The following is a 461373-nucleotide window of genomic DNA, read 5'->3' as shown; positions in this document are numbered from 1 at the left end:
CCGGATCGGAGACCTGCTCGACTATGATCTGGGTCGCCTGCTTGCGGCTGTCCCTCGACTCGAAGCTGTGCGGAGGTGAAGCGATGAAGGCAACGCAAAAGCTCCACGAGCTCGGACAGAGCGTTTGGCTCGACAACATCACCCGTGACCTGCTGACGAGTGGCACTTTGAAGCGCTACATTGCCGACTTGTCGCTGTCGGGGCTCACATCGAACCCGACAATCTTCGATCACGCGATCAAGAACAGCTCACACTATGATTCTGCGATCCGCAGCAAGCTGAACGAGGGAAAGTCGGGTGAGACGCTATTCTTCGAACTAGCAATCGAAGATCTAGCGCAGGCAGCCGACCTGTTCCGCCCGATTTGGGACCGCACCAATGGTGTAGACGGATGGGTCTCGCTCGAGGTCTCGCCACTCCTTGCACATGATACGGCCAGCACGATCGCAGCCGCCAGGGAGTTGCACGCACAGGCGAAGCGCCCCAACCTCTTCATCAAGATACCCGGCACCAGCGAAGGGCTGCCCGCCATCGAAGAGGCAATTTTCGCCGGCGTGCCCGTGAATGTGACCCTGTTGTTCAGCCGAGAGCACTACCGCGCCGCGGCCGAGGCATATCTGCGGGGCATCGAGCGGCGCATTGCAGCCGGTCTGAATCCAAATGTTGGCTCCGTTGCATCGGTCTTCGTCAGTCGCTGGGATGCCGCCGTCGCCAACAAGGTTCCCGCGCCTTTACACAACAAGCTGGGTATCGCAATCGCGAAACGAACATACAAGACAGCCTGCGAATTGCTCGGCTCCTCACGCTCGCGGCGTATTTACAACGAGGGTGGGCGGCCACAGCGCCTGCTATGGGCGAGCACCGGAACCAAGGATCCCGCGGCATCCGACGTCCTGTACATCAAGGCGCTGGCCGCGCCGCTCACGGTCAACACCATGCCGGAAAGCACGGTGAAAGCCCTCGCCGACCACGGAGACGTCGGAGAGATGTTGGCGGCCGATGGCGGCGACTCCGAAGAGGTGCTGGCGCAATTTGCAAAGGCCGGCGTCGATGTCGAAGCGTTAGCAGCAACGTTGCAGGACGAAGGCGCCAAGTCGTTCGTCAAATCCTGGAACGAGCTGCTGGGCGTCATCTCTGCCAAAACCGAGGTGCTCAAGAAGGCAAGCTAGGTTGCAATCGAGACGAAGGTCCTCGCAATGAATATACTGGTCGTTGACGTGGGCGGCACCCACGTCAAGATCCTTGCCTCCGGCGAAAAAGTAAGGCGAGAAATTGACTCCGGGCCGACCCTGACGGCCCGGCAGATGGTATCGAGCGTCAAGAAACTCGCCGACGGCTGGGAATATGATTTCGTCTCGATTGGCTATCCGGGCCCGGTTGTGCACGACCGGCCTGTGGCGGAACCTTACAATCTCGGAAAAGGCTGGATGGGCTTCAACTTCGCTGCGGCATTCAAACTGCCGACGAAAGTCATCAACGATGCGGCGATGCAGGCGCTCGGCAGCTACGGGGGCGGCAAAATGTTGTTCCTCGGGCTCGGAACGGGACTCGGCTCGGCGATGGTCATCGATGGCATCGTGCAGCCGATGGAGCTTGGGCACTTACCCTACAAGAAGCGGGTCTATGAGGACTATGTCGGCGCCCGCGCGCTGGAGGAGTTCGGCAAGAAAGCATGGCGGAAGCACGTCGAAGATGTCGTTGAACATCTGGTTGCGGCACTCCAACCGGAAGACGTCGTGCTGGGCGGTGGCAATGCCAAACTGTTGAAAGAACTGCCGCCATTGTGCCGGCTTGGGGATAATGCCAACGCATTCAAGGGTGGCTTCCGAATGTGGGAAGGCCCGCCAAAGGGAAAGATCACTCGCTCGCGCAAACAAACTGCGCAAGCCGCCATAGCGCGTTAACAGGAGCGATGAATGGCAACGGCCACGAAAACGGTCACCGAGCTTCCCGCGTGGAAGGACCTGTCCGCCCATTTTCAGAAGATCGGCCGGCTGCATCTGCGCGAGCTCTTTGCTCAAGACCCAAAACGCGGCGAGCGGTTGACGGTCGAGGCGGCCGGGCTCTACCTCGACTACTCGAAGAACCGGATTACCGATGAAACGCTGGCTCTGCTGTTGCAACTGGCCGAACAGACCGGGCTCCGCGCGCGGATCGATGCGATGTTCGGAGGCCAGAAGATCAACGTTTCCGAGAAGCGGGCCGTCCTGCATGTCGCGCTCCGCGCGCCGAAGGGGCAATCGATCCTGGTTGATGGCGAGGACGTTGTGCCGCAGGTCCATTCGGTGCTCGACCGCATGGCCGATTTTTCCGATCGCGTGCGCGGCGGTGCGTGGCGCGGCCACACCGGCAAGCCAATCCGCAACATCGTCAACATCGGCATCGGCGGCTCCGATCTGGGGCCGGTGATGGCCTACGAGGCGCTCAAGCATTACAGCGACCGCGCGATGACGTTCCGGTTCGTCTCCAACGTGGACGGCACCGATTTCGCGGAAGCGACCCGCGATCTCGATCCGGCCGAGACCCTGTTCATTATCTCTTCCAAGACTTTCACTACACTGGAGACCATGACCAACGCCAGGAGCGCGCGCGATTGGTCGCTCGCGGGACTTGGGGGAGACGAGAAGTCGGTCGCGAAGCATTTCGTCGCGGTGTCGACCAACGCGAAGGAAGTGACGAAGTTCGGCATCGATATCGCCAACATGTTCGGCTTCTGGGACTGGGTTGGCGGACGGTACTCCATGGACTCCGCGATCGGACTCTCGACGATGCTTGCCATCGGCCCGGACAACTTTCGCGCCATGCTCGGCGGCTTCCATGAGATGGATGAGCATTTCCGCACCGCGCCGTTCGAGCGTAACCTGCCGGTGCTGACGGGGCTGCTCGCCATCTGGTACAATAACTTCTTTGGCGCGCAGACGGTGGCGGTGCTGCCTTACGAACAATACCTGAAACGGTTCCCGGCATATCTCCAGCAGTTGACGATGGAGAGCAACGGCAAGCACGTCACGCTCGAGGGCAATCCTCTCAACTACAACACCGGTCCGATCTATTGGGGCGAGCCTGGGACCAACGGTCAGCATTCCTTCTATCAGCTCATCCATCAGGGCACCCGTCTCATTCCTTGCGACTTCATCGCGTTTCACAAGACACTCAACCATCTTGGAGAGCAGCACGACATGCTGCTCGCGAACGTCTTTGCTCAGGGCGAAGCGCTCGCATTTGGCAAGACGGCTGACGAAGTAAGGCGGGAGGGGTCTGCCGATTGGCTCGTTCCGCATCGCGTGTTCGAAGGAAACAGGCCGTCGACTACGATTCTGCTGGAACGGCTAACACCCGCGGCTCTCGGCAAACTCGTCGCGCTGTACGAGCACAACGTCTTCACGCAGGGCGCAATTTGGCAGATCGATTCATTCGACCAATGGGGCGTCGAACTCGGCAAGGTGCTGGCGCAACGCATCATCCCGGAACTCACCAATGAAGCCGAACCCAAATTCGGACACGACAGCTCGACCAACGCATTGATCCGCCGACATCGCACGTTCAGGGAGAAGTCGCACTAAATACTGATCTCGACACGCCAGGATACCTGCGCACCCGGGGGGAAGTCACACCGCGAAAAAAAGAGGAGCCACTCATGCAACTCGGGATGATCGGTCTCGGCCGAATGGGCGCCAATATGGTGCGAAGACTTGTTCGACATGGTCACCAATGTGTCGTCTTCGACATGTCGCCGAACGCCGTTGCAGAACTGGTGAAAGAGAAGGCGACGGGAAGCGCCTCTCTGGCGGATTTCGTGGCGAAGCTCGAAAAGCCGCGCGCGATCTGGTTGATGGTTCCGGCGGCAGTCGTAGATAGATCGATCGGTGATCTGCTGCCGCTGCTGGAGGCCGGCGACATTCTGATTGACGGCGGCAACTCCTACTACATCGATGACATCAGGCGTTCCAAGGAGTTGGCGCACAACGGCATCCATTATGTCGATGTCGGCACCAGCGGCGGCGTGTGGGGTCTCGAGCGCGGCTACTGCATGATGATCGGCGGCCCTGACGAGGCCATGCAGCGGCTGGATCCGATCTTCAAGACCCTCGCTCCCGGTCTCGGCGAAATCCCGCGCACCCCGGGACGAGAGCGCGCCTCCGCAGGCACTTCCGAGCAAGGCTATCTCCACTGCGGGCAGAGCGGCGCCGGTCACTTTGTCAAGATGGTCCATAATGGTATCGAGTACGGGCTGATGGCGGCGTACGCCGAGGGCCTCGGTATCCTGCGCGCAGCGAACATCGGCAAGCACGCGCACGCGGCGGACGCCGAAACAACACCGCTTCGCATTCCCGAGCACTACCAATACGACCTGAAGCTGCCCGAGATCGCAGAAGTGTGGCGGCGCGGCAGCGTGATTGCCTCGTGGCTTCTCGATTTGACAGCAACCGCGTTGCTGGAAGATCCGGCGCTGTCCAAGTTCGCTGGGCGCGTCTCCGACTCCGGCGAAGGACGCTGGACCATCGCAGCAGCGATCGACGAAGCAGTCCCCGCCCCGGTGCTGACGACGGCGCTATACGAGCGCTTCAGTTCTCGCGGCGAGGCCGATTTCCAGAACAAGCTGCTTTCGGCGATGCGCTACGAGTTCGGTGGACACTTGGAAAAGGCGGCCAATGAGAGACCGAGATAGCCATGAGCGAACCTAAATCCGACGCATTGGTGTTTTTCGGCGCGACCGGCGATCTTGCCTACAAGAAGATCTTTCCGTCGTTGCAAGCGATGCTGAAACGGGGCCACCTCGATGTGCCTGTCATCGGCGTCGCAAAGGCCGGCTGGACACTCGACCAGCTCAAGGCCCGAGTACGAGACAGCCTCGAAAAGCACGGCGGCCTCGACGCCGCTGCGTTTGACAAGCTGGCCGGCCTTTTGCGTTACGTAGACGGCGACTACGCCGATCCGAGCACGTTCGATGCCCTTCGCAAGCAGCTCGGTTCGGCACAGCGGCCGGCACATTATCTGGCGATCCCACCGGCGTTGTTTGCAACCGTAGTGGAACGGCTCGACACTGCCGATTGCACCAACGGCGCGCGCGTCATTGTGGAGAAGCCATTCGGGCATGATCTCGCCTCCGCACGCAACCTCAACAGGATTCTGCTCGCCAGATTCGACGAAGATCACATCTTCCGCATAGACCACTATCTCGGAAAACGACCTGTTCACAACATGGTCTTCTTTCGCTTCGCTAACGCGTTCCTGGAATCGTTCTGGGACCGCAAGTTCGTGAGCAGCGTGCAGATCACGATGGCGGAGAATTTCGGCGTGCAGGGTCGTGGCGCGTTCTATGATCAAACTGGCACAATTCGCGACGTGATCCAGAATCATCTGTTTCAGGTGTTGGCCAATCTGGCGATGGAACCGCCAGCCCGATCCGACAGCGAATCCCTGCGTGACGAGAAGGTCAAGGTCTTGAGATCGATTCCGCCGATCGTTGAGAACGAGCTGGTGCGCGGACAGTTTCAGGGCTACCGGCAGGAGCCTGGCGTTGCTCCGGACTCGCAAGTGGAGACGTTCGCTGCGTTACGGCTGGAGATCGACTCCTGGCGCTGGCAGGGAGTGCCATTTTATATCCGTGCCGGAAAATCGCTGCCGGTGACTTGCACGGAAGTGATCGTACGCCTTCGTGAGGCGCCGCGGATCTTTCCCCATTGCGCCGCGATACCCAATTATTTGCGGTTTCGCATCAATCCCGACATGGCCATTGCCCTTGGGACGATGGTGATGGACGAGGATGACCGAGAGGTCGGCGAGCCGGTTGAATTGTTGGCGAGCCGGCGCCCTGGCCCAGAGGAAATGGATGCGTATGAACGCGTGCTCGGCGACGCCATGAATGGCGACCGGACGCTGTTTGCACGACAGGATTATGTCGAAGAAGCATGGCGGATCGTCGATCCGGTGTTGAAGAAGGCGACTCCCGTCTACGAATACCAAGCCGGAAGCTGGGGGCCTCACGAAGTGGACAAGAATGTCACGCCACCGGGCGGCTGGCACAACCCAACGGTAGCGTAACGCAGAGAGTGAGGAATGAAGATCGAAGTGCTCCTCGATCCCCGGCTCTGTTGCTTGATGACGGCAGCCTATCGCTGACGATGCACGTACACGGCTGCCGCGCGCAGGCGGCCTGTAATCGACACCCGCGGGAGGAAATCAGCCATGACAGACGCCGAACTCGACCAGCTCGCGATCAACACCATCCGCACACTGTCGATTGACGCGGTCCAGGCCGCCAACTCGGGCCATCCCGGCACACCAATGGCGCTTGCGCCGCTCGTCTATACGCTCTGGAACCGAGTCATGCGCTTCGATCCACAGGATCCGATCTGGCCCGGCCGTGATCGCTTCGTGCTGTCGAACGGCCACGCATCGATGCTGCTGTGGTCAGTGCTCTACCTTACCCGTACGCAGGCCGTGAATGCTGAGTACGAGACGTTGGGCAGGCCTGCTGTCACCCTCGACGATATCCGGCGCTTTCGGCAGTTCGGAAGTCATGCGCCAGGCCATCCCGAATACCACCTGGTATCCGGCGTGGAGACGACCACCGGCCCGCTCGGACAAGGCATTGCGACCAGCGTCGGGATGGCAATCGCGCAGCGCTGGCTCGCTGCGCGCTATAATAAGCCGGATTTTGCCATCTTCGATTACGACATCTATGCCGTATGCGGAGACGGATGCCTGATGGAGGGCGTTGGCTCTGAAGCGGCGTCGCTCGCCGGCCACCTCGGCCTCGACAATCTGTGCTGGATCTACGACAACAACCACATCACGATAGAAGGCAGCACGCAGCTGGCGTTCACCGAAGATGTAGCCGTTCGTTTCACCGGCTATGGCTGGAATATCCTTCACGTTAATGACGCCAACGACATTGCCGGTATTGAACAGGCCTTGGCAACGTTTCGCGATACGAAAGGCCGACCGACGTTGGTGATACTCAACAGCCATATCGGATATGGCTCGCCACACCGCCACGATACGGCCGCGGCGCATGGCGAGCCGCTCGGTGTTGAAGAAGTCAAGCTCACCAAGCGCGCCTATGGCTGGCCCGAAGACTCGAATTTCCTGGTGCCTCACGGCGTTCTCGAACGCTTCGCCGCCGGCGTCGGTGAGCGAGGCGCCGAGGCGCACCGCAAATGGCAAGCTCTGTTCACTGATTACCGCTCGAAGTATGCCGCGCTGGCGACCGAGATTGATCAGATGCAACGCCGCGAGCTTCCGGCAGGCTGGGACCGCAACCTGCCGTCATTCCCGGCAGATCTGAAGGGGCTCGCGGGGCGTGAGGCGTCGGGAAAGGTTCTGAACGTTCTGGCGCAAAACGTTCCCTGGTTGATTGGCGGTTCGGCAGATCTGGGTCCATCGACCAAGACGCTGCTAACCTTTGAAGGCGCAGGCGACGTTCAGGCCGCCACACCGGGCGGCAAGAACTTCCATTTCGGCATCCGCGAACACGCGATGGCTGCAATTCTCAACGGTCTGGCACTCTCGAAGCTGCGGCCGTTCGGCGCGACCTTCCTGATTTTCAGCGACTACGCCCGGCCCGCGATACGACTGGCGGCGCTAATGGAACTACCCGTGATCTTTGCTTTTACCCATGATGCCATGGGCGATGGCGAAGACGGCCCAACGCATCAACCAATCGAGCAACTCGCTTCAATGCGGGCAATGCCGGGTATGACGCTGTTCCGGCCGGGTGACGCCAACGAAGTGGTGGAAGTCTATCGCTACGTCATGCAGCTTCGTCATCGGCCAGCCTTGCTGGTCCTGTCTCGTCAACCGTTACCGACCCTCGATCGCAGCAAATATGCATCGGCATCCGGCGTCGCACGAGGCGCCTACGTGCTTGCCGACGCTCCTGACGGTAAACCGGACATCATCTTGATTGCCACCGGCAGTGAGTTGAGCCTCGCAGCCAACGCTCATGAGAGACTTAGCCTGGATGGTATCCGCTCGCGCGTGGTCTCGATGGCTTCCTGGGATGTCTTCGAACGCGAGACGCAGGAATACCGCGACGCCGTCTTGCCGCCGGAGGTCACGGCGCGCGTTGCAATCGAGCAGGCGTCAACGTTCGGTTGGGAGCGTTACGTTGGCCCGACCGGTCGGGTCATCGGCATGCACACTTTCGGCGCCTCCGCCCCGCTGAAGGCCCTGCAGCAGGAGTTCGGATTCACCGTCGATAACGTTGTGACGACGGCCAAGGCGCTCTTGCGGCCCGCAAAAGCCACATAGCCATGAATATCCTTGAGGAGCGAAAACCGCTGTCGGCGGAGCACGCGCGGCTTCAAGATTCGTCGCCGGATACGCCTGGCAACTGGAAAACGATCGGGCCATACGTCAGCGAGCGCGCCTGGGGTACCGTGCGCGAAGACTACAGTGCCGACGGACAGGCCTGGCAATACTTCCCATACGAACATGCGCGCTCGCGCGCCTATCGGTGGAACGAGGACGGTCTTGCCGGCCTTTGCGATCGCGCGCAGCGCCTGTGTTTTGCTCTTGCCTTTTGGAATGGACGAGACCCCTTCCTGAAGGAACGTATCTTCGGTCTCGGCGGTCCAGAAGGAAATCACGGCGAAGACGCCAAGGAGTACTGGTGGTACATCGACGCAACACCGACCAGCTCGTGGCTTCGTTGGCGTTACCACTATCCGCACGCGGAGTTTCCCTACGCGTTGCTTCGGCAGGAGAACGCAAGACGCAACAAGGACGAGGTCGAATTTGAACTCGTGGATACCGGCATTTTCGAAGGGGACCGTTACTGGCAGGTCACGGCGGATTACGCCAAGGCGTCACCTGATGACATATGCATGCGCATCAGCGTTCGTAACGCGGGACCCGATCCGGCAGAGCTTCACGTGCTTCCGACTCTGTGGTTCCGCAACCGCTGGTCATGGGAGGCCGGCGTCGCGCGGCCGATGATCCGGGCGACTGCTGAAACTGGCAACATCGGCGCGATCGCTGAAGAAGAACTGCTGGGTCGCTGGCGCTTCACTGCCGGGACGGATCCGGCGGGAAAGCCGCCACGGCTGCTGTTCTGTGAGAACGAAACCAATGCCCGGTACCTGTATGATATCGCCGCTGAGCAGACGCCGTATCCAAAGGACGGCATCAACGACCACGTCGTTCACGGTGCGGCAACGGTAAATCCTGCCAAGCAGGGTACAAAAATGGCCTGCTGGTATCGCCTCGAAGTCGCTGCCGGCGAAACTGTCGCGCTCAGGCTTCGCCTCGCACGTGATGGGCACGGCCAGACTGCGAGCCCCCTCGGGGCAGACTTCGAGCGGATCCACGCCGACCGGAGCCGCGAAGCTGACGAATACTATAAAGCGCTGACCCCTGACGGCGCGAGCGAGGACGAGGCCGCAGTCATGCGGCAGGCGTTCGCTGGAATGCTGTGGGGCCAGCAGTTCTACCACTACGACGTCGCGCGCTGGCTCGACGGCGACATCATACGTCCGCCCGAGGCACGCGCGTCGGGTCGCAACGCGGGCTGGCGCCATCTCAACAACCACGACATCATCGCCATGCCCGACAAATGGGAGTATCCGTGGTATGCCTCCTGGGACCTCGCCTTCCATTGCGTGGTGCTGGCGCACATCGACCCCTCAGCAGCGAAGCATCAATTGCTGCTGCTGACGCGCGAATGGTACATGCACGCGAACGGCCAGTTGCCGGCGTATGAATGGAATTTTGGAGATGTGAATCCGCCAGTTCAGGCGTGGGCCACGCTTGCAGTGTTCCGGATCGATGGCGGCACCGATTTCGATTTTCTGGCTCGAACTTTTCAAAAGCTCCTGATCAACTTCACCTGGTGGGTAAATCGAGAAGACGCATGTGGCGACAACGTGTTCGAGGGCGGCTTTCTCGGACTCGACAACATCGGCCCGTTCGACCGCTCGCAGATGCTTCCCGACGGCGATGTCCTGGAGCAGTCGGATGGCACCGCCTGGATGGCCAAGTTCTGTCTCAACATGCTGGAGATGGCACTCCTGCTTGCCAACCATCAGCCTAGCTACGAGGACGTCGCGGTAAAGTTCTTCGAGCATTTCGCTCTCATCGCTGCCGCCATGAGCAGGCTCTGGGACGACCAAGACGGCTTTTTCTACGATCGACTTCGCAAGCGCGACGGCTCGACTTTCACGGTGCGCGCGCGTTCCATGGTGGGATTACTGCCAATCTTTGCGGCGGTACGGCTCGATGCGGCGCTGTGGGAGCGACTGCCGATGTTCCGCGAGCGCGCGCGCTGGTACATCGACAACAAGCCGCACCTTGCAGAATTCCTGCACATGCCGCCGACCAATGATCGCCCTCAGCTGATCTCGCTGGTGGGCAAGCCACGCATGAAGCGGATTCTCGCGCGTATGCTCGATGAGTCGGAATTTCTGTCGCCTTACGGGCTCCGATCGCTGTCGCGTTACCACCGCGAACATCCGCTCATTGTCAACCTGGACGGACATGTCGCTCGTCTCGACTATGAGCCGGGCGAATCTCGGACCGGACTGTTCGGCGGCAATTCGAATTGGCGCGGACCGATTTGGTTCCCGCTCAATTTTCTCGCGATCGAGTCGCTACGACATCTTCATACCAGCCTCGGCGAAGACTTTACCGTTGAACTGCCGACAGGATCAGGCAGGCAGGCAAGCCTCGAGCAAGTGGCCGAAGAACTCGAGCGTCGACTGCTCAAATTGTTTCTCCGGAACGCAGAGGGCGAGCGACCAGCGCTGGGATCAAATCCCCGCTTCCGGCGCGGCGGGGCTTGGTGCGATTTATTGCTTTTCTACGAGTATTTTCATGGCGACACCGGCGAGGGCCTTGGCGCCTCGCATCAGACCGGCTGGACCGCTCTCGCCGGTGCGCTGGTGGCTAATCGGCGTTTGCGAAATGATAGGGACGCCTGCAGATGGCGCAATATTTCACTTTGTTCATCACCTACGTCGAGCGCGAGTCAGGAGACATAAGTTTCCTAATGTGGGGTTCGGTCACAGCGTGCTTCGTGGGTCGATGCGATGGAACTTCCTTCGCTCCTCTTCGGTCAGGTTGCGCCGCTGCTCTTCCGTCGCCGTTGCCCTTCGTCGTTATCCTCACCACCGCAGCCCCATGAAGTCTTCTTGCGGCTCGAACAAGGCGCGTCCGGCAGCACCGACCTTGCGCCAGACACGCTTTGTCTCGACAAAGGCGGCTTCGCTGTTGCCCGTGGCGCCGCCTATGGCCCACTATGGCTACATACCGTCAAAAATCCATGTAATACATGGATTTTTAGTTTAGCGTGACGCCAGTTTGGGTGGCCAGGATCTTCGGATTGGGGTTCTAGATCGCAGCGTCGGTGCGGGAGTTCACGCGCCGCTCACGAACTGCTGATCGGGGCAACGGAACCGGACGTATCGCGGTTCCGTTGAGGGCCGGGGGCCAACTTGGGAGAACCATCCGATGCGTAAACTGATTATCGCCGCCACCGCACTGGCGTTTATTTCGTCGGCCGCTTCAGCACAGACCACCGACAAGTCCGGCGGCACCACTGGCCCCGCGGCGCAGAGCGACAATGCGGGCAAGGATGATGCGTCGAAAATGGCGCCGAAGAAGAGCTCGAAGAAGGTGGCCAAGAAGTCGTCGAAGAAATCCGGCGAAGACACGATGCATCAGTAAGACAGGATTCATGGGGATCAAGGCCGTCCTTCGGGGCGGCCTTTTTGATGTGCCTCGTCGCTGTGCTCACCGTCCTTGCGTCCGGATTTCCACTGAATTGCAGGCCACTGCACGCACCGGGAGGAACATTTCCCTTAGTGTCGAATTACCGGCTGAAGACCTGCGGGCATGGACGGGTGATGCTGAACCTCTTTGACGATTCGGAAGAAGAAGCAGAGATCGAAAAGATCCTGGCGCATCACACCGCGATCAGCGCCGACGCCGACGAGCAGCAGTTTCGCGATGTGCTTCAGGCGCTGCCCGCCGCGATCTACACGACGGACGCAGACGGTCGCATCACCTTCTTCAACCACGCTTGCATCGAGTTCGCCGGCCGTGTGCCTGCCATCGGCGACATGTGGTGCGTGAGCTGGAAGCTGTTCCGCACGGACGGCACGCCGCTTGCGCATGAGGAATGCCCGATGGCGATCGCGCTTCGTGAGAACCGTCCGGTGCGCAATATGGAAGCAATCGCCGAACGGCCCGATGGCTCGCGCATCTGTTTCATGCCCTACCCCACGCCCTTGCGCGACGCTGACGGCCGGCTGATCGGCGCCGTCAACATGCTGGTCGATACCACCACGCGCAAGCAGGCCGAGGAGCGCATGATGCGGCTCGCCTGGGAGGTCGATCATCGCGCCAACAATCTGCTGGCGGTGATCCAGGCGATCCTGCGCCTGACCAAGGCCGATACTGCGGAGGAGTTCCAGGCGGTCTTCCAGGGGCGCCTCAGCGCGCTCGCCAATGTGCAGCGGCTGTTCTCGGTGTCGCGCTGGACCGGCGCCAACATCCGCGCGATCATCGAACAGGAGCTCAAGCCCTATGCGGTGCACGACTCAAGACGGGTCGCGATAGACGGCGGCGATTTGAGGCTGACGGCCACGCTGGCCCAGGCGATCGCGGTCTCCGTGCATGAGCTCGCCACCAACGCCGCCAAATATGGCTCGCTCTCCAGCCCCTCGGGAAAGATCGCCGTCAGTTGGCGGACCGATAACGCCAACCTTTCCTTGCGCTGGCAGGAGAGCGGCGGACCAAGAGTGGCCGAGCCCACCCGCACCGGATTTGGCGTCGACGCCGTCGACGGCGTGGTCCGAACCTTGAGCGGCACCATCACCCGGCAGTGGAAGCCGGAAGGCCTGATCTGCGAATTTTGCTTCCCGGATATCGCGGCGTAGGCCGCGCTTCCCTTACATCTGCACCTCGATCAGCCTCGGTCCCGGCTCGGCGACCGCCTCCGCGAGCGCCTTGTTGAACTCGTCGGCGGTCGTCACCGCACGGCCCGGGACGCCCATGCCCTTGGCGAGCGAGACGAAGTCGATGGTCGGCCGGTCGATCTTCAGCATGTCCTGCGCGCGCTTACCCGGCTCGCCGGCGCCGACGCCGTCGAACTCGCCGCGCAGGATCTGGTAGATGCGATTGGCGAACACGATGGTGACGACGTTGAGGTTCTCGCGGGCCTGCGTCCACAGCGCCTGGATCGTGTACATCGAAGAGCCGTCGCCGACCATGCAGATCACCTTGCGATCGGGAGCGGCCACCGCGGCGCCGGTCGCAACCGGCGGCGAGAAGCCGATCGAGCCGCCCATGTTCTGCAGCCAGTCATGCGGAGCGGCGGCCGCCGTCGGCGGGAAGAAGCCGCGGCCGGTGGTGATGGATTCATCGACCACGATGGCGTTCTCCGGAATCGCGCACGCAATCGCCTGCGCGATCGAGGCAAACGTCAGCGCACCAGTCGGCTTCGCAAGCTCGACGAGCTTCTGCGGCTTGACGTCCTGCGGCTTGGCCCCGAGCGCGCCAGCCAGCGCCTCCAGCGCCGCCACCGAATTCTCCCCGCCCGCGGTCATGCGGTGCACCTCGCACCCCTCCGGCTTCAGCAGGCTCGGCTTGTTCGGATAGGCGAAGAAGGCGACGGGGTCGTTGGCCTCGACCAGCACGATGTTCTTGAAGTCCTTGAGAATAGGCAGCGCCTGCTCGATCACGTAGGGAATGCGGTCGATCAGGAAGCGGCCCCTGCCGCGCGCCATCTTCGGATTGTAGGTCTGGCCCATCACCTTGCAGCCGGTCTTGCCGGCGATCTGCTGGGCCAGCGCCAGCCCGTGCTCGCTCAGCGCACTGCCGGTCAGCAGCAACAGGTTCTGCGCGCCGCCTTCGCGCAGGATCTTGGCCGCCGCTTCCACCGCCTGTGCCGAATAGTTCGGCCGCTGGCTTTCGGCCGGGACCTGGGCGATACCGTCAGCCTCGTTCCAGGCGGTGTCGGCCGGCAGGATCAGGGTCGCGATCTGCGGCGGCGTGCTCTTGGCGGCGGCAATCGCGGCAGCGCCATCGGCGGCGACCGACTTGGCATCCGGCGAGGTCCTGACCCAGGCCGACATCGGCCGCGCCAGGCCCTCGATGTCGGAGGTCAGCGGCGCGTTATACGCGATGTGGTAGGTCGCGTGCTGGCCGACGATGTTGACGATGCCGGAATTCGCCTTCTTGGCGTTGTGTAGGTTGGCGAGGCCGTTGGCGAGACCCGGGCCGAGATGCAGCAGCGTCGAAGCGGGTGTTTCCTTGATACGGAAATAACCGTCGGCCGCCCCCGTCACCACGCCCTCGAACAGGCCGAGCACGCAGCGCATGCCCTCGACCCTGTCAAGCGCGGCGACGAAATGCATCTCCGAGGTGCCGGGATTGGTGAAGCAGACGTCGACGCCGCCCGCGACCAATGTCCGCACCAGACTTTCCGCACCATTCATGTCTCGCTCCCGCATTCCCGCGCTGTTTTGTTGGCCCAAGTAATGTTGTGTTGGCCCAAGTCGACTATCTCAAGCCCGGCGTTCCGAGCCCAGATCAACCATTGTTCGCCCGTTTCGTCAAAGGTTTAGCGGGACATTGCTGCCATCGTTTCTGATGTGTTGCCTTTTTTAACCGCGGTGCCCGAAAATCCGTCGCTCACGGCGGCGTGGGTTGCGCATTCGAACAACTTATGGCCTCACTTTCATGAGGCTGGAAATAACGCGAGGAAGGCAATGACACGGGGCAGGGTTTTGCTGGCGGCGGCGCTCTTGATGCTGGGAGGCGCCGGTCAGGCGCAGGCCCAATTCTTCGACACCCGCGACATCATGGGCGGCGGCCTGAACTTCTTCGGCACCGGCGCGAGCCCGATCCAACGGACGACCGTGATGTACCCGAGCCGTTATGCGCCGGGCACGATCGTCATCAACACCGCCGAGCGACGGCTTTATCTCGTCCTCAATGACGGCCAGGCGCTGCGTTATGGCATCGGGGTCGGCCGCGATGGCTTTCGCTGGGGCGGAACCCATCGCATCACCGCCAAGAAGGAATGGCCGAGCTGGACGCCGCCGGCGCAGATGCTGCGGCGCCGTCCCGACTTGCCGCGCCACATGGCCGGCGGCGTCGAAAATCCGCTCGGCGCCCGCGCGCTGTATCTCGGCTCGACGCTCTACCGCATCCACGGCTCGAACGAGCCGGAGACGATCGGACAGGCGGTATCGTCGGGCTGCTTCCGCATGACCAACGAGGATGTGGTGGATCTCTATAGCCGCGTTTCCGTGGGCACCACCGTCGTCGTCAAGAATTAGGACGGTGCGGGAACCAGCGCTGCCATGCGCAAGCAAGCTTGCGCGCGCACGGTGATTGCGGCAGCGTTATAGCGATGTGCACGCTTTACCGTATCCTGGCTGTCCTCGTCCTCGCAATCGCCTCGGCCGCGATCATGCCCGGGCTCATTGCGCCGCCGGCATGGTCGGGCGAGAACCCATCGATCGCCGCGCGCCAGCGCAACGAGAAGAAAGCCTTCACCGATAGCGAGATCATCGAAGGCTTCATGAAGACGGCGTTCGGCGCCGAGTACCACCTCGCCGGCCGCGTCGACCGCATCCGCAAATATGACTCCCCGATCAGGGTGTTCGCCGACGGCACCCGCGCCGACCGCAAGGCGCAGCTCGCAAAGATCGTCGGCGATGTCGCCGCCAAGGTCCAGCACCTCGACATCGCCATGACCGAGAGCAGCGAGATCGCCAATGTGAGGGTGAAGCTGGTGCGCGACCGCGATCTCTATCGCACCATCACGACCTTCTATGGCAGCGAGCGCGCGAAAGAAATCCGCTCCTCGCTCGACCCGCAATGCCTGAGCGGCTTTCGCAAGAACGACAATTTCGAGATCGAGCATTCCGACGTGATCCTCACGGTCGATAACGGCGATTTCGTCTTCTTCGATTGCGCGTATGAGGAACTGCTGCAGTCGCTCGGCCCGATCAACGATACCTCGAGCGTGCCCTGGACCATGTTCAACGACAACGTCTCGATGGGCTATTTCGACATCTACGATCAGTACATCCTCAACCTGCTCTACGATCCCCGCATCAAGGCCGGCATGACCGTGCAGGACGTCAACGCCTTGCTGCCCGACGTCCTCGCCGACGTCCGCGCGTGGGTGAAGAAGGTGAACAATCTGCCGGAGTGAGGGGGTGCTTCCCTTCTCCCCTTGTGGGAGAAGGTGGCGCGCATGCAATGCGCGACGGATGAGGGGTCGTCTCCGCGGGCGAGGGTGCGCGTGGAGAAAGACCCCTCACCCATGTGCGCTCTTGGCTAGCGACGGAGGTAGCCCTCTCCCACAAGGGGAGAGGGCGCACCAATTGACAGCGCCATGCCTACCATCCAGCGCAGTGCTCGCGATGGTGGGCACGCTTCGCTTTGCCCACCCTACGGCGTCGCGGAAAGTTCTGATTCAATTTTCAAACAGCAATTCCGCAGGATGGGTAGAGCGAAGCGAAACCCATCCTACGTGTGACCCGGCGGATGTGAGTTCGCGTTCTCGCGGCGCATTGCGTCCGAGCTTTGCTGCACTTTCCACCCTCTCATTCAATAGAGGGCGCAGGGAAAGCCGGGTGCCGGTTGCACCCGTGGGTCCCGTGCAACAAAAAGCACGGGGGTAGGACCACAGGTTCAACCGAAGCATTCCGGCTTTCCCTGCGCGATGGTTTACGGCTTACTTCGTGCTCTCCTCGGTGACCGGGCTTTCTTGCCACCGTCACCCGCGGCAGCTCTTGCTGCTCGCGAGCTTAGCGCCAGCGTCGGGGCGCCAGGACCACACGACTTCGCCGTCCGTGATGTTTGTGCTCGTCAGTCACACCCATCCCGTCCACCGCATCTCACCGCAACGTTCGTGACGATCGCGACCCGCCCCTCATTCGGGTGAGACGCGCGGAGTTAAATCACTGATTTGCCCGACGGCGAAAGCGGAATGTTTTTTGCGCGAGGGCTGGACGAGGCAAATCACATTGATTGGCTTGAGGAAAATCGCGCGAATGATATGACGCCGTCATGCCCGGGCTTGTCCCGGGCATCCACGTCCTTTGCCTCCGTGCACGGGAGAGACGTGGATGGCCGGGTCAAGCCCGGCCATGACGGAGGAGAGGATTGCGCGAATGCGTCCCCCTGTCATTCCGGGGCGTCCGAAGGACGAGCCCGGAATGACGGCGATGGTCGGCTCCTACAGCCTGGTGCTGGCGCTGCAGATCGACTTCAGCGCGCGCCACTCTCCCGCGGTCAACAACGGTGGGCCGCTGGCGGGGCGGTTTTCGCGGGTCATGCGGGCGAGGCGGTCTTCGGTCATGGGGTGGCTTGCGATCAGCGACAGGCCCCTGTCGCCTTCCTTGCCGGTGATGCGGAACATCAATTCTCCCATCGGCTTGGTCGGCCGGCCGAGCCGGTGCATGGTCTCGATCGCGAAGCTGTCGGCGTTCTGTTCGGCTTCGCGGGAATGCGATGCGTTCACCAGCGTCCGCGAGGCGAAGATCACCGCGCCGGAGCCGGTGATGTCGCCGAACAAGAGGCCTATCAGGAACGAGGTGCCGCCATTGTGGATCATGCCGCGCAGGCCGTCGCGATGCTGGAGATGGCCGAGCTCGTGGGCGAGGATGCCCGCGAGCTCATCGCCATTTTCGGCTTTCGCGAGCAGCCCATCCAACACATAGACCCTGCCGCCCGGCAACGCGAAGGCGTTCGGAATCGAGGTCGAGAGCACGCCCGATTGCAGCGACGTGTCCATGCCAGCGGATTCGCGCAGCGTGTTGACGAGTTTTTCAAACGCGCGCTGGCCGGCGGGGTTGCCGCACGACTTGCCGTCGAACACCATCTTCACCTGGCTGTCGGCGACTTCGCCGAGCCGCCGCTCGAACGCGACAGGCACCAGAGCCGCCAGCCGGTCGGCGGCAAGCGGCACGCCGAACAGCACGACCAGGACGATCGACACGGTCGCCGCCAGCGACCAGCCGACGATGGTCGCGACGCCGCGGCCGCCGAGCACATGCTCGTCAAGCTTTTCGCAGCGCGCGACGAGCTCGGCCGCGAGCGCGGCATCGCGGATCTCGAGCCGCGCCAGCGCGGCCGCAGAGATGCAGGCGAGCCGCAGCTTGCCGGACGGACCGTCGGCGCGGCGGATATCCGCATAGGGCCAGGCGGCGATCCGCTGTCCGTCCTCCTCGATCTCGAGCACGTCGGCGAATCGCAGCGTGACCGCGTGCCGCTTGCTCGACGTGCCGTCGAAATAGAAGGCGGAGCTAAGTCCACTGTCGATCGCCCCGCTCATGGGTCAAAAGCCCCCGACGTCGAGACCGTCGGCGAAGCCCTCGCCGAGCGCGTTGGCGAGCTCACCTCGGGCGGAGACATTGGCCGTCGCCTCGATGCCATGGACGATCGTCGACCCCAGCACCTTCACCCAGAGATCGCGCATCAGATAGACGCGGATCACGACATTGATGGCCAGCGCGAACAGGAGATAGCCAACGCCCAGGAGCACCAGGAACGGAATGCTCCCGGTAAATTCCTGGCTCGCGAAGAATTCCTTGAGCGGCATTGCGCTCATGCTGGCGACCAGCACCGCGGATAGGGCGAGCCAGGCCGCAAACACGAGGCCGAGCACGACAATCCAGCCGATCACTTTCCAATAAAGCCCGATCAGCGCGCTGCGCTTCAGCGTCGACTCCAGCCGCACGCCGCCGAAGCGGAGGCCGGACAACCACCATCGCCATTCGACCGCTTTGTAGGCACCGTAGATGAAGGGCGCGAGCGGCACGATGCAGACTGCCACCGGCACCAGCAGCCAGAGCCACCAGCCGCGCTTGAAGAACTCCCAGCCGCGCCCCTCGAAGCTGCCCTGCAGGTCGCCATAGTAGGAATGGCGCATCTTGTAGCGCTCGAGCGCCGCGACGCGCCACGGCAAGGCGAGGCCGAGGGTGACGATCACCGCGAGTCCCCACAACGCCGAGAGCCCGGCATAGGCCCAGCCGGACCCGCTCATCCAGAATCGCACGCTGCGCCACACCGTCCGCGTCAGGCGGTAGCGGCGCGCGCGAAAGATCGCGAACTGTCCGAACAGATAGAAGAACGCCACCAGCGGAATGCTGGCGAAAGCCTGGGCGCGCTCGGCCTCGAGGCCGACCAGGAAATAAGCGAGGTAAACCGGCACCAGGATCGCGAGCGCGACCAGGAAGCCGATCAGAAGCTCCTTGCCGCGGCCGGTATATTCTGCGGCGTCGCCTTCGATCTCGGTGTTGGACCAGAGATGACGGCGCATGTCGGTCGCCAGCCAGAACCGGTAGAAGCCGAGCGTGACGAATTCGAGCCCGGCGCCGCGCTTGACCAGGTCGAAGAATTCGCGGCGACTGCCCGTGAAGGCCACCGGTATCGGCGGCGGGACAGGCAGGGGCGGCGGCTGCGGCGGCCCAATCGGGGTCCAGCTCATCTCGTGCACGGGGATCAACTCCAGGCGGTCTCTGCGGATCGCACAAAACCACAGATTTATCAAAGGAAGGTGATCGAGATTTCGCCGGAGAGTCGAGGCCGCGGTGGTCTAGAGCATTTTCGGTTCTGATGGAATCAGAACCGAAGCTCTAGATTCTTGTTTTGACGCGTTTTCTTCACGCGAACCGGTGTCCACTTCGCTCGAAAACGCTCTAGATGACAGAGGTATCCGGTGCCGTCATTCCGGGGCGACGCGAAGCGTCGAACCCGGAATCCATTTCGCCCCTTGTGCAGGCGGAGAAACGGAGCCCCTCACCCCGACCCTCTCCCCGCGAAGAGCGGGGAGAGGGAGAAAGAAGACACTACGCCGTCTTGTCGAACAGTTCGCGGCCGATCAGCATGCGGCGGATTTCGCTGGTGCCGGCGCCGATCTCATAAAGCTTGGCGTCGCGCAGCAGGCGGCCGGTCGGATAGTCGTTGATGTAGCCATTGCCGCCGAGGAGCTGGATGGCGTCGAGCGCGCATTGCGTCGCCTTCTCGGCGGCGTAGAGGATCGCGCCGGCGGCGTCCTCGCGCGTGGTCTCGCCGCGGTCGCAGGCTTTCGCCACCGCATAGACATAGGCCCGCGAGGCGTTCATCGTGGTATAGATGTCGGCGACCTTGCCCTGCACGAGCTGAAAGGTGCCGATCGGCTGACCGAACTGCTTGCGCTCGTGCACATAGGGCATCACCACGTCCATGCAGGCCTGCATGATACCGATCGGGCCCGCCGCCAGCACCGCGCGCTCATAGTCGAGGCCGCTCATCAGCACGTTTACCCCGCGGCCGACCTCGCTGAGCACGTTCTCCTCCGGCACCTCGCAATCCTCGAACACCAGCTCACACGTGTCGGAGCCGCGCATGCCGAGCTTGTCGAGCTTCTGCGCGGTGGAGAAGCCCTTCATGCCCTTCTCGATGATAAAAGCGGTGATGCCGCGCGGACCGCCGTTCGGATCGGTCTTGGCATAGACCACCAGCGTCTCGGCGACAGGACCGTTGGTGATCCACATCTTGTTGCCGTTGAGCACGAACCGATCACCCTTCTTCTCCGCATGGGTCTTCATCGAGACCACATCGCTTCCGGCGCTCGGCTCGGACATTGCGAGCGAGCCGACATGCTCACCCGAGATCAGCTTCGGCAGATATTTCCGCTTCTGCGCCTCGTTGCCGTTGCGGCGGATCTGGTTGACGCAGAGATTGGAGTGGGCGCCGTAGGACAGGCCGACGGACGCGGAGGCACGCGAGATCTCCTCCAGCGCGATGCAGTGCTCGAGATAGCCGAGGCCTGTTCCGCCATATTCCTCCTCGACGGTGATGCCGTGCAGCCCGAGCGCGCCGATCTTCGGCCAGAGATCGCGCGGGAATTGGTTGGTGCGGTCGATCTCGGCCGCGCGTGGGGCGATCTCGTTGCTCGCGAAATCGTACACGGTCTCGCGGATCGCATCCGCGGTCTCGCCCAGGTCGAAATTGAACATCCGTTGCGCGTTGGGAATCATGGCGAGCGGCCTCCAGAATGGCTTGTTATCCTAGCCTTATTCGCTGCCGGACCGGTTGTCACGGGGCACCTTCGTCCCCCTCTCCGTGCTCTTGCGGCAACGTCACCCCCGTCATTCCGGGGCGACGCCACCGGGTCCGCGCGAAGCGCGGCCCGATGACAGGCTCCGCGTCGAGCCCGGAATCCATTTCTCCGCCTGCACATGCGGTTGAATGGATTCCGGGCTCGTCCTTCGGACGCCCCGGAATGACGGGGGAGCTACTTCCCAGCCCTTTCGCGGGGCGAGGTCGAATCCGAATGCGGCCAAATGTGCCAAACTCGCCCTTGCCCTGCGCGGCGTGACGGGTTGTAATTCCCGGAAAATGCGCCCGACGGAACAACCGGACCGGGACGATCCAAGGAGATGCGCCATGCACGGGACGGTCGATCGCGCCCAGAGCGAAACCCAGGAGGCCGCCCGCGAGCGGGCTTATGCGATCCCGCTGGATCAATTCGACCCCAGCGCTCCCGAACTGTTCCGGACCGATTCGTTCTGGCCCTATTTCGACCGGCTACGCCGGGAGGAGCCGGTGCACTATTGCCGGGACAGCCTGTTCGGGCCCTATTGGTCGGTGACCAAGTATAACGACATCATGGAGATCGAGACCAACCATTCGGTGTTCTCCTCGGCCGCCTCGCTCGGCGGCATCACCATCCGCGACATCGCCCCGGATCTGCGCCGCGAAAGCTTCATCGCAATGGACCAGCCGCGGCACTCGGCGCAACGGCGGACCGTGGCGCCGATGTTCACGCCGACCCATCTCGACGAACTCGCGATCAACATCCGCAAGCGCTCGACCGAATGCCTCGACAATCTCCCGCGCGGCGACGTGTTCGACTGGGTCGACAAGGTCTCGATCGAATTGACCACGCAGATGCTGGCGGTGCTGTTCGATTTCCCCTGGGAGGACCGCCGCAAGCTGACGCGCTGGTCCGACGTCGCCACCACCCTTCCGGGCGCCGGCGGGCTGGTCGCGACCGAGGACGAGCGCCAGGCCGAGCTGATGGAATGCGCCGGCTATTTCTCGCGGCTGTGGAAGGAACGGATTGAGCAGCCGCCGAAGAGCGACCTGCTCTCGATGATGGCGCACAGCCCGGCGACGCGCGACATGGACCCGAAGAACTTCCTCGGCAATCTGATCCTCTTGATCGTCGGCGGCAACGACACCACGCGCAACACGCTTTCCGGCAGCATATATGCGCTGAACCGGAATCCCGACCAGTATCGCAAGCTGAAGCAGAACCCTGACTTGATCGACAGCTTCGTGCCGGAGGTGATCCGCTGGCAGACGCCGCTGGCGCATATGCGCCGCACTGCGCTTGCCGACATCGAGTTCCATGGCAAGCAGATCCGGAAGGGTGACAAGGTCGTGATGTGGTACGTCTCGGGCAACCGCGACGAAGATGTGATCGACCGCCCCTACGAGTTCATCATTGATCGCGCCCGTCCCCGCACTCACATTTCGTTTGGCTTCGGCATCCATCGCTGCGTCGGCCTCAGACTTGCCGAATTGCAGTTGAAGATCATCTGGGAAGAGATCCTGAAACGCTTCGACACGATCGAGGTGGTCGAGGAGCCGAAGCGCGTGTATTCGAGCTTCATCAAGGGATATGAGACGCTGCCGGTCCGCATCGCGAGCTAGCGCTTTTGGGAGTTGATAACCATGAACGTGCAGACTTCGGTCAGGGTCGACAGGAACGAGCTGATGCGCCTGGCGCGCGAGGAGGCCTATTCGACGCCGCTGAAGAATTTCCACCCGGGCGCGCCAAGGCTGTTCCAGAACGACACGTGGCAGCCGTGGTTCGAGCGGCTGCGCAAAGAAGAGCCGGTGCATTACTGCACCAACGCGCCGATCGAGCCCTATTGGTCGGTTACGAAGTACAACGACATCATGCATGTCGACACCAACCACGGCATCTTCTCCTCTGATGCGACGCTTGGCGGCATCGGTATCCGCGACATGCCGGTCGGCTATGAGTGGCCGAGCTTCATCGCGATGGACCAGCCGAAACACTCGGCGCAGCGCAAGACGGTGTCGCCGATGTTCACGCCGACGCATCTGGACGAACTTGCCAAGCTGATCCGCGAGCGGTCGCAACGGGTGCTGGACGGCCTGCCGCGCAACGAGACCTTCAACTTTGTCGAAAGGGTCTCGATCGAATTGACCACGCAGATGCTGGCGACGCTGTTCGACTTCCCTTGGGAGGAACGGCGCAAGCTGACGCGCTGGTCCGACGTCGCTACCGCTCTGCCCAAGAGCGGCATCGTCGACTCGCCGGAGCAACGGCGGAAGGAAATGGACGAATGCTACGCCTATTTCGCCAAGCTCTGGAACGAGCGCGTCAACGCGCCGCCGCGCAACGATCTATTGTCGATGATGGCGCATAGCGATGCGACGCGGCACATGGACCGCGACAACCTCATGGGCAACCTCATCCTGCTGATCGTCGGCGGCAACGACACCACGCGCAACACCATGACCGGCTCGGTGCTGGCGCTGAACGAGAACCCAGAGCAGTACGAGAAGCTCAGGCAAAACCCTGAATTGATCGACTCGATGGTGCCGGAAGTGATCCGCTGGCAGACGCCGCTCGCCCATATGCGGCGTACCGCTCTTGAAGATACCGAGCTCGGCGGCAAGACGATCAAAAAGGGCGACCGCGTCGTGATGTGGTATGTCTCGGGCAACCGCGACGAGGAGATGATCGACCGCCCCAACGAATTCATCATCGACCGGCCGCGGCCGCGCACGCATCTGTCGTTCGGCTTCGGCATCCACCGCTGCGTCGGCATGCGGCTCGCCGAGTTGCAATTGAAGATCATCTGGCAGGAGATGCTGAAACGGTTCGACCGTATCGAGGTGGTCGGCGAGCCCCGGCGGATCTATTCCAGCTTCATCAAGGGATATGAGACGCTGCCGGTGCGGATTCCGGGGTGATCGTCATTGCGAGGAGCGAAGCGACGAAGCAATCCATGCTTCCGCGGGTGGAGAGATGGATTGCTTCGCTTCGCTCGCAATGACGCCGTCGTCCCGGGCTTGACCCGGGACCCATAACCACAGGGCCTTGTAATGTGCTCCGCAGCAACTGCTTGCTCGCGTCACAACAACTTCCTGTGGTTATGGGTCCCGGCTCAAGGCCGGGACGACAGCAGGCCGCTATAAAAAACCGGCATGACAGCCTGCGCCAGATGCGAAGGGAAGGTCGCGCGGGCTTCCCTTAAGGGTTCCGCTGTTGGCGCGCACCGCAATGGCGTTACGCCAGCTTGATGTCCCAGAGGCCTTCCTTGCGGCAGGCGGCGACCTCCTCGCGCAACAGCGCGGTGACGGCGGTGGTCGCGATCGAGGTGGGACGATCGATCGGAGAGGCAATGATCAGCTCGCGCGACAGCGGCTTTGCGATCGCCGCGGTTTCCAGCCGTCCGTCGGCGACTTCGCTCCGCACCGAAGACGGCGGCAACATCGCGAAGCCGAGCCCCTCCTCGACCAGGCTGGTGAGCACGCGGAACGAATCCGCCTCGAGCTGGACGTCGAGCTTGATCTTCTTGAGCGCCGCGGCGTGCTCGATCAGGGCACGGAGCCCATGCGAATGACTGGGCAGTACCAGGCGCTGGCGCAAGAGCCAGCCGATCTCGACCTGCTTCTTGCGCGACAAGCCGCAGCCGCGAGGGCCGACCGCGACGATCTGGTCGCGGCCGAGCGGCTGCGCCGCGAGATGCAGGTCCGCGGTGCGGCCGTAGATGATCGAAAGGTCCATCTCGCCGCGGTGCAGCCATTCGATCAGGTGGCCGCTATAACTCTCGACGATGCGCAGCGAGATGCCCGGGAAATTCTCCACGCAGCGGCGGGCGAAGCGCGCCGAGAGCACGCAGCTCACGGTCGGCACCAGGCCGAGCACTACGCGGCCCGACGGCGGCCCCTGCGCGGACTGGATGTCGTCGCGGATCTGGTCGACCTGGCGGACGATGCCGGAGGTGCGCGCGAGCAAGAGGCGACCGGCATCGGTCAGCACCATGCCGCGGCCGTTCCGCGTGAACAGCTCCGTGCGCAGCTCGTGCTCGAGCAGCTTGATCTGCCGGCTCAGCGCCGGTTGAGCTATGCGCACCGTGTCGGAGGCCTTGCTCAGGCTCCCGAGTTCCGCGACGCAGGTAAACGTCCTAAGCTGGCGGAAATCCATGCTTGCCAATCTTGGAATGCTACTTCATACGCTATAACAAAACAGCATAGGGAGTTTACGCCGGCGCCACAATGGTCCGCCGCGCCTTTCAGATCCGCCATCCCTTAAACGAACGCGCCGGTGATTTCCGATGACCGCACAAGAACACCATGACGACTATTCCGACATCCGCGATGCGGTGGCAAAACTCTGCGCACAGTTTCCCGGTGAATACTGGCGCAAGCTCGATCGACAGATGGCCTATCCGAAGGAATTCGTCGATGCGTTGACCGAAGCCGGCTATCTCTCGGTGCTGATCCCCGAGGAATATGGCGGCGCGGGGCTGAAGCTGTCCGCGGCGGCGGCGATCCTGGAGGAGATCCAGCGCGCGGGCTGCAATGGCGGCGGCTGCCATGCGCAGATGTACACGATGGGCACGGTGTTGCGGCACGGCAATGCCGAGCAGAAGGCGAAGTATCTGCCGAAGGTCGCGAGCGGCGAATTGCGGTTGCAGGCCTTTGGCGTGACCGAGCCGACCAGCGGCACCGATACGTCGTCGCTGAAGACGTTTGCGCGGAAGGACGGCGACCACTACGTCGTCAACGGCCAGAAGATCTGGACCAGCCGCGCCGAGCATTCCGATCTGATGATCCTGCTCGCGCGCACCACGCCGAAGGAGCAGGCGAAGAAGCGGACCGACGGGCTGTCGGTGTTCATCGTCGACATGCGCGAGGTCAAGGGCAAGGGGCTGGAGATCCGCCCCATCCGGACCATGATGAACCACGCGACGACAGAGGTGTTCTTCACGGACATGAGGGTGCCGACGGAAAACCTGATCGGCGACGAGGGCAAGGGTTTCCGCTATATCCTCTCCGGCATGAATGCCGAGCGCATCCTGATCGCGGCCGAATGCATCGGCGATGCCAAATGGTTCATCGCCAAGGCGACCAACTATGCCAAGGAGCGCGCCGTGTTCGGCCGGCCGATCGGCCAGAATCAAGGCATCCAGTTCCCGATCGCAAAAGCCTATGCCTCGATGCGCGCGGCCGAGTTGATGGTGAAGGAAGCCACCCGCAAGTACGAGGCCGGGCTCGATTGCGGTGCGGAAGCCAACATGGCGAAGATGTTGGCGGCGGATGCGTCCTGGGAAGCGGCGAATGCCTGCGTGCAGACCCATGGCGGCTTCGGCTTTGCCGAGGAATACGACGTCGAGCGCAAGTTCCGCGAGACGCGGCTCTACCAGGTGGCGCCGATCTCGACCAATCTGATCCTGTCCTTCGTCGCCGAGCATGTGCTCGGCATGCCCCGCTCCTACTGAGGTGAGACGCATGCTGCCGCTCGAGGGACTGACCGTCATCGCCGTGGAGCAGGCGGTGGCTGCGCCGTTCTGCTCGTCGCGCCTCGCCGATGCCGGCGCGCATGTGATCAAGATCGAACGGCCCGAGGGCGATTTCGCCCGCGGCTATGACGCCGCCGCCAAGGGCCAGAGCAGCTATTTCGTCTGGCTCAACCGCGGCAAGGATTCGGTCGTGGTCGATCTGGCGACCAAGGAAGGCCGCAGCGCGCTGGAAGAGCTCATCGCGGGCGCCGACGTGCTGTTGCAGAATTTGAAGCCGGGCTCGATGGACAAGCTCGGCTTCTCGCTCGCGCGGCTGCGCAAGGATTATCCGAAGCTGATCTGCTGCACCATCACGGGCTATGGCGACGAAGGGCCGTATGCCAATCGCAAGGCCTATGATCTCCTGATCCAGGCCGAGAGCGGACTCGCCTCGATCACCGGCGGACCGGAGGGCGCCTCGCGCGTCGGTATGTCGATCGTGGACGTTGCGACCGGCGCGACGGCGCATGCGGCGATTCTGGAAGCGCTGATCGCGCGCGGGCGCAGCGGCAAGGGGGCCGACATCCGCATCTCCATGTTCGACGTGATGGCGGACTGGCTGACGGTGCCGCTGCTCAATGCCGAGGACGGCAAGCCGCCGAAGCGCATGGGCCTCGCCCACCCCTCGATCGCGCCCTACGGCGTGTTCCGCTCCAGGGACGGCAAGGAGATCCTGATCTCGATCCAGAGCGAACGGGAATGGAAGAAGCTGTGCGCCGAAGTGCTGGGCCAGCCGGAGCTACCGAAGGATCCGCGCTTCGCCAATATGGTCGAGCGCGTGCGCAACCGCGCGCTGACCGACCAGACCGTCGGCGATGCCTTCGCCAAGCTGACGCGCGACGAGCTGCTGCAGAAATTGGCCGATGCCGACATCGCTTTCGCCGAGGTCAACACCATGGACGACCTCGCCCATCATCCGCATCTGCGCCGGATCGAGGTCGACACGCCGAACGGCCGCGTCGCCTATCCGGCACCGGCTGCGATTGTCGTCGGCGAACCGCGCCACTACGGCGCGGTGCCGGCGATCGGCGAGCAGACCAGCGCCGCAAAGTCCTCTCGTGCCCAGGCCAAATCATCATGAGCGAACAACTCGACCTCGATCATCTCAGGCAATGGATCGGCCGCACCAGTGAAGCCTCCGACACCGTCACGGCGCAGCTCGTCAAGGGCCTGCGCGCGACGCTGTTCCAGGAGATCGGCGAGCCCAAGGTGGGCGATGCCGCGCCGTTCACGGTGCATTGGTGCCTGGCGCAGCCGGTGTTTCCGATGTCGCAGCTCGGTCCCGACGGCCACCCGACCCGCGGCGGCTTCCTGCCGCCGGTGCCGCTGCCGCGCCGGATGTGGGCCGGCGGCGAGCTCGAATTCCTCGACCCGCTGCGCGTCGGCGACGAGCCGAAGCGCGTCTCGCGCATCTCCGACGTGAGCTTGAAGAGCGGCTCGACCGGCACGCTGTGCTTCGTCTCCGTCCATCACGAGGTGACGACGCCGCGCGGGCTCGCGATCCGCGAGCGGCAGGATATCGTCTATCGCGAGATGACGAGCACGCCAGCGGCCACATCAGCGAAGGCTCCGCCCCCGCCGCCGGTTGCAAAGCACCGCGAGACACACATGGCCGATCCGGTGCTGCTGTTCCGCTATTCGGCACTGACCTTCAACGGCCATCGCATCCATTACGATCGCGACTACGTCACCAAGGTGGAGGGCTATCCCGGCCTGATCTTCCACGGGCCGCTGCAAGCCGCGTTCATCATCGAGCTAGCGGCCAAGCTTCATGGCGGAAAGCCGCCGAAGAAGTTCGTCTATCGGGGCGTGCAGCCGCTGTTCGAGGGCAGCGAGTTCTCCGTCAATGCCAATGAGAATGGCGAAGGCCTGAAGCTGTGGACCGCGAATTCTGAGGGGCAGCCGACGATGAAGGGCACGGCGACGTGGTAGGGCTTGACTAGCGGTCGCTCCTAGGCCGTCATTGCGAGGAGCGAAGCGACGAAGCAATCCATATCTCCGCAAGCGGCGAGATGGATTGCTTCGCGGAGCCTGTCATCGGGCGACGCTACGCGCCGACCCGGTGGCTCGCAATGACGAAAAAATAAACTGGGGAGAATCGCTTGATGTCGTCCCGCAAGCCCGCCGCCGCCAACAGCAAAGCCGTCACGGTCAAGGACGCGACGTTCGGACTGCTCCGTGCCTTCGGCATCAAAAAGGTGTTCGGCAATCCCGGCTCGACCGAATTGCCGTTCCTGAGCGACTGGCCCGATGACATCGACTATGTGCTGGGACTGCAGGAATCCTCTGTCGTCGGGATGGCCGACGGCTATGCGCAGGCGACGCGCAACGCCGGCTTCGTCAATCTGCATTCGGCGGCCGGCGTCGGGCACGCGCTCGGCAATGTCTTCAACGCCTACCGCAACCAGACGCCGCTGGTGATCACCGCAGGCCAGCAGGCGCGCTCGATCCTGCCATTGCAGCCATTTCTTTATGCCGAGCGCGCCACCGAATTCCCGCAGCCCTATGTGAAATGGGCCGTCGAGCCGGCGCGGCCTGAGGACGTGCCCGGCGCGATAGCACGCGCCTATTACATCGCGATGCAGCCGCCCTGCGGGCCGACCTTCGTCTCGGTGCCGGTCGACGACTGGAACCGGCCGACGCAGCCGGTCGAGGCGCGCCAGATCAGCCGCGAGATCGGGCCCGATCCGGCGGCGATGAAGGCGCTGGTCGCCGCGCTCGCCGACAGCAAGCACCCTGCCCTCGTCGTCGGCCCCGCCGTCGACCGCGCGCAGGCCGTCGATCTCATGATTGAGGTCGCGGAGAAGACCAAAGCATTGGTGTGGGCGAGCCCGTTCTCGGCGCGCTGCTCATTCCCCGAGCGGCATCCGCAGTTCGCCGGCTTCCTGCACGCTTCCCCGGGGCAACTCTCGGAGGCGCTGCGCGGGCACGACTTGGTCGTCGTGATCGGCGCGCCGGTGTTCACCTTTCACGTCGAGGGCCACGCTTCGATCTTCGATGGCGCAACCGCGCTGTTCCAGATCACCGACGATCCAAACGCTGCGTCGTTCACGCCAGTCGGCAACAGCATCATCGGCACGATGAAGCCGTCGCTTGCGACACTGCTCGAACTGTTACCCGAAACCAGGCGAGCCGTGCCCGCGGGCCGCGCGCTGTCGCCTGTACCCGCACCCGGCGATCCGATTCCCGCCGAGTTCCTGATGCATTCGCTTGTCGCCGCGATGGGGCCGCATGACGTGCTGGTGGAAGAGGCCCCCTCGCACCGCCTGGCGATGCAGAAGTTCATGCCGATGCGCGGGCAGGACAGTTTCTACACCATGGCGAGCGGCGGCCTCGGCTACAGCCTGCCAGCCGCGGTCGGCATGGCGCTCGGCCGCACCGGTTGTCGCATCGTCTGCCTGATCGGCGACGGCTCGGCGATGTATTCGATCCAGGCGCTGTGGACCGCAGCGCAACGCAAGCTGCCGATGACGGCGGTGGTGATCAACAATTCAGGCTACGGCGCGATGCGCTCGTTCAGCCAGGTGATGCAGGTGCGCAACGTGCCGGGGCTGGAATTGCCCGATATCGATTTCGTCAAGATCGCAGAAGGCATGGGCTGCCACGCCGTACGCGTGACGAAGGCCGCCGAGCTTCCAAGCGCGCTGAAGCGTGGGCTTACACATGACGGCACGAGTCTTGTCGAGGTGGTCGTGGATTCCGCGGTGCCGCTGCTCTACACGCAGAAGGGATAGCAGCCCGTAACCCGGATGGAGCGAAGCGCAATCCGGGCTACGCTGTCCCTCTCAGGAAGCCAGGAATCCTCCGTCTTAAGCTGGAGATACAAGCGTTCATACACGGGACAGAGAGCACGGGAGCTTCAAATGTTCCGGCGATCACCTAGCTGAGGCCGTCCGATCCAAACCCTGTTAAGGCAGCGGGTTGTCCAGTCGAGCCGGGGTCTTCCTTTTAGTCGCGCTTGAGCTTCGTGGTAAGGGCCGACGTAGCGAAGCCGGGTTGGTATTGCCGAGTATACGCGTTGGATGCGTGCGAGCGCACGTTCCGCGGCTTTCCTGTCCCGTTCGTCAAACGCAAATCCGAAGCCCATGCGAATGCGGTCAGGCAGCAGCTCGGCGCTTAGGGCTTGATACCATCGCGGTACGCGCAACCATGGACGACCGCCAGCGAAGATCTGTCCAGCCACGTCGCGGGCGGTGTCGGTAACCGACAATGTGTCCGATTGCATCATGGCCCGGTTGTAGGCGACAAACGATTGCCAATCCGCAGGCAAGTCAGTCGGCTTCAGCCCGAACAACGCCCCAAAGAGCCGGCTTTCGGCCCAATATCGCTCGCGCTCTTCAACCGAGAGCGGAGGCAAGATCATGTCGTGCACCATGAGAGCGGTCTCGACGAGGGTCGCGTGAACCCACAGCAACGCTGCGATCTCATTGGCGCGATAGAGTGAGCCACGCTCGAAGGGACCGATCGCCTCGGGCAAGCGGCCGACGATCGTGGCATGGCGGCGGTGGAGATGCCGCGCAGCAGCAAGAGCCGTATCGAGCGAGCCGAACACCATCGTAAACATAACGTCAAAGGTTCGATGAAAACGACCGATCGGATCCGCAAAGGTCCGCGAGTGCTCCGCCACAGCGGCCGCGATCCAGGGATGCGCCAGTTGAAGGAGCAAGGCACGACCGGCGCCCAAAAAGATGACCGCTTCTCTATCGATCCTCCAGGTCATCGAGTCCGGACCAAAAATGCCCTCGGCAGATCCGGCAGCCCGAGCCCGGAGAAAATCCAGAGCAGCCTCCAGTTCGCTTGCAGAGACCAATGCGCACCTTTCCGTGTGGACGATGACAGCTTATCCCAGCCGGCCGCAGATCGGACAACCGGCATTTCCGAGTTTGCCCTGCAAGCAGACAAGACGCATAGATGCCAAAATGGGCGCATACGACCCGGCCCAAAGCCGAACAACAGTTCCAGCCGTAATCACGTCGGCTCCCCGAGCCAGGCTCGGCTCCCACCGTTATCGCGATCCGAATTGATCCGGATCATGGATTATTCCGTCCAACTCACAATGGTGATGGCAAAATCATCCTGTCATTGCGGGAGCGCTGAGAATTGCCGCAGGACGATCCGGCCCGCGCCTCGCGCCAACATGACCGGCAGCTGGTAGCGCGGGCACAGGAAGACCGCGCGGACATTGGCGTCGAAAGCAGACATAGGGTATTTTTGGTCCTTGTCGGCTCGCGCCAGCAGCGCCGGCTAATTACGGACTGCGTACAGGGGCGTCCTGACCGTCAGTTGATAGGCGGGCTTGGGCACCCACATGATTTCGGCGGTGATGCCAAACAGCCGATTGTCGTTATCGTCCATGCGATCGAGATCGAGCCGCATGATCGGTTGCGTGAACGGCTGAATGGGCGCAAGAGTTAGAAGCTGCGCCCCTTCGAAGGACTGCACGCCCACACGGCCAGTGAATTTCCAATTATTGGACCATTGATAGTAGCCGCCGACATAGGCGATCGTGTTCGGGTTGATCTTCACGAGCGTCGTCCCGGCGTCAGTGCGCGTGTCCTGGAAACCGGCGAGGAAGCCTTTGGTCTCATCGGAATCAAGTGCATAGTCGAATTCGAGAATGTTGTTGAAGGACGTTGTGGCCAGCGGACCATTGGGGATCGATTGTGTGATCGTCGATTGCAGCGTCACGGTCGGAAAGGTCCCGCCGTTCTGCTGGTAGAGATCCGCCTGGAAGCCGACGTTCCAGCTTGTGACTTGAAAGGACGACCACCCGCTGCCTCCGAACTCCGTCGAACTGCCGGAGACGCCTCCGTATAGCGAGACACTGTCGGTGACATCGACCGTCAACGGAAAATCCACGTTGAGCGATTTTGCTGCTGGCAGGCCGGTCGGAAACGCCGCGCGGTTCGGCGTTGCGAGCGTTCGCAACGCATCGAATAGAGTTGGATGTCCAAAGCCAAATGCGAGCGATCCTGTCGGCACCTGCGCGTAGCTTGTCCTCAGATCAAGATAGACCGCCGGTATCGATGCGCTGATAGCGCCGTCATCATCATTTGCGCCAAAGGCTGTCCCAGCGGCGAGGATCAATGTCGCGTGCAGTCCAGCTTTCAACATCAGCCGGAAAGCCGACAATTCCACGCCGCTACATCGAGGAGCGTCCAAGGCGTAAATCTTCTCTAGAGACGATGATCATCAAGTTGGGAGGCGCGAAGGTCGATCTCCGCCCGTCCGCTCCTCGACCTTTCCCGAAACTGTCGCGGGGTGAATCCGGAAATCCGTCGGAAAGCGCGAGCAAAGTGGGCAGGGTCTGCATATCCCGATGAGAATGCTACGTCGATGATCTTGTTCTCAGTATCGCTTAGAAGCTGCATCGCATTGTTGAAGCGGACCTGCTCAAGCAGGCCCGAGTATGTCAGCCCGGCCAGCGCGAGCTTCCTCTGCAGACTCCTGACGCTCAGTCCAACCATCTCGGCAGCCTGCACGATCGCCGGGCCTCCCTCGTCAAGATACGATGGTAAAGTCAACTTGAGAATGCCGACGACGTCGCCGCCGAAAGGCTGCCGCTCTGTCTCGGGCAAATGAGACCGGACAACAACTGCGCGATTGGGATAGCTCAAGAACTGCAGCGGCACTTCGATCCATGAGGCTTTCTGACCTGACATGAAGCGCGTATCCGGCCAATGCGATTGAACCTCTCTGCTCGGTGTATAATCAGCTTCGAACGCGATCACTCCGGGAGTCCAGCACGCGCCCGCGAACTGACGGACGATGTGCAGGACGAATATGTTCTGAAGCCATTGGGACACCTCAAGATGGGAAATACCTTCCGTTCCAATGAGCTTGCTGCAAATTTTCACGCTTTCGTCGTACGGCTCCAGCCATAGACGCAGATTTGTATCTTCGACCGGCGCCCACTTGCACATCTGCTGAAGAGCAACCAACAGAGTTGGCGAATGCCGGATTCGAACTCGCATGGCATCGCTTAGATGATCGAATGAGAGCCTCTGGGCTGCGCGAAAGGCGATCTCCGACAGCCCCTGCTTTTCCTGGGCGGCCGCCGCAAAGCGAACGGCCGGCAGCAGCGGCACGTAATGATCCGCTTTTTCCTCCAAAGACGTAGGAAGCCGGAATTTGGCGAGAAGCGCCGCGGTGGGTCCGCCGATCTCTGAATGAATTTCAGCAAATGGCATTAGAAATTGGCAACGGGTCAATGGAATAACGGTCATCACTACCTGCCCAAGAAGTCTGCCGCGGTAGCAGACTAGCAGGCTTGCAACTGTCTTGCCTTATCGATTGTCAGGTCGTGCAGGCATGGCGAGCAACAAATAATTCCACTTGACGAACATTTTGGCGGCTGGTGGCCAGATTGGTCCTGAGAATGCGTGTAGCCTCAAAGCATCGGTTCTCTTCAGAGGGACCGTGGGCTTCACGCCTCACACAAACCGATGAGAGCTGTCCGTTTGCCTTCATCTCGGGCGGTCCGCGCGGCCATTATCGCGTCGCTGCGACACGGTGACGCAACTCTCGATGGCACAGCTCGCGCCTGCAAAATCAGCACGCGCACCTTGCAGCGCCATCTCGGTCGCATGGGCACGAGCCACAGCGCAATGCTTGCGGAAGTTCGCTTGAGGATCGCGTGCCGCTTGCTCGTGGACTCAAGCGTGCGCCTGTCCGATATCGCGAGATTCCTCGGCTATACGAATGCAAGCAGCTTCAGCCGCAGTTTCGTGCGTTTGATGAAAGTTCAACCCGTTGTCTACAGACAGCAGCAACTTGCGCGTAAGCAGGAGCGGCACGCCAATCGCAGAAGAATTTGTCCGATTGACTGCTGAACTGATCCGGCCGATTGGCGCGAAATGGCAAGACTTGCGATCTGAATTGGCGCGAAATGCTTAGCGAAGCTGCTTGCCAAATTGGAAGCTGCTTGCCGATTGCCCGGCTGCTGCGGAGCCACTTTCTAGAATGCGCAGAAGAAGATGCGCCAGACGATTTTTGAAAGCCATAGGAGCCGGCCGAAGGGAAAATAGTCCTCTTTCCAGGGAGAAAATTGCCGTGACACTGCGTGCTGCTTTAATCGCATTTTGCGTCGGCGGATTGCTGATCTGCCCCCAAGGACTTTCTGCTCAAACGGCCCCCGAACGTAAGCCGCATATTTCCGCTTGAGAAATCCATCGGCCAGGCAAAGCCGGAAGTCGTGCCATCGCTCTTCGTCCTCAACTCGCGCGGTGCGAGCTTGAAGGACGGCAAGCTTGTGCTGACGGGAATTTCACCGAATGCCATCGTGTTTGCCGATCGACCTGTTCGGGCGGCCGGTCACGATCTCACGACGCGAATTGTTGAGGATTGGGGCAACGGCAGCGACAACTTCGCCAAAGATCCTCCAAACGCGACGGTGTCCGGTTTCAAGAAAGACGGATCGTCGGTGATCGACGCCGTCGTCGTACTGAAATCGCCCAAGCTCGAGGACGACAAGCTGACTTTCGATGTCGATATTCTCGAAGGCGATCTTGTGGGAGCTGATGGGCCGGCATCAGTTTTTATCGACATCATCGGCCGCCCCTTCACTCCGCTGTCCTTTGCGGGCGTCGCCCGCCGAACGGCCTGGCGCGGTGCTTTCTACCGAGGTGCGGCCTTTGCGGGAGCGGCCGCAGTGGCCGGAGCGGCCTATCCATACTACGCGCCCCGGTGCGGATATTATCCTTATCCGCCTTGCTATTGAGCTGCGCTGACTGGCGGCATCGTAGCTGCCGCCAGCAATTCATCCTGACCGCCTCGCCCCACAGGGCATGAGCGTCACATCTGAAAACACTAGCCGTCATTTGTATTCGTTTCAGGAAGGAGATAGCGATGAATATCACCCGCCGATCCCTTGCGTTTGGTGGAATGGGGCTGCTGGCAGGCGCGGCCGCCACACGGTCGGTCCTTGCCCAGGATTCTTTCCTGGGAGTGGGTCAAGGCCTGGAGGATTTCTGGCTCGCGAGCGACGCCTACATTTTCGGCTATCCGTTGGTGACGATCGAGATGACTCGCCGGGTCATGACCAATGTTGCTGAACCCGTCGGAACGCGAGGGCCGATGGGCCATATCATCAAGCTGCGCCAATATCCGGACGCTTCGTTCAGGGATGTCACGGCGCCGAACGCGGACACCCTCTACACAACCTCCTTCTTCGACGTCGGGAAAGAACCGTGGGTCCTCAGCATCCCGGACATGAAGGGGCGCTATTTCCTGATGCCGATGCTGGACGGCTGGACGACGGTGTTTCAAGTCCCAGGGAAGCGCACCACCGGCACCGGGGCGCAGACTTACGCGATCACCGGACCCGGGTGGAAAGGTTCGCTGCCGGCCGGCGTGAAGGAGTGCAAATCGCCCACCAGTATCGTGTGGTTGCTTGGCCGCATCTATTGCACCGGCACGCCGGAGGATTACGCCGCCGTCCACAAGCTGCAGGATGAGTGCAAGCTCGTACCGCTCAGTGCTTACGGCAAGCCGTACACGCCACCTGCGGGAAAGGTCGATCCGTCGGTCGACATGAAAACCGCGGTCCGCGAGCAGGTCAATCGCATGGACGCGGTGTCGTATTTCAAGCTGCTGTGCGAGCTTATGAAGACCAATCCGCCAAGCGAAGCAGACGCGCCTCAGCTGGCCAAATTTGCTCGGATCGGCATCGTTCCCGGCCAGGATTTTGATGAGAGCAAGCTCAAGGCGGACTTCCTGAAGCGCTTGCCGGAGGTATCGTTCGACAGGATCATGCTTCAGTTCAAGATCAACAAAGCCATCAGGGATGAGAATGGCTTTGCCTTCACAACGAAAACCGGCATCTACGGGACCGACTATCTGATGCGGGCCCTGGTGACCGCGATCGGGCTCGGCGCCAATCGTCCGCAGGACGCAGTCTACCCGACCTCACAAAAGGATGCGGATGGCCGTAAGTACAATGGCGCAAACAAATACGTCATGCGGTTTCCCAAAGGCCACCTGCCTCCCGCGGAGGGATTCTGGTCGCTCACGATGTACGATAGCAGCTACTTCTTCGTGAACAATCCGATCAACCGCTACTCGATCAGCGCCCGTGAAGATCTGAAGGAAAACGCGGACGGCTCGGTCGATCTCTACATTCAAAAGGACTCCCCGGGCCAAGACAAGGAGTCAAACTGGCTGCCCGCTCCCGAGGGAGATTTCATACTCATGCTGCGCATGTACTGGCCGCAGGAAACGGACCCCTCCATCATCAACGGCACATGGACGGTTCCTGCCGCCAGGAAGGTCAAGGCTTGAGAACTTCTACTCATGCCGGCCCCATGCGGGCTGGCATGAGTTGAAATGTTCCGGCTTTGCGCTGTACCGCCAAGAAATATCACGCGGCAGCACAGATCCGCCATTGCGATCATACGGAATCAGCCGCCGTGCCGCTGTTCGCAGGCGCGGTGGAGTTCACGCGCGTCACCGCGTGCTGCCCGTCGTAAGCTCTTGCGAGACCACCGGGATCATCAGGTGCTCGTTGGGTTTGCCGGGGAACATCACATAAGGCTGCGTCGGGTCTTTGACATCCAGATCGCGCGGATACGGACTGAGCATCTCGTGCGCTGCGCCGCCGACGATCATCACATGCGGCCCGGTCTGGACCCAATGCTGGTGCGTGTGCCGTTCGGAGGAATCATGATTGCTCGTGCCGGTGTCACCGGCCAGCATGAAGATGAAGCCAATCTTGTTCGGCGGGGTCTGTTTGGCCTGGAGAGCTTTGCGCCATTCCATGGCGTTCTGGTCATCGCATTCGGGTGTTCCGTCATTGCCGATAAAGCACGTGAAACCGTTCGATCCGGTTTGGACGGTCTTGGAAGACCCATCCGGCTGCGGCATGGTGATCGTCGCGTTATTCACGACCGACGCCGGCGCGGCGGTCTTTGTCTTGGCGATGTACTCCGGTTCGGTTTTCGGGATGTCCTCGTTTGGAAAAGCCGACGCCGAGGTGATGGTGAGGGCTGCCGAAGCTACGCAGAACCCAACTGACGCGAGAGCATAGAGGCTTTTCATGACTTACCTCCTGTGGTGGGCAACCGGCATCAATTGTACATCAAAGCCAAGTGGGGGCATCCTCCGAAAGGCATCTCGGGCGGAGATTTTCGGCTCGGGTCGGAGCCATCCTGTTGCGGCTCTCCGCCGCAAGCTGTGCGGTCAAAAGCGCTTCCCGGAAAGAATACGCGCGGCGTGTTGAAGCCGGTCCACAGAGCGCTCGGTGTCGGTCAGGGCGCAACAGCTCACCAAGGTGTCGATAATGGCGAGCTGAGCCACGCGGCTGCTCATGGCCTCGGGCCGATATCTGGTTTCATTGGCGACGGTATAGAGCAGAACGTCGCAATGGGCCGCCAGAGGCGACTTGCCGAGCCGGGTGATGCCGATTGTCCGAGCGCCGGCTTCCCGCGCCAATCGGGTCGCGAGCACCGTCTCGACCGTGCTGCCTGAGTGAGACACCGTAACGGTCGTGACCGCCGGGCCGGTCATGCCCGCGCTGACGGCCTGGACATGAGAATCGACGACTGCGCTCGCCGCGAGCCCCAGTTGCAGCAGGCGATAGGAGAGGTCCTGCGCAATCGGCGCCGAACTTCCTATGCCATAGATCTCGATCCGCTGCGCTTCCCTCAACAAGCTCGCCGCCTTCGCCAGCGATTCCATTGAGAGCAGGCGGCGCGTCTCGTGGAGCGAAGCGGCGTGAGCAGCAAAGATGTGATCCGTGACGGTCGCCGGATCATCGCCTCGATGCAGATCCTCCTGAATCAGACGAACCGGCTCGATCAGATCGCGCGCCAGAAGAATCTTGAGCTCCTGGAACCCGCGAACGCCCACCCGGCCGCAAAAGGAAACGATCGTGCCTTCGCTCACGCCACATGTCTCGGCAACTTCGGTGATCGACATGTGAATGAAGGACTCCGGCTGCGCGATAATCAGCTCGGCGATTTGCCTGGCTTTTGGAGGGAGATCAGATTGCAATTCACGAACGCGGGATAGAATACCGCTCACGGACGGCCCTGCATTGAAGTTCGAGCGTGTCACCCGCGTCCTCGCGAACAACGTGGGAATTCATTTGGTGGATCGCGGAAGGTTATCGCGATTCCCTTTGCGCAGAGCTTCAATTCTCGTCGGCCGCCGGGATGAGCCGGCGACGAGGATGGCCCATGGGTCATTCCGGCCCGTTCTCCCCTCTCTCGGTGCTCAATCATTCTACACTGAGAAAAGCTCACAAAAAATTCTATCAGAAATAAATTATTCACAGCGACGTCAAGTCGCACTGCTATTGCCGACCGGCTTGCCCGCAAAGTGAGCCAAGCCTGCGCTGCAGGCCGTCGTTCGTTTCTTCAACTGTTCAACCAAAGGTAGATAAGAAATGACAACACGTCGCGACTTTCTGGCGGGCGCCACGGCGGCGGCTGCCTTTACCAGCATCAACCGGGCGCTGGCCATTCCGGCGCGGCGCCGGACCGGCACGATCATGGACGTCAAGCACATCGTGATCCTGATGCAGGAGAACCGCTCGTTCGACCACTATTTCGGTACGCTGCGCGGCGTGCGCGGCTTCGGCGACCGCTTCCCTATTCCGCTCGAAAGCGGCAAGCCGGTGTGGTTTCAGTCCGACGGCACCCGTGAGATCCCGCCCTATCACCGCGACTCCGCGACCAGCAACGCGCTGGTCGGATACGGCACGCCGCATTCGTTTGGCGACAGTCAGGCAGCGTGGAACCAGGGCAAGATGGGCTTCTGGGCCAAGTACAAGACCCCGTACGCGATGGGCTATTTCGGCCGCGACGACATTCCCTTCCAGTTCGCGCTGGCCGAGGCCTTCACACTGTGCGACGCCTACCACGCCTCCATCACCACCGGCACCGATCCCAACCGGATCGTGTTCTGGTCGGGTTCCAACTTCAATCCCACGCTGCGCGCGCAGGGCATCAACTGCACGACGAACGATTCCGAGCCCAACAACAACCGCTGCTGGCCCAACCCTTCCAAATGGGTGGACGGCCTGCCTCAGCCCCAGCCGAACTATCGCTATGTCGGCAGCGACTTTAACTGGCCCACCCTCCCCGACCTGCTGCAGCGCGCCGGCGTAAGCTGGCACGTCTACCAGGACATGAACGACAACTGGACCGGCGCGATGCACGGCTGCCTGGCGTTCGCCAGCTTCCGCCACGCCCAGCCGGGCGATCCCAATTATGTGCACGGCCTGACCGGTGGCCCGGATTATCTCGACAGGCTGAAGGCCGATGTGATGAGCGGCAACCTTCCGCAGGTATCGTGGATCCTGCCGACGCAGGCCAACTCCGAGCATCCCGGCGGCGGCAGCCCGACCCGCGCCGGCAATTTCACCGACCAGGTGCTGGAAGCACTGACCGCCAACCCCGAGGTCTGGAGCCAGACCGTCTTCTTCCTGACCTTCGACGAGAACGACGGCTTCTTCGATCACCTGCCGGCACCAGCGGTGCCGTCCTATGACAACGACGGCAACCTGATGGGCAAGGCCACGATGCCGCTCGCGGGTGAATACTTTTCCAACACGGTCGGCAACGTGCTGAGCAGCGACGACGACATCAGCGGCAACATCCGTCCCTGGGGTCTCAGTGCGCGCGTGCCGATGTACGTCGTGTCGCCGTGGAGCAAGGGCGGCTGGGTAAATTCGCAGGTCTTCGACCACACGTCGGTGGGCCGCTTCCTCGAGAAGCGTTTCGGCATCAAGGTCGACTCCATCAGCCCCTGGCACCGCGCCATTTCGGGCGACCTCACCACGGCCTTCGACTTCGCCAGCCCCAACGATCCCCGCTTCCCGGAGCTGCCCGACCAGAGCAACTGGCAGGCATCGGATGCGCACCAGAAGACATTGCCGGCCCCCACCGCGCCGACGACGCCGCAGCCGCTGTTTCAGGAAACCGGCGTGCGCTTCTCGCGCGCGCTGCCCTACATTCTGCACGCCAGCGCGCAGGTTGATGCCGGCAAGAGCAAGGTGAGGCTGCTGTTCGCCAACACCGGCTTCGCCGGCGCCGTGTTCCACGTCTACGACAAGATGCACCTGGATCGCATTCCACGGCGCTACACGGTCGAGGCGGGCCAGATGCTGGACGACGAATGGGCGGTTGGCGACGACGGCCTTTATGATCTGTGGGTGCTCGCCCCCAATGGCTTCCACCGCCACTTCAAAGGCGACATCTCTACGATGCGGCACAAGAATGAGCCGAACCCGGAAATCTTCGTCGGCTACAACGTCCACGACGGCGGTCTGCACCTGCAGTTTCGCAACGACGGCAACGGCCACCTTCGCTTCACGGTGAAGTCCAACAAGATCTATGGACCGCTGCTCGCCGTGAGTGCCTCGGTGGCCGCCGCGATGCAGCCGGAGCCTCCGGGCTTCGGTCCGCGTCCGAGCGTCCGTCCCGTGGGCTTCGGCCCGGTGCCTGGTTTCCGGCAGGCTCCCGACTTCTGCGCCCCCGGCTTCGGATTCAATCCACCGGTCTTCTTCCCGGGACCCGACTTCGGCGGCGGTCCGCGCACGTCGTGGGATGTCAAAGTGTCCGCTTCCGGCCACCCCGGTGAACTGTACTGGAATCTGCGCACCACCGGCCTGTGGTATGACTTCGTCATCACCAGCGACTCGGGCAGCGGCTTCTATCGGCGCGTCGCCGGCCATGTGGAAACCGGCCGCGGTTCGGTGAGCGATCCTGGCATGGGCGTTGCCGACCGGTTCTAAAGAGGCGGCGCAATCACTCCAGCGAATTGGAGGCGCCTTCGGGCGCCTCTTCAATTTCCGACTCGGCCTAAGGCGTGGCCTCGGAATCACAAAGAAGCTCTGAGCTGGCTGACGGCAGAGTTCGACGTGTTGCGTCGCGATGGTGCGCGAGCGAGCTTCGCAAAGCGGACTATCAAGCGGCGTCACGTGTTGGCTAGCACAACCTCCACTCCATCACGCGTCAAAGCGTCGCAATGCCGGACGACGAGTTGTCAGTGTTCGCTTATTAGAGAGATTTCAGTGTTGGCTTACCAGAGTGGTTAGAGATCGGACTCACAAACTCTTACGCGCATGCATCAATAGATTCTAAATCGCCTTCGTTGCCTTCGCACCTTCGATTTCCTAGTCGGACATCGACTGAGCGAACTGGGGGCGATTGTTGAGCAACTTCGAGAATTATAAGAACCGTTTGTATGTTGGCGTGGCGACGGGCGTTGTTACGTTATGCCTGAGCGGTGTGAGCTCTTCTCAGAGCAGGGCGCAGAGCGCGCAGCCGCACGTGTTGCCTCCGGTGCACGTCGATGCGCCCCAACAAAGAGCGCGAGCGACGCGCACTGTTCGGACTCGCGGTTCGGCTCAGCACTCTGCTCGCGTCGCATCCCGGCAGCGAACCGAACAGCCTCCTGCGCCGACTGCGCCTGTTACCACGATGGGATCGACTCGGACGATCGGAGCTCCAGCGCCAGCCTATGCTGGCGGCCAGTTGGCACAGGGTGGAACGCTCGGCCTGCTCGGAAGCACGAACGTCATGAATGTGCCGTTCAGCACCGTCAACTATACGTCGCAACTGATCGAGAATCAGCAGGCGCGGACGGCCGCGGATACGCTGATCAACGACTCTTCGGTACGACTCACCACAGGCAGCAACGGATTCGACGACACGTTCCAGATCCGCGGCTTCAGCGTTCCTTCAGGTGACGTTGGCTTCAACGGTCTCTACGGGCTGGTGTCTTCCAGTCGCGTGCCCGCCGAGATCATCGAGCGGATCGAACTGCTCAAGGGGCCCGGTGCGCTCATCAACGGCATAGCTCCTGGCGGCAGCGTCGGCGGCGGCGTCAACATCGTCAGCAAACGCGCCCTTGAGATACCTTTCACACGTTTGACGCCGGTTTTCATGAGCGCCGGCAACTACGGTCTCCATCTGGAGACCAGCCAACGCTTTGGTGAAAACAAGGAATGGGGCGTCCGGTTCAACGGGGTGGGGCGCAATGGCGAGGCCTCGATCGACGGCGGAAACTGGCGGACCGGTCTCGGTGCGTTGTCACTCGACTATCGCGGGGAGCGCCTGCGCTGGACGCTCGATGCCATTTCGCAGAACGACGACACCAAGAACTTCCGTCCGCAGATGACCATTCAGGGTAGTGTGCCCTTCATTCCTGCCCCGCCCGACGCGCGCAGCAACTGGTACCCGGACACGATGCTCCGTCAGCGCGACAACACCATCGCCTCGGGCCTCGAATATGATCTGGCCGAATCGCTGACGGCCTATGCGGGCATCGGCTATCGTGAGGGCGAGAACTACCAGACGTTCCCTGATTCCCGTGTCACGGGATTCCCTAGCGGCATAGACGCTCTCGGCAATTTCAGGCTCATCAACGCGTACTATGACTCCTACAGCAAGACGACGAGCGGCAACGCAGGCATACGGTCACGTTTCCAAGTAGGGCCGGTCGGTCATGCGATCAATCTCGCTTTCACCGGTTATTATCAGGAGAACGGCAACGCTTACGTTGCCAATACGCCGGCTCAGTCGGTCCCATCGAATATCTACAACCCATCCCCCCTTCCTGTGGTCACTGGCGCGCGCACGCCGCCGCGGTTAGCCAACGAGATAACGCTCAGGAGCGTTGCGATCGCGGACACAATGTCACTCCTGAATGATGCGGTGCTGGTGACCGTCGGTACTCGTCACCAGAGAGTGGAACAGGACGCTTTCAGCACCACTACCGGTCTCCCGACAAGCAACTACGGAGCAGAAGCGCTGACGCCGCTTGCCGGCGTGGTAGTCAAGCCCTGGCATAATGTTTCGCTCTACGCGAACTACGCTGAAGGACTGAGCCAGGGCACCATCGTCGGTCCCGGCTACAGCAACACCGGTACTGTGCTTGCCCCATTCAAATCGAAGCAGCAGGAAGCTGGTATCAAGGTGGACTGGGGCACCATCACAACGACTGCGGCGGTGTTCCAGATTACACGACCCAGCCAGATCCGGACCGCATCCAACGCACTGGCCTATGACGGCGAACAGCGCAACCGCGGCGTGGAGCTGTCCGCTTATGGCCTGTTGCTGCCTGGCCTGCGCGGTATGGCCAGCGCAACCTTCCTGCGTCCGGAGCTGACCAACCCGACCAATCCATTGGAGCGCGGCAACGACGCCCAGGGCGTGCCGGACAAGACATTCTCCGCCAGCCTCGACTGGGATACTCCATGGGTCCCGGGCCTCTCGCTCAACGGGCGGGTGATCTATACGTCGGGCGCCTATCTCACCAGCGCCAATCTCCTGCGATTCCCCGACTGGACTCGTGTCGACATCGGCGCGCGTTACGTGACTTCGATCGACGGTCGGCCTGTCACGATCCGTGCCAACATCGAAAACGTGACCGGCGAGAACTACTGGCTCACGACCGGTATATTCGTAACGGTTGCGTCGCCTCGGACTTACATCGTATCTGCTTCATTCGATTTCTAAGGTGTTTGTCATGACAAAGCCCTTCATCGCAGTAGTCGCCCTGCTTGGCGTGATAACGCCCGTGCAGGCGCACCAGATCTGGATCGAGCAGTCCGATGGGCAGAATGCCGTCGTTCGCTTTGGCGAGTTCGGCGAGAACCTTCGTGAAACCTCACCGGGGTTGCTCGACAAGTTCGCTAAGGTGTCCGGTACGCTCATCTCCACCAAGGGCGAGCAAAAGTCCGATGCCACGAAGACCGCAAACGGCTTCACGCTGCCATTTTCCACGGCCCCCGGCGACGGCATTGTCGCGGAAGATGCGAGCTACCCGCTCTATGTTTGGAAGCAGCAAGACAAAGAGGTCACGAACTGGTTCTATCCTGCCGCACGCTTGATCACCAGCTTTGCCGCGCAGCAGCCCAAGCTCGTACTGGACCTCGTGCCTACAGGTCAGGAAGGCCAGTTCAAGCTCTTCTTCAAAAATCAACCTAAAGCCAAGACCAAGGTGACGCTGGTAACGGAATCTGGCTGGTCCAAGGAAGCTCACACCGACGAGCAGGGACTTGTAACGTTTAGTATGCCTTGGAAAGGCACTTACGTCGCTGAAGTCAGCTTCAACGACCGCAGCCCCGGCGAGCGCACGGGGACGAAGGGCGCTGAGAAGTACGATGCCGTGAGCTATGCCACCACCGTGACCTATGTGAATGCCAACGGCTTGACACCAAGTCCTGCAGGCCCGCCGGCAACTCCGGGCAAATGAACGCCCTGATACATCGCTTTCGCTCCACGGGCCCGCTCATCTCGCGCATCGTCGCCGCCCTGTTCGGCGGCTATGCGCTGGCCGCGCTCAACAGCGTCGCCGTGCTCGCTTTGCCCATGAGCAAGCCCCAGGCCGTGCTCACCGGCATGCTGGCGAGCTTTGCCATCTACGCCGGTGCCGTGATCTGGGTCTTTGCCGTGCGCAGCGCGCTGAAGGCTTGGGCCGGCCTGATCGTCGTGGCGGTGCCGCTGTCGCTGGCGGCATGGTCCGTTTCCTGACGAAGGGCCGAGGCGTGAAGACGGACAACGATGTGCAAGTTGCCGGCCGCGGCATCCGGCAAAGTGTGTCCAGCCTGCATACGTGGGCTGGCCTTCTGCTCGGCTGGATTCTCTATGCCATGTTCCTCACAGGGACAGCGTCCTATTTCAAGGACGAGCTGTCGCAATGGATGCGACCGGAGCTGCCGCCTCTAGCCCAGATTCCCGATCAGGCGGTGGTGGCGCAGCGAATTGCTGATGAACTCGGCAACATCGCGCCCGGAACCTCGCAGTGGAGCATGCGCCTGCCGGACGCGCGCAATAACAGTGTCTACGCCTTCTGGCGTACACCCACAGGCAATCCGGGCGGCCGTGCCTTTGACGAAGCCAATTTCGACCCCGCCACCGGCCAGAAAGTCACCTCACGCGGCACGCTGGGCGGTGAGTTCTTCTACCGTTTCCACTTCCAATTCCACTACATGCCAGTGATATGGGGCAGGTGGCTTGCAGGTGCGGCCGCAATGTTCATGCTCGTGGCCATTGTGAGTGGCGTCATCACCCATAAGAAGATTTTCGTCGATTTCTTCACCTTCCGCTGGAGCAAAGGACAGCGCTCCTGGCTGGACGCTCACAACGCCTTTTCGGTGTTCGGGCTGCCGTTCCATTTCATGATCACCTACACTGGATTGGTGACCTTGATGGCGCTGTACATGCCGTGGGGCGAGCGCGTGGCGTTCAAGAGTCCGGCGGAGCAACAGCAACTCAACGCCGAACTCAGTGCCTTCATCCAGCCCGGCAAACCCAGCGGGCAGAAAGTGCCACTGGCATCGGTCGAGGACATGGTTCGGCAGGCCCAAGAACGCTGGGGCCGGGAGAATGTGGGGCGCGTCAATGCGGTTCATCCCGGAGATGCGGCGGCGCGCGTGGCTGTGACGCGAGGAGAAGCGGGCCGCGTTTCCATGAGTCCGCAATATCTGGAGTTCGAAGGCGCCACCGGCAAACCGCTGGCGGTCCGCGAGCATGTGGGGGCTGCGGCCGAAACCCGAGGCGTCCTTTATGCGCTCCATTTGGGACGCTTCAGCGACACCGTCACGCGGTGGCTGTATTTTCTCGTGAGCTTCATGGGTACGGCCATGGTGGGCACGGGCCTCGTGATGTGGACCGTGAAGCGGCGACAGAAGCTGCCTGACCCGGATCGACCCTATTTTGGCTTCCGCCTTGTGGAGCGGCTGAACATCGCGTGCATCGCCGGCTTGTCGATCGCAATGACTGCATTCCTTTGGGCGAACCGCCTGCTGCCACACCCGTTGGAAGATCGCGCCAACTGGGAGATCGACCTGTTCTTCATCGTCTGGGCCCTGACACTGCTGCATGCCTTGGTGCGTCCCGCCAAGTCAGCCTGGGTCGAGCAATTATGGGCGGCATCGGCGCTGCTGTTTCTCCTGCCGCTCCTCAACGCAGTGACGACGCAGCGTCCGCTGTGGCACAGCCTCACCGAAGGCGACTGGGTCTTTGCCGGTGTGGATCTCATGTGCTGGGCGCTCGCTGCGCTCCATGCCGTCCTGGCGATACGCACGGCTCGGCAGCAGACCAGATCTCAGTTCAGGCGCAAGACGAGCCGCGAGGCTCCGACCGCCGTTGCGTCCGGCGAGGCGGCAGGATGAGTCATCTCCCTTCCTTTGCGCTGTGCCTTACAGGGTTCACCGCGCTGGCGTTCGCCACGAATCGTCAGCAGCGCGATATCTTTGGCAGGCTCCTGCGGCCAAGCATGACATATGTCCATCGCATTGCCGGCTCGTGCGCCCTGGTTTTTGCGCTCGGCATTCTCGTCGCTCGGCATGGCTGGAGCCTCGGCCTCGTGATGTTCAGCGGTCACGCCACTATAGCTGCCGGCATCGTGTTTTGTGGGCTGATCGGACGCGCGAGGATGCTTGGCCGCAAATTGCTCTAGTTGCTCGCCCGAGAAGGCGTATCGCCAAGCCACTGCATGAACTCGGCGACATGCTGGACCCATAGGTCGGGCCGTGTCATGGTGAAGTGACCGGGCGATGACGGGGTTCCCGCTTGAACTGCGTAACGGCCACGTTCGAGCTTCGGAACCGACTTTTCGAGAACTTGCAGTTTGTCAGGATTGAACTCGTCGTCGGAAAAATTGAGTGCGAAGAGCTTCGTCTTGATCTTGGAAAGGTCAGGCTCAGGATCGTAGCTGAATGATGATTTGAGCGAATAAAGAATATCGTTTGCGTCGACATGCTCCGCTGTGAGACGGTTGGCGCTCAGGAATTTATCGACCGCGGGGCCGTCAGGCACTTCGTGCTGAAGAGCGGGAGCGCTGTCGATCATCAGGCGCAGAATGTTGTACCCCATGATCCAACCGCGCGGGGTCTCCGTATAGTCCCCGTTTTTCCATTCTGGATCGGCACGGATCGCATCGATCACCATGCGCCTCCAGAGGAGATTGCGGCCCGAAACCGAGATCGGCAGCGAGACCACCGGCATCACGCCGTCCATCATGTCGGGATAGGCCTCGGCCCATTGCCAGGCATTCATTCCACCCATGGACATGCCGAGAATGGCGTGAAGATGTTTGATGCCCAGTGTTTCCGTCACCACCTTATGCTGGAGGTCGACGATGTCGCTGTAATCGTAGTTCGGGAATTTCGTTTTCAACCCGTCGCTCGGCTTGCTGGATTGGCCATGACCGACACTGTCCGGAAAGATCAGATAGTAACGCTGCGCGTCCAGCGCGCGACCAGGATCGAAGAGTGCCTTCGTGTAGGTCGGGCTCAGCAGGGCGCGGCTGTCTGCCCCGGTCCAATGCAGAACAAGGACCGCATTGTCGATCTCGCCCTTGGCGTTGCGGTGCGGTGTACCCAGAGTCGAATAATGAATCTTGAGGCGCGCCAGCGTCTCCCCGTCACGGAACTGATAGTTGTCAAACCAGGCGTCGGCTTGCACGGCAGCGGGATTCACACGCTGGTCCCAAGGTGACGCCGGCTCGCCGGCAGCCGCGGCAGATCGCGAACTGGATTGAGCAAATCCCACACCTGAGAGCATCGTTCCAGAAAGCAGGAGACCGAGCAGCAGGCTGGCTGCCGCGCGAGCACGTTGAGACGTCATGATGAATTCCCTGTAGTTGGCGATGATTGGACTGCCTTGTGCAGTATCGTGTGCACCGCGCGTGCTATCGCAGCGGCGAAGACGTTCTGTTCGGGATCTTCGAAGCTTCGATATGCCTCTCAAGGTCCGTTATCCGACGCGCAACGTCGCTGCATGGGTCAAAGTTCAGTGCTTCATCAAACCGCAGAATGCCTTGCCATAGCCATCTAAAGAAGCTCGTCTCAGCAGTCGGATCCTGCGCTGCCGGAGCCTTCACATTTGAGTTGGTCATCTCTTTTCCTTTCACGACTTCGTGGATTCCGGAGCACACGTTTCATGTCTGGACAGCGGCGCGCTTCACTTCCCTCCCTGAGCCACGACGCAGCAGGTCAAACGCCATGATGTGGCTCGCACCCGAGATGCCGACGCCGTAGAGCGGGATCAGCGCCATGGGCAGCGTCTGGATGCCAGACATGCGGGGGTCGTTGAGGAGGAAGAAGGTCAGCCCCGTACCGACCGCCACGACAAAATCAGCAAAGCCGAAGATGTGGAAGGCCAAGTACCGGTTGCGACTCTCGGGCAGAAGTAAAACGCCGAGGGCCAAGAACCCCGCGATGAGGTCGCCCCACCCCGCGTTTCGAACAAAGGCTTCCGGGAGGAGGTTGTGCGCCCCATACCAGAAGAAAACCAACGCGGCCGCGATGCGCCAGATATGAAATGCCGTTATCGATCGTAGACCGATGGCTTCGATGTATGCACGGAAGCCATCGGACATTGCGTAGATAATAATAGGCACCACAATCCCCAACGCGATGATGGCAGCCAGAAACAGCGGGGGAATGGCACGATAGAATCCTGCCTCCGCGGCAAAGGCGACCGCCAATCCCCAGATGGCCAGCACAACCAGCAAGACGCGCGTCCCGCGGCGTTTGCGGAGCTCGAGTTCTCGATCCATGACCTATCTCCTTTTATGTGTAGTTACACGTACTTGAGCACAAAAATGCGTGACGCTTCTTCCCGCTCGTCAGGCTGATAAGAAGTCCAGAGTTGGTCTGAGCTCGTCCCAACGCTTGGCGCCTATGCGGCGGTTGCTTTCTTTCTGGGCCTTCCGCCAGAGGGGTACCGCTTGTTTCAGGAGTACCCGGCCTTTGGCCGTCAGTGTCAGGCTACGAATACGACGATCTCGCGCGTCCGGCTGGATCGCAACGAGCTTCTTGGTTTCGAGCGGCTTCAAGTTGCGAGTGAGCGTGGTGCGATCCATACCGAGCAGATCGGCCATGTCGCTGGTCGGCACCGGCTCGTTGCGCTTCAACGCGGACAGGATAGTGAACTGTCCCGACGTGATGCCGATGGGCTTGAACATCGCGTCGTATCTCCGCGATGTGGCGCGGGCGGCCCTGTTCAGGCCGAGACATACGCAAGCCGTGTAGAAATCAGTCGGTGTAAGATCGTCCTGTTTCATCCGTTCACCCTACAGCGTCCCCTTCCTCTTATCCTCAGTCAGCTTCAGAAGCGGCGGCGCCTTGTACAAATTTTCCGGTTGAACTCTTTCCCAAAGGCTTCCCTTCCTAAGCTCTCTTCCCAACTGATCTTCTCGCCAAAGCCACTGTTCGACACTCCTAATTCGATTGGGGTGAATTTCATCCAACAACCCGTAATCCCTCTGAACGACTCCGTATTTCCAGACGTTCCAGAACCCGGTGAAGTTATCCCGGAAGCTCATGGTGCTTTTGTCGTTGGGATCTGCATTGTATCCGGCGGGCAAGTCAGCGGCCGCTTTGAGCGAGCCATTCCAGTACGCGTCCAAGTCCGTATCGATGTATTGAGCCGGATGCCCCGTCACCTTCTCGAACGCCGCAGCAAGTTTCTGATACTCAACATGCTCGATGGCGACTTCGAGATTCATGCCATTCGCACGCTCCGGGTTGTCGAAGAGCCAGCGGGCATAATAGCCACAATCATCAAGCGCAACGTGCGGCACGGCTCCGTTGCCGAGCGGAACTCGCCACGTCACGACGCCATCCTCCACAGAAGGAGTCATGGGCGTCATCGCCGAGATTGCCATCTCCATGTATGGGCCGGTGGTGAACACCGCCGCGCCCATCCTGTCTTTGTTCGCTTGGTTTTGAAACAAGATCCATTCGCCCATGCGGCCCTTGCCGTCATAGTGACCCGCACGGAATATGGAATCATAACCGGACTTCTTGAGCGCGTAGTCCAGATTTCCATAGACAAAGAACTTGATCCCTTCTTCCACGGCTATCTCGTAGCTGCGGATTGCCCAATAGGTCTCCGCCTTCTCGCCGGTGTTGAACCCATCGATATTGACGTATGCCCCGTCGCAACCGCGGAAGCCTTCCCGCAATATGGCCTCGTCCGCGAACGTTCCCTCGAGGATGGACACGTTGCCGAATGCGCGAAGGGCATTTGCCCGTCGGGAGGCAGGGTCGCGGCTAAGGGCTCGGACAGAATATTTCTTGTCAGCGACCAGAGCGCCGATGACGGGCAAGCCCTGAGCGCCCGTGCCGCCGATGACGAAGATGTTGGAGGTGCTGTGCGTGGGCATGGTTATCTCCACAGGTTTTGAGCCGATTGGCAGCGGCGTCGCGGCCGGCCAACGGGAGCCCCGCCTGGTGATCGGGCGTTTCGCGGTCATTCGAAACGACGGCACTCGTCACTGGACTGTAACTCTTATAATAAGAGTGAGTCAGAAAAGCAAGAAAGTCTGGCTCGTCTCACGCTTCGTTGAATTTGCCGTGTTGCCGACCTAAGTTGGCTCTTATGATGAGAGCTGCGCGACGATGATCCTCGCGTAACTCGTGGAAATGGTTGATGCGCTCGAAGGGTTTCGACGGAATGGTATGCTCGATCGCCGGCGTGATGGCGGTGATCGGCGATCGTTGGGGTCTGCTGATCCTGCGCGACCTTGTCCTCGGTCTCAACCGATACGAGGACTTTCGCCAATCGTCTGGCGTGACCAATGCGACGCTCAGCGACCGGTTGAACCACCTTGAGGCCAATGGCCTGATCGAGCGGCGGCGCTATCAGGTAAATCCGGAACGATTTGAATACCTGTTGACCCAAAAGGGCTGGCAAATCGCCTCTGTGATGCCGGTGCTCGCGCAGATCGGGGATCGCTGCGACGTCTCTGGCGCTTCAGCGCCGCCGCTGAAGTTTGTCAATCGAAAGACCGGGGCCGACGTCGAGTGGAGTTTCATCGACAAGAACACTGGTGAGCAGCTCGGCGCCCTGGATCTCGCAATCAAAGAAGGCCCCGGTGCGGACGATTTGGTTCGCTGGCGGCTGTCCCACACTGAGCGTCGCCACAAGCAGAAGGTCGATGACGGCGTCGTCTCGCCAAGCGGCACGCCGCCTATGCAAGAGGCGAAGCTCAGGACGCGCGCGGCTCGCAAAGGTATTGAAGAAGAAAAGCTCACGCGGAGGGTAAGGAAGAAGCCCACGCAGAAGGCGCGACGATAGAGGGCACGGATATTGGCCCTTAGCCCTCAAAGCCCGCCGAGGAACCGCTCCAGCGCTGCGTTGGTCTCAGCTGGTGCTTCCTGCTGCACCCAGTGGCCGATACCTGGGAGAATGACCGATCCGCGAAAGTCGGTGCAGCCGATCCCGGGGTTCGCATAGAGATCCATGCCGGGAATGAACGCGCGAACCGCGTCGCGCTCGCCGGCCACAAAATACGATGGCTGCGTCACGGGCTTGTTGGCAAACTCCGCCAATTCTTTAAAATCGATATCCTGTGCCCGGTAGCGATTGAGCGGGCCACGGAAGCCGCCGGCGCGAAATGCGTCGACATAGACCTGCAGGTCCTTTTCGCTCATCCAGTCCGGAAACGGCTTCGGATCGATCATCCCGTCAAGCAATTTCGCATCCACCGGTTTATGATCGAGCCACTTGTTGAGCGGGGCGCCACCTGAGATGGCGAAATAGAGTTTTCGCAAAGCGACGGGGATGTCGGCCTCGAGCTCTTTCTCCGCCACGCCTTCGTCCTGGAAATAGAGCTGATAGAAGAAGCGGTCCTTGTAGGTGGCTTTGAACGTGTCGAGAAGCGGCACGGGTCGTCTGGGAATGTAGGGAACACTGAGGCCGGCGACAGCCGTCACCTTGCTCGGGTAGAGCAGCGCGGTATTCCAGACCATCGGCGCGCCCCAATCGTGACCGAACAGGATCGCCTTGCCGTCACCCAACTGATCGACCACGGCGGCGATATCGGAGGCCAGATTGCGAATGGTGTAGGCGGCAATCTCCTGCGGCTTGCAGCTCTGCCCGTAGCCGCGCACGTCAAGCGCCGCCACCTTATAGCCGCGCTCCGAGAAATGATCGATCTGGTGACGCCACGAGTACCAGAGCTCGGGAAACCCGTGAACGCAGACGATCAGGGGACCGCGGCCGGCGACGGCCACAGTGAGGTTGATCGATCCGTTCCGCACCGTGACGAAATCCATGACGTCCTCGCAGATGTCCGTTCGCAGTTTACTCTTGCTCATGCTCGCGCGGATGGAAAGGGCGTGGATGCCCGAACATGGCTACATCCGTAACGCGGCACCGACGCGAAGAGTCCTCCTCCGTGACGGGATAGTGCGGAGCGCGCGGCTCTCTCCGGCTGTCGTCCCGGGCTTGACCCGGGACCCATAACCACAGGCGTTAATAGTACGCTCCGCTGCAACTGCGTGCTCGCGCCACAACAACTCCCTGTGGTTATGGGTCCCCGCTTTCGCGGGGACGACGCGAGTATGGGCTGCGCGCTACTTCCCGTGCTCTTCACGCATCCTGGCCTGGATCTTGGCCATGCCGCCGATCCAGCGGTCGTAGTTCTCGGTCTTCTTGCGCATGTAGCCGAGCACCTGCGGGTGCGGCAGGATCAGGAAGGTTTCTTGCTCGATGCCGCGCAACGCGTCCTGCGCAACCTGTTCTGCCGTGAGGTCGCCGTCGCCGGATTGCGGGCCCTTCGGGATCGAGCGCAGCATGTTGGTGTCGACGCCCTGCGGGCAGAGGATCGAAACCTTGATGCCGTCGGCGCGATGCGAGATCGCGAGGTTCTCGGCAAAGCCGACCGCGGCGTGCTTGGTGGTGGAATAAGCCGGGCTGCCGACCTGCGACAACAGACCGGCCGCCGAAATGGTGTTGAGGAAATAGCCTTCGCCGCGCGCCTTCATGCGTGGAACCAGATGCCGCGCGGCATAGACATGGGCCATCACATGGATCGCCCAGCTCCGCGCCCAAGGCTCATCGGAGGTGCCGCCGGCGTTCACGGAGAGCGGATCGAAGCCGCCGCCGATCCCGGCATTGGAACAGAACAGCGCGATCGGGCCGAACATCCGCTCGGTCGCCTCGATCACATGCAGGACGTTCTTCTCCTGCCCGACGTCGCATTTGAATGCCGCGCCGCCCACGGAGGCTGCGACCTTCTCAGCAGCCGCATGGTCGAGATCGACCACCACCACCTTGGCGGCGCCCGCGCGGTGGAACACTTCACACAGCGCCTTGCCGATGCCATTGCCGCCACCGGTGACGACCACGACTTTTTCTGCCACCTGCATGGCCCCCTCCCGATTTTTAGTTGTCAGCGCCTCAGCTCGCGAGCACGAGGTCGAGGATCGCCGTATAATGGCAGGCCGCGCCAAGCAAGACAAAACAGTGCCAGATCGCATTCTGGAAGCGCAGCCGCTGCCACGCGTGGAATACCACGCCGAGACTGTACAAGACGCCGCCCGCGACCACGAACCACAGTGCCATCGCCGGCAGCACCTTCACCACCGCATCATAGAGCATCGCCCCGCTCCAGCCCATGGCGAGATAGAGCCCGACCGACAGCCGGTCGAAGCGGCCCGGCAGCGTCAATTTCAGCACGATGCCGACAATCGCCACACACCAGACCCCGATCAGGAGCGCGATGGCAAAATAGCTCTCCCGCAATTCCATGATGAAGGGCGTATAGGTCGCGGCGATCAGGACATAGATCGCCGAATGGTCGAACCGGCGCAGCACCCATTTGGCGCGCGACACCGGCCAGAGATTGTAGGTCGCCGACAGCACCAGCATCGCCAAGAGGCCCGCGACATAGACCGAGACCACCGCGACATCGCCCGGTGTCGCGTAGATAGCCGTCAGCACGATCAGCACGGTGGCGGCGATCAGGCCGAAACAGATGCCGACGACATGGACGATGCCGTCGGCGATCAGTTCGGCGCGGTCGTAGTTCCAGATCACGGCACCGGCCGCGTGGATCGAATTGGAGGCGAGTTGCTTCAGTCGGAATATCGTCATGACCAGTCGGCGCGCACGGTAGAAGCGAGGGGACATCGGCGTTGGGAGGTTAGCCGATCTAGTACCCTATCGTCGTGGCTGTTTTTTGAACCGGCGATGAACGGGGCCGCCAGCGGCAGACTGACGAAGTGCTTGATTTTGGCCCATCAATTGCCATTTTGCGGATAATCGTTCGCCAATTGCCCTCCTCCCGCCCGAGTTGCTCCTCGCCTGCATGGCCCTCAATCTCACCGATATTGTCGAGGAAGCGCGCCTGTCGGCGCGCGCGCTCTGGGACTATGGCGACAGTTTCTTCAACCCGACCGTGCGGCTCGGCGTCACCGGGCTATCGCGTGCCGGCAAGACGGTGTTCATCACGGCGCTGATCCATGGATTGACCCGCGGCGGCCGCTTTCCGGTGTTCGAGGCCTATGCCTCGGGCCGGATCGCCCGGGCGCGTCTGGAGCCGCAGCCCGACGATGCGGTGCCGCGCTTCGACTATGAGAACCATGTCCGCACCCTGGTCGAGGAACGGCGCTGGCCGAACTCGACCACCGACATCAGCGAGCTTCGCCTCGTCATTGACTACCAGCGGCAAAATGGCGCGGACCGCACGCTCACCCTCGACATCGTCGACTATCCCGGCGAGTGGCTGCTCGACCTGCCGCTGCTGAGCAAGAGCTTTGAGCAGTGGTCGGCGGAGAGCCTTGCGCTTTCACGCGAACCGCTTCGCGCCGAACTCGCCGCACCCTGGCATGAGCATCTGAAGACGCTTGATGCCGAAGGCCGCGAGGACGAACAGGCGGCGCTTAAGGCGGCGAAACTCTTCACCGACTATCTTCGTGCCTGTCGCGACGAACGCTTTGCCATGAGCCTGTTGCCGCCCGGCCGCTTCCTGATGCCGGGCAACCTCGCCGGCTCGCCGGCGCTGACCTTCGCGCCGCTCGAGGTTCCCATCGATGGCAGCGCGCCCGACGGCTCGCTATGGGCAATGATGCGGCGGCGGTATGAGGCCTACAAGGACGTCGTGGTGCGCCCGTTCTTCCGCGATCATTTTGCGCGGCTCGATCGCCAGATCGTGCTGGTCGATGCGCTCGCCGCTTTCAATGCCGGGCCGGAGGCGCTGCACGATCTCGAAGCCGCGCTGGCCGGCATCCTGGATTGCTTCCGTATCGGGCGCAGCACGATCCTGAGCGCGCTGTTCCGGCCGCGGATCGACCGCATTTTATTTGCGGCAACCAAGGCCGATCATCTGCATCACCAGAGCCATGACCGGCTGGAAGCGATCCTGCGGCGCACGGTGGCGAAGGCCGCCGACCGCGCCGAATTTGCCGGCGCCGCAATCGACGTGGTGGCGCTCGCCGCGGTGCGCGCGACCCGCGAAGCGCAGGTGGCGCGCGGCCGCGAAAAACTGCCGTCGATCCTGGGCACGCCGGCGCCGGGCGAATCCGCCAATGGGGAGACCTTCGACGGCGAGACTGAGGTTGCGACCTTTCCGGGCGACCTGCCCGCCGATCCCGAGGAACTGTTCAGGGGCACCTTCCGCGGCCTGTCCAGCGCGACCGCCGACAAGGCCGATTACCGCTTCCTGCGATTTCGGCCTCCGAAGCTGGTGCGGGAGGGTGACGAGGAACCCGCCCTGCCCCATATCCGTCTTGACCGCGCGCTCCAGTTCCTGATCGGAGACCGACTGCAATGAGCGAGAAAACGCCCCACCGGCGGCCGGCGACCTTCAAGCTCGACGACCCCTCCGTGATCGTGATCGACGCGGACGAGAAGGGCCGGCCCGCCCGCGGCACCATCCAGATCACGCCGGAGCCAGATCCGGCGCTGCTGCCGGTGCCGGTCGATGCGCCGCTTGCGCCGGCGCGCCGCGGCTTCCGCTGGGGCACGCTGTTCTGGGCCGCGGCCGGTGGATTGATGCTGCTCGGCGCCGGCCTCGGCGTCATCCACCTGATCGAGGATCTGTTTGCGCGCAACCAAGGGCTCGGTTTCGTCGGACTCGCATTGGCCGTGGTCGCGACGGTCGCGTTGCTCGTCGTCATCGGCCGCGAGGCCTTTGGACTAGCGCGGCTGGCGACGATCGAGAAACTCCATCTGCGCGCCGCTGACGTGCTGCTCAGCGACGACCGCGCGGCAAGCCGCGCGATCGTGAATGATCTGCTCAAGCTCGCGCACGAGAACCCGCAACTCGCCCGCGCCCGCGCCACGCTGCAAGGCCATGCCGATGACATCATCGACGGCGCCGACATGATCAAGCTCGCCGAGCGCGAATTGATGACGCCGCTCGATGAGGAAGCGCGCCGGCTGGTGTCATCGGCGGCGCAGCGGGTCTCGGTCGTGACGGCCGTGAGCCCGCGTGCGGCGATCGACGTGCTGTTCGTGTTCGTGGCGGCGCTGCGCATGATCCGGCAATTGGCCTACCTCTATGGTGGCCGGCCCGGTGCGCTCGGCATGTTCAGTCTGATGCGCCACGTGATCACGCATCTGGCGATCACCGGCGGCGTGGCCGCCAGCGACAGCGTGATCCAGCAGATGCTCGGCCACGGCATCGCCGCCAAGCTCTCGCAGCGCCTCGGCGAAGGCGTCCTCAACGGCCTCCTCACCGCCCGCCTCGGCCTCGCCGCGATCGAGGTGACCCGGCCGTTGCCGTTCACCGCGTTGCCAAGGCCGGCGCTCGCTGATCTTGCAAAAGACTTGCTGCGCAAGCGCGACGACGAAGAGCGTGGCGCAGGTTGATGTGCCTTCGCCCCTTGTGGGAGAGGGCTGCTCCGGCAACCAACTCGGTCGGGTGAGGGGTCTCTCTCCACATGCATGGGCGCTCGCGGAGAGAACCCCTCATCCGGCAGCCTTGGGCTGCCACCTTCTCCCACAAGGGGAGAAGGTGCAGGTCGCGTCCGGCGCGAGCAATATCGCCAGCACGCGCCAGCGGAAGAGTGGCGAATCCGGTGGCGGCGCGAGTTCGGGGGTGTAGCCGGTCAGCTTCTCAAGCAAAAAGCTGTCCATCACCATGCCGCGCCAGACGCGCTCGACGCGTTCGAGCGGCTGGCGCACGGTGCCTGCCGCATCCAAAAATGGCATCTGGCTGTCGAGCTCGCGCACGACATAGATGCCGGCGTGATCCCTGATGCGGTCCATGCCGGGATCGCGGAAGCCCTGGAAGCGGCCGCGCTCGTTGAGCTGGACCACGGGCACGCGGCCATTGAAGAACCAGCGCAGCATCGCATAGGTGCGGTAGTCAGTGGTCGCGATCCAGCTCGCGCCCTGCTTCTGCAATTGATCTTCGACCCGCGCGGCGAGCTGCTCGTAACCGGCTTCGCCGCCGATCGGATCGGTGCGGCCGATGAAATTGAAGGGCGTCGCGACATAATAGACGAACACGCAGATGACGAAGGCGATGCCTGAGATCACCGCGATCCGCGCCCAGGAGATGGTCGCGCGGATCATCCATTTCGGCCAACCTTCGCGCGGGAGCATGGCGATGTTGATGGCGGTGGCGGCAAAGCCGGCGGGCCACAGGAACATCGGCCAGGTGTCGCCGACCCGCAGCGTCAGCGACTTCCACAGGAAATAGAAGAACGGCGCGATCACCGCGGTCGAGAGCAGGATCGCCACCGGCTCGCCGGTGCGATAGCCGCGCCATGCGGTGAGCGTGATGCCCGACAGCACCACCGGCAGCACCACGAATCCGACCAGGCCGAGCTGCAGCGCGAAAAACTCACCCAGGGTGCGGAGCGAGAACGGATGATCGGCGGTGGCGCGCACCGCCTGGAAGCGGAACGAGGCCCAATCATGCTGGTGATTCCAGATCAGCACCGGCGAGAACACGAGGATCGCGATCACGACGGCAAAATAAGGATAGGGGCTGGAGAGCCAGCGCCACCGCCAGGACGGCACCAGTATGAACGCCACGACTGCCGGCAGCAGCATGATCGCGGTGAATTTCGAGAGCAGCGCAAGTCCACCGAACAGGCCGGCGGCGAGCCACCAGCGCGGCTCGCCGCTTTGGGTGAGCCGCACCAGCGACCACAACATCGCGACCGCAAACGGGATCATCGCGATGTCGGGCGCGACCTTCGCCATCAAGAGGCCGTAATAGAGCGCGGCCTCCGGCAACAGCAGCGCCAGCACGACCGCCCTGAAATCATGGGTAACGCGGCGGACGATATCGGCGAGCAGGAGCTGGGTCACGAGCATCGCCAGAATGCCGGCAAAGCGCGCCCCGAGATTGGTGTCGCCGAAGTTCGCGGTGCCGAAGCGGATGAACCAGGCGATCATGGGGGGATGATCGAGGAACGACAGCACGTTCTCCTTCGACCAGGTCCAGTAATAAGCCTCGTCCGTGCGCAGGTCGAGCACGGCCGCATAGATCAGGCGCAGAACCGTCATCGCCGCGATCAGGGCGATCACGACGGGCCATGACGGCGCGGAAGGATAGTCGTCCGGCGTTGCGCGGCCGGACTTGAGCGGGATATTCGTCACGGCCGCGCTTTTCCTAGACTCCCAGCGGGGTGTCAACGTGTCGCGGGAAAAGAATGATAGGCGGGCGTTCCGGAAGACCGGCTCATGACAGGTGTGTAATTTGGGCGCGACTGGAGCAGCGAGCTCCCACCTCTCCCTTGGGAGAGGTCGGATTTCACGCGGCACGCGTGGAATCCGGGTGAGGGGTTCAGGTCTATCTGTGGGCGGACGTTCCTCGAGAGGCCGGGACCCCTCACCCGGATTGCATCTGTCGATGCAATCCGGCCTCTCCCACAAGGGGAGAGGCGGACTTGAGAGCGCGGAGGCATTATACGTTATACGACTATAATGGAACGGCACGAGGTCGGGACGGCGATGGTATTTGGCAGGGAATAAGGCATTAGATTTGACGATAGTAGCTACAGATCACATGGCCACCTCTGCGCGCCAGCAGTTACGAGAATTTTTCCGCGGCATCGGCTTGCGGCAGGTTCGGCTCGCCTGCGGCACCATTCTGTTCGCTTATCTGGTCAGCCATTTCCTTAATCACGCGCTTGGCAATATCTCACTGGACGCACTGGCCTGGGGCGTCGAGTGGCACACCGCCTTCTGGCAATTCCCACCTATCGCCTTCATCTTCTACAGCGCCTGCCTCGTGCATTCCGGGCTCGGCATCTGGGCGCTGTATCAGCGCCGCCAGTTCGGCTGGAAGGCGATCGAGCCGCTGCAGCTGCTGTTGGGCTTGAGCATCCCTTTCCTGATCATCGCCCATATCGTGGGCGTGCGGCTCAGCCATACGCTGTACGGGCACGAGAAGCTGTATCCGCAGGAACTCTATATATTCTTCGTCGGCGCGAAACAGAGGCTGTGGCCGATGCTCGCGGTGCTGGTCATCGCCTGGGTGCACGGCTGCATCGGGCTATATTTCTGGCTGAGGATGCGCCGCTTCTTCAGACGCGCGGCGCCGTTTCTACTGGCGGCCGCCGTGCTGATCCCGACGCTGGCGCTGCTCGGCGTCTACCAGGGTGGACGCACCGTGATCGCCGACAGCACCGATCCCGCGTGGCGGCACGACAACCTGTCAGCGCAACATGTCGGTACGCTGGAGCAGGCTGACATGCTCGACCGTATCACCGGCGGCATGACGATCGGTTATGTCGGTCTGCTTGCCCTGGTGCTGCTCGCGCGCGGCGGACGCGCCATCCTTGAGCGGCGCGGCGGCATGATCAGCCTGTCCTACGGCAATGGCCGCACCGTCCGGGTCCCCAAGGGATTGAGCGTGCTGGAGGCGAGCCTGCGCCACAACGTGCCGCATGCCTCGGTCTGTGGTGGCCGCGCGCGCTGCTCGACCTGCCGCATCCGCATCATCGGCGACTGCAGCATGCTGCCCGAACCTTCGCCGCGCGAGGCCTTCGTGCTCGGCCGCGTCGGATCGACCGATCCCTCGGTCCGGCTCGCCTGCCAGCTCAAGCCGACCACCGATCTCTCCTTCTTCCAGCTCTTCACCCCGCACACGATGTCGGCCAACGCGCATGCGTCGAACCCGACGCGGATCGGGCAGGAGCGCTATCTCGTCAGCCTGTTCGTCGACATGCGCGGCTCGACGCAACTTGCGGAGACGCGGCTGCCGTTCGACACTGTCTTCATCGTCAACCGCTTCCTCAGCGCGGTGTCGCAGGCGGTGATCGAAAACGGCGGCCAGCCCAACCAGTTCGTCGGCGACGGCATGCTGGCGCTGTTCGGACTCGCGAGCAGCCGACAGCAGGCCTGCCGGCAGGCACTGCGCGCGGCGGCGCAGATCGGCAAGAACATTGAGGAGCTGAACGAATTCCTGAGCCATGACCTGCCCGAGCCGATCCGCTTCGGCATCGGCATCCATGGCGGCGAGGTGATCGTCGGCGACATCGGCTATCGCGACCACATGGTGTTCACCGCACTCGGCGACGCCGTTAATGTCGCGGCGCGATTGCAGGATATGACCAAGCTGCTCGGCTGCGAAGCCATCTTCTCCGAGGAGGTGCGCATCACCGCAGGCCTGGCCGCCGATGCGCTGCCCCAACAGGAAGTCGCGATCCGCGGCCGCAACGAGCCGATGACCGTGCGCACGGTCGACGACACGCGCACGCTATCCGCGGTGGCGAGCGGCGATCAGGTGGTCGCGGCCTGACTATCATCTGCTAATCGCGGCGGCCGCTGCCGCATCGTCAACGTCGGCATGCGCTGATGGTGAGCGCTGACTCACGAAGCTGCGGCCGCGCCAGATGCCCGAGACTTGCCGCGATTGGCCGATCTTTTCCACGGGAATGAAGGGTAAATAGGCAAAAGGGCGCAAAAGCGCCGCGAAACGGCGTGTTTCCGCCAAAATCACGCGTGAGCTTTGCCCTACCAAGCGCGACGCAATCTGCGTTATCCTGCGCCTTGCGAACATGCCGGGGTGTGCGGGGACCGGCACGCTCGTTTAATTATTTGATTTTCCGCCGGAGACGACGTGAATGGCTAAAGGTACTGTAAAATGGTTCAACCCGACCAAGGGCTACGGATTCATTCAACCCTCATCGGGTGGCAAGGACATATTCGTTCATATCTCAGCGGTTCAGAAGGCCGGGCTTACGACGCTCAATGAGGGGCAGTCGGTCGAGTACGACGAGATCGCCAATCGTGGCCGGACATCGGCGGAGAATTTGAAAGTCTAGGATACCCAGCAAAGGTCGCACTCTCGGGGATGCGTCTGGGGGTGACGTCCAAACAAATTCCACCAGAGGGAAGCGTTCACAAGGAGCTGAGCGCGCGCATCCGCGCGTCGGCCACTTTCAGTCCTCCGTGACCCATTGGGCGACGGGCATGACGTCCGGCGGCTGCAGATAGCCTCGCGGCCAGAGATCGACGGCCCATTCCACCTTGGTGGCGCGTTCGACCAGCACCGCGGTGTTGTGCGGCGTCTGCAGCACCAGCGTGTTGCCGCGGTAATGCGGATCGCCAACGATGTGATGTTTCAGCAGATTCCATTGCTGCAGGACCAGCAGCAGGCTCGTGGTGTTGCGGGTGGTGTCCCAGCAATCGTAATTGTGCTTGTCGTCGAAATAGCGGAAATCGGCCTTCGCCACGCGCTTGTCGGTGCCGATGATCGGGCCCATGCGACGGTCGAACCACATCACTGCTTTTTGCACCGCAGCACGCTCGGCCGCCGCGGAGGCGCGGCCCGCATTCATGATCTGCGTCAGCGCGGCGCGGTCGGCAGCGCTGAAATCCAGGGTCTCGCGACGCCGGCAGACGAAGCCGTAGCAGACCGTCATCGCGTTCGCCGACGGCGGATAGATCGACACCGACGTGTAGAGCGCCTCGACCGCCGCGCTCATCTCGGCGCAAGCCGCAGGGCTGGCAAGGAGCGCCAGCAGGCCGGCGCAGACGCCTGCGAGCGTTGCGCGTGGGCCGTGATGCATCGATTGATCCGTGTTGCTCATGCGCCCTGCGCCCAAAGAGGAAGCAAGGATTAGCGTGACGTCCCGGTCCTGCCAATATGCCGAAGCGGAACCTGTGGATCACATCTCGCCCAACGAAAGTGCTAGGCAACCGGCAGCGGCGCGTCGCGCTTGACCTCTTCCATCACGGCGTAAGTGCGCGTCTCCTTCACGCCGGGGAGCGCGAGCAGGCTCTCGCCGAGGAAGCGGCGATAGGCGGTCATGTCGGCGACGCGCGCCTTCACCAGATAGTCAAAGCCGCCAGCGACCATGTGGCACTCCAGGACCTCAGGCGCGGCCCGCACGGCGTGCGCGAACTTTTCGAAGACATCGGGCGTCGTCTTGTCGAGCATCACCTCAACGAACACGAGCAGCCCGAGGCCCAGCCGGTGCGGATTGAGGCGGGCGCCGAACCCCTCGACAAATCCCTCGCGCTGCAGCCGCTTCAGCCGTTCGCCGACCGATGTCGGCGACAGCCCGATGCGCTCCGCCAGCTCGACATTGGCGATTCGGCCGTCGTCCTGCAGAATTTCGAGGATTTTGCGGTCCGTTTTATCTAAATCAGGCATATATCAACCATAATAGTCGTATTGGCTTATTTTCTAAGGCATATGGAAGAATATGTCTATCGAAATACGGTTCGGATGGAAGTAGGGTCTTGGTGGGTCTGAGGAAAACGGCATGCCGGTCGAATACGCTTCTCTTCCACCTTTCAGCGCGGCCTATGCGCCGGACGATGTCGCGATCGCGGCGCGGCTGCTGCCCGATGCGCGGCTCGGCACGGCGCAGGAAGCACGGATCGATGCCACCGCGACGCGGCTGATCGAGGCGATCCGCACCAATGACGATCCGCTGGGCGGCATCGAGGACATGCTGCGGGAATTCGCGCTCTCGACGAAAGAGGGCCTGGCGCTGATGGTGCTGGCGGAAGCCCTGCTGCGCGTGCCGGATGCACGGACCGCCGACCTGTTTATCGAAGACAAGCTGGGCCAAGGCGATTTCGTCAATCACGAGACCAAATCGACCGCGTTCCTGGTCAATGCCTCGGCCTGGGCGCTCGGCATGTCTGCGCGCGTGATCCAGCCCGGGGAAACGCCGCAGGGCACGATCGGGCGACTGACCAAACGGCTTGGCGCGCCGGCGGTGCGTGCCGCCACGCGGCAGGCGATGCGGCTGATGGGCAGCCACTTCGTTCTCGGCGAGACCATCGAGGCGGCGCTGTCGCGGGCGCATTCGCAGTCGGCTGAGAAACCGCGCTATTCCTTCGACATGCTCGGCGAAGGCGCGCGCACCGCCGAGGACGCCGAGCGCTATTTCAATTCCTATGCGCGTGCAATCGAGGCGATCGGGCGCGCGGCGGATAGCCGTCCCCTGCCCGACCGGCCCGGCATTTCCGTCAAGCTCTCCGCGCTGCATCCGCGTTTCGAGGCGGTGAGCCGCGGCCGCGTGATGGGTGAGTTGGTGCCGCGGCTGGTCGAACTCGCGCGGCAGGCCAAGGCGTTCAACCTGAACTTCACCGTCGACGCCGAGGAAGCCGACCGGCTGGAATTGTCGCTCGACGTGATCGCCGCTGCCTTTGCTGACGATGCGCTTGCCGGCTGGGACGGCTTCGGCCTCGCGATCCAGGCCTATCAGAAGCGCGCCGGCGAGGTGATCGACTATGCCAGTCAGCTTGCGCTACGCCTGAACCGCCGGATGATGGTGCGGCTGGTCAAGGGAGCCTATTGGGACACCGAGATCAAGCGCGCGCAAGAGCGCGGGCTCGCCGACTATCCGGTGTTCACACGCAAGGCGATGACGGATCTGAACTACGTCGCCTGCGCAAGGAAGCTGTTGGCGTTGCGGCCGCGGCTGTTTCCGCAATTCGCGACCCACAATGCGCTCACCGTCGCGACCATCCTGGAGCTGGCCGGCGACGGCAGCAGCTTCGAATTCCAACGCCTGCATGGCATGGGCGAGGCGCTCTATGCGCAGCTTGCCAAGGATCGCCCCGATATCGCCTATCGCACCTACGCGCCGGTCGGCAGCCATCGCGACCTGCTCGCCTATCTGGTGCGACGGCTGCTCGAGAACGGCGCCAATTCGTCGTTCGTCGCGCTCGCGGCCGATGAAGCGGTGCCCGTGAAGACATTGCTGCGCCGGCCGGCCGACATCATCGGCACGGCAGAGCATGCGCGCCATCCGAACATCCCGCTGCCGCAGGATCTCTATCGGCCGGAGCGGCAGAATTCGCGCGGGATCGAGTTCGGCGAACGCGCCGCGCTGCATGGCCTGCTGACGGCGGTCGACGCCGAAACAGCGCCGACGGCTACCAGCAGCGAGGTCACGCCAGAACAGGCGAGTGCCGCGGTCGCCACGGCGCGTGGCGGATTTTCCCGCTGGAGCCGGACGCCGGCCGAGACGCGCGCTCAAATCCTTGAACGCGCCGCGGAGCTGTTGCAGCAACGTGCCGCGCATTTCATCGCGCTGCTGCAGCGCGAAGGCGGCAAGACGCTGGACGACGCGCTCTCCGAGGTGCGCGAGGCCACCGATTTCTGCCGCTATTACGCCGCGCAGGGCCGCAAGCTGTTCGGCGACGGCGAGACGATGCCGGGGCCGACCGGCGAGAGCAACACGCTCGTCTTGCGCGGCCGCGGCGTCTTCGTCGCGATCTCGCCGTGGAATTTTCCATTGGCGATCTTCCTCGGCCAAGTGACATCCGCGCTGATCGCAGGCAATTCGGTGGTGGCAAAGCCGGCCGAGCAGACGCCGTCGATCGCAACTGAGGCAGTCGCGCTATTGCACGAGGCGGGCGTGCCTGCTTCCGCCCTGCAGCTCGTGCAGGGCGACGGCCGGATCGGCGCGGCCCTGGTGGCGCATCCTGACATCGCAGGCGTCGTCTTCACGGGCTCGACCGAAGTCGCACGATCGATCAACCGCACGCTGGCCGCCAAGGACGGCCCGATCGTGCCGCTGATCGCCGAGACCGGCGGCATCAATGCGATGATCGTCGATGCCACCGCGCTCCCCGAGCAAGTCGCCGACGATGTCGTGACCTCGGCGTTCCGCTCCGCCGGACAGCGTTGCTCGGCGCTGCGGCTGCTGTTCGTCCAGGACGACGTCGCCGACCGCACGATCGAGATGATCGCGGGCGCGGCGCGCGAATTGAAACTTGGCGATCCCACCGATCCCTCAACCCATGTCGGACCGGTGATCGATGCGGAGGCAAAACAGCGGCTCGATGCGCACATCGCGCGGATGAAGCGGGAGGCGCGCGTGCATTTCGCCGGCACTGCACCGGAGGGCAACTTCGTCGCGCCGCATATCTTCGAACTGGCGAGCGCTAGCCAGCTCACCGAAGAGGTGTTCGGCCCGATCCTGCACGTGGTGCGCTATCGCGCGGAAAATCTTGATGACGTGCTGCGTGCGATCGAAGCGACGGGCTACGGGCTGACGCTCGGCGTCCACTCGCGCATCGACGACGCCGTCGAGGATATCGTCGAGCGCCTTTCGGTCGGTAACATCTACGTCAATCGCAACATGATCGGCGCTGTCGTCGGCGTGCAGCCATTCGGCGGCTGCGGTCTCTCCGGCACCGGGCCCAAGGCCGGCGGGCCGCATTATCTGGCGCGGTTTGCGACCGAGCAGACCGTGACGATCAATACGGCGGCAGCCGGCGGCAATGCGGCGCTGCTGGCGGGCGGGGAGTAAGCCAACGTCGCAATGACGGGCTAGCACCGCTGTCCGCCCCTCATGGTGAGGAGCGCGCAGCGCGTCTCGAACCATGAGCCCCGCCGGTGGCCTCGCCCTTCGAGACGAGCGCTCCGCGCTCTCCTCAGGGTGAGGGGATAGATTGGAATGCGCGGCTCTCTCCACGTCGTTACGAGCGAAGCGCAGCAATCCATCTCTCCATGTTCGCGGAGGCATGGATTGCTTCGTCGCTCCGCTCCTCGCAATGACGGCCGAAACAGCCGTTGCATCCCCCACCCCAGATAGGTCAAATGTCGCTTCCTCGGGATCATCGGCAGCGGTAATTCCGCCTCACGAACAACAGCAACAAACGTCACGGGAGCGACGGCACGATGGAAAAAGGCATCTTTGAAGGCTTGAAGGTTCTGGACTGCGCAAGCTTCATTGCGGCGCCGGCGGCCGCGACCGTGCTGTCCGACTTCGGCGCCGACGTGATCAAGATCGAGCCGCCCGGGGCCGGCGATCCCTACCGCAACCTGCCGAACCTGCCCGGCTATCCCCACACCGAGCACAATTTCGCCTGGCTCCTGGAAGCGCGCAACAAGAAGAGCCTGGCGCTCGACCTCACCAAGCCGGAGGCGCAGACGGTGCTGTACAAGCTCGTCACTGAAGCCGACGTCTTCATCACCAACATGCCGCCGCAGGTGCGCGCCAAGCTCGGCATCACCCATGACCACCTCGCCCATCTCAACGACCGCCTGATCTACGCCTCCTTCACCGGCTATGGCGAAAAGGGCGAGGAGGCCAACAAGCCGGGCTTCGACAGCAACGCCTATTGGGCGCGCTCCGGCCTGATGGACCTAGTGCGCGCAGATGAGGACACCACGCCAGCGCGCTCAGTCGCCGGCATGGGCGACCACCCCTGCGCGATGGCGTTCTACGGCGCGATCGTCACCGCGCTGTTCAAGCGCGAACGCACCGGCAAGGGCTCGCACGTCTCGACCAATCTGATGGCGAACGGCGTCTGGGCCAACAGCGTGCTGGCGCAGGCAAAGCTTTGCGGCGCGAAATTCTCCAAGCGCAAGCCGCGCGAAGAGGCGCTGAACGCGGTGACCAACCACTACAAGTGCAAGGACGGCCGCTGGATCATCCTGTCGCTGCTCAACGAGGAACGGCAATGGCCGACGCTGGCGCGCTGCCTGGGCCGCGAGGACCTCGTCGCCGACGAACGCTTCGCCACCAAGGCCGGCCGCCATGCCCGCTCGGTGGAACTGATCAAGATCCTCGACGAAGTCTTCGCGACCAAGGATCTCGCCGAGTGGCGCAAGATCCTCGACGGCAGTGGTCTCGTGTTCGGCGTGGTCGGCATCCTCGACGACATCCCGACCGACAAGCAGATGATCGAGAACGAAGTGCTGGTGCGGTTCGAGAACGACACCATGCTGACCGTCAACAGCCCGATCTTCATCGACGGCGAGAAAAAGGTGCAGCCGCGCAAGCCCCCGGAAGTCGGCGAGCACTCGGATGAGATCCTGCGCCAGGCCGGCTATGACGAGGCTGATATCAGCAAGCTGCGCGCGAGCGGCGCGGTGGCATAAACGGCGACCCTTCCTTCTCCCCTTGTGGGAGAAGGTGGCGCGAAGCGCCGGATGAGGGGTTGTCTCCGCGGGCACCTGTGCGCGTGGAGAGAACCCCTCACCCAAACGAACTTGTGGCCAATGACTGAGCTGCCCTCTCCCACAAGGGGAGAGGGCGCAACAATTGGCGCCGTCGTCGCGAAGTGAGCTCGTAGGCTCACCTCTTCCCGATCAGTCCCTCGACCAACTCGAGCAGCGCCGCCCTGGTTTCCTGCCGAAAGTTGCGGCGCGGGATGGCGAGTTGCTGCAGCAGGATTCCGATCAGCGCGGCAACGAACAGCTCGGCATGCGCGTGTGGGCTCATCGAGCCGGCTGCGCGCAGCGCGAGCTCGGAGCTTTGCCGCCAGGTGTCGAACCATTCAGCCACGATGGGCCGGTAGCGCTCGCTGCGTGCGGCGGCCAGGAACACCTCATAGCAGGCAATGTGAATGTCCGCTTGCGTCTTCAGTTCCTGCCCGTACCAGCCGACGAGTTCTTCGATCCAGGCTTCGGCATCGAACGCCTTGCTTTGCAAGCTGAGCGCCAAGGCCTGCAGCCGGCCGACCTCTCGCGTCAATGCAAAGCGCAGCGCTGCGTCGACCAAAATATCGCGCGTGGCAAAATGATGCGTTACGGCGCCGAGCGACATGCCGGCTTCGGCCGCGACCGCGCGATGGGTCACGCGATCGATGCCGGAACGGCCGATGATACGCAGGGTCGCTTCCATCAGCGGACGCTCGCGCGCGCTTATCTCCTGGTCGGCCTCTCTCGCCAATGTGACTCCTGTTGCATTGCTGCCCTGCACCGCGTACAGAATAAATGTTCTGTTTTTCGGATTATACGTATCGTAGCCTGTGCTGGCAAGTCGGACCAACGAACAGGAGCGCCCTATGCCTGCCTACCGGCTACACTACTTCCCGGAGTCCGGGAACAGCTACAAGCTCGCGCTGATGCTGACATTGTGCGGCGAGACGTTCGAGGGCGTGTGGACCGATTTCGGCGGCGGCGTGACGCGGACTGCGGAATGGCGCACCAACGTCAACCCGATGGGCGAGATCCCGGTGCTGGAGGAGGACGGCGTGCGCCTGACCCAGACCGCGCCGATCCTGTTGAAGCTCGCCGAGCAATATGGCCGGTTCGGCGCCGGCAATGCGCAGGAACAGTTCGAGCTGCTGCGTTGGCTGTTCTGGGACAATCACAAGCTCACCGGCTACATGGCGACCTACCGCTTCCAGCGCACCTTCATGCCGTCGCCGAATCCGGATGTGCTGAAGTTTCTGCGCGGGCGGATCGACGATTATCTCGGCATCCTCGAGCGGCATCTGCAGGACAAAGCCTTCGTTCTCGGCGAGCGGCCGACGGTGACCGATTTTTCGATGATGGCCTATTTGCATTATCCGAGCGACGAGACCGGCTATGAGTTCGCCAAGAGCCATCCGGCCATTCATGCGTGGCTAGGCCGCATCGCGGCGCTTCCGGGTTGGAAGTCGGCTTACGATCTGTTGCCAGGGAAGCGATTGAAGCACTACGCGTGAGGTCCCTTCTCCCCTTGTGGGAGAAGGTGGCGCGAGGCGCCGGATGAGAGGTTGTCTCCGCAGGCGCCTGTGCGCGTGGAGAGAACCCCTCACCCAAACGAAGCTGTGGCCAATGGCTGAGCTGCCCTCTCCCACAAGGGGAGAGGGCGCATCAACAGGCGTCCGCAGAGCTACCCCGGCTACGGAACTCTAGCGGCTGAGCCAGGCCCAGACGATGCCGGCTGCGATCGCGGCGACAATGATGGTGACGGCGATCGCCCATGTGCTGACGCGGACGGCGCCGATCATCTGCCGTTGGGCCTCGTTTTCGGCGATCTCGCGGTTGCGCTGCTTGTCGTCGGATGCGCTCATGGGCGGCCTCCGAGCGGCAGCATAACATACAACGCATGACGAAAGTAATTCGGGTTGCCGCTCATCTCTGCCAGGGGAGCGGTGAGAGCGGCTTTACGGGCTCTTGATGAAGCACATGCCAATGCGCGAGGTCTTGCCGGCAGCCTGGCAGGCGAGCCCCTCGGCGCAGGTCCAGCTCTGAAAACTCGGGTCGTTGTCGGCGGGCTTCGCGCTTTGCTGATAGCAATTGGCGCCCCAGCCGTCTTCATATTCGGTGCCGGCAAGCTCGGTGCTGCCGCGTAGCTGCGGGCGGTTGGAGAAGCCGCGGGAGAAGTCCGGCTGCGCGCCGCGGGCAAATGCAGAAAGGATGTCGCGGCGGCGGATTTGGTCGCCGAAGAAATGCGGCGAGGCCGGCACCACCGTCGTGTTCGACGGCTTGGCCGCCATCCAGTCGACACCGGGGAAATGGAAGCCGCCGATGCCGCGGGTCTGGTGGCATCCGGCGCAGGTGATATCGTTGAGCCGGCGTTCGAAGCCCGCGACCGAGCCGATGTTCTGCAACCTGGTGCCGTCTTGCGCCGCCTTCTTCAGCGCACCGACAACATCATTGTCATCAAATGCAGCCGAGTTGCTTTCAGCCCGCATCATCCCATATTCGGGCAGCAGTTCCGAAAGGTCGAAGCCAACAGGTGTCGGCGCGATCGCCGCCTTGGCGAGGAATTTCTCGGGGATCAGGATCGTGCCGCGGTCGAGCTCGGCGAAATGCCTGGGATCGAGCAGCCAGCTCTTGAATTCCTGCTTCAGGTTTTCATCGGCGAGGATGCGATCGCGATCGATCTGGTTCTCCAGCGGCGCTTCCTCGAAGCGGCCAGTGTCGCTGACATAGTTGAACACTTTCAAGAGATAGTCGGTGCGGAAATCGCGGGTTGGCGATTTCGGCGCATGGGCGATCTGCAGATTGGTCTCGATCTGCTCGATATTCTCATACCCAATCAAGTCGAGAGGACCATCCTTGCCGGCGAGCTTTTCAAGTCCGCCCTCCTCCGCCGACGAAACGTCGCTAATTGCAAGCCAACGGCGCGCAATCTCGCGGCAAGTGATCGCAGCACCGTTTCGATCGCGCGCGCCTTCGCCCTTCGCTCTCAAGACCAGATTGAGCGTCATCGGCAGGCGCTGCGAGACCGCGTTCTCGCCGATCAGAGGCGCATCCACGCGTGTCAATCGATAGATCAGGCGGATTTCGCCGCAGCTTTCGGGTGAGACATAGGCGCGGTCCATGCGGTTGACGATGCCGGCCAGCACGAAGCGCGTCGTGGCTGAGTAAAGCTGCGCGCGATCGAACAGCTGGAACGCGAAGCCGTCGCCGACCCCGATGGTTTCGTTCGGAAGATCTTGCTTGTGCTTTGCGATGTAGCGATCGAACTCGCGGTCGAGCGCGGCGCGGATCGGCGCCATCGACGGCAGCGCGAACAGTTCGGCGTTATCGAGTGGAAGATCGACAGGTCGCTGCGGCGACAGCATGTGGGCGAGACCGAACCTGCCGTGATCGAGATCACGGAGCACTGATGGGTCGGTGATTGCGGTGCCGCGTTCCAGCGCCTCGTCCTGCGCGGCGCGCGCCGCCAAGGCGCCGCACAATAGGGCGAGCAGGATCGTGAGGAAACGCAGCGCACGGCTCATGCCCCACTAACACCGCGCTGAGGGGCGTATTCAAGTCAAAACCCGGCTCACATCGCGGTGAGGACGTAGCCGGGGTGGAGCGATAGCGTAACCCGGGACCACTCGTTGATGCAGGCGTCCCGGGTTGCGCTGCGTTCCACCCGGGCTACGAGAGCTGCAAACTAGCGCGCGACGATCAGGCCCTTGCTGGTGACGACCACCCAGCGGCCGTCCTGTCGGCGGATCGCGTCGACGCGGCCGAGGCCGGGGACGGGATCGCCGGCATAGACCTCGTAGAGGCCGCGGCGGCCTTCGATCAGTGCACCGCCATTGCTGACATCGCGCAGCACCCAACCGTCCACGGTCGGCAGCCGGCCGACTTCGGGCTTCGGAGCCGCGGCAGCCGCCGTGGTCGCCGGCGGCGTCACACTGCCGGTCACGTCCTTGGCCGCAGCGGGCTGCGCCGCGGCAACCGCGGCCGGCGCGGCTGAAGCTGCCTTCAGCTTCTCGACGGTCTCGCTGAGCTTGGCGATTTTCGCGGCCGGCTCTCCTTGCGCTTTCTCGAGCTTGTCGAGGCGATCATTGGTCTTGCTGAACTGGCTCGTTCCGGTCTTGGAGGCGTGGTCGAGCCCGGCTTTCAGTGCGGTGACATCGGCATCGATGCGCGCGAGCGAGGCTTCGAGCGCGGTGTCCTTCGGCGGCACTACCACTGCTGCCGTCGCGGGCTTGGTGTAATAGCCGAGGCCTGCGGTGGCGAGCGCGCCGCCGATGGCGCCTGCCGCGGTCGCGAGTGCGACGACTGCCGCCATTGCGGCGAAACGGCGCTTGCCCGACGATGCCGGCCGCTCGTCATTGACGGGCTTGGCGGCCACGCCTTCGTCGTCCCAGATGCGCTCGCCCGGCGACATGATCATGAGCTTGCCGGGCGTGCGAGGCGTTTCTGGCGCAGCCGGCTCGACTTTGGTCGGCTCGACCTTGGGCGCGTCGGCCTTGATCGCTTCGAACTTGGGAGCGTCGGATTTGGGCGCTTCAAAGTTGGGCGCCTCGAACTTGGGAGCGTCCGCTTTGGGCGCCGTCTCTTCCTGGTTGGCTGCGATTTCCGACGACGCGGACGCCGACACCGGTTCGCTTGCGGCGGACGGAGCGGCCGGCGCGGCGCCGCTGGCTCCGGCTTCAGCTTGGATCGGGGCGCGCTCTTGCTCACTCACGTTCAAAGTCTCCAGATTAGGTTGACAATTTGGTAACTTTTATTGCTTGCGAAATCGTTACTGGCTGGAGGTCTTACCGAAATTTAAGGAACTTTCCGGGCCATCACGACGTGCATCACTGACTGTGAAGCAGATGACGTCAATTTTGAGGAAGTCCGGATGAACCGGACATGACTGGAACTGCGGCGGTATCGAGACGCCGATTGTCGCCGCCATCATTCCGGGATGCGCCCCCTTTGGGCGCAGGCCCGGAATCCATCAGGCCGCATACACCTCTGGCGAAATGGATTCCGGGTTCGCTTCGCGCCCCGGAATGACCGCCACTTACATCACCACCGGCGTATCCGGCAGTTCGTTGGGGCCGCGGCCCTGCGGCGGGAAATGCCTGGCGAGTTCGCGCGAGACGGCTTCGATGCCCTTGATCGTGCCGCGCTCGAAATGGCCGGCACGGAAATCTTCTTCCATTATGCGACAAATCGCCTCCCAGCCTTCTGCACCCACCTTGGCGTGGATGCCGCGGTCCGCAACGATCTCGACGTCGCGGTCGGCGAGCAGGAGGTAGATCAACACGCCGTTATTGTGTGCGGTGTCCCAGATGCGCAAATGCGCGAACACATCGAGTGCGCGCTCGCGCGCCAACTGATTGCGCAACAACGGCACGCCGTCGAGCGCGCCTTCAACGACGAAACGGATCTGGCCGGAATGGGTGGCTTCGCCCGCCTTGATCGCCTGTTCGATTGCGTCGAGCACGCGCGGCGGAAACAGACGCCGCGTCCGCCAGCGGTGTTCGACGAGGTGCCTGCTGATGCGCCGGATGTCCATGCTACCAGCTCCCCGATGCACCGCCGCCGCCAAAGCTGCCGCCCCTGCCGCTGAAGCCGCCGTCCCCATTGTCGCGGGAGCCGCGGCCGCCGCCGGGCCAGGAGCCGCCATAGCCGCCGCCCGGCCAGCCGCCGCGCTGATAACCGCCCGGACCGCCCCAACCCCAGCTACCGGCGACTAAGGTGACGACCACAGCGATGATGGCAAGCAGCACCGCGGCGGCAACTGAGCCTGCAAGCATCCAGGCGAAAAAGCCGACGATGCCGCCGGTGGCGGCGGCGCCGAGTAGCCGCCCGAGCATCGTACGCAGAAAGGAGCCCAGCACGAAGATTCCGACGATGACGAAGGGATTGAACGGATCGATCTGGTCGAAGAGGTTAGGCGCCTGCCAATGTTCGGGCTCGGGCGCGGGTAACTGTTCGCCGTCGACAAGGCGGATCATCCGGTTGATGCCGGCTGCGATGCCGCCAGCGAAGTCGCCGGTCTTGAATTTCGGCGTGATGACTTCGTCGATGATGCGCCTTGTGGTCGCATCCGTGAGCACGCCTTCAAGGCCATAGCCGACCTCGATGCGCAGATGGCGGTCGTTCTTGGCGATGACGAGCAACGCGCCGTCGTCGATTTTCCTGCGGCCGATCTTCCAGGCTTCAGCAACGCGGATCGAGAACTGGTCGATGGTCTCTTCGCCCGTGGTTGGCACGATCAGCACCGCGATCTGGCTGCCCTTGCGCTTCTCGAGATCCTCGAGCGTCTGCGTCAGCGAGGCGATGTCGCCGGGCGATAGCGTTCCCGTCGTATCGACGACGCGGCCAGTGAGCGGCGGAACCGCGACGTCTGCGAAGGCTGGAAAAATCCAGCCCACCAGCAGCGCAAGCAGGATGGCGCGTGCAGCATTCATCGGAAGCGGATCGCGTTGAATTATTTCGCTGGCGCCGGCGAAGGCGATGGATTGAAGTCGACCTTCGGCGCCACCGAAATCTCTCTCTCGTTTTCGACCGTAAAGTTCGGCCTCTCCTTGTAGCCGAACAGCATCGCGGTGAGGTTGGTCGGGAAGGTGCGGATGCCGACGTTATATTCCTGCACCGCCTTGATGTAGCGGTTGCGCGCCACCGTGATACGGTTCTCGGTGCCTTCGAGCTGCGACACCAGATCGCGGAACAGCGCGTCCGACTTGAGCTGGGGATAGTTCTCGGTCACGACCAGAAGCCGTGACAGCGCGCCCGTGAGTTCACCCTGCGCCTGCGTGAACTTCTGGAACGCGGCGGGGTCGTTCAGCACTTCCGGCGTTGCCTGGATGCTGCCGACCTTGGCGCGCGCATTGGTGACGCCGAGCAGCACGTCCTTTTCCTGCTGCGCAAAGCCCTTCACCGTGTTGACGAGATTGGGCACGAGATCGGCGCGGCGCTGATACTGGTTGACCACTTCCGACCAGCTCGACTTGACCTGCTCGTCATTGGACTGGATCGCGTTGTAGCCGCAATTGGTCAGGCTCAATGTCGCCAGCGCCGCCAGCACGCTCCAAAACTTCCGCATCGCAATTCTCCCCGGTCTGCGTTCGCGCCAGAGTAGCAGATCGGGGGCCGTAAACTGCAGTTTTTTCGTCGTTCGGGGTTTCCTCATTACGGGGCGCGACGAAGTCGCGAGCTATGATGTGCAATCGCACATCAGAGAATCCATTTCACCGCTAGTGCGGCATGATGGATTCCGGGTTCGCGCTGCGCGCGCCCCGGAATGACAAGCGGACCGAGCGGAGCTTAAGACGTCGCCTTCGCGTCCCGGATCGCTTGCCAGATCTTTGCCGGCGTCAGCGGAGTGTTGAGCTTCGTGATGCCAAGCTCGCTCAGCGCGTCCATCACGCCGTTGGTGATGCAGGGCGGCCCGCCGATCGCGCCGGATTCGCCGCAGCCCTTGGCGCCGAGCGGATTGGTCTTGCACGGCGCGGACGGATCGAGCGTGACCACGATCGGCGGCACATCGGCTGCGCGCGGCACGCAATAATCCTGATAGGTCGCGGTCAGGAGCTGGCCTTCCTCGCTATAGGCGACGCCCTCATAGAGCGCCTGCCCGATGCCTTGCGCGACGCCGCCATGAATCTGGCCTGTGACCAGCATCGGATTGACGGCGATGCCGACGTCGTCGACCGTGGTGTAGCGCACCACACGCGTGACGCCGGTTTCCGGATCGATCTCGACCTCACAGATATGCGTGCCGTTCGGCCAGCTCGGGCCGTCAACCTCGCCCTGGCTGTCGACCGAGAGCCGCGCGCCGTCTTCCTTCTTGGCGATTTCGAACAGGCTGACGCGCTTGTCGGTGCCGACCACGGTGAGGAAACCGTCGCGGTATTCGATATCCTCGACGGAGGCTTCGAGCGCGTTGGATGCCTTCTCACGAGCCTTGTTGATCATGTCGTTGGTCGAGACAGCCACGGCCGTGCCGCCGACGAACAGCGAGCGCGAGCCGACACTGCCGAAACCGGTGGCGAGATCCGTGTCGCCCTGCACGACGTCGATCTTGTCCAGGGGAATGCCGAGCGTATCCGAGATCATCTGGGTATAGGTGGTCTGCAGGCCCTGCCCCATCGCCATGGTGCCGGAATGCAGGATGATGCGCCCCTCCGCGGTCGCATGCAGGCTGACCTTTTCGGTGTGCGCGCGCCCGCCGGTCCATTCGATGTAGCTGGTCAAGCCGCGGCCGTAGAGCAGGCCCTTCTTCTTGGCGGCCTTTTTGCGCGCGGTAAAGCCGTTCCAATCGGCGAGATCGGAGGCGCGCTCCAGCATGTGTGCGAACGCGCCGGAATCATAGACCTGTCCGACCGCGTTGGTGTAGGGCAGTTGCGCCGGCTTGATGTAGTTGACTTTGCGGATGGTGCGCGGATCCATGCCGATCTGGCGCGCCGCGGCGTCGAACAGACGCTCAACGATGAACACCGCTTCCGGCCGGCCCGCGCCGCGATAGGCGCCGACCGGCGCGGTGTGGGTCATCACCGACTTCACCTCGAAATGCACCAGCGGCAGGTCGTAGACGCCGGTCTGCACGAACGGCCCGAGCACCAGCGGAATGATGTTGCCCGCGCCGGTGGAATAGGCGCCGGTGCCGCCGATCGAGCGCACGCGATAGGCAAGCACGCGGCCCTTGGCATCGAGCGCGAACTCGCCGGTCGAGGTGAGGTCGCGGCCATGGGTGCCGCCGACGAAATCGTCGGTGCGGTCGCCGCGCCAGCGGATCTTCTTGTTCAGCTTGGTGGCGGCATAGGCGACGATGCCGTCTTCCGGATAGAGATTGGTCTTCTGCCCAAAGCCGCCACCGATATCGCCGACCAGCACGCGAACGCTTTCCTTCGGCCGCTTCAGAATCGCTTCCGCCAGCACGTCGCGGGTCGAGCCCGGAGTCTGTGACTGCACATGCAGGATCAGGCGGCCGGTCTTCTTCTCGATCTCGGCAATGGTCGAGCGCGGCTCCATCGCCGATGGCACCAGGCGCTGGCTGACGAGATCGAGCGAGACGACATGGTTTGCCTTCGCGAAGGCTTCCTCGACCTTGGCGGCATCGCCATAGCTCATGGCGGCGACGATGTTGTCGGGCGCATCCGGCCACACCAGAGGCGCACCAGGCTTGATCGCCTCGACCGGATCGACCACCGAGGGCAGCACGTCGTAATCGACCACGATCGCTTCGGACGCGGTCTGCGCCAGCACGCGCGAGGTTGCGACCACGACCGCAACCGGCTCACCGGCAAAGCGCACCACTTCATGCGCGAGCAGGCGACGCGGCGGCACCGTCATCGGCGAGCCGTCCGGCCGCTTGAAGATCGCAAGCGTCGGAATGGTGCCGATGTCATCGGCCACGAGATCGGCGCCGGTATAAACCGCCTCGACGCCAGGCATTTCCTTCGCCGCGCTGACATCGATCGAAACAACCTTGGCGTGGGCATGCGGCGAGCGCAGCACATGGAGCCACAACGCGCCGTCTTCCGGCCTGTCGTCGATGAACTGTCCCTTCCCGGTGAGCAGCCGCTGGTCCTCCAAACGCTTGACCGGCTGGCCCGCACCGAAACGCAAATTACCGGGAAGAATGTTCATCAGTCCGTCCTTCAAGTCTTCTTAAGATGGTGGGCGTTTTACCGGATTTTTGTCGCGACACAACCGACGGCGGACGAGAGCAGACGCGCCATCCCGCCGGCGCATGAGAAGCATGGATGCCCCCTCGCAGACCAATGACAGGAATTTTATTGCGTGCGGCCGATGTCGACGATGTCGACATTGATATCGCGCGTCTCCGAGCCGCGCTTCAGGCTGAGCCGCACCGGCTTCCCGGCACCGATCTGCTCGAGTTGATCGGTCAGGTCGGAGAGGCGGTGGACCGGCTTGCCGTCGGCCGCCGTGATGACGTCGCCCAAATTGCCGGAAGAAAGATCGACGCCGCGGATTCCGGCACGCTCTGCCGGAGAACCGGGCGCGGTGCGCACAACGATCACGCCCTCGGTGCCCAACCGAGTGGCAACCGCCTCGCTGGCGGCGACAATGCCGATGCCCGGCGTCGGCACGCGACCGTTGCGGATCAGTTCGGGCACCACGCGGTTGACGATATCGACCGGAACGGCAAAGCCGATGCCGGCGTTCGATCCCGACGGCGACAGGATGGCCGTCGTCACGCCGATCAGCCTTCCGGCGGAATCGAGCAGCGGCCCGCCCGAATTGCCAGGATTGATCGCGGTGTCGGTCTGGATCACGTTGGCGATCTCGCGCCCGGTGGAGGTCGGAAGCCGGCGCTTGAGCGCGCTGATGATGCCGCTGGTCAGGGATTGATCGAGGCCGAACGGATTGCCGATCGCAAACGCAAATTGCCCGACCTTAAGCTCGGCCGAACTGCCGAGCGCAACCGGCGGCGGCAGCGTGCGCGCGCCCCTGATCCGCAGCACCGCCAGATCATAATTCGGCGCGGTGCCGACAAGCTCGGCGCGCGCCACCTCGCCCGAGGCAAAGCGGATCGCGAGCGCGCTCGCCTCCTGCACGACGTGGTTATTGGTGACGACATGACCGTCATTGTCCCAGACAAATCCGGTTCCGGATGATCCGCCGCCTTCAGCCTCCTCACTCAGCGGATTGGCGGCGGACTGCGCCGCCACCTGCACGACCGAAGGCGAGACCCGCTCGAAGATCTCGATATTGGCGCGCTCGGCATCAGAGAGCGGGCCACGCTGCTCGACCGAGCGGGCGGCCGAACTCGTCCACGGCGCATTGCGAATATTGCTGAGGGTCAAAGCCGCCAGGATGGCCGCGACCACAGCGAGAACAACAACATAGCGACGATTCATCGGCATCTGATCTCCCCGGCAACAAACGCGATAATTGTCCGGAGGTTTCTAGTGCTTGAAGTTACCACAACGTCGCATTAGCGCGTCTTCACCCTTCCCGACCTAGCGCCATTTGTCGCGCTGAGGGTTGAAACCCGGCCGCCGAGCGCTAGTTGTTCCATTATGTTAGAGTGTCGGCCGCCCGCTCGGGCACGTCCAGGCCCCACATCCAAGGCTATCGGGACCGACGCTTGGAGCGGCCCATATCGGTGTTGATCGGAGGGCGGTCATGAACAACAACAAGATGCGTTTCAATATCGGATACGCAATTGCGGCGATATTCGGTATCCTGCTTGTTCAGTACGTCTATATCAGCGCCAGCAAGATCGCTGCCATCCCCTACAGCGAATATCAGCAATTGCTGCGCGAGGGAAAAATCGAGAGCGTCGGCATCTCCGACCGCACACTTCAGGGCACCTTGAAGGAGCCGCTACCCGGCGGACAGAAGCAGTTCATCACCACGCGCGTCGATCCGGAGGTCGCGCAAGAGCTCGAGAAACATAACGTCCGCTTCACCGGACAGATCGAGAGCACGTTTCTGCGCGATCTGCTCTCGTGGATCATGCCGGTGCTGTTGTTCTTCGGCCTGTGGTGGTTCATCGCCAAGCGTGCCGCGCAAGGCGGAGGCTTCGGCGGCGGCCTGATGGCGATCGGCAAGAGCAAGGCGAAAATCTATGTCGAGGCCGATACCGGCGTGAATTTCGGCGATGTCGCCGGCGTCGACGAAGCCAAGGACGAACTGCGCGAGGTGGTCGATTTCCTGAAGAATCCGACCGAGTACGGCCGGCTCGGCGGGCGCATGCCCAAGGGCGTGCTGCTGGTCGGCCCGCCCGGCACCGGCAAGACGCTGCTCGCCAAGGCGGTCGCCGGCGAGGCCAAGGTGCCGTTCTTCTCGATCTCCGGCTCCGAATTCGTCGAGATGTTCGTCGGCGTCGGTGCGGCGCGCGTGCGCGACCTGTTCCAGCAGGCGCACCAGAAGGCGCCCGCGATCATCTTCATCGACGAGCTCGATGCGCTCGGCCGCGCCCGCGGCATCGGCCCGTTCGCCGGCGGCCATGACGAAAAGGAGCAGACGCTGAACCAGCTCCTGGTTGAGCTTGATGGCTTCGATTCACGCTCCGGCCTCGTGATCCTCGCCGCCACCAACCGGCCGGAAATCCTCGACCCGGCGCTGCTCCGCGCCGGCCGCTTCGACCGCCAGGTGCTGGTCGACCGCCCCGACAAGAAGGGACGCATCGACATCCTCAAGGTTCACATCAAGAAGGTGAAGCTTGCGCCCGGCGTCGATCCCGAGGCGGTCGCGGCGCTGACGCCGGGATTCACCGGCGCCGATCTCGCCAACCTCGTCAACGAGGCCGCGCTGCTGGCGACGCGCCGCGGCGGCGACGCTGTCACCATGAGCGACTTCACCAATGCGATCGAGCGCATGGTGGCCGGGCTCGAAAAGCGCAACCGGCTGCTCAATCCGAAGGAGCGCGAGATCGTCGCCTATCACGAGATGGGCCATGCGCTGGTGGCGCTGTCGCTGCCGGGTGTCGATCCCGTGCACAAGGTCTCGATCATTCCGCGCGGCGTCGGTGCGCTCGGCTATACCATTCAACGTCCGATCGAGGATCGTTTCCTGATGACGAAGGAGGAACTGGAGAACAAGATGGCGGTGCTGCTCGGCGGCCGCGTCGCCGAGCTGATCGTGTTCGACCATCTTTCCACCGGCGCGGCCGACGATTTGCGCCGGGTGACCGATATCGCCCGCAGCATGGTCACACGCTACGGCATGTCGGAAAAGCTCGGCAGCATCGCCTATGACCGCGAGCCCGGCAATTTCCTGGCCGGCGCCGACCGGCCCTACCCCATGCCGGAACGCGACTATGCGGAAGAGACTGCGGCTGTGGTCGACCACGAGGTGCGCGACATCGTCGAGCGCGTGTTCCAGCGTACGCAGGGCATCCTGAGCGCGCGGCGCGCCGTCCTCGACCGCGCCGCGAAGAAGCTTTTGGAAAAGGAGACGCTGGAGCAGCGCGATTTGGAAGCGTTGATCCGCGAGGCACCTGAGGGACTTCGCGCGGTGTGAGCCGCGGATCCCCTTCCCTTCTCCCCTTGTGGGAGAAGGTGGCGCGCATGCAATGCGCGACGGATGAGGGATTGTCTCCGCGGAGGGAACCCCTCACCCGAACGAGTCCGCGGCCGGCAGCCCTCTCCCACAAGGGGAGAGGGAGCGGTAAATGGCATCGCGATGACGTAGGATTTGTAGGTGGGCAAAGCGAAGCGTGCCCACCATCACGAGCCCAGCAAGAATGGTGGGCACGCTTCGCTTTGCCCACCCTACGGTGCCTACCTGCGAACCGTCGAGGTACCGAAGGGCACGTTACCCGACTGCAGCCGACCGGGCAGGGGCGCGGCGTTCGTCGTGTTGCTCCAGGTGGGAACTGCGGTTGTCGAGCCTACCGACGGCCAATTGTATGATCCCACTGATGGCCCGACGACGGATCCGTAGCCAGCAGTTCCGGCCGTCGGCGCTGCCGTCTGCGCCAGCGCCGCCGTGCTCGAGAGAGCCAGTGCAGTTGCGAGCATGATTGCTGCGAGTTTCATGACTGGTTCCTTTCCAGTTGTATCTCACAGCTAATATGGGGAGCTAATTGATCGCTTAAAGCGAACGTTTGCGTCACGCTCTTTCAATCCAGCGCGATCCAGACTCACGGCATCTCCACTCGTCATTGTGAGCGCAGCGAAGCAATCCGTCTCACCGCCCGCGGAGACGTGGATTGCCTCGCAAAGACGGGAGAAGCTGAAGGGTGGGCAAAGCGCAGCGTGCCCACCATCACGGGCGGAGTGTAAATGGTGGGCACGCTGCGCTTTGCCCACCCTACAGGCCTACGAGTCCAGCTCCTGCAGCGCAGCTTCCACCGCTTTGCGCTGCTGATCCGTCAGCGGCGCCTGGGGCGGGATCGGGTCGCCGACGTCGTAGCCCTGGATCGAGAGGCCGGCCTTGATGCAGGCGGCGAGGTTGAAACGGGCAAAGGCCTCGTTGATGCGCCAGAGCTTTCGTTGCAGCGCCATCGCCTCGTCCCAGCGGCCGCGGCGGCAGAGATTGTAGAGCTCGACGCTCTGCCGCGGGATGATGCAGGCGGGGCCCGCCATCCAGCCGAGGCCACCAATCAGCATCACGGCCGCGGGAATATGGGCGGAGGCCGAGAACACTTTGATGTTGTCGCCGCAGCGGTTCATGATCGACAGCAGCCGGCCGGTGTTGGTCGAGGCGTCCTTTATGTAGCCGATGCGCGGATGGGCGGCGAGGCGCTCGATGACGTCGAGCGTGAGGTCCGAGCGCTGGAATTGCGGATTGGTGTAGATCACGACGGGAATGTCGACCGCGTCGGCAATGGCGCGGAAGTACGACTCGACCTGCGCGTCCGGCAGCGGAAAATAGGCTTCGAGAATCGCGAGAATGCCGCTGGCGCCGCGCTTCTGGTAGGACTTGGCCTGCGCGACTGCATCCGCCGTCGAGGTCGAGGCCACGCCGGCCACGACCGGCACGCGTCCGTCAGCGGCCTCGATCGTCGTCTGCACCACCTGCGCGCGTTGCGCATTGTTGAGATAGGCGAATTCGCCGGTCGAGCCGAGCGGCGTCAATCCGTGCACGCCCGCTTCGATCAGATCATCGCACAGCCGGCCCAGCACCTCGCTGCGGATATGGCCGGCGGGATCGAGCGGCGAGACCAGATAGGGAAAGACGCCGTGGAAATCAGCCATGCTGCAACCTCGTGGACGGCGAGACATAGTCGGGATCGTGCGCGAAGGGAAGCGGCGCGCCGCGGCGCAGCGCATCGAGGACCTCGGCGAAACCGGTTCGAACTCGGAAGCCGAGCAGACGTTCGGCCTTGGCGGGATCGTAAATGCGGCCGATGCTGCGCGGCAAGCGCCAATTCCGCTTGGCGTAGAGCGCGGCCGCATCAGGGAAATGGCGCGCGATCACGCTTGCTGCATCCGATTTCAGCGCTTCGACCTCGGTAGGCGCAAAAGGCGGCGGCGCGCTGACGATGAAGATCTCGAAGCCCTTGGCCCTATCGAGCGCTGCCAGATGCGCGTCCGCAGCGTCCTCGACGGTGAGGCGGCGGTGCAAGAATTCGTTCGCCTTGAGATTCTCGCCGGAAAATCCGCGCTCGGTGTCGTCCTCCTCCGGAAAGAAGCGGCTGGTGCGCAGCACGGCGCAGTTCAGCCCGTGCTCGCGGCTATAGATGCGGCACAGCCCCTCGGCGGCGAGCTTGGTCACGCCGTAGATGTTGCGCGGCTCGAGCGGGCCCGCGGTCTCGTCGAGCCAGACCGCGGCATGCCCCTCACCTTCCCTGATCGCCTGCGAGATCATCAACGATGTCGTCGAGGTGAAGATGAAGCGGTCATGACGCGCGGCGACCGCCGCTTGCAGCAAATTCAGCGTGCCCGACACGTTGACGTCAACAAAGGCTTGCGGAGAAAAGCGGGCGATATCGGGCTTGTGCAGCGCGCCCGCATGGATCACGGCCCCGATGGCGTGATCGGCGAACACCCGCTCGACGACCGCCCGGTCGGCAACCGAGCCGATCACATCGGTCGCTTCGCCCGCGACGATATCGAGGCCGATGACGTGGTGGCCGGCTTGCCGCAGTCTCGGCGCAAGGAAGCGCCCCAGCCAGCCCGAGGAACCGGTGAGCAGAATACGCATGGCGATGACGGCAGGGCCCCTATCCGAAAACTTTCGCGATTGCCGCCTGCGCGTCGCCCTGGATCCGCTTCAGGTGATCCTCCCCGCGGAAGCTCTCGGCGTAGATCTTGTAGACGTCCTCGGTACCCGAGGGCCGCGCCGCGAACCACCCGGACTCGGTCTCGACCTTGATGCCGCCGAACGACTGATCGTTGCCCGGCGCTTTGGTCCTGACCGCGCGCACCGGCTCGCCCGCAAGCTCCTTCATGTTGAGCTGCTCGGGACCCACGGCCTTGAGCGCGCTCTTCTGCTTCGGCGTCGCCGCAACGTCGATGCGCTCATAGAAGGGCACGCCGAGCTCGGCGGTGAGATCGGCGAAGAGCTGGCTCGGGTCGCGACCGGTTTTGGCGATCATTTCCGCCGCAAGCAAACCTAAGATGATGCCGTCCTTGTCAGTGGTCCAAACCGAGCCGTCGCGCTTCAGGAACGAGGCGCCGGCGCTCTCCTCGCCCGCGAAGCCGAACGCGCCGGTGCCAAGCCCCTCGACGAACCATTTGAAGCCGACCGGCGTCTCCACCAGCTTGCGGTTCAATTTCTTCGCCACACGATCGATGATCGAGGAGGAGACGATGGTCTTGCCGATCGCGGCGTTCGCGTTCCATTGCGGGCGGTGACCGAACAGATAGGCGATCGACACCGCAAGGAAGTGGTTGGGGTTCATCAAGCCGTTCGAGCGCGTCACGATGCCATGTCTATCAGCATCGGTGTCGTTGGCGAACGCGACATCGAACTTCTCGCGCATCTGGATCAGGCTCGCCATCGCGTAAGGCGAGGAGCAATCCATGCGGATCTTGCCGTCCCAATCCGCCGTCATGAAGCGGAACGTCGGATCGACCGCATTGTTCACTACGCTGGCGTTGATCCCATAGCGCTCGATGATCGGTTGCCAAAAATGCACCGCCGCGCCGCCAAGCGGATCGATACCGATCCTGACGCCGGCGGATTTGACCAGCGCAAGGTCGACCGTGTTGCCGAGATCGGCGACATAGGGCGTGATGTAATCGTAAAGATGCGTCGATGGCGCCTTTCGTGCGCGGTCGTAAGTCATCCGCGCGACGCCTTTCAGCCCGGCCTCCAGATAGCGGTTGGCGTTCTTCTCGACGATGCCGGTGACGTCGGTATCCGCGGGCCCGCCATGCGGCGGGTTGTATTTGTAGCCGCCATCTTCCGGCGGATTGTGTGACGGCGTGATGACAACGCCATCGGCTAAGCCGGAGCTCTTGCCCTTGTTGTAAGTGAGGATCGCGTGCGAGATGACCGGCGTCGGCGTATAGCCGCCGTGCTCGTCGATCATGATCTCGACGCCGTTGGCGGCGAACACCTCGACCGCGCTCGCCAGCGCCGGTTCCGCGAGCGCGTGGGTGTCGATACCGATGAACAGTGGCCCGGTCAGCCCGGCCTCGCGGCGATAGTCGCAGATTGCCTGCGTGGTCGCGAGGATATGATCCTCGTTGAAGGAATTCCGCAGCGAGGAACCGCGATGTCCCGAGGTTCCGAAGGAAACGCGTTGCGCGGCGTCAGCCGGATCGGGCTTCGATGCAAAATACGCCGTGACGAGCCGCGGGAGGTTTGCAAGCGAAGCGGGATCGACCGGCTTGCCTGCTGCAGGATTTGGTGCAGTCACGTGACCTCTCAGGACCAATGCTGTCTTCGAGACATCACTATAGGCGCGAGCCGGTTGCAGGCAAAGCGTTATGCGACGCGCGGCGGGCGCTAAGCGACGGAGGCTTGCCGAACGACCGCCTCGGCCTCCATCCGGGCCTCATATGCGACGAGGAATTCGTCGAACTTTGCATAGGGCAATGGCGGCGACACCAGGTAGCCCTGGCCGCACTCGACGCCGCAGCCGAGCAGCGCCTGGCGCTGTTCGACCGTCTCGATGCCCTCGGCGATCACGTTCATCCTGAGCTTCGACGCGAGCCGTACCAGCATCTCGACGATGGTCGCGGCCGAGCCATCCTGCACGATGGTATCGACGAAGAACTTGTCGATCTTCATGGTGTTGACCCCGAGCCGCTTGATCTGGGACAGGCCGCTGTGGCCGACTCCGACATCGTCCAGCGCGACCTTGAAACCATGCTCACGCAACGCTTCGATGACGGCGGCGGCCTTCTCGAGGTCCGGAAATGCTTCGCGCTCGGTCACCTCCATCACGATCTGGCGCGCCGAGACGCCGCTTTCCCTGACCTCGCGGCGCAGCCGGTTGACAAAGGCATCGCTGAGCAAATGGCGCGGGGTGATGTTGACCGACATCTTGAAATATTTGTCCGCCGCGAGCCGCGGGCGCATCTCCTTCAAGGCCAATGCGAGGATCTGCCAGGTGATCGCCTCGATGCGGCCACTGGATTCGGCAAGCGGAATGAAATTCATCGGCGGCGTGACGCTGCCGTCCCGGTGCACCCAGCGCGCCAGCACCTCGCACCCCCTGATCGCGCCGGTGCGCAGATCGAAGGTCGGCTGGAAGTACGGCTTGAATTCGTGCCGCGCCAGTGCGCGGTCGATATCGGCAATCGGCCCTTCCGGCGCCACCGCCCGCGTCATCAACAGGCCGAACGCGAGGCCGAGCGCGGCGGCGAGCAGCATCGACGGCCAATAGCCGTCCCTGTTCCAATGCTGCAGGGCATTGGGCGCGACCCGGACCAGCGCGCGCAAGGGATAGCGGTGCGATGCGCTGCTGAAGGTCACGGCGTCGGTCGCATCCAACACCTGCGAGGCGGCAAATCGCCCGATATCGGCGCCGTTGTCGAGCTGGGCCATCACCTCGCCGTGGTCGCGCAATTCCGTGGGCAGGATGTCGAACAGGATAGCGCTGACACCGAGGATGGCGACCAGTGACGTCTGCGCGTCGATGTCCTTCAACACGCCGAGCGCGACGCCATTGATCTGGTCGACCCGAAACAGCAGGAGGCTGTGATCGGCGGTCTGCAGCATGCGCGGCCGCGTGACCCATTCATTGTCGAACTCGAGCGTCTCCGAATAAGCGGAGCAGATCACCGATCCTTCCCGGTTGACGAGGCGGATGTCCTTGACCTGGGAGCGCTGATAGACCTTGAGGCGGACGGCCTGGAGGGAAGCGGCATCGCAGGTCATCGGACCGCGCTGCATGACGTCATTGAGCGTGGCAACGCTGAAATCCACCGCGACTTCGGAGCGTCGCAGCGCGATATTGGCCAATTCCTCAAGCTGCTTGGCTTGCTGCGTGTCGATCGCAGTGGTCGCGACAAAATGTCCGCCCGCCGCAAAGGCAGCCACGCTGGCCGCGACCAGCGCACTCCTGGCCAGATAGGGCCATCGCCGCATCATGAACGCACGCATACACCCCGGGACGATCGACACACTATATGAGTAGAAACCGCTAAGATTCGGTTGAAGCGCCGCTTGCTTGGATCGTTGACATCAGGTTAACGGGAACCGCCGCCACGATCACCGCTGCGTTACAGTCCAGTACGATGGCCCGCACCCACACGCGGACTTGCCCGGCGGCCGCGCGAAAGGTTAACGTGGATTAACCTACCCTTTGCAGGCCGGAGATGATCGGCGAATTGACCCCGAGAGTTCTGCTCGCGATCGGTTACATCGCCATGACGGCGCCCGCCCTCGCCCAGGACGATCTCGCAGCAGCGCCGGCGGCGCTCACTTTGCAGGTGACGACCGACCCCACGACCATTGAGTGCCGCCGCGTCGAAGATCAGCCGCCGATGTCGCTGACCTTCCGGTCGCTGCACCGGACGTTCAGCGACGACTTCAACGAACATCCGCTGGCGGACGGAAGATGGGTGCCGCATTATGCCGGCGGGGCGGCGTGGCCGGAGGCCCGCTATTGGGGCGGCGACGGCTCCGATTTCAAACGCAAGACCAGCGCCAATGGCGAGCAGCAGATCTATGTCGATCCCCGCTATGGCGGCCGAATGAACACCCCGCTGGGACTTGACCCGTTCAGGGTTCACAATGGCGTGCTGTCGATCGTCGCCAGCCGCACGCCTCCCGATCTGAAGCCGGCGCTATTCGACAATGAATACATCTCGGGCATCCTGACGACGCAGGGCAAGTTCTCGCAGAAATACGGCTATTTCGAAATTCGCGCGAAGATTCCACTGGGCCGCGGCGTGTGGCCGGCGTTCTGGATGCTCGCCGACGACGGCGGCTGGCCTCCGGAAATCGACGTCGTGGAAGGACGAGGCGAGCGGCCCGGCGACATCGTGATGACGACGCATTGGCGGCTTCCTTCGACCCAGCGTATCCAGTCCTGCGGGTTTGATTTCACCGTGCCCGGCGCGGACTCCGACTTCCACAATTACGGTGTGCTGTGGGAAGAAGATCGGCTGATCTACTTCATCGACCGCAAGCCGGTGTCCGACATCGGGGTCCCCATCGGATACGACGATCCCATGTACATGATCGTCAATCTTGCGATGGGATCGAAATTCTTTCTCGGAGTCGGCTTCGTCGATGCCAGTTCACCAAAGAGCATCGCCTTCGAGATCGACCGGATCTCGGTCTATCAGATCGACGCCAACCCCACCGGAGTGACCGATGTTCGGTAGATTTTCGCGCCGGCATTTCGTCAAGCTTGCGGGCATGTCCGCGCTCGGCGTCGCGTCGGCGCCGGCCGCTGCCGCAGAGAGCAACGTGACTCGGGCCGCTGCCGCCAACCCGCACGCGCCCGGCCCGTTTCCCGCCGGCTTTGTCTGGGGCACCGCGACCTCGTCCTACCAGATCGAGGGCGCGGTCAACGAGGACGGCCGCGGCCGCTCGATCTGGGACACATTCAGCCACACGCCCGGCAAGATCGAGGACAACAGCAACGGCGACCGCGCCAACGAGCACTATCACCGCTACAAGCAGGACGTGGCCCTGATCAGGGATCTCGGCGTCAAGGCCTATCGCTTCTCGATCGCCTGGCCGCGGGTGTTTCCGGAAGGTGCAGGTGCGCCGAACCCGAAAGGGCTCGACTTCTACAACCGCCTGATCGACGAATTGCTCGCGAACGGCATCGAGCCCTATGCCACGCTCTACCATTGGGACCTGCCGCAAGCGCTGGAGGACCGCGTCGGTGGTTGGCAATCGAGCGAGACGTCAAAGGCGTTCGGCGACTACGCCGCTTATGTAGCCGAGCGCATCACCGACCGGGTGAAGAACATCTTCACCGTCAACGAGGCCGGCCGCTTCGTCAACTTCGGCTATGGCTGGGGCATCGACGCGCCCGGGCTCAAACTGCCGACGGCGCAATTGAACCAGGTTCGCCATCACGTCGCGCTCGGCCATGGGCTTGCGGTGCAGGCGATCCGCGCCAAGGGACACGCTGGCACCAGGGTCGGCGTCGCCGAGAATATAGCCGCCTGCGTGCCCGCGATCGCGACACCGGAGAACATCCACGCCGCCGAGATTGCCACGCGCGAATTGAACGCGGGCTTCCTCGGCGTCATCCTGGAGGGCAAATATACCGAGGGCTTCCTCGAATATGCCGGCGCCGATGCGCCCAAATTCACGCCCGAGGAATTGAAGATCATCTCTTCGCCGACCGATTTCGTCGGGCTCAATATCTACGCACCGCAATTCTACATCACGGCCTCGGACCGCAAGCCGCATTTCAACGTGCTGCCGTTCCCGGCCTCGTTCCCGCACATGAATTCGGAATGGCTGCGGGTCGGCCCCGAGACGATCTATTGGGCGCCGAGGCTCGCGGCGAAGATCTGGAACATCGAGAACATCTATATCAGCGAGAACGGCACCTCATCCGAGGACAAGCTTACGGCCGACGGCAAAGTCTACGATCTCGACCGCATCATGTATCTGCGCAACTATCTGACCCAGCTCCAGCGCGCGACATCGGAGGACGTCCCGGTGCGCGGCTATTTCCTTTGGAGCCTGATGGACAATTTCGAGTGGATCTTCGGCTACGAGAAGCGCTTCGGTCTCTACCGGGTGGACTTCGAGACGCAAGCGCGGGTGCCGAAACTGAGCGCGGAATTCTATCGCGACGTGGTGGCAAAAAACGCGATCGGGGTCTAGAGGTGCAGAGACTCCGATCGCGTCGTCGCCTTGCGGCCTATCGCATCATCTCATCGCGGCCATGTACCTGCGCCGGCGGCGAGGTCGCCTCGACCGCAGTGAAAGGCTCGATGATGTGATAGCAGTGCTCGGCGTCGGCCGGCACCAGCCAGGAATCGCCGGGGCCGAGCTTGATGGTCTGCCCCTCCAACAGCAGTTCGGCGTGGCCGGAGATCACATAGCCAACCGTCTCATAATCGCGTCGATGCGGCAGGTCGGTTTGCGGCCGCTCATTGTTCCACATCCGCATGGCGACGCGCTTGCCCGAGACCAGATAGGTCTGTCCCATCGCACCCTTTGGCGAGGTCTTTTCCGATACTTTCTTGACGGTGCTGTCGTGCATGGTTGCAGCTCCCGAGTCATCGATCGTTCGATATCAAGCAAGTGCCCGGCGAGAGGTTCCTGCGACGATGCGTGTTCCCGACTCGGAAACCACGGGAACAGCAGGCCAGCGCGGGCGTTTTCAACTGGAGGCGCCGATCTTCCAGGAGACACATCATGACGGACACCAGGGACATCCAGCATGGCGTCAACGATCCCGTCAGCGGCGTCGACGTGAAGCGGAAGTTCAGGGACAATCAAAGCCCCCACGAACGGGCGCAAACTGCGGCCGACGTCCGGGCCGATCCCTCACCCGCGCCGGACGAACCGTTTCTTCCCGAGGCGCTGCGGCGACCGGCGACCGCCCCGCTCAACCCGCGCACCGGACGCCGCCCGACCGAGTGATGTTTCCGGGGGTGATTCCAGACGAGCGCAGACTCGGCCTCGGCAAGCCGCTGGTGCTCGACTTCGCGAAGTCGTCGACTCATTTGCACCTTGTCGGCGCCGTTATTCAGAACACCCCGCTGCACGCAAGCGCCTTGCGGACGTGATCGAGTTCCTGCTCGTCCGCGACCACGTCGAGGATGATATTGCCGACGCCCAACTCGGCGAAGCTGCGCAGTTTCGCTCCGATCTCAGCATAGCTGCCCACGAGATACGGGCAATCCGCCTGGAAGGTCAGGAATGGAAGCAGCCAATAGCCATTGTCGCGGATCGCGCCGTCCTGCTCATCCTTGCCAAGGCGCCGCTTCCAGACGGAATCGGTGTTCCCCATGGTCAGCTTGAATAATTCGCGATTGTCGTCGCTGTCCTGAAATCGACGCTTTGCGGCCCGCCTCGCCTCCGCGCGGCTTTCCCTCGCAAAGATCCCAAAATTCAATCCGGGAGCCTTTATTCCCTGCTCGAGATCGGGCGGGAGCATCTGCATCATCAGGCATTGCATCTCCGTCGCCACGCGGCGGGCATCGTCCGATTGGCCGGCGATCAGAAATTCCGGGATCAATTCCTTCGGCAGGCGCGGCCAGATCTGCAGGTTGTTCGTGGTGTAGAACCTGCCCCGGAAACTAACGGGCCGCGTGCTCGCGAACAATTGGCGTACCACAGCGATGAACTCGCCTAGCCTTGCATATCGCTCGGCGTGGGACTGCTCGTCGCCCAGGCCCTGCAGATCGCTCAGCGCAGTCCCCGTGATCATGTTGAGGTAGACTTTCCGGCCGTAGAGCAGCGCAAAGGAGGAGATCAGTTTTGCCGCGGTGAACGGATGCAGATAGACCGGATTGACCGCGATCAGCGGCGCACAATGTTGCGTGCGCGCGAGGATATGCTGGGCCATCGACCACGGCTCGATGAACACGTCATTGCCGGCAAACAGCAAGATCCCTTCGAAGCCGTTGCGGTCGGCGAAATGCGCGACCCGCATCAGCTCGTCGGCATATTTTGCAGGATCGCGGTTGCGCGAAACGGCAGGGAATACGCGGGGCCTGGCTTTCATCGCCGATAGCTCCGACGATCGGGATCTGCGCTTGTTCGCCAAAATGCCGCGCCAATGCCACGCACGAGCGGCCAGGCGCGATGCAGGATGGCAAGGCGGCCTCTCGCGCTGACGCGCATGGCATCGATGTCGCGCAGCTTCTACCTGCTCTTCTTTTTCTTCTTTTTGGCCTTCTTGGCTTTGGCGGCCTTGCCTAACTTCGCCAAGCCCTTTTCCGTGAGGGCCAACGCATCTCTGAGCTGATCCCGCTCGCGCTTGAGCAGATCCCTCAGACTTTTCTTTTCGTCGGGTGTCAGCTTATCGAAATCAAGATACGGAACAAATCCCATAGTAAATACCCCGGGTTTCCCGCCGCCCCTTGCCAGGCGCGAGAACAATGTTGCTCGCGAAGCGACAAATAATCAAGGTAGTTTTCTCACTCGTTACAGCCTGGAGTAATCGACGCCTGCGCATCTCATGCGGCGCGGCGACGGAGCAAACGTTGCAACGGCGCATCAGGCTGCGCTGCAGCACGCGTGAGGATCACAACAAGATCCTCCATCCATTGTGGAATCACATGGTGTCCGAACAGCTCGCGCTTGTAACTGCACGAGCCGGTGATGCCAGTCTGCCGCTCCTTCAGCATCAGCGAGAGCCAGGTCTGATTGACCGGCAGCACGGGCTGTCCTTCACGGTAGGCGCTTCCAAGCGTGCGTATCTTCACATCCGAAAACTTCAGCGGCTGGCGCAGAGGATTCTGCAAGGTGAAGTAGACCTGGATCAGGGAGGCTGGATCGATGCCCGTTTCGGCGAGCCGCGCGGCGAGAATGTTGAAGGGCAATTCCTGTCGGGCATGGGCTTCGAGAACGCTGTCACGCACGCGGGCGAACGCCTGTCGAAACGAAAGGCCGGGATCGATGCGGGTGCGGACGATTACGGTATTCTCGAACGGTCCGATCACTTGCTCGGTGTCAGGCCGGGAGCGATTGGCCATCGCAGTGGCCACGCAAATGTCATCGCGGCCGGTTTGCATCGCGAGCAGTGTCTTCAGACCCGCCAACAGCGCCATGAACAGCGTGCCATTCTCTCGGCTTGCAAAGGCGGTCACCGCTGCGACCAGATCGCCCGACAGGCGCACCGGCTGATGATCGCTAGGTGGGGCTGGCGCGACGCCGGCAATGTCACCAAAGACCGGCGTGGCGCCGCGCAAATTCTCCTTCCAATAACTGGTCTGCTGCGCCGCAGCGTCGGTTGCACACCATCCGCGCTGACGACGCGCCGCATCGGAGAACGGCAACGCCGGTTGCAGCGCCGGTCCCGAGCGACGAGCGACGAGCGATGCATAGCGTCGCGAGATCTCGTCAAAGAGGATTCCGATTGACCAGCCATCGGCGATGGCGTGGTGGATCGTGAGCAGCAGCGCATGGTCGTCCGGCCCCAATCGCAACAGGCGCGCCCGCCATAGCGGCGCGCGTGTCAGGTCAAATGGCGTCCGTGCTTCCTGCTCGGCGCGAAGCATGGCCTTCCTTAACTGCAGTTGGCTGACGCGCCTGTCGCCCGACGGCGCGCGAACCGCCAGATCTTCAACGCTCAATGGCGCGGCGCGCTTGCCGGGCGGCGTGATCACGAGCGCAGGCTCGTCGCCATCCCAGCCAAAGGCGGTGCGCAGCGACTCGTGACGGCGCATCACCTCACCAAGACTTTTCTTTAGTGCGGCGAGATCGAGCAGCCCCTGCAGCCGCAGTGCAAAGGGCAGGTTGAACAGGGGAAGCCCCGGAAGCGCGCTCTCGATGCCGAGCATCTGGGCCTGCGCGATGGACGGCAGGCGCGGGCCCGTTTCCACGAGATCCGGAATGATCGGCAGAACGTGCTGCGGCTTCCTTGCCAACGCATCGTCGATGCGCTGCGCGAGTTCTTCTACGGTCGGCGCCTCGAAGATCGTCTTGATCGGCAACGACACCCCGAACGCCCGCGCGAGACGCGCCATCGCCTGGCCCGCCAACAATGAATGGCCGCCAAGGTCGAAGAAATTGTCGGCGACGCCGATGCTGGGGACTTTCAGCAGATCGATCCAGATGTCGGTCAGCGTCTTCTCGGTGCCGCGACGCGCCGGCGCCGTCACGCCGCTGGCCTTCGGTTCGGATTGATGTACCCCCCTCAGCGCGGCACGGTCGACCTTGCCGTGACTGTTGAGCGGAATGCGTTCAAGGAACAGGAGGGCTGCGGGCACCATGTGGCCCGGCAGCCTGCTCTTGAGGAAATCGCGTAGCGCACCGGCATCCGGCCGGCTGCCCGGAGCCGCGACGATGTGCGCGACCAGCCGGGTCTCGCCGCCGGCGTCGCGCGGCTCGACGATGGCAGCACGGATATCCGGATGATCAAGCAGAACGTGCTCGATCTCCTTCAGCTCGATCCGATAGCCGCGGATCTTGACCTGATCGTCGATGCGCCCCATGCATTCGATCGTGCCGTCGGAGCGGCGCCGGGCGAGATCGCCGGTCCGATACAAACGCGCGTCGGCATCTTGCGAAAAGGGGTCGCACAGGAAACGTGCATTCGTCTGCCCGGGATCATTGATGTAGCCGCGCCCGACCCCGGCGCCGCCGACGCAGAGCTCCCCCACCATCCCGGCCGGCACCGGCTGCAGATGCGGATCGAGCACGTAGAGGCGCGTATTTGGCAAGGGGCGGCCGATCGGAACGCTGGTCGCGAGCGCCGGCGGTTTAGTAAGGCGATAGAGCGCGACATCATCGGAGCATTCCGATGCCCCGTAGGCATCGACCAACGGCACCTCGGGAAACCGCCGAAACCAGGCGCGGCAGAGATCGACGGCAAGCGGCTCGCCAGTCGAGATCAGGAGGCGCAGGCGGAAGAAGGCGCGCAGCACCGGCGCTTCGTCGGCTTGTTCAAGGATAACCCGCAGCAGCGACGGCACGATCTGCAGCACCGTGACCCCTGCCCGCTCGATTTCTTGCGCCAGCCGTTCGGGATCGCGCACGATATCGTCGGCACAAATGTGGACGCGTGCGCCGGCCATGGGACCGGCGAGAAACTGCCAGACCGAGATCACGAAACTCTGCGGCGCGGTCTGCGCGATGACGTCCGCGGACGACAGGCCAAGCTCGGAGATCAGGGACGCGAGATGATTGGACAATCCCCGCTGCTCGATCATCACGCCCTTGGGCGTCCCCGACGAGCCGGAGGTGTAGATGACATAGGCGAGATTCGATGGCGTGCGCCGCGTCGGCTTTACCGGATTGGCAGCGGCCAGGCCCTCAAGCTGGACAATGGGCATTCGGCGCTGAATAAGCGAGCTGGAAAGCACTTCCTGCAAGGCCGAGGAGCTGCTTGCTCCGACCAATATCAAGTGTGCCCCGCTGGATGCGAGAATCGCGGCCAGCCGTGCAGCGGGTTGGGTCGGGTCCAGGCAGAGAAAGGCCGCCCCGACGCGCTGTACCGCGAGCATCGCAGCCAGCAAATCCGGGCTTCGCTCGGCGAATAGCGCGACCACCGTCTCGTCGCCGATATCCTCCTGCGCGAGCCGCGCGGTGATTGCCGCGCTGCGGCTGGCGAGCTCGCGGTAGCTCACACGCACCTCGCCTGCGGAGACCGCGACCGCTGCCGGCGCACGCGCGACCTGCTGGTCGAACCGCTCGCAGAGATCGAAGGCACTGAAATCGGCTTCGACCCCATTGCAAGCCGCCAGGGCGCGGCGGCGCTCTGCCGGCGACAGCAGCGGCAGGCGCGAAATTCGCTCCTCGGGATCGGCAATGACCGCTTTCAGGAGCCGCTCGAAATGCACAGCCATTCCCGCAATCGTCGAAGCGTCGAACAGGTCGGTGCTGTATTCGAAGAAACCCGAAAAACGGCCATCGGCCTCGATCAGCTCGAGCGTGACGTCGAAGCGCGAAATCTGGGGATCGATCTCGAGGCGCTGCGTCGACAAGCCCGGAAACGTCGCCACCTCGATCGAAGCGCTTTGCAGGATGAACATCACCGGAAATAGCGGGTTGCCGTCGCGGCTGCGCGACACCTGCAGCGCCCGCAACACCTCCTCGATCGGCAGATCCTGGTTGCGATAGGCGTCGAGCGTGACATGCCGCACCCGCCGCAATAGCTCGCCGAAGGTCGGATCGCCGGAGCAGTCGGTTCGCAGGATCACGGTGTTGGCGAACAGCCCGATCAGGCGTTCGGTCTGGATCTGATTGCGGTTCGCGATCAGCGAGCCGATCGCGACATCGTCGTGGCCGGTGTAGCGATGGAGAAGGCATTGAAACGCCGCGAGCAGCGTCATGAACGGCGTGACGCCCTTGGCCTGGCTCAGCGCCCTCAGCCGCGCCGACAAGCCTTGCGGCAGTTCGATGTAATGCCGGGCGCCGCGACCGCTCCAGATCTGTGGGCGTGGGCGATCGGTGCGCAGCGGCAGCGTGGTGACGCCGTCAAGCTGCCTGCGCCAGTAGCTCAACTGCTCCTTTGCCGCCGACGTCGCCGCCCAATCCTGCTGCCACGCGGCAAAGTCGCGGTATTGGAACGCGAGCGGAGGCAACGCGGCCGCGCGGCTTGCCGCATAATGCGCTTGAAGCTCCTGCCAGAACAACCGCTGTGACCAACCGTCGGTGACGAGGTGATGGATGTTGATCACCAGCGCATGATCGGTCGCCCCAAAGCGCAACAGCCTGACTTTGAGCGGCGGCTCATGTTCGAGATCGAATTGGTGATGCGCCAATCTCAGGGCTTCCCGCCGGATCGCCGTTTCGCGCTCACCCTTGGCGCATCCCTTCAAGTCCACGTGTTCGAGCCGTGGCATCGCCGCATCGACGCGTTGCACCGGTTCGCCCAGCCATTCGGAGAAGGTCGAACGCAAGACCTCGTGCCGCTCGCAAAGCGCTGCGATACCAGCCTCAAACGCGGCGACGTCGAGCCGGCCGGACAGGCGCGCCACTTCGACGACATTGTAATTGTACTTGGTCTTATCCAACCGGCTGAGGACGTACATCCGCTGCTGCTGGAACGAGAGCGGCGCGCGGCCTGACTCTGTTGCGGTCTTGCGCCATCCCGGCATCACGAGGTCGCGGCCCGCCGCGCCCGATTGCAGTCGCCCGGCAAGCTCAGCGACCGTCGGCGCCTCGAAAATCTCCTTGAAAGACAGATCAGCGCCGAATTGTTCGCGCAGGCGCGACAGCATTTGCGTCACGCCGAGCGAATCCGCGCCCAGCGCGAAGACGTCCTGATCGACGCCGACCCGCTCCACTTCCAGGAGCCTCGCCCAGATCTCGGCCAATTGCCGCTCCAATTCGGAGCGAGGCAAACGCTTGTGTTCGGTGTCCTCGCTTGCCGGTCCGGCCGACACCAATTCGACAAGCGCGCTTCGCTTGAGTTTGCCGCTCGCCCCTTTCGGCAACGCCTGAACCATCCGGATCAGGCCAGGCACCTTATAGGCGGCGAGCCGCTGCCGCGCGAATTGCCGAAGCTGATGCGCTGTCGCGCCGGACTGCGGCCGCAGCACGATCGCTGCGCCGACGGTCTCGCCGAGCTTCTGGTGCGGAATGCCGAAGACGCCGGCCTCGAGCACATCGGGGTGGCCCAACAGCGCCTCTTCCACTTCCAACGGCGAGATCTTCTGCCCGCCGCGGTTGATGACGTCCTTGATGCGGCCGACGATGAACAGATAACCGTCGGGGTCAAAATAGCCGAGGTCGCCGGTCCTGAACCAGCCATCCCGGAAGGCGGCTCTGGTCGCCTCGGGATCGTTGTAATAGCCCCGGCTGATGGTCGGGCCGCGCAGCACGATCTCGCCGTGCTCGCCGGCCGGCAGCCGCCGGCCTTCATTATCCATGATCGCGATCTCGGGGCCGGCGGGCAGGCCGACCGAGCCCGGCTTGCGCCGGTGGCGAGGGTTGGCGGCGATCTGGGATGCGCCTTCCGTCATGCCGTAGATCTCGATCACGGGCACGCCGAACCGCGCTTCCAGCCCTTGGAGAATGTCGGGGGTCAGCGACGCCGATGCCGAGCGGATCACGCGCAGCGAAGACCCCCGCGTCATCTCTGTGTCATGCTCTGAAGCGGATAGCAGCGCGCGGTGGATGGTCGGCACCGCAGTATACCAGGTCGGCTTCAACTCCTTCAGGCAGGCGAAGAAGGAAACGGGGTCGAAGCCCGCGGTGCAGATCACGCTCGATCCGGCCGCGAGCGCCGTGAGCAGGCCGGATATCAGGGCATGCGCATGAAACAGCGGCAGCATGTTGAGCAGGCGATCCTGCGGCCTGAGCGCGAAGACCACCGCAGCATTGTAGGCCGAAAGACACACGCTCGCATGTGTCAGCGGCACCATCTTAGGGCGAGACGCCGTGCCCGAGGTCAGCAGGATAAAGGCATCATCCTCTCCGCGCGCAGCCCCGCCCACAACGGCAGGCTCAACCGACGGGCCTGCCAATTCGAAGGCGCCAAGACCCTGGCCGCCCCGGGGCGACAGATCGATCACAGCAACCCCCAGCGCGTGCGCGGCGGCCCGGCTTGCAGACCCCGCTTCCGTAGACGTGACGAGAGCGGCAAGCTCCAGCTCGCTGAAATAGCGCTGAAATTCATCCCCGGTCAGGTCCGGATTGACCGGGATGCAGACGGCTGCTGTTGCGACCGCAATGAGGGCCAGCGCGTTATCGACGCCCCGCGGCAATACCACGGCGACGCGATCGGCCTGAGCGATGCCGAGCCTGCGCAATTGATGGACGGTCTCACTGGTGCGCGCGGCAAGCCCGGCATAGGTCACCGCGCCCCGCCCGGGAGCAAGCACCGCAGGCCGATCGGGCGCGTTGCGGGAATAGAAATCAAGCATATCGCCGATGCTCGAAAAGGCCTGGATGCACGAAAGGGCTTGGCCTCCGGTGCTGCTGCCGGCCGATCCTTGCGACGGTGTGGCTGCGATGTCCGACAAGCTCGTGCCTTTTTGCTCGAGTTGAGCTATTGTTCTCGAACTTCGCAGATCCGTCCAGACCGAGGTCGGGCAAAAGTCCCCAAAATGTGCGCAACCGAACGGAGACACGTCCTTTCTCCTGAGATGCAGCCCGACGGATAATCATGCCGGAGAATAAGCCAGGTTCTGAAACGACAGATGGCTTGAAGCACTGGCTCGAGGAGGCCGGCCTCGGCCAATACGCCGATCTTTTCATCCAGCACCGCATCGGCCTCGATGTCATCCCCGATCTAACCGAAGAAGATCTGGCGAAGCTTGGTCTGCCGATGGGCGATCGCAGGCGCCTGCAGCGCGCGATAGGCTCGCTCGTCCCGATCGCACCGAGCAATCCGGTAGCGGATCGCAGCGTCCCGCCGAGAACGGGCAACGCCGCCGAGCGGCGCCAGCTCACCGCCATGTTCTGCGACATGGTCGGCTCCACCTCGCTCTCCGAGCAGTTCGATCCCGAGGATGTGCGCGACATCATCGGCCGTTTCAGGGAGACCTGCGTCCGGATCGTGAAGCATTATGACGGCTTCGCCGCACGCTATATCGGCGACGCCATCCTGATCTATTTTGGCTACCCGCACGCGCATGAAGACGACGCCGAGCGTGCGGTGCGCGCCGGGCTTGAGATCGTCGAGGCGCTGTCATCGGCGCAGGGCGGCGAGCAGCGAGCGGCGTCCAGCTATACGCCTGCGGTTCGGATCGGAATTGCGACCGGCCTTGCCGTCGTCGGAGATCTGATCGGGCAGAGCACCGAGGAGCGCGATTCCGCCGTCGGCGAAACGCTGAACCTTGCCGCCCGGCTGCAGCCGCTTGCCCCCGTCAATGGGGTGGTCATCGCGTCCTCGACGCAATCGCTGTTGAGGGGAAAGTTCGACTACCAGAACCTCGGCATTCACGCGCTCAAGGGGATATCCGAAAAAGTCCAGGCCTGGCGCGTGGTCCGCCGCGCGCGCACGGAAACACGCTTCGCCGCGGCAATGGGTCCGAGATTGACGCCGCTGGTCAACCGGGAGGAAGAAATCGCCCTGCTGATGCGACGCTGGCAACAGGCCAAGCGGGGTCATGGCCAGGTCGTGCTGCTGTCGGGCGAGCCCGGAATCGGCAAGTCGCGGGTTTTCCAGGAGATTCACGAGCGGATCGCGGGCGAGCACCATGGACAGTTGTCGTTCCAGTGTTCTCCCTATTACACCGGCACCGCGTTCTATCCGTTTATCGAGCAGTTCAAATTCGCGATCGGACTCGATCGCGAAGGCTCTTCGGTGCTGGCGCTTTCAAGCCTCGAAGCGGCCGTGATCGCCGCAAAGGGCAATGTGCAGCAGGTGGTGCCGATCTTTGCTGCGCTGCTGTCGATCTCGACCGGCGACCGGCACGCGCTGCCGGAGCTTTCGCCACAGCAGCACAAGGATGTGACGGTCGCCGCGCTGGTGAACCATCTGGTCGGGCTCGCGCGCGACCAGCCATTGATGATCGCCTTGGAGGATGCCCACTGGATCGATCCGACCTCGCGGGAGGTGCTCGACCTCTTGGTGGAGAGGGCTCAGAACGCGGCCATTCTCGTGATCGTCACCTGCCGCCCGGAATTCAAGCCGAGCTGGAATGCGCATCGCCACATCACGGCATTGACGCTCAACCGGCTCAGCCGGCAACTGCGGACGACGTTGGTCGAGCGGGTCGCAGGCCGGCGGGAACTGCCGAGGGAAGTGGTCGAGGAGATCATCGTCAGGACCGATGGCGTGCCGCTATTCCTGGAAGAGCTGACCAAGGCGGTCATCGAATCCAACCTGCTCACCGAGCGGCATGGGCGCTACGTCTTCACCGGACCATGGCGCCAGCTCTCGATCCCGGCCACCCTGACCGACTCGCTGATGGCGCGCCTCGATCGCATGGGGCCGTTCAAGAAGATCGCCCAGATCGGAGCCACGATCGGCCGCGAGTTCTCCTACGAGATCCTTCGCGCGGTCGCCGAAGCGCCGGCGGAGCAGATCGAGGCAGCGCTTGATCATCTCGAGCAAGCGGGATTGATCGTTTGCCGCGGTCATCCGCCGGATGCGATCTATGCCTTCAAGCATGTGATGATCCAGGACGCGGCGCATTCGAGCCTCCTGCACAGCGAAAGACGAAGGCTGCATTCGCGGATCGCTGAGGTGATTGCGGATCTCTATCCCGAACGTACCGAGCGCGAGCCCGAGCTTTTCGCCTATCACCTGACCGAATCCGGCCAGGCCGAACCTGCCGTTGGTTTCTGGCTGAAGGCGGGCAGGCAGTCCGCAAAGGCAGGCGCCAATCTGGAAGCGATCAGCCATCTCCGGCGCGGCCTCGGCGTCACCCAAAGCCATCCCAAGATGATGCGACGCGACGAAATGGAGCTGGAGCTTCGCACCGCGCTGGGCAACGCCTTGATCGCCGCCAAGGGCTACGCCGCGCAGGAGGTCGAGGAAAACTACGCCGAGGCGCTCGAGCTCGGCCGCCAGCTTGACGATGAGGCAAATGTGTTCGCGGCGACCCGCGGGCTTTGGGTGTACCATTTCATCCGCGCCGATCTGAAGCGCGCGCATGATCTCAGCGTCGAACTCGTGCAGTTCGCGAAGCGCGTACGCCCGAACGCAACCGCGCAATCGATGCAGCAGCATGCCGGATATCTGATCGAGGCCCACAGGTCGATCGCCATGACCATGCTCTATCGCGGGCGATTTGCGGCTTCACACTATCATCTGCAGCGCTGCATGGAGCTCTACACGCCCGAATTGCACGGCGAACTGACCGAACGGCACGGTATCGATCCTGGCGTCGTGTCGCTGTCCTATCTCGGATATCTCCAGTGGTTTCTCGGCCGTCCCGATGCGGCGCGCCAGCACACCGAGGATGCGATCGTCAACGCCGAACAGCTGCGTCATCCGTTCACGCTCGCCTTTGCCCTCGAGTTCGGCGCCTATCTTTGCCAGCACCTGCGCGATGTCGAGGGCACCATGAACTATTCCGACCGCGCCATGGTGGTCTCGTCGGATCATGGCTTCCAGCACTGGAAGCAGCAGGCAGGCATTCTGCGCGCATGGGCGATGGTCGAACTCGGCGATATCGACGAAGGGCTGAAGCAGATGCGGGTGGGACTGGAGGGCTATGAAGCCATGGAGGCCTGGCTGGCGACCTGCTGGTTCAGGAGCCTGCTCGCGACTGCCTATGCGAAAGTCGGCCGGCTGGAAGCGGCACTGCGAACGCTGGACGGCGCCCTCGCGGTTGCGAGGCGCACCGGTGACCATTTCTTCCTCGCCGAGGTCTATCGCCTGCAGGGTGAAACGACCTTTGCCCAAGGCGGGCTCGCTGTGGCCGACGACGTCGAGGAGCTGTTCCGCCGCTCGATCGAGCTGGCCCGCCAGCAGAGCGCGCTTGCATGGGAATTGCGATCGGTCGTCAGCCTGGCACGCCTTTGGCGCGATGCCGGCAGGCGCGAGCAGGCCGTCGAACTGCTCGTGCCTGTTGCGGCGCAGTTCGCGGAAGGCTTCCTTACGCCGGACCTGAAGGACGCGTGGAATCTGATGGAGGAACTCGGCGCGAATCCGTCAAGGCAGCATCCATGGGCCAACCAGACAGGGCTACACCAGGCGGGATGAGCGATCTGGCAGCGGCAAGACGACGCTACGCGCAAGCGATCCGGCAACGCGAGCAGATTTCGTCGGCGCGCCTGCTGCGGGCTTTCGCCACGGTGCCACGCGAGCACTTTGCGGGCGACGGCCCCTGGCGGATCCGCCGCGAGGTCGGACGTGGCTACAGCTCCACGGCCGATGCGGATCCCGTTCATCTCTATGACGACGTGCTGGTGGCGATCGATGAACGGCGCAAGCTCGACACCGGACTGCCGAGCCTGTGGGCGCACTTCTTCGATATCCTCGACATCAGGGAAAAAGAGCGCGTGGTGCAGATCGGCTGCGGGCTCGGCTATTATTCGGCGATCCTGTCCAGGATCGTCGGCGCGCAAGGCATGGTCCTTGCCATCGACTGTAACAAGACATTGGCCGACCGTGCCGCCGCCAATCTCCGCCGATACAACAACGTCGAAGTAGTCCACGGTGACGGCTGCAACGACGTGAGCGGCCCGGCCGATGTGATCATCGTCCATGCCGGCTTCAATCATCCGCATCCGCTGTGGATTGAATCGCTCCGCCGCGGCGGCCGCCTGCTGGTCCCGCTGACCAAGCGGGGCCGGGCCGGCATCGTCATCAAGATCACCCGCCTCGCCCGCTGCTATCAAGCCGAAGTCGTCAGGGGCATCAGGATCATCCCAGGCAAAGGCCGAGGCGGAACCGCGCTCGACGAGCGCGTGACGGACTGGTGGCAACGCGCCGTCGCCCTCGCACCGCTGCGGTTTCAAAGCATCGAACAGGGACTGCCGTCTGAGCGGAAACCGCGACCTACTTAGAGCGTGATGACGTTTCTTCGAATCGTCTCACGCTGCCCACTTTTCCGGATCATGCTCTGACGACTTCCGACGTAGCGCAACTGGGAGCAGGTCACCCTCTGCACGCCAAGCCGACCGTCCCGCGCATAGCGGACGTCATCTGGATCGCTTCTCGATCTTCCTCAAAGCAGCGCAGCATTCATCGCGCCAAGCGCTGACGAGCGCCGGCTGAGCCGACGCGAGAGTCAGGGCGATCGGGCGTTTCCAAGAGCCAGGAACAGCGTCTGTTGCCACCGATCGCTTTCGATTTGATCGAGCACGGCAAGATCGAGCATCGGCCGCAAGGCACTGCCTTTCGGCAGCACGATCGCATATCGCTCGCTGCTGAAGCTGGTATCGACGACTCGGATCGAGCCTGAGAAGTCGTTACGAACGATCCAGGCCAGCAGCGGCTTGTCATGGACGAAGGCATCGATCTGACCGCGGCTCAGTGCGGACAGGCCGCTTTGAGCATCTGGAAATGCTCGGAACGAAAGCTGCTGGCGCATGAGGTAGTCGCTTGTCGGAGAGTTCGCGACGGCGCCGACGCGCACGGATCGCAGGTCGTTGAAGCTGTGGACTGCGCCTTGCAGTTCCCTGCGCGTGAGGGTGGAGGTGATGCCGGCGGTGAACACGGCTATCGCGATCACGGAAGCGATCATCCACCCGGTCGCGACGATCCGCCCGGGAAGCGTTGCCGGTGCATTCGCTGCGGCTCCGGCCTGCGTCATGGCAATGGTCGACCACCAGAAGCTGGAGCCGAGCCCCTTGGCGCCCCCGCCGAAATGTTCCGTCTTGCGCCGCTCCAGCAGCCAAATGATGAACCCCACCGCCATCGCAAAACAAAGCAGCAGACCGACAGCCTGGAAGAAGCCGAAAGAGAGAAGCGCCCGTCCGATCGAGACCCAGGGGCTCTCATTGAGAGACACCGCAATCCCGAGTCCGGTGTTGTAGAAAGGTTGAGTGAAATCGACATCGCGTGCACGTGCAGCAGTCACGGTTACGGCTGCGACGCCGGCGTCGAAGGTGCCTTTCGCGACGCCATCCAACAGATCCTGCACACTCTGCGTCTCAACCAGGCGAAACTTAAGATGCGCCCGATCAGCGATCCGTCTCCAGAGCTCAATGCTGATACCGCCCCAGCTCCCATCCGGCTGCTTCATCGCAAAAGGCGGGGCTTCCTTGGTCGCCACCACCAATTCCTTGTCGGGGGCTATGCCCTGCGCGCGGACCGCGCTGCAGACGAGCGCAAGGATCGCCAGCAATAAAAAAGATATCAGGACCGATCGAAGCGACAAGATCACTGGTGCGCCTTGACGATGCCGACCTCGCCGCTCACCGCAGCAGCGAGGCTGCCTTCTCAAACCGACGAGGTGATCGAGTGAAGTGGCGCGAATTCATTTTCGAACTCCGCTGGATTCGCCTTGCTTCTCCCGCCCCCGAATGTCGGAACCCAAGAAGATCCGCGCAAACCCGACTGCGCAATTCTTACTAGAATGATGGCAATTTGGCGCGCCGCTCGGAACAAATTATCGGGGATCCGTCATCGACGCCCTCTTTCGCCAAGGGTCAAATGGGTCACCGTCGCCGCGAGATTGACGCCGATCGCGCGCTCGACGGAAAGCGGCTGCAGGACGACGCTTCGGCGCGATCCGCCGATCAGGGCGTTGGCGCCAAAGCCGGGTCCCAGCGCAACATTGGCGCTGGCCCCCACATAGCTGCCGCGCATGGTGCCGGGCCCAATCCGCGAGTTCTTGGCAAACACGGCCCAGGATAGAACGCCACTTCCGGTGACGCCGAGGTCAAGACCGACACGCCTTATTCGCCCAGCGTAAATATAGCGCTGCGACGAACCTCTCCGGTAGAATACGCAACGCAGCGACTGCGTCGATCCAACAAGGAAGCCGATCCGCGGGCTGCTGGAACACAACAGCCGACCGACCCTGAATATCTCGCCTTGCGCGGGCGTTGCGACGGCGGAAATTGAAGCGAAAACGCACAAGGCGCCAAGCAACCGTATCGTCTGCATCTCAGGCCTCGACTTGATCTTCGGTGTTGTGAGGTGCGGCCGCGCGGCCATAGCTAAGCCAGAACGTCATGCCGATGCCGACCAGGAATACGGCGGCAAGAAGGAAAAAGATCACCGACTGCTTCAGCCAGGAGAGCGCCGGAACTGCGGCACCCATGGCGATGCCAAGGAAGCAGATCTGGGGGGACAAAAGGCTAAGGCCGGCGAGGAAGGTGCCGAGCGCCAATAAGGTCAGAAGCACCAGGCTGGTAGCCGGCGTGGGGAGCAGCTGTTGAACGCCGGAGACAAGCATGATGTTCATCGTCACCAGAACGGCCACCCAATGAAGCGCCTGGGTCCAGATCAACCGAAACTGAGCCTGCTTGCTGCCGAGCTCGGGCCATTTGGTCACGACGCAGACCACAGCGACGGCAAGCGCCAGGAACTCCCAATAACCTACAAGCGGCTGATGCGAGATATTGGTATAGGCGACGCCTGCGATGGCGAGCACGAGTGCGACGACATAGGGTAACCGCCGCCATAGAAGATCGGCTCTTCCCGAACCGGTCGAGGCAGGCGCGCCCTCGCTCCGCTGCCCGTTAGTCTCGCTCATCGAACATCCACCGCTGTCGGATTCGTTCCTGTACTGCGTTTGGATCAGTCATCGATCGCTCAAATTACATGAACGGATTGCGCCCGTCGTGCCACACAATCGGCCGGCCAGCGGTTCAGTTGCCCGACGACCGCCCTGCAGGTGCATGGGTGCGAACCCGCCTGCTGCCGAAATGCGGATGCCGTCCGCCGCGGTGGCGCCAGTGGCGATGCTTGTGTGGGTTCATATTTGTATTCGGTGTTGCGCTCTTTTGCGCAGCCGCGCCCTGGTCAGTCGATTGGGCCACGGACAGGCTTGGCGGCGCTGCGATGGCTGCAACTACGCCGACGATCAGAGCGCCGACCACGAGTCGGATGTTCATGCACGCCTCCATATTCCCATCGGCGATAGTGCAAGCGCTAAGGGCGGCAAGGAATGCGGGATGCCGGCAGCCGATGACTACGATCCTATCGTCGACTTTGCCGCGCGCACATCCGGGATTCTATGTAGGAGCGGGCGGCAGAAACTGCGGATCACGGCCATGCTGCGCGACGTCCGATATCAAGAGGCGAGCCGCCTGAAAGCAATATCGCGTCCGCTTCGACAAGTGGCGACGAGCGGCGGCCCCAGTGAATAAGGCATCTCCTCCAGCGACAACGCCCTGCGCCGAAGCAGCGTAGTTCCCGCCCCCCGAATATCGGGTGATTATCTGATATCCTGCATCGGGCCATCACCATAGGCTTGACTATCCCGTGCTGGGCGCGGTCGAGAGGAGGCAAGCCATGTCAAACTATGACCAGGATACAGTCACCTCCGGTGCGATTAGCAGCGATGCCATCGCGGTCGATGTCGGCCTCCGCAACTACATGCTGCGCATCTACAACTACATGGCCGCAGGTGTCGGCCTCACTGCTCTTGTCGCCTGGCTGACTTATCAGCTCACCGGTCCGGCATTACTGCAGAATCCGCTGATGTGGATCTTCATCCTGGCGCCGCTGGCCCTGGTGTTCTTCATCAGTTCACGCATCCATACGCTATCGGCGACAACGGCACGTTGGTTGTTCTTTGTCTATGCAGCCCTGGTCGGCGTGTCACTCTCGACCTTGCTCCACATCTACACAAGTTCCTCGATCACACGCGTGTTCTTCATCGCCGCCGCAACGTTCGGAGCGCTCAGCATCCTTGGGTACACCACCAGGCGCGACCTGTCCGGACTGGGCACCTTCCTGTTCATGGGCTTGATTGGCGTCATCATCGCGAGCGTGGTCAACCTGTTCCTGCGCTCGACCGGACTTGACTGGCTGATCTCGATCGTGGGCGTCGGCATCTTTGCCGGCCTGACTGCCTATGATACGCAGCGCATCAAGGCGATGTACGACTCTGGGGACGATGAAACTTCCGCAGGCCGCAAGTCGGTACTCGCCGCGTTGTCGCTCTACCTCAATTTCATCAACCTGTTCATGATGATGCTGCGCCTTGCGGGCACTCGTCGTTAAAGCGTTTCTCCGGAGCTTCGGCTCTGATTCAATCAGAACCGAAAGATGCACGAGACGCGAAGGCGATATGCGGTTAGTGCCAATCACGAATGGCAGCGCCTCATTCGCCGCCGTCCCACTCGCGACTGGTGCAGCGCAAGAATTCGCGAGTTCCAATCCAAAGATTGCTCCACGTCAATGGCGCTTTGCTACCTGACGGTGTATGGTGCGGACTGGGTATCCGATCGGGTCAGGGAGATTGGTCGAGGCAAGGGGCGGCTCTCAGCATCGAGAGCCGTGCGGAAGGCGAATGCGTACCGTGAAGCAACATAATGCTCCCACGTGCGGATCGGATCGAACCAATGCACAGGGATGGCCAGGCATTGGCGCAGCAAGCGCGAGCGATCGGCTGTACTGGAAACTAGCCTCCGACCTTCTCTTTGTGGTGCGTCCTTCATGTGAAGGGCGCTTTGTTTATGAAGATATAAACCCGGCGTTCGAATCTCTTGTTGGGATCGCGTCGGAAGACATCCGGGGGATGGCCGTTTGCGACTGCATGGGGAAGCAGGATGCCAGGTCCGTTCACGAGGCGCTTGATGCTTGTCGCGCCGGAGGTGCCGAGGTTCGGATCCGGCATCGGCTCGCGCTCGGGGGATCCCCACGAACTGTCGAGACAATCGTTGCGCCAATCTGCGATCCCATAACGGGCTGCATTGCCACCTTTATCGGTAGCCATCGGATCATGGACGGAGCGTCCTCCCACGACCTTGCAGCCATCTCGGACGGTCGTGCGAGCATGGGCGCCACGCTGGTTTCCATTCAGGAAGACATGCAGCAGCGCATTGCCTCCGACCTCCACGATTCGACCTGCCAGCATTTGATCGCCGCAAGCCTCGGGCTCATGCGGATGCGGAACAGCTTGAGTGAGCCGACCAATGCCGAGCGGCTTTGCGACGATATCGATGCGTCGATCGATCAGGCACTCAAGGAAATTCGGGCCTTTGCCTACCTGCTGCACCCGCAAAATCTGACGGTTGCCGGGCTGAAGGCAGCAATCGAGAGATATGCGGAAGGGTTCGCGGCGCGCACATCGTTGCGAGTCGATGCCAGCATCTCGCCCGAGATCGATCGCGTACCTTACGACACGCAGCGCTCCCTGCTGCGGGTGGTCCAGGAGGCGCTGACGAATGTCTTTCGTCATGCAAGAGCAACGAAAGTCGAGATCGCGATCGAGACGACCGATGACCATTTCCGGCTGAGGGTCGCCGATAATGGGCGCGGCATGCCACTCGACCAGGCGCTCGGCGGCGCGATGGCAGGGCCACCCGGCGTCGGAATTCCCGCAATGAAGGTCAGACTGCAGCAGATCGGAGGTAGCCTCGAAATCCGCTCCGAGCCGGGAACGGGACAGCCCGGCACGACATTATCCGCGGTGTTCCCGCGCGGTCCGGCGACCGAAAAATCGCCGCCGGCCAAGGGCCGCCCCCGCCATCATGGTCCGCGCAAACGGGTTCACTGATCGTACAGCCGAACTCGCCTCGCTGGCGCCGGTCGGGCCTGCGACGCAACACGAGTGGGAGCTAACCCGCCATGAAGCGCTTTCTTATCGCCGACGATCATGAAGCGGTGCGGTCGGGACTACGCGCGGTTCTGGAGCAACGTGCCGACTGGGAAGTCGTTGCTGAGGCGAACGACGGCAGCAAGGCCCTTGCCGAGGCGATCGCAAACCAACCCCATGTCGCGATCGTCGATTTCTCCATGCCGCGCATGACGGGAGTGGAGGTCGCGCGGCGGATCAGGGAGTATCGCCTGCCGACCGAAGTATTGATCTTCACGGTCCACAATTCCAGCCTGCTGGCGCAGGAGGCATTCGAGGCAGGCGCCCGGGCATTCGTATTGAAATCGGATGCCAACAGGCTGTTGTTGGCGGCGGTTGAGTCGCTTCTGGCGCATAAACCATTTTGCACCGATAGCTGTTCGCCTGAATCGAACGAGGTCTCGACCGGAGATCGGGACAGGCTCTCGCCGCGGGAGCGATTGGTTGTCAAGCTGATTGCGGAGGGCTACAGCAACAAAGGCATTGGCGCCATCCTGAACCTCAGCGTCAAAACCGCCGAAGCGCATCGGGCGGCCGCGATGCGCAAGCTGGATATCCACTCGACGGCGGATCTGGTCCGCTACGCGGTTCGCGCCCGCCTGCTGGAAGCATGACACGCCAAAGCATGATCCGGCGCTTGATGTTCCGGCTTGTTCCGCCATGAGCCCGGGAGGCTAAGCTGACCTCAGTATATTTCCCGCGAAATCCGAGGGTTTTGCGGGATAACTGCCGGAAAGCCAATCAGTATGATTCCGACCTCGCTGTCGGCTATCGCTATCGACCGTTCCAGCGCAAGGGAACGACGCCATGAAACGCATCCTGATTGCGGATGATCATGAAGTCGTACGTTCCGGGCTTCGCGCGATCGTTGAAACGCGCTCCAATTGGATTGTAACTGCAGAAGCGCCCGACGGCGAGCAGGCGATCGCATTGGCGCTGGAAACGAGACCGGACGTCATTATCGCCGACTATTCCATGCCCCTCGTAAACGGACTGGAAGTCAGCCGCCGCATCAAGACGCTTCGCCTGCGTTCGGAAGTGTTGATCCTCACCATGCATGAAAGTGAGGAGATTTTGACCGAGGCTCTTCTGACCGGGGTACGTGGCTTCCTGCTCAAATCGGACGCCAGGAAGCATCTCATTTCAGCAATCGAAGCTCTGCTCGACGGCCGACCTTACTTTACCAGCGTCGTGTTGGAGAAATTGCTGACCGACTACCAGCTCAACAAACAGAACAAGTCCAGTGCGCTCCTCACATCGCGGGAGCAGAACGTCGTGCAGTTGATTGCAGAGGGGCATACCAACAAGGCCATCAGCTCCATCTTGAAGCTTAGCGTGAAGACTGTCGAAACCCATCGGGCGTCCGCCATGCGCAAGCTTGGCATGTCATCCACAGCCGAGCTGGTTCGCTATGCGATTCGCAAGAAGCTGGTTGCGCCCTGAGGCGCAGACAATTCGAGCGGCAGTCGTCGCGCCGGGCTACGCAGCGAGTATTGGATCATTGGCTGGAGTTCACACGGCCCCGCCGGTGATATCGCCCGAATGCCACGCGCGGATTGACGGCGCATGTGGCCCCTCGCCCCGACGCCGCGGCCATACATGCCGCCCGCGTGCGGAAGGAGCAATCTCCCGGAATCCCAGTGGTTCGAGATTGCAGGCAATAGGGATAGTCCCGTGCCGTAGCGGGACCAGCTTCGGCAATCCAGATCAAGCCGGCCGCAGATAAGAGTGCCATCAGGTAGCGCATGAGATCACCTCGCTCATTGAGGATATCTCCATAGTGCCGAAGGAGGACGCGCCTGAAAATACATGATTCCCCGGGGCGAGCTTGACAAGATTCCCTAGAGCGCGCCGATCAGGATCGCGCCACCGAATTCTGAAGCCACGACGCGGGTGTCGAGAACAGGCATTACGGGTCCAGACCTTCCGTAGGATGGGTGGAGCCCCATGCTTTTCAAAGATCTCGATGGCAGCGAAGCTGTCACCAACTCGATCAGCGCCGGCTCACGCCCCTCGTGCATCGCGGATCGCCTGCGCGACTTTCGTCGCCTGCGACACCCGTCCGATTCGCGCGCCCGTGACGATCTTTTTTCGGCGCGTGCTCAAGCGCGGCACCATCCCTTCGTTGGCGGTCGATCCGGCGGAGGGATAGGGAATGAAGTCCGCGGCCCGATGCAGCGCGAGAGCCTTTCGAGCCGCTTCGACATTGGCGGTGCGAGCTGCCAGGTTGTGAAGACGCCTGAGCTCGCTGTTCACCCGCTTCAGTGCCGCGGCAAAGACCTGCTTGCGTTGTGATGGACGATCGGCAGTTCCGGGGAAGTTCGCGCCGCGAGGCTGGCCTTTTCCGCGCGTCTCTCGCCGCTTTTGTCGGCCGAGCGTTCGCTCCTTGTCGCGCATCTTGCGCAAGCGGGATCGCATGTCCGCAAGATCAGCCGGCTCGACGTCATAGATGGCGGGATGATGCGTGAGGCGGATCGTCTCGTATTCGTCGTGACTGAGGAGGCTGCGTTCGAGTTTGCATGGGACCGACATTTCCTGTTCCTCCGTTGAATCTGTCGATGCTCACATGAACGGTATCATCCAAGTTTAGCGACGCGTGTGGGTGACATGTGATGCTCGCATAAGGCTGTAGGATTTGCCATCTGCCGTCCCTTCGCCTGTCAGCAACTTTCTGTGTTCGTCATTCAGGTCGCCGCTATCAGCGATCCGCAAAAATGCTGTTGGGTTCTGATCGTTATCGATTTGAGTTTTGCTCCGCCTTGTGCTTCTTTGCGCGCGTCATCGGTGCCCTTTGTAGGGTGAAACGGGAACGCGGTGCGGGAATCTTCCCCAATGCCGCGGCTGCCCCCGCAACTGTAAGCGGACTATTTGCGATCCGGATGCCACTGGGCCTGCCAAGCAGGTTTGGGAAGGCGGATCGCGAGACGACCGCAAGCCAGGAGACCGGCCGTTGACGGGTATCAACTCGTTCGACGGTGGGTCGGCGGAAGGGCATTAATGAACTTGCGGCGTTTTCTTGCCGGGTGTGCGGCCGTTGCTGCGTGCGGTCACACTGGCGCCATGGCCCAATCGGGTCCCGAACAGCTTCCTGCTGTCGTCATCAATCCGGAGGTCCGGTCCAAGCCGGCCCCGAGGAATAGGCAACGGTCTTCAACGACCCATCCTGCGCGCCCGGCGCCCGGTAACGAGGCGCCGGCCGCGACTCCCGAAGTGGTCGTGACTCCCGACCGTACACCGGAGCCGGCGAGCCGGACCGGAAGCTCGGTCAGCGTGGTCACGCACGAAATGCTCGCGACCAGCAATCCGACCTCGCTCGTCGATGCGCTGCGGACCGTGCCGGGACTCGATATCACCGAAAGCGGCGGACCAGGCGCGACGACCAATGTGCGCTTGCGCGGCGCCAATACCGGCCAGACGCTGGTCATGATCGATGGCATCAGGGTCAACGATCCGACCGCCGCCAGCGGCGACTTCGATTTCGCGATGTTCGCCCCGGGCGCGATCCAGCGGATCGAGGTGCTGAAAGGACCGCAGAGCGCGCTCTACGGATCTGACGCGATCGGCGGCGTCGTCAACATCATCACCAAGAAAGGCACCGGTCCGGCACAACTCGACGTCAGCACCGAGGGCGGAAGCTACGGCACGGCGAGCACCAGCGCAGCGCTGACCGGAACCTCTGGGCCGTGGTCCTACGCGTTCACGGGAAGCGGGCAGCACAGCAACGGCTTTTCACGCTACGGCTATCGCATCCCCGCGCTCGAAGCCAAGTATGGCCCGCTCGAGCGCGATGGCTTCGACCGCGTCGGCGGTTCGGCACGCGTCGGCTACGATTCCGGCGAAGGCGTACGCCTGGAGACGGGCATGCTGGCCTCATTCACGCGGTCCGCCTATGATCAGGCCTCCGGAACGTTCCCGGACACGCCGTCGAGCGCGACGCGCCTGCTCGAACAGGTCTGGGGACGCGCGTCGTTCGACACGTTCGGCGGCATTCTCACCCATAGCGTGAGCGCATTTGAGACGCATATCGACCGCTCGTTCGACGACGTCACCTACAAGATCAACAAACTGCCGCAGAACACAACATCCATCCTCTCCAATTTCGTCGGCGACAGCACGGGCCTGGAATATCAGGGCAACCTGAAGGTCGGCCCGCTGGGATCGCTCATCGTCGGATCGCGTGTGCAGCATGAAACGGCGAGCACCTCCACCACCAACCTATTGCCGATTCCTGGAGCGTCGACGCCGCAGCTCGCAGGCACGCAAGACACCAATTCAGTGTTTGCGCTCTGGCAACTGCCGATCGGCGAGCGGCTCAACATCACGATGGGCGGCCGGGTTGACGACGTCGTCGATGTGGCACGGTTCGAGACATGGCGAACCACCGCGGCTTACACGATCGCGGAGACCGGCACCAAGCTGCATGCGAGCGCCGGGACAGGCGCCAAGGCCCCGACGCTCTATCAGCTCTATGCGCCGACCTATGGCAATTCCGCGCTCAGTCCCGAGGAGAGCTTCGGCTACGATGCCGGCATCGACCAAAGCCTGTTCGGAGGCCGCGTTGTGGTTTCGCTGACAGGCTTCGGCAACAGGTTCAGCAACCTGATCGACTTTGTGACCGATCCGGCGCACCCGCTCGGGCACTACGTCAACGTCTCGCGTGCCGAAACCGACGGACTGGAGCTCGGGGTCAACGTCGATATCCTGCCGGGCTACCTGAAATTCAACGCCGCCTATACCTATCTGCAGGCTAAGGATCTCTCGACCGGCCTGACGCTGGCGCGCCGGCCGGAAAACCTGGCGAGATTCTCGTTCCCGATCACACCGATCGAGGGCTGGCTGATCGAGCCACGCGTGCTCGCGGTATCGACGCGCTACAGCGGTTCAAACGAGACGCTACCACTCGCCCCTTACGTCCGCGTCGATCTCTACACTGAATACAAGATCGATGAGACCTGGAAGGTGTACTTGCGCGGCGAGAACATTTTCAACGAGCGTTATCAGGAAGTGTACAACTATGGCACGACCGGACCTGCGGCTTACGCCGGGTTCAGTGCCCACTGGTGAAGCGGATGTGATGATGCGCGCGCGAGGTGCGCTACTTGACCGAACCAAGCGCGCTGGCCAGGCGATCGAGACCATCGTCCGACGCAAGGCCAAATCGCAGCCATTCGCGTGCGCCGTTAAAGCTCCGGCACCAGATGTGGCGTCGGGCCAATTCGGTGTGCAACGTCGGGGCATCGGGATGGGAGGCAAGGCGAAAGAGCGTCGTCCCTCGGACGAGCTGAAGGCCCGCCGCTGTCAGGACCTGATCCAGCTTGCTCGACTGCCGAGCGAGCTTCGCACGCATCGCATCAGCCCAGGATCGATCCCGCAGAGCGGCTGTGCCCACGCAAAGCGCCGGCCCGGAGACCGACCATGGACCCAGCGCCGCGGAGATACGTTCGACGATGTCGCGTCGGCCGATCACGAAGCCAAGGCGAAGTCCGGCGAGCCCATAGAACTTGCCGAAGGAACGCAGTACGAGAATGGGGAGATCGGCGCTCATCGCGGCAGCGCTGATGCCAGGATCGACATCGGCAAAGGCCTCGTCGATAACCAGCCAGCCTCCGCGACGATCGAGCCGTTCGGCAACATGCCGAAGCGCCCTGCGGTCCGCGATACGTCCATCCGGATTGTTGGGATTGACGACGACAGCGTGAATGGCGCGGTCAGGCAGCGCGGAGAGATCATTCAATGCAATAATCTCTCGGCCTCCGCTGCTCCACGCAGCCGAATGCTCGCCATAGGTCGGAGTGACGATCGCGACCGCTCCGGGTCCGGCGAGATGCGGAATCCATTGAATGAGGGTCTGCGTGCCGGCGGCGGCTGCGATGCCTGCATCGTCGGGTACGCCGTAAGCTTCGCGTGCGGCGGCGAGGAGGTCCCGTTCGTCGGCACGCGATGGCAAGCGCGTCCACACACTGTCCGGAATGGAGTGCGGAATCGTCCACGGCCAGGGATTGATTCCGGTCGACAGGTCGAGCCAGTCCGCAGGCTCGCCGCCGTGGTGCGCAATAGCTTCCGTCAGATCACCGCCGTGCTTCATGATCGCTTCATGCCATCAATCGCGCTCCTGCGCGAGACCCTTGTTGGCCTAACGCGGCCGGCGATCGGCGCAACGTTCTTGTTACTCGCAGCACTGTTCGGAGCACATGCAGCCGATCTGCCACGCGTCGCTTCCATCAATGTGTGCACGGACCAACTGCTGCTGGCGCTGGCCGATCCGGGCCAAATTCTCGGCCTCAGTCCCTATTCGCGTGACCCCGCCCGCTCCTGGAACGCGGAAAAGGCCGCAGCCTACCCTCGATTATCGGGCGAAGCAGAAGATGTGCTGATCCTGCAACCGGACGCCGTGGTCGCCGGCAAGTTCACCAAGCGTGCAACACGGGAGTTGCTGAAGGACAAGGGCGTCCGCGTGATCGAATTCGACGCTGCGCGTTCGCTGGAGGACGTCAAGAGCCAGATCCGGCAAATGGGCGAACTGCTGCACCAGAAGGATCGCGCCGCATCCGAGATACGGCGGCTCGACACGGCAATCCAGCACGCGAAGGAGGCGGTATCGCAGCGACCCTATCGCGTGCTGGCTGTGTCGCGGCGCGGCTGGGTCTCGGGTGGCGGCGGCTTGATCAATTCCATGCTGGCCACGATCGGCCTCAAGAACGCGGCGAATGATCTCGGCTACAAGCTTGGAGGTTTTGCGTCGCTGGAGGCGATCGTGAAACTGCGGCCCGATCTGCTCCTTGTATCTGACGGCGGCGACTTCGCGGAGGACGAAGGCGAAGCATTCCTGCTGCATCCTGCATTGGAGCGCTTCTATCCATCGTCGAAACGCCTGGTGATCCCCGAGAAACTGACTGTCTGTGGCGGGCCGATGCTTTCGGAGGCGCTGGAACGCCTCGTCTCCGAACTAAGCCGCGTGGCGCGATGACATGCCGGCGGGAAGCGAGACGATCCTGATCGTTGTGCTGGCGATCGCATTCGACGCGCTTATCGGCGATCCGGATTGGCTGTGGCGGCGCTTCCCTCATCCGGTGGCGCTGATGGGCTCCGTGATCGACCAACTCGATCGCGCGCTGAACCGCGAGCAATGGTCGGCCGCACAGCGCAAGGCCGCGGGATGCCTGACCACGGGCCTGCTGGTCGCGATCTGCGGCGGCCTTGGTCTGCTGCTGGAAGCAACGCTGGGGTGGACGCTGCTCGGGCAAGCAGCCCAAGGGCTTGTGGCCTCCATCCTGATCGCGCAGCGGAGCCTCTATCAACATGTCAACAGGGTCGCCTCCGGCTTCACCGGCGGCGGACTTGCCGAGGCAAGGCGCGCGGTGTCCATGATCGTCGGCCGCGATCCCGAACAGCTCGACACCAGCGGCGTCTCGCGCGCGGCGATCGAATCCTGCGCAGAGAATTTTTCCGACGGCGTCGTCGCGCCGCTGTTCTGGCTGGCGCTGCTCGGGTTGCCGGGATTGTTCGTCTACAAGGTCGTCAACACCGCGGATTCGATGATCGGCCATCGCAGTTCACGCTACGAATCCTTTGGCTGGGCCGCGGCGCGGCTTGACGATCTGCTCAACCTTGTCCCGGCGAGACTGGCTGCGGTGCTGATCGCACTCGCTGCACCGATTGCAGGTGGCTCCGTCGCGCAGGCATTCAAAGTCATGTGGCGCGACGCTTCAAAGCACAGATCGCCGAATGCGGGCTGGCCGGAAAGCGCCATGGCAGGCGCACTCGGTCTCGCCCTGGCCGGGCCTCGCCGCTATGGCGACCGCCTCGTCGATGACCCCTTCCTCAATGCCGGCGCACGGATGGACGCCGGTCCTTCCGACATCCGCCACGCGCTAAAGCTGCTGATTACCGCCTGCGCGCTGGAAGCAGCGATCTATGCGGCGCTGGCGCCAGTGGTTTGACGGCTCCGTGCGATCTCCAGCATGCGATTAATATCGAGATGCGCTTCCAGATGGTCGGCCAGCGCGTCGAGCGCCGACTCGATCTGCGCTTCATAAGCGACAGACGAAGCGATGCCGAGATTGGCGAGCCACGCCTTTCGGAAGCTGTCATTGACGAACAACCCATGCAGATACGTCCCCTGCACGCGGCCATCGGCCGAGCCGGCACCATCGGGGCGGCCGGCGATCATGCCCACCGGACGCGCGCAATCTGCACCGCTGGTGCGGCCGAGATGAATCTCATAGCCCTCGATCGGGCTACCTGTGGCACAATGAACGGCTTGCACAAGCGTCGTCGATTTATGGGCGTCCATCGTCGTGGCGATATCGAGCAGCCCGAGTCCCTCGACCGTGCCCGCCGGGCCATCGATGCCAACGGGATCAGCAATCGTCCGGCCAAGCATCTGGTAGCCGCCGCACAGCCCGAGCACCTGACCGCCGCGCCGAACATGCGCCTTGATGTCGATATCCCAGCCTTGCGCGCGCAGGAAGGCGAGATCGCCGATCGTCGATTTGCTGCCGGGCAGGATCACGACATCGGCGTCGGCCGGAATCGGTTCGCCCGGCCGCACGAATACCAGCCTGACACCTGGCTCCATGCCCAGCGGGTCCAGATCGTCGAAATTGGCGATGCGCGCGAGCACGGGAACGGCGATGACCTTCCGCGCGGACGACGTCTGCACACGATCGAGATCGACGGCATCCTCGGCAGGCAGCCAGGCGGCCTGAGGCAGCCACGGTACCACGCCCAGCGAGGGCCAACCGGTCATGCGCGTCACCGCTTCGAGTCCCTGGTCGAACAGCCTGGGATCGCCGCGGAATTTGTTGATCAGGAAGCCATGAATGCGCGCGCGCTCCTCGGCTTCCAGCACGAGATGGGTCCCCACGAGGCTGGCGATGACACCGCCGCGATCGATGTCGCCGAGCAGCACCACGGGTACGCCGGCTGCCGTGGCGAAACCCATGTTGGCGATATCGCCGGCGCGCAAATTGATCTCGGCCGGACTGCCCGCGCCTTCGACGAGCACGATATCGGCGGCTCGGGCAAGATGCGCGAAACTGTCGAGCACAGCGGGCAGCAGCGCCGCCTTCTTTCCGAGATAATCGGCCGCCCGAAGCGTGCTGCGTCGCTGGCCCTGCACGATCACCTGCGCACCGGTGTCGGTCTCGGGCTTCAGCAGCACCGGGTTCATATGGACACTTGGTGCCATCCGCGCGGCGCGGGCCTGCACCGCCTGCGCGCGGCCGATCTCGCCGCCATCGACCGCCACCGCCGCATTGTTCGACATGTTCTGCGGCTTGAACGGCGCGACCGTGAGGCCGCGCCTCACCAGCGCGCGCGCCAGGCCCGCGACAACAGTCGACTTCCCGGCGTTCGAGCCGGTGGCCTGGATCATCAGCGCCGGCGTCGGCCGCGCCATCAGAATTCTATCCCTTTCTGACCCTTCACCCCAGATCGGAACGGATGCTTGACCAGCGTCATCTCGGTGACCAGATCGGCCATCTCGATCAGCGACGCGTGCGCGTTGCGGCCGGTGATGACGACGTGCTTGTCAGCCGGCTTCTCGTCACGGAGAAATGCAAGAACTTCGTCGATCGGAAGGTAATCGTAACGGAGGACGATGTTGAGTTCGTCCAAAAGGACCATGCGATGGCGATCGTCGCGGATCAGTTCCTTGGCGCGCTCCCAACCCTTCCGGGCAGCTGCAATGTCGCGCTCGCGATCCTGCGTTTCCCAAGTGAACCCTTCGCCCATCACATGCAATGTCACGAGCTCCGGAAACCTGGCCAATACCCGCGCTTCTCCGGTATCCCACTTCGGCGACTTGGTGAATTGCACGACAGCAACAGGATAGCCGTGACCGATATGCCGAAACACCATGCCGAGCGCGGCTGACGTCTTGCCCTTGCCGGTTCCGGTATGCACGATCAAGAGCCCCTTTTCGCCGGTCTTGGTCGCCATGATCTTGTCGCGCGCGGCCTTGTGCTTCCGGGCCTTCTCGCGATGGCGTGCGTTCTCGTCGTCGGCTACGTCGGATGGATTCATCATGCGATTTCTCTCTTTGCTTCGTGCAGGCTTTCGGCAATCAAATCCGCGGCGCGATTGGAGCGTGGCGTCCATAATCCGCGCCTGATGGCTTCCGCGAACCGGGCGGCCATCTCGCGGAGCGCGGCCGGATTGGAGTGCTCGATGAAATCTCGCACCGGGTCGTCCTCGAGATAGGCTGCGAACAATTGATCGAAGTGATGACTTGAGACCGCGTCGGTCGAGGCGGCAAAACCGAACAGATAATCAACGGTCGCGGCCATCTCGAACGCGCCTTTGTAGCCGTGTCGCATGACGCCGGCGATCCATTTCGGGTTAGCGGCGCGGCCCCGCACCACGCGCGATATCTCATGCGCCAGCGGTCGCACCGCCGGCATCTCCGGCCGCGACGTATCGATATGCGCGATGCGCGGTGCCTGCCCGCGCAATGTCGATACTGTTGCAGCCAGTCCGCCCATGAACTGATAGTAGTCGTCGGAGTCCAGGATATCGTGCTCGCGGTTGTCCTGGGCCTGCGCGATCAGGTCGACGTCGGCCAGCCGCGCGACGAGATCGTCGCGGGCCGCGCTCCCCTCAGCCCCCGCGCCATAGGAATAGCCGCCCCAATCCAGATAGACGTCGGCCAGATCGACGCGATCGTTCCAGCCGCCTTCGTCGATCAAGGCTTGCAGCCCCGCGCCATAAGCGCCGGGCTTTGAGCCGAACACGCGATGAGCGGCGCGTCGCTCAGCGATGTCGCGGCTGATGCCGCTTGCCTCCAGCGCCTGCCGCCGTCGGCGAATATTCGCCGCGATGGGATTGGCGTCATCAGGTTCGTCGAGTTCCGCGACTGCGGCCACTGCGCTCGCGATGATGTCCATCTGGGTCGGAAACGCATCCCGAAACAGGCCTGACACACGGAACGTGACATCGATGCGCGGACGCTTCAGTTCAGACAGGGACGTGATCGCAAAGCCGGTCACTCGTCCGGAGGTCTCCTCCCACGTTGGCCGAACGCCGATCAAGGCGAGCGCCTGCGCAACGTCATCGCCGCCGGTGCGCATGTTGGCGGTCCCCCAGGCTGACAGCGCAATCGTCCGCGGCCATTCGCCGGTTTCCTGCCAGAAGGATTCGACGAGCCGTTCGGCCGCCGATTGCCCGATCCGCCATGCCGAGGGCGTTGGCACCGCGCGCACGTCGACAGCGAAGAAGTTGCGGCCCGTCGGCAGCACATCAGGCCTGCCGCGCGTCGGCGCGCCCGAGGGACCGGGAAGCACGAAGCGACCGTCAAGGCCGCGCAGCAACGCCATCATCTCCTGCGGCGGGCTCGCGTCGATGGCCGGCCGCAATCTCGTCTCGACCCAATTCAGCACTGCTTCTGTGCGTACCCATGATGGGTCTGGCTTCATCTCACCCAAGACCAGCCGCGACGCCAGTTCTTCGATCCGCTCGACTGTGTCGCCCGTCGTCCGCCACAAGCCCGAGCCGAGCCCGGCCAGGACCGCCGGCCGTGGCCCTCTGAATGTGCCAGCGAGGTCGCGGTTCAACGGGTCGAAATCGACGAGGCCGAGATCGAGAGCCAGCGAGCGATGCAGCGAGGCGTCTTCAGCCTTGCGGTCCGAGCGTGGCACGCGCGCGATCGACACGAGCAGACCGGCGCACTGTCTCGAATCGGGCGCGCGCCCGAACACGTGGAGTCCGTCGCGGATCTGCATTTCCTTGATGTCGCACAAATGCGCGTCCAGCGCGCGCAGCGCCTCGCCGACCGGCATGTCGCGCGTCAGGTTGGCGTCTGTATCGAGCTGCTTGGCCCGCGCCGTCGAAAGAATGTCCTCGGCGATCACAGCCGCGCGCTTCGGATCGAGGTCGGTCGCAACCGAATATTCGTCCACCATCGATTCCAGCCGCGCCAGATCGTCATGCAATCCGGCGCGGGTCACCGGCGGCGTCAGATGATCGATTATAACTGCGGATGTCCGGCGCTTGGCCTGGATGCCCTCGCCGGGATCGTTCACGATGAATGGATAGAGATGCGGCAACGGGCCGAGCACCGCGTCCGGCAGGCAATCGGCGGAAAGCCCGGTGCTCTTGCCCGGCAGCCATTCCAGATTGCCGTGCTTGCCGAGATGCACGATCGCGTGGGCATCGAACACGCGGCGCAGCCAAAGATAGAATGCCAGATAGTGATGAGGCGGAACGAGGTCCGGATCGTGATAGGAGCTCTTGGGATCGATGTTGTAACCTCGCGCCGGCTGTACGCCGACGACGACGTTGCCGAAGCGATGCAGGCCGAGACGAAACACGCCATTGGCGACATGCGGATCATGGACGGGATCATTCCAACGCTCCGTGACCGCACGCTGAACATTGGGAGAGAGTGCACTAAATGCCGCGCCGTATTCCGCAAACGCCCATGATGCGCCACCACGCCGCAAGGCGCGGTCTCCGAGCGCATTGGTCGGACCTTCCTGCAACAACCGCATCATGTCGGCCGCATCATCGGGTGCGCCGGAAATCTCGTACCCCTCGTTCCTCATCGCAGCGAGGACTCCGATCAGGCTTTGCGGCGTATCCAGACCGACGCCGTTGGCAAGACGGCCGTCGCGGTTGGGATAATTGGCGAGGACAATGGCGACCCGTCGCTGGCTCGCTGGCGTACGGCGTAGCCGCACCCACGCAGCGGCAAGATCGGCCGTCGCCGCCACGCGATCTTCGACCGGCCGAAAGGCCGTCGGCGTGAAGGAGCCAATGCTCTGGCCGGCTTCCTTGAATGCGATGGCATTGGCGAAGATGCGCCCATCGACCTCCGGCAGGACCACATGCATAGCAAGGTCGCGCGGATTGAGGCCGCGGGTCGAGCTTTCCCAGCTCTTGTGGGACATGCCAGCCTGAGCGACCTGCAGCACGGGACAATCGGTCTCGAACAATATCCCCACATTCTCGCGCGCGGTCGCCGTCGCAAAGGCTGTTGCGTTCACGATGATGTCAGGTGGGTGCGCGGCGAGCGCCGTGCGCAGGAACGCGATCGAACGCTCGTCCTTGAGGCTCGTGACATAGAGCCCGACTGCATTGAGATCGCGCGCCCCCAGCGCCGAGCACAGCGCATTGATCGCAGCGGTATCGCCGCCCGCGACGAGGGCGCGGTAGAAGATCACGACAGCGTTGGGACGTTGGTCCGTGGCAGGTTCGCCGTTCCAGAAGCCGGCGGCCGGCATTGGCCGCGCCGAGGGCGGCCTGCTGCCGTAGCCGATCAGATTCGCAGCGAAGCAAAGCGCCAACTGCGCGTTGTCGATGCCGCCTTCGGTACAATAACGCCACAGTTCATAGGTCTCGTCGGCGCCCAGCGTGCCGCGCGCAGCCAATGCGGCGTTCCAGTCGGTTTCTCCGGGAATGCAGGCGAACAACGTCCCGCGCTGGATCGCATCGCGCCGAAGGCTTTCGACACCGTGCGGCCAATAGCTTTCGCCGCCGAGCATCCGAAGAACGACGATCTTGGCTTCGCTGAGCGTACGTTCGACATAGAGATCGACAGAGGCGGGATGACCAAGAGCCAGCAGATTGGTCAGACGGACACTCGGGAAGTCCGCAGGCAATGCCGCATGCGCAGCGCCGAAGGCCGCGAGATCACTGTCCGCGGCAGACAATATCACGATGTTGGCGGTTTCCTGGCCGAGGTCGCGAGCGACATCTCCGTCGTCGATGCTGCCACCACTGTCGAGTTTCAGATGCATTGATCGCCCTTCGAAAGGCTATCCCGCAAGCGCCCGACGTGCGGCATCGGCGTCATATCCTTTCAGGCCGATCACGACAAGATGCTCGGCGTGCCTGGCGTCGGGCCGGGCGAACGCCAGCTCAACGCGGCTGCCGACCGCCTGCACCACGATCGGCGCAGGCTTCTCGGAGATGCGTGCATGGCCCTTGACGCGCAGCACCCCCGCAAGAGTCAGGACATCGCTGACCCGCGCGCGCATCGCCTCGACGCTCTCGGCCGCCGCAGGCCTTACGACGATACTGTCGAAATCGTCGTGATCGTGCTCCTCTTCCTCTCCGTGATGCCCGGCCCGCGCAGCGAGGTCGTTCTCGGCATCGGCTTTCATCCCGATGAGGACATCGGGCGCAAGCGCTCCATGGGAGCGTACGACACGGACACCTTGCCTCAATTGTGCACTAAGCCGGTCTTCGATGCCGCTGAGCACATCCGGCGACACCAGATCGCTCTTGGAAAGGACCACGAGGTCGGCACAGGCGAGCTGATCCTCAAACACTTCCTCGATCGGGTCGTCGTGATCGATTTCCTCGTCCGCGGCGCGCTGGGCCGCGACCGCATGTTCGTCGAGCACGACGCGTCCCTCTGATAGCGCCAACGCGTCGACGACCGTCACCACGCCATCGACGGTTGCGCGCGTGCGGATCGCAGGCCACGCGAACGCTTTCAAGAGTGGCTGCGGCAGCGCGAGGCCTGAGGTCTCGATCACGATCGCGTCCAGCGGCTCGTCGCGTGTCAGGAGCTTGTCCATCGTCGGAATGAAATCGTCGGCGACCGTGCAGCAGATGCAGCCATTGGTCAGCTCGACGATGTCGCCGGGCGCACAGGCCTTGGCCGCGCATTCCTCGACAAGACCGCCGTCGAAACCGGCATCTCCGAACTCGTTGACGATGACGGCGATGCGGCGGCCGTCGGCTTGCGTCAGAAGCGAGCGCAACAGTGTCGTCTTGCCGGCACCGAGAAAACCGGTGAGCACGGTGACTGGAACACGGGACATATTTCAGGACTCCTTAAGAGGAACGTTTGAGCCACAGCGGAAGGCCGGCCGCGACGAACACGACGTTGGCAACGCTTGAGGCGACCATCTGATTGAGACGGCCCTGCGCATCGCGGAAATCGCGGCCGAGCCTGGTTTCGGGCACGATGCCGAGACCGACCTCGTTCGACACCAGGACAACAGGGTTTGCGGCGACGCCTAGAAATTCCGCGAGCCGGTTCGCCTCGACATCAAGGTCACGCCCGGCGAGCATCAGGTTGGAGAGCCAGAGTGTTAGGCAATCGACCAGGACCGCGCAGCCGGGTCGCGATACCTGCGTCAGGACATCGATGAGCGCCAACGGCTCCTCCACGGTCGTCCAATCCGAACCGCGCCTGCTGCGATGATGCGCGATCCTGTCCTGCATCTCCCCATCGCCTGCGGTAGCTGTTGCCAGATACACGCGAGCAAGGCCGCTTTCGGCAATCATTCGCTCGGCAAAAGCCGATTTGCCCGAGCGTGCGCCGCCCAGTACCAGCGTGGTCGAGAGATCAGTCATTTCGGAGCGCTGCCATCTTCGGGCGACCAGCGAACGGGCGGCAGCCGCGCCACCATCCCCTTGCGCAGGATCTCGGCGCGCTCGCGCCACGGCACCAGGCCGTACGTCGATTTGCGATAGGAATCGACGAAAGACGCGACGGCACCAGCGCCCTCGGGCTCGAGATCGCCGAAGAGGAAGGTGTAACCATCCGAGCTCGAAACCGCGACCGTGGTCGGCCGCTTGCACACGCTCAAGCACTGCACGCGCCGGACCTGAACGGCCGCGTCGCGTTTGCCTGTAGCGACCCGGATCGCGTCGAACATGGCGGGCCCGGCCAACACGCCCTCGGAGGTCTTGCAGGTGACGCATACGCTCACGACGACGGGACCGCCGGGCGCAGTCGGCGGCAAATATTCGCCCGGGCGAGAATCAGTATCTTGCTGATCGACGTCGTTGCGATCCATCACGATGCTCAAGTCAGGGCCATGACGGCCGCGAGCTTTGTTGGATCGCGTTCGACGGTGGAAGACCATCGAACTCATTCCGTCCGGTGCACCCCGCCCGACGAACCTCCAAAGCACAATGCGCGATGGCAGGTCTCCTGGCTCGCGGGTCGTCGCCTTTCGCCGCCTTCCCGGTCATCCCAGTGGCCTCGGCTTTGGCTCGCCGCTTACAGTTGCGGGGGCAGCGTCGGCATTGCACCGACTTCCCTTTTTCACCTTCCCGAAGGAAGGACCATCGCCGCCACGCTAGCTGTCCCCGCGACGGCGGTCAACCGCAGTTGACCCGCCCGTCTGCTTCGGTCACTTAAGGCGCGCACGAGGAGCCCATGACCTTCCAAATCCCATCCGACTGGCAAATTCCCGCAATCGCTCCGCTCGATCAGACGCTTGCCACAACGATGCGCGCGCGAATCGACGGCAAAGCCAAGCCGCCGGGCTCACTGGGACGAATCGAAGACCTGGCGCTGCAGCTTGGCATGATCGCCTATCCATCTGCTGCAACGCTGCAAAAGGCCGTTCTGCTCGTTTTCGCTGGTGATCACGGATTGACGGAAGAAGGCGTTTCGCAATATCCGTCCGCCGTCACGGCCGCGATGGTGAGGACTTATCTCGCAGGCCGAGCCAGCGCCAACGCCTTTGCGGCCGCGTCAGATGTCGGGATCCGCGTCGTGGATGCCGGCGTCGCCAGCGAGCTGCCTTCCCATCCCGATCTCCTCAGCATCAAGATTCGGACCGGCACCGCGAATTCTGCGCGTGAGGCAGCGATGTCGGCCCAGGACGCGCACAGGGCGCTCGCGGCCGGCTTTGCCATAGCTTCCAGTGAAATCGATGATGGCGCCGACATCATCGCGCTCGGCGAGATGGGAATAGGCAACACCGCATCTTCCGCGCTCCTGGTGCATCGGCTGGCGCCCGCTCCCCTGGATGACTGCATCGGCGTCGGCGCAGGCCAGGACGAGCCGGGCATGGCCCGGAAGCGCGCTGCCATCCACAAGGCAGCCAATCGCAGCGATGCGACCGCGCCGTTCGAGGTGCTCAGGGAATTCGGCGGCCTCGAGATCGCGATGATGGTAGGCGCAGCGCTTGGCGCAGCGGCGCATCACCGGCCGGTCCTCATCGACGGCTTCATTTCGTCCGCTGCCGCCCTCGTCGCCGTCAGGCTGGCGCCGGCGACGCGTGACTATTGCGTCTTCGCGCATAGGTCGGCCGAGAAAGGTCACGACATCGTATTGGCGGCACTTCAGGCACAGCCGTTGCTCGCTCTCGACATGAGACTTGGCGAGGGCACCGGCGCGCTACTGGCGGTCCCGCTGGTGCGCGCCGCGTCCCGCCTGCTGACCGACGTCGCCGACCTCAGCGAAGTGCTGGAAGGAAGGATCTAGATGAGCCTGGATCGTCTTCGCGACGCGGTCCGATTCCTCACCATCATTCCTGTCGGCGCTTCGAACGATGCGCCTGATTCCGAGTGGCTGGTCCGCTCGGCGCAGTTTTTCCCGTTGGTCGGTGCAATCGTCGGCTTCGTTTCGGCGGCGGCTCTTCTGCTGACCTCGCTCGTATTAGGACCAGTGATCGCAGCGCTCATGGCGGTGTTGGCAAGCGTCCTTCTCACCAGTGGGTTCCACGAGGATGGCCTGGCTGACACCGCTGATGGCTTTGGCGGCGGCTGGACGGTCGAACAACGTCTCACCATCATGAAGGACAGCCGGATCGGAACCTATGGCACGCTCGCGCTGATCTTCGCGGTCGCATTGCGTGTCGCGGCGGTCGCCGAGATGCCGCCGTGGATTGGTGCGGCGGCGCTGATTGCGAGCGCAGCCGGCGGCCGCGCCGTGGGCTTGCCGATCATTGGCTGGATGAAATATGCGGGCAACACCTCCGCGATGAAGGTGGCCTATACGCCCTCTCCGCTCCGGGCAGGCGAAATCGGTTTCGCGACGATCGTCGTGCTGCTCGCGCTGGCACCGCTCGCCGCGACCTCCGGCACGCATGCCCCGATCGCGCTTATTGGCGGCATCGCTTGCGGCGTCGCATTGGCAGTTGCGGTCACGCTGTGGTCGCGACGATCGATCGGCGGCTATACCGGCGACGTACTCGGGGCCATCGAGCAGGTGTTCGAGGTCGGCTTCCTGCTCGGCGTTGCTGCCGTCATCCGGTCGGCCATGTGATCTGCGCCTATGTTCGAGTGAATCGTCGATGTCTGACGAAGGCGAACCGATCTGGCGCAGCGACATCGATTCATTGGCATTCCGTCCCTCCGGACACATGGGCATATGCGTCATGCACCGGCGCGCATTCCGGACGCTGCTGGGCTGCATGCCTTCGTCACAGCAGTGCATCGATTTCTACCTGATACACCGGGATTCGTTCGAAGCGGCGGCCCACGCCAAACTGGCCGCGAGAAGCATCCGGGAAACGGACAACTTTCATCTCACCAGCCGCGACGTCCGTCGCCAGCTGAAAAATTCGGTCGCATCTGATGATGCCGTGGGCTAGAATGACTTGCCGAACGAGGATCATCATGCAGCAGACGCAATCAGCCAATTTTACCACCGTTGCCACCGGAACGAATGTCATCGTTCAGGCCGTTCTGGCGATGGCTCTTGGTTTGTTCGTCGTCGGCATGGTCGGCTTTTCGCACATCAGCGCCGTCCATAACGCCGCCCACGACGTGCGCCATGCCAACGCTTTCCCCTGTCACTGACGACAGATGCACGTCTTCAGATCGATCGTGTTTGCGGCATCGCTTGCCGGATTGATCGTCGGCGCGCTGATATCGGTGGTTCAGTTCTTCGGAACGGTGCCGCTGATCCAGAAGAGCGAGGTCTTCGAGAAGGCTGCGGCCGATGCACACCATAAGGCTTCCCACGCCGGCAGCGCTGAAGCAGACCATCATCACGATGCGGAATGGGAGCCCGAGGAGGGCTTCCAGCGCAGCGCCCTCACCGTCGCCGCCAACGTCCTTACCGCGATCGGCTTCGGCCTCCTGCTCACCGGCATCTATGCGCTTCGGCAACGACCGGTCCATTGGCGCGAAGGTCTGTTTTGGGGCCTTGCCGGGTTCGCCGTTTTTGTCGCGGCGCCCGGTCTTGGCCTCCCTCCGGAGTTGCCGGGCCTGCCGGTCGCCGATCTCACCGCGCGGCAAATCTGGTGGATCGCAACCGCCGCTCTGACAGCATCAGCGCTCTACCTCCTGATCCTGCGCTCGGAGCCGTGGGCTGCGGTCCTCGGGGTCATACTCATTGTCATCCCGCATCTCGTCGGCGCCCCTGTTGCGCCCGAGACTCATGCCGAAGTGCCAGCGTCGCTTTCGCACCAGTTCGTGGTGACCGTCGTGCTCACCGGACTCCTGTTCTGGAGTCTGCTCGGCGTCGCAACGAGCCTCGCGTTCGATAGAGTATCAAGGAAGCGAGGTTAAGCCGCCGATCATCAGGCTGGGCGCCCGCCACCTCGTCACCGGAATTGCCAGCACCAGGACGGATCGCCGCGATCGCGGCGCTGCGTCATGTCGACGCGCATGAAACGATCATGCGCGAGCGCGGCACCGACCCAGAGCTCGTTCCAGGCATCGAACACCGCGGGAGACATCGGCCCGCGTTCTGCCATCAGGCGCCATGAGGTCTGCCGTACCATCGCGGTCGCGCCCTGCACGCGCAACTCGGCGTCGTCGCCCTGCCCACGGGCAATGCGCGCGAAGGCGCTGGCGAAGCCCTCGGCGCCGGGACCGACACCACCGAGCAACGATGCAACGTCGTCAAAGGTGTGCATCCCGACCAGCCGCGCCGCAGCGCCGGCAAGATGGCCGCCCTCCTCGGGACCGAGCACCGCGATGGTTTCCGGCACGATCGACGTGATGTATTCCATCGCGTAGTTGCGCAGGACCTTTTGAAGGCGCTCTTCGGGCCAGGTGTTTTCGGCAAGCCGTGGTGCAAGATCGACCCGAAACGGGGGACATTGCTCGCCGGGCGAGAACTGCAGCCGTTCATCGGGCGTGAGGTCGTGATCCCACTCCTTGTAGTAGCCTTCCAGGCCGGGCTGTCCGTCGACCGTTTGGCCCGTACAGACGAAGCCCAGCCGCGGATTACCGAGGACGACGCCATTATTGGCGTGCCATCCGCGCAGCATCGCGCGCGACACTTCCGATGGAATGCCGCAGATCGCGGTGCCCGACCAGATCCACCGCGGCGGCGGATATCGTACCCAGGCCTTTTGGTCGCTCTCGTAAACATATTCGACCTTAACGCCGCCGACTTGGTTTGAAAGATAATGGTATTGCGCACACGCAACCGCGTGCGGAAGCTTGTCGAGCCCGAGCTTTTTCAATCCCGGAACAAAGCGGGCCAGTTGCTGGCGTCGGAAGGTCCGAAACACCACCTCCGCCGCTCGCGCGGCGCCGGCGCGCGACGACAGCATCAGGATGAGGCCCGTCAGATAGGAATGGTAGATCAGTTCGACGGCCCGATAGGCGGCGACGTCATCCTTGGCTCGGCTCTCCCCGCTTCGGCTCAATTTTTCTTCTCCAAACCTGCGACTATGCTTCAATGCCCCGACGGAATGAGAGCGCGCAAAATGTCCCGATTCCACATTTGACGGACGCTATCGAACGCAGCGAAATCGTGGTCGAATTGCCAGTAGGCCCATGCCCAGCCAAATCGGTCAGCGCTTCGCGCCACGAACGACAAGTATCTCTGGCGGCTTTCAGATGGCGCGCGCTCATAAACCCCGAACTCGCCGAGATAGATCGGACGTTTCTCTCGGTGTGACCAGAGATTGATTCTGGTGAAATCAGCGACAACTCTCGCTTCGTCCTCAGAGGTTCCCCAATCCAGGGGGCCGATCGTCGAAAATGTTCGCGACCATGGCGCACCTTGATGAGTAAACCTTATCGGCGCGTAATAGTGAAAAGTCACGATCAGTTTTCTGTCACCGGCCGGCAGAGCCAACTCGTCAATAGGCGCATCGTCAGTGTTAAGAACAGCGACAATGACAGTTCGCTCAGGGTTCGTGACCCTGATAATGCCGAGACATTCATTGAGCAGTGAGTTCCATTCGGCCGAGGTCATATGTCCCCCGGGCTCGTTCAGAATTTCGAATACAAGCGCAGGATACTTCCCTGCATAGCGCGACGCGATCTGCTTCCAGAACGATTTGAGCTTCTCGGCGCATCGTGAGATATAGCGCTGGCAGAAATCAGTGTCGTGTTCATCCAGAATGGGAATGAGCTTCCTTGCAAGAACCTCTTCGATAACTCTATCGAGGCGCTTCAAGACGGCTTCATCAAGGATGTTATCCGAATCCATATGCTTGAAGCCGAACAAATTGATTCTGACATGCGAGAAGCCAGCCCTTTGAATTGCGGTCAGGTTCTCTAAGCGGAATGGCGCATTCTCGGCCCCTTCCCAGATGCCATCATACCCCAGAATATTGATGCCACGTCCCAAGCCCGCGGCATCGCGGAATGCGACCTGCTCGGCTCCGTAGGCCTGTGATATCCACGCTGCAAAGACCGATGCCAGCAGCGGAAATCTGAACGCTTTTGGCCAACGGGCAAGGATAACAATCATTCCTGCGCCAACTCACGATAGCCGTGATCTTCCGGCGGCACCGGCCGACAGGTTGCGAGGAAGAAGACCAGCAACAGCACCGATGTAAACATCGTGGAACGGAGGAATATCGTCTCCGTAAAATTGGTCTGAAAACTGAGGACGGAGAATCCTATGATCAGGGCACAATGAAACCGATCGATCGATCGGGATGAAATAAGATGGAGCACCTTGTTCGAAAACAGGAAGACGCTTGCCGCAAAAAGCGAATAACCCAAAAGCCCCGTTTCCATGAGAATGGTGATGTAGCCGCTGTGGTAGTTGTCGAGCACCCAACCGTGATTCTGCTCGAAATAATCATAGATCGATTGGGTCGTCCAAAATCCGTTTATTCCAAAGCCAAGCAAGGGCGCATCGTCGAAGTGGCTTATCGCGTACTGCCAAATGAAGGTTCTCTCCGTGAAGTCGATCGTCGTGTCAAACAAATGGATGGAGTCGTATCCGGTCACGTAGAAATACAGGATCAGCAAGCCCGCCATGATGCACATGACAAAGGGCAACACCGCATAGACTTTCATGCAATTCACCGACCGCAAGGAGGTGAACAGCAATCCGCAGGCCGCCAACGCCACCGCACCGGCGCCTCGCGAGCCCGAAGCCAGGACGCACGTTGAAGCGAGCAGGAACGTGACAAGGAAGGGTAGCCATCTTTGCCCTGTCGTCTTTCGATAATAGGCAAAGAACATGAGATAGGCTCCAACGAAGCCTAGTGTTTGCTTTGACTCATAAACACCTTGCCATTGGCCGTTGTGCATCCAGCTGCTGTCAACTCCTATGTCCGGCACGAACACCGCGAAAAAAGCGGATGCCGCAACCAGTACCAGGAGGCCCCGAGTGACCGATTTGACAATGTCGTCAATATCCAGTCGCGTGATAAGACAGAATGCGCCGAGGGTCGTTATTGCAAGAGCCGCGCTTTTCATGATGGCCGCGAGGCTCAGGTTCGTCCAAAACACGGAAATGGCGGCAAGAACATAGAATGAAACGATCCCGATCAAGTCGGGGTTGAACCCGAGCCGCAGATTAGGTCGCACAAACGCGCTTGCATAAATCAGCACAATCCACATCGACAGCGCAGCGAACTGCTGCAGATAGGTCTGTTCCACCGCCAATAGGGCAGTGTTGAGGGTCCCCATCGATGCCACCACATTGATGGTGATGGACCAATTCATGATGGCCTTTGCGGCCCGCTCGATGTCGACACCGCGCATGTGCGGGATCGCGCCGTCAAGCGCGCCCGCACCCACCTGAATTTGTGCTCCGGTCATGGAATGAGCTTCGTGAAGCGCGGTTAATTATTTGCTATTGCAACCGCTCGGCACGGCACGCAGCGTCAGTCGCGCTTGGTTGGCGGGGAATGGCTCCGGTTAAATAGCAGATAGAGCGCGCGCGGATTGGTAGTCAGATAGCGCCAGAACAGCCGGCGCGGCTCGAGCCAGATCCGCCAGGCCCATTCCAGCCCGACATTCTGCATCCATTGCGGCGCGCGGCGGCGGCTGCCGGAGAGGAAGTTGAACAGCCCGCCCGAGGTCTTGATGACACCGACATTGGAGAGCCGTGGCGTGAACTCCTCGACAAAGGCCTGCTCGTAGGGCACGCCGAGCGCGACCCAGAGATAGTCGGGCGCCAACGCATTGATCTCGTCGACCTTGGCACGCAGCGCGTCGCCGCGCAGATAGCCATGCGAATGGCCGACGATCTTCAGCTTCGGATACATCCTGCGGACATTGGCGACAGCGGCGGCATTCTCCGCCTCGTCGGCGCCGAACATGTAGAAGGAGAGCCCGGCCGCCTCGGCCTTGCGCGCGACGACGTGGAACAGGTCGGTTGTGGCAACCCGCTCCGGCAGCGGCTGCGATGACTTGAACCGTGACACCGTGACCAGCGGCTGTCCGTCGGCATTGATGAGGTCGGCCGCGCGGAACAGGCGGTCGGTCATCGGCTCGGTCGAGCAGCGTGCCACCACCTCGCCATTCGCCGACGTCAGATAGAGCGGACGGACCGCGCGGCGTTTTGGCGAAACCTGTTCGATCATGAAATCGGCGGTCTGCTCGAGATCGAGTACGGCGAGCCGAAGCCCTCCGACCGTGACGCGGGGGATCTCGGCGGTGGCCGCCCTGCCGATGAGGTTCGCGCGACGCTCGCGCACATTGTCTTTCTCTGACGCTTCACGGCGTGAAGCTGCGCCCGTCGACGACTGCATCGGCGCTCCCCGCGAAGTGTCGCAAATCCAGACGGTTGAGACAGTCCGACCGAAACCGACACGCCAATTGCGTTCGTCCGCGTCCCCTGACATCGAAATCGGGCCGGAAATCAGCTCTTTCATCATGATTCAAGCACTTCAGTTGGAGATCTCTATTGTTGTCCACTCCAACTGCAATATGCAGTCCATTGGCGATCCCGAGTCCGCGCGACGGTTCGACGCTGCGCGAACTGGTTAACTATTCGCAAAGGTGTGGAGCGCTCGCTAACCATAACAAAACGTTACACGTTGCGCGGCGGTGGCAAGGTCGGCCCGCTATCAAGACATTTGGTAGGAGTCCGCGCAGCGGGCGGCAACCACGATACATTAATACAGATCGCACTCGGCCCGTGTCTCCGCCAATCTGCGTGTGCTAGAAGGTCGCAGCTCCGGCTCGCCCGGCATTTTCGAAAAGTCCGGTTTGTCTGTCGCACGTATGAACAAGAATAATAACGACGCGTTCGATGTCTGCATCGAAAACGCATTTGATTTTTTGTCTCAAGAATACGCCGAACTGTTTGCTGGCTCGGACGCCACGGCGTTCCAGCATCCGGTGTGGCTGGACACGCTATATCGCAAGCTCGCGCTCGTCGCGGCAGCAAAACCCCTGATCGTCACGGTCCGCCGTCGCGCGACCGGAAAACTGGCGATGGTGCTGCCTTTGATGCGGGTGCCGCGTGGGCCGATGCGGACGGTTGAATTCGCTGACCTCCGCGTGTCCGATTATCTGACCCCAGTGTGCACGGCCGAGATATTTTCCGAGCTGCTCCAGAACGAGGATGCCTGCCTGACGCTCCGCAGGCTCGTCAGGCCGTTCGACTTCTTGCGTATGTGCAAGATTCTTGATGGAAGAATGTCGATCGAGAATCTTCTTGCAGCGCCTCGCCGCACCGTCATGGAGATGAACGCGTACGCGACAGCGCTAGTCGCTCCGTTCGAGCAATGGCGGACGAGCGCGCTGAGCCGCTCCTATCAGAAGGAACTCGCAAAGAAGCTCCGCCAGCTCCAGAAGAAGGGCACTTTGAGCTTTTCATGCTGCGACGACGATGCATCCGTCATGGCCGCGATAGAGATGATGAAGAACTTTCGAGGCCCGCGTTTTCGGGCGCAGGGTGATGGCGACCTGTTGCAGCGTCCCGAATATTTCGACTTCTATTCCACCGTGGCGCTCCGCGGCCTCAGGGCCTTTGTTCGTCTCTACACTATGAAAATGGACGGCAAACTGATTGCGGCAGTGCTGGGATTGTGCCACCGCGGCGGTTTCCTCGTCATTATGAGCGCATTCGACATCGCGGGATACAAGAGCCAATCCATTGGCGCTCTGATGTTCGAACAAGTCGCAAGGGATTGCATCGAGCGCGGGGATCAGATCCTGGACTTCACCATTGGCGACGAACCGTACAAGAAGATGTTTGGCGGCCAGCCCTCGCCGTTGTGGAGCGTGACTCTGGCGGGTAGCGTCGCCGGCTCCCTTGCTCTGTTCGCGTTACGACAGGCGCCCTGGATCAAACTGGCCGCCAAGCGGATGGCCGAATTCAAGCTGCGGCCGGTCCGTACCTGAGCTTAAACCTGCTCACTAGGCACGAAGCGCGCCACGGACACGTGCGATCCATCCCGGCCTGATACCGTCGACCCGATAGGTGATATTGCGACGAAGAAAATGCACCCTGCGCCGCACGTTCCATCTTATGTCGCTGCTCGACGTCAGTGCCTGCCGAAAACGCGCCATTTGCAGGGAGTGTTGGTCGGCAGCCACTTTGTCCGGATCGGAGTAGAACTCCGATATCTTGTCCTTGCCCATGCCGCCGGTTTCGAGCCAGCGCGGCACATATTCCATGCAAAGACGCTCGACATCCACCAGAAGACGGCTCACTCCGGTGCCGGCTGCAGGACAGTTGGTTTGAAACGCGTCGCCAATCAGCACGACGCCCGGCTGCAGATGGCCTTCGGCGACAGACAGGTCCATCACCCAATTCTGCACCTGACCGACGACGCTGAAATCTCCGAGATAGGACTGCAATCCCGGCATGAGGCGAAGCAGCGTTGATCTCGTCTCCCGTCTCAGCTCGCGCATGATCGGATCGGTCGGATCGCGAAACATGAACAGGTTTGCCCGCATGCCGCCCCGCACCGGAAACAGGCTGAGATAGTCGACGCCGTCGATGGCCCGTTCGCCATAGCAGGTGAGCGCCTCGAATTCGAACGGCAAATTGTCCGGACGCGCAATCGTGAAGCCGAACGAAACCGAATGACGCTCGGCGAGAATGCGCCGCGTGATTCCGAGACCGTATCCAAGAGCTCCGGCCATGCCCGTCGCCAGGACAACGAGACGCGCAGTGACGCGTGTTCCGGAGGCCAAAACGAGATGCTGAACGTCATCGCTGCAGCTCACAGCGGTCACTTGGTCGACAATGAAGCCGGAATGACCCGGCATCAGACGTCGTGCCAGGCCAACGAGGTCGGCATAGGGAAGGCCGTAGGTTTGGCCGGCACTGACGTCGACCACCCGGCCTTCTCTGATATTGATCACGCGGTCGTATGCGCACGCGACCGCCTCGAGTTCGCGGATGAAACCCAGCCTGCGAAAGACATCGACTTGTCGTCCGGCGATCTTCTCGACGCGGAATTCTTCCGGATAAACCGCTCGCTTGTCGATCAGGACGACCCGGTAGCCAGCCCTGGCGAGGACTGCCGCCGCGAGCGATCCCGCCAGCCCGCCGCCGACAATCGCTACGTCCGTGGTGATGGTTTCACGTCCCTCTTCCGCGATCGGTTGTATCACCTTATTCACCATCATGTTTGCCGGCTCTGACGATTGATGCCGGCCGAACTGCAATTTTCCCGCCTGATATCCACTTCGCCGAACCGGCACGGTCATTTTTGAGCATCGCAGTTAACGCCCGCGGCCTGGTCCAGATCTGGCGACGTCCCGGCACGCGCCTTGCTCAAAGAGTATCGTGGAATCTATTCCCGCTTACTCAGCACTAGGTGAACCATTGTTTATCGTCAGGTCAGCAGGTCATTTACGTGCAAACGGCCGGTGGCTGTGCAGATTTGGCTTCAGCAATCATCTTCGTGCCGCCGCAGCGGCGATCCTGGGAAACCATCGTTTGCCCTGTCTGAAGACAGCCGGGACAGCGGCGTTCCACAATGGAGCAAGGCCGCAGGTCCGCCGGACAGGGCAGGTTTGCGCCGGTGCATTTACCGGGTGGGGAGAACGAAATCTTAGGTGCCGAACATTAACACTCTCGGCTCGCGTGCGTGTTAGGCACTGGGCCATTGTCTGCTACGAGCATCTTGAAAGGAAAGATGCCTTGTACTTCGCATGATCGAATCCATTCTCCAATTGATGCGACGCGACGTGACCCGCGGTGTTGCCGGGACCATCCTTCTGAAGGTTGGCAGCGGCGGCCTTGCGTTTGCGCTGTTCTCGCTGGCAGCACGAACCATGTCGCCGGATGCGTTCGGCGCTTTCGCGATGTGGCTTTCTGTCGCTCAGATCGCATCCGTCGTGGGGCTGGTCGGCCAGGAACTGCTCCTGGTTCGTTTCTTGAACGAGTACCAGGTGCGCGAACAGGCCGATCTCGCCAAAGGTGTGCTGCTATCGAGCCTGAAGATCTCCTCCATTGGGATGATGGTCGTCATTGCCGCGATCGCGGCGGCCGCGAACGTGCGGGGCGATACGTGGCTGCTGATCCTGGCCGTATCCGCCTTTACGGCCGTGAATGCAGGGCTGATGCTCGGCAGCCAGATTGCACGATCGCTCATCAGCATTCTGATGGGGGAAGGCAATCGGGAGTTTTTCTGGCGGGTCGTCGTCGTGCTGTTTTTAGTAGCGATATTGTTCGGCCATGCGCGACTCGATCCCGCACAGTTGCTTACCGTGATGGCGGTCGCCATGGCCATGGGGCTCGTCGTTCAGGTCCTTTCGATCGCACGCGCTCTGCCGAATTTGCGCAATGTGCCGCCGCGCTCGGAGAACTCACGCTGGAGATCGAGCGCGCTTCGCTACTGGGTTTCTTCCATTCTTGAAGCGGCCAATCAGTACTTCGACGTGATCCTGATTTACTGGATGCTGGATCCGGCCACGGCCGGCATCTATTTTGCCGCCTCCCGTCTGGCGAACATCTTCGCCATGCTCTCTGCCGCACTTTATAGTTTCGGAGCGCGCCGCCTGCCCTCGCTCTACTTCAGTAAAAATCATCAAGAGTTCAGCCACACGCTGCAGCTCATGGCGGAGGTGACCGCGCTTTGCGTCATCGCCGGGCTCGTCCTTGTCTGGATCGGCGCACCCCATCTTCTCGGCCTGTTCGGACCTCATTTCGCAGCCCAGCAATGGGTCCTGATCGTGCTCGCGCTCGGAACGGCTTTTCAGGCAGCTGGTGGTCCGTCCGCAGCCATCCTGCAGGTGACCGGCCATGAGGGTGACTATGTTCCCGTCATCGCCGGGAACGTCGTGCTGCGGCTGATCGGATTCCTCGTTCTAATTCCCTGGCTCGGCGTGCTCGGCGCCGCGATTTCGGCCACTGTTTCGCTGGCGGTCGCCACCATCGCCCTCAACGTCCTGTGCCGCCGCCGCACCGGCGTTGATCCTTCGATCCTGGTGCTTTCTCGCCGCTTGTCCTCGAAAGCCGAACCGTATCCGGTTCGTGTCGCAGACGCGAAGGATTAGAAGGATTAGAGGTAACTCAGCCCGCCAGCCCCAAGGTCTCGCGCTGAGATTGAGCAATGACGGAACTGATGGATACGCGATTGACGACAAGCCCCATCGGCACCGCGCCGGACTTCGACAAGCCAGCCGCAGCCCGCTGAATTGCCGCCGGAGCGGCAGCTCCGTCGCGAACGACCACGACGATCAGATCGGCATGGGCCGCCAGCGTCCTCACGTCGGGTTGTGCCGCAAGAGACGATGCGTCGACGACGATCAGATCGAACTCCTTGCGAATGTCGTCGGCAGGGAGCGCGCCTGTTTGCGTGCCGGCACTCAAGAGCACACTGACAGAGCGAAGATCTGTCTTGGTGATGCCCTGCTCCTGCCGGTCGGCCGCGACCGGCTTTGCAGCGGACAGATCCGATTGCAGCTCGATCAGAACACTGAGCATCCCCTTGTTCACGGCCGACCGATTGAGCGATCGTGCGACAGTGCTGCCTCCCGCGCCGTTCTCGATCGACATCACGAGGGCTACCTTGCCACCGGATCCCGGCAACTTGTCGATTTTCCCGATCAGCGAGCGCAGGTAGGCACTCAGATCGAGCTCGGCGGCTGCCGCAATCGGCTTCTGCCAGACGCTTCTGGTGAATTCCCGTGCCGGCAGGTCGGGAATGCGGGCCCAGACCGGCAGCTTCGGCGGCAATTCGGGCTGGGGTGATGATGCCGCCTGGGGCAATTCGGGCTGGAGCGAAGGTGAATTTGCCCGGCGAACCTTCGGAGTGGGCTTCTCCAGAATGTTCTTGATGTCCGGTACGGCAACTGCCGCCGTCGATAGCAATATCGAGGCAATCGCAAGCACGGCGAGGAGCAATGCGAGCGGCGGCCGGGTCGGACGAAGCGGTGGAATGGCAAGCGAAGCGATCTTGGTCTGCGAGCTCTGCAGCAGGCGCTGCTCGTTGGTGGTCTTCGACCGCGACAGAAATTGCTCGTAGATATTCCTGTTGGCTTCCGCGTCGCGCTGCAGCTCCTGCAGTCTGACGAGCGCCTGGCCGTCGACCAGTATCTGCGATTCGACCGCCTTCAACTGATCTTCCAGCGATCTCTGTTGCTCGCGTTGGGCCTCATATTCAGACTTTGCAGTTTCGATGTTCTTCTTCCGCTCGATCTCAATCTGCCTGTTGAGATCGTTCAACTGGCTGTATGATATGACGAGGTCAGGATGGCGATCGCCGAACACCGCGCGTTTCTGCGCGATCTGGTCGTTGAGCGCCGACCTCTGAGCTCGCAGGGCACTCAGCAGGTCTTGTCGAACCGGCCCATCGACATTCGCCTTGAGGTCGCGTTGCGCCTGCTCGTAGCGAGCCCTTGCTTCTTCGGTACGAGCGCGAGCGGCCGAAACCTGCTGCGTCAGATCGGTAACGCGCAATTGCTGGGTCGTGGCGTCCTTACCGGCATTGACGATCCTGTGCTCGAGCTTGAAGGCGGCAACGGCATCCTCTGATGTCCTCAGCCGGTCATTCAACGTCTTGAGCCGGCCACTGAGCCAATCGGCGGCTTCGTCGGTCGCCTCAGTGCGGACACGGCCCTGGTTAGCGACGAACGCCTCAGCTATGGCGTTGGCGTAGTAAGCCGCTCGCTCCGGACGGTTCGAAGTGAATTTGAAGCCGATAACGTAGGTGAGCCCACGGCGGGAAATATCGAGCCGGTTGCGGAATCTTTCGAGCAGACGCGTGGTGTCGGATTGACCGCCGGCGATGTCTTCATCCTCTCGAACCTTGAGCTGCTCGATAAGCGGGCGGAGGAAGCCATCGGACTTGGCGATTTCAACCAGGCTCTGAAGCGCGGCGGCATCCTGGCCGATACCCGGCAACACGTCCTGATCCGTGGTCACGCGCTGCTCTCGGGGATCGACAACGACCAGCGCTGTGGCCGCATACCGAACCGGAATCAGCAACAGAGCGATGACACCAATGGCGAAGATGGCCAGCGCGAGCATCAAGATGCGTCGGCCGTTTTCCCGCAGAAAGGAAAGCATGCCGGAGAAGGTTAGCAATCCCTTAACGCGTTCGGCGGGTCCGGTGCCAGGCGGCGGACGCGGAGCCTCCCACGACGCCGCCGTGGGCTCCGTCTGACCGGAACGTCTCGGGCCTGCGCGGCTACCGAACATCATGGGTTTTGACTCGAATTCAACTGGCAGACACTGTTCAGTGGCCCTGCCCCCAACGTAAATATCTATGGTTAATCGGCGGTTACCCTCTCTCGCCAACGCCCTAACCAATTAGTTAACGAACTGGCTCTATGTTCCGCGCGGATGCAACGACATCTCCCCTGTGAGCGAGATGCGCTGCATTAACCCCATTGTGCGCTGGCCGGTGTAGGACCGAGCATCGCGTGATAGGCATTGCGAAAATGGGGGGAAGAATCCCCACTCCCTCAACCGTTGAGGAATCCGTGTTCCGTTACCAGCCAAGCACAGAATTGCGCGAGGCACCGATACGATCGTCGGCAGCGTCACGCGATCGGTCAAACAGCATCAAGCCAAAGCGACGTGTCGTTCTGGTGCAGACCCAGGCGGAGAACGCCGGTGCTCAGGAGATCACACGGCTGCTTGGTGCCGGCTTGACCGCGCGCGGCTATGAGGTCTTCAATCTCTTCTTCTTCCGCAAATCAGACTCCTTCGACGAGCCGCCGAACACGTTCTATTGCGCGCAGAACCGGCCAGGAAATCCGCTGGCGCTGTTGCGGATGCTGTGGAAGCTCGGCGGCCATATCAGGGCCATCAGACCCGATGTCGTCCTCACCTTCCAGCATTTTGGCAATGTGATCGGCGGAGGCGTATCGCGCCTCGTCAGTCGCGCTCCGGTTATTGCCAACCAGGTTTCATCCGCGATGTCGATGAGCTGGCCTGTCCGCGCCGCCGACATCGTCATGGGCAGCGTTGGCTTCTACGATTGCATAACGCTCAACTCGCGCGAGATGGAGCGTGAGTACGCGCGTTACCCCGCCCCTTATCGATTGCGCATGAAGCATGTCCCACACGGCTTCGACGACAAATCGCTTGATCTGCCGAAGGATGTCGCGCGGCAACAGTTCAAACTGCCGCCGGATCGTGTGCTGCTCGGTTGCGCTGCAAGATTGCACCCCCACAAACGGCTCGATGCGGCAATACGTCTCTTAGGCAGTGAACCGTCCTGGCATCTTGCGCTGGCCGGCCAAGGCGCGGACGAGGAACGGCTGAGGCTGTTGGCAGACGAGTTGAAAGTATCCGACAGATTGCATCTTGTCGGCGAGATTCCGCCGCGGCGGATGGCCGACTTTCTTGCCTGCCTCGACGTGTTCGTGTTCCCAACGCAAGCTGAAACCTTTGGCCTGGCCGCGGTTGAAGCCGCGAACGCAGGTGTTCCCTCCGTCGTGAACGATCTCCCCGTTTTGCGAGAGGTGCTGTCGTTTGAAGGAAAACCCACGGCGCTCTTTGTCGATGCCTCGGACAATGCGGAATTATCGGCCGCCGTTTCCGCAATTTTAACAAACAGAACGTTGCGCGACGAACTGCGGCAAAACGCCAAGGGCCTGAGGTCGCGCTATTCGGTAGACAGCATGGTGGAGGAATACGTCCAAATTCTCAGCCAGGCTGTTTGATCGGCACGCATTAGGCACAAGAGCGCAGATGGGCCGGACATGATTATCGAATTTCGCTGCGAACGCGAGCATGCACGGCGGTGGATGTCCCGCGAGGCGCTGTCCGTCGGCGGCCGGGACGTCCCGGTTCAAATCGCGTGGACAACAACTTCGGAATCTCGGCCTGCTGGCTTGGAGGCGCTGTTCGAACTTGAACGGATGGTATTGCGGAGGGGCCAGCGCAGCGGCGCCGACAAACTGAAAGTCATCCCGGAACGGTCGCAGGCCCAGGCCGGCAAGGCCGACGTGATTGTCGACTTTACACGCGCCGGCCGCGATCCGGACTGCTCCGCCCGGCTATATCTGCGCCCGCAGTTCAATGGGATACCAGGGGAAACTGCAGCGCTGGCAGCCATACTCGCGGGTGACTTGCCGATTATCGAAATCGTCAATGAACTCGACGGCACGGTGCTCGATCGCGGTCATCCGTCCGGAGAAATCGCAGTCGGCTTGAGCGGTGCGCTCGAAACAGTCATGGCGCGAACCCTGACCATGCTGACAGCGATCCTGTCAGGAGCGCCGAGACTAGTTCCGGAGCTGGCGTCGTCGACCGGCAAAAACACCCCACGACCGGCGGCCACCTATGTTCTGCGCGGCCTGGCCGTATCGATCGCGAAAGAAATATATCGCCTTTGCTGCTATGCGCCTCATTGGCACATCGGATGGCGCCACAGTGAAAATGCCGACGTGTGGCGAACCGGAGATCTATCCGGGCCCGACTGGAAAGTGCTCGGGGATCCCGGAGATCATTTCTACGCCGATCCCTTCCCCGTCAAATGGAAGGGAAGGACATTCGTTTTCTTCGAAGATCTCGATCACCGGGTGGGCAAGGGCATCATTTCCGCGGTCGAGTTCGACCGCACCGGTCCGGTCGCAAACGTCGTCCCCGTACTGGAAGAGCCATGGCATCTGTCCTATCCCTTTCTGATCGAGGACAATGACGATCTCTGGATGATCCCGGAGAGCACAGAGCATCGGGACGTCGCGGTTTACAAATGCGTTCGGTTTCCGGACAAATGGGAGCGTCACTGCACGCTGCTGTCAGGGCTTGAACTGGCCGACGTGACCATCACGCGGCACAACGGCATGTACTATCTGTTCGGCGCCTGGCGCGACGGCACCGGAGGCTATTCCGATACGTTGGCGATCTTTTATGCCGAGCAACTCTTCGGACCCTGGCTGCCACATGCGAGCAATCCGGTTCTGATGGACCGCGCAAGCGCGCGACCCGCGGGCAACTTCGTGACCATCAATGGAAACCTGTGGCGACCGGTCCAGGATTGCTCCGACGGATATGGCGCAGCGCTCGGTCTTGCCGAAGTTCTTGAACTGTCGCCGACCACGTTCAGACAGGTCGTTCGGCACTCCCTTAAGCCAGGGCCTGCATGGCCGGGCCGGAAGCTGCACACGCTGAACCGCTGCGGCCAACTCGAGGTGATAGACGGATCGCGGGTGCAGCCGAAGATCATGGCTTTCGTGGACGGACCTGCACCGGCCGTTTCGGCATCCTCTGGGAGTGATGCAGCTCGGCGGGAGCCAGCCCGATCGCGGAGCGCCCCTAACAGCGTTCTGGCCGCCGATTAGTCTTTGCGCTGGTCGGCGATGATCACCGATACGGTTCGCGCTTATCAAGTCAGCCAGATGTGAGAAGAAAGCCCGCGCGTCGCGGGCTTTCTTTCTCCGCTACCAGCCGCGATAACCGCCGGTACCGAAGCTGAAGGTGACACCTGGTCCGCCGCCGTAGTACGGCCGCTGATATCCATAGCTGTTGTAGTATGGGCGATAGTAGCCATGGCGGTGGTAGCCATAGCGATGATAGCCGTAGCGGTGGTAGCCGTAGTGGTGGTGATGACGGTGCATTCCGTAGTGATGGTGGTGATGGCCCCTTCCACGAGCGCTCAGATCGGTGGACCGGCTCTCATAGCTGCCCGCCTTCGCCGCCGCCTGCCGATCTGCCGCATTTGCGGCCGAACTACCAATCAGCGCTGCAGCACCGACCGCCAACGTGATCGCTAACCTCTTCATGGTCGCACTCCATTTCGTGTGTGAAGTTCAATCCCGCAAGGAGCGCCACGTTCCGGGCTGCGACATAATACCCAGCCGTTTAGCTGCGGTTCATCTCCATGAACAAGTCCCTTTCGCGAAGTGGATGATGACATTACTTACGGCCTCATTGCGCAATCCTTCAGATCGCGACCGCTGACAACAACACAGCGCGTTCTTCAGCATCCGTTCGCCCCTCCTCGAGCGGTAGCGCGTGACAACGATCGGAAAACGGACGCGTCGGTGCGCCAGGCCTGCGGGCGCAGTGAAGCCAGCCGACGCCTTGCCTGCGACCCGCAGGTCGCCATCAACAGCGAATTCATACGCGATTGAAATTCCTGTGCTTTCCAGACTTCCCGCGAAAGTCGACGGCACCGATTTCGGCTTCACGCTGCACCGCAATGCCTATCGGTGCGCTAACGACAGCTCACCCCTTGCTCCCGCGAAGATGATATAACATCGGACATCAGGAGCTATCGAGGCTCCGCGACCAAGGATTTGGCTTACGCAATCAACTGCGATCAAGACGACGGCGCTCGAAGAGATGCACTCCGAAATCAGGCAGGCGATCGTGACTGCGGTCGGCCGGCGCGGGAAGTGGAGGACGTTATGGCGTGGCGTGACGACAAGGCCCGAGCAACCCTGATCCACGAGGCCGGCGGGAGCGTGCAGCCGGGCAAGACGCCACGAGCCTTTGCCGAGCTTCTGTTTGGCCACAGCAACATCGAAGACCTCGCCAACTACGATGCCGTGTCGCTGGCCTTTTTGGCAGAACAAGCCTGGGAACATGTGCAGCGGCGTACCGCTGATCGTGCCGACATCCGCGTTATCAATCCGATGATGCCAGACGGACGCGAGATCTCCGTGCTGGAAATACTCAACGACAACATGCCCTTCCTGTTCGATTCCACGATGGCGGAGCTCGCCGAGCAGGGCATCGAGGTCACGCTGGTCGCCCACCCGATCATTGCCGTCGAGCGCAACGAGCAGGGCAAGCTGCTGCATTTCTACGGCGAGACGCTCCCCGAGGGGGTAAACGGCGAGCGCGAAAGCCTCATTCACTTCCACATCGCACGCCTGGACGCCGAGGCTGACCGCCAGAAGCTGATCGACGGCCTCACCAAGACGCTGAGTGACGTGCGCGCCTGCGTCACCGACTGGCGCGCCATGCGCGCCCGCGTCGAGCAGGCGATCAAGACCTTCAGTTCCAATCCGCCGCCGATGCCGATCGACGAGGTCGCCGAAGCCACCCAGTTCCTGCAATGGCTGTGCGCCGACAATTTCACTTTTCTCGGCCTGCGCGAATACCGCTTCGCGCCGGATAGCGATGCGCCGGACGGCATCACCACCGGCGAAGGCCTCGGCATCCTGCGCGATCCCGATGTGAAGGTCCTGCGCCGCGGCGCCGAAATGGTGGTGATGACGTCGGAGATCCGCGCATTCATGCGAGAGCCTACCCTGCTCATCGTCATCAAGGCCAATGTGAGCAGCCGCGTCCATCGCCGCGCCCGGATGGACTATGTGGGCATCAAGCTCTTTACGCCCGACGGCCGGCTCGACGGCGAATTGCGCCTCGTCGGCCTGTTTACCTCGGCCGCCTATACCCGTTCGGTGCGGCAGATCCCCTATGTCCGCCACAAGGTGGCTCAGGTGCTTGAGCGCGCCGGCTTCGAGCCGGACAGCCATTCGGGCAAGGCGCTCCTGCATATCCTTGAAGAATATCCGCGCGACGAGCTGGTCCAGGTCGACGTCGAGACTCTCTACAATTTCGTCATGGAAATCCTGACGCTCTATGAGCGTCCCCGCGTGCGCGCGCTAGTGCGGGCGGATAAATTCAACCGTTTCGTCTCCATCCTCGTCTTCATTCCGCGTGACAAATACGACACCGACGTCCGTACACGCGTCGCAGGCTTCCTGGCGCGGGTCTATAACGGGCAAGTGGCAGCCTCCTACGCAGCTTTCCCTGAAGGGTCGCTTGCCCGCATCCACTACATCATTGCGCGCTTTGAGGGCGATACGCCTGTCATCGAGCGCGCCACGCTCGAATCCGGAATCAGCGCCATCGCCGCAACATGGGCTGACAAGCTGAAAGCCGCGCTTGCGACCACCGCTGACGGCATGCGAGCCCGCCTGATCGCCAACCGTTATGCACGAGCCTTTACCGGCGGCTATACCGAGGTCTTCGACACCTCTCAGGCGATTGCCGATATCGCCATCATCGAAAAGCTCACTGCCGCTCGCTCCGTGGCACTTTCGGTTCACCGCATCGACGGCGACGATCCGACGCGCTTCGGCCTCAAGGTCTTTTCGCGCGGCGCGCCCTTGTCGCTGTCGTATCGGGTGCCGGTGATCGAAAATCACGGCCTGCGCGTCGTGAACGAGCGCACCTATGAGATCAGGCCGAGCGCCACACCCTCACCTGCACCGGTTTGGCTGCACGACATGACGATCGAGACCAATGATGGCAAGCCGATCGTCATCACCGCGGAATTCGCCCGACGCCTGGAAGCCTCGATCATGGCGGTCGTGGGCGATCGCGCCGAATCCGACGGATACAACGCGCTGATCCTGCGCACGGTCCTGAGCTGGCGCGAAGTCTCGGCCATCCGCGCCCTCTCCCGCTACCTGCATCAGATCCGCGTCCCGTTCACTCAGGACTACATGTGGGAGACTCTGCGCAAGAACACCGCGATCACCACCAGCATTGTCGCTCTGTTCCAGGCTCGCTTCGACCCACGCCTCACGGTGACCGATGCCGAGCGCTCGGCGCGCGAGACGGCCCTGCTTGCCGAGATTGAAGAGCAGCTCAAATCCGTCGCCTCACTGGATGAAGACCGTATTCTGCGCCGTTTCACCAACCTGGTGCAGGCCGCCATCCGCACCAATCTATGGCAGCTCGGTCCGGACGGGCATCCGCGGCCGGTGATCTCCGTTAAATTCGACGCGCGCAAGATTGAGGAGCTGCCTGCACCCCAGCCGCTCTACGAGATCTTCGTCTATTCGCCGCGTGTCGAGGGCATTCATCTGCGTTTTGGCAAGGTCGCGCGCGGCGGACTACGCTGGTCCGACCGGCCGCAGGATTTCCGCACCGAGATCCTCGGTCTGGTCAAGGCGCAGCAGGTCAAGAACGCTGTTATCGTGCCGGTCGGCGCCAAGGGCGGCTTCGTGCCCAAACGTCTGCCACCTCCTTCCAATCGGGAGGCCTGGATGGCGGAAGGCACCGAAGCCTACCGCATCTTCGTTCGCTCGCTGCTTGAACTCACCGACAATCTTGACGGCGACACGATCGTGCCGCCCGAAGACACCGTGCGGCACGATGGCGACGACCCTTATCTCGTTGTCGCAGCCGACAAGGGAACCGCGACCTTTTCCGACATCGCCAACGCGATCTCGACGGAGAAGGGACACTGGCTTGGCGACGCTTTCGCCTCCGGCGGCAGCCAGGGCTATGATCACAAGAAAATGGGCATCACTGCGCGCGGCGCGTGGGAAGCGGTCAAGCGCCATTTCCGCGAACTCGGCACGGATATCCAGACCAAGCCCTTCACCGCTGTCGGCGTCGGCGACATGTCCGGAGACGTCTTCGGCAATGGCATGCTGCTCTCGCCGGCGACCAGGCTCATTGCGGCTTTCGATCACCGCGATATTTTCATCGACCCTTCACCCGATCTCGCCGCCAGCAACGCCGAGCGCCAACGCCTGTTCGACCTGCCGCGGTCGAGTTGGCAGGACTACGACAAGTCAAAGATCTCCCCGGGCGGCGGGGTATTCTCGCGTTCGCTCAAGGCAATCCCGCTGGCGCCGGAAGTGCGGACCTTGCTTGATCTCGACAAGCCGCAGGCCACGCCTTTCGAGGTGATCACGGCGATCCTCAAGGCACGCGTCGACCTTCTCTGGTTTGGCGGCATCGGCACCTATATCCGCGCATCAGGGGAAAGCGACGACCAGGTCGGCGATCGCGCCAACGATCCGATCCGTGTCACCGGCGCTGATATCCGCGCGCGGGTGATCGGCGAAGGGGCCAATCTCGGCGTTACGCAGCGTGGCCGCATCGAAGCCGCGCAGAAAGGCGTCAAGCTCAACACCGACGCCATCGACAATTCGGCCGGGGTCAACACCTCCGATGTCGAGGTCAATATCAAGATTGCACTGGCGCGCCCCGAACGCGAGGGACGCCTCAGTCCGAACGACCGCAACATGCTGCTTGCCGCGATGACCGATGAGGTCGGCGCCCTGGTGTTGCGCAACAATTATCTGCAGACGCTGGCGCTTTCGCTGGCCGAACGCAAGGGCCTCGCCGAGACCGGCTTCCTCACGCGGCTGATGCAATCGCTCGAGCAGCGCGGCCTCCTCAGCCGCGCCGTGGAATTCCTGCCGGACGATGCGGCGATTGCCGAACGCGCCCGGCGCGGCCAATCCTTGACTCGGCCAGAGCTGGCCGTTCTGCTCGCTTACGCCAAGCTGACACTTTACGACGATCTGCTCGTCACCAACGTGCCTGATGATCCATATCTCGCCCGCGAACTATCCGAATACTTCCCGCGCGAGGTTCAGGGCAAATTCCCCGCTGCAGTGGAACAGCATCGCCTTCGCCGGGAGATTATCGCAACCAATCTCGCCAATGCTTTTGTCAATCGCGGCGGCCCCGCCTGCGTCGTGCGCCTGATCGACGAGACGGATGCCGATGTGTCGACGATTGTCATGGCCTTCGTGGCGGTTGACGAGTGCTACGGCCTGAAGCGGCTCAATGACGCGATCGATCGGCTGGACACTCGCATCGCCGGGCAAGTGCAACTTGGCCTCTACGCGGCGATTCAAGATCTGCTGGTCTCACGTATGCTCTGGTACGTGCGCAACGTCGATTTCAAATCGGGTCTGGACGCGGTCATCGCCCGCTTCGGCCCGAGCATCCGCGAAATCGCCGCCGGATTGGATAAGACCCTGCCGGACGACGTGCAGGCCGGGCGCAGCAAGCGGCGGCAGGACCTGATCGATGCCGGCGTCCCGGGCGAGCTCGCGATCGAGCTCGCTGATCTCGACGCCCTGGTCTCGGCACCGGATATCGTAACCGTCGCGGAGCGCACCGGCCGGACCATCGGCGACGCCGCTACGACCTTCTTCGCCGCCGAGGCCAATTTCCGCCTCGATCGCCTTATCGCCGCCGCGCGCAGCGTGTCGGCAAACGACAATTACGAACGTCTCGCCATTGATCGCGCCGTCGACCAGATCGCCGCCGCCGAAAGAAGACTAGCTGCGGACATGCTGGCAACCGGCCAATGCGGCCAGCAAGCCGCGGGCGACTGGCTCGCCGCTCATCCTGAAGCCACGCGCATCCGCCGCTCGGTCGAGGAAATCGCAGCCAGCGGCCTGACGCTCGCCAAGCTGACGGTCGCGGCAAACATGCTGGGGGATATGGTCAAGAGCTGAGCGGGCTCAAGCTGTCGGGAAGCGGGATTCCAGGAGGTCGACTTCCCTGACCAACTTGCGGGCAATCTCGTCGGAGAGCTGCCGGCTACGCGCGATGCGGTACAGTTCGGCCCGTTCGGCGCGGAGTCCGATAAGACGGAGGCGGCGTTCGACATCGTCGATTTTCTGCGCTAGTTCGGCTTCCTGGCCGACCTTGGAACGCCCGTCGATACGCTGGCGATATAGCGCCATGATGCGAACGCCGGCATCGGTATAGAGATCGGCGTCAACTTGCCCTTCACCCATGTCGTGCTGGGCCTGCTCGATCGCCCGGATCGCGGCTTCCGCCGCAGCGATGCGCGCGCGATCTTCTTCGGCCTGATGCGATGGCTCGGGTGGAAGCTCCAGATCCCTCAGCAAGAACGGCAGCGTCATGCTGGCAGCGATCAAAGATACGATGATGACGCCTGCGGCGAGAAAGATCGCGAGATCGCGTGCCGGAAACGGCGAACCATCGTTCATCGTCAACGGCAGTGTCAGCACGCCCGCAAGAGTAATGGCGCCGCGCACCCCGGCAATCGAGGTCGCCGCGATCAGGCGCCAGCTCGGAATATAGGGCTTCTCGCCCTTCAGATGCGCGCGAAACAACGTAAATCGTAGGGACGTCCAGACCCAGACGAACCGCAATGCAGCCAGAGCGAGATTGATCGCGACCACATAGACGAGGAGCCAGAGCGGCGCACGATGCCCGGTCTCCTGGACCACTCTCGCCGCGCCATCGAAGAGCTGCGGGAGCTGTTCGCCAAGCAGGACGAAGATCACGCCGTTCGCGGTGAATTGCACCAGGTCCCAGACGGCACTGCGGCGAATGCGGGTCGCAGGTAATGCCTGCCCGCTCTGCTCGACGTAGCTCATGGTGATCCCGGCGGCGACGGCTGCAAGAATGCCCGAACAATGCACGTATTCGGCCAGGAGATAGGCGCCGAACGGAATCAGTAAACTGATCAGGATCTGCGAGCCCGTCTCTTCGCCAAAATGGCGCGAGACCCAATTCTTCGCGACGGTCACCGCCCATGTCACAACGACGCCGATGGCGATGCCACCGGTCGCAAGCCAAAGGAACGTTCCGAACGCGGCGAAAGCCGAAAACGAACCGGTCAGAGCTGCAGCAACGGCAAACCGCATACAGACCAGGCCCGATGCGTCGTTGAGCAACGATTCCCCTTCGAGGATGTGCATCAGCCGGCGGGGAATTGGTATGCGTGCTGCAATCGCGGAAACGGCAATCGGATCGGTGGGAGAAATGACTGCGGCGAGCGCGAAGGCGACCGCGAGAGGCATCGCCGGAATGATCCAATTGACGAAATATCCGACACCGACGACTGTGAATACGACGAGGCCGAACGCCAACTCCAGGATCGTCCCCTTGTCGCGAAATAGTCCTTCCTTGGGGATGCGCCAGCCGTCCAGAAACAGCAGTGGAGGCAGGAACAGCAGGAAGAAAATGTCCGGTTTCAATTGGACGCCGAGGTCGGCCACGGCAGCAATCAGCACGCCGATGACGATCTGAACGAGCGGCAGGGGAAGCGATATCGGCAACATGCGGGCAACTCCGCCGCTGACGACCACCGCCAGCAGCAGAATCAAAGCAACGGTAACGGTCTCCACGCTCTCTCTCGCATGCGTAGTGTCCGGGATTTACCGGGCATCATAGCGACGCCACCCGAATCATTCCACCATCCATCACGCGCCCCACCTCCACCCGAGTCTGTCCTCGCGTTCCAATTACAGGTATGGCAATTTACTATCTCGGTCCTCAGGTTCTGGATGAACTTCCTGATGAACGATCGGCGGGCCGACCACCGCCGGTGTTTATTATGGCTTGGCGCCGATCTTGATATGGATCGCGTCGGCGCTTTCTTGATTATCCGGGACCTGTTTCACGATTGCGGTCAATCCCTCGTTGCGCATGGCGTGCAGAAGGACAGCGGCTGGCTTGCCCGCCGCTCCCCAATCCGAGTGTCGCGATTCGGCGATCTGCACTTCGACGCCCTTGAACACGACGATGCCGGCCGCAGGCTTTCCTGGCGGGATGTATCCAGAGCCTTGTGCAACCGCCTGCCTCTTCCAACCAGCGACATCAAGCGCCTTTCCGACATCTTCCATCAAGGCAACAGCTTCGGGGTCAAGCTCGACCGAGAAATCGAACGGAGTGCCACGAAATTCCTTGAGGGCATTGGCAATCCGCTGTTGGGATGCGGGGCCGAACGTCCGCGGGCTGTCGGCCCAATATGCCAGAGCGACGCCGACCAGGACGAGAGCGGCAAATGTGATCGCCAGTCCTCGCTCCCAGGCGCCTTTCGAAATCCCGAGAACCAGAAGAGCAACCTCACCGCTCAACCCTATCAGAAGCAGGATCTCCCCGATCTCCTTCACCCAGCTGAAGAGGACCAGGGAAAACGCGGCGGTATTTAACATCAAGCTCTCCAAGTCGCAGGCTGGCAGGCGGCTTGGGGGACCGCATCACTCGTAACTGCGGATTCGACATGCGAAGGTCTGGACCTAAGCAACGGGAGATTAATAAGTCGCTAGCGGTCAGGGCGCGCATCGTGCGGTGGTTCGTCGCGCGGATCCGGCGCGGTTGCGCGGGGATCCGGTAACTACCGCAGTCCCGCTCGCACGGCCATGGCACGTACATCGAAAGGAGTGAGACCATAGGCCCGGCGGAAGGTTCGGTTGAAATAGGACAGATCACCAAATCCGACCTGAAAGGCGATTGCGCTGATGGCTCTGTCGGCAAACCGCAGGTCTTTGAGCATGCGATACGCGCGAGCAAGGCGCTGTTCGAGCACGAAAGCTGAAAACGATGTTCCCTCGGCCTCGAAAAGCTTGCGGATATAGCTCGGCGAGATTCCCTGACGCTGCGCGATAGCGACAATATCCGGGTCAGGCCGGCCAAGATTGTCCTCAATATCTGCCTTGATGGCCTCGAGCCGCGCGGCGCGCAGTCCACGGCCCCTGGCTGCCTCGACGAAGTCTTGGGTCGCACCGATTGCGAGCGCGGCGAGGTCGATAACGTGGGTTGCGGCGGTTCGCGTGAGACCCGGTGCTTCGGCCGGCCCTCCCTGCCGCAGCGCCTCGACATACCGGATCAGCAGCCGCAGCGCATCGTTGTCCGGCGGAATCTGGCGTGCATATACAGCACCGAGATCCGGGACCAGGGCGGCGAGATCTGGTCGCGGGAGCGCGATCGTGAGAAAACTGCCATGACAATGCATGGTGCTCACCGATGGATCGGTGGCCGAGAGAACGACACCACTTCCGGCACGGCCCACGATCTCCCGGCCGAACTGCGACGTGGTCGATTTGCCGCTGATCAGAACGGAGAGGCCGACGAGATCCTTCGATTTTGCGAGATGTTCTCGGGTGATGTGATAGTGAGCTGCGGAGCGGGATCCGGAAACGATCCCGACCCCAGGCAAAGCCTGAAACGTCACGCTCGCCTGGAACGGAGCGTCGTCGATTGGTTCGATATCGACATTCGCAATGTTGCGGCCATAGATCTCGCGCCACATCGCAAGGCGCTTGGTTTCCGGAAACTCATCAGTCGACACAGTGAGCGGCGCAAGCCGTCCCGAATCGTTCATTTCAACCTCATCATAGGCAAGACGCGCTTTCAACTCGAGCACATGAAGTTTGTGGCATGAGGTTTTTAGACTACGGCTGCAATTTTCGGGAAAAGGCGATTGAGCGCATCTCTGTCAACGCCATCTGCGCCTTGCCACCAGATGACTGGATAGCTCCAGTCATTCTTGTGACCGGGAGGCCGGTCTCTAAGCTCACCTGGCGTAAATGCCTGCAAAAAACCGCACCGGCCAGCCGGTTTGAGGACGCCGCAATACCCGAGAATTTGGATGAGCACGCGCCGCTCCGAGCCGTTCGACTTGATCACCTTGCTGATGCGCTTCTCCAGCTCATTCGGCTTCGCTTTCGGTGTCAAGCCAGACGCTATTTCGACGATTCGGGCGAGGATCGAATAGTCCTCCTGTGTCGGCGCGGCCAAACTGGCTTTTTCGAATTGCGTTAGGTCGAACCAGCAATACAGTGGATGGACATGACGAACGCCGCCCCACTTCCATCTCTCGAAACTCAGGACGTTGAGGTCTTCGACGGAATGGCCGTAAAGGCCACAGAGACGACAATACACCCGGCCGCTCGGCACTTGGCCACGGGCCTGTTCGACGAGCCGATGATCTGGGAAGTGTGCGGCGAAGGAGAAGCTGCCCAGCGCTGAGCGCAACTCAAGCCGACGTGTGCTGAGGCTTGCCAGAAAGGCGTCTGTTACCTGTTCTATACTCACGCGGTTACGAACAGTGAGCAGCCCTGCGATGATGTCGTCATGCGTCACCGTGACGGGATCGAACATGTAACCGGCCTGCCGAGCGTATTCGAAATCCGCGGAGTCGATCGATTTGTCTCGCTTCCAACCCTTTGGCGACCAATAGGTGTCAAGAAGTATTTGAAGGGCCTTCTTGTCACGCGACACATCCGCCTCCTACATCTCCAGAACACAATGCCCTATCCGCAAATAGCACGGCTGGGCAATGACCACGTTCACCGCGTTGCGGACACAAGAGACGAAACTTCGTTAGTCCGTCCACGCCGACCCGCTCCGTCGCCTCGGGTAATATTCCCGGCGATCGTCGGGCAACCATCCCGAGCCCACCCTTCCTCTCTGAGCTATTGCCGCGCGTGCAGGATCTCCGCGCCACAACCACGCGAAAGAAGAGCCAGGGAGGAACATATGTGCACATTGCCTCACCATGCCGGCTGCTCTCACGGTGCAGGCGGACTCAATCGGCGTTACATGCTGAAAAGGCTCATGGCCCTGGGCCTGACGGCTCCGCTCGCCACGCTCGTCCTCGATCGCAGGGCCATAGGGGCCACTAGCTTTCTCGACCGCGCGGAGCTCATCGACGGCATGACGGCGCTCATCGCCAGGGCCAAATCCCCCGAGCTCCGCGAGGCCCGCGTCCTCGATCTCTCCGGCAGCGAGTTACCGTGGAAGGACCTCGGGATTACCCTCGCCAAGGGGCAGGAAGTGACGTTCCTGCTCGGCGGCCGCGTGTGGCTCGCCCGCGAACAGGATCTGTGGGTCGAGCCTGGCGTTGCGTTTCACGTACGCACCCGGGGCGCCCGCCCCATGTTCAATCCGATGAGCAACACCGGGACGATGACGGCCGCCGCCGACGGTCCCCTCGAAATGGCGCGATCGCTCGTCGAGTTCAAGGATTCGGATGGCGAATTGGCGGTGCCGAAGGACGAGTACGCCAAGGCGGACGCGCACATCTACGGCGTGGCGCTGGTCTGGCGCGGCACCGCGCTCGCCGGCCTGACGAGCCTGCTCAGCCACGGCGACGTCGACGGCATCGTTGCCGCGGAACTGGCGCGGCTCCAGTCGCCCCGCAAGCTGCCCGCGGGCTGGCACAACTTCTTCATGCTGGGCGGCGGCCCGGTCATCTTCAATGATATCGGCAATGGCGCGATTGCCGTCGAGCCGCTGAAGAACGCCGGCATTCTGCAGCGCCCTGTCGGCATCGAACTGAAGCCGCAGACCAAACTGAGCTGGCGCTGGATCGTCGAGGAGCTGCCGTCGCGGCTGCCGGAAAACCAGCTCACCTCGCACGACTACCTCTCCATCGCCGCGGAGTTCGACGACGGCCAGGACATCACCTACTTCTGGAGTTCGAGCCTGCCGATCGGCACCGCATTCCGCTGCCCGATCCCGCGCTGGACACCGCTCGAGTCGCACATAGCGGTCCGCAGCGGTTTCGCCGATCTCGGCAAGTGGGTCAGCGACGAGCGCGACATCTACGCGGACTACAAGGAGCACATCGGCGGCCCTGCCAGAACCGTGGTCAACATCTGGCTGCTGGGCGTCTCTCTCTTCCAGCGCCGCAGCGGCTCGTGCCGCTTCGCCGACATGCAGATCTCCCAACCGGGCGCCGGAGCCCTGAAGCTTTGAGACAACGCGGGAGTGAACCGGTTCAATCGGCTCGCCGCTAGCAGTTCTTAGGACGTGGAAAATCGCTTAAGGCCCGAGGCTCGACCAGCAGGCCCTGTCGTTCGAGCTGCGGCGCGTCCTGCTGAAGCGCACGACGACGGCATATCGGGCACTGTTCGCGTGAGCAGGGCATCGCCCGCCGGCAGAAACTCGAGATCATCGAGGCCAACGCAGTGCAGGCATGCCGGGCCGATCGGTCAAGCGTCGCCGCTTGCGCAGGAAAAGATTCGAAATTATATGGTCGCTAAGATACAAGGTAGCACATGACCTTCCTCTTCGCGAAATTCGAGATGCGAATGCCCGTCCCGCAGGAGATTTGCTGGAGGGATTAAGCGCGCACACGCGCCGTTCGGACGAAGCGGACCCGAGCCCTCCCATCCTGCGGAGGGCTTTTTAGTATCCGCGTCCTCTCGGCCACACGGAGTGCGTCATGACGAAGTATCTGATAACAAGCGCGTTACCCTACATAAACGGCGTCAAGCACCTCGGAAATCTTGCGGGTTCGCTGCTCCCCGCGGACGTCCACGCCAGATTCAGACGACAGACCGGCGCGGATGTTCTATTCATCTGCGGCACCGACGAACACGGCACGCCGGCGGAACTCGCCGCGGCGGAAGCACGCTGCGATGTCGCCTCCTACTGCGAGCGTCAGCATTTCGTTCAGCGCGACCTCTATCGTCGACTTCATCTGTCCTTCGACCACTTCGGAAGGTCGTCGTCGCGCCGCAATCATTCCTTGACGCAGCACTTTTTCTCGCAACTCGATAGGAACGGCTTCATCGAGGAGCGCACACTCAATCAGGTGTTCAGTGCGACGGACGATCGCTTCCTGCCCGATCGTTACGTCGTCGGCACCTGCCCGCATTGCGGATCGAGCCGCGCTCGCGGCGATCAATGCGAAGTCTGCGCGCGACAGCTCGATCCGACGGATCTGATCGCGCCGCGCTCGGCGATATCCGGCGCCACCGATCTGGAGGTGCGCCAGACACGCCATCTTTTTCTCCGACAAACCACCATTGAAGCCGATCTACGCGAATGGCTATCCTCGCGCTCGGGCTGGCCGCCGTTGGTGACTTCGATCGCCAACAAGTGGTTGGACGAAGGGATCCGCGATCGCTGCATCACCCGGGATCTTTCATGGGGAATACCGGTTCCGAAACCGGGCTACGACGGGAAGGTCTTCTACGTTTGGTTCGATGCGCCGATCGCGTACATCGCAGCGACTCAGGAGTGGTCGGATGCCAACCCCGAGCGGAGGGATTGGAGATCGTGGTGGCTGGACGCGTCGGACGTTCGATATGTGCAATTCCTGGGAAAGGACAACATACCGTTTCATGCCGTCAGCTTCCCTTGCACCCTGCTGGGGTCCCGCGAGCCTTGGACCACCGTCGACGTTATCAAGGGTGTGAACTGGCTGAACTATGAGGGCGGCAAGTTCTCGACCAGTTCGGGTCGCGGCATCTTTCTCGATCAGGCACTTGAATTGCTGCCGGCGGACCGATGGCGATGGTGGCTGACGGCCAACGCGCCGGAAACATCCGACGTCGATTTTTCATTCTCCCGGTTCGCGACTGATGTCGATCACGATCTTGCCGACACGTTCGGCAACTTCGTGCAGCGCGTCTTGAGCTTCGTGGTCTCGCGATACGACGGCGTCGTCCCAGGCGGCGTTTCCGATCCGGTCGATGGCGAACTCTCCGCCCGGATCGAGGCCTTGGTCGGTCAGTTGCGCGAGCGCCAGGAAGCTCTGGCCCTGCGGGGCACCGCGGATGCCATACGCACGATATGGAAGACGGCGAACGCCTACCTCGTCGCAAAAGCACCCTGGTCGCTTATCGCTTCAGATCCGGACGAGGCCGCTTCGGTGATTAGAACCGCCGTGAATCTCATCGGCATTTGCGCGCGTGCCGCCTGGCCGATCGTTCCGGATGCTGCGGAAAAGGTGCTCAAAGCGATCGGCGACTTGGAAGCGGTGCCAGCGTTCCCTTCGACGGATCACCTGACCCGAATTCCGGCCGGTCGCCGGATTAGCCATCCCGGACCACTGTTCGCGAAGCTCGGGGCCGAGTGGGCAGCTTCGCAGCGTCAGAAATTCGGCGGATAGAGCGTGCGCGATCGGGCGGCTTTACCCCCCGGTCCACGCAGTGCGCCCTAGTGAATGCTAACCAGCCGCTTCGTCGCGAGAGCTCAAGCCGGCTCTCACTGTCTGTTACAAAGTCGATCGATCAGCCGATCGGTGACAGCGCCGAATATCTTGGAATCGTCATAGGCACGCGCCGACAGCATTGCTCCGTGAACGGTCGCCATGAAGGCCTCCGCTTCAATTCGGGGAGCATCAGTCAGCGCAAATCTTCCCTCTCGCTGGCCACGCGCGAGGACCGAGGTCAGCCAAGCTGAGAGTGCCCGGAAATGGGCTCTTACTTCGAGGGCCACTTCCGCCGGGAGAACGGGAAGCTCGCTCGCCAAGAGTGCGCACACACAGAATGGCGCGCTGGCGTCTCTGATGCAGGCCGCCCAATAACCCGTATAGCTCCGAAGCAGTTCGAGCGGATCGGAAGTCTGTCGTTCCAGGTGTGCGATACCGGCGACGGCCTCCTCCCGATATTGAGCGATCAGCGTACGCACCAAATCCGCTTTGGTCGGGAAATGATGATGAATGCTTGGCTTGCGAATGCCGACAACCTCCGCAATGTCGGCGTAGCTGAAGCCGTTGTAGCCCCCGGCTATGATCAGGGTCCGCGCGCAAGCAAGGATGTCGTCTGCGGTGGTGGATAGGTTATTCATGCTTGTCATCACTACCTTCTAGTTGGTAGAGTGTCAATCGCTGAAAAGCGGCGTGGTTTGTGGCTATTGACACTCGCCATCATCCTACCTACTAGTAGGAAGACAAATAGCGGAGTTATCAAACATGCAAGGTCAACGCTCGCAAGTTCCGACCGTCTCGGCGTCCGGTTGGTTGAAGGGATATTACTATGTTCGCGCGGCTTTTTCGCTGATCTGGGTAGCTCTCGCCTTCACCCTTGGACGCCACGTTCCGCAAGTCGCTGCGGTCATGTTGATTGTCTACCCGGCTTGGGACGCGGCCGCGAACTATGTGGATGCGGCGAGCAACGGCGGCCTCGTCGGCAACCCGAGCCAGACGCTCAATCTCGTGGTCAGTGCACTCACGATGTTCGGTGTCGCCGCCGCGCTTACGCAAAGCATGAACGCCGTTCTGGCCGTCTTCGGTGTGTGGGCCGTCCTGTCCGGCGCATTCCAACTCGCGACGGGCGTTCGCCGCTGGAAATCCTATGGAGCACAATGGGCGATGATTCTGAGCGGCGCGCAATCCGTCCTGGCTGGAGTGTTCTTCATTCACGTAGCGGGCGGCGCGAAGGTGCCGAGCATCGCCGACATCGCACCCTACGCTGCCTTTGGCGCCTTCTACTTCCTAATTTCGGCGATCTGGCTGACGGTAAGGGACGCTCGTCGCGGAACGATCCATACCGCCGCGTAGGGACGGTCGCCCTAACGGGAAACGAAGCGTTGCTCGACGCGTAGCGGGCAGCGCGCCGAGTAGGCGTCGGCTCATGGGTTTGTTTTCGAGGAGCGGATGCCCGTCGAAAAAAGGCTTTATCGGTCGGCCTTGGGGCCGCGCATGGCGCTGTACCGCGCCGAGTCACGGCCGGTGATGGCGGCGGCCATGATGATGCAGGAATGCGCCGGGCGCAAAATCATAAGAGCCGTAGCGGCCGCCGCAGTAAGAGACGCCGCCGCCGGCCGACGCACACGCGCCCTTCAACACGGGCCAGTCGGGAGACAAGCTGGCAGCAGGCGTTGGCCTACCTCCATTTAGAACGTCCAGATTGGGATAATTGAACGCGAACGCGCCCGGCTCCTGGATGGCGGCCCTTATGGTCCCGTTGGGATTGTAGTCGCTCCTCGGATTATACCCGGAGTCGCGTAGATTTTTGATATACAGGGCGCGGTCTTGCGCGAATGCCGGCGTCGCTGCGGTCGCGGACAGCAGCACGGCCGTTGCAATAGCTTTGAATGAAATCATTGTCGTTTTCTCCTGTATCGACCGGTCGCAGATCCGCGCGCGGACAAGACAATGCGGTCACGCTTCGTGAGGCGAGCGTGAGGTCCAAACGCGAGCGACCGGCTTGCAGCATCCGATGCGGATGCCTTCGGCCTTGACCTAGGGAGAGATCGGCCTGTTCCGTTTAAATTCCGCTTCCGAAGCTCAACTCAGCTTGAAACGCGCGTTACCGAGTCAATCGCCTGTAGTCCGTAGAAAGCGGATTGCCGCGCGACAGGACGTCGTGACGAAATCGATCCCTGGCGCACTGGTCATCTGACTGCCCTCGATTACTGTGTAAAGCGAGGCACGTCTATGAGCTGTCTCACTCCTCGTTTTTTCGTGATGTTTGCTTGTTGCCGTGCCGCGGCCAATTCCGGCCCCGACGTGTCAGGGCGGCAACAATAACGCTTACTGCTGTGGATGAGTCTTCTGTTGGCCCCTCTCGGGCTTCAAGCAATGTTCGTTTCTGCGATCACATCAGAAATACCGGCCCGATGCTGGCGAGCCCGCGTTGTGGCGCCAAGACCCGCAGCAGTGGCGCGTGCCGCTCGCCGGCGGTGCACGGCAAAAAGCGCTGCCGCATGCACGGCGGCGCCCAGGGATCCGGCGCGCCAAGGGCAAACCAGAACGCGCGCAAGCACGGCCTGTTCACCAGGGATGCGATCGCCGAGCGAAGGCGGATTCAGGCGTTGTTGGGGGAGGCGCGGAAGCTGCTGGAGGAGATGAAGTGACTTGCAGGCGACGATTCATCATCGCGCCTTCCACTGGATCCGCTTTGAACCCTGCCGACATATCGGTAGGGTCTCTTCGTCATTGGGATTGGAAGCGGCAGGGCGCACCGGCTCCGCCGCAATCGCACGCGCGATCTCCCAGCCACGGCCTGTCCGGATGGTCCTCGCATACCCGGCTGCAGCTAATCGCACCTGGCGGAACTGAATCACGAGAACAGTTCCTTCACGCGCCTGAAGCTCGGGTGCGTCAGATCTTAACCTCAGTGTGAGCCCGCTTCAGGCGCCATTCAGCGGATAGTTCGATCGTCCGAGCGCGTTTAAGCGTACAACGAGCTTCTCGGCTTCCTCTGTCAGGTATGATGCAACAGCGCCACACTTCAGGTGTTTTGTCAAAAGTCGGGTGGTTCCGATTGTCGAAAATGCGTTGGGCGCGTTAGCCCGTGCAAGTTAGAGCTTGCTAGTGGAGAAACGTATGAAACGCGCTCTTTTGACTTCCGCCGCACTGCTTATGTTGGCGGGTACTGCTTCGGCCGCTGATCTTGCCGCCCGTCCCTACACGAAGGCCCCGCCCCCCGCGGTCGCTCCGGTCTACAACTGGACCGGATTCTATATCGGTGGTCACATTGGTGGAGCCTTCGGTGGTGACAGCAACGTCCTCGATCCGAGCTTCGGGAACAACGACGACGGCACGTTCATGGGTGGTGGACAGGTTGGCTTTGACTATCAGTTCTCGCCGAACTGGGTATTCGGCCTCGAAGCCAACTATAGTTTTCTCGATACCAACAGCAGCTTCGCCAATCGTGGCCTCGGCTCGGTGACCGGCCGTCTAGGCTATACCTGGGGACCGGCTTTGCTGTACGTCAAAGGCGGTTACGCTTGGGCTGACACGCGCTTCACCAATGGCTTCAACGGCGACAATGATCGCAACGGCTACACCGTCGGTGCCGGCCTCGAATACATGTTCGCCCAGAACTGGTCGGCCAAGCTCGAATACCAGTACTATGACTTCGGCAACGTCGATGTGTTCTTGGCGGGGTTGCCGGTCGGCAGCTTCCGCAACGACGAACACACCGTCAAGGCGGGCCTGAACTACCGCTTCAATTTGGGCGGCCCCGGCCTCGTGACGTACTAACCCGAGCGACAGCTCGAAGGCAAAAGGTCGGCATCTGCCGGCCTTTTGTTTTGCGGCAAATGAGGCGAGGGCGCCAAGGCCTCGCCCCCAAGACCGGCCCCGTTATAGCGTTCGGATAGCGGAGCTTTTTATTGCGCCTTGATTTTTTCGTGCAGCCACAGCGGCTGCGCCTGTTCGAACTGGAATGAGAAGGCTGGGTTATCGATTCCCGGCTTTCAACGGAACCTTGAGGCTCAGATCGCGTTGCAGGGTGCTGCCCCGCGATCTTCTGCTGGTTTTCTTCATCGCTCGATATTGAGGTGATCAGGATGTCCGCCGATATCCTCCCCGTATCCGCCTTCCAGAATCCCGCCGTCGCTCTCTCAGGGGTGATCGACTACAGCATGTATGTCAGCTTCCGCCAGCAATTCGACAATGCGGCAGGCCAGCATCTCGTCGTGATCGAACTTTCGACCCTTGGCGGCGATCCGGAGGTAGCGCGCATGATGGGCGAGGACATCCGCTATGCGAGCGAGATGGAGCCGGCGCGGCGTTTGGTATTCCTCGGCAAGGCTGCGATCTATTCAGCCGGGACGACCTTTATGAGTTTCTTCGCCCGCGAGAATCGCTATCTGACCCGCGGCTCCCGCCTCATGATCCACGAGCGCAAGCTGACGCGGACCCTGAATATCGACGGGCCGCTCACCGTGTGCCTTGCCAACGTGCAGGCGATCATCAACGAAATTCAGTGCTCGATCGATATCCAGAACGAGGGGTTTCAGAACCTCATCAGCGGTTCGAGCGTGACGCTTGAGGAAGTCATCCGGCGCGCCCCATCGAACTGGTACGTCGAGGCGAACGAGGCGCTGAAGCTCGGGCTAATCGCGGGGGTGTTATGACGCAAAGCGACGAGAGCAGGTGATGCATCGGCCGGCATCCGCGGCGCGGAAGCCGCCGAAGGCCGCTGGCTCCAAGCGAGGGCGCGATTCCGCCGATGCCAAGCGGGACGCGCAACGCACAGGCATGAGTGATCACATCAGAAATGCCGGCCCGATGCTGGCGAGCCCACGTTGCGGCGCCAAAACCCGTTCCGCCGGCGCGTGCCGCTCGCCGTCGGTGCACGGCAAGAAACGCCGCCGCCTGCACGGCGGCGCACCGGGTTCCGGCGCGCCAAGGGCAAACCAGAACGCGCGCAAGCACGGCCTGTGTTTTCCCCGATTGCCGAGGAAGGTCAGCAGGGCGATTGCAGCTCCGCCGTTAAGCCAGAGCAGTGCTTTCATACACTCCAGCGCGTATTTATTTCCTTCCGCCCAGTGTCATTGCTGTTCTTGTGACGTCATCGCGGGCTCTTTCCTTTGCAGACCGGTTAGAATGCGAACCCAATTTCAAGCTCACCTCTAAGAGCTTGGTACTGTTGTTCGGTTAGCATCGTTATCGACTGGTATGGATGGCGGCCAAAGACGCCAAGACTCTGAAGTTTTACTAGTCCAACGACCGGTTGGGTATGGCCTACCAAGAGGAAATCGATAACCTTGACGGGTGAGTCGGCGCTGGGACTCATGCGTTTCATTTCGTCGGTTGAATACACCGAGCGTTTTGCGGCGTGCTTTACGAGTTCATCAACATCGGCAATGTCCCTCACCTCCTCCGCAATCGCCAATGTCGTGATTGACTGGCTGGCTGCGAGGCTCTCGTCTTTCGACATGTAGAAAAGCAGAATGTCGCCGGGTTCAATCGTCGTTGTTCGCGCTCGGCAGAGATAGACCTTTCGAATTGTGTTACCGGGGGTCCGGTCTGCATGACGGGTCAGGATGGGGCCGAAATCGGCACTTGGGAAAAGCGGCAACTCCCTCCCGAATGCGATTTCTGGAAATAGCCTACGGTGATATGCGGATTGGATCGGAACGAAGAATTTACCCACGGTCGAGCCATCATGGAAGCGGGGATAGTAAGTTCGCGCGAAGTCGAGCGCGCTCCCAGCGAGGGCCGGTAGCGGCCCACATAGAATTGGCTTTTCCACCAACTCTCCGATTGGCGACCTCATGGTTTCGACAAAGCCGTAGTAGCTGAGTAGCCTAATCAGAAGCGTATGCTTCGGATAGACCGTGAGATAGACAAGGTCATAGTTGTTGTGTTGCGCAAACCATAAGGCTTGTTCAACAGAAGTTCACCGAACTTTTCGCCGAGATACTCGTCCCGCACTTTGAAGGTGCAGATTTTGAGAACCTTCGAACCCTCATGGCGGGTTTGAGCCTCGGAATGCTTTTCCGTCTTCCTGATAACCAAGCCGGCTATTTCGGAGTCAATTTCAAGAACCCAACATTCTCGGTGCGCCTGCTTGCACCGCTCAAACCACTGATCAAATGGCGGGTAGTCCTCGCGTAGACTTGCGAAGATGGGATCGCGCTCATTGAGTTCATACGCCTTGCGCTCAATGACATTTGGAAGCTCGACCGACTTCGCAACAAACGTCAGCTTTAGCCATTGCAGCGCCTCGTCAATGGTGAGAACACGCTCACCCAATCCGACCCGCGAAGCCCGCTTGTGCAGGTTAGCGTCTTCGGAAACGAGATAATCGACAGCCCGCGCATCCAGGGTCGCGAGAAGACGAGCGTCCGAGCGGTCATTATCGTTGTTGATCACATCGAAGCGCGCGACTAGGTCGGCATCACTTTGGTTGGGCAGGCGAGCCAGTTTTTGAAATTTGCCCAGCTTGCTTAGCGTGACTTTGCGGCGTTCGTCATCGCGATCACGAGCTATGTCGTCGTAATTCGCACCTTCAACAAAAAGGCCCACTCCATGTTCATTGCTGAGCCGTGATACCTCAGCAAGCCGCGCTTCGACCGGCTTTGGGTCTTCCAGCCCGATTACGATGTGGGTGTCGATGAGTAGCTTGAAATGGCTCATCGTTAAGCAGTGAAATGAAACGTTCCGTAACGTACCTGTAGGATTGCGGGGGAACAATCCCAAATTGTGACTCAAGCTCATGAGCTGTCAATTGGTTGCGCATCGCTTTGACCGCCCCCAAAAGGATTGCAAATCCGAATTTCGTACCACTAAAGTAGTCATAGAAGTCGCGCCGTGAGATGCAGGCCGCGTCGGCATGCTCCTTCCAGATTTCGGCAACGGCGAGCCGCTGGACCTCCTTAATCTTGGCGCATCCGACTACGGCCCGAACCGGGCTGGTCGAATAAATGTAGGCCACCGTCCCGACACTGACGGATTCGGGAAATCGCCTCCGAAGCTCGACCGTCTTTTGGCCAGCAAAAATCTTGTCCACGTACTGTGGACGGATGCTGACCAGAAAATCCTGCCGTGGTTGGCTCGCCGCCATCGCATATCCTATGCTCGAATCATTGCTCGGATTGAATCAGCCCTGCCGCGCTGAGCCAAGTCTGTAACGAGCCCGTTCGCCATCTCAGCCGATAGCTCACCCCGCTAGAGCTCATGCCGTGCAGAATCGCGGAGACCGCTCGGATTGTGCGGTCCAGATCAGCGAGCGCGTGTGGCGGCCCGCGATTGGCCTCGCGACGGTCTTTCGTCCCAACCGACTTCTCGAGGTATTTCTGCGTCGGCGTCCTGCTGCCGAGCAGCCGCGCGGCAATTGATTGATGTGCTCGGGCACGACGACATCGAGCATGCCGAGCTGTACAGCCGCGAGGCGGGACAGAAGCAGATAGCCGCGGCCGCGATGGAGAAGCAGATGAATAGCGCCGCTCGAAGGCCGGCTAACCCGTTCGCTAACCGCCCTGGCTAACCTGCCTGTAGCGCTTTGATTTGCGGCAAATTTGGCGCGCCACCCAGAACAAAACTGCGAACTCTTATGCAATTGAAATCAATATATAAATCTTAGTCGCCTCAAAACGGGACCGAGGCTCGTCCACGGAAAGTCCAGATTTGCACGTTGCTGCCGATGCCACCGAGTTCGGCGCCAAGAGCGACGGTGGCCTCGTTGCCGAGGCGCGCCGCCAACCCTCCCGTTACACGCGCGGACCAGCCATCGAGCAGCGGGACGGACGCGAGCGGCACGGCCCCCGCCAGCGCCAAGGCGGCGGCATCATCGCCGGTAAAGTAGTAATCCGCGTAGACCCCGGCATAAGGCGCGAGCGTCACGGCGGCTCCGGTGAGCCAGGGATAACTGAGCTTGATGCCGCCCGAGGCGCGCCCGGTGAAGAAAGTGCGATCCGCCTGCAGAGTGCCGAGCGAGTCCGTATAGGCGTTCTCCCGCTCCCACAGCGCATAGAGTTTCGCCGAAGGTTCGATATCGAAACCATGGGTGTTGTAGTTGCCGGTCAGCCCGCTCGATACCAGCCAGCGATGGCCGCTGAAGTTGCCCGTGGCGGTGCCTGCGGTGCCGTCATAGCCGATGGCGGAATACGCCGCGGCTGCGTCGAAGCGCAGTCCCGGCGCGAACCTCCAGCCGAGGTATGAACCTAAGGTCCAGCCATCGCCCTTGAGGTGCCCGCTCAAGGTATCGGACCGGTAGTCGAAGGTCTCGTAGCCGCCGAGCGCACCGACCAGAAGATTCGGTGTGACCCTGCGCGTAAGGCCCAGCAGCGCATTGATCTGGCTGCCGTACAGAATCGGTGCCGATGTCGACGACCCCCAGCGATCGATGCCGCTGCCTCTGACATCTGCCCACAACAGCCAGTCCTTCGGCTCGACGTAGCCAGACGCGGGCGCCTTGGCGGGCATCGCATTGCGATTGATTGCCGCAAACGCGTTGTCGACCCGGGATGCGCCCTGCGGCAATTGCGGCTGCGCATAGCTGTTGGCGCCGCCCGGCAGGCCGCCGCCGCTGCGCCCGTACGATCCATTCCATCGATCCGACACGTCGGCGCCTGCGGTTGCGGTCTGCGGCTGATCGGGATCGGCGGAGAAGTTGAAACGGGTGCTGCCTCCGCTCGGCGAGACCAGGCTGCCACCATCGCTGAAGCCTTCGGAGATCGCGGTGTCGATCGCGCCGGCAATGGCTGCGCCGGAGTTTTGCGCCACGGTCTTGGTTGCGATGATCTGCAAGGCCCGCAGCTTCAGACTGTCCTGTGGCGTGTTCACCGCCTGCAGCAGCGCTGCCGACGTGCTGGCCTTGAACGTGCCATTGCCGGCATAGGTTGCGGTGATGGTATGGGTGCCGGCCGTCAGCGCCGAGGTCGTCAGGCTGGCAACCCCGCCGGCCAAGGTCGCGCTGCCGATCGCAGCGCCGCCATCGTCGAATCTCACCGTGCCGGTCGGCGTATCGCCCCCGCTTGTCACCGTTGCCGTGAACGTCACCGCCTGTCCCGGCGTGCTGGGGTTGGCAGATGAGACGAGGACCGTCGACGTCGTCCCCTGGGTCACGGCCTGGCTCAGCACCGATGAGGTGCTGGACGTGTTGGTGGCATCGCCGCCGTAGACTGCCGTGATCGCATGGGTTCCGGATGTCAGCGCCGATGTGGTCAACGTCGCCAGTCCGCCACTGAGGGGGCCGGTGCCCAGCGTCGTCGTACCGTCCATGAATGTGACCGTGCCGGTGGGCGTGCCGCTGGTGCCAGTCACGGTTGCGGTGAAGGTGACAGCCTGTCCCGGCGTGCTTGGATTGACCGACGAAACGAGGACTGTCGCCGTCGCCGCCTGGCTCACAGCCTGGTTCAGCACCGACGACGTACTCGACATGTTGTTGGTATCGCCGCCATAGACTGCCGTGATCGCATGCGTTCCGGTGGTCAGCGCCGATGTGGTGAACGTTGCCAGTCCGCCACTGAGGGTGCCGGTGCCCAGCGTCGTCGTGCCGTCCTGGAACGTCACCGTGCCAGTGGGCGATGAGCCCGACACTGTCGCGGTGAAGGTGACGGCCTGTCCCGGAAGGCTCGGGCTGGGTGACGCAACCAACGTAATGCTGCTGATCGCCCTGGCGATGATGATGTCCTGGGTCACCTGGCTCGCGGCCGCGACGGTGGTTCCATTGCCGGCCTGATCGGCGGCCACCGTGCACGTGCCTACGCTGATCATGGTCACGATACCGCCGAAAACCGTGCAGACGCCCGGGGTCAGCGAGGAATAGGTTACCGCCAGGCCGCTGCTTGCCGAGGCCAGCGGACTGACCACAAACGTGCCGCCGCTGACAAAGGTCCGTCCCGTCTGGGCGCCGAAGGTGATGGTCTGGCTGATCGGTCCGACTGTATAATTATTTGAAACGGCGGTGCCGATGCCGGCTTCCAAGCCTAAGTTCACTACCCCGGACAGGTCCACAACAACCTGATTGGTTGGGCGCGGCGCACCCGAAATTGCATTGAGGTCGACGGTGTAGGTGATGTTGTCCGAGGTTGCGAGATTGCCCGCGGTCGCACTGGTGAGCGTCAAGTCATGGAGATCAAAGCCGGTCACGACTTCGGAGAACGAGATTGTCACCTTCGCCAACCCACCATACGCTATTCGATCCGGGTCAACAGTGACAGTCGCTGTCGGGGGCGCCGCATGGGCTGACGTCGAAACGGCAAAAAATGCGAAAACAATCAGCGCGGCCAGCTTGATGCTGCCGACAATGCGACCAAACCCAGACACAAGGCCCCCAGCACGTCTTCTTGCGATATTCCCAGTCAGTCGCAGTTGATCGCATACATATCGGGACGCGTCGAGCGCAAATAAATGCGCGCCGTCCCGCGGGCGCATGGCGGTGACGGCCGCTGCGGCGTTATGGCGCTCGATTTCTCACAGGACACTGGTCGAGGTCACAATCGAACGACCGCTCGGGCCGAGCCGCACGACCTGACCGCGATCAAGGCTCGCCTTCCATTGTCGTTGCGACCGCCATGTCGATGGCAGAGCCTGCCACCTGGCCAGCGAACGTCAGGCGCGTTCGCCGGCTGCCCGACGCCGGACCGCAATCCGTTCGGCTTCCTCGGTCAGCAGGCGGCGATCGGGCTTGTTGGTCGCCGACAGCGGAATCGCGGACCGGAATTCGACGAAACGCGGATGCGCGAAGGCCGGTCCATTGTCGATCGTGAATTTCTTAATCGCGGCCTCGTCGACCTTGGCGCCGTCCTGCGGCACCACGAAGGCGAATGGCAGCATGCCCTTGATTTCGTCGGGCACAGGCACAACCGCGGCCTGGTGTATACCCGGCATCCGCTCAACCAGCTTTTCGACTTCACCCGGCCAGACATTCTCGCCACCGACCACGAACATGTCGTCGGCGCGCCCGAGGAAATGGAAGAAACCGTTCTCGTCGCGGCGCATGATATCGCCGGAGCGATACCATCCGTCACGCATCACTTGAGCGGTCTTTTCGGGCTGGTTGTTGTAGCCCTCCATCAGCATCGGGCTCTTCATATAGAGTACGCCCTCATCCGGAGATGGACCTTCTCGAAGCTCGGCCAGCGCGCCTGGCACCGGATTGCCCAGTGCCGTATCCGGCCGCGGCACTCCGTCGGGATGCGGACCGAACACGCCCGGTCCCGCTTCGGTGGTGCCGTAAGCATTGCTGATCGCTGCACCCGGGAAGAGATCTTGGACCTTCTCGACCAACGACTTGGTCAAGGGCGCCGATCCCATCATCACGTTGGTGACCGACGAGAAATCGAGCCCTGCGACGAGGTCGCGCTCACGCGCCAGCATCGCCATCATGGTCGGCACCGATGTCAGCCAGGTGACCCGATGTTCGGCGATCGCTTGGGCGTAAAGCCGCGCATCAAAGGCGGGTAGCAACACCATCGATGCTCGGGCATGCAGCGCCGTCTTGACGCTGATCGTCGCATCATGTGGAACATCGGCGCGGCGACGATGTAGCGGTGGTGCGAGCGATCGCCGGCTCGTGCCGCGGTATCCAGCGCCCACATCTGCGACGCGTGCGACAGCAGCACGCCCTTCGGCATACCCGTCGAGCCGGAGGTGTAGAGGATCGTGGCGATCTCCCGACCCTTCGGTTCGAACGCGGTGAATGGACCGTGGTCGAGCAGCGCTGCGTAGCCCTCGGCGGTATCGAAGTCGATGCCGAGCAGATGATCCGGCACCAGTGACGCCCGCTCGTGATCGTGGAACACCGCCCGAAGGTCGGCGTCTCTCACGATGTAATCGACGGTTTCCCGCGCCAGCTTGAACGAGATCGGCACCGCGACCATGCCGGCCCGCATGATCCCGAGATAGGCCGCGATCATCGGCGCCGAATTCAGCGACATGATACCGATGCGGTCGCCCCGCTTCAGCCCCTTGGCGAGCAGGCCGCGTGCCACTGCATCGCAAGCGGCATCAAGCGCAGCGTAGGTGACTTCTTCGGGCCGGTCGGGTTGACGAAGATCGATGATCGCGACCTTGGCGGGGTCGTTCAACGGATCGAAGCAGCAACCGAGGTTACGAGAAGGCCAGGACATCAGTTCCACTCCTAAGAAACTCAACGCGACGATCGCGGATGCGCCCTGTCCGCCGAAATGGTGTAATCGCGGTGCTGGGCGAAAAGGCGACCCCGGCGAGGTCCGCCGCTGAATGGCCGCCACGCTCGGAAGCCGGAAATGTCACTTCTTAACCAGCGGGCAGGCACTATCCGATAACGGGCGGAACGCCTGATCGCCCGGGATCGTCTCGAGGATCTTGTAGAAATCCCACGGCCCCTTCGACTCCGACGGCTTCTTCACCTCCGCAAGATACATGTCGTGCACCATGCGACCGTCGATTCGAATGTGACCATCGTGCGCGAAGAAGTCGTTGATCGGCATCTCGCGCATCTTGGCCATCACAGCCTGCGCGTCCAGCGTACCGGCCGCAGCGACCGCCTTGAGATAGTGCATCGTTGACGAGTAGTCGCCGGCCTGAGTCGAGGTCGGCATCTTGCCGAATTTCTCCATGAAGCGCTTCGACCAGGCGCGGGTCTCGTCGTTCAGATCCCAATAAAACGCCTCGGTGAGCAACAGTCCTTGCGCGGAGCTGAGACCGAGCGCCTTGGTGTCATTGAGATTGATCGCAAGACCGACGACCTGCTGCTTGCCGTCGCGGCCGATGCCGAATTCGGCCGCCGACTTGATTGAATTGATCGTATCGGCGCCGCCGTTGGCCAGCGCAATGACGTCGGCGCCCGAGTTCTGCGCCTGCAGCAGGAACGAGGAGAAGTCGCTCGTATTGATTGGATGTTTGACCTCCGAAACCACGGTGCCGCCCGCCTGCTCGACGAAGCGCCGGCTATCGCTCGCGAGCTGGTGGCCGTAAGCGTAGTCGGCCTCGAGGATCGCCCACTTCTTCTTGCCGCGGCGGACGACGGCATTGGCCGTGCCTCGGGCGAGCGCATAGGTGTCCCACGTGTAGTGGATGCTGTTCGGCGTGCACTTCTCATTGGTGATCACCGAGGTGCTCGCCCCGTTCACGATCGCAACGCGGTCCTTCGACTTCACGAGTTCCATCACGCCGAGCGCCACCGCCGAGTTCATCAGATCGGCGAGCATCACCACGTTCTTCTCGTCGATCCACGCGCGTGCGAGCGACACGCCGACATCCGCCTTGTTCTGATGGTCGGCGGAAATGACCTCGATCGGACGCCCAAGCACCTTGCCGCCGAAATCGTCGACCGCCATCTTGACCGCGACCACCGCGCCCGGACCGGAAATGTCAGCAAAAAGGCCGGACATGTCGGTGAGCACCCCAATCCGCACCGGCGAGGTATCCGCCGCCTTCTGCTGAGCTGACGCGCTACCGATGCCCAGGCTCGCGATGCCGAGTCCCGTACAAAAAGCGGCCGTCGCGAGCCGCCTCATCACAATCCTGAGGCAAATGTTCTTCATAGTTCCTCCAACATCGCAGTTATCCGGGTTCGCGCATTCGCGTACGAACCCGCTTGAAAAGCTCTTCACGAAAGGGCGGCGGCGCGACGTGACCCTGCATCATCAATCAACGCATCATCAATCAACGGACGAGTCGCGGCGCGGTTCATATCTTGACGTAGTTGAGCGGCAACGCAGTGGAGTATTTGATCGTCTCCATCGCGAAGCTCGAACTCACATCGAAGAGTTCCGCCGCGTTGATGAGCCGCTTATAAACGCCGTCGTATGCCGCAACATCCGGCACGACAATGCGCAGCAGGTAGTCGACCTCGCCGCTCATGCGATAGAATTCGGTCACCTCCGGAATCTTCGCAACCTCGCGGGCGAACGCCGTCATCCACTTGGTGTGGTGCTTGTTGGTCTTCAGCGTCACGAATACCGTCACCGGCACGTTGACCATGTCTGGATCAAGCAGTGCAACGCGGCGGCGGATGATCTTCTTCTCGATCAGCGCTTGGATCCGCCGCCAACAGGGCGAACTCGACAGCCCTGCCTTTTCGGCGACGGTCGCGAGCGGCATCATCGCGTCCTCCTGCAGGGAACCGAGAATCTTGAGATCGATGCGATCCATCAGCGTCCTGTCTCCACCACCGACCATGCACTGAATTTACACTCAATGCACTGCACAAGAGGGAACGCTGAAGATGCCGCAGCATCCTCGTAGCAGCCATGCTCGCCATGAGGCATGCGAAAGCGGATCTTTCGGCCGGCGGCGGGGCTAGGCAACAAGAAATCGGGATCGGGATGCGTACTCATAAGCGCTGGCCGCCACTCGCTTCAATGGTCTCGCCTGTGATCCAACCACCCTCACGCGATGCCAGAAACGCGACGACCGGTGCGATGTCGCCCGGCTCGGCAATCCGGCCGAGCGCAACGGTGTCGCGGATCGCGCTGCTGCGCTCCGGATCAGACGCGGCGGGGTTGAGATCCGTTGAAGTTGCGCCCGGTAGCACCGCGTTAACGGTGATGCCGCGCGACCCGAGATGCGCGGCGAGCACGCGGCTGAGTGTCGACAGCGCCGCCTTGGTCGGCGCATAGACCGGCATGGTCGGGAACGACAGCCGCGCCGCCATTGATGAGATGTTGATGATGCGGCCACCGTCCGCCATGACCGGCAGCAGCTTCTGAATCAGGAAAAACGGTGACTTGAAGTTGATCTGCAGTATGCGGTCGAAGTCGGCTTCGCTCACCTGCTCGATGGTCTTGCGGTCGTCGATGCCTGCATTGTTGACGAGAATGTCCAGCAACGGCGGATCGCGTTCCTCGCGGAGCTTGCCAATCAGCGCCTCTGCAAGCTGGCTGGCGCCGGTTGGATCGGCGAGATCCGCCGCGACAAGGAAGCCGTCACCACCTTGCGCACGAATCAGCTCGAGCGTCTGCCTTGCCTCGTCGCTTCGGACCCGATAATGAACGCCGACGACAGCGCCGTCTTGTGCCAGCCGGACAGCGATCGCTCGGCCGATGCCGCGGCTTGCGCCGGTGACGAGAGCAATCCTGTCAGCGAGCAGCTTCATCGCGGCCCCTCACTTCCGGGCGTTCTAGATCGCATAGGTCGCCCGCCCGATCGCGATCAGAGCGCCCTTCACGTCGTGGACGTCGACATCGGCGACGCCCACGGTGCGGCCGAGCCGGCGCACTCGACCGGTGCAGATCAGCTCGGTATCGATCGCTGGCCGGAAGAAATCGACGCGGAAGTTGATGGTCGGCAGGCCGCGGCCGACGAACATCACAAGCGCGTAGTCGCCCACGGTGTCGATGATCGACGCGATCGGACCGCCGTGCCACTGCCTGGTGCCGGGCTCGCGCTCGAACTCCGGCCGCATCGGCGATTTCATGACGAGTTCCTGCTTGTCGGCATCGAGCGCGGTCACCGTCAGTCCGAGAAACGAGATGAACGGCGATTGCTTCAGCATCGCCTCGATCTGACCTTGATCAAGCGGCGTCGTCATGGCGTCACCACGACTTTGCCGAACACGGTGCGGTCTTCCAGCATCCGCAGCGCATCTGCTGCCCGCTCCAGCGGGAACGACTTGTCGATCAACGCGCTCAGTTTTCCGGCGGAAACCAACGCGAACAGGTTCTTGATATCGTCCCGCTCCCAGCCGTTGGAGCCACGGATCTGCAGTTCGAATGTCCAGATCACCCGGAGGTCTTCGGCTGGATCGTAGCCGGCGGTCGCGCCGCAGGTGAGGATACGGCCGCCGAGCTTCAGTGTGCGCAGCGACTTCACCCAGGTGTCGCCGCCCGTGAAGTTGACGACAACATCGACGCCGCCGTTGACGGACGAGCCGCTGCCAACGCGCTGCGGCCGGCCGTGACGCTGGCGCACGACCTGCATGAAATCTTCCTCGGTGTAGAGAATGACTTCGTCGGCGCCGACTTCCTTGAGCCGCCGCGCCTTCTCTGCCGAGCCCGCACAGGCGATGACATAGGCGCCGGCAATCTTGGCGAGTTGCACGCAGCACACACCGACGCCCCCGCTGGCACCGAGGATCAGTACCTTCTCACCCGCCGAGACCTGACCGTTGGTGGTCATCATGCGGTGCGCAGTGCCGTAGGCAACCGGCAGGGCCGCCGCGTGCTCGAAGCTCACATTGTCGGGAATCCGGACAAGCTGGTGCGCGGGCGCCTTGCACAGCTCCGCGAGCCCGCCATTCATGGTCTCGCCCATCAGCCCGCCCTCGACGCGATTGAGCGGATCGACGAGCACACGGTCGCCGACCTTCCAGCCCTCGACCTTGGAACCCACCCTGACGATCTCGCCTGCGACATCAAGCCCCATGATCAGGGGCAGCGGGACCTTGATCCCCGGCATGCCGCGGCGGGTGAAAATGTCATGATAGTTCAGGGACGTCGCTCGCACACGCAACAAGACGTCGGCCGGGCCGATGTCTGGATCGGGAAAGTTCGGATCGAAGGTGAGCTTGTCGAGTCCCCCATGTTCCCGCAGGATCATCGCACGCATTAGAACTTCCTCCCTCAGGCTGCGTCGGCGCGACCGAGCGGCCCATCGCCGAGAGCGAAATCGACCGCCGCATCCGCGTGCAGCAGCGTCGAGTCGAACGCCGGTAAATCAAGGTTTTCCGGCCGGATCAAGAGTCCGATTTCGGTGCAGCCGAGGATCACGCTGTCCACGCCGGCGGACCGCCCGCGCCTGATGACCTCCATGTAGCGTTGCCGCGAGGACTCACGAATGATGCCGCAGCACAATTCGGAAAAGATGATGTCATGCACCGCCGCGCGATCATCGGCCTCCGGCACGATGGTGTCCAGCCCGTGCCGGACGCTCATGCGCTCGCGATAGAAATCGTGCTCCATGGTGTAGCGGGTCGCCAGCAGCAGCGGCCGGCGAACGCCGGCGGCCTTCAGCTCATGTGCGCATATGTCGATGATGTTCAGCAGCGGGATGCGGATCGCCGCCTGCACCGTGTCGGCGAGCTTGTGCATGGTGTTGGTGCAGATCAGTACGCAATCGGCCCCGGCGGCCTCGAGCTCGCGCGCGATCTTCTGCAATACGCCAGCGGCGCCGTCCCAATCGCCCGAGGTTTGCATCGCGACGATTGACTCGAAGTCGACCGAGCGCATGACGATCTCGGCGGAATGCAGGCCGCCGCAGAGGTTGCGAACCTGCTCGTTGAGCCGGCGATAATACACCGCAGTGCTCTCCCAGCTCATTCCGCCAATCAAGCCGATCGTCTTCATCATCAATCCTCGCAATCCGGTTGCTGGCGCAACCTCCGTCGCCATGATCGCAAAGGGTCATGCCAGTTGGCCCACGCGATCAACGATTGATCGAACTCTAGCACCGGCAACCAATCGACTGCTTGCGTTGTTGTACCCTCCGAGCTTCCATTTTGGAAGTTATTTCCATTAATGGCCTGCTGCGCGGCATCTAATTCTGAATTTTGTGCCATCCTCGCAGATTATATCCAGATAGCCCCAACGCAGATGGACCGCGTTCACCGAGAATTGCAAGTCGGGATTGGATTCTTCAGGATTTTTGCGGGTCAGCATCACAACCTACCTGCAGGGTCGGCGGCCTGAATGGGTTGAGTCGCAAAAGGTCAGGATCGGTAACTCATGGCAACTTGTCGGCGTGATAATGGCCACAGGGCCGACCCTTGAAGAAATGAAGCGCGAACGCGAAGAGCAGCAGAGCGCTACCGTGAAGAGGAAGCGCGCCGATACGAAGCCCACCGCTTGCGAGACATCGACGAGAAGCGCTGGAACAAGTTTCGCGAGTTATGCCGTTGCGAAAGCGAAAGCTCTCAATCCGTTTGGCGGGGGTGCTGTGGGGATGTTTGAGACCATTGCGAAGGTAAGACAGTGGTCATAAGTGTCGCCCGTTCACGACGGTTGCCCTGGCGCCGCGCATTAACCCGAAAGGATGAGAACGGCGAAATTCTTGTGTGAGGAACTCGACCTCTGCTTGCTACGCCGAACACGACCCGTCTGTCTCGAGAGATTGAACCTGCCATGCGGAGCCTTGAGTCGAATTTCCGCGTTTGAATGGGCACTCGCCCTCACGAAATGAGCCGTAACTCATTAAGTTTGCTCACTTTTGGCAAGTTGCGATGGGGCGGCCGAAATGACAAACTTTGCAGGCACAATTCGGCCTGCCCATCGTATAGAGTGGCTTTATGAAGCCCGCTTCTTCATCCCCCTCGAAGGATCAAACTCGCGACGACAAGGGCGTCCAGTTCGGACGCTACAGCATCTTCCCGAGATTACGCCTACTCTTGCGCGAGGGTGCAAAGGTCGACATCAGCACGCGCGCCTTCGATGTCCTCTGGGTGCTCGTGCAGGCCGACGGCGAGCTGGTGTCAAAGGACCAACTTATCGATACCGTCTGGTCGGGGGTCGTTGTCGAAGAGAACAATCTTCAAGCCCAAATGTCGGCGATTAGGCGAGCGTTAGGCCCAGATCGCGGCATGATCCGGACCGAGTTCGGGCGCGGCTATCGACTGGTCGCAGAAGAACGGACGCCGCATTCCGAAAAAGGAGCGTCGGAGGCGAAGCAATCGCCGCCGTCAAACCTGCCCCTTCCCTTGACCTCACTGCTCGGACGCGCCGTTGACCTTCGCGAAATCGAGCGCTTGTTCGACAAAAGCCGTCTCGTCACAATTACCGGCACCGGAGGAGTTGGGAAAACAAGAATCGCTCTTGAGCTCGGACGACGCTTGGCGGGACATTTTCAAGATGGCGTCCACTTGGCAGAAATCGCCAAGATCTCGGAGGACGAATTAGTAGGCCCAACCCTTGCGGGAGCACTGCAGATCCCTTCCCCCGACATCGAGCGCGCCGATCGGATCGGCTTCCTGCTGTCGGGTCGTCAGCTTCTCCTGATCGTTGACAACTGCGAGCATCTTGCTGGACCAATCTCCAGGAACGTTGAGACGATTCTGCGCCACGTCCCTATGGCTAAGGTGCTGATTACCAGTCAGGAGCCTCTTGGCCTCGATGGCGAACAGATCTATCGCCTTGCGCCCCTCGCGGTTCCGCCGGTCGACACACGCGACTTGGGTGTTGCGATGGCATACCCAGCTTTCGAGCTCTTCGCAGAGCGCTCGTCAGCGAACGTGCAGTCGCTCGACCTTGATGTGGAGGTCGCGAGTGCGATTTGTCAACGCCTCGATGGCCTGCCCCTCGCCCTAGAGCTCGCAGCGGCTCGCGTTTCCACGCTTGGAGTCCGAGGCGTTCTCGCCGCACTTGATGATCGCTTCAACCTGCTGACCGCTGGTCGTCGCACGGCCTTATCGAGGCATCGCACTCTCAGGGCCACTGTCGACTGGAGCTACCATCTTCTGGACAGCGACGAGCAGCGACTATTCTGCCGATTGGCTCTTTTTGCCTCGAGCTTCGACGCCCAGGCGGCAAGAGCCGTTGCAGCGCCCGAGAACGATGACCCGTGGTTCAGCCTTGACCTACTCAGCGGCCTCGTTGGGAAGTCACTTCTTCTCCTTGATTTAAATCGCGCTACACCGAGATATCGGCTCTTGGAAACGATTCGGTTCTACGCGCTGGAGAAGCTGGCAGAACGCGGTGATGTTGACTTGAGCGCGGAACGGCACGCAGCCTACTTCGTTGAGATCACTCGACGCGCGTCGGACGACTGGAAGAAGCTGCCGACGGAAGATTGGCGCGCAACCTATGAAAATGCGATCGATGACATCCGTGCCGCTCTAGACTGGTCCTTTTCCGCGAAGGGAGATATGCGGATCGGCGTAAGCATGTTGGCATGCGCAACTCCCTTCTGGATTCAGCTGTCATTGCATGATGAATGCCGACGGCGGATTACCCAAGCCTTGGACCGTCTCGCAGACGCCCTCAATCCGGACGACGAGATGGCGCTTATGGCGGCTCTTGGAACGGCGCTCAGCTGGGCAATCGGTCCGGTCATTGAGACGAGCGCTGCATGGCATAAGGCTCTTACCCTCGCTCGGGAACTCCGCGCCAACGAGATCGAACTGCAAGCTCGATACGGACTTTGGCTCTACAATCTCAGGTCGGGTAGCTACCGCCTGGCACTGGAGCACGCGGAGGAAATGCTCCAGTTATCTACTGCGTCTAATGATTCGGAAGCGCAAGCGGTCGGCCGACGCATCTGCGGTGTCGCCCAACACTTTCTCGGCAATCACGATCTCGCGCGGGAACTTATCGAGAGCAGCCTTCGCTGGTTCGATGTCAACCGCCCTCAGCAGGCATTTCGGTTCGGCATCGATCAGCGTATCGCCGGGTTGTCGTTCCTATCGCGTATACTTTGGGTCCAAGGCTTCGGCGATCAAGGCAGGGAGATGTCGGCTGCCGCGGCCGACGAAGCGCAAGCGCTCGACCATGCCAACACGCTCTGCTGCGCACTTGCAGAAGGCTGGTGCACTGTGCACGCTCTTGACGGCGATTATGAAGCTGTTCGGCGCGAGGCAAAACGCCTACAACACATTGCGCGCGAACATGGATTGGGCTTTTGGAGCACCTACGGCGACCTCTTCGAGTTGTGGGCTCAGGTGTGTGATGAGGGGGAGGTACCTGTCTCGCGCCTAGCGGCAGCCGTGGCTTCCGTTGAACGGCTGGGCTTTGATCAGGAGTACTCCACGCTGTTCAGCGACATCCTACTCACCGCGCAACGAAACAAGTGGGATCCTTCCGCTCTTCGGCCGATCTCATCGCTGCTCCTCTCTCGATGCGAGAGCGATTCGTCCTGGGGCGAACCAGAGTTTCGCCGCGCTGGCTCGCACCTCAATAATTCCCCTTCCGAAGCCATTGCCGGCCTCAGAAAGGCTCTGTCGATTAGCCATCGACAAGGGGCAAAGGCCTGGACCTTGAAAGTCGCCACCGATCTGGCCACCATGCTGGCCAGCCAAGGGGATGATGACGAAGCCAGGTCGACGCTCGTGGCGGCGCTAGAGAGCTTTCCTGCCGCGACCGCCGGGAAAGATCTGGCTGCAGCACGCGCCCTCGCGAGCCGTTTGGGACTTGATCTTTCGCGTTAGGCGCTAGTCAGTTCTCTTCATTCTGCGCCGGAGACCTCGTTCGTACTCGCCCAGATCTGGGATCGATCGCCGGGCAACACCCGTCTCGACGGCTGCCTTCATCACCGCTATTGGTACGGTATAGATCAGCCTCGGGTCGAACGGTGTGGGAATGATGTAGTCGCGCCCAAACGATAGCTTCCTACCGTACGCACTCTCCACCTCATCAGGCACCGCACTGCGTGCCAGTCCAGCCAAGGCCTGAGCGCATGCGATTTTCATCTCCTCGTTTATCGCGCGCGCCCGGACGTCCAGTGCTCCCCGGAACAGGTATGGAAAGCAAAGAACATTGTTGACCTGGTTAGGGTAGTCGGAGCGACCGGTCGCCACTATGGCATCAGCACGGATGGCCCGAGCTTCCTCGGGGGTGATCTCAGGGTCTGGATTTGCAAGAGCAAAAATAATTGGGTCTGCGGACATGCTTTCAACCATCCGACGGGTCAACGCGCCTTTTACAGACACTCCGATGACAACGTCGGCGCCTTCGACCGCCTCCTCCAGCGTGCGGGCAGTCGTGTCCGTCGCATGTTCGGACTTCCATCTATTCATTCCGTCAGTACGGCCGCTCCACACTGGCCCCTTCGAATCGCACAGAATGCAATTTTCCCGGACCGCGCCCATGAAGTTCAAGAGCTTCAGACATGCGATGCCTGCTGCTCCAGCTCCATTCAGCACGATCTTCACGTCTTCGATCTTCTTGTCAGCCAGATCAAGCGCATTGATAAGCGCTGCGGCACAGATCACCGCCGTTCCGTGCTGATCATCATGGAACACTGGTATATCCATTGTCTCTCTCAGCCGTTCTTCGATGAGAAAGCACTCAGGAGCCTTGATGTCCTCCAGGTTCACTCCGCCAACGTCGGCTGCATGAGGCGGACCGTTCTCACGATCTCATCGACGGCTTCCGTCTCAAGCTCGATGTCGATCGCATCGACGCCGGCGAACCGCTTGAACAAAGCCGCCTTACCCTCCATCACCGGCTTCGACGCAAGCGCCCCCAGGTTTCCCAACCCTAAAATCGCGGTACCATTGGTAACTATGGCGACCATATTGCCCTTCACGGTGTAGTCATAGGCGGTGTCGGGCCGTGCGGCGATAGCCAAGACAGGAGCGGCAACGCCCGGACTGTACGAAAGCGACAGGTCCCGTTGCGTTAGCATTGGCGTCGAGGACACCACCTCGTATTTTCCAGGCCATGGCTCGAGGTGATAGTTGAGCGCCTCGGCATCAGTGATCTCGTCTCTAATGATCAAAATTTCCATTCCTTCTTCGCTATCGGCAACATGCTGATCCCGGGAAGCGCGAAACAGCCTTCAAAGATCCCGCGCAACCTGCCGACATACGATCCACTCACGATCAGTAGTTACCCTAGTCGAATGCCACGAACTGCGATTTTTGCGGCGGACCGAGCGGGGCGCCGTCTGCCCATCCGTCCGGCTACATGAAACGATCGGCGCCCCCGGACGCCTCGATCGTGTCGCCCGTTACAAAGCCATTCCTGTCCGAACTTAGAAACGCTGCGATCGCGGCGATTTCCTGAGCGGTTCCCGCGCGGCCCACGGGGGTAAGCTCAGCCGAAATTCGCGCAATGACTTCGTCGTCCGACAGAGTGCTAAACTCCTGCCGCGCCCGTCGCACAGCCGGGACCATGTTGTTCGCCCAATTGTCCGTGGCGACGGCGCCGATCCCTATCGCGTTCACGAGTATGCCGTCTTTTGCCACTTCCATCGCCAGTGATTTCGTCAGGTTGTTGATGGCCGCGCTAAGAACGTGCGAAACGAACAACTTTGGATTGGGGTAAATTCCCCCGATGGACGACATGTTGACGATGCGCCCCCATCCAGCCTTTTGCATATGAGGGATCGCCGTCTTGCACATCCTTCGCATCGACGTCAGCTTGACGCCGGTCATCTCTTCCCAATCTTCCTCGCTCGAATTCATTAGGCCGCCGGCATGGGCACGCCCCGCATTGTTTACAAGGATATGCAATCCGCCAAACGCCTCGATCGATTTACCGACGATGAGCTCAGCTGACCCCGGCTTCGCCACGTCTGCTGCCAGAGAGGCGACTTTCGCGCCTTTACGTCCAAGAAGCCTTTCCGCAGCCTGGTTCAATCTGGCTTGGTTTCGAGCCACTACAAGAGCGGACGCCCCGTTTGCCAAAAGCTCGTCCGCGACGGCATATCCAATGCCTGCGCTCGCGCCGGTAACGATGGCAACTCGTCCTGCAATTCCAAGATCCATGAAATCCTCCTGATGTCAGTTCAGCGTGTGATGTTAGGCGGGAAGCGCTTTGCCTCGTGTCTCGGGCAGCAACAGCAACGCCGCGATCGCGAGCACGTACAGAGAAGCGAGCGACAAGACGGTGGCCTGATAACCGCCGAGCGTCGAGAACAAGAAGGCTGTCAGAATTGGCAAGGGGAAGGAGACCAACCGTGCAAGATTGAACACGACGCCGGATGCCGTCGAACGAATGCGTGTTTGGAACAACTCCGGCAGATAGATCGGCATCCAGGAAAAGACGCCCAGTGTAAAAACACCAAGAACGAACACGCAGCAGAGCGCGATCAGCAGACTCTGGGGCGCGAGATACATTAGCAACCCAGAGGCGATCGAGCCTAGAAACATCAGCAGCATGTATGGCTTTCGGCCGATCGCGTCAGCAATAAAGCCGGCGGCCACATATCCGATGATCGCACCGCCGTTGTACACCAGCGCGCTGATGCTTGCCCATGAGCTCGCCGTCAGTCCTTGCTTCGCGGCAATTGCACCGATGTACGGTCCGGTGAGCGCTGAGATTCCGTAGAATACCGAGACCGTGACAGTGGCGATGACAAGCGCTGCGAACGAATGCGTCAGAACTCGTCGATCGTCGAACATTTCAATGAGACTGAACCTGCGCTTCGTATGACTTGCTTCATTACTCGCAGCAGAGCCGTGGACTGCCTCCAACCACAGTTTCGATTCGCCGACCTCTCTCCGGATGTAGATCAGGAAAAATGCAGGCAATACGCCGATCAGGAACATCCAACGCCATGCATCGGCGCCACCGTAGGGCTGGATAAAGAGCCACAGTCCCGCGGCAAGGAAGAAGCCGAAGCCGTATCCCGATTGCATGATGCCTAGTGCTTTTGCTCGCGCCGACGCAGGCCACGTTTCAGCTACCAGTGCTGTCCCCGTGCTCCATTCCGATCCCAAGAACATGCCGGTGAGAAACCGAAAGGCGATCAGAGCGGTCAATGAATGGCTCAGAGCCGTAAGGGCAGTGAACGCGCAGTATCCCCCAATGGATATCATGAGCATCTTCCTCCGGCCGATGTAGTCGGCCAGGATGCTGCCGATCGTTCCACCGACCGCCCAACCCATAAGTGTACTTCCAAGCGCCGCACCAACGGCCAACCTCACTTCATCCGGCTTCGGGCTGTCCAACAGCGTCAGGACCGCCGCTCCTCCAACCAGAATTAAGGTGCTCGTTTCGAAACCGTCGAACATCCATCCGATGAAGCTGCTAAGCAGCGCTCTCTTTTGGACAGGCCCAATTTCATTCGGTTGCTCTATCTGCATGTATTCCCTCCTATGATTTGACACTGCAGCTCTTGGTGACTGCTCGCAGATGATCGTTCTGAGAGGAGTTGCCCTCCCAGTCCTTGTGTCGACTATTGCTGTTACGAGCTCGGCGCGACGCTGACGTCGGCCGGAAGCGCGCTCAGTCCAGCGCTCCGGTGCGCATGCGGCGGTTAAAGACCGGCAATTTCAACCCGAACACCTCGAAGCGGCTGAGTATGAGGAGAAGAAAGCCAGAAGCCCCCTCTCGATTCAGGCGCCCCACATCACCAGCCAATAGCGCAGCGCGCTCTTCGTCGCTGAATGGCATAGATGAGACGGCAGCCTCGGGGCTCTCGAGAATCTGTCTTCGGAACTCTCTGTCGTGCAGGACGCGGCGACAAAGCGTATGGATGAGATAGATGTTCATGGCCGCTCGCTCCTGATATTCCAAGCGGCAAATGCGTTACCAAGGGCAGGTTGATTGATGAGGATTTGGGGAGGGCTTGCACCTACAATCCCCAGGGCAATAATCCAACTGAGAAGCTCTCCTGCCACGTTACCCGCTGCGAGCATTCTCGCCTCAGTTGCCTGGGCTATCAGTTCATCATGCTCACACCGCGTGATCCGATCTAGCACCCATGATGCCCAAGGCGGATCAGGAATGCCGAACGTCTTGTCTACATCAACCCGCGGCCCTCCGATCTCGAGGCTGAGTGACCCACTAGCGACGATCGCAACACGAACGTCGCTATCCCAAGTACGGATGGCGGCTGCAATAGCGCGCCCTAATGCATAGCATCGCCTCGAGGTTGGCAGGGGCGGAACCACGCAATTGATGAAGATAGGAACGATCGGCAAGTTCATTGCCGGCGTCAGAAAGTGCAATGGCACCAATGCGCCGTGGTCAATCTCGAAATCGACTGATGAGGTAAAGTCGAATCCCTCTTTAATCAGATGAGACAAGACGTATCGGGCCACGTTCGCCTCGACCTTAAGGTCGTACCACGGCATGCCAGGGGTTTGATCGTTGGGACCTGAGGTTGTCTCGGCAATTCCGATCGCAAAGGTTGGCCAATTATCAAAGAAGAACGTGTTAAAGTGATCATTGTTGACGGTGAAGATGACGTCTGGCTTTGCCTGATCCAGATGCTGCTTGATCTGACCAAAAAAGCGCGACGTCTCAGAGCGATCGCCATTGAGCTGAACCTCGGCGACGAAGCTGGGCGTATGCGGCACCGCATAGACCCCAACTAGCTTAGCCATGATCCCTTCACTCCTCCCGCTATGCATCTTCGTTTTTCGCCACGAGCCATGGCGTCTCAACATACGCATCGGTAAGCGAGCCGCGTCATCAGGGGCTAGTAGACCGCGCTTCAGATGTCTGAAATCTTTCACTACGCCGGTTCGCGAGAAGCCACCCCGCCGCGAAAACCACGGCCACAGGACCAAGGCCCCACAAAACCGACGCCGAGCCCCGCCGCCGCTGCGCCGCAACAAGGATCACTCGGCACGACGCAATCGTTGGACTCGTCACCGATCTCGCGAGGGTGGTTGGACGACCATTTGCGCTTTCGGAGCGTCAGAGAAGCTTGGTTGGCGGCTTGCGCCGCATTCGAAGCGGTGCCGAACTATCCCTTACGATTGCTGCGAAAGGCGGTTCCCGCGCGTGATCCACACGGCAATGGTGGGACCGACGACTGCCACTACGCAAAGGGCCGAAAGCACGGCGCTGATCGGCCGCGTGACAAAGATCGTGAGATCCCCGCCGCTCAGGAACAGCGTTTCGCGCAACGCCTTCTCGAAGATCGGTCCGATCACCAAGCCGAGAATCATCGGCGCGAGATCAAAACCGATCTGGCGCAAAACCGACCCGACGACTCCGAAGCCGACCAGAACGCAAAGGTCCCAGTAGCTGTTTCGCATCGTGTAGACGCCGATGAAGCTGACGGCGAAAATGAAGGCGATCAATGTGTATTGCGGAACGCGCAGCAGCCGGACCCACATCCCGACCAGCGGCAAATTCAGGGCGAGCAACGCCACATTTCCGATATACATGGACGCGAGGAGGCCCCACACGACGTTTGGGTGTTGGGACAGCAGCAGCGGCCCGGGCTGTATGCCTTGAACGATAAGCGCCCCGAGCATCAACGCCACGTTCGGCGTGAAAGGAATCCCGAGACTCAGAACAGGCACCAGCGCGGAGGTTGCGACCGCATTGTTCGCCGCTTCCGGCCCGGCAAAGCCCTCGATCGCTCCCTTGCCAAACTCGTCCCGGTGCTTTCGGGCGATGGCCTTTTCGACTCCGTAGGAGGCGAAGGTCGATGTGAGAGAGCCCGGGCCGGGCAACAGTCCGATAAGAAAGCCGATGCCCGACCCTCGCACGATGGCTGGCCATGCACGCGACCACTCGCGGCGCGTCGGGATCATTTCCCGCAAACGCACGGTGGTGGCACGCGGAAATCCTTCGTTCGAGGCGAGGACGTGGAACAGCTCGCTCAGTCCGTACAGGCCCAGTGCGACCGGTACGAGATCAAAGCCCAATGCCAACGTACTCGTGTTGAATGTAAAGCGCGTGTCGCCACTGACGGCATCGACGCCGATCGTCGCCAGAGCCATGCCGATCAAAAGCATGAGCATGTTCTGGGCTGGATCGTTTCCAGTGATGCGCACCAGCGTCAAACCGCCCAAAAGCGCCAGAAGGCAGAACTCTGGAGACGAGAAGCGCAGCGCAACGTCGGCTAGCAGCGTGGTGAACAGGCTGAGCCCGACAATGCTGATCGTTCCGGCGATGAACGATCCCACGGCGCAAATCATCAAGGCAGCGCCGGCTCGTCCCTTTCTCGCGAATTCGTAACCGTCGATCGTCGTGACAATAGATCCGCTTTCGCCGGGGATCCTGAGGAGGATCGCCGTGGTCGATCCGCCGTACATGGCACCGTAGTAAATCCCGGCCAACATGATCAGACCGGTCACTGCGGAAAAATGGATCGTGATCGGCATCAGGATTGCCATCGCGCCCAGCACGCCGAGACCTGGCAGAACGCCGGTGGCGGTGCCCACAAGCGCCCCGAGCAGTGCGGCCGCAATGTTCACGGGCTGGAGAGCCACGGCGAACCCGCCAAGCATGTTACCGAGCAGATCCATGGTCAGCCCCTGAAAATGACAGTGAGAAGGGAGCCGAACGGCAGCGATACCTTCAAGCCCAATGAAAAGACAATCCAGAATGCAACAGGTGTTGCCGCGCTGAGAACGATGGCACTCGTCCATGGTGCGCCGGCAAGACGTCCCATCAACAGGAGGAAGATCCCGGTCGTCAGGAAAATCCCAAAGAATGGCAGCCCGACGATGAACATCACGCAAAGGAAAAAGGCGACCCCGACGCGCAGCGCCGCGCTGCCCCGGGGCCAGGGACCGAGATCAGCAGATACGCCGCGGTTACGAACCGTCACCAATGCGCCGAATAGCACCCAGCAGACCGCCACCAGGACGGGTACGGCGCCGACGCCCGTTCCCGGTGGGTCGCCCATCGGCAGTTCGATGGCCTGATAGAGATAGAACAGTCCCGCGACCGTCAGGATGAGCGATGTGAGCCTGATTCCGGTGGTCGATGCCGGAGCATTGGCCGCTGTCGAAGCCTCGGTCTTGATGACTATCGCCTGGTCCATCTGCGGCCTACTTTCCGCTCGGAGTCGATGGGGCCGTGGCGTTGAATATCTCCGTGAACTGACGGGTCATCTTCTCGCCATCGGTGAATTGCACCTGAATGTTCTGAGCGGAGAGCACCCGCATAAAGTCGGGATCGGACACGGCCTGCTTCACGGCCTCGACGAGAACGCGACGTTTGGCCTCAGGAATTCCCTTCGGAGCATAGACCACGTAGTCGCTGGTGGTGACGACGTCGTAGCCCAGTTCCTTGAACGTCGGGACATCCGGGTTCGAACTCATCCGCTCGGGACCGAACACCGCCAGCGGACGCGCTTTTCCGACTTCGATCTGAGCCTTCAGCCCCGGCCAGGTGAGCGCCGCAAGTTCGGTGTTCTTTCCGAGGAAGGAGGCAACGCCGTCCGCATCGCCGCTATAGGGGACGAACCTCACGTTGATGTTCGCCTTCTTGGCGAAAGCGTCCCAAGTGTACTGATTGATTCCGCCCGCAATGCTGGCGACCTTCAGCTTCCCGGGGTTCTCCTTCGCGTACTTCACCACGTCATCCAGCGTCTTCAACGGCGAGTCCGCCTGAATGCAGATGGTGTTGTAGACGATGCCAATGCCGCCCAGAATATCGTACGTGCTGGGGTTTCCCCAGGACAATCCCTTGACCGTATGCACGGCGATCGTCATCGGACTGTTCGTTGCGACACCGATCTGGTATCCGTCCGGCTCGGCCGTGACGACTGCGGTGACACCGCGCGTTCCAGCTCCCCCGGCAATGTTCTCAATCGCAACCGGTTGCTTGAGCGGCTTTTCAAGTGCTCGTCCGAGCGCGCGGGCAATCGCGTCCGATCCGCCGCCAGCGCCGTAATTGACAGTCAGGGTGACCGGCTTCGTAGGAAACGGGTCGTCGGCAGCTTGCGCGAGAGACCCGGCAGGGGAAAGACTGGCAGCGATGGTCATTACAACTAACATGCGCATCTTGAGTGATCCTCGAATTGTCCGACGAATGATCTAAGGCCGGCTATCGACCAAGCGCGCGCTCAACTCTGGACGCGCAAGTTCGCCCTTATCCAGGAGCCGTTGACCCAAGATCCAGCGAGTGTAACGATATTTTGATCATCACTTGTGTACAAGCACAAAACTTGTTCGCAAGCGCAAAACTTGCAAGCAGTGCCTGGCGATTTTGAAAGCGCCGTGCCGTCCCGTCAGCGGGTGTGCATGAGTTCCGCCGCATGCATCGACGAGACAAGCGGGTCGACAACGCCTATCTCGCCGGTCAAGCGTCCCTCCACCAGGGTCAAACACCCGACACCGAAGCGGCCTTCATTGTGGGTTCCGTTTCCATGTCGACCTTAAAGCCCTTCGCGGACAAATCGCGACCGAGGGTCTCTGGAAGCAGAAGAGAGGCGATAATGAACACAGTCGCAGCAGGAAGGGCCACCGCAACCATGCCGTTGAGCAAGCTTCCACCGAAGTGAGCGGCCGCAAGAGGCACAATCACAGGCGCTATGCTGCCGAGCCCGCGACCGCCCATATAGAACGTCGACACCGCCGTCGCACGCAGGTTGACCGGATAGAGCTCGGATATCCAGACACCGGTCACGCCCAGCGCCACATTGCCCATGCCGAAGCCGATGTAGAGCCAGAACATCGGCCATTCAGTCTTCGATCCGGCGTAGAGCTGGCTGCCCCAAACGGCCATACCGACCAGAGACCCGACCCAAAACAGCGCGGGCACAAGCGCTCCGAAGCGGCGGCCAGCCCTGTCGTTGAAAAAGCCGTTCGCGAGATAGCAAATGCCGCTGACCACGGAGAGCAGAACTGCCGTCGTGCGAACAACATCACCCGGCGTATGCATATCCCGCAGCAGCAGCGTCGGCATAAAGGAGACGACGCTATAGTAGCAGAGCATGTAGCTCATCAGCCATACGAAGGCGATGACGGTCTGCCGTGCCAGCCCGTTGCGGAATAGATCCGCAAGCGGAAGTGTACGAGCTTCTGCAGTAGCCCGGCCGGCCTTGCGTTGCGCCTCATACTCCAGCCAGATCTTGGATTCAGGCATGAAGAAGCGAATGAAGATAATCAGCAGGATGGGTACGCCGCCACTCAGCAGGCCGATGCGCCAGCTCCACTCGTCGCTAAACGTCGCAATCAGCCAGATGCCAACGATTGAAGCTGTGGATGACGCGATCACAGCACAGCCTTGAAGGGCAGCCGCACCAAAACCGCGGCTGTTCTTCTTCCAGGCCTCGTTGAAGAGCACCATGCCGACGCCGTACTCGCCGCCAAGACCAATGCCGGTGATGAACCGTAGCACGGCAAGAGACCAGTAATTCCATGCGAACGCCGAAACGATCGCTGCAACCGAAAACAATGCAATTGTGAGTTGAAGCGAGGTCTTTCGGCCAAGTCGATCACCGATGACGCCGAATAGCGCTCCGCCGATGGCCGATCCGAACAATGTGAGAGCTTGCAGCGAGCCGACCTCGGTCAACGATAACGACATCGATCGCTGAATCGCAGGCAAGAGGAACGGAAATATCAGAACGTCGTAGAAATCGAGTATGTAGCCCAGCATCGCTGAGATCATAATCGAATACCGTTGCCCCGGCGTGTAGTCTTCCGAACTCGAGATGGTTGCCGACATGTGACGCGTTTCCTGTTGGAGGATTGAAGTCGATAGACGTGCCCGAGACGCTTGCCGCGTCTTTGAGAGTCGAAATGCGACTTCGGCATCGTTGGGAGTCGCGAACGCGGCTCCGGTATCATTCGGAGACGCATTCGCGACTCCGGGTTGCGTGCTTGATGTGCAGGGCCTAGCGGCCCGGCGCCCTCAGCTCCGGATAAGCAAACTCGCCCTTGTCGAGGATGTGGATATCGTCGAGCCACAGGCTGCAGCCGCGAAGCGGGATGTCCAAATGACACGGCGTGTCATTCGTACCGCCGAGCTCCGTGTTCGGCCCCGTCGAGAACAGGACGTTTCCGTAGAAGGAGAGCGCATTCATGATGTGCTCCGACGACAGCTCCTGGGAAGCCGCGATGTGGTGCCAGGCGGCACGCTCGTTCGACCCCCAGCCGATATGCGAGATCGCCCAGCCGCGCGGATCGCCGAAGCTGTCGATATAATTCTTTATGAGCAGTGCGTCGGTGCCTTCGCCCTTGAGGTCGACGATATAGCCGTCCTTGATGGTCAGCGTGACCGGCGACTGGATGTAACGCTTGAACGCGCAGACGATGTCACCGGGCATCAGCACAACCGTGCCGTTGACCTCGCCGTCGGTCGCCTGAGTGAAGGCAAAGCCTGACGGGAAGTGATCCCAGCGCCCAGGCTCATCCGTGTATCCGTATTCGGAAATGACGGGGTATTGCTTCAGGCCATAAGTTACGTCCGTTCCGCCCGGCGACGTGATCCGCATTTTGCGGGCCGACTGCAGGAGGGTTCGAGAGAGCTCCGTTCGCCGGCGCAGATCTTCAGTCGGGAACATCTTCTTGAGGATGTGGAATGGCTCCATCACGCGCAAGATGCGCGTGCCCGCTTCCTGAATTTCGAGCTGCTCACGAGAGAACAGCAACCCCAGGAGATCGATCACCATATCGACGCGCTTGAGCGTATCGATCGCCGGCTGGTTGCCCGTGAGCGCGTGCCGGCCCTGCAAGCCCGCGACCTTGCCCTGGCCGTATTTGGGCACGTTGAGATGAAAGGTCGTTGCGCCCAGGCTCTGCGCGGCCAGCATGAAGGCCTGGGCGTATTCCTGCTGATCCTCGCCGCCGCTCAGGACCGCAACGACTTCGCCCTTCTTCACCTTGCAGAGTGCCAGCTCGGCCTTGAAGAGCTCGAGCATTTCAACATCAACGATTTGTCGGGACATCTTCACTGATCTCCTGTTTGCCGAACCTAGACAAGCGGCCGTCGAACCGATCGCGCGGTCGCGCTAGAAGCTCTTCAACGATCGAAAGGAAGCCCTCGGTATCGTCGATTTGCATTTGGTGACCGGCGCTTCGCAGCGTCCTGATCGCGATTGACGGCAGCAATCCGCGAATTTCTTCTTCATCTTCGGGCAGAATGACCCCTCCTCGCCCCGCGACGATCAACGCGGTCGGAACGCTGAGATGGGCGAGGTCGCGATGAATGTCATCGTGATGAAAGCCCTTGTGGCTCTCGATGAGCGCACGCTCGTCGCAGGTATGCATCCACTCGGCCCGGGTGCGGATGTGCTGCTCGGGCCACCGCGGAGCAGAGGGGCTTCGCAGCGCCGCGTCGGCTTCTCCGCGCTTCGCGCTTTCAAGCAATTTGAGAAGCGGTTCGATCGGAATCGGATAGGCGCGACGTCCAGGACCTGAGACCGGCGGGTCGACCAGTATCAGTTGCTCCATGGACGATGGGCGGCAACGTGCGGCGCGGATCCCGATGCGTCCACCCATCGAGTGGCCCAGCAGCGCGTAAGGGCCCATTCCGAGCTCTTCAGCGAATCCGATGAGGTCGGATGCGCATGCGTCGAGCGAATAGTCGAGATGCGGGCCGCTTTCGGAAAGGCCGCGACCGCGGACATCGAGCACGAAAACGTCGTGTCCGGAGCACAGACGCTCTGCGATGAAGGCCCATTGCGCCGCAGTCGTCGAGATGCCGGGGACAATGATGACCGCCGGCCCGGACCCGCCGAACCGCAGATAATGCTGCCGAATGCCGTTGGCACGCACATGCGCGCCGTAAAGCAATCCGGATGCCGCGGCGCCGCTCACGTTCTCTGATCCTCTGTGTGGTCATCCGACAGCGCGTGAAGCCGCTCGATAGCGGCCTGCGTCGGCATGACGTCCGCGTATTTGCTGGCGATATCGAACAGGTTGATGGCGTGGGACGTGGGCGAGCGGTCGTAGACGGCGTCGCTCGGCACAATTGATTTGAAGTTCAGCGCGCACGCATCCACGACCGAGGCCCGCACGCAGCCGCTGGTCGTGCAGCCGGTCACCACCAGCGAGTCGACGCCGGCACCGATCAGATACGTCGCAAGCGGAGTGCCGAAGAACGCGCTTGCCTGAGTCTTCGGCAGGAGCAACTCGCCGGGCTCCGGAGCCACCTCGCGGACAAAGTCATAGCCCTCAGGCGGGATCCGCATGATACCCGGAATCTTCGAGGAGAACGCGCCCTGGTCCTGGCCCACCTTCCGTGCGACATGCGGGAAAATCACCGGCCACTTCTTCTCGCGAAACAGCCGCACCAATTCGGCGATGTGTGCGATGGCGTGCCAACCGGCTTCGCCGCAGCTAGTCGGGTATTGCTTGATCGCTTCGCGGATCGGCATTGGCCGGTTGCCGACCGAGCGATACTGCACGTCGATGACCAGCAATGCCGGTCGTTTGCCGAATCCCGCCGCGCCACCCAGCCCGGCGAGGGCATAGGTCTCGCGCTCGTCCAGCGGTATCACATCGTCCCAGGGCTGCTTGGTGCCAGTCACGGCTGCGCTCCAGCGGTCACACTCGCGGGCATGTCAGTGAAGCGGCACGGTGGTCGCGTCGTACCGGTAGATCCAATCGTACCGCGCGGCCGTCGCTTCCGGCGCCCACTGGGTCTCGATGTAGTCACCCGCCGTCTCCGGCTTGCTCAGCGCCTGGTTATGGAAGATCGGCAGCATGCCGGCCGCGGACTTCGTGACCATGGTGGTGCGATCGAGCCGCAGGCCCTGATACGTCTTGAATGCCACCGCGATGTCATCGGGATTCTCCTCGAAGCAGCGGGCGAGGACGGATGCATCCTCCAGGGCCATGTTCACACCCTGCCCGAGGTACGGCAGCATCGAATGACAGGCGTCGCCGAGCAGGGTGATGCGTCCCTTCGACCACGTACCCAGCGACGGCCGCACGAACAGGCCCCACTTGTTCAGGGTATCCACGTTCCTGACCAGCTCGACGATGTCCGGATGCCAGCCCTCGAAGTCCTTCAGGCAGTCCTCGACCGAGCCCTTCTCCGACCAGGATTCGAGCAGCCAGTCGTTATGGTCGACCTGGCCCGAAAAGGTCATCATGACCGTGTTCTGCCAGCGCACCGGATAGGCCGTGACGTGGGCGGTGGGCCCGATCCAGGTTGCCACCTCGGGTTCGCGCTGGTGCGGCGCGAGGCGGTCGACCGGCACGAGACCACGCCAGGCGATGGCCTTCGTGTACTGGCTCTCGATGTTGCCGATCAGGCCAAGACGGACCTTCGAATGAGCACCGTCAGCGCCGATCAGGGCGCGCCCTTCGACTTCGGAGCCGTCAGCGAGCTTGGCCCGAACTCCTTCGTCGTTTTGACTGAACCCGACAACGTGGGCGTTCAGATGAATGGCGCCCGGCTTCAACTGGCGCACGCCGTCAACGAGGATCTTCAGCAGGTGAGCACGCAACAGCAAATAGGGCTGGTTGCGCGCCGCGTCGGAGCTGCGGTTGTAGAGGGGCCACCTATCACCGGTGTTCCAGAGCCGGATCGAGCGTCGCTCGGCCGCGATGCAGTTCTGCTCGACCTGTTCGGTGAGGCCGAGATCCCGAAGAACGCGCACGCCGTTCATGGAGATCCAAAGACCCGCTCCCACCTCGCGCAACTCGGACGCTTGCTCAAATACATCACAATCGATGCCGCGACGAAGCAGCGATAGCGCCATCGCCAAGCCGCCAATGCCGGCGCCGGCAATGAGGACGCTTGATTTATTGACCTGTTCAATGCTCATGACATCTCCAAACGATAATTGCGCTGTCTCGCAACGGGTTAGGCGGCATCTTCGGAGACTTGCTCGGCGGCAAGGCTCCTTACGGCCTCGAAAATCTTGGTGTAGCCGGTGCAACGGCAGAGGTTGCCGTGCAGGTAGTGACGGATTTGTTCGTCGGTCGGGTGCGGCGTTGCCTTCAACAACGCTGTGACCGCCATGATGAAGCCTGGCGTGCAGAAGCCGCACTGAAGGCCCCCGTGAAGCACGAACGCCTTCTGAATCCGTGACAGGCCATCGGGCGGCGTCACGCCCTCGATGGTCGTGACCTCGCGCTGATCGACATCGACGGCGAGTGTGGTGCAACTCGAAATCGGCTCACCGTCGAGCAGAACGGTGCACGCGCCGCACACCTCCATGTCACAGGAACGCTTGGTTCCCTTCAAGCCAAGGCGATCCCGGATAAGGTCGATCAATAGCGTATGGGTTGGAACGTCGATCGCGATCGCCTGACCGTTCAACGAGAATGAGATTGGCAACACATCTGTCATTTCACGCGCTCCCGGCCGCGGCGATCGCCTCTTCCGCGTTTCGCAGAAGCAAGACACCCGCAAGGTGGCGCTTATAGTCGGCGCCGCCATGCCGATCCTCGTTGACTTCCAGCTCACCCAGCGCCGTCGGGAGCACCGCCTCGATAGCCGGGCGGACTTCGGCGACGGATATGCCCTGGAGGACATCTTCGATGGCCTTCAAAGGCTGAGGTCGAGAACCGAGCGCTCCGACCCGCACACGGGCGCTTCTGATCGTCCTTCCGCCGGCGCCCAGCGACCAAGCCATCGCGACATTTACCGAGGGCCTCTCACCATGCTTGAAGCGCCGATAGGTCACAGGTCCGGTCGGGCGCGGAAACACAATGACCGTCAGTAGCTCATCCGGCTCCCGCACCGTTTCCAGCTCACTCCGGATGAAATCGTCAGCGTGAACGACACGCGTGCCGCCGGGGCCATCAAGCACCAGCCGTGCGTCCAGAGCCGCGAGCATAGTCGGCGGATCGGCGTGGGGCTCTCCGAAGCACAGATTGCCTCCGATCGTTCCGACGCTGCGGACCCTGACGTTCGCGACGTTGGCACAGAGCGAGGACAGCGCCGGCACATGCTCGCGAATAACAGGATCACTGGCGATCTTGTTGTGCGTACAGCGCGCACCGATTTCGATGTCATTCGCATCGTTGAAAACAATGCGATCAAGTCCAAGGATTCCCTTGATATCGATAAGCCGGTCCGTATGGATGACGCGCATCTTCATCGCCAGCAGCAGTTCGGTTCCGCCGGAGTAGAACATGCCGTCGCCGGACTCTCCGACCGCACGCACGGCGTCGGCGATTGTCGAAGGCCTCTCGAATGCGAAGGGTGAAGGCAGCATGATCAGGCCGCGCCCAACATTTCTTTGAGTCGCTTCTCGAACTCCTCGAAGTTCTGATCGACGCGACGCTTGATGACGCCGAACCCCATAGTCGCGAGGCGACCTTGCACGTCGACCTTCGCGTCCACTGCGAATGTGGACCCCGCCCCTTCCGGCGTCACGGTCACGTCGAGAACAACCGCCAGCCTCGTCCCGGTGATCTTGTCGCGACCCGTGGCGCGCGTGCGGACGTGAGACGGCTCCGTTATCGATTCAACGATGATGTCGGCCGGGACCTCGAGCTTGAAGGGGCCGATCTTCTGTTTGACGGTCGCTTTGTAAGTTGCAAGCCGCTCGATTTCCTCGACGTTTTCGCAGCCGGGGATGCAACCCGATATGCGAGGGACGTCGAGCAGCGTGCTCCAAAGCTCCGCCGGTGTCGCTGGCACCACCATCGACATATTGAATTCCATGAATTCAGCTCCTCTTCTGCAGGGCGCGCCATACCTTTTCGGGCGTCATTGGTAGGTCGGTGATCCGAATGCCGTAGGTGGAGAACAGCGCGTTGGCGATCGCTGGCGCGACCGGAAGGATCGCCCCCTCGCCCATTCCCTTGGCGCCGCCTGGACCAGGACCGTCGCCGTGTTCGACAAGGATGGTGTCAAACACGGCAGGAACGTCGGAGATGCGCGGTATCGAATAATCGATCGGCGTCGCATTGATCGGCTGGCCATCCTCGAACTCCAGCACTTCATAAAGCGCGTGTCCGAGGCCCATGATGGCAGCTCCCTCGTCCTGCCCTTCCGCCGCGACGCGATTGATCACGCGGCCGACGTCAGCGGCGCTGGCATATCGGCGGACATGGATCTCGCCGGTGTCTTCATCGACAACGATTTCAGCGAGGCCCGCGGAAGTCTCCCAGAACAGAGGGGACTCGACCAGGGCGCCCTTGTTCGAGCGCGGCGTAATCGCACCGCGGCCGATGACCTCTCCCGAGTCGACACCCAACGTGCGGTGAAAAATCTGATGGAAAGTGAGAACCTCTGATCCGGTCGAGACACCGCCCTCAACAAGCGACAGGTTCTCCCGGGGAAGCTCCCAGACGTCAGCAACCATTTCGAGGATCTGATCAGCCGCGTCCAGTGCGGCATTTTCGACGGAAAGGCCGACGACAACGGTCGATCGGCTTGCGCCTGTGCCCCAATCGTAAGGGGCGACGGAGGTATCGGTGCGCAAGACGGTTACCGCCGAGATCGGCTGCTTCAAGGTCTGCGCCGCGATCCGCCCCATGGTCGCGTGCGCCCCCTGGCCGACTTCGATGCTGGAGACCGAAACGAGGATCGACCCGTCGATCTTGAGACGTACGATCGCGTTACTGATCGGCGTATTGGCGGGATCGGTTGCGGCGACTGCCAGTCCGCGCGCCTGCCGGTTGGACGCCTTCACCTCCGATGCGAACGACTGGGTCACCCGGCCCATCAGATCGCTCATATCCATATCGAGCGGCCGCAAATCGGGTCGGATGCGTTCTCCGCGGGACGCCAGGTTCAGCAACCGAAACTCGGCCGGATCCATGCCGATTGCCGCCGCGACATTGTCCATGTGCGATTCTTTGGCCCAAACAGCTTGCGGCCCCCCGATCGAGCGGAAAGCCGCACCTGGAACGGTGTTCGTGTAGACCGCACACGCCTCGAGGCGCAGATTGGGCACCACGTAAGGGCCGATAATGCGATTTGCCGATTTCGTGGCGACCGCTGAGCCTGTGTCGGAATATGCCCCGCCATCGAGCAGCAGTTTGGCGGTCTTGGCGAGGATCCGCCCCTTGGCGTCCACCGCCGTTCGAATCGTGATGTCGGCGCCCAGCCTTCGGCAGGTGAGCATCGATTCGGCCATGGATTGGGCAACGCGAACCGGGCGCTGCACCTTCCACGAAGCGGCCGCAACCAACGGCTCGATCTTCACCGAGGCCTTGCCGCCAAAACCTCCGCCGACAAACGGAACGATGACGCGGACCTTGGCCAACGGCAGTCCGTAGAGCCGCGACAGCACTTTCTGAACAGCGGTCGGCGTTTGTGCACCTGCCCAGACCGTCAGGGAGTCCCGCTGGAAATCCGCAATGACCGCATGCGGCTCCATTGCAAAGTGAGAAATCGCCGGGAAGGTGAAACGGTCTTCGTGGATGTAGGCCGCGGCCGCCTCCGCGGCGTCAACGTCTCCGACGTTATTCCGGTAAGTGTGGAATATATTGCTGTTCTGGGTCGGCCGGGCCCCGCCCTTGAAGTAAAAGTCTTCGAGATTTTCGTGGCGCTCATGGATGAGCGGCGCATCTTCCGCAATGGCTTCCTGGATGGTCGTTGCGCGCGGAAGCTCCTCGTATTCGACATCGACCAGTTCTGCGGCATTTTCCGCGATCTCGATCGTCTCCGCGATCACTACGGCGACGGGTTCGCCCACATATCGCACACGGTCGGTGGCGATGATCGGCCGGTCCTTGAGCACAACGCCCCAGCAACCGAACGAAGCGACATCTTCGCCGATGAGCACGTCCACGACGCCGTCCATCGATCGTGCAGCGCTCGTATCGATCGAAACGATGCGGGCATGAATGGCCGGCGAGCGAACCACAAACCCATGCAGCATTCCGGGAACCGTCAGGTCGGTCACGTACTCGGCGCGCCCCGTGACCTTCTCAATCAGGTCGGGTCGAACGGAACTCATGTTGTCAGTTGCCGACATCCGCACATCCGATGGTATCTGGATGCCTCCGCCGAAGATTGCAGGGCCTGCTTGGCTCCTCACGAAAGCAATCCGCGGACGCTAAGCCATTTATCACTCGTATGCAAGTGCTACGCTTGTACACAACTGATGAGATCGTGTGCATCGGCCCGAGAATGGAGACAGGGCGCGACAAGTCGCTTGCACCCAATGTTCACCGCCACGCGGTTTCAATTCTTCGATGTCCTAGATTTCAGCGCCCGGAAGCCGATGCGCCGGAAAAGGGGCCAGCCATCGCCGAAGCGCCTCGACGCGGCAGAGCGCGATAAAGCAGACTGAGGTCGAACAAAGATGGATTCCTGAGTTCAACGAATGTAGACAATCGACCGGCGCCGAAGACTTTCGGAGCTGAACAGTCACACTCTTCTAAAAATGAGCTCAGGCAACGTACCGCGAGGGGACGAAAGTCGTGCAATCGAAAACAAAGGCGCGCTCGGCGGAGAAGCTGAAGCAAGCTGTACGGTCCTACAGGCTGGATGACGCACCGGGCTTCTTATTGCGCGTCGCGCTCCGTACTCACACGTCCATCTTTGCCGCGAAGATGATTGAAGAACTAACTGCACCCCAATTCTCAACGCTGGCGAAATTGAGAGAGGTCGGACCTTGTTCTCAAAACCACCTAGGACGGCTGATTCACTACGACTCAGCCACAATCACCGGCGTTATCAATCGTCTCAAATCACGCGGCCTGATCAAGAGCTCCAAGGATCCCTTGGATCCAAGACGGCGGGAAATCGATTTAACTGAAAAGGGCACGCGGGTAGCGGATGCCGCGATCGAGACTGTTGGTGAGATTTCAAGCGAGACATTCGCTCCCTTGACCCGGGAAGAATTTCGAACGCTTACCGAACTCCTCAAGAAAATCATACGCCGCTGAACCGGCAGTGGTCCACATTGACGATCATCGATGAGCCGAATCGTTGGCCAATCGTTTCAGCCGACTGCGGTGAGACAAGATGGCCCGGCGATGGAGCCGGGCCAAGTAAAGGGAGGAAGCGAAAGATGGTGATCTCTCGCGAAACGCCGAATGCGGATTTCGATCGAAGACAGCTCAACGAACGATCTCAGCAGCAGAACTATCAGACATTCCGCACAGCACTTTGTGCTGAAGACGATGCCACTGCATAACTTTTCCGGCATCTCCATCGCACAGATCTCAGTCACATACCGACTCCGACACTGCCCCGCGAAGATATTCTCTGAGTGGCTATCCTCAATTGTTTCTGCGTAGCGTGCGGATAATCTTTGTTCTGAAGCGCGCCAGGTCGAAGAAAAGTTTTGGCACTCTCTTAACCGCAACCGCTTTGCCATCGATTGCGAGATGTAGAACTCGGACCAATCTAGCGAGACCGATTTCCATAAATGCCTCCCGAACATGTAGGTCATTGGCTATCGTGAGCTGGTTGTTCACTACGACGATGGACGACGCTAGATCAGGCTCCCTCTCCAGAACGAAGTCTCGGCATGCTGCCGCAAACTCCTCCTCTTGAGCGCTCAAAGGTATGCTGAAGACACTCCGAGCATTTTCCGCCATATTCCGGGTCCTTTATGCCAGCCGGCGGCGGGACAGCCGCATGCCGCCTTTCGCTTTTCGATTTCTAATGGCTCACCCGCTTCGGCGCTTTCTTCTCACTCGGCAACACGTCCGTGCAAACACCTTCATAGATTTCCGCAGCCATGCCTATCGTCTCTCCAAACGCAGGATGCGGATAAATGGTGTTGCCGATATCAATCGCATCGGCGCCCATCCCAGCTATATCTCTCCGATCATGTCGCCAGCGTGCGGGCCAACGATGACGCCGCCGACAATGCAATGCGTCTCCTGGTCGAAGATCAGCACTTCGTCATTCCACGATTGCGCATCGGCACCCTTAATCAGCGATCGATGTGAAGGGTCATTCTCGTTGGTTCCAGCGAACTCCTTCCTTGGTAGCATTGAGTTGCCCGGCATGTTTTGCCGAAGATCCAACCCATTTGACAGAATGCGCAGCTAAAGGGGGCGCGCTATCGCCTATACCCGGCATTCTCTGCCGCACCGCGCATAGGAGCAGAGCCGATAAGAACTCTTCTGCACGGAGACGGGTGAAACGCGCCATTCTGCCGCGGCCGGATTCGCACGCATGAATTGCAGTCGCTTTCGTCGCGCAACTGGGTCGAGGCTCTGTCAACGATCCGCAGGCAGGATGCCAAGCGGCGACCGCGACCACCAGGGACCGATCGCCTCGCGGCCGCGCGCCGGACGGGCCGCATTCAGTGTTCTGCCGCGAAATTTTTCCTCCGCCGCCCTACTTTTCCGTGACGATCATGTTTCAGCGAGCTATCCTTTGAGGGGATCCTTCGCCTTATCGCCGCCCGACAGATTGGAACTGCAGTTTCAACGAGTGAATTCGATGCGCAAGTCACCCGCTTTTGAAACGGATGACGGCTTTGCCCGAATGAATTTGCCGGACCTTCGGATCAATTACGATCCGATCGATCCAGACCAGTTCGACCGACCAGTCGTCTCCTTCTGCCTCGAGACAGGTCAGGACAACGACGAGCTACCACTTCATTCGCACAAGAAGGGGCAGCTGGTGGTCGCCTCTCATGGATCGGTCATGTGCCGTGTACCGGGCGGATTATGGATCGTTCCGCCGCAGGGTGCCGTATGGATACCCGCCGGCGTTCTGCACAGCAACTGCGTGTCAGACAACGGAAAAGTCTACGTCGTCTTCATTGATCCGCAGGCAAGTACGCTTCCAACTACCTGCTGCACATTCACGATATCGTCGCTCGTCCGCGAGTTGATACATCGATTGTCCGTATTTCCGCCCTTGTATCCGATCGAGGGACCGACAAGTCGACTTGGGCGCGTATTGCTCGACGAACTGGTGCAGATGTCCACCGAACATATGTACCTACCTATCTCCTCCGATAGTCGACTTCAGCATCTGGCCGCCTCCCTTCTCAATGATCCTGCCGATCGGAGTACGGTCGAGGAGTTGGCTGCTCGATATGCGATGAGCGAGCGCACATTCGCCCGTCTGGTATTCAAGGAAACCGGGCTGACGTTCGGGCGCTGGAGACAGCGGCTCCACATCTTAGTTGCGTTGCAGCGACTATCGGACGGATCTTCCGTCCAGGCCGTGTCACTCGATCTGGGCTATGAAACGCCTAGCGCCTTCATAACCATGTTCAAGAAGACAATGGGTAAGAGCCCCCGTCGCTTCCTCGCTGAGCGGTCCAGCTTCGCCAGCCGGGAGCCGTTCGTATAACGCGCTAATCGGAGAGTCAGAGAGCTCGACCATCGAAGAGCTGCGGCCCCGGTGCGATTGTCGGGGCCGCCTCCCATTTCTCGTTTACCGCGCGCTGAACGGAACCAGCGGATACTGCAGTTCCGCCTCCGCAACGGCCCGCGGCGAGACCACACGGGGCCTTCCATTCTGGGCCTGCAGCATGGTTATGTCGCTTCCCATATTCTGGCCGGTAGCATCAAATTTGATCTTGCCGCTCGACATCAGGAACGGCGTCATGTCAGTCGCCTTGAGCGCAGCATGGATTGCTGCAGACTCCGGGGAAGCTGCGCGGGTCACCGCATCTCCGACAATCTGCACGGCTTCGAACGCGCATCCCGCGTTTCCATCGAACCAGTCATTTGGATAGTCGGCGGCGAACCGCTTGAGAATGGCTTCGGTGTCCGGTGCCTTGGGGTTGCACCACAAGCCCGTCGCGATTCCGCCGTCGCCATATTTGCCCAGCGCGTCGTAATACGCTTTGTCCTGCACGCCGTTGGAGTTCGGCGAGAAGATCATCTTGGGATTCCACCCCTGCTTGATGCATTCCCGGATGATCATGATGGCGTCATTGACGCGCGTCACCGAGACGAGCGCATCGGCCCCCGACGCCTTGGCCTTCGCGACCTCAACCGAGAGGTCCTTGGCCCGCTCGTCATACGGAACGTACTGAGCGATCTTCACCGGAACGTTCTCTTCCTTCCAGGCCTGATCGATGCTTGCCGCGGTCGATTGGCCCATCGTGTTGTTGAGATGTAGAACGGCAACGCTCGTCGGCGGATCCTTCAGCGTCGACAGGACCGACTTCAAGTCGGCGAGAGACTTCCTGACGATCGTCAGCGACGTGGGGTAGTAGCGAAAGACCTGGGTGAACCCTTGCGATGTCACCTGGGTCGCGCTTGCGATATGCACCACCATCGGAACGGCCGCGGCCTCCGCGGCCTGAAGCGCCGAGATGGTTGCTCCTGAGTCCCAGGCTCCAATGAGTACCGTGCAACCTTGCCTGATGAGGCCTTCGGCGGCGATTCGCCCGTTCTCCGGTCTGCTCTGCGTATCCGCATGGACGATTTCGATGTCGATTCCGAACTTCTCTTTGGCGAACTTCGCACCAACGTTGATACCGCGCACGCAAGCCTGTCCGGGGAACGCCAACACACCGCTGCTGGGCATGATCGCGCCGACTCGCACCTTGGCGGGGGTCGCCGCCTTGACCGGCCACGATACAAGCCCGGCAGCGATGGCAACGCCACTGCCGAGTACGGTGCGGCGCGTTATCCCGTTTCCGATGCGATTCTTCATGTGATGTCCCCTTCTGTTGACTGCAATGAATATTGAGACGGTTCGGTAGGAAACTTTATGGACAACCGTGCGCGTTGAAGCTCGAAAGCTGCTGCGAGGCGCGCCCGACACGTATGATTTGCGTAAGCGGCAATGGTTCAGATCACATTCCCATCTCGGTCTTGATCAGGTTCTCTTCGGTGTCGTCGTAAAGCGTATCGATCAGCGACCGGTATCGTTCCATCAGTTGCTTTCGGCGCTTTTTTCGTGTCGGCGTCATCACGCCATTCTCCGGAGACAGCTCCTCCGGCAGTATTCGAAAGGCCTTGATTTGCTCGGCTCTCGCCAGCCGGCTGTTTGCCTTGGCAATCTCGCCTTCAATCATTCGGACGACCACCTCGGAATTCGCCAGGTCCGAATACTGCGCGATCTTGAGATCGCGCGATTTCGCCCAATCCATCGTCGCGGTCGCGTCGACTTCGATCAACGCGGTGAGATACTTCTTTCCTTCTCCAATCACCGCCGCTTCGGAGATGAACGGACTATGCCGGATCTCGTTTTCGATCTGGGTCGGGCTAATTGACTTCCCGTTGGAGGTATTGATGATTTCCTTCTTGCGATCAATCAGCTTGAAAAGCCCGGTCGGCCCGACTTCGACGATATCTCCGGTATAGAGCCAACCGTCCCGCAGAGCCGACTTGGTTTCCTCGGGCTTGTTCCAGTATCCAACAAAGAGTCCCGGTCCGCGGGTGATCATTTCCCCGTCTTCAAGAACCGCTGTCTCCCACGCCGGATCCTGCAAAGGCACTCCGACGGTACCGGCCTCAGGCCATTCTGCCATCTGGACCAGGTTGGCTCCGACCAGTTCTGTCTGGCCGTAGCACTCCTTGAGCTGAAGTCCCCACAATTGCCACAGAGACATCAGTTCGGAAGGCATCGCCGCCGAGGACGTGAAGGCAACCGTGAGTTCTTCGAATCCGACTTCGGCAAGCAATGGACGGAATATCTGTTTCCGGCAGACCTCGAAGAGCCCGGATATGAAGGGGTCTGGCTCACCACCAGCCTGACGATCGTCAAGCGCCTTGCGGGCGATCTTCATCGCGAATTGATAGTCCTGCTTCTGCCTCGCAGATCCGGAATGGACCTTGCTGAGGATCTGCGTGGCAAACCGCTGGTAGAAGCGGGGCGGTGCCATGAAGTAAGTCGGCTTCACTTCCTTGATCGTTTGAGCGAAATCCGCGCTCGTCTCGCCAAAATACGGAACCATTTTTGCGATCAATGGCATTGTCGTGGCTTGCGCGCGCGCAACGGTGTGCGACATCGGCAGATGGACGACAACGCGATGCGTGTCGGTGCGCATGCGCGTGGTAAACGTCGTCACGCAGTGCGCGCCGGCGAGCAACGAGAGATGGGTCAGCATCGCACCTTTCGGGAAGCCTGTAGTGCCCGAGGTATACCCGATGCTCGCCAGATCACTGGCCTTGGCTTTCGCCGCCTGCTCCCGCAAAAACGCGTCGGTGTCGACTGGAGCCGTCCCACAAAATTCCTTCAGGGAGACGACATTTGCCGCTCCGCCGGCCCCGTTCCATGCACCATCCAGCATGATGATCTTTTTCAGCTTTTCAGCCTGGCCGGATCCAAGGACGATGCCCAGCTGAAGCTCGCTGCCAACGAAGGCAAAGGACGCTCCGGAATCGCTCAGATAGTAGCCGACTTCTTCCGGCGATGAGGTAAAGTAGACACCGACCATTACTGCGCCGGCGCAGATCGTCGCCATGTCCGCAAGCAGCCACTCCTGGGACACGTCCCCCATGATGGCGATGCGGTCGCCGCGCTCGAGCCCGGCTTTCTGCAGGGCGACCGCCAGGCTCGCGACCCGATCCGAATACTGCTTCCACGTCACGGCGATCCACTCGCCGTGACGCTTCTGATGATACGCGACCGTGTCCGGGCGTTCCGCTCTTCGCGCGCCCAGAAGCTGCGGAATGGTCACGTCGACGAGTTGAGCTCCCGACGTAAGGGATTCGACGTTCATCTTATCGCTCCGCGAAGCGCTTCCGCTTCTCCGCAAATGCGGCTACAGCCTCACGACGCTCTGGCGATGCGAAGGTAAGCATCTCCAGCGCGGCCGAAGTATCGAGAAGCAGGTGTGCGTACTGCTTGATGATCTTGTTGACGCTGTATTTCGTCCAAATGATCGATTCCTGCGGGCCCCCCGCAAGCATCTCGGCGTATTCGATCGCAGCGTCTTTGACGTCCCGGTTCGAAATGACTTCGTTGATCATCCCCATCGACGCCGCCTTCTCTGCGGAAATGAAATCGCCCGTCATGAGATAGTGTTTCGCGCGCACAGGCCCCATCAAGAGAGGCCAGATCACCGCACCACCGTCGCCCGCAACGACGCCGGCGGTTACGTGCGTATCAGCAAATCGCGCGGTCGGGTTTGCGAAGATGACGTCGCAAAACAAGGCGAGCGTTGCGCCGAGGCCGACGGCAACGCCGTTGACCGCCGCGATGAGCGGTACCTCGACTTCGAGCATATTGCGGATAAGGTGACGTCCGCTCCTTGTCGGCGACGGAAGCTTGCCCTTGTCGAGCGACTTCTGATCGCCGCCCGAACAGAAGCCGCGTCCCGCACCGGTCAGCACGATCGCACGGACCGACTTGTCCTTATCGAGATCCACGAAGACCTGCTCCAGTTCTTCGTGCATGTCCCAATTGATCGCGTTCAGAATTTCCGGCCGGTTCATCGTCACGACGGCAACGCCGCTGGCGCGCTTCTCGATGATCAGATACTTGTAGCCATGCTGTTGCATTGGTCTTTCCCTTTTATTTCTTTGCGAATTTACTTCTGAGGCCGCATAGCTCGAATTTGCCCGAGGATGTCTTCCGTGGGCCGCACGACGTTGTTTCTGTCGTTGAAATGGGGAATCACATAGCGCCCGACCATCTCGATCGCTTCCATGATCTTCTCGTGATTCACCGAATCCAGATGAAGAAGCACCTCGTCGATCCCGAGCGCCTGGAACTTTTCGATCTGGCGAATGACGGTGTCGGGGCTTCCGCAGACCGTCGTCGCGGAGTGGTTAAGCAGGTAGTCCCAGTCCTTTGCGGCACGTTCCATCGCTGGGACGCTTTCGCTCATGTACGCATAGTCATCAGCAAGTTTCGCCAGGCGGGGATACGCGTCGGTGGAGATCCTCGCATAGTGCATCAGAGGCTCAGCGTAGTCGTCCTTCGCCTTCTGGTCCGTGGGGCCGATGCCGAAGAAGAGCGGAATGCCGATGCGAGGACGCTCAAGCGGGCCGAATTCGTCCCGTCTCCAAGCACTGCGATACGCGTTGATCAGCCTTTCCTGGATTTCCCATCCTTGGTAGATATTGCTGCTCATCACGGCCAGCCCTTCGGAGCCGGCCCAGCTGTGACTGCGTTCGCTGGTCGCGGCAATGCCGATGACCGGATGCGGCTTCTGAACCGGCTTCGGGACAAGCATTCGCGGTGGAATCTGGTAATATTTGCCTTCGAAAGTGAAGATATCCTCGCGCATCGACTTCTTCAGAAGCGCGAGACCTTCCTCCATCTGCGCAAGCGTTTCACTTGGATCGACATTGAACGCGCGCATTGCGATGGTCGTATTGGCACGGCCGCCGTAAAACTCCATGCGGCCATGGGATAGGATATCGATGACCGCCAATCGCTCTGCCGACCGCAAAGCATGATTGATCCTGTGCGGCATCAGGGTAACCGCGGACCGCAGCTTCACGCGCGACGTCACTGCGGCGAGGTAGCCATACACGACTTCAGGCGCTGAGCTCGAGATGCCGCCGAGCGCTACGTGCTGCTCGGAAAGCGCGACGCAGTCGAACCCGACCTTTTCCGCGAGGCGCACCTCGTCCACCAATTCATGAAGTCGGCGAGCATAGCTCTGCCCGACCTGGGTTTCTTGCTCCGACCAAAACCCGAACGTAAGTGCCATCTTTTAAATCCTCTGGGAGATTCGAGATCGGCACACCGTTTCATAGGCGGAGCAACATTTTCGTCCGAATGCTGGTCGTCGTTACATAACTTTCCAAATTTTGTGCTGTAAGCAGCCAGACTACGCTCCCGTCCCTGACCAACACTTGTTGCGGGCCGCAACGTCGTTTTCCTTCGCTGGCAGCTTCCTGTGTTGGCGGCACGCATGAGGTGCAACCGGCGTCAACTTATTTACCGAACGAGGCGACCAGAAGATCTGTTATCGCCTCAAGGCATCGCTCGCCGATTTCGATGGTCGAACCATGCGGATCGCCAATGACGCCGTTGTCCGTGATCGACTTGATCCCATTCTTCCACATGGAGTGAAGCTGCTCTTCAGATAGCACGCCTAGATGTCCCACTTCGAACCGATCCAGCCGCACGCTATCGGGGCGGAGACACATCATGAGAGATGTCTCCGCTATATCGGCATGCCCACCGACTGCATTCGGGTCACCTCCGGCATCTTTAACGGCGCTTCGCCACCTGTCGATCCAAGCGATAGAGTCACAGAATGCGTCGATCTCAACATCTTTCGGAACCGCGCGCCTCAACCGAGGAAGAATGTCGCGCAGGACAGGAAAGTTTCCGATATGTCCGGAGAAGAGCAGAATCCGCCTGAAACCATGCAGCGCGAGACTTGTGCAGTAGTCCAGGCAGATTGCTTCAAACGTTTCCGGTCGAAGGGAGATGGTGCCGGGAAAGACAAGATGGTGAGCTGAACAGCCGACCTTGATCGTAGGGGCTATCAGGGCATTGCCAAGATGCCGCGCCACTTTCGCCGCGAGCGCGTCAGCGTGATCGGCATCCATGCAAAGCGGAAGATGCGGTCCATGCTGCTCGACAGCGCCGCATGGGATTAGGACCGTCGAACCTCCTTGCGCCAGGGCAGCCGATACCTCCTCGAAGCTCATGAACTCCAGGCGGATTTCTTCAGGAGATGCCAATGCGGTCATTCATTCCTTCTTTGAATTCTTCGATAGAAAGCGGGCACGCGCGTCCGCTGAACTATTCTCGGTCAGATAAGCGTTGAGATCTTCAATCGTCATCACCTCGAGTGAGGCGTCATCCATTTGTCCTGTCAAGTTCAACGAGCGCTTGATCGCGGCAAATAGCTTTATATCCTTTCCGCGAAGATGCTTGCATACCTCCACGGCACGGCCCATCACTTTCGCGGTGGTTGTGATCTCGTTGATCGCGCCAATTTCCAGCGCTTTCTGCGCGTCGACTAACTCGCCCCAATAGAGCAATGCTTGTGCTTCACGAAGCCCCAGCTTCTGGACTGCTTGTCGCATTCCTTTGGCTGCGGGCAAGAGGCCGTGGTTGATTTCCGGAAACCCGATCTTGCACTCGCGATTTGCGACGACGTAGTCGGCATGAAGAAGAAATTCGAGCGCCCCTCCGACCGCATACCCTCGCACGGCACATACGACCGGGCCTGGATATCTCTCCATCTCGCAAAGAAGCGCGTGGAAGACCCTCATGCGGGGTCTAGATATTTCGAGGCCGGCCACTTCCTTTATGTCGCCGCCCGCACTGAAGAAGCGATCACCTTGACCCGTCAATACAATGCCTGGCGGCGACACTTGAGTAGACAATGCACGAATAGTGTTCAGCAAGCGATTGATCAGTCCGTTATTCACGGCATTTGCTGGTGGCCTATTCATGGTCAGCGTGACTATGTCGAGGCCGCGCTCGATTATCAGGTCGTCATCGTTTTCCATAGGGAAAGCTTAAGCGACATGCCTCCGAATTGATTGCTGTACACCGTTTCCGTGTCAGCGCATATCGACACAAACAGTCGCTGGAGCGCCGTATCGCGGCATTTTCTGCTCCGGCTTTCCGGCGTTTCCGCCGACCTGCAAAGCCGGTTAGCCATGAAGGACAGAGCCGGTCTCGTTGAGCGGCCTGATACCGGGAGGGCGAAACGCTCACTACATTCCGAGATATGCGCGCTGAATCTCGGAATTGTTCAGCAATTCGTGGCTCGATCCGTGGAGTACGATCGAGCCGTTTTCCAAGACGTAGCCGCGATTGCTCAACGCGAGAGATTTCGCGACGTTTTGTTCGACCAACAACACCGTTATCCCTTGTTCTTGCAAGGACTTCACTACTCCAAACATCACGTCCGTCAAAGCGGGCGACAGTCCAATAGAGGGCTCGTCGAACATGACTACTTCCGGCTTCGACATGATTGCGCGTCCAATAGCCAACATCTGCTGTTCGCCGCCGGATAACGTCCCGGCAAATTGTCGCCTACGCTCTCGAAGCCTCTCGAACAATTGATAGACGAACTCGAGCGTTTCGAGGTGGTTAGCCTTCGCGCGCTTAAGCGATCCGCCCAGGAGTAGATTTTCTTCGACGGAAAGGCTTCCAAAAATCTGTCGACCTTCGGCGACCTGCGCAATGCCGAGTTCGCAGATCTCCCACGGCGGCATCCCGGTAATCTCAACGCCGTTCATCTTCACGACACCACTCGAAGATGGAACGATGCCTGAGATTGATCTGATCAGCGAAGTCTTCCCCGCACCATTCGCACCCACGACACAGATCAACTCGCCCTTGTGGATCTGCAAGGATACGCCGTTCAAGGCATTCGATCCGTCGTATGCGACACAAAGCCCGTCGATCGATAAAAGCGCCTCGTCAAGCATGGAAGCCCGTCCCCAGATAGCTTTCAAGGACCCTCGGATCCGCGACCACCTCTCTAGGACTTCCTTCCGCGATTTTGGCGCCATGATGAAGCACTATGACGCTCGACGCGATTTCCATCACGATCCGCATAACGTGCTCGACGAGCAGGATCGTTAGTCCACTGTCGGCAAGTTTCTGCAGTACGCGGACAACTCCCGCAGCTTCGGTGGGTCGGAGGCCCGCCATTACCTCGTCCAGCAGCAGTAGTTTGGGTCGCGTCGATAGCGCTTTGGCCATCTCCAGCATTTTCCGGTCCGGCAGCGTCAGCTGGTCCGTCCTCGCATCCGCTTTGCCGGCGAGTCCAACGCTTTCAAGGGAATCGTATGCCTTCGATCTCGCCTCGTTTACGTTCTTGGTCCAGCTGAAGGCTCCGACCATTGCGTTCTCGAGTACTGACATATCGCGCATCGGTCGCACGATTTGGAATGTTCGCGCGATACCTATCCTGCAGACTATTTCAGGCGGTGTATTCTCGATCGAACGCCCCTCGAAGAACACCTGCCCACTGGTCGGCCTCATGGCGCCGGCAACGAGATTGAAACATGTCGTCTTTCCTGCCCCGTTCGGCCCGATCAGCGCGGTGATACTTCGGGCTTCCAGTGCGAAGCTCACGTCGTTCACCGCGACCAGCCCCCCGAACGATCGGGAGAGGTTCTTTACCTCGAGCAGACTTGTCATTTTTCGGCCCTCCTCGGTTGCGGGAGCCACACTCGGGACGGCACCTGGATTGCCTTGCAGAGCCGGACGATCGCCGGCCAAATGCCGTCGGGTAGGAACCAGATCACCAAAATCAGAACGATACCGTACGTAATATTGTTCAGCCCCGGGATCCGAAGACTGTCGCCGAGGGCGCTCATCAAATGGTTCAGAGGAATAGCCGTGAGCGATCCGACCAGCGGACCGAACGTCGTGCCTAAGCCGCCGACCACGGGCCCTATCAGGACGTCAACGGAGAGTCCCATGCCCATAATCGAATCTGGAAATATCGATCCTTGCACGAGTGCTAGAATTCCACCACCCACCGCCGCCGTCGCCGCCGATATCGAGATCACGAGGATTTTGTGCCGGAATGTGCGGACGCCGAGCGCGCGTGCAGCCCCGTCATCATCCCTCATTGCGCGCCAGACATATCCGAAATACGATCGCGAGATAAGTTCAGTTCCCACGATCCCTAGTGCCGCCAGAGCAAGAGCGATAAAGTAGTAGAAACGCGCATCCCCTCGAAGCATCGAGATTTCGATTGCGCCGGTTGGCGCAGGAAAGAACAGCCCCTGCATTGCGCCAACAAACTCCCAGCCACTGAACATAATCCTGGCGAACTCCGCGGCAGCAACCGTCAGCAGCGCGAAATAGATTCCGCGCACTTCGAACCGGAAACTCAACCACGCCAGCACCGCGCCGACGGATCCGGCAATGAACATTCCGACCAGAAGGCCTATCCACGGAGAAATGCCGTACTTTACATCGAGGACGCCTACTGAATAAGCGCCTAGGCCGACAAATAGGGCGTGACCGATCGACAGTTGCCCGCCGATCCCGAGCATCAAATTCCAAGATTGCCCCAAGAAAGTGAACAGCAATACAATCGTCATCAACGAGATGACGTACGGGCTTGCCAGAGCACCGACTAAAGCGAGGACAACGAAGAGCATTGCTCCAGCGAGCCACCGTCCCATTTCAGTCGCACCATCAAATCTCTTTTGCACCAAAAAGCCCTCTCGGACGGAAAATCAGGATGATGATCAGGAGCGCATAAGGAAGCGCCGTCTTCATCGACGGAGCGAACATCAACGCCGCGATTGCCTCGGCGACGCCGATCACCAATCCACCCAAGAGTGCTCCACTGAAGCTGCCGAGGCCGCCGACGATAACCGTCACGAAAGCCAGCAGAGTAAAGTCGACAGCTAGATATGGTTGGGCGTCGAACAAAGGAGATATCAATGCGCCGGCTACGCCCGCGCAGGCCGCTCCGACACCAAAGGTCACCGCATAGACCCGAGGAATGTTTAACCCCACGATCAGGCCGCCCAACCGATTGTCTGCGGACGCTCGCAAAGCCCGACCGAACGATGAAAACTTCAGATACGCTCCTAACAAGGCAATGAGCAGGCCCGCAGTCGCCGCCGCTTGAAGTCTCGCCAGGTCCAATGTCACGAAACCGAGCGATACGGTTTGAAACGACAGCTGAGAAGGAGTCGGGCGCGGATCCGGTCCGAACGCCACCAGCAGCGCGCCGCTGAAGAGCAGCGACAGACCGATGAAAACAATGAACTGATAGTGATGGGGCCGGTTGACGAACCGCTTTACGATCAGGGTTTCCAAAAAGTATCCGAAGACGAACATCACGACCGCCGCGATTGCGGCCGCGACAATGATTGGAACGTCCCAAAGGCGGACCGCCCAATAGCCGATGTAGACGCCGAAGACGACCATCTCCCCGTGCGCGAAGTTGACGACCCGCATGACGCCAAAAATGATGGTCAGGCCGAGCGCCACGAGGCCGTAGACGAGACCGAGCAGAATGCCACTCGCGAGAACATTGAGCCAAAGCGACAACATTAGCGGACACTGAATGGTACGAGTGTAGACCGCGGCTTGAATACGGCGATGCTCAAACCCGCGACGACTTGCGGCTGGCTTCCCTTCGCTTGAATCGAACCTACTCTGGCGTTGTTGCTGCGGCCGCCTTCGTCGACGTTTATCGTCCCCCCGTACATCAGAATTGGCTCCATGTTGGTCGACTTGATGGATGATCTCCCGCGGATAACCGCGTTCGCGACGATCTGCAAAGCTTCGAACGCAGATCCCGGGCTCGGGCCCGACATAAGAAGGGTACTCGCCGGCGGTCGCTTAGCGCTTAGGTACAGTGAATTCGCCATTCACATAGACAAGAGGTTCGAGATCAGCGTTTGTCGCCTGTGCAACCACCTCGCCGATGAAAATCGTATGACTTCCAGCGTCGTACGAATCGGAAACCCGGCAATCAAAGCTACAAATTGCCTGGATGAGACTCGGCGCTCCCGTAGCGAGTTCGCGCCACACACCTTCGCTGAAACGTATATCGCCTTTGCTCCCGTCCTGCCCCGCGAATTTCTGCGCCAGCGCAACGTGATCTGCCGCGAGGATATTCCAACAGAATGATCTGCTCTGCTTTATCGTATCGTGGGCGCCAGCCGATTTATTGACGCAGACGAGCACGCTCGATGGCTCGGTCGACAACGAACAGCCCGCTGTCAGCGTCAAGCCGTGCCTGCCCGGCTGCGTACCCGTAGTCACGATAGACACGGCGCCCGGCACGTTGCGCATTGCGCTGCGGAATTCTGTGCTGCTGAACACCGGGGTTTCTTGACTAGGCATAGGCGACACTCGGAAGTTCATGGTGATAAATTGCCCCGACACATAGAACTGAAGTCATTCAGAGGGTTGATCTGCCGCCCTACTCGCCACTTGAATGAGCTGGATCGTATTATGTTGCGGGTCCCTGAAATGGGCCACCCGGCCATGCGCTCCCATATCCCGGACTTCACCAAGCACCTCAGCCCCCTCCGCCCGCGCGCGTTCGACAGCCATTTCCAAATCATCCACCTCGAATACGAGGACCGCATTGTGAGACTGCTCGGACACGGATTCAGCTGGGCTTGCGATACAAAAGGCAGCTTTCTCTCCTACGAATTGGATCCACTTGCCACGGTCAGCGAAGCGGATCGTCAATCCGAGAGCCTCGTAGAACTTGGCTAACCCTTCGGGTTCGACGGCAGTAAGATAGACTTGCTTAAGCTTCACTTTCTCACTCCCGATTCCGAACGGGCCGTCGATCTGCGATCTCTGAAAACTTCAATCGTCCTGCAATTGTGACGCCGCTTTCTCAGCATTAATGCTCAAACAGTTTGTCGCCCACCTAGCTGATCAGCATTTTATGCCGCAGCACACAGACTTTAGCATCATTACGCGCCGGCGCGCGCGGCGAGCGGAGGCGATTTATCTCTGCTGGGTTTCGACCTGTTTCGATCGCAAATGCGCTTGCCATACTTGATGTCATCGCATCGCCGGCCATCTCGATGCTGTTCCCTGGACACTTATCGATGCTTTCTGCTCTTGGAGTGAGCAAATCGTCATTGCTTTGTGCAGTACGCGCCTATTTTTCGACTTCTCACGCACCAACGCGAACAAAGCGGAACATGCCAGCGACCCCAACCACATCCTGTCGAACCAGAACGTCGTGCAACTTCATACGCTGAAAGCCGGAGTGCTTCGGTCGCTTCCTTGGTCTCGACCTTCGCCTGGATCCGCGGAAAGCAAAGCGCGAATTTCTCGTAGCTCCTGCAGGATGAAATTCAGGACCGCGCGCGTACGTGGCGCAAGATGCCGGCGCGAGGAGTAGACCAAGCTGAACGGAATGTTCGGAGACGGGAAGTTGTTCAGCACACGGACGAGCTGGCCGCTGCGCAAATCGTCGAACACGTCGACCAGCGCGAGATGGGCAATCCCGTATCCGCTTCGTGCAGCCAGATGCACGGCGCTCGCGTCATTGGCGAGAAATCCGCCCGACACGCGAAATTGCTGGGCACCTTCATTGGTCACGAACGTCCACATGTCGGAGTTCTGGTTGCTGGCGTGGACGATGCAGGTGTGCTGCGCAAGTTGCGCGGGCAAGGAAGGCTCGCCGTGCTTTTCGATATAGCTGGGCGCGGCCACGGCGACGCGTGAAAATGTGCCGGCGTGACGAACAATCAATGATGCATCTGATATCTCGCCAAGACGCATCGCTAGATCGAGACGATCTTCGATCATGTCGCCGATTCGATCGCTCACCACCAATTCAACCTTCAGCCCCGGGTGATCCGCCAGTAACTCGGGCAGACGTTGCGCCAGAAAGCGACCAGCGGTACCCGTCACGCCAACCCGGACCAATCCGATGGGAGAGGTACTCTGTCGTCCCACAGCCGTCAGCATGTCCTCGACGCCGTCCAATATCGGTCGTGCAAGGACGACAAGCATCTGCCCGTCATCGGTGAGGCTGATCTTTCGCGTAGTGCGATGGAATAAGCGAACGCCAAAACGCTCTTCGAGCTGCGAAATCTGGCGGGCGACGGCGGCCTGGCTTACGTCGCGCTCGCGCGCCACGGCCGAGAACGAAAGAACTTCCGCTACGCGTACGAAAATGCCGAGGCTACCGAGAAGGTCCATCGCTCGTATACCTGTTCTAAGGCTCCGATACCTTCAGAGGCGCTTTCTCCAGCCCTTCCTCAAGAGAGAACAGTTTTCCACTGAGCTCACTTTGCAATTGAAGATTCGAATTGATCATTCGGGAAATAAGAACGCGCATTTGCATCTTGCCTCAATAGATGGCGCTATTCCCTACACTTCCGCAGCGGCGAAAGGACTAAGTTACCTTGCCAAATCATCTCCAAATATCGACAATTGCGGACATGACCGTGCAGTTGGGTTTTTCTGACTTCGATCCGGACGATTGTCCCGTCGCGGCCACTGCCGTTCGAATGGACGTCTTAGATAATGATAACGAGACGCCGATCCACACTCACAGAAAAGGTCAGCTCGTTTTGGCACTCCGTGGTGGAATCACCTGCGACGTTCCAGGCACTCGCTGGATAGTACCTCCGCAGTCCGGCGTGTGGATCCCGGGCGGCCTTGAGCACAGCAACAAGGCAACAGCAAACGCGATGATTTGCCTTCTGTTCGTCGAGCCGGATTCAGCGGCCCTTCCGGAAAGATGCTGCACATTGTCGATCAGCCCGATGGTCCGCGAGATGATTCTCCGGCTCGCGGTCATGCCGCGACATTATGATCCTGACAGTCATTGTGGTCGGCTTGCCAGAGTTCTGCTTGATGAATTGACCGTCCAGCCGGTCGAGGATCTTTCGCTGCCCATTTCCGGTAACCCAAAACTTCAGCTCATAGCCGACGCTCTGACCAGAACTCCAGCCGATAGATCTTCATTGGCTGGATGGGCCAATCGTGTAGCGATGAGCGAACGATCGCTTTCTCGGCTGGTCGAGCGGGAGACAGGTCTGACCTTCGGACGCTGGCGACAGCAAATACACCTAATGGTCGCGTTGCGGGAACTCTGCGGTGGCGCGATGGTCCATCAGGTTGCAGCCACGTTGGGCTACGGCTCTACCACTGCATTCATTACGATGTTCAAGAAGGCTCTGGGGAAATCTCCTGCCAAATACTTTCAAGAACGCTCCGAGCAGGCGTCAGTGGCAGATTAAGACGATTGCTTTTTATTTCTTCTATCGGTCGCAGGATCCGCCTTTTTGTGTTCGGACTCTAGCCGTTCGGTCGCAGGCGTTTGAGCACGCACACTTGTTTTCGAGTGGACGGCATCCCGCCACGGGTTGCCTCATGCCTGCACGGCCAGCCCTGAGAAATTGACGGTTTTTCGATATAAGTCGTCATTTTGTCGAAATTTCGCAGTCGCAACTGCGGTTAGCATCCCTGTCATCGAGATGTCACCACGCGAGATAACGCGCGGGGCCGGGCCTCGATAAAGCTACCGCTTGCCCTGGGAGAAGACGATATGACAACCACGGCTCTCGACAGGATCGACATAAAGATTCTGAATGAACTGCAGCAGAACGCCGACCTGACCAACGTCGAGCTTGCGTCCCGCGTCAATCTTTCACCGTCGCCCTGCCTCGCCCGAGTTCGTACGCTTGAAAAGCTCGGGGTGATAGATCGACGAATTGCCGTACTGGATCCAGCGGTCCTCGGCATCTGCGTTACCGCCTTCATCCAAGTCAAGCTTGAAAAGCAAGTCCAGCTATCACTTGAGAACTTCACGCGCACAATTGATCGCTTGAGCCAAGTGATGGAGTGTTACCTGATGACGGGAGACAGCGACTATCTTCTCCGCGTGATGGTGCCCGACATCGAGGCTCTTGAAGACCTCATCGTCAACAAGCTCTCGCGCATACCGGGTGTTTCGAGCATTCGTTCAAACTTGGCTTTGAAGCGGATTTCTCACAAGACGGTACTTCCTATCGACTCAAACCAGCCGGTTCAGATCAAGTCATGCAACCTGGCTTCCAAGCGCATCGAGAGGCCGGCTAAGCCACAATACGACGCAGCCCCTCAGACGAGGATCGACGCCGGCATGAGCATCGAGACTTCGCGCACCCTTGATCATAATGCAGCCAGCTTTTAGCGACATCGTCAATCCATCGCTTCAAAGGTCTGTCCGGATTCGGGATCGAGATCGTTCGAAACGAAGAACTTTGATTTCAATCCTCAGGGGAAGTGATCTTAAAAGACGGCTGGTCGCCTCATCGGAAATCTTTGACGCTGCTCGATCGACCGAGCAACCTAGTGACGGAGTGCGATCGGGAACATTCCTCGTTCGTGCGATTGGCTGGCGGCCGTCGTTGAAGATATATCGATGCCGGAAAGAGCGCTCGATCTCGTGCTTCGCGCTCGGCACCGGATCTCTCGCTGCTGCAGGATCTAGTTGAACTCCGGTTCCGCCGCCCCTTCGCCCCGCTTGTTGACGCGATCGGAAAAATACCGCGCCGGCGATTTGCCGAGCGCCTTCTTGAACATTGTTATAAATGCGCTAACGGAATCGTAGCCGAGAACTTCAGATACCGATTGCACAGACTCTCCCGCGGATAACCGCTGAAGAGCGATTATGATGTGGAGTTGTTGACGCCAGCGACTGAACGTCATGCCGGTCTCGGCGACGACGAGGCGCATGAGCGTCCGTTCGCCGAGCGCAATGGCCTCGCCCCATTCTGCTACGGTGCGGCGATCCGCAGGATTTTCCATCAAGGCATCGGCGATCGCGCGTAGTTTTGAGTGGCGCGTAACTGGAAGATGCAATTGCTCGGTCGGCATCTCGATGAGCTCGTTCAGCAGAACCACGACGATCTGAGCCGTTGGTCCTTCCGGATTATAGAGGGGCGGCAGCGTCGCCAAGCGATGGATTAGTTCGTGCAGAAGAGGGGTGATCGACAGCGTGCAGCACTCCTTCGGAACGGATGCCGCATTCATGTCTACGTATAGGAAATAGATGCTGGCATTGGCGGTCGCTCGATTGCTGTGCGGCATGCCGCCGGGGATCCAGACGCCACATCGCGGAGGCACCATCCAAAGTCCACTGGGGGCCTCGCACGTCACGCCACCGCGGTGCGCCAAAACCAACTGTCCTTTCCGATGTGTGTGGATCGGAACTTCGTCTTCCTTCTCTTGAGTATTGACCATGAGCGCAGCGACCGGACGGTCCAGCGCGTCCGGATCCAATTCACGGTAGTATTGGAGGAGAGAGCCACGCATTGTCATAACTTAGCAATTATTTGGCAAAGTGGCGAAATTCCTGGCGCGCTGCAAGTTCTATCGTTCGGGTGCTTCACGGACCCGACGTAGAACCATGACACGAATCACTCTGTCCCGAATTTTCGGACACATCGCATTTCCAGGTACCCTCGACCCCAAGTGGGCGCTGCTATCGGCCAATTCGTTCATTGCGGCGATGCTCGCAATTTATCTGGCGTTTCGTCTCGGCCTACAGAGACCCTACTGGGCAATGCTCACCGTCTATCTTACTGCCCAACCACTCGCCGGCGCGGTCCGTTCACGGGCCGTTTACCGTCTGCTCGGCACACTGCTCGGCGCCTGCGCCGCCGTGGCGCTTGTTCCGATCTTGGTCGATCAGCCGACCTTGATGACCGTTGCCATCACGGGCTGGGCAGCGTTCTGTCTGTACGTCTCCCTTCAAGACCGGACTCCCCGCAGTTACGCCTTCATGCTGGCGGGATACACGGCGACGACCGTCGCGTTCTCAAGCGTAGCTGCTCCTGATTTGGTTTTCGACGTCGCCTTGGCACGCGTCGAGGAAATCGCGCTCGGGATCTGCTGTGCAACAGTCGTCCATACGCTGCTGTTTCCGAGCGATGTCACAGGCGCCCTGACCAAGGCAATCGATGCTGCGGTTCGTGATGCATTCGCTTGGACGGCGGATGTCTTGCTGGATCACACTCCAACGCAAGGAAACTCCGCGCGCTGGCGGTTGGCCGCTGACATCACCCACTTCGAAGTGCTATCAACCCACCTCAGCTACGACACAGCCGCGACAAAGCCGGAGCTATGGGCGATTCGTGCCTTACAGGACAAGCTCGCGCTCGTGCTCCCCATGCTAACGGCGATCGAAGATAGGCTCGCTGCGCTCGGCGAGCGACGCACGCCGGAATTGCATCAACTTCTCTCGCAACTCGGCGAATGGGCGCGCGATCCAATTGATTCGCGGCTGAGCGCGACCGAGTTGCTCCGCCGATGCGCGGAATTTGACGCTGCACTGCCCGCCGCGCAAGACGAATGGGACAGGCTTCTCGCATCCAGCATGATCGCCAAGGCGGCGGCGTTAATCGAAGCACTGGCTGCAACCCACGAACTGTCCGCGATCATCCATGGATCGCAAGTTACTTCCAACCCGACTACGGCATCTCGCCCGAAAGTCCGCCGCGCCAAGAGAACTCTCCATCGTGACCAGGGGCTCGCTGCCTTGTCCGTCGTCGCTCTTTTCGCGGCCGTGCTTGGCTGCAGCGCCGTTTGGATCGCAACCGCCTGGCCGGAAGGTGGCATCGCCGCGCAGATAGCCACGATCGCCGCAGCGCTCTACAGCAGCCTCGACGATCCCGCTCCGACCCTGATGTCCTATACGATCTGGACAGTGGCGTCGCTGCCGATCGCGGCCATCTACCTGTTTCTGATCTTCCCCGCGATCGACGGATTTCCAATGTTAGCAGCCGCGCTGGCTCCGCCGTTCCTCATCATCGGTTATCTGCAGGCCAATCCGCGTCACATCCTCAAAGCGTTGGCCCTCGGCCTCGGTCTGATCGGGGCGCTTGATCTTCAAAACAGGTTCTCGGCCGACTTCGCTTCGTTCGCCAACACCAATGCCGCCTCACTCATCGGCCTCATTGCCGCCTTCCTGGCTGTCCGCACATTCCGCTCGGTGACCGCGAAGCACGCTGCGAGGCGCCTAATCCGGCACGGATGGGTCGACCTGGCGATCCTCGCCGGCGCCCGCCGACCGATGAACCGAGAGCGGTGGGTGGGCGTGATGCTCGACCGTCTCGGCCTGGTCGTTCCAAGATTGGCGCTATCCGGCGCGGATGTAGAGGCAGAAGCCGGCCGCTCGCTGGCCGCGCTGCAGATGGGCCTGGACTTGCTCGACTTAAAGTCGAGCGTGGTGAGCGTTAACGGCCGGCGGGGCACGACTCTCGGAGATCTCCCCGCCAAGCTGTCGCACGCCTTCCGATGGTTTGCGTCGGGGGACGGCGAGCTTCGTCCAACCGAGGCACAGGCGCTGCTCGCGGCGATCGATGTGGAGCTGCGCCAGCATTGCAAATCGGACGCCGCAATCCAACAAACACGGCTGCCCGCATTAGTCGGCCTACGTCGCGTGCTCTTCCCGAACGCGCCAGCTCCAACTTTTGACGAAGTTGCGCAATGAACGAAGAGATCAACGTCGCAGGTGTGTTCGTGCCGACCTTTGTCGTCGCCTGCATCTTCGCGCTCGGACTCGGGATCACTTTATCCGCAGTGCTCAAGAGATTCGTTTCGTCAGGGATCAAGAGCTTCGCGTGGCACCCGGCGTTATTCGAATTCGCGATCTTCGCGATCCTCGTCGATATATCCTACACTTTCTTGGGGAAGTTGCTGCCATGACCGGGAGAGGCTCGATTCTGCCGCGCATCTTTGTCACCACGTTGGTTCTCACCATTGCGGCACCGGTCGCCATCGGCATGTGGGACCACTACGAAGAAGCTCCCTGGACGCGGGACGGCCACGTCAGGGCCGACGTTGTCGTGGTCGCTCCGGACGTTTCCGGCCTGGTCGAGGAAGTTCTGATCAAAGATAATCAGGCGGTTCGCAAAGGGGACGTCCTACTTCGATTGGATCCGGAGCGATTTCGTCTGGCGGTCCGACAGGCAGAGGCTGTGGTGGCAAACCGGGAAGCCGCCCTTGAGAGAGCTGCGAGCGATCGCACCCGCTATGAAAAGCTGAGCGATGGGGTCATCTCTCAACAGCAGCGCGAGACGGTCCGCGCCGCAGACCTTCAGGCCAAGGCTGCCTATAATCAGGCCCTAGCGGATTTGGATGTCGCACGTCTCAATCTGACCCGATCCGAGATCCGCACCCCAGTAAATGGTTACGTGACGAACTTCGATCTGCGTCCAGGTTCCTACCTTCCGGCGGGTCGAGGCATCATGGCTTTGATCGAGACCGACACGGTGCGCGTCGAAGGCTACTTTGAGGAGACGAAACTCGCACGCATCCATGTAGGCGACGCTGCCGATGTCAGGTTGATGGGCGGTTCGATCCTGAGAGGAAAAGTTGATAGCATCGCCCGCGGAATCGAAGATCGTGAACGAAGTTTGGGTGCGAGCATGCTTGCCAATATCAATCCGACCTTCTCATGGGTCAGGCTCGCTCAGCGCATTCCCGTCCGGATCAAGCTCGACGTGAATGACAATGCGGATGAATTGATCGTCGGGCGAACCGTCACCGTTCAGATCGACAGCGACACCGGTCTCAATCCAGTGGTCACGTCAATGCTCGGGTCGGGTATCTCGCGCCTTTTGCGGGTGTTCGATCGGGAAGACGGTCTCGGGCGATCAGCAGCGCGTAAGCTTTGAACGAACCTACTGGCGCAATCGTACAAAGTCGTACTCCAGCGTGGAAAGGCGCAGCATGGCGCGCCACTCAGAATAAAACTGCGAACTCTTATGTAATTGAGATTGCAGTATAATGCTCTTAGGCGCCCCGCGGGAATATTCGTCTGCAGGTCGGCCATGCAACTCAATACCCGCTACCGTGCGTATCGCACCGTGCCTTTGCCTGCGGGTGACGTTGGAGGACTCCCCTTCGAAGGTGCGCACTCTCAAATATCGAAAACAACCCCATGCAAAGGTGCAGGCGGCAGCTAGCGCTCGAATGGCAACTTGACACGTCGGGCAAATCAGGGGCATTCCTTCATCATCCCGCGATCTTGTAAACGCCCGTCGCCCCGCGAGTAGCGGGCGCGTCGGTTGCGACTGCGGTCCAAGAATCCTCACCCACAATTGAAATTGCACCGGCTCCGCGCGGTGAACCATGACTGCGCGTGGCCGAACCGCGCCCGCTTGCCGCGCGCATGCCAGGGAGTCTCGACATGACCACCGCCCCAAGCCTCGCCATGCCAACGGCGATCGCCGCAACCGACCCGGCCAAAGCTGCCGCAGCCCCGCGGATAAGGCTCTCGTCGCACGGATTCTCCATCGACCATCCCGATCCGGAGCTCGGCGAACAGCTCATGGCGAACGCGCTGGGGGCAACCGATCGCGAAGCGATGGATGGCATCCTCCGGCAATTGGTCAGGGCCAGCGTGAGCGGCGGCAGCCCCGACGAGGTCAACCTGTCCTTCATGATTTCAATGATGAAGAGCATTCGCCCAAGGGATTCCATCGAGGCCATGCTGGTGGCGCAGATGGTTTCGGTTCATGTGATGGCGATGCGATGTGCCCATCACCTCGCCAGTGCCGACGACCTCGCCCAGCACGACAGCGCCGCGCGCGCGTTGGGCCGGCTCGCCCGCACGTTTCCCGCCCAGATCGATGCGCTGAGCCGCTACCGCAGCCATGGCGAGCCCGCCATCACCGTGCAGAACGTGAAGGTGGAGGACGGCGGCAAGGCCATTGTCGGCAACGTCACGCAGCATGCGAGCGTGATTGTTTCGGACAAGAACCGGGCCTCGGTGGCGCGAAAGGCGCCGAAAGCCTCGGGCTCCAAGCGAGGGCGCGATTCCGCTGATGCCAGGCGGGAAGCACAGGCATGAGCGATCACATCAGAAATACCGCCCCGATGCTGGCGAGCCCACGTTGTGGCGCCAAAACCCGTTGCGGCGGCGCGTGCCGCTCGCCGGCGGTGCACGGCAAAAAGCGCTGCCGCATGCACGGTGGCGCACAGGGATCCGGCGCGCCAATGTCAAACCAGAACGCGCGCAAGCACGGCCTGTTCACCAGGGCTGCAATCGCCGAGCGAAGGCAGATTCAGGTGTTGCTAGGTGAGGCGCGGAAGTTGTTGGAAGTGATCAAATGATTTGTTTTTCGCAGACAGCGCGCAAACCAAAAGAAATCAGCGACGGATCAATCTCCTCGGTAAGGGGTTGGTCGGTTGCTTTTATGGGACGGGTCAGCCATCCCGCTGAGATAGGCGAACCAACCGCAGCCATGACATACAATCATACTGCATCTGCCCGGATTCCACGTTTCCGGCTTGAGGAAAGATTTGAATCCTACCTCATAGCAGGCAGTACAAAGCTTATGCGCTGGTTCTCCGTTTGCCATGTCCTCCTTAAGAGAGTAGGCGATAACACCGGGGCGCAATTCCTCAAGCTTGTAGCGTTGCTTATCTGCATCCCATGCTTTAAGGCGAGCCACTTCTTTTTCAAGATCGCTTATCTTCTCAATCAGCGCCGCTTGCGCCGACTGTGCTCCGAGGATTTTTTCTTGAAGTTCTATGACAGCCTCATTCCTTCTGGTTCGATCATCAATATCCTTCAGTCCCTTCGTAATATCCATCGCCGCCTTGAAGGCACTAACGCCCATCATTGCTTCTGCAACGACCATAAAAATATTCCCCGTTTGAGTGTGAAATCTAGACTAGCGCACAAAAGCGCAGCTGACGCCCGCAAAAAAGCCGCCCCTCCGCTCTCCGAACAGTAACCGGACTCATGGTCGGCCGATAGGCGCTTTATGCGTTTCCAATGGGCTTGATGCGGGGCGGCGAAGGTTGCCACTCGCGAAATGCTGCCATCACTGCGCGATGTCAGCTAGCGAAGCTGGCGGTTGCCCTGGCATAGCGGCGGTATAGAGAACTTCCCCGGCCGTCCACGCGCCGTTTGCAACGGGAATTACTCTGACGACAGAGACATTGATTCTGCCATCGACAATATCTTGCAGCCTAGTGGTCTTTATTATCTCGAAATGAAACTGCGCCACACGCTTTAAGTATTCGATCGATGTACTAGGTGGGTTTTCAATGGCTGCAAGCTCTTTTCCTGTGCTTGTTAGAATCTGACATGCAAATTGAAATTTAAGTTCTTGGTCCGTGTCGTTATGAATCATGATCGAAAGTTCTGACGCTTGAAGAGGTAACGTCGAACGAGGCCGCATCGAGAATGTAAGCGCCAGGCCGCCTAATGTATTCGGTGTAGATGCTAAACCGAGTTCCTCCATGAGGCTTCGTGCTTCAAATCCGGGTTCGGTTTCTGCATTGACGTCTTCTGGAAGCGGTGCGCATCTTCGAGCAAGAACGAACGAATAAAATTTTGAAATCTTGTGCGCCTCCTCTCTTGATAGAGTCGAGATGAATTGCATTGTCCTCAGTGAAAACGACCCGGGCTTCCGTATTTCACCCGCCAAAATCTTGCCGAATAGGCTTCTAAGTTCCTCTGACGTCTTATCCTCGGCCAAGCGAGAATAGAGATTTAACCAATCATCATCTATTTCGCCCGAAGCGTCTCGGTGATCGGTGTTTTCGTTCATCTCATCTACAGCCACTTTTATGGTGGCTGCTCGATTCTCTACCTTTCTCCTCTCCTCCTCTGATCGATACATTCCATCGACATCGATTTTTCCTTTTGCCTTCGCTTTTGCCGTGTTCGATTTGATGCGGGCTTCCGCATTTTCACCAGCCGCCAGCAATATTTTGGCGACGGCCTTATCAAGGTTCTTAACCGTTTGGGGCATGGGTATGCTTGGAAGCTGAAAGCCGATCCAGTTCGCTATCCAATCGCTCATACTGGGAAGCGGCTTGTCTCCCGTTGGTACGGGCAAATCGTGAGACATTATGCAATTCCTGGAAAGTGAGGCTCGCTCTCACCGAGCGCTTTGGGATATAACAGCTAGGCTTAGGCGGCCACTTTCGAAACTGCACGCCGCGTTCTATGAACACGACGCCCGCCGGCCTTAGTTCGCTCAACAGAGCTGTAAGCGTTGCTTCGTGCGGTTCGCGTTTTTTGGCGCGTCGCAGCATCGGCGAGTCAAAGTTAGATTCGTCGAAACGGCGGCTTGGGCAGTAAACCCGAAATGTCCTGGTCACCAGAATAGGCGGGAACGCCAATCGCGGAGGCAAAGGCCTGCGCGTGCTCGGTCTTCATCCAAGTTGGTGGAATGTAGATACCCTTCTGCGCACGGCACGTGCGCACCATGTTGTGCATGTCCTTCAGGTATGGGTCAAAACGCACCAAGCTGGGATTCGTGACCGACCGGGAATGCCAAAACTCCACCGATTTAAGCAAATCGACCGGCTGTTCTGAAACATACCAATCATCAGGATTATCGCCGACATCCCGTGCGCTTGCGTTGAGTTCCTGCCCCTCCGTGTGACATAGCCAGGATGATTTGGCCAGGGAATGACGGATGGGTTCTCTAAAACCCGAAAGCCAATTGCTACGCGGTTAAGGGCAATAGCATCGCTAAGCTTCTGCCCCGCGACTTCCTCGTAGCGCGGCTCACCGGTCACCTTGTCGATCAAGAATATCTGGCTGTTGCGCAGGCAATTGGGCACCGAGATATTCGAGGTAAACCACGCGACAGGCGGGAAGTCAGTCATGGCGCGGCGTCGCACCGCATCTGTGCCTATTTCCCCGAGGTTCGGATGGATGACCGGCCCCATGCGTCCCTCGAGCTCGACCACTCCAGACATCCAAAGTAAGTTAGTTCGAAGGGTGCTCGTGTGATGATACACCACTGGCCCTAGCTGGGCTGCCAAAGCCTTGCGTCGCTTAGCTTCCCCCACGCCGCTCTCCAAATCGATCCGACCTAAGAATTCATCCTCGGATGGCCTTCTTGGCGATAGCGTTAGCACGGAAAATTCGCGAACATTCGCGATTGTTTATTCGACGGATATTGATGATTTGCCTAGAGCGATAGTAACGCATTGAAATCATGGCGCTCCCTAGGGGAATCGAACCCCTGTTTCAGCCTTGAGAGGGCCGCGTCCTAACCGCTAGACGAAGGGAGCGTTGCGGTCTCAGGCAATAGCCTCGAAAACCGAAAACTGCAAGCGAGCTGGGCTCAGGGTTCGCTGACGAAGCGGAGTTTTCCTGCGGGTTTCAGCGTTTTTGCGTCGAACGTGCGGATTTCGGTGGCCCCGCCTGTATCGAGGGTCACCACCAGACGATCGCCGGCGATGCCGGTTGCGACGATGCGTGCGCCCTTCGGCAGGGTTGCCGTGATGTCGGTCGCGGCGGCAGGGCTTCCCTCCCCGCGGTAAAAGCGATACCCGACGGCGATGAGGACCACGGCCACTGCCAGCGCCGAGGTCAGGCCCGCGATCAGCATCATCCGCCGCACCCGCGCGATCAGGGCGGCCTGCTCTTGGGTCGGTTCAGGGATCGTTGCGTCGGTCATGGGCGGCTCTTTAAACATGATCTGCGGAAGTGGAAACCGGTTTTGCCGAAGAAAGTAAGCGTGAACGAAGAAGAACAGGGCGCCCCATGCCCTGACGTCCCCTCCGGCGGCCAACGGCTGGCGGTCGTCGTTCAGGGCGATGAGGGCTCGTCCCGGCTCGACCGGGTGCTCGCCGCGCGCCTGCCGGAATTGTCGCGGTCGCGGCTGAAGGCGCTGATCCTCGCCGGTTCCGTCACGGTGAAGGACGCTCCCGTCCGCGACCCTGCTTTTCACGTCGCCGCAGGCGACACGGTTATAGTCGAGGTTCCGGAGGCGGTGCCGCCGGAGCCGAAGGGCGAGGATATCGCGCTCGATATCATCTACGAGGACGACGACCTCATCGTCATCGACAAGCCGGCCGGGCTTGTGGTGCATCCCGCCGCCGGTCATGAGAGCGGCACGCTGGTCAACGCCCTGATCGCCCATTGCGGCGCCAGCCTTTCCGGCATCGGCGGCGTGCGGCGTCCCGGGATCGTGCACCGGCTGGACAAGGATACCACCGGCTTGATGGTGGTCGCCAAGAACGACCAGGCCCACCAGTCGCTGACCGCGCAATTTGCCGACCATGGCCGCACCGGGGAGATGGAGCGCGGCTATATGGCTTTCATCTGGGGTGTGCCGAACCGCCAGCGCGGCACGATCGATGCGCCGATCGATCGTCATCCCTATGCTCGCGAGAAGATGGCGGTGCGCGAAGGCGGGCGCGAGGCGATCACCCACTGGGAGCTGCAGGAGATGTTTCAGGGCCGGGACGGCAAGCCGGTCGCCTCCCTGCTGGCCTGCCGGCTCGAGACCGGACGCACCCATCAGATCCGGGTGCACCTCGCCCATATCGGCCATCCCCTGCTAGGCGATTCGGTCTACGGGCCGCATTTCAAGACCAAGGCCAGCCAACTGGGGCTCGAGGCGCAAGCAGCGCTGGCCGCCCTCGGCCGCCAGGCGCTCCACGCGTACGTTCTTACCATCGAGCATCCCAGGACCGGGGAAATTTTGCATTGGGAGGCGCCTTTACCGGAGGATTTGCTTCTCCTGAAAGGCGCTCTCGGAGGTGGCGCTATGACGCACCCCCTGAAAAACCATTGATATGATATACCAGCCACACGGGGACGTGACGTCAGCAATCCTTCCCTATCGGGGGCCATTGGGTGTATTGTTGCACCTGCGTTGAATATCCAACGCGGAACATCGCAAGCCGGTCGGCTTTAACACAGCGGCCGCCTGCCGGGCCCGCCGCTATCGGGGGCCTGAACCACTGGAGGGCGCAAGTATGGCCCGTACAGCTACGTTGCCGGTTCTCAATGGAGAATCCGGTCTTTCCAGATACCTCGCCGAGATCCGTCGGTTCCCGATGCTGGAGCCGCAGGAGGAATATATGCTCGCGAAACGTTGGCGCGAGCACGACGATCGCGACGCGGCACATAAACTCGTCACCAGCCACCTCAGGCTCGTGGCCAAGATCGCCATGGGCTATCGCGGCTACGGCTTGCCGATATCCGAAGTCGTGTCGGAAGGCAATGTCGGCCTGATGCAGGCGGTGAAGCGGTTCGAGCCCGAGAAGGGCTTCCGTCTCGCCACCTACGCCATGTGGTGGATCAAGGCGTCGATTCAAGAGTACATCCTGCGTTCATGGTCGCTCGTGAAAATGGGCACGACCGCGAACCAGAAGAAGTTGTTCTTCAACCTGCGCAAGGCGAAGAGCAAGATCTCCGCGCTGGACGAGGGTGACCTCCACCCCGACCAGGTGAAGCTGATTGCGAGCCGCCTCGGCGTGACGGATCAGGACGTGATCGACATGAACCGCCGTCTCGGCGGGGACGCGTCGCTCAACGCGCCGATCCGCGACGACGGCGAAGCAGGCGAATGGCAGGACTGGCTGGTCGACACCGCGCCGAACGCGGAAGCCCTGATGGCGGAGAGCGAAGAGTTCGATCATCGCCGCCAGGCTTTGACCGGCGCCATCAACGTGCTCAACCCGCGCGAACGCCGCATCTTCGAGGCGCGGCGCCTCGCGGACGAGCCGATGACGCTGGAAGACCTCGCCGCCGAATTCGGCGTCTCGCGCGAACGCGTGCGGCAGATCGAGGTCCGCGCTTTCGAGAAGGTGCAATCGGCCGTCAAGGGCACGATCGCCAAGCAGGAAGCGGCGCTCGAAGCCGCGCACTGACAGCGCGACGAGAACAAATCACTCGGTCAAAGCCGGCGGCAACGCCGGCTTTTTCTTTGCGACCATGAACCCGCTGAACGCGCGGCTCCCGCCTACTCGCCCCACTCCCGCGCCATCTTCGCCAGGGCGCAGCCCTCGCAATAGCGGGCGTCCTTGAAGTCGATCCAGTTGTGGGCGTAGACGCGTTCGAGCGGGATGTTGTAGCGGCTGCGCAGCACCTTCACCAGGATCCGCCACGCCGCGACTTGCGCCTCGGTAGGCGGACGCGTCACGTCGGGATAGTTGCCGGCGAATTCGACGCCGATCGAATTGCCGGCGACGACCTGGTGATAGGTCGGGCCGTTGTCGATATATTTGTTGTCGTTGCGGTTGGCGCCGTCGCCATGGGTCGTCACCAGCTTCTCGTCGACCGCCCAATAGACCGTGCCGTCGGTCTCGATCCACACCATCACGCCGCGCCGGCTCGGGTTTTTGGATTGCGCCTGTGCGCCGCCGCGGGCCGAGCCCGCCGGGCCCTCGGTCTGGTGCACGATGATGTTGCGCCAGGGATGGGATCTTGCGACGTCGCCCCAGGGCGCCAGCCACACCATCTTCAGACCGGGGATTTCGGGTGTGCCCGAGGATCGCGCGATCGCCGCAAGGTCAGGCGTCTGCGCGACGGCCGGCGTGACGAGCGCGGCGATGCAGAGCGCCGCCGCAAGCAGGCGAGGGTTCATGCATCGGCCCCCGTGAGGCGGCTTCACGCCGTTTTGCACCGCACGATGTCAGGCATGTCGGCGATCTCGGGCACCAACGGCGGAGCCGGCTCGGAAATCGCGTAGCCGTCGCGGCCCCGTTTCTTGGCTTCATACAGCGCCCGGTCGGCGGCGGCGATCAGCCGGTCCGGATAGGCGCCGATCTCCCTGGTCCATTGCGCAACCCCGATCGAGACCGCGATCGGGATCTCCTGGCCCGAGCATTCGGCCGCATCGGCCCGGCACACCTCCAGCACGCGGCGGGCGATCATCGCCCCCTCAGCCAGCGTGGACGACGGCAGCACGATGCAGAACTCGTCGCCGCCGCTGCGCGCCAGCATGTCGGCGGGGCGCAACCGGGTCTGCGCCATCAGCGCGAAATGCTGCAGGCAGGCGTCGCCGGCAGCATGGCCATGGGTATCGTTGATACGCTTGAAGCCGTCGAGGTCGATCACGAGCAGCGCGAACGGCTCGCCGCTGCGCACCGAGCGGGCGCATTCCTCGGTCAGCCGCTGCACGAAATGCCTGCGATTGCCGACCCCGGTGAGGTCATCGAGCAGCGCGAGATCGGCGACTTCGTTGCGCAGCCGGTCGATCGCCATCAACAGGAGGCCGAAGTTCCAGGCCATCGACAGGAATATCACGATCAGGATCAGCGCAGCCTGAATCCCGTTGAAATCGACGATCGAGAGATCGCCCCCGACCCGCATCAGCGCCAGGACCGAGCGAACGCCATAGGCGATAATGAGAAGAGCGCAGCAGATGGCGGCAAGGCGGGCGCCGGGATTCTGGTCGTCGCGCCGCATGATCAGCAAATGCAACGTCACCGCCGCCGGGATGATCTGTCCGAGGGAATAGATCGCGATCCGCATCGGCATGTCGTCCTGCACGAACTGGAAATAGGCGAGGCCGATACAGGTCAGGCCGACACCGAGCGCAGGCATGCGCCAGGAGATCGGCAGGTTGTAGAACCGCTGGACGCCCATGACCACGAACCAGCAGGCGAAAGTCAGAAGCGCATTGCAGCCGATCAGCAGCAGGCTGAAGTCGACCACGCCGCGCAGCATCGAAGCTGCGGCACCCGCGATTGCCGTAAACGCAGCCGCCGTCCAGAACCGCGCTGCTTCGAACTTGGGATAGCAGCGCGAGACGTAGACCCAGACTAGGCCAAGCGCGAAAAAGTTGGTGACGGATACCGTCCACAGCGTCGGAACGCTCAGCACCGCAAATCCAGGATGTGCATCCTGCCCCTTCCCACAGGTGAACGGGCCGCTCGTGACGGCTCTCTCGCGACCGGCAACATGCCGTCGTCTGGCTTAACGGAATCTCAATTTGATCGCCTATTCGGTGCTGTGGTTTTGAAACAATAAAGATCGAATTTCCGCAGCATTAACCTTACCAGCTTGACCATCGATGCCGCCGGGCGCGTGTGGCGCGCGCGGTGGAGCGTGGCAGTGCGGCGAAAAACCGTGTCAAACTGCGTAACAGTTGTGGATAACACGATGACAGTGAGGTGACAGCCCGCGGCAGCACGCCGCGAATCTGCTGAGCTTGCCAACCGAGGATGTTGCGAGGTTGGCCCTCCGCCAAGCATGCCTCAGCGTCGCGTTTCAATCCATTTAACCCTGAGAGGATACTATGGCTAAGAAAGCGAAGAAGGCGAAAAAGGCGAAAAAGGCCACCAAGAAGAAGAAGGCCAAGAAGTAACTGTTTCAGCCCGGGCGGCGGCGCGCGCTCGCCCTGCCCGGGCGCTCAACCGGGTTGGTCAAACCGGCGGGCTTGCGGCCCGCCGTTTGATTTTGCACCCACCGATCGGAAGCCCACAACGCGCATGGGATTATGCCCTAACGCGCTCCATCCCGCGCCAGCACCGTCCGCTCCGCCTCGCGGATCACATCCAGCGGTGCCCAGGGCTTCGACCAGAATTTGGCGCCATCGGGCAGCTGCCGCCTCAGCGGCTTGCCCGAGGTGACGATAACGCCGAGGGCCGGATTGCGGCGCTTGGCGATGTGAGCGAGCTCGACGCCGTCCTTGTAGCCGGCGAGCTCGACGTCGGTCATCATCAGATCGATATCCTCGCCGTCGCGCTGCAAAACCACCTCGGCGGCTTCGGCGCTGGCGCATTCGATCACGTCGAAATCACTCTCTTCCAACAAGAGCCCGATCATCTGCCGCTGCATCGGGTCGTCTTCGACGATGAGCGCTCTCGCGCGAGGCGTTCTTGCCTGTTCCATGGCGCCTCCGTTCGTGGAGTTAAAGCAAGTTAAAACCTGCACCGCGATCTGGTTCAGTTCGAATTTGAAAAACTTGCGGAACCCTGTGCTACAGATGGTTCCCCTTCCTCTTTGGGAGCTGATCGCATGACTACGATCTCGGCAAGCGCGGTGGCCCTGACGGGAGCCGCCAGCGGCATCGGCCGGGCGCTCGCGTTCGAGCTTGCCGCACGCGGCGCCGATCTCGCGCTGGCCGACCGCGACGACGCCGGCCTTGCTGCGGTGGCCGCCGAGGTTGCAAAAGCAGGCGCGCCGAAAGTCACGGTGCATCGCGTCGACGTCGGCGAAACCGATCAAATCGCGGACTTCGCGGAGGCCGCAACCAGCGCGCACCCGTCCCTCAACATCCTCATCAACAATGCCGGGGTCACCCTGCTCGGCCAGTTCCACGAGATCGAGCAGGCGCAGATGGAGTGGCTGTTCAACACCAACTTCTGGGGCACGGTGCATGCGACGCGGGCCTTCCTGCCGCAGCTTGCGCGGCAGCGCGAGGCGCATATCGTCAACGTGTCCTCGATCTTCGGCATCGTCGCACCGCCCGGCCAGACCGCCTATTGCGCCTCGAAATTCGCGGTGCGCGGCTTCTCCGAAAGCCTGCGGCATGAGCTTGCCGCCGCACGCAGCCCGGTGCGGCTGTCGGTGGTGCATCCGGGCGGCGTCGCGACCAACATCGTCCGTAATTCCCGCACCGGCGCCGGCGTATCAGACAATGCGCGCCGCGCACAGGCGATCGAATGGTTCGATGCGGCCGCCAGGACGACACCGACTGCCGCTGCGCGCTCCATCATCCAAGGCGTCGAGAACAACCGGCCGCGAATCCTGATCGGCAGCGACGCGCGCTTGATGGACCTGCTGCAACGCTTCCTGCCGGCGACCTATTGGTCAGTGCTGCAGCGGCGGCTCGGGAGAGAGACGGCGCAAGCGGGGACGTCCTCGCGATAGCGCCGTAGGATGGGCAGAGCGCAGCGAAACCCATCGCGATGGAGCAAGCCGCGCGAATGATGGGTTTCGCTGCGCTCTACCCATCCTACGACTCTCGTCATTGCGAGCGGAGCGAAGCAATCCATTTCGCCACTTGCGGAAGCATGGATTGCTTCGCTTTGCTCGCAATGACGGAGAGTGAGAACCCCGCAACAATGGCGAAGAAGGACCCCCCTCACATACGACGTGATCGGATGAAAGATCGCGGCAAAGAAGCCAGGAACAACACGACACAGACGCAAAGCAGGACGATGTCCTTGAAGATGAACTCGCCGGTCAAGTTCCAGGCCATCGGGTCGGTCGACCAACTCCATTTAACGACACCGGGCGTCGTGAAGAAGAATGACCAGGTGATGGCGAACGTAATCATGCCTAACAGCGAACTGACCGCCGACAAGATCGGGCTGAACGCGCCTGCCGCAAGAAGCACGGCAATACCCAGCTCGGCGACGCCGAGGAAATGCGCTTCTCCCCGGATACCCAGCACCGATAACCACGAAATGAACGGACTATTGCTGATGAATTGAACAATGCCCTGCGCCGACTGCGGCGTGAACTTTTGCATGCCGAACGACACGAAGATGACAACCATGACCCAGCGGAGGATAGCCAGCAGGCCGTAAGGCCCGTCGCCCTTTTCGGCGACATGGAATCGCGTCTTCATGTTGAAGGGCATCTTCATGTAGATCGCCTCTTTCCTTGACCGACTGCACTGACGCGTTGAAGTTCATGACATCCCGTACGCATGGGCAGCGCCCGTCGTTACGGGTACCTACAACTCCCTGGTTCACAACGATGTGTATGGGGTCGGCCGCGTTCATAGCGGTCGTAGGTGATGCTCACCGCCAACGCCAATGCAGCCTGGCGCGCGGGCTCACGCGTGCACGACGACCAATTTTCCTTTGGCCTCGTTGGCCTCCATGACGCGATGCGCCTCGCGGATCTCCTCGAAACGGAAGATCCGGGCGGGCTTCACGTCGAGCCGACCCGCGGCGGCGTCGGCGGCAATCTGCTGAAGTGGCACGTCCGAGAGCGCAAAGCCCGGGGTCCCGAACACGAAGCTGCCGAAGAAGGTCAGATAGACGCCGCTGGCCATCTGCAGCAGCGGATTGAAGTCGGGGATCGGATCAAGGCCGCCGAGCCAACCGGCGAGACAAGAACGGCCGCCGCGCCGAAGCATGGCGAGAGAATCCAGCATGACGGTATTGCCCACGAGGTCGAGCACCGCATCGATCTTCTTTGCCTCGGGGATGACCTTCGACAAATCACGGCGCTCTATTTCGCAGCGCTCGGCGCCGAGCTTTTCGAGCATGGCGAAGCGATCGCGGCTGCGGCTCGTTGCGATCACACACACCCCGGCATTGACGGCCATCTTGAGCGCGGCCTGACCAAACGAAGAAGTTGCCCCGCGAATGACGAGCAATTGCCCCTTCTCGATCTCGAGATTGCGGAACAGGCAGGTCCATGCGGTCGCATAGGTTTCGGGAATCGTGGCGAGTTCGGCCCAGGGCAGATCCGATTCGATCAGCGCGACATTCGAAACCGGCGCGCGGGTATATTCGGCATAGCTGCCATTGATCGTGCGGCCGAGCCCGCCCATCAGCGCGGCGACTTTCGCGCCGATCGGAAACTCGCCGCCCGGACAGGATTTGACGAGGCCGACGCACTCGATGCCGCTGACCGGAGCAGCCTCTGCCCACTCGCCCCTGCGCATATGCAATTCGGCGTGGTTGATGCCGAACGCCTTCACCTGGATCACGACATATCCCGCCTTCGGCTCAGGCTCCGGGATCTCCTTGATCACCAGGCTGTCGAGGCCGCCAAATTTCTCGAGAACGATTGCGCGCATCGGACCACCCTTCGAAACAGACTGTTCGGGCCGCACATTTCACTTCAAGCGCGAAAGAAAATCGCGGATCACGGCGGCGATTTCTTCGCAGTGAGTCTCAAGTGCAAAGTGACCGGTATCGAAGTAACGGACTTGCGCGCCCGGAATGTCTCGCTTGAATGCCTCCGCGCCTGGCGGCAGAAAGAACGGATCGTTCTTGCCCCAGACCGCCAGGAACGGCGGCTTGTGCTTGCGGAAGTACTCCTGGAAAGCCGGATAGAGCGCGACGTTGCTCTTGTAGTCGCCAAACAGGTCGAGCTGAACCTCGTCGGCGCCGGCGCGGGCCAAATAGAGATTGTCGAGTGAATAGCCGTCCGGGGACACAGAGGTCGTATCGGCCACGCCGTGCGTATATTGCCAGATCGTCGCCTCAGGGGCGAGGAAGGATCGCAGCGCGTCGCGATTGGCCTGCGAAGGATCTCGCCAATAGGCCTGGATCGGATTCCACCCCTCGCTCAGCCCCTCCTCATAGGCGTTGCCGTTCTGCGAGATGATTGCCGTGATGCGCTCCGGATGGCGAACAGCCAGTCGAAAGCCCGTCGGGGCGCCGTAATCGAACACATAGATCGCGAAACGGGTGAGCCCGATCACTTCGGTGAAGCGTTCGATCACGTCGGCCAATCGGTCGAACGTGTAGGAAAACCTGTCGCGAGACGGCATGTCGGATTGGCCGAAGCCGGGCAGGTCCGGCGCTATGACGCGAAAGCGATCCGACAAGGCCGGGATCAATTCGCGAAACATATGACCGGAGCTTGGGAATCCGTGAAGCAGCAGCAGTGCTGTCGCATCGGCCGGCCCAGCCTCGCGGTAGAATACCTTGAAGCCGTCGACATCTGCCTTCCGGTAATGAACCTTGGTCATGAAGAGTTCCTGTTTTGTGTCGAAGGATAGTAACCGTCTTACGACGTTTTAGACGGTTACTATATCCGATGTAGCCGTTCCAGTCCGTTCGGCTCAATCCCGCGTGACTGCGTTTGACGCATCAAGCCGACAGGAAGGCATCAAGGAGTTGGGTTGTCTCCGTGGGGTTCTCTTCGGGAAAAAAGTGGCCGCCTTTCATCGCCTGCCCCTGTACATTGTCGGCCCACCTTCGCCAGATTCCCAATGGGCCGCCATCCTCTCCGTAGAAACTATCGAGTGGTCCGCCGGCAGCCCAGAGATGCAGCATCGGACAGGTGATACGCCGCGCGTCTTCCCTGTCCTTCTTGTCATGCTCGATATCGAGCGACGCAGCTGCGCGATACTCCTCGCAGATCGCGTGCACCCGGGCCGGATCGCGATAGGTTTCGATGTACGCCGCCCTGACATCGGGGCCGAAGGAGCCCTGGCCAAACGGATTATCGAATACCGCATCGGGCGCACCCAGGAGATATTTTTCCGGAAGCGGCTCCTTCTGGCACAGAAGAATCCAGGGCCAGTACGTCGTGGCGAACTTTGCATTGGCGCGAGCCCATCCTTCCGAGATCGGGATGACGTCAAACACTGCGAGACGGCGCACCCGTTCCGGATGATCGAGCGTGAGGCGATAGGAAACGCGGCCACCACGGTCGTGTCCGACGAGATCGAATTTCGAGAAGCCAAGCTTGTCCATCACCATGACAAGTTCGTTCCCCATTGCCCGCTTTGAATAGGGGTAATGATCCTCGGCGGAAGCGGGCACGCCGCTGCGGCCATAGCCGCGCAGGTCGACGCAGATCACTGTGTGCTTGCTCGCCAGTTGCGGCGCTACGTAGCGCCACATCAGGCTGGTTCGCGGAAACCCGTGCACCATGAGCAGCGGGGATCCCTTACCGTAACGCCTGATGAAAATGGTGTTCTCGCCGGTATCGATTTCCGCCGTCTCAAACGGATCGGAAGCGGTCGATGCGGCATCGTCGACGGGTTGGGCGGCGGCGCGCTGCGCCAGGGTGAACGATAGTGCAGTGCCGGAAGCTGCGGTAATTGCTCGAAGCACGGTGCGACGTGCGACGTCTGTATTGTCGATCATCTGCTGGAGTCTCCCTGACAACGGCCACGGATGATGCCAACCGCGCCGACTTGAGCACATGAAGTTCCCGCTCTCAGGCGTAGTAACTTGTCTGTGACGTTCTCGGAGGTTACGTCACTTCTTCTTGATATGGCTGTTCCAACCCATTCAGACCGGTCTCACGTGACCATCTTTCGTTGGACAAACGGCTTTGGTTACAGCGGACGGAAAATTTTGCCAGCGCCTTCTTGCTTGCGTCGAGAGGAGCCTCTCCAATGGACAGCATCCACGATAAAGGAACCGATTGCGCTGCATGTACCTGGACCCAGAGCGCCCGGAGGTCAGCCGAGAAGCTCCTGTCCTCCGACGTCGCAGGTCGTTCGCCGCGAACCGCGCAGAACGCATTGCAGTCCACGAATTGGGACAGCCGTTCCGAGCGATGGGGTCGCCTGATGGTCGCCGCGCAAGATGGTGACAGCCGGGCCTACGAGCAGTTGCTCCGCGAAATAGACGTCTGGCTCCGTCGTTATTATGCACGGCGGCTTCCCTATCCTGTATCAGATGATGCAAGACAGGATGCGCTTCTCGCGATCCATGCCAAACGGCACACTTACGCTCCATCGAGAGCCTTCGGGGCGTGGGTCAGGGCGATTGCACGCTACAAGGGGATCGATCGCATACGTGACGCGTCTCGATTCGCCGCGCTCCCGCTCGACGAAGACATATCGACCGGGGACCACGAGGGGACCGCGGTAAGTGCCGCCACGCTGGACGATTTGCTTGGCCGGCTGAAGCCCGCGCAAGCCATCGTGATCCGCCTCGTGAAGCTCAACGGCCTCAGCATTGTCCGCGCGTCCGACGTCACAGGCCAGTCTGCGCCGCTCGTCAAGATCAACATCCATCGAGGCCTGAAGAGATTAGCTGCCCTGGTCTCCGGCGACGTCGTTGCCGCAACGACACCAGCTCATTCCCAGCAACACCGCGGCGCGCGAGATGCGAACAGCATCTAAATGGTTTTCTGCGGGTTATTGCAGACAAGCTAGCAGCGGCTATATTTCGCCTTGCCGGCCTATCGATAGTTGCCGGTCTCTCTGGGACTCCTGTGACAACCAAGCGCCCGCCACCCATCTTCATCGCCGATAACCCGGGACTGGACTTCTTGAACTCCATTGCGGTCCCGGTGGATGTCACGGTCGAGTGGCTGGCGTCGGGAGAAGATCTTCTGGCGTGGCTGAAACAGGCCGGATTGGTGCCGGACGAGGTGCTGAACGGTTTTCGCAAGAGCGCCCTTCCCGGCGAGCTGGACGCCATTGCAGCGCAAGCGCGCGCGCTGCGGGACTGGTTCAAGCCCTTCGTCTACAAACATATGGGTAAGCCCATTGGGCAGAATGCCCTGCGCCAACTCGAACCGCTCAATCAAATGCTGGCGCGCGACGACGAGTTCGGCCAGGTCGTGGTGCGCGATCGGCCTAACAAGCGGCACCATGGCCATGGCGGGGTGTCCGGCCTCGTCTGGCGCCGAGAGCGGCGTTGGCAATCACCGGACTCGCTGCTGCTTCCACTGGCGCGATCGCTGGCCGACCTGGTCTGCAGCGAAGACTTCACCTATGTGAAGGCGTGCGAGGGGCCGGACTGCACGCTGTTGTTCGTCGATCGAACCCGAAGCCGCGCGCGCAGGTGGTGCAGCATGGCGGCGTGCGGCAACCGGGCGAAACAGGCCGCGCATCGCAAGCGCGCCCAGCAGGCCAAACGTTCGAAGTAGATACAGGGATCCGCCATAGCGCGTCCCGCGTCCTCACTTGTCGCGCAACTGGTCAGCGGCCGTCCGGGCCGCCCGACATCATGCCCGATGGAATCTGGCGTGGCCCAAAGATCGCCTTCGCCACGTCACCGACGGCCTCGACGTTCTCCTCCACGTCCTGGAAGCACACGATCCGGCAAGGGCAGGCTTCGAGCCCCTCATAGCGCCATGGAAACGCGCCGATGACGGCGCGCTTGTTCAGCATCAACTCGATGTCGCCGCCGACGTTCTCGGCGTGAATGAGTCCTTCCTGAAATGCCTGCGAGTGAAAGGGGAAATAGTCTTCCACGACTTTTCGCCCCGAACGCTTGTGCGTGTACGAGTTCTTGCCGAAGAACTCGTCGCAGCTCATTCCGACCTTGGCCTCGAACTGTTTTGCGAGGTCGGGCCGCATGCGCCTGATCGTGGTGTTCATCGCGTGGTCGCCGGAACCGCAATCGATCCCGAACCATTTGATCTTCTTCTTCAGCATCCAATCGAGAAGCTCCTGCTTCCCTCCGGGATGCATGCAGAAATACTTCACCAGATCCTGCTGCGGCTTGCCTTCCCAATAGCGGTGCCAGCCGGTGTGAATGATAAGGATGTCGCCGTCCTTGACCTCAACCGGCGCGCTCTCGATCATTCCGGGCGTGATGACGGCCCAGTCCTCCATATGCTCGGACACATCGACGACGGCGCCCGGTCCGACCAGGAAATCCAGCGGATAGGATGCCATGTCGCCCATCCCATCCGTGCCGTGCATCGCACCGTCGATGTGGGTTCCGACATGGAGCGCGGAATCGATCCGCTGGGCGACGATGTGGATCGTCTGCAGATTCTGCGCGTAGTACATCTTGTTGCCGGCATATCCGACCCAGCCGGGCGTGTGCACATTCATCAGATGAGACAAGTCGACGATCTTCATCGCGCGAATTCCTTTGCTTTAAGTTGATGGCTTACGCAGCCTTCTTGAAGAGCGAGTTCAGCCAGCCCTTCAGGGCCGCAAAGAACAGCGAGGTGGTGTTGAGCGGCTTGACCGCTCCAGAACCAGGCGCGAATGGCGGGGCCGACTTCGTCAATGAATCCGCCTGAGGACTGCCGGCTTCGGCCGCCGCGGCGGCGTTTCTGGCGCCGAGTTCGATCTCGGCATGTCTCACAAATTCACGGACGAGCTGATTGGCGATCTCGGTGATGAGCCCGGTTCTTCCAAACTGAGCGATCGTTCCGGAGAGCTGGACGTCGGCGAGGACATCAACGCGAGTGGCGTCGCCTTCAGGAACAAGGGTGCACAGCATCGACATTTTGCCGCGGCTGGCGCCTTTCCTGTCGACGCCCTTGCCCTCGAACGCGACCTTCTTTGCCTCTTCGTCGTATTTGACCTTTGCTTCGCCTTCGAAGCTCGCCTGGAATGGGCCCACCTTGGCGGAGACCTTTCCACTGATCGAGCCGTCGTCCTTCGTACCGAGATATTCTGCTCCAGGCAGGCACGCGGCGACGCTCGGAACGTCGTGAAAGAACGTCCACACCGTGGAGAGAGGTTGCGCTACGACGAAGTTCTGCTTGATCTCCATGCCTTGCCTTGGAAGTCGTCAGAAGAGCCATGCATCTTTAACGGTGTTCAAATCTATAGAGCAAAATTGAAATACACAATCCCGTTTGGTCGGGCCTGCCGGCCGCCCAATTCGTAATCAGCTCCGCGATGAAATTTCAGCATCGCGGATCTTTGTCATCTAAAAACGTTGTTATTATCAATGTGATATTAGTTGTTGCATGCAGCATACAAAATGTTGTTGCCGCTCATCTTCGCCTGGACCAGACTTGGCGACGTCAGGGGACGAATGAACGTCAATGGAGACGCTCGCTGAAAGTCCGCCGGCACGGAGGGAGCAATGAGCGAGCAGGTGTCCGCCATCGGAGCGACAGGCGCCGTCAGACCGACCGGTGTGCGCTGGAACATCTTCCTGCTGATGCTGTTCCTGATCTCGATCAACTACATCGATCGCGCCTCGCTCTCGGTGGCGATGCCGCTGATCTCCAAGGAGTTCGACATCGATCCGGCGATGCAGGGCCTGATCCTGAGCTCGTTCTTCTGGACCTACGCCTTCATGCAGGTTCCCGGCGGCCTGCTCGCCGATCATTACAAGCCGCGGATCGTGATCGCGCTGGCGACGATCTTCTGGGGCGCCTTCCAGGCGATCGCGGCAGTGGCCACCAACTGGTGGGTGCTGCTGCTGACCCGGCTTGGGCTCGGCGCATCGGAAGCGCCGATCTATCCGGCGGGAGGCAAGCTCAACGCCATCTGGATGACGCAGAACGAGCGTGGGCGTGGCGCGACGCTGCTCGACGGCGGCGCGCCGCTCGGCGCCGCGCTCGGCTCGATCGTGATCGCGTGGCTGATCGCGATCTTCGATTCCTGGCGCGCCGCCTTTGTCATCGCCGGCGTCGGCACAATGCTGTGCGGCGTGTGGGCGTGGTACTACATCCGCAACGAACCGCGTCAGCACCCGTCGGTCAATGAGGCCGAAGCGCGCTACATCGAGCAGGCGCACGCGCTGGAAGACGCCGCCACGCCGCCCTCCTCCGGCGGAAGCTGGATGGCCTATTTCCGTTTCCGTTCGGTCTGGTGCATGTGCCTGGGCTGGATGTTCTTCAACACCACCTTCTACGGCTTGCTGACATGGATGCCGACCTATCTGTTCAAGGTGCACAATTTCGACATCAAGGCGCTCGGCGGCGCATCCTTCATCATCTTCTTCGCGGGCTTCGTCGGCGAACTGGTCGGCGGCTGGATCGGCGACACCTGGCGCAGCCGCGGCGGCGCGCCGAACCTGGTGTTCCGCACCTTGTTCGGCATTGCCGCCATCATGGCGACGGTGTCGATTTTCCTGGTGGCCTATGTCCGCGACCCGGTGACGGTCGTGGTGCTGCTGTCCTCCACGCTGTTCTTCCTGCGCTGGTGCGGGATGTACTGGGCCATCCCTTCCGCGCTTGCCGGCCGCGACAAATCGGGCTTCCTCGGCGGCTGCATGAATCTCGGCGGCAACATTGCCGGCATCATGACGCCGCTGATCGTCGGCCTGATCGTCCAGACCACCGGCTCCTACTTCCTCGCCCTGATGTTCTTCGCCGCGGCCGGCGTTGCGCTATTGATCTGCTCGACGCTGATCGACTACAGCCGCAAATTGCCGGTCTAGCAGTATGGATCAACGGATGGCCGCGTATGATAAGGCTGCAACATGACTAGTCCGGTCCGGCTCGGCATGCTGACCCCTTCGTCCAACACCGCGCTGGAGCCGATCACCTATGCGATGCTGGCCGGCATCGCTGACGTCTCGGCGCATTTTTCGCGCTTCAAGGTGACCGAGATCGCGCTGTCCGAATCCGCGCTCCGCCAGTTCGACGACAGCGAGATCCTGCGCGCCGCCGAGCTCTTGGCGCACGCGAAGGTGGACGTCATTGCCTGGAACGGAACATCGGCGAGCTGGCTCGGCTTCGAGCGCGACGAGCAACTATGCGAGCGGATCACGGCCGCGACCGGCATCAAGGCCTGCACCACCGTGCTCGCCTTCCGCGACCTGCTCCGGCGCCGCAAGGCGGGGCGCATCGGGCTGGTGACGCCCTATCGCCGCGACGTGCAGGACAGGATCATCGCCAACTGGGCGTCCGAAGGCTTGCACTGCGCCGCCGAGCGCCACCTCTCGCTGCAGGACAATTTTTCCTTCGCCGAAGTGCCGGAGACCGAGGTGGCGAGGCTAATCGAAGAGGTGGCGCGCGAAGGCTGCGACGCGGTCGCGGTGGTCTGTACCAATATGCGAGGCGCAGGCGCCGCCGCGCGGCTCGAGGCGAAGCTTGGTGTCGCGGTGTTCGATTCGATCGCGGTGACACTGTGGGCGTGCCTCGCTGCAACCGGCGTCGATCCGTCACGCATCTGCGGCTGGGGCAATCTGTTTGAAATCCCGATCGAGACCCACGGCCAATTTGATTGACGCGCTTCACAGGACACTCGAAGGTGCGGAGATTCTTCACCGGAACGAAAACTGACCGTGACTGAGACCAAGACGACCAAGACCAGGAAACAGCCCAAATCGCGCGGCGCCGTGACGACGCTGCAACGGCGACGGCTGCGCGTGCCGCGAACCGGCCTGCATGAGCAGGCCGCGACGCGGCTGCGCGCGCTGATCGTGCGCGGCGATCTTCAGCCGGGCGAGCAATTGCTCGAAGCCGATCTGTCCGAGGCGCTCGGCATCTCGCGCACGCCGCTCCGCGAGGCGCTGAAACAATTGGCGGCCGAAGGTCTGGTCGAACTGCGCCTCAATCGCAGCGCCATCGTCGCGCCGTTCCGCCGCGAAGAGTTGACCGAACTGTTCGAAGCGGTGAGCGGGATCGAGCGCTGCGCCGCCGAGCTCGCCGCGACACGGATGGTAGAGCGCGACGTGGAGCGGCTGGAAGAGCTGCAGGAGCGCATCGAATGGCACCACGACCGCGGCGAGCTGCGCGAATATTTCGAGACCAACCAGCAGATTCACAGCGCCATCGTCGGCTTCGCCCGTAACGCGGTGTTGAAGGCCACACACGATATCCTGCTGGCGCGGGTGGAACGCGCGCGCTTCTTCGCCCTGTCGGTCCATGGACGGTGGGATGAATCGGTGCGCGACCATCAGGACATCCTGGCCGCGCTCAGGGACGGTGACGCCGACCGCGCCGGACGGCTGCTTGGCCACCATGTCCGTCGCACCGGCGAGATCATGGCCACGACACTGGGCTCCGACGCGGATGATGCCAGCACCGCAAGCGCCCAGCCCAACATGCGCGGCATAACGAGAAAGGCCGGGCCGTGAAGATCCTGCTGCTCAATCCCAACACCACGACAGCGGTGACCGACCTGCTCCATGCGGCCGGCGCGCAAGTGGCCTCGCCCGGCACCGAGCTGGTGGCGATGACGGCCAGCCGCGGCGTGCCCTACATCGCGACCCGGGCCGAGGCCCAGATCGGCGGCGCCATCGCGCTGGAGATGCTGGCGGAGGCCAACACCGGCATCGATGCAGCGATCATCGCCGCTTTCGGCGACCCCGGCCTGTTCGGGGCGCGCGAACTGTTCGATATCCCGGTCGTAGGCCTTGCCGAAGCCGCGATGTTGACCGCCTGCATGGCGGGTCAGCGATTTTCGATCGTGACGTTCGCCCGCGCGCTCGCGCCCTGGTATCGGGAATGCGTCGCCATGCATGGTCTCGGCGCGCGCTGCGCCGGCATACGGACGCTCGACGATGGCTTCCGCTCCATTGCGGATGTCCAGGCCGAGAAGGAGGACATGCTGGTGACGCTCGCCAATCGCGCCGTCGAACAGGACGGCGCCGACGTCGTCATTCTTTCCGGGGCGCCGCTGGCCGGCCTTGCCGCCAAGGTCAGCCATCGCATTCCTGTGCCGGTGATCGATCCGATCGCGGCAGCGGTACGGCAGGCCGAGACGCTCGCCGTACTCAAGCTGCGCAAGCCCGTCGCCGGGACGTTCCGCCGCCCCGATGCCAAGGCAACCATCGGGCTCGCCGAGCCGCTGGCCGCGGTCATCGAGCATCGGCCGCGACACGATACGCAAGGAGAGAGCTGATGCCGTTCGACACCATCATCCGCGGCGGCACCGTTGCGACCGCCGCCGACACCTTTGCCTGCGACGTCGGAATCCAGGGCGGCAAGATCACGGCCTTGGGGCACGATCTCGGCGCGGCGGAGACGATCATCGACGCCACTGATCGCCTGGTGCTGCCCGGCGGCATCGACAGCCACGTGCATTTCGCCCAGCCATCGGGCGACGGCATCGTGATGGCCGACGGCTTTGCCAGCGGCACGCGCTCGGCAGCGTTCGGCGGCAACACCACCGTGCTGCCGTTCTGCCTGCAGGAGAAAGGCCAGACGCTGCGCGAGGCACTGCGACGCTACCACGCGCTGGCGGAAGGCGAATGTCATGTCGATGTCGCCTTTCACCTCATCGTCACCGACCCGACCGAGCAGGTGCTCGGCCAGGAACTGCCGGCGCTGGTGGAGGACGGCTACACCTCGCTCAAAGTGTTCATGACCTATGAGGGGCTGGCGCTGTCGGACCGCGAACTACTCGAGACCATGTCGGTTGCGCGCGAGACCGGCGCCATGCTGATGGTGCATGCGGAAAATTTCGACGCCATCCGCTTCCTCACCGATCGCCTCGAACGCGCCGGCAAGACCGCGCCGCACTTCCATGCGACCTCGCGGCCGATTCCGGTCGAGCGCGAGGCCACGCACCGCGCCATCTCGCTGGCCGAACTCGTCGACGTGCCGATCATGATCGTGCACGTGTCGAACCGCGACGCGATGGAGGAAATCCGCCGCGCCCGGCAGCGCGGGCTGAACGTGCTGGGCGAGACCTGCCCGCAATATCTGGTGCTGACCGAGAACGATCTGGAACAGCTCAACATGGAAGGCGCCAAGTATGTGTGCTCGCCGCCGCCACGCGACATCGCGAGCCAGCAGGCGTGCTGGGAAGGCCTGCAGCAAAAGGTGTTCTCGGTGTTCTCGTCTGACCATTGCCCATTCCGCTACGACGATCCGCAGGGAAAGCTCGTGCCCAAGGGCCGCACCAGCTTCCGCTGGGTGCCGAACGGCATTCCAGGCGTGGCGACGCGATTGCCGATCCTGTTCTCGGAAGGCGTGGTGAAGGGCCGCATCGACCTCAACGATTTCGTCGCGTTCAGCGCGACCAATCACGCGAAAATCTACGGCCTTTATCCCCGCAAGGGCACGATCGCGGTGGGATCGGACGCCGACATCGCGCTGTGGGATCCGAAGCGCAAGGTCACGATCCGCCACGAGCTTATCCATGATGGCGCCGATTACACGCCCTATGAAGGGCTCGAGGTCACGGGCTGGCCAGTGCTCACCATGGTGCGCGGGCGCGTGGTGATCGATGATGGTGTCCTGGTCGGGGCGAAAGGCCACGGCACCTATCTGCCGCGGAGCAAGCCCGCGGCGACAGCCACCTTTTCACATCCTTAAGATCTGACGGCGGGAGATCAACATGCCTTACGCGACGACGGACGACGGGGTGCGCCTTTATTTCGAGGAAACGGGAAGCGGCCGTCCCGTCATCTTCGTGCATGAATTCGCCGGCGATCTGCGCAGCTACGAGCCGCAGATGCGGCACTTCGGCAAGCGCTATCGCAGCATTGCCTTCAACGCGCGCGGCTTCCCGCCGTCCGATGTGCCCGAGCAGGTCTCATCCTATTCGCAGGCGCGCGCCGCCGACGACATCCTCGCGGTGCTCGATCATATCGGCGAGCGGCAGGCGCATATCGTCGGCCTGTCGATGGGCGGTTTTGCCACTCTGCATTTCGGCCTGCGTCATCAGAAGCGGGCGCTGTCACTCTGCATCGGCGGCTGCGGCTACGGCGCCGAGCCCGACAAGCGCGAGACGTTCCGCGCCGAGGCCGACGTGATCGCCGACATGATCCGGCGCGAGGGCATGCCGGCGTTCGCCGAGCGCTATGCCTACGGGCCGACGCGCGTGCAATATCAGAACAAGGATCCGCGCGGTCACGCCGAGTTCAAGGCCATGCTGGCCGAACATTCGGCGACCGGATCGGCCAACACGCAGCAAGGGGTGCAGAAGGAGCGGCCTTCGCTTTATGCGCTGGTCGAGGAGATGAAACGCATCACCGTGCCGACGCTGATCATCACCGGCGATGAGGATTGGCCGTGCCTGCTGCCGGGCATTCTCATGAAGAAGAGCATTCCCTCAGCCGCGCTCGCGGTGATGCCGAATTCGGGGCACGCGATCAATATCGAGGAGCCGGAGGAGTACAACCGGATCGTCGGCGATTTCCTGGCCCAGGTCGATTGCGGCCGCTGGCCGCTCCGCGATCCGCGGGCTGTCAGCAGCTCAATCACCGGAATGAAGGACTAGCGGTGGATTGAAAAAGCATGTCCTTGCCGATCGGCATGCCCATGCTCCAGCGAACAACGCGGTTGTCGCAAGTGATGCTGCCCGTTCACTGTACCGGCATTGGACGATCGTTCGCGGCGGGACTGGTCTCGTCCCGCTCGGGCGGCAGGCGGAATTCAAATACCGCCCCACAGGGCTCGTTGGCAGATGCCCCCAATCGTCCACCGTGCGCCTCGATGATCGAGCGGCAGATCGCCAGGCCCATGCCCATGCCCTCGGGCTTGGTCGTATAGAACGCCTCGAACAGGCGGTCGGCACTGTTCGGATCCAGCCCGACCCCGGTGTCCAGCACCGCTACGCTCACGGCCCCGGATTCATCGAGATGGGACCGGATCCGCAGCATGCGCGGCCGCTCCGTCACCTCCTTCATGGCGTCGATGCCGTTCATCATCAGGTTCAGCAGCACCTGTTGCACCTGCACCCTATCGCCTACCACCGGCGGAAGTTCGGGCGCTAACTCGGTCCGCAGCAGGATGCCATGCCGGAGCACTTCGCCATGGAGCACGGCGACCGTATCCCGGATCAGCTCGGTCACGTCGACGCATTCCCTGATGGTGGCTGTCTTCTTGAGGAGCGCGCGCACCCGCCCGATCACCGCGCCGGCCCGATGCCCGTCTCCGACGATGTGCTCGAACGTCCTGCGCGCCCCCTCCAGATCGGGCGGCTGCCGGTCGAGCCAGCGCAGGCCCGCATAGCCGTTACTGACAATCGCGCTAAGTGGTTGGCTGACCTCGTGGGCGATGGAGGAGGTCAGCGCGTTTATCGTCGTCACGCGCGTGATGTGCGCGAGCTCGGCCTGGGTCTCGTGCAGTGCCTCCTCGGCCCGCTTGCGCTCGGTAATGTCAGTGACCGTCACCAATACGCGATCGAGATTGGAAGGTCGGGGCGGGAAGGTAATCGCAAAGAGAACCGTCAGTTTTTCTCTCTTCAGTGTTTGGAGAATCGTCTCGGCTGAAAAATACGGGCGCTCTTCTGCGACGGCGATCAACTCCCCGGCAAACGCCTCTAATGTTTCGGAGGTGAACACGGCATCCAGCGAGTGGAGGAGCTCATCCTTGCTCTGCGCCTTGAAGAGCTCGACCGTTGCATCGTTTACGTCGACGACCTTCGCACGCGAGATGGACTCTCGTACGAACTCCGGATGTGCTGCAAAATACGCGCGGAAGTCTGCAACGCCTTGAGCTCTCAGTTCGTCGATGGCCGCTTTGATCTGAGAGAAGTCCTCTTCCCAGATCGACACGCCCGCCATCCGGAAAATGCTCTTGTATCGTCTCTCGCTCTCCCGCAGCGCGTCCTCCGCGCGCTTGCGATCGCTGATGTCATTGTTGGTCTCCAGGATCGCGGCCGGAAGGCCACGTTCGTCCTTTTGCAGGGACCACCGACTGGCTACGATTGCCTGCGTACCGTCCTTCCTCGTGTGGACGAGCTCTCCTTCCCAGCGACCGGTTCGGAGCAACTCTTCCATGATCGCTTCGAGCCGCATGGGGAAGATCGTCTGCATGAGTTGGTGAGTGATCCTGCCGAGGGCTTCCGCCTTCTTCCACCCGTACAGCTCCTCGGCGCCGCGATTCCAGTAGGTGATGATATCCTTCATGTCGCGCACGAAGATCGTATCGTGGCTGAGGTCGAGGAGTCCTGCCTGCTCGCGCAATACCATCTCTTGTGATCGGCTTTGCACGGCGAGGAAAGTCACAACGCCGATCGTCGCAAGGGTGAGAACGCGGTTCGAAATGGAGATGGTTTCCCACGAGTCGCCGTATGGCGTCAGAAAATGGGCGAGCACCGTCAGCGCCATGCAGCCGACGGATACGAGCACAATCCCACGCGTTTGAAGAAACCGCGCAGACAGCAGCACAACGCCGACGAACAGCGTCGAGATCACCGAGGCGGCAGGGGTGATTGCGTCAAAAATGAAGATCCCAATAGCGATGGCAACGCTAAGGATTAGAGAAGTGCGCGAAATGACTGCCGTCGGCGAAGTCGCACTGTCGTCCATTGGTTCTGCTCCGGCCACCTGTGAGGTCTCGAAACGGCCATGGAAGTGGCCCCCGCAATCGGGACCGGGCATGGTTCGTTCAGCCAGTCTGGCAAGCTGACGCTCGGGTTTCCGGAACTACGCAGCACAGGCGCTGCTCCCACCCTCGTCATTTCCACCTGCAGCGACGGCAGTTTGCGCCGACATTTTCCTTCGCCGCAAGACCCAAGAGCCTTGTCCGCTAGAGCTAGAACAGTAAAGGTCCTTCCGTAGGTTTCCAAGCGTGAACGAGGTTCCCTCGAGCGTATCAAGGATGCGCGCACCAAGAAACAAGGCCGTCTCGGTTGGCGGCCCCCTTTGTTTCGGATGCGACACGCCGGAAGTCCTCCTTCTTGGAGAAGAGCCGCCCGATCAGATTGCGCTCGCGGTAGAGCCTCTTGCTGAAGCAGGGCTTCCAGCGCCGGTTGCTCTTGGGCGGGATGTTAGGGGTGGCACCCTGCTCCTGAATCAGTTCACGGCTGCGGTCGGCATCGTAGGCCTTGTCCGCCAGCACGATGGTGCGCGGGCCAAGATGGTCAAGCGGTGTGTCGGCGATCTGCCCGTCATGCGCCTGTCTTGCCGTCAGGCCGAGCCTGATCGGAAGGCCTTGCGCGTCGACAACGACACGAATCTTGGTCGTCAGCCCGCCGCGTGATCGACCGAGACAATGATCTGCCCCCCTTTTTCCGTCGCGGCCTGCTGATGGGCACGAACGGAGGTGCTGTCGATCACAAGCGCCCGGCCAAACTCAATGCTCCGGGCGAGCCCGGCGACAGGATGCCTTGGGGCGAAGCGGAATCAGATGCTGGGCAAGACTCTCAATCCGGTCGAAAATGGCCCCCGAACCGACGCGTTGGCGGCTTCAATCGAAGTCAGCTCCTGACACGGAGCTGAAAGCTGCCCGCTCAGCGGCTTTGCTGCGCGGACCGGTAATTGGCTGCATCCCCTCCACTCCTTGAAATTCGATCCGGAGCGGCCATTTGGGTGATGTTGGAGCAGGGACCAATCATGACAAATAATCCAGTTAGGCCTGCACGTGTTGACGAAGCCGAGGAGCTTACGCAAATCGCGGTTCGCGCGACCAGGAATGACGGATACGACGATGATGCGATCGTCCGCTTCATGCCCGCACTCAAGGTCAACCTTTCGCTTATTGCCGCGGGACTGGTCTTTGTGTCCGACGGCGAAGCCGGCGTTCCGCACGGCTATGTGGCCGTAAGACCGACGGGAATCGGAGGCCTGATTCTCCTGGAAGGTATTTTTGTTGATCCAGCCTATTCGCGAAGGGGCGTTGGCAGACGACTTTTTGCTACCGCAGTAGAGCTTTCGAGAAAGATGGCAGGAAATGTGATCCTGATTAACTCGAGCCCAAGCTCTGTCGATTTCTACGCCCGTCTTGGCGCCAACAAGATAGGTACCACACCGTTCGTATTCTCCCCTGAGGTACAACTATCGATGTTCGCGTTTGCAATTCCGCCCGTCCGTTGAGCATGGCATCGAAGCTGTAGAAGCGTCCTCGCAATTGCTTTGCTAGGATCATGCTCGAAAGCGCGATGAGATGAGGATGAATCATCATCGCGCTTTAGATTATTGTTTGAGCATGATGTTTTCGGAAAACCGCTTCACACTTTTCGGGGTCATGCTCTAGTAGAGATTGTTTTTGTATTCGTTCTCCAGTCCCTTCTTCAGAAGGCCCGTCATGCCGGGAACGGACAATGCAGCGCTTGTAAGCCGGGCTCCAAGTCCGTTGGCCTTGTTGAGCTTGATATGCTCGGTGAAGACCTTCGCGGCGTCGATGGCGGGGCGGCCGGACATTGGCCAGAGATGCGTTCGAACGAGGGCGGGGCTTTCGGAGATCGTGAGGCTGAGATCGTCGATCGCTATGGCGAGCGCCGGCGTCTTGTCCTGCACCCGGAATTGCGCGCGCATCGCTTCGTCGTCGGTCATGTGAGCTGTCCCCGACAACCTCACGATATGGGTCGAACCAGGAATGAGCAGTGCGGCGGCAACGCGGGGCTGCGCGATGATGTTGCGAAAACTGTCGACGCGACGGTTTCCCGGACGATCGGCAAACCAGAGCCGCGAGCCCTCGAGATGCGCCATCATGCCGGCTGGATCGCTATATGGCTGAACGGCAGGTGCCGCTCGCGCCTCGCAGTTCAAAGCACTAGAGCAACGCTACAGGAGCATTCTGTCGCCCTTCATGATCGAATGCTCGTCGTTGCAGCGATCACGCAGCCGTCACAGGCGCGCGCAGAGATCTCTCTTTTAGTTTATCGGCGACCTTCGATTACCGGCGACAGTTTCCCGGCAAGCTCCGCGCCTAAGTGAATTGTGCCGGCCGCACCGTCAATCATTTCAGATGTAACCAGATTTTCGCGCTGGGTTATCGTGTCGTAACGAAGGAAAACCACATTTAGTCCAGCCAACAGTCGTGGAGTTTGTTGTGGACAGGTCTTCTTTCGGTACTTCCCTCTCAAGTGCGCCCTCAATGTGGACACAGTGGGAAAACGAGCGCGAAGTCAGACGAGCAGTCCGAGCGCTCGCTGCGCTTGATGATCAAACCTTGCGCGAGATGGGTATTCGAGACCGCTCCCACGTCGAGTTCACCGTTCGATTTTGTCGCGAGTGTTGACGAGACTGCGTGATGTCAAGAACCGTTGTTCAGCATGTGCTCTCGCGGCTGCGTGATGTCGGCATCAGCGATGTCTTTGGCGTTCCGGGCGACTTCTCCTTTCCGCTCAACGATGCGACATATAGCGAACCGGGCCTGCGCTGGATTGGATGCTGCAACGAGCTCAACGCCGCCTATGCCGCTGATGGCTATGCGCGGATCAAGGGCGCCGGCGCTGTCTGTACAACCTATGGCGTGGGCGAGCTCAGCGCGCTGAACGGCATCGCCGGCGCTTACGCCGAGCATCTCCCCGTTTTCCACCTGGTCGGAATGCCGCCCACGGCCGCGCAAGCCGCGCGCTCCGTGCTGCACCATACGCTGGGCAACGGCGAATTCGATCTGTTCCGACGCATGACCGAACCGGTGGTCTGCGCGCACTCGGTCATCACGCCGCAGAATGCTGCATATGAGACCGAACGCCTCCTGTTTGAGGCATTCTATCATCGGAGGCCCGTCTACATGGCCTTTCCCGCCGATCTTGCCGATCGGCCCGTGCTTGGAAGCGCTCAGCCTCTCGCCGCTCCTGGAAGCGATCCCGTCCTTCTCGAGAAGGTTGTGAATGCAATCCTGTCAAACATCGATCGGGCCAAGACCGCATGCATCCTGCCCGGCCTCCTGGTGGCGCGCACCGGCCTGCAGCGGACGATGCAGGCGATCGTTGACGCGTCCGGCCTGCCATTCGCCACCATGTTTCTCGACAAATCCGTGCTCGACGAAAGCCAGTCGGCGTATGTCGGAATGTATGCCGGACGATTGATGAACGAGGATGTGCGCCAGTTCGTCGAGAGCTGCGATCTCGTGCTCGCCGTCGGCACGCTATTCAGTGACCTGAACACCGGCGCCTTCACGGCCAAACTGGATCCGGCACGGCTCATTTCGATAGGTCATCACCACACCACATTGCAGGGGCGCACGCATTCCGGCCTCGAGATGGCCGATGTGCTCGCTGCCCTGGCGAAGCGCCTCGGCAAGCACAGCAACGTCGTCACGCCGTCTTATGCCGACCCGATTGGCGCGGAAAGCGGCAGCGGAGACGACCCTATCACCGCTGCCGCGCTCTATTCGCGCTGGAACAAGTTCATACGACCTGACGATATCGTTGTCGCGGAGACCGGCACGGTCTCCATGGGGCTAGGTTTCGCGCGGCTGCCGCGGGGCGCGAGCTTCCACAACCAGGGCCTCTGGGGATCGATCGGCTGGGCAACGCCGGCCGCGCTCGGCGCCGCCGCTGCCGCCCCACACCGACGCACGGTGCTCGTGACTGGAGAAGGCTCTCATCAATTTACGGTACAGGAAATCAGCCAGTTTGCCCGGCTCGGTTTGAAACCGGTGATTTTCGTGCTGAACAATGGCGGCTATCTCATCGAGCGGCTCCTCGGCAAGGAGCCCGCCATCGCCTACAACGACGTCCCATCCTGGCGATATGCCGAGCTGCCGCGGGTGCTGGGTTGCGACGGCTGGATGACGGCGCGCACGACGACGTGCGGCGAACTCGACCAAGCGTTGCGAAGCGCCGCCGACGCGCAGAGCGGAGTCTACATCGAAGTCGTTACTTCGCCATCTGAAGCACCGCCCTTCCCGCTCCGCCTGCGCGACAATGCGAAATCCCTGTATCGCATGTCCTGAGGCGCTCCGTCGGCCCATTCCGAGGGGCAATCATCGTGCGTTTGAGACGCGGGGATTCTAGTCGGTAAGCTGACTGAGCTACATCCTCCGGCTGTGCTTGGCGGCGTCGCATTCTCTCTGCTGCGGCGCCACAGAATGCGGGCCGCAAGGCCGCTGCCATCCGTTGTAACGCCATAGTGAGGTGGCTCAACGGAATTTTTCAGGACCGGCTGTGGAAGCCAACCTACATCTATCTTCACCAGCATATCGGTGCGGATGCGACCGCCAATGGTCCGCAATTTAGGATGTTCACGTTGTTTATCCGAGTAGCCTTAGGAGGGAATGTCATGAAACGGCTTCTGCTCGCAATCGCAATTGCCGGTATGGGCTCGCTCTTCGTTACCAACGCCGATGCGCGGTCTGCCTATGACGGCCCTTGGAGTCTCCTGTTCGTCACGCAATACGGTCCCTGTGATCCGACGTACAATTTCTCCGTCAACATCATCAACGGCATCGTCACTCACCCCAATCTGGTGAATTTCAGGGGACGCGTGGCTCCATCCGGCGCAGTCCGCGCTTCTGTGACCGTGCACGAGAAATATGCTTCCGGATCCGGCAGGCTCGTCGGTCCGTACGGTCGTGGAACCTGGAGCGGTCATTCCGGCAATGCGCGCTGCGCAGGCTATTGGACGGCCCAGCGCAACTGACCGGCCTGCGCAACACCGATACTGCCCTGCTCTGTCGGTGACGTCTGCGTCGGAACATGGCTTCGCGGAACATCAACGGCTCCGCCGGATGCCGCCTCAACCTCCCGGTACGGAGGCCGCCGATACTGGGCGAGCGCCTTGTTCCAGCAACCCTGCCAGCTTCACGCAAGGAAGATGGTCATTATATCAGGGAGCTTTCCAAAAAGGATGGATCGATGGTGTCGACGTACGCCAGCTACAATTCCGTCGTGCGCAACCTCCAGCAGTCCCTGACGCGGGTCGCGCAGCAGGCTGACGTGACACGAAGCGCCGCCTACTACAAAGAAAACATAGGCAAGATCAAAACCGTCGATGAGTTTCTGAAGAACGACCGGCTCTACCAGTATGCGATGAAGGCATACGGGCTGGAGGATATGATCTATGCAAAAGCCTTCATGAAAAAGGTGCTGGAGAGCAATCTCCTCGACGCGAACAGCTTCGCCAACAAACTGACGGACAAGCGTTTTCGTGATTTCGCGTCAGCATTTTCCTTCACAGGCTCCGATACGCCCGCTGCGCAATCGTCAAACCAGACTGACGAGATGATCGGCCTGTACACGGCATCGGTCCAAAAGCGGGTCGACGCAATCGACGAAGACACGAACTACTACAACATCGTGATCGGCCGCGTCAAAAACGTCGATGAGCTGCTGAATGACGACCGCCTTCGCACATATGTGTTCGAGGCGTTCGGCATCGACGACAGCAATTGGTCGCGTGACACGATACGGAAGGTCTTGAGCAGCGATCCATCCGATCCGAACAGTTATGTTAACACCGTTTGGGGTCCCCAGAAGGATACGATCAATGCCAAGCTCGGTCAGGCGCAGGCGGTTGCCGCCGATGCCAATGCGAAAATTGCGCAGTATATGTCGCAGCTATCGCAGCCTGGCGCCGATGTACCAGGCTTGAGAGCGAAGATTACGACCGAAACAAACCGGTTGGCGCAAAGCAGGGCAGACATATCGAGCTACCAGGACTCTCTCACCACAATCGGCCACTATTTCGATCTCGCCGGCGCGTTCGAGTTTTCGGCAGATGGAACGCTTGCTTCCGGCAAGTCCGCTCAGACCGACGCGAACCGGAAGAGCACCAACGACAAATTTGTCCTCACCAAGGGGGCCGAATATCTCGACGCGGAGGAAGAAAATGAAACCCTCGCGATCAAGCAGTTCAAGGCCAATATTTCCAATGTAAAATCAGTTCAACAGTTCATGTCCGCGCCGAACATCTATAACTTCGCACTCAAGGCGGTTGGCCTTGACCCGGAAAAAGTCTCGCCGGTCACGATCAAGGCCGTGCTCACCAGCGATCTGAGCGACCCGACGAGCTATGCCTATACCCTCCGAGACGACCGATACATACAGCTCGCGCACGCTTTCAACTTTGACAGCAAGGGCAACCTGACAACGCCCCTGGTGGCGCAGAACTCGGTTGAAGTCACGCAGATCGTCAAGGACTACATCATCGCAAAAACGCGATTTGCGAGCGCTACGGAAAAAGACAGCCTTCGCCAGAAGGCCGAGAAGGACGCCAAGTATTACCAGACCACGATCGCAGGCATCGAGAGCGTTTCCGAGCTGCTTTCGGACAGGAAGTTGGTCGATATCGTTCTTGTTGCAAACGGCCTGGATCCCACGAAGGTCACCAACGACTATCTCAAGAAGATCTTCAATTCCGATCTGAGCGATCCCAAGAGCTTCGCAAACACCGCCAGCGACTCCCGCTTTGCCGAGATCGCGGCATCGTTCAATTTCGACAAGGAAGGCAACATTGCCCGGATTCCGGCAATAGGGCCCCATAGGCGAGACCAGCTCCTGGAGACGCAGAACAACTATCTCCAGCAAACGTTGGAGGCGCAGCAGGGAGAGGCGAATGCCGGTGTTCGCCTGGCGCTGTATTTCGAACGAAAGTCCGCACAGATCACGTCCGCATACGATATCCTCGCCGACCGGGCTCTCGCGCAGGTGTTTCGAACCACCTACAATCTGCCGGATGCGATGGGGAGCATGGACATCGATCAGCAAGCAAAGATCGTCGAAAAGCACCTCAACCTGAAGGATCTCGCCGATCCGGAGAAACTTGCAGCGCTGCTAAAGCGGTTTACCGCGATGTACGATGTGATGAACAACAGCAGCCAGGTTACGTCACCTGCGCTCGCCATCCTGCAAGAGTCTGGCACTGGCATCAATCAGGACACGCTGCTGTCTATCGCGCTGCTCGGCAAGCAGCGTTGAACAGCCGCAGCTCCCGGCAACATGGGAGCTGCATTCCGGATGCGGACCTGACGGACGCTGCGATCGCGAAAGATCCGCTGCTAACGCCAACATCACCTCCCGCTGGCCCGAGGGATCGTAGGTTTCACGCAAGGTTCGCTTGATATCCAGCAAATCAGGATTTGTCCGCCGACAAAATCATGGCCGAACCAGCAACCAACGAGACCGCAGCCGAAGCGACGCCGACTGCCCCGCAGCCAACCGCCACTGATGCCGGCAAGAGCGGCGCATCGCCGCCGCGACCCGGCAATAAGGCGAAGGCCACCGCCCCTCGCCCGGCCGCAGCTACGGTTGACGAGCTGCTCGCCCAGGAGGCGCTCGCCACCATGAAGCGCACCCGCACAATGCCGCGGCCAGAGCCTGTCAGGCCCAAGGCGCGTACGCCGATCCCGGCCGCCACGCTCGTCGTCAAGAAGCCGCAGCCACGGACATGGATGGCGCCGTTCGTCACTCTTGCAGTGATCGTCGCGATCTCCTCTCTCATCTCCATAGGCGGCGTCGCCTACCTGGTCCTTCGGCCCATTGCGATTACCGCAGCATCGGATGCCGAGCTTCGCAACCTCCGTGAGGCGATGTCGCAACTGCGCCGCAACGTTGCGAGCCTATCAAGCGATGTCGCGGCGAACCGCACCGCATTCGACGCCGCAAACCGAGCCGCGAGCGACCGGTATGGCCGACTGGTCCAAAGCGTCGAGCGTGTCGAAAGAGATCAATCGATATCGGCCACCAAGGTCGAACGCATGGTCGAAGCAAAGCCGCAGGTTGCACGAACCGTAGCGGCAGCTTCATCCTCCGACGTCACTGGCACCATTCAGGCGCAGCCGCGGCAAACCACGGCGCGACGAGAGATCATCCCGGGTTGGCGCGTGCGGCGCGCTTATGAGGGCGTTGCGATACTTGAAGGACCAGCAGGTGTGATCGAGGTTACTCGGGGCCAGGAGGTGCCGAACCTGGGTCGCATCGAGGAAATCAAGAACGAGAACGGTGGCTGGCAAGTATTGACCAGCAAGGGCATCGTTGCTTCCGCGCGTTGATGTTGCCACTGCACGACTGATCGTGTGATGCGGTCAGTTCGCCAGATATGCACGCCAGCGCGCATTGTTCCATATGATCGATAGCATGCACTGCGGCGCGCCTATGACCGCTAGCGTGCATTGAGTTCCATGTGACCGCTAGCGTGCATTGCGTGCATGCCACGCACAGCAACGCGAGCACCACATGTTTCACTTTCCGCAGACTGCACTCGCGGCTGACGATCTGCATGTCGATCGTCAGATACACGCCTGTTGATGCGACGCATGACGAACAGCAGCGCCTCTATCGAACCTATGCGACGTTTTGACGCTCACCAAAATCAAGCGTTCATCACATCGAGCGATGATCTCGCGTCGCGCCACACGATGATCTCGTGTTGGCGACACCACTTCAACTCCACGGCTACGAGTGATCGATGCTTATCGAAGCGTTTTCGCAGCGTTTTGACGACGGCGGAGATGCCAATTGATGAAAAGTCCGCCTAGCGCGCGCGAAAAAAATGATCTCGTCGAAACACGAATTTGTTCCACGACGGTTCCATGACGACGATCGTCGCTCTTAGCAGAAAAATTCTCTCCCTTTGTTTCAACTTAGAGGAGCACATTGCCAAGTGTTCCGCGCAAATGGGTTGAGTAAGCGTTTCAATAAAGCAACATCTACTCGCTGACGAGTTGTCTCGCAGTAGATGCCTAGTTCAATTGCTTGACGATCATACTCCACTTCGACGTAATGGACGTGATCCGATTCGACAGTGCGCGAGCTGATGTTCATTCTTGATGTGACCTTCAACAACAAGACGCTGTTCGCTTCTCGCCGCAATTTCGATCGGTTGTATCGAGACCAGACTGCAATTGCACGAACAGTGCTGAGGAACCCAAAAAGATTGCCGGGCAGCATCACGACCACGGCAACGTTCCTCGTCGCCTCAAACGGCGACATCACCCGCGCCTGATCAAGCTTTCGAGCAAACCAGACGCGCGTGCTTCGGTCTCAGTAACTTGTATCGGGTCAGTACCTGTTGTGTTGCGTAACCAAGCGGAGCGAGCACGCCTGCTCGACTCCACAACAACTATCTAGGGCAAACAGGGGCATCCACATGTTCATCGTCATCGATGATCGGGAGACCGTTACACGCGGCTATGCGGCTGGATTCGATCGCGAAGGCGTCGTTTCGATCGGCTTCTCATCGAAAGATTTTCGCGAATGGCTACAATCCGCCGTAGGCAATGACGTAATGGCAATCGGGGCGTTTATCCTGGGGGACTGCTCGGATCGAACGAGCATTCCCAAGAGCATCCGCAACAAGTCTCACGCACCGATCATCGCCCTGAACAATCTGAAGCAGCTCCGGGATACGATCGAGCTGTTCGAAGCCGGCGTCGACGACGTCGTCCATATTCCGATCCATGTTCGCGAGATCCTGGTTCGCACGGCCGTCATCCGCCGACGAACCGTCGGTCAATCAGCCGAAACGCCAACCAGCCTGATCCGCGTTTTTCTTGACGGCCGGGATCCGGAAATCGGCGGCAGAACGCTGGCCCTGCCGCGTCGCGAGCTGCGCATTCTCGAGCATCTGGTCGCGCACCAGGGAAAGTGGCTGACAAAGACCCAGCTCTTCAATGCGACCTACGGTCTTTTCGACTCGAGCTTCGACGAAAACGTGATCGAGGGGCACGTGAGCAAGCTTCGCAAGAAGCTCCGCAACCACCTCGGCTACGATCCGATCGAGTCAAAGCGCTATATGGGATACCGGCTCGACGACTTGCGAAAGCGGTCTAACGACGAATTTGATCCTTCGAAACATAATTGAAGTCCTGAACGAGCACGTCCTGCAAGACCTCAGCCTGAAGGCGCTTGTTGACGTGCTCTCTGACCGTACGTGAAAAGTGGGCGAGATCGAATCGAGAAAGGTTCTTGAAGTCGAGATTCTCGTCGGAATAGATTTTCCGAAATGCCTCGTCCACGACGAAAGCTTCCGGCGGCACCGGAAGCTGACGAAGCACGGTTGAATCCGCCGTGAAGACGAACTGTGCAACGATGTAGCCCTGGACGCTGCCATCAGCGATCATCGGCACGTTGATCACCCTCGTCTTTTCGTAGACGAGGCCGCCCGCGTAGTCCTGCTTGGCCGCAGGCGCGGGATGTCCTTCCTTCCAGTAAGACAGAGCCAGGCTTGCGCCGACGGTGACGATGCAGGCCCAGACGCCTGCCACGAGCAGCCTGACTATTTGCATCCGCCCGGCCCCATCAATGAGTATGTGCCATCCGATTCAACTTCCTGGATCGACTTCGCGATGATCGCTGAGACTTCGCGAACTGCATCGAGATGCATTTGTAGTGCGGCCTGATTTCTGACGAGGCTCGCCCGCAGGCGCGTCAGGTGCGCGATCACACGAGGGTCGAACTCGATCCCCTGTGTCACGCGCATGGCCCTCGTCAGTTCAAGCAGGCCACGATTCTTGCGCTGACTAAAGGAATCAAAATCGACTTGCGTCCGGTTCTCGAGTTTGTCCGTTTCCTCGTCAATGGTCGCCGTGAGCCGCTCGATCGCATTCAACGCGTTGGAGTTGGTTCCCAGCCATTGAGCCGCGATATTCTGCGCATCCGTCAGCTCGGGCAAGGCTTGTTGTGACAGCGCCGGCAGACCGCCTCCCTCGGAAACAATCGTCGCCTGTGCCTCGAGGATTTCAAGCGTTTGTTGCTGCTCGTCATTCTGATTCATCGTTGCGCTCGTCTTGCTGCAAATTAGCCGTTACCAGTCGCGGAATTGGCAACGGAGCGCGATTTCGCGAGCTGCTTGGCAATTCCGATTCCTTCACCCTTGGCCATCTCATTGCTGATCTGTTCAGCCAGCATCGACCGCCAGATCGTGCCGGCGGTTCCTTTGCCGAAAATCTCGCTCGCGTTCTGCGGCAGCATCGACTCGACGAACGTTTGGAGGACGAACGCTTCGAACTTCCGAAAGACGCCGCGATCGGTATCTGCCTTCCTGATGATCGTGGCGTGCCCGCTGCCGTCGATCGCGGCGCCGCGCAAAGCGCTCGTGCCTTGCTCAGACGCCGTGGGTCGTTCCAGTGCACCTGTCTCGATCTTCCGGTCCATCGCCGCGGCGAAATCTTCGCCGCCTGCGGACGAGGCGCGCTCAAGCTTGCCAGTGGCCATGCGCTGGGAGACCGGATCCGCGGCCTCCATCACATCCAGGATAAGATCCGGTACGGGGCTGACCGTCATGCTGTGACTCTCCTTGATCATGATCCGATTAAAGGGAATCGGATCATGACCTCATCTCTCTGTTTGAGCATGATCCTCCCACGCGCTTCGCGTTTGTCGCGAGGGAAAACCGGTTTCCACTTTTCCGGATCATGCTCTAGCGATCCAAACTGGTTTCATTGGCCTGCATTCTCTCGGCCGGCCGTTTCGCCGCTGTTTCAGTTACTTCCTCAAGGACGCGCTGCTCCCGCTGCCGGAATGCCTGCCGCGCGACCGTTTCAGCCATCCGGAGCACCTGCTTCAGTTTGCGGGCCTCGGTCATCGCGTGCGAGGTGATACGCTCCTTCGCCTTGGCCACCACTCCTTGTTCAACGCTCGCGGTCCTCAGATTCTGACCCGCGTTTTGCGCCGCCAACGGCGTCACTCCGATCGCCTCGTTGAACCCCTCGATGATCCGACGCTGCCGCTCCTGCAGTTCCTGCTCCTTCGCCTGGCACTCTATGAGCTCCCATTGCGCGAGACGGTGCATCTTCGCCTGGACGGCGGCGATGCGACGGATTTTCCGATCTCTTGATTTCATGCGTCGATCAACCGGCCAGCCACGATGAAAATGCGATTGTGAACTGCAGCACGAGTTCGCGACTGGTCAGATAGACCAGCATGAGGCCGCCGAAGACCACGAAAGGCAGCGAAATAAAATAGACGGGAATGCTTGGCGTCAGCTTGTTGGCGAGCCCGAGCGCGAGGTTGACAATGACGCCGTAAACGATGAACGGGCTGGCCACCCTGAGTGCCAGGACGAACGCTTGTGAAAGATGATCGGTGAGCTCGGAGAGCCCGGTCTCGCCGCTGATGCCGACCGCCGGCGTCCAGACTCGATAGGAGTTAATGAGACCGCGGAGCAGCTCCCAATGTTGACCGGTCATGAAGAACAGGACGATCGCCGGCAATGTGATGAATGGCACGAGGGCCGGCATCTGTTGACCGTCTTCCATCGTTCCGGGTATTCCGCTGAGCCCGATCGCGGATGCCGCCATCGTCGCCATTGTTTCCAGGGCGAAAAAGAACACCGCGGCGGTCAGGCCAATCAGGAGGCCGATCACCAGCTCCGACATGATCGCACGGACGATGGCCGCCATCGCGGCTGTCTCCACGACAGGGCGTACGCTCGCCTCCAGCAAGGGCGCCAGCATCAGCGTGACGTTGATGGCCATGAACAGCCGGACCTGCACCGGAATGTTGGAACGCGAAAATCCCGGCGCGATCATCAAGCATGTGCCGACCCGGCAGAAGATCAGAAATGTGGCCAGCACGGAGCCTGATGCGCTCGCGATCAAGAAATTGCTCCGAGCGACTTCACCTCGACACCGCGCGCGATCTCGACGTGCGACAACACCGGCAGGGTCGGGAACACCCGCTCCGTGATCATGCGAACATATGGACGAACTTCCGGCGGCGCGACGAGCACGACGCTTTCGCCCTGCCCCATTGCCTTTCGAACCGCGGTCGTAACATCCGCCGCGAACTGCTCGACAAGGCGAGGATCGGCGTCGAATTCCACGATCTCGCCCTTGGCATCGCGTTTGAGGCTTTGATGGAATGCGAGATCCCAGCGATTTCCGAGCCGCAGCACTTTGAGCACCCCGTTGTCGGCGAAGTCACCGCAGATCTGCTGCGCGATGCGCATGCGAACGTGCTCCGCGATAGGTTCGGCGCGGCGGATAAACGGCGCGATTTCCGCAACGGCTTCGAGAATCAGATGCAGGTTCCTGATCGAGATGCGCTCGGCAAGCAGCAGCTTGAGGACCGCCTGCAGGCCCGAATAGGAGATTTGCGACGGGCAGATATCCTCAATGAGCCGCTTGTACTCGGGGTCGAGCCGATCCAGCAGGGCCCGCATGTCCTTGTAGGAAAGAAGCTGCGCCAGATTGCCACGGATGATTTCGCTCAAATGGGTGAGAAGGACGGAAATGTTGTCCGCAACCTTGAAACCATCCCGTCTGACCTCTTCGAGGAACGTCTCGGGTATCCACATCGCCTTCATGCCGAAGGCCGGCTCCACCGTCTCGTCGCCCGGCACGTCCGGTTTACGAACACCATCGAAGAGCACCAGAACCTCGCCGATGCGAAGCTCATGCTGCGCCACGATAGTGCCATGTATCTTGATGCGGTAGCTCTTCGGCCCGACGGACATGTCGTCCGTCAATTTGATTTCGGGAATCACAAACCCGTATTGGGTCGCAAAGCGGCGCCGTATCTTGCTGACGCGATGCGAAAGTTCGCCGTGCGCATGCAGCATTTGAACCGCAAGCTGGCTGCCTACGCAGAGCTCGACGTCCGCTGTCTTCAGATATTCCTTGATCGATTCTTTCGAGTCGGCCTGCGATCGTTCGCGCTCCTGCGCCGCAAGCACCTCGTCCTGCTGCCGTCTCGCCGCCTGCCGGCGGGGAAGCGCGTAACTCATGAATGCCATCACGCCGCCCAGGAAAGCAAAGGGCAGCAGTGGCAGGCCCGGCAGCATTCCCAGAACGAACATCATGAGCGCGGCCACCGACTGCGCGCGCGGATAGCCGCCGAGCTGCCTGAGCACCGTCTGTTCCGCCGATCCCCGTGTGCCGCCTTTCGAAACAAGCAGGCCAGCCGAAAGGGAGACGATCAGCGCCGGGATCTGCGAGACCAGACCATCACCGACGGAAAGCTTGGTGAAAACGTCTGCCGCCCGCGCCAACGGAAGGCCATGGTGAACCACGCCGATGACGATGCCGCCGAATATGTTGATCGCGGTGATGATCAGCCCGGCGATGGCATCCCCGCGCACGAATTTCGAGGCGCCGTCCATTGCGCCGAAGAAGGCGCTTTCCTCCTCCAGCTCCCTGCGCCGACGCTGCGCCTCCTTGTCGTCGATCAGCCCCGCGGACAGATCCGCATCGATCGCCATTTGCTTGCCCGGGATCGCATCGAGCGTGAAGCGCGCGCCGACCTCCGCGATACGCGTGGCGCCCTTGGTGATGACGACGAAATTGACCGTGACAAGAATAGCGAAGATGATCAGCCCGATGACAAAGTCGCCGCCCATCACGAACTTCGAGAAACCAGCCACCACATAGCCGGCCGCGTGCTCTCCCTCGGCCCCGCGCGACAGGATCACCCGGGTTGTCGCCACGTTCAGCGCGAGGCGAAGAATGGTTGCAATCAGGAGCACCGTCGGGAAGGCCGAAAAATCCAGCGGGCGCTGAATCCACAGCGCCACCATCAGGATCAGCGCCGAAAGCGCGATCGAGAAGGCGAGACCGACATCGATCAGGACCGATGGAACCGGCAGGACCAGCATCGTCAGGATGGCGACGATGCCGACCGCAAAAGCAACGTCGGCACCCATCCGACGCTCGCTCGGCAGAGCTGGGCTTAGTGCTTGGGCCATGGAGATTCCTGGGACACCATCATATCGGCACCTTGCAGCGCCTAGCTTGCGCGAAGGTGTTGGCCGCAGCGTCCCGCTTCAGAATCCGTGCTCGATCCGCGAGTAGAGCAGTTCGGTAAAGGCGTAAATGTGCGCGCCGATGAACGAGCCGGAGACGGCGACCACGATCAGCATGACCACCATCTTGGGGATAAAGGTCAACGTCATCTCTTGCACCTGGGTCAGTGCCTGCAGCAGCGCAATCAGGATACCGACGATCATTGCGGCCCCGACCGCGGGGCCAGAGACCACGATGATGGTCCAGATCGCCTGCTGGACGATGTCGAGAGCGTCCCGTTCGTTCATCGCTTAGCTGATCGTCAGGCCCGGCCCAAGCTGCACGTCGACACCGTTCTCGAGTGTCGCGACGGCTCCGCCCTGGATGATTCGCACAGACATGATCTTGCCTTTGATAGCCTCGCCTTCGGAGCTGGTGAATGACACCGTGCGTCCGACCAGGCTTTCGGCCTGGGCCAATGCGCTGGATGAAAGCAGCGTGTCGAGCTTGGCATTCGTCTGTATCGCCTGTTCGGTGGCGGATAGCTGCGCCAACTGACCCACGTACTGCGACGTGTCCGTCGGACTGGTCGGGTCCTGGTTCTTCAACTGCGCGACCAGTAGCTGCAAGAACTGATTGTAATCCACCGTCGCCGGCGCGGACGAGGATTCCGATTTCTTGTTCGCCGCCGAGTTTGCAGAACCCACGCCGTCAACGTTCATATCGTCCTCCTGATGTCCTACGCGACTTCGACGGGCCGCGGCAGGCCGCCGCCAGCCAGGATCAGCTGTTCGATCTCGAACAGAGCGCGAATCCTGCGCAAAGCCTCATAGTATCGTTTCGATTCGACCAGCTTCTCGATCTGCTCCAGGCCGTCCAGGATCTCTGTGTTTTCGGTGGCTGCGAGCAGCCCGGACCGCTGCAGCCGATAGACTGCTTTCGCCTCTTCGACGTCGTGCGGGCTCATGAGCATGAGCTGGACGACGAAATAGAGCTGGCGCAACGGTGTCGTCGCGTCCGTGACCTGCATGACCTGGCTCTCGAGCAGAAAAGTCACGTCATTGATCAGCTCAAGGGTCACCTTGCGATCGACCCTCAACACCGCGCCATTGATATAGATCCGCTCACCGCCGCGCAGCGAAATACAGATCGGCTTCTTCATGCGAGCGCGTCTCGAATAATGACGTTGATCTCGACAAGCTCCGCGACGTCGCAGGATTCTTCCTGCCGAATTCTATCTGCTTCCCTGATGATCCACAGGCCGATCGAGATAAGCTCGGCGCGCAACTTTTCCGGAAGCCCATTGCGGGCGCTCGAAAGGTCCTCCACGAAGAACGCCCAGAGCCTTCGAATGAACAACAGCGCCTCGGCATCCTCCGGGGGTGCAAGATCGCCGCCTTGCAGACGCCTCAGCAGATCGATCCCGTGGCTCAGGGCCCGTTGTTCCCGGGAGCGCGCCTCCCGCCCAGAGTCCTCAATTACCGCGTCGTAACTGGAAAATGTCATCTAACTCGCAGCCGGCTGGTTACTGACGGGATCGCAGATCAGAGATAGTTGAGGATGCTGAGCTGCTGAATGCGAGACGTGAGCGCCAGCGACATGTCCAACTGGTTTTTCAGGTTCGTGACGCGAACAGATGCCTCAGCCGTATCGACCTCCTCCATCGCCGTGACCTGCTTGGTGATCAGATCGGTCTGGATCTTCAGGCGGCTCGTGGCGTTGGTCGTCTGCTCCTGGGCAGTTCCCAGTTTGGCGCCGACACCGGCCAGGTCGTTGATCGCAGCACCGATAATTTCGGTCGCCTTGTCGATCACCACCTGGAACGCGTTCTGGTTGAGGTTCTGCGTGCCGAGGTCGCTCAGCATCGTGTAGGCCATCGCGAGCTTGCGAAATCCGGGCTCGTTGGCGCTGGCTGACGAGTCGATGGTTTCGGTCGTCGAGATGCGGCTCCGCATCACCTGATCGGAAGCGGACGACCAGTTCGCCCCCCAGGCCGGATCGTCGAACTGCGCCTTGAACGTGGTATCCAGGAAGTTCTGCATCGCTGCGGCGCTGATGCTCGAGACCGCCGGATCGCTTTGCGTGAAACCGAAATTTGCCAGGAACGCGGCATCGACGGCATTCTTGTTGGTCGAGCCGGCCGCGTAGCCGGTGATCGGTTGCACCCCGGTATTGATGCCGCCGAACAGATATTGGCCATCCGTTGTGACATTCAGCGCCCCTATCAGGGCGTCGAGGTTGGCGCGCGACGGCGTCAGGATGACGTTGCCGCCATTGGCAGAATTGCGCGCTGCAAACAGGTCCTTCTGGAAGGATTGCGCGGTATTGATCAACTCGCCCACTCGCTGCTGCGATATGTCGAGCCGTCCGGCGACAAGAGCGTTGGTGTCCACCAGCTTGTCGAGATCGAGCAGCTCGGCCCTGAGCGTCACATCACGACCGGTGAGAGCGCCGAGCTCGCGGCCGACATCGGCGAATCGGCCTGTCGTCGCCTCTTTTGTCGCTTGTGCGATTGCGGTCTGGCTCTTCATGGCCGCGATGCGCAACGTGGTCGAGATCGAGTTGGAGGAAATGAACGTCGTAGCCATACCGTTACCTCACCGCCGCGAGAAGGTCTTTCAACATCTCGTCGATCGTCGCGATCAGCTTCGACGACGCAGAAAATGTGCGCTCGACCTGCAACATGAACGACATTTCGTCGTCCATATTGACGCCGCTGACGTTGGACAGCGCTTCCGCGCTGCGCTCAAGCAGCGTTTGACTGTAGGTCGCTTCATCGTTCGTGCTCTTGCGCTGGGCTTCCAGCCAACTCACCGACGAGCCGGCGAAGTCGATCAAGCTCGCATTCGGCTTCCCGAGAGCCGCCGGATTGAACGGACGGTTTGCTGCCATCCCGTCCACAAGCTGCTGCACCCGAGTCGAGAAACCGGCGGCGCCGCTCGTGTTGTAGCGATAAGCCACGTTGCCGGAGATCGCACCGTCCCTCAGCAGCAGCGGATTGCCGCCGGCGCCCTGATCGACCGACGGGTTGACGAAGATGGTGCCGGCAAGCCCCGAGGATATCACACCCGCCGGCGGCATGGCCGGCGCGCCCGGATAGGTGAAAAGGCCGGGCACGTCGGGCAGCGCCGCCGCGGTCTGGTCGCTCTCCCTGAACGTCTCGATCAGGCCGCGCGCGATTTCGTCGAGCTGGTTTTGATAGGTGACCGTGGAATCGTCGCGGAGCGTAGCAAGGCCCGCTAGCTTTCCGCCATGGATCGGCATCACGGCAGACGCGCCGGTGACGGGCACGCCGTCAATATAGACCGCATTTCCGGTGGTACCGGCGGTGTAAGCATTGGTCGGGGCAAGCGTGACCGATCGCGCCTTGGTCTCGAACAGCGTAACGCCCGAATCCGTGTAGATGACCATATCATTGTTGGCACGGGTCGCGACCGTTATGCCGACCTCTTGCGAGAGCTTGGAGAGGATGTTGTCTCGCATATCGAGGTAGTCAGTGACATCGCTTCCGGTGATGGTCCCCTTGACGATCGATGTATTGACCGTCTCGAACTGCGCCAGCAGCTGGTTGATGGTCGAGACCGATGTCACCATGTCGGCATCGGCATCGGCGCGCACCGACTGAACCGTCTTCGTCGCGTCATTGAGTGCCGAGGCGACGCCCTTGGCCGCGGTCACCGCCGCTTGCGCGAGCGTGATATTGTCCGGCGCCGTCGCATATTGCTGCAGGGCGCTCTTCAGCTTGGCAAGTTGCGCGGCCGGCGACTGGTCCTGCTGCGGGTCGTCAACGGTTGTCGCCGCGATCTTCTGCAGGCCGTTATAGATCGAATCCTGCTTTGCGGTGGAAGAGGCCGCCTTCAGCACATTGTAGAACAGCCCCTGACTGGTGGCGCGCTGGATGCCGGCAACATAGACCCCGTTTCCCGGCAGCGACGCGACCAGCACATTCTTTCGCGAATAGCCGTCCTGCATGGACCCGGCGATATTGCGCGATATCACGGAAGCCTGCGCGCTGGTCGTCATGAGCGACGTGCGCGCCGAGCTGAGTGCGACCGTGAGTGACATGAGACCCCCCGTCCCGATGATACGCTGACGCCGCTTAGCGCTTCAGATTGACCAGCACGTCGAGCAGATCGGCACCGGTCTGGAAGACCTTTGAGTTGGCGGTATAGCCGCGCTGCGACTCGATCATCGATGTCAGCTCGGCCGCAAGATCGACGTTGGACTGCTCGAGCGCCTCCGACTTGACGGTGCCCAGGCCACTCCGCCCGGCGAAGTCGAGTTGCACGTTTCCGGAGTCGATCCCGACCGAGTAGACGTTGCCGGCCTCCGGCATGAGATTGTCAGGGCTCGGCACCGTCGCAAGCGGGATCTTATAGGTGGCGAGCCGCGTCCCGTCGGTATAGATCGAATACAGGGTGCCGTCGGTATCGACCTCCACCTTGTCGATCGAGCTCGGAGCGTTGCCGTTGACGCTCGGCTTGAAGGCGAACTCCTTGGCGACCTGCGTCATCGCCGAAAGATCGAGCGTGAACGGCGAGCCGCCCGGGATTGTAAACGCGAGCGTGGTGGGGCTGGCCGCATCCAGCTTGCCTTTTCCGGTCGCGCTGACGTCGAAGGTAAACGTATCGGAATCCAGTGGCCCGCTTGAATAGGGGAAACCGCCGGCCGTCGATGCAGCATTGTCATACACGCGCACGTCCCAGGTGTTGGCCGCCGTCTTGAACATGTAGACGTCGAGGGTCACCTTGTTCCCGATATTGTCGTAGGTGACGATCGAGGTCTTGGACGTATAGGCAGGCGGGCCCGCGCTAATGGCTGCATTGGCGTCGAGATTGGCACTCTCCAACGTCGCCCTCGTCGAAGGATTACCCTGAAGTGACCTTTGTGCGATGTTGACGACGTCCAGGCCGGTCAGACCATTGGCGACAACGTTGGGCGGACCGTTCTTGACGTTATAGCCCATCAAATAGAAGCCCGCCGCGTTGACCAGATTGCCTTCGCCATCCGGCACGAAGGAGCCGGCGCGGGTCAGGAACGGCGTGCCCCCAGCGTCGGTCACGACAAAGAATCCGTTGCCCTGGATCATCATATCCGTGGCCGATGTCGTGTACTGCGGAGCTCCGGGATCGGAGATGGCATAGCGGACATTCGTCTCGACGCTGCCGGAATTGTAGTTGCCGGACCCGCTCCTCAGAATGAGCGAAGAGAATTCGGTGGCGGCACGCTTGTAGCCTGTGGTGTTGACGTTCGCGATGTTGTCGGCAACCGTCGACAGCTTGTTGGACTGCGCATTCATGCCGGAGCCACCGGTGCGCATAACACCATACAGACTCATCAATCATCTCCATTCTGAGTGAATGCCATTAAAGGCGGTCTTGCTTGCGTGAGGCTGTCTGCAGCGCATTCCTCTAGCTCAGGTCGTGCGCTCGCCGCAGTATGCGCGCGCGCCGGTCGTCCACGCTCCAAAGCCGCTCGCCACCAGGCTTCCGATCACGCTGCAAATGTAGCGCCGTTGCGCGACCGTATTGTTTGGACCTGCGTTGTAGCGGGCGACCGCCATGGTCCAGCTCCCCTCCCGCGCGCGCAATTCCTTGAGAAAGCGCGCCGCATAGTCGACGTTCTTCACCGGATCAAACATCGCCTCGACGCTGGCGAACTCGCGACCGTGATAGTGATGGTTGATCTGCATGCAACCGAGATCGACCAGCTTGGCGCCCTTGCTCTTGGCCTCGCGGAACTGGGCAACGGCATCCCGGAGATCGCTGGCCATGGCTGTCCTGCCGTCGATATTGAGCGCGTAAGGGTGCAGGACGCCTTTGCGTCCCGTCTCGCTCAGGCCCACTGCATACAATACCCCGAGCGGCACGCCGTGAGCACGTGCCGCACGCGCCATCTCACGCTCGCAGAGCCCGTCGGCACGTGCGAGGGTGGACAGGCTACAGATAGACAGCACCGCCACTGCGATCGACCGCAACCTCTTCATCCTGACGACGCTCGGTTGGCGTGATGAACTGGTCATGGCCCTGCTGCCTGTTGTGACGCGTCCCGGCTTGCGCATCGCTCGACTGACGCTCCGAGGCGCCGTTGTTGAACTGCGATCCGCCCTGGGGCTGCTGCTGCGACGATTGCTGGTCCGATTGCGGGTGCGATTGGCCGCCGCTCGACGTCGGATGGCGCGCACTGCTATGGTCAATCGAGGCAATTTCGAACGTATAGCCGGCGGACCGCATCGCATCCGTCAGAACGCCGCGATCCTTGCGCAGCAGCTCCGTTGTCTCTGGCTGATCCGCCAGCAGCCTTACCTCGACGGCATCGCCGGCCAGGCGCATCCTCACCGTCACCGTACCCATGCTGGGCGGATCGAGCTGCAGCGTCAGCATCCTGATCGGCGCATCCGGTCCCCGACGCATGTCCGGAGGTGTGAAATCGGGCGCAGCCGTGGGGGCTGGGGCCTGCGCCGTTGCCAGATCAGGAGCGATGCGATCGACGATCTTCTGCAGTAGCGTCGGCTGGCCGACGGGCTGGAAATGCGTCTCCTGTTCGCGCACCGCGACCTTCACTGTCGGCAGGGTCCGCGTCTCGATTGCACTGACCGATGATGCAAAGCGCTGCTCGGGGACATCGACCTTCGGAGATTTCGGCTCACCCGGCGTGAGCAGCTCCGCGCGCTGCTCGACCCGGGCTTGCGAGCGGGCTGGGAGCGCAGCATCGCCATCATCCCGCGGAGAGAGTGGCTGATCGAGCCTGGAAATCATGGAGCTGAGTGCAGCCTCGGGCGTACGCCATTCCGGAGCAGGCGCGGTGATTTCTCCGCCCGGTTGGTGCGAGGACGTCTCACGCGGCTGCTGGCGGGTCCGATCCTTGGGCCGACCGGCAACATGGTCCAGCACTTCCGCGAGTGGATTGGACGGCTCAGGATCCTGCGGCTCCATATCGACACTCTTGGCGTCGAGCTGCGGCTTGATATCGAGCGGCTTTTGCTTCGCTCCCTGCGCGATCACTCGGAGCTGCTCACGGAAATGCCCGGCCTCACCCTTGCTGTCCTCGGCCTTCCCCTTGTGGTCCTTGGCGAGCATCGCGTTCTGGGGAGCGAGGCGCGAAGCCGCCTTGCCACCGGTGAGCTGGCGGACCATTGCCATCAAAGGGTCGGTCTTGTTCATCGAGCTCGCTCCTTCAATTGCTCTTTCGATTCGTCGAGAAGGACTTGCGCCCGATTGACGGCCGCAAGCGAGCGGCCGAAGTCGATCCGCGGGCGCATCGACGTCTGCGCCTCGCCTGGCTGGTCCTGTTGTGCCGGCGCTGCGGGGAGCGCCTTTTTGACATTGCGTCCAACCGCGAGCACTGCCTTCAGCAACTCGGCATCTCGTTCGGGAAGTCGGCCAACCTCGATCTTCTGCAGATCCAAAAGCGCTTGGTCATGCGCGTTTGTCACCACGCGCGCGGCCGCGCGATAAAAGCGCGCACGCTCGCGCTCGGAACTCCCCTCGTCCGTAAGCCCCAGCACGCGCTCTGCCGCCAAATCCGCCATTTCGACCTTGCCGCGCACCAGCGCGGTGCGCGCGATCAGCAGATACAGGGCGCGCTGGCCGGCGTCGTCGAGTTGATCGAGCAAGGCGACGAGCCGGGGAAACCGATCCGATTGCTGTACGAAGCTGAAGCGCGCGACGGCCACTGCGAGGCGTTGTCGAAAATTCCCCGCATAGATCGAATGCCGGAAACGTCGGAAATATCTCTGAGCCAGCGCTTCGAACTTGTCGAAATCGTCAACTTGGCCGGCGACGAAGATCTCGCGGCGCAGCGCGGCCTCCTCGACCAGCGTTCCAGGCATCAGCAGTCTGGCGTCATCGAGCCGTTCGATCGCGGCTTTCGGGTCGGCCTGCGCGACGAGCGCGGACTGCACCAGCGCAATTTCGGCCGCGATGGTCGGCGGCAAGTCGCGCGCATGTATGTTCCCAAGCCGTGCCTTGGCGTCCTCCGCCCGGCCTTCCACATAGGCGATCGCGCCATCCAGGATCGCCTCATCGAGAACGAGCAGTTTCCGGGAGCGCAGCCCATCGACCACCTGGGGCGATCCTCCGCTCAGCAGGAAGGTCACCACGGCGCGCGAGTTTCTCGGCTCCTTCCAGACGGACGGATCAACTTTCTGAAACTCCTCGCCCAGTCGCTTGAGCAGGGCCGGCTGCGCATTATGCGCCTCCAGGCTTCCGCGTGCGATGTCATCCTGCAAAGCGTGGAGCGTCCGGATCATCTGATAGGGTTCGCGCGGCGGCGCTTCAGCCTCTTCCGCTCGGGCTGCGCCGACCAGAACGACCAGCGCGACGGCGATGGTTCCCACGCGGTTCATGGCAAAGGAGCGCGGATCAAGAGCTCGATGCGCCGGTTCTCGGCGGCCGACGGATCGTTCAGATTTTTCGGGCGGCGATCGGCAAAACCTTCGATATGGTCGACGCGCCGGGCATCGAGTCCGCCGCGTATCAGCATGTGATAAGCCATGTGAGCGCGCGCGGTCGACAATCTCCAATTATCGTATTCGGACGATCGATAGGGGCGGTTATCGGTATGGCCGCGTACAATCACCGGACCCTGGCTTTGCGATATCAAGGGCGTGATCTTGTCGAGGGCCCGCACGAGGCCGGCGGTTGGTTCGGCCGAGCCGGTGGCGAACATGCCGTAGTTGACATCGTCGGTGAGGCTGATGAGGAGGCCCTCATTGCTCTCGCGGACCTCGGCAACAGGACGCGCCGATCCGAGCGGCGCAAGAGCGGCGGAGATGGCAGCCTGCAATTTGGCCGCCTCGCTCTGCACAGACTTGCTTTCGGCTTGCGGAGTGGCTGAGCCTTTATCTCCTGGAGGAGCGGTTGCGCCCTTGTCTCCTGCGGGCGAAGTCGAGCCCTTCTCTCCTTGCGCCCGCGATGAGCGATTGGCGGCCGGATCGTTCATGGAGTCATCGTCGGCGAACAGGCCAATGGCCTTTGCCATATCCTGCTTTTCGGTCGGCGCGGGGGATCCCTTGGCTGAATCCGACCCCTGAATGGGAGCCGCTGTGGCGTCCGGCTTTCCTTCCGACGGGCGCGGACCTTTTCCTTCACTGAGCGCCGTGGCGTCACTGTCGAACGGCAGATTGCCAAGCTCCTTGCTGCCTGACCCCTTCTTTTCCAGCGGCGCCGAAGACCCCATGGGCCAGTAGACAGGATCAAACGGGTCTTTGAACGCCTCGCCGCCCTTCCACCCCTCTTTGCGGGTCGAATCCAGCGCAGTGCCCAGTTCCGCGATCCGCGGCGGACCGCCGGCAATTTCCGACAGCACCGCGTAAGGATCGCGGAACAGCGCCGCTTCACCAGAACGCGGCGGCGACGCCTGCTGCGCCTGCTCCTGGCGCTGCGAATATTGCGTCGACTTGCCCGGCTCGGGTTTCGGCCGCAGGCTGTCTTCCTCCTCGGCCTTGCCGGGATCGACGCGCCGGGCATCGTTGATACCCTTGCGGTCAGGGGTCGAGTCCGTCAGCTTGATCGGATTGAAGTAGTTGGCGACGCTTTCGCGCGTTTCCTGGTTGGTGGCGCTGATGAGCCACATCACCAGGAAGAACGCCATCATCGCCGTCATGAAATCGGCATAGGCGATTTTCCAGACACTGCTGTGCGATTCTTCGCCGTCGAGACTGCCCCGGCGTCGAACGATGATCAGCTCTGCCCTCTCTTGATCGGCCATGTCAGTTCAGGATCGCGAACTTCAATCGCTCCGCCCAGAGCTTGATCTGGGTTTCAAGGAAGATCTGATCGACGGTGACGGAAGCCTCCGCCACCGGAGCGGCCCGAAGCTCCACCGCAATCGCGCGGGCCGCAAGCTTGCCGCGCAGCACCTCGACCAGTTCAGGCGGGCATGTGACCCGCAAAGCCGGCCGGCGAACGTCGGAGGCGACCGACGCGAGCTGCTCGACGAAGGTGTTAACCGCCTGCTTCTGCACCGCGTTCGAAATGAACGGCTCAAGTATGCGCGCCGTCACCCCGGCGATCTTGGCTTCAAGCTGCGCGCCGGCTTCGGCGATATCGCCGGCAATCTTGGCGGCCATTTCATCCAGCAGATTGTGCTTTTCCTCGGCGAGCTGCATGCTCAGCCTCTGCCTCTCGTCGGCAAGCTTCTGCTCGAACTCGGCCAAGGCCGCCGCATAGCCGCCGGACCTTCCACGCTCATACGCCTCGTCCTCGGCGGACGGAGGCGGCGGGGCCGCCGGCCTAGGCTGCGCCTTGGGACTGGAATGCTGGGTGTAATCAAACGGAATGACGCGGCTACGAGCCTTCTGCGGCTCCGGCTGATCGAAGCTTGCCAGCAAACGCGCTACCTTCTCCGAACTCATGCTGCCGACTCCTCCTGCCTAATCCATTGCTTGAGAATCGCCGCCGCCTGCTTCTCATCGAGCTGAATGATTTGCTCCAACCGCCTCTGTGGAGCGTGCAGAACTCTTTTCGATATGTCCTGGACAAGATTTGGCGGCTCTTCCGCGAACCGCTCCATCGAGCCGCCCTCGCCGCCGAGCAGCGCCGCGGTCTCGCCCGTCTCGAGCTGGGCGGTCTCGGACGAGCGGGAGTCGAGGATCGCGTTGATCGCGGGCCGCAGGCCGAACCAGATCAGCATTGCCGCGACGGCGACGATTGCGACCGCGCTGACGAAGGCACCCGATTGGCGCATCAGCACTTCGGTAAAGGTGACCGCAGGAACCGGCGGGAAGTCGCGCGCGCCTTCCATGAACTCGACCGCCGACACCTGGATCTGGTCTCCACGCTGACGGTCAATACCTGCTGCGGTTGCGACAAGCTGGCTGATCTCGGCGACCTTTGCTTCCACGGCCGCATCACTGGCCTTATCGCCAAGACTGGCCAGGAGGCGTGGACGATTGACCAGCACCGCCAGGAACAGCTTGTTGACGACGTAGCCATCGCTCACGGTCGTCGTCGTTTTCGACGACACCTCAAAGTTGGTAACGTCCTCGCGCCGCTGCTTCTCGTCGTTGGTATTCTTGTTACCGGACGCATTGACCTGCTGATCAGGCAGGTTCTGCTGCACCGTCGTCGGCGTCTGCCGATCCAGGCTCTGCGACGATTCCTTCTCACGGACGGCGCGAACCGATCTTTGGACGCGAGACTCCGGATCGTAGACGGTCTCGTTGGTCTGCCGCTTGTCCGTGCTGAGCTGGGTGGCGACGCTGACTTCAAAATTGTCGAGTCCCAGATAGGGCGCCAGCGCCTTGCTGACATTCTCCTGGATCAGTCGACTGACGACGCGTTGCAGGTTCGCCATGCTCGTCGGCGCCGCGCTCTCGTCGTCGGATGCAAGCAGCGATCCATCGCTGTCGAGGACAGTCACCTTGTCGGCCGCCATACCCGGGACAGCCGCGGCGACGAGGTGACGAACTGATCGAGCCGTTTTGGCATCGGCAGCCCCGTCGGTCCGGATCACAACGGATGCCGAAGGCGGCTGCTGCTCGCGCCGGAACGATCCACGCGCCGGCATGACAATGTGGACGCGCGCGGCCTTCACGCCCTTGAGGACCTGGATCGTACGGGCGATCTCGCCTTCGAGTGCGCGGACGCGGGTGACTTCCTGCATGAAGGACGTGAGACCAAGGGAGCCGATCTTGTCGAACAGCTCGTAGCCCCCGCTGCTGCTGTTCGGCAGACCCTTCTCCGCCAGCAACGTTCTTGCCTGGGCGGTCTGCCCCGGTCGCACGAAGATGGTGTCGCCCGTGGCATTCACGTCGAAAGCAATGTTCGAGTCGCGCAGCACCGCGCCGACGCGCGAGACGTCCTCCCGGGAAAGACCGGTGTAAAGCACATCGAATTCCGGCCGGCTCAGGTAATAGGCGCCGCCGCCGACACCCAAAAAAACGGCAAGGCCGACGAGCGCGAGCACCGTGAGGCGCCTGGGGCCAAGCTCGAGCAGATTGTTCCACAGCCGTTGCGCATGTTCGCGGTTAACCATCAAACCCTCTGCCATACTTCCGAATCGATTCTCGATCGTGAAGCTTGTCCGAGGGTTGCGCGGCGCGAACCATGCAAAACGGCCGCGACCAGGTCGGTCGCGGCCGTCGTAGTCACGAGGTCGAGTCTACTAGCCGCGGAACAGCGACAGGATGCTCTGGCTGCCCGAGTTCGCGATCGACAGAGCCTGAATGCCGAGCTGCTGCTGGGTCTGAAGAGCCTGCAGACGGGTCGATTCAGCGTTCATGTCGGCGTCGACGAGCTGGCCGATACCGCGATCGAGCGAGTCAGTCAGGGTCTTCACGAAGTCCTGCTGCAGGCCGATGCGGTTCTTGATCGCGCCGAGATTGGTCGCCGCGTCGGTGATCTTGGCGAAGGCATCCTGGGTACCCTGGATGTAGGTCTCGAGCTTCTTGAGGTCAGCAGCGCTGTCGGTGAGCTTCGAGATGTCCAGCGTCGCGACGCTGAAGGTTTCCCAGGCCGTGCCGGTGTAGGCGTCGTAGGTCTGGTCGAGGATGCCCTTCTTGGTGTCGACGGGCGCGGCGAGCGCGGTCAGCGTGACCGCGGCACCAAGACCGGCGACGCTGGCGTCGATCGAGATGTCCGCGTCGTTCCGGCTCTTGAACGCCAGCTTGTCGCCAGTCGCCTCGACGCCGACCGACAGGCCGTCGATGCCGAGCTTGTTGATCGCCGCTGCGATGTCCGACAGGGAGGTGTTCTTCGCCACAGCGATGTTGGTCGCCGTGCCGCCGACGGTCACCACGATGTTGCCACCGGCGTCGGTTGCAGAGTCATAGGCAGCCGTTGCGCCCGTCGGGAAGGTCTGGGCCGCGTAGGTGGTGTCCAGGTTCGCGTCATAGAGCTTGATCGCGTCCAGATTGACCGACAGCGTGTCGATCTTGACCGTGCCGCCGGCACGCGAGAACGACGAAACGACGGATTTCGAGGCGTTGTAGCTCGCGGAGGTCGAGTCGACCGAGATCCAGTTTTCACCGTTGAAAACCGCGCTGTCGGCGGTGTTCTTCAACTGCTTCTGCAGTTCGGTGATTTCGCTCTGGATCTTGGCGCGATCGACGCCGGGCGTACGGGCGGCGACCAGCTTCGAGTTGATCTGCGAGACGACGCTGACGGTGCCGTTCAGGCCCGTGTACATCGTGTCGATGGTCGCGGCGCCGAGGCCGAGTGCGTCCTGCACGGCGCTCAGAGCCAGATTGTCCGAACGCATCGTGGTGGCGATCGACCAATAAGCGGCGTTGTCGGAGGCCGTCGACACCCGGTAGCCGGTGGAGATGCGGTTCTGGGTGGTCGCAAGACCCGCGCTGACCGTCCGCAGGGTCTGCAGGGCGGTCATGGCGGAGGAGTTGGTCATCAAGCTTGACATTGATTATGTCCCTTAGTGTGAGGTGTTTATCTGGGGGACATACCGGGTTTTCACCGGTACGGCAGGGCGGCATCATGCCTTTGGGGTTGAAGGAACACCCAACCTGCCGTTCATTCGTCCTACCATCCGAACCTTACCTAGAGCTGAACAGCAACTCGAAGATTTGCGGTCCGGATGCCGTGCTGGCTCCCATGCCAGAGAATTTTCGGTTCTGATTCCATCAGAACCGAAGCTCTATTCTAATTTTGACGCGTTTTCTGCGCAGATAAGTCTACGCAATCTGCGTAAACTTGATGCTTCGCTCGAAAACGCTCCAGATCATGATCCGATTGGACGAAATCGGATCACGATCTCATCCCTTTGTTAAGCATGATCTTCCCACGCAGACGCTGCGTTTGTGGCCAGGGAAAGCCGGTTCATGCTCTACTGAAACGATCGTACCAGGCCAACGGCGAGAAGATTCCATCCATCGATCAGCACGAAAAACAGCACCTTGAAGGGAAGCGCGAACACAGTCGGCGGCATCATCATCATGCCCATGGACATGGTCAGCGTGGCGACAACCATGTCGATCACGAGAAACGGCATGATGACCAGGAAGCCGATCTCGAAGGCCCTTCGCAGCTCGGAGATCATGAACGCGGGTATGATCACGCGCAGATCGATCCGTTGGCCGTCGGGCCGCGTCTTGAAGCCTTCGGCCGCCAGGCTTTCAAAGCTTTGCAAATCCTTCTCACGGACATGCGCCAGCATGAAATCGCGGAACGGATCGGTCACACGGGTATACGCTTCCTGCTCGGAAATTTCGTTCTGCATCAAGGGCTGAACGCCGTCCTTCCAGGCGCGGTCAAATGTCGGTGCCATGACATAGAAAGTCATGAAGAGCGCGAGGCTGATCATGACGATATTTGCCGGCGTCGTCTGCAATCCGAGTCCCTGCCGCAGAAACGAAAGCGCGACGACGAACCTGGTGAAACTCGTCACCATGATCAGAAGCCCGGGAGCCAGCGACAGGACCGTGAGCAGCGCCACGAGCTGGATGATCCGGCCGCTGGCGCTTCCACCGCCTTGCGGGATCAGCGAGGACAGATCGGGAATCTGCGCCGCCGCCGCGGTGGGGAGAAGAGCCAGGAGCAGGACGAGGCAGAAGCGCTTCATTGGATGACCAGTGTTTCGATGATCAGTTCGCGCACCTTTCCGCCCGAACGGACCGCCGCCCGCTCGTTGAGATCCTCGCGAAGATACTGCAGCCCGCGCGCGCCCTCGATTTGCGCCGCCGACACCGTTCGCAGGTAGGACACGATGTCTTCGCCCAGCCGGGCCGCGAGAAGGCTCGCCTCCTCCTCGTTCATCTGATCGGTGATGACTGATCCCTCCATGCGGACCCACGTGCCGGTCGGTGCCGCCAGGTTGGTCACTACCGGCGAGATCTTCCGCAGGCGCGCCGTCGGACTGAATGCGGTGGCGACCGGCCGCTCCGCGGGCTCCTTCTGGCTATCCGCCATCCGCTGCCCGGCGGACAGGAGATACAAACTGGCAAGACCGCCCGCCCCAGCCGACAGCACCGTAATCAGCAACAACGCGGCCAACCATTGCATCACGTTTCCCATGCCCCGCTCCGCCGCCTGACGAGCTTCGCCACTTCTGGCCGCACCATCGGCTAGAACGGCCCGACCTGGTCGTAGATCTGCTGGCCCCACGCCGGCTGCTGCACCTCCATCAGACGGCCACGGCCGCCGTAGGACATTCGTGCTTCTCCGATCTTGTCGTAGGCAATGGTGTTGTTGCGGCCGATGTCCCGCGGGCGGACGATGCCGGCAACGTTCAGAATGCGCAGTTCGTAATTGACGCGCATTTCCTGCGATCCGCTGATCAGCAGGTTGCCGTTCGGCAACACGTCGACCACGACAGCTCCGACCGAGAACTTGACCTCATCGGTGCGGTCGATCTTGCCCGCTCCCTTGGTCGACGTTTGCGAGTCGACGTTGCCATTGGCCTGTCCCTTGGGCGACCAGCCGAAAATGTCGACGAGGTAGTCGGCACTGAACTTCGTCTTCGAATCCCGCGACCGGTCGGTCTTGTTGTCGAAAGTCGCCTTGTCGTTCATGGAGATGGTGACGGTGAGGAGATCACCGATGCGTGCCGCGCGCGGATCGCGGTAAAGATCCCTGCGCTCGTCCCAGAGCGAATGATAGCCGGCGGTGTATCGGCTGCGCGGCTCGACGGGAACCGCACGCGCTTCGGCGTGCAGGCCCTGGCCGATCGGCGACAAATAGGGCGCCTGGCTGATTTCGGCGAGACTGTTCATGCACCCGCCCAGAGCGAGAACCGGAAACAGAGAAAGCAAGCGAAGAACCTTCATTTGTTCGTCTTCCCGTCGTCGGGGCGTCGCATGCCCGCCAGGGTGTCGGCGAGGTGGGCCGCGCGCCCGGTCTCCATCTCGTTCAGGATCGCGCTTGCGGTCCGCACCCGAAGCTTGGCGAGCACGGCCGCCGCGGTTTCATCCGCCATGCTGGCGATCTGCCGCGCGGCGGCATCCGGGTCCATGCCGGAGTAGATCTCGACGACGCTGTCTTCCGCCTTTTTCAGGAAGTCCTCGCGCAGCTTCAGCCATTTCTCGTACTCGGCGCGCTTCGCCTCCAGCTCGGCGATCCGCTCCCGAAGCTTGGCCTCGGAGGCTTCCAGCTGCTTTTGCTGCCACGCCACGCGCGCATCCAGCGCCGAATCCGTGATGTTCTTGCAAAATTCGGTGGCGTCAGATCCGCGCTGATCGCCTGTCGCCGGCTCTCCAGGTGCCGATGGAGGCGCTGCATTTTTCGCAACGGTTGCGGTCGTCAGCGGCAGTTCGGGCTGGGAATTGCCGGACGGCGCCTCCGGCTTGGCAACAGGGCGGGACGGCACCGCGCGCGATGTCTTGGCGAAGTTGGCCAGGTTCAGCGGCTTCGACAATTTCTGCTCAGGCTGCGCCCATGCCGACGCCTGCGCGGAGAGCGCAAGACACCCCGCAAGCAGCATGCTTCTTCCCAGCAACGTCGCGAGCCTCACCATCCGCTCTCCGTACAGCATCTGTTCGAAGCGTTGCACGTTCAAGCTTGTGCGACGCTGTCTCTACTGGATGACAAGATCGGCTTGCAGTGCGCCCGCCGCCTTGATCGCCTGCAGGATCGCGATGATGCCCTGCGGCTTCAATCCGATCTGGTTCAAGCCGCGCACGAGACGCTCCAAGTCCGTTCCGCGCAAGATCGCCACTTGCGCGCCATTCTCGCCGGCTTCGATGAACGTTTGCGGCACCACGACCGTTTCGCCGCGGCGCGCGAATGGCCCAGGCTGGGAAACGACCGGCATCTCGGTGATCCGAACCGAGAGATTGCCGTGGGTGACGGCGACGGTCGAGACCTGGACGTTGCGGCCGATCACAACGGTGCCGGTCCGTTCGTCGATGACGACACGCGCCGGCGTGTCAGGCTCGACCAGCAATTCGCCGATCTCGGCGATGAAACGAACCGGCGCGACCGAGCGTGGCCGCGACAATATGATCGACCGGTAGTCACGCTCGAAGGCCATGCTGGCGTGATATCGCCCCTGACCATAGTGGTTGATGGCGTCGATGATTCGCGTCGCGGTGACAAAATCCGGATTTTTCAGCTCGAGAATGAGCGATTCCATCTGGTAGAATTTCCCCTGCACCTCGCGTTCGATCAGCGCGCCGTTTGGAATGCGGCCCGACGTCGGAACGCCCTGGCTGACGGTCTGCGCAGCACCTTCGACCGAATATCCGCCAACCGCAATGGCTCCCTGGGCCACGGCATAGACCTCACCGTCGGCGCCGCGGAGTTGGGTCATGAGGAGAGTGCCGCCCAATAGCGAAGAGGCATCGCCGAGCGAGGAGAGCGCGACATCCATGCGCGAACCACCAGTAGCGTATGGTGGCAGATCGGCCGTCACCACGACAGCGGCGACGTTTCGCGTCCGCAGCAACGTTCCGCGGATGTTGATCCCCATATTGTCGAGCATCGACTGGAGCGACTGCTCGGTGAAAGGGGCATTGCGCAACGTATCACCGGTCCCTTTAAGACCGATCACCAGACCGTAGCCGATAAGCTGGTTTTCCCGCACACCCTTCAGGTTGGCGATATCCTTGATCCGCACCGCCGCATCGGCGACGGTGCAGGAAAGGAGCAGGACGATGAATGATAAAAGTCGCAATATCATCCGTTTTGAATCCGCACCGATCCGTCCGACTGGATGATACCCCTGATGATCACGCCCGTATCGAGGTTCCGAAGCTGGATCATGGTGCCCGGACTGCCGGACTGCAGCGATGAGGCGTAGGTGACGATGGAAAGAGATCCATCTTCGACGATCACCTTGACGACATTGCCCCGCGCCACGAGTTTCTGCTCTTCGAGGGCGTTGATCGGGATCGGCTGGCCCGCCACCAGCGTCCTTCGCGCGACGCGGCCAACAAGCGATGCCCGGTCGGCGGCAAAGGCCGCTGCACCGGGCATATTCGGCCCGAAGGCGCGATCGATGATCAACTCGTCCTTGATCACATCGCCCGGATAGATCACCGTTGCCGGCACGAGCAAGCGCACGGATTCTTCCGCGATCGCGCCGCCACCTGCGCCGCTCGCAACGAGCATGAGCGCCGCGATCATGGAAACCAGCGCGAACTTGACGAGCTTCAAGACGCTTCTCCGCTTGCAATCCTATCGAAGGCCCTTGGAGACCGTCGACGCCATCTCGTCCGCCGCCTGGATCACCTTCGAGTTCATTTCGTAAGACCGCTGCGCCGAGATCAGTTCAGTGATCTCTTTCACCGGATCGACGTTCGAACTTTCCAGGTAGTGTTGGTGGATCTTGCCGAAGCCGATATCGCCGGGAACGCCAACGACCGGAACGCCGGACGCCAACGTCTCCTTGTAGAGATTGCCGCCAAGCGGATCGAGGCCCGCCTCGTTGGCGAAATTCGCGAGATTTAGCTGGCCGAGCAGGCGCGGATTAACCTCGTTGTCCAGCTTCGCGTACACCTGACCCGATTCATTGACCGTGACATCGACCGTCCCTTGCGGGATGATGATCGCGGGATCGACGGTATAGCCATCCGCCGTCACCAACTGTCTATCCGCGTTGGTATTGAAGGCCCCGGCGCGGGTGTAGAGCGTTTCGCCATTCGGTCCCACGACCTGGAACCATCCTCTGCCGTTGACGGCGAGATCGTAGGTATTGCCGGTTTGCGCCAACGCACCCTGCAAGTGCAGCTTTCGCACGGCCACCGAGCGAACGCCCAGCCCCAGCTTGGCCCCCTCGGGGACCGCAGCTTCGCCGCTGCGGTTCGGAACGCCCTGCATGCGATCGACCTGGTAGAACAGGTCGGTGAATTCGGCTCGCGAACGCTTGTACGATGTCGTGTTGATGTTCGCGATGTTGTTGGCGATGACCTCGACATTGAGCTGCTGCGCGCTCATTCCGGTCGCCGCGATGGCAAGCGCTCTCATTTGCTATCCTCAGATCGCCATTCGGCTGACTTCTTGGTACGCCTGCACGACCTTGTCGCGCACGGCGACCGCCATCTGCAGCGTCTGCTCGGCGGACATCACGGCCTCCACCACGTTCTGGGCCGACACCTTGCCCTGAATATACGACACCGACGCAGCCTCCCCGTTCTTAAGGGTGCCGATGGCGTCGGCGGCAACCTGCTCAAGGACCCCGCCGAAACCGACCGAGGATTGAGCCGCCTGCGGCGCCACTGGTGCGGACGTCGCAACACTACTTGAGCGAACGACGCCGGCGATGTCTTTTAGAACCGAAACCGCTTCCAACATCATGGACTATGCCCCCTTCAACAGATCGATCGTCATGGCAACCATCGACCTCGCCTGCTTGATCACCTGCAGATTGGCCTCATACGAGCGGTTGGTTTCCCGCATGTCCGCCATTTCGATCAGCATGTTCACGTTCGGCAGCTTGACATAGCCGTCCTGGCCGGCCGCCGGATGAGTTGGCTCGTAATCGACCCGAAACGGAGCACGGTCGACGCCGATGTCCTTGATCTTCACGACCCGTACGCCCGCCGCGCGATCGACCTCCGCCGAGAACGTCGTGGTCTTGCGTCGGTAGGGCTCGGCGCCGGGCGTACGGCCGGTGGAGTTGGCGTTTGCCATGTTCTCGGATACGACGCGCATCCTGGTCGACTGCGCCTCAAGTCCCGAACTGGCGATTTGAACTGATGCCTGCAGCGGATCGATCATCAAGCCTCGCGTTAGCTCTTCGCACCGGTCATGAACATGCGGTGAAACGATTTGACGATTGCGACGTTCAACGAATAGTCCTTGTTGATATCGCCCGCCTTGAGCATTTCCTGCTCGAGACTCACCGAGTTTCCGGAGTGAACGACTTCCCAGCTATTCTCCTTGCGCGTGCCCTGCGGACGCACAAGCGGGCCGGTGGTCATATGTTTCGGAGATGTGACTGCGAGCGGCACGACTTTGGTATCGAGTATCTTGTCGAACGGCTCGATATCCTGCGCTCGGTAGCCCGGCGTATTTGCATTGGCTACGTTCGACGAAATCGTGGACTGTCGAAGTGACAGCCAGCGCGCGTGAGATGAGGCAAGATCGAAGAGATAAACGGGTCCCACAACGTCCTCGTCACAGTGGTCCTATGACGATCGTATACGAACCCAAACTTGTCCGAGGCTGGTGAAATCTCCGCCATTGATGCGAAGCGTTTCTCACACACCCGCCTTCTGCTTGCGTGAATGCAGGAAATAGATGATCTCGGCGACCGGACGAAAGAACTCTTGCGGAATCACCCGGTCGACCTGAGCGGCACCGTACATGGATCTCGCAAGCATCTTGTCCTCCACGACCGGCACGTTGTTCTGCTCGGCGATTTCCCTGATCTTGAGAGCGATGAGATCCTGCCCCTTCGCAAGCACGGTGGGAGCTGCATCTTCGCCATGTCGATATTTCAGGGCGATCGCATAGTGAGTGGGATTGGCCACGACCAACGTCGCGCGGGGAACCGCAGCCAGCATCGACTTTCGTGCCCGATCGCGGGCCAATGACCGCAGCCGCGACTTGACCAGCGGATCGCCTTCCGCCTGCTTGAATTCGTCTTTGAGTTCCTGCCGCGTCATGCGCAGGTCGCGCCGCCAGTGGAATCGTGCCCAGACGAGATCGAGCGCCACCAGCACGATCGTGGCAATGCTGATTGCCGATACGAGCCGCATCGCAGTCGTCAAGATAAGTTCCGGAACGCCGGTCGGGTCGCTAAACAAAGAATTCACGGCCACAGCCTCCTCGGCCCGCAATACGATGGCTACCACGAGGCCTATCGCAAAAAACTTAAAAGCAGCCTTCAGGAACTCGATGCGCCCCTGACTGCCGAATAATCGTCCCCATCCCTGAGAAATCGAAATGCGTGAGGCCTCGGGCTTTATCCTTTCAAACACCAGACGCGGAGCGTTCTGCAGGAACGAAGCCGCCAGTCCGGCTATTGCAAGGACAACCACGATTGGAAGCAGCAGGGCGGCCGAACTGCTTCCAATAACCACCATGAATTCCAACGCATCCGCACCGTTACGGATGCGAATCCCGGAGGGATCATCGATCAACCGGCTCAGCGTCGATGCCAGTTTCCGGACACTGTCGACCGTAAGGAAGCTCAGGATGATGAGGAACGCGATCATGGACGAGAAGATCGACGCCTCACGCGAGACCGGAATTCTGCCCTTCTCGACGGAGTCTCTTATCTTCTTTTCCGTCGGCTCTTCGGTCTTGCTCTCCTTGTCGGGTCCCTCGGCCATAACCGTCAGTCTTTACGTGAATACCGGCCCATCTTCCTGATCCGGATTGAGCTCGATCTCTCCTCGCCCGGCCATGTCGAGCGCAAGGTCCGTGATCGCGCGGCGCGCCTCCAGGATTTCGCGCTGGTTCGAAGGGACACTGCTGGCAAGCTCGCCCTCGACCATCCGGCGCGTCCGCGACGCCAGCGACGACAGAATGAGCTCGCGAAAGCTCGTATCGGTTCCCTTCAGCGCTATCACCGTGCGATCGGTCGGGACCTGGTCGAAGATCAGCATGCGCGCCTTGGCGGTGAGATTGACGATATCGTCAAACGTGAACAGCATCCCCTTCAGTATCTCCGCCGACTTCGGTCGCGATTCGGAGAGATTCTTCAGCGATTCCTCCATCTGCGTCCGCTCCATCTTGTTGATGATGTCGGCCATGCGAGGATAGGTGTCGGATGCGAGGTTGCGCCCGAAGTTGATCATGAAGTCTTCGTGCATGGTCTTCTCGATGACCCCCATCGCCTCCTCGACAACGGGTTTCAGGCTCAGCATGCGGCGCATCAGATTGTGCCGCAAATCCGCCGGCAGCAGGCTCATCACGCGCGCGGCGCACGCGGGCTTCACCCTGGAAAGGATCAAGGCGGCCGTCTGCGGATGCTCCTTGAGCAGATAGTTGGCCAGCAGGCTTTCGGACACGGAAGAGACCCGTTCCCACACCGACTTGGTCTTGTTGCCGAGCACCTCCGATATGATGTCCGTGACCTGCTCGGGAGGAAGAACGCCGGTCAGCAGTTTCTCCAGCTCGCCAACCGTTCCGAAGATGTTTGGCCCGGTCGTGAAGTGCTGGGCGAACTCCTCGATGATCGCCTCGAGCTCGGGACCTGAAATAGGCTTCAATTCCGCCGCTGCGCGCGTGACGATCCTGATCTCATCCGGATCGAATTCCTTTAGAACGCCGCCGGAGAGCTCCCGGCCCATGGCCAGAAGGAGCGCGGCAACCTTCTCCGTACCGCTCAGCGGCCTGGCTTCGGAGCTACGCTTTGCAGGTGCATTGAACGCCATTCGGGCAGATCCCTTACGCCTCTACATCGCCTGGGGATCCTCCGACGATTTCGGTGAGCGACACGCCGAATCGCGAGTTCTCGTCCTCCACGACGACAACCGCGCCGCGCGCCACGATTCGGCCGTTGACAACCACCTCCACCGGCTCGCCGACGCGATGATCCAGCGGAATGACGGCGCCTCGCCCCAGCTTCATCAGATCGGCGACCGGCATCGTCGCCGAGCCAAGCAGAACCTGGACAGTGACCGGAATGCGCAGGATCGGCTCAAGGTTTGTAAGCCGGCTGGTTTCCTCCGCCGCGCGCGCAGCAAGATCCGCGAGTTTTCCGAACGCGGCTCCTCCCAGCTTGGCCGTCTCCGACGGATTCGCTGTCGGGGAGGCGGCTGATTCGGTTTCGAATGGCTGCTTCATTTCACTTGCTTTCTCGGCAATTTCATATTCCGGCGATCACGCCAATTATAACTACCTGCGGGACACATCGGCGCGAGTTTCGATATCGGTGATTGCCTTGCGCGCCTCTTCGATCTTGCTTCCGAGGACATTGACGAGCTGCTTTCCGTCGGCACTGAACTCCCGCACCATGAGCACCATGTCATCCATGGTTTCGGTGGTCTTGCCGAGAATGAAAGCGAAATCGCCCTGGCTGGCGCGCAGGTGAACGAGCTCCCGGTGCATCCTCGTCACACGGATGGTGGTGACAAGCAGCGCCGCCAGGAGAATAAGGTCAACGAGATAGGATGCCATCGATGAACTCCCGCTTTTGATCCGCCGATTCCTTAACTTGCAGCGAATAGACCCCGTTGAGCTGCCCCATTTGGCACCAGAACAGCCGCTGATTGTTGCACTCGAGCCTCACGAGAGTGCTCGGCGTGGCATTCAGCTCGATCACCTGACCTACCTGAAATCCCGCGACTTCGCCGAGAGTGAGCGAGCGCTCCTCGAGCACCGCTTTCAGCACCACCTCGGTGCGCTGGATCTCGTTGTGGAGCTGCTTGCTCCAGTTCGGGTCCGTGGATACGGACTCTCCGGACACGATCTGCGAAAGCGCCTGGCGGATAGGATTGAGAACGGCGTGCGGAATGACGATGAACATCTCGCCACCGCGGTCCAATCCCTGGACCAGAATCTTGGCATATACGGCCATGTTGTTGAGCCGGCCGATAGCCAGATAATCCATCCGCGTCTCGACGCGTTCCAGATTGAACTGGACCTCCGAAGCGCGCGAGAACGACGATTGCAATGCCTTGCCGAAGCGTTCGAACAGCGCTTCTGCAACATGCAGCTCCACGTTCGAGAAGACGCGCGGCATGTCCAGCGGTGGTTCCGCCCCGTCGGAGCCGAACAACAGCTCTACCATCGTGTATACGAAGTCGCGATCGAAGCCGATGAGGATTCGGCCGTCCCACGCCTGCGCGTAGAACACCGCCACGATCGCCTCTGATTCGCGGCCGTCGAGAATCTCGGAAAGACGGTCGCTACCGACACCGGTCAGCGAAAAATACGACTGCGACGGCGACATCGACCGGAGACTCTCGGCGCAGAGGTTGGTCATCTGATCGAAGATCACATGCAGCATCGGCATGCGATCGACCGAGATTCCGGCAGCTCCGAGCAGTTGATCCGGAGCCGGCTCGTGCCGCAGCGGCTTGCTTTCCGACATCAGGCCTTCGCTCCCGCCACTTTCGCCACCTGCTCACCGCCGCCGCCCTTGGCCGGGCCCGCAATGGTCTCGTTTTCCACCACGTCGATCGAGGGACGATCGCCAGGTCCGATCATCTTGCGGCCATGCTCGATTGCGATCTGCGGCAGCGCGCCGTTCATGAAGGCAAGCAGCGTCTGCTTGACGATGATGTACATCCGGCATTGCTGCTCACGCACCATTTTGACCTTGTGGGCCAAAGGCGCAACAAGACCGTACGAGAGAAAAATTCCGGCAAATGTTCCAACCAGCGCCGAACCGATCAGGCCACCGAGAAGCTTGGGCGACTGATCAAGCGCCCCCATCGCCTTGATGACACCCAGGACCGCCGCCACGATCCCAAGCGCCGGCAGGCCCTCCGCAACCATCATCAGAGAATGGTACGGCTTGAGCTTGCTACGAACGATCGTTTCGATCTCTTCGTCCATCAACGCCTCGATCTCATGCGGTCGCGCGCTTCCCATGACGATCAGGCGAAAATAGTCGCAGATGAAATGCACGAGAGAATCGTTGGCAAGTACGGTCGGGAAGTTCTGGAAGATCTCCGACGATGACGGGTCGTCAATATGCGCCTCGACTTCATTGCGCCCCTTGTTGCGCACCTCGCGCATGAGCGCGTGCAGAAGTCCGAGCAGGTCGAGATAGTGGCGCTGCTTCGGCACCGCCACGGTAAGCGCCTGCACGATCCCGACCCCCGTGTCGATGACGACTTTCCAGGGGTTCGCGACAATATAGGTGCCGATCGCCATGCCGGCGATGATGACGAACTCCCACGGCTGCCAGATCACGCTGACATGCCCACCCATCGCCACGAAGCCGCCCAGCAGGCTCGCGATCGTGACGATGACGCCAAAAAGAATGCTCAAGCCCACCGCTCCGAATTGGGACACATTCGTTTAGGCAGCGATCCTTGCACGAAGCTGTCACTGGACCGGCGCGAACAGCCTCACACAAGCTTGCCGGTCGATTTTTCAGCCAGTCTTAATCCCTGTGTGCGCGCAGGAGCTGCTTTCGCGATGGTGTCCCACGATCGCAAGTTATCGGAGATCTCCGGCAATCCGGCTCGATCTCCGAGCGGACGGCGCGCAGCAACCTGAAGATCGGACGATAGCCGGTATGCAATCAGCGCTCTATGTCAGCCTTTCCGCTCAGGTCGCCGTCGAAAAGAGGCTTGAGACCATCGCCAACAATCTGGCGAACATGAAGACGACCGCTTTCCGCGCCGACGCGGTGAAGTTCGAAACGGCAATGTCGCGCGCCGCATCCCAGCCCGTCGCCTTCTCGACCCCCGGAGAAAACTTCATCTCCCGAAGGCCCGGAAGCGTGACGCGGACCGAGAATACGCTCGACGTCGCCATCATCGGCAACACATGGATGGGGTTTACCGGTCCCACCGGCACGGCTTACACGCGGGACGGCCGGATGCAGATCAACCGCACTGGCGAATTGCAGACCGTTTCAGGGTTCCCCGTGCTCGATGCGGGCGGCACGCCGATCATCGTCGATCCCGAGGGCGGACCGCTGACGATCTCGCGAGACGGGACCATTACGCAAGGCATAAACCAGGTCGGAGTGCTCGGCCTGTTCGACATTCCTGCCGGCGCAAAGCTGGAGCGCTACGGCAATTCGGGGGTCATTCCGGACCGTGCCGCGACGCCCGTCGTCGATTTCATGTACACCGGCTTCCAGCAGGGCTATGTCGAGGAGTCCAACGTCGATCCGCTATCGGAGCTGACACAGTTGATCACCGCCTCGCGCGCGTTCCAGAGCGTCACCTCGCTTGTCGAGGGCTCCGAGGGCACGATGCAGAATGCGATTCGCTCGCTTGGCGAACCGCCCAAGGCATAGCAGCCAGCAACACAGGAGCCTGGTGACCGAATGAATGCGCTGGAGCGGCTGGAATCGACGCTTTCGTCGCTTCGCAAGGACGTGCCGACGGTCCGGGTGGGCGGCACCGTTTCAGAGGTCGCGCCAACGCATTACCGCGTCTCGGGCCTCTCGCGATTCGTAAGACTGGGCGAGTTGATCGGGCTCGAAATCGATGGCCAGGTACAACTCGGCGAGGTCGTTCGTATCGACGGCAACGGCGTCACTGCCAAGCCATTCGATTCCCACATCGGGGCGGGCCTGGGCCTCGTTGCCTATCGTCATCCACCAAAGACGATCTCGCCGCATCCAAGTTGGAAGGGCCGGGTGCTGAACGCCCTTGCCGAGCCGCTCGACGACGCTGGCACGTTGCACGTCGGGGACCGGGTGATGTCAACGGATGCAAGCCCGCCGCCCGCCATCAGCCGCGCCCGGGTGCGCGCACCGTTGCGGACGGGAGTGCGGGTGCTGGACCTGTTTACGCCGCTCTGCGTCGGGCAACGTATTGGTATTTTTGCCGGGTCAGGCGTCGGCAAGACGACGTTGCTGTCCATGATCGCGCAAAGCCAGGGTTTCGACACCGTCGTCACGGCCTTGGTCGGCGAACGCGGCCGCGAGGTACGCGAATTCCTCGAGGAGGCACTGGTTCACCATCAATCGCGCGCGATCACGGTGGTGTCCACGAGCGACGAGAGTCCGATGATGCGCCGCCTGGCGGCAAAGACCGCCACCACGATCGCCGAATATTTTCGGGATCGTGGCGAATCGGTGCTGCTGATCGTCGATTCGGTCACACGCTTCGCTCACGCGGCCCGCGAAATAGCACTGGCCACCGGCGAGCCGGCGGTTGCGCGCGGCTACGCCCCAAGCGTCTTCAGCGAGCTGCCGCGCCTGCTCGAACGGTCCGGACCCGGCATCGACGGACAGGGCTCAATCACCGGCATTTACTCCGTGCTCGTCGATGGCGATGATCACAATGAGCCGATAGCGGATACGGTGCGCGGCACTCTCGATGGGCACATCGTGCTTGACCGGGAGGTCGCAGACCAGGGGCGCTATCCCGCCGTCAATGTACTCTCATCGGTATCGCGCCTGGCCCAACAGGTCTGGACCGCGGACGAGCGCAATCTGCTGCGAAAGTTGCGCGCCATGATCGCGCGCTTCGAGGACACGCGCGATCTGCGCTTGATGGGCGGCTATCAGCCGGGTCGCGACGGCGAACTCGATCAAGCCGTCCAACTCGTTCCGAAGATCTACGATCTGATGCGGCAAGCGCCGTCGGACCCGCCGAGCCGTGAGCCGTACCAGGAACTGCTGAACCTCATCAAGGCCGCAATCGAGTAGCGGTTTGCCTTTCCGGGAGGCCAACCTCGGAAGGTCACTGTAGCTTTGTTGTTCCTGACACTCGCCGAGTTTCTCATAGCAAGAAGGCAAGCGCCGCCTCGCAGCGATCTTCTATCTTCAGCGTGAGCAGGTGATCGGCACGGGTCCGACCGAGATTGACGGCCGCGATCGGCAGACCATTTTGAGCGGCCATCTGCGCGAACCGAAAGCCGGAATAGACCATGAGCGAGGAACCGACGATCAACATGCCGTCGGCTTCGTTCAAATGGCTCTTAGCTGTGGCAACGATCTCGCGCGAAACATTTTCGCCGAAGAAGACGACATCCGGCTTGAGAACGCCCCCGCACGATCGGCAAGCCGGTACGACAAAGCGTGAGAAATCCTCGTTCTCGACGTCAGCGTCCCCGTCCGGAGCGTCCGCGGCGTCCAAACCGAGCCACGCGCCGTTCAGGCGAGCCAGTTCGTCCTGAAAAGTCGACCTCGGCATCGTCGACGCGCATCCCAGGCACCGAACCATATCAAGTCGTCCGTGCAGGTCGATGACCTGCCTGCTGCCCGCGGCCTGATGCAGCCCATCCACATTTTGCGTCAGGAGGATTTTGCTTCGTCCCTTCGCTTCCAGCTTGGCCAGCGCATGGTGGGCATCGTTGGGCAATGCACGGCCAAACCTCCGCCACCCGATCAGACTCCGCGCCCAATAGCGCTGCTGGGTCGCGTGCTCACGAATGAAGGCTTGGTAGGTGACCGGCGGCGTCCGCTTCCACTTGCCGTCGCTATCGCGATAATCCGGAATGCCGGAATTTGTGCTGCAGCCTGCTCCCGTCAGGACGAACAGACGTGAGTGGCGGTTGATGAAGTCCTCGAGCGCATCGTCTTGCATGGCCGGGAGTATTTAGTGCGTCGGTGTCGCTGACGCCAGTAGGAGCCGGCGAGCTTGTGCGCCGGGCCCCGGACGGGACCGCTCTCGACACCAACTTCGGCCGAGCCCGCGCGCAAGGCCTTATGAAGCATGATTGCCTTCCGTAACGGCGGTCACCAGCCTGACAAATGCCAGCATTCCGGGATCGTCGAGGCCGCGGCTCTTGTCGCCGAACATCCGCGCACGGCCGATCCTGCAGGGTTTGTCGTTGAAATTGGCCAACACAGCGGCGGCACTCTGCCGCGCGGCGCTGACCACCTCGGTCCAGTCCGACTTGCCCGTAACCGCCTTGGCAACGGCATCGATCGCGTCGATGACCGTCTTGTCGCCGAGCGCCGATTGGCCGCGCTTCAGCATCGCGTCACGCACATCAGCAAGGATCGGACCCAGCTCCGAGGCGGCAAGCTCGGTGCGGTCTTTCGTGGCGCGAGCGAACGCGAGCAGTCCGGTCGCAAATAGCGTGCCAAGGCTGGAGCCGGTGGCCGCCGCGGCCGCCTGTGCAAGGGCGCCGCAGACACGGCCGAGATCGTCGCCGTCCTTCGCATCCACTGACGCTAGCCGCTCAATCACCCTGGCAAGCATACCGCCCGTGTCGCCATCGCCCAACTTCGCGTCGGCAGCATTGAGTTCTTGTTCGAGCTGCGGCATGGCGGCATGGGCGCGCGACGCTGCCGAAATGAGGGACTTTGCCGACAGCATCAGCCGACCGTCCAGAATGGGCAGTATGCGGGAGCAGCGAGAAGGCGTTCCAGTTCGTCGTCGAGGAAGCAAAGGCTGATCGAGGCGCCGGCCATCTCCATCGAGGTCACGTAGGGGCCAACAAGCGGCATCACGATGTGTAGCCCGCGTGCCGCCAGGAGTTGGGCCGCTTTCCTGTAGAGGATGAACAGCTCTTCCAACGGCGTTGCACCCAGGCTGTTGACGAGGATGGAGACCCGATTGCCACTGCCCCGCGGCTGCTCCGCCAGAAGGCGCTCGATCATTTCGGTCGCGATCTCGTCAGCGGATCTCAGCTTGTCGCGCCAGATGCCGGGCTCGCCGTGAATGCCGATGCCCATCTCCATCTCATCCTTACCGACGGTGAAGGTCGATCTGTCCGCGCCGGGCACGCGGCAGGGCGCGGTCGCCATGCCGATGGTACGGGTCGCATCGACAGCTTTCTGCGCGATCCCGGCGACATCAGACAGGCTGGCCCCCTCCTCTGCGCGTGCGCCGGCGATCTTGTAGGCGTAGACGATGCCGGCGACACCACGCCGCTTGCGCGCCTCCTGAGGCGAGGCGCTGGCGATGTCGTCGCAGCCAAGCACGGTGCGCGTTTCGACGCCATCAAGCTCAAGCATCTCGGCGGCCATGTCGAAATTCATGCGGTCGCCGCCGTAATTGCCATAGAGCAGCAGCACGCCGGCGCCACCATCAGCAAGCTTGATGGCCTCGGTGCAGGAGGCCACATTCGGTCCCTCGAAGACGTTGCCGATGGAGCAGGTGTCGAGCAGCCCCTTGCCGACATAACCGGTGAAGAGCGGCAGATGCCCCGAGCCTCCGCCCGAGGCGATGCCGACCTTCCCCTGACGCGCGCCTTCCGCCCGGCGCACCACGCGCTTTGCCTCTCCGCCCAGAGCAAGCGAGGGATTGGCCGCCACGAGGCCGGCAAGCATCTCGTCAACATAGTCCGAGGGTGAGTTGATGATTTTCTTCATGAGAAGCCCTCCTGGAATGGCACAAGGTCAGCTGCCGATACGCGCTTCGGTCCCGGGATCGAACAGATGAATGACGGGGTCGAACGCCAGCTTGATGACGTCCCCTACAGCAGCCGTGATGCGCTCCCGGACAACGGCCGTGACTGGCGTCGTGCCGACACGAAGCTGCAGCACGGTCTCGGCACCGGTCGGCTCTATCAGCAATATGGTCCCGTCCACGCCCGCTTTGCCGACGTGGATGTGCTCCGGCCGGATTCCGAAGATCACCTTCCGTCCGTCCTGCATGCCCAGCGCCGAACCGAGATCTACGCCGCCATCGGCGACGATGCGCCCGCCGCCCGCGATCGCCGGAATGAAGTTCATCGCCGGCGAGCCGATGAACCCGGCCACGAACTTGTTGGCCGGCTTGTCGTAGAGATCCAGCGGTCGCCCGACCTGCTCGACCGTGCCGCCGCGCAGCACGACGATCTTGTCGGCCATGGTCATCGCCTCGATCTGATCGTGCGTGACATAGACCGTCGTGGTCTTGAGCCGCTGGTGCATGTTCTTGATTTCGGAGTTTACGATGACTCCGCAGCTCTAATTGATCCTGATAAATGGCACCGATAACGGTGCGCATTTTCGTCGTTCAAAAATCGTCAACGAATTGAAATAACGTGATTAATTGCGTTTTCGGCGAAACGATATCCCGATAGTCGGGATAAAATACGAATTTCATCCGTTTGCTCGTAGAACGAGTATCCCATATATTGGGACGTCCAGAGATCATATTCAGGACGGGAAAACATGGACGCCGTGAACAGCGAGGCGGACAAAGACAGCGGCGCCGAAACCTCCGCGCAGAAGATGCAGAAGGTGCTTCAGTGCTTCTCCGTCCTGGAGCGCAGCCTCAGCGTTTCCGAGATCGCCGAACGAACCGGCATGCCGCGCAGCACCGCGCACAGATGGTGCGTCTCGCTACGCGAGATCGGCTTCCTCGATCAGGATCATACCAGGGACGAGTACCGGTTGGGCCTGAGCCTGCTTCAGCTCGGCAACACCGTGCTGTCGAGCATGGATCTGCAGAAGCAGCAGCGGCCGATCGTCGAATCGCTGACCCAGGCTTCGCAAGAAGGTGTGCATCTGGGTGTATTCGACGGCATCAGCATGGTGTTCGTGTCGCATACTCCGGGTGGACCACTGGTCCGCAACAACTCCACCACGCTCGTCGAGTCATCACCTTGTTATTGCACGAGCGTCGGCAAGGCCGCGCTGGCCTTCCAACCTGCCCCGGTCGTCCAGCGTATCATCGACATGGGCCTGGTGGCCTACACGCGCAACACGATCACTGATCCCGACAAGCTTCGCGAGGAGCTGCGGATCATCCGCGAGCGCGGCTATGCTCTCAACAATGGCGAGTTTGAACCGCATACGCGTTGCATTGGCGCCCCGATCCGCAATGCCAGCGGAAAAGTGATCGCCGCCATCAGCGTCACAGGCACGTCCAAGCGCCTGCCCGATAGCCGCGTCAAGAACATTGCCCCGCTTGTGGTCCAGCACGCCGACGCGCTCTCCATTCAGCTCGGCTACCGCATCCGCGGCGTGGCCACCTAAAGCGTATTCGAGCGAAGTGGACACCGGTTCGCGTGAAGAAAACGCGTCAACACAAAAATCTAGAGCTTCGGTTCTGATTCAATCAGAACCGAAGCTCTGAGGCAGCGCTGCTCGAACCGATAAAACGTCAGGCCGGCAACCTGCACGACGCCCAGCCGACCGCGGTGAGCTTGGCATCCGATGCGCGGCGCGCCCAGACCTCGAGCTCGACTACACGCACGCCATCGGCCAGCGTGCCCACAGCCGTCACCACGCCCGAGAACGACACCGGATCGAACACCTGCAGCGTGTTGATGAATTTCATCTTCAGCCAGCCTTTGGTAAACCAGGCTGCGCCGAACACCCGCGCCATCAGCTCCGCTGCGGCGCCGTATTCCTGCTGGCCCTGCACGATCAGGGTCGGCAGCTTGCCTTTCTTGGCAATGTGCAGATCGTTGTGCGTATTGCGCACGTATTCGCCGATGCGCGAGAAGACGGCGGTCTGCTCGGCCGTGAAGACCTTGGTGAGCGGCGTCAACACGTCGCCCACAGCCACATCGCTACCGGCCTTCTCGATCCGCCGCGCACAGTCCGCAACCTCTCCCGTCACGCTGCGTTCGGTCGTCTTGCTGCTGCCGCGGCCGGCGATGAGACCCGGCACCGTCCGCAGGATCTCGACGCCGCGGTGCCTGACGATGCTGCGCCCGTCCTCGGCGGTCGCCTGGGCTTCCATCACCACATAGCCTTGGCCGCGCCGCTCATAGGCCTCGACATACTGGCCGGAGAGCGTCACGCGTTCGCCCAGCTTCACCGGACTATCGAACCAGATCTGCTCCTCGGTGTGGAAACCCACCGTCTTGCTGGCACGATAACGCGTGGTGAAGAGCTGGACGAGATCATTGCCCAGCAGCGCCGGATGACCGATGCGCGCACCGTCGAACGGGCTCTCGCCCCGCAGATACCAGGCACCATAGTCGTCCTGGGTGAAAGCGAAGCGCTTGATCTTGTGATCGTCGATGGTGATAGTCACCGGCCCCAGCTCCTCCGGGATCCGCAGGTTCTCGAACACCGGCTCCTTCAGGCCGGCTTCGAGGTCATCCACGGTCACGGCCCGGCGAGGGTCGGTCAGATCGCGCCAGGGGTTCGGTGCGGCGGCGGTCGATTGGGTCATGGTCACGTCCTGGAAGCGCTCTTCGATTGCTGCGCGAACGGCGGCCTGCTGCGGCTTCGGCCGAATGCAAGGAAACAACGGACCCCGGCCGGAGTCCGGGATCGGAGCATCAGAAGGTCAGGCGTGAAGGCAGGACCTTCCGCTTGCGGCTCTCCGGGTCATACCACTCGGTCACATTCGACTTGGTGATCAGCGGGGAATCGAAGGCGATCGTCTTCTTGATCGGCTTGCCGCGCAGGATCTGCACGGCGGCCTCGATCCCCTCCGAGCCGAACGGAAGATACTCCCACACGCCGTCGACATCGCCCTTGTAGATACCTTCCAGTGCCTCGACCGTGAGACCGTCATAGCCGGTGAACCACATCTGGTCCTTGCGCCCCGCCTCCTTGGCGGCGCGCACCGCCCCGAGAGCCATGTCGTCATTATGGCAGTAGACCGCGTCGATCTGCTTGTTGGCCTGGAGCAGATCCTCCATGCCCTTGATGGCCTGGGTGCGGTCGTAGTTGGCGACGATGTGGCCAATGATCTTGATGTCCGGATGCTTCTCGATGACTTCACGCCAGCCTTTCCCGCGCTGCTGGTTGATTACCGATCCAGGCTTGCCCTCGATCTGCGCAATCAGACCTTTGCCGCCGAGCTTCTTGACGTAGTACTCGCCGGCCGAACGCGAGGTCGCCATGGTGTCGGTCGCGAGGTGACACGCGAAATCAACGCCGCCGGCCAGCGGCGAGCTGAGTACCACGATCGGAATCTTGGCTTCGTTGATCTGCTTGACCGTGGGCGTGATCGCCTCGGCGTAGTAAGTCGAGATGATGATGATGTCGACGTTGCGGACGAGCAGATCCTCGATGTCGCGGACCTGCTTGGCCGGCTGGTCGTTGGCATCATAGACGACGGTCTTGAGACCGTACTTCTTGGCGGTCTCCTCGATGCCTGCCTGTTGCTGCTTGATCCACTCGGTGTTGGAGAAGGACATCGTGAAGCCGACGGTCTTTCCCTGCACGGCCTGCGCAAACGAGTCTTGTCCCCAGATGGCGCCGGACGCGAGCGCCGCAGCGCCGGCGCCGAGCTTGAGGATGTCGCGGCGGTTCGTCCGCCGCGTTCCGTCGTGGGTCATGATTTTTCCTCCAATTGCGGGCTTCAGCGCCGCTTTCTCCATTCGCTCATGACGACCGCCAGAACGATGATCACGCCCTTGAGCAGCATCTGAGAATAAGGTGACACGTTGAGCAGGTTGAGGACGTTCGATAGGAACGCCATGATCAGCACGCCGAGCACCGTGCCGCCGACACCGCCGACGCCGCCATCGAAGGTGGTGCCGCCGATCAGCGTGGCTGCGATGGCATCAAGCTCATAGAGCGTGCCGGCATTGGGCTCGCCGACAGTGAGGCGGCTCGCCAGGACGACGCCCGCAAGACCTGCCAGCAGCCCGCTCACGGTGTAGACGAGCACCTTGTTGCGCTCGACTGCGATGCCCGAGAGGCGAGCCGCCTCCTCATTGGCACCGACGGCGTAGACGGCGCGGCCGAACACGGTGTAGCGGAGCGTCACAGCCGCGATCAGCCATACGAACGCGAACAGCACCACCGGCGCCGGAACAGGCCCGATGAAGCCGGACCCGAGAAAAGTGAAGGCCGCCGACGCATCGCGCACGATGACGTTGCTGCCTTCCGTATAGATGTAGACGAGGCCACGCACGAAAATCATCGTGCTCAACGTCGCGATGAAAGGCTGCAGGCGCAGGCGCGTGATCAGCAGCCCGTTGACGATGCCGACCGCGACCCCCGCCGCGACCCCGACCAGCACCGCGGCGCCCACGCCGTAGTGCGCGAAGCCGGCTGTCAAGGCGGCCGAAATGCCGACGATGGAGCCGGCCGAGAGGTCGATTCCCCGGTTCAAGATGACGTAGGTCATCCCGATGCTGACGAGGCCGATCATCGTCGCCCCGCGCAACACATTCAGGATATTGCGCGAGGACAGGAAGTACGGCGACAGCAGGCTCGCCACGACGAGCAGCAGCACGAGTGCGAGCACGTTGCTGTAACGCACCAGCAAGCCCAGGGCCCGGTTGTAACCGGAGTTGGCGGATTTGGGAGAGGCCGCGCCTTCCGTGATGGCGGTGTCGGTCATGCGTGAAGCTCTTGCTTGATGGAGTGAGCGGGGAGGGCGAGACCGAGCAGGCTTTCTTCCGTCGCACGGTCGCCCTCGACTTCGCCGGTGATCCGCCCGTCGCTCATGACGAGCACGCGATCGGCCATGCCCAGGATCTCGGGCAGTTCGGAGGAGATGAGCAGGACCGCGATTCCCTCGCGGGCGAGTTGATCGACGAGCGCGTAGATCTCGCGCTTGGCGCCCACATCGATACCGCGGGTGGGCTCGTCGAGGATGAGCACGCGCACGCCCTTGAGGAGCCATCGCGCAAGGATGCATTTCTGCTGGTTGCCGCCGCTCAGCACGGCGATCGGCTGCTCGGCATGAGGAGTGCGCACGTTGAGGCGGCCGATAAACGCCCGCGCCTGCTCGGCCTGCTTGCGGCTGTTGAGCACGCCGAAGCGGCTGTGCTTCTCCGGAGCCGCGAAGGCGATGTTCTCGCGAACCGAAAGCGGCATGAAGAGGCCGTCGCGGCGATCCTCGGCGATGTAGGACACGCCCTTTCTGATCGCGTCCGCCGGGCTGCGCAGGACGACCGGTTCTCCGTCGATCAGGATGCGCCCCGCCGAGATCGGGGCTGCACCGAACAGGGCGCGCGCCAGCTCCGTTCGGCCTGCGCCGACCAGGCCGGAGAGGCCGAGAATCTCGCCGGCGCACAACGTCAGGCTCGCGTCCGTGAAGCCGTGACCTGAAATCTCCCGCGCCTCCAGCACCGGCTTGCCGGGCACCCTCCCCTTGGCGGGGAAGCGCTCGCCAAGATCACGCCCGACCATGAGGCCGATCAGCGCATCCTTGCTGGTCGATGCCACGTCCAGGGTCGTCACCCTGCGGCCGTCCTTCAGGACGGTGACGCGCGAGGCGATCCGGAAAATCTCGTCCAGATGATGCGAGATATAAAGAAAGCTGACGCCATCGGCCTGCAGCCCCCGCACGATGGTGAAGAGGCGATCGACCTCCACAGGCGTGAGACTCGCGGTCGGCTCATCGAGAATGATCAGACGCGCCTTGAATGCGAGCGCCTTGGCGAGTTGGATGAGTTGCCGCTGCGCGATCGACAATGCCTCGACCGGGGTACGCGGATCGAGATCGAGGCCGACACGCTCCAGTAATTCGGCGGTCCTGCGATCGGCTTCGGCCCAATCCACCCGTCCCCAGGCCGCCAGCGGCAGGCGTCCCATAAAAACGTTTTCCGAAATGGACAAAGGACTGCAAAGCTTTGGCTCCTGATGCACCATGCTGATCCCGAGCTCGAGCGCCGCGAAGGGATCCGGAATCCGCACCGGACGGCCATCCAGCAAGATTTCGCCGTCATCCGGCGTGTAGATTCCGTCCAGGACCTTCATCAGGGTCGATTTGCCGGCGCCGTTTTCTCCAATAAGCGCATGTATTTCACCGCGCTCGACCAGCAATGACACCTGATCAAGCGCCACCACGCCGGGAAACGACTTCGAAATACCGCGAACATCAAGAAAAGCCGGGACCGGCGCCAAGTATTTCCTCCATCTCACCCGCGTCTCCACAGTTTTGAGACTTGTCGCGCGGTGTATGATCGATATAAAAACGTTTTTGTATCGGACGCGCAAGCTGAAAATGCAATCTGGCGGCCGATCACGTTGTGAAATTTTGTGGGGTCCGCCTCACGGTGCCGGGAGCCGCCATGAAGAACAAGCTCGTTTCACTCGAGGCCGCGCTGGCCCCGATCCCGTCCGGCGTGACGCTGGCGATCGGCGGGAGTCTGCTGCGGCGCCAGCCCAATGCGGCCGTCCGCGAATTGATCCGCCGCGGGATCAAGGACCTCACCTTGATCACGTGGGCGACCACCACCGCGACCGACATGCTGGCGGCGGCGGGCGCGATCCGGCGCTGGGAGGGCATCTATGCGGGGATGTTCAGCCACGGCCTCGCACCCAATTTCAGGCGCGGCGTCCAAAGCGGCGCCATCACGGCGCTCGACTTCTCCGAATGCGCGATCGTGGCACGCTTCCGCGCGGCCGCAGCGGGGCTCGCCTTCATGCCCGTTCGCTCGCTGCTCGGCTCCGACATGGCAGCGCGCAATCCGGAGCAAATCCGGCCGATGACCTGCCCCTTCAGCGGGGACAAGCTTCATGCAGTCGCCGCAGCCGACGCCGATTTCACCATCATTCACGGTTACGCCGGCGACTGCTACGGCAACGTGCAGTGGCCCGTCGTGCGCGACAGCGACGACATCGACCAGCTCATGGCGAGCGCCGCCAAACGGCTGATCGTCACCGTCGAGAAGATCATTCCGCACGAGGAGGTCAAGGCGCAGCCGACCCTCACCTATATTCCGGGACAGTGGGTCGAGGCCATCGTCGAGGTCCCGCAAGGCGCGCATCCGGCCGCCTGCGACTCCATCTACGACGAAGACGAAGAGCATCTGCGGCTTTACCTCGAGCACGCCAAGACCCCCGAAGGCATGGCGAGCTATCTCGACCGCTTCGTCCGCACGCCGCGGACTCACGACGAGTACCTTCACGCCAGCGGCGCTTCCGCCCGCCTCCCGTCCCTTTCCGTTCAGCAGGGCTGACGCATGAACACGCTTACCGCCACCGGCTTCACCGTCAACGAACTCGCAGCCTGTATCATTGCGCGCGAAATCAGGGATGACGACCTGATCTTTGTCGGCGTCGGCACCAACGGACGCGCCTTCACGCTCGCCGTCGGCATCCCGCTCACCGCGTGTCGCCTCGCGCAACTGCGCCATGCGCCCGGCGCCACGGTCTACTGGGGCAACCTGTTGGATCCAGACCTCTCCAGCATGCCCGACAATCTCCGCCAGGACAGCCTGACGCGCTGGCATGCCGCGGCCTGCCCGGCCGACACGGGCTTCAAATGCGACATGCTTGGCCGCGGCCGCTTCGACGTCTCGTTCGAGTCCGCGGCGCAGGTCGATCGCCATGGCAATCTCAACATCACCGCGATCGGCGATTATGCAAAGCCGGATGTACGGCTGGTCGGCTGCCTCGCCCAGCCCGAGCATCTGGCCTTTGTGCGCCGTCCCATCATCGTGGTGGACCTCGACAAGCGTACGTTCGTGGAGCAGGTCGATTTCGTGACCAGTGTCGGCCACCGGGTGCGGGGCACTCCGCGTCGGGAATTTGGCCTGCCAGGGCCCGGCCCGGCGCTCGTGGTCACCGACAAGGCCATCTTCGACTTCGGCACCGACGGTGCCATGCGGCTGCGTTCGCTGCATCCGGGCGTAACGCTCGATGACGTGCGCTCACGCATGGGCTTCGCGCCGACCATTCCCGAAAAGATCCCCGTCACGGAGCAACCGTTGCCTGAGGAGTTACGCCTGCTGCGCGAGGTGATTGATCCACGCGGCGTATTGATGCGGGTTTGAGCGCCCCTGAATAATGTGGCACGAACGTGCCGCGGGGCGGCGCCGTCGCCCCGTGCGCGTTCGGCGCTCGCTTCAGCCGAGCCAGTCCGCGACCACCTCGCTGGTGTGTTCTCCGATCGACGGCGCCCGCCGGCGGATGCTGTTCGCGGTCTCCGAAAGCTTAACGGTGACCCCGTGCATCGGCACATTGCCGTCGGGATAAGCGACATCGACGATCTGCTCGCGATGCTTGAGCTGCGGATTTGTGACCACTTCGGCAATGGTGGCGACCTTCCCGCACGGCACCTCGGCACGCGCCAGGATCTCGACAACGTCGTCGGAGTGGTGCTGGGCGATCCAGCCGGCGATGATGGTTTCGATCGCATCAGCATTGGCCATGCGTGCAGCATGCGTGGCGAACCGATCGTCCGAGAGCAGGTGCTCGAGCCCGGCCGCCTTGCACAAGCGGGGAAACAGCGCATCATTGCCGGCGTTGAAGTGAATCCAGCGCTCGTCCTTGCAACGATAGTTGTTGGCCGGCGCCGAATAGCGGTCGCGCGCGCCCTTGCGCGTGGCCTCCGTTCCGAACAGCGCGTATTCGGGAATGGCGGTCAGCAGCAGCGTCACGGCGCTGTCCAACAGCGCTGCGTCAACCACCTGCCCTCGTCCTGTCCGCTCGCGCGCCTGCAAGGCTCCGAGCGCACCGACGGTCGCGTAGAGCCCGGTCACCTGATCGACGACGAAGGCGCCTGAAGGGACCGGCTTGCCGCCGGCCTCGCCCGTGATCTCCATCAGGCCGCTCATGGCCTGCGCGATGACATCGAAGCATGGGCGCTGCGCATGCGGTCCGGTCTGTCCGAAGCCGGAGATGCGCACCATGATCAGACGCGGATTGATTGCAGCGAGCTCCTCGTAGCTGCATCCCATCTTCTCGAGGGTGCCCGGCCGGAAATTCTCGATCAGGATGTCCGCTTTGGCGGCGAGGTCGCGCAGGAGCTGCTGGCCCTCGGCGCTGCGATAGTCGAGCGCAAGGCTGCGCTTGTTGCGATTGAACATCATGACATAGAGGCTCTCGCCTCCGATCTTTGGCGCAATCGCCCGGGCATCCTCACCCCTGCCGGCCCGCTCCACCTTGACGACGTCGGCGCCCATGTCGCCCAGCAGCATTCCGCAAACAGGTCCCGCAATGAAGCGCGACAAATCGAGGACCTTGATCCCCTCAAGCGAACCGGCCATTTCCTCTCCTTGACTGGAATTATACGGCTTCTTTCTTGCGCTTCCTGCCCGCCGCCTGGGGGGCGCGCGCGGTGGACCCGCGGACCACGAGGCCCGTCGGGAAAATCTGCTCGCGTGCCGGCGACGGACGCTGATTGCGGATCCGCTTCATAAGCATCTCCGCCGCAGCCGCGCCCATGGTACGCTTCTGCAGATGGATGGTGGTCAGATCGATGCGACGGAAGGAAGCGAGCTGGATGTCGTCGAGACCGACAACCGAGAGATCGCTCGGCACCTTGATGCCGAGCTCCATGGCCGCCTCGATCACGCCCATGGCGTTCAGATCGTTGCTGGCCATGATCGCGGTGGGGCGATTGGGCAGAGACAACAAGCGCAGGCCGGCGTCATAGCCGGTCGGCAAATTGTAGTCGCCGTTGAAGATGAGTTCGGCGTCCCGGTCGAGCTTCAGGCGGCGAACAGCGGCTTTGTAGGCCTCGAGCCGTTCGGCGGCGGTCGAGGAGTCCATCGGACCACGCACGAAACCGATGCGGGTATGGCCGAGACTGGCGAGATGATCGACCGCCTGGGTGATTCCGCCGACATTGTCGGAACCGACATAGTCATCCTCGTGGCGCGGACTGCGCCGCTGGACCAGCACGAAAGGCGTTCCCGAATCGAGCAGCTCGCGAACGCGCGGCGTATCCGTGTATTGGGAGATCAGCACCATGCCGTCGACCTGGCTGTCGAGCAGCGCGCGCATATGCCAGATCTGCTTCTCCTCATCGCCATCCGTGTTGCAGAGAAGCAGGCTGCACTTTTCGCGGATCGCCACGTCCTCCACGCCACGGACGAAATCCGGAAAGGCCGGGTTGGCGACGTCGGCGATCAGGACGCCGATGGTGAAGCTGCGCTGCATCCGCAGCGCCCTGGCCACGGCAGACGCACGATAGCCGAGACGCTCGGCCGTCTCCTTCACCAGCCGCCGGGTCTCCTCGCTCACATGCTGTTTGCCAACCAGCGCGTTGGAGACGGTCGAGAGGGCGATGCCGCACTCGTTGGCGACATCCTTGATCGTTACGCGCTTCTTGTCTTTCATGTCTCAGGCTCTCCGACCCCCATGCACCGTTCGGCAGCAATAGCGGCCGGCCGGCCTTCGTCCAGATTCAGACCCTGAGAGAACGCACATCGCAAGCAGATTAAGTCCGCAGTTGACCCCGGTGTCATAGCACGTGTAGCTTCCAAAACCAAGAAACGTTTTCGGAAATCGTTTCGCGGCTTCATATCCACACGGGAGGATGCGAATGACACCCGGCACCAGCGGCGCGGCCCTTCTTGAAAGCGCGTGGCGTCAGGAAATCCTACGGCCCGGTCCATGCCTTGCGGGGCGTCGACTTCCGCATCCGCAAAGGCGAGACCATCGCGCTCGTCGGCGACAATGGCGCGGGCAAGAGCACCTTCGTCAAGATCCTGTCCGGCGCCATTCAGCCGACCGGAGGAGAAATCCTGTTCGACGGCCGCCCTATCGCGATCTCCTCCACTGAGGTGGCGAGGAATCTGGGAATCGAAACCGTGTACCAGGACCTCGGCCTCTGCGACAATTTGAGCGTCGCCGACAACATATTTCTGGGCCGGGAAAGAACCTGGGGGATCGCTCCGCTGCGTTTCCTGGACAAGCGCAGCATGCGCGCGGCGGCTGACCATGCGCTGACGGGCCTTTCTGTCAACGTGCCGCGAGCCGACGCCAACGTTTCCGGTCTCAGCGGCGGCCAGCGCCAGGCCGTTGCGCTGGCCCGCACCAAACTGTGGAAATCCTCGCTCGTGCTGCTCGACGAGCCGACTGCCGCGCTCGGCGTGCAGGAGACCAAGCGTGCGATGGACGCCGTGCGGAAGCTGCAGGAACAGGGCATCTCCATCGTGCTCATCAGCCACAACATGCCGCTGGTGATGGAGATGAGCCACCGTGTGGTGGTTCTGCGGCATGGGACCAAGGTGGGCGACGTGCCGACCGCCTCCGTCAATGGCGACGATGTCGTGTCGCTGATCACCGGCGCCCGCCAGACCTGGATCGAGGCGGCCTGAGCGCCTCACGGACAAGACCCCAGCATGGTGCAAACGCCGTCGAAACTCGTCTCGCTGGCCGAGGCCGCGCAATCCGTCGTGAGCGGCGCATCGCTGACCGCCGGCGGCTTCGCGCATTCCCACCAGCCGCTCGCCTTCACGCGCGAGCTCGTCCGGCAAGGGCGCTCGCGGCTCACGCTGATGAGCGTCGCAGAATGCTGGGTCGCCGAGCTCCTGGCCGCAGCGGGCATGCTCGAGAAGGTCTATTTCTCGAACTTCATGTTCGAGGGCTACGGCCGCTGCCAGCGTTTCTCCAAGGCGGTGGAGGCGGGCACCATCGCGGTCGAAGACCATAGCCATTTCGGCATGGTGTCGCGCTTGATGGCGGCGGGGCTCGGCCTGCCGTTCATGCCCATGAAAGCGATGGCGGGGACGGATATCCTCGCGGTCTCCGGTTTCGAGCCGGCGGCGCACAAGGCTCAGCGCCTGGATTCGCCGTTCGGCAACGGCATCGTCACCGCGGTCTCTCCGCTCAAGCCCGACGTGGCCGTCATTCACGCCGCCCGTGCCGACCGGTTCGGCAATGTGCAGCTATTCGGGACAACGTCGGTGATCGAGGAGCAGGCGCGCGCTGCGGCACAGGTGATCGTCACCGTCGAGGAGATCGTGGACACCGACGTCATCCGCCGCCAACCCGAACTCACGCTGCTGCCGGCGCTGATGGTCGACATGGTCGTCCATGTGCCGTACGGCGCGCATCCGACGGGAGTCTACGGCTACTACGACCATGACGCTCCTCACCTTGCCGACTATTACGCCGCATCGCGCTCGGAGACTGACACGACGGCGTGGCTCGACCGCTGGGTGCATGGCCTGCCCGATCATTATGCCTATCTGGACGCCCTGACGATGTCCCGGCTGCTCCGCCTGCGCGTCGACCCCGCGTTGGGTTACCTGCGTGAGGTCCGTCATGACTGATGTCAGCCGCGACGAATACATGGCCGTCGCCGCCTCGCGCGAGATTCGCGACGGCGACACCGCCTTCATCGGGACAGGCCTGCCCATGGTGGCCGCCTATCTCGCCAAGGCGACCCACGCGCCGCGCGTCAACCTCGTGTTCGAATCCGGCATCATCGATCCCCAGCCTGTCGACCTCGCCACCGGCGTCGGCGACTACCGGCTTGTGCACGGCTCCACCAAGGTCGCCGGCACGTTCTATGCCCTCAGCCTGCTGCAGCAGGCGAAGGTCGACATCGGCTTCCTCGGCACGGCCGAGATCGATACTTACGGCAACCTCAACTCGACGGTGATCGGGCCCTACGACCGGCCGCGGGTCCGGCTGCCGGGCAGCGGCGGCGCCAACGACATCGCCAGCATGGCGAAGCGCTTCGTGGTGATCGCGCGCCTCGACCGCAAGCGTTTCGTCGAGAAGGTGCAGTACCTGACGACACCGGGCTTCCTCACCGGTCCTGGCGCACGTGAAGCCGCGGGCCTACCCGGCGCGGGGCCGGTCAGGGTGATAAGCGATCGCGCGATCCTTGGTTTCGATCCGGTCTCCAAGCGCATGCGCGTGGAGCGCCTCTATCCCGGGGTAACTCTCGCCGAAGTGCAGGAGCACATCGCTTTTGCGATCGACGCGGCCCCGACGCTCGAAACCGAACCGAAGCCCGATACTCATTTGCTCCGCCTGCTGCGCGACGTCATCGACCCCGACGGGGTCTATGTCGGTCGCGACGAGCGCTGAGCCCACCCGAGGATTCCCGCCAATGTCCGCACGACACAAAGTCGTTTCGCTCGCCGAAGCAATCGGCCTCATTCGTGACGCCGACTGTGTCGCCCTTGGCGGTCACGCAGGGCGCAGGCCGCCGATGGCGCTGGCGTGCGGGATCATCCGGCAGGGCCGCAAGGACCTTCGTCTGGTGTCCTGGGACAAGAGCCTGGCGCTCGAACTCCTCGTCGCTGCAGGCTGCAGCGCGCGTATCGCGGCCGATGACATCGAGACACGTGATCGCATCCGCGCCATAGCGCTGGGGTTGCCCTCCACGTCGGGCACCTGGGACTCCCATTTCCGCGTATTGCGGCCGGATGTCGTGCTTCTGCATGCGCAGTGGGCCGACGCGGACGGCAACGTTCGCTTCGCCATGGATCAGTGGGAGGCCGAATTCCCGGACGTGCTGCTCGCGAAGACCGCAACAAAGGTGATCGTGTCCGTGGAGCAGATCGTCAGCAGTCAGGCCGTCGCCCGGCGCCCGACCGATCCATTTCTGTCCGGTGAGTCCGTCGCCTGCATCGTCGAGGCGCCTTACGGGGCCTATCCGGCTGCCTGCGACATTCGTTACGAAGCGGACCACGCAGCGCTTGGCGCGATCGCCGACGCGACGCGGTCGCACCAGGCCCTACGGGCCTGGCTGGATAGGCATGTGTTCAAGCCGGGCGATCATTGGGCGGCCCTCGATGCCATCGGTTCGAGACGGCTGCTCGGCATCACGACCGACCGGGTGTTGCGGGTCTGATCTCCGACAACACCGCGGTCGGCTGCAGGCCTCAGATCGGATCCTTCCAGACGTTCTCGCTGCCGTCGATGCGGACGTCGATCAGGTAGAAGCGGCCCGATGCCTTGCCTCGGGCAATCGCGGCGGCCAGGTCGGCGGGATTGGTAACCTTCTCACCGTCGCCGCCCATGGACTTGGCGATGCCTGCATAGTCCACGTCGCCGAAATCCACGCCGATGTAGCGCTGGCCGTGGAAGTGCAGCTCTTCCTGCTTGATGTTGCCGTACGCCATGTCGTTCATCACGATCAGCGTGAACGGCGCCTTCTCACGCACGGCAGTCTCCATGTCGCCCATGCTCATGCCGAGCGAGCCGTCGCCAACGACGGCGATGACGTCCTTGCCGGGCCCCGCAAGCTTGGCGGCGATCGCAGCCGGCAGGCCGAAGGCCATGTTTCCGTAGCCGACCGGCTTCATGTAGGCGCCGGGCGTCTTGATCGGCAGCATATGCGTCCAGACGCCTGGGTTGCCTGCATCGGCAATAATCACCGTGTTCGCATCAATCGCTGCGCCGAGCGTCTGCATGACCCATTGCGGCTTGATCGGCCGCGACGTCGCGTAGGCCGGGGCGAAGACGTCCTTGCGCCACTCCTCCCGCAGCCGCCTGGCCTGAGCGAGCCAGTCTGCGCGCGCGGCGGCATTGGCCGATACCTTGCCCTGCAGCGCCCCCGCGAGCCGCCGCAGCGCATCTGTGGCGTCGCCGATCACGCCCACCGCGACCGGGTAATTGCGGCCGACGATCGCCGGATCGAGATCCACCTGCACGATGTTCCGCGTCAGCGGCAGCGTCCAGCGCGAGGTCGACGCTGCATTCATGCTGTTGCCGACGACAAGGATGCAATCCGAGTCCTGCAGCAGGTGTTTGGAAACCTTGGTGCCGAAGCGGCTGCGCGGGCCAAAGCATAGATCGTGGTCGCCGGGCACGGCAGAGATGCCGTTGAAGCTCGTCACGATCGGCGCACCGAGCAGTTCGGCCAGCTTCAGCGCGGCCTCGCCGGCCCGCGCGATGATCGCGCCGCGACCAAGCCACAGCACCGGTTTCCTGGCGACGGCCAGCGCCCGGGCAGCCGCCGCGATGGAGGCTTCAGGCGCGACCGGGCGCTCGTTGAAGCGGTAATTCTGCGGGTCGATCGGCTCGAACGCGATCTCGCCGCCCTCGACCGCATCGCGGGCGAAATCAAGCAGAACGGGGCCGGGATTGCCGGTCGTCGCCACACGGAAGGCCTCGCGCACCGCCTGCGGAATGCCTTCGCTGTCCGGCACGAAACGGCTCAGCTTGGTGAACTGCCGAAACAGCGTGATGTGATCGGCATCCTGGTTATCGTCCTGGCCTATGTGCCGGCGCCGATTGTTGCAGGTGATCACCACAACCGGACTTGAATCGCGGTGCGCACCGCCCACGGCGGTAATCAGGTTGGTCGCTCCGGGGCCGGTGGTCGCGAGGCAGACGCCGGGCTTGCCTGTGAGACGGCCGTAGGCGTCGGCCATATGTGCGGCAGCGCGCTCATCGCGCGTCGTGATGAAACGGATGCCGGGCTCGTCATAGAGCGCGTCCATGATCGAGAGCGTTTGGCCGCCAGGTACGCCGAAGATGAACTCCACGCCTTCGAGCTTGAGGCATTGGACGACCGCACGTGCGGCTCCGATCTTGGCTCGCGCGGGCTGTGAAGTCGTCATCTGCTGCACTCCTGACTGTCTTTGAGATCCGCGGCCGTCTTGGCCATGGCAGCGACGTAGCAAAAAAAAACGTTTTCGGAAATCGTTTTTTGTGTCTTTATGCCAGCACGCCAAAACCGACGTACGGGACCCATGAACCTGCCCGCCTCTCCCGCCGCCATTTCCTTCACAGGATCGAGTCATAATGCGAGGTGACCTGATCCTCGCCATCGACGCCGGCACCAGCAGCACGCGGGCCACGCTGTTCGACGCGGCCGGCGTGCGGCTCGGCCATGCCAGCCGCCCTTTCAGCGTTGCGCTTCAGGCCTCGTTCGCCGAAGCCGATCCAACGTCGCTGTGGGCAGCGATCGTCGAAACGGTCCGTGATCTCGGCGTCGATCGGGAGCGCATCGCCGCGATCGGCGTCACCGCCGCGATTGGCATGGTGCTCACGGACGCGCATGGGCTGCCGCTTGCTCCCATCTGCACCTGGCAGGACCGGCGCGCGACGCGTGAAGCTGCCCTCATCGAACGTCGACTTGGCGCCGCAACCGTCTATGGCATCTCCGGTCGCCGGATCGCCCCCGAGCTGACCGGGCCGCTGCTGCTCTGGTTCCGCGATCATCAGGCCGACGTCTTCGCCGAAGCGCGCCTCATGCTGACCATGAAGGACTGGCTGCTCATGCGGCTTTGCGGCGAAGCCGTCTGCGATCCCGCGGGCGCTTCCTATTCGCTGCTGTTCGATGTCGGGCGGGGCGCCTGGAGCGAGGACTCGATCGCAGCGCTGGAACTGCCGCGCCACCTTTTCCCCGAGATACGCGACGGCACCGCGATCGCCGGCCGGTTGACCCGGGGCGCGGCGAATGCGCTGGGGCTGCTGGATGGAACAGCGGTGGTGGTCGGCGGCCCTGACGGCACCGTCGGCGGAATGGGAGGCGGCATGGTCGAGCCCGGCATTGCCGTCAACGTCATGGGCACCACGGACGTCATCTTTGCCTGCGCCGACCAGCCATGCTTCGATCCGGATCGCCGCCTGGTCCTCAATCGCTTTCCTGTCGGAGAGGCCTGGTGCATCGGCGGTCCGATGGCCGCTACCGGCGGCGCGGTCGCGTGGCTTGCCGGCGTGCTCGGCGCCGACTTGCCGACGCTGACGGCCGAAGCCGCCGCGGTCGCCGCCGGCAGCGACGGCCTGATCTTCTCACCCATGCTGGCGGGCTCGCGGACGCCGCGATGGGACGTCACCGAACGTGGCGGCTTGATGCGACTAAGTTTCGAGCACGGACGCGGGCATCTGTTCCGCGCCGCGCTCGAAGGCGTAGCGATTGAGGTCGCAGAGGTCTTCGATGCGCTCGCGACCGCGGGCATGCCGGTGCGCGAGATCCGTGCTGTGGGCGGTGGGACCGAGTCGTCGCTGTGGCTCGAAATTCGCGCCGCCCTGCTCGGCAAGCCGCTCATCGTACCTGAAATCGCCGAGGCTTCGGCGCTCGGCGCCGCCATGCTGGCAGCCGTCGGCGTCGGACTTCATGCCGACCTTCGGGCGGCTAGCGCCGCGATGGTCCGAATCCGCGAGAAGATCGAACCGGCGCCCGATGCGATCGCCGCCTACGCTCATCTCAAGAAGCAGTATCTCGCCTACCGCCAACACCTCGACAGACTTCCGGTTCAGGAAGCAGGAGATCTTTGACATGTTCAGTGCGCTACAGGGATTGAAGGTCCTCGACGTGTCGCGCTTCATCGCCGGCCCGTTCTGCGCGATGCAGCTTGCCGATCACGGTGCTGATGTCGTCAAGGTGGAGCGCATCGACTCGGGCGAGGACACCCGCGAGAACGAGCCGAAGCTTGGCGGCGAGAGCGTCTATTTCATGACCTATAACCGCAACAAGCGCAGCTTCGCGCTCGATTTCCGCAAGCCTGAGGCCCAGCAGGTGCTGCGCGAACTCGCCGGCAAGGCCGACATCCTGATCGAAAACTTCCGTCCGGGAACGATGGAGCAGATGGGCTGCGGCTGGGAGGCGCTGCATGCGCTGAACCCGCGGCTCATCATGGTGCGCATCTCGGGCTTCGGCCAGACCGGACCTCTCTCGCAGCGCCCCTGCTTCGACGTGATCGCGCAGGCGACGAGCGGATTGATGGAGCTCACCGGCGACCCGAACGGCCCGCCGACCATGGCCGGCACTTTCGTGGTGGATTACACGACCGCGCTCTACGCCACCATCGGGGCGCTCACCGCCCTTGCCGCCCGCGAGCAGACCGGCAAGGGCCAGCTCGTCGAAGCCACGTTGCTCGAGAGCGCAGCCAGCCTGCTGATGACGGCGATCCCCGAGCAGGCTGTCTTCGGCCGCAGCATGAGCCGCCAGGGCAACCGGGACCGCTACACGTCGCCGGTCAACACCTTCAAGGGATCGGACGGCGCCTGGGTGCATATCGCCTCCGGCACCGATCCGCTGTTCCAGCGTCTGGTCAACGCAATGGGACGCGAGGATCTGCTGCAGGATTCGCGCTTCGCCACCGTCAAGGCGCGCGTGGCGAACGCATCCGCGATCGAGACTGAAGTCCAGGCCTGGGTTTTCAGACACACTGCCGACGCCGTGGTCGAGGCCATGGACCGCGCCGGGGTGCCCTGCGCCAAGGTCTCCACGATGGCTGACGTGGTCGAGAACCCTCAGCTCAAGGCCCGCAACCAGATCCTGACGGTCGATCATCCGCGCGCCGGGGCATATCCGACCCACGGCATCACGGTCACGTTGCGCGAGACACCGGGCGCCGTGCGCAGACCTTCTCCGCTGGTCGGCGAACACACAAGCGAGGTGGCTGCCGAGTGGCTCGGCTGGTCCCGCGAACGCTGCGATGAATTGATCGGAAAGCGCGTGATCGGATGAGGGACTCGCGACGCCGACCTTGGACCTCGGATGCCGATCAGACGTTCGCCCCGCGACGCCCCGCCGCGCTGGCCGACCCTGCAGCCGGAACAGCGGTCTTAGCGGTTGACGTTTGCGAGAGGGCCTGATCAAGTAGGATACAGAAACGTTTTTCGGAAATCGTTTTCGGAGTAGCAGCGGAAACGTTCAAGGCCGATGCCCCCGCCGAGGGCCGGCCCTTATCGGGAGGGAATCCATGTTCACCATGCGTTGGCTCAAGGCCGCCATGCTCGCGCTCGTTACGGCCGTCGGGCTTGCGGGAGCGATCCCTGCACAGGCTCAGGACAAGATTACGATCGGCGCCATCATCTACGCGCGTGACTCGCAATACTGGCAGCAGATCGAGCGCGGCATGCGCGACGCGGCTACGAAATACGGCGCGACGATCACGTTCGGCCTCAACCAGCGCAAGCTGCCGACCGAGGGCCAGGTGATCGAGGACTTCGTCACCCGCGGGGTCGACGTGCTGATCATGCCGCCGCTCGACAAGCAGGGTTCGGTGGCATCCGCCCGCCGGGCCAAGGGCCGCAACATCATGGTCGTCGAATACGACACCCGGCTCGAGGATTCCTCGATCGCCAGCCACTCGATCGGCGTCGACAGCCACGAGCTGGCCGCCGCGGTCGGCAAGGAGCTGCGCAAGTACCTGGAGAGCAAGGGCGGCCAGCCCTCGATCGGCATCATCACACTGCCGCCGATCAACGCCAACATGCAGCCCCGGCGTCAGGGCTTCCTGTCCGCTCTCGAGGGCCTGAAGTACGAGACTGTCGCCGAGGTCAGCGGCGCCACGCCCGAGGAGGGCGCCAACGGCCTGGAGAACATCCTGCGTCGCAAGCCCGACACCACGGCCATCTGGGCCTCCAACGCCGGCACGCTCGCCGGAGCGGCAGCCGCAGCGCGCCGGGCCAACACGCAGACCAAGCTGTACGGTATCGACATGAGCCAGGATCTCGCCCAGATGCTGCTCGATCCGTCGAGTGCGGTGGAGGCGATCGCCGACCAGCAGCCTTACCGCATCGGCTATCTGACCGTCGAAACCGCGGCGAAGGCAAAGCGCGGCGAAAATCAGCCGCGCTACGTCAACGTGCCGGTGAAGCTCTACACCAAGAGCGATCAGCAACCCGTGAAAGAATATCTGGACCTCGTGCGCTCCTTGTCCAACTGAGGCGAGGCACGGAGCTCCTTAGAAGCCCCTCACAATCTTCCTGCGAGAACTCATGTCCATGAACAGCACGCTCGCCCAACCTCGCGAAGGCATCAGTCCGGCGCGACTAAAGGCGGCCCTGGCCTCCTGGCGCGCCGAGATCGGCGTCGGCATCGCGTTGGCGGCACTCATCATCTACTTCTCGGCGACGGCTTCGAATTTCCTGACCGTCGCTAACTTCGCAACGCTCCTCACGCAGACTTCGGTCGTCGCGATGATCGCGGTCGGAATGACGATGGTGATCATCGCAGGTGAGATCGACCTGTCAGTGGGAGCAACCGTTGGCCTTGCCGGAACCGTGATGTCGCTCCTGGTCGTGAAGCTCGGCTGGTCGCTCGTCACCGCAAGCGCGCTCGCAGTCGGCATTGCGGTCCTCATCGGAGCCTTCATCGGCGCGCTGCGCGTGATCTGGGCGATCCCGTCCTTCATCACGACGCTGGGGCTGCTGTCGGCGCTGCGCGGCGTCGCGTTCTACATTAGCGACGGCCTCACCATCGGGCCGATGCCGAAGGCGCTCGATGGTCTATGGTATGGCTCCGTTCTCGGCCTGCCTACACCGGTCGTTCTCACGGCCGGCACGATCGGACTTGGCTGGCTGCTGCTCTCGCAACTGCGCTTCGGGCGGCACCTCTATGCCGTCGGCGGCAACCCGATCACGGCGTCGCGCTACGGCGTGCCCGTGCGCGCCATCCGCATTGCCGTGTTCATCATTGTCCAGGTGCTCGCGGCGATCGGCGGCATCATGCTCGTGTCGCGGCTGAACTCGGGCAGCGCCACCGTCGGCGAGCATATCGAACTCGACGTGATCGCCGCGGTCATCGTCGGCGGAACCAGCCTGAACGGCGGATATGGTCGCCTCGTCGGCACCGTGCTCGGCGTCATGTTCGTCGCCGTGCTGCGCAACGGCATGGTCCTCGCCGGTATCGACCCCATCGTGTTCCTGATCGCCCAGGGCCTCGTCATCATCCTCGCCGTCTGGTGGAGCATGCTCCGCCGGCAGCGCACACGTGCGGACGGATTTGCATGAGCAAAGCTCCACTTGCCTCGAAGTTGATCACCCTGCCGGAAGCCGCGGGACGCGTTGGCGACGGTTGCCGGCTCGCTCTCGGCGGCTTCGCCGTCTATCAGAAACCAATGGCCTTCGTGCGCGAGCTAGTCCGCCAGGGCCGGCGCGACCTGACGATCATCGGATCCGCCCACTCCTTCGATGTCGATATGCTGGCAGGCGCCGGCTGCTTGAAGAAGGTCGAAACATCTTACGTGGGGCTGGAGAAGCACGGCCTGGCACGCAATTATCGGCGCGCCGTGGAAGGCGGACGCCTCAAGGTCGTCGACTATCCCGAGATGGCCTGCTGGGACCGCTTCCGAGCCAACCAGGACGGCTTCGACTTCTGGCCCGCCAAGTTTCTGGGCGGCAACGATGTCGTCACCTACAACGACGAGATCAAGGAATTCCCCTGTCCCATCACCGGCCGCAGGCTGCACGCTTTCCCGGCAGCAAATCCCGATGTGGTGGTGATCCACGCTATCGCGGCCGACGAGCAGGGCAACATCGTAACGCCGGCGCGGCGGCTGCTGCCGCAGAGCGGCGACGTGCTGATGGCCCGCTCGTGCGAGCATGTCATCGTCACCGCGGAAAAGATCGTAGCAAAATCCTTCATCAAGCGGCACGCCCGTTTCGTCGAGCTGCCCTCCTATCGGATCAGCGCCGTGGTCGAGGTGCCGTGGGGATCGCATCCGACGCCGACGCTGGGGCGCTACCTAGCCGATGATACCCATCTCGATGCCTATGTGGCGGCCTCTGCAAACGACGGCACCTTCGCCGCTTACCTTGATGATTGGGTCCGCCGGCCGGTGGACCACTTCGCTTATCTGGACAAGCTCGGCGCCGCCCAGCTTTCCCGTCTCGCCGACCTCGGGAGCCTTGCATGACCGCGCCCGCCACGCTCAACGAAACGCTCGCCGTCGCACTGGCCCGCAGCTTTGCCGATGCCGAGGTCGGCTTCACCGGTCTCCTCACGGGGGCCGCGGCGGCCCTGTTCGGGACCGGCATCCCGCTTGCGGCCATGGAGCTCGCCAAGCGCATGCACGCACCGAACCTGACCATCCTGCTCGCTGGCTGCTATCATAACCCGGACTTCAGCGAGATCGACCGGCTGCCCGACTCCGAGCACAGCGCGATGCTGCGCGACCTGCCCTGCGAGTCCCAGATGGTCGACTATCCCGGCCAGTTCGTGCTCAAACGCGGCGATGTGAGCTTTGGATTCAGCAGCGCGGTACAGGTGGACCGCGTCGGCAACATCAACAGTGTTTGCGTCGGTCCGCACGACCGGCCCAAGGTTCGCCTCGTCGGCCCGATCCTGCAGCCCGAGCATATGACGCTGTTCCGGCGCGAATATGTGATGATGCCGCACCATGACCGGCGCAACTTCGTCGAGAAGGTCGATTACGTCTCCGGCGTCGGCTATCCGGGAGGGATCGAAGGACGCAGGAAGCTCGGCCTCGACTGGGGCGGCCCCTGCATGGTCGTTACCCCCAAATGTCTGTTCGACTTCGACCGCGAAGCCGGGCGCATGAAGGTCCGCTCGATCCATCGTGGCGTCAACCGGCATGAGCTGCAGGATGCCACCGGATTCGACCTCGGCGACCTTTCGTCGGTGCCCGAAACCGAGGCGCCCACGGCGGAAGAGCTGCATATCCTTCGCCGCGACGTGGATGCGCGCGGTGTCCTGATGCCTACTCTGTGACAGGATTGACTTCGGCTCAGACAATCTCCTAGATCGCGACCGACGGTTCCCCTAACGGGGATCAAAAGGGAACGCGGTGCGGGGACTTTCTCCTCTATGCCGCGGCTGCCCCCGCAACTGTGAGCGGCGAATCTTTCGTCATGCGCCACTGGGAGCCTCGGTCCTGGGAAGGCGACGAAGGGTTGGGACCCGCAAGCCAGGAGACCTGCCGTCAGCCGTGGTCACACGCAAGAATGTCGGTCGGGGAGTACAGACATTGTTTTCGTCCGGCGTGCCATAGGCACGTTCGAGCGAGACCTCGTTTGCGGTGACGTGCCACTGACGTCATACCGAGGTCTGCTCGTGCTCTCTATCGTTACTATCGCAAGGCAGCGTGATGCTGCGCGGCTCGCTTTCAGATACTTCCTGCCGGTTCTCCTGCTCGAATCTTCTTCGGCAAAGGCCCAGCAGCCTGAGACGTCCCATGTCTTGCCTCCAGTGAGCGTTATCCAGCCGCAAAAGCCTGCGGCAAAGCGTCTCAATCATCAGCGTTCAACTTCCGCGGCGCGACCTGCGCAGTCTCAGTCGAGCCGGAGCCCGGCGGCGCGAAGCACTACGCCCTCGACCGCAACGTCCGACACGCCATCTCCGACGCTAAACCTGAACAAGCAGAACGCGAGTGGCAGCCGCCTCAATCTCACCCCGCTGCAGACGCCCGCCAGCGTCGAAACGATTACGTCGCAGACCATCGCAGAACGCGGCCAGCATAATGTCACGGACGCGGTCACCCAGAACGCAGTGGGCTTTACCGCGAGCCCGGCGCCGGGCAATGGCGGCCTCTCGTTGAGCACGCGCGGCTTCACCGGAAGCAATTCGGTGATGACGCTGTATGATGGCACTCGCCTCTATGTTGGCGCAGGAACCGTGACCTTTCCATTCGATACGTGGTCGGCGGATCGCATCGAGGTCATGCGCGGGCCGGCCTCCGTTCTGTACGGGGAAGGCGCGATTGGTGGGATCGTCAATGTGATCCCCAAGAAACCGGTCACGACGCCCTACAACGATGCCGAGATATCGCTCGACACCAATACGACGCGACGCATTGCGGTGGATAGCGGCGGCCCGATCAATCCGAACGTATCCTATCGCGTCAATGCCATCGGCAACATGTCGAACGGCTGGGTTGATCGCGACGAGACGTCGAATGTTGCGGTCTCCGCCGCAGTGCGGGTCCAGGCCGCCGAAAACCTCGCTTTCACACTCTCGAACGACTACGGCAATCGAAGCCCCTCGCGCTATTTCGGCACACCGCTGATCAACGGCGGGATCGACGACACGTTGCGGTTCAAGAACTACAACGTCCTCGACAGCGCGATCCGCTATCAGGATAACTGGAGCCAGTTCAAGACCGAGTGGGACGTGACGGGCGGAGTCAAGGTCCAGAACACACTCTACTACCTGACCAGCCGTCGGCATTGGCGTGATGTCGAGAACTATAGTTGGAATCCTGCAACACGGTTGATCGACCGAACCAGCTACATCGAGATCTTCCACGACCAGGCGCAGGTCGGTAACCGGATGGACGCAACGTTTCGTGGTCATCTGCTGGGCTTCGCCAACGAGTTCGTTGCGGGCTTCGACGTCAACCGGATCGATTTTACCCACACCAACAATTCGCCCTATGGCGGCGCATCTTCGGTTAGCCCCTATGCCGGCGACATGGGGTCTTTTGCGACCTCCACGACGCGAACCACGCCCGGCTACAATGCGATCGTCAATCAATATGCGTTGTTTGCCGAGGACCGGCTGTCGCTAACCGATCAGTTGTCCGTTGTAAGCGGCATCAGGTTCGACCGGCCGGATGTCGACCGCACCGATTACAGGACACCAGCGAATAATTTCGATATCTCGCTGTCGGGTACGAGCTGGCGAACCGGCGTGGTCTACACGCCCGTCTCGAACCTCGCCTTTTACGGACAATATGCGACAGCCGTTGATCCCGTCACCAATCTCATCTCGCTGTCGGCCACGCAGAAAACCTTCCAGCTTGCCACGGGCAAGCAAACCGAGGTCGGGGTCAAGCAATCATTCTGGGGCGGCCGTGGTGAATGGACGCTGGCAGGTTACGAAATCGTCAAGAACAACCTGCTGGTCCCGGATCCCAACAATCCCGCCGGCCTGGCGCTGCAAGTCGGCCAGCAATCGTCGCGCGGGATCGAAGCATCGATCGGCCTGGCACTGAATGATGGTTGGCGCGTCGATGCCAATCTCGCGGTGCTGCGGGCCCGGTACGACAACTTCAGCCAGGTGGTGGGCGGCAAACTCGTCAGCTACGCCGGCAACGTTCCGACGAATGTGCCGCAGCAGGTATCGAACGTGTGGCTGACCTGGGACTTCGCGCCGAACTGGTCCGTCTACGGCGGCGTGCAGATCGTAGGGCAAACATTCTCCGATAACGCCAATACCCAGCTTCGCCCCGCCTACAGCGTGGTCAACGGCGGACTGCGGTGGAAGCCTGACGGGCAAACCACGGTGGCGCTTCGCCTCTACAATCTCTTCGACACTGTCTACGCCACGTCCGCCCCTTCCAGGCAATGGCTGCTCGGCATGCCGCGCACGGCAGAAGTGTCCGTCGACGTGAAGTTCTGATCATGCGCCGCGCTTTGATCCGGAGAGGACGGCGGTGGCTTTACATCACCCATCGCTGGATCGGCATCGCGACCTGTCTGCTGTTTGCGATGTGGTTCGTCTCGGGCATCGTCATGATGTACGTGGCGTTCCCGCAGTTGACCGATCGCGAGCGCTGGGCGGCGCTGCCACCGATCGCCTGGGACCGCGTGCTCGTGGCGCCCGATCGGGCCATGGCCATCGCCGGTGTTGCGAACTATCCGCGCGATCTTCGCCTCGTCATGCTGAACGATATCCCCGTCTATCGGCTGCTGGACTGGAATGGCGCACGCAAGACCATATCGGCAACGGACGGTCATCCGATCGGGGACATCACGACCGAGCAGGCGCTGGCGATCGCCCGCCATCATCCGAATGCCGTGCATCCAAGACTGATTGGCACAATCGAACGCGATCAATGGAGTGTCACGGCGCGCTATGATCCCTTGCGGCCGCTCCTCCTGGTGTCGCTCGGAGATGAAGCCGGAACCGAGCTCTATGTCTCGGCGAAGACCGGTGAACTGGCGCTCGACACCACGCGACGTGAGCGGATCTGGAATTGGCTGGGCTCGATCCCACACTGGATCTATCCCACGGTCCTCCGCCGCGATGGCGCGACGTGGCGGCACGTGGTGCGCTGGATATCAGGAATTGGCCTCGTGGTGGCGGCTACCGGTTTCTGGATCGGCATTCTACGGCTCCGATTGCGCCAGCGTTATGCCCGGGGCAGCGTCACGCCTTATCGGGGATGGATGGCCTGGCATCACATCGCCGGATTGATCGGCGGCATCTTCGTCCTGACGTGGACATTCAGCGGTTGGCTGTCGCTTAATCCGGGCGAGTATTTTGCAGGCCGAGGCCCGAGCCGGGAGATGTCGGTCCGATATGCCGGGCATGATGCGCCCCGGATTGTCGCAGCCTTCCAATCGATGCCTCCGCTCGGGGCGGTCGAAGCTCGCTTTGTCTGGCTCGGCGGCCATCCGCTGATGGTGCTCACCGACCGCGACGGCCGTCAGACTGTTGCCGATCCGGCAAGCGGCACCACGAAGGTGCTTTCCGACGACGAGATTTTCTCAGCGGCGAATAGCTTGTTGCCAAACGCCGCGATGACCGCGCGCCTGCGCCTCCAGCAGTCCGATGATTATTGGTATTCGCATCACAATGAGCGGCTTCTGCCGGTGTCGCGCGTGGGCTTCGACGACGCGGCTGAGAGCTGGTTCTACATTGATCCGCGCAATGGCGATATTCTCGGCCGCGTCGACAACAGCCGCCGGGCGTATCGCTGGCTGTTCAATGCGCTGCACAGTCTCGATTTTCCGCCGCTGCTGCGCCATCGCCCAGCATGGGACATCGCGGTGTTGCTGCTGTCGCTCATTGGAATGATCATATCGACGAGTGGCATCGTCATAGGCTGGCGGCGACTGCGATCCTAGGGACAATGTCCGGCGCGCGGTGACAGCCAAGAGATCAGGACAAAGGCCGCAGCAGGCAAGCCGAATCTCCTTTACAAAACCTGAGCGCGAGATCAGTATCTGTACACGCGGAGATTTCACGTCGGCAGCTTTCCATGAGAAACTACGAGGCGAGCCGCAGGTTCATTTCGGAAGTCACCGCAATGGTCAGTCGTCTGGAGGACATTCGCCACTACTGGGCGCGGCATCTAGGCATAACCGATGCTCAGTGGATCATTATTGTTGCCTTGGCCGAGTTAGACGGACGCGATGGTGTGTCCGTCGAGGCCATAGCGAAGGCGCTGCAGGTGAATACATCTTTTGTCGTGAGGCAATTGAATCTGCTGGAGAGAGCGGGTCTGCTTCAACGGAAGTCCCCCTCCTCGAACACCCAGCTAGCAACTCTCTCTTTGACAGAAGCTGCCTACTCGCATCTGGCGATGCTGTCGTCTGAGCAAGATGCGCTGCATGAACTGATTCTGGCTGAGTTTGGGCACCCCGAACTCGATCGGGTGATCGACAGGCTCGCCGGTTTGAACCATCAGCTTGAAAAGGCCGCGGCCGAAAAGGCCCCGCTATCTTCGTAGCGCAGTCTAATCCGAGGCCACGTCCTCACTGCCCCACATACTAAAAGCCTTGTCGCGCAAACAGAAACCCCCGGCAATCGCTTGCCGGGGGCCTTGATTAAGATTCCTTTGACGCGTGGATCAGAAGTTGCGCTGAACGCGGACGTTCAAGCTGTACGTATCCTGGTCCCTGAAGTCGTACCGAGCGGTCGGCATCGGCGCCGATGGGGTAAGGATAGCGGAGCCAGTGAACTTCTGGTCGAGATGGAACCACATGAATTCGGCCGAGAACGTCAGATTCTTGACCGGGGTCCAGCGGGTGATCGTACCGAGCTGCGAGACATTGAAGTCGGGGTTACAGCTAAAGTCGGCACTGAGCGCCGAGAGGCGGGCAGCAGTGAAGGTGGAGCAGACGAAGAATTTTGCCGTGTTATCGTAGCTGACCGCCGAGTAGCTGCCGAACAAGCTGCTCGACCAGTAAGGATCCCAGTTGTGGTTATACGCACCACGGACGCCCCATGCTGTCGTCAGATGGATTTTCCCATCAGCACCAAACAACGGGCCCGCAAGGCCGGCCGGTGCCCACACTCCGTCAGTCACCGCCCCGAAGCCGATGCTTCCGAAGGAGCCGAAATTATTGGCGCCACCGAAGATCGTGAAGGGGTTAGGTGATGTCGCCGACGTCGAGATCACCTGCTTGGTGTTACCTTTGGCAAAGGTGGCATCGATCTTGAAGTCGTCGCCGGGGCCGGTCGGGATGTTCTTGATCTGCAACGCAGCCATCACCGCACCACCCCACTTGGTGTCGGGGTGACCGGAGAGTTCCGAGAGGTTGGTCGGCGCCGCACCCGGCAGACCGGTGGCACCAGCGGGAGCACCGACCGTATTCAGGACGTTGTAGGAGCCGTTGACTTCATGTGCCGAAGCCGAAATCTGGAACAGACCCCAAGCCTGATCGATGCGGATGTTACCGACGACGTCCGGCGCATGCACACCGGCATAGGCGTTGGCGACAGCGCCCTGTGACGTGAGCGGCACGGTCAGGTTGGCCACGACGGTGCGGTCGAAGACGGTCGGATCATCAAGGCCGATGGTGCCCGAGATGCCGTTGCCGAACTGCGCAGTGTACTGGATGTTGTTCACGCCGGTGACGGTGTCATGACCGCCGAGCAGGAAGGACGAGTTGTTGCCCGGATAACCATGCCACGGCGTCGCGAAGGCCGAAGCCGACTTACCGAAGGTGAAGCCCGCGAACTGAATGAACACGAATTCGACCGCGACATAGCCGCCGCCGGGGGTGTCAAGCAGGTTGGCGCTTGCGACCGGCAGGCTCTGGTTGATCGAGTTCGGGTTGTAGGTGTTGTTGCCGAGCGTCGAGAACTGGAAGTCGGCCTGACCGAAGGTGCGGACGACGCCATATTCCGTTGCTGTGCGGGTATCGACCGTCAGCGCCATACGGGAGCGGGCGGAGAAGTAGTCTTGATAGCGGTTAGTTTGACCCGCATCACCGCTCCAGGCTGGCGCGTTGTAGATGCCGCCGTTGAACGTGGTGTCGACACGCAGGTAGCCACCGATCTTCATGCAGGTGTCGGTGCCGGGGATATACCAGAAACCGGCGCCGTAAAGCGAACAGATCCTCACGTACTCGACCGCTTTGGCCTTGACGGGAAGATCGGCCGCCTGTGCCCCGCCCATGGCGAGCAGACCCGCCGCTGAGCCGAGGATAAGGCTCTTAACCATCTTCATGTTAAACCTCCAAGTTGCTCTGTAAGGAAGAGCTGCGGATCCGCCGGGCAAACACCCTGAAGCTGGTTCCCTAGTCCCCCCAAAACCCGTCAAGCCGCTTCGCGCTTTCGGACTCCCGCGAAAACGCGAGGGACTTAAGCGAACCACCAAGAACGGGACGACTTCGGGATGCCCCCCTCCGTCGCTGTTCCATAAGAAACGAAGGTCTCCAAAGGCGCAACAAGAGAGAGAGGTGTCCGCAGGTACCTCCGCTTCTTTTCGGACGCATGTTGCACAAATATCACGGCTACGTGAGTGTGCGTGATCGACCAACATACTGAAATAATTAACTTATTTCTCCTCGACGCCCGACTGAAATTTAGGCACTCATCAGAAGGGAACTCGATCGCGCGTGCGCGGGGAGGTTTACGCTGGCGCGAAATGATCCCCGCAGGAGAATCATCGGGAAGAATCATTCTTCCCTTAGATGTCGCCGATCCATTGATTGCCGGTCGCGCTGGACCCATGCCTCGCAGACCCGCCAAAACCTTACCAAGCCTCTGTATGTTAACGCCTGTTTACGGATCTGTTGTCTCTGGCATGGCCCCGAAACGTCATCCACCCCCCTTTCCGGCGGCGATCGTAAAGCGCCCGCGAAGGGGCTGACGAAGACGCAGGCGTTTGACCAAGATCTTGGCCGAACGCGCCGCCGGAAAGCGCGGCGCCGGTGAGGCGCGAATCCGCGAGGCAGACGCTCTCGCCGCCCAGAGTTCGAACGAACGCATGTGGGCAAAATCAGCTGGCCGCTTCGCCATTGCCACCACGGCCGCGGTCACCGAAGCGGCTGGACATCGCTGGCTTCGCCCGCATCCCATGGTGCAAAATGGTCCGCAACGCAGCAACGCATGCACTCTAGCTAGCGTTGCAGGACACATCACCCGGTCCACGCCATTGATCTACGTCAATATGTAGTTCTTGCCGTTCTTCCCTTTATTGCGGGCGGCCTCGGCGCGCGTGGGCGAGCCGAGCACCTTTCGGATTGTCGTAACGCCCGCCCCGATCGGATCGAGACCCGCGCTACGCCGCTATCCAACGTCTTCAAGGAGGAAAATATGCTGAACATGCGAACACTGTTGGCAGTCGCCATACTTCCATTCCTTGCAATCTCATCATCGGCACAAACAGGACAACAGATGGATAGGACTCGGGCCATACGCGCTGAGTGCTTCAGGCAGGCCAATGAGGCGGCAAGATCCCAAGTGGGCATGGCTTCTGCTAATCCCGCTGCTACTGCCGAAGGGAACGCTGTTGGCGCAGACGCCTATTACTCGTGCATCCGTAGAAACGGACTCCGAAGGTAAACACACCCCTCGCCGAGGATCGGTCTCATCTGCATCCATTTGCGCTTGGACCGCCGAAATGTCCCCGACCGCGAGATACTCACGCAAGTCCGGCGGATCGTCGATGAGTGCTGCCAGCAATGCACAAGCACTTGCCGTGCACGCTCTTGCGACCGCCGTCGTCTCAAGCAGTTGCCATAGCTCGAGTGACGCTGCGTCATCGGCGTACGGCTATCATCGACCTGCAGACACCAATATGTGTTTGTGCCAAGTATTCGAGCAGTTGCCCACAGGTAATACTGGTCCTACAATACAACCGAGATCTCGGCTCGCCTCGGATCTCGAGTCGACTTGATGGCGTTGCCCGCTCTTCTTTTGCGACCGAAATCGCTCTTCCCGATTCCCAGTGTTCTCCTTGCTGTAAGCTTAGTTGTCCCGAGTGATTAGTAGCTCTGTTTTCGGGAGAGAACAGAAATGGCGTGGAGTAGAGTTTTTAATTTATCTGATCCGTCACAGTGCAAGGCAGTTACTTGGTCTGCGGACATAGAACTTTTTCCGACGGCGAAAGGAAGCTTTCATGCCGAAATTGCGCAGATCGGCATAAACAGGCTTTTAGTACAACGATATCAAGTGTCGCTTCCGCAGGTTAACACCCTCGCAATCAGTCCAGGCCGCAGATCAATTGGCTTTCTTACCGAACCCAATGGGTCGGCCTTCCTGCATTGTGGCCTGGAGGTCTTGGCCAGCGATCTCGTCGTAAACAGGTCCGACGTCGTACATCAACGATCTGGCGCAAACCTCCACTATGGCACGATCTCTCTTGCGGCTGATGACTTTGATGCTGCTGCCGAGGCAGTACTCGGTCGCGAGTTTGTCGAAATGCCGCAGAATCGAATTGTCCGCCCGCATTCCGCGGCGATGCTCCGACTGCTGAAACTGCACAAGAGCATTGGGCTGCTCGCTCATGACATGCCGGATGTTCTCGAAATCCCGGAAGTGGGGCGGGCACTCGAGAATGAACTCACTTATGTCATGGTGAGGTGCCTCGCCGAAGGCGCCGCTGTAGAGTCGAGAACCGGTAGCCGTCGTCACGACACCATCGTCGCACGATTTGAGGAATTCCTGGAGGCCAATCCCGACCGGCCGCTTTATCTTGCGGAAATCTGCGCTGCGATTGGCGTCGCGGAGCGCACGCTCCGCGCCTCCTGCGAAGAGCATTTAGGAATGGGGCCGATCCGTTATCTCGCCCTGCGCCGAATGCACCTCGTACACCGCGCGCTGCTGGGCTCGGACCATTCAAAGAGAACCGTCACCCAGATTGTCACCGACCACGGTTTTTGGGAACTCGGCCGCTTTTCGGTTGCCTACCACGCACTGTTTGGCGAGTCGCCATCGCATACCTTGCGGCGATCGGTCGAGTTGCCGGAAACGCGTCCCAATCGCCCAACATCGCTTGCAGCCACAAACTTGCGGGCAGCTTGAGCCAGACAGGGACTTAATACAATGTCGTGGGCAAGAGTTCTCAGATTTGCCGATCCGTTTCCCTGTCAGGCCGCCGTTCAAGCGACTGATGTCGAGATACTCCCTACAACGAAGGGAGATTTTTGGGCCGAGATTACACAGATCGGCATGACCAAACTTTGGATGCAGCGTTTCACTGTATCTTTGCCGCAAATCAGCAACGTTGCGTGCAGGCCCGACCGGCGATCGATCATCTTTCTCACCGAATCCAATTCGTCCCCACTACAGCACTGTGGCCAAGACGTCTTGCCTGGTGACATCATCATTAACAGAACTGACGTTGCACATCATCGATCCGGCCATGATTATCATTTAGGGGCGATGTCTCTCCCGATCGATGAATTCGACGTGGCGGTCGAAGCGATAGCTGGCGGTGGTTTCAGCAAGCGGCTGGATGAGCGTAGCGTTCACCCGAATCCTGCGTTGATGTCGCGGCTGCTGAAGCTGCACAAGGTGGTCGGACAACTCGCACATGAAACCCCCGATGTACTCGCAATACCGGAAGTGCTTCGCGCCCTCGAGAGCGAACTGGTGCATGTCATGGTCCGGTGCCTCGCGGAAGGTGTCGTGCTGGAAACGACCATGGGCGACCGTCGCCATGACGCGATCGTCGCGCGGTTCGAGGAATTTTTGGAGGCCAATCCCGACCGCCCACTTTATCTCACGGAAATCTGCGCGGCGATTGGTGTCGCCGAACGCACTCTTCGCGCCTCCTGTGAGGAACATTTTGGCATGGGACCGATCCGTTATCTCACCTTGCGCCGAATGCACCTTGTGCGGCGGGCGCTCCTGAGGTCGGACCCATCAACGGCAACTGTCACGCAAATCGTGGCCGACCACGGCTTTTGGGAACTGGGGCGCTTTTCAGTTGCCTACCGAATGTTCTTCGGAGAAACGCCGTCGTGCACCTTGCGGCGCCCGCCGGCGGACCCGAGGGTCCGGCTCGACCGCCCATCAACCCTTGCTTTCGCCGGGCCCGGCCTCGCCTGAACCGGGTGCGCGTGATCGCAAACGCGCGGTCGCCTGCGACAAAATCATGCCACTACGCGCGGGAAATCGCTAAATTTCGGAAAACCTCCGGGTAAGGCGGTGAGCTCTATTGCTCTCTTGCAGGCTTCGGTCTCCCCTGCAAGAGGGAGAAGGAGGCCCTTTGGAATGCGCAAACGCATTTTTTACGGGGCACTCGTTGTTTTCGTTCTGCTCGCAAATACGCAGCGGATTTCTGCGGCTTGCGTCGATCCCATACAGGTTGCGCACTCAGCCGTCAGCATCTTCAGGCATTTCGATGAGGCGGAGCGCGAGTCGCATCGGGGCCTCGTCGGCGTGCGAGGCACCGGTTGGTTCCTGTCACGAACAACGATCGTCACCGCTGAACACGTCACCGCCGGCATGGAGCTATCGACGCAGGACTGGAAGTCCCTTGAGATCGTGGACGGGAACGACAGTCAATTCATCGCCGCCCGCATCCTGCGCCTGGCTGGAGGGCAGATGGAAAAGCTGGCCGTGATCGAACTCGGACGTGCCGTTATCAACGCCCAGAGTGCGGCGATCCGCCACGAGCCACTCGTTCCGGAAGAGCAGGTCGTGGCCCTTGCCTATGGGGCAGGCCGCCCGCAACTCGTCGGAGGACGGTTCGTTCGATTTGGAGACGGCGGGAAGCTGTCGGGCATGGCACTCCTTGAAATGTATGAGGGCGAGAATCGCCTTATCATCGATCACGGTGCGTCGGGAGCACCGGTTCTTGATTGCGGAGGTCGCGTTACGGCGGTCCTGAGCCACGTGTTTACCCAGAACGTTGGGTGGGCCCACCGGCAGATCAGGACGTCGACAGCATGGGGAATGCCCAACGTCGCATCCGTGCCGGTCCAGGCGTTGGAAGAATTTGCCGAGACCAGATGAGAGCCGGGTTATCGCATCGTCAGTGTCGCCACAAAATGGGCATCCGGCCAAAATTACTCCGCCAACTACGAAAGACCGCCTGCGGACGGTCTTTCCACTGAGGGGACACCTATGGTCGCAGCACCTAGTCGAGATTATCGGCCGGCTTGCCGGATTTGCATATTCTTCGCATTCCACCCCCGCCATCGACCTTCCGAACCCGCATAGCCGACAGCGGCCGACTGCTTGATGCTGCCTCCCTCGATGAGACCGGACCGTGCACCGGTCCGACGGGACGGCGCAAATGGCAGAAGGCGCGACACTCACGTTTGGCGACGCTGACGGCTATGCCGCAGGATTCGGCGATGTCCGTATCAATCTAACGATAACGGGTGCCGGCGATTTCGAGGCACGGCTAACACGGTTGAGATTGAACCATCTGGAATTGTGTCGGTGCCGGGAAATCCTTCCGCGCATCGCATATATTTCGCTGCCCCCCGAACGGATATTCCTTTCTTTTCCGCTGGGTACCGCGTCCCTCGTGTCCGATGGGCTTGTCTTGCGGAACGGCGACATGGTTTTGCACGGTCGCGGCGAAAGCACCCATCAGCGCTCCCAAGGCGCGTCCCAATGGGGCTTGATAGCCCTATCGCCGGACCAATTCGGGACTTGCAGCAAAGCCTTGACTGGACGGGAAATCGCGCCGCCGCCCGTGAGCAGAATGCTCCACCCTGCCCGCGCGGATATATCAAGATTTCGTCTTCTCTTCAGAGAAGCTTGCTACCTTGCAGAGGCTGGACGGAAATTGGTCGAGCGCCCCGAGGTGGCAAGAGCGCTGGAGCAGGAATTGCTCCACGCGATCATCAATTGTCTGACCGCCGACGACATCGACAACAACAACAACTCCAAGGCAAGACACCATCACACTGCCGTCATGCATCGATTCGAAGATGGCCTAAGCAAACGCATCGATCAAAGACTCAAAATGCCTGCGCTTTGCGCCGAGATCGGCGTGCCAGAGCGCAGCCTGCGGATGTGTTGCGCGGAGTTCCTCGGCGTAAGCCCCGCACGATATCTCTTGTTGCGGCGATTGAACCAGGCTCGTTCGGCACTGCGTCGCGCCGATCCTTCGATGGCAACCGTCGCGGAGGTCGCGCGAAATCATCAATTCCAGGAGCTTGGGCGCTTTGCGGTGACGTATCGCACCACCTTCGGAGAGTCGCCTTCCGTCACGCTGCAACGCGATCCGTGATCTGATCCGCCGAAAGCGCATAGTCAGCCCTGCGAAGCCAACACTAGCCTCAGCCTCGTAGGCGAGGCTTTCAATCTTTTGTGCCGATTGAGGACTGCGGGCCTGGTCGCTGCGGAACGGCGGCAACGCGCTTTGGTGTACCGCTTTCCGTCACGCCCTCAATCTGCCGAATGTGCATAGCGCATTCAGGGCCTTTCGCCCAATTTGCCGTCGCAAAGCGTCCGACCGATTGCCGGTTGCGATCTCGCATGAACCGGCAAAGGCAAGTTGGTCGGCGGGTGGAGGTGGGCGAAGGCTGCGGCTCCGGGGCTTTCGGCAGCCGCCAACTAAGGAAGCAACCATGAGCTTGTTCCGACCAATTTCGGGCGCTCTTGTCTTGGCGTGCGCCGTCATGACAGTGGCAAGCATTCCTGCCTCCGCCCAGCAGGGACAAAAACCCAACATCCTCTTCATCATGGGCGACGATATCGGATGGATGCAGCCAAGCATCTATCACCGCGGCCTGATGGTGGGAGAAACGCCTAATATCGATCGCATCGGCAACGAGGGTGCCATCTTCATGGACTACGTCGCCATGCAGAGCTGCACTTCCGGCCGCAATGCGTTCTTCACTGGCATGTATCCGCTGCGCACTGGCATGATCCCGCCACAGCTCCCGGGGAGCCCGTCCTACCTGCGGCCCGGCACGCCGGCTCTCGCCCAGTTCCTGCTCGATCTCGGCTACACCACCGGCGAGTTCGGCAAGAACCATCTCGGCGATCACACCGATGCCCTGCCGACGGCACACGGCTTCCAGGAGTATTGGGGCTATCTCTATCACCTCGATGCGATGCAGGGCGTGAGCTTCCCCGACATCAACAAGACCGCGCTCCAGCAGACGGTTGCGCCGCCGTGCAAGAACACGCCGATCCCCGGCGTGCCGGAAGTGCCTGGCGCGGTGGATCCCAAGACGACGATCTGTCTAACGCCCCCGCGCAATATCCTGTCGTGCAAATCTTCGGACGGCACCAGCAAGAACCAGATGTGCAGCGACGAGGGTCCGCTGACCCTGGAACGATCGAAGACGGTGGACGAGGAGATCTCGGAAAAGGTCATCAGCTTCCTCGACCGTAACGACCCCAAGAAGACCAATAAGCCGTTCTTCGTCTGGTACAACCCGGCCCGCATGCACGTCGTGACCGTGCTGCCGCCGAAATACGAGGCCATGGTGGGCGAGCGCGGCGGCAAGGACTGGGGCGTCAACGAAGCCGGCATGAAGCAAATGGACGACAACATCGGCCTCGTCCTCAAGAAGCTCGACGACATGGGTCAGGCCGACAATACGATCGTCGTGTTCACCACTGACAACGGTGCCGAGCAGATCAGTTTCCCGGACGGCGGCATCACGCCGTTCAAGGGGCAGAAGGGCGAGGCGTGGGAAGGCGGCTACCGCGCGCCGATGGTCATCAAATGGCCGGGCGTCATCAAACCGGGCACGGTGAAGAACCAGCTTTTCGCCGCCCTAGACTGGATGCCCACCCTGGTCGACATCGCCGGCGGCCCCAAGGGCGACGAGCTGAAGCAGCAGATCGAGGCAGGGAGGTATCCCGGCATCGTCAAGACCACCCTCGACGGCGTCAACCAGCGCGACTACCTCGAGGGCAAGTCCGAAAAGTCCGCGCGCGACTTCTTCTTCTATTTCTCGGGCGCGACGCCGTCGGCGGTGCGCTACAAGAACTGGAAGATGTATTACACGATGTCACAGCCCGGGCCGGCCGGCTGGATCATGCCGCTGATCCCATTCCATTTCACGCTGGTCCAGAACATCAAGCGTGATCCCTTCGAGCAGAATGTCGGCATCGACCAGAAATCGGCCATGAGCCTGGGCGGCACACTCGGCGCCCCGGCCACGGCTTTCCAGTACGACTGGAACCTGTTGCCGATCGGTCAGCAGCTATGGCTGCAGCACCTCCTGACGTACGAGAAATTCCCGCCGCTGCAGGCGCCGGAGAGCTACAACCTGAGCGGGATCCTGGACGAGGTCAAGAAGGCCAATTCCCGCGCAGCGAGCGACTAAGCTGCATGAAGCGAGCGCGATGTGAACAGGCAGACGCCCTACGGGGCGTCTGCACACGACAGTTAGAGCGAAAGATGGCTTCTACGCCTGCCCAGAATATTCAACCTTCGCTCCGATCCGTTCGAGCGGGCTCAGCACGAGTCCGGCGACGACGTGCGCTGGTTCATCGAACACGCCTTCCTGCTCGTGGCAGCGCAAGCGATCATGGCGCAGAATTAGGAGACGATCATGCAGGCTCTCTTGCACTATCGCACGAACCGCCGCGTTCTGATTTCGATCTTGACGCTGTTGCCTGCCTTGTCCAGTCCGCTCCTGACGATCCCGGCATTGGCGCAAACAACGTCGCAGGCTCCATTACCTTCATGGAACGATGGGGCCGCGAAACAGGCGATCCTCGACTTCGTGCGCGTCACGACCGACACCGCGAGCCCGAACCACGTGCCACCGGAGAATCGAATTGCCGTCTTTGACCAGGACGGCACGCTCTGGGTCGAGCATCCGATGTACACGCAAGTGCTCTACTGCCTGGAGCGCGTCCCGGCGGTGGTCGAGAAAAAGCCGGAGCTCAAGGACGTCGCGCCGTTCAAGACCGTGCTCTCGGGCGATCGGGAGGCGATCGCCAGGCTTTCCTTGAGGGACCTGGAGGAGATCCTGGCTGCGACGCTGACGGGGATGTCGGTGGAGGAGTTCAAGGCCGAAGCGAAGCAGTGGATCGCGACCGCGCGAGATCCACGCTGGAAGCGCCCCTACACCGAACTCGTCTATCAGCCGATGCTCGAAGTCCTGCAATTCCTGCGTGATAACGGTTTCAAGACCTTTATCGTGACAGGTGGAGGGCAGGACTTCGTGCGTGTATACGCCGAACAGGTCTATGGCATCCCGCCTGAGCAGGTCGTCGGTACCGCGGGCGGAACGAAATACGGCTACGGCAAGGACGGCAAGCCGTTTTTGACCAAGGAGCCTAAGCTTATCCTGAACGACGACAACGCCGGCAAACCGGAAGGGATTCACCTCATGATCGGGCGCCGGCCGTATGCGGCGTTCGGCAACTCGACGGGCGATCGCGAGATGCTGGAGTGGACCGGTGCGGGTACTGGTGCGCGTCTGAAGATGCTGGTGCTGCATGACGATGCCGCCCGCGAATACGCCTACGGCCCGGCACAAGGTCTGCCGGACACCAAGGTCGGCACTTTCACGCCCGCGCTCTATGACGAGGCCAGGAAGGACGGCTGGACGGTGATCAGCATGAAAAACGATTGGAAGCGAGTGTTTCCGTTCGAGCAGTAGCACCGATTCTGAAGGGGATCCGGCAGGCGATGGACCGGCTCAGCCGGCAATGGCGCGCAGACATTTTGCCGAATCTGCATAGCGCGGGACAGCACCAGAGGATTTGCTGGAATTCGTCCTTAGCCTGCAGCGGATAGCAATTCGTGGCGCGCAGCGACAACAGAGCAGATAAGAACCAGAGGCCACCGACGCGCGCCGCCACATGGATGGCGATGGCAGTTCTCGCGTTGGGTGGTTGTGCACTCCTGTTTGCCATCAATGGCGGTGTCGTCCGCCCTGCGGCTTTTCGTTCAAGCAAGGCCGCCTCTGCTGCCGTCTTTGTCGGCAGTGAAGCCTGCGCCGGGTGCCATCAGGCCGAAACCGCGTTGTGGAGGGCGTCCCAGCACAAGCATGCCATGCAGCACGCGACCGCCGCTTCCGTGCTTGGGAATTTCAATGACGCCGGTTTCGACTATTTCGGCGTCCATTCGCGGTTCTTCAAGAAGGAGGACAAATTCTTCGTGGAGACCGATGGTCCTGACGGCAAGCTTGCGACTTTCGAGATCAAGTACACCTTCGGCATTGATCCGCTCCAGCAATATCTGATCGAGTTCCCCGATGGCCGTATTCAGGCGCTTTCAATCGCCTGGGATAGCCGGCCGAAGGACAAGGGCGGGCAACGCTGGTTTCATCTCTATCCCAATGAGGAGATCAAGCACGACGACGTGCTGCACTGGACCAAGCTCAATCAGAACTGGAATTTCATGTGTGCGGAGTGCCACTCCACGGGCATCCGGAAGAACTACGACGCGGCCGAGGACCGCTTTCGCACGACCTGGACGGAGATCAGCGTCGGCTGCGAGGCATGCCACGGCAAAGGCTCGCGGCACGTCGCTTGGGCGCAGAGCCAGCGGAACTGGTTTGGGAAAGACGATGACCCGCGCAAGGGGCTAGCCGTCTTGCTGAACGAGCGGGACGGCATTACTTGGCACCCCGATCCGAAGACCGGCAACCCGCAACGCAGCATCGCTCCTGCGGTGACACGCAGGGAGGTCGAGACTTGCGGATTGTGCCACGCCCGACGCGGTGAATTTTCGGAAGACTGGGTACCAGGACAACCATTGTCCGACACGCATGCCGTTTCCCTTCTTGCTCTTGGCCTGTATCACGCGGACGGGCAGATGCTCGATGAGGTGTATAACTACGGCCCGTTCAAGCAGAGCAAGATGTTTGCAGCCGGCGTGACCTGCAGCGACTGCCATGACCCTCATGCCGCCAGGCTCCGCGCTCCAGGCGACGGCGTTTGCCTGCAATGCCACGCCTCCGACAAATATGAAGTTGCCTCACATCATCGCCACGAAGGCGTTGTGCCGGCCGTGGCTTGCGCGTCATGCCACATGCCCGTCAGCACCTACATGGTGATCGACAAGCGGCACGACCACAGCCTTCGAATTCCGAGGCCAGACCTCTCCGTAAAGCTTGGCACCCCGAATGCCTGCAACAATTGTCATGCCGACAGATCCGCACAATGGGCGGCCGACGCGATCGAGCGCTGGCACGGACCGGTCCGGAAAGGCTTTCAGAATTACGCCGAGGCTTTCCAGGCTTCCTGGACCGGCCGCGCAGACGCTGCCACACTGCTGGCTGTGGTGGCGGCCAGTCCCACCGCACCGTCCATTGCGCGTGCGAGCGCCCTTGGCGAACTTCATTCGCGGGTCTCACCTGCGAATATCGAGCTCGCGCGCAAGGGATTGGCAGATGCCGACCCGATGGTGCGGGTCGCAGCGCTCGACATGCTCGACGGCCTTCCGGGCGAGCGGATCTGGCCGTTGGTCGCGCCGCTTCTTGCCGATCCAAGCGGCGGCGTTCGTATCAGGGCGGTGTCGATCTTGGCCGCCGTTCCGACCGCGGCCCAGCCCTCGGCGGACCGCGCGGCCTTCGAACGGGCCGCTGCCGAGTTCATTGCGGCGCAACGTCTCAACGCCGACCGACCCGAGGCACGATCGACCGTCGGAAACTTCTTTGCGCGGCGCGGATTGGCAGCCGATGCAGAGAGCGAATACAGGGCGGCCCTGCGGCTCAGCCCGCAATATGCGCCTGCGGCGATCAATCTGGCGGACCTTTATCGGCAGCTTCGCCGGGACCGCGACGGCGAAAGTGTTCTGAGAACTACGATCACGTCTTCACGCCAGGACGCCGGCTTGCACCACGCCCTCGGGCTCAGCCTGACGCGGCAGAAGCGGCCGGACGACGCGCTTGGCGAATTCCGCACGGCGAGCGAGCTCGAACCTGACCGGTCGCGCTACGCCTATGTCTACGCCGTGGCACTACATTCGTCGGGCCGCATCGGGGAATCGATTGAAGTCTTGAAGGCGAACCTGACCCGCCATCCGGACGATCGCGAGTCCCTGTCTGCCCTCGTCTCGTTCAGCCGCGATTCCGGCAACATTGCTGCCGCCCTTGAATACGCCGAGCGACTGTCCCGCCTCCTGCCGAATGACCGTGAATTGACCCGCCTCACCGACGATCTTCGCGCACGTTTGAAGTGAAGCGAATACAGCGATCACGCAGGAAATATGCCGGCTACGCGATCGCTACAGGCTAGTTTCCACGAAAGACTGGCCTGCGCTTCTCTCGCTGAGCCGCTCGACCTTCCGCATAATCTTGACTGGCATAACATCGATCCGCCGCCCGCTGCGCACGTTCGAGATCCGGCGGTCCGTCGCGCCGTGCTAGCTCCTGGAATGCGATCCGCGCTGCGGCCAGACTAAGCGGTGCACCAGACAACAAATCTCCTACCGCCGCGTCCACGATAGTTGCCATCGCTCCGACGCTGTCGGCCAACCAGTTTACGAGCCCCAGACGAAGCGCATCCTCGCCTCCGTAGCGGCGCCCTAGCAATACCATCTCGCGTGCCTGAGCCAGCCCGACCACATTGAGGATGGTCGCGATATCTTCGAGCCGATAGGGCAGACCGAGCCTTACCGCAGGTACTCCAAACTGCGCATTCTTCGTGCAGACCCTCATATCGCACATCAGAGCCAGCTCAAAGCCAGCTCCAAGGCAATAGCCGTTGATCGCAGCAATGCTCGGCTTGGTCAGCGCGCGAAACCGAGTAGCCACGTCGCGCTGCATGGCGTTGTAAGCCGCTGCAGCGACAGGATCGGCCCGAACCTTGTCGAACTCGCTGATATCGTTGCCCGAGCAGAAGCTGCGGTCGCCCGCGCCGTGGAGCACCAGGACGCGGACGGCGGCATCATCCTGCACCTTCGCCAGAAGCTCTGGGAAGGCGCGCCACATGTCCTGGTTGATGGCGTTCAGCCTGGATGGATTGGTGCAGGAAGGCGATCGTGTCTTCAGCGAACGGATTGTGCGTTTCCTTGGCGCAGAGCCGGGCCACGTTCCGCTGCATCTCGATGCCGGCGACCCACATCCGGACTTCGACGTCCTGGAAGCCGAATTTGCGAGCCGGGGCGCTCGGCTGTTCGTATTCTCTCATCCGAACAATCCGTCTGGCGCAGTATTTTCGGAGGCAGTGATCGGCCATATTGCGGAGCTGGCAAAGCGCTACGATGTCACTGTCCTGGTGGATGAACTCTATTCCAGGCTGATACACGAAGGATCTTTCACTCACCTGGCCGCGCAGCGCGGAATGTTCGAGCGTACAGTGACATTGCTGGGGCCGAGCAAGACCGAATCCTTGAGCGGCTATCGCCTTGGCGTGGTGGTTGCACCGGAGAAGATAGCTACGCGCATTGAGGACGTGCTGTCCGTCACTGCGCTGCGTGCGCCTGCTTATGCGCAGCACCTCCTCACTTGCTGGCTGCGCGACGACCATGTCTGGCTGGCGGAGCGAATGACCGCCTTCACCGCGCTAAGGACACTCACCAACCAGAAGCTGCGTCAGCTTCCCTGGCTCAAATGGCAGCCGCAACGGGGCACCGCCTATGCGTGGGTCGACGTCAGCGCCCTTGAACTGCCCGGGCCGACCGTGGCCGAGGCTCTTCTCACGGAGGCTGGAGCGTTGGTCAGTCCCGGATACCAATTTGGCCCTGCAAGTGGTGGCCACTTTCGGGTTTGCTACGCGCGCGATGAGAACGAGTGGAGCTCAGCGCTGGATCGCATGGTTCGCACGCTGGACACGCTGAAGAAAAAGCGCAGGGCGGTTGCATGACGACCCGCCAGGCGATCTCGACCGTCGCGGCGTCCCCACCGGCGGGTCCCTATTCGCAGGCCATCAGCGCAGAAGGACGATTTGTCTTTCTTGCCGGCCAAACACCTCGGACAAGGGACGGGCGGCGCATCAGCGATGCGCCGTTCGTTGAGCAAGCTCGTCTTGCGCTCGACAACCTCGAAGCCGTGGCGCGTGCATCGGGTCTTTCGCTTCGGCACGCCGTGAAGATAAATGTCTATCTTCGGTCTCTCGAGGACATCCCCGCGTTCAATCAGGTGTTTGCGGAATATATTGGTGATCCACCACCGGCCCGCACGTTGACTCAGAGCAGCTTCATCGATTTCGCCGTCGAGATCGATGCCATCTTGCTGGCGTGACAAAAGATCGGTTCGAACAAAGAGGTGACATCATGATCCGATTCCATCCAATCCGATCATGATCTCATCGACCAATCGTTGCTGGCGTGGCGTCTGGTCGAACCGCTGCCGGTAGATTCGCGAAAAATGCGTGGGCAAGCGGACCGCAGAGTTGGTGCGGTGCACATTGCTGACACAGCTTGCATTCGCAGGGGAGCGCAACCGGTCTCAAGACCGACCTTTAGGTCAGCGCTTCAAGTTGCGGAGGTCACGCGGCGAAATATCATAGCTCGCCTTGAACGCATGACTGAAACTCGCACCGTCTGAAAAGCCGTTCCTGAGCGCAATTTCGGTAATGCCCACGTCAGGGACATCCAAGATTTCCGCTCGCGCGCGCTCCAGACGGAGCTGTTTGATAAAATGCGCTGGCGTTAGTCCAATCTGACCGAATGCATTGTACAGAGATCGCCTCGAAAGACCGAGATCGCGCGCCAGTCGATCCGGACCATAACTCTCATCAGCGATGTTTTGCGTAACCATCACACGCGCGCGAAGAATGATTGCTGGCAGCGGTCGGTCGAACGAGGATCCGGCTTCAGGGCCAAGTGAAAGAAGCGCGATATCGATCAGAGATTCAACGGTCAGCGCATCTGCAGGTGAACGACGCCCATGCCATAACAGCGCCTTCGATCCTCCCGCGGCCGCCGCAAGCGGCCCGCTAGCTCCTCCCAACGGCGCTCCGTTGCAACTGTAACAAACAACGCGAGGTGGGTCGTTGGCGCGACAAATTATGTCACCACGGTGACAAAACTCGAAACACCGAAATCGCGCCGTAACAAAGCCGATGTACTGCCCTCCCCCAATTGGAGCAGCAGAGAAGTAAGAGATGACACGAAGGCGACACGCACGACGTCCGCTGGTCGGTCGGACCGATTACCGTGATCGCGAAGCCAAGGTGTGCTGCGGGCATGACGCCCTGCGCCGTCCTCGCCCGCCAAAGCTCTACAGCCTGCAACGTCAGATTTCTCGTCCTGGAAATTAGGCAGTGGCTTTATTGTTGCGGCTGTTTGCCCTGGTGGCCTTTGCCCTTCTGCCTGGAATCGCAATCCAGTTGTACAATGAGTTCGACCTCCGTTTCTCGCACCAAATGGAAGTGCAAGAGCTGGCGCTTGGTCTCGCCAAGCTCGCGGCCGCCGAGCAGCAGCAGATCATCCAAGGAATTCGCCAGGCATTGATTGCACTCTCGGAGCTTCCCGCGGTCAAGGCGAAGGACGCCCCCGGATGCGAGGCTTACCTCTCCAGAATCAAGGAGCGCGATCCGGAGTTCATTGATTTTATTGTGGTCGACATGAATGGCGATTCGTTCTGCGACTCGACCAGCGATTACAAGCCCTCGACCGCCGCCGGGCGCGCCTACTTTGCCAACGTCCTGAAAACCAGCAAGTTTACCGTCGGAGAGTTCGCGCACGGCCGAGCGACCGGCCGCAACGTCCTCCACTTTGCCCTGCCATTCTATGCCGACGATGGCCACATGGGCGGCGTCGTAATAGCCGCCCTCAGCCTCGATTGGCTGGCTCATTATCTCGCGCAGAAGGGCCCACCCCCCGGCGTCGCCCTCGCCATTAGAGACCGCAACGGCACGTACCTCGCACGCTATCCTCGTAACGACCAGTTCGTCGGCCGGAGGATACCCGATGACCGTTACTTGCACTCGGATCACTCGGGCACAACAACCGCGCGCGACATTGACGGTGTAGAACGGATCGTAGGCTACACGGCGCTGCAAGCAGACGCCGGAGAGATTTTTGTTACCTTCGGCGTCGACAAGACGCTGGCCTTCAGTCAGATCCAACGTCGTACGCGGCTAGGCATCCTTCTGATTGTCCTGGGCACGTCGGTGGTGCTGGCCTTGACCTGGTTTGGTGCCCGTCGGTTCATCCAGCATCCGCTGGGACAAATGGTTGATGCGGCCAACCAATGGCGGCTTGGCGACTACGCGTGTCGAGTGCATATCCGGGACAAAGGATCAGAGATTACCCGGGTCGCCGACGCATTCAACACCATGGCCGATGCGCTCGCGAACCGCGAACACGAGCTGCACGATGCCAAGGAGAAAGCCGAGCAGGCAGCGGCTCGGATCACGACAATATTCGAGAGCACGACCGACTGCGTCCTCATCGTCGATACAGAATGGTACATCACTTATCTGAACGAGAGGGCGAAGGCGCAGCTCGCTGTAGGATATGACCTCATCGGCATGAATCTGTGCGAGATCTTTCCGGATTGGACCGACAAAGACCTCTCGGCCCGAGCACATACGGCGATGTCGGAACAGAGCTCCGCGTCCGTCGAAACGTTCTTCCGAGATGTCTGGTACGCGGTCAATGCATTCCCATCCGGCGAAGGCATCGTCATCCTGTTTCGAGACATCACCGAACAGAAGCACGCCGTGGAGGCGCGGCGCTTGATGGAAGAACAGCTTCATCAGAGCCAAAAAATGGAGGCCGTCGGCCAACTCACGGGCGGCGTTGCCCACGACTTCAACAATTTGCTGATGGTGATTTCCGGCAATCTCGAACTTATCGAGAGCCGTACGGCAGACGACAAATGCGTCCAGAGACTCGCAGTAGCGGCGCGGAAGGCCGCCGACCGGGGTGCGAGCCTAACCGCGCAGCTTCTCGCTTTTTCCCGACGGCAGAAGCTGAACCCGAAGACCATTCACATTGATGCTCTCATTCGGGATTTTCAGGGACTGATCCTTCGCGCACTCGGGAACAGGTGCAAGATCAACCTTGTCGCGGATGATCAACTGTGGCCATGCCATCTTGACCCTGCGCAGCTGGAGACAGCACTCCTCAACCTGGCCCTGAACGCGCGCGACGCCATGCCGGACGGCGGCAGGCTCGATATCGAGGCACGAAATATAACCCTTGACGAGGGCGCCATTGCCGACGCCGCGTCCGGATCGTACGTCAAGCTCTCCGTCACCGACACTGGCTGCGGCATGCCGCAAGACACGCTGGATCGGGTGTTCGAACCGTTTTTCACCACGAAGGAGGTCGGCAAAGGAACCGGGCTCGGCCTCAGCATGGTTTATGGGTTCGTCCGGCAATCCGGCGGCCATGTCGCCATCGAAAGCACGGTCGGAATGGGAACCACGGTCAGTCTCTATCTGCCCAGATCCGGCCAAGCGTCCGATGTGGGGAGGGATATCACCCAACTCCAGGACATAGCAGCAGGGTCAGGCAGGGTTCTCATGGTCGAAGATGATCACGACGTCATGGACGTCACGTCAGCAATACTGAGAGAGCTCGGCTATGAAGTCCTCTGCGCCCAAGATGGCGCCGACGCCATCCGGATTCTGAGGGATAACAAGAAACTGGATCTGCTATTCAGCGATATCATGATGCCGGGAGGCATCAGCGGTGTTGAACTGGCTCGCGAAGCGAAGCACCTCTGCAGCGGCATCAAGATTTTGCTCACTTCAGGCAACGCGGCAGACACTTTGTCGCGCCACGGGGCAGAGGGCGAGTTTCCCGTTATCGGCAAACCCTTCCGTCGCGCCGAGCTGGCGCAATATCTTCGGGCGGTTATGAGCGCAGCCTGAAATCATCTCCTGCTGGGAATGTTTTCGCGCAATGCACGGGACCTCACTCCCGCTCCGAATCCTTCCGCATCAACCTAGTCGTGTAGCTATATCGATCGGCCGGGTGAATGCTGAGCGATACTTCGGCCATCTCGTTCGAGCTGAAGAGATATTGGCGCCGGATCGCAAGCGCGTGCGCGCCCGGCGTGGCCTTCAAAGGCTCCGCCATGTCATGGGACACGCCGACCGCACGGATATCCTGACGAATTTCGCTGAATCGCCGGCCGGATATCTTTTCTACCAGCGTGCCGAAGATGTCGCGATGGTCCTCCATCCTGGATCGAACCTCGCGCGCAAAAGCGTCGTCAATGTAGACATCAGTCCAGCAGATCGGCGTCTTCGTTGCATCGCCGGGGATCATGCGGAGGCTCGATATGCGCAGCCAGCGACGCCCGGGCTGGCATCCGAGATCCCGTGCCAGCGCATCATCGGCGACGACCTCGGCAACCCGCTGGACGTGGCGTTCGGTTTCGACGCCGAACCGCTGCACGGCCTCTATGGATTCGAGCGCCTGGGTAAATCCGCCACCGCTGCGCTGCGGCGTCAGCGCTTCGACGCGGGTGCCTGCATTCCGCTTGCGGCTGACGAGGCCTGACGCCTGAAGTTCGCGCATTGCGGCACGCACCGTCGAGCGGCTCACGGCAAACTGTTCGGCCAGCTCGAACTCGTTGGGCAGAACCGAACCTATGGGATGTCGACCGCCCGCGATTGCCTCCGTGAGCAGGCGAGCAACGTAAGCGTAACGCGTTTCCACACCTGCCTCCGTTCTATCCGGTCAATGGAAGCCCAATGCGAGTGGGATTCGTCAAGAAAGGATGTTGACTCATCCTTTATGTACGTACATATTAATATGTAGGTACATAATATAACACAAGGATCCAAGGGAGTCGACGGATGGGCAGCACAGTTTTCGATTCGGCTTTGTTTCGCGACATGTTCGGGACTGCCGAAATGCGGGCGGTCTTTGCCGACGATGCGCTCATCGCGCGCTATATCGAAGCCGAAGTCGCCCTTGCCCGTGCCCAGGCCCGATTGGGCGTGGTGCCGAAAGCCGCCGCCGACGCCATCGAGGCGGCTGCGCGCTCCATCAAGATCGACGTCGAAAAGCTGCGTCACGAAACCGAGATCGTCGGCTACCCCATCCTTCCGCTTGTGCATCAGCTTTCGGAAGCTGCGGGTGAAGCTGGTCGTTACGTTCATTGGGGGGCGACGACCCAGGACATCATGGACACGGCCAACGTTCTGCAGATCCGGGCAGCGCTTCAAATCGTTGCGCGTGACCTGCGCGAGGTCCGTGACATCCTGGCGACGATGGCGCGGAAATACCGCGACACGCCGATGGCCGGGCGAACCCATCTCCAGCAAGCGCTTCCAGTGACGTTCGGCTACAAGGCCGCGGTCTGGCTGTCCTCCATTGACCGGCATATCGAGCGCGTCGATCAGGCGCTGCCGCGTATCCTGCTTGGCGAATTCTCCGGGGCCGCCGGCACGCTTGCCTCTGTCGGCGCCGCCGGCCTCGAAATGCAGAAACTGTTCTGCGAAGAACTGGGACTGCATCAGCCGTCGATCACATGGCACGTCGCCCGGGATGGCATCGCCGAGTCCGTGACTTTGCTGGGCCTCATCACCGGCACATTGGGGAAGATCGCGACCGACGTGATGCTGATGTCGGCGTCGGAATTCGGCGAAGTCTCCGAGCCGTTCGTGCCTGGGCGTGGTGCCTCGTCGACGATGCCGCAGAAGCGCAATCCCATTTCCAGCGAGCTGATGCTCGCGGCGGCGAAGGCCGTGCGGCAGCACGTCGCCGCGATGCTTGACGGCATGATCCACGATTTCGAGCGGGCGACCGGCCCCTGGCATCTCGAATGGGTGTCGCTGCCGGAGAGCTTCCTGCTGACCGCCTCGTCGCTGGCCAACGCCAAGTTCATGCTCGCCGGCCTTGTCGTCCATGAGCGGCGAATGCTGGACAATCTCGATCTCACCCAAGGCCTCATCGTTGCGGAGGCCGTGATGATGGCCGCCGCGCCAAAGCTCGGGCGGCAAAAAGCGCACGACGTCGTCTATGACGCCTGCCGCAAGGCCATCGAAGGCGGCGGACAACTCGCCGACATTCTCGCTGATGTGCCGGAGATCGCCGAAGCTCTCGGTGGCAAGGATGCGATCAGGCGTCACTGCGATCCCGCGAACTATTTGGGCCTGTGTGGCCCGATGGTCGATCGCGTTTTGGACATTTCAGGCGCGAACGCCGCTCGCGACGACTGATATCGCCCGCGCCGAGCACCCGATCTCATTAATGCGCCGCAGAGCGCCGCTTCAGCCCAACAGATGACCCAGGAGGACACCATGGCCGCCATGGCGACAACGCAGCGCGACGACATCGCTCTCGAACAGACCGTCAAGCCAACGAAGAAGGCCCTGTGGAAGAACCTCGGTCTCCAGGTTGCCGTCAGCATGGTGCTCGGAATCATCGTTGGTCTTGTGTGGCCCGAATTCGGCGCTTCCCTGAAGATCCTCGGTGATATCTTCCTGCGGCTGATCAAGACGGCGGTCGCGCCGCTGGTTTTTCTCACGGTCGCCGTCGGCGTCGTCGCGGCCGGAGACATCAAACGGGTAGGCAAGGTCGGGCTGATCGCCATGATCTATTTCGAGATCGTCTCGACGATTGCACTGGCACTTGGCCTGCTGTTCGGAAATCTCGTCGGGGTCGGCAAGAACCTCGATCATATCACTGCGCCGGCAACAGCAACCAAAGGCGCCGAAGCCGCGACGAAGGCCGCGGCAACCTCGCACACGACATTCGACCAGTTCCTGCTCAACGTCTTCCCGGACAATTTCGTCGGCGCCTTCGCGCGCGGCGAGTTGCTTCAGGTTCTCGTCATCGCGTTGATCTTCGGCTTCGGGCTGATGGCGCTCTCGCCGGAGAAGCGCGCCCCCATCGAGAGCGGACTGAACACGATCTCGACCGCGTTCTTCGAGTTCATCCACATCATCATGGCCTTGGCGCCGATTGGAACGTTCGGCGCCGTCGCCTATGCCGTCGGCTCCAATGGAACAGCCGTACTCATTTCGCTCGCATACTTCGTGCTGACGTTCTACGCCTTGGTTATCCTCTTCATTGTGGTGGTCCTCGGCGCAGTCTGCGCCATGTTCAGCATCAATATCTTCCGGCTGCTGCGTTACATCCGCGACGAAATCATCATCATGCTGGGCACCGCCTCCTCGGAAAGCGTGCTGCCGCGCCTGCTGGAGAAGCTGCCGGCGTATGGAGCCTCGAAGCAGACGGTCGGGCTCGTCCTGCCGACTGGATACGCCTTCAATCTCGACGGCACCTCCCTGTTCATGTCGATGGGCGTGATCTTTCTGGCCAATGCCTATGGCGTGCCGCTCAGCTGGGAGCAGGAAATCGGAATTCTCGCGATCATGCTTTTGACATCGAAGGGCGCGGCCACGGTCTCAGGTGGTTCCTTCGTCGTCTTCGCCGCGACCGTCACGGCATCCGGAATTCTGCCGGTCGACGGCCTCGCGCTGATCTTCGGCGTCTATCGCTTTCTCTCAATCGCGCTTGCGACGTGCAACGTCATCGGCAACACGGTGGCAACGGTGGTCGTCGCGAAACTGGCCGGAGAGTTCGACGAGACCGCCTGGAAGCGCGTCGAAACTGCCTAGCGCAAACTGAACTTAATCTCCGGTTTCGAGTCTCCACGGGAGGACAGCCAACGTGGTCCAGTCACGCATCGAACATGACGCATTTGGCGCCATCGAAGTGCCAGCCGATCGCTATTGGGGCGCGCAGACGCAACGCGCGCTTGGGGTATTTGAAGTCGGTGACGAGCGTTTTCCTGCGTGTCTGTTTCGCGCTTTTGCTGTGCAGAAGATCGCGGCGGCCCGTGCCAACGTTCGGCTTGGCGTGCTTGATCGGGCGATTGGCGAGCCGATCGAGCTGGCTGCCGTGGAACTGCGGGAGGGCCGCTTCGACGATCATTTTCCATTGACGATCTGGCAGACTGGTTCTGGCACGCAGACCAACATGAACGTCAACGAGGTCATTGCCAACCGCGCCAACGAAATGCTGGGTCAGCCACTCGGCACGAAGGCACCGATCCATCCCAACGATCACGTCAATTGCTCGCAGTCGTCCAACGACAGCTTTCCAACAGTGATGCACATTGCCGCCTCGCTGGAGATACGCGACCGCCTGCTGCCGGCTTTGAAAGCGCTGCGCGACGAACTCGCGGCGAAGGCCGTATCTTTTTCGGACGTCGTGAAGATCGGACGCACGCATTTGATGGATGCGGTTCCCATGACGATGGGACAGGCTTTTCAGGCCTTCTACACCCAGATCGATAATTGCATCGCCCGGATCGACGATGCGTTGCCTCGCCTCCATGTCGTCGTGCAGGGCGGGACCGCGGTCGGATCCGGCCTCAACGCGGCGGCTGGCTTCGACGTGACGTTCTGCGATGAACTGAGCGCATTGACCGGCCTGCCCTTCACGTCAAATCCGAGCAAGTTTGAGGGGATGGGCGCACACGACACTCTGGTTGAAGTTTCCGGCACGCTCAACACGCTTGCAGCGTGCCTTCTCAAAGTCGCGAACGACATCCGGTTTCTGGGTTCAGGCCCGCGCTGCGGCCTGGGTGAGCTCGTCATCCCGCATGACGGGCTGACCTCGTCCATCATGCCGGGCAAGCGGAACCCGACCATCGCAGAAGTGGTGACGCAGGCTGCCTTTCAGGTGATCGGCAATCACGCGACCGTCACGGCAGCGGGCGCGTCGGGTAACTTCGAGCTCAACGTCGCCAAACCCGTGCTGATCTACAACATCCTGCAGTCGATCCGGATTCTGGCGGACAGCAGCCGGACGTTTGCGGTGCGTCTCATTCATGATCTGGACATCGACCGGCAGCAGCTTGATCGGAACGTGTCGAACGCCCTTCTGCTCGCGACCGCTCTGAATCCGATCCTTGGTTACGACAAGGTCGCGAAGATCACCGCCAAGGCGTTGAGCGATTCCACGACACCGCGCGAATCTGCGGTGGCGCTCGGTTTTCTTAGTGCCGAGGACTATGATCGTCACGTCGATCCGCATATCATGGCAGGGATCGGAAACAGAAACCGATAGGTGGCGATTTTGATTCCAATGCGACGATGAGCGCGATTCGGTCTCGCGGGCGATCGCGCTCCAGCGAGTCCACGCCACCCCCAGATTCATAAGCGCGTCGCGGACACTAGCAAGCCAGTGTCACAATCCCATGTCGGACATGGTACACACGGGTCGCTGCAACGCTGATATTATAATGTCGATGGTTTTGCGAGCGCCCGGCTGTTCGTGACCGAGCTGAGCTCGCGCTCGGCTTTATGCGTGCTGGACAAGCGAATGCAGCGCCTTGACCGCAGCCTCCCGGTTCTCCACGGGGACGAACAGACTGACCGAATGCGGCGACAACACGTAACTGTCGGGGACGATCCCATGCTGTCCAAGAACCTGCAACGCCCTGAACGGCAATTCCGACGAAACCCCGCCGAAGCAGGTGAGACTGACCGAGCTTGAAGCTTCGCGCTGCTTGCGCAGGTCCTTGGCGTGCTCCAGCGTGCGGAGCAGGGCGTCGAGCCACTCTGTATCGCAGGCCACGGTCATGCTGGTTTTTCCCGCGGTGAAGCCCGAGGCGAGGAGCTGCGGCCAGGACAGGCTGTTTCGCTTCAGATGCTGCGCGAATACCTCGAAACCGTGATTGAGATCCTTGGAATCGATTTCCACGTGCTCAATGCGAACCATCGAGTTGACGGCCAAAACCTTTCCGTTTTCCATGCCTGCAACCTCTTTCATCACTTGCGTGCTGTGCTCGACGCCGCCCCACCGCTTGATAACCAGAGGCACATCCTGACTTTGCGCCAGCTCTACGCTGCGAAAATGCAGGATCTTTGCGCCCCAGAAGCACATTTCGGACAGGGATTCGAAGTCCACTCGCCGCAGCGGCCTTGCATCCGGCACGATGCGCGGATCGGCCGAACAAATTCCGTCGACCTCTTTGATGATTTCACAGCGTTCGGCTTTCAGCGCCGCGGCCATCGCAACGGCCGTGGTGTCGCTGCCGCCCCGGCCGAGCGTGGTGATTTCCCTGGTCGCCGGGTTCACGCCCTGAAATCCTGCCAGCACCACGACGCGACCGCGATCAAGCTCCTCACGCACACGAATGGGCCGGACATCCAGAATGCGTGCCGAGGAATGGGAGTCGTCGGTCATCACGCCGGCTTGGCTGCCGGTGAAGCTGATCGCTGATACACCGAGGTCGGCAAGCGCCATGCTCATCAGGGACATGCTGATGCGCTCGCCGGTCGTCAGCAGCATGTCGAGTTCACGGCGATTGGGAGCAGGACTTACCTGATAAGCCATCTGGATCAACTGGTCGGTGGTCTTGCCCATGGCGGAGACAATCGCCACGACACGATGACCACGGCCATGCAGTTCGGCGAGACTGCGCGCAACCGCGCGAATTTTCTCCGGTGTTTCGAGACAGACACCGCCATATTTTTGCACGATGATGGGATGGTTGCGCATCTAACCTCGGTGAGAAGCCGCGCCCGTCTCGTCCGTCGAACCGACACCGCCTATCCATGTGCCGATGACTTCAAAGTTCGGATTGAAGGCGACAAGGTCCGCGCGGCATCCAGGCGCGATCCGTCCAAGCTCGGACTCCAGGCCCAGAAATGAAGCGGGCGTCCGAGAGGCCATGATGAGGGCATCGACGAGGGAGATTCCGGCGAGCTCAACAGCGTTGCGCACCGCCTCGATCATGGTGAGGTGAGCACCCGCGAGGGTGCCATCGGGGCCAGTCAGGCGATTTTCATGCAACGTGATCTGCCTTCCCTGCAGCATGAATTGCCGGTCGTTCGTGCCCACGAGTGGCATGGCGTCAGTGACCAGCATCAATCGATCGCGTCCCTTGCAACGGAAGGCAACACGCAAACCGGCGCGGTCAACGTGGATGCCGTCGCAGATGATCCCTGCAAACAGCCGGTCATCCCAAAGCGCGGCGCCCACCAGGCCCGGCTCCCGGGCGTTCAACTGCGACATGGCATTGAACAGGTGGGTCACCCCCGAGACACCGCGATCGACCACCTGGCCGATTTCGGCTGCGGTGGCGTCGCTGTGGCCGGCCGCGATACGCAATCCGGCGCCAATCAATTCATCGATCATGGACGCGGGCACGCATTCCGGGGCCAAGGTCACAATGGAGCGGCCGCGGCCCCCAAAACTTTTGATCGCGGTGAGATCGCGCCGATCGGGCACGCGTATCTCGGCTTCCGGATGAATGCCCTTGCGAGACCTGTTGAGAGCCGGCCCTTCCAGATGAAAGCCGAGCACGCCGGGAATCGTCAGACAAGCCTGGGCGACTGCAGCCAATCGCTCGATGACCTCGCTGCGATCGGTGATGAGGGTCGGCAGGCAACCCGTGGTCCCCTGCTTACGGTGCGCCTCAACGATGCGTCGAACGCCAGCCTCCGTCGGCTGGTCGTTGAGAAGAACGCCCCCGCCTCCGTTCACCTGGATGTCGATGAAGCCGGGTGCAAGGATCGCGTCTGCGGGAAGGTGGATGGCGGCGCGTGCCGCCGCCTCGCCGAAGGTGATGCTTTCAATCCGCCCCTGCGATATCCTGACCGACCCCGGGCCGCGCATGTCGACACCATCAAAGATGTGTTGCGCGGCAATCGAGAGAGAGGCGGAAGACCCAGCGTGGCCCATCTGTATTGATCCGAGAATGGCAGTCATGGACTCGTGAGGCGAGTCCGGTATAACACCCCATATGTACACCAAGCGGCTTCGGGAGGGACCCGGAGCGAAACCCTGGCGTTAACTTTCCATGGGAACAAAAGGTACCACGTATCTCGGCATTGATGGCGGCGGAACCCGCTGCCGCGCCCGGATCGAGGACGAAAGCGGCAGGGCGATCGGTGAAGCGAGCTCCGGACCTGCTACGACGCGGATCGGCTTCGAGAAGGCCTGGCGGTCCATCATGGAGGCCACCGAAGCGGCAGCCGCACAGGCCGGACTGACGCACGAGGATTTCGCGCGGATGCACGCCGGATTTGGCCTTGCCGGAATTGGTCGCCGAGGCGCGGAAGCGGCGCTCAACAAGATCGCGCATCCCTTTGCGTCTGTCATCTTCATCAGCGACGGCCTCGCGGCCTGTCTCGGCGCCCATAGCGGCGCAGACGGGGCTATTGTGGTAGCCGGTACAGGCTCGGTGGGTGTCGGCCTGATCGACGGCCGCGAAATCCGTCTCGGCGGTTACGGTTTTCCCGTGTCTGACGAAGGCAGCGGCGCTGACATCGGCCTGCAGGTTGTTCGATTGGCGCTGCGGGCCGCGGACCGCCGCGGCGAGCTGACCCCATTGCTTTCAGAGGTGCTGGGCGCATTCGATCATGATCCCTATCAGGCGGTGGCTTGGTCTGAAGAAGCCAGAGCCACGGACTACGCTGCGTTCGCGCCGATCGTGATGCGCCACGCCAACCAGGGCGATCCGGTCGGCCGTCGCATTGTCGAACGCGCGGCCGATGCCATTGGCGATCTGCTCGATCTGTTCCTGGCGAGAGGAGTTGACCGGCTCTCGCTGGTGGGCGGACTCGCGGATGCCATTACCCCCTGGCTGACGCCTGACCTGCGCGCTCGCCTGAGGCGTCCCGACGCCGACGCGGCGGCCGGCGCGTTGCTGGTGGCGCGAGGGCGGCTTGACCTGCCCCAAAGAGAAACCGACCATGAACAGGATTCAAAGTTCCGCGTTTGATGGCGCACGGATCAACTATATGGCCACCGAAGAAGTCGATCCCCGCTTTGCCGATCTTGATGCATGGTCGCTGACGTCAGCGATGGAAGCGATGTGGGAGGGCCAGCTTGCGGCAGTCGCGGCGATCGGCCATGCCCTCCCCGCGATCACTGCGGCGACCGAAGCGGCCAAGGCGGCGCTGGGCGATCGCGGACGCATTGTATATGTCGGCGCCGGCACCTCGGGCCGCGTGGCGGTCCAGGACGGCGCCGAGTTGCTGCCGACCTTCGCCTGGCCCAACGAGCGCGTCCGCTTCATCGTCGCCGGCGGAGACAGCGCGTTCGTCACCAGCGTCGAGGGCGCGGAGGATGATGTCGATGATGCGGTCACGCAAATCAATGCCGCGCGGCTCACACCGCACGACGTGGTGATCGCCGTTGCCGCCAGCGGGACAACACCATTCACGGTCGCGGCGCTGCAGCAGGCAGGCTCTTTCGGTGCCGTGACGATCGGCGTCGCCAACAATCCCGGCACCGCACTGCTGGCATCGGCAAAGTTTCCGATCTTGATCGAGACCGGCTGCGAGCTGATCGCCGGCTCGACGCGGATGAAGGCGGGCACCGCGCAGAAGGTTGTGCTGAACCTGATCTCTTCAGGGATTATGCTGCGCCTTGGCCGGGTGTATCGCGGCATGATGGTGAACATGCAGCCGACCAATGCCAAGCTGAAGCGGCGCGCCGAGGCCATGGTGGCGCAAATCGCGCACTGTGATCCGTCCCACGCCACACGCTCGCTTGAGCAGGCCGAGGGAGACATCAAGACGGCTAGCCTTCTGGCGTTGGGTGTCGACAGGGTTGATGCCGAGACCATTCTGAAAAACTGTGACGGCAACCTTCGGCACGTGTTTGCCGAGCTCGCCAAGGATAGTGACAAGGATGGTGACCGGCATCCCAAGGGCGCGGCGACACGCAAGCAAGGCGGAGCGATTGAGCCGTGACAACATCCGCGATGGCGAGCGAAATCGGGGAAAGCGCGGATGTCGTCGCCAAAATTGTTCGTAACCGCCCGGCCACGCGCGACATCGCGCAGCGAATTGGGATTGGCTCCGCGCCCCTGTGCGTTGTGTGCGGCCGGGGAAGCTCCGGGCAAGCGGGGGTTTTCCTAAGATACCTTGTCGAGACGCGGCTTCGCCTTCCCGTTTCCGCCAGCGCCCCTTCGGTGATCACGGCATTTCGTACGCCCTTGATGCTGCGCGATGCGCTGTTCGTCGTAATCTCGCAATCCGGGCGCAGCCCGGATCTTGTCGCGGCGACCAGGTCGGCGCGATCAGCGGGCGCCCGCACCGTCGCCATCGTCAATGCGACGTCGTCGCCGGTGGCTGACGCAGCGGAGTTCGTGATTCCGATCGAAGCCGGCAAAGAACACTCCGTAGCGGCGACCAAGACCGTGATCGGCTCGATGGCCGCCAGCGCCGGACTTGTTGCCGAGCTGGCGGAAGATCGTGCACTGCGGTCAGCCCTCGACAGGCTGCCCGAGCGCCTGCACCGCGCGCTGGCGCTCGACTGGTCCGGGATTGCCGATGATCTCGCCAAAGCGTCGGCCGTGTTTGTGGCGGCGCGGGGCCTCGGCCTGGGCTCGGCGCGGGAGATCGCGCTCAAACTTTCGGAAATCCTGCGCCTGCCTTCCATGGGTCTGAGCGCCGCCGAGCTGCAGCATGGGCCGCGGGCCGCGTTATCATCGCGCACGCCGGTTATCATGATGCGCCTCATGGATGAAACGGCGGCCACGGTGGACGCGCTGGCAGAAGAATTGCGCGAACAGAAAATCGCGCTGCATCTATGCGGCGGACCGCATGGCTCGCTGGCCTGGCTCGCCGAGGATGACCCCGCAACCGACCCGATCACCATGCTCGTTCCAGCCTATCGGATGATCGAGCAGACGGCGCGCGCGTGCGGATTTGACCCGGATCGCCCCCCTCGCCTGAGCAAGATTACCGAGACGTTTTGACGGCTGACTAATCGCTGGCTGGAACGCAGCGACGTGCACCGCTGGCCAATAGGACGTGAGCAGGTCGAACGAACGGAAGCTCGAGCTCACGAAGTGAGCGAGGAGCATGGCTCATCCCGGCTCTGTGAGAGACGCTCGTGGCGCGCCTTTTGGCCGAAGATCAGGAAGCTCGACAGAGCCAGGATCCACACCGAGAGTCCTCCATAAAGCATCACCAACCTGAAGCCATGAACCAGTGCATCTTGCACAGCAGTGTCCGCCGCCGGCAGGGAGTTCAGTTCCGGGACGTCAGATACATGGGCACTCGCGCCCGCTATCCTTTCTGCAAGATGTTGCAGGCGCGGTGCATCAAGCACGCCAGGAAGCGCGCTCCTCAGCCAGGAGGATATGCCCGCGATCAGGATGAAGCCCATCAGGGCAATGTTGATCGCCAGCGAAATCATCCGAGCGCTCATGTCGATACCTGATGCCATGCCGGCGCGTGTGCTCGGTACCGATGCGGTCGTCGTGTTGGTCACCGGCGTGTTGGTCAGCCCCAGCCCGATCCCCGCAAGCAAACAACCAGGCAGCAGCGTCAGCCAACCAGGTTGTTCAACTCCGCTGCCGACCCACATCAACATGAAGCCAAGGCCGATGACGAAAAGTCCGGTCGGGATAGCGATCCTGGCCCCGAAGCGCAGCAGGATACGCTCGCCAAATGGTGGCACCACGAGAGTCGGCAGCGTGTAGGACAGCAGCGCCAGGCCGGCCGCGACATTGCCGTAACCGAGCGCGCTTCGGAAGAAAATCGGAAGATAGATCATGAAGGGCCAGAAGCTGAAGTTCATGCCCATCGACCCCAGGAGCGCGCCCGAGAAGATCCGAACCCGGAAAACGGAGAAGTCGAACATCGGGCGGGCACTGCGCGTCTCGGCCAGCACGAAGCCTGCGAAACTCAGGACCGCGATTGCAATGATGGCGAAACTCGTCGGACTGGAAAAGCCCAGGTCAGGCCCTTGCGTAATATAGAAGGCGACGCAGAACACCGACGTCGAGAGCGTCACGATGCCTGCGATATCGAGGTGCTTCGCGTCGGGATCGCGCGATTCCTGCACCCCGGCCTCGGCGAGGACAGCGGTTACGATGGCAATGACGGCATGGACCAAGAACACCCATTGCCAGTTGGAAATCGCGACGATCGCCGCACCTATGATGGGACCGAAGCCGAGTCCGATCCCGAAGATGATGCCCCAGGCCGCAAAGGCCCGTGCGCGCTCCGGTCCCTCCCGGAACTGGTGGGAGAGAACCGCGACCTGACAGATGAGCATCGCCCCACCGCTCATGCCCTGAAGAAACCGGCTCACTATGAGAACGAGGGCGTCCTGCGCCAAGCCGCAGATCAGGGAGGCCAGGCCGAAGACGACGATGCTGGCGACGAAGACGCGCTTTCTGCCATAGCGATCTGCAAGCGTGCCCGTCGCCATCAGCACGGTCGTGACCGCGATCGTATAGGCGTTCATGATCCACTGGAGCTGCTGGAAGTCGGCATGCAGCACCCTCTCCAGCGTCGGCAGAATCGTCGGAACGCTGGAAATCTCCAGCCCGAACATGAGAGACGCGAGGCAGACGGCCGCCAGGGCGACGGTGTTTCGCTGTATTGCTGAAATCGTCATGACTTTCACCTCCAAGCCTGGTGCCGATCGCTGACATGCAGGCAGGAGGTTCGCTCGATCGAAGAAACCCGGGTCCCGGGTTCGCCGCCCACGTCAGATGCCGGACGAACATAGGGGGCCCTTGACCACAACAAAACTGGATCAATATAGATTTCAGAGACAACAAATTCGGATGATGGAATGCTCTCGCTCGATGTGGATGCCGTAAGAGCTTTCGTGATGGTGGCCGACCTGCAGAGCTTCACGCGCGCGGCCGAAGCTCTGGGCACCACGCAGGGTGCAATCAGCGTGAAGCTCAAACGGCTTGAGGATCGCATCGGCCATCGGCTGATCGAACGGACTCCCCGGTCGGTGCGGCCGTCGGCGCAAGGGGCTGCCTTTCTGGAAGGGGCTCGGGAGTTTATCGCGGCTCACGAGCGCGCGCTTGTCGGGCTCAATGCGCCCCCGAGACACTTTGGCCTCGGCATTGCTGCTCATGTCGCGGGACCGGAGGTTCCGAACTTGCTGGCGCGGCTCCACGCCCACGATCCGAAGCTGACGATTGAAGTGCAGCTCGACAGCTCGCGCAAACTTCTGGACCTGTTTGATCAGGGGCGGCTCGATGCCGCGATCATCCAGCGTGAGGACGATCGCCGGGATGGGGAAACGCTGGCACACGAGCGTTTTGGCTGGTTCGCGGCGCAAGGGTTCGAGCATCGACAGGGAGAGCCGCTGCGCCTGGCTGCGCTGGCTCCAACCTGCGGCGTCCGTAACATAGCAACTCACGCGCTCGACGCGGCCGGCATAAGATGGACCGAAGTGTTCCTTGGCGGCGGTTCTTCCGCTGTCCATGCCGCCGTCGCCGCAGGGCTGGCAATTGCCCCTCTGTCATATCGGATAGCGCCTGCCGGCACTGTCGATGTCGGCGAGCGGTTTGGCCTTCCTCCGCTTCCCTCATCCGAGGTGGTGCTCCATTCGTCCTTGACGGACCAGCGGTCGCGGGCAGCCCTACGGGCGCTGGCGGCGGCGTTCCGAGAGCACCGTGCGCCGGCTCCGTAAGGACATCGCGCCACCGTCAACTCGGCACCTTGGTCGTGGGTGGTTGAGACGCCAATCCACGGGAACGGCACATGCGCTGGTCCCAAGCATGATGCCGGGTCCACAGCACGGCGCGTTGGCAGCTTGCCGGACCTGCCGGCGAACAGGATCGTAGATCGCCCCATCTCCAGCTCGGGCCCAGATCAATCGCCCAGCTCATGGAAACCTCCCTGGCGCTCATCACAAACGCTGTGCCGATGCCAGGCGTAAAAATCTCATCGCCGGAAAATTTGCCTTCGGATCAAGTTGTTAATTGCATTTTTAATCCCATCTCATTTTCGTGATTAATGTGTCAGATTATTTAATTGACGTTTAAATTAAATAAATTAAATCTGCGACATTATGTCACTCCGGATATTACTAAATCGGTTTTTCGAGGGTGATTGCCATGCTGACACAGAAACCGAGCGCCTTATCTCAGAAGGCGCAGCCGCTCCTGTCCGCGGAAACCAATTATTCCCTTCATGATCTGACCGTCACGGTGGCCGGCCTTCCAACTGCCGGAGTTGTCCTGAAAGCCGATCACGTCACGCGGGTGACTGTCGGCGACACGTTGACAGCCGCGGAACTCGCCGCATTGAGCTTCGCGCCGACACGCTTGCAGTCCGGAGACGTGTCGCCCTGGAACGGGGTGGTGATTTCTGTTCCCCAAGACTGCGGTCGGCTGCCGATCCCGTTGCTTGCCGACCTCCCTGCCGGCTTGACCGGGGACACACCTGTTGCGCTCGCGGAGCTGCCCTCCAACGGTTCAGTGTTCTTGGCCGACGGAGCGACCGCCGTCACCCGCGGTCAGGTCGTCACCGCTTCACAACTATGCGGGTTGACGTTCAGCCCGGCCGCCGACGCGATCGGACAGATTTCGTTGTTGCGTTATTGCAGCGCTGACCAGGGATTCATGGGAGAAGTTCTGCTGGTTGTTGGCCCCAGTACGCCTACTGCCAGTCCAACGGAGGTCGATACCGCTGAGGGCAGCAACTCGGTCGCGCCACTCGCTCTTGCCCTGCTGCTGGAGACAGGTCTTTCGTCCCTGAACTCGACGCAAGCTTCGGCTGCGGTCGATCCCAACGACGTCCTGCCACCCGAGTCCTCGGCGCCATCGAGTATGCCGGCCCAGTTGGCCGGTCAGGTCTTTGATCAGGCGGCAGCTCCTGTGCCCAGCGACATCGTCGGTGCGGCATCCGCTATCCTGGCGCAGTCGGCGACATCGGACACGACGAGTTCGACCGAAACGAATGCGTCCCCGTCCGACCAGACACCCCACCATCGTATCGGTTCGAGCACTCCTCCGGATTCCGGCAGCCTTACATTGAGGCCGCTGCCGTCGAGCGATCTGCTGCAGACGACATTGCCTGCCCCGCTGACGACAACGACCACGCCAGCGTCGACGCTCAATCCCCCCGTGCCCGTAACGACGAGCGTCCTGAAGCAAGACCTGATGATGGGTCCGACGTTGCAGGCCACGTTGGCGAACAGCCCTTCGAGCACGACCGCTCACTGGACCAATTCGGGCGGCGGGTCCTGGAATGTCGCAACGAACTGGAGTGCCGGTGTCCCTCGGCTTACCGACAACGTGGTGATGGATGCGACAGGAGCTTATACGGTCACGAGCACGAGCAATGTCGACATCAATAGCCTGGTCGTCGACGCAGGCGTAACCTTGTCGTGCAATCCCGGGACGCTATTCACCGTTGAAAGTAACGTCGTCGACAACGGGATCATCCAAGCTGGCCCGTTCAGTGGCAGTCAAATTTCCAACGTAGATATCAAAGGCAATATCAGTGGCACCGGTTCGTTGGATGTTTCAAACCAGGCTGTCCTCGAGATCGGAGGTGCTGTTTCCGGACAACTGACAAACGGATCGTTTTCCGGGATAACCGTATCTTTCGGTGCCGCAAATGGCGAGCTCGTCCTCGATCATTCGGCGCAGTTCCACGGTTTGATCGCAAGCTCGTCACCGGGGGCACCGCTTTCTGCAAATCAGCTCATCGATTTGAAGGACCTCGCGTTCACATCGTCGATGTCGACATCCATTCAGTACGACATCACCTCAAACACCAGCACGGTAAATTTCAGCAATGGTTCCACCACCGTCTCCTTGCTGTTTGCTGGAAAGGATCCGAACTGGACTCTGAATAGCGACGGACATGGCGGCACTGTTGTCGCCGATCCGTCTGGCACCAATCCAATTGTGCTGGAGAACCAGTTACCGGGCACGCCGATGAGCGTCTGGCAGGTTGCTCCCGGCGGCGATTCGACCAAGCTCGAGGGATTCACCACCGCGATCAGCACCAGTATCGGCGGCACGGTGCAGTTCAAGATCGACAATCTGACGGGCAGCCCGAACTATCAAATCCAGATCTATCGACTGGGTTACTACGGAGGAGACGGTTCCCGTCTCGTCACAACCCTGCAGCATCAGGGCACGTCATCGATCGCGCAGCCGTCACCAATCACGAATACTGCGACCGGGGAGGTCGACGCCGGCAATTGGAGCGTCACTGATTCATGGTCCATTCCGACCACGGCCGTATCAGGCGTTTATGTCGCCAACGTCGTCCAAGGCACTCAAGTTTTCCAGATTCCGTTCGTCATCAAGGATCCCAATTCCACAAGCGACATCGTCTTTCAGACGTCTGATGAGACCTGGCAGGCTTACAACGGTTGGGGCGGCGCCAGCCTGTATGGAGGCAACGGTCCTTCCCAGAATGGCGCGGCCTACGCGGTCAGTTACAACCGCCCCATCATGACCCGAGATGGAGTAGGACTGTATGCGAATTCAGATGATACTGTGTTTGCAGGCGAATATCCCGCAATCTACTGGCTGGAAGAAAACGGCTACAATGTAAGCTACATCTCCGGCATGGATACAGCAACCAATGGCGCGTTGCTGCTCAACCACAAGGTGTTCATGGATGCCGGACACGACGAATATTGGACCGACAGCCAGGTCGCGAATGTTCAGGCCGCGGCAAACGCGGGCGTCAACCTCACGTTCCTCAGCGGCAACGAGATCTTCTGGCAAACCCAGTTCACACCGAGCATAGACAGTAGCAAGACAGCCAATCGCACACTGGTCACCTACAAGGACAGCCACTTTGAGCAATTGATCAACCCTAGCGGGCAGGGGACGGGCACCTTTGAGGCCCCCACCAATTGGGGCGGTGCCGCCATGCCGTCCAATGCGCTGACGGGAACGGTGTTCTCGGTTGATGAGAGCGGAGTCTTGGGACGATCAAGATTCCCTACAGCATGACCCAGTTGCGTTTCTGGCGCAACACGAGCGTCGCGGCCACGACACCCGGCCAGACAGCTTCGCTGGAAAGTGGCCTGTTGGGATATGAATGGGACTCCTCTCCTGATAACGGCTTCATGCCTGCCGGCCTGATCGACCTCTCTTCGACGACAGTCCAGGAATCTACGGCGTTCAATACGGAGTTCGGGAACGTCGACACAAGCGGTACCGCAACTCACAATCTGGTCGAGTACCGTGATCCCACCAGCGGCGCGCTGGTGTTTGGGGCGGGCACCGTCTTTTGGTCATGGGGCCTGTCAAACCAGCACGACCCTTCGCCGGACGGCAATCAGACAAACGCCGACCCGAACGTCCAGCAGGCAATGGTCAATCTGTTTGCGGACATGGGCGTCCAGCCCCAGACGCTGCAGGCAAGTCTGGTGATCGCGAGCCAGTCGACCGATCACACCGCGCCAACGTCCAAGATCACCAGCGTGTCATCCTCGTCCGTGATCGAAGGCCAAACCGTGACCGTAAGCGGTACCGCGACCGACGTCGGCGGTGTGATTGGCGGCGTTCAGATTTCGACCGACGGTGGAAAGACGTGGCACGTGACGAGCGGTCAAGTTGGCACGCAAACAGTCAATTGGACCTACACTTTCAATGCGCCGGCCAAGGGGTCGTACAGCATCGAAACCCGAGCGGTCGATGACAGCCTAAATCTCGAGACACCGGGTTCCGGCGTGTCGTACACGGTTTCACCGTCCACGTCCCTCAACCTGTTTGGCTCCAGCGCCACGCCTGCTACGGCTGATGTAAGTGACCCACACGGCGTGGAAGTCGGTCTCAAGTTCACGTCAAGTACCAACGGCCAAATCACCGGGATCCGCTTCTATAAGGGGTCCCTGAACACGGGCGCCCATGTGGTTGATCTTTGGAGCGCCAGCGGCACACTGCTGGCGACCGCCACATCCACCAACGAGACCGCCAGTGGCTGGCAACAGGTCAGCTTCTCCAGTCCAGTGAACATTGTCGCAGGCACGACCTATGTCGCCTCGTACCACATGACCAATGGCCAATACTCCGATACGCCTTACTATTTCGACACGCTCCAAAATCCGACAAACGGATCTCTTTCCGCAACGGCTAACGGTCTGAATGGCGTTTACGCCTATTCTTCAGGGAGTATCTTCCCCACTAATGTCCCTACCTCGGGCGACAACTACTGGGTCGATGTCGTCTTCAACGATACTGGCTCGACCACCGAGACGCCACCGGTGCTGGTGACCCAGACCCCCAACCAGAACGCGGTCGTCGGTTCGGCCTTCTCGCTGACGCTGACTGGCACCTTCAACGATCCCGATGGCGGCGCCCTCACCTATTCGGCAACCGGCCTGAACGGCGCGGCGCTCCCCTCATGGCTGACGTTCAACGCGGCGACGCAGACGTTCAGCGGCACGCCGGCATCGGCCAATGTCGGCACCCTTGGCGTCCAGGTTTCGGCCACCGATCCGGCCGGCCTCTCTGCCGGTGAGACCTTCAATATCGCCGTGACCACGACGTCCACGACGGTGAGCCTGTTCACCGCGTCGAACACCCCGACGCAGACCAGTTTGAACGATGGCTCCGCGCTCGAGGTCGGGGTGAAGTTCACCTCGTCCACTGCCGGCCAGATCACCGCGCTCAAATTCTACCGCAGTCCCGGCGATACCGGCACCGATCTCCTCGACCTGTGGAGCTCGACCGGCACCAAGCTTGCCAGCGCCACCTTCACCAACACCACCGCAAGCGGCTGGCAGACCGTGACCTTGGCGACGCCGGTCTCGATCGCCGCCAACACCACCTATGTCGCGTCCTACCACACAAACGGCGCGTATGTAGCGACCAGCAATTTCTTCACCAACGCCGTCTCGAGCGGCGTGCTGACGGCGCCCTCCTCCGCCTCGTCCGGCGGCAACGGGGTTTACTCCTATGGCGGCACTAGCACCGCCGGCATCTTCCCGACCAGCAGCTTCAGCGCGTCCAACTACTACGCCGACGTGGTGTTCTCGCCTGGCTCGACGACCGACACGCCGCCGGTGCTGGTGACCCAGACCGCCAACCAGAGTGCGGTCGTCGGCTCGGTCTTCTCGCTGACGCTGCCCGCCGGCACCTTCAACGATCCCGACGGCGGCGCCCTCACCTATTCGGCAACCGGCCTGAACGGCGCGGCGCTCCCCTCATGGCTGACGTTCAACGCGACGACACGAACTTTCAGCGGCACGCCGGCATCGGCCAATGTCGGCACCCTTGGCGTCCAGGTTTCGGCCACCGATCCGGCCGGCCTCTCTGCCGGTGAGACCTTCAATATCGCCGTGACCACGACGTCCACGACGGTGAGCCTGTTCACCGCGTCGAACACCCCGACGCAGACCAGTTTGAACGATGGCTCCGCGCTCGAGGTCGGGGTGAAGTTCACCTCGTCCACTGCCGGCCAGATCACCGCGCTCAAATTCTACCGCAGTCCCGGCGATACCGGCACCGATCTCCTCGACCTGTGGAGCTCGACCGGCACCAAGCTTGCCAGCGCCACCTTCACCAACACCACCGCAAGCGGCTGGCAGACCGTGACCTTGGCGACGCCGGTCTCGATCGCCGCCAACACCACCTATGTCGCGTCCTACCACACAAACGGCGCGTATGTAGCGACCAGCAATTTCTTCACCAACGCCGTCTCGAGCGGCGTGCTGACGGCGCCCTCCTCCGCCTCGTCCGGCGGCAACGGGGTTTACTCCTATGGCGGCACTAGCACCGCCGGCATCTTCCCGACCAGCAGCTTCAGCGCGTCCAACTACTACGCCGACGTGGTGTTCTCGCCTGGCTCGACGACCGACACGCCGCCGGTGCTGGTGACCCAGACCGCCAACCAGAGTGCGGTCGTCGGCTCGGTCTTCTCGCTGACCCTGCCCGCCGGCACCTTCAACGATCCCGACGGCGGCGCTCTCACCTATTCGGCAACCGGCTTGAACGGCGCGGCGCTTCCGTCATGGCTGACGTTCAACGCGGCAACGCGAACATTCAGCGGCACGCCGACATCGGCAAATGTCGGCACCCTCGGCGTCCAGGTTTCGGCCACCGATCCTGCCGGCCTCTCCGCCAGCGAGACTTTCAATATCGCCGTGGCGACCGACACGCCGCCGGTGCTGGTGACCCAGACCGCCAACCAGAATGCGGTCGTCGGCTCGGTCTTCTCGCTGACCCTGCCCGCCGGCACCTTCAACGATCCCGACGGCGGCGCGCTCACCTATTCGGCAACCGGCTCGAACGGCGCAGCGCTTCCCTCATGGCTGACATTCAACGCGACGACACGAACTTTCAGCGGCACGCCCGCATCGGCGAATGTCGGCACCCTCGGCGTCCAGGTTTCGGCCACCGATCCTGCCGGCCTCTCTGCCAGTGAGACTTTCAATATCGCCGTGACCACCACGGCCGCGACGGTGAGCCTGTTCACCGCGTCGAACACCCCGACGCAGACCAGTTTGAATGACGGCTCGCCGATCGAGGTCGGGGTGAAGTTCACCTCGTCTACCGCCGGCCAGATCACCGCGCTCAAATTCTACCGAAGTCCCGGCGACACCGGCTCCGATCTTCTCGATCTGTGGAGCTCGACCGGTACCAAGCTTGCCAGCGCCACCTTCACCAACACCACGGCAAGCGGATGGCAGACCGTGCCGTTGGCGACGCCGGTCTCGATCGCTGCCAACACCACTTATGTCGCGTCCTATCACACAAACGGCGAGTATGCAGCCACCAGCAACTTCTTCACCAGCGCGCTCACGAGCGGAGCCCTGACGGCGCCATCCAGCGCTACGTCAGGCGGCAATGGCGTCTATGCTTATGGAGGAACGAACTCGGCCGGACTCTTCCCGACCAACACTTTCAGCTCCACCAACTACTACGCCGATGTGGTGTTTCAACCTCAGCTCGCAGCGTGAGCTCGTCGATTCTCGCTCAGTCCGATGCGATCAGAGCTCAGACGTGATCGGGCATGTCACGTCCGCTACATCGGATCGAAAGCGCGGATCGGCGGCAGATTGCCGCTGAACCGCTCCACCTCGACAGCCGTAAGCTGGCCGGTGCAGCCTTGCGCGAAGGACGAGGTGCCGACGTCGCGGGTGAGCACATTCGGATTGCCGTGAACGCAGAGTGGTGTCTCTTCCCCCGGATCCATCGGGTCGTACCACGCGCCGGTCGGTAGCTGGACAACACCGGGAGCGATGCCATCGGTGATGTGCACCGCGGCAAGGCAGGCGCCGCGTTCGTTGAACAGGCGGATGATGTCGCCATCCGCGATTCCGCGAACGTCCGCATCGCGCGGGTTCATGCGCGCGACCTCGCGGCCGCGATGCTTGGCCCCGGCCGAATGTCCGCCGAAGTCGAGCTGGCTATGCAGACGCGTCACCGGCTGATTGGCGACGAGGAAACACGGCGAGCCCGGCTTGGGCACATCTGTCTTCTCGAGCCAGACCGGATGGCCCGGACAGTCTGCGTCGCCATGGCCCGCAATCTTCGTCGAGAAAATCTCGATGCGTCCGCTCGGCGTCGGAAGGGGATGAGCGATCGGATCCTCGCGGAAGCGGCGCAGCCTGCCGCCGTCGTCGAGGTGTTGCGGCACGATCATGCTGCCGCGCTCCCAGAATTCCTCGAAGCTCGGAGCCGCGAGGCCGCGCGCGGCGAGCGAGGCGCGGGTCGGTTCGTAGAGATGTGCCAGCCACTGCCGTGCCGTGCGGCCTTCGGTGAAGGCCTCACGACTCCCGAGACGCTCGGCAATATCGGAGAAGATCTCATAGTCATCGCGCGCAAGGCCAAACGGTTCGGCGATCCGGTGCATGGCGATCATCAGCGGATCGTTGGTGGAATAGCCGATGTCCTCGCGCTCGAGCGTCATCGTGCAGGGCAGAACGATGTCGGCGTGCCGGGCCGTGGCGGTCCAGGCGAGCTCATGCACAACCAGCGTGTCGAGCCGGGCGAAGGCTTTGCGCAGGCGGTTGAGATCCTGGTGATGATGGAAGGGATTGCCGCCTGCCCAGTAGACGAGCCGGATGTCCGGATAGACGCGTGTCTCGCCATTGTAGCGATAGGTGGTGCTAGGATTGAGCAGCATATCGGCGATACGCGCCACTGGAATGAAATCCGTGACACCATTGCGGCCTTGCCCTAGCGTCGGTCCCGGCACGTCGTTCACGCGGCGGCCGTAATAGCCGATCGCGCCGAGCGAATAGGCGTAGCCACCTCCAGGCAGGCCGATCTGGCCCAGAGCTGCCGCCAGCACCATGCCCATCCACACCGGCTGCTCGCCGTGCTCCGAGCGCTGCAGGGAATGGGAAACGGTGATCAGCGCGCGCCGTCCGGCAAGCCGACGGGCGAGTTTCCTGATCGTGTTCGTGTCGACACCACAGATCGCGGCGGCCCACTCAGCGTTCTTGGGTTGCCCATCCGTCTCGCCGGTCAGATAGCGCAGAAAGACCGGCCAACCCTGGGTGTAGCGATCGAGGAAGGCCTGGTCATGCAGGCCTTCGCTGACCAGTGTATGGACGATGCCGAGCATCAGGGCCGTGTCGGTGCCGGGCACGAGCGTCATCCATTCGGCACCGGCCTCGGCGGGCAGATCGTCACGCAGCGGGCTGACCAGGATGAACTCGCAGCCGCGCCGGCGCGCCGCGGCCATGGCGCCGCGCTCGACATGCTTGCTGATCGAACCGCCGGCCACCATGGAGTTCTTCAGCGCCATGCCGCCGAACGCCAGCACGATCTCGCTTTCGGCCGCGATCTGCTCCCAGGTGACGTTGCGCTTGGTGATGTCTTCGTAACCCGCCAGGATCTGCGGCAGCAGCACCGAGGACGCACCCGAGGAATAGGTGTTTACCGAACGCACATAGCCGCCCATCGCGATGTTGAGGAAGCGGTGAACTTGGCTCTGTGCGTGATGAAAGCGGCCGGCGCTCGACCAGCCATAGGAACCGCCGAAGACCGCACCGGGGCCGCGTGTGTCGCGGATGCGCGATAACTCACCGGCCAGGAGGTCGAGCGCCTTCTTCTGACGGACACGAATTCGTCGCGGCCGCGGCGATCATCGGGGCCGGGACCACGCTCAAGCCAGCCGCGGCGGATCGCCGGCTGGGCGATGCGAGCCTGGTGGCGCAACGCGCCGGGGAAGTTGCCGATGATGCCGTTCGGATCAGGATCCCCCGCATAAGGCCTGACTTCGAGACCAGCCTCGCTGTGACGCGCCGAGAACACGCCCCAGTGCGAGGTGTGCGGCTTGAAGCCGTCCGACAGGTCGAGGCCGGGGTCGGGGTAACCAATTATCTCGTTCATCGCCTCATCCTTATGCTCCGCTGGGGTGCTCCGCCTCCACTTTCATGTCTATCAGGGCAACGTATATGCCGTCTTCACCGTGGTGAAGAATTCGGCGACATATTTGCCCTGCTCTCTCGATCCGTAAGAGGAGCTCTTGCGGCCACCGAACGGTACATGGAAATCGACGCCCGCAGTAGGTGGGTTCACCATAACCATGCCAGCTTCCGCATTGCGCTTGAAATGTGTGGCATGCTTGAGACCCGTCGTGGCTATGCCACAGGAAAGGCCGAACGGCGTGTCGTCCACGACGATGTTTTTGAGACGTTCACGGAGCGCGGCCATGAATTTGTCGTGGACGCCCTTCGTCACGATGAGGCGGGAAGAGGCCGTGCAGCGTTGGCCGGTCGAGAAGAAAGCAGAATTCACAGCAGCCTCCACGGCGACGGTGAGATCTGCGTCGTCGAGCACAACAAACGGATTCTTACTCCCCATTTCAAGCTGAAACTTGCGGCCATGCTCGATAGAAGCTCCCCCGAGCACCCCATGTGGCAACAAGCTTCGGCCCTAAACCTCTCCCGCGACCCCAAGCTCGATATCGAGCCATCCCAGCGCATTCACCGCCGCGCGATCGCCGCTGTTGATGACGACTGTTGTCGTCTCGGCTTCGATGATCGCGGGGCCTTCCAGCACATGCCCCGGGCGCAGTCTTTCCAGCGCGTAGACTGGCACCTCGCGCCAACTGCCAAAGAACGCCTGCCGTTTGGCGGCGGGTCGCGCACTTGGCTCGGTCGCCGTCGTCGGCGCGTTGGCTTGCGCAGTTCTGGGAACTGCACCAACGGCTGCGGCTCGCGCATTGACGAACACAACTTCCTGATCGCGGGAGGCGTAGGTATAGAGCTCCTCGTGACGACGATGAAACCGCTCTTCAATGTCGGCAACCAGCGACGGCGCAGTCAGGTTGACGTCACTGAGCGGTACGTCGACCTCGAACACCTGCTCGCCATAGCGCATTTCGGCGGAGCGTTCCGTTGCGATCGGCCCGTCAAACCAGCCGCGCAACCGCTCGGCGGCCTGCCCCTCGATATGCGCAAAAATCTTGCGAATGTCCGAGGCGGTCGTACGGGTGCCTGCCTCGAAATGGGTACGGCTCACCTCGTAGCGCAGGTCACTGGTCAGCATCCCCCAAGCTGACAGCACTGAGGCTTCCGTCGGCACGATGATCCGCTTGATGTCGAGCTCGCGCGCCACTTCGGCGGCGTGCAGTCCCGCGGCTCCGCCGAAGCTAAGGAGTGCGAATCTCCGCGGATCGACACCACGACGCAAGGTCATCAATCGGATGCCATCGGCCATTTTCAGATTGACCAGTCGATAGATGCCGGCAGCCGCCTCGATGCGCGTCACTGCGAGCGAAGCTGCCAGGCGATCGACCGCTGTCTCCGCCGCAACCCGGTCCAGGGGACGCCGTCCGCCCATGAAAGCTGCCGCATCGAGATAGCCTAAGACGATGTTTGCGTCCGTTACGGTCGGCTCCATGCCGCCGTTGCCATAGCTGGCTGGCCCTGGCATTGAGCCGGCGCTTTCGGGACCAACGCGAAAGATACCGCCAGCATCAACACTGGCGATCGACCCTCCGCCCGCCGCGATGCTGGCGATATCAAGGCTGCGCAGCGCAATGCGCTGATCCGCCAGTCCTCCATCCGCCGAGAGCGTGGCGCGGCCGTCCGCAATCAGGGAAATATCGGTGCTGGTACCGCCCATATCGAAGGGCACAAGATCCGGCAGCCCGAGCAGTTCCGCACACCGCCGGCAACCGGAGATGCCGCCCGCCGGACCGGACAGCACAGTCGCCGCCGCGAGGCGCCCGGCTTCCTCCACCGGAGCCATGCCGCCATGGGAGAGGATGATGAACAGGCTGCCCTTGAAGCCCGCTTCGGCGAGGCGGCGCTCGAGCCCGGTTAGATAATGTCGCACGGCGGGGCCCACATAGGCATTCACGATCGTGGTGGAGACGCGCTCGTACTCCTTGATCTGCGGTAGCACGTCGCTCGAGCGCGACACGCTGACACCAGGCAGCTCGCGCGCAAGCCGCTCGGCTGCCGCGATCTCATGGGCGGGGTTGCGGTAGGAATGCAGGAAGCAGACCGCGACCGACGTGGCGCCGGAGGCACGGATCGCCGCGATAGCCTCGCCGAGCGAAGCTTCGTCGAGTGGAGCCAGCACCTCACCGTTGGGCCGCAGTCGCTCGCGCACGCCGAAGCGCAGTTCGCGCGGCACCAGCGGCTCCGGCGGCGGCGTCCGCAGATCGTAGCGGTTGCCTTTCAATCCCTCGCGCATCTCGATCACGTCGCGGTGGCCTTCCGTGGTCACGAGTGCAACCTTCGCGCCCTTGCGTTCAAGCAGCGCGTTCGTCGCAACCGTGGTGCCGTGCACCAGTCGCTGTGTCATCGCCAGCATCTCGGCGCGCGACAGGTCGAGGCGGCGCGCGAGTTCGTCGAGCCCACTCATCACGCCGATCGACTGATCCTGCGGCGTGGAAGGCGATTTCGCGAATACGGTGCGCCCGGTCGCATCGATGGCGACCAGATCGGTGAAGGTACCGCCAACGTCAATGCCGATCGTCAACATCGTTACTGAACCACTTCTGTCGTTGAGCTTGAAGTCACGAAGCCGCACACCTCATCGCGTCGGCGCGCCTGCTCCGTGCGTCGCTCCGGCAGCCCCCATCCTCCGCCGCCGGCAGAGCGCACTTCGAGGCAATCTCCCGGATGAATCTCGATGCCGACCTCCTTGGTTCGCAACACACGCGGCGGCCGTCCGGCGGACAGCAGACGGTAGTGATGCGGCGCACCGTCCTTCCCACCCAGCATGCCGCACGCGCCGTGCCGGGTTCCGTCGCCCGCCGTGTTGCCGAGCGCCGGCTTCTCGACTTCGAAGACGAGGTCAAGCGCAACCCCGAGGCCGCCGCGGAACTGACCGTCACCGCCGGAGTCGGGCCGATACTCATGATGACGAAAGTGCAACGGGAAACGCGCCTCCGCGACCTCGATGCTGCCGAACTTGAGTCCGCCGACCGTGTGCCATTCGCCGATCGAGGACCAGCCGTCACCGCGCGACGAAGCGCCGCCGCCCGGGCGCGCCTGAAACATATGCCAGATGAAGCTGCGCCCGCTGCGAGGATCCTCGCCCTGCACCGCGATACGGAATCGCCGGCTCCAGCCCCCCATGGCTCGGTCCGGACAAGATGCCGAGAGCGCCTTGATCACCGCTTCCACGATCTCGTTGGACGGATGGCTGGTGCACAGCGTCACCGGCCGGCCCGGATCGGCCCAAACGATCGTGCCCTGCTTGGCAACCACCGTGAGCGGCCGCAATGCGCCAGCGTTCTTGGGAATTTCAGCATCGATCAGATACGCAAACGCCATCACCACCGCTGCATGCATGTTGGCGTGCGACGAATTGACGAAGCTCGTGCTCTGCGGGTCGGAGTCCGACAGATCGACCTCGATCTTGCTGCCCGACTTGGTGACCTTGGCCGCAATGCGGATATCACTGCGACCATGACCATCATCGTCGAGGAAGGCTTCCCCATAGAACACACCGTCCTTCCAGGTCGAGACCACCGCACGCGTCTGCTGCTCGGCGGCATCGAGAATCGATTCGATCGCAGCTTCGACGACGGGCGCGCCGAATTCGGCAAACAGCCTCCCCATCCGCCGCTCGCCCATGTGCGCAGCGCCGATCATGGCCGCAAGGTCACCCCGGAAGTCGTAGGCATTGCGCACGTTCAGCGCCAGCATGTCGAGGATATCGTCGCGCAGCCGGCCGGCCTCATAGAGCTTGATGGGCGGAACGCGCAACCCTTCCTGCCAGATTTCAGTGGCATCCGGATTGTAGGCACCATGCGTCGCGCCGCCGATATCGCTCTGGTGCGCACGCACGATGCTCCAGAACAGCCGCCGATCGCCGTCGAATACCGGCACGAACGCGGTCAGATCAGGCAGATGGCTGCCGCCGTGATAGGGATCATTCATCAGGATGACGTCGCCGGGCGCGACCTTCTCGAAGCGCTCCTCCACCGCACGCGTCGCCCAGGGCAGCGCGCCGACATGGACCGGGATGTGGTCGGCCTGGGCGATCAGCCGGGATTGGGTGTCACAGATCGCGAGCGAAAAATCACGGCTCGAGTTGAGGATCTGTGAATAGGATGTGCGAAGCATTGCTTCGCCCATTTCCGCCACGATCGAGCTCAGCCGATGCTGAACGACGGACCGAGTGATGGGATCGACCTTGTGGGGCATTCTCGCACCTATCTCAGACAATATTGCTTTGCGGCGTGATGGCCCGATCGGCTCCCATGCGGCGCCTTACCAACCTCAACGACACAAGGACGCGTCAGGCTTCTGCAGCAACCTGCGCCAGTGCGTCCGATGCCGCACCGATGATGATCTCGACATCAGCGTCCGTCATCGGCAGCGACAGCGCCATCAGGCCATAACCGGCGGCGAGAATGCCGCGATTGAGAAACTCCAGATTGAACAGGGTCTGCCGTTTGGCCTCGCCTTCGGTCATGTAGGCCGACCGGTAGTCGCGGATTGGCCGTTCGGAGAAGTGGATCTTCAGCAGCGACCCAAGACCGACCGCGGTGCCCGGTAAGCCATGGCGACGGAATGCATCGTTGATGCCCTTTCGCACGGCCTCGCCGATCGCATCCAGACGCACGAATGCGTTCTCGTCCAGTAGCTCCATGGCCGCGAGGCCGGCGCGCATGGTAACCGGATTGGCCGAGAACGTACCGCCATGAGGCAGCGCGGGTTTACCCTTGCTCGGATCGAATACCGCCATGACATCCCTCTTGCCGGCGATCGCGCCAACCGGAAACCCGCCGCCGATGATCTTGCCGAGCGTGGTCAGGTCAGGATCGATGCCCCACAGTCCCTGGGCGCCGTGGTAGCCGAGGCGGAAGGAAATCACCTCATCGAATACCAGCAGCGCGCCGACTTCACGCGTCGCTTGGCGCAGCGCCTCCAGATAGGCCCTGTCGGCAGGTACCAGCCCGGCGCGGTTCGGCATCGGATCGACCAGCACGCAGGCGAGATCGCGGCCGTGCTCGCGGATCAGGCTGACGGCCCCGTCAATATCGTTGAAGGGGATCGTCACGACATCGGCCAGCACGTTGTCCGGAGTGCCTTTCGCATAGGCAACGGAGACTGGCGCGTTGCCGTTCCAGTCTGCCGGCGCCGGATCGAGGCTGACTTCGGCATAGTCGTAGGAACCATGATACGCGCCCTCACACTTGGCGATCTTCGGTCGCCCGGTAAACGCACGCGCTGCCTTCAACGCCATCATCACGGCCTCCGTGCCGGAGTTGGCGAACCGCACCTGGTCCACCGACGGCAGGCGTGCGGCGAGTAGCTCGGCAAGATCAATCTCGGACTCGGTCGGCATGCCGAATGCGGAGCCGAGCGCGAGCTGCCGCGTGGCGGCCTCGATCAGCACCGGATGGGCATGACCGTGAATCAGGGAGGTGAAGTTGTTGATACAGTCGATCAGCTCATTGCCGTCCACGTCCCAGACCCGGCACCCCGCCCCTCTCGCGGCGTAGACCGGATAAGGCTTCATGAACACCGTTGTGCGGGTGTTGCCGCCCGGCAGGCTCGTCAGCGCGCGCTCGTAGAGCGCTTTCGACCGCGAAGTCATGTCAGGATACATTGTCTTGTCTCCTTTTCCGAGAGGTCAGCGTCCGAGATAGGCTTCGCGGACGCGCGTGTTCTGTTTGAGATCGTCAGCCGCGCCGTGAAGGACGATGCGGCCCGTCTCCAGGACATAGGCCCGGTCCGCCACCGACAACGCCAGGACCGTATTTTGCTCCACCACCAGGATTGTGAGCCCGCTATCAGCGATCTGCCTGACACGCTCGTAGACTTCTTCGGCCAGGCGCGGTGCGAGGCCAAGTGACGGCTCGTCGAGCAGCAGCAAGCGCGGGCGCGCCATCAGTGCCCGTCCGATCGCCAGCATCTGCTGCTCACCTCCGGACAGCGACCAGCCGAGCTGCCGACGCCGCTCCTTCAGGCGCGGAAACAAATCGAACACCCGTGCGAGATCGCCGGCGATCGGCTGGCGCCAGCGCCGCCAGTTCACCGTAGCGAGCGCCAGGTTCTCCTCCACCGTCAGGCCGGGAAAAATCCGCCGGCCTTCCGGCGCCTGGGCGATTCCAAGCGCGACGCGACGATCGCTGGCGAGCCGCGCAACCGATGTGCCGTCGAACAGGATGTCGCCGGACTGAACCGGGTTCAGGCCGGAGATCGCGTGCAGCAGCGTGGTCTTGCCGGCGCCGTTGGCGCCGATCAGGGCGACCGTCTCGCCCCGCCCCACCTCCAGCGTCACGCTCTGCAGCGCGACGATGTCGCCATACGCGACCGTCAGATCCTTACACGCCAGCATGACGATGACCTTCGCCGAGATAAGCCGACAGCACTGCGGGATCGCGCTGGATCTCAGATGGCGTGCCCTCGGCAATCTTGCAGCCGAAATTGAGCACGACGATGCGCTGCGCCAGCCGCATCACCATGCCCATGTTGTGCTCGATCAACACGATGGCGAGCCGATGTTTCGCCCGCAGGTCCGAGAGCCGGTCGGCCAGTTGATCAACCTCGGCAGAGTTGAGGCCGGCGGCAGGTTCATCAAGCAACAGCACGCGCGGTTCGCAGGCGAGTGCTCGACACATTTCGACCATGCGCCGGCGACCATAGGACAGCGATCCGATCGCCGCCTGCGCGTCCGCCGCAAGACCCATCTGGTCGAGCACCGTCATCGCCCGCTTGCGCAGCTCCGCCTCGCTGCGACGGCTTCGGATGGCCGCGCCGGCCATGACGTTCTCCAGCACGCTCAACCTCGCGAACGGCCGCCCGTGCTGGAAAGTTCGCCCCAAGCCAGCGCGGACTCGCTTGTGAGCCGCCGCCCGCGTCATGTCGCGTCCTTCGAGCAACACTCTGCCATTGTCAGGCAGGACCAGCCCGGTCAGGACATTGAGCAGAGTCGATTTGCCGGCACCGTTGGGGCCGATGACTGCGATGAATTCATCCTCGCCGACCGACAGCTCGACATCCGAGAGCGCGGTGAGCCCTCCATAACGCTTGGCGATTCCGGTGGCGTGCAGCAAGCTCATGGGCGCACCTCCTTAGACGGAGCGACCATCGCCGGCTCTTTCGAGCGCCCGTCCCGCCGGAGGCTGCCCGGCCAGCGGAAGCCGACGAGGCCCGAAGGCAGGAAGACGAGAATGGCAAGAACAAAAACACCAAAGAACGCCAGATAGGCTGAGCCGAGAAAGCGCAGCCATTCGGGCAGGAAGGTCAGGAGCAGCGCCCCCAGAATGGCCCCCACGATCGAGCCTTCGCCGCCGACGATCAGCATCGCAAGGTAAGTGATGGAGTGCGCATAACTGAAGTCCTCCGGCGAGATGAAGCGCATATGGCAGGCGAACAGGCCCCCGGCGACGGCGGCATAGATCGACGACAGCACAAACGCCGCGATCTTCACCCGCGTGACGTCGATACCTGTCATGGACGCCGCCGTCTCGTCGTCGCGCACCGCGATCATCGCCCGCCCGTGGCGCGAGGCATGAATGAGCCCGGCGACGGCAGCGGAGACCGCCAGCACCGCGAGCGCGAACCACAGATAACTGCGCTCGTCAGCCAAAGCATGGCCTGCGACCTGCAGCTCGGGGATGCGCGAGATGCCGTTGGTGCCGCCGGTCAGCTCAATCCAGTTGGCGGCGACAATGGAGAATGAGACGTTGAGACCCAGCGTCGCCAGCGCGAGATAATGGCCCTTCAGCCGCAGGAGCGGAAGGCCGATCAGCACGGCGAAGATCGCTGTGCCGGCCACTGCGACGGGCAGCGCCAGCCATGGCGACCATCCCAGCAGCGTGGTCAGCAGTGCCACGCCATAGGCACCGGTGCCGACGAAGGCCGCATGGCCAAGCGAGATCAGCCCGGCATAACCGAAGGCAAAGTTAAGACCGATGACGGCGATCGCAGAGATCACCGCGAGATTGAGCAGCCGAAGATGATAGTCGGTCAGCAGCATCGACAGGCCGAGACCCGCGATCAGGATCACAATGCCAAGCAGGAGCGGAAAGCGCATCGACATCGATCAGCCCCGATCCTGGACGCGTTCACCGAACACACCCTGCGGCCGCACCAGCAGGAACACGATCATGATCCCGAAGGAAATCAAATCCTTGTAGGCCGAGGAGACGTAGGATGCGCCGAGCACCTCGCTGAGCCCCACGAACAGGCCGCCGACAATCGCGCCCGGCAGACTGCCGAAGCCGCCGATGATGGTCGCCGCGAACGCCTTGAGCGCAATTGGATCGCCCATGCTGGTGTCGGCAAACCACATCGGACCAAGCATCAAGCCCGCGATGCCAGCGAGCAGCGCAGCGAGGACCCACGACAGCGCCAGCAGACGGTTGACCTTGAGGCCCATCAACCGCGCCGCCTGGATGTCCTGCGCCACTGCGCGCATGCCGATCCCAAGCGAGGTGCGAAAGAATAGGAGCCAGAGCAGAGCAACCATGACGGCAGTGACAACCACGACCGCGATGGCATGGGCAGATATCGTGGCGCCTGCGATCGTGAGATTCACCCCCTCCACCGGTGACGGCAACCGAAACGGCCAGGACCCGAACGCCAGCAGCGCCGCGTTCTGCATCGTGATGCCGATCGCGACTGTGCCGATGATGATGGTCACCACCGGGCTCTTGCGCAGCGGCAGATAAAGCACCGCAAAAAACAGCGCCCCGAACAGCGCCATCGCCAGTAGGGCCGCACCGTAGCCCACTGGCCAGGGTAGCTCGGCATTGAGCAGCATGGCCACGCCGGCGAAAGTGCCGAACATCACGAACTGTCCGGCAGCGAAGTTCACGACGCCGGTGGCGGAATAGACAATGACGAACCCGATTGCGGCGAGCGCATAGACGCCACCGATCGCAAGTCCGTTGATGAACAGCTGGATGAAATCCGTCATGTCGTCCTGGTCGTGTGTTGCAGGGCGGCTTCGATGATCGCCGACGGTTGCGGGCGGAGGTTCAGCCCGCCCGCGGCATGATTTGCAGTGATCCGCAGCACGGGCGCGCCCGCGCATCGGCACTTCGAGCGTCAGTTCAGCTTGATGGCCTGAACCAGCTCCAGCGATTTGGTCCCCGTCTTGGGTTTCACGACCGCCAGATCGAATACGCCATTGCCCTTGGCGTCGTAGGAGTAGACGTGGCCGATGCCCCGCCAGTCTTTCACGGCGGCCAGCCAGTCCCGCAGCGCCTTGGGATCGGGCCCCGCCTTGCGCAGGCCCTCGGCCGCGAGCATCGCGCCATCGTAGTAGGCAAGCCCGTAGGGATCCGGATCGGTGCCGAACTTCGTCTTGTAGCGTTCGACAAAATCCTGCATGCGCCCGCCTACCGCCGGGTCAATGAAGGTGTCGACCACCCCCCACACACCGTCGAGATCAGCGGGCGACAGAAGCTGCAGCGCCGCCGGCACCAATGCCGCCGACGACGTGACGAGCGGCATCTTGAGGCCGAGCAACTTCGCCTGCCGCAAAACCAGCGCGCCGTCCTGCGGATAGTTGAAGATCAGGATGACATCGACGCCCTTGCCGCGCAGACCGAGCAACTGCGCCGAAAAATCCTTATCGTTCTGTCCATAAGCCTCCATGCCAGCGACGGTCACACCGGCGGCTTCGAAACGCTTGGCCGCCGTTTGGGCGCCGCCTTGTCCGAAGTCATTCTGGATATAGAGAATGCCGGGCTTCTTCGCCTTCAGCACATTGAGCGCGCACTGCACCATGCCTTCGGCGGACACGCTGTCAGCCGGTCGCACGCGGAACATCCACTCATTGCCGCTTTCGGCCACCGCATCTGCCCCGCCCGCGTAGAACGCCGGCACCTGGACCTTCTTCAGCTCAGGCGCCACTGCCAGATTCTGTGTCGAATAGCTCGACAGGAAGAACAGCGCAGGCTTGGTTTCCTGTGCCAGCTTGACGAAGGCATTCACCGCCGTGCTGTTGGACGCCTGCGTATCCTCAAACACGATCTTGAGATTGCGTCCGTTGATGCCGCCCGCCTTGTTGATATCCTCTTCGGCCATCATCAGCGAGTTGTGATACTGCTTGCCGGTAAGCGACAGCGGTCCGGTCATCGGCACTGTCGCGCCGACGACGATCGGGCTTCCCTGTTGCGCGCGGGCTGCCGCCGCCCACGGCATCGCCGCCGCCGCGAGCAACGCTTTCAAGAACTCCTGCCTCGTCATCCTCATATTTGTCCCTTCTGAGCCCCCTGGGGTCGCTGATGCCCGCCGGGCCTCCCCCTGCAATTTGCTATTGACTTTCGTTCCGTTTTCCGGAACAATATTCCGATATTGCGTAAGGCTAGTCTGCTCACGTCGGCCGAGTCAAGCCGCTGGGTTAGGCACGCATGCACAAAGTTCCCGCCTCGAGGACATCCTGAATGGCAACGTCAGATGAAGCGGCGGGCCCGCTCGACCGCTACATGCAAGTGCTGGAGCTCGTGGCCACGTTTCCTGGTGCACTCACCCTGGCAGACGTGTCCTCGTTGCTCGATCTTCCGAAGACGTCTGCACACCGGCTGCTCAAGGGCTTGGTGCGCGCTGGGCTTGCGAAAGACAATGTCGGTGGCCGTGCTTATCAGCTTGGCGACCGTCTGCTGCGCCTTTTGCACGCAACCGCTGATGATGGATGGATCAGCGCGCTCGCCCGCGGACATTTGCAGCAGCTGACCGACGCGACGTCAGAAGCCTGCTATCTGACCCGCTTGATCGGCGCACGCGTCGTCGTTGCGATTTCCATGTCACCTGACGTGCGCTGGCGCAGCTATGTGCAGCCGGGGATCGAGATGCCAGTGCATGCGGCCGCGACAGCCAAGGCGATCATCGCATATCAAAGTGAAGCCGTATTGGCCGAAGCGATGTCGGCTGACCTTCCGATTCTCACGGCTAACACCCGGAACGACCGCGCTTGGGTCGAACAGGAGCTCGCGGCGGTCAGAGCTAGGGGCTATGCGACATGCATCGGAGAGATCGACGAAGGCCTGGCCGCGATTGCGGTGCCTATATTCCTGTCCGATCGACGCGTGTTTTATGCGCTCGGAATGACGGGCCCGCTGCAGCGGATCATGAATGAACAACTCCCCGACCGATTGACAGCTCTGCGAGGCGTCGCGCAAGCACTGGGAAGATCACTCTCAATAGGTGAAAAGCTCAGGTCAAGAGACACACCGCCAGCCGATCAAACGTAGGTCGGCGTATTCTCATGTTCCTCTCCGGAAACGGCGGAGGGGTGTTGGCACGAACGTGGAGCGTTGCCGGCGCTGATGACATCGCGAACCTCTCTGTTCTGACTAAACTGGCTTAGCGGCGCTTTGATGGTCCGCCACATGTCGCCTTTTGTGCGCGATCTAACTACGCTTCGAGACCGACCGAGCAGGTTCAAAATCCTGGAGGCAACCACCGACACCGCCATTCACTGACGGCGGCCACATGAGGTGCGATTGGCGCACCGCTGAAACGAGCCGTACAGCGGAGTTATCAAATCCACTGTCGGCAAGCTTGCGCACTTCGTCTATTCGGCCGCTTGACGGAAAGCGCCTTCCTTCCGGAGCCCTGCCTCGGCAACCGCCTGCCGCAACCGCGCCAGCTCCTGGTCCGACAATTTGACCAGTGGAGGACGCACGACAGCCTTGTCGAGACGCCCCAACATCACGAGCATCTCTTTCATGCGGTTGTGCATATCCAGGAACGGTGGCGCGTATAACACCTGCTGCAATGGAACCATGCGATCATTGATCGCCTTTGCAGTGGCCAGATCATCAGAGCTGATCGCATCAAACAGGGCCGCCTGCAAATCCGCGATCACACTTCCGGCTCCCGAGAGCAAGCCTTTTGCCCCCATCGCAAGCGATGACATCAGCCAGGAGCTATGCGTCGTGAGGACGTTTACCGGCTTTGGAAGATTCTGGAAGGTTCGGATGTGGCGCTCGTGCAGCATTGGATCATTGCACCAATCCTTCATCGCCTTGATGCTCGGAATGGCGTCAAAAAGGCTCAGCAAGGTGTCGAAGGGATAGTTGACCAGGCTGGATGCCGGATACTGAAACAGGATCAGCGGCAGATCCGTCGCGTCCGCAATGCGCTTGAAATGAGCGAGCGCCATGTCGGGGCGGAGCTGGCCTCCGAGAGAGAATACCTGGCTTGGGAACACCAGGAGCGCCGAGGCTCCAGCGCGGTCCGCCATTTTGGCGATCCTTGCCGCCTCCTGCGATCCGTCGGCATAGACACCGCTGATGAGCGGTACCTTGTCACCAACCTCCTCGAGCGAGAATGTCAAGATCCGCTCCTGCTCCTCGAACGAACAGGCATGGACCTCGGACGCGTGGCCATTGACCGTGACCGCTGTGACACCCGACGTGAACGCACATTGCGCCAGATGCCGTCGTGTTTCCTTCTCGTTGATGGACAGATCATCATTGAAAGCCGCAAGCGTCGCGGGAATGACCCCGCTGGGCATAAAATCCTTGAAGCGCGGCATGTCCTGTCTCCCTGGCTCGATAGCGCTGATTACGAAAGGCTAAGGAACGATTCGACAAATTTGGGATCGTCGAGGAGGCTCTCTGTGGTCCTCGCCATTTGGATGCGGCCAGCTTGCACGACGTAAATTCGGTCCGCAATAGCGGTCGCGAGCTTGGCATTCTGTTCGGACAACAGGATGGTCAATCCCTCGTCGCGCAGACGACCAAGGGTTCGGCCGATTTCCTTGATGATAACCGGAGCAAGACCGATCGAAGGCTCGTCCAGCATCAACAGCTTTGGTGACGCCATCAGGCCGGAAGCAATGGCGACCATTTGCTGCTGTCCTCCGGACATGGTTCCGACCATTTGGGCCCTCCGGTCCTTGAGGATGGGAAAGAGCCGGTGCACGCGCTCGATGCGCCGCGCCACTTCCTGTGTGCTTCGACAGAGATACGCGCCGACGAGAAGGTTCTCATGCACGGACATCATCGGGAAGACGCCGCGCACCTCCGGAACGAGCACCAGACCGTGGGCCAGCCGTACGTCGGGCGTTGCATCTTCCAGCAGGTCAGCACCGAAGCGGACCGAGCCTGAGAACGGCCGCACGAGTCCGGCAGCGGCATTCAGCAACGATGTCTTACCGGCGCCATTGGGTCCGATGATTCCAACGATCTCGCCCTGCTTGACCGTCATGTCGACGCCGTCGACCGCAAGGAAATCTCCGTATCTGATCACAAGTTTCTGGAGTTCAAGCATCGCCCGTCCCCAAATAGATATCGATTACCTCCCGGTGGCGCAGCACGGTCTGCGGACTATCGTCGACCAGCTTTTTGCCGTTGACCAGAACGACCACCCGATCGGCGAGCGAGGTGATGACCTTCATGGTGTGCTCGATAATGAATATCCCGCACTCCTCTCGAAGGGACTGAATCAGGCCGATCATCGCGCGGATCTCTTCCGGATTGAGCCCTCCGACCGGCTCATCAAGCATCAGAAGCTTGGGTCGCGAGATCAGGCGGGAAGCAAACTCCAGCCGACGTCGATCGTATAGACCAAGCGCACCCGCCCGCTGTTCGAGGTCGGCTGTCAGCCCGACGCGGGCCAATGCCTCTCTTGCCTCATCGACTTCCTTGGTGCCCATCGAACTGTGCCCGAGCGCACCGGCAAGCACGTTTTCGAGAACGGTTAACTTGTCGAAGATCTTTACGGCCTGAAAGGTCCGGGCGATGCCGGCGCGTGCGACGACGTGCTGCGGACGCCGGGCTATGTTGGCGCCATCGAGCAGGATCTCGCCGCTATCCGGCTTCAGCGTTCCGCTGATCACATTGACGAATGTCGATTTGCCGCTGCCATTCGGACCGATCATGCCCAGCAACTCGCCCCTGCGCTGGGACACATTCACGTTTGAAAGCGCCTTCAGCCCGCCGAACGCTTTCGAAATGTCGGTCGCCTCGAGCAGAAGATCATTCATGTCCGCGCCTTCCGCTTCAATACAAAGCCATAGATGCCTTGCGGCAAGAATAAGGTTACGAGAACGATGGCAACCCCATAGATGACGTCCTTGACCCATGTGTACTGCACAAGCAGGTAGGGAAGCGGCGCGAGCAGGAGCGCTCCGAGCAGCGGCCCGACCAGCGTTCCGCGTCCTCCCATCGCAACCATGAGCCACAGATTCAAGCTGATTAGCACATCGAAGGCGCGTGGTGAGGCGAAGCCGATGTAGTGCGCATACAAGCCGCCGCCCAGGCCCGCGATGAACGACGAGATGATGAAAGCCGCTGTACGGTTCAGCGTGACATTGATCCCAAGCGCACGCGCAAGGTCCTCATCCTCCCGGATGGTGATCAACGTCCGACCAAATCGGGAGCGCATGGTCAAGCCGATGCCGGCGACTGCTGCGATCACGAACAGCGCAAGCACGCACTCCATGTAAGGAGACGGAATCGCACCTCCATCGAAACCGGTGGGACGCGGCACCGATGCGATCCCGGTATCGCCATTTGTATATGCCGGAAAATAAACGAAAGCGATCGTAAACGCCGATTGGATCACCATGCCGGACAACGCAAAGTAAAAGCCACGAAGGCGAATGGCAGGAAGACTGAGAAGCAATCCGACCAGAGCTGCCGCGGCACTGCCGATCGGCAACGCAAGCCAGAACGACAGTCCCAACCGCATGACCAGATGAACCGTCATATACGCGCTGATTCCGGCGATGCCGGCGTAGGTCAGCGGGATCAGACCTGTGAAGCCGTACAGCAGATTGAGGCCGCTCGCCCACAACATATGGATCAGCGCGATGCCCGCGATGAACACCAGAAAGTCATTCCGCAGGCCGAAAATCGCAACCAATGGCGTCGCGATCACCATTGCAATCACAAGTATTCTCATTTGGCGAACAACCCGCTCGGGCGAATGAACAGCATCGCAAGCATTGCCAAGAGGTAAGCAAAGGTAGCGACCGTCGGGTCGGCAAAGACGCTGACAATTGCCTGCGTGAACCCGAATACCAGGCCAACCACCAGCGCGCCGACGACGCTCCCCGGCCCACCGACGATCATGATTGAGAAAGTGATGAGTGAGATGGTCCAGCCGACGGTCAGGTCGAGCGCAAACGCCAGCGCGAACAGAATTCCGCCTGCCGTCGTGATTGCGGTACCCAGCAGAAAAGCGAACCGATAGATCTTCAAGGTATCTATACCGCGCAGGCGTGCTGCCTCGCGGTTCTGGAACACGGCGCGCAGCGCTCGGCCGATCCGGTGCAGCCTGAGAAAAGCGACCAATCCGCCCAAAACCGATCCAGCCAGGACAAACGCGATCAGCCGGGTATACGCAATCGGCACCGGTTCGATAATCGCGAATCCGTTGACGGGCGCCGTGACCTGAAATGTGTCGCTGATCCTGCCGAACGTGCCCGTATAAATCCCGCTCAGGATTTGTGCGATACCGAGGGTAATGATCAGATAGCTGATGTTGCGATCCTCAAGCGGATAGAATCGCTTCAGGATCGTTGCTTCGCACGCAAATGCCAGGAAACCGATGATCAGAAAGGTCGTCGGCACGGCCAGCCAGAGCGGCCATTCCCACTCCGTACCAAAAAGCCAAAACAGCAGGCCGGCGCCTAGAAAGACCTGCCCGTTGGCCGCTTGAGGGAGAAGAATGGTACCGTGAATCAGCGACAGGCCGGCGGCAACCACCGAGAATATGGTGCCGACCAGCAGCCCCGACGTGATCACGGAAAAAACTACGAGCAGATTCTCTTCGAGCATTGAAACGTAACCCCAACTCGAATTGTCGCCCCGAACCGCCGTTCCTGGTCAACGCACCAGATCGTAGACGGGCAGGACCTCCGGCGACCATTCCATGTAGTTGACCTTCTCCGTTTTGAAGTCGTCCTTGCTCAGGCTCTTCAACTGCATGAGGTACATGTACTCGATACGTGCCCCGTTTTGATCGAAGCGGATGGGCACGCCGGTCGTCACCTCCTTCGTATTGACCTCACGCAGGGCCGCGCGAATTCCATCCCTGCCCTTTGCCCCCTTGTCCACGAGTTCGTTGAGCAGATAGACCGTCGAGTAGCAGTAGTTCTCGGTGTATCCCGGCGGATAGTTCTTCACCTTGCGGAAGTTTTCGACGAAGGCTTTGCCCTGCTCGGTCAAATTGGGAAGGTTATGGTCAAAAAACGTCCCAAAGTACGAGCCGATCGAGCGCTCTCCCCATGTCATGATCTGCTTGGTCGACCCGTAAGGATGATACAGTTGCTCCGGCTTGAAACCCACGTCGAGCATCTGTCGCGTCAGCGTCGCGTCGAACGCGCCGCCGCCAGCCAGGATGACGAAATCAGGCTTCTTCGCCTTCATTTGCGCGGTTTGCACCGTCGCATCCGAGGCTGATTGCGGAAACAGCATTTCGGCCACGATGGCAATGCCGTCCCTCTCCGCCTGATACTTCAGGCCGGCGAGGATGGCCCGATTGACCGCAAAGTCGCTCATCATGACGCCGATCTTGGCATCCGACTTCATGGTCTTGATGAATTTGACCGCGGCATAGCCCCATCCTACGGCGTCCGGCTCCATGCGAAAGACCTGCTTGGTTCCGGGCTTTGTGAGTTGCGGGAATGCTGCGACAGGCATCAAGACGGGCAGTTTGGCATCTTCGGCATATCCGTAGACCGCGAGTGACACGTCTGCATTGGTCGGACCGGACAGGAGATCGACCTTCTCCTGGGTGTCGAGCGATCTTGCTACGGCGGCAGCCTGCGCCGGATTGCTCTGATTGTCCTGGACGATCAGGTCTATCTTCTTGCCTTTTGCATTGACTTCCGTCTCGGCAAGCCGCGCTCCGTCCAAGCAGGCGTTACCGAAGAACGTCCAGACGCCGGAGAGTTCGGAATTCCAGCCCACCTTCAAAGGCTGGTCGGCAGCGAGCGCGGGACCGGCCATCGCGGCCATGGCGCAGACCAACACCGACAGTTTCGGCAAAGAACGACCGAGCATGATTTCCCCCATTAACTGATTGATTAGATTCGATAGAGCTGTGCAGCGGTGTCGTGGAGGATCGCGCGCTGCTCCTCCAGCGAGAGATAGGAAATGGACTGACGGAAGGTCTCGTTCAGTGCCTTGTAGCTCGTCCAGATCTTTTCGATCGGGAAATTGCTTCCATACATGCAGCGCCCTGCTCCGAAGATAGAAACGGTCTCCCTGATGATCGGAGACACGACCTCAGCCGGATAAGCATGCACAAAGGTGCCCAGACCGGATAGTTTGGTGAAAACATTCGGCTGAGCGGCAAGCAACTTCATGCCGCGACGCCAGAGCTCCCACCCCGCGGGCGAGAGATCTTCCAGCATGCCCGCATGTTCGAGCACGAAGTTGACCTTCGGAAATGCGCGCGCAAGCTCCGCACCATCCTGCATCTGGCCGGCGAAGACCTGAAGTTCGAAGATCAAATTGCGATTGGCAAGCTCGGTCATGCCCTTGCGCCAAGCGGGATCGTTCATCACGTTGGGCCGGGACGCGAAGCGGTATTGAGGATTTTCATGCCAGTGCAGTTGCTGGCGCACGCCGCGCACCGTGGGCAACTTGCAAAGCTTGTCGAGCAATGCGTCGACGTTCGGATCGGCAAGATCAGCGTAGGCAACGCAGGCGTGCGGCCAACCTGCCGCATCAGCCACTGACTGCACCCATTGCGCCTCCGTCAATTCGCCGCCGGGGGGCCAGTTGGTCTGGACGTAAATGGATTTGACGACGTTGGCGCCTTCCAGATCGCGCCGGAATTCGTCGACCGTGTAGTCTCGGCGAATGGCTTCGTAGGGACCGAAAATACGCGGCACTGGCGGCCCGGACAGCCAAGCCAAATCAGCAAGACGCCAAATGTGATGATGCGCGTCGATCGCCTCGATGGGCTCAGCCATCCGCATTTCTCCCCCAATATCGTTGCTGGCACTTTTAGGACTGAATTATCGCGCGTCAAGTATTTTCGAAAATGTGTGGTCTGTGGTAAAATCCAGCACATCTTGTACGGGAGCATCGATGACGGCGGTTGCTGGCACGGCAAAAACTCTGGCTGAAAGTGCCTATCTACGGATTCGCGATGCTATTCGTGGTGGGGCACTGCCGCCCGGCACACGCTTACGCTTTGCAGAGCTCCAAGACCTCTGCGGGATGAGTGTCACCCCGGTCCGCGAGGCGCTGACGCGGCTCACGGCCGAGGGCTTCACAACCGTGGAAGAGAACCGCGGCTATCGGGTCGCGCCACTATCCATTGAAGAGCTCTGGGACATTGCGCGGAGCCGGCAACTTATCGAGGGCGAAGCGCTACGGCTCTCGATTGCGAAGGGAGGCGCGGATTGGGAGGGCGCGCTCGTATCGGCGCACCACTTGATGAAGCGTATCGCCCGAACAACTCACCAAGCACCGACGGTGGTCGATGAAGACTGGAATCACCGGCACACCGTTTTCCACCGATCGCTTATCCTGGCCTGCGGATCACCCATACTCCTGTCCATAAGCGAGAGCCTCTATGATCGTGCCGATCGCTATCGTCGTCTGTCGTGGGCGATACCGGACAACCCTCGAGCAATCGAGGAGGAGCACGAATTGATCTTCAAAAGCGCGCTTGCCCGCGATGCCGAAGCCGCGGTGACCTACCTCCGTGTTCACTATGAACGCACGGCACAGCAGGTCGAGGCATTCCTGCTGAACAAGGCCCAGCCCGACGTTTCGATTTAGTGGACGTGCAGCGATTTGCTTCGAGAGGATAGCCTATCCGGGCGCTTGGTTAGCCTAGTCTGCTCGGTCCTGGCATGAAGGAAGCGGTGTCACGCGGCCGGTTCAATGGGTGGACGCTGTCGCTGCATTGGTAGCGCCTCTTGGAAGGACGCCGCAGCTTGCAAGACCCCGAGATCGTTGAAACGCCGGCTTACGATCTGCAACCCGACCGGAAGCCCAGCCGCGGTCATGCCACAGGGGACGCTTGCGGCTGGGTGGCTGGACATATTGAACGGATAAAGAAACTCAGACCATGCAAGCCAGTCCCATGCATGTTCCGGCCAATCCTCGGGCCTCACGCGCTCGACAGGAAACGCCGCAACAGATGCAACCGGCGTTATGAGGTAATCCCAATTTTCGAGAAACGATGAGATCCTGGCCACGTAGGTCAGCTTCCGCTCTCGCATATTGATGTAATCGGCGGCCGAGAAGTTGGCTCCCGCGCGAATACAAGCCACAAGATCGGGGCTCATACGGCCTTCCCAATCAGCCAGTAGCCTGGCATGACGTCCGCAATAGACACTCCAGAAAAAGCGGCCGAGCTCAGGCCCGAGCGCACCCCAGTCGGGGATCACTTCTTCGACGTCGGCCTGGAGCGTGCCAGCAAAAGTCCTCGCTGCATTCCGGACAATATCGGCAATCTCATCGTCAACTCTTGCGTGACCGAGATCGAGGCTGAAGGCCACACGCTTACCCTTCATCGACCCCTTCAGCTTCGCAAGATAGGCATCGGGCCGCGCCTCACACGAGGTATGATCGAGAAAGTGGGGGCCGGCCATGGTCTCGAGCATGAGCGCAGCATCCGCGACAGTTCGCGTCATCGGTCCAGGATGAGTACCGTAGTCGTTGTTCGTGACGGGGACGCAAGGCACGCGCCCGTAGGTCGGCTTCAACCCAAAGATGCCGCAGAAATGTGATGGCATACGGATGGAGCCAGCTCCATCAGACCCAAGATGCAGCGGTCCGAAACCGGTCGCCGCGGCAGCACCCGCTCCAGCCGAGGAGGCTCCCGCATTAAGTCCATGCCGCCAAGGATTGTGGGTAATCCCCGTCACAGGGTTGCGGCTCATGCCGGACCAGGCAAACTCGGACATTGTTGTCTTGCCGATGATCACCGCGCCGGCCTTGCGCAGACGTTCCACAACGACGTTGTCAGTCGCCGCGACCTGCCCCTTGATGGCGTATGAACCGGTCGACGTTTCTTGACCGGCAACATCGAAGGCATCCTTGATCGTGACCGGAATTCCCTCGAGCGGACCCGCCTCGCGCTCCCGGAGGCGGTGTTCCGATTGTCTTGCGGCAGCAAGCGCTTCCTCGTACATAACTACCGAGAAGGCGTTGATCCGTGGATTGATGGCGTTGATCCGTTCCAGGACCGCTCTTACGACTTCTACTGGCGTAGTATCTCCGCGCGCATAGCTTTCCTTGAGCTCAATCGCGCTCGCGTATCCGATATCGGATTGAAGATTGGTCATCGCTTGTGATCCTTCGATTATATGGACGCGACCATGTGCAGGCGAGGCAAAGCCGGCACTGCACGGTCGGACTGTGGGGCACTGATGCTAGTGAATGCCGAGATATCGCTCGATGCGTTCTGGATGACGCTGGCTTTCGATCGAGCTTAGGCGGTCGACGACGATGCCGTTTTCCATCACCACCACTCGGTCAGCGAGTGAAAGCGCGAAGCCGATGTTCTGCTCGACAAGGACGACCGACAGGTCTTCACCACGCAACGCCGCAAGCGTTTCGCCCACCTTCTTGACCACAACGGGCGCCAGCCCCTGCGATGGCTCGTCCAGCAACAGCAGTCGCGGACCCGGTGCAAGTCCTCTTCCGATCACCATCATTTGCTGCTGCCCGCCCGATAGTTCCGAGCCGCGACGCCGCAGCAGGCCAGCGAGGTCCGGAAACCATTCGACGATGCGGCGCAGGTCGTAAGGAGACCCCCGGGCGATGCCCGAGCATGATGTTCTCCTCGACCGTCAAGAGCGAAAACGGGTCACGGGTTTCAGGCACATAGCTAATCCCGGATCGTGCGATCTGGTGCGACTTCATTCCGTCGATTCGAGTCGAATCGAACGAGATGGCACCGCTTTTGACCGGGTTGAGACCCATGATCGCTCGCAGCGTAGTCGTCTTTCCGGCACCGTTTCGACCCACAACCGCGACCACCTCGCGGCGGCCGACATCGAAACTCACGCCGAACAACGCTTGGCTTCGACCATAGTAGGCGTCGATGGCATCGACCTTCAGCAAAGCCTTCTCAGCTACCAAAGTAGGCCTCCTGCACATCCCTATTCTCGCGAATTTCGAAAGGGCTGCCGTGAGCAACCACCGCACCGCGGTTCATCACGGTGATCTCGTCCGAAAGATCCATGACGATACCCACGTTGTGTTCGATCATGATGATGCTGAACTCACCTTTCAGGGCCATGATCACCCGCTTCACACGCTCGGCCTCTTTGCTTGAAAGTCCGGCAGTTGGCTCGTCGAGAAGAATGATCCTGGGCTCGCAGGCCAAGGTGACAGCGAGTTCGAGGAGGCGTTGATCGCCATATGAAAGTTCTCGCACCGGCACATCCGCGATCTCGACCAACCCAAGCCTCTGCAGACAGGAAAAGGCCCATTCGCGCGTTCCGGCGAACCGCGTCACTTGCCGCCAGAACACAAAGGGATTGCCGCCGCGGGCCCGGTACGCGGCAACCCAGACATTCTCTCGCGCACTCATGTCCAGATAGACGCTTGAGATCTGATAGGAGCGCGCGACCCCCATTCTCGCGACGCGATCAGGCGTCAGGTCGGTGATGTCGGTCGCTCCAAGCCGAATTGCACCGGAGTCCGGGATAAGGTCCCTGGTCAAGAGATTGAATAGCGTAGTCTTGCCGGCACCGTTTGGCCCAAGAATGCTGTGCAGACGCCCTTTGGCGAACGCGATGCTCACCTGATCGACTACAGTGTTTCCGCCGAAGCGCTTCGACAATCGGTCTGCCGCCAATACGATTTGATTTTGCACTAGCATTGTCGCTGTCCACGCCCCTTGACCGTCCAGCTCGAGAGTTTGGAGACGAAGCCGACCAGCCCATTCGGTAGAGAGGCCATGATGACTATGACGAATACCCCGAGGAGCAGCGGCCATCGAGTCCAGACCAAGCTGAACAAGCCCTGCAACCATATGAACACGGCGGCGCCGATCACCGGGCCAAGCATGCTCCTCTGCCCGCCAATGACGACCATGAACACCACGTACGCTGATCCGGTCCAATGTACGGAATCAATGGGCATGATCCGGTACAACATGGCAAACAGTGCACCCGCCACGCCTGAGATTGCCCCCGCGATCACGAAGGCGGCGAGCTGGAGCTTCGGCACAGGATACCCGAGGGAGACCGTGCGACGGCTGTTCTGCCGGCTCGCCGCAAGTACAAGACCAAACGGGCTGTTCACCATCCGCACCAGAACAATCATCGTCGCAAGGAAGAGGACAGATGCAAGCGCGTAGAAACTTCGATTGTCGTCGAAACTGAACGACCCGACAAATGGCAGTTCAAGGACGGGACGACGAATGCCCGCCAGGCCATCCTCTCCACCGGTTACCGAGCGCCAGGAATATACGATGTAGTAGACCAGCTGGTTGAACGCGAAGGTGAGCATCATGAAGTAGATGCCGAGCCTGCGGATACTTAGCATGCCGACCGCTGCCGCGATTAGTCCTCCGCTCCCGCAGGCAACGACCAGGGCGAGCGGCAACGACGTCCAACCATGCGCCAGAAGGTACCCGGCCGCGTATCCGCCTGTACCGAAGAACGCGGCCTGCCCGAAAGAGTAGAGGCCAGCCGTTCCGATCAGCAGATTCGCTGCCATTGCGAAAATCCCAAAGATCAGGATTTCCGTCGCGATGTTGATCGGCATCACCAAGGGCAGGATCGATACGGTACCGATAATCCCGATGCTTCGGATCAGGTTCGCGGTCAGCGGTCCCGGTCTCGCGGTGGTGCCAACACTGCTGATTTCGACAGGTTCTTCGATACTCTTGGCCAATACAGTTCCGTTGTGGTCCGATGATCTCATCGCCAATACCTCGCCAGACGGGCTTTGCCGTCAGCGCTCGCCAAAAAGCCCTTGGGGTCGAAGAAGCAAGACGCCGATCATCACTGCATAAATAATCGCCGTGCTCGCGGCAGGCGCCGCAATCGTCATGAGACTCTGGACCACTCCGACCAGCACCCCCGCGGCAATCGAGCCATAAAGAGATCCGAGACCACCGATGACGAGCACGACGAAGGCAATGCCCAACATATCGCCCCCCATGGTCGATGTCGCTCCGACCAGCGGCAATGCCAAGCCACCCGCCAGTCCGGCCAGTCCGGCGCCAAGCATCATTCCCGCGGAGAGCAACAGGTCGACGTTGATCCCCAAAGCCTGAGTGGTCTCGGGTCGTTCGATTCCTGCCCTGACATAAGCACCGAACTTGGTGCGCTCGATCAACAACCAAACGGCACTGATCACCAGCGCGGAGAAAACGCTCGCAAAGGCTATATATTTCGGCACGATCGTAAAGCCGAGATTGATCGCCCCTCGCAATATGGGCGGTGGCGAATAGCTGAGGCCAACCGTGCCCCAGCCAATCAGGAGGACCTGCTCGATCACAAGCGCGGTGCCGAACAACGTGATCAATTGGGGAAGATATCCGCTTCCGCTGACAGGCTGTATCGCAAAGCGGTCCAGCGCCAAACCGGCAAGCGCCGCGCCCAGAAATGCGACCGCCAATCCGACGGCAAAGGACATTCCTAGCGACACGACCGAATAGCAGAGGTAAGCACCGAGCGCGTACAAGGCACCGTGAGCGAAGTTCGGAATGTTCAGCAGGCCTTTGATGATGGAAAGGCCGAACGACATCAGGGCGTAAATCATCCCGATCGCGATGCCGTTGACGAGTTGCGCTGAAATCAGCCAAAGCATCTGCCGTCCCTCTCGCGTCGCGTGCTCATATCGGTGAATCAGAGCGCAGGCATCTGCTTACATTCGTTGAGTTCGGGAGGCTGAGGCTTGTCGCCGTTCGCCACGATGTCAGCAAAGTCGGTTGCATGGCGCATGTCGGATGCCTGTTTGCAGCGCACGACGAAATACGGTCGAATAAGCTGATGGGTCTTCGGATCGATCGACATTCGACCAAGCACTCCATCCCAGGACATTTGCTCTAGAGTCTTGATGACGTCCGGAACTTCGGTACTGTTCGCCTTCTCCATGGCCATAAGGAGAGCCCGGACTGCATCATACGCATAGGCGGAGGAATACCCCGGAAGCGCCGAGAACTTCTTCGTGTAGCTTCCCACGAATTCCTTGTTCGCCGGCGTGTCGATATCGGGATAATAGTTTTGACCAAGGACCAAGCCCGTCCGCATTTCCGGCGCGAGCTCCGCGAGCTGATCGACTTCGAGCGACCAAGGACCAACGACGGCGATGTTCTCCGCGCCAAAACTCGCGAACTGGCGGACCGCCGTGACGGCATCAGCTCCGGCTGTATTCAACAGCAGAATATCAGGCCTCGCAGCGACCGCCTTTGTGAGGTATTGGGTATATTGACGCTCGCCGGACGGATGGTTGTCGTTGCCAACCAGCTCAAAGCCGAGTTCCGCCGCCACGATCTTGGTATATTTGAGAAGTGCGTGCCCGAAGACGTAGTCTGCAGTTAGAGTGTAGATCGTTTTCTTTTGAGGAAACGTCTTTCTTACGTACTCGAGCGTCGCGCGCATCGCGGTGTAAGGATGAGCCGACCATTGAAACGTATACCGTCCGCACCGACTACCCGTGAAGTCTTCGGAGCCGCCCGCGGCGAATTGCAGCAGCTTTTCGCGCTGCGCGACCTCGGATTCGGCAAGCCCGACAGCGCTGGAATAGGCTCCGATGAAATATCGCATTCCGTCGCTGGTTGCGGCCTCCTGAACACGGCGAACACCGGACGCCGGCTTGCCTTCATCATCCCGCGTCAGTAAGCGCACGGCGTTGCCAAGAACACTGCCGCCATGCATTTCCAGCGCCAGCGAGGCACCACGCGCAACTAGATCCCCGGCATACGCGAAAGTGCCAGTGGTTGGAGTTATAACGCCCATGGTTACCACACCGGCCCTTTGGCCCCAGGCCGGAAGGATCGGAGCTGCCGCGAGCGCCACGGCGGACAACAGAACATCGCGACGCGTTTGTGCAATGGGCATCAAGATCTTCTCCTGGGCTAAACAGATTGTTCAGGCCGCGTCTGGGCTACGACTTTCTCGAATTCGAAAAGGCTATCCCCCAGCCTCGCGGTCAGCTCGGCTATGTGGTCCGACGTGGCAATGAGGGGCGGCGCCACGATGATCGAATTGTTGAGCGGCGCGATCCCCGCGGGATATACGACAAGCCCATGATCACGACAGATCGACACCAGCATTCCTGCTGCATTCTGTTCCGCCTCGAAAGCCCTGCGGGTTGCCCGATCGCGCACGAGTTCGAATCCCCACAACAGGCCGCGGCCTCGGATGTCGACCATGCACGGATGTCGCTGCGAGAGCGCCAAAAGTCCCGCGTGCAACTCCTCGCCGCGCTCGCGCACGTTACGCAATAGGTCGTTCCGCTCGACGTAGTCGAGCACAGATAGGCACACCGCCGCACTTAGAGGATTGGCGCTGAATGTGTGGCCGAAGGGAACGATGCTGCTGCCCTCGGCAATGGCATGCACGATCCTCTGGCGCAGGAGGATGGCGGCCATCGGCGTGTATCCCGCGCTCAACCCCTTTGCGAGCAGGATGATGTCAGGAACAACCTGTTCTTGCTCCGATGCAAACCATGCGCCGGTACGTCCTGCGCCGGTGATGACTTCGTCAGCGATGAGCAGGATGTCATGACAATCGCAGATCTCCCGCAACCGACGGAAGTAGCCAGGTGGGGGCGGCAACACTCCGCCCGCAGCACCAACGATCGGCTCAGCGATTACAGCCGCGACCGTATCGGGGCCTTGAGCAAGGATCTCCGTCTCCCAAGCATCGGCGCATTCCGTCGCGCAGTCTTCCGGCTGAAGCCCGAACGGGCATCGATAACAATACGCTGGGGGAACTTTGGCGAACTGGTGCAGCAGCGGACCGTAGTCGGGCCGGCGCCCCGAATGGCCCGAGATCGACAGGGCTCCCATCGTCATGCCGTGATAGCTGGTGATGCGGCCGAGGACCTTGGTCTTCTGTGGGCGACCACACTCCTTCCAATAGTGGAGGGCCATGCGGACGGCGTATTCCGAGGCTTCTGAGCCGCTGTTCACGAAGAACGCACTGCAGATATCCCCAGGAGCCAACTCGCAAAGCTTCTGAGCCAGGCGCTCGGCCGGCTCATTGCTGAACTGGTTTCTGAAGGTAAATGCGATGGTAGCGGCCTGTTCCGCCATGACGTCGCCGATTTCGCGGAGACCGTGACCCAGGTTCGCGGTCATCGCACCGCTCGATCCATCGAAATAGCGTCGTCCTTCGCTATCGAATAGATAAGGTCCCTCGCCTCGCGTGACTTTGGGATAATGTGCAGCCAGATTCGGCTTGAGCAGGCGGCTGCCCTCCAGTCCACCAGTCCGCGACAAATCGATCATTTGGGAAACTGCCATGCCCCGAAATCTCAAAAAGAGAGACTGGCCTCCCGGCCAACGAACCAAATACAATACGAACCGTTGCGTATGTCAATAGGATGAATGATGGGAAAGAAGGCTGTTGCCCGCGCGGGGCGCCCCAGGGACGAAAACGTCCACCGCGCCATTCTCGACGCGGCCAGAGATCTCATTCGGGATGAGGGTTACGCTTCATTCTCGATCGAGGGCGTCGCAGCCCGGGCCGCGGTAGCAAAGCAGTCCATTTATCGACGATGGTCGTCGAAGGGCGCACTGCTCGTCGACTTGTACATGGATGGACTGGAGCGCCCGGCCCCTCTGCCTGCGCGCGGCCTTGTGAATGACTTGCTTGCCGTTCTGTTGCAGACGACAAAGCGCATTCAGGACGCGGCCTATGCAAATATTCTGAAGAGCGTGGTCGTCGAAGCGCAAAGCGACCCCGACATGCGAAAGCTCGTTCTTCAGAAGATTGTCGAGCCTCGTCGAGATGCTGCGAAGGCAGTCATCAACCGGGCCATCGAATCCGGCGAGCTGCCAAGCACGCTCGATTCAGAGATGATTGTTGACTTTGTCTTTGGCGCGGTCTGGTTCAATTTGCTGCTGGGCGACGCGAATCTCACCAGCCGATTTGCGCACCGGGTCGTCAAAATGGTCGAACAGCTCGGATCCAAGCAGGCCCCATAACCAATGCGCAGTCACGTCCGAGCCCACGAGCCGATGCTGGGAGAGACTCGAACCTGGGACCCGCTGATTAAGAGGCAGCCCCGGGTTGAGAACGATCAATGACTTACCGGTCGCACCCAAGGGCTTATCCGGTAGAAGATGGGATCCGTCGCGCGGTCAGCCGTCGCCAAGCTCTCGGCCATAGAGATTGCAGAGCTCAACCACCACCTTCACGCCGGCGCTAAATTGCGCATCCCGTACGCCGATCCGAGGTGCTCCGGCTGGTTTACGATACGACGCCCAACCGGCCCAGACGCGGCGTGAAGGGAATCGCCACCTCCTGCGCGATCTCAATCGATTCATAGAGCGCCGAGATCAGTTCCAGGCTCTTGCGGCCCTCGAGGCCGTCGACCAGCGCCGCGCGCTGGTTCACCAGGCAATCGACGACGTTTTGGTAATAGGCCTGATGGCCGAAGCCGTAGACGTCAGGCGGGTCGATCGAAAATTCTTCGATCACGTCCTTGTCCGACGGCAGTTCGTCGACGAAACGCCAATGTCGGATCTGGTTGACCGCAAGGCCCGCAATTTCAACTATCCCCTTTTCTCCGAGAATGGAGAGCGAGCCTTCGATGTCGGTCGGCCGGGTGGCGGTGGTCGCCTCGATGACGCCGAGCGCGCCGTTCCCGAACTTCAACGTCGCGACCGCCGTGTCCTCGGCCTCAATCCGAACCAAGGCGGTGATCGCGCGGGCATGAACGCTGATGACATCGCCGAAGAACCATTCCAGCAGGTCGATATAGTGGCTCGCCTGATTGGTGAGCACGCCTCCGTCATAGGCCCAGGTGCCGCGCCAGCTATCCTGGTCGTAATAGGCCTGATCGCGACACCAGCGCACGCGCACGGTGCCGAGCACGAGCTTGCCGAAGCGGCCGGCCTCCAGCGCCTCCCGTGCCTTGAGCACGGGAACATTGAAGCGGTTCTGCTTGACGACGAAAAGCTTGACGCCTGCCTCGTCGCAGGCGCGGATCATGTCATCCGCGTCCCGCAGCCGCAGCGCCATCGGCTTTTCCACCACGACGTGCTTGCCGGCGTTCGCGCAGGCGATGACATGCTCGCGACGCATGCCGCTCGGGGTCAACAACGCGACCGCATCGATGTCCTTGCGGGCGAGAAAATCATCGATGTCGTAGTACGCGCCAACGCCGAACTTCGCTGCGATCGCATCCGCGCGAGCACGCACCAGGTCGCAGACAGCCGCGAGCATTGCGCCCTTGATGCGATTGCCGCCGAGCAGATCGGAATGGCGCTCGGCGATACGCCCGCATCCCAGCAGGCCGAACCTGATCATTGAGCCTCCTTTTCGACGCGGAGACCACGCGGGACGATAATACTCCCGGCTCCCTATTAGCAAAGGTTCCAACAGATCAAGTCAATCGGGAGGCAGCGCGTTCCCGGCTCGACCGGTTCGGGTGTCGGTTTTTGGTTGCCGGCGATCACTGGTACGGCTCTCGTCGCGCTCGGCCGCCAGTTCGGCAATCTCCGCCCCACCGCGGGGGATCAGGAGACCGAAACGACGCGCAAGTTGTTGGTTGTCCCGCCCTGGCCTAACGGTATGCCGGCAACGACCACCAAAGTATCACCGGCGCCGGCGAACCCTTCCCGTTTCGCAAGCTCCGTCGCGCGGCTGACCATCTCCTCGTAGGCTTTCACATCGTCGGAAAGCACGCTGTGTGCACCCCAGAAGAGACAGAGGCGCCGGGACACTTCCACACTCGTCGTGGTCGCCAGGATCGGCACCCTGGGCCGCTTCCGCGCGACACGTGCGGCCGTTGTCCCGCTTGCGGTATAGGCGACGATGACCGCCGCACGGATCGCGGAGGCCAAGTCGGCCGCCGCTGCGGCCACCGCGTGCGGCGGAGTCTGCTCCTCATCGGGCTGGGTTGCTTCGATGATCGAGCGATACATCTTGTGCTGCTCTGTGCTGCGGATGATGCGGTCCATCATTTCGACGGCCTCTCGCGGGTACTGGCCGGTGGCCGACTCCGCCGACAACATCACGGCATCCGCGCCGTCATAGATTGCGGTGGCGACGTCTGAAGCCTCGGCACGCGTGGGTGTCGGGGCTGTCACCATTGAATCGAGCATCTGAGTGGCGACGATCACCGGTTTGACGGCCAGCCTGCAGGCGCGGACCAGTTCCTTCTGGCGAGCGGGCACCTCCTCGTGCGGAATCTCGACCCCCAGATCGCCGCGCGCAACCATGATCGCATCCGACAGCTGGATAATGTCATCGATCCGCTCGAGTGCCGCGGGCTTCTCGATCTTCGCCATGAGCCCGGCGCGCTCGCCAATCAGCGCCCGTGCTTCGATCATGTCCGATGGCTTCTGCACAAATGAGAGAGCTACCCAGTCCACGCCAAGGCGCAGGCCGAATTCCAGATCGGCGCGGTCCTTTGCGGTGAGCGGCGACAGATCGAGAATCGTTCCCGGCAAATTGACGCCCTTGTGGTTCGAGATCGCACCACCAACGATCACCTCGGCCTCGATGGTGTCATTGCCCAGTCTCGTCGCGCGAACGCGCACCCTGCCATCGTCGATCAGGAGATCGTCGCCGGGGGCAAGCGCTGCAAAGATTTCCGGGTGCGGCAAGGGTATAGCCCCGGCGTCACCTTCCGATCCGGAGCCGACAAAGCGAACGATCTCACCGGACCGAACTGTGATCTTCTTGTCGCGCAAGGTGCCAACGCGAATTTTTGGCCCCTGCAGGTCCATCAGAACGCCGATCGGGCGCTGCATTTCCTGCTCGAGTGCGCGGATCGCGGCATGGACGTTTGCATGATCCTTCTGGGTTCCGTGGCTGAAGTTGAGACGGAATGTGTCCACACCTGCGACAAACAGCGCTTTAAGCATCTCTGGCGAAGCGCTGGCCGGGCCAACGGTAGCAACTATTTTCGCCCGTCGACGACGCATGACCACGTGATCCCTTCCGTTCCGGCTCGATCAGGCAGGACTCGCATGCGGCTTCATCTAGTGACTTTTTGTGCCGCAGTTAATCTCCTTCGAAGAGCATGGTACCCGCCCCGCGGCTTGTTCGCTGACCTTTTGCGCCGCACTGGCTGCTCACTACTAGCATTTTTATGCCGGATCGTACACTGCTGGGTTGTATGGCGCATACGCCTGCAGCCGCCTCGCTGCTTCAGCCGGATCGAGCCCTTTCCCGCAGTCGGTGGCAAGCAACTTCGCAACATCGCTGGCAGACATCGTATGCCAGCGATGTGACGCCACTCGTCAAAGTCGACTCTGCCGCTGCGCCCATGGTTGTCTCTGATTGGTCCGTGTTCATCCCGGGCATCCGGGAAGCTCGGTGCGGAGCGACTGCGAGGTCGAGGTTACGACGCCAGCGCGCTAGGTTGGCTGCATGGACAGGCGCTCGGCCATCACTTCGGCATGGAGACGCTCGACATCCTCCCGACGGCACAATTGGGTGCCTTGTGTCAGGACAGCAGCGGCACCCGCGGCCATGCCGAGCGTGAATGCATCTTCAGCACTTTTTCCGCGCGCCAGCGCAAAGGTCATGCCCGCTACAAAACTATCGCCCGCCCCTACAGCGCTCACAGGCTTCACCTTAGGGCCTCGTAGTCGCAACGTGCCTGACCGAGTTGCGAGCAATGCGCCATCGCGTCCCATGGTCACAGCAAGGTTTTCGACGGACCCGGTAGCGACCAAAGACGTCGCGGCATCGACAAGTTCCTCGGGTGACTCGAACTTTCTGTGTGTCAACGTCTCGAACTCCCCAACACTGGGCTTGGCGAGACAAATGCCTCCTGCCGACACGGCCGCTTGGAGCGCAGGCCCTGAGGTATCAAGGATCAAGCGTGCTCCATTGCTCCGCACGATGTCGGCCGCGCGGGCGTAAAAATCGATGGGAACACCCGGCGGCAAGCTACCACTCGCGACGATGATGTCTGCGTCACATTCCTTAAGGTGCGATAGGGCCGATTGCCACTCTGCTTCGACAAGAGAACAGCCCTCGCTTACGAAACGATATTCGAGCCCCGAAATCTCTTCGAAGACCGTGAAGCTGATGCGTGTGCTGCCGGCTATATTGACGCATTTTGCTGGCACGTCCAATTTCGAGACAAGTTCATTCAAGACGAGTCCAGTAGCGCCGCCAGCCAGGTAAATGGCGTAGGCCTCGGCGCCCAGTTCCTTCAGCACACGCGCGACATTTATGCCGCCGCCTCCCGCATCCGTGCGCTGTTGTACCGCACGATTCTTACGGATCGGTCTAATCTCGTTCGACTGGAACGCGAGATCAATGGTCGGACTGAGCGTCAGCGTAACGATAGGCTTTGAGGCTGTCTCCGGCTGCTGTATCATGTTGCAAGCCTTCTCGCCTGGAAATAGAAGTTGAACATTATCATCCTCAGGGGATGAACGCCATGCGGCTGGTCGGAGACATTGGCGGCACCAACGCAAGGTTTGCGATTGCAGAGCCTGGTTCGCATCCATCGAATGCGCGCAAGCTACCGGTCGCCCACTATCCCGGCCTTGTCGAGGCGGTGGAGGACTATCTGTCCGGCGTCCCGATGCTGGAAGAGGCGGTGCTCGCTGTGGCGGGCCCCGTCCTGGGCGATGAGGTGACCTTCAGCAACAGCTCCTGGCATTTCTCGATAGCGGATGTGCGGCGGCGGCTCGGCTTGCGCAAGTTAATCGTGATCAATGATCTTCTCGCCCAGGCGTTGTCCGTTGCCGCACTGCAACCCGATGAGATCTGTTCCGTAAAAGCGGGAACACGTGATCCAAGCCAGCCTTCCCTCGTTATTGGCCCCGGCACCGGCCTCGGTGTTGCCTTTCTGCTGAATAATGCGGGAACACTTGTCGGACTCCCGAGTGAAGCCGGGCATGCCACATTCGCTCCGGCGGACAGTGTCCAAGTCGAGATCCTGTCGCATCTCCACAGGCACTATCCGCATGTGTCAGCCGAACAGTTGCTGTCCGGAAAGGGGTTATTGGCGATTGCGACAACTCTGGCCAAGATGAATGGGCAGATCATCGATCTGCAGGATCCCAGAGACGTTTCGGCCCGCGCCGCAGCGAACCAGTGCCCTACTTGCTGTGAGGCGATAAGGATCTTCTCGTCCATCCTCGGTGCGACCGCCGGCAATCTCGCCCTGACCCTTTTGACCAGCGGCGGGGTCGTCATTACTGGCGGACTGTGCCGCGGACTGCGGCCACTCTGGGATGTCGAAGCGCTCAAGCAGGCTTTCACTGCAAAGGGACGGTTCAACTCGTATCTGGACGGGATACCGATCGACCAGATCTTACGTCCTCATGCGGGCCTCCTCGGCGCTGCCTTGTATGTGGAGCCGAGCCACTCCGTTTAATTTGAAATCAATGCTGGCGTACGTCGCAATAACTCCGTGAGCCGAGGCATGTCTCGCAAAGCCGGTCTTGTTCCGTCGCGATTTGATGCCGTCGCCTTCGATCTCGATGGCGTGGTGACAGATACCGCGCGCATCCATTTCCAGGCTTGGACGCAAACCTTCGATGTTTTTTTCGAAGGGTACACCCGTCGCACCGGCGTTGCCTTCGCGCCATTCACGCTTGACGACTACCGCAAGTACATCGACGGGCGTCCGCGCGAAGAGGCCATTCGTGCCTTCCTGGCCGCGCGCGGCGTGGGCCTCGCGGAAGGCGATGAGCGCGATGGTCCCGAGGTCGAAACCATCCAGGGCCTCGCCGTGCGAAAGGACGGACTGTTCCTGGAGAGGATGCGCGGCAAAGGGGTCGACGTCTATCCTTCCACGGTGGCCCTGATTCGGCGTCTGCGCGCGCTCGGCCTGAAGACGGCGGTGGTTTCGGCGAGCCGCAATTGCCAGGAGATTCTGCAAACTGCGCGGCTCGATCATCTGTTCGACGCTCGCATCGATGGACGCGATGCCGCGACCCTGGGGCTCCCGGGCAAGCCAGCGCCCGACACTTTTCTTGCGGCGGCGCAGCGCCTCGGGAGCTTGCCCGATCGCACGGTCGTCATCGAGGACGCGATCGCCGGCGTGGCAGCGGGACGAGCCGGCGGTTTCGGCCTCGTCATCGGCATCGACCGGGGCGGCCATGGTGCGGACCTGAAGAACGCCGGTGCCGATATCGTCGTCGCCGACCTCAACCAGATCGATTTGGAATTGGACGATCGAGTGACGCCGCGCCCGCTTGTCGCCAAGCCCGACGTGCATCGGCTTGACCCGTTCATCGCGCAACAAGGAACCGAGACCCGCCATCCCGCGGCCCGCGCTCGGCCGGACCCTTGGCTGTTTGTCCATGAGGGGTTCGATCCTGCCCTGGAAGGACGTCGCGAAACCCTGTTCGCCGTTGGCAACGGATACTTCGTGACCCGCGGAGCCGCCGCCGAAGCGCGCGCTGATGATCTGTATTATCCCGGCACGTATCTCGCCGGCGGCTACAACCGGCTCACCACCGTGATCGATGGTCGCCCGATCGAGAACGAGGACCTGGTCAACCTCCCCAACTGGCTGCCACTGACCTTCCGGATCGACGACGGAGACTGGTTCGACCTGCGTCGCGTCGAAGTGCTCGAGTATCGGCAAACGCTCGATCTGCGCCACGGTCTGTATTTGCGGAGTTTGCGGGTACGCGACCCGCTGGGGCGGGAAATCAACCTCACTGAGCGCCGCTTCGTGCACATGGACAGCAAGCACCTCGCCGGCCAGCATGTCACCGTCACCTCGCGGAATTGGTCCGGCCGGCTCACCGTGCGCGCCATGCTGGACGGCGACGTCGCCAATACCGGCGTGCCGAGATACAAAGCGTTTGAAAGCCGGAATCTGCGTGTGTGCGAAGCCGCCGCCTTCGCGCCTTGCTCCATGCTGCTTCAGGTGGAGATGACGCAGTCGCAGCTACGGATCGCACAGGCCGCACGGTTGGACGTACGTGCGCGCGGGCTTGATGCCGCCGTGCACAAGCACCCGATCGAGGAAGCGGCGCGTGTCGGCTATGACATCGCCCTTGATGCCGTGCCGGGCGCCGGCATCGAGATCGAGAAGATTGTCGCGCTCTATACCTCCAGGGACCGCGCCATCGCCGATCCGGAAACCGCAGCGCGCACGGCCATCGCACGCGCCGACAGCTTTGATGCACTTCTGCAAACCCATCAGCGTGTCTGGGGACATTTGTGGGAGCGCTGCGACCTGGATCTGCTCGATATCGCCAGCGACGAAGCGGATGAGACGCATTTGGCCGTGCGTCTGCATCTCTTCCATCTGCTCCAGACAGCTTCCAGCCACAGCATGGAACTGGATGCTGGCATCCCCGCCCGCGGCTGGCATGGCGAGGGCTACCGTGGCCACATCTTCTGGGACGAGCTGTTCATCTTCCCGCTGCTGAACCTGCATTTTCCGATCCTCGCGCGTGCCTTGCTGCTCTACCGCTACCGGCGCCTCGATGAGGCGCGCTGGGCCGCGCGGCAAGCCGGCTTCCGCGGCGCGATGTACCCATGGCAGAGCGGTAGCGATGGACGCGAAGAAACCGACGTGATGTACTTCAACCCGCGTTCCGGCAACTGGATCAAAGACGACACACATCTGCAGCGCCATATCGGCGCGGCCGTCGCCTATAATGTCTGGCAGTACTATCAAGCCACTGGCGATGCCGAGTTTCTTTACTCCTTCGGCGCCGAGCTGATGTTCGAGATTGCCCGCTTCTGGGCCAGTCTTGCGCAGTGGAACGAAGCACGCGACCGCTATGATATCCGCGGCGTGATGGGGCCGGACGAATTCCATGACGGCTATCCGGATCGGGATGAGGCAGGCCTGGACAATAACGCGTACACCAATGTCATGGCCGTCTGGTGCATTGCCCGCGCGCTCGACCTCTTTGAGCTGCTGCCAAAGGAACGCTGTCACGAATTGTGCCAGAACCTGCGGATCGAGCAGGAGGAACTCGCACATTGGGAGCATGTCAGTTGCAAGTTGTACCTGCCATTCCACGATGACGGCATTCTCAGCCAGTTTGAAGGCTATGAGCTGCTACAGGAATTCGACTGGGACGCCTATCGCCGCAAATACCCGAATATCATGCGGCTCGACCTGATCCTCGAGGCGGAGAGCGACTCGCCCAATCGCTACAAGCTCTCCAAGCAGGCCGATGCGCTGATGTTGTTCTATCTGTTTTCCGCAGAAGAACTGGCGGAGCTCTTCAACCGCCTTGGTTACACCTTCAATCCTGCCACGATCCCCAGAACCATCGACTACTATCTGCGGCGCAGCTCGCACGGCTCCACCCTGAGCGCCCTCGTGCATGCCTGGGTCTTGGCGCGCTCCTGCCGGCAACGCTCCTGGTCACTTTTCACGGAGGCTCTGCAAAGTGACATTAGCGACGTTCAAGGCGGGACCACGCGCGAAGGCATTCATCTCGGCGCCATGTCCGGCACGATCGACCTGTTGCAACGCTGCTTCACCGGGCTGGAGCTGCGCGGCGAAGAACTGCATTTTCACCCGGCATTACCGGATGAACTGCGCCGGCTTGCATTTCGGCTCCGCTACCGCCAGCACTCGCTCAGCGTGGATATAACCCAGGATTCGCTGACGCTGGCGAGCGATCCAAGTGGAGCGGACGCAATCTCCATCGCGGTCGACGAACGGCATTTCGTTCTCTACCCGGGCGAGCGAACCAGCGTGCCGCTTCACCGTGCGTCCTGATCGCGCGAGCACTCGCGGCGCCGCGAACTTTCAATGCGCGGACACGACGTTCTGCGGCGTCCCGCGCGCAAACGCCTCGATATTGGCAAGCGTCGTCGCGGTGATGCGCTGCAGCGCCGACTCGGTGTTGTACGCATTGTGCGGCGTCACCACCACATTGGGAAAGCGCAGCAACACATGGTTCGCAACCAGTGCCTTGAAATCATCGGCGTCCCGAACTGCGTCCTGGTGGAAGATCGCCGCCTCCTCGCGGATCAGGGGCTCCTGCGGCAGAACGTCGAGGCCGGCGCCGCGGAGCCTGCCGTTAGCCAGCGCCCGCACCAGCGCTTCAACGTCAACGATATGGCCGCGTGCCGTATTGATCAGGATTGCATCCGGCTTCATGCGGGCGAACTCGCGATCCGAGAGCATGCTGGCCGTGCCGGACGTTGCAGGCACGTGCAGCGTCACGACGTCCGAATCCGACAACAGTTTGTCGAGGCTCGCGTAGGAAAACTTGAGCCGGACGGCGGCCGCTTCGTCCGGTCGGAGGTCGTAAGCAAGAACATTCATGCCGAAGCCGCGTGCGATTTCGATCACGCGAATCCCGATCCGGCCGGTGCCGATGACGCCGATTGTCCCGTCGCGGAGCTCAAAGCCGCGTAGCCCGGTCTGCGTGAACCGCCCGCGCCGCGTCCGCTCCACCGACTCCACGAGATTGCGCGCAACTGCCAACAGCAGAGCGAAGACGTGCTCGGCCACGGTGGAATCGCCATAGTCAGGCACGTTCGACACGATGATGCCGTGTGCGGCGCAGTAGCTGAGATCGATGTGATCGTATCCCGTCGATCGCGTCGCTATCAGCTTTAGCCTTGGGAACTGTGCGAGGGCTGCTGCGTCAAACCGCGAATTGATGAATGGGCTGGCAACTTCGGCCTCAGAGAAGTCAGCCGCGTTCCGTTGGTCCAGCGGCTCAGCAACGCAGCGCACGCGATGGCTTGGCTCAAGGCGCAGGAAGGCTTGTCGCTCCCATTCCTCGGTTTCGAACACGACAATGTTCATGATGGCCTGCCGGGTCTGAGCACGGGTTCATAGCTCCGATGAGCTTATGCGGTCCAATCCAGATGCAACCTTACATGACGGCGGGAATCAGTCCAGCCGCTGCCATCTGATGGAACAACGCGGCCACTTCTAAAACGGGAACCATCGCGCGAACGTCAGCGCAAGAACGCCTCCGAGCGCAAGGTATCCAAGACAAACTGGTCCCGTCTTCCTCAGAATATCGCCTTCACGTCCTTGCAGGCCGACCGTGGCAGCGCCCGTGATGATGTTGTGCAGCGCCGCACAATTGCCGACGGCAGCTCCGAATCCCTGGGCGGCGATCAGTGCCAACATCGGCAAGCCGAGCCCGGCAGCGGCTGCCTGCTGAAGATCCGTCAGGAGGATGTTGGAGACGGTTGTCGATCCCGTGATGAAGGAGCCGATTGCCCCAACTGAAGGCGCAAGCAGCGGCCACGCCTGACCGGTCCGTGTAGCCGTTTCCGCCAGTGTCTCTATCATGCCCGCATGGACCATCAGTCGCGCTATCGCGAGCATCGAGAATAAGGCAGCGGCGACGGGAACCAGTCGACGGATGGCAGCAGTGACGGCACCGGCCAGATCGGCAATCTTGCATCCCTGCAAGAGCCCGCCGAACAGAAATCCTGCGAGCAGCATGGTCCCGGGATGATAAAGGAGCTCGACGCGTCCGCTGAACGGTCCGGGCAACCCCCATTCGAGCACAATCTGCCGGAGCGGATCGCGGATCTGCGGAACGAGACGCGTCACGAGGATCAAGCCGACCAGCACGGCATATGGTAGAGCAGCAATGGCAAGCGATCTCGCATCCAGAGTTTCAGCTTGCTGCGGATGCATCCGTCTGAGGACAAAAGCAAATGCCAATCCGCCGGCCAGCGCTCCGCCGATCGTCGGCAGCTCTGGTCCTACCCACATGGCCAAGGCCAGGTACGGCAGCAGAAAACAAATAGCGGCGACGATGGCCCATGCCGCGTATTTCACCTGGAATCGCGCTTTGCTCGCGATGAACACGATCGAAAGCACCAGCAATGGCGCCAGGCTGGCATGCAGCAAGGCCGTCGGCGGGGCGATGCTGCTGCCGCTGATGCCTGACACGTCGGCCTGCGCCAAGATCGGAGTGCCGAGCGCGCCAAACGAAGTGCCTGTGACATGACCAATGAGCGGCAAAGCGACCGCCACGACGGGTGTGTAGCCGAGACTGACCAGAAGAGGCGCAGCCAGGGCGATAGGTGTGCCGAACCCCGCCGCTCCTTCCATGAACGACGCAAAGAACCAGGCGATGACGAGGGCAAGCAGGGTCTCGTCCGAGGACAAACTCATCAATCCCCTGCGGATGGCATCGATCGCGCCTGAGCGCTGCTGCAGCTCATAGAGGGACAGAGCCGGCAGGATGATCCACACGATGTCAGCGGCCGAGAAAGCTGCCTCCGCACCGGTTCCGATGAGCACTCCGGCGATGCCCTGCTCAGCGTAGATGCGCGTTCCGAAGCCAAAGAATCCGATTGCGCCAGCCGCGGCCGCCACGAGTCCGACCAGTCCCGCGCTGGCCGCCGACCACCGCAATACGGCCATGAGAAGAACGATCAGAGCGAGTGGGGCGATCGAGACGAAGGCTGCCATTCCGCTTTCCGTGCATTTGATTTGGTTCGCTGCAAGGAACCATCAATCGCGAGCCCGATTAAATGCCATTATACAGGCCATCTCGGATAGCCCACAGTAGAGCCGCAGACGGGCGCCACGCTGATAATCGACCTTGAAGCGTCAGAACTCATACGGCCAGCAGACACGCCTAAAGCGAGTTCCATCATGCCCCGGGGCCAAGTGTCCGGATCAAAAGGAGGCAGGCAGTCGCATAGGGCCGTCCGCACGACAATGCCCACTGTCTGAAATCATCGAAACTAGTATCGTCCCTATCCCGACAGGAAACAGTGTCGGAGCGTAGTGCCAAGAAGGGAGCCGAAAATGACCGTTCGCGTCGCCATCAACGGATTCGGCCGCATCGGCCGTAACATTCTCCGCGCCATCATCGAGGAGGGCCGCAAGGATATCGAGGTGGTCGCTATCAATGATCTCGGGCCCGTGGAGACCAACGCGCACCTTCTACGATATGATTCCGTACACGGCCGCTTCCCGGGGCAAGTCAAGGTCGAAGGCGACGCCATCAGCGTCGGCAACGGCAAAGTCAAGGTCACCGCGATCAAGGATCCCTCGGACCTGCCATGGAAGGACCTGGGCGTTGACATTGCGCTCGAATGCACGGGCGTCTTCAACTCAAAAAGCAAAGCTTCCGCTCATCTCAAAGCAGGTGCAAAGGCCGTCCTTGTCTCGGCGCCGGCCGACGGCGCCGATCTCACGGTGGTTTACGGCGTCAATCACGACGGGCTGTCGAAGGAGCACAAGATCGTCTCCGCCGCCTCATGCACGACCAACTGTCTGGCGCCGGTTGCCAAGGTGCTCAACGATGCGATCGGGATCGAAAGGGGCTTCATGACAACGATCCATGCCTATACTGGCGACCAGCCGACGCTGGATACATTGCACAGAGACTTGTACCGCGCGCGAGCGGCGGCGATGTCGATGATCCCGACATCAACAGGCGCGGCAAAGGCGGTCGGCCTCGTGCTACCGGAACTGAACGGCAAGCTCGACGGTGTCGCCATTCGTGTCCCGGTGCCGAATGTCTCGGTGGTCGATTTCAAATTCGTCGCCAAGAAGGCGACATCGAAGGACGAGGTGAACGCCGCGATCAAGCGCGCCGCCGACCAGCAGCTCAACGGGATTCTCGGCTATACCAACGATCCAAATGTTTCCATCGACTTCAACCACGATCCGCACAGCTCCGTCTTCCACATGGATCAGACGAAGGTCATGGATGGCACGCTGGTACGCGTGATGTCATGGTACGATAACGAGTGGGGATTCTCGTGCCGCATGGCGGATACCGCCGTAGCGATGGGGAAGCTGATCTGAACCGAGACTGAGGGCGGATCGCGGAGCGAAGGTGCCCGACGAGATTGCTCGATATGGGACTGTCCCCATTTCTCGCGGCTCAGGGCCGCGCGTATCGTTTGCAACTCCATTCTCTTCTCAGGATCGATCATCGGGTAAGTGAGGTCGAGTTTCTCCACCGCCTCGACGATGGCGGCAGCAAACACAAGCCGGGTGAACCATTTGTTGTCGGCGGAATGCCCGATGCTGCGCGTCGCGCTACGCACCTGCAACCCCCTGCAGGCGCAGGATCGAAGCTGGCGCTGCCAAACGGGAGGTTAGCCAGGGAAGCCGACGGTAGTGAAGCCTGCCGACTCGTCGCGCAACTGCCGGCGCAAGATCTTGCCGACATTGGTCTTCGGCAGCTCGGTCCTGAACTCCACCAGCCGCGGCACCTTGTAGGGTGTGAGCCGCGTTCGGCAGTAGGCGATCAGGGCCGCTTCGGTGAGGTTTGGATCCTTCTTGACGACGAACAGCTTCACCGCATCGCCGGAGCGCGGATCAGGGATGCCGATCACTCCGCATTCGAGCACTCCCGGGTGGCTCGACACCACCGCCTCGACCTCGCTCGGATAGACCTTGAACCCGGACACCGTGATCATGTCCTTCTTGCGATCGACGATCCGAGTCCGGCCGGTCTCGTCCATGATGCCGATATCGCCAGTGAGGAAGAAGCCGTCGGGAGTAAAGACGTTGGCTGTCTCATCCGGACGGTTCCAGTAGCCCGGCATCACCTGCGGGCCGCGCGCGCAGATCTCGCCCGGCTCCCCAAGCGGCACCTCGTTGTTGTCGTCGTCGCGAATCGAGATGTCCGTTGACGGCATCGGCAGCCCGATGGTGCCGTCCCATTCGGGAGCGGTCGGCGGATTGCAGGTCAAGACCGGCGACGTCTCCGACAGGCCATAACCTTCCCACAGCGGCGAGCCCGTGGTCCTGAACCAACGGTCCGCCACTGATTTCTGCACCGCCATGCCGCCGCCGACAGCGCACTTGAGCATGCTCCAGTCGATCTTGCCGAAATCCGGATGATTGAGCAGCGCGTTGTAAAGCGTGTTCACCGCCGGAAAATGGTTGACCTTGTACTTGGCAAGCTCCTGAATGAGGCTGGGAATATCGCGCGGGTTTGGGATGAGAATGTTTTGGCCGCCGGTACGGACGCTGAGCAGGAAACATGCCGTCAACGCGAAGATGTGATAGAGCGGCAGCGCCGCCATGACGGTCAGACGATCGACCTTCGGCTCGTTCTCCAATACCGGCTTCAGCCATTCGTCGATCTGCAGCATGTTGGCGACGACGTTGCGATGCAACAGCATCGCGCCTTTGGCGATGCCCGTCGTCCCGCCGGTGTATTGCAGGAATGCGAGATCGTCGGATCCGAGCTGCGGCTTGGTCAACGTCATGTTCTTGCCGGCCGCGAGGGCCGCATTGAACGGCGTTGCGCCCGGCAGCGAGTAGGCCGGCACCATCTTCTTCACCCACCGTACCACCAGATTGACGATCGTGCCTTTCATCAAGCCCAGGAGGTCGCCCATGGAGGCAACGACGACGTGTTTAATGCTGGTCTTGTCGATTGCCTGCTGCAGGGCATGCGCGAAGTTCTCAAGCACGATGATGGCTTCGGCGCCGGCATCCTTGAGCTGAGTCTCGAGCTCATGCGCCGTGTACAAGGGGTTGATGTTCACCACGGTGAAGCCGGCACGAAGGACGGCGCAGATCGCCACCGGATACTGCAGCACGTTCGGCATCATGATGGCGACGCGTGCACCCTTCGCGAGGCCTCTGCCCTGCAGCCAGGCCCCGAAAGCGCGCGACATCTCGTCGATCTCGCCGTAGGTCAGCCCCTTGTCCATGCAGATGAAGGCGGTGCGCTCGCGATATTTGGCAAAACTTTCTTCGAGCATCGCAACGAGCGATGCGTATCGCGACGGGTCGATCTCCGCCGAAACCCCCGGCGGGTAGTGCTTGAGCCAGATGCGCTCCATGGCACTCCTCCCGACGGCCGGTAGATACTGCGCCTCGGCCGGTCAGGCCTCTGGAAGTGTCGGCTTTCCATTGGCTATCGGCAAGTGCGGCCAGTGCCTCATTTCCGAAGTTCGTAAAACACGAAAACAATTTTGAGACGAACCTCGGAAGTAACGTGCGTCAACAAATTCATGATTCTAATGCCGTTTTCTGATTTGAAGTTCCTGAACGAGCTTGCGGCAAATGCTGCAGGGAACTTCAAATTGGCGGCATTGGCCCACAATCAGTGGTCCATGCCACCAATTTGACCGTAGTGCTTATTCGGCGATTTCAGGCTTACGGTCCCGCAGCCGCGATGCACTATGCATCCAAGCAGCAAACGTCGAGAGAGCTCCGGACCGTCCGCGTTTGCAACCCGGTTCGATCGAGCTAAGGTCGCGGAGGATGCTCACGAGCGCCAATCAGTTGACTTGCTCATGTTGACTTGGTCACACAGGCTGGACGGCAGGTTGGAGAATGATCATGGCGGCTTGGTCCCGTGCTGCCGAGCTTGCTGACCGGACGCCCGCGTCCCGAAACCGCTACGTCGACTTCCTGCGAGCTATGTCGATGCTGGTGGTGATTGTCGGGCACTGGCTGGCCGCCGCGCCCTATTTCGACGCAACCGACACGTTGAAGACATCCCATATCCTGACGGTCGTTCCTTGGACCGCTTGGCTCACATGGGTCGTGCAGGTCATGCCGATCTTCTTCATGGTCGGCGGATACGCGAACGGCATCAGTTGGCGTGCCGCGCGACGGGACGACAAATCATATGCAGCCTGGCTTGAAGGCCGGTTGCGGCGTCTCGTGTGGCCAATCCTCCCACTGCTCACGGTTTGGGTGGCGATCGTTGCAATTGAGTACGCCCGCGGCGTGCGGCCGGAGCTGATCAGCTATGGCTCGCAGGCTGCGTTCATACCAATCTGGTTCCTCGCGGTGTACATCGGAATTGTTCTGCTCGTGCCGGCCACGGAGGCTGCATGGGCCCGATTTGGTATGGGATCGTTCTGGGCTTTGACAGCCGCTGCAGTTGCTGTCGATGTCATGTACTTTGCCGTCGGTTTGCGCTGGCTTGGCTTCGCGAACTATCTGTTCGTCTGGGGTGCAATCTCCATGCTCGGTTATGCGTGGCTCGACGAGAGATTTTCCGAGCTCAGGACACTGCTAGTCGGCGCCGCTTTGGGCTTTGCCGTGCTACTTTTGCTGGTACACATCGGGCCTTACCCTGTCTCGATGATTGGCGTCCCCGGCGATCCGGTCAGCACCACGACACCGCCGAAGGTCACGCTGATAGCGCTCGCAATCATGCAGGGCGGGTTGCTGCTTGCCGCGCAGGTACCCGCGCGCCGCTGGCTGGCTGGCCGCATAGCGTGGACGGCAACCGTGGCGATGAATGGCAACATCATGACGCTGTTTATCTGGCACTTGACGGCCACCACCCTTGTGATCCTCGCAGCCTATCTCGCCGGCGGCTTCGGTCTACGGCTTGAGCCGGGAAGCTCCGAGTGGTGGAGGTCGCGGTTCCCGTGGCTCGCAGCGAATGCGATGGCGCTTATTCCTCTTGTTATAGCATTCGGACGCTTTGAGCGGCCGCGCGCGACTGCGGGCGCACCGGCGCCCGCGTGGCGCTACGTGCTCGGCGCCCTCCTGACCGGCACCGGCCTTGCGCTGCTTGCGGCGCAGGGAGTTGGTGGATACGGGAGGCTTGGATTGAACGTGTGGGGTCTCGCGCTCGCGCTGATGGGCATCGGCCTTATCGCAAGCAGGATCGGTGCGTCGCGCAGTGTAATCTAACCCTGCGGCAACGCGCAGAACAGATTGTCCGTTTTTCTCGCTCTAATATCCTGTCCTACGACGAGCACGTGATCGGCCTGTGCCAGCGGTTCTGCGCGCTGTATCGAATGGGGTGAAGATACAGAAACAAAACGAGAAGCCGCACGGCAATTTGGCCGTGGCGCGTCCGACCACAAAAACGTCGCGCGAGATCCGCTTTGTTCTCGGCGACCGCTCCCGCAAATTAATAAGACGCCTTCTCGCGATGGTGGGCGCACCAGGGCTCGAACCTGGGACCCGCTGATTAAGCAGTCGCGGATCGACGCCACAGCGGCCTGCCGATATCAGGCTTGGCCCTTCACGTTGGCAGCATCGAGTCCAAATCCCGCCGTGTCGTAATCTAGAACGGTACAGCGAGGCGAAGGCTGGCCTCCTGGCTAATATAGTTCCTGCTGAAACCGGCCGAGTATTCCGTGCGCAGCTCGTAGCCCTTCGTCGAGAAGATCTGCAGCCCCGCGGTAACATTGACCAGCGTTGCGGGAAGCTTCGCCTGGGTGATGAAGCCCGCGTCAGCCGCATTGCCGAAGGTGACGCCGATATCCATGCTGTCCCTGGCGAAGAAAGTCATACCCACCGACGCATAGGGCCGCAGCCAAGCCTGCGGATCGACGTCCAGCCGGCCGCCGATTTCGAGCGATGGGCTCACTGCCACATTCCATTGGCGTGCGGACGAGAAATGAAGGTCCATGCCCCCCATGCCGTGCTCAGTATAGCCCGGCATGGCAGTGTAGAGCAGGTCGAGGTCGGTATAGGGCTTGATGTACCAGTTGGAATAAGCCAGCTCGTAGCTGGCGCGGACGCGGGCGGCGGCCGTCCAAATGTGCGAGGTGCCGTTCGCGAGCCAGACGCTCGGTCCGACGTCGAGAAGCCGTTGCGTCTCGAACGTACCGTAACCCATGTGGCCGGACATCGCGAGCAGCCATGGGCCGATCTGATGCTTCAGCGAGACCGCAACGTCGCCAGCGACGCCGTTCGTCCTCGACAGCCTGTCGCTGTCAGACAGAGCGGACTGCGTCAGGCCGGCGGTCGCGCCAATAAACCAGCCGTCGGCGATCTCGCGCTGCGCGCCGACGCGGTAGGTCTCGGCATTCTGGTGATAGCCGCTCGCATCAGCACTTTCGGTCTGCCTGGTCCAGGCGCCGGTGACACGGGCCCAGCCGCAATCGGTCTCCTGCATCATCGTGCCCGCGCCGGTGAAGATCGGACAACTGAGCGACATCTTGATGGATGTAAGGGCGCCCAGGGTCTGGTTGGACAGCGCGCCAAGCGACTCCTCAGGTGTAATGCTGTCGATCGAGCGGGTATAGTCGTCCACTGAGCTGACATTGGCCAGCTTTCCAAACAGCGATGCATTGGACTGCGAGATCCTGCCGGACTCCCAGGCCCGCTGGAGATAGGCCATGGCGGCATCCTCGCTGGCGGTCATATCCACCCCCTGGGGGGCCCGGATATTCGCGGCGGGGTCGATGAAGATCCGGCTTCCCTCGCGTTGGACAGACCAGTTAAAGGGGCTGAAGTTGCTCATGCGCCCCGGCCGCTTTGAGGTTGTTGGTGGTCCCGCTCACCTCGGCCACGGCGAAACGGCCCGGCATGAGGCCGTCCACGACGTTCACCTTGATGGTGCCGCCAAGCGAGCCCGTCAGCTGTACGAGATCGTTTTTGGCCCCCGCAGGGGTGCGGCTGACATCCACCAGCAACGAGCCGGCCTCGGTCTGTACATAAGTGCCAATGACATTCGCGGTGGCAATGGCATTGATGCCGCCGATATTGAAGGTCCCCTCGTTCCGGAACGTCCCTGCGGCTCCAACATTTACGATCCCACGGGCGGAGCTGGTATAGGTGCCGCCAAGGCGGTTGTTGAATGTGTTGACCTCTCCGATATTGCCGACGGCAAGATTCACGTCGCCGGATAACAACCCCCAGTTGTCCAGCCGGTCCTGGCCGTGGCTGGCCAACACTGCCACGCCCGAGCGGGCGCTGACGTCGGACCCGGCCTGGAACTCGATCGCATTGGCACCGCCGCCATCGATCTGGACCGCAGCACCGGTCCCGGAGCCACCCGCGAGCACGCCCTGGAAGTTGACTCTGATGTCCGAACCCGTGCCGGCCACGACCCGCCCCGCGCCGCCCTGCGCGCCGCTCTGGGCGTAGATGCTGACCGAATTTTCGCCGGTCGTCCTGATCGACCCCTTGAGGTCGATCTCGATCAGACCACCGCCGCGGGTTGCCTTGTTGCGGTTGGTCGTGTCGCCGATCTGCGTCGGCAACACGATCCCCTCGGCCGTGCCGACCGCGCCGCCACCGCCGCCGACGCTCTGCGCGAAGACGCCATGCGCGTTCTTGCCCTGTGTTTGGATCGACATCCTGGCAGCAGTGTTCGCCATCGAAACCAGGATGCCACCGCCGCGTCCGGATGACGGATCCCTCTGGGCCAGGAGATTCGCATAGGTCGCATCCACCGAATTGAGGGCACCGGTATAGCCGCCGCCACCGCCAATGCTCTGCGCGAGGATGCCGACAGAGCCCACGCCCGTCGTCTGGATGCTGCTTCCCGCGCCGAGTTTGACATAAACCTCGGAGCCGTCCCCGAAGCTGTTGGCGGACCCGCCCAGGCGACCGGACACTTTCAGCGTGTTGATGCCGGGCCCCGATCCGTCTGACATGAAACCGCCGCCGCCGCCGATGGACTGCGCGAGGATGCCGAAGGCATTGCCGCCAGTCGTCGTGATGGATCCCGCATGTTCGATTGTCACCGCGGCGGCGTTGCCGTTCGCACCGCCCGTGCCGCCAAGTTGAAGGGTGAGGGTGTCGGTCCCCGGCTTGGCTGCAGCTTTCGCGGATTCGGCTTCCTTGATGGCTTGGTCGACGTCCAGGCCATAACGCTTCAGTGTATCTTTCTCGGCCTGGGTCAGCGCAGTCTTGAGGCTCAGAACCTCGAAGGCATCCATGGAGTTGAGCGCCACGAGGCCGCCACCGCCGCCGATGGACTGGGCGACAATGCCGTGGGATTGCGCGCCGCCGGTGACGATGCTCCCTGCATTGGTGACCTTGACCGCGCCGCCATTTCCACGCGACCCGTTACCGCCGGCCAACAGCGCGGGCCGATCGAGTGAGAAACCCGAACGGTCCACGCCGACGGTCGCCTGCCCGCCACCGCCACCGATGGATTGAGCAAAAATGCCGTACGAGGAGGCCCCCCCTGTGCTGATCTTGCCGTTGAATCCATTGGTCACCGTGACGGCGCCGCCATCGCCGCCCACGCCGCCGCTGCCGCCGCTGGCGATCTTCATGTTCGCGAGGAGCGCACCGCCACCAACCGTGGAGGCGCCGCCATTGCCGCCGCCACCGCCGATCGACTGCGCGAACACCGCCGTGGCCACCTGGCCATTGGTGGAAATCTCATCCCAGTTGGTGACTGTGACGGACTTGCCGTTGCCGCCCGAACCTCCCGTACCTCCCACGGTATCGTTGCCGGCGACGGAGATCGGGAAGGACGGCTTGATACCGTGCTTGGCGGAGAATTTGGGCAGTACCTTCTGGGCGAGCGCCTTGAAGCCGTTTGCGGCGAGCGTCTTGCCAAGCAGAGCCAACGTGGAATCTCCCGCATCGGCAGAGGCCGAGCCTCCGCTGCCGCCACCGCCGCCGACCGACTGCGCCTGGATGCCGTAGGCGCCGTTGCCGTAGGTGGTGATAGCTGTGGCCGCGGTCCCGCCGTTGTTCACGACCACGTCGCCGCCGTCGCTCGCGCCGCCGCCAGTCGCACCGACCGCTACGTTGACCTGCACGTTGTTGGCACTGTGCGCCGTGCCCGCGCCGCCTACGCCGCCGCCGCCGCCGATGCTCTGGGCCAGGATGCCCCTGGCATCAACCCCGCGGGTCGTGATCGCCGTGTTGTTCGTGACCTCGACGAGTCCTCCATTCGACCCGCTGCCACCGGCGCCACCGACGCCCACATTGACCGCCGCGGTGATGCGCGCTGAGTCGCTGGGTTTGGGCTGCGATGAATCCGACCCTGCGGACCTAGCCATCCCGGCGCCGCCATAGCCTCCGCCCCCGCCGGCGCTGAGCGCATGGATCGCGGACGCCGCATAGCCCTGGGTCTCGATCGTTCCATTATTGGTGATCTTGACGGTGCCGCCGGTATTGCCGCTGCCGCCCTTCCCACCGACGGCAACGTTCACGGCGACCGAGAAACCCTTACCGGACGTGGTGCCGGTCACGTCGGCGCTGCCGCCGGCACCGCCGCCACCGCCAATGCTGTAGCCGACAATGCCGATGGACTGATCTCCGGACGTGGTGACTCTGTTGCCACTGACGATGGTTACGGCTCCTCCAGTACCGCCGCCGCCCCCGGTTCCACCGACGCCGACGCCCACGGCCACACCGACAACCGAGGACCCGCTCGCCGTGGCGCTGACGTCGGAAATGCCGCCGTCGCCGCCACCACCACCAATGCTCATGCCCATGATGCCGAAGGCATCATTGCCACTGGTCGACACGGGCCCGGAATTGGTCACGGTGACGGCGCCGCCCTGGCCACCCTTGCCACCCGAGCCGCCGATCGCGACCGCGACCGCGATATTGGGCAGCCGCTTCTCGACTGCCTTGGAATAGGCTGCCGCATACGAGGCGCCGCCATCGCCTCCGCCGCCACCAATGCTCATCGACTCAATGCCATGGGAGCGTACTCCCGAGGTGGAAACGGCCCAGCCGCTGTCGATGAGAACCGTGCCGCCGGAGCCGCCATCGCCGCCCGAACCACCGAGAGCCGTCGCGGACGTGACCAAGGTGCCGCCCACGACGGTGACGGCTTCGCCGCCCGAGCCGCCCCCGCCGCCGATGGATTCCGCGATGATGCCGGCAGCATCGGCACCACGTGTATGAATGCCGCCCAGGAAATAGCCGATGCTGCCCCGACGGCTGTTGACCGTGACGGCGCCGCCATTACCGCCGCCGCCACCGCTGCCGCCCCGTGAGACGCCGAAGCCAAGGCCGAAGGCCGTGGCCTCGCCACCACCTCCACCGCCTCCGCCGATGCTCTGCGCCAGGATGCCGGCTGCGCCTGCGCCATCGGTCCACAGATCGCCGTTGTTGTTGACCGTCACTGCGCCGCCATCGCCGCCCGTTCCGCCGACGCCACCGCTGCTGAGCCAGAGGAATAGACCCGACCCGCCCGCACCGCCTCCACCGACCGGCGGTGCCAGAAGATCGGACTGGAAGGCCTGAACGGCTTTGCCGCCGCCGACCGATTGTGCCACGACCGCGGTAGCGCCTTTGCCCGCCGTGCGGATCTGGTCGGCGACGGTCAGGTCGATGCTACCGCCGCTCCCGGCCACCCCGCCGGCCCCGCCGGATGCCAGACCGTTACCTCCTGCACCACCGGCACCGCCGACCGACTGGGCCACGATGCCGTAGCTGTAGGCCCCTTTGGTGTCGATCCTGCCGGTCTGGAGCGCTATGATGTTGCCGCCATGGCCACCGGCACCGCCCGGCGTTCCGCGTCCGGATACCGCCGCGATGCCGCCCTTCCCGCCGGCGCCGCCGACGCTCTGCAGGAGCACGCCGGGCGCAAATTCCCCCGCCGTCGAGACCGCGCCAGCATTGCTATAAAGAATCGATCTCCTGTCAGAGCCTGCATAGGCGTTGCCCGCGACCCCGCCGCGGGTGTCGTACGCATTGGCCGAATTGGAGCCGTCGCCCCCGATCGACTCCACCACGATCGCCGCTGCGGCCTTGCCGGTCGTAGTGAGTTTGGCGTCTTTGCCGAGCGTCACCGAAACGAGACCGCTGTATCCGCCAGTGCCAGCACGGGGCGTCTGCGGCTCGTCCTCGTCGATCCGGCCGTGATCACCGCCATTGCCCCCGCGGGACATCACATGAAGCGCTCCGACATAGTCCCCCTGGGTGTCGATACCCTTCTGGACGGTCGCCGTGACGTCGCCACCCGCCCCACCCCCACCGGCCGAGGCATAAAGCTCGGACCGACCGTCGAGATCGCCGACAACGCCGGCGCCTCCCTTGCCGCCCCGGGAGTAGATCGACACCAGGGACGTCAGCATGGTCGCCTCCGCCGTGCTGAGCGCCATGCTCGCATTGTGGACGACCGTAACGTTGCCACCGGCTCCGCCGGCCGCGGCCTCCGCATCCCGCTTCAGGCCGTCACCACCTTTGCCGCCCTCGGAGCCGATCACCACCGAGGGTGCGATCGCCTGCCGCCAGATAACCTGGGTTGGATCTTTGTTGAGAATCCAGGAATTATTGATGACGTTGAGAGACGGCCCCGCCTGACCGGAGGTCGCCTGGTACAATGTCTCCCAAATGAAGCCTTCCGTATAGGCGGCACGACCGTTCACCGGCGCAGGGATGACGAACAGGCTGTTGCGCTGTCCGGGATAATAAGTCTGGGCCCCTGCAGGCTGCAGCGCCAGAATGAGCGCCAGCGAGCTGACGCCGGCGCTGAGACTCAAGCGATGCCCGAAAACGAGGGGCCGATGACAAAAATTTTGCCGATAAGCGATCGTCTGCAAGGTCATCTCCGCGGTCGCGAAACCAATAGGGTGTACGAAACCTTCGCGCCGCTGCTTGGAGAGGTCCGTTGCATCTGGCGCGTACGCGGTGGACAGCCGAGTTGTTGAACGAAACCCCCAACGCGGCGCTCGATCGTCTCTCAGGCGAGAAGCTGTCTGCGAGCTTGCAGGAGGTTAAAGCTGCGGGCGTAAGTGCAACAGAAGCGAGTTGGAGCGATTTGTAACGCATTGGAACATGCGGAAACGTCTTGGAACGAAACCTGTTGCCTCGTCGCAACGCCACGAAACTTCTGCAACGGGTGACCGACAGGGCACATGTTCAGCGTGATCAGGAGAGCTGCATCGAACCGCTTCTGAGGCGTCGCGGCGCCGAATCAGGTCGAAGGCAGCGGCACGATGATTCGGATCGTGGTGCCGACACCGACCTTGCTGTCGATCTCAATCGTTCCACCGTGGGCGCCCGCGATGCGGGAGACGAGCGATAGGCCGATGCCCGTGCCCTCGACATGTCGAGCATTGGAGCCGCGCACCGATCGGCGCATGATTCCGACGATCTCGTCGGGCGGGATGCCAATGCCCTTGTCGGTGACAGCGATCACGCCGCTATCTCCCGCGATCGAGCATGAGAGGATCACAGGATCCCCCTTCATGTGGATAGAGAATTTCACCGCATTCTCGAGGAGATTGATGATGGCGATGCCGAGCATCTCTGGATCGGCCATAATCGATGCATGCGCCGCTCGTGGGGCAGCATCCGTCAGAATGTCGGCTTGAAGCAGGTCGTTGGCGCGAGCTGCGCTGGCCAAGACGACCTCCTGCAAGGACGTCCGAACCAGTTGCGGTGAGAAGGACGGCCCCTGCAAGCGGCTGCGCGTCAGGTTCACCTCGAGCGTTTCGATCAGCCGTACGATGCCGCGGCGCACACGCTTGAGGCGGTCGTGATTGGCTTGGTCCTCCACGGGCAAGCTGAGGCCGATGCCGTCGATATTGGAGCGGATCGTGGCGAGCGGCGTGCGATACTGATGCGAGATCACCTCCATGAACCGTACCTGTTGCTCTTGCGACTGCAATTCGGCGCGCAGGGCGTCCTCGGCGATCTTCTTGGCTGCGGCGAGCTCCCGGGTCTTCTCCTCGACCATGGCGACGGCGCGGCGTTCCGCGGCCTGCGCGGCGAGCAGCATCTCGGTGCTCATGGCGGCGTTCATGGCTTCCGCGGAGCGCAGGCGCACCGCCACCGCTCCCGACAGCAACACCATTTGCAGGAGGACCGGCAGCGCATAGGTATGCGCAACCCAGTCTGGCAGCTCCACGAAGCCGGCGCGCTGGACCACCGTTCCCGCCACGCCGAACCAGAGAACCCAGTAGGCTGCGGCGCGCAGCCGCGTGTCGACGCCATTCTCGTTGGCACAGAACAACGCGAGCACCAGGGCGAGCGTCACCAAGATCAAAATGACGACGCCGCCAAACGGCGCGAAGATGAGGTTGGCGTTGCAGCCGACGAAGACGATCCCGATAAAACCCACGCCGGCTCCGGCGAGAAATATCCGGTTCATCCAGGGAAGGCGTTGGGGCAATTCGAGAATGCTGGCCGTGGCGAGCGAGCTGGCCAGCAGCCCGAGCCAGGCCGCACCTCCAGTGAAGTAGTCGTTGCCGTAGCCGCCGTTCGGAAACAGCAGCATGCGGGACAGGCCGAGATTGCCGACATAGACCAGCGTCGCGCCGAGGATGCTGAAGGCGAGCAGCGGATAGGACGGCTTGCGGTCGAAATGAAAGAAGACGAGCTGGATGATCAGCAGGACGGCCATACCGCCGAACCAGGCGCCGGCGACGAGACCTTGGATAGTCACACGGAACGTATGGACCGTGGGAGAGTAGAGCACCGCCGAGAGATTGAGCGACGAATTGACGCTGGCCAGCCGGATATAAACGAGCATCGCGGTATCCGGCTGCAATTGCAGCGGAACCACGTTGTCGAGCCCGGAGAGCGTATCGTCCGCCGAGAAAGGACGATGATCGCCGGTGGCGTAGTGCTTGAAATCGTCGGCAGCGAGGCCGGGACGGTCGGCTGCGACATAGACGTCGACCAGATCGACGAAATTCGGAGTCAGCGACAGGAGGACACGTTGCCACTCCCCCGCTCCCACGCGAATCCTGAGCCACGCTGCATCCGTCGTATAGCCGAGATTGATGCCGTGGCCTGAAATAGGGTGAAACTGCGCGCTCGCCCTCAGCACGTCCCCCAGGTCCAGGGCCCGCGACGGATCGACGAACAATTCCATGTATCCGTCCAGCGGCAACTCGCCGCTCGGCCCGACGATGGCCGTCGGCTGCAGTTCCCGCGCGTCGCCCTCGCGCGCGAAGACGCAGAGGGCGAAGAGACAAACCAGGACAGCAAGGAGGTCGCCAAGGCTGGCGCATCCCTTCGGGCGATCGATCATCGGCAACCATCCCCTCAGGCGTTGTCCACTCGGCGCTGCCGTGTATATGCGATGATTCGAGACGATTGACCTGATTCGTTGCAGCCTATGACGACAAGCTCCCTGTCCCGACAAACCGCTCACCAGCCCAAGTCCGATGGTCAGCCGATTCGCGTCGTTCTCGTGGAGGACGATCATGATCTGCGGCAGGGCTTGGCAGAATACCTGCGGCTCAGCGGGATCACTGTGACCGACCTGTCCTCGGCCATTTCATTTTACAAGGCGTTGCGGACGGACGTGTTCGACATCGCCATTCTCGATGTCAACCTCCCCGATGCGAGCGGCTTCGAGCTTGCGCGCGATCTCTCGGCTGAAAGGCGCCCAGGCATCATCATGCTGACGGCCCGGACCGGCCGCGACGACCGGATCCGAGGCTACGCAGAGGGTGCTGACCTTTATCTGACCAAGCCGGTCGATGGTGAAGAGCTTCTGCTCGCCGTCAGAAATCTTGCTCGCCGCGTCCGCACTGCCGCAGTTACAAAAGCCGAGCGCATCGATGCGCGGCAGCCGGCAGTTTGGCAGATCGAAACTCAGCGCCGTCTTCTCGTCGCCCCCGGAGGCGTGTCATTGCAGCTCTCGGGACGCGAGTTGCTGCTGCTGGAATATCTCGCACAGGCCGAGGGCGCGACGGTCGCCCGGGCCGGGCTTGCCAAGCACCTCGGCTACGGCGAGATGGACGTGGAAAGCCGAAGCCTCGACGCCGTCCTGCGCCGTTTACGGCAAAAGGCGCAGGATTGCAGCATCGAGCTGCCGTTGCTCGTCATTCACGCGGTCGGGATTCGCTTCTCCGCTCCGCTCGTCAGGACCTGAGCAGGCCCGATCTGTTCGAAAGCCCACGTGTCCGATCCGCCGTGGGTAGATGCGCTTTCCGAGAATGCCTGACTTCCGGGTCGACTTCGTCGCCCATAAGGCGGTCAAGAGCCGGATCTCACATCTGAATCTGCGCAGCGGCCAGTCGCACCAAAGCGATCAGCGGATCCGACTGAGAAGTCGAAGCCAGGTTAGGGCGAGCAGGTGACCGCGCCGTGAACAGTTATGCTGACGCGGCCATCATCGCGGTCACCTTTGCTACTATGTGCGGTTCGCGGTGGGCGGTATGAGGAGATTGTTCACCTCTGCAACACGCGATGCACCGCGGCATCTTCGATGGCGACCTTTTTCCAACGCGGCTCCATATTTCATTCGCTGCGGAAATTCCGTAGAGCATTGGTCACACGTGTTCGGAAAAATGGAATCATTCTCGGCCACGGACCACGGGGCGGCGACCACTGGCTGAAATGGCCGCGAAAAACCGGGCCCTAACCCATGCAGTGGAGAAGGCTTTCCCGCCCGTTCGTCGAGCAGGCGCTTGAGGACGCGCACTTGCCATGATGGTCAGGCCGGCCAGTTTCTCGCCCGCGTTTCCAGACTGAACAGCAGTGTAACGACAAGGCGCCGCCGACCGTGGCAAAGTGCATTGTCCAGATCTCAAAGACGAAGTCCGACCGGCTCATCTGAATGAGGATGCGAAAGTTGATGTTGGCGGCAAGTACCATCGCACTCACGTTGAGCATGATGGGCCTGGTCACGCCGGGGAATACCCCGGGGGGACGCGACTGGTGCGCCAAAATGAGAGGAAGCCTCCGTTGCGCGTATGCCACCGAACAACAATGCCGCGCATCCGCCGGCGGAGGAGGCACTTGCGTTCACCGGCCATCGAGCGCTAGGAGACAGTACGCAATCGACCTCCTCACAACGCCGCGCCGCCAACGATGCCAGCCGATCCTGATCGAGGGATTCCAATCCCGATAGGTGTTTGAGAGGAGGCCTTCGGAGCGGGAGATGCGCTTATGAGCGTTCCCGGAAACGAAGCAGAAGCGACCTACAGGGGATTGTGGTCGAGTGCCGCTTCGCGAGCGGCATTGTTCCTCTGCATCTGGCTCGTGCTTGCTGGGGCTGACGCCTGGGACTTTCCTGCCGCGGCCGGAGCCGTCGCCGCAGCGACCTGGACGAGCCTGCGCTTACTGGCGCCACGGGCCTCGCGCGGCTTAGCTCGTGCCATCGCACAACTGGCGTTGCCCTTCCTGTACGAGTCCGTCGTGGCCGGTGCGGATGTCGCACGGCGCGCGCTCGATCCTCAGCTGCCCCTGCAACCTGGGTTCGTGGCCTACCCAATCGGTCTTCCGCGCGGTGCCGGTCGTAATCTGTTCACCACGCTCACCAGCCTGCTGCCAGGCACGCTGCCGACTGGAACCGAGAAAGGACAGCTCGTCTACCACTGTCTCGATGTCGGACAGCCGGTTGTAGCACAGCTTACGGCAGGGGAAGCGGCATTGTCCCGAGCGCTTACCAATGACTGAGTTCGTGACCGCTGCGCTCGGCTTCATTCTAGCGATGCTGGCGCTTGGCTTGGTGCCCATCCTACGCGGTCCGGGAGACGCAGACCGCATGATGGCGGCGCAGCTGATCGGGACCGGAGGTATCGCGGCGCTGCTCCTGCTCGGGGCCGTGACGGGCGTACCTGCGGCTGCCGACGTCGCATTGACTGTCGCCCTTCTCGCCACCTTCGCTTCCATCGCGTTTGTCAAAAAGGGACTTCCCCATCTGGACGCTGATGAGGCCAGCTCGACGGAGGATAGATGAGCTTCGCACTGGATATTCTGACTATCGCCGCCGTATCGGCGGGCGCGTTCTTTTTTCTTGCAGGCACCGTCGGCCTTCTTCGCTTTCCCGATACCCTGACGCGGCTGCATGCGCTGACCAAGGCAGACAACCTCGGCCTGGGTCTCGTTGTGCTCGGGCTGCTCCCACAAGCGGGCAGCGTGCGCCACGGGTTGAAGCTGGTCGGCATTTGGCTGCTTGTGTTGCTGGCGGGCGCGACGGTCTCTCAGCTGATTGCGCGCGCCGCACGCCAAGGTGGACCCGCGAGATGACCGTAGCAACCATCCTAGAGATGGTGCTCGGCGCAGTGGTGCTGGGCTTGGGGGCCTGGACGATAGCGGCGCGCGAGACCTTTGCGGCAACCGTGGGCTATGTCGCTTACGGGCTGTTGGTCCCGCTCATTTGGGTGCGTCTGGACGCTGTCGATGTTGCGTTGACCGAGGCCGCAATCGGCGGAGGATTGGGCGGCGTGCTGCTATTAGGTGCGGCTGCACGTCTGCGAGCCAGCGAGCCGGCGTCGGCGGCGGAAACGCCGGGCAAGATCGTGCGTCTGGGCGCGGCGGGAGCCTCCGTGATGGTCGCGGCGGCGCTCTCGGCCGCGGTCCTGCTCCTGCCTGATCCCGCACCGACGCTCGCTCCGGCGGCCATCGCAAATGCCGCGGCGACAGGCTTGGCCAATCCGGTCACCAATGTCCTCATGGCCTTTCGCGCCATGGACACCATGCTCGAGAAAGTCGTGCTTTTGCTGGCGATCGTGGGTGTTTGGTCGCTTGCATCCGACCAGGCCTGGGGAGGGCGCCCGGGGCCGCGGCACCAGGCCGATCCGCACGGCGTCTTCGCCTTTCTGGCGCGCTTGTTACCACCGGTCGGCATCGTCGTGGGCATCTACATGTTCTGGACGGGAGCGGACCACCCCGGCGGAGCCTTTCAGGGCGGCTCGATTCTCGCGGCCATGTGGCTGCTCGTCATCATGGCCGGATTGACGGACACACCTCCCGCAAGCGGCCGATGGCTACGGCTCGTCCTGATCGCCGGTCCCGGCGTGTTCCTTGCCGTCGGTCTCGGCGGGGTCTGTTTTGGTCTGGCATTCCTTGCCTATCCGCCGACGAACGCCAAGCCGCTGATTCTCGGTATCGAGGTCGCCATGGTCCTGACGATTGCGGTCACGCTCGGCCTGCTGGTCGCCGGTGCGCCGGAACGGAGCCCCCAGCGATGACCGACACGACGATATTTGGCCTGTACGCCGCGGCTGCTGTAGGGTTCGGACTCTACGGCCTCATCACGAATCCGCAGCCGCTTCGCAAGATCGTCGCCTTCAATCTGATGGGTAGCGGCGTATTTCTCCTGCTCGGCGTCGTCGGCCGACGGGGCGCGGCAGCGGGTTTTGGCAATGATCCGGTGCCGCAGGCCTTGGTCATCACCGGTATCGTCGTCGCGTTTTCCGCAACGGCTTTGGCCGTCGCGTTGTTGCTGCGGCTCTTTCAGACCGCCGGTTCGGCTACGTTGCGCGATGACGCGCCGGCGAGCGCGAGCATCAATCAATCCGGTGACTGATGTCGTATCCCGCCACAGTTCTGGACGCGGTGACGACAACGCGCGGGTTCCTGCTGGTGCTGTCGATCATCGTCCCCGTGGCAGGCGTCCTGCTCGCCTTCGTTGTCGGTGGCCGGCACATCGAGCGGCTCGCGTTCGCAACCATCCTGTTCGGGCTCGCGATAGCCGCGGCGATCCTCGTGGCGCTGCAGCAGAGCGACGGCCCGCTTGTCTATCTGCTCGGCGCCTGGGCGCCCCCGCTCGGCGTGGCCTTGCGCGCGGACGGATTGTCGGCAGTGATGATGATGGTAGCGGCGGTCGTGATCTCTGCGGTTGGTGTTTTTGCCGGCGCCGATTTTCGTCCCGCCGCTGCGGAGTCCCGCGCGCCCTTCGCGTTCTGGATATTGCTCCTGGGCATCTGGGCAGCGCTCAATATAGTCTTCCTGGGCGGAGACCTCTTCACTCTCTATGTCGCTCTGGAACTGGTGACATTCGCCGCCGTTCCGCTGGTATCCCTGGATGGCCGCGCGGAGACGCTTCAGGCTGCGCTGCGATATCTGCTGTTCGCGCTGACCGGTTCGGTCCTCTATTTGCTCGGCACGACACTCTTCTATGGTCTTTATGGCACCCTTGACATCGTGCTGCTGTCGCAACGGGTTCGGGCGCAGCCTGCTACGCTCGTCGCTGCGGCATTGATGACGACAGGTCTTCTGGCCAAGACCGCGCTCTTCCCACTGTATCTCTGGCTGCCGCCTGCCCACGCCGGCGCGCCGGCTGCCGCCAGCGCAATCCTGTCCGGCCTTGTTGTGAAGGGATCTTTCTTCATCCTGGTGCGGCTCTGGTTCCAGGTCATGCCCGGACTGCCTGGATTCGCCGCCACGCAGCTGCTCGCGGCGCTTGGCGGGGCAGCGATCGTGTTCGGTAGCGTTGTCGCTCTTCGACAAGAACGACTTAAGCTTGTGATTGCTTATTCGACGCTGGCCCAAATCGGGTATCTGTTTCTGATGTTTCCGCTCGCGCTCAGTGCTTCGGGACAGCTCGAGAGTGGCGGAGCCTTGGCGGGCGGTTTGCTGCAGGCAGTCTGTCACGCCACCGCAAAAGCAGCGATGTTCCTGGCGGCCGGGTCGATCTACGCAATCCTGGGTCAGGATCGCATCGCAGGACTCGGCGGTGTCTGGCGGGCGCTGCCCATCGCGGTCCTGGCCTTCGCGCTGGGCGGCGTTGCATTGATGGGCATACAACCGAGCGGCGCATATCTGGCGAAGGAGCTGTTGCTCCAGGCCGCAGCAGAGAAAGGGCAGTGGTGGTGGGCGGTCGTGCTCCAGGCAGGCGGAATTTTCACCGCCGCATATGTTCTGCTGGTGCTGGCACACGTGCTCGCACCCGCAAAGGCGCCGATCGCTTCGGATCGCCCCGCACTGCGCATTCAGGAGACGGCAGCGCTCGCGCTGGCGCTATGCTCGCTGTTGCTCGGCCTTCTGCCTTGGGAGGCGTATCTACCGATCGCGCAAGGCATCCCATCTTACCGGCTTGGCCCCGAGGCGGTATCCAAGACGCTGTCCAAGGTGCTGTTACCCATCCTGGGAGGCACGGTGGTCGCGACTTTGCTGGGTCGCTGGGGGCCTCCGCCTGCACATATAACCTCCTGGAAGGCACTCTCGCGGTAGTCGACCCAATCCGACGCATCGGCCTCGCCCTGGGCGACCTCATTGAAAGGAGTGATGGTTTTCTCCGCCAATGGCCTGTGGCAGGCGTGACCCTCCTTGTGCTGGTGCTGCTGTTCGGCGCTGCAATGCTGATGGGCTCGTGATGCGAATGCAAGCGCGGTCAGCGTCAGGGCGCCACCAGCTTTTTGCGTAGCGGACCAGTTCAGCCCTCGACGACATCCGAGCTCGCGCATTGCCGATGCACGATGCGTTTCGACCGTCTTGACGCTGAGCTTCAGAATCGAGCCGATCGATTTGTTAGTACCTCCCTCCGCATTGAGCTGAACCACTCTTTGTTCTCGCGGGATAAGGAGCTTCCTTGAGTTGTTCTGCTTGTCGAGCTTGTAGTCGTGAAGCAGCTTCTCCAGCAATAAGCTGGTGAAGTAAGGCTGCCCCTCGAGCAATGCCTCCGGAACCATGCTTGTCGGCCTGTTGAGGCCGACAACCGCACAAGGCCGTTCTGATCGGCTATGCCTCGCCGTTGTGGATACGCAACGAGGCAGCCCTCACGCCACAGCCACTTTCTCATGGTCCTGCCTGAGCTGATGAAACGGAAGCGTCGGCGGCTTCCTTCCCCCCGAACCAGGTGACATACAAGGTAGGTAGAAGCACCAGCGTCAGAATGGTCGCGACCAACAGGCCGCCCATGATCGCAAAGGCCATCGGCCCCCAGAACACCGTTGGAGCGATGGGTATCATGCCGAGGATCGTGGACAGGGCCGTCAGCATGATCGGACGGAACCGGGAGCTGCTGGCATCCACGGCAGCCTCCCACGGGCTTTTCCCCCCGGCGCGCTCCGCGTCGATCTGGCCGATCAGGATCACCGCGTTCTTGCTGATCATGCCGAGCAGTGCGAGGACGCCGAGAATTGCGACGAAGCCCAACGGGCGATTGGACACCAGCAGTGCCGCAACGACTCCAATCAGTCCGAGAGGCGCCACGGTGGCGACCATGAACAATCGTGAGAAGCTTTGCAGTTGCGCCATGAGAATGGTGAACATGGCGAGCAACATCAGGGGGACCACGGCCATGACGGAGGCCTGCGACTTCCTGCTCTCCTCCACCGTCCCGCCGACGACCACATCGTACGATGCAGGAAGGGTCTTTTTGAGGTTCTCGATGGCCGGCGTGAGCGAGCCCACCACCGTGTCCGGCAGTGCGTCGCCGGCGAGAGCAGCCTGGACGGTCAGGGTCGGAACGCGGTCGCGCCGCCAGATCAGGGGAAATTCCTGTTCATATTCGAAGGTGGCAAACTGGCTGAGCGGAACCGTTTGCCCGCCCGGCAGCGGCACCTGCAGCGTACGCAGACCATCAAGCGAAACACGCTGTTCGTCGACTGCGCGCGCCACCACGTTGACCAGGTAGATATCATCGCGAACCTGAGTGATGGGTGTTCCGGATATTACGGTGTTCAGGACAGAGGCTATCGCCTGCGAGCTGAGACCGAGAAGGCGGGCTTCATCCTGATCAACACGAATGCGCACTTGGCGGTCGGGCTCCATCCAGTCGAAATTCACCTGCCTGGCCCTGGGGTCGGTGGCAACGATCTGCGCCACCTTGAGCGCGATTTCACGCACCCGCGCGAGGTCGGGACCGCTCACGCGATATTGCACCGGCCATCCAACCGGCGGCCCAAGCTCAAGCGGAGCAACGAACGCGATGGCGTTTGGGATTTCCTCCGCGAGGAATTTCTCCAGTTTCGCATGCAACCGTTCCCGTGCCGTGACATCCTTTGCAACGATGACCGCCTGCGTGAAAAAATCGTTTGGCAACTGGACATTGAGGGGCAGGTAGAAGCGAATTGCGCCGTGTCCCACATAAGTGCTCCACCGCGCGACATCCGGATCACCGGTCAACGCCGCGTCCAGGCGTTTTGCGGCCGTTTCGCTCGCATAGATCGATGAGTTCTGCGGCAGGCTGAGATCAGCGAGCAGTTCCGGTCGATCGGACGACGGAAAGAACTGCCGCGGGAGCAGAGGCATCGCGAGCATGGATGCGATGAAGAGCATGAGCGAGGCGAGGATCGTCAACCATTTTGCGCGCATCGCGAAGCTAAGGAAGCCTCGATATAGGAGGAAAACCCTGCCCGGAGCAGCGTCGCCCGTCTGTGTTGGCGGAGCGAGAATGAGAACTCCCAGCAGCGGCGTGAAGATGACCGCAACGAACCACGACACGAGCAGCGCGATGGCAACCACGGCAAACAGCGAGAATGTATATTCGCCCGCATTGCTGGCAGCAAAGCCGACCGGTATGAAGCCGGCGATCGTCACCAGCGTTCCCGCGAGCATGGCGAAGGCATGGGTCCGGTATGCGTAGGTCGCGGCCTCGACCTTGCTGTCGCCCTGCACCAGCCTGTTGAGCGTGGCGTCAGTGGTCGTCATCGCATCATCGACGAGCAGGGCCAGGGCGATGATCAGTGCGCCGAGGGATACTCGCTGCATGTCGATGTTGCTGATTTGCATGACGGGAAACACGATCGCAAGCGTCAAGGGAATCGCGAGCGCGATGATGAGGCCCGGACGAACGCCGAGACTGATGAAGCTCACGGCAAGGATGATGGCGATCGCCTGCAGTAGCGACGTCATGAACTCGCCGATCGCCTTGTCTACGACGGCGGCCTGGTCCGCAACCAGTTTCGGCTCGATTCCGATCGGCAAATCCGCGGTGATCTGCGCCATCGCCTTATTGATGTTTCTGCCGAGCGCAAGAATGTCGCCACCGTCCCGCATCGCAATCGCGAGCCCGATGGCCGGCTGGCCGTTGACGCGAAACATCGGCTCCGGCGGGTCGGAATAGCCGCGTCGCACCTGCGCAATGTCGCTCAGGCGCAGCATGCGGCCGCCGGCGGCGAAGTTGATGTTTGCGATGTCCTGTTCGGATTGAAAGCCTCCCGATACCTGCAGCGTAATGCGCTCAGTTCCGGTTTGGATCGCTCCCGATGGTCGCACGATGTTTTGTGCTTGCAGCGCTGCAATCAGCGCCGAGCGATCGATTCCAAGGGTGGCGAGCTGCTGCTTCGAGAACTCGATGAAGATGACTTCGTCTTGAGCGCCGAGTATTTCGATCTTTGACACGTCAGGCACAAGAAGCAGCCTAGAGCGAATATCCTCGACACGGTCGCGCAGTTCACGCTGCGTGAAGCCGTCGCTGGTAAAGCCATATATAATACCGAACGTGTCGCCGAAATCGTCATTGAAGCCGGGTCCGACGACCCCGGCAGGGAGCGTGTGACGGATATCGCCGATGTTTTTTCGAACCTGATACCAGGTATCTAAGACCTCCTTCGCGCTGGCGCTTCCTTTCAGGTTCACGAAGATCGTCGTGAGGCCTGCCCGGGTGAAGCTGCGCAGAAAGTCCAGATGAGGCGTATCCTGCAATTTACGTTCGAGCCGCTCCGTCAGCTGCTTCATCGTCTCTTCGACGGATGCGCCGGGCCAGGCGGCCTGAACGACCATAGTCTTGATGATGAAGGCAGGATCCTCGTTCCGGCCGAGCCGGAAATAGGAGAGAACGCCAGCGAGCACCGCAATGATCATGATATAGGCGACGAGCGAACGGCGCTTGAGCGCCCAGTCGGAAAGATTGACGCCGATCATGACCCTGACCCGAGCACGCGGACCTTCTGACCTGGATGAAGGGCCTGGACTCCGGCGGTGACGACAATTTCGCCGGTATCAAGTCCCTGGGAAATGACCGCCTGCGCCTCATCGAATCGCGCGACATCGACGTTGCGTATTGACGCAGTGCTGGTGGACGGATCGACAATCCAAACCGCAGGTTGTTGATTCATCCTGGTCAGGGCCGTCGATGGAATTTCGATCATCGGCCCCGCATTGGTCTGGACCTGCCCCACGACGGTCGCGCCGAGCCGCATTGCCGCGGGGGGATCGGTCAAGCCGACCTTGACCTCAAAGGTCCGGGTTACAGGGTTGGCTTGCTCGGCGACCTCGCGAATCCGCCCCTGCGCCGTGACCTTCGGATCATCCGTCAGGCGTACGGTAATCTGCGGATTGGGCGATGCGGACCTGATCAATTGGGCGGGGACATCGAACACCGCATCGCGACCGTCGTGCCGCGCAATCCTGGCTATCATTTGTCCGGCCTGGACGACTTCGCCGGCGCGGGGACCTGTCGCGGTTATGACACCCGGCGCGTCCGCCTGGAGCTCGGTGAAACTGACCAGGTCATGTGCGGATTTTAGCTGAGCCTCAGCCGCGTCTACCTGTGACTGAGCGGTTTGTTGCGCCTTTGATGCAACATCAAAATTGGCTTGTGTGGTCCATCCCTGTGCGAGCAGGGTCTGCTGACGATCGAAATGGTTGCGTGCTTGCGTCAGCTGGCCTTGCGCGGCGGCAAGGGCAGCCTGCGCCTGGCGCAGCCCGTTCATCTCGTTCTGGGACTCCAACTGCGCCAGAACCTTCCCGGCTTTGACCCGGTCGCCAAGCTTGGTGTCGTTCGCCAGGAGGCGTCCGGAAATCCGGAAAGCCACGCTCACCTCATCCTCGGCTTCGATGCGACCGGTAAACGTAAGCGGCGTACCCGTCTCGCGCTTTACGACGGTTATCGTCCGAACCGGGCGAGGCGTGGGTGCAGCTGCAGTTTCTGTTTCCCTCTCGCAGGCTGCTAGCACCAGGGAAGATGCCACTGCCGCAAGTGCCACAGTGAGCGTCGATCCTGGTAGCATTCGGCCGCCGCGCGTAGCCATGACCAGCCTTTTGAGTTTGAGTTCCGGAAGGCCCGCCGGACAGATCACGATCACAAAATCGACCCGCCCTCAAGACATCCGGCCAAGAGCGCGGTCCGGCGAACCATCGGAACACTCCCTTCCCTAGACTCTCCGCGGATGTCGGGATTGTAACGGAATGATCCTCCCTTTTGCTCAGGGTTTTGTCCGATGTCGCGTCATGCTCTGGCGACCCTCAATGAGGTCATCGCCCGTGGCAAGATGAGCTGGGTGGTCGGCAGTTCGGACGATAGCATAGAAAAAGGGTTCAGGCCACATCCGAGCAGCTCGCCCATCCCCAACCACTCGCTATCGCGCGTCGATCTCACGCGCTTCGATCGGTAAACAATGCTGTCACACGAAGCCGTCGCCCACATCAACGCGGGGCTCCCCACATGCATAACGACAACAGTCATGTCGAAAGGAGCCGTGCATAGCATGCGGTCCATGCCGAGCTGGACGGAGTACCAGCTCCCCTATGCTGAGTTGACCCGCCGGGTGAATGCCGATGACCGACGGCGCGGTCTAGCGTCGGCGTCGGGCAATTCCGCACCGAGGATACGCGCTCCTGTCATTGCGAGCGCTCCGGCCTGACTGTATGCGAATGGAGATGTCGCCTTGGTGACATCTGCTTTGGTTGCGCACTCTGCCGAGGAGCCACTCCTGTACAGCACTCGGGATGGAACTTTGGTATGCCGACGGTCACCGCCATACTCATATCCGCCCACAAGACCAGCGGCAGAGCTATGGCAGCGACGTGAAGGATATGCTTCATGGTGCTGACCTTTCGGGTTTGTTGACGGTTGAACGCCTTGGCGCAGCGCGTCATTTTCCACTGGTTGCAACGTCGCATTGAGACTGCAGCCTTCGTGGTCCCTATCACAAGCCTTGAGAAGGGAGGATCAGTATATCGGGTACATCGCGGCAGCCATTTTAGCTTATTTGACTGAGCGAGGAATGTCGCCCAAAGCGGCGATCGCGGCCCGTACGCCAGATGTCTGCTTATCGCGGGTATCGGGCTGAAGTTCTCCGACCGTGGAGCGCACGAGCTCGAGGCCAGCTGAGGAATTGCAGGCACTGCAGGACGTCGTCGACACCTTGCAGCAAGAGCGCGACATGGCCGAAGAGACGTTGACCAGTTTGATCGAAGCGATGCGACCTCTTTGCGGCGAGCGCACTTTATTCGGGTTTTTGTGAAGCGAGAACGCGCATTGGAAGGTCACGCAAATCGTGCGCGAGCGGCGTTGCCTGCGGCGCTAGGATCTCGAAGGTTCGCTCTTGGTGTGTCGGCGGCGCTGTTACCAAGCGACGGGCTACGGTTAGGAGGGCCAACAGCAGGCCGACGGCAGCCATAAAATAGAACACGCCGTCGATGCTGAACCTCGCCATCAAACTGGTGCCGATCAGCGGGCCAAGGATCGAGCCAAGCCCGCTGACCAGGATGAGCCGGCCGCTCACTGCAATAACCTGATCGGCTGGCATTTGGTCGTGCGCGTTGGCGACACAGACCGGGTAAAGGGTCGACATGAAGCCGCCGAGCAGCGCAGCGGCGGGCAAGATCACCGGGCGCGAGTGCGGCAAATAGACCACCGCGATCGCGGTGGCAGCAAAGCCGAAGCTCAGCATCGATAACACGATGCGCCGGTCGAATTGATCCGACAGTCAACCGATCGGAACTTGGAACGCGAGCCCGCCAAGCACAGCGATCAACATGAAGGTCGCTATCGTCTCGCGTGCGATGCCTTCATCCTGCATCCATGCGGGAACGAGCGAGTAGAAACTGGCGCTGATCAGCCCGCTCACCGTGCAGCCGGCGACGGCGACGGGCGCCGCGCGGAACAATTGGCCGAACGGCAGCGAAGCCGACGCGGTCCCGCGGGGCGGTTCGGCCCGCGTCGTGCTCACGATGACTAGAGCCACAGCGAACAGGACAGCGATTGCATTGAAAGGTTCTGCCGCTTCAACCTTGGCATGGCCGATCAGCAGTTGTCCTAACGCAAGAGCGAGGAACGTGCCGAACATGTAGGTTGAGAAAATCTGTCCGCGCTCAGTTGGCTCCGCCTTGGCGTTGAGCCAGCTCTCAGTGGCGATGAAAAGACCAGAGCAACCAAAGCCGATGACCGCACGCAGGATCAGCCACGACAGTGGGCTCGCCAGAAGCGGCATGGTTGCGGTCGCGGCGACGACCGTTCCTGCGAAGGCGGCATAGGCGCGGATGTGACCAACCGCTTCGATGATCCGTTCGCAACGCAACGCGCCCAGTGTAAAGCCGGCAAAATAGCTGCTGAGCACCAGGCCAGACATAGTCGGCCCAAAAACCTCGATTGCGACACGCAACGAGATGAAGGTGCCGAAGAAACCGTTGGCGAGTTGGATGATGCTCGTTGCGAGGATCAGCATCCCGATCTGCGCTCGCGGCGACTTCGACAGCATCAGCCTTCTCCCTTGCAACAGTTTCCGACGACTCACGCGCTCAAGCTAGAGCGGTCTTCGGCGATCGGGCGGTGCCGTCGAGTTCGTCGTCGCGCCCGATGGGCCCGGTCCGAAGATCGACAAGAGGTCCAACTTTGCACTTCGCCGACATGACCGGCCAGCAAAGACAGTATTTCGACCATCGGCTCGCGAACCCGAGAGCCTCGAAATTTTCCGCGCGCAATTCCGCGCTTCAAGATAACACGCAGGCGCATTGACGGAGTGGTCAAGTCTGATGGAACCTTGATTATCGATCACGAGAGCGGCGATTTGAGCGCTGCAGCAAATTTGGTGGTTGAATGTCCCATTGGGGTCAAACTGAGAAAGACTCAGCCCGAGCAAATGTCTTCCGTGCTACTGCCGGAAGCGGACACTGCGCGATACAATCGGCGTGTCTCAAAGGGCCAATACGCAACCAACAGACATCGCAATATCATCGCGGCTGATAATGGGTCAGCACCTGTACCATTTCTATCTGCTATCCGCCGTTGAATGTGGGCGGATAAACTCTGCCCTTCCTTCAAACACATCAGGCAACAGCCGATCATGGAGGTAAGAAGCCGAAGGAGAAAAGCCGTGGAAAACAAGCCATCGCTATCCGCCCCCTTACGTCGCAGAGGCGAAGCCGCTGCGCCCGCATCCGCTTGATCTCCTCATCAAGCGCGTCCATCTCCTCATCATGACGATTAGACCGCGATACGGTCGCATCGTCGGCGCGCATCTTGCTGAACGCCTTCTACGGAGAGTTTTTTTGTTTCGGCCATGATTTCCGGTCCTCTAACGCTGTTGGACGGGAATGCCTAGTTATCGAGGTTGGCAAACGCCGTCTCTAGAACGTCGCCAATCGGCTGCCAAGTGCGGCCGTCGAATTGAACCAATCGCATGTGCTTGATTGGCCGGAAATTCAATGGACCGGTGGTGATCTTGATGCCGGGCAAAAGGGCGGAGCTCTGATAGTCCTTTAGCGCTGCAGCCTGCTTCATGACATTCTCACGCGACAAGTCATTGCCAGACTGCCTGAGCACCTGCGCCAGCGTCTCGGCGGCGGCGTATCCGAACATGGCGGCGCTTTCGTCCCTGCCACCGATTCGTTGATATTTCTCCAGAAATGATTGCCAATCAGAGCCGGACTGTCCGACCTTCCAAGCCGGATCGTCGGCGTCCTTGAGGTATGCGGCAGTGATTACACCTACCGCATTGTCCAAGCCGGCAGGTTTTAGAGCCATTGCGATCGACGAGGCCATCTGGTTCAGGATGAAGGTGGGACGCCAATTAATGTCCGCTGCCAGGCGGATCACTTTCGCGGCGTTTGAGGCTACGCCCGCAAAGACAACGACTTCTGCACCTGATCGCTTCAGGATCGATACGTGTGTGTCTAGATGTTCGTCCCTAAGATCGTAGGCGATACCGACCCTGATCATTTGGGCGATCTCTCCTAGCCCATCCTCCAGACCCTTGATGATCTCACGACCGAAGTAGTCGTTCTGCCAGAGAACCACGATCCTCTTTCCCGGGTAGAATGCCTGGATGTAATTCGCGTAGATGCGTCCCTCTTCTCGGAACGAAGGCTGCCAGCCCATTGTCCATGGGAACGAGCTTGGATCGCTGAGATGATCGTCGCCGGAAGCAACAAACAGCTGAGGGATCTGTTTTTCATTCAAGTATTTGCGAACGGCGAAATTGCCTGGTGTACCGAAGGAACCAAACATCAGGAGAACATTGTCCTGCTCGACAAGCGCACGCGTCAAGCTCAGGGAGGATGCCGCATCAGATTTGTCGTCGTAGGAGATGAAGCGCACTTTGCGGCCATTGATGCCACCGCGCTCATTGAGCATCTCAAAATAGGCCGCCTCGGCCTTGCCGATTGCCCCGAAGATCTCAAGGTTTCCACTATACGGCATGAGATTGCCGATGCGGATTTCGTTGTCGGCCACCTCCTCACGCACGCGCTCCGAGATCGCGCCCAACGAGGCAACAGCAACAGCGATGGTCAGCAGGGTCCGGAGCAGCGTATCCATTGCAAAAACTCGACTAGATGGAGTGCGCTTGCGTAGATTTCGCGCCTGCCGGATTGATTACTTGATCTAGATCAATAGGGGGCTGCTTTGGCGGTGTCAGCGGCGCGGCTGCCGCCGCGAGGTTGTTGTCTTTACTGCGCGCAAAAGTGACGGGTCAATTTAGCTGACGCAAAAACGATCGGCGTCGCAACGGTATATGTTCGCCCGGAATGAGCGCCTGCCGGAGCGTGGGCATTTGACCTTTGACTACAGTGTTCTCCAAGTCTGCTAGTGGAGAACTAGCCGACATTGTTGGTGTGCGGCAGAGGTGCGCCACGGGCAACACTAGAAGTCCACCCGCCCATATCTCACTCAAGCTGCCGCCTTATGTTCCTTGTCAGCACCGCGCATCACGATCTTCAGCGCGTCAACGGCAGCTGCAGCGCCCTCACCTCATCCCACGGCGCGCATCCAGACGCGGGTGGATTGGCTCGACCTCGGCGGTGCGGGCCGGGGATCGGCTTTGACTTCGTGCCAGCGGCCAGTCGTGCTTGAGACGCTCAACAAGGTCCGGGTTTGCGATATACGGTGTGCCGAAGGCGATCAGATCCACCAGCCCAGTGCCGGGCGAAGCCTGGGCGCGCTCGCGGTCGTTGAAGCCGCCACACCAGATGAGATTCGAACAAGTCGGCCATAGATCATCCTTCGAGTAGTTTCCTGCCGAAGGTTATTCTTTGGCAGTCATTCCCATCTACACACCAATTGGGCAGTGGTCGGCGGATGAAGATCATCAAGCGACTACCGCACTTGCCGGTCGAGCGCGCTAGGGGTCCTTTAGGGACGCTGGAAGGCGGTCATCCTTTATGTGCTGCTGGATGGCCCGCAACGCACATGCGAGCTGGAAAAGCGCATTGCGGGCATCTCGCAGAAGGTGTTGATCGAGCAGCTGCGAGCGCTCGAGGAACATCGAATGGCGAGCCGGCAGCCCAGCGCCGACGATAGTCAGGGGATCGAATACCTGCTCACCCCGCTCGGCGAAAGCCTGCGGCCCGTGTTGGATTCCCTGCGCGCTTGGGGAGCCTATCACGCCAAAGAGCTCGATGAGCTCCATAGGCTTCTGCCATGCGATGCTGTCGTTCGCGATCGTCCGACCTGACGCCTATCGGCTATCGCTGCAGGCGCGCCAGCGCAGCCTCGAAGTACCTCGCGCAGGCGCCGTCGAGACATCGCACGTGCCGTCGACCCCTGGCCGTTGCTCACCAGTTCGCATCCAATCCAAGCAGCCCCAGAATGTTGCTCCGTAACTCCGCCAGCTTGGGATCGCCGCGGTGCCTGGGGAAGGGACGATCGACCGTCACGTCGGCCTTGATACGCGCGGGGCGATCGCTGAATACGATGACGCGGTTGGCCATGAAGACCGCCTCTTCAACGTCGTGCGTCACCATCAGCGCGGTGAAGCCGCTGCGCTGCCAGAGCGCGGCGATTTCCGCCTGCATGGAGATGCGTGTCAGCGAATCGAGCTTGCCGAGTGGCTCATCCAGAATAAGTATTCTGGGCTTGTTCACCAGCGCTCGTGCCAGCGCGACCCGCTGGGCCATTCCTCCCGAAAGCTGATGCGGGTAGACGTTGCGAAACGCAGAAAGTCCGACGAGGTCGAGCGCCGCATCGACGCGGGGGCGTTGGCTCTTCAAGACACCCTGCGCTTCGAGCCCGAGCGCAACGTTTTTCCAAACGGTTCGCCACGGAAACAGCGTCGGATCCTGAAACACCACCACCCGCGACGGGAACGGCCCGTTGATCGGACGACCATCTTCGAACAACGCGCCCGATCGCGGCGGTTCAAGGCCGGCCACCAGACGCAGCAAGGTCGACTTTCCGCATCCCGAGGGACCGAGCAGCGCGACGAATTCGCCCGGTCTTACGTTGAAGCTAACGTCATTCAGTACCGGCAGCGCGGCGCCATCGATGTCAAAGGCGTGGCTGACGCCCTCGACATTCAGCGACGCGCCGACGGCAGCCGGCCGATCAGTTTCAGCGATAGCAACCGCTACCATTTGACGACGGCTTTCTGCCAGACCAGCAGCCGGTCGCGCGTCTTGAACAGCAGAGTGATCGCGCCGGAGCACAACAACGACATCACGATCAGCGCGGCATACATGTTTGTGTAAGCTGCCCAGCCCTGCGCCCATTGCAAATACCACCCGAGCCCGGCCTTGACGCCGATCATTTCGGCAACGACCAGAACGGCAAAGGACGATCCAAGACCCATAAACAAGCCAACGAACACGTGCGGCAGCGCCGCCGGAATTGCGACCTTGAGCACCAGGAAGGAAGGCTTCGCCCCCAATGTTCGCGCGACATCGTAATAGGCATTGCTGACGCTTGCGACGCCCGACCAGGTCAGCACCGTGACCGGAAACCCGGTGGCCAGTGCGATCAGGAACGTGCTCGCGCTCCAGCTCGACGAAAACGTGAACAAGGCAACTGGCAGCCATGCCGTTGCGGGCAGCGGCCCGATGAAGCGCAGGACAGGATGTACCCAATAGCCGACGGCGCGCGACCATCCAATCAATACGCCGGTGAGAAAGCCGATCGCGGCCCCGAGCGCATAGCCGACAAGCTGAAGCTTCACCGATGCAATGGTGCTGGCCAGAAGCCTCGGCCAATCGTCGGTGTAGACTTCGACGATGGCTTGCGGCGGCGGAAAGAACGGCAATGGCAGCCATGCGAACTTGGCGGTCGCGATTTCCCATATGGTCAGGAACAGCCCGAACGCCAGCAGCCATGGCGCCCCCGACTGCAGGCCGCCACCAAATCGGCCAAACAGAGTTGCGGCGAGAATGCCACCAGCGAACACGAATGACGCGATTGCCACGTCGTGGGTCCGCGACCAGTCGCCGAGGTCTTGCCACAGCAGGCAGGAGAGTCCGAAGCCCGTCCACGCCAGGCCCGCCAATGCACCCGACGCATTTTTCGCAACCGATATCGGACACGACAGCGAATGGCTCGCGGGGGCGGCTTTCTCTCCGGCAGATCGCGCCAGTGCCGGCGTCTTAGACTTTGTCGAATACGTCGACATAAATCCGCTCGGCGAATTTCGCGCTATCCGTGCCTGGCTTCAAGACCGAGACGCGATTTAGATCGTCCGCATCGGTCTTGCCCATAGCGATGCACTCCAGAAGCTGGTCGGTCGGTGAGCTCATATTGATGCACATGCGGTGGTCGCGTCTTTCGGCATCTTCGATCAACCGGTCACGTCGACGACCACGCGGTTGGCGAGCTTTTGGGGATCCGTACTCTGCCTGATGATCGACGCCCGTTTGAGGTCGCTCGTGATCTTGACGACCTCCCGACGCAACGCATCGCCGTCAGGATGGTGTCCATGCGTGTGGTTGCGCAGCATCGCCGCAAGGTCTGCGACCGGAACTTTCGGTGTGTATGGTGCGAAGACCTCAGCGGCGTCATTGGGGTTGGTGGCGACATGGACGGCCGCATCGTGGATGGCATTCGTCAAGGCGGCGACCGTCGCGGGATCTTTTGCCCACAGAGAAGCACGGACACCCATCGTGCAGCAGGACAGGTTGCCGTAGTCGCCGGAGAGATTCGAGGCGATCTCCACCAACTCGCCGTTGCTGCGATGCTGTATCAGCCACGCTGTCGGATCGGCGTCTGCGATCGCCTGGACTTCCCCGCGCTTTAGCGCGATTGGCAGCAGATCCGCAGGAAACTCGCGCCATTGAACGTCGGTTTCCGGGTTGATGCCATTGTCAGACAGCAAGATCGCAAAGAAATTGCGGGGCGCGCCGGAAATGCTGGACACGCCGATCGTCCGGCCTTTGAGTTTCGTGATATCGGTGATGCCCGATGTCTTGCCGGCGAACAGGCGCGTGCAGCCGCCGTGCAGGCCCGTTGTGAGCTTCACATCGATGCCCTGCTCAAGCGGCTTGAGCCAATTCAGCAGCATGCTCGAACCGGCGTCGGCTTTGTCCGTCGCAAGCGCCTGCAGCATCTGGTCGGTCTCGCCGGCGACCTGAATAAATTCGACATCCAGGTTATGCTTGACAAAATACCCGTGATGCAAAGCGACCGGCACCGCCGCAGTGCAGATCCCGCTGCCATTGTACACAAAGCGAATGTGTCGTGGCGGCCCCTTCGGATCGGCGTAAGCGCTCTCGGATGCTCGGCAGATCGGGATCTCGCCGATGCCGTTCGCGGCGGCCGTCGATCCAAAGCCGGGGAACGCGTTCGCCGCTTTCAACACAGCAAACGAAGCGGCGGCACCCAGCACTCCTGCGAAGCCGACAAACTTGCGTCGAGACACCGGCGCGAGCCAACTGCGATCGGGCGATGCCGGTCTTGAGGATGCCTGAGGATCGTCCATTCCTTGCTCCTGAATCGTCGAGAACGTTCGGGTTGAGAGTGTGCAGTGGATGCTGCATAGTGGTGCAAGATCGTGCCGCAATGTCGACCTTCACCTTGTCGTGCCGGCGACGTTGCGCGGCCGTGGAGCGGCGCTCGATCGCATCGATCGTGAAAGCAAACGCCAAATCCAGCGACCCGGGCCGCATCGACACGACGCAACCGCGCTGTAAGCCGACGCGACCACGGTGACGATCAAGCAAAAAATGTGCGCTCTCGGCTTATTGAAACAGTACCAAGACTGATCATTCCAATTGCACCATACCCTGTTGCGCTGGCCCGGACGCACGATGTCGTGATGCGGCACTGCGTGGTCGACATTTGAACAGACGCGATCTGCCTGGGCTTGCGATCGCCCGAGGAACGACCCGCGCCGCGCGAGAGGGAGTGAACCGCTCGACAAGCGATGTCCGCAATGGGCGAAGTCGAAACTTTCAAGTTCGAAAGTCTGCAGCCGATCTGCGTCACCTTCGCTTTGCTATAGACTCACGATCGCGCGCTTCTGCAAGATTTGATTGTGCGAACCCGTTGAAACAGTTCGGACTGTTGTCTTCTCTCGAAGCCTCAAACCACAGTCTGAAAGGATCTAGGCGACAATGCGGAGTGCTGCTCTTCTCAGGTCACCGGAGTTGAATTACGAACAGTGGCGGGATCTGTTGCGCCCGCACTTTGGGCTGTACACGGTAGACGATCCTAAAGTCTTTGCCGGCAGAGTTCGCTCCCGGAGCATCTTCGGATTCAATGCGTCGGAAATCAGCAACAATATTCGCCATTGTGAACGGACACACCGTTGCGAACGGACACAAAGGGATATTCATCTTGATGGCGTTGATCACTGCTATGCAGTATTTCAGGTCGATGGGCGATCAACAATCGTTCAGAATGACCAGGCCGTAGAGCTGGCGGTGGGAGATGTCGCATTCATAGATTCGACCCGCCCAGTGACGTACGTTAATGATGGCCACGAAGAGTGGCTTTCTCTGCAGTTACCTCGCCAGTGTCTGATCTCCGCCCTCGGATTCGAGCCACGCGGTGGCCTTCGTGGCCACTCTGGAACGCGTGCATCACGCCTGCTGTACCAACTCGTTCTGGACGCCGTCGACGACGAGCAACCTATGCCAACGTCGGCTGCCAACTATATGCAGTTGGCGGTTTACGATCTGATCGGAGCAGTATTCGCGCCGGCGGATCCAGCTCCAGGCTCTCTTCATTCGGATCGGTTGTTTAAGCGTATCTGCGATGTCATCAAGGATCGCTTTGCCGACCCAGATTTCGGTCCGAGTGAGATTGCTGCCGAGGTCGGTATTTCGCTACGCTACCTTCAAAAACTGTTCACGAACCGCGGTTTTACCTGCAGCCGCTTCATTCAGTCAGTGCGCCTGGATCAAGCTGCGCGCACCATTAAGCGCCGGGGGTCGACGAAGTCGGGCCAGCCTCTGAGCACGATAGCCTACGCGTGCGGGTACCGCGATTACACCAATTTCGCCCGTGCATTCCGCCAACGCTTCGGTCACGCACCCGGCGTTCATGTGCAGGGCGACAACATTCAACCCGTGCGTGATGTAAGGCACGAAAGGGCGCGTTAAGCCCACGACGCCGCTTGCTCAGTGGCCTAGCTTTAATGGCACGCTGCCGACAGCTGCATCGCGAGATTTGTCGCCAGCGTGAACCGCCGGCAGATTCCATTCTGCTCAGCTCACGTCCCCGTGCGCATCATTTGTCTAGGAGTAGCAATGCAAAACATCGTCGGGCTGGTGGCGTTGATCGCCATCGGCGCGTTATTGGCGTGGTCTGGTTTCCGCACTTGGCGTGTTAAAAACCGCATCGTCAAGTGGGGGGGTACAGGCCTGTTGGTGCTGCTGTCCGTTGCGGTGTTATCGGTCAGCGCGCTCACGTCGCTCGGAATGATCAAGCAGCACAGCCGCTCGGCGCCCGTTCCGGACATCAAGATTGTGGCAACCCCTGAACTCGTTACGCGTGGCAGGGATATCTCCGACGGTCTGTGTGGCGCCTGCCATTCACACACTGGCACGCTCACCGGCGGCTACGATCTCGCCGTAGAACTCCAGGTTCCAATTGGGTCCTTCGTGGCTGCCAATCTTACTCCAGCCGGACCATTGAAGCACTGGTCCGATGGCGAGATCTTCCGCGCCATTCGCAACGGCGTTGACGCGGAGGGCCGGTGGCTGACAATGATGTCCTACGTCAATGCCGGCCGACTGAGCGACGACGATATCAAGGCTGTGATCGCGTATATTCGTAGTTTACCAGCGGCAGGGGATCCGACCCCGGATCCGTCCGATCACATGAATATGCTCGGCCTTGCCATGCTCGGCGCAGGCATGCTGCCAAGCGGCAAGCCGATCGTCACCGGACGTGTCTCAGGGCCGTTGAAAGGGCCGACCTTTGAGTTTGGCGAATACATCCTGGCGTATCAGGACTGCCGTGAGTGCCACGGCAAGAACCTGAGCGGTGGCGTGCCTGGACAGTTGGCGCCGCTCGGACCAGACCTGAATCTGGTCAAGGACTGGACGCTGGCCGGCTTCATTGCGGCCATGCGCACCGGCATCGATCCCAACGGTCATCAGATCAGCGAACAAATGCCGTGGCGCTCCGTCGGAAAAATGGATGATGACGAGCTGGCCGCGATCTATCAGTATCTGACGCATATGCCTAACTCATAATGCCGCTGGTATTTGCGAGCATCAGCACACTGCAGCGGGCCGACGAAGTCGTCGGCGCGCGCGCGCGCGGCCCGGCGTATTCATAAGCGCCGTGCTCGACCTGCAGCGTTCTGGATTGAAGCGCTTTCGCCAGCCGGATGCTGACTTGATGATCGTTGCGGGACGTGCAGATAAAGAGAATCACGCCACGGCGGCATGACAGAACACCCACCTGTCTTCTCCGAATCGCCCGAGAAGGCTTCCCGCAGCTGCTACTCGTGGTTGGCGAGTCCTGTTAACCGTGCATAGCCGCCAATGATGTCAGCGAGCTCTGCGGACGTGATCACGTCCTCCACGCAATTGAAGCCGTTCGGTGCGCGCTCGGCCACCAGGTCCAGCACACGCTCGGGCCCGCCTCTACGATTATTGCGCACGACCTCGGCAGTCTTCGGTAGTCTCTCGGCCTCATAAGCGCTGAGCGCCGCCTCAGGTGCCAGTTCGGACAGGAGCCTCGCCAGGCACCGCGCATCGAGAACGGCCTGGGCTGAGCCGTTCGAGCCGGTGGGATACATGGGATGCGCCGCATCGCCCAGCAGTGTCACGCGGCCTTGGGTCCACCAGGGAAGCGGATCGCGATCGCACTCCGGGTACTCAAAAAAACGCGGCGTAGCCCGGATCAGCGCCTTGACGTCGAGAAAGGGCAACCGCAGGCGCGTCGCGAAGGGCAGCACCTCCTCGAGCTTGCCGGGGCGAGACCAGTTTTCACGCTGGGGCGGCGGTGATGCGCCATTCGCCACCTTGCCGTTCATCACCCAGTTGGTCAGCCGCGTTCCCGCCGATCCGCCCTGGGCGATCGGATAGACGGTCAGCTTGGCCATCTGGTCGGCGGCGATCAGCATGACATTGCCGCCCTTGAAGACCGGCCAATCCACTACTCCCCGCCATAGCTGACTGCCTTGCCAGCAGATGCCGCCGTCCGCCGGATGCAGCAGGGCGCGCAACGCTGAGTGGATGCCATCAGCACCTACCAGCACGTCGCCACGCTCCTCCGCTTCGGTGCCGTCGGCCAGCGTGAAGCGTGCCGTGACGCCGTCGTTATCTTGACTGAAATCCTGCAGGCGATGGCCGTTGCGCAAACTGCCGGTTGGCAAGCGGGCCTGCGCCGTTCCCCACAGAACGCGGTGCAACCTGCCACGATGGATAGAGAGCTGGGGCATATCGTGCCCGGCCCAGAGGCCACACGCGCTAGTCCATATCTGTTGTCCGAGATGATTCACATACCGCAGTTCGCGGGTACGGATGGCGATATCGTCGAGGTCTCCTAACAAACCGAGCGACATGAGCACGCGGGCGCTGTGCGGAAGGATGTTGATGCCCACGCCGAGCTCCCCGACTTCCGTAGCCGCCTCGAAGATAGCGCAAGGAACGCCCAACTGATGCAGCGACAATGCCAGCGTCAATCCGCCGATCCCTCCTCCCGCAACAAGAACGCGCCGGCTGAGAGATCCATCCTGGCACTTGTTTTGCAGGCTGCTGGTTGATGGCTCATGATTCTTGTTCATCGGCATCGTCTTTCACCACAGAATTTGCCGAGCTGTCGCAGCTCGGCCGCCGCGAGCGTACCGCGGAAGCAGCAGTTCGATTGCCGCCATTGACATCTGATTTAGTCGCGGCCGGCCTCTAGGATGGCCCTCGCTATCCGGTCCGGATGTGTGAAGCATATTTCATGAGACCCCGGAATCTGGACGAGGCGGAAGAGTCCAAGCTTCTCCGAAAGTCTCGGATGCCATGGATGGCTGTGCGACCCCGCAATATCCTCGGTACAGTTGATGTAGGACTTTCCAACGTCCATGTCGGCCGGATTGGTGGATAGACGGATCTTGTCCCTGAAGGTTTGCATCGGGTGCGGATTGAGCATGTTGTAGGCTTTTTGCGCTGTCTCAAGGTCACCATCATTGATGAAAGCTTCACGAAACACAGCGAACGGCAATAGGACCGAGCCATCATTCCGTTCTGCTGCGAGCGCCTCCATCGCGGCGACATGATGTGGTAAAGTCATATCGAGGACGGACTCTCCATCGTTGGGAACGTAGGCATTCCAATAGACCAGGCGCCGGATCCGGTGTAGGACGCGATCGGCCACTCCCGTGATCACCATCCCACCGTAGCTGTGCCCGACGAGTATTGTATCCTCACTGCCGGTCTCTTCCAGATATTCGACGATGGATTCTATGGCTTCTGACAAGCCGACCGTCTTCGAGTCACCCGGTCGATTGCCTTTTATTGTAGGGGTATGGACATCATGTCCCATGGCCTGAATCAGGGAAGCCACAGTTTGGAGGGTGGCACCTGAGTGCCAGGCGCCATGTATAAGCATGTAGTTCGCCATGCAGTTTGCCTTTTCACGATCAAATGCTTTTTGCACGCCACACCAGTTTGATCGCATTCCGAGGAGAACAATCAACCGTTCAAGGATCGATGGTTACGGTGGATCAGCATCGACCGGTGCTACCGATCACCAAATAGGGCGACGCCTAATCTGGAACAGAACCAAGATTAGCGAATCTCGATGTACCGTTGAGCGATGGTTGCTCTGTATCTACGTTCATTCGCATTGGAATGGCCCTCCTCGAGCTTTCCGCAGAAGCTCAACTGGTTGGACGACGCGGCCACTGATGCTCTGCGTGGCGTTGGCTTTCGAGATGCAATCACCAATCGTCCTGTGACGCCATTCAGTCGCGGAAAGATGGAAGCGGAACGCCTTTGCCGCAACACGTGAGCTCAGTTTCTCCAGGTTTCGTGATAAAAGGTAAAGCCGTAGCCGCGTTCGCGATGGCGATGTTTGCGGCGATATCACAATCGTTTGCCAGTGATCTTGCCGGTCAAGCCAGCGTCATCGACGGCGGCTTGTCGGCTCGCGGCTTCAGTTTTTGGTCTTATTTCTATCAGTGTGATGCGGCCGGGCTACACATCCGCTGTTTCGCGCGGTTGGGCCGACGCTCGGTGGATGATCCGGAGATGAGCCAACTCAGCCATAACAAGCGCAACGACTATTGATGCCGAACCGACCAGACTTAGATAGTGCACGTCGATAACGAGAATGGCGATGCCGCCCAGCAAGCCTGAGCAGGCAAGCCCTGCATATAGGGCGGTGTTGTTGAGGGCCAGCAACAGGGGCGCGACGTGCGGCGCAAGCGTCACCAGCCGGTGTTGCTGCGGAACGTTCAGCCCCCAGCCGGAGATACCCCAGATCGCGACGCTGACTAGTGCCGTCCCCATATGCGCGGAGGTCCACGGCAGAGCCGCGAAGTTGATCGCAGCGACGATAAGCGCGCCGTTGATGATCTCACGACTACCAAAACGGTCGACAAGCCTGCCTGACAGAAGATTGCCCGCGGTTGCCGCAACGCCCCAAAGAAACAGCATTCCGGCCAGAACACGGATGTCGCCCTTGGTGACGTGATCGAGCGTTAGCCCAATATAGGTGTAGACCATCAACAATCCGCCATAAGCAAACAGAGTGGTCAGCAATGTCAGAGCAATGCGACTATCATGGAGCGGACGGAGCCTTTCACGCAGGGTGATAGGCGGAGGCGTCGGGATGGCCCGAAGCATAAGTGAAACGCCGATCATCGCTATCAGGCCAAGCCCAGCGACGGACCACAGTGTGCCACGCCACCCGCCAAGGCCTCCAATAAATGTGCCGATCGGCGCTCCCAGTGCGGTTGCACCGGCAAGTCCCGCTGTGACGATCGCAAGGGCGCGGCCCCTTTTTTCATGCGCAACAAGCGCGGCCGCTGCGCCGAGCGCTGTGGGGGCAAACATCGCCGCGCCGAGTCCGGCCAGGGCGCGGCTGATAAGGACGGTATTGAGGTCGGTCGCAACCGCGCTAAGCGCGTTGCCGACAACAAAGATTCCGAGCGCTGACAGTAGCAAGAGTTTGCGTGACCATCCGCCCGCGACAGCGGCTACGACTGGGGCCAGAACTGCGAATGACAACGCGTAAATCGACACCATTTGTCCCGCAGCACTGGCGGAAGTGTTCAGTGAGGTCGAAATGCTTGGTAATATACCAGCGACAACAAAATTGTCCGTTCCTACAGCGAACATTCCAACGGCGAGAACAAGTAGTCGACGATCCATGGTTGGCTCTTAGTTTGTTAGCGCCTTGGCATCCCGCCTCAGCGCCGATGTTTCCAGGGACGCTGCACACGTGGCAAACGGTTATGCTCGGGAGGCAGTTCACAGGTTTGGACGGATACTCAGTGTTTCCGGTGGGAGCCCATAAAGCTGCGGCACAGGCTTGCGCGCGGGAAGTTCGGTTCATCCAACGCAACAATATCATCGCTGAAGGTGCCAAACGTGCTGTCAGGTCTATGCTTCACGCCCTGATGGAATTCCTCGATGATCTCGCGCTTGAAGTCTTTGCTAGTTGGATAGGCGGCGGTCACTGCCTCGCGTTGCTCGCTCGGGAAATGGTCGGAGCCCCGGCCCACAACATCCATTTCATCTCCTTGCTGAAGCAGGGCGATCTCGGGATGCATGTATTCCGGGATGTCCAAAGTCGTGTGAAGGGCCACAGCTGTCCAAACTTTCTGGATATCTCTTTTGGAGATACTATAGTTCTGAAGAAATTCGCGCGCGGCATTCGCGCCGTCCACTTCAAAGGGAAGCTGGCTCTCCCGATAACTCTCGGTAAGGCCGATGTCGTGGAACATAGCTGCTGTGTAGAGAAGTTCCGGATCAAACGTTAGGCGCTTCCGCCTCCCAATCAGTGCGCCCCAAAAATAAACCCGAGTGGAATGGTAAAACAGAAGGTCGCCCTCTGCGTTGCGAATGAGCTGCGTTACTTCGCGCGCCATTTTGCTGTCGGGAATCTTTACGCCGAAAATCTTTTTAGTCATCTGCGTTCTCCTCAGGAAGCATCGAGGCTCGGCCGAGCGGCGCCTTCCGCTTTGGACAATGCTGCCACGAGAGATTGAAGCTGCATCGGAGCCGCTCAGGCCGGAGGTCATGGCGAGCAGATGCGCACGGTCCGAGCCATAAAGCAGCACCATGATTTGCAATTCTGAGTGTACCATCGCGCGATCGCCGCGCTCCCCATCGACTGCGTTTTATGGCGCGGCCGCCGCGGCTCAGCGCCGGGAATGGTTGAACAGACCTACGCGGGCTGCCTCATGCCGCCGCAGGAACCATCAACTGCATTATGCGATCACTGCCCCAGGATCCTGAGACTCTCCGTGCGCGTGTCGATCCGCGCGAACGACTTGGGTCAATGAGCGATGCACCCGCATGATAGCTCTGTATATCGAGGACGCGCCTAACCGCATTGCGCGGCGCCTGCATCGTTCGCGCGCTCGTCTCACATTGATCCCGACCCGCGACCATACCAAACGCGCGTTTACGTCGGCCTTGTCTTCAGTCCCGCGGAGACCAGACATTGGACTTTCTATTCAGTAGAGAGACAATTCGGCGCACGGACCCGGAGACCCGATCGGCGCTGCCGCAGCAGCACAGCACGGTGCAATCAGAATTGGCAATCTTGGTACTGTCAAACGATCTGACGGGCCACATCTCTCTCCTTGATGGCGCTTCTGCATCGCGGCGCGGCGTTGAGATGTTTCCGGCTCCCGCTCCTGCCGAGAACCAGATCGGCTCTTACTGTTAGAGTTCTCCAAACGAGAAACGTCATGCAGAGAGAGATATGGACGGTCAATGGATCAAATCAGCAACCGCTCGGAGATTGGAAGGTCACTCGGCTCCTCGACCACGCAACGATGGTGGAAGTTCTTGAGCACAGGCGCGGCTCTTGTAGCCCTAGCGCTCGGATACTTCGCATCTTCTCGCTACAAAGATGATCACGCGGCGCCGCGGCAAGCGGGAGCACTTCCGGTAACAGTAAGCGAACCCTTGCGGCGAGACGTAGATTCCCGGCTCGGATTTCTTGGACAGTTCTCGGCCATCGACCGCGTGGAGTTGCGCGCTCAGGTTGGAGGTGTCCTCACCGAAATTCATTTCAAAGATGGGCAAATCGTACACAAGGGCGACCTGCTTTTCGTGATCGACCCGCGTCCATACGAAATCAGACTTGCGCAGGCGAATGCGCAGCTCCACACCGCAGTGGCGCGCCTCGCACTGGCGAACAATCAGCTCTCACGCTCACAATCGCTCCGGCGCGATGACTTTGCGACCCAAGAAACGGTCGACCAACGCACCAATGAGCAGCATGCCTCCGAGGCAGCGGTGGAAGACGCCAGAGCCCGCATTCGAGATGCTCAGCTCGACCTCGAATACTGCCGGGTCACGGCGCCTTTTACCGGACGAATCGGCGCCCGCCAGGTTTCAATCGGCGACCTGATCGCCGGCAGCCGAGCGGCCGTCAGCCCGACCACATTGCTCGCAACGCTGGTTTCGCTCGATCCGCTCTATCTCGATTTTGACATGAGTGAATCCGACTACCTGGCGTTTTCACGCGAACGTGCGCACATTGCCGGCCCACTCGCCGACACGATCGCGTTTGGCCTGAGCGACGAGACCAATTTAAAAAGGCACGGCACCCTCGATTTCGTCGACAACGCTCTTGATCGCTCGAGCGGAACGATCCACGCCCGAGCTACCGTGCCAAATCCGGATCTGTTTCTCGCGCCTGGTCAATTCGCGCGGCTTCGTGTGGCTGTTGCGGCGCCGACGCCGGCTCTCCTGCTGCCCGATTCGGCGCTGGTGCTCGATCAGTCGCAACATCTGGCCGTGACGGTTTCTCCGGACGCGACCGTGGTACCGAAGATTGTGCAACCGGGAGATCTTAGAGGCGGCCTCCGGGTGATCCGATCGGGCCTTGAACCGAACGACCGGGTCGTCATCGACGGACTGGTGCGGGCTAGGCCAGGCACGAAAGTCGTGCCGCAGCATGGTGCGATCCATTACGACCCAGCCGCCGATGGCCAAGACTGAGCAAAAGCTGCGACTGGAACGATCCCATGCGCCTCGCACACATTTTCATCGATAGGCCCATATTCGCGACCGTACTGAGCGTCTTCGTCAGTTTGATCGGGCTTGGCGCGCTCGCCATTTTGCCTGTCGCTCAATATCCGGAGATCGTGCCTCCCACGGTTCAGGTAACGACCACCTATCCGGGCGCTTCCGCGGAGACGGTCTCGCGGACCGTTGCGACGCCGCTTGAGCAACAAATCAACGGCGTCGAGAACATGCTCTACTTGACTAGCCAATCGACCGGTGACGGCAAACTCACCGTAACCGTGACGTTCCGGATTGGGACCGACCTCAACGTCGCGCAGATGCTGACGCAAAATCGCGTTCAGGACACCCTCCCTCGGTTGCCGGAAGACGTCCAACGACTTGGGGTGCAGGTGAGAAAGGCGACGCCCAACATTCTTTTGGCAGTTCACCTCTATTCGCCGGACAGTTCGCGTGACACCCTGTATTTGTCGAACTATGCGACGCTGCACGTAAAGGACGTGCTGGCGCGGCTATCCGGCGTGGGCGACGTGCAATTCCACGGCGCGCGCGAATACGCGATGCGCATTTGGCTCGATCCGGACAAGGTCGCGGTTCACAATTTGAGCGCGGGCGAAGTCCTTGCGGCTTTGCGAGCGCAGAACATTCAGGTCTCGGCCGGCATCCTCAACCAGCCGCCGGTCGCCTCAGACCAGGCGTATCAGCTCAACGTGCGGACGCTAGGGCGGCTCGCTACGCCGGAGCAATTCGGCGCCATTGTGCTCAAAGCTGATCATGAGGGGCGCGTTACCCGCATCCGCGACGTAGGCCGTGTTGAAGTCGGTGCGGCGGACTATGGCTCTACGGCCTTCTTGGACCGCGGACCGGGCCTGCCGCTGCTCATTTTCGCCCAGCCTGGCGCCAATTCTCTGACGGTGGAGCACGAGGTCCTATCGAGCATGGAGTCGCTTTCGAAGGAGTTTCCGCCCGGCGTCGCCTATAAAGTTATCTACGATCCGACCATATTTGTCGGCAAATCCGTCGACGAAGTCATCACCACCATCTTCGTTGCGATCCTCTTGGTTGTAGGCGTGGTCTTCCTCTTTCTCCAGAGCTGGCGAGCCGCGATTATTCCGGTGATTGCGATCCCGGTGTCTCTCGTCGGCACCTTCACGGTTCTCTACGCGGTTGGGATCTCCCTCAACAATCTTTCGCTGTTCGGGCTGGTGCTTGCGGTTGGCATCGTCGTCGACGACGCCATTGTTGTGGTCGAAAACGTTGAAAGGAATCTGGAACGCGGGATGACGCCTTCAAAGGCAGCCTATGTCACGATGGACGAGGTGGGCGGCGCGTTGATTTCAATTGCACTGACACTTTGCGCCGTGTTCGTGCCGTCAGCATTCCTGTCGGGCATTTCCGGCCTGTTCTTCCGCCAGTTTGCGGTGACGATCGCCGCGTCGACGTTGATCTCCTGCTTCGTCTCACTGACCTTGAGCCCAGCGCTCTGCGCGGTTCTGTTTAAGGCGCACGAGCCGGGCCAAAAGATTCGTCCGTCCGGCATTCGCCGCTTAGTGCGGGCAGGATTTGACATGTTCAATTTTGGATTCGAGTGGCTATCGACGAGGTATGGGCGCGTGACGGGTCGCCTCGTCCAAGTGACCGGCGTAGTACTGTTGGCTTATGCTGCGCTGATCGGTATCGCCGGCGTCCAATTTGCCCGTGCGCCGACGGGGTTCATTCCGGAGCAAGATCAAGGCTATCTGATTTCCGTCGTGCAACTACCGCCGGGTGCGACGCTGGATCGCACCGAAGCTGTCCTTAAGAAGGCGATCGACATCATCTTGACAACGCCAGGCATCGAACATGTCGCGCCTTTTGCCGGGCTGGACGCGACGACCTTCACCGTTGCCTCAAATGCCGGGACGATTTTTTCGGGGTTGCCGTCCCTATATAGCCATCATATCGATGGCGTCACTGCGAGGACCGTTCTGGACGACCTGCGCAAACGCCTTTCCGCGATACAGGATGCCCATGTACTGACCATCCCGCCGCCTCCGGTACAGGGCCTCGGCACTGCCGGCGGTTTCAAGATGATGCTTCAGGATCGCGCGGGGCTTGGTTCTGAGGCACTCGCCCGCGCAGCGCAGGCGCTCGTCGGGGCGGCCAACAAGGATCCGAGCTTCGCGGGGGTCTTTACCTTGTTCGGCACCGGTGCCCCATCGATCTACGCGGATATCGATCGCGAGAGAGCCGAGAAAGTCGGCCTGACCCCGACGGACGTGTTTTCGACGCTGCAAGTTTATCTCGGTTCTCAATACGTCAACGACTTCAATTATCTTGGCAGAACATATGAGGTGATTGCGCAGGCCGACGGAAGCTTTAGACGAGATCCGCAGGATATCGCACGGCTCAAAGCGCGGAACACGTCGGGCGAAATGGTACCCATTGGGACAGTGGCTAGATTCAAATACGAGAACGTTCCGTACCGAGTGCCGCGGTACAATCTTTTCCCCGCGGCCGAAATCATGGGAGTAGCCGGGCCGGGCGTGGCGACAGGCACGGCGCTGCAGAGGATGGAAGAGCTTGCGCGGCAGGTTCTGCCGCCCGGCATCGGGTTCGAGTGGACCGAACTGGCCTTCCAGCAACAGCAACCTGGAACGTCATCTCTGCTCATTTTCGGTGCGGCAGCCCTGTTTGTCTTTCTGGTGCTGGCGGCTCAATATGAGAACTGGAAATTGCCACTCGCAGTGGTCATGATCGTGCCAATGTGCCTGCTCGCATCAGTTACAGGCTTGGCAGCACGTGGCTTGCCCATCGACATCCTGGCGCAGATCGGTTTCGTTGTTTTGGTGGGCCTCGCGGCCAAGAACGCGATTCTGATCGTAGAATTTGCACGACAGGCCGAAGAGCACGGTGCCACCCCAGGTGACGCGGCGGTCAGCGCCGCGCGGACCAGGCTCCGGCCTATTCTTATGACATCGCTCGCATTTATTCTCGGCGTCGCTCCGCTCGTTGTTGCGACCGGCGCAGGCGCAGAGATGCGGCAGTCGCTAGGGACCGCCGTTTTCTCGGGCATGCTGGGCGTAACGGGGTTCGGTCTTCTGTTTACGCCGGCGTTCTACGCCGTGGTTCGCGGGTCTGCTCGAAAAGCAAGCCAACCGGCGGACGTCGTCCATGCGCCAAAGTGAACCGTGGTGTTTTTCGTCGCCTCGCTCCGTTCGGTAGCCGAAGTGTCACTTGCTTTCGCTCGGACGAGATCCGGCCACGGGAAGCGCACCCAAAGCGGGCGCGGTTCATCTGGCCGCGATTGAACCAGCACTCCGAAGAACGGGTTTTAACCCCATGCGTCTAGCTGTTTCCGCAGGGGCAATGATGGTGCGGAGCGCGATCAGTCTTATGAAATTATACCAGCGCGCGAGCCGACTGCGGCTGAGCAGAAGCGGCCCGGCCCAAGGTCGATTGTTTGAGCCGCTCAGATTGCGCAGTCGATCAGCTTCTTCAGCAATCGTTTAAGCTCGCAGACTGAACTAGTGCCGCATCTCTGCACGATCTGCGCTTCCTGACTCATCGCCAGCAAATCGAGTTGGTGACATAGGATCCTGCCGCGGTCGGAGCAGAACATCAGCACTTTTCGACGATCGTTGGGATCCGAGGCCCGACACACCAGAGTATCCGATACCATGCGGTCAATGATTTTCGTCAGCGTTGGATGATTGAGCAGCACACTTCGGCAAGGTCGCTCATAGAGCGTCCGTTTCCGTCCGAAAGCACCTTCAGAATGCACCATTGCTCAACCAGCATGCCTTCGTTGGCAAGGCGTGATTTAAGCTGCCGGTTGATCGCCCGATTTGCCTGCGCGAGCCGATAGACGAGATATTCGGTGATGGGGGTTTCCTGACCGGACTGCTTGGCCATGGGGCGACAATTTTCAAGCCTTTAATTCGACCGGAACACGAGACTTGGCGCGCCATGGGAGGCCATGCATCATCCGATCACCACACCTTCCCGACTGACGCGCCCGTGGCGCTGCCGAGATAGATGGTCAACCGAACCAGCAGCCCTTTCATTCTCGATGTGCAGCGGGAGAATGGATGCTGTACTGGCGTCATTCACCGGGTCAATCGTTAAATGACTCAACTGCTCCACGGAGCATCATGGATGCGAGCGCATACGCTTGGCTTACGGAATGTAGGATCACGATGTTCGATAAATTCGAAATTGACGGTACCGAACGTCGTTTTAGGCTTCCTTAAGGCCGAGCAAGTCTGAACTTCAATAAACTCTCTCTTGAAATCGCCGCGAGGAAAGGCGGCTATCACCTGGTCCCGTTGCTCTGGCGTGTACTCGTCATATCCTCTGCCGACGACGTCCATGAGGACGCCCGCGTTGGTTAGAGCGATTTCTGGTCGCATGTACTCGGGGATGCCGGGTGTCGTATGCAGGGCGATCGCCTCCCACACCAGATCCGCCTTCGGTTTTGGGATGCCATGGCTTCGGAGAAATTCGCGCGCCGCATCGGCGCCGTCGACTTCAAAGCGCTTATCCTGGGTTTGGTAAGCATCGGCAAGACCCAAGTCATGAAACAGCGCGGCGATGTACAGCAGTTCAGAGTCGAAATTTAGGTTCTGGCGGATTCCCTTCATCGCACCGAACACAAACACACGAACCGAGTGGTTGAACAGCATCTCGGTTTCATGTTGCCGCACGAGTTCGGTGGCTTCGCGCGCGATCTTGCTATCGGGGATCTTAACGTCAAAAGCAAAATCAGCCATTATCGAACTCCTATCTTCGTTGCTGCGATCTGCGCTGCCTGGGTTGACTTGGCTCCCACGACGCTGATCCATCGGCATCGCTACTAGTGGCGAATAGATGCGTTGCGCTTGTTTACTGAACAGTACCAAGTTTGCCGATTCGGACTGTACCATCCTGGGATGATTGCTTTTCCCGTGCACTTGGTGCGCTCGCGCGGACTCGCCTAAAGATTGATGCTGTCCCGTTTTTCGCGACGTTGCCGTTTCACAGTGAATTCCTCGGTCGCGAATTCCACGCGCTTTACGCGATGCACCTCTATACTTTCGGGGACGATGCGAAGACTAGCTTCGCGCCAATCGACGTCCCGCGGGTCAAGAGGCATTGCTTCCGCAATTGCAGTGAAGTCCAGGCGTTTCGGCTCTCGTTCGCTTTTTTGAGTCTCCTTATGCAACGGTGCAATTTTCTCAACCACCTCGTAATCTTCCACCCAGCCATCCTCTGCCCAATAGCCCGTGCTCGCGCTAATCTCTGTTCCCTCCGGAACACTCAGGGCCTCCACACGGGCTGCCTTGTGAAAAAGGACGACGTAAAGATCGTTTCCGACGGCCTGCACTGATGGAGAAATGATGCCGTCAATCGGCACCGAAGCTTCCGTCGCTAGAAAATCGGCTATAGCCTGCGTTGCGAGGCATTCAAACGGATCATCATCGGACATTACCGGCCGCACGATACGCCCACTCAGCAACCGCAGGAACACGGCGCCTTCCATCCTCCCAGCTAACCCGAAATCAGCAAGGCTTTCGGTGACCCGAACGTCACTGAGGGCGGTCAAATCGAGTAGTCGTAGCTTTCTGATGATCTCGAATTGGGCCACCGCGATTTGGCTACCAAGAGGTGGGCGCACCTCGGCAATAGCCGCTTTCTGATTGCTTGCGCCGTAGAAAACCGAGCTATTACGCGCGTTCATGCGACCAGCCGCCGCAAAAGGTGCTGGCGGCGCGCTGAGGTGGACGTCCGGCCTGCCGAGCGCAGCTTCGAGTCTCTCGTCTGATTGAAAGACCCTAGCGCGATAGAGGGTATGAAAATCCGTTCCCGGACCCGCATCCACCACGAGTGGACGGCCGTCGCGCGTTTGCAATTCGCCAATGAAGATTGATGCGAGATGATTTGCTGCCGTCCGATTGAAAAAGCGCGTCTCGGCTTTGAGTGAATTCCCGAAGTTGCGCCAATCCGTACCTTGAGTCACTTAGCGTTCTCCTTGTGAGGCACCAAGCCTCGGCTGAGAAGGCCTTCTGCTTTGGACAACTCTGCCACAAAAGATTGAGTTGCATCGAAGCCGCTCAGGCCGTTGGTCATAGCGACTAGATCGGTTTGCCCTGATCATAAAACAGTACCAAGATTGCCAATTTTAACGGTACCATCGCGCCATGGCTGCCCTCCCCATCCAACTTGATCGTGACAGACGGACCCCGCTGGCTGTCCAGATCTATTGCGCGATCCGAGACGGCATCGAGAACGGGCGGCTCGCCTCCGGCGCGCGCTTGCCCTCCTGGCGCGATCTGGCCGCTCAGCTCGGCGTCTCCCGCGGCACCGTGCGTGTGGCCTACGAACGTCTCATCACGGAGCAATTCGCGATCGGTCTCGGGTCGGCAGGCACTCGTGTGGCCGAGCGCCCGTCCCGATCCTCAATGCCCGACCGGTCGCAGGAGGCCCCGCTTCTACCGGACCTGTTCTACGAGTTTGGAAGCGCACCGCGGGCATTTCAGATGGGCGTCCCCTCTCAGGACGCCTTCCCGTTCAAGCTGTGGTCGCGCATCCTGACTCGTCAGACCCGACTGGTTGCGGCAGCGCCGGTGACGTATCCGGATCCGCGTGGCGATCCGGAGCTGCGCAAGCAGGTCGCGGCTTACTTGGGGCTGGCCCGCGGCATTCGGTGCAGTGCCTCCCAGGTGCTCATAACGGGCGGATTCTCCGGCGCGCTCGGCCTGGCGATCCAAGGGCTTCAGCTTGGAAAGACGGGAGCTTGGATCGAGGATCCGGGCTTTCCGCTCACTCGCACTGCGCTGGTCCTGGCTGGCATGTCTGTGGCAGCTGTCCCGGTCGATGCGGAAGGACTGGATGTTGCCGCTGGTGTTCAGACTGCACCGGGCGCGACACTGGCAGTCGTGACACCGGGCCAGCAGGCGCCGCTCGGAATGACGATGTCGCTGCAGCGACGGCTCGCGCTGATCGCGTGGGCTCGGCGGAGCGATGCCTGGATCATCGAGGACGATTACCTGAGCGAACTGCAACTGAAAGGACGGGCCGCTCCGGCTCTTGCATCCCTCGATCATGGGGGACGGGTGCTGCACATCGGCAGTTTCAGCAAGACGATCAGTCCGACGCTGCGCCTTGGTTTCATGGTCGTGCCGCAGGAACTGAGTGGTCCATTCGGTGAGCTCGCCGCTTGCTTGGCGCCCGCGCCGGCTGCGGCCGTGCAGCGAGCGGTGGCGGAATTCCTGCGGGAAGGGTGTTATCTTCGCCATCTGCGCCGCACGAAGCGGCTTTACGCCGCCCGACGGGAGACCCTGCTTCGTTGCCTGGGAGAGATGGCGTCTGACCCGGTAGAGGTGCAAGCAACCGCCGGTCTGGCAGTGATTCTGTCACTTCCCGATTTTGCGTCAGACGTGGACATCGCTTCGCGCGCCCTACAGTTCGGCTTGGCGCCCGCACCCCTGTCCCCGTGGTACATGCAGTCTTCCCGACGGAAGGGATTATTGCTCGGCGTGACCAATCTCAATGAACGGCGGCTGCCGGCGGACTGTCGCCGGCTATTGGAGTTGGCGCGATCGCACTGCAACTGAACATCGAGGCCAACTCTCTTGATGGTACATTGAGAGTTGCCAATCTCGGTACTGTTTCCGATCAGGCTGCTCCCTATCTCCCGTGAGTAGCACCCACTTGACGCGGATCCACCGCCAACATCGATTCGGACAACGTCTCTTCTGCGCAATCGTTCCGCTTTCGACTGCCCAACCCGCTACCTGGACGGCTAAGGAAAGTCGAACCTGTTAGGGAGGACGTGATGCGAACTTTCTCGGCATTGGCACTATTCGGTGCAGCACTCGTGTTAGCAGCGGTCGAAGTGTCGGCTGCAGGTGCGCAGGAGGACGAAACCGTAAAGCCGGTCTTTCAGCATGCGATTCCAAATATCCCCGGCAAGAATTTGGTCGCCGTTGTCGTGAGCTACCCACCGGGCGGAAAATCCGTGCCGCATCGCCACGCGAAGTCGGCCTTTATCTACGCTTATGTGCTCACCGGCGCCATTCGAAGCGTGGTGGGGAACGAGCCCGCCAAGGTCTACCAGGCGGGCGAGAGCTTCCACGAGGAACCCGGAGCGCATCATAGGGTCAGCGAGAATGCCAGCGCGACCGAACCTGCCACCCTTTTGGCCGTGTTCATCGTCGATGCCGCGGACGAGCCATTGACGATACCGGACTAGAGTTCAGAGTCGCGACAAAGCCTGCGAAGCCGATCATCCTCGTAGGAGGTTCGTGGCTTGCGGGAAACGGTCAAGCGCAGGCGCAGTGTTTGAACTCGGCGAGGACCAGAAACTGACTCATGTCCTAGCAAGGAGCCCAGCATGGCAAATACTCCTGTCGGCAATGCGACCCAAGGCCTAGCTCCCCCCTCCATGTTGGCGTGGCGAGTACACGAATTCGGACCGCCGGAAGCGATGATTCTGGAGAAGGTGCCCAGGCCGGTTCCTGGTCCGGGTGAAGTCCTGATCGAAGTTCACGCTGCGGGAGTTGGTCCCTGGGACGGCTGGATCAGGGCCGGCAAAAGTGCGTTGCCGCAGCCTCTTCCGCTTACGCTGGGCTCTGATCTGTCCGGAACAGTCGCGGCTCTGGGCTCGGGTGTTTCCGATATCGCTCTTGGAGAGCAGGTTTTCGGTGTGACCAATAGCCAGTTCGTTGGCGCCTACGCAGAGTACGCGGTGGCCTCTGCTGGGATGCTCGCGAAGAAGCCAAGCTCGCTGACCTACGCGGAAGCGGCTTCAGTTCCCGTTGTCGCAGTCACGGCGTGGCAGGCTTTATTCGATCATGCGCGCCTCCAAGCGGGTCAGACGGTCGTCATTCACGGAGCTGGAGGAAACGTCGGCGCCTACGCGGTTCAGCTCGCTCGTCGCGCTCGGCTGCGCTCCATTGCGACGGCGGGGACCAAAGACATCGAGTATGTACGGTCTCTCGGTGCGGACAAGGTATTGGACTATCATGCCCAACGTTTCGAAGATGCGGTGAAGGATGCCGACGCGGTACTCGATCTGGTTGGGGGTGAGACACAAGAACGTTCATTTCAGGTTCTTCGCCCGGGCGGCAAGCTGATTTCTGCGGTATCCCAGCCTGACCAAGCCCGCGCAAAACACCACGGTGTCAGCGCAGCGTTTTTTCTCGTAGAAGTGACCACCGAGCGGCTGCGTGGCATTGCCGACCTTATCGATCGCGGTGAACTGAAGACCCATGTCGGTATGGTTCTTCCTTTTGCCGGTGCGCGAGACGCTCACATGATGTTGGAAGGTCAGTTGCGGCCGCCAAAAGGGAAGATCATCCTCAACGTAGAAGCGACAGGCGACGTCCCCGCGTCCGCTTGAATTTGGCTTAACATGAGCTTGGCCGGCAAGCAGGCGTGAAGGCCGCCGGGGGGCGCCACGCAGGTCGGGAATACACGTCCCAAGGAGCACGGATCCGAACGTCACGCACTTCGTCTGTCAGGATCAAAGCATCGCCTCGGATAGATTGGCGCGACGACTGCGTTCGGCAGTAGTCCAAGCAAGCCATAAGCGAGATGCGGTTTAATATCGGCTTGATGCCGCTTCTTTTTGAACGAAGCTAAGCTAACTCGCTGCGGTCTGGCAGTGATCGTTTCGTTTCCCGAGTTTTGCGTCGGACGTGGATCTCGCGTCCCGCGCCGGTGCCCCTGTCACCATGGCACATGCAGCCGCCCCGGCAACAGGGATTGCTGCTCGGCGCGAAATGCGCCGATATTTTCGTCCCTGCCTAATCATCGCCTTTCTGCAGCACAGAACGCAGACTTTGAGCTAGCTCGGATCGGCTGAACGGCTTTTGAATAATTGGAAACTCTTCCACCGCTGCGTGACGATCGAGCACATCTTCCGCGTAGCCCGAAGTAAGCAGTACCTTGATCTCGCTGCTCCGTCGCTTTGCTTCGCGGGCGAGCTCAACACCATTCGGCCCGTTCGGCATTACGATATCGCTGAAGAGTAGGTCAAATTCCTGGCCACTCTCGATAATCCGTATGGCTTCGGTGCTATTCCGGGCACAGAGAACCAGATAGCCGAAGGTGGTCAGCATTGCTGATGTGACCTCCAATAGATCGTCATCGTCGTCGACCAAGAGAATTCGCTCGGAGCCTCCGCGCATGCGTTGAGATTGATCGGTTTCCACCTCGGCATGATGCACTTGTGGGGCTTTCGGCAGGTACAGCGCGATCGTGGTGCCGACATTGGGCGCGCTTTCGACGGTAACATACCCGTTGGACTGCCGGACAAAGCCATAGACCATGCTAAGACCGAGGCCGGTGCCTTTGCCGACTTCCTTGGTCGTGAAGAAAGGCTCAAAAATCCGGTCCCGAATTTCGGGAGCCATCCCGTGGCCAGTGTCGGCGACCGCCAGCCTCACATATGGTCCGGGTGGGCACCCGGCTACGGCTCCCTCATCGAGGACAACGTTCCGCGTCTCGATCTCGAGCACGCCCCCATCCGGCATCGCATCGCGACCGTTTAGCGCGAGATTCAGGAGGGCTGTCTCCAGCAGGGACGGATCGACCTGGCACAGCCATAACTGTTTATCAGTCCGCATTCTGACCTCGCATCCTCCTCCGACCGCCTGACGGACGAGCCCCTGGAATTCAGAGATCAGTTCGTTCGCGTTTACCAGTTTGGGCTTGAGTTTTTGCCGGCGTGAGAAGGCGAGGAGCTGTGCGGTGAGCTTCGCTCCCCGATCACTGGCGCGCCGCGCGGTTGCGGCGAACCGACGGATATTGCCGTCATCCGCCGCGCCCTCGATGAGCTCGAGGCTTCCCGATACGACCGCAAGCAGGTTGTTGAAGTCGTGAGCAACTCCGCCCGTGAGTTGTCCGACGGACTCCATCTTCTGACTCTGATGCAGTTGCTCCTCAATGAGCTTGCGCGCTTCCACAGCATGCTTCTCCTCCGTGATATCTCGGAAGAAGATCGCGAGACCCTCGCCCGAAGGGAACGCGTTGACTGCATACCATAAGCCCCGCCGAGAGCAGAGTACTTCGAACGAAACCGGACAGCGGCCCGACATGGCGTCTCGAAACTGCCTGAGGATTTCGGTGTTGGAGGCATCCAAAAGGACCTCCTGTAACTTCATGCCGATGAGTTCCCGCCCTTCGGCGATCTGTGTCCAGGCCCTTTGGTTGAAGAAGCTGATGCGCCAGTCGCGATCGAGGATGACGACGCTGTCGCTCGTGCTTTCGAAGACCGCCGTGAGCCGGGCCGCGGCGTCTTCCGCTCTCTTCTTCGCGTCTGACAATTCCCGCTCACGATGTTCCAGTGCGTCGGCCATGGTATTAAAAGCTTTGGCGACTCGCGAGATTTCGGACTTGTCGCGGATCTTCACGCGCCGGGCGTAGTCGCCGAGCCGCCATTGGTTCGCGGCGTCCACCAATAATCCAAGCGGGCGATGAATGAACTGCCGGGCCCCAAGCAGGGTCAGAACTAACACCATCACCGCACTTAAGGTGATGAGCAGGATATCGTGTCGCGTGCGACGCTGGACCTCGGCAAACGCCTTCATCTTGTCGAGGCCAAAGCTGACGCGCAGTCCTTCGGAGTCGGGCCCGAGAGCGGAGAAACCAACAATCCGCTCGACGCCGTCGACGTCAATCAAATCCGCGGTGGGACCGTGGCCCAGCATCGGTTCTTTCTTGCCAACAAAGCTTCCGTTATCGGGATAACGGGCGAGGTATATGCCGTTGCGATCGGTGACGGCCAGCGCATCTCCCGCTGGAACATCCATCTGTGCAATGTAGTCTGCCAGCCAATCAAGGCCGAGCGGTGCGATAACAACGCCGCCTATTCGACCGTCATCTCCATAGAAGGGCAGCGCAAAATGAATGAGCTTCCGGTGAATTGAAAGACCGGTCGAGAATTCTCCGACAGTAAACGCACCGGTCTTCAACGCCTCCGCGAAGTAGGATCGCCCGGAGACATTGACCGGCTTGCGATCACGGTCTGTATCGCAGAACGGTTGGCCATTCTGGTCGGTAACCAGGAAAGTGAGGAACGCCGGAAACCGCGATTTCATCCCTCCCAGCGCCGCATTGCATGCTTTGCTGTCCTTCGACTTGATCGCGGGAAGTTCCGACAGCGCAATTAGCACTTGCCGAATGCCCTGAACGATCTGCAGCTGCTCTTTGGCGGCGAGCCGAGCCAGGTTGAGCGCCTGGTTCTGTACTTCGAGCTGGCGCGCGCGGCGCAGCTCAACTTCGTTGTACGCCTGGATCGCGATCGCGGGCAACAATGCGACCGTAAGAAGCGTCCATAGGCGCGAAAAGATTGTCATTCGAGGACATCCTGATGATAGCCAGCATGCGGACGCATTGGCCATCCTGCGAATTGGTCGGTGCATCTCAACCGCGCGAAACACTCGCCAGCGAGAAGTTCAGGACGGCGTACTCCCGGCTCAGTGGTACCGGCACCTGGCTTCGATGACCGGCATGCGGGTTGTTATGAGGGCGGCGAGCACTGCGGCGAAACCGGATGAAACGGTTGCAGGCAAGTTGATGTGGATGTCGAGCAGTCCTGCGCTGGCTGGACGCGCCATCGCGCTGGAAATGGGTGCGCGCGAGTCACCCGCTTGGACAACGAAGTACGTGTGGTTCATCGCCTCCGCCCACATGCGCGATGCGATCGGGGCCGAACCGATGCGATTCGGCTTGCCGGAGAAGCCGAAGCCGGGAATCGAAGGCCTGGCATTGTGGACTGCGTCCTCCACACATCCGCCATAGCGTGCGGCGTCACCGTTTCGCCGACGCCGTGGACAGCGGCGGGATTTGTAATGGTGACGGCGACAGCCGCAACGGCTTCGCCCATCATAGATCGCATTTTCATGACAGCGTTCTCCTTACTGCGTCCCCTGGCCCGGATAAATGCCCTCGCTGTGGTTCGAAAAGCACCAAGAACATACAAACATCGTGTACCGTCGAGGTGGCGAGATTCGAACCCACTATCGCTTCTCAGCTTGCACCGTGGGAATTGCTTTGAGGCCAACGCCGGGGACGACCGCAGTGTGCGGGACGCCTCGCCGCGCTCTGCGGTAATCCGGCTTTATTCCTCAATAGTGCTATGTCGGGGGATCGTTGGTAGCGGGGGGCGATTCACGCGTTTCCCCCTCCCCCCTCGGAACTCTTCATCGTCATCCGGAGGGAAGGAAAAGCCGCTTGAGGGCGTTCTCTCTGGCGCCCATTTCTGAGCCAAATGGACACGCGAAAAATGGGCTCGAACCCGCGACCTCGGGCGTGGGCCTTCCGGTTCGCCTGCGCCGATGTCGCAAGAACCGGTGGTTGCGGGGACACGCAACACCCGGATTCCTGCGATTGGTCGAGAGGGCAATTCCCCGCCTGGCTGCGTAGATCGACCGTTGTCCTTCGAAGGCACTCGTCAACCCCGTTGCTCAAAAAATAGTCAGAAAGACCCGGCGCGGCTGGGGCGTCAGCGTAGCTTTCACGCCGCTACATGTCCTGCAACGACATGACCGCGCGGCTGCTTGCGGCGCAAAACAATCTCGGCATCGCCTTGCTCAGCGACTACGTCGCCGCCGCGGCCGTCAGAAGCGGTGCTCTGCTCCGGCTTCTTCCCGATTTCCCCGTCTCGGACCTCTGGCTCAAGGCGATGATCCGGTGCGAACGGATGTCGATCCCACGGTTCACCGCACTGCTGGCCCAGATAAGCCATCGGAAGCCAAGAGTAGACAATCGCAAGCGCAGATTGGAGACGCGGCTGCTAGTCTAGTCCTCCCTCAATTGCCCGGCGTCAGGAAGATCGGCGACGTCCAGATTCTCGACTGATCCCGCTGCCGCGCGGTGATGAACAGCGGATGCTCGACGCCCGATGTGAGATCGAGGTCAGAGAGATCGATCTCGCCGCCGAAATCGCGCGGCAGCGCGACGTCAGAGACACGCTCAACGGCCACCTCCAGCTCGATTCCGCTGAGAGCGAGCGCGCGGCCGCCTGCAAGAAGGCCGGTGCCGGAGATCTCGAGGCTGAACTGCGGCGCATGTACGTGAGGCGACGGACTCAAGGGATCACCGACCTTCACATAGCCTGTAATGCCCCCTCGCACTTCGATCCTGGCACCCGCGAGGCTCGACAGGGTCAATTCGATGGCATCCGTGTCTCCATGGGTCGCCGTGACAAATCCCACGGTCGTCGTGTCCTTGCGCCAGGCCCGCTGTTCCGGATGATCGAATCCGACGCCGCGGATATCAAGGATTGCGGCGCCAAGCACCGTGATCTCGCCGCTCCAGTTGGCGGCACGATAGCGATCCCTGATGCGCGCACCGGCGAGACGCACCCTCACCTTGCGCTCGGAGAGACCGGCTTCCGCGTTCAGGTCCCGGCGCCAGATCAGGCGGCCGGCATCGAACAGTTCGACGCTTTCCCAGCCCTGATCGCCCAGCAGCCGGTAGGTCAACGGCTCATGCCGACTGGCGGCGACAACCTCGCCCATCCAGGCCGCGCCGAGCCGCAGGCTCGCGAAGCTGCGCTCGCCGGTCGTTGCGAAGGTGCGCCGCGCGCGCAGCGCCTGCCCCACACTCGCGCGGTCGAGGCGCTCTGCGAGGACGCCCGTCAATCCACCGCGGGAGCCGAACACGGCCGTAGCCGGCGCACCGCCGCCGCATCGTCCCTGGTGTTCGTCACCCGCAGCGGACGCACCCACGCGATAGCCGCGCGCCAACGCGTCGGTATAGAACCAGTGAAACTGTCCCCAGGACGACCCCACCTCGACAAGGCGCTCGAGTTCAGGGTGATGCCAATCGAGGATGCAGCGTCGCCCGCCCACATGGGGAATGAGGAGATGCTCCTCCGGGCTATCGGCATACGCCGCATAAAGCTCGTCAACCGGCCACACGCCGGGGCGAATGGTGCCGGCCGTCGTCTCGTTCCACTCGAACGAGCGCACTGAATGGCCTTCTGCATCAAACGGAAACCGCGGCTTGCCTTCCCCCAGAAACACAACGTTGCGGTCGCCGCCAGCGCTGGAGTTGCCGCACCACTCGGTCCCCGGATAGCAGACGAACCGGCCCGGCGCGTTGAGCCCGGCAATGATCTCGACCGCCCGCTCCCAGTCGGCCTGCTTGATGTTGAAGTCGTTGACGGTGTACCCGACGATGTCGAGCGCCGCCACGTCGCGGCCATAGGCAAGGTTGTAGAGCGTATCGTTGGTGCCCACGGTGTCATGGGAATGCACATGGAGGTCCGCGTAAAGCGGACGCATGTCCTGCGCAAGCGGTTCGACCTGGACGAAGGCAACCGCCGGCGCGGCGAGACCTTCGACCTGCGCCTCCAACCGCCACTCGCCTCTGCGCTCCAATGCCAGGCCGTGGACGCGCGCGACGTTCCATCCCTCGGCAGCGAAGTTGAGCGGCTGCGATTGCACATGCCCGGCGGGATCGATCAGGCGCAGCTCGCCACGCGCTGCACGGTCGCGACAGGTGTTGCCCCACAGATCGTCCAAGCGAACCACGATGTCGAACAGAGACTGCGGTGCCACCAGCCGCGGCGCGGTCAACACTGGCGACCGCGGCGGCCCGGGCACGATGTTGATGACACAGTCGCCGGGCACCTCTGCGAATTTCGAGCTGCCGAGCGGGTCGATGAACAGGCGGAAACGAAAGTCCTTCTCGACGAAGCTCTGCACGCGGGTGCCACCGCCGCCCTGCCGGCGGTCGCCGAGCCGGATCACGATGCGGTCGCCAGGGTTGAGATAGCCGTCCACGATGTCGACGATGATCGCCTTCTGGAAGGGCCGCTCGTGCCCTTTCTGGTCGAAGCGCACCTTCAAGCCCTGCACCGTCGACGGGCTTTGCCCCGGCCGCAGCGGTCCGGCGTGATATTCGGCGGACACGTAGTTCGCACCGGCCGGATCGGAGGTCTGGAACAATGCCCAGTCGGAATAGAACTGGAACGCGAGCTTGAGCCAGGCGCCGTCGGCGAGGCCGACCGCGCCGACCTCATAGACCAGCTCGATCTCGGTCCATTCGCCGGCGACGATCTGCTCGCGATTGCAGCTGACCCGCCCGAGGAACGGCAAGGCCTTGTTCTGCTCGTACAGGCCCTGTGGCGCGACGTAGCGGCCGGCGCGAATGCGCGGATCAGTCTCTGCGGTCATGCGATGCTTTCTATGAGGGCTGTTTCAAAATCATGGGGTACGCCAGGCCTGGTAGTGGCGCTCGACGCGACGAAACACCAAGCTCTCTGCCAGCCATGCGATCAGGCCGATCAGCACAATTCCAAGCAGCACCTGGCTGGCATTGCCGACCTGGCCACCCATTGCGACCATCCAGCCGATGCCCTGCGACGCTTCGATCATTTCCGCGGCGACGAGTGCGCGCCAGGCCTGGCTGAAGCCGATCCGCAGCGCCGCAGTGACGAAGGGAAGCGATGCCGGCAGATAGACGTGACGCAGCAGCTGCACAGCGCTTGCGCCGAGCGTGCGCGCGGCGCGCACCTGGCCGGCAACAATGCCGAGCACGCCTTCCTGGATGGTGACCGCCATCGGGAATACGGCGGCGACGAAGATGACTACGGCAATGGCGAGATAGCCGAGCCCAAAGAAGATCAGGCAAAGCGGCGCCCAAGCGATCGGTGGAATGGCCATGAACAAGCTGACCAGCGGCGAGGCGAAGGCGCGGAACCGCTGCGACAGCCCACCGGCAGTGCCGATCGCCAGCGCGACGAGCACCGCCATGGCAAAGCCGCCGGCTTCGCGCGCGAGGCTTGCACCCACCTGCCGGCCGAGATCGCCGCTCCGGATCCAGCGCAACGCTTCAATCGCGACATCCCAGGGCTGCGGCAGCACGTAAGGAGGCACCCGGCTCGCGGCCATGCACCAGACCAGCAGCAGAGCCGGCAGCGACGCCCAGCCCCAGGACGGTTTCGGCATACGCATTGAGGACGTCAATTCTGCTCGACCGCGCGCGTCCATGGACCATCATCGACGAGCTGCTCCACCTTCAGCGGCCGCGCGAGCAGACCTTGATCACGCGAATAGTCCATCAGCCGCTGGATGAAGGCGCGGTCCAACACGGTCAGCTCGTCAGACCAGCCCAGGCGCTTGCGCGCCTCGGCGACAATCGCCTCCGGCGGGATCGTGCTGCCGTCCCGAGCCGTGACCGCCTCCAGCTTGAATTCGCGGGCGATGATCTGATCGGCCTCCGCGGCATGATCGCGCAGAAAAGCGATTGCCCGGCGATGTGCGCGCAACAATTTCACCAGATCGTCAGGACGATCCTTGAGCGTCTTCGCCGGCGCCATCACGACATACCATGGATATCCTGGAATGGCCGCGTTGACGTCGAACACGAGCCGGCCGCTGCCGCGCAGCAGCGCCTGGCTGACGAACGGCTCCCAAGAAAACACCGCATCCACCGTGCCGGTGTCCAACGCCGCGTTCATGCTGCCGACGGGCAGCTGCGACAGCGCCAGATCGGCCTCGGGATTGAGAGCCGCGGTGTCCTTCAGCACGTAGCCGCGTAGCAGCACATCCATGCCGCTGCCGCGCGCCACGCCAGCGAGTCTGCGGCCACGCAGGTCATCGAGACTGCGGACCGGTCCATCAGCCCGGGCCACGACCGCGGCCTGGCCGTAGTTCACCTTCGCAAGGATGCGGCTGTCGAGGCCACGAGAAAACCACTGATAGACCGGCGGCGCGCCGATATAGCCGACATCGAGCTCGCCGCTGGCCATCGCCTGCTGAATCAACGGGCCGTCGCCAAACGGCTTCAGGTCCACCTTGAGACCTTCCTGGGCATAGAAGCCCTTCTGATCGGCGATCAGCGCCGGCGCATTGGCCATGGCAGCAACCCATCCGATGCGCAGCGGAGCCGGTTGGCTCTGCGCCGACGACGGCCCGCTCGCCGCGAGCATCGCGACCATCGCACACAACAGAGATCTGATCATTGGACTGACTCTTGTTCGACAAAGGAAGCGGGCGTCGACCGCGCCTGCATCACACCGGCGATCCGCTGCAACAGCGTGTCGCAAAGCTCGGCGAACCCGGGCAGCACGCGGGTGCGGCGAAGGTCGCGCGGCCGCGGCAGATCGATCGTGACCTCGCTGTCCAGGCCATGGGGAGGGAAGCCCAGGACGAGCACACGATCGGCAAGAAAGACCGCCTCCTCCACATCATGGGTGATGAAGAGAATGGTCTGGCCGAGCGTGGACCACAGCCGCAGCAGCTCCGCGTTCATTGCGCTGCGCGTGATCGCGTCCAGCGCGGCGAACGGCTCGTCCATCAGCAGCAGGCTTGGTTCGAGTACGAGCGCGCGTGCGAGGGCGACACGCTGCTGCATGCCGCCCGAGAGCCGATTTGGCAGCTCATCGGCCACATCAGAAAGGCCGACCAGGTCCAGATACTGCAGCGCCTTGCGCCGCTGCTCGTCAGGATCAAGCTGCCCTGCCATGCGCAGGCCGAACCGCACGTTCTCGCGCACGCTCAGCCACGGAAACAGGTTCGGCGCCTGGAACACGTACCCGAGCTCGCTCATCTCGGGCCTGACCGCGCGGCCGTCGATCGTCACCGTGCCGGCATGCGGCGCAAGAAAGCCTGAAAGCAAGTTGAGCAGAGTCGTTTTGCCGCAGCCTGAAGGACCGAGCAGCGCGACGAACTCGCCGGGCCTCGCCTTCAGTGTGACATTCCGGAAGATGTCCCTCCCCGGCCGGTAGCCAAAACCCATGCCATCAACGATGAACGAGGCGCCGCGACGCGTGGTCGGCGCTGCGGCGCGCGCAAACTGAAAAGGCTCGGTGGCGCGGGCGCTGGTGTCGGTGGCAAGCATGTAATACATTATGATACAAGTTGACGCTGCCGCAACCGGCGCGCAGCGGCCGACCGCAAAACGAAAGATCCGCCCCTGCTTCCGGCTGGAATGAGCACAGAATGTCTCTCGTGAGAGAAAACGCGACAGCTCTCTACCAACAGATCGCCGATCGGCTGCGCCAGGAGATCGCGGCCGGCCGGTTCGAACCCTCCGGCCGCCTGCCCTCGGAAGCCGAGATCGGCGCGCGCTTCGACGTCAGCCGGGTCACCGTACGCCTCGCCCTCGACGATCTGGACAAGGACGGCCTGATCGACCGGAAAAAGGGCAAGGGCACTTTCGTCGCCGGCAAACAGGTGCGCCACGAGCTCAACGTCCTGCGCAGCTTCCACGAGACGTTGCGGCGCCAGGGACTGGAAGCCACCATGCGCGTAACGGCCCTGCGCATGGTCGCAACGCCAACCGCCCTGCGTCCCCTGTTCGGCAAGGCACGCCGCGATTGCCTGCTGCTTCAACGGCTGCACCTGATCGACGCGGAGCCGATCGCGTTCGGCCGCAGCTACCTTCCCGTGGACATCAGCAGCCTCACGCGCGCGGAGGTGGAGCAACAGCCGACCTACTCGGTCATCTCGACCCTAGCCGGCGCCCCCGTGATCCAGGCGAAGATGGAGCTCGGCGCACAGATCGCCAGCAAGGAGCTCGCCGGCAGTCTGCACACGACACCGGGCGCAGCTCTGCTGACGATGGAGCGGACCTCGTACTTCAGGGACGGCAAGTGCGCCGAGCACTCGACCTTCTTCATCAAGCCGGAGCGCTACAAGTTCGTGCTGAACGGAATCTTCAGTGAGACGGCATCATGACGTGCATTGCGAACGGCGTATGAAAACTAGAGTTCCGCGGGCGGGGCAATGGGCGGCCGGCCGGAGACAATCGCCTGCTCCAGCAGATCGAGGCGATCCTGGCCCCAGAACGGTTCGCCGCGATAGAAATTGCCGCAGCTGCGTGGTCACAAGCAGCGACGCCTCGTCGAGCTGAGCACTTCGACATCTCTGACGCCGCCGGACTTTGCGAGCCATATCTGCATCGCGATGCGATAGCTGCCGAGATCCGTAGAAGTGGCTTCCCGCTCCGCGCAAAAGCGGCGTACCGCCGCGCGTTGCAGGAGCACGGTGTAGCGCTTTTACGCCGGAACGCTGGACGGCTCCCCCGCCGCTGCATCATGCTCCGCCAAACCACACATGCACATGTAAAGCGAAGCGGCGGCGATCGAAAGCGACATGAGCGCGAGCGTGACCACGTCAACAGCCGGATATTGCTCCAATTGATTGACATCCAAGCCATCTAAGAAGGGGCGACCTACTAAGGTCCAGGAAATCAGTACCGCAAATCTTATGTCGAGAACATTGCCATAGCGGAGCGCAACCGGCAGCCGCAAGCGTGGGACCACATCGTTGCGCCCGTGATTCCGGAGGGATCGAAATGCAGACCGGCGGCGTACTGACGTTCGAACACAGGACAACGGAAAGCTTGCTCAGCGCCCGGTATAGATTCTGAATGGAGAACCGGAGGGCGAAGTCCGGTGGATGCTACGGCTACCCCTCCACCACCTTACTTCAATTCTGGTCATGGACGAAGAAGGAGCTCGCGACATCAATAAATGCGCTGGAATCGGCCGCCCAGGCCGGACTTGTCGACGCCATCTGGGGCCAAACCGGCCGGGCCTTGCGACCGGCTCGGCACTGAGGCCATCTCGCTCGAAGTGTGATTTGCCCTGCGCGGCGGCCGGGGGTTCGAGTCAGTGGAGCGCTACCGCCTTTCCCCACACGCACCAAACCTACGATATTGCATCCAATCCTTCGCGTGAGGCGGCTCGCGAGCACTATGCAAGAGTGTCTTTAGACGCTTGACGACAGGTGTTGAACGGTCGTGAACCGCAGATCGCGCGAAAGCGGACGATCTCGTGGGAAATAGAAGCGAGCCCCGCCTTTCGATGCATCGTCGTCTCCACTCTAAAGCGGGATGGGGTTAAGTTGAATCGATTTGGGATTCCCAAATCAGTGAGTTTCTGATTCACCATGCTGGCTGGGCAG

390 protein-coding genes, 1 tRNA gene, 7 pseudogenes and 3 riboswitches (1 of these 401 only partly in view) are annotated in these 461373 nt (G+C 61.5%); of the genes and pseudogenes, 157 read left to right on the top strand and 241 right to left on the bottom strand.

The window, feature by feature from the left end:
* The 10 genes from ACZXDY_RS01990 to ACZXDY_RS01945 form a co-directional block, all read left to right on the top strand.
* Positions 1-79, top strand: the end of a protein-coding gene (locus tag ACZXDY_RS01990) for an HAD family hydrolase (RefSeq protein WP_464344247.1). It extends 614 nt beyond the left edge of the window; the window shows 79 of its 693 coding nt (coding positions 615-693); the start codon falls outside the window, past its left edge; its stop codon occupies positions 77-79.
* Between the two features lie 4 nt (positions 80-83).
* On the top strand, positions 84-1169 hold the full coding sequence (tal, locus tag ACZXDY_RS01985; protein ID WP_464344246.1) for a transaldolase: 1086 nt from the start codon (positions 84-86) through the stop codon (positions 1167-1169).
* A 27-nt stretch (positions 1170-1196) separates the two neighbouring features.
* A complete protein-coding gene (locus ACZXDY_RS01980) occupies positions 1197-1904 on the top strand; it encodes an ROK family protein (protein ID WP_464344245.1) in 708 nt (235 codons plus the stop codon).
* A gap of 12 nt (positions 1905-1916) precedes the next feature.
* Positions 1917-3563, top strand: coding sequence for a glucose-6-phosphate isomerase (pgi, locus tag ACZXDY_RS01975; RefSeq protein WP_464344244.1), 1647 nt, complete (start codon positions 1917-1919; stop codon positions 3561-3563).
* A 74-nt stretch (positions 3564-3637) separates the two neighbouring features.
* A complete protein-coding gene (gene gnd, locus ACZXDY_RS01970; protein WP_464344243.1) occupies positions 3638-4669 on the top strand; it encodes a phosphogluconate dehydrogenase (NAD(+)-dependent, decarboxylating) in 1032 nt (343 codons plus the stop codon).
* Positions 4670-4671: 2 nt separating this feature from the next.
* Positions 4672-6045: a glucose-6-phosphate dehydrogenase gene (gene zwf, locus ACZXDY_RS01965; protein ID WP_464344242.1), complete on the top strand. Its 1374-nt coding sequence runs from the start codon at positions 4672-4674 to the stop codon at positions 6043-6045.
* Between the two features lie 144 nt (positions 6046-6189).
* Positions 6190-8256 (top strand): transketolase, encoded by a 2067-nt coding sequence (gene tkt, locus ACZXDY_RS01960; RefSeq protein WP_464344241.1) that lies wholly within the window; start codon positions 6190-6192, stop codon positions 8254-8256.
* 2 nt (positions 8257-8258) lie between these two features.
* Entirely contained in the window at positions 8259-10982 is a 2724-nt protein-coding gene (locus ACZXDY_RS01955; protein WP_464344240.1) for an MGH1-like glycoside hydrolase domain-containing protein, read from the top strand.
* A 469-nt stretch (positions 10983-11451) separates the two neighbouring features.
* Positions 11452-11667: a hypothetical protein gene (locus ACZXDY_RS01950; protein WP_464344239.1), complete on the top strand. Its 216-nt coding sequence runs from the start codon at positions 11452-11454 to the stop codon at positions 11665-11667.
* 179 nt (positions 11668-11846) lie between these two features.
* Positions 11847-12881: an HWE histidine kinase domain-containing protein gene (locus tag ACZXDY_RS01945; RefSeq protein ID WP_464344238.1), complete on the top strand. Its 1035-nt coding sequence runs from the start codon at positions 11847-11849 to the stop codon at positions 12879-12881.
* Positions 12882-12893: 12 nt separating this feature from the next.
* On the opposite strand, the gene ACZXDY_RS01940 is transcribed toward ACZXDY_RS01945, so the two are convergent.
* A complete protein-coding gene (locus ACZXDY_RS01940; protein WP_464344237.1) occupies positions 12894-14441 on the bottom strand; it encodes an acetolactate synthase large subunit in 1548 nt (515 codons plus the stop codon).
* A gap of 273 nt (positions 14442-14714) precedes the next feature.
* On the opposite strand from ACZXDY_RS01940, the gene ACZXDY_RS01935 reads away from it, so the two are divergent.
* Together ACZXDY_RS01935 and ACZXDY_RS01930 are read left to right on the top strand one after the other, a co-directional pair.
* The gene (locus ACZXDY_RS01935; RefSeq protein WP_028165415.1) at positions 14715-15287 is read left to right on the top strand and encodes a L,D-transpeptidase; all 573 of its coding nucleotides are present in this window, start codon (positions 14715-14717) and stop codon (positions 15285-15287) included.
* Between the two features lie 134 nt (positions 15288-15421).
* Positions 15422-16171, top strand: coding sequence for a DUF2927 domain-containing protein (locus tag ACZXDY_RS01930; protein WP_464344399.1), 750 nt, complete (start codon positions 15422-15424; stop codon positions 16169-16171).
* 1029 nt (positions 16172-17200) lie between these two features.
* Here ACZXDY_RS01930 and ACZXDY_RS01925 read toward each other — a convergent pair.
* From ACZXDY_RS01925 to ACZXDY_RS01915, 3 genes are all read right to left on the bottom strand, one after another.
* Positions 17201-18298: a M48 family metallopeptidase gene (locus ACZXDY_RS01925; protein WP_464344236.1), complete on the bottom strand. Its 1098-nt coding sequence runs from the start codon at positions 18296-18298 to the stop codon at positions 17201-17203.
* Between the two features lie 3 nt (positions 18299-18301).
* Positions 18302-19453 (bottom strand): DUF898 family protein, encoded by a 1152-nt coding sequence (locus ACZXDY_RS01920; RefSeq protein ID WP_464344398.1) that lies wholly within the window; start codon positions 19451-19453, stop codon positions 18302-18304.
* A gap of 361 nt (positions 19454-19814) precedes the next feature.
* Positions 19815-20987: an isovaleryl-CoA dehydrogenase gene (locus tag ACZXDY_RS01915; RefSeq protein ID WP_464344235.1), complete on the bottom strand. Its 1173-nt coding sequence runs from the start codon at positions 20985-20987 to the stop codon at positions 19815-19817.
* A gap of 409 nt (positions 20988-21396) precedes the next feature.
* Between ACZXDY_RS01915 and ACZXDY_RS01910 the strand changes: the two genes are divergently transcribed.
* A complete protein-coding gene (locus ACZXDY_RS01910) occupies positions 21397-22668 on the top strand; it encodes a cytochrome P450 (RefSeq protein ID WP_464344234.1) in 1272 nt (423 codons plus the stop codon).
* Between the two features lie 21 nt (positions 22669-22689).
* Complete coding sequence (locus tag ACZXDY_RS01905; protein ID WP_464344233.1) at positions 22690-23964, top strand: cytochrome P450; 1275 nt, start codon at positions 22690-22692, stop codon at positions 23962-23964.
* Positions 23965-24280: 316 nt separating this feature from the next.
* Here ACZXDY_RS01905 and ACZXDY_RS01900 read toward each other — a convergent pair whose 3' ends face one another.
* Entirely contained in the window at positions 24281-25201 is a 921-nt protein-coding gene (locus tag ACZXDY_RS01900; RefSeq protein WP_464344232.1) for a LysR substrate-binding domain-containing protein, read from the bottom strand.
* 130 nt (positions 25202-25331) lie between these two features.
* Here ACZXDY_RS01900 and ACZXDY_RS01895 point away from each other — a divergent pair, with 130 nt between their 5' ends.
* From ACZXDY_RS01895 to mdlC, 4 genes are all read left to right on the top strand, one after another.
* Entirely contained in the window at positions 25332-26498 is a 1167-nt protein-coding gene (locus ACZXDY_RS01895) for an acyl-CoA dehydrogenase family protein (RefSeq protein WP_464344231.1), read from the top strand.
* A 10-nt stretch (positions 26499-26508) separates the two neighbouring features.
* Positions 26509-27639 carry a CaiB/BaiF CoA transferase family protein gene (locus ACZXDY_RS01890; protein ID WP_464344230.1) on the top strand — a complete coding sequence of 377 codons (1131 nt, stop codon included), beginning with the start codon at positions 26509-26511 and terminating at the stop codon, positions 27637-27639.
* Positions 27636-28490, top strand: coding sequence for an HTD2 family dehydratase (locus tag ACZXDY_RS01885; RefSeq protein WP_464344229.1), 855 nt, complete (start codon positions 27636-27638; stop codon positions 28488-28490). The genes ACZXDY_RS01890 and ACZXDY_RS01885 overlap by 4 nt, the downstream gene beginning before the upstream one ends.
* Before the next feature lie 173 nt (positions 28491-28663).
* A complete protein-coding gene (mdlC, locus tag ACZXDY_RS01880; RefSeq protein ID WP_464344228.1) occupies positions 28664-30292 on the top strand; it encodes a benzoylformate decarboxylase in 1629 nt (542 codons plus the stop codon).
* A 125-nt stretch (positions 30293-30417) separates the two neighbouring features.
* Here the strand turns inward: mdlC and ACZXDY_RS01875 are convergent, their stop codons facing one another.
* The 3 genes from ACZXDY_RS01875 to ACZXDY_RS01865 all read right to left on the bottom strand — a co-directional run bounded on the left by ACZXDY_RS01875 (position 30418) and on the right by ACZXDY_RS01865 (position 33784).
* Positions 30418-31368, bottom strand: a complete 951-nt coding sequence (locus ACZXDY_RS01875; protein ID WP_464344227.1) for an oxygenase MpaB family protein — start codon at positions 31366-31368, stop codon at positions 30418-30420.
* Positions 31369-31802: 434 nt separating this feature from the next.
* The gene (locus tag ACZXDY_RS01870) at positions 31803-32672 is read right to left on the bottom strand and encodes a hypothetical protein (protein WP_464344226.1); all 870 of its coding nucleotides are present in this window, start codon (positions 32670-32672) and stop codon (positions 31803-31805) included.
* A 62-nt stretch (positions 32673-32734) separates the two neighbouring features.
* A complete protein-coding gene (locus tag ACZXDY_RS01865; RefSeq protein WP_464344225.1) occupies positions 32735-33784 on the bottom strand; it encodes an AraC family transcriptional regulator in 1050 nt (349 codons plus the stop codon).
* 219 nt (positions 33785-34003) lie between these two features.
* Here ACZXDY_RS01865 and ACZXDY_RS01860 point away from each other — a divergent pair, with 219 nt between their 5' ends.
* The 3 genes from ACZXDY_RS01860 (at position 34004) to ACZXDY_RS01850 (ending at position 36836) form a co-directional block, all read left to right on the top strand.
* Positions 34004-34390 carry a helix-turn-helix domain-containing protein gene (locus ACZXDY_RS01860; protein WP_080663530.1) on the top strand — a complete coding sequence of 129 codons (387 nt, stop codon included), beginning with the start codon at positions 34004-34006 and terminating at the stop codon, positions 34388-34390.
* 362 nt (positions 34391-34752) lie between these two features.
* Complete coding sequence (locus tag ACZXDY_RS01855; RefSeq protein WP_028161762.1) at positions 34753-35277, top strand: hypothetical protein; 525 nt, start codon at positions 34753-34755, stop codon at positions 35275-35277.
* A gap of 128 nt (positions 35278-35405) precedes the next feature.
* A complete protein-coding gene (locus tag ACZXDY_RS01850; RefSeq protein ID WP_464344224.1) occupies positions 35406-36836 on the top strand; it encodes a DUF1254 domain-containing protein in 1431 nt (476 codons plus the stop codon).
* A 165-nt stretch (positions 36837-37001) separates the two neighbouring features.
* On the opposite strand, the gene ACZXDY_RS01845 is transcribed toward ACZXDY_RS01850, so the two are convergent.
* The 3 genes from ACZXDY_RS01845 to ACZXDY_RS01835 all read right to left on the bottom strand — a co-directional run bounded on the left by ACZXDY_RS01845 (position 37002) and on the right by ACZXDY_RS01835 (position 39056).
* Positions 37002-37592, bottom strand: coding sequence for a hypothetical protein (locus ACZXDY_RS01845; protein ID WP_464344223.1), 591 nt, complete (start codon positions 37590-37592; stop codon positions 37002-37004).
* Between the two features lie 141 nt (positions 37593-37733).
* Positions 37734-38576, bottom strand: coding sequence for a MurR/RpiR family transcriptional regulator (locus tag ACZXDY_RS01840; protein WP_464344222.1), 843 nt, complete (start codon positions 38574-38576; stop codon positions 37734-37736).
* A gap of 258 nt (positions 38577-38834) precedes the next feature.
* Entirely contained in the window at positions 38835-39056 is a 222-nt protein-coding gene (locus ACZXDY_RS01835; protein ID WP_464344402.1) for a hypothetical protein, read from the bottom strand.
* Between ACZXDY_RS01835 and ACZXDY_RS01830 the strand changes: the two genes are divergently transcribed.
* The 6 genes from ACZXDY_RS01830 (at position 38962) to ACZXDY_RS01805 (ending at position 46967) form a co-directional block, all read left to right on the top strand.
* The gene (locus ACZXDY_RS01830) at positions 38962-41292 is read left to right on the top strand and encodes a phosphocholine-specific phospholipase C (protein ID WP_464344397.1); all 2331 of its coding nucleotides are present in this window, start codon (positions 38962-38964) and stop codon (positions 41290-41292) included. The genes ACZXDY_RS01835 and ACZXDY_RS01830 overlap by 95 nt on opposite strands.
* A 418-nt stretch (positions 41293-41710) precedes the next feature.
* Positions 41711-44020: a TonB-dependent receptor gene (locus ACZXDY_RS01825; protein ID WP_464344221.1), complete on the top strand. Its 2310-nt coding sequence runs from the start codon at positions 41711-41713 to the stop codon at positions 44018-44020.
* 10 nt (positions 44021-44030) lie between these two features.
* A complete protein-coding gene (locus ACZXDY_RS01820) occupies positions 44031-44759 on the top strand; it encodes a cobalt ABC transporter substrate-binding protein (protein WP_464344220.1) in 729 nt (242 codons plus the stop codon).
* The gene (locus tag ACZXDY_RS01815) at positions 44756-45037 is read left to right on the top strand and encodes a DUF3649 domain-containing protein (RefSeq protein ID WP_028161756.1); all 282 of its coding nucleotides are present in this window, start codon (positions 44756-44758) and stop codon (positions 45035-45037) included. Before ACZXDY_RS01820 ends, ACZXDY_RS01815 begins: the two co-directional genes overlap by 4 nt.
* Positions 45038-45051: 14 nt before the next feature.
* Positions 45052-46680: a PepSY-associated TM helix domain-containing protein gene (locus ACZXDY_RS01810; protein ID WP_464344219.1), complete on the top strand. Its 1629-nt coding sequence runs from the start codon at positions 45052-45054 to the stop codon at positions 46678-46680.
* Positions 46677-46967, top strand: coding sequence for a DUF3325 domain-containing protein (locus ACZXDY_RS01805; RefSeq protein ID WP_464344218.1), 291 nt, complete (start codon positions 46677-46679; stop codon positions 46965-46967). The genes ACZXDY_RS01810 and ACZXDY_RS01805 overlap by 4 nt, the downstream gene beginning before the upstream one ends.
* Here ACZXDY_RS01805 and ACZXDY_RS01800 read toward each other — a convergent pair.
* The 4 genes from ACZXDY_RS01800 to ACZXDY_RS01785 all read right to left on the bottom strand — a co-directional run bounded on the left by ACZXDY_RS01800 (position 46964) and on the right by ACZXDY_RS01785 (position 50681).
* A complete protein-coding gene (locus ACZXDY_RS01800; RefSeq protein ID WP_464344217.1) occupies positions 46964-48136 on the bottom strand; it encodes an alpha/beta fold hydrolase in 1173 nt (390 codons plus the stop codon). The genes ACZXDY_RS01805 and ACZXDY_RS01800 overlap by 4 nt on opposite strands.
* 313 nt (positions 48137-48449) lie before the next feature.
* A complete protein-coding gene (locus ACZXDY_RS01795; RefSeq protein WP_130227268.1) occupies positions 48450-49070 on the bottom strand; it encodes a permease in 621 nt (206 codons plus the stop codon).
* Between the two features lie 69 nt (positions 49071-49139).
* Positions 49140-49577, bottom strand: a complete 438-nt coding sequence (locus ACZXDY_RS01790) for a MarR family winged helix-turn-helix transcriptional regulator (protein WP_464344216.1) — start codon at positions 49575-49577, stop codon at positions 49140-49142.
* Positions 49578-49586: 9 nt separating this feature from the next.
* The gene (locus tag ACZXDY_RS01785) at positions 49587-50681 is read right to left on the bottom strand and encodes an NmrA family NAD(P)-binding protein (RefSeq protein WP_464344215.1); all 1095 of its coding nucleotides are present in this window, start codon (positions 50679-50681) and stop codon (positions 49587-49589) included.
* 266 nt (positions 50682-50947) lie between these two features.
* Between ACZXDY_RS01785 and ACZXDY_RS01780 the strand changes: the two genes are divergently transcribed.
* Complete coding sequence (locus ACZXDY_RS01780; protein ID WP_464344214.1) at positions 50948-51595, top strand: winged helix-turn-helix transcriptional regulator; 648 nt, start codon at positions 50948-50950, stop codon at positions 51593-51595.
* Between the two features lie 26 nt (positions 51596-51621).
* On the opposite strand, the gene ACZXDY_RS01775 is transcribed toward ACZXDY_RS01780, so the two are convergent.
* The 3 genes from ACZXDY_RS01775 to trhA all read right to left on the bottom strand — a co-directional run bounded on the left by ACZXDY_RS01775 (position 51622) and on the right by trhA (position 54397).
* The gene (locus ACZXDY_RS01775) at positions 51622-52617 is read right to left on the bottom strand and encodes an alpha/beta fold hydrolase (RefSeq protein WP_464344213.1); all 996 of its coding nucleotides are present in this window, start codon (positions 52615-52617) and stop codon (positions 51622-51624) included.
* A 258-nt stretch (positions 52618-52875) separates the two neighbouring features.
* Positions 52876-53670 (bottom strand): SDR family oxidoreductase, encoded by a 795-nt coding sequence (locus ACZXDY_RS01770; protein WP_464344212.1) that lies wholly within the window; start codon positions 53668-53670, stop codon positions 52876-52878.
* 31 nt (positions 53671-53701) lie between these two features.
* Positions 53702-54397, bottom strand: a complete 696-nt coding sequence (trhA, locus tag ACZXDY_RS01765; RefSeq protein ID WP_028161747.1) for a PAQR family membrane homeostasis protein TrhA — start codon at positions 54395-54397, stop codon at positions 53702-53704.
* Positions 54398-54611: 214 nt separating this feature from the next.
* Here trhA and ACZXDY_RS01760 point away from each other — a divergent pair, with 214 nt between their 5' ends.
* Positions 54612-56075, top strand: coding sequence for a YcjX family GTP-binding protein (locus ACZXDY_RS01760; RefSeq protein WP_464344211.1), 1464 nt, complete (start codon positions 54612-54614; stop codon positions 56073-56075).
* Complete coding sequence (locus ACZXDY_RS01755) at positions 56072-57115, top strand: YcjF family protein (RefSeq protein WP_464344210.1); 1044 nt, start codon at positions 56072-56074, stop codon at positions 57113-57115. The genes ACZXDY_RS01760 and ACZXDY_RS01755 overlap by 4 nt, the downstream gene beginning before the upstream one ends.
* A 99-nt stretch (positions 57116-57214) precedes the next feature.
* Here ACZXDY_RS01755 and ACZXDY_RS01750 read toward each other — a convergent pair whose 3' ends face one another.
* Positions 57215-58765: a glycosyltransferase family 39 protein gene (locus ACZXDY_RS01750; protein ID WP_464344396.1), complete on the bottom strand. Its 1551-nt coding sequence runs from the start codon at positions 58763-58765 to the stop codon at positions 57215-57217.
* A gap of 502 nt (positions 58766-59267) precedes the next feature.
* Here ACZXDY_RS01750 and ACZXDY_RS01745 point away from each other — a divergent pair.
* Positions 59268-61004, top strand: coding sequence for an adenylate/guanylate cyclase domain-containing protein (locus ACZXDY_RS01745; protein WP_464344209.1), 1737 nt, complete (start codon positions 59268-59270; stop codon positions 61002-61004).
* 325 nt (positions 61005-61329) lie between these two features.
* Positions 61330-61530 (top strand): cold-shock protein, encoded by a 201-nt coding sequence (locus tag ACZXDY_RS01740; RefSeq protein ID WP_028161742.1) that lies wholly within the window; start codon positions 61330-61332, stop codon positions 61528-61530.
* Between the two features lie 117 nt (positions 61531-61647).
* On the opposite strand, the gene ACZXDY_RS01735 is transcribed toward ACZXDY_RS01740, so the two are convergent.
* Together ACZXDY_RS01735 and ACZXDY_RS01730 are read right to left on the bottom strand one after the other, a co-directional pair.
* The gene (locus ACZXDY_RS01735; RefSeq protein ID WP_051396434.1) at positions 61648-62298 is read right to left on the bottom strand and encodes a hypothetical protein; all 651 of its coding nucleotides are present in this window, start codon (positions 62296-62298) and stop codon (positions 61648-61650) included.
* A gap of 101 nt (positions 62299-62399) precedes the next feature.
* Entirely contained in the window at positions 62400-62864 is a 465-nt protein-coding gene (locus tag ACZXDY_RS01730) for an Lrp/AsnC ligand binding domain-containing protein (RefSeq protein ID WP_028161740.1), read from the bottom strand.
* A 112-nt stretch (positions 62865-62976) separates the two neighbouring features.
* Between ACZXDY_RS01730 and putA the strand changes: the two genes are divergently transcribed.
* Together putA and ACZXDY_RS01720 are read left to right on the top strand one after the other, a co-directional pair.
* Entirely contained in the window at positions 62977-65985 is a 3009-nt protein-coding gene (gene putA, locus ACZXDY_RS01725) for a bifunctional proline dehydrogenase/L-glutamate gamma-semialdehyde dehydrogenase PutA (RefSeq protein WP_464344208.1), read from the top strand.
* A gap of 371 nt (positions 65986-66356) precedes the next feature.
* Positions 66357-67562 carry a CaiB/BaiF CoA transferase family protein gene (locus tag ACZXDY_RS01720; protein WP_464344207.1) on the top strand — a complete coding sequence of 402 codons (1206 nt, stop codon included), beginning with the start codon at positions 66357-66359 and terminating at the stop codon, positions 67560-67562.
* A 196-nt stretch (positions 67563-67758) separates the two neighbouring features.
* On the opposite strand, the gene ACZXDY_RS01715 is transcribed toward ACZXDY_RS01720, so the two are convergent.
* Complete coding sequence (locus ACZXDY_RS01715; protein ID WP_464344206.1) at positions 67759-68355, bottom strand: TetR/AcrR family transcriptional regulator; 597 nt, start codon at positions 68353-68355, stop codon at positions 67759-67761.
* A 115-nt stretch (positions 68356-68470) separates the two neighbouring features.
* Between ACZXDY_RS01715 and ACZXDY_RS01710 the strand changes: the two genes are divergently transcribed.
* Positions 68471-69115: a glutathione S-transferase family protein gene (locus tag ACZXDY_RS01710; RefSeq protein WP_464344205.1), complete on the top strand. Its 645-nt coding sequence runs from the start codon at positions 68471-68473 to the stop codon at positions 69113-69115.
* 189 nt (positions 69116-69304) lie between these two features.
* Here ACZXDY_RS01710 and ACZXDY_RS01705 read toward each other — a convergent pair whose 3' ends face one another.
* From ACZXDY_RS01705 to ACZXDY_RS01670, 8 genes are all read right to left on the bottom strand, one after another.
* The gene (locus tag ACZXDY_RS01705) at positions 69305-69466 is read right to left on the bottom strand and encodes a hypothetical protein (protein WP_464344204.1); all 162 of its coding nucleotides are present in this window, start codon (positions 69464-69466) and stop codon (positions 69305-69307) included.
* A 93-nt stretch (positions 69467-69559) separates the two neighbouring features.
* Positions 69560-71125, bottom strand: a complete 1566-nt coding sequence (locus ACZXDY_RS01700) for a hypothetical protein (RefSeq protein ID WP_464344203.1) — start codon at positions 71123-71125, stop codon at positions 69560-69562.
* Between the two features lie 161 nt (positions 71126-71286).
* Positions 71287-72312: a hypothetical protein gene (locus ACZXDY_RS01695; RefSeq protein ID WP_464344202.1), complete on the bottom strand. Its 1026-nt coding sequence runs from the start codon at positions 72310-72312 to the stop codon at positions 71287-71289.
* A 324-nt stretch (positions 72313-72636) separates the two neighbouring features.
* Complete coding sequence (locus tag ACZXDY_RS01690; RefSeq protein WP_464344395.1) at positions 72637-73134, bottom strand: TPM domain-containing protein; 498 nt, start codon at positions 73132-73134, stop codon at positions 72637-72639.
* Between the two features lies 1 nt (position 73135).
* Positions 73136-74032: a TPM domain-containing protein gene (locus ACZXDY_RS01685; RefSeq protein ID WP_464344201.1), complete on the bottom strand. Its 897-nt coding sequence runs from the start codon at positions 74030-74032 to the stop codon at positions 73136-73138.
* A 20-nt stretch (positions 74033-74052) separates the two neighbouring features.
* A complete protein-coding gene (locus ACZXDY_RS01680) occupies positions 74053-74667 on the bottom strand; it encodes a LemA family protein (RefSeq protein WP_130222848.1) in 615 nt (204 codons plus the stop codon).
* Between the two features lie 221 nt (positions 74668-74888).
* Entirely contained in the window at positions 74889-77213 is a 2325-nt protein-coding gene (locus ACZXDY_RS01675) for a xanthine dehydrogenase family protein molybdopterin-binding subunit (protein WP_464344200.1), read from the bottom strand.
* A 146-nt stretch (positions 77214-77359) separates the two neighbouring features.
* The gene (locus ACZXDY_RS01670; RefSeq protein ID WP_130223061.1) at positions 77360-78448 is read right to left on the bottom strand and encodes a S1C family serine protease; all 1089 of its coding nucleotides are present in this window, start codon (positions 78446-78448) and stop codon (positions 77360-77362) included.
* 268 nt (positions 78449-78716) lie between these two features.
* On the opposite strand from ACZXDY_RS01670, the gene ftsH reads away from it, so the two are divergent.
* Positions 78717-80558, top strand: coding sequence for an ATP-dependent zinc metalloprotease FtsH (ftsH, locus tag ACZXDY_RS01665; RefSeq protein ID WP_028161728.1), 1842 nt, complete (start codon positions 78717-78719; stop codon positions 80556-80558).
* 260 nt (positions 80559-80818) lie between these two features.
* Here the strand turns inward: ftsH and ACZXDY_RS01660 are convergent, their stop codons facing one another.
* The 5 genes from ACZXDY_RS01660 to ACZXDY_RS01640 form a co-directional block, all read right to left on the bottom strand.
* A complete protein-coding gene (locus ACZXDY_RS01660; RefSeq protein WP_245287150.1) occupies positions 80819-81076 on the bottom strand; it encodes a hypothetical protein in 258 nt (85 codons plus the stop codon).
* A 282-nt stretch (positions 81077-81358) separates the two neighbouring features.
* The gene (locus ACZXDY_RS01655; RefSeq protein ID WP_464344199.1) at positions 81359-82237 is read right to left on the bottom strand and encodes a dihydrodipicolinate synthase family protein; all 879 of its coding nucleotides are present in this window, start codon (positions 82235-82237) and stop codon (positions 81359-81361) included.
* Positions 82230-83186, bottom strand: a complete 957-nt coding sequence (locus ACZXDY_RS01650; RefSeq protein ID WP_464344198.1) for an NAD-dependent epimerase/dehydratase family protein — start codon at positions 83184-83186, stop codon at positions 82230-82232. Before ACZXDY_RS01650 ends, ACZXDY_RS01655 begins: the two co-directional genes overlap by 8 nt.
* A gap of 19 nt (positions 83187-83205) precedes the next feature.
* Positions 83206-84849: a phosphoglucomutase (alpha-D-glucose-1,6-bisphosphate-dependent) gene (gene pgm / locus ACZXDY_RS01645; protein ID WP_464344197.1), complete on the bottom strand. Its 1644-nt coding sequence runs from the start codon at positions 84847-84849 to the stop codon at positions 83206-83208.
* 89 nt (positions 84850-84938) lie between these two features.
* Positions 84939-86528 carry an EAL domain-containing protein gene (locus ACZXDY_RS01640; RefSeq protein WP_464344196.1) on the bottom strand — a complete coding sequence of 530 codons (1590 nt, stop codon included), beginning with the start codon at positions 86526-86528 and terminating at the stop codon, positions 84939-84941.
* Positions 86529-86755: 227 nt separating this feature from the next.
* Between ACZXDY_RS01640 and ACZXDY_RS01635 the strand changes: the two genes are divergently transcribed.
* Both ACZXDY_RS01635 and ACZXDY_RS01630 read left to right on the top strand, forming a co-directional pair.
* Positions 86756-87769, top strand: coding sequence for a glycoside hydrolase family 16 protein (locus tag ACZXDY_RS01635; RefSeq protein ID WP_464344195.1), 1014 nt, complete (start codon positions 86756-86758; stop codon positions 87767-87769).
* Positions 87759-89237 (top strand): GH1 family beta-glucosidase, encoded by a 1479-nt coding sequence (locus tag ACZXDY_RS01630; RefSeq protein ID WP_464344194.1) that lies wholly within the window; start codon positions 87759-87761, stop codon positions 89235-89237. The genes ACZXDY_RS01635 and ACZXDY_RS01630 overlap by 11 nt, the downstream gene beginning before the upstream one ends.
* A 37-nt stretch (positions 89238-89274) precedes the next feature.
* On the opposite strand, the gene ACZXDY_RS01625 is transcribed toward ACZXDY_RS01630, so the two are convergent.
* Positions 89275-89619 carry a cupin domain-containing protein gene (locus ACZXDY_RS01625; protein ID WP_028161721.1) on the bottom strand — a complete coding sequence of 115 codons (345 nt, stop codon included), beginning with the start codon at positions 89617-89619 and terminating at the stop codon, positions 89275-89277.
* 155 nt (positions 89620-89774) lie between these two features.
* Here ACZXDY_RS01625 and ACZXDY_RS01620 point away from each other — a divergent pair, with 155 nt between their 5' ends.
* Complete coding sequence (locus ACZXDY_RS01620) at positions 89775-90002, top strand: hypothetical protein (RefSeq protein WP_028161720.1); 228 nt, start codon at positions 89775-89777, stop codon at positions 90000-90002.
* A 106-nt stretch (positions 90003-90108) separates the two neighbouring features.
* On the opposite strand, the gene ACZXDY_RS01615 is transcribed toward ACZXDY_RS01620, so the two are convergent.
* The 3 genes from ACZXDY_RS01615 to ACZXDY_RS01605 form a co-directional block, all read right to left on the bottom strand.
* Positions 90109-91089: an LLM class flavin-dependent oxidoreductase gene (locus ACZXDY_RS01615; protein WP_464344193.1), complete on the bottom strand. Its 981-nt coding sequence runs from the start codon at positions 91087-91089 to the stop codon at positions 90109-90111.
* 140 nt (positions 91090-91229) lie between these two features.
* A complete protein-coding gene (locus tag ACZXDY_RS01610) occupies positions 91230-91466 on the bottom strand; it encodes a hypothetical protein (RefSeq protein WP_028161718.1) in 237 nt (78 codons plus the stop codon).
* A 77-nt stretch (positions 91467-91543) separates the two neighbouring features.
* Entirely contained in the window at positions 91544-97900 is a 6357-nt protein-coding gene (locus tag ACZXDY_RS01605) for an amino acid adenylation domain-containing protein (RefSeq protein ID WP_464344192.1), read from the bottom strand.
* A 242-nt stretch (positions 97901-98142) separates the two neighbouring features.
* Here ACZXDY_RS01605 and ACZXDY_RS01600 point away from each other — a divergent pair, with 242 nt between their 5' ends.
* Both ACZXDY_RS01600 and ACZXDY_RS01595 read left to right on the top strand, forming a co-directional pair.
* A complete protein-coding gene (locus ACZXDY_RS01600; protein ID WP_464344191.1) occupies positions 98143-101634 on the top strand; it encodes an AAA family ATPase in 3492 nt (1163 codons plus the stop codon).
* A complete protein-coding gene (locus ACZXDY_RS01595) occupies positions 101631-102440 on the top strand; it encodes a protein-L-isoaspartate O-methyltransferase family protein (protein ID WP_464344190.1) in 810 nt (269 codons plus the stop codon). Before ACZXDY_RS01600 ends, ACZXDY_RS01595 begins: the two co-directional genes overlap by 4 nt.
* A gap of 224 nt (positions 102441-102664) precedes the next feature.
* Here the strand turns inward: ACZXDY_RS01595 and ACZXDY_RS01590 are convergent, their stop codons facing one another.
* The 4 genes from ACZXDY_RS01590 to ACZXDY_RS01575 all read right to left on the bottom strand — a co-directional run bounded on the left by ACZXDY_RS01590 (position 102665) and on the right by ACZXDY_RS01575 (position 105440).
* The gene (locus ACZXDY_RS01590; RefSeq protein WP_464344189.1) at positions 102665-103723 is read right to left on the bottom strand and encodes a transporter substrate-binding domain-containing protein; all 1059 of its coding nucleotides are present in this window, start codon (positions 103721-103723) and stop codon (positions 102665-102667) included.
* A gap of 278 nt (positions 103724-104001) precedes the next feature.
* Positions 104002-104487 (bottom strand): DUF992 domain-containing protein, encoded by a 486-nt coding sequence (locus ACZXDY_RS01585; protein WP_208825423.1) that lies wholly within the window; start codon positions 104485-104487, stop codon positions 104002-104004.
* A gap of 1 nt (position 104488) precedes the next feature.
* Positions 104489-105079 carry a hypothetical protein gene (locus ACZXDY_RS01580; RefSeq protein ID WP_456643668.1) on the bottom strand — a complete coding sequence of 197 codons (591 nt, stop codon included), beginning with the start codon at positions 105077-105079 and terminating at the stop codon, positions 104489-104491.
* 115 nt (positions 105080-105194) lie between these two features.
* The gene (locus ACZXDY_RS01575; protein WP_080663526.1) at positions 105195-105440 is read right to left on the bottom strand and encodes a hypothetical protein; all 246 of its coding nucleotides are present in this window, start codon (positions 105438-105440) and stop codon (positions 105195-105197) included.
* A gap of 60 nt (positions 105441-105500) precedes the next feature.
* Here ACZXDY_RS01575 and ACZXDY_RS01570 point away from each other — a divergent pair, with 60 nt between their 5' ends.
* The 5 genes from ACZXDY_RS01570 to ACZXDY_RS01550 all read left to right on the top strand — a co-directional run bounded on the left by ACZXDY_RS01570 (position 105501) and on the right by ACZXDY_RS01550 (position 109573).
* Entirely contained in the window at positions 105501-105695 is a 195-nt protein-coding gene (locus tag ACZXDY_RS01570; protein ID WP_464344188.1) for a hypothetical protein, read from the top strand.
* A 145-nt stretch (positions 105696-105840) separates the two neighbouring features.
* Positions 105841-106554, top strand: coding sequence for a Bax inhibitor-1/YccA family protein (locus tag ACZXDY_RS01565; RefSeq protein ID WP_130222894.1), 714 nt, complete (start codon positions 105841-105843; stop codon positions 106552-106554).
* A gap of 202 nt (positions 106555-106756) precedes the next feature.
* A complete protein-coding gene (locus tag ACZXDY_RS01560) occupies positions 106757-108052 on the top strand; it encodes a sensor histidine kinase (protein ID WP_464344187.1) in 1296 nt (431 codons plus the stop codon).
* Between the two features lie 71 nt (positions 108053-108123).
* Positions 108124-108744 (top strand): response regulator, encoded by a 621-nt coding sequence (locus ACZXDY_RS01555; protein WP_028161711.1) that lies wholly within the window; start codon positions 108124-108126, stop codon positions 108742-108744.
* A 193-nt stretch (positions 108745-108937) separates the two neighbouring features.
* Entirely contained in the window at positions 108938-109573 is a 636-nt protein-coding gene (locus ACZXDY_RS01550) for a response regulator transcription factor (protein WP_130222900.1), read from the top strand.
* 55 nt (positions 109574-109628) lie between these two features.
* On the opposite strand, the gene ACZXDY_RS01545 is transcribed toward ACZXDY_RS01550, so the two are convergent.
* A complete protein-coding gene (locus ACZXDY_RS01545; protein WP_464344394.1) occupies positions 109629-109865 on the bottom strand; it encodes a DUF3551 domain-containing protein in 237 nt (78 codons plus the stop codon).
* A 269-nt stretch (positions 109866-110134) separates the two neighbouring features.
* Positions 110135-110662, bottom strand: a complete 528-nt coding sequence (locus ACZXDY_RS01540) for a hypothetical protein (protein ID WP_464344186.1) — start codon at positions 110660-110662, stop codon at positions 110135-110137.
* 233 nt (positions 110663-110895) lie between these two features.
* Positions 110896-111096: riboswitch (cobalamin riboswitch) on the top strand.
* A gap of 250 nt (positions 111097-111346) precedes the next feature.
* Between ACZXDY_RS01540 and ACZXDY_RS01535 the strand changes: the two genes are divergently transcribed.
* Positions 111347-113194: a TonB-dependent receptor plug domain-containing protein gene (locus tag ACZXDY_RS01535; protein ID WP_464344185.1), complete on the top strand. Its 1848-nt coding sequence runs from the start codon at positions 111347-111349 to the stop codon at positions 113192-113194.
* 31 nt (positions 113195-113225) lie between these two features.
* Here the strand turns inward: ACZXDY_RS01535 and cobD are convergent, their stop codons facing one another.
* Positions 113226-114215 (bottom strand): threonine-phosphate decarboxylase CobD, encoded by a 990-nt coding sequence (gene cobD, locus ACZXDY_RS01530; protein WP_464344184.1) that lies wholly within the window; start codon positions 114213-114215, stop codon positions 113226-113228.
* Positions 114216-114224: 9 nt separating this feature from the next.
* Between cobD and ACZXDY_RS01525 the strand changes: the two genes are divergently transcribed.
* Both ACZXDY_RS01525 and cbiB read left to right on the top strand, forming a co-directional pair.
* A complete protein-coding gene (locus tag ACZXDY_RS01525) occupies positions 114225-115097 on the top strand; it encodes an ABC transporter substrate-binding protein (RefSeq protein WP_464344183.1) in 873 nt (290 codons plus the stop codon).
* 1 nt (position 115098) lies between these two features.
* A complete protein-coding gene (gene cbiB, locus ACZXDY_RS01520) occupies positions 115099-116070 on the top strand; it encodes an adenosylcobinamide-phosphate synthase CbiB (RefSeq protein WP_464344182.1) in 972 nt (323 codons plus the stop codon).
* Here cbiB and ACZXDY_RS01515 read toward each other — a convergent pair.
* From ACZXDY_RS01515 to ACZXDY_RS01490, 6 genes are read right to left on the bottom strand one after another with little or no spacing between them, the layout of a single operon-like run.
* On the bottom strand, positions 116043-117530 hold the full coding sequence (locus ACZXDY_RS01515; protein WP_464344181.1) for a cobyric acid synthase: 1488 nt from the start codon (positions 117528-117530) through the stop codon (positions 116043-116045). The genes cbiB and ACZXDY_RS01515 overlap by 28 nt on opposite strands.
* On the bottom strand, positions 117530-118156 hold the full coding sequence (cobO, locus tag ACZXDY_RS01510) for a cob(I)yrinic acid a,c-diamide adenosyltransferase (protein ID WP_464344393.1): 627 nt from the start codon (positions 118154-118156) through the stop codon (positions 117530-117532). Before cobO ends, ACZXDY_RS01515 begins: the two co-directional genes overlap by 1 nt.
* Positions 118156-121866, bottom strand: a complete 3711-nt coding sequence (gene cobN, locus ACZXDY_RS01505; protein WP_464344180.1) for a cobaltochelatase subunit CobN — start codon at positions 121864-121866, stop codon at positions 118156-118158. The genes cobO and cobN overlap by 1 nt, the downstream gene beginning before the upstream one ends.
* An 18-nt stretch (positions 121867-121884) precedes the next feature.
* Entirely contained in the window at positions 121885-122898 is a 1014-nt protein-coding gene (cobW, locus tag ACZXDY_RS01500; protein ID WP_464344179.1) for a cobalamin biosynthesis protein CobW, read from the bottom strand.
* Between the two features lie 13 nt (positions 122899-122911).
* Positions 122912-123436 (bottom strand): bifunctional adenosylcobinamide kinase/adenosylcobinamide-phosphate guanylyltransferase, encoded by a 525-nt coding sequence (gene cobU, locus ACZXDY_RS01495; protein ID WP_028161701.1) that lies wholly within the window; start codon positions 123434-123436, stop codon positions 122912-122914.
* Entirely contained in the window at positions 123433-123882 is a 450-nt protein-coding gene (locus ACZXDY_RS01490; protein WP_080663539.1) for a DUF1636 domain-containing protein, read from the bottom strand. The genes cobU and ACZXDY_RS01490 overlap by 4 nt, the downstream gene beginning before the upstream one ends.
* Positions 123883-123992: 110 nt before the next feature.
* A riboswitch (cobalamin riboswitch) is annotated at positions 123993-124173 on the bottom strand.
* 74 nt (positions 124174-124247) lie between these two features.
* Between ACZXDY_RS01490 and cobT the strand changes: the two genes are divergently transcribed.
* From cobT to ACZXDY_RS01465, 5 genes are read left to right on the top strand one after another with little or no spacing between them, the layout of a single operon-like run.
* The gene (cobT, locus tag ACZXDY_RS01485; protein ID WP_464344178.1) at positions 124248-125303 is read left to right on the top strand and encodes a nicotinate-nucleotide--dimethylbenzimidazole phosphoribosyltransferase; all 1056 of its coding nucleotides are present in this window, start codon (positions 124248-124250) and stop codon (positions 125301-125303) included.
* On the top strand, positions 125304-126086 hold the full coding sequence (gene cobS / locus ACZXDY_RS01480) for an adenosylcobinamide-GDP ribazoletransferase (RefSeq protein WP_464344177.1): 783 nt from the start codon (positions 125304-125306) through the stop codon (positions 126084-126086).
* A 28-nt stretch (positions 126087-126114) separates the two neighbouring features.
* Positions 126115-126414 (top strand): hypothetical protein, encoded by a 300-nt coding sequence (locus tag ACZXDY_RS01475; RefSeq protein ID WP_464344176.1) that lies wholly within the window; start codon positions 126115-126117, stop codon positions 126412-126414.
* 25 nt (positions 126415-126439) lie between these two features.
* A complete protein-coding gene (locus ACZXDY_RS01470; RefSeq protein WP_028161697.1) occupies positions 126440-126622 on the top strand; it encodes a CbtB domain-containing protein in 183 nt (60 codons plus the stop codon).
* A gap of 6 nt (positions 126623-126628) precedes the next feature.
* A complete protein-coding gene (locus ACZXDY_RS01465) occupies positions 126629-127336 on the top strand; it encodes a CbtA family protein (RefSeq protein WP_464344175.1) in 708 nt (235 codons plus the stop codon).
* Positions 127337-127371: 35 nt separating this feature from the next.
* Here the strand turns inward: ACZXDY_RS01465 and ACZXDY_RS01460 are convergent, their stop codons facing one another.
* From ACZXDY_RS01460 to ACZXDY_RS01445, 4 genes are all read right to left on the bottom strand, one after another.
* Positions 127372-128427 (bottom strand): hypothetical protein, encoded by a 1056-nt coding sequence (locus tag ACZXDY_RS01460; RefSeq protein WP_464344174.1) that lies wholly within the window; start codon positions 128425-128427, stop codon positions 127372-127374.
* A gap of 29 nt (positions 128428-128456) precedes the next feature.
* The gene (locus ACZXDY_RS01455) at positions 128457-129482 is read right to left on the bottom strand and encodes a glycoside hydrolase family 5 protein (RefSeq protein ID WP_464344173.1); all 1026 of its coding nucleotides are present in this window, start codon (positions 129480-129482) and stop codon (positions 128457-128459) included.
* Positions 129479-130789, bottom strand: a complete 1311-nt coding sequence (locus ACZXDY_RS01450) for an O-antigen ligase family protein (RefSeq protein ID WP_464344172.1) — start codon at positions 130787-130789, stop codon at positions 129479-129481. The genes ACZXDY_RS01455 and ACZXDY_RS01450 overlap by 4 nt, the downstream gene beginning before the upstream one ends.
* A gap of 65 nt (positions 130790-130854) precedes the next feature.
* Entirely contained in the window at positions 130855-131670 is an 816-nt protein-coding gene (locus ACZXDY_RS01445; protein ID WP_464344392.1) for a WecB/TagA/CpsF family glycosyltransferase, read from the bottom strand.
* A gap of 529 nt (positions 131671-132199) precedes the next feature.
* Here ACZXDY_RS01445 and ACZXDY_RS01440 point away from each other — a divergent pair.
* Entirely contained in the window at positions 132200-133324 is a 1125-nt protein-coding gene (locus ACZXDY_RS01440) for a GNAT family N-acetyltransferase (RefSeq protein WP_464344391.1), read from the top strand.
* Between the two features lie 15 nt (positions 133325-133339).
* Here the strand turns inward: ACZXDY_RS01440 and ACZXDY_RS01435 are convergent, their stop codons facing one another.
* Complete coding sequence (locus tag ACZXDY_RS01435) at positions 133340-134560, bottom strand: FAD-dependent oxidoreductase (protein WP_464344171.1); 1221 nt, start codon at positions 134558-134560, stop codon at positions 133340-133342.
* A 528-nt stretch (positions 134561-135088) separates the two neighbouring features.
* Here ACZXDY_RS01435 and ACZXDY_RS01430 point away from each other — a divergent pair.
* Positions 135089-136435, top strand: coding sequence for a lipopolysaccharide biosynthesis protein (locus tag ACZXDY_RS01430; protein WP_464344170.1), 1347 nt, complete (start codon positions 135089-135091; stop codon positions 136433-136435).
* A 16-nt stretch (positions 136436-136451) separates the two neighbouring features.
* On the opposite strand, the gene ACZXDY_RS01425 is transcribed toward ACZXDY_RS01430, so the two are convergent.
* A complete protein-coding gene (locus ACZXDY_RS01425) occupies positions 136452-138584 on the bottom strand; it encodes a GumC family protein (protein ID WP_464344169.1) in 2133 nt (710 codons plus the stop codon).
* 281 nt (positions 138585-138865) lie between these two features.
* Here ACZXDY_RS01425 and ACZXDY_RS01420 point away from each other — a divergent pair, with 281 nt between their 5' ends.
* Positions 138866-140053: a glycosyltransferase family 4 protein gene (locus tag ACZXDY_RS01420; RefSeq protein ID WP_464344390.1), complete on the top strand. Its 1188-nt coding sequence runs from the start codon at positions 138866-138868 to the stop codon at positions 140051-140053.
* A gap of 39 nt (positions 140054-140092) precedes the next feature.
* Complete coding sequence (locus ACZXDY_RS01415; protein ID WP_464344168.1) at positions 140093-141676, top strand: glucosamine inositolphosphorylceramide transferase family protein; 1584 nt, start codon at positions 140093-140095, stop codon at positions 141674-141676.
* Positions 141677-141775: 99 nt separating this feature from the next.
* On the opposite strand, the gene ACZXDY_RS01410 is transcribed toward ACZXDY_RS01415, so the two are convergent.
* Complete coding sequence (locus ACZXDY_RS01410) at positions 141776-142117, bottom strand: hypothetical protein (RefSeq protein ID WP_028161687.1); 342 nt, start codon at positions 142115-142117, stop codon at positions 141776-141778.
* Between the two features lie 615 nt (positions 142118-142732).
* Between ACZXDY_RS01410 and ACZXDY_RS01405 the strand changes: the two genes are divergently transcribed.
* Complete coding sequence (locus ACZXDY_RS01405; protein ID WP_464344167.1) at positions 142733-147562, top strand: NAD-glutamate dehydrogenase; 4830 nt, start codon at positions 142733-142735, stop codon at positions 147560-147562.
* A gap of 6 nt (positions 147563-147568) precedes the next feature.
* On the opposite strand, the gene ACZXDY_RS01400 is transcribed toward ACZXDY_RS01405, so the two are convergent.
* The 4 genes from ACZXDY_RS01400 to ACZXDY_RS01385 all read right to left on the bottom strand — a co-directional run bounded on the left by ACZXDY_RS01400 (position 147569) and on the right by ACZXDY_RS01385 (position 152087).
* On the bottom strand, positions 147569-149209 hold the full coding sequence (locus tag ACZXDY_RS01400; protein WP_464344166.1) for a Na+/H+ antiporter: 1641 nt from the start codon (positions 149207-149209) through the stop codon (positions 147569-147571).
* A 207-nt stretch (positions 149210-149416) separates the two neighbouring features.
* Positions 149417-150019, bottom strand: a complete 603-nt coding sequence (locus tag ACZXDY_RS01395) for a hypothetical protein (protein WP_464344165.1) — start codon at positions 150017-150019, stop codon at positions 149417-149419.
* A 182-nt stretch (positions 150020-150201) separates the two neighbouring features.
* Positions 150202-151188: an AraC family transcriptional regulator gene (locus ACZXDY_RS01390; RefSeq protein ID WP_464344164.1), complete on the bottom strand. Its 987-nt coding sequence runs from the start codon at positions 151186-151188 to the stop codon at positions 150202-150204.
* 65 nt (positions 151189-151253) lie between these two features.
* Positions 151254-152087, bottom strand: coding sequence for a hypothetical protein (locus ACZXDY_RS01385; protein WP_464344163.1), 834 nt, complete (start codon positions 152085-152087; stop codon positions 151254-151256).
* A 336-nt stretch (positions 152088-152423) separates the two neighbouring features.
* On the opposite strand from ACZXDY_RS01385, the gene ACZXDY_RS01380 reads away from it, so the two are divergent.
* Together ACZXDY_RS01380 and metG are read left to right on the top strand one after the other, a co-directional pair.
* Positions 152424-153566: a DUF3047 domain-containing protein gene (locus ACZXDY_RS01380; protein ID WP_464344162.1), complete on the top strand. Its 1143-nt coding sequence runs from the start codon at positions 152424-152426 to the stop codon at positions 153564-153566.
* 469 nt (positions 153567-154035) lie between these two features.
* Positions 154036-155709, top strand: a complete 1674-nt coding sequence (metG, locus tag ACZXDY_RS01375; protein WP_464344161.1) for a methionine--tRNA ligase — start codon at positions 154036-154038, stop codon at positions 155707-155709.
* Positions 155710-155804: 95 nt separating this feature from the next.
* Here the strand turns inward: metG and ACZXDY_RS01370 are convergent, their stop codons facing one another.
* A complete protein-coding gene (locus tag ACZXDY_RS01370) occupies positions 155805-156389 on the bottom strand; it encodes a TetR/AcrR family transcriptional regulator (RefSeq protein ID WP_464344160.1) in 585 nt (194 codons plus the stop codon).
* Positions 156390-156513: 124 nt separating this feature from the next.
* Between ACZXDY_RS01370 and ACZXDY_RS01365 the strand changes: the two genes are divergently transcribed.
* On the top strand, positions 156514-157101 hold the full coding sequence (locus ACZXDY_RS01365) for a DUF308 domain-containing protein (RefSeq protein WP_464344159.1): 588 nt from the start codon (positions 156514-156516) through the stop codon (positions 157099-157101).
* Between the two features lie 162 nt (positions 157102-157263).
* Here ACZXDY_RS01365 and ACZXDY_RS01360 read toward each other — a convergent pair whose 3' ends face one another.
* On the bottom strand, positions 157264-157647 hold the full coding sequence (locus ACZXDY_RS01360; RefSeq protein WP_028161677.1) for a hypothetical protein: 384 nt from the start codon (positions 157645-157647) through the stop codon (positions 157264-157266).
* 515 nt (positions 157648-158162) lie between these two features.
* Between ACZXDY_RS01360 and ACZXDY_RS01355 the strand changes: the two genes are divergently transcribed.
* The 3 genes from ACZXDY_RS01355 to ACZXDY_RS01345 all read left to right on the top strand — a co-directional run bounded on the left by ACZXDY_RS01355 (position 158163) and on the right by ACZXDY_RS01345 (position 160409).
* On the top strand, positions 158163-158399 hold the full coding sequence (locus ACZXDY_RS01355; protein WP_464344158.1) for an HGGxSTG domain-containing protein: 237 nt from the start codon (positions 158163-158165) through the stop codon (positions 158397-158399).
* 472 nt (positions 158400-158871) lie between these two features.
* Entirely contained in the window at positions 158872-159531 is a 660-nt protein-coding gene (locus ACZXDY_RS01350) for an outer membrane protein (protein ID WP_028161675.1), read from the top strand.
* A 308-nt stretch (positions 159532-159839) separates the two neighbouring features.
* Positions 159840-160409, top strand: coding sequence for a peptidase S14 (locus ACZXDY_RS01345; protein ID WP_464344157.1), 570 nt, complete (start codon positions 159840-159842; stop codon positions 160407-160409).
* Between the two features lie 132 nt (positions 160410-160541).
* Here ACZXDY_RS01345 and ACZXDY_RS01340 read toward each other — a convergent pair whose 3' ends face one another.
* The 13 genes from ACZXDY_RS01340 to ACZXDY_RS01280 form a co-directional block, all read right to left on the bottom strand.
* Positions 160542-160790 (bottom strand): hypothetical protein, encoded by a 249-nt coding sequence (locus ACZXDY_RS01340; RefSeq protein WP_464344156.1) that lies wholly within the window; start codon positions 160788-160790, stop codon positions 160542-160544.
* 86 nt (positions 160791-160876) lie between these two features.
* A complete protein-coding gene (locus tag ACZXDY_RS01335; RefSeq protein ID WP_464344155.1) occupies positions 160877-161530 on the bottom strand; it encodes a hypothetical protein in 654 nt (217 codons plus the stop codon).
* Positions 161531-161589: 59 nt separating this feature from the next.
* The gene (locus ACZXDY_RS01330) at positions 161590-162417 is read right to left on the bottom strand and encodes a PIN domain-containing protein (RefSeq protein WP_464344154.1); all 828 of its coding nucleotides are present in this window, start codon (positions 162415-162417) and stop codon (positions 161590-161592) included.
* Complete coding sequence (locus ACZXDY_RS01325) at positions 162335-162844, bottom strand: ASCH domain-containing protein (protein WP_464344153.1); 510 nt, start codon at positions 162842-162844, stop codon at positions 162335-162337. The genes ACZXDY_RS01330 and ACZXDY_RS01325 overlap by 83 nt, the downstream gene beginning before the upstream one ends.
* 524 nt (positions 162845-163368) lie before the next feature.
* Entirely contained in the window at positions 163369-166158 is a 2790-nt protein-coding gene (locus tag ACZXDY_RS01320) for an Ig-like domain repeat protein (RefSeq protein ID WP_464344152.1), read from the bottom strand.
* A gap of 177 nt (positions 166159-166335) precedes the next feature.
* On the bottom strand, positions 166336-167199 hold the full coding sequence (locus tag ACZXDY_RS01315; protein ID WP_464344151.1) for a class I adenylate-forming enzyme family protein: 864 nt from the start codon (positions 167197-167199) through the stop codon (positions 166336-166338).
* Positions 167127-167855 (bottom strand): AMP-binding protein, encoded by a 729-nt coding sequence (locus tag ACZXDY_RS01310; RefSeq protein ID WP_464344150.1) that lies wholly within the window; start codon positions 167853-167855, stop codon positions 167127-167129. The genes ACZXDY_RS01315 and ACZXDY_RS01310 overlap by 73 nt, the downstream gene beginning before the upstream one ends.
* A gap of 141 nt (positions 167856-167996) precedes the next feature.
* Entirely contained in the window at positions 167997-169253 is a 1257-nt protein-coding gene (locus ACZXDY_RS01305) for an ABC transporter substrate-binding protein (protein WP_464344149.1), read from the bottom strand.
* Positions 169254-169398: 145 nt separating this feature from the next.
* A complete protein-coding gene (locus ACZXDY_RS01300) occupies positions 169399-169863 on the bottom strand; it encodes an Lrp/AsnC family transcriptional regulator (RefSeq protein WP_028161667.1) in 465 nt (154 codons plus the stop codon).
* Positions 169864-170044: 181 nt separating this feature from the next.
* The gene (locus ACZXDY_RS01295; protein ID WP_028161666.1) at positions 170045-170806 is read right to left on the bottom strand and encodes an SDR family NAD(P)-dependent oxidoreductase; all 762 of its coding nucleotides are present in this window, start codon (positions 170804-170806) and stop codon (positions 170045-170047) included.
* 24 nt (positions 170807-170830) lie between these two features.
* Positions 170831-171241, bottom strand: coding sequence for a PaaI family thioesterase (locus tag ACZXDY_RS01290; RefSeq protein ID WP_028161665.1), 411 nt, complete (start codon positions 171239-171241; stop codon positions 170831-170833).
* A complete protein-coding gene (locus tag ACZXDY_RS01285) occupies positions 171238-172257 on the bottom strand; it encodes a zinc-binding dehydrogenase (protein WP_464344148.1) in 1020 nt (339 codons plus the stop codon). The genes ACZXDY_RS01290 and ACZXDY_RS01285 overlap by 4 nt, the downstream gene beginning before the upstream one ends.
* Positions 172258-172271: 14 nt before the next feature.
* Positions 172272-172994 carry an aspartate/glutamate racemase family protein gene (locus tag ACZXDY_RS01280; protein WP_464344389.1) on the bottom strand — a complete coding sequence of 241 codons (723 nt, stop codon included), beginning with the start codon at positions 172992-172994 and terminating at the stop codon, positions 172272-172274.
* Between the two features lie 938 nt (positions 172995-173932).
* Here ACZXDY_RS01280 and ACZXDY_RS01275 point away from each other — a divergent pair.
* Entirely contained in the window at positions 173933-176782 is a 2850-nt protein-coding gene (locus ACZXDY_RS01275) for a winged helix-turn-helix domain-containing protein (RefSeq protein WP_464344147.1), read from the top strand.
* 21 nt (positions 176783-176803) lie between these two features.
* Here the strand turns inward: ACZXDY_RS01275 and ACZXDY_RS01270 are convergent.
* From ACZXDY_RS01270 to ACZXDY_RS01190, 17 genes and pseudogenes are all read right to left on the bottom strand, one after another.
* Positions 176804-178083 (bottom strand): annotated as a pseudogene (locus ACZXDY_RS01270) (malic enzyme-like NAD(P)-binding protein); the annotation flags it as partial.
* A 175-nt stretch (positions 178084-178258) separates the two neighbouring features.
* Positions 178259-179065, bottom strand: coding sequence for an SDR family NAD(P)-dependent oxidoreductase (locus ACZXDY_RS01265; RefSeq protein WP_464344146.1), 807 nt, complete (start codon positions 179063-179065; stop codon positions 178259-178261).
* A 33-nt stretch (positions 179066-179098) separates the two neighbouring features.
* Entirely contained in the window at positions 179099-180385 is a 1287-nt protein-coding gene (locus tag ACZXDY_RS01260) for an MFS transporter (protein ID WP_464344145.1), read from the bottom strand.
* Positions 180386-180527: 142 nt separating this feature from the next.
* Entirely contained in the window at positions 180528-180794 is a 267-nt protein-coding gene (locus ACZXDY_RS01255; protein WP_028161659.1) for an aromatic ring-opening dioxygenase LigA, read from the bottom strand.
* Entirely contained in the window at positions 180791-181630 is an 840-nt protein-coding gene (locus ACZXDY_RS01250; protein ID WP_464344144.1) for a DODA-type extradiol aromatic ring-opening family dioxygenase, read from the bottom strand. The genes ACZXDY_RS01255 and ACZXDY_RS01250 overlap by 4 nt, the downstream gene beginning before the upstream one ends.
* 372 nt (positions 181631-182002) lie before the next feature.
* Positions 182003-183493, bottom strand: a complete 1491-nt coding sequence (locus tag ACZXDY_RS01245; protein WP_464344388.1) for a tripartite tricarboxylate transporter permease — start codon at positions 183491-183493, stop codon at positions 182003-182005.
* A gap of 20 nt (positions 183494-183513) precedes the next feature.
* Positions 183514-184032, bottom strand: a complete 519-nt coding sequence (locus tag ACZXDY_RS01240) for a tripartite tricarboxylate transporter TctB family protein (protein ID WP_464344143.1) — start codon at positions 184030-184032, stop codon at positions 183514-183516.
* Positions 184033-184039: 7 nt separating this feature from the next.
* Positions 184040-184978 carry a Bug family tripartite tricarboxylate transporter substrate binding protein gene (locus ACZXDY_RS01235; RefSeq protein ID WP_464344142.1) on the bottom strand — a complete coding sequence of 313 codons (939 nt, stop codon included), beginning with the start codon at positions 184976-184978 and terminating at the stop codon, positions 184040-184042.
* Between the two features lie 337 nt (positions 184979-185315).
* Positions 185316-186665, bottom strand: a complete 1350-nt coding sequence (locus tag ACZXDY_RS01230; protein ID WP_464344141.1) for an MFS transporter — start codon at positions 186663-186665, stop codon at positions 185316-185318.
* Positions 186666-186834: 169 nt separating this feature from the next.
* Positions 186835-187887: a M29 family metallopeptidase gene (locus tag ACZXDY_RS01225; RefSeq protein WP_464344140.1), complete on the bottom strand. Its 1053-nt coding sequence runs from the start codon at positions 187885-187887 to the stop codon at positions 186835-186837.
* Positions 187868-188758: an alpha/beta fold hydrolase gene (locus ACZXDY_RS01220; RefSeq protein WP_464344139.1), complete on the bottom strand. Its 891-nt coding sequence runs from the start codon at positions 188756-188758 to the stop codon at positions 187868-187870. The genes ACZXDY_RS01225 and ACZXDY_RS01220 overlap by 20 nt, the downstream gene beginning before the upstream one ends.
* Positions 188755-189471 (bottom strand): isochorismatase family protein, encoded by a 717-nt coding sequence (locus tag ACZXDY_RS01215; RefSeq protein ID WP_464344138.1) that lies wholly within the window; start codon positions 189469-189471, stop codon positions 188755-188757. The genes ACZXDY_RS01220 and ACZXDY_RS01215 overlap by 4 nt, the downstream gene beginning before the upstream one ends.
* 33 nt (positions 189472-189504) lie before the next feature.
* Positions 189505-190716, bottom strand: coding sequence for an FAD-dependent monooxygenase (locus ACZXDY_RS01210; protein WP_464344137.1), 1212 nt, complete (start codon positions 190714-190716; stop codon positions 189505-189507).
* 38 nt (positions 190717-190754) lie between these two features.
* Positions 190755-191243, bottom strand: coding sequence for a (2Fe-2S)-binding protein (locus tag ACZXDY_RS01205; RefSeq protein ID WP_028161651.1), 489 nt, complete (start codon positions 191241-191243; stop codon positions 190755-190757).
* 1 nt (position 191244) lies between these two features.
* Positions 191245-192114, bottom strand: coding sequence for an FAD binding domain-containing protein (locus tag ACZXDY_RS01200; protein ID WP_464344136.1), 870 nt, complete (start codon positions 192112-192114; stop codon positions 191245-191247).
* Between the two features lie 2 nt (positions 192115-192116).
* Entirely contained in the window at positions 192117-192554 is a 438-nt protein-coding gene (locus ACZXDY_RS01195) for a CoxG family protein (RefSeq protein ID WP_456646250.1), read from the bottom strand.
* 16 nt (positions 192555-192570) lie between these two features.
* Positions 192571-194829 carry a xanthine dehydrogenase family protein molybdopterin-binding subunit gene (locus ACZXDY_RS01190; protein WP_464344135.1) on the bottom strand — a complete coding sequence of 753 codons (2259 nt, stop codon included), beginning with the start codon at positions 194827-194829 and terminating at the stop codon, positions 192571-192573.
* A gap of 448 nt (positions 194830-195277) precedes the next feature.
* On the opposite strand from ACZXDY_RS01190, the gene ACZXDY_RS01185 reads away from it, so the two are divergent.
* Positions 195278-195745 carry a MarR family winged helix-turn-helix transcriptional regulator gene (locus ACZXDY_RS01185; protein WP_464344134.1) on the top strand — a complete coding sequence of 156 codons (468 nt, stop codon included), beginning with the start codon at positions 195278-195280 and terminating at the stop codon, positions 195743-195745.
* Positions 195746-196466: 721 nt separating this feature from the next.
* On the opposite strand, the gene ACZXDY_RS01180 is transcribed toward ACZXDY_RS01185, so the two are convergent.
* Entirely contained in the window at positions 196467-196616 is a 150-nt protein-coding gene (locus tag ACZXDY_RS01180; RefSeq protein WP_464344133.1) for a hypothetical protein, read from the bottom strand.
* Between the two features lie 5 nt (positions 196617-196621).
* The gene (locus ACZXDY_RS01175) at positions 196622-196819 is read right to left on the bottom strand and encodes a hypothetical protein (protein ID WP_464344132.1); all 198 of its coding nucleotides are present in this window, start codon (positions 196817-196819) and stop codon (positions 196622-196624) included.
* Between the two features lie 232 nt (positions 196820-197051).
* Here ACZXDY_RS01175 and ACZXDY_RS01170 point away from each other — a divergent pair, with 232 nt between their 5' ends.
* Positions 197052-198122, top strand: a complete 1071-nt coding sequence (locus ACZXDY_RS01170) for an AraC family transcriptional regulator (RefSeq protein ID WP_245287145.1) — start codon at positions 197052-197054, stop codon at positions 198120-198122.
* A gap of 84 nt (positions 198123-198206) precedes the next feature.
* On the opposite strand, the gene ACZXDY_RS01165 is transcribed toward ACZXDY_RS01170, so the two are convergent.
* The 13 genes from ACZXDY_RS01165 to ACZXDY_RS01105 all read right to left on the bottom strand — a co-directional run bounded on the left by ACZXDY_RS01165 (position 198207) and on the right by ACZXDY_RS01105 (position 211313).
* On the bottom strand, positions 198207-199439 hold the full coding sequence (locus ACZXDY_RS01165) for an ABC transporter substrate-binding protein (protein WP_464344131.1): 1233 nt from the start codon (positions 199437-199439) through the stop codon (positions 198207-198209).
* Between the two features lie 142 nt (positions 199440-199581).
* Complete coding sequence (locus ACZXDY_RS01160; RefSeq protein ID WP_464344130.1) at positions 199582-201453, bottom strand: AMP-dependent synthetase/ligase; 1872 nt, start codon at positions 201451-201453, stop codon at positions 199582-199584.
* Position 201454: 1 nt separating this feature from the next.
* On the bottom strand, positions 201455-202234 hold the full coding sequence (locus ACZXDY_RS01155) for an enoyl-CoA hydratase/isomerase family protein (RefSeq protein ID WP_028161642.1): 780 nt from the start codon (positions 202232-202234) through the stop codon (positions 201455-201457).
* Positions 202235-202263: 29 nt separating this feature from the next.
* Positions 202264-203394, bottom strand: a complete 1131-nt coding sequence (locus ACZXDY_RS01150; protein WP_464344129.1) for an LLM class flavin-dependent oxidoreductase — start codon at positions 203392-203394, stop codon at positions 202264-202266.
* 226 nt (positions 203395-203620) lie between these two features.
* Positions 203621-204388, bottom strand: a complete 768-nt coding sequence (locus ACZXDY_RS01145; RefSeq protein ID WP_464344128.1) for a creatininase family protein — start codon at positions 204386-204388, stop codon at positions 203621-203623.
* Positions 204389-205156 (bottom strand): enoyl-CoA hydratase/isomerase family protein, encoded by a 768-nt coding sequence (locus tag ACZXDY_RS01140; RefSeq protein ID WP_464344127.1) that lies wholly within the window; start codon positions 205154-205156, stop codon positions 204389-204391.
* A 210-nt stretch (positions 205157-205366) separates the two neighbouring features.
* Positions 205367-206086 (bottom strand): ABC transporter ATP-binding protein, encoded by a 720-nt coding sequence (locus ACZXDY_RS01135; protein ID WP_464344126.1) that lies wholly within the window; start codon positions 206084-206086, stop codon positions 205367-205369.
* Positions 206079-206804: an ABC transporter ATP-binding protein gene (locus ACZXDY_RS01130; protein ID WP_464344125.1), complete on the bottom strand. Its 726-nt coding sequence runs from the start codon at positions 206802-206804 to the stop codon at positions 206079-206081. Before ACZXDY_RS01130 ends, ACZXDY_RS01135 begins: the two co-directional genes overlap by 8 nt.
* A complete protein-coding gene (locus ACZXDY_RS01125) occupies positions 206801-207778 on the bottom strand; it encodes a branched-chain amino acid ABC transporter permease (protein WP_035688886.1) in 978 nt (325 codons plus the stop codon). The genes ACZXDY_RS01130 and ACZXDY_RS01125 overlap by 4 nt, the downstream gene beginning before the upstream one ends.
* A gap of 37 nt (positions 207779-207815) precedes the next feature.
* Complete coding sequence (locus ACZXDY_RS01120; RefSeq protein ID WP_464344124.1) at positions 207816-208685, bottom strand: branched-chain amino acid ABC transporter permease; 870 nt, start codon at positions 208683-208685, stop codon at positions 207816-207818.
* Positions 208686-208976: 291 nt separating this feature from the next.
* Positions 208977-209462, bottom strand: a complete 486-nt coding sequence (locus tag ACZXDY_RS01115) for a flavin reductase family protein (protein WP_130223075.1) — start codon at positions 209460-209462, stop codon at positions 208977-208979.
* A 75-nt stretch (positions 209463-209537) separates the two neighbouring features.
* Positions 209538-209909, bottom strand: a complete 372-nt coding sequence (locus ACZXDY_RS01110; protein ID WP_464344123.1) for a VOC family protein — start codon at positions 209907-209909, stop codon at positions 209538-209540.
* A 444-nt stretch (positions 209910-210353) separates the two neighbouring features.
* On the bottom strand, positions 210354-211313 hold the full coding sequence (locus ACZXDY_RS01105) for a LysR family transcriptional regulator (RefSeq protein WP_464344122.1): 960 nt from the start codon (positions 211311-211313) through the stop codon (positions 210354-210356).
* A 242-nt stretch (positions 211314-211555) separates the two neighbouring features.
* Here ACZXDY_RS01105 and ACZXDY_RS01100 point away from each other — a divergent pair, with 242 nt between their 5' ends.
* Positions 211556-212359 (top strand): AraC family transcriptional regulator, encoded by an 804-nt coding sequence (locus ACZXDY_RS01100; RefSeq protein WP_464344121.1) that lies wholly within the window; start codon positions 211556-211558, stop codon positions 212357-212359.
* A 308-nt stretch (positions 212360-212667) separates the two neighbouring features.
* Positions 212668-213294 (top strand): Lrp/AsnC family transcriptional regulator, encoded by a 627-nt coding sequence (locus tag ACZXDY_RS01095; protein WP_028161630.1) that lies wholly within the window; start codon positions 212668-212670, stop codon positions 213292-213294.
* 296 nt (positions 213295-213590) lie between these two features.
* Here the strand turns inward: ACZXDY_RS01095 and ACZXDY_RS01090 are convergent, their stop codons facing one another.
* Positions 213591-214418, bottom strand: a complete 828-nt coding sequence (locus ACZXDY_RS01090; protein ID WP_464344120.1) for an AraC family transcriptional regulator — start codon at positions 214416-214418, stop codon at positions 213591-213593.
* Positions 214419-214446: 28 nt separating this feature from the next.
* Between ACZXDY_RS01090 and ACZXDY_RS01085 the strand changes: the two genes are divergently transcribed.
* The 5 genes from ACZXDY_RS01085 to ACZXDY_RS01065 all read left to right on the top strand — a co-directional run bounded on the left by ACZXDY_RS01085 (position 214447) and on the right by ACZXDY_RS01065 (position 219224).
* Positions 214447-216597 (top strand): FUSC family protein, encoded by a 2151-nt coding sequence (locus tag ACZXDY_RS01085; RefSeq protein ID WP_464344119.1) that lies wholly within the window; start codon positions 214447-214449, stop codon positions 216595-216597.
* The gene (locus tag ACZXDY_RS01080) at positions 216594-216812 is read left to right on the top strand and encodes a DUF1656 domain-containing protein (protein ID WP_464344118.1); all 219 of its coding nucleotides are present in this window, start codon (positions 216594-216596) and stop codon (positions 216810-216812) included. Before ACZXDY_RS01085 ends, ACZXDY_RS01080 begins: the two co-directional genes overlap by 4 nt.
* Positions 216809-217783 carry an HlyD family secretion protein gene (locus ACZXDY_RS01075; protein ID WP_464344117.1) on the top strand — a complete coding sequence of 325 codons (975 nt, stop codon included), beginning with the start codon at positions 216809-216811 and terminating at the stop codon, positions 217781-217783. The genes ACZXDY_RS01080 and ACZXDY_RS01075 overlap by 4 nt, the downstream gene beginning before the upstream one ends.
* A gap of 515 nt (positions 217784-218298) precedes the next feature.
* Entirely contained in the window at positions 218299-218961 is a 663-nt protein-coding gene (locus ACZXDY_RS01070; RefSeq protein ID WP_464344116.1) for a hypothetical protein, read from the top strand.
* Positions 218958-219224, top strand: coding sequence for an HGGxSTG domain-containing protein (locus tag ACZXDY_RS01065; RefSeq protein ID WP_464344115.1), 267 nt, complete (start codon positions 218958-218960; stop codon positions 219222-219224). Before ACZXDY_RS01070 ends, ACZXDY_RS01065 begins: the two co-directional genes overlap by 4 nt.
* A gap of 47 nt (positions 219225-219271) precedes the next feature.
* Here ACZXDY_RS01065 and ACZXDY_RS01060 read toward each other — a convergent pair whose 3' ends face one another.
* The 5 genes from ACZXDY_RS01060 to ACZXDY_RS01040 all read right to left on the bottom strand — a co-directional run bounded on the left by ACZXDY_RS01060 (position 219272) and on the right by ACZXDY_RS01040 (position 222541).
* Complete coding sequence (locus ACZXDY_RS01060) at positions 219272-219754, bottom strand: hypothetical protein (RefSeq protein ID WP_464344114.1); 483 nt, start codon at positions 219752-219754, stop codon at positions 219272-219274.
* Between the two features lie 186 nt (positions 219755-219940).
* Complete coding sequence (locus ACZXDY_RS01055; RefSeq protein ID WP_464344113.1) at positions 219941-220975, bottom strand: DUF2806 domain-containing protein; 1035 nt, start codon at positions 220973-220975, stop codon at positions 219941-219943.
* 376 nt (positions 220976-221351) lie between these two features.
* Entirely contained in the window at positions 221352-221825 is a 474-nt protein-coding gene (locus tag ACZXDY_RS01050; RefSeq protein ID WP_464344112.1) for a hypothetical protein, read from the bottom strand.
* Between the two features lie 252 nt (positions 221826-222077).
* Positions 222078-222152, bottom strand: a tRNA-Glu gene (locus tag ACZXDY_RS01045).
* Positions 222153-222205: 53 nt separating this feature from the next.
* Positions 222206-222541, bottom strand: coding sequence for a hypothetical protein (locus ACZXDY_RS01040; RefSeq protein WP_464344111.1), 336 nt, complete (start codon positions 222539-222541; stop codon positions 222206-222208).
* Between the two features lie 117 nt (positions 222542-222658).
* Here ACZXDY_RS01040 and ACZXDY_RS01035 point away from each other — a divergent pair, with 117 nt between their 5' ends.
* Entirely contained in the window at positions 222659-223663 is a 1005-nt protein-coding gene (locus tag ACZXDY_RS01035) for an RluA family pseudouridine synthase (protein ID WP_464344387.1), read from the top strand.
* 184 nt (positions 223664-223847) lie between these two features.
* Complete coding sequence (gene rpoH / locus ACZXDY_RS01030) at positions 223848-224744, top strand: RNA polymerase sigma factor RpoH (protein ID WP_208825205.1); 897 nt, start codon at positions 223848-223850, stop codon at positions 224742-224744.
* 92 nt (positions 224745-224836) lie between these two features.
* On the opposite strand, the gene ACZXDY_RS01025 is transcribed toward rpoH, so the two are convergent.
* From ACZXDY_RS01025 to ACZXDY_RS01015, 3 genes are all read right to left on the bottom strand, one after another.
* A complete protein-coding gene (locus ACZXDY_RS01025; protein ID WP_464344110.1) occupies positions 224837-225460 on the bottom strand; it encodes a peptidoglycan recognition protein family protein in 624 nt (207 codons plus the stop codon).
* Positions 225461-225483: 23 nt separating this feature from the next.
* Positions 225484-226701, bottom strand: coding sequence for a GGDEF domain-containing protein (locus ACZXDY_RS01020; protein ID WP_464344109.1), 1218 nt, complete (start codon positions 226699-226701; stop codon positions 225484-225486).
* Positions 226702-227322: 621 nt separating this feature from the next.
* On the bottom strand, positions 227323-227712 hold the full coding sequence (locus ACZXDY_RS01015; protein WP_028161613.1) for a response regulator: 390 nt from the start codon (positions 227710-227712) through the stop codon (positions 227323-227325).
* Positions 227713-227838: 126 nt separating this feature from the next.
* Between ACZXDY_RS01015 and ACZXDY_RS01010 the strand changes: the two genes are divergently transcribed.
* Positions 227839-228693, top strand: a complete 855-nt coding sequence (locus ACZXDY_RS01010) for an SDR family NAD(P)-dependent oxidoreductase (protein ID WP_464344108.1) — start codon at positions 227839-227841, stop codon at positions 228691-228693.
* A 214-nt stretch (positions 228694-228907) separates the two neighbouring features.
* Here the strand turns inward: ACZXDY_RS01010 and ACZXDY_RS01005 are convergent, their stop codons facing one another.
* The 4 genes from ACZXDY_RS01005 to ACZXDY_RS00990 form a co-directional block, all read right to left on the bottom strand.
* Positions 228908-229414: a YkgB family protein gene (locus ACZXDY_RS01005; RefSeq protein ID WP_464344107.1), complete on the bottom strand. Its 507-nt coding sequence runs from the start codon at positions 229412-229414 to the stop codon at positions 228908-228910.
* A 192-nt stretch (positions 229415-229606) separates the two neighbouring features.
* On the bottom strand, positions 229607-230581 hold the full coding sequence (locus ACZXDY_RS01000; protein ID WP_464344106.1) for a zinc-binding alcohol dehydrogenase family protein: 975 nt from the start codon (positions 230579-230581) through the stop codon (positions 229607-229609).
* A 39-nt stretch (positions 230582-230620) separates the two neighbouring features.
* Positions 230621-231481, bottom strand: coding sequence for an alpha/beta fold hydrolase (locus ACZXDY_RS00995; protein ID WP_464344105.1), 861 nt, complete (start codon positions 231479-231481; stop codon positions 230621-230623).
* 121 nt (positions 231482-231602) lie between these two features.
* Positions 231603-232607 carry an alpha/beta fold hydrolase gene (locus ACZXDY_RS00990; protein ID WP_464344104.1) on the bottom strand — a complete coding sequence of 335 codons (1005 nt, stop codon included), beginning with the start codon at positions 232605-232607 and terminating at the stop codon, positions 231603-231605.
* A 431-nt stretch (positions 232608-233038) separates the two neighbouring features.
* Here ACZXDY_RS00990 and ACZXDY_RS00985 point away from each other — a divergent pair, with 431 nt between their 5' ends.
* Positions 233039-233596 (top strand): sigma factor-like helix-turn-helix DNA-binding protein, encoded by a 558-nt coding sequence (locus tag ACZXDY_RS00985; protein WP_080663511.1) that lies wholly within the window; start codon positions 233039-233041, stop codon positions 233594-233596.
* A 92-nt stretch (positions 233597-233688) separates the two neighbouring features.
* Entirely contained in the window at positions 233689-234348 is a 660-nt protein-coding gene (locus ACZXDY_RS00980) for a CGNR zinc finger domain-containing protein (RefSeq protein ID WP_028161608.1), read from the top strand.
* A gap of 52 nt (positions 234349-234400) precedes the next feature.
* Here the strand turns inward: ACZXDY_RS00980 and ACZXDY_RS00975 are convergent, their stop codons facing one another.
* Together ACZXDY_RS00975 and ACZXDY_RS00970 are read right to left on the bottom strand one after the other, a co-directional pair.
* Positions 234401-235291 (bottom strand): cyclase family protein, encoded by an 891-nt coding sequence (locus ACZXDY_RS00975; RefSeq protein ID WP_464344103.1) that lies wholly within the window; start codon positions 235289-235291, stop codon positions 234401-234403.
* A gap of 31 nt (positions 235292-235322) precedes the next feature.
* Positions 235323-235937: an SRPBCC family protein gene (locus ACZXDY_RS00970; RefSeq protein WP_464344102.1), complete on the bottom strand. Its 615-nt coding sequence runs from the start codon at positions 235935-235937 to the stop codon at positions 235323-235325.
* A 318-nt stretch (positions 235938-236255) separates the two neighbouring features.
* Here ACZXDY_RS00970 and ACZXDY_RS00965 point away from each other — a divergent pair, with 318 nt between their 5' ends.
* The 6 genes from ACZXDY_RS00965 (at position 236256) to ACZXDY_RS00940 (ending at position 242296) form a co-directional block, all read left to right on the top strand.
* Positions 236256-237560, top strand: coding sequence for an MFS transporter (locus ACZXDY_RS00965; protein ID WP_464344101.1), 1305 nt, complete (start codon positions 236256-236258; stop codon positions 237558-237560).
* A 42-nt stretch (positions 237561-237602) separates the two neighbouring features.
* A complete protein-coding gene (locus tag ACZXDY_RS00960) occupies positions 237603-238352 on the top strand; it encodes a maleate cis-trans isomerase family protein (protein ID WP_464344100.1) in 750 nt (249 codons plus the stop codon).
* A 111-nt stretch (positions 238353-238463) separates the two neighbouring features.
* Positions 238464-239204, top strand: coding sequence for a GntR family transcriptional regulator (locus tag ACZXDY_RS00955; protein WP_464344099.1), 741 nt, complete (start codon positions 238464-238466; stop codon positions 239202-239204).
* Positions 239201-239971 (top strand): aspartate/glutamate racemase family protein, encoded by a 771-nt coding sequence (locus tag ACZXDY_RS00950; protein WP_464344098.1) that lies wholly within the window; start codon positions 239201-239203, stop codon positions 239969-239971. Before ACZXDY_RS00955 ends, ACZXDY_RS00950 begins: the two co-directional genes overlap by 4 nt.
* Positions 239971-241389: a dihydropyrimidinase gene (gene hydA, locus ACZXDY_RS00945; RefSeq protein ID WP_464344097.1), complete on the top strand. Its 1419-nt coding sequence runs from the start codon at positions 239971-239973 to the stop codon at positions 241387-241389. The genes ACZXDY_RS00950 and hydA overlap by 1 nt, the downstream gene beginning before the upstream one ends.
* A 22-nt stretch (positions 241390-241411) precedes the next feature.
* Positions 241412-242296, top strand: coding sequence for an alpha/beta fold hydrolase (locus tag ACZXDY_RS00940; RefSeq protein ID WP_464344096.1), 885 nt, complete (start codon positions 241412-241414; stop codon positions 242294-242296).
* 85 nt (positions 242297-242381) lie between these two features.
* On the opposite strand, the gene ACZXDY_RS00935 is transcribed toward ACZXDY_RS00940, so the two are convergent.
* Together ACZXDY_RS00935 and ACZXDY_RS00930 are read right to left on the bottom strand one after the other, a co-directional pair.
* The gene (locus tag ACZXDY_RS00935) at positions 242382-244331 is read right to left on the bottom strand and encodes a PAS domain-containing sensor histidine kinase (protein WP_464344095.1); all 1950 of its coding nucleotides are present in this window, start codon (positions 244329-244331) and stop codon (positions 242382-242384) included.
* 343 nt (positions 244332-244674) lie between these two features.
* Positions 244675-245093, bottom strand: a pseudogene (locus ACZXDY_RS00930) (IS5 family transposase); the annotation flags it as partial.
* A 264-nt stretch (positions 245094-245357) separates the two neighbouring features.
* On the opposite strand from ACZXDY_RS00930, the gene ACZXDY_RS00925 reads away from it, so the two are divergent.
* Positions 245358-245837 carry a GNAT family N-acetyltransferase gene (locus tag ACZXDY_RS00925; RefSeq protein WP_464344094.1) on the top strand — a complete coding sequence of 160 codons (480 nt, stop codon included), beginning with the start codon at positions 245358-245360 and terminating at the stop codon, positions 245835-245837.
* 156 nt (positions 245838-245993) lie between these two features.
* Here the strand turns inward: ACZXDY_RS00925 and ACZXDY_RS00920 are convergent, their stop codons facing one another.
* Positions 245994-246512 carry a pyridoxamine 5'-phosphate oxidase family protein gene (locus ACZXDY_RS00920; protein WP_464344093.1) on the bottom strand — a complete coding sequence of 173 codons (519 nt, stop codon included), beginning with the start codon at positions 246510-246512 and terminating at the stop codon, positions 245994-245996.
* Positions 246513-246996: 484 nt separating this feature from the next.
* On the opposite strand from ACZXDY_RS00920, the gene ACZXDY_RS00915 reads away from it, so the two are divergent.
* From ACZXDY_RS00915 to ACZXDY_RS00890, 6 genes are all read left to right on the top strand, one after another.
* On the top strand, positions 246997-248649 hold the full coding sequence (locus tag ACZXDY_RS00915) for an alpha-keto acid decarboxylase family protein (protein ID WP_464344092.1): 1653 nt from the start codon (positions 246997-246999) through the stop codon (positions 248647-248649).
* Between the two features lie 326 nt (positions 248650-248975).
* Entirely contained in the window at positions 248976-249335 is a 360-nt protein-coding gene (locus ACZXDY_RS00910; RefSeq protein WP_028161597.1) for a hypothetical protein, read from the top strand.
* 215 nt (positions 249336-249550) lie between these two features.
* Positions 249551-251611: a DUF1217 domain-containing protein gene (locus ACZXDY_RS00905; protein WP_464344386.1), complete on the top strand. Its 2061-nt coding sequence runs from the start codon at positions 249551-249553 to the stop codon at positions 251609-251611.
* A 179-nt stretch (positions 251612-251790) separates the two neighbouring features.
* Positions 251791-252684 carry a hypothetical protein gene (locus ACZXDY_RS00900; protein WP_464344091.1) on the top strand — a complete coding sequence of 298 codons (894 nt, stop codon included), beginning with the start codon at positions 251791-251793 and terminating at the stop codon, positions 252682-252684.
* A 752-nt stretch (positions 252685-253436) separates the two neighbouring features.
* Entirely contained in the window at positions 253437-253637 is a 201-nt protein-coding gene (locus tag ACZXDY_RS00895) for a hypothetical protein (protein ID WP_464344090.1), read from the top strand.
* A gap of 144 nt (positions 253638-253781) precedes the next feature.
* Positions 253782-254495 (top strand): response regulator transcription factor, encoded by a 714-nt coding sequence (locus ACZXDY_RS00890; RefSeq protein ID WP_028161594.1) that lies wholly within the window; start codon positions 253782-253784, stop codon positions 254493-254495.
* Here the strand turns inward: ACZXDY_RS00890 and ACZXDY_RS00885 are convergent.
* The 36 genes from ACZXDY_RS00885 to motA all read right to left on the bottom strand — a co-directional run bounded on the left by ACZXDY_RS00885 (position 254461) and on the right by motA (position 284135).
* Positions 254461-254919, bottom strand: coding sequence for a hypothetical protein (locus tag ACZXDY_RS00885; protein ID WP_464344089.1), 459 nt, complete (start codon positions 254917-254919; stop codon positions 254461-254463). The genes ACZXDY_RS00890 and ACZXDY_RS00885 overlap by 35 nt on opposite strands.
* The gene (locus ACZXDY_RS00880; RefSeq protein ID WP_464344088.1) at positions 254910-255407 is read right to left on the bottom strand and encodes a hypothetical protein; all 498 of its coding nucleotides are present in this window, start codon (positions 255405-255407) and stop codon (positions 254910-254912) included. The genes ACZXDY_RS00885 and ACZXDY_RS00880 overlap by 10 nt, the downstream gene beginning before the upstream one ends.
* 23 nt (positions 255408-255430) lie before the next feature.
* On the bottom strand, positions 255431-255916 hold the full coding sequence (locus ACZXDY_RS00875) for a rod-binding protein (RefSeq protein ID WP_464344087.1): 486 nt from the start codon (positions 255914-255916) through the stop codon (positions 255431-255433).
* A 136-nt stretch (positions 255917-256052) separates the two neighbouring features.
* The gene (locus ACZXDY_RS00870; protein WP_028161592.1) at positions 256053-256475 is read right to left on the bottom strand and encodes a hypothetical protein; all 423 of its coding nucleotides are present in this window, start codon (positions 256473-256475) and stop codon (positions 256053-256055) included.
* 7 nt (positions 256476-256482) lie between these two features.
* Positions 256483-257232: a flagellar biosynthesis protein FliR gene (fliR, locus tag ACZXDY_RS00865; protein WP_464344086.1), complete on the bottom strand. Its 750-nt coding sequence runs from the start codon at positions 257230-257232 to the stop codon at positions 256483-256485.
* A complete protein-coding gene (gene flhA / locus ACZXDY_RS00860; RefSeq protein WP_464344085.1) occupies positions 257229-259316 on the bottom strand; it encodes a flagellar biosynthesis protein FlhA in 2088 nt (695 codons plus the stop codon). Before flhA ends, fliR begins: the two co-directional genes overlap by 4 nt.
* A 78-nt stretch (positions 259317-259394) precedes the next feature.
* Complete coding sequence (gene fliQ, locus ACZXDY_RS00855) at positions 259395-259661, bottom strand: flagellar biosynthesis protein FliQ (RefSeq protein ID WP_028161589.1); 267 nt, start codon at positions 259659-259661, stop codon at positions 259395-259397.
* Positions 259662-259664: 3 nt separating this feature from the next.
* Positions 259665-260075: a flagellar hook assembly protein FlgD gene (gene flgD / locus ACZXDY_RS00850; protein ID WP_028161588.1), complete on the bottom strand. Its 411-nt coding sequence runs from the start codon at positions 260073-260075 to the stop codon at positions 259665-259667.
* Between the two features lie 17 nt (positions 260076-260092).
* Positions 260093-260503 (bottom strand): flagellar biosynthesis repressor FlbT, encoded by a 411-nt coding sequence (gene flbT / locus ACZXDY_RS00845; protein WP_028161587.1) that lies wholly within the window; start codon positions 260501-260503, stop codon positions 260093-260095.
* 8 nt (positions 260504-260511) lie between these two features.
* Positions 260512-260859, bottom strand: a complete 348-nt coding sequence (gene flaF / locus ACZXDY_RS00840) for a flagellar biosynthesis regulator FlaF (RefSeq protein ID WP_028161586.1) — start codon at positions 260857-260859, stop codon at positions 260512-260514.
* A gap of 38 nt (positions 260860-260897) precedes the next feature.
* A complete protein-coding gene (locus ACZXDY_RS00835) occupies positions 260898-261941 on the bottom strand; it encodes a flagellar hook-associated family protein (RefSeq protein WP_028161585.1) in 1044 nt (347 codons plus the stop codon).
* A gap of 4 nt (positions 261942-261945) precedes the next feature.
* Entirely contained in the window at positions 261946-263418 is a 1473-nt protein-coding gene (flgK, locus tag ACZXDY_RS00830) for a flagellar hook-associated protein FlgK (RefSeq protein ID WP_464344084.1), read from the bottom strand.
* A gap of 34 nt (positions 263419-263452) precedes the next feature.
* Positions 263453-264691, bottom strand: coding sequence for a flagellar hook protein FlgE (locus tag ACZXDY_RS00825; protein WP_464344083.1), 1239 nt, complete (start codon positions 264689-264691; stop codon positions 263453-263455).
* Positions 264692-264769: 78 nt separating this feature from the next.
* Complete coding sequence (locus ACZXDY_RS00820) at positions 264770-265249, bottom strand: transglycosylase SLT domain-containing protein (RefSeq protein ID WP_130223148.1); 480 nt, start codon at positions 265247-265249, stop codon at positions 264770-264772.
* Between the two features lie 43 nt (positions 265250-265292).
* Complete coding sequence (fliK, locus tag ACZXDY_RS00815) at positions 265293-266516, bottom strand: flagellar hook-length control protein FliK (RefSeq protein ID WP_464344082.1); 1224 nt, start codon at positions 266514-266516, stop codon at positions 265293-265295.
* On the bottom strand, positions 266513-267700 hold the full coding sequence (locus ACZXDY_RS00810; protein WP_028161580.1) for a chemotaxis protein: 1188 nt from the start codon (positions 267698-267700) through the stop codon (positions 266513-266515). The genes fliK and ACZXDY_RS00810 overlap by 4 nt, the downstream gene beginning before the upstream one ends.
* On the bottom strand, positions 267697-269064 hold the full coding sequence (locus tag ACZXDY_RS00805; RefSeq protein WP_464344081.1) for a MotB family protein: 1368 nt from the start codon (positions 269062-269064) through the stop codon (positions 267697-267699). The genes ACZXDY_RS00810 and ACZXDY_RS00805 overlap by 4 nt, the downstream gene beginning before the upstream one ends.
* Before the next feature lies 1 nt (position 269065).
* Positions 269066-269710, bottom strand: a complete 645-nt coding sequence (locus ACZXDY_RS00800) for a FliH/SctL family protein (RefSeq protein ID WP_456643789.1) — start codon at positions 269708-269710, stop codon at positions 269066-269068.
* Positions 269707-271332, bottom strand: coding sequence for a flagellar basal-body MS-ring/collar protein FliF (gene fliF, locus ACZXDY_RS00795; RefSeq protein WP_464344080.1), 1626 nt, complete (start codon positions 271330-271332; stop codon positions 269707-269709). The genes ACZXDY_RS00800 and fliF overlap by 4 nt, the downstream gene beginning before the upstream one ends.
* 129 nt (positions 271333-271461) lie before the next feature.
* On the bottom strand, positions 271462-272712 hold the full coding sequence (locus tag ACZXDY_RS00790; RefSeq protein ID WP_028161576.1) for a flagellin N-terminal helical domain-containing protein: 1251 nt from the start codon (positions 272710-272712) through the stop codon (positions 271462-271464).
* A 423-nt stretch (positions 272713-273135) separates the two neighbouring features.
* Complete coding sequence (gene fliP / locus ACZXDY_RS00785; RefSeq protein WP_028161575.1) at positions 273136-273870, bottom strand: flagellar type III secretion system pore protein FliP; 735 nt, start codon at positions 273868-273870, stop codon at positions 273136-273138.
* Complete coding sequence (locus ACZXDY_RS00780) at positions 273867-274322, bottom strand: flagellar basal body-associated FliL family protein (RefSeq protein WP_245287141.1); 456 nt, start codon at positions 274320-274322, stop codon at positions 273867-273869. The genes fliP and ACZXDY_RS00780 overlap by 4 nt, the downstream gene beginning before the upstream one ends.
* 50 nt (positions 274323-274372) lie before the next feature.
* A complete protein-coding gene (gene flgH / locus ACZXDY_RS00775; RefSeq protein WP_028161573.1) occupies positions 274373-275074 on the bottom strand; it encodes a flagellar basal body L-ring protein FlgH in 702 nt (233 codons plus the stop codon).
* The gene (locus ACZXDY_RS00770) at positions 275071-275760 is read right to left on the bottom strand and encodes a MotE family protein (RefSeq protein ID WP_028161572.1); all 690 of its coding nucleotides are present in this window, start codon (positions 275758-275760) and stop codon (positions 275071-275073) included. The genes flgH and ACZXDY_RS00770 overlap by 4 nt, the downstream gene beginning before the upstream one ends.
* 60 nt (positions 275761-275820) lie before the next feature.
* Positions 275821-276924 (bottom strand): flagellar basal body P-ring protein FlgI, encoded by a 1104-nt coding sequence (flgI, locus tag ACZXDY_RS00765; RefSeq protein ID WP_464344079.1) that lies wholly within the window; start codon positions 276922-276924, stop codon positions 275821-275823.
* Positions 276921-277400, bottom strand: coding sequence for a flagellar basal body P-ring formation chaperone FlgA (gene flgA / locus ACZXDY_RS00760; protein WP_245287139.1), 480 nt, complete (start codon positions 277398-277400; stop codon positions 276921-276923). The genes flgI and flgA overlap by 4 nt, the downstream gene beginning before the upstream one ends.
* Positions 277401-277421: 21 nt before the next feature.
* Positions 277422-278210, bottom strand: a complete 789-nt coding sequence (flgG, locus tag ACZXDY_RS00755; protein ID WP_028161569.1) for a flagellar basal-body rod protein FlgG — start codon at positions 278208-278210, stop codon at positions 277422-277424.
* A gap of 9 nt (positions 278211-278219) precedes the next feature.
* Entirely contained in the window at positions 278220-278537 is a 318-nt protein-coding gene (locus tag ACZXDY_RS00750; protein ID WP_464344385.1) for a flagellar hook-basal body complex protein FliE, read from the bottom strand.
* A gap of 6 nt (positions 278538-278543) precedes the next feature.
* Positions 278544-278963, bottom strand: a complete 420-nt coding sequence (gene flgC, locus ACZXDY_RS00745) for a flagellar basal body rod protein FlgC (RefSeq protein ID WP_028161567.1) — start codon at positions 278961-278963, stop codon at positions 278544-278546.
* Between the two features lie 11 nt (positions 278964-278974).
* A complete protein-coding gene (flgB, locus tag ACZXDY_RS00740) occupies positions 278975-279352 on the bottom strand; it encodes a flagellar basal body rod protein FlgB (RefSeq protein WP_464344078.1) in 378 nt (125 codons plus the stop codon).
* A 93-nt stretch (positions 279353-279445) separates the two neighbouring features.
* The gene (gene flhB, locus ACZXDY_RS00735; RefSeq protein WP_464344077.1) at positions 279446-280522 is read right to left on the bottom strand and encodes a flagellar biosynthesis protein FlhB; all 1077 of its coding nucleotides are present in this window, start codon (positions 280520-280522) and stop codon (positions 279446-279448) included.
* A 12-nt stretch (positions 280523-280534) separates the two neighbouring features.
* The gene (locus tag ACZXDY_RS00730) at positions 280535-281569 is read right to left on the bottom strand and encodes a flagellar motor switch protein FliG (protein WP_028161564.1); all 1035 of its coding nucleotides are present in this window, start codon (positions 281567-281569) and stop codon (positions 280535-280537) included.
* A gap of 13 nt (positions 281570-281582) precedes the next feature.
* On the bottom strand, positions 281583-281981 hold the full coding sequence (gene fliN / locus ACZXDY_RS00725) for a flagellar motor switch protein FliN (RefSeq protein ID WP_028161563.1): 399 nt from the start codon (positions 281979-281981) through the stop codon (positions 281583-281585).
* A 51-nt stretch (positions 281982-282032) separates the two neighbouring features.
* Positions 282033-282314 carry a hypothetical protein gene (locus tag ACZXDY_RS00720; protein ID WP_028161562.1) on the bottom strand — a complete coding sequence of 94 codons (282 nt, stop codon included), beginning with the start codon at positions 282312-282314 and terminating at the stop codon, positions 282033-282035.
* The gene (locus ACZXDY_RS00715) at positions 282295-283230 is read right to left on the bottom strand and encodes a flagellar motor switch protein FliM (protein WP_035688738.1); all 936 of its coding nucleotides are present in this window, start codon (positions 283228-283230) and stop codon (positions 282295-282297) included. Before ACZXDY_RS00715 ends, ACZXDY_RS00720 begins: the two co-directional genes overlap by 20 nt.
* Positions 283230-284135: a flagellar motor stator protein MotA gene (gene motA / locus ACZXDY_RS00710; protein WP_035688843.1), complete on the bottom strand. Its 906-nt coding sequence runs from the start codon at positions 284133-284135 to the stop codon at positions 283230-283232. Before motA ends, ACZXDY_RS00715 begins: the two co-directional genes overlap by 1 nt.
* Before the next feature lie 250 nt (positions 284136-284385).
* On the opposite strand from motA, the gene flgF reads away from it, so the two are divergent.
* Entirely contained in the window at positions 284386-285117 is a 732-nt protein-coding gene (gene flgF / locus ACZXDY_RS00705) for a flagellar basal-body rod protein FlgF (RefSeq protein WP_456643782.1), read from the top strand.
* 30 nt (positions 285118-285147) lie between these two features.
* On the top strand, positions 285148-286479 hold the full coding sequence (gene fliI / locus ACZXDY_RS00700; protein WP_028161559.1) for a flagellar protein export ATPase FliI: 1332 nt from the start codon (positions 285148-285150) through the stop codon (positions 286477-286479).
* 73 nt (positions 286480-286552) lie between these two features.
* On the opposite strand, the gene ACZXDY_RS00695 is transcribed toward fliI, so the two are convergent.
* The 4 genes from ACZXDY_RS00695 to ACZXDY_RS00680 all read right to left on the bottom strand — a co-directional run bounded on the left by ACZXDY_RS00695 (position 286553) and on the right by ACZXDY_RS00680 (position 289638).
* Positions 286553-287359 (bottom strand): NAD-dependent protein deacetylase, encoded by an 807-nt coding sequence (locus ACZXDY_RS00695; protein ID WP_464344076.1) that lies wholly within the window; start codon positions 287357-287359, stop codon positions 286553-286555.
* Between the two features lie 120 nt (positions 287360-287479).
* On the bottom strand, positions 287480-288097 hold the full coding sequence (locus tag ACZXDY_RS00690; protein ID WP_464344075.1) for a dihydroxyacetone kinase subunit L: 618 nt from the start codon (positions 288095-288097) through the stop codon (positions 287480-287482).
* Positions 288097-289095 (bottom strand): dihydroxyacetone kinase subunit DhaK, encoded by a 999-nt coding sequence (locus tag ACZXDY_RS00685; RefSeq protein ID WP_464344074.1) that lies wholly within the window; start codon positions 289093-289095, stop codon positions 288097-288099. The genes ACZXDY_RS00690 and ACZXDY_RS00685 overlap by 1 nt, the downstream gene beginning before the upstream one ends.
* Before the next feature lie 27 nt (positions 289096-289122).
* Positions 289123-289638, bottom strand: coding sequence for an ABC transporter ATP-binding protein (locus ACZXDY_RS00680; RefSeq protein WP_464344073.1), 516 nt, complete (start codon positions 289636-289638; stop codon positions 289123-289125).
* A 243-nt stretch (positions 289639-289881) separates the two neighbouring features.
* Between ACZXDY_RS00680 and ACZXDY_RS00675 the strand changes: the two genes are divergently transcribed.
* Positions 289882-290688 carry an IclR family transcriptional regulator gene (locus tag ACZXDY_RS00675; protein ID WP_464344072.1) on the top strand — a complete coding sequence of 269 codons (807 nt, stop codon included), beginning with the start codon at positions 289882-289884 and terminating at the stop codon, positions 290686-290688.
* A gap of 127 nt (positions 290689-290815) precedes the next feature.
* Here the strand turns inward: ACZXDY_RS00675 and ACZXDY_RS00670 are convergent, their stop codons facing one another.
* From ACZXDY_RS00670 to ACZXDY_RS00655, 4 genes are all read right to left on the bottom strand, one after another.
* Positions 290816-291838 carry a hypothetical protein gene (locus ACZXDY_RS00670; protein WP_464344071.1) on the bottom strand — a complete coding sequence of 341 codons (1023 nt, stop codon included), beginning with the start codon at positions 291836-291838 and terminating at the stop codon, positions 290816-290818.
* Positions 291839-291947: 109 nt separating this feature from the next.
* Complete coding sequence (locus tag ACZXDY_RS00665; protein ID WP_464344070.1) at positions 291948-292955, bottom strand: substrate-binding domain-containing protein; 1008 nt, start codon at positions 292953-292955, stop codon at positions 291948-291950.
* 23 nt (positions 292956-292978) lie between these two features.
* Complete coding sequence (locus tag ACZXDY_RS00660) at positions 292979-293968, bottom strand: ABC transporter permease (protein WP_130223198.1); 990 nt, start codon at positions 293966-293968, stop codon at positions 292979-292981.
* Positions 293965-295479, bottom strand: coding sequence for a sugar ABC transporter ATP-binding protein (locus ACZXDY_RS00655; protein ID WP_464344069.1), 1515 nt, complete (start codon positions 295477-295479; stop codon positions 293965-293967). The genes ACZXDY_RS00660 and ACZXDY_RS00655 overlap by 4 nt, the downstream gene beginning before the upstream one ends.
* 167 nt (positions 295480-295646) lie before the next feature.
* Between ACZXDY_RS00655 and ACZXDY_RS00650 the strand changes: the two genes are divergently transcribed.
* Positions 295647-296537, top strand: coding sequence for a CoA transferase subunit A (locus ACZXDY_RS00650; protein ID WP_464344068.1), 891 nt, complete (start codon positions 295647-295649; stop codon positions 296535-296537).
* Positions 296538-296540: 3 nt separating this feature from the next.
* On the top strand, positions 296541-297353 hold the full coding sequence (locus ACZXDY_RS00645) for a CoA-transferase subunit beta (RefSeq protein WP_456643771.1): 813 nt from the start codon (positions 296541-296543) through the stop codon (positions 297351-297353).
* Positions 297354-297425: 72 nt separating this feature from the next.
* On the opposite strand, the gene ACZXDY_RS00640 is transcribed toward ACZXDY_RS00645, so the two are convergent.
* Together ACZXDY_RS00640 and ACZXDY_RS00635 are read right to left on the bottom strand one after the other, a co-directional pair.
* The gene (locus ACZXDY_RS00640; RefSeq protein ID WP_464344067.1) at positions 297426-298568 is read right to left on the bottom strand and encodes a CaiB/BaiF CoA transferase family protein; all 1143 of its coding nucleotides are present in this window, start codon (positions 298566-298568) and stop codon (positions 297426-297428) included.
* A gap of 19 nt (positions 298569-298587) precedes the next feature.
* Positions 298588-299643: a LacI family DNA-binding transcriptional regulator gene (locus ACZXDY_RS00635; RefSeq protein ID WP_456643769.1), complete on the bottom strand. Its 1056-nt coding sequence runs from the start codon at positions 299641-299643 to the stop codon at positions 298588-298590.
* 236 nt (positions 299644-299879) lie between these two features.
* Between ACZXDY_RS00635 and ACZXDY_RS00630 the strand changes: the two genes are divergently transcribed.
* The 4 genes from ACZXDY_RS00630 to ACZXDY_RS00615 are packed head-to-tail and all read left to right on the top strand — an operon-like array spanning position 299880 to position 303118.
* Positions 299880-300626 carry an ATP-binding cassette domain-containing protein gene (locus tag ACZXDY_RS00630; RefSeq protein WP_464344066.1) on the top strand — a complete coding sequence of 249 codons (747 nt, stop codon included), beginning with the start codon at positions 299880-299882 and terminating at the stop codon, positions 300624-300626.
* A gap of 24 nt (positions 300627-300650) precedes the next feature.
* Entirely contained in the window at positions 300651-301583 is a 933-nt protein-coding gene (locus tag ACZXDY_RS00625; protein ID WP_464344065.1) for a CoA transferase subunit A, read from the top strand.
* Positions 301576-302349 carry a CoA-transferase subunit beta gene (locus ACZXDY_RS00620; protein WP_464344064.1) on the top strand — a complete coding sequence of 258 codons (774 nt, stop codon included), beginning with the start codon at positions 301576-301578 and terminating at the stop codon, positions 302347-302349. The genes ACZXDY_RS00625 and ACZXDY_RS00620 overlap by 8 nt, the downstream gene beginning before the upstream one ends.
* Positions 302350-302371: 22 nt before the next feature.
* A complete protein-coding gene (locus ACZXDY_RS00615) occupies positions 302372-303118 on the top strand; it encodes a hypothetical protein (protein ID WP_464344063.1) in 747 nt (248 codons plus the stop codon).
* A 31-nt stretch (positions 303119-303149) separates the two neighbouring features.
* On the opposite strand, the gene ACZXDY_RS00610 is transcribed toward ACZXDY_RS00615, so the two are convergent.
* Entirely contained in the window at positions 303150-304832 is a 1683-nt protein-coding gene (locus ACZXDY_RS00610; RefSeq protein WP_464344062.1) for a thiamine pyrophosphate-binding protein, read from the bottom strand.
* A 184-nt stretch (positions 304833-305016) separates the two neighbouring features.
* Here ACZXDY_RS00610 and ACZXDY_RS00605 point away from each other — a divergent pair, with 184 nt between their 5' ends.
* From ACZXDY_RS00605 to ACZXDY_RS00565, 9 genes are all read left to right on the top strand, one after another.
* On the top strand, positions 305017-306495 hold the full coding sequence (locus ACZXDY_RS00605) for a xylulokinase (RefSeq protein ID WP_464344061.1): 1479 nt from the start codon (positions 305017-305019) through the stop codon (positions 306493-306495).
* Between the two features lies 1 nt (position 306496).
* Entirely contained in the window at positions 306497-307690 is a 1194-nt protein-coding gene (locus tag ACZXDY_RS00600; protein ID WP_464344060.1) for a CaiB/BaiF CoA transferase family protein, read from the top strand.
* 235 nt (positions 307691-307925) lie between these two features.
* Complete coding sequence (locus ACZXDY_RS00595) at positions 307926-308894, top strand: sugar ABC transporter substrate-binding protein (RefSeq protein WP_464344059.1); 969 nt, start codon at positions 307926-307928, stop codon at positions 308892-308894.
* A gap of 52 nt (positions 308895-308946) precedes the next feature.
* A complete protein-coding gene (locus ACZXDY_RS00590; RefSeq protein WP_464344058.1) occupies positions 308947-309960 on the top strand; it encodes an ABC transporter permease in 1014 nt (337 codons plus the stop codon).
* A complete protein-coding gene (locus ACZXDY_RS00585) occupies positions 309957-310865 on the top strand; it encodes a CoA transferase subunit A (RefSeq protein ID WP_456643761.1) in 909 nt (302 codons plus the stop codon). Before ACZXDY_RS00590 ends, ACZXDY_RS00585 begins: the two co-directional genes overlap by 4 nt.
* A complete protein-coding gene (locus tag ACZXDY_RS00580) occupies positions 310862-311680 on the top strand; it encodes a hypothetical protein (protein ID WP_464344057.1) in 819 nt (272 codons plus the stop codon). Before ACZXDY_RS00585 ends, ACZXDY_RS00580 begins: the two co-directional genes overlap by 4 nt.
* Positions 311681-311706: 26 nt before the next feature.
* Positions 311707-311907, top strand: a riboswitch (cobalamin riboswitch).
* A gap of 115 nt (positions 311908-312022) precedes the next feature.
* Positions 312023-314308 carry a TonB-dependent receptor gene (locus ACZXDY_RS00575; protein WP_464344056.1) on the top strand — a complete coding sequence of 762 codons (2286 nt, stop codon included), beginning with the start codon at positions 312023-312025 and terminating at the stop codon, positions 314306-314308.
* 2 nt (positions 314309-314310) lie between these two features.
* Positions 314311-315759 (top strand): PepSY domain-containing protein, encoded by a 1449-nt coding sequence (locus tag ACZXDY_RS00570; RefSeq protein WP_464344055.1) that lies wholly within the window; start codon positions 314311-314313, stop codon positions 315757-315759.
* Between the two features lie 134 nt (positions 315760-315893).
* A complete protein-coding gene (locus ACZXDY_RS00565; protein WP_464344054.1) occupies positions 315894-316364 on the top strand; it encodes a MarR family winged helix-turn-helix transcriptional regulator in 471 nt (156 codons plus the stop codon).
* Between the two features lie 120 nt (positions 316365-316484).
* Here ACZXDY_RS00565 and ACZXDY_RS00560 read toward each other — a convergent pair whose 3' ends face one another.
* Positions 316485-318089: a porin gene (locus ACZXDY_RS00560; protein ID WP_028161544.1), complete on the bottom strand. Its 1605-nt coding sequence runs from the start codon at positions 318087-318089 to the stop codon at positions 316485-316487.
* A 660-nt stretch (positions 318090-318749) separates the two neighbouring features.
* On the opposite strand from ACZXDY_RS00560, the gene ACZXDY_RS00555 reads away from it, so the two are divergent.
* From ACZXDY_RS00555 to ACZXDY_RS00520, 8 genes are all read left to right on the top strand, one after another.
* Positions 318750-319040: a hypothetical protein gene (locus ACZXDY_RS00555; RefSeq protein ID WP_464344053.1), complete on the top strand. Its 291-nt coding sequence runs from the start codon at positions 318750-318752 to the stop codon at positions 319038-319040.
* Between the two features lie 842 nt (positions 319041-319882).
* Complete coding sequence (locus ACZXDY_RS00550; RefSeq protein ID WP_080663506.1) at positions 319883-320890, top strand: AraC family transcriptional regulator; 1008 nt, start codon at positions 319883-319885, stop codon at positions 320888-320890.
* A 21-nt stretch (positions 320891-320911) separates the two neighbouring features.
* Positions 320912-321919 (top strand): AraC family transcriptional regulator, encoded by a 1008-nt coding sequence (locus tag ACZXDY_RS00545; RefSeq protein ID WP_464344052.1) that lies wholly within the window; start codon positions 320912-320914, stop codon positions 321917-321919.
* A 165-nt stretch (positions 321920-322084) separates the two neighbouring features.
* Positions 322085-322828 carry a S1 family peptidase gene (locus tag ACZXDY_RS00540; RefSeq protein ID WP_464344051.1) on the top strand — a complete coding sequence of 248 codons (744 nt, stop codon included), beginning with the start codon at positions 322085-322087 and terminating at the stop codon, positions 322826-322828.
* A 283-nt stretch (positions 322829-323111) separates the two neighbouring features.
* Complete coding sequence (locus ACZXDY_RS00535) at positions 323112-324059, top strand: helix-turn-helix transcriptional regulator (RefSeq protein ID WP_464344050.1); 948 nt, start codon at positions 323112-323114, stop codon at positions 324057-324059.
* Between the two features lie 391 nt (positions 324060-324450).
* On the top strand, positions 324451-326115 hold the full coding sequence (locus tag ACZXDY_RS00530; RefSeq protein ID WP_464344049.1) for an arylsulfatase: 1665 nt from the start codon (positions 324451-324453) through the stop codon (positions 326113-326115).
* Positions 326116-326343: 228 nt separating this feature from the next.
* A complete protein-coding gene (locus tag ACZXDY_RS00525) occupies positions 326344-327402 on the top strand; it encodes an HAD family hydrolase (protein ID WP_464344048.1) in 1059 nt (352 codons plus the stop codon).
* A 395-nt stretch (positions 327403-327797) separates the two neighbouring features.
* Entirely contained in the window at positions 327798-329930 is a 2133-nt protein-coding gene (locus ACZXDY_RS00520) for a cytochrome c3 family protein (RefSeq protein ID WP_464344047.1), read from the top strand.
* 52 nt (positions 329931-329982) lie between these two features.
* Here the strand turns inward: ACZXDY_RS00520 and ACZXDY_RS00515 are convergent, their stop codons facing one another.
* Positions 329983-330681: an enoyl-CoA hydratase-related protein gene (locus ACZXDY_RS00515; RefSeq protein WP_464344046.1), complete on the bottom strand. Its 699-nt coding sequence runs from the start codon at positions 330679-330681 to the stop codon at positions 329983-329985.
* Between ACZXDY_RS00515 and ACZXDY_RS00510 the strand changes: the two genes are divergently transcribed.
* Both ACZXDY_RS00510 and ACZXDY_RS00505 read left to right on the top strand, forming a co-directional pair.
* Complete coding sequence (locus ACZXDY_RS00510) at positions 330680-331555, top strand: aminotransferase class I/II-fold pyridoxal phosphate-dependent enzyme (protein ID WP_464344045.1); 876 nt, start codon at positions 330680-330682, stop codon at positions 331553-331555. The two genes, ACZXDY_RS00515 and ACZXDY_RS00510, sit on opposite strands and share 2 nt — an antisense overlap.
* Entirely contained in the window at positions 331552-331932 is a 381-nt protein-coding gene (locus ACZXDY_RS00505; RefSeq protein ID WP_464344044.1) for a RidA family protein, read from the top strand. Before ACZXDY_RS00510 ends, ACZXDY_RS00505 begins: the two co-directional genes overlap by 4 nt.
* A 225-nt stretch (positions 331933-332157) precedes the next feature.
* On the opposite strand, the gene ACZXDY_RS00500 is transcribed toward ACZXDY_RS00505, so the two are convergent.
* A complete protein-coding gene (locus ACZXDY_RS00500) occupies positions 332158-332643 on the bottom strand; it encodes a helix-turn-helix domain-containing protein (RefSeq protein WP_464344043.1) in 486 nt (161 codons plus the stop codon).
* A 313-nt stretch (positions 332644-332956) separates the two neighbouring features.
* Here ACZXDY_RS00500 and ACZXDY_RS00495 point away from each other — a divergent pair, with 313 nt between their 5' ends.
* The gene (locus ACZXDY_RS00495) at positions 332957-335518 is read left to right on the top strand and encodes an ATP-binding protein (protein ID WP_464344042.1); all 2562 of its coding nucleotides are present in this window, start codon (positions 332957-332959) and stop codon (positions 335516-335518) included.
* Positions 335519-335561: 43 nt separating this feature from the next.
* On the opposite strand, the gene ACZXDY_RS00490 is transcribed toward ACZXDY_RS00495, so the two are convergent.
* Positions 335562-336311, bottom strand: coding sequence for a GntR family transcriptional regulator (locus tag ACZXDY_RS00490; RefSeq protein WP_464344041.1), 750 nt, complete (start codon positions 336309-336311; stop codon positions 335562-335564).
* A 140-nt stretch (positions 336312-336451) separates the two neighbouring features.
* Here ACZXDY_RS00490 and ACZXDY_RS00485 point away from each other — a divergent pair, with 140 nt between their 5' ends.
* The 3 genes from ACZXDY_RS00485 (at position 336452) to ACZXDY_RS00475 (ending at position 340679) form a co-directional block, all read left to right on the top strand.
* Complete coding sequence (locus tag ACZXDY_RS00485) at positions 336452-337819, top strand: class-II fumarase/aspartase family protein (protein WP_464344040.1); 1368 nt, start codon at positions 336452-336454, stop codon at positions 337817-337819.
* Between the two features lie 90 nt (positions 337820-337909).
* Positions 337910-339223 carry a cation:dicarboxylate symporter family transporter gene (locus tag ACZXDY_RS00480; protein ID WP_456643830.1) on the top strand — a complete coding sequence of 438 codons (1314 nt, stop codon included), beginning with the start codon at positions 337910-337912 and terminating at the stop codon, positions 339221-339223.
* 52 nt (positions 339224-339275) lie between these two features.
* Positions 339276-340679 (top strand): class II fumarate hydratase, encoded by a 1404-nt coding sequence (locus ACZXDY_RS00475; RefSeq protein ID WP_464344039.1) that lies wholly within the window; start codon positions 339276-339278, stop codon positions 340677-340679.
* A gap of 234 nt (positions 340680-340913) precedes the next feature.
* Here ACZXDY_RS00475 and ACZXDY_RS00470 read toward each other — a convergent pair whose 3' ends face one another.
* Positions 340914-342116 (bottom strand): aspartate kinase, encoded by a 1203-nt coding sequence (locus ACZXDY_RS00470; protein ID WP_464344038.1) that lies wholly within the window; start codon positions 342114-342116, stop codon positions 340914-340916.
* Positions 342117-343301 (bottom strand): N-acetylglucosamine-6-phosphate deacetylase, encoded by a 1185-nt coding sequence (gene nagA / locus ACZXDY_RS00465; protein ID WP_464344384.1) that lies wholly within the window; start codon positions 343299-343301, stop codon positions 342117-342119.
* Positions 343302-343419: 118 nt separating this feature from the next.
* Here nagA and ACZXDY_RS00460 point away from each other — a divergent pair, with 118 nt between their 5' ends.
* The 3 genes from ACZXDY_RS00460 to ACZXDY_RS00450 are packed head-to-tail and all read left to right on the top strand — an operon-like array spanning position 343420 to position 346329.
* Complete coding sequence (locus ACZXDY_RS00460; protein ID WP_464344037.1) at positions 343420-344343, top strand: glucosamine kinase nucleotide-binding domain-containing protein; 924 nt, start codon at positions 343420-343422, stop codon at positions 344341-344343.
* A 19-nt stretch (positions 344344-344362) separates the two neighbouring features.
* Positions 344363-345319, top strand: coding sequence for an N-acetylmuramic acid 6-phosphate etherase (locus ACZXDY_RS00455; protein WP_464344383.1), 957 nt, complete (start codon positions 344363-344365; stop codon positions 345317-345319).
* On the top strand, positions 345316-346329 hold the full coding sequence (locus ACZXDY_RS00450) for an SIS domain-containing protein (RefSeq protein ID WP_464344036.1): 1014 nt from the start codon (positions 345316-345318) through the stop codon (positions 346327-346329). The genes ACZXDY_RS00455 and ACZXDY_RS00450 overlap by 4 nt, the downstream gene beginning before the upstream one ends.
* Before the next feature lie 86 nt (positions 346330-346415).
* On the opposite strand, the gene ACZXDY_RS00445 is transcribed toward ACZXDY_RS00450, so the two are convergent.
* Positions 346416-347981 (bottom strand): MFS transporter, encoded by a 1566-nt coding sequence (locus tag ACZXDY_RS00445; protein WP_464344035.1) that lies wholly within the window; start codon positions 347979-347981, stop codon positions 346416-346418.
* 180 nt (positions 347982-348161) lie between these two features.
* Here ACZXDY_RS00445 and ACZXDY_RS00440 point away from each other — a divergent pair, with 180 nt between their 5' ends.
* The 3 genes from ACZXDY_RS00440 to ACZXDY_RS00430 all read left to right on the top strand — a co-directional run bounded on the left by ACZXDY_RS00440 (position 348162) and on the right by ACZXDY_RS00430 (position 356264).
* Positions 348162-349019 carry a LysR family transcriptional regulator gene (locus ACZXDY_RS00440; protein WP_464344034.1) on the top strand — a complete coding sequence of 286 codons (858 nt, stop codon included), beginning with the start codon at positions 348162-348164 and terminating at the stop codon, positions 349017-349019.
* Positions 349020-349446: 427 nt separating this feature from the next.
* Entirely contained in the window at positions 349447-352311 is a 2865-nt protein-coding gene (locus ACZXDY_RS00435; RefSeq protein ID WP_464344033.1) for a N,N-dimethylformamidase beta subunit family domain-containing protein, read from the top strand.
* On the top strand, positions 352308-356264 hold the full coding sequence (locus ACZXDY_RS00430; RefSeq protein WP_464344032.1) for a DUF4082 domain-containing protein: 3957 nt from the start codon (positions 352308-352310) through the stop codon (positions 356262-356264). Before ACZXDY_RS00435 ends, ACZXDY_RS00430 begins: the two co-directional genes overlap by 4 nt.
* A 65-nt stretch (positions 356265-356329) precedes the next feature.
* On the opposite strand, the pseudogene ACZXDY_RS00425 reads toward ACZXDY_RS00430, so the two are convergent.
* From ACZXDY_RS00425 to ACZXDY_RS00380, 10 genes and pseudogenes are all read right to left on the bottom strand, one after another.
* Positions 356330-358647 (bottom strand): annotated as a pseudogene (locus ACZXDY_RS00425) (molybdopterin guanine dinucleotide-containing S/N-oxide reductase).
* 51 nt (positions 358648-358698) lie between these two features.
* Positions 358699-359166 (bottom strand): annotated as a pseudogene (locus ACZXDY_RS00420) (aldehyde dehydrogenase family protein); the annotation flags it as partial.
* Positions 359167-359193: 27 nt separating this feature from the next.
* Positions 359194-361254 (bottom strand): hydantoinase/oxoprolinase family protein, encoded by a 2061-nt coding sequence (locus ACZXDY_RS00415; RefSeq protein ID WP_464344031.1) that lies wholly within the window; start codon positions 361252-361254, stop codon positions 359194-359196.
* A 2-nt stretch (positions 361255-361256) separates the two neighbouring features.
* Positions 361257-362927 carry a hydantoinase B/oxoprolinase family protein gene (locus ACZXDY_RS00410; RefSeq protein WP_464344030.1) on the bottom strand — a complete coding sequence of 557 codons (1671 nt, stop codon included), beginning with the start codon at positions 362925-362927 and terminating at the stop codon, positions 361257-361259.
* Positions 362928-363021: 94 nt separating this feature from the next.
* Positions 363022-364338 (bottom strand): aspartate aminotransferase family protein, encoded by a 1317-nt coding sequence (locus ACZXDY_RS00405; RefSeq protein ID WP_464344029.1) that lies wholly within the window; start codon positions 364336-364338, stop codon positions 363022-363024.
* 24 nt (positions 364339-364362) lie between these two features.
* The gene (locus tag ACZXDY_RS00400) at positions 364363-365070 is read right to left on the bottom strand and encodes an ABC transporter ATP-binding protein (protein ID WP_464344028.1); all 708 of its coding nucleotides are present in this window, start codon (positions 365068-365070) and stop codon (positions 364363-364365) included.
* On the bottom strand, positions 365057-365794 hold the full coding sequence (locus ACZXDY_RS00395) for an ABC transporter ATP-binding protein (RefSeq protein ID WP_464344027.1): 738 nt from the start codon (positions 365792-365794) through the stop codon (positions 365057-365059). Before ACZXDY_RS00395 ends, ACZXDY_RS00400 begins: the two co-directional genes overlap by 14 nt.
* Positions 365791-366777 carry a branched-chain amino acid ABC transporter permease gene (locus tag ACZXDY_RS00390; RefSeq protein WP_464344026.1) on the bottom strand — a complete coding sequence of 329 codons (987 nt, stop codon included), beginning with the start codon at positions 366775-366777 and terminating at the stop codon, positions 365791-365793. The genes ACZXDY_RS00395 and ACZXDY_RS00390 overlap by 4 nt, the downstream gene beginning before the upstream one ends.
* Positions 366778-366780: 3 nt before the next feature.
* Positions 366781-367656 (bottom strand): branched-chain amino acid ABC transporter permease, encoded by an 876-nt coding sequence (locus tag ACZXDY_RS00385; protein ID WP_028161516.1) that lies wholly within the window; start codon positions 367654-367656, stop codon positions 366781-366783.
* A gap of 131 nt (positions 367657-367787) precedes the next feature.
* Positions 367788-368933, bottom strand: a complete 1146-nt coding sequence (locus ACZXDY_RS00380; RefSeq protein ID WP_464344025.1) for an ABC transporter substrate-binding protein — start codon at positions 368931-368933, stop codon at positions 367788-367790.
* A 197-nt stretch (positions 368934-369130) separates the two neighbouring features.
* Here ACZXDY_RS00380 and ACZXDY_RS00375 point away from each other — a divergent pair, with 197 nt between their 5' ends.
* Positions 369131-369937 (top strand): IclR family transcriptional regulator, encoded by an 807-nt coding sequence (locus ACZXDY_RS00375; protein WP_464344024.1) that lies wholly within the window; start codon positions 369131-369133, stop codon positions 369935-369937.
* 323 nt (positions 369938-370260) lie between these two features.
* Here ACZXDY_RS00375 and ACZXDY_RS00370 read toward each other — a convergent pair whose 3' ends face one another.
* Genes ACZXDY_RS00370 through ACZXDY_RS00340 form a run of 7 tightly spaced genes read right to left on the bottom strand, consistent with a single transcriptional unit; the run spans position 370261 to position 376620 of the window.
* Positions 370261-371226, bottom strand: a complete 966-nt coding sequence (locus tag ACZXDY_RS00370) for a dihydrodipicolinate synthase family protein (protein WP_208824963.1) — start codon at positions 371224-371226, stop codon at positions 370261-370263.
* 29 nt (positions 371227-371255) lie between these two features.
* Positions 371256-371900, bottom strand: a complete 645-nt coding sequence (locus ACZXDY_RS00365) for an ABC transporter ATP-binding protein (RefSeq protein WP_207230997.1) — start codon at positions 371898-371900, stop codon at positions 371256-371258.
* Positions 371901-371955: 55 nt separating this feature from the next.
* On the bottom strand, positions 371956-372678 hold the full coding sequence (locus tag ACZXDY_RS00360; RefSeq protein WP_028161512.1) for an ABC transporter ATP-binding protein: 723 nt from the start codon (positions 372676-372678) through the stop codon (positions 371956-371958).
* Complete coding sequence (locus ACZXDY_RS00355; protein ID WP_035688722.1) at positions 372675-373577, bottom strand: branched-chain amino acid ABC transporter permease; 903 nt, start codon at positions 373575-373577, stop codon at positions 372675-372677. Before ACZXDY_RS00355 ends, ACZXDY_RS00360 begins: the two co-directional genes overlap by 4 nt.
* Before the next feature lie 17 nt (positions 373578-373594).
* The gene (locus ACZXDY_RS00350; RefSeq protein WP_028161511.1) at positions 373595-374476 is read right to left on the bottom strand and encodes a branched-chain amino acid ABC transporter permease; all 882 of its coding nucleotides are present in this window, start codon (positions 374474-374476) and stop codon (positions 373595-373597) included.
* A gap of 48 nt (positions 374477-374524) precedes the next feature.
* Positions 374525-375703, bottom strand: a complete 1179-nt coding sequence (locus ACZXDY_RS00345) for an ABC transporter substrate-binding protein (RefSeq protein ID WP_165435159.1) — start codon at positions 375701-375703, stop codon at positions 374525-374527.
* A gap of 23 nt (positions 375704-375726) precedes the next feature.
* On the bottom strand, positions 375727-376620 hold the full coding sequence (locus ACZXDY_RS00340) for an amidohydrolase family protein (protein ID WP_464344023.1): 894 nt from the start codon (positions 376618-376620) through the stop codon (positions 375727-375729).
* Between the two features lie 118 nt (positions 376621-376738).
* On the opposite strand from ACZXDY_RS00340, the gene ACZXDY_RS00335 reads away from it, so the two are divergent.
* Complete coding sequence (locus ACZXDY_RS00335; protein ID WP_165435158.1) at positions 376739-377437, top strand: GntR family transcriptional regulator; 699 nt, start codon at positions 376739-376741, stop codon at positions 377435-377437.
* Positions 377438-377526: 89 nt separating this feature from the next.
* Here ACZXDY_RS00335 and ACZXDY_RS00330 read toward each other — a convergent pair whose 3' ends face one another.
* The 7 genes and pseudogenes from ACZXDY_RS00330 to ACZXDY_RS00300 all read right to left on the bottom strand — a co-directional run bounded on the left by ACZXDY_RS00330 (position 377527) and on the right by ACZXDY_RS00300 (position 385082).
* Positions 377527-378951: an amidase gene (locus ACZXDY_RS00330; protein WP_464344022.1), complete on the bottom strand. Its 1425-nt coding sequence runs from the start codon at positions 378949-378951 to the stop codon at positions 377527-377529.
* 87 nt (positions 378952-379038) lie between these two features.
* Positions 379039-379768 (bottom strand): annotated as a pseudogene (locus ACZXDY_RS00325) (ABC transporter ATP-binding protein).
* Entirely contained in the window at positions 379740-380495 is a 756-nt protein-coding gene (locus tag ACZXDY_RS00320; protein ID WP_464344021.1) for an ABC transporter ATP-binding protein, read from the bottom strand. The pseudogene ACZXDY_RS00325 and the gene ACZXDY_RS00320 overlap by 29 nt, the downstream one beginning before the upstream one ends.
* Positions 380489-381514 (bottom strand): branched-chain amino acid ABC transporter permease, encoded by a 1026-nt coding sequence (locus tag ACZXDY_RS00315; protein ID WP_464344020.1) that lies wholly within the window; start codon positions 381512-381514, stop codon positions 380489-380491. Before ACZXDY_RS00315 ends, ACZXDY_RS00320 begins: the two co-directional genes overlap by 7 nt.
* A gap of 60 nt (positions 381515-381574) precedes the next feature.
* Positions 381575-382435, bottom strand: a complete 861-nt coding sequence (locus ACZXDY_RS00310) for a branched-chain amino acid ABC transporter permease (protein WP_464344019.1) — start codon at positions 382433-382435, stop codon at positions 381575-381577.
* Positions 382436-382473: 38 nt separating this feature from the next.
* Positions 382474-383688, bottom strand: a complete 1215-nt coding sequence (locus ACZXDY_RS00305) for an ABC transporter substrate-binding protein (protein WP_464344018.1) — start codon at positions 383686-383688, stop codon at positions 382474-382476.
* 17 nt (positions 383689-383705) lie between these two features.
* Positions 383706-385082, bottom strand: coding sequence for an aminotransferase family protein (locus ACZXDY_RS00300; RefSeq protein WP_051396401.1), 1377 nt, complete (start codon positions 385080-385082; stop codon positions 383706-383708).
* Positions 385083-385184: 102 nt separating this feature from the next.
* Between ACZXDY_RS00300 and ACZXDY_RS00295 the strand changes: the two genes are divergently transcribed.
* The gene (locus ACZXDY_RS00295) at positions 385185-385781 is read left to right on the top strand and encodes a TetR/AcrR family transcriptional regulator (protein ID WP_028161501.1); all 597 of its coding nucleotides are present in this window, start codon (positions 385185-385187) and stop codon (positions 385779-385781) included.
* A gap of 265 nt (positions 385782-386046) precedes the next feature.
* On the opposite strand, the gene ACZXDY_RS00290 is transcribed toward ACZXDY_RS00295, so the two are convergent.
* From ACZXDY_RS00290 to ACZXDY_RS00275, 4 genes are all read right to left on the bottom strand, one after another.
* Positions 386047-387108, bottom strand: coding sequence for a Gfo/Idh/MocA family protein (locus ACZXDY_RS00290; RefSeq protein WP_464344017.1), 1062 nt, complete (start codon positions 387106-387108; stop codon positions 386047-386049).
* Positions 387109-387317: 209 nt separating this feature from the next.
* Entirely contained in the window at positions 387318-388730 is a 1413-nt protein-coding gene (pyk, locus tag ACZXDY_RS00285) for a pyruvate kinase (RefSeq protein WP_464344016.1), read from the bottom strand.
* 165 nt (positions 388731-388895) lie between these two features.
* Positions 388896-389021: a cation-transporting P-type ATPase gene (locus tag ACZXDY_RS00280; RefSeq protein WP_130225219.1), complete on the bottom strand. Its 126-nt coding sequence runs from the start codon at positions 389019-389021 to the stop codon at positions 388896-388898.
* A 144-nt stretch (positions 389022-389165) separates the two neighbouring features.
* Entirely contained in the window at positions 389166-390140 is a 975-nt protein-coding gene (locus ACZXDY_RS00275; RefSeq protein WP_035688711.1) for a 1-phosphofructokinase family hexose kinase, read from the bottom strand.
* 62 nt (positions 390141-390202) lie between these two features.
* Here ACZXDY_RS00275 and glk point away from each other — a divergent pair, with 62 nt between their 5' ends.
* Complete coding sequence (gene glk / locus ACZXDY_RS00270) at positions 390203-391147, top strand: glucokinase (protein WP_464344015.1); 945 nt, start codon at positions 390203-390205, stop codon at positions 391145-391147.
* Between the two features lie 48 nt (positions 391148-391195).
* The gene (locus ACZXDY_RS00265) at positions 391196-394474 is read left to right on the top strand and encodes an HAD-IA family hydrolase (protein WP_464344014.1); all 3279 of its coding nucleotides are present in this window, start codon (positions 391196-391198) and stop codon (positions 394472-394474) included.
* Between the two features lie 30 nt (positions 394475-394504).
* On the opposite strand, the gene ACZXDY_RS00260 is transcribed toward ACZXDY_RS00265, so the two are convergent.
* Both ACZXDY_RS00260 and ACZXDY_RS00255 read right to left on the bottom strand, forming a co-directional pair.
* Positions 394505-395515, bottom strand: a complete 1011-nt coding sequence (locus ACZXDY_RS00260; RefSeq protein ID WP_464344013.1) for a hydroxyacid dehydrogenase — start codon at positions 395513-395515, stop codon at positions 394505-394507.
* A gap of 129 nt (positions 395516-395644) precedes the next feature.
* On the bottom strand, positions 395645-397150 hold the full coding sequence (locus ACZXDY_RS00255; RefSeq protein WP_464344012.1) for an L-lactate permease: 1506 nt from the start codon (positions 397148-397150) through the stop codon (positions 395645-395647).
* 342 nt (positions 397151-397492) lie between these two features.
* Between ACZXDY_RS00255 and gap the strand changes: the two genes are divergently transcribed.
* Positions 397493-398500, top strand: a complete 1008-nt coding sequence (gap, locus tag ACZXDY_RS00250; protein ID WP_464344011.1) for a type I glyceraldehyde-3-phosphate dehydrogenase — start codon at positions 397493-397495, stop codon at positions 398498-398500.
* A 296-nt stretch (positions 398501-398796) separates the two neighbouring features.
* Here gap and ACZXDY_RS00245 read toward each other — a convergent pair whose 3' ends face one another.
* A complete protein-coding gene (locus ACZXDY_RS00245; protein WP_464344010.1) occupies positions 398797-400500 on the bottom strand; it encodes a long-chain-fatty-acid--CoA ligase in 1704 nt (567 codons plus the stop codon).
* A gap of 502 nt (positions 400501-401002) precedes the next feature.
* Between ACZXDY_RS00245 and ACZXDY_RS00240 the strand changes: the two genes are divergently transcribed.
* A complete protein-coding gene (locus tag ACZXDY_RS00240; protein ID WP_464344009.1) occupies positions 401003-402316 on the top strand; it encodes an acyltransferase family protein in 1314 nt (437 codons plus the stop codon).
* A 379-nt stretch (positions 402317-402695) separates the two neighbouring features.
* Here the strand turns inward: ACZXDY_RS00240 and ACZXDY_RS00235 are convergent, their stop codons facing one another.
* The 3 genes from ACZXDY_RS00235 to ACZXDY_RS00225 all read right to left on the bottom strand — a co-directional run bounded on the left by ACZXDY_RS00235 (position 402696) and on the right by ACZXDY_RS00225 (position 411320).
* The gene (locus ACZXDY_RS00235; protein ID WP_464344008.1) at positions 402696-403781 is read right to left on the bottom strand and encodes an autotransporter outer membrane beta-barrel domain-containing protein; all 1086 of its coding nucleotides are present in this window, start codon (positions 403779-403781) and stop codon (positions 402696-402698) included.
* Positions 403782-403857: 76 nt separating this feature from the next.
* Positions 403858-408822 (bottom strand): beta strand repeat-containing protein, encoded by a 4965-nt coding sequence (locus ACZXDY_RS00230; protein ID WP_464344007.1) that lies wholly within the window; start codon positions 408820-408822, stop codon positions 403858-403860.
* Between the two features lie 434 nt (positions 408823-409256).
* Entirely contained in the window at positions 409257-411320 is a 2064-nt protein-coding gene (locus ACZXDY_RS00225) for a sensor histidine kinase (RefSeq protein WP_464344006.1), read from the bottom strand.
* 87 nt (positions 411321-411407) lie between these two features.
* Here ACZXDY_RS00225 and ACZXDY_RS00220 point away from each other — a divergent pair, with 87 nt between their 5' ends.
* From ACZXDY_RS00220 to ACZXDY_RS00185, 8 genes are all read left to right on the top strand, one after another.
* Complete coding sequence (locus ACZXDY_RS00220; protein WP_464344005.1) at positions 411408-412169, top strand: response regulator transcription factor; 762 nt, start codon at positions 411408-411410, stop codon at positions 412167-412169.
* A gap of 687 nt (positions 412170-412856) precedes the next feature.
* A complete protein-coding gene (locus ACZXDY_RS00215) occupies positions 412857-413150 on the top strand; it encodes a DUF3551 domain-containing protein (RefSeq protein ID WP_155254970.1) in 294 nt (97 codons plus the stop codon).
* A 38-nt stretch (positions 413151-413188) separates the two neighbouring features.
* Positions 413189-413698 (top strand): Na+/H+ antiporter subunit E, encoded by a 510-nt coding sequence (locus ACZXDY_RS00210; protein ID WP_028161488.1) that lies wholly within the window; start codon positions 413189-413191, stop codon positions 413696-413698.
* Complete coding sequence (locus ACZXDY_RS00205; protein WP_464344004.1) at positions 413691-413981, top strand: MrpF/PhaF family protein; 291 nt, start codon at positions 413691-413693, stop codon at positions 413979-413981. The genes ACZXDY_RS00210 and ACZXDY_RS00205 overlap by 8 nt, the downstream gene beginning before the upstream one ends.
* Complete coding sequence (locus ACZXDY_RS00200; RefSeq protein WP_028161486.1) at positions 413978-414271, top strand: monovalent cation/H(+) antiporter subunit G; 294 nt, start codon at positions 413978-413980, stop codon at positions 414269-414271. The genes ACZXDY_RS00205 and ACZXDY_RS00200 overlap by 4 nt, the downstream gene beginning before the upstream one ends.
* Positions 414268-415215: an MnhB domain-containing protein gene (locus ACZXDY_RS00195; protein ID WP_464344003.1), complete on the top strand. Its 948-nt coding sequence runs from the start codon at positions 414268-414270 to the stop codon at positions 415213-415215. The genes ACZXDY_RS00200 and ACZXDY_RS00195 overlap by 4 nt, the downstream gene beginning before the upstream one ends.
* Positions 415212-415553: an NADH-quinone oxidoreductase subunit K gene (locus ACZXDY_RS00190; protein ID WP_028161484.1), complete on the top strand. Its 342-nt coding sequence runs from the start codon at positions 415212-415214 to the stop codon at positions 415551-415553. Before ACZXDY_RS00195 ends, ACZXDY_RS00190 begins: the two co-directional genes overlap by 4 nt.
* Complete coding sequence (locus ACZXDY_RS00185; RefSeq protein ID WP_464344002.1) at positions 415553-417199, top strand: complex I subunit 5 family protein; 1647 nt, start codon at positions 415553-415555, stop codon at positions 417197-417199. The genes ACZXDY_RS00190 and ACZXDY_RS00185 overlap by 1 nt, the downstream gene beginning before the upstream one ends.
* Positions 417200-417471: 272 nt before the next feature.
* Here ACZXDY_RS00185 and ACZXDY_RS00180 read toward each other — a convergent pair.
* The 6 genes and pseudogenes from ACZXDY_RS00180 to ACZXDY_RS00155 all read right to left on the bottom strand — a co-directional run.
* Positions 417472-417657: pseudogene (locus ACZXDY_RS00180) on the bottom strand (DNA-binding response regulator); the annotation flags it as partial.
* A 106-nt stretch (positions 417658-417763) separates the two neighbouring features.
* The gene (locus tag ACZXDY_RS00175; RefSeq protein WP_464344001.1) at positions 417764-420835 is read right to left on the bottom strand and encodes an efflux RND transporter permease subunit; all 3072 of its coding nucleotides are present in this window, start codon (positions 420833-420835) and stop codon (positions 417764-417766) included.
* Positions 420832-421923, bottom strand: a complete 1092-nt coding sequence (locus ACZXDY_RS00170; protein WP_464344382.1) for an efflux RND transporter periplasmic adaptor subunit — start codon at positions 421921-421923, stop codon at positions 420832-420834. Before ACZXDY_RS00170 ends, ACZXDY_RS00175 begins: the two co-directional genes overlap by 4 nt.
* Positions 421924-423141: 1218 nt before the next feature.
* Positions 423142-423624 carry an MFS transporter gene (locus tag ACZXDY_RS00165; protein ID WP_464344381.1) on the bottom strand — a complete coding sequence of 161 codons (483 nt, stop codon included), beginning with the start codon at positions 423622-423624 and terminating at the stop codon, positions 423142-423144.
* Positions 423625-424395, bottom strand: coding sequence for an MFS transporter (locus ACZXDY_RS00160; protein ID WP_464344000.1), 771 nt, complete (start codon positions 424393-424395; stop codon positions 423625-423627).
* An 839-nt stretch (positions 424396-425234) separates the two neighbouring features.
* Positions 425235-426452, bottom strand: a complete 1218-nt coding sequence (locus ACZXDY_RS00155; RefSeq protein ID WP_464343999.1) for an ABC transporter substrate-binding protein — start codon at positions 426450-426452, stop codon at positions 425235-425237.
* An 844-nt stretch (positions 426453-427296) separates the two neighbouring features.
* Here ACZXDY_RS00155 and ACZXDY_RS00150 point away from each other — a divergent pair.
* Positions 427297-427587 (top strand): winged helix-turn-helix transcriptional regulator, encoded by a 291-nt coding sequence (locus tag ACZXDY_RS00150; protein ID WP_464343998.1) that lies wholly within the window; start codon positions 427297-427299, stop codon positions 427585-427587.
* 100 nt (positions 427588-427687) lie between these two features.
* On the opposite strand, the gene ACZXDY_RS00145 is transcribed toward ACZXDY_RS00150, so the two are convergent.
* On the bottom strand, positions 427688-428485 hold the full coding sequence (locus ACZXDY_RS00145) for an ABC transporter ATP-binding protein (protein WP_464344380.1): 798 nt from the start codon (positions 428483-428485) through the stop codon (positions 427688-427690).
* Positions 428479-429417 carry an ABC transporter permease gene (locus tag ACZXDY_RS00140; RefSeq protein ID WP_464344379.1) on the bottom strand — a complete coding sequence of 313 codons (939 nt, stop codon included), beginning with the start codon at positions 429415-429417 and terminating at the stop codon, positions 428479-428481. Before ACZXDY_RS00140 ends, ACZXDY_RS00145 begins: the two co-directional genes overlap by 7 nt.
* Here ACZXDY_RS00140 and ACZXDY_RS00135 point away from each other — a divergent pair.
* Positions 429299-429571 carry a glutathione binding-like protein gene (locus tag ACZXDY_RS00135; RefSeq protein ID WP_464344378.1) on the top strand — a complete coding sequence of 91 codons (273 nt, stop codon included), beginning with the start codon at positions 429299-429301 and terminating at the stop codon, positions 429569-429571. The genes ACZXDY_RS00140 and ACZXDY_RS00135 overlap by 119 nt on opposite strands.
* Here ACZXDY_RS00135 and ACZXDY_RS00130 read toward each other — a convergent pair.
* Together ACZXDY_RS00130 and ACZXDY_RS00125 are read right to left on the bottom strand one after the other, a co-directional pair.
* Positions 429485-429679 (bottom strand): hypothetical protein, encoded by a 195-nt coding sequence (locus ACZXDY_RS00130; RefSeq protein ID WP_464343997.1) that lies wholly within the window; start codon positions 429677-429679, stop codon positions 429485-429487. The genes ACZXDY_RS00135 and ACZXDY_RS00130 overlap by 87 nt on opposite strands.
* On the bottom strand, positions 429676-430812 hold the full coding sequence (locus tag ACZXDY_RS00125; RefSeq protein WP_464343996.1) for an ABC transporter substrate-binding protein: 1137 nt from the start codon (positions 430810-430812) through the stop codon (positions 429676-429678). The genes ACZXDY_RS00130 and ACZXDY_RS00125 overlap by 4 nt, the downstream gene beginning before the upstream one ends.
* 667 nt (positions 430813-431479) lie before the next feature.
* On the opposite strand from ACZXDY_RS00125, the gene ACZXDY_RS00120 reads away from it, so the two are divergent.
* On the top strand, positions 431480-432436 hold the full coding sequence (locus ACZXDY_RS00120; protein WP_464343995.1) for a helix-turn-helix domain-containing protein: 957 nt from the start codon (positions 431480-431482) through the stop codon (positions 432434-432436).
* A 147-nt stretch (positions 432437-432583) separates the two neighbouring features.
* Positions 432584-433534, top strand: coding sequence for a c-type cytochrome (locus ACZXDY_RS00115; RefSeq protein WP_464343994.1), 951 nt, complete (start codon positions 432584-432586; stop codon positions 433532-433534).
* Here the strand turns inward: ACZXDY_RS00115 and ACZXDY_RS00110 are convergent.
* The 5 genes from ACZXDY_RS00110 to ACZXDY_RS00090 all read right to left on the bottom strand — a co-directional run bounded on the left by ACZXDY_RS00110 (position 433524) and on the right by ACZXDY_RS00090 (position 438417).
* Complete coding sequence (locus tag ACZXDY_RS00110; protein WP_464343993.1) at positions 433524-433745, bottom strand: hypothetical protein; 222 nt, start codon at positions 433743-433745, stop codon at positions 433524-433526. The genes ACZXDY_RS00115 and ACZXDY_RS00110 overlap by 11 nt on opposite strands.
* Before the next feature lie 40 nt (positions 433746-433785).
* Complete coding sequence (locus tag ACZXDY_RS00105) at positions 433786-435081, bottom strand: flavin-dependent oxidoreductase (RefSeq protein WP_464343992.1); 1296 nt, start codon at positions 435079-435081, stop codon at positions 433786-433788.
* A gap of 95 nt (positions 435082-435176) precedes the next feature.
* Positions 435177-435902, bottom strand: coding sequence for an alpha/beta hydrolase (locus tag ACZXDY_RS00100; protein WP_464343991.1), 726 nt, complete (start codon positions 435900-435902; stop codon positions 435177-435179).
* A 575-nt stretch (positions 435903-436477) separates the two neighbouring features.
* Complete coding sequence (locus tag ACZXDY_RS00095; protein WP_464343990.1) at positions 436478-437656, bottom strand: MFS transporter; 1179 nt, start codon at positions 437654-437656, stop codon at positions 436478-436480.
* A 119-nt stretch (positions 437657-437775) separates the two neighbouring features.
* Entirely contained in the window at positions 437776-438417 is a 642-nt protein-coding gene (locus ACZXDY_RS00090; RefSeq protein ID WP_464343989.1) for an HD domain-containing protein, read from the bottom strand.
* Positions 438418-439228: 811 nt separating this feature from the next.
* Between ACZXDY_RS00090 and ACZXDY_RS00085 the strand changes: the two genes are divergently transcribed.
* Both ACZXDY_RS00085 and ACZXDY_RS00080 read left to right on the top strand, forming a co-directional pair.
* Entirely contained in the window at positions 439229-440464 is a 1236-nt protein-coding gene (locus tag ACZXDY_RS00085) for an efflux RND transporter periplasmic adaptor subunit (protein WP_464343988.1), read from the top strand.
* Between the two features lie 26 nt (positions 440465-440490).
* Entirely contained in the window at positions 440491-443655 is a 3165-nt protein-coding gene (locus tag ACZXDY_RS00080; RefSeq protein ID WP_464343987.1) for an efflux RND transporter permease subunit, read from the top strand.
* 284 nt (positions 443656-443939) lie between these two features.
* On the opposite strand, the pseudogene ACZXDY_RS00075 reads toward ACZXDY_RS00080, so the two are convergent.
* From ACZXDY_RS00075 to ACZXDY_RS00065, 3 genes and pseudogenes are all read right to left on the bottom strand, one after another.
* Positions 443940-444382, bottom strand: a pseudogene (locus ACZXDY_RS00075) (MarR family winged helix-turn-helix transcriptional regulator).
* Positions 444383-444600: 218 nt separating this feature from the next.
* On the bottom strand, positions 444601-445239 hold the full coding sequence (locus ACZXDY_RS00070) for an HD domain-containing protein (RefSeq protein WP_464343986.1): 639 nt from the start codon (positions 445237-445239) through the stop codon (positions 444601-444603).
* 203 nt (positions 445240-445442) lie between these two features.
* On the bottom strand, positions 445443-446465 hold the full coding sequence (locus ACZXDY_RS00065) for an RES family NAD+ phosphorylase (protein ID WP_464343985.1): 1023 nt from the start codon (positions 446463-446465) through the stop codon (positions 445443-445445).
* A 181-nt stretch (positions 446466-446646) separates the two neighbouring features.
* Here ACZXDY_RS00065 and pdxR point away from each other — a divergent pair, with 181 nt between their 5' ends.
* The 3 genes from pdxR (at position 446647) to ACZXDY_RS00050 (ending at position 449849) form a co-directional block, all read left to right on the top strand.
* Entirely contained in the window at positions 446647-448062 is a 1416-nt protein-coding gene (gene pdxR / locus ACZXDY_RS00060; protein WP_464343984.1) for a MocR-like pyridoxine biosynthesis transcription factor PdxR, read from the top strand.
* A gap of 221 nt (positions 448063-448283) precedes the next feature.
* A complete protein-coding gene (locus tag ACZXDY_RS00055; RefSeq protein WP_028165758.1) occupies positions 448284-448700 on the top strand; it encodes a cupin domain-containing protein in 417 nt (138 codons plus the stop codon).
* Positions 448701-448892: 192 nt separating this feature from the next.
* A complete protein-coding gene (locus tag ACZXDY_RS00050; protein WP_464344377.1) occupies positions 448893-449849 on the top strand; it encodes an NADP-dependent oxidoreductase in 957 nt (318 codons plus the stop codon).
* Positions 449850-450255: 406 nt separating this feature from the next.
* Here ACZXDY_RS00050 and ACZXDY_RS00045 read toward each other — a convergent pair whose 3' ends face one another.
* Both ACZXDY_RS00045 and ACZXDY_RS00040 read right to left on the bottom strand, forming a co-directional pair.
* Positions 450256-452808 carry an ATP-binding protein gene (locus ACZXDY_RS00045; RefSeq protein ID WP_464343983.1) on the bottom strand — a complete coding sequence of 851 codons (2553 nt, stop codon included), beginning with the start codon at positions 452806-452808 and terminating at the stop codon, positions 450256-450258.
* Between the two features lie 120 nt (positions 452809-452928).
* Positions 452929-453240, bottom strand: coding sequence for a hypothetical protein (locus ACZXDY_RS00040; RefSeq protein ID WP_464343982.1), 312 nt, complete (start codon positions 453238-453240; stop codon positions 452929-452931).
* 740 nt (positions 453241-453980) lie between these two features.
* Here ACZXDY_RS00040 and ACZXDY_RS00035 point away from each other — a divergent pair.
* On the top strand, positions 453981-454256 hold the full coding sequence (locus ACZXDY_RS00035; protein ID WP_464343981.1) for a LysR substrate-binding domain-containing protein: 276 nt from the start codon (positions 453981-453983) through the stop codon (positions 454254-454256).
* 7 nt (positions 454257-454263) lie between these two features.
* Here the strand turns inward: ACZXDY_RS00035 and ACZXDY_RS00030 are convergent, their stop codons facing one another.
* The 4 genes from ACZXDY_RS00030 to ACZXDY_RS00015 are packed head-to-tail and all read right to left on the bottom strand — an operon-like array spanning position 454264 to position 459304.
* Positions 454264-456636: a hypothetical protein gene (locus ACZXDY_RS00030; protein WP_464343980.1), complete on the bottom strand. Its 2373-nt coding sequence runs from the start codon at positions 456634-456636 to the stop codon at positions 454264-454266.
* Positions 456637-456666: 30 nt separating this feature from the next.
* A complete protein-coding gene (locus ACZXDY_RS00025; RefSeq protein WP_464343979.1) occupies positions 456667-457416 on the bottom strand; it encodes an ABC transporter permease in 750 nt (249 codons plus the stop codon).
* 8 nt (positions 457417-457424) lie between these two features.
* On the bottom strand, positions 457425-458426 hold the full coding sequence (locus ACZXDY_RS00020) for an ABC transporter substrate-binding protein (RefSeq protein ID WP_464343978.1): 1002 nt from the start codon (positions 458424-458426) through the stop codon (positions 457425-457427).
* A complete protein-coding gene (locus ACZXDY_RS00015; RefSeq protein ID WP_464343977.1) occupies positions 458423-459304 on the bottom strand; it encodes an ABC transporter ATP-binding protein in 882 nt (293 codons plus the stop codon). The genes ACZXDY_RS00020 and ACZXDY_RS00015 overlap by 4 nt, the downstream gene beginning before the upstream one ends.
* Before the next feature lie 20 nt (positions 459305-459324).
* Between ACZXDY_RS00015 and ACZXDY_RS00010 the strand changes: the two genes are divergently transcribed.
* Complete coding sequence (locus ACZXDY_RS00010) at positions 459325-460143, top strand: GntR family transcriptional regulator (RefSeq protein WP_464343976.1); 819 nt, start codon at positions 459325-459327, stop codon at positions 460141-460143.
* A gap of 320 nt (positions 460144-460463) precedes the next feature.
* Here ACZXDY_RS00010 and ACZXDY_RS00005 read toward each other — a convergent pair whose 3' ends face one another.
* Positions 460464-460718 (bottom strand): hypothetical protein, encoded by a 255-nt coding sequence (locus ACZXDY_RS00005; RefSeq protein ID WP_464343975.1) that lies wholly within the window; start codon positions 460716-460718, stop codon positions 460464-460466.
* Positions 460719-461373: the final 655 nt, after the last annotated feature.

This window comes from Bradyrhizobium sp. LeoB3, from assembly GCF_055456055.1.
The sequence above is the reverse complement of the archived record's forward strand: the minus strand, read 5'-3'. Positions and strand labels throughout refer to the sequence as shown.

Coding starts and splice junctions, on each gene's coding strand:
- tal (WP_464344246.1), top strand. CDS start 84: ATGAAGGCAACGCAAAAGCTCCACGAGCTCGGACAGAGCGTTTGGCTC.
- ACZXDY_RS01980 (WP_464344245.1), top strand. CDS start 1,197: ATGAATATACTGGTCGTTGACGTGGGCGGCACCCACGTCAAGATCCTT.
- pgi (WP_464344244.1), top strand. CDS start 1,917: ATGGCAACGGCCACGAAAACGGTCACCGAGCTTCCCGCGTGGAAGGAC.
- gnd (WP_464344243.1), top strand. CDS start 3,638: ATGCAACTCGGGATGATCGGTCTCGGCCGAATGGGCGCCAATATGGTG.
- zwf (WP_464344242.1), top strand. CDS start 4,672: ATGAGCGAACCTAAATCCGACGCATTGGTGTTTTTCGGCGCGACCGGC.
- tkt (WP_464344241.1), top strand. CDS start 6,190: ATGACAGACGCCGAACTCGACCAGCTCGCGATCAACACCATCCGCACA.
- ACZXDY_RS01955 (WP_464344240.1), top strand. CDS start 8,259: ATGAATATCCTTGAGGAGCGAAAACCGCTGTCGGCGGAGCACGCGCGG.
- ACZXDY_RS01950 (WP_464344239.1), top strand. CDS start 11,452: ATGCGTAAACTGATTATCGCCGCCACCGCACTGGCGTTTATTTCGTCG.
- ACZXDY_RS01945 (WP_464344238.1), top strand. CDS start 11,847: ATGCTGAACCTCTTTGACGATTCGGAAGAAGAAGCAGAGATCGAAAAG.
- ACZXDY_RS01940 (WP_464344237.1), bottom strand. CDS start 14,441: ATGAATGGTGCGGAAAGTCTGGTGCGGACATTGGTCGCGGGCGGCGTC.
- ACZXDY_RS01935 (WP_028165415.1), top strand. CDS start 14,715: ATGACACGGGGCAGGGTTTTGCTGGCGGCGGCGCTCTTGATGCTGGGA.
- ACZXDY_RS01930 (WP_464344399.1), top strand. CDS start 15,422: ATGCCCGGGCTCATTGCGCCGCCGGCATGGTCGGGCGAGAACCCATCG.
- ACZXDY_RS01925 (WP_464344236.1), bottom strand. CDS start 18,298: ATGAGCGGGGCGATCGACAGTGGACTTAGCTCCGCCTTCTATTTCGAC.
- ACZXDY_RS01920 (WP_464344398.1), bottom strand. CDS start 19,453: ATGAGCTGGACCCCGATTGGGCCGCCGCAGCCGCCGCCCCTGCCTGTC.
- ACZXDY_RS01915 (WP_464344235.1), bottom strand. CDS start 20,987: ATGATTCCCAACGCGCAACGGATGTTCAATTTCGACCTGGGCGAGACC.
- ACZXDY_RS01910 (WP_464344234.1), top strand. CDS start 21,397: ATGCACGGGACGGTCGATCGCGCCCAGAGCGAAACCCAGGAGGCCGCC.
- ACZXDY_RS01905 (WP_464344233.1), top strand. CDS start 22,690: ATGAACGTGCAGACTTCGGTCAGGGTCGACAGGAACGAGCTGATGCGC.
- ACZXDY_RS01900 (WP_464344232.1), bottom strand. CDS start 25,201: ATGGATTTCCGCCAGCTTAGGACGTTTACCTGCGTCGCGGAACTCGGG.
- ACZXDY_RS01895 (WP_464344231.1), top strand. CDS start 25,332: ATGACCGCACAAGAACACCATGACGACTATTCCGACATCCGCGATGCG.
- ACZXDY_RS01890 (WP_464344230.1), top strand. CDS start 26,509: ATGCTGCCGCTCGAGGGACTGACCGTCATCGCCGTGGAGCAGGCGGTG.
- ACZXDY_RS01885 (WP_464344229.1), top strand. CDS start 27,636: ATGAGCGAACAACTCGACCTCGATCATCTCAGGCAATGGATCGGCCGC.
- mdlC (WP_464344228.1), top strand. CDS start 28,664: ATGTCGTCCCGCAAGCCCGCCGCCGCCAACAGCAAAGCCGTCACGGTC.
- ACZXDY_RS01870 (WP_464344226.1), bottom strand. CDS start 32,672: ATGTTGAAAGCTGGACTGCACGCGACATTGATCCTCGCCGCTGGGACA.
- ACZXDY_RS01865 (WP_464344225.1), bottom strand. CDS start 33,784: ATGACCGTTATTCCATTGACCCGTTGCCAATTTCTAATGCCATTTGCT.
- ACZXDY_RS01860 (WP_080663530.1), top strand. CDS start 34,004: ATGAGAGCTGTCCGTTTGCCTTCATCTCGGGCGGTCCGCGCGGCCATT.
- ACZXDY_RS01850 (WP_464344224.1), top strand. CDS start 35,406: ATGAATATCACCCGCCGATCCCTTGCGTTTGGTGGAATGGGGCTGCTG.
- ACZXDY_RS01845 (WP_464344223.1), bottom strand. CDS start 37,592: ATGAAAAGCCTCTATGCTCTCGCGTCAGTTGGGTTCTGCGTAGCTTCG.
- ACZXDY_RS01820 (WP_464344220.1), top strand. CDS start 44,031: ATGACAAAGCCCTTCATCGCAGTAGTCGCCCTGCTTGGCGTGATAACG.
- ACZXDY_RS01815 (WP_028161756.1), top strand. CDS start 44,756: ATGAACGCCCTGATACATCGCTTTCGCTCCACGGGCCCGCTCATCTCG.
- ACZXDY_RS01805 (WP_464344218.1), top strand. CDS start 46,677: ATGAGTCATCTCCCTTCCTTTGCGCTGTGCCTTACAGGGTTCACCGCG.
- ACZXDY_RS01800 (WP_464344217.1), bottom strand. CDS start 48,136: ATGACGTCTCAACGTGCTCGCGCGGCAGCCAGCCTGCTGCTCGGTCTC.
- ACZXDY_RS01795 (WP_130227268.1), bottom strand. CDS start 49,070: ATGGATCGAGAACTCGAGCTCCGCAAACGCCGCGGGACGCGCGTCTTG.
- ACZXDY_RS01790 (WP_464344216.1), bottom strand. CDS start 49,577: ATGAAACAGGACGATCTTACACCGACTGATTTCTACACGGCTTGCGTA.
- ACZXDY_RS01785 (WP_464344215.1), bottom strand. CDS start 50,681: ATGCCCACGCACAGCACCTCCAACATCTTCGTCATCGGCGGCACGGGC.
- ACZXDY_RS01780 (WP_464344214.1), top strand. CDS start 50,948: ATGCGCTCGAAGGGTTTCGACGGAATGGTATGCTCGATCGCCGGCGTG.
- ACZXDY_RS01775 (WP_464344213.1), bottom strand. CDS start 52,617: ATGAGCAAGAGTAAACTGCGAACGGACATCTGCGAGGACGTCATGGAT.
- ACZXDY_RS01770 (WP_464344212.1), bottom strand. CDS start 53,670: ATGCAGGTGGCAGAAAAAGTCGTGGTCGTCACCGGTGGCGGCAATGGC.
- trhA (WP_028161747.1), bottom strand. CDS start 54,397: ATGACGATATTCCGACTGAAGCAACTCGCCTCCAATTCGATCCACGCG.
- ACZXDY_RS01760 (WP_464344211.1), top strand. CDS start 54,612: ATGGCCCTCAATCTCACCGATATTGTCGAGGAAGCGCGCCTGTCGGCG.
- ACZXDY_RS01755 (WP_464344210.1), top strand. CDS start 56,072: ATGAGCGAGAAAACGCCCCACCGGCGGCCGGCGACCTTCAAGCTCGAC.
- ACZXDY_RS01750 (WP_464344396.1), bottom strand. CDS start 58,765: ATGACGGTTCTGCGCCTGATCTATGCGGCCGTGCTCGACCTGCGCACG.
- ACZXDY_RS01745 (WP_464344209.1), top strand. CDS start 59,268: ATGGCCACCTCTGCGCGCCAGCAGTTACGAGAATTTTTCCGCGGCATC.
- ACZXDY_RS01740 (WP_028161742.1), top strand. CDS start 61,330: ATGGCTAAAGGTACTGTAAAATGGTTCAACCCGACCAAGGGCTACGGA.
- ACZXDY_RS01735 (WP_051396434.1), bottom strand. CDS start 62,298: ATGAGCAACACGGATCAATCGATGCATCACGGCCCACGCGCAACGCTC.
- ACZXDY_RS01730 (WP_028161740.1), bottom strand. CDS start 62,864: ATGCCTGATTTAGATAAAACGGACCGCAAAATCCTCGAAATTCTGCAG.
- putA (WP_464344208.1), top strand. CDS start 62,977: ATGCCGGTCGAATACGCTTCTCTTCCACCTTTCAGCGCGGCCTATGCG.
- ACZXDY_RS01720 (WP_464344207.1), top strand. CDS start 66,357: ATGGAAAAAGGCATCTTTGAAGGCTTGAAGGTTCTGGACTGCGCAAGC.
- ACZXDY_RS01710 (WP_464344205.1), top strand. CDS start 68,471: ATGCCTGCCTACCGGCTACACTACTTCCCGGAGTCCGGGAACAGCTAC.
- ACZXDY_RS01705 (WP_464344204.1), bottom strand. CDS start 69,466: ATGAGCGCATCCGACGACAAGCAGCGCAACCGCGAGATCGCCGAAAAC.
- ACZXDY_RS01700 (WP_464344203.1), bottom strand. CDS start 71,125: ATGAGCCGTGCGCTGCGTTTCCTCACGATCCTGCTCGCCCTATTGTGC.
- ACZXDY_RS01690 (WP_464344395.1), bottom strand. CDS start 73,134: ATGGACATCCGGCGCATCAGCAGGCACCTCGTCGAACACCGCTGGCGG.
- ACZXDY_RS01685 (WP_464344201.1), bottom strand. CDS start 74,032: ATGAATGCTGCACGCGCCATCCTGCTTGCGCTGCTGGTGGGCTGGATT.
- ACZXDY_RS01680 (WP_130222848.1), bottom strand. CDS start 74,667: ATGCGGAAGTTTTGGAGCGTGCTGGCGGCGCTGGCGACATTGAGCCTG.
- ACZXDY_RS01675 (WP_464344200.1), bottom strand. CDS start 77,213: ATGAACATTCTTCCCGGTAATTTGCGTTTCGGTGCGGGCCAGCCGGTC.
- ACZXDY_RS01670 (WP_130223061.1), bottom strand. CDS start 78,448: ATGAATCGTCGCTATGTTGTTGTTCTCGCTGTGGTCGCGGCCATCCTG.
- ftsH (WP_028161728.1), top strand. CDS start 78,717: ATGAACAACAACAAGATGCGTTTCAATATCGGATACGCAATTGCGGCG.
- ACZXDY_RS01660 (WP_245287150.1), bottom strand. CDS start 81,076: ATGAAACTCGCAGCAATCATGCTCGCAACTGCACTGGCTCTCTCGAGC.
- ACZXDY_RS01655 (WP_464344199.1), bottom strand. CDS start 82,237: ATGGCTGATTTCCACGGCGTCTTTCCCTATCTGGTCTCGCCGCTCGAT.
- ACZXDY_RS01650 (WP_464344198.1), bottom strand. CDS start 83,186: ATGCGTATTCTGCTCACCGGTTCCTCGGGCTGGCTGGGGCGCTTCCTT.
- ACZXDY_RS01640 (WP_464344196.1), bottom strand. CDS start 86,528: ATGATGCGGCGATGGCCCTATCTGGCCAGGAGTGCGCTGGTCGCGGCC.
- ACZXDY_RS01635 (WP_464344195.1), top strand. CDS start 86,756: ATGATCGGCGAATTGACCCCGAGAGTTCTGCTCGCGATCGGTTACATC.
- ACZXDY_RS01630 (WP_464344194.1), top strand. CDS start 87,759: ATGTTCGGTAGATTTTCGCGCCGGCATTTCGTCAAGCTTGCGGGCATG.
- ACZXDY_RS01625 (WP_028161721.1), bottom strand. CDS start 89,619: ATGCACGACAGCACCGTCAAGAAAGTATCGGAAAAGACCTCGCCAAAG.
- ACZXDY_RS01620 (WP_028161720.1), top strand. CDS start 89,775: ATGACGGACACCAGGGACATCCAGCATGGCGTCAACGATCCCGTCAGC.
- ACZXDY_RS01615 (WP_464344193.1), bottom strand. CDS start 91,089: ATGAAAGCCAGGCCCCGCGTATTCCCTGCCGTTTCGCGCAACCGCGAT.
- ACZXDY_RS01605 (WP_464344192.1), bottom strand. CDS start 97,900: ATGCTTGATTTCTATTCCCGCAACGCGCCCGATCGGCCTGCGGTGCTT.
- ACZXDY_RS01600 (WP_464344191.1), top strand. CDS start 98,143: ATGCCGGAGAATAAGCCAGGTTCTGAAACGACAGATGGCTTGAAGCAC.
- ACZXDY_RS01595 (WP_464344190.1), top strand. CDS start 101,631: ATGAGCGATCTGGCAGCGGCAAGACGACGCTACGCGCAAGCGATCCGG.
- ACZXDY_RS01585 (WP_208825423.1), bottom strand. CDS start 104,487: ATGCAGACGATACGGTTGCTTGGCGCCTTGTGCGTTTTCGCTTCAATT.
- ACZXDY_RS01580 (WP_456643668.1), bottom strand. CDS start 105,079: ATGAGCGAGACTAACGGGCAGCGGAGCGAGGGCGCGCCTGCCTCGACC.
- ACZXDY_RS01575 (WP_080663526.1), bottom strand. CDS start 105,440: ATGAACATCCGACTCGTGGTCGGCGCTCTGATCGTCGGCGTAGTTGCA.
- ACZXDY_RS01570 (WP_464344188.1), top strand. CDS start 105,501: ATGCCGGCAGCCGATGACTACGATCCTATCGTCGACTTTGCCGCGCGC.
- ACZXDY_RS01565 (WP_130222894.1), top strand. CDS start 105,841: ATGTCAAACTATGACCAGGATACAGTCACCTCCGGTGCGATTAGCAGC.
- ACZXDY_RS01560 (WP_464344187.1), top strand. CDS start 106,757: ATGGTGCGGACTGGGTATCCGATCGGGTCAGGGAGATTGGTCGAGGCA.
- ACZXDY_RS01555 (WP_028161711.1), top strand. CDS start 108,124: ATGAAGCGCTTTCTTATCGCCGACGATCATGAAGCGGTGCGGTCGGGA.
- ACZXDY_RS01550 (WP_130222900.1), top strand. CDS start 108,938: ATGAAACGCATCCTGATTGCGGATGATCATGAAGTCGTACGTTCCGGG.
- ACZXDY_RS01545 (WP_464344394.1), bottom strand. CDS start 109,865: ATGGCACTCTTATCTGCGGCCGGCTTGATCTGGATTGCCGAAGCTGGT.
- ACZXDY_RS01540 (WP_464344186.1), bottom strand. CDS start 110,662: ATGTCGGTCCCATGCAAACTCGAACGCAGCCTCCTCAGTCACGACGAA.
- cobD (WP_464344184.1), bottom strand. CDS start 114,215: ATGAAGCACGGCGGTGATCTGACGGAAGCTATTGCGCACCACGGCGGC.
- ACZXDY_RS01525 (WP_464344183.1), top strand. CDS start 114,225: ATGCCATCAATCGCGCTCCTGCGCGAGACCCTTGTTGGCCTAACGCGG.
- cbiB (WP_464344182.1), top strand. CDS start 115,099: ATGCCGGCGGGAAGCGAGACGATCCTGATCGTTGTGCTGGCGATCGCA.
- ACZXDY_RS01515 (WP_464344181.1), bottom strand. CDS start 117,530: ATGGCGCGGCCGACGCCGGCGCTGATGATCCAGGCCACCGGCTCGAAC.
- cobO (WP_464344393.1), bottom strand. CDS start 118,156: ATGAATCCATCCGACGTAGCCGACGACGAGAACGCACGCCATCGCGAG.
- cobN (WP_464344180.1), bottom strand. CDS start 121,866: ATGCATCTGAAACTCGACAGTGGTGGCAGCATCGACGACGGAGATGTC.
- cobW (WP_464344179.1), bottom strand. CDS start 122,898: ATGTCCCGTGTTCCAGTCACCGTGCTCACCGGTTTTCTCGGTGCCGGC.
- cobU (WP_028161701.1), bottom strand. CDS start 123,436: ATGACTGATCTCTCGACCACGCTGGTACTGGGCGGCGCACGCTCGGGC.
- ACZXDY_RS01490 (WP_080663539.1), bottom strand. CDS start 123,882: ATGGATCGCAACGACGTCGATCAGCAAGATACTGATTCTCGCCCGGGC.
- cobT (WP_464344178.1), top strand. CDS start 124,248: ATGACCTTCCAAATCCCATCCGACTGGCAAATTCCCGCAATCGCTCCG.
- cobS (WP_464344177.1), top strand. CDS start 125,304: ATGAGCCTGGATCGTCTTCGCGACGCGGTCCGATTCCTCACCATCATT.
- ACZXDY_RS01475 (WP_464344176.1), top strand. CDS start 126,115: ATGTCTGACGAAGGCGAACCGATCTGGCGCAGCGACATCGATTCATTG.
- ACZXDY_RS01470 (WP_028161697.1), top strand. CDS start 126,440: ATGCAGCAGACGCAATCAGCCAATTTTACCACCGTTGCCACCGGAACG.
- ACZXDY_RS01465 (WP_464344175.1), top strand. CDS start 126,629: ATGCACGTCTTCAGATCGATCGTGTTTGCGGCATCGCTTGCCGGATTG.
- ACZXDY_RS01455 (WP_464344173.1), bottom strand. CDS start 129,482: ATGATTGTTATCCTTGCCCGTTGGCCAAAAGCGTTCAGATTTCCGCTG.
- ACZXDY_RS01450 (WP_464344172.1), bottom strand. CDS start 130,789: ATGACCGGAGCACAAATTCAGGTGGGTGCGGGCGCGCTTGACGGCGCG.
- ACZXDY_RS01440 (WP_464344391.1), top strand. CDS start 132,200: ATGAACAAGAATAATAACGACGCGTTCGATGTCTGCATCGAAAACGCA.
- ACZXDY_RS01435 (WP_464344171.1), bottom strand. CDS start 134,560: ATGATGGTGAATAAGGTGATACAACCGATCGCGGAAGAGGGACGTGAA.
- ACZXDY_RS01430 (WP_464344170.1), top strand. CDS start 135,089: ATGATCGAATCCATTCTCCAATTGATGCGACGCGACGTGACCCGCGGT.
- ACZXDY_RS01425 (WP_464344169.1), bottom strand. CDS start 138,584: ATGATGTTCGGTAGCCGCGCAGGCCCGAGACGTTCCGGTCAGACGGAG.
- ACZXDY_RS01415 (WP_464344168.1), top strand. CDS start 140,093: ATGATTATCGAATTTCGCTGCGAACGCGAGCATGCACGGCGGTGGATG.
- ACZXDY_RS01410 (WP_028161687.1), bottom strand. CDS start 142,117: ATGAAGAGGTTAGCGATCACGTTGGCGGTCGGTGCTGCAGCGCTGATT.
- ACZXDY_RS01395 (WP_464344165.1), bottom strand. CDS start 150,019: ATGTTAAATACCGCCGCGTTTTCCCTGGTCCTCTTCAGCTGGGTGAAG.
- ACZXDY_RS01390 (WP_464344164.1), bottom strand. CDS start 151,188: ATGAACGATTCGGGACGGCTTGCGCCGCTCACTGTGTCGACTGATGAG.
- ACZXDY_RS01380 (WP_464344162.1), top strand. CDS start 152,424: ATGGCCCTGGGCCTGACGGCTCCGCTCGCCACGCTCGTCCTCGATCGC.
- metG (WP_464344161.1), top strand. CDS start 154,036: ATGACGAAGTATCTGATAACAAGCGCGTTACCCTACATAAACGGCGTC.
- ACZXDY_RS01370 (WP_464344160.1), bottom strand. CDS start 156,389: ATGAATAACCTATCCACCACCGCAGACGACATCCTTGCTTGCGCGCGG.
- ACZXDY_RS01365 (WP_464344159.1), top strand. CDS start 156,514: ATGCAAGGTCAACGCTCGCAAGTTCCGACCGTCTCGGCGTCCGGTTGG.
- ACZXDY_RS01360 (WP_028161677.1), bottom strand. CDS start 157,647: ATGATTTCATTCAAAGCTATTGCAACGGCCGTGCTGCTGTCCGCGACC.
- ACZXDY_RS01355 (WP_464344158.1), top strand. CDS start 158,163: ATGCTGGCGAGCCCGCGTTGTGGCGCCAAGACCCGCAGCAGTGGCGCG.
- ACZXDY_RS01350 (WP_028161675.1), top strand. CDS start 158,872: ATGAAACGCGCTCTTTTGACTTCCGCCGCACTGCTTATGTTGGCGGGT.
- ACZXDY_RS01345 (WP_464344157.1), top strand. CDS start 159,840: ATGTCCGCCGATATCCTCCCCGTATCCGCCTTCCAGAATCCCGCCGTC.
- ACZXDY_RS01340 (WP_464344156.1), bottom strand. CDS start 160,790: ATGAAAGCACTGCTCTGGCTTAACGGCGGAGCTGCAATCGCCCTGCTG.
- ACZXDY_RS01330 (WP_464344154.1), bottom strand. CDS start 162,417: ATGAGCCATTTCAAGCTACTCATCGACACCCACATCGTAATCGGGCTG.
- ACZXDY_RS01325 (WP_464344153.1), bottom strand. CDS start 162,844: ATGGCGGCGAGCCAACCACGGCAGGATTTTCTGGTCAGCATCCGTCCA.
- ACZXDY_RS01320 (WP_464344152.1), bottom strand. CDS start 166,158: ATGCGCCCGCGGGACGGCGCGCATTTATTTGCGCTCGACGCGTCCCGA.
- ACZXDY_RS01315 (WP_464344151.1), bottom strand. CDS start 167,199: ATGGTGTTGCTACCCGCCTTTGATGCGCGGCTTTACGCCCAAGCGATC.
- ACZXDY_RS01310 (WP_464344150.1), bottom strand. CDS start 167,855: ATGTCCTGGCCTTCTCGTAACCTCGGTTGCTGCTTCGATCCGTTGAAC.
- ACZXDY_RS01305 (WP_464344149.1), bottom strand. CDS start 169,253: ATGAAGAACATTTGCCTCAGGATTGTGATGAGGCGGCTCGCGACGGCC.
- ACZXDY_RS01300 (WP_028161667.1), bottom strand. CDS start 169,863: ATGGATCGCATCGATCTCAAGATTCTCGGTTCCCTGCAGGAGGACGCG.
- ACZXDY_RS01295 (WP_028161666.1), bottom strand. CDS start 170,806: ATGAAGCTGCTCGCTGACAGGATTGCTCTCGTCACCGGCGCAAGCCGC.
- ACZXDY_RS01290 (WP_028161665.1), bottom strand. CDS start 171,241: ATGACGACGCCGCTTGATCAAGGTCAGATCGAGGCGATGCTGAAGCAA.
- ACZXDY_RS01285 (WP_464344148.1), bottom strand. CDS start 172,257: ATGCGTGCGATGATCCTGCGGGAACATGGGGGACTCGACAAGCTCACC.
- ACZXDY_RS01280 (WP_464344389.1), bottom strand. CDS start 172,994: ATGAAGACGATCGGCTTGATTGGCGGAATGAGCTGGGAGAGCACTGCG.
- ACZXDY_RS01275 (WP_464344147.1), top strand. CDS start 173,933: ATGAAGCCCGCTTCTTCATCCCCCTCGAAGGATCAAACTCGCGACGAC.
- ACZXDY_RS01265 (WP_464344146.1), bottom strand. CDS start 179,065: ATGGATCTTGGAATTGCAGGACGAGTTGCCATCGTTACCGGCGCGAGC.
- ACZXDY_RS01260 (WP_464344145.1), bottom strand. CDS start 180,385: ATGCAGATAGAGCAACCGAATGAAATTGGGCCTGTCCAAAAGAGAGCG.
- ACZXDY_RS01255 (WP_028161659.1), bottom strand. CDS start 180,794: ATGAACATCTATCTCATCCATACGCTTTGTCGCCGCGTCCTGCACGAC.
- ACZXDY_RS01250 (WP_464344144.1), bottom strand. CDS start 181,630: ATGGCTAAGCTAGTTGGGGTCTATGCGGTGCCGCATACGCCCAGCTTC.
- ACZXDY_RS01245 (WP_464344388.1), bottom strand. CDS start 183,493: ATGCTTGGCGGGTTCGCCGTGGCTCTCCAGCCCGTGAACATTGCGGCC.
- ACZXDY_RS01240 (WP_464344143.1), bottom strand. CDS start 184,032: ATGGACCAGGCGATAGTCATCAAGACCGAGGCTTCGACAGCGGCCAAT.
- ACZXDY_RS01235 (WP_464344142.1), bottom strand. CDS start 184,978: ATGACCATCGCTGCCAGTCTTTCCCCTGCCGGGTCTCTCGCGCAAGCT.
- ACZXDY_RS01230 (WP_464344141.1), bottom strand. CDS start 186,665: ATGTCGGCAACCATCTCGAGTTCGGAAGACTACACGCCGGGGCAACGG.
- ACZXDY_RS01225 (WP_464344140.1), bottom strand. CDS start 187,887: ATGTCCCGACAAATCGTTGATGTTGAAATGCTCGAGCTCTTCAAGGCC.
- ACZXDY_RS01210 (WP_464344137.1), bottom strand. CDS start 190,716: ATGAGCATTGAACAGGTCAATAAATCAAGCGTCCTCATTGCCGGCGCC.
- ACZXDY_RS01205 (WP_028161651.1), bottom strand. CDS start 191,243: ATGACAGATGTGTTGCCAATCTCATTCTCGTTGAACGGTCAGGCGATC.
- ACZXDY_RS01200 (WP_464344136.1), bottom strand. CDS start 192,114: ATGCTGCCTTCACCCTTCGCATTCGAGAGGCCTTCGACAATCGCCGAC.
- ACZXDY_RS01195 (WP_456646250.1), bottom strand. CDS start 192,554: ATGTCGATGGTGGTGCCAGCGACACCGGCGGAGCTTTGGAGCACGCTG.
- ACZXDY_RS01190 (WP_464344135.1), bottom strand. CDS start 194,829: ATGTCGGCAACTGACAACATGAGTTCCGTTCGACCCGACCTGATTGAG.
- ACZXDY_RS01180 (WP_464344133.1), bottom strand. CDS start 196,616: ATGGGCGCCGATGCGATTGATATCGGCAACACCATTTATCCGCATCCT.
- ACZXDY_RS01175 (WP_464344132.1), bottom strand. CDS start 196,819: ATGCCGGGCAACTCAATGCTACCAAGGAAGGAGTTCGCTGGAACCAAC.
- ACZXDY_RS01170 (WP_245287145.1), top strand. CDS start 197,052: ATGCCAAGCGGCGACCGCGACCACCAGGGACCGATCGCCTCGCGGCCG.
- ACZXDY_RS01165 (WP_464344131.1), bottom strand. CDS start 199,439: ATGAAGAATCGCATCGGAAACGGGATAACGCGCCGCACCGTACTCGGC.
- ACZXDY_RS01160 (WP_464344130.1), bottom strand. CDS start 201,453: ATGAACGTCGAATCCCTTACGTCGGGAGCTCAACTCGTCGACGTGACC.
- ACZXDY_RS01155 (WP_028161642.1), bottom strand. CDS start 202,234: ATGCAACAGCATGGCTACAAGTATCTGATCATCGAGAAGCGCGCCAGC.
- ACZXDY_RS01150 (WP_464344129.1), bottom strand. CDS start 203,394: ATGGCACTTACGTTCGGGTTTTGGTCGGAGCAAGAAACCCAGGTCGGG.
- ACZXDY_RS01145 (WP_464344128.1), bottom strand. CDS start 204,388: ATGACCGCATTGGCATCTCCTGAAGAAATCCGCCTGGAGTTCATGAGC.
- ACZXDY_RS01140 (WP_464344127.1), bottom strand. CDS start 205,156: ATGGAAAACGATGACGACCTGATAATCGAGCGCGGCCTCGACATAGTC.
- ACZXDY_RS01135 (WP_464344126.1), bottom strand. CDS start 206,086: ATGCTTGACGAGGCGCTTTTATCGATCGACGGGCTTTGTGTCGCATAC.
- ACZXDY_RS01130 (WP_464344125.1), bottom strand. CDS start 206,804: ATGACAAGTCTGCTCGAGGTAAAGAACCTCTCCCGATCGTTCGGGGGG.
- ACZXDY_RS01125 (WP_035688886.1), bottom strand. CDS start 207,778: ATGCTCTTCGTTGTCCTCGCTTTAGTCGGTGCTCTGGCAAGCCCGTAC.
- ACZXDY_RS01120 (WP_464344124.1), bottom strand. CDS start 208,685: ATGTTGTCGCTTTGGCTCAATGTTCTCGCGAGTGGCATTCTGCTCGGT.
- ACZXDY_RS01105 (WP_464344122.1), bottom strand. CDS start 211,313: ATGGACCTTCTCGGTAGCCTCGGCATTTTCGTACGCGTAGCGGAAGTT.
- ACZXDY_RS01100 (WP_464344121.1), top strand. CDS start 211,556: ATGACCGTGCAGTTGGGTTTTTCTGACTTCGATCCGGACGATTGTCCC.
- ACZXDY_RS01095 (WP_028161630.1), top strand. CDS start 212,668: ATGACAACCACGGCTCTCGACAGGATCGACATAAAGATTCTGAATGAA.
- ACZXDY_RS01090 (WP_464344120.1), bottom strand. CDS start 214,418: ATGCGTGGCTCTCTCCTCCAATACTACCGTGAATTGGATCCGGACGCG.
- ACZXDY_RS01080 (WP_464344118.1), top strand. CDS start 216,594: ATGAACGAAGAGATCAACGTCGCAGGTGTGTTCGTGCCGACCTTTGTC.
- ACZXDY_RS01075 (WP_464344117.1), top strand. CDS start 216,809: ATGACCGGGAGAGGCTCGATTCTGCCGCGCATCTTTGTCACCACGTTG.
- ACZXDY_RS01070 (WP_464344116.1), top strand. CDS start 218,299: ATGACCACCGCCCCAAGCCTCGCCATGCCAACGGCGATCGCCGCAACC.
- ACZXDY_RS01065 (WP_464344115.1), top strand. CDS start 218,958: ATGAGCGATCACATCAGAAATACCGCCCCGATGCTGGCGAGCCCACGT.
- ACZXDY_RS01060 (WP_464344114.1), bottom strand. CDS start 219,754: ATGGTCGTTGCAGAAGCAATGATGGGCGTTAGTGCCTTCAAGGCGGCG.
- ACZXDY_RS01055 (WP_464344113.1), bottom strand. CDS start 220,975: ATGTCTCACGATTTGCCCGTACCAACGGGAGACAAGCCGCTTCCCAGT.
- ACZXDY_RS01040 (WP_464344111.1), bottom strand. CDS start 222,541: ATGACCGACGCAACGATCCCTGAACCGACCCAAGAGCAGGCCGCCCTG.
- rpoH (WP_208825205.1), top strand. CDS start 223,848: ATGGCCCGTACAGCTACGTTGCCGGTTCTCAATGGAGAATCCGGTCTT.
- ACZXDY_RS01025 (WP_464344110.1), bottom strand. CDS start 225,460: ATGAACCCTCGCCTGCTTGCGGCGGCGCTCTGCATCGCCGCGCTCGTC.
- ACZXDY_RS01015 (WP_028161613.1), bottom strand. CDS start 227,712: ATGGAACAGGCAAGAACGCCTCGCGCGAGAGCGCTCATCGTCGAAGAC.
- ACZXDY_RS01010 (WP_464344108.1), top strand. CDS start 227,839: ATGACTACGATCTCGGCAAGCGCGGTGGCCCTGACGGGAGCCGCCAGC.
- ACZXDY_RS01005 (WP_464344107.1), bottom strand. CDS start 229,414: ATGAAGATGCCCTTCAACATGAAGACGCGATTCCATGTCGCCGAAAAG.
- ACZXDY_RS01000 (WP_464344106.1), bottom strand. CDS start 230,581: ATGCGCGCAATCGTTCTCGAGAAATTTGGCGGCCTCGACAGCCTGGTG.
- ACZXDY_RS00995 (WP_464344105.1), bottom strand. CDS start 231,481: ATGACCAAGGTTCATTACCGGAAGGCAGATGTCGACGGCTTCAAGGTA.
- ACZXDY_RS00990 (WP_464344104.1), bottom strand. CDS start 232,607: ATGATCGACAATACAGACGTCGCACGTCGCACCGTGCTTCGAGCAATT.
- ACZXDY_RS00985 (WP_080663511.1), top strand. CDS start 233,039: ATGGTCGCCGCGCAAGATGGTGACAGCCGGGCCTACGAGCAGTTGCTC.
- ACZXDY_RS00975 (WP_464344103.1), bottom strand. CDS start 235,291: ATGAAGATCGTCGACTTGTCTCATCTGATGAATGTGCACACGCCCGGC.
- ACZXDY_RS00970 (WP_464344102.1), bottom strand. CDS start 235,937: ATGGAGATCAAGCAGAACTTCGTCGTAGCGCAACCTCTCTCCACGGTG.
- ACZXDY_RS00965 (WP_464344101.1), top strand. CDS start 236,256: ATGAGCGAGCAGGTGTCCGCCATCGGAGCGACAGGCGCCGTCAGACCG.
- ACZXDY_RS00960 (WP_464344100.1), top strand. CDS start 237,603: ATGACTAGTCCGGTCCGGCTCGGCATGCTGACCCCTTCGTCCAACACC.
- hydA (WP_464344097.1), top strand. CDS start 239,971: ATGCCGTTCGACACCATCATCCGCGGCGGCACCGTTGCGACCGCCGCC.
- ACZXDY_RS00940 (WP_464344096.1), top strand. CDS start 241,412: ATGCCTTACGCGACGACGGACGACGGGGTGCGCCTTTATTTCGAGGAA.
- ACZXDY_RS00935 (WP_464344095.1), bottom strand. CDS start 244,331: ATGGACGACAGTGCGACTTCGCCGACGGCAGTCATTTCGCGCACTTCT.
- ACZXDY_RS00925 (WP_464344094.1), top strand. CDS start 245,358: ATGACAAATAATCCAGTTAGGCCTGCACGTGTTGACGAAGCCGAGGAG.
- ACZXDY_RS00915 (WP_464344092.1), top strand. CDS start 246,997: ATGTCAAGAACCGTTGTTCAGCATGTGCTCTCGCGGCTGCGTGATGTC.
- ACZXDY_RS00910 (WP_028161597.1), top strand. CDS start 248,976: ATGAAACGGCTTCTGCTCGCAATCGCAATTGCCGGTATGGGCTCGCTC.
- ACZXDY_RS00905 (WP_464344386.1), top strand. CDS start 249,551: ATGGTGTCGACGTACGCCAGCTACAATTCCGTCGTGCGCAACCTCCAG.
- ACZXDY_RS00900 (WP_464344091.1), top strand. CDS start 251,791: ATGGCCGAACCAGCAACCAACGAGACCGCAGCCGAAGCGACGCCGACT.
- ACZXDY_RS00890 (WP_028161594.1), top strand. CDS start 253,782: ATGTTCATCGTCATCGATGATCGGGAGACCGTTACACGCGGCTATGCG.
- ACZXDY_RS00885 (WP_464344089.1), bottom strand. CDS start 254,919: ATGCAAATAGTCAGGCTGCTCGTGGCAGGCGTCTGGGCCTGCATCGTC.
- ACZXDY_RS00880 (WP_464344088.1), bottom strand. CDS start 255,407: ATGAATCAGAATGACGAGCAGCAACAAACGCTTGAAATCCTCGAGGCA.
- ACZXDY_RS00875 (WP_464344087.1), bottom strand. CDS start 255,916: ATGACGGTCAGCCCCGTACCGGATCTTATCCTGGATGTGATGGAGGCC.
- ACZXDY_RS00870 (WP_028161592.1), bottom strand. CDS start 256,475: ATGAAATCAAGAGATCGGAAAATCCGTCGCATCGCCGCCGTCCAGGCG.
- flhA (WP_464344085.1), bottom strand. CDS start 259,316: ATGGCCCAAGCACTAAGCCCAGCTCTGCCGAGCGAGCGTCGGATGGGT.
- fliQ (WP_028161589.1), bottom strand. CDS start 259,661: ATGAACGAACGGGACGCTCTCGACATCGTCCAGCAGGCGATCTGGACC.
- flgD (WP_028161588.1), bottom strand. CDS start 260,075: ATGAACGTTGACGGCGTGGGTTCTGCAAACTCGGCGGCGAACAAGAAA.
- flaF (WP_028161586.1), bottom strand. CDS start 260,859: ATGACATTTTCCAGTTACGACGCGGTAATTGAGGACTCTGGGCGGGAG.
- ACZXDY_RS00835 (WP_028161585.1), bottom strand. CDS start 261,941: ATGGCTACGACGTTCATTTCCTCCAACTCGATCTCGACCACGTTGCGC.
- flgK (WP_464344084.1), bottom strand. CDS start 263,418: ATGTCACTCACGGTCGCACTCAGCTCGGCGCGCACGTCGCTCATGACG.
- ACZXDY_RS00825 (WP_464344083.1), bottom strand. CDS start 264,691: ATGAGTCTGTATGGTGTTATGCGCACCGGTGGCTCCGGCATGAATGCG.
- ACZXDY_RS00820 (WP_130223148.1), bottom strand. CDS start 265,249: ATGGCGCGTGCGGCACGTGCTCACGGCGTGCCGCTCGGGGTATTGTAT.
- fliK (WP_464344082.1), bottom strand. CDS start 266,516: ATGAACAAGACCGACCCTTTGATGGCAATGGTCCGCCAGCTCACCGGT.
- ACZXDY_RS00810 (WP_028161580.1), bottom strand. CDS start 267,700: ATGAACCGCGTGGGAACCATCGCCGTCGCGCTGGTCGTTCTGGTCGGC.
- ACZXDY_RS00805 (WP_464344081.1), bottom strand. CDS start 269,064: ATGGCCGATCAAGAGAGGGCAGAGCTGATCATCGTTCGACGCCGGGGC.
- ACZXDY_RS00800 (WP_456643789.1), bottom strand. CDS start 269,710: ATGAGTTCGGAGAAGGTAGCGCGTTTGCTGGCAAGCTTCGATCAGCCG.
- fliF (WP_464344080.1), bottom strand. CDS start 271,332: ATGGTTAACCGCGAACATGCGCAACGGCTGTGGAACAATCTGCTCGAG.
- ACZXDY_RS00790 (WP_028161576.1), bottom strand. CDS start 272,712: ATGTCAAGCTTGATGACCAACTCCTCCGCCATGACCGCCCTGCAGACC.
- fliP (WP_028161575.1), bottom strand. CDS start 273,870: ATGAAGCGCTTCTGCCTCGTCCTGCTCCTGGCTCTTCTCCCCACCGCG.
- ACZXDY_RS00780 (WP_245287141.1), bottom strand. CDS start 274,322: ATGGGAAACGTGATGCAATGGTTGGCCGCGTTGTTGCTGATTACGGTG.
- flgH (WP_028161573.1), bottom strand. CDS start 275,074: ATGAAGGTTCTTCGCTTGCTTTCTCTGTTTCCGGTTCTCGCTCTGGGC.
- ACZXDY_RS00770 (WP_028161572.1), bottom strand. CDS start 275,760: ATGGTGAGGCTCGCGACGTTGCTGGGAAGAAGCATGCTGCTTGCGGGG.
- flgI (WP_464344079.1), bottom strand. CDS start 276,924: ATGATATTGCGACTTTTATCATTCATCGTCCTGCTCCTTTCCTGCACC.
- flgG (WP_028161569.1), bottom strand. CDS start 278,210: ATGAGAGCGCTTGCCATCGCGGCGACCGGAATGAGCGCGCAGCAGCTC.
- ACZXDY_RS00750 (WP_464344385.1), bottom strand. CDS start 278,537: ATGTTGGAAGCGGTTTCGGTTCTAAAAGACATCGCCGGCGTCGTTCGC.
- flgC (WP_028161567.1), bottom strand. CDS start 278,963: ATGATCGATCCGCTGCAGGCATCAGTTCAAATCGCCAGTTCGGGACTT.
- flhB (WP_464344077.1), bottom strand. CDS start 280,522: ATGGCCGAGGGACCCGACAAGGAGAGCAAGACCGAAGAGCCGACGGAA.
- ACZXDY_RS00730 (WP_028161564.1), bottom strand. CDS start 281,569: ATGGCGTTCAATGCACCTGCAAAGCGTAGCTCCGAAGCCAGGCCGCTG.
- fliN (WP_028161563.1), bottom strand. CDS start 281,981: ATGAAGCAGCCATTCGAAACCGAATCAGCCGCCTCCCCGACAGCGAAT.
- ACZXDY_RS00720 (WP_028161562.1), bottom strand. CDS start 282,314: ATGGCATCCTATCTCGTTGACCTTATTCTCCTGGCGGCGCTGCTTGTC.
- ACZXDY_RS00715 (WP_035688738.1), bottom strand. CDS start 283,230: ATGTCGGAAAGCAAGCCGCTGCGGCACGAGCCGGCTCCGGATCAACTG.
- flgF (WP_456643782.1), top strand. CDS start 284,386: ATGCAATCAGCGCTCTATGTCAGCCTTTCCGCTCAGGTCGCCGTCGAA.
- fliI (WP_028161559.1), top strand. CDS start 285,148: ATGAATGCGCTGGAGCGGCTGGAATCGACGCTTTCGTCGCTTCGCAAG.
- ACZXDY_RS00695 (WP_464344076.1), bottom strand. CDS start 287,359: ATGCAAGACGATGCGCTCGAGGACTTCATCAACCGCCACTCACGTCTG.
- ACZXDY_RS00690 (WP_464344075.1), bottom strand. CDS start 288,097: ATGCTGTCGGCAAAGTCCCTCATTTCGGCAGCGTCGCGCGCCCATGCC.
- ACZXDY_RS00685 (WP_464344074.1), bottom strand. CDS start 289,095: ATGAAGAAAATCATCAACTCACCCTCGGACTATGTTGACGAGATGCTT.
- ACZXDY_RS00680 (WP_464344073.1), bottom strand. CDS start 289,638: ATGCACCAGCGGCTCAAGACCACGACGGTCTATGTCACGCACGATCAG.
- ACZXDY_RS00675 (WP_464344072.1), top strand. CDS start 289,882: ATGGACGCCGTGAACAGCGAGGCGGACAAAGACAGCGGCGCCGAAACC.
- ACZXDY_RS00670 (WP_464344071.1), bottom strand. CDS start 291,838: ATGACCCAATCGACCGCCGCCGCACCGAACCCCTGGCGCGATCTGACC.
- ACZXDY_RS00665 (WP_464344070.1), bottom strand. CDS start 292,955: ATGACCCACGACGGAACGCGGCGGACGAACCGCCGCGACATCCTCAAG.
- ACZXDY_RS00660 (WP_130223198.1), bottom strand. CDS start 293,968: ATGACCGACACCGCCATCACGGAAGGCGCGGCCTCTCCCAAATCCGCC.
- ACZXDY_RS00650 (WP_464344068.1), top strand. CDS start 295,647: ATGAAGAACAAGCTCGTTTCACTCGAGGCCGCGCTGGCCCCGATCCCG.
- ACZXDY_RS00645 (WP_456643771.1), top strand. CDS start 296,541: ATGAACACGCTTACCGCCACCGGCTTCACCGTCAACGAACTCGCAGCC.
- ACZXDY_RS00640 (WP_464344067.1), bottom strand. CDS start 298,568: ATGGCCGGTTCGCTTGAGGGGATCAAGGTCCTCGATTTGTCGCGCTTC.
- ACZXDY_RS00635 (WP_456643769.1), bottom strand. CDS start 299,643: ATGAAAGACAAGAAGCGCGTAACGATCAAGGATGTCGCCAACGAGTGC.
- ACZXDY_RS00625 (WP_464344065.1), top strand. CDS start 300,651: ATGGTGCAAACGCCGTCGAAACTCGTCTCGCTGGCCGAGGCCGCGCAA.
- ACZXDY_RS00620 (WP_464344064.1), top strand. CDS start 301,576: ATGACTGATGTCAGCCGCGACGAATACATGGCCGTCGCCGCCTCGCGC.
- ACZXDY_RS00615 (WP_464344063.1), top strand. CDS start 302,372: ATGTCCGCACGACACAAAGTCGTTTCGCTCGCCGAAGCAATCGGCCTC.
- ACZXDY_RS00610 (WP_464344062.1), bottom strand. CDS start 304,832: ATGACGACTTCACAGCCCGCGCGAGCCAAGATCGGAGCCGCACGTGCG.
- ACZXDY_RS00605 (WP_464344061.1), top strand. CDS start 305,017: ATGCGAGGTGACCTGATCCTCGCCATCGACGCCGGCACCAGCAGCACG.
- ACZXDY_RS00600 (WP_464344060.1), top strand. CDS start 306,497: ATGTTCAGTGCGCTACAGGGATTGAAGGTCCTCGACGTGTCGCGCTTC.
- ACZXDY_RS00595 (WP_464344059.1), top strand. CDS start 307,926: ATGTTCACCATGCGTTGGCTCAAGGCCGCCATGCTCGCGCTCGTTACG.
- ACZXDY_RS00590 (WP_464344058.1), top strand. CDS start 308,947: ATGTCCATGAACAGCACGCTCGCCCAACCTCGCGAAGGCATCAGTCCG.
- ACZXDY_RS00585 (WP_456643761.1), top strand. CDS start 309,957: ATGAGCAAAGCTCCACTTGCCTCGAAGTTGATCACCCTGCCGGAAGCC.
- ACZXDY_RS00580 (WP_464344057.1), top strand. CDS start 310,862: ATGACCGCGCCCGCCACGCTCAACGAAACGCTCGCCGTCGCACTGGCC.
- ACZXDY_RS00570 (WP_464344055.1), top strand. CDS start 314,311: ATGCGCCGCGCTTTGATCCGGAGAGGACGGCGGTGGCTTTACATCACC.
- ACZXDY_RS00565 (WP_464344054.1), top strand. CDS start 315,894: ATGAGAAACTACGAGGCGAGCCGCAGGTTCATTTCGGAAGTCACCGCA.
- ACZXDY_RS00560 (WP_028161544.1), bottom strand. CDS start 318,089: ATGAAGATGGTTAAGAGCCTTATCCTCGGCTCAGCGGCGGGTCTGCTC.
- ACZXDY_RS00550 (WP_080663506.1), top strand. CDS start 319,883: ATGGCGTGGAGTAGAGTTTTTAATTTATCTGATCCGTCACAGTGCAAG.
- ACZXDY_RS00545 (WP_464344052.1), top strand. CDS start 320,912: ATGTCGTGGGCAAGAGTTCTCAGATTTGCCGATCCGTTTCCCTGTCAG.
- ACZXDY_RS00540 (WP_464344051.1), top strand. CDS start 322,085: ATGCGCAAACGCATTTTTTACGGGGCACTCGTTGTTTTCGTTCTGCTC.
- ACZXDY_RS00535 (WP_464344050.1), top strand. CDS start 323,112: ATGGCAGAAGGCGCGACACTCACGTTTGGCGACGCTGACGGCTATGCC.
- ACZXDY_RS00530 (WP_464344049.1), top strand. CDS start 324,451: ATGACAGTGGCAAGCATTCCTGCCTCCGCCCAGCAGGGACAAAAACCC.
- ACZXDY_RS00525 (WP_464344048.1), top strand. CDS start 326,344: ATGCAGGCTCTCTTGCACTATCGCACGAACCGCCGCGTTCTGATTTCG.
- ACZXDY_RS00520 (WP_464344047.1), top strand. CDS start 327,798: ATGCAGCACGCGACCGCCGCTTCCGTGCTTGGGAATTTCAATGACGCC.
- ACZXDY_RS00510 (WP_464344045.1), top strand. CDS start 330,680: ATGTCCTGGTTGATGGCGTTCAGCCTGGATGGATTGGTGCAGGAAGGC.
- ACZXDY_RS00515 (WP_464344046.1), bottom strand. CDS start 330,681: ATGTGGCGCGCCTTCCCAGAGCTTCTGGCGAAGGTGCAGGATGATGCC.
- ACZXDY_RS00505 (WP_464344044.1), top strand. CDS start 331,552: ATGACGACCCGCCAGGCGATCTCGACCGTCGCGGCGTCCCCACCGGCG.
- ACZXDY_RS00485 (WP_464344040.1), top strand. CDS start 336,452: ATGGGCAGCACAGTTTTCGATTCGGCTTTGTTTCGCGACATGTTCGGG.
- ACZXDY_RS00480 (WP_456643830.1), top strand. CDS start 337,910: ATGGCGACAACGCAGCGCGACGACATCGCTCTCGAACAGACCGTCAAG.
- ACZXDY_RS00470 (WP_464344038.1), bottom strand. CDS start 342,116: ATGCGCAACCATCCCATCATCGTGCAAAAATATGGCGGTGTCTGTCTC.
- nagA (WP_464344384.1), bottom strand. CDS start 343,301: ATGGGCCACGCTGGGTCTTCCGCCTCTCTCTCGATTGCCGCGCAACAC.
- ACZXDY_RS00460 (WP_464344037.1), top strand. CDS start 343,420: ATGGGAACAAAAGGTACCACGTATCTCGGCATTGATGGCGGCGGAACC.
- ACZXDY_RS00455 (WP_464344383.1), top strand. CDS start 344,363: ATGGCCACCGAAGAAGTCGATCCCCGCTTTGCCGATCTTGATGCATGG.
- ACZXDY_RS00445 (WP_464344035.1), bottom strand. CDS start 347,981: ATGACGATTTCAGCAATACAGCGAAACACCGTCGCCCTGGCGGCCGTC.
- ACZXDY_RS00440 (WP_464344034.1), top strand. CDS start 348,162: ATGCTCTCGCTCGATGTGGATGCCGTAAGAGCTTTCGTGATGGTGGCC.
- ACZXDY_RS00435 (WP_464344033.1), top strand. CDS start 349,447: ATGCTGACACAGAAACCGAGCGCCTTATCTCAGAAGGCGCAGCCGCTC.
- ACZXDY_RS00430 (WP_464344032.1), top strand. CDS start 352,308: ATGACCCAGTTGCGTTTCTGGCGCAACACGAGCGTCGCGGCCACGACA.
- ACZXDY_RS00415 (WP_464344031.1), bottom strand. CDS start 361,254: ATGTTGACGATCGGCATTGACGTTGGCGGTACCTTCACCGATCTGGTC.
- ACZXDY_RS00410 (WP_464344030.1), bottom strand. CDS start 362,927: ATGCCCCACAAGGTCGATCCCATCACTCGGTCCGTCGTTCAGCATCGG.
- ACZXDY_RS00405 (WP_464344029.1), bottom strand. CDS start 364,338: ATGTATCCTGACATGACTTCGCGGTCGAAAGCGCTCTACGAGCGCGCG.
- ACZXDY_RS00400 (WP_464344028.1), bottom strand. CDS start 365,070: ATGCTGGCGTGTAAGGATCTGACGGTCGCGTATGGCGACATCGTCGCG.
- ACZXDY_RS00395 (WP_464344027.1), bottom strand. CDS start 365,794: ATGAGCTTGCTGCACGCCACCGGAATCGCCAAGCGTTATGGAGGGCTC.
- ACZXDY_RS00390 (WP_464344026.1), bottom strand. CDS start 366,777: ATGTCGATGCGCTTTCCGCTCCTGCTTGGCATTGTGATCCTGATCGCG.
- ACZXDY_RS00385 (WP_028161516.1), bottom strand. CDS start 367,656: ATGACGGATTTCATCCAGCTGTTCATCAACGGACTTGCGATCGGTGGC.
- ACZXDY_RS00380 (WP_464344025.1), bottom strand. CDS start 368,933: ATGACGAGGCAGGAGTTCTTGAAAGCGTTGCTCGCGGCGGCGGCGATG.
- ACZXDY_RS00375 (WP_464344024.1), top strand. CDS start 369,131: ATGGCAACGTCAGATGAAGCGGCGGGCCCGCTCGACCGCTACATGCAA.
- ACZXDY_RS00370 (WP_208824963.1), bottom strand. CDS start 371,226: ATGCCGCGCTTCAAGGATTTTATGCCCAGCGGGGTCATTCCCGCGACG.
- ACZXDY_RS00365 (WP_207230997.1), bottom strand. CDS start 371,900: ATGACGGTCAAGCAGGGCGAGATCGTTGGAATCATCGGACCCAATGGC.
- ACZXDY_RS00360 (WP_028161512.1), bottom strand. CDS start 372,678: ATGAATGATCTTCTGCTCGAGGCGACCGACATTTCGAAAGCGTTCGGC.
- ACZXDY_RS00355 (WP_035688722.1), bottom strand. CDS start 373,577: ATGGTGATCGCGACGCCATTGGTTGCGATTTTCGGCCTGCGGAATGAC.
- ACZXDY_RS00350 (WP_028161511.1), bottom strand. CDS start 374,476: ATGCTCGAAGAGAATCTGCTCGTAGTTTTTTCCGTGATCACGTCGGGG.
- ACZXDY_RS00345 (WP_165435159.1), bottom strand. CDS start 375,703: ATGCTCGGTCGTTCTTTGCCGAAACTGTCGGTGTTGGTCTGCGCCATG.
- ACZXDY_RS00340 (WP_464344023.1), bottom strand. CDS start 376,620: ATGGCTGAGCCCATCGAGGCGATCGACGCGCATCATCACATTTGGCGT.
- ACZXDY_RS00335 (WP_165435158.1), top strand. CDS start 376,739: ATGACGGCGGTTGCTGGCACGGCAAAAACTCTGGCTGAAAGTGCCTAT.
- ACZXDY_RS00330 (WP_464344022.1), bottom strand. CDS start 378,951: ATGACCAATCTTCAATCCGATATCGGATACGCGAGCGCGATTGAGCTC.
- ACZXDY_RS00320 (WP_464344021.1), bottom strand. CDS start 380,495: ATGCTAGTGCAAAATCAAATCGTATTGGCGGCAGACCGATTGTCGAAG.
- ACZXDY_RS00310 (WP_464344019.1), bottom strand. CDS start 382,435: ATGCTTTGGCTGATTTCAGCGCAACTCGTCAACGGCATCGCGATCGGG.
- ACZXDY_RS00305 (WP_464344018.1), bottom strand. CDS start 383,688: ATGCCCATTGCACAAACGCGTCGCGATGTTCTGTTGTCCGCCGTGGCG.
- ACZXDY_RS00300 (WP_051396401.1), bottom strand. CDS start 385,082: ATGATCGATTTGTCGCGGACTGGTGGACTGGAGGGCAGCCGCCTGCTC.
- ACZXDY_RS00295 (WP_028161501.1), top strand. CDS start 385,185: ATGGGAAAGAAGGCTGTTGCCCGCGCGGGGCGCCCCAGGGACGAAAAC.
- ACZXDY_RS00290 (WP_464344017.1), bottom strand. CDS start 387,108: ATGATCAGGTTCGGCCTGCTGGGATGCGGGCGTATCGCCGAGCGCCAT.
- pyk (WP_464344016.1), bottom strand. CDS start 388,730: ATGCGTCGTCGACGGGCGAAAATAGTTGCTACCGTTGGCCCGGCCAGC.
- ACZXDY_RS00280 (WP_130225219.1), bottom strand. CDS start 389,021: ATGTCTGCCAGCGATGTTGCGAAGTTGCTTGCCACCGACTGCGGGAAA.
- ACZXDY_RS00275 (WP_035688711.1), bottom strand. CDS start 390,140: ATGATACAGCAGCCGGAGACAGCCTCAAAGCCTATCGTTACGCTGACG.
- glk (WP_464344015.1), top strand. CDS start 390,203: ATGCGGCTGGTCGGAGACATTGGCGGCACCAACGCAAGGTTTGCGATT.
- ACZXDY_RS00265 (WP_464344014.1), top strand. CDS start 391,196: ATGTCTCGCAAAGCCGGTCTTGTTCCGTCGCGATTTGATGCCGTCGCC.
- ACZXDY_RS00260 (WP_464344013.1), bottom strand. CDS start 395,515: ATGAACATTGTCGTGTTCGAAACCGAGGAATGGGAGCGACAAGCCTTC.
- ACZXDY_RS00255 (WP_464344012.1), bottom strand. CDS start 397,150: ATGGCAGCCTTCGTCTCGATCGCCCCACTCGCTCTGATCGTTCTTCTC.
- gap (WP_464344011.1), top strand. CDS start 397,493: ATGACCGTTCGCGTCGCCATCAACGGATTCGGCCGCATCGGCCGTAAC.
- ACZXDY_RS00245 (WP_464344010.1), bottom strand. CDS start 400,500: ATGGAGCGCATCTGGCTCAAGCACTACCCGCCGGGGGTTTCGGCGGAG.
- ACZXDY_RS00240 (WP_464344009.1), top strand. CDS start 401,003: ATGGCGGCTTGGTCCCGTGCTGCCGAGCTTGCTGACCGGACGCCCGCG.
- ACZXDY_RS00235 (WP_464344008.1), bottom strand. CDS start 403,781: ATGACCGCCAGCGAGGATGCCGCCATGGCCTATCTCCAGCGGGCCTGG.
- ACZXDY_RS00225 (WP_464344006.1), bottom strand. CDS start 411,320: ATGATCGATCGCCCGAAGGGATGCGCCAGCCTTGGCGACCTCCTTGCT.
- ACZXDY_RS00220 (WP_464344005.1), top strand. CDS start 411,408: ATGACGACAAGCTCCCTGTCCCGACAAACCGCTCACCAGCCCAAGTCC.
- ACZXDY_RS00215 (WP_155254970.1), top strand. CDS start 412,857: ATGAGGATGCGAAAGTTGATGTTGGCGGCAAGTACCATCGCACTCACG.
- ACZXDY_RS00210 (WP_028161488.1), top strand. CDS start 413,189: ATGAGCGTTCCCGGAAACGAAGCAGAAGCGACCTACAGGGGATTGTGG.
- ACZXDY_RS00205 (WP_464344004.1), top strand. CDS start 413,691: ATGACTGAGTTCGTGACCGCTGCGCTCGGCTTCATTCTAGCGATGCTG.
- ACZXDY_RS00200 (WP_028161486.1), top strand. CDS start 413,978: ATGAGCTTCGCACTGGATATTCTGACTATCGCCGCCGTATCGGCGGGC.
- ACZXDY_RS00195 (WP_464344003.1), top strand. CDS start 414,268: ATGACCGTAGCAACCATCCTAGAGATGGTGCTCGGCGCAGTGGTGCTG.
- ACZXDY_RS00190 (WP_028161484.1), top strand. CDS start 415,212: ATGACCGACACGACGATATTTGGCCTGTACGCCGCGGCTGCTGTAGGG.
- ACZXDY_RS00185 (WP_464344002.1), top strand. CDS start 415,553: ATGTCGTATCCCGCCACAGTTCTGGACGCGGTGACGACAACGCGCGGG.
- ACZXDY_RS00175 (WP_464344001.1), bottom strand. CDS start 420,835: ATGATCGGCGTCAATCTTTCCGACTGGGCGCTCAAGCGCCGTTCGCTC.
- ACZXDY_RS00170 (WP_464344382.1), bottom strand. CDS start 421,923: ATGCTACCAGGATCGACGCTCACTGTGGCACTTGCGGCAGTGGCATCT.
- ACZXDY_RS00160 (WP_464344000.1), bottom strand. CDS start 424,395: ATGCTGTCGAAGTCGCCGCGAGCGCAGATCGGGATGCTGATCCTCGCA.
- ACZXDY_RS00155 (WP_464343999.1), bottom strand. CDS start 426,452: ATGGATACGCTGCTCCGGACCCTGCTGACCATCGCTGTTGCTGTTGCC.
- ACZXDY_RS00145 (WP_464344380.1), bottom strand. CDS start 428,485: ATGGTAGCGGTTGCTATCGCTGAAACTGATCGGCCGGCTGCCGTCGGC.
- ACZXDY_RS00125 (WP_464343996.1), bottom strand. CDS start 430,812: ATGGACGATCCTCAGGCATCCTCAAGACCGGCATCGCCCGATCGCAGT.
- ACZXDY_RS00115 (WP_464343994.1), top strand. CDS start 432,584: ATGCAAAACATCGTCGGGCTGGTGGCGTTGATCGCCATCGGCGCGTTA.
- ACZXDY_RS00105 (WP_464343992.1), bottom strand. CDS start 435,081: ATGCCGATGAACAAGAATCATGAGCCATCAACCAGCAGCCTGCAAAAC.
- ACZXDY_RS00100 (WP_464343991.1), bottom strand. CDS start 435,902: ATGGCGAACTACATGCTTATACATGGCGCCTGGCACTCAGGTGCCACC.
- ACZXDY_RS00095 (WP_464343990.1), bottom strand. CDS start 437,656: ATGGATCGTCGACTACTTGTTCTCGCCGTTGGAATGTTCGCTGTAGGA.
- ACZXDY_RS00090 (WP_464343989.1), bottom strand. CDS start 438,417: ATGACTAAAAAGATTTTCGGCGTAAAGATTCCCGACAGCAAAATGGCG.
- ACZXDY_RS00085 (WP_464343988.1), top strand. CDS start 439,229: ATGGATCAAATCAGCAACCGCTCGGAGATTGGAAGGTCACTCGGCTCC.
- ACZXDY_RS00080 (WP_464343987.1), top strand. CDS start 440,491: ATGCGCCTCGCACACATTTTCATCGATAGGCCCATATTCGCGACCGTA.
- ACZXDY_RS00070 (WP_464343986.1), bottom strand. CDS start 445,239: ATGGCTGATTTTGCTTTTGACGTTAAGATCCCCGATAGCAAGATCGCG.
- pdxR (WP_464343984.1), top strand. CDS start 446,647: ATGGCTGCCCTCCCCATCCAACTTGATCGTGACAGACGGACCCCGCTG.
- ACZXDY_RS00055 (WP_028165758.1), top strand. CDS start 448,284: ATGCGAACTTTCTCGGCATTGGCACTATTCGGTGCAGCACTCGTGTTA.
- ACZXDY_RS00050 (WP_464344377.1), top strand. CDS start 448,893: ATGTTGGCGTGGCGAGTACACGAATTCGGACCGCCGGAAGCGATGATT.
- ACZXDY_RS00045 (WP_464343983.1), bottom strand. CDS start 452,808: ATGACAATCTTTTCGCGCCTATGGACGCTTCTTACGGTCGCATTGTTG.
- ACZXDY_RS00035 (WP_464343981.1), top strand. CDS start 453,981: ATGTCCTGCAACGACATGACCGCGCGGCTGCTTGCGGCGCAAAACAAT.
- ACZXDY_RS00030 (WP_464343980.1), bottom strand. CDS start 456,636: ATGACCGCAGAGACTGATCCGCGCATTCGCGCCGGCCGCTACGTCGCG.
- ACZXDY_RS00025 (WP_464343979.1), bottom strand. CDS start 457,416: ATGCGTATGCCGAAACCGTCCTGGGGCTGGGCGTCGCTGCCGGCTCTG.
- ACZXDY_RS00020 (WP_464343978.1), bottom strand. CDS start 458,426: ATGATCAGATCTCTGTTGTGTGCGATGGTCGCGATGCTCGCGGCGAGC.
- ACZXDY_RS00015 (WP_464343977.1), bottom strand. CDS start 459,304: ATGCTTGCCACCGACACCAGCGCCCGCGCCACCGAGCCTTTTCAGTTT.